Origin of the sequence: Mesorhizobium sp. M1252 (assembly GCF_040318265.1) — a bacterium.
GTDB lineage: Bacteria > Pseudomonadota > Alphaproteobacteria > Rhizobiales > Rhizobiaceae > Mesorhizobium.
The window spans coordinates 1-454,912 of sequence record NZ_JAMYLX010000003.1; the positions used below are offsets into that span (position 1 = coordinate 1).

General features: G+C 63.2%; 419 protein-coding genes, 2 tRNA genes, 2 other RNA genes, 7 pseudogenes and 2 riboswitches (1 of these 432 cut by a window edge). Of the genes and pseudogenes, 166 read left to right on the forward strand and 264 right to left on the reverse strand.

The window, feature by feature from the left end:
- Positions 1–179 precede the first annotated feature (179 nt).
- From cobO to NKH22_RS06505, 5 genes are all read right to left on the reverse strand, one after another.
- Positions 180–794, reverse strand: coding sequence for a cob(I)yrinic acid a,c-diamide adenosyltransferase (gene cobO / locus NKH22_RS06485; protein ID WP_023706118.1), 615 nt, complete (start codon positions 792–794; stop codon positions 180–182).
- A gap of 1 nt (position 795) precedes the next feature.
- Positions 796–1,308: a bifunctional adenosylcobinamide kinase/adenosylcobinamide-phosphate guanylyltransferase gene (gene cobU / locus NKH22_RS06490; RefSeq protein ID WP_023706119.1), complete on the reverse strand. Its 513-nt coding sequence runs from the start codon at positions 1,306–1,308 to the stop codon at positions 796–798.
- Complete coding sequence (locus NKH22_RS06495; RefSeq protein WP_023707847.1) at positions 1,301–2,104, reverse strand: CbtA family protein; 804 nt, start codon at positions 2,102–2,104, stop codon at positions 1,301–1,303. Before NKH22_RS06495 ends, cobU begins: the two co-directional genes overlap by 8 nt.
- Positions 2,105–2,119: 15 nt before the next feature.
- Complete coding sequence (locus tag NKH22_RS06500) at positions 2,120–2,299, reverse strand: CbtB domain-containing protein (protein ID WP_023706121.1); 180 nt, start codon at positions 2,297–2,299, stop codon at positions 2,120–2,122.
- Between the two features lie 36 nt (positions 2,300–2,335).
- A riboswitch (cobalamin riboswitch) is annotated at positions 2,336–2,531 on the reverse strand.
- A 67-nt stretch (positions 2,532–2,598) separates the two neighbouring features.
- The gene (locus tag NKH22_RS06505; RefSeq protein WP_352909213.1) at positions 2,599–3,291 is read right to left on the reverse strand and encodes a gamma-glutamylcyclotransferase; all 693 of its coding nucleotides are present in this window, start codon (positions 3,289–3,291) and stop codon (positions 2,599–2,601) included.
- Between the two features lie 136 nt (positions 3,292–3,427).
- On the opposite strand from NKH22_RS06505, the gene NKH22_RS06510 reads away from it, so the two are divergent.
- Positions 3,428–4,603 carry an aromatic ring-hydroxylating oxygenase subunit alpha gene (locus NKH22_RS06510; protein WP_352909214.1) on the forward strand — a complete coding sequence of 392 codons (1,176 nt, stop codon included), beginning with the start codon at positions 3,428–3,430 and terminating at the stop codon, positions 4,601–4,603.
- Between the two features lie 7 nt (positions 4,604–4,610).
- On the opposite strand, the gene NKH22_RS06515 is transcribed toward NKH22_RS06510, so the two are convergent.
- A complete protein-coding gene (locus tag NKH22_RS06515) occupies positions 4,611–5,810 on the reverse strand; it encodes an MFS transporter (protein WP_023733795.1) in 1,200 nt (399 codons plus the stop codon).
- A 232-nt stretch (positions 5,811–6,042) separates the two neighbouring features.
- On the opposite strand from NKH22_RS06515, the gene NKH22_RS06520 reads away from it, so the two are divergent.
- A complete protein-coding gene (locus NKH22_RS06520) occupies positions 6,043–7,053 on the forward strand; it encodes a heparan-alpha-glucosaminide N-acetyltransferase (protein ID WP_023733796.1) in 1,011 nt (336 codons plus the stop codon).
- Positions 7,050–7,556 carry a methyltransferase family protein gene (locus NKH22_RS06525; RefSeq protein WP_352909216.1) on the forward strand — a complete coding sequence of 169 codons (507 nt, stop codon included), beginning with the start codon at positions 7,050–7,052 and terminating at the stop codon, positions 7,554–7,556. The genes NKH22_RS06520 and NKH22_RS06525 overlap by 4 nt, the downstream gene beginning before the upstream one ends.
- Before the next feature lie 300 nt (positions 7,557–7,856).
- Here NKH22_RS06525 and NKH22_RS06530 read toward each other — a convergent pair whose 3' ends face one another.
- Together NKH22_RS06530 and mgtE are read right to left on the reverse strand one after the other, a co-directional pair.
- Positions 7,857–8,243: a MerR family transcriptional regulator gene (locus NKH22_RS06530; protein WP_006203215.1), complete on the reverse strand. Its 387-nt coding sequence runs from the start codon at positions 8,241–8,243 to the stop codon at positions 7,857–7,859.
- Between the two features lie 158 nt (positions 8,244–8,401).
- Complete coding sequence (gene mgtE / locus NKH22_RS06535) at positions 8,402–9,820, reverse strand: magnesium transporter (RefSeq protein ID WP_023753461.1); 1,419 nt, start codon at positions 9,818–9,820, stop codon at positions 8,402–8,404.
- 267 nt (positions 9,821–10,087) lie between these two features.
- On the opposite strand from mgtE, the gene NKH22_RS06540 reads away from it, so the two are divergent.
- From NKH22_RS06540 to sucD, 5 genes are all read left to right on the forward strand, one after another.
- Positions 10,088–10,753, forward strand: coding sequence for a response regulator transcription factor (locus tag NKH22_RS06540; protein WP_023712722.1), 666 nt, complete (start codon positions 10,088–10,090; stop codon positions 10,751–10,753).
- A 145-nt stretch (positions 10,754–10,898) separates the two neighbouring features.
- Entirely contained in the window at positions 10,899–12,089 is a 1,191-nt protein-coding gene (locus NKH22_RS06545) for an aminotransferase class V-fold PLP-dependent enzyme (protein WP_352909219.1), read from the forward strand.
- Positions 12,090–12,099: 10 nt separating this feature from the next.
- Positions 12,100–13,074, forward strand: a complete 975-nt coding sequence (locus tag NKH22_RS06550; protein ID WP_023822175.1) for an HpcH/HpaI aldolase/citrate lyase family protein — start codon at positions 12,100–12,102, stop codon at positions 13,072–13,074.
- 18 nt (positions 13,075–13,092) lie between these two features.
- The gene (locus NKH22_RS06555; protein WP_023822174.1) at positions 13,093–14,277 is read left to right on the forward strand and encodes a malate--CoA ligase subunit beta; all 1,185 of its coding nucleotides are present in this window, start codon (positions 13,093–13,095) and stop codon (positions 14,275–14,277) included.
- A 14-nt stretch (positions 14,278–14,291) separates the two neighbouring features.
- Positions 14,292–15,191, forward strand: a complete 900-nt coding sequence (sucD, locus tag NKH22_RS06560) for a succinate--CoA ligase subunit alpha (protein WP_023690296.1) — start codon at positions 14,292–14,294, stop codon at positions 15,189–15,191.
- A 27-nt stretch (positions 15,192–15,218) separates the two neighbouring features.
- Here the strand turns inward: sucD and NKH22_RS06565 are convergent, their stop codons facing one another.
- Positions 15,219–16,151, reverse strand: coding sequence for a TauD/TfdA dioxygenase family protein (locus NKH22_RS06565; RefSeq protein ID WP_023685215.1), 933 nt, complete (start codon positions 16,149–16,151; stop codon positions 15,219–15,221).
- Between the two features lie 399 nt (positions 16,152–16,550).
- Here NKH22_RS06565 and NKH22_RS06570 point away from each other — a divergent pair, with 399 nt between their 5' ends.
- Entirely contained in the window at positions 16,551–17,630 is a 1,080-nt protein-coding gene (locus NKH22_RS06570) for a sensor histidine kinase (RefSeq protein ID WP_023685214.1), read from the forward strand.
- 232 nt (positions 17,631–17,862) lie between these two features.
- On the forward strand, positions 17,863–18,096 hold the full coding sequence (locus tag NKH22_RS06575) for a GcrA family cell cycle regulator (protein WP_081726058.1): 234 nt from the start codon (positions 17,863–17,865) through the stop codon (positions 18,094–18,096).
- Positions 18,097–18,296: 200 nt separating this feature from the next.
- Here NKH22_RS06575 and NKH22_RS06580 read toward each other — a convergent pair.
- Positions 18,297–18,381, reverse strand: a tRNA-Leu gene (locus NKH22_RS06580).
- A 338-nt stretch (positions 18,382–18,719) separates the two neighbouring features.
- Here NKH22_RS06580 and lipB point away from each other — a divergent pair.
- Complete coding sequence (lipB, locus tag NKH22_RS06585) at positions 18,720–19,463, forward strand: lipoyl(octanoyl) transferase LipB (RefSeq protein WP_352909221.1); 744 nt, start codon at positions 18,720–18,722, stop codon at positions 19,461–19,463.
- A gap of 19 nt (positions 19,464–19,482) precedes the next feature.
- Here the strand turns inward: lipB and NKH22_RS06590 are convergent, their stop codons facing one another.
- The 27 genes from NKH22_RS06590 to NKH22_RS06720 all read right to left on the reverse strand — a co-directional run bounded on the left by NKH22_RS06590 (position 19,483) and on the right by NKH22_RS06720 (position 45,835).
- A complete protein-coding gene (locus tag NKH22_RS06590; protein WP_023746861.1) occupies positions 19,483–20,733 on the reverse strand; it encodes a peptidase M50 in 1,251 nt (416 codons plus the stop codon).
- A gap of 460 nt (positions 20,734–21,193) precedes the next feature.
- On the reverse strand, positions 21,194–21,877 hold the full coding sequence (locus tag NKH22_RS06595) for an ABC transporter ATP-binding protein (protein ID WP_352909222.1): 684 nt from the start codon (positions 21,875–21,877) through the stop codon (positions 21,194–21,196).
- On the reverse strand, positions 21,874–23,112 hold the full coding sequence (locus NKH22_RS06600; RefSeq protein ID WP_031194713.1) for a lipoprotein-releasing ABC transporter permease subunit: 1,239 nt from the start codon (positions 23,110–23,112) through the stop codon (positions 21,874–21,876). Before NKH22_RS06600 ends, NKH22_RS06595 begins: the two co-directional genes overlap by 4 nt.
- A 104-nt stretch (positions 23,113–23,216) precedes the next feature.
- Positions 23,217–24,545 carry a proline--tRNA ligase gene (gene proS, locus NKH22_RS06605; protein ID WP_023735912.1) on the reverse strand — a complete coding sequence of 443 codons (1,329 nt, stop codon included), beginning with the start codon at positions 24,543–24,545 and terminating at the stop codon, positions 23,217–23,219.
- Positions 24,546–25,278: 733 nt separating this feature from the next.
- The gene (locus tag NKH22_RS06610) at positions 25,279–25,560 is read right to left on the reverse strand and encodes a DUF1467 family protein (RefSeq protein ID WP_023739139.1); all 282 of its coding nucleotides are present in this window, start codon (positions 25,558–25,560) and stop codon (positions 25,279–25,281) included.
- Positions 25,557–25,961 (reverse strand): methylmalonyl-CoA epimerase, encoded by a 405-nt coding sequence (gene mce / locus NKH22_RS06615; protein WP_023739140.1) that lies wholly within the window; start codon positions 25,959–25,961, stop codon positions 25,557–25,559. The genes NKH22_RS06610 and mce overlap by 4 nt, the downstream gene beginning before the upstream one ends.
- Before the next feature lie 97 nt (positions 25,962–26,058).
- Complete coding sequence (locus tag NKH22_RS06620; protein ID WP_023739141.1) at positions 26,059–27,732, reverse strand: ribonuclease J; 1,674 nt, start codon at positions 27,730–27,732, stop codon at positions 26,059–26,061.
- Positions 27,733–27,764: 32 nt separating this feature from the next.
- Positions 27,765–28,586 carry a biotin--[acetyl-CoA-carboxylase] ligase gene (locus NKH22_RS06625; RefSeq protein ID WP_023670806.1) on the reverse strand — a complete coding sequence of 274 codons (822 nt, stop codon included), beginning with the start codon at positions 28,584–28,586 and terminating at the stop codon, positions 27,765–27,767.
- Positions 28,587–28,590: 4 nt separating this feature from the next.
- On the reverse strand, positions 28,591–30,027 hold the full coding sequence (gene nuoN / locus NKH22_RS06630; protein WP_023830508.1) for an NADH-quinone oxidoreductase subunit NuoN: 1,437 nt from the start codon (positions 30,025–30,027) through the stop codon (positions 28,591–28,593).
- Positions 30,028–30,045: 18 nt separating this feature from the next.
- Entirely contained in the window at positions 30,046–31,551 is a 1,506-nt protein-coding gene (locus tag NKH22_RS06635) for an NADH-quinone oxidoreductase subunit M (protein ID WP_352909226.1), read from the reverse strand.
- On the reverse strand, positions 31,551–33,524 hold the full coding sequence (gene nuoL / locus NKH22_RS06640) for an NADH-quinone oxidoreductase subunit L (RefSeq protein WP_352762419.1): 1,974 nt from the start codon (positions 33,522–33,524) through the stop codon (positions 31,551–31,553). The genes NKH22_RS06635 and nuoL overlap by 1 nt, the downstream gene beginning before the upstream one ends.
- A 10-nt stretch (positions 33,525–33,534) precedes the next feature.
- Positions 33,535–33,843, reverse strand: a complete 309-nt coding sequence (gene nuoK / locus NKH22_RS06645; RefSeq protein ID WP_023670810.1) for an NADH-quinone oxidoreductase subunit NuoK — start codon at positions 33,841–33,843, stop codon at positions 33,535–33,537.
- Between the two features lies 1 nt (position 33,844).
- Positions 33,845–34,465 carry an NADH-quinone oxidoreductase subunit J gene (locus NKH22_RS06650; protein ID WP_023690957.1) on the reverse strand — a complete coding sequence of 207 codons (621 nt, stop codon included), beginning with the start codon at positions 34,463–34,465 and terminating at the stop codon, positions 33,845–33,847.
- A gap of 123 nt (positions 34,466–34,588) precedes the next feature.
- The gene (gene nuoI / locus NKH22_RS06655; protein ID WP_023685203.1) at positions 34,589–35,080 is read right to left on the reverse strand and encodes an NADH-quinone oxidoreductase subunit NuoI; all 492 of its coding nucleotides are present in this window, start codon (positions 35,078–35,080) and stop codon (positions 34,589–34,591) included.
- Positions 35,080–36,123, reverse strand: coding sequence for an NADH-quinone oxidoreductase subunit NuoH (nuoH, locus tag NKH22_RS06660; RefSeq protein WP_023685202.1), 1,044 nt, complete (start codon positions 36,121–36,123; stop codon positions 35,080–35,082). The genes nuoI and nuoH overlap by 1 nt, the downstream gene beginning before the upstream one ends.
- Positions 36,124–36,125: 2 nt before the next feature.
- Positions 36,126–38,207, reverse strand: a complete 2,082-nt coding sequence (nuoG, locus tag NKH22_RS06665) for an NADH-quinone oxidoreductase subunit NuoG (RefSeq protein ID WP_023805495.1) — start codon at positions 38,205–38,207, stop codon at positions 36,126–36,128.
- Positions 38,207–38,491 (reverse strand): pentapeptide repeat-containing protein, encoded by a 285-nt coding sequence (locus NKH22_RS06670; protein WP_352909407.1) that lies wholly within the window; start codon positions 38,489–38,491, stop codon positions 38,207–38,209. The genes nuoG and NKH22_RS06670 overlap by 1 nt, the downstream gene beginning before the upstream one ends.
- Before the next feature lie 11 nt (positions 38,492–38,502).
- Positions 38,503–39,195 carry a helix-hairpin-helix domain-containing protein gene (locus NKH22_RS06675; RefSeq protein WP_352909228.1) on the reverse strand — a complete coding sequence of 231 codons (693 nt, stop codon included), beginning with the start codon at positions 39,193–39,195 and terminating at the stop codon, positions 38,503–38,505.
- A 72-nt stretch (positions 39,196–39,267) separates the two neighbouring features.
- A complete protein-coding gene (gene nuoF / locus NKH22_RS06680; RefSeq protein WP_023670819.1) occupies positions 39,268–40,572 on the reverse strand; it encodes an NADH-quinone oxidoreductase subunit NuoF in 1,305 nt (434 codons plus the stop codon).
- A gap of 3 nt (positions 40,573–40,575) precedes the next feature.
- Positions 40,576–40,779, reverse strand: a complete 204-nt coding sequence (locus NKH22_RS06685; RefSeq protein ID WP_023690953.1) for a hypothetical protein — start codon at positions 40,777–40,779, stop codon at positions 40,576–40,578.
- The gene (locus NKH22_RS06690; protein ID WP_352909230.1) at positions 40,779–42,110 is read right to left on the reverse strand and encodes an NADH-quinone oxidoreductase subunit E; all 1,332 of its coding nucleotides are present in this window, start codon (positions 42,108–42,110) and stop codon (positions 40,779–40,781) included. Before NKH22_RS06690 ends, NKH22_RS06685 begins: the two co-directional genes overlap by 1 nt.
- Positions 42,111–42,623 (reverse strand): DUF7674 family protein, encoded by a 513-nt coding sequence (locus NKH22_RS06695; protein WP_023700376.1) that lies wholly within the window; start codon positions 42,621–42,623, stop codon positions 42,111–42,113.
- Positions 42,623–43,813: an NADH-quinone oxidoreductase subunit D gene (locus NKH22_RS06700; RefSeq protein WP_023685196.1), complete on the reverse strand. Its 1,191-nt coding sequence runs from the start codon at positions 43,811–43,813 to the stop codon at positions 42,623–42,625. Before NKH22_RS06700 ends, NKH22_RS06695 begins: the two co-directional genes overlap by 1 nt.
- 66 nt (positions 43,814–43,879) lie before the next feature.
- Positions 43,880–44,257 carry a four helix bundle protein gene (locus NKH22_RS06705; protein WP_031196361.1) on the reverse strand — a complete coding sequence of 126 codons (378 nt, stop codon included), beginning with the start codon at positions 44,255–44,257 and terminating at the stop codon, positions 43,880–43,882.
- 33 nt (positions 44,258–44,290) lie between these two features.
- Complete coding sequence (locus NKH22_RS06710) at positions 44,291–44,893, reverse strand: NADH-quinone oxidoreductase subunit C (RefSeq protein WP_023670823.1); 603 nt, start codon at positions 44,891–44,893, stop codon at positions 44,291–44,293.
- Between the two features lie 4 nt (positions 44,894–44,897).
- On the reverse strand, positions 44,898–45,479 hold the full coding sequence (locus NKH22_RS06715) for a NuoB/complex I 20 kDa subunit family protein (protein ID WP_023822165.1): 582 nt from the start codon (positions 45,477–45,479) through the stop codon (positions 44,898–44,900).
- Positions 45,470–45,835 carry an NADH-quinone oxidoreductase subunit A gene (locus NKH22_RS06720; protein ID WP_023822164.1) on the reverse strand — a complete coding sequence of 122 codons (366 nt, stop codon included), beginning with the start codon at positions 45,833–45,835 and terminating at the stop codon, positions 45,470–45,472. The genes NKH22_RS06715 and NKH22_RS06720 overlap by 10 nt, the downstream gene beginning before the upstream one ends.
- A gap of 327 nt (positions 45,836–46,162) precedes the next feature.
- Between NKH22_RS06720 and NKH22_RS06725 the strand changes: the two genes are divergently transcribed.
- The 8 genes from NKH22_RS06725 (at position 46,163) to NKH22_RS06760 (ending at position 56,446) form a co-directional block, all read left to right on the forward strand.
- Positions 46,163–47,365 (forward strand): winged helix-turn-helix domain-containing protein, encoded by a 1,203-nt coding sequence (locus NKH22_RS06725; protein WP_352806102.1) that lies wholly within the window; start codon positions 46,163–46,165, stop codon positions 47,363–47,365.
- Between the two features lie 29 nt (positions 47,366–47,394).
- A riboswitch (cobalamin riboswitch) is annotated at positions 47,395–47,599 on the forward strand.
- Between the two features lie 38 nt (positions 47,600–47,637).
- Positions 47,638–48,066: a DUF1636 family protein gene (locus tag NKH22_RS06730; RefSeq protein WP_023822162.1), complete on the forward strand. Its 429-nt coding sequence runs from the start codon at positions 47,638–47,640 to the stop codon at positions 48,064–48,066.
- Between the two features lie 2 nt (positions 48,067–48,068).
- The gene (gene cobW, locus NKH22_RS06735) at positions 48,069–49,121 is read left to right on the forward strand and encodes a cobalamin biosynthesis protein CobW (protein WP_023698338.1); all 1,053 of its coding nucleotides are present in this window, start codon (positions 48,069–48,071) and stop codon (positions 49,119–49,121) included.
- 18 nt (positions 49,122–49,139) lie between these two features.
- Complete coding sequence (cobN, locus tag NKH22_RS06740) at positions 49,140–52,820, forward strand: cobaltochelatase subunit CobN (RefSeq protein WP_352673996.1); 3,681 nt, start codon at positions 49,140–49,142, stop codon at positions 52,818–52,820.
- Positions 52,817–54,280, forward strand: coding sequence for a precorrin-3B synthase (cobG, locus tag NKH22_RS06745; RefSeq protein WP_023739147.1), 1,464 nt, complete (start codon positions 52,817–52,819; stop codon positions 54,278–54,280). Before cobN ends, cobG begins: the two co-directional genes overlap by 4 nt.
- A gap of 2 nt (positions 54,281–54,282) precedes the next feature.
- Positions 54,283–54,915, forward strand: a complete 633-nt coding sequence (locus NKH22_RS06750) for a precorrin-8X methylmutase (protein ID WP_023739148.1) — start codon at positions 54,283–54,285, stop codon at positions 54,913–54,915.
- Positions 54,912–55,685 (forward strand): precorrin-2 C(20)-methyltransferase, encoded by a 774-nt coding sequence (locus NKH22_RS06755; protein WP_031199068.1) that lies wholly within the window; start codon positions 54,912–54,914, stop codon positions 55,683–55,685. The genes NKH22_RS06750 and NKH22_RS06755 overlap by 4 nt, the downstream gene beginning before the upstream one ends.
- On the forward strand, positions 55,682–56,446 hold the full coding sequence (locus NKH22_RS06760; protein ID WP_352909233.1) for a precorrin-3B C(17)-methyltransferase: 765 nt from the start codon (positions 55,682–55,684) through the stop codon (positions 56,444–56,446). The genes NKH22_RS06755 and NKH22_RS06760 overlap by 4 nt, the downstream gene beginning before the upstream one ends.
- Here the strand turns inward: NKH22_RS06760 and NKH22_RS06765 are convergent.
- Positions 56,410–57,183 carry a cobalt-precorrin-6A reductase gene (locus NKH22_RS06765; protein ID WP_032999802.1) on the reverse strand — a complete coding sequence of 258 codons (774 nt, stop codon included), beginning with the start codon at positions 57,181–57,183 and terminating at the stop codon, positions 56,410–56,412. The genes NKH22_RS06760 and NKH22_RS06765 overlap by 37 nt on opposite strands.
- A 208-nt stretch (positions 57,184–57,391) precedes the next feature.
- Between NKH22_RS06765 and cbiE the strand changes: the two genes are divergently transcribed.
- The 8 genes from cbiE to NKH22_RS06805 all read left to right on the forward strand — a co-directional run bounded on the left by cbiE (position 57,392) and on the right by NKH22_RS06805 (position 64,018).
- A complete protein-coding gene (gene cbiE, locus NKH22_RS06770; protein ID WP_352909235.1) occupies positions 57,392–58,618 on the forward strand; it encodes a precorrin-6y C5,15-methyltransferase (decarboxylating) subunit CbiE in 1,227 nt (408 codons plus the stop codon).
- On the forward strand, positions 58,615–59,001 hold the full coding sequence (locus NKH22_RS06775; protein ID WP_023690940.1) for a cobalamin biosynthesis protein: 387 nt from the start codon (positions 58,615–58,617) through the stop codon (positions 58,999–59,001). The genes cbiE and NKH22_RS06775 overlap by 4 nt, the downstream gene beginning before the upstream one ends.
- Positions 58,998–59,762: a precorrin-4 C(11)-methyltransferase gene (gene cobM / locus NKH22_RS06780; RefSeq protein WP_023690316.1), complete on the forward strand. Its 765-nt coding sequence runs from the start codon at positions 58,998–59,000 to the stop codon at positions 59,760–59,762. Before NKH22_RS06775 ends, cobM begins: the two co-directional genes overlap by 4 nt.
- Complete coding sequence (gene cobA, locus NKH22_RS06785; protein WP_023690939.1) at positions 59,759–60,565, forward strand: uroporphyrinogen-III C-methyltransferase; 807 nt, start codon at positions 59,759–59,761, stop codon at positions 60,563–60,565. The genes cobM and cobA overlap by 4 nt, the downstream gene beginning before the upstream one ends.
- Positions 60,562–61,875, forward strand: coding sequence for a cobyrinic acid a,c-diamide synthase CobB (locus NKH22_RS06790; RefSeq protein ID WP_023670839.1), 1,314 nt, complete (start codon positions 60,562–60,564; stop codon positions 61,873–61,875). Before cobA ends, NKH22_RS06790 begins: the two co-directional genes overlap by 4 nt.
- Positions 61,872–62,639: an adenosylcobinamide-GDP ribazoletransferase gene (locus tag NKH22_RS06795; RefSeq protein WP_352909237.1), complete on the forward strand. Its 768-nt coding sequence runs from the start codon at positions 61,872–61,874 to the stop codon at positions 62,637–62,639. The genes NKH22_RS06790 and NKH22_RS06795 overlap by 4 nt, the downstream gene beginning before the upstream one ends.
- Positions 62,640–62,663: 24 nt before the next feature.
- Positions 62,664–63,674 (forward strand): nicotinate-nucleotide--dimethylbenzimidazole phosphoribosyltransferase, encoded by a 1,011-nt coding sequence (cobT, locus tag NKH22_RS06800; protein ID WP_352909239.1) that lies wholly within the window; start codon positions 62,664–62,666, stop codon positions 63,672–63,674.
- A gap of 74 nt (positions 63,675–63,748) precedes the next feature.
- Complete coding sequence (locus NKH22_RS06805; RefSeq protein ID WP_023690936.1) at positions 63,749–64,018, forward strand: hypothetical protein; 270 nt, start codon at positions 63,749–63,751, stop codon at positions 64,016–64,018.
- A gap of 198 nt (positions 64,019–64,216) precedes the next feature.
- Here NKH22_RS06805 and NKH22_RS06810 read toward each other — a convergent pair.
- Both NKH22_RS06810 and NKH22_RS06815 read right to left on the reverse strand, forming a co-directional pair.
- A tRNA-Lys gene (locus tag NKH22_RS06810) sits at positions 64,217–64,292 on the reverse strand.
- Between the two features lie 107 nt (positions 64,293–64,399).
- Positions 64,400–65,308, reverse strand: a complete 909-nt coding sequence (locus tag NKH22_RS06815) for a PhzF family phenazine biosynthesis protein (RefSeq protein WP_023690935.1) — start codon at positions 65,306–65,308, stop codon at positions 64,400–64,402.
- A 113-nt stretch (positions 65,309–65,421) separates the two neighbouring features.
- Between NKH22_RS06815 and NKH22_RS06820 the strand changes: the two genes are divergently transcribed.
- The 4 genes from NKH22_RS06820 (at position 65,422) to NKH22_RS06835 (ending at position 69,003) form a co-directional block, all read left to right on the forward strand.
- Positions 65,422–66,708 (forward strand): efflux RND transporter periplasmic adaptor subunit, encoded by a 1,287-nt coding sequence (locus tag NKH22_RS06820; protein ID WP_352909241.1) that lies wholly within the window; start codon positions 65,422–65,424, stop codon positions 66,706–66,708.
- A gap of 4 nt (positions 66,709–66,712) precedes the next feature.
- Entirely contained in the window at positions 66,713–67,417 is a 705-nt protein-coding gene (locus NKH22_RS06825) for an ABC transporter ATP-binding protein (RefSeq protein WP_023727709.1), read from the forward strand.
- Positions 67,414–68,631 carry an ABC transporter permease gene (locus NKH22_RS06830; protein ID WP_023685173.1) on the forward strand — a complete coding sequence of 406 codons (1,218 nt, stop codon included), beginning with the start codon at positions 67,414–67,416 and terminating at the stop codon, positions 68,629–68,631. The genes NKH22_RS06825 and NKH22_RS06830 overlap by 4 nt, the downstream gene beginning before the upstream one ends.
- 129 nt (positions 68,632–68,760) lie before the next feature.
- Entirely contained in the window at positions 68,761–69,003 is a 243-nt protein-coding gene (locus tag NKH22_RS06835; RefSeq protein ID WP_023690325.1) for a hypothetical protein, read from the forward strand.
- Here NKH22_RS06835 and NKH22_RS06840 read toward each other — a convergent pair.
- Both NKH22_RS06840 and NKH22_RS06845 read right to left on the reverse strand, forming a co-directional pair.
- Positions 69,000–69,719: an NUDIX hydrolase gene (locus NKH22_RS06840; protein WP_023668380.1), complete on the reverse strand. Its 720-nt coding sequence runs from the start codon at positions 69,717–69,719 to the stop codon at positions 69,000–69,002. The genes NKH22_RS06835 and NKH22_RS06840 overlap by 4 nt on opposite strands.
- A gap of 5 nt (positions 69,720–69,724) precedes the next feature.
- Positions 69,725–70,837, reverse strand: coding sequence for an endonuclease/exonuclease/phosphatase family protein (locus tag NKH22_RS06845; RefSeq protein ID WP_023690932.1), 1,113 nt, complete (start codon positions 70,835–70,837; stop codon positions 69,725–69,727).
- A gap of 157 nt (positions 70,838–70,994) precedes the next feature.
- Between NKH22_RS06845 and NKH22_RS06850 the strand changes: the two genes are divergently transcribed.
- Together NKH22_RS06850 and NKH22_RS06855 are read left to right on the forward strand one after the other, a co-directional pair.
- On the forward strand, positions 70,995–71,588 hold the full coding sequence (locus NKH22_RS06850) for a BA14K family protein (RefSeq protein ID WP_023690328.1): 594 nt from the start codon (positions 70,995–70,997) through the stop codon (positions 71,586–71,588).
- Positions 71,589–71,755: 167 nt separating this feature from the next.
- Complete coding sequence (locus tag NKH22_RS06855; protein ID WP_023685169.1) at positions 71,756–72,040, forward strand: PilZ domain-containing protein; 285 nt, start codon at positions 71,756–71,758, stop codon at positions 72,038–72,040.
- An 81-nt stretch (positions 72,041–72,121) separates the two neighbouring features.
- Here the strand turns inward: NKH22_RS06855 and ilvC are convergent, their stop codons facing one another.
- From ilvC to NKH22_RS06870, 3 genes are all read right to left on the reverse strand, one after another.
- Positions 72,122–73,141, reverse strand: a complete 1,020-nt coding sequence (ilvC, locus tag NKH22_RS06860) for a ketol-acid reductoisomerase (RefSeq protein WP_027050236.1) — start codon at positions 73,139–73,141, stop codon at positions 72,122–72,124.
- A 23-nt stretch (positions 73,142–73,164) separates the two neighbouring features.
- Entirely contained in the window at positions 73,165–73,830 is a 666-nt protein-coding gene (locus NKH22_RS06865; RefSeq protein ID WP_081839871.1) for a TetR/AcrR family transcriptional regulator, read from the reverse strand.
- 143 nt (positions 73,831–73,973) lie between these two features.
- A complete protein-coding gene (locus tag NKH22_RS06870) occupies positions 73,974–74,432 on the reverse strand; it encodes a MarR family winged helix-turn-helix transcriptional regulator (RefSeq protein ID WP_023731255.1) in 459 nt (152 codons plus the stop codon).
- A gap of 95 nt (positions 74,433–74,527) precedes the next feature.
- Here NKH22_RS06870 and NKH22_RS06875 point away from each other — a divergent pair, with 95 nt between their 5' ends.
- The gene (locus tag NKH22_RS06875) at positions 74,528–74,833 is read left to right on the forward strand and encodes a Rieske (2Fe-2S) protein (RefSeq protein ID WP_023690332.1); all 306 of its coding nucleotides are present in this window, start codon (positions 74,528–74,530) and stop codon (positions 74,831–74,833) included.
- Positions 74,834–74,852: 19 nt separating this feature from the next.
- The gene (locus NKH22_RS06880) at positions 74,853–75,593 is read left to right on the forward strand and encodes a glutathione S-transferase family protein (protein WP_198025529.1); all 741 of its coding nucleotides are present in this window, start codon (positions 74,853–74,855) and stop codon (positions 75,591–75,593) included.
- Here the strand turns inward: NKH22_RS06880 and NKH22_RS06885 are convergent.
- Positions 75,550–76,791 (reverse strand): annotated as a pseudogene (locus NKH22_RS06885) (FAD-dependent oxidoreductase); the annotation flags it as partial. The gene NKH22_RS06880 and the pseudogene NKH22_RS06885 sit on opposite strands and share 44 nt — an antisense overlap.
- Positions 76,792–76,866: 75 nt before the next feature.
- Entirely contained in the window at positions 76,867–77,274 is a 408-nt protein-coding gene (locus tag NKH22_RS06890) for a winged helix-turn-helix transcriptional regulator (protein WP_023690335.1), read from the reverse strand.
- A gap of 138 nt (positions 77,275–77,412) precedes the next feature.
- Here NKH22_RS06890 and NKH22_RS06895 point away from each other — a divergent pair, with 138 nt between their 5' ends.
- A complete protein-coding gene (locus NKH22_RS06895) occupies positions 77,413–78,303 on the forward strand; it encodes an SDR family oxidoreductase (protein WP_023706160.1) in 891 nt (296 codons plus the stop codon).
- A 50-nt stretch (positions 78,304–78,353) separates the two neighbouring features.
- Here NKH22_RS06895 and NKH22_RS06900 read toward each other — a convergent pair whose 3' ends face one another.
- The 4 genes from NKH22_RS06900 to NKH22_RS06915 form a co-directional block, all read right to left on the reverse strand.
- On the reverse strand, positions 78,354–79,394 hold the full coding sequence (locus tag NKH22_RS06900) for an SDR family oxidoreductase (RefSeq protein ID WP_352668956.1): 1,041 nt from the start codon (positions 79,392–79,394) through the stop codon (positions 78,354–78,356).
- A 36-nt stretch (positions 79,395–79,430) separates the two neighbouring features.
- Complete coding sequence (locus NKH22_RS06905; RefSeq protein ID WP_286459217.1) at positions 79,431–81,350, reverse strand: potassium transporter Kup; 1,920 nt, start codon at positions 81,348–81,350, stop codon at positions 79,431–79,433.
- A gap of 141 nt (positions 81,351–81,491) precedes the next feature.
- Entirely contained in the window at positions 81,492–83,405 is a 1,914-nt protein-coding gene (locus NKH22_RS06910) for a potassium transporter Kup (protein ID WP_023823130.1), read from the reverse strand.
- Positions 83,406–83,482: 77 nt separating this feature from the next.
- Positions 83,483–84,223 carry a pyridoxine 5'-phosphate synthase gene (locus NKH22_RS06915; protein ID WP_023690926.1) on the reverse strand — a complete coding sequence of 247 codons (741 nt, stop codon included), beginning with the start codon at positions 84,221–84,223 and terminating at the stop codon, positions 83,483–83,485.
- Positions 84,224–84,335: 112 nt separating this feature from the next.
- Here NKH22_RS06915 and NKH22_RS06920 point away from each other — a divergent pair, with 112 nt between their 5' ends.
- Positions 84,336–84,755 (forward strand): SpoIIAA family protein, encoded by a 420-nt coding sequence (locus NKH22_RS06920; protein WP_352909242.1) that lies wholly within the window; start codon positions 84,336–84,338, stop codon positions 84,753–84,755.
- 34 nt (positions 84,756–84,789) lie between these two features.
- On the opposite strand, the gene NKH22_RS06925 is transcribed toward NKH22_RS06920, so the two are convergent.
- The 9 genes from NKH22_RS06925 to NKH22_RS06965 all read right to left on the reverse strand — a co-directional run bounded on the left by NKH22_RS06925 (position 84,790) and on the right by NKH22_RS06965 (position 94,563).
- Positions 84,790–85,917, reverse strand: a complete 1,128-nt coding sequence (locus NKH22_RS06925) for an ATP-dependent DNA helicase (RefSeq protein WP_023822147.1) — start codon at positions 85,915–85,917, stop codon at positions 84,790–84,792.
- A gap of 307 nt (positions 85,918–86,224) precedes the next feature.
- Positions 86,225–86,467 (reverse strand): hypothetical protein, encoded by a 243-nt coding sequence (locus NKH22_RS06930; protein ID WP_155921648.1) that lies wholly within the window; start codon positions 86,465–86,467, stop codon positions 86,225–86,227.
- 35 nt (positions 86,468–86,502) lie between these two features.
- A complete protein-coding gene (locus NKH22_RS06935; protein ID WP_352909243.1) occupies positions 86,503–86,877 on the reverse strand; it encodes a nitrile hydratase accessory protein in 375 nt (124 codons plus the stop codon).
- Entirely contained in the window at positions 86,864–87,523 is a 660-nt protein-coding gene (gene nthB / locus NKH22_RS06940; protein ID WP_023822146.1) for a nitrile hydratase subunit beta, read from the reverse strand. Before nthB ends, NKH22_RS06935 begins: the two co-directional genes overlap by 14 nt.
- On the reverse strand, positions 87,520–88,143 hold the full coding sequence (gene nthA / locus NKH22_RS06945) for a nitrile hydratase subunit alpha (protein WP_023690920.1): 624 nt from the start codon (positions 88,141–88,143) through the stop codon (positions 87,520–87,522). The genes nthB and nthA overlap by 4 nt, the downstream gene beginning before the upstream one ends.
- Before the next feature lie 65 nt (positions 88,144–88,208).
- The gene (locus NKH22_RS06950; protein ID WP_023823131.1) at positions 88,209–91,370 is read right to left on the reverse strand and encodes an efflux RND transporter permease subunit; all 3,162 of its coding nucleotides are present in this window, start codon (positions 91,368–91,370) and stop codon (positions 88,209–88,211) included.
- Positions 91,367–92,662 (reverse strand): efflux RND transporter periplasmic adaptor subunit, encoded by a 1,296-nt coding sequence (locus tag NKH22_RS06955; RefSeq protein WP_352909244.1) that lies wholly within the window; start codon positions 92,660–92,662, stop codon positions 91,367–91,369. The genes NKH22_RS06950 and NKH22_RS06955 overlap by 4 nt, the downstream gene beginning before the upstream one ends.
- A gap of 225 nt (positions 92,663–92,887) precedes the next feature.
- The gene (locus NKH22_RS06960; RefSeq protein ID WP_023682076.1) at positions 92,888–93,484 is read right to left on the reverse strand and encodes a LysE family translocator; all 597 of its coding nucleotides are present in this window, start codon (positions 93,482–93,484) and stop codon (positions 92,888–92,890) included.
- A 122-nt stretch (positions 93,485–93,606) separates the two neighbouring features.
- Complete coding sequence (locus tag NKH22_RS06965; RefSeq protein WP_352909245.1) at positions 93,607–94,563, reverse strand: acyl-CoA desaturase; 957 nt, start codon at positions 94,561–94,563, stop codon at positions 93,607–93,609.
- Between the two features lie 156 nt (positions 94,564–94,719).
- On the opposite strand from NKH22_RS06965, the gene NKH22_RS06970 reads away from it, so the two are divergent.
- Positions 94,720–95,100: a metalloregulator ArsR/SmtB family transcription factor gene (locus NKH22_RS06970; protein WP_023702997.1), complete on the forward strand. Its 381-nt coding sequence runs from the start codon at positions 94,720–94,722 to the stop codon at positions 95,098–95,100.
- A gap of 11 nt (positions 95,101–95,111) precedes the next feature.
- Here the strand turns inward: NKH22_RS06970 and ilvN are convergent, their stop codons facing one another.
- The 3 genes from ilvN to NKH22_RS06985 form a co-directional block, all read right to left on the reverse strand.
- Entirely contained in the window at positions 95,112–95,684 is a 573-nt protein-coding gene (gene ilvN / locus NKH22_RS06975; protein ID WP_023668352.1) for an acetolactate synthase small subunit, read from the reverse strand.
- A gap of 79 nt (positions 95,685–95,763) precedes the next feature.
- Entirely contained in the window at positions 95,764–97,560 is a 1,797-nt protein-coding gene (locus tag NKH22_RS06980; protein WP_023668351.1) for an acetolactate synthase 3 large subunit, read from the reverse strand.
- A 331-nt stretch (positions 97,561–97,891) separates the two neighbouring features.
- Positions 97,892–98,854, reverse strand: coding sequence for a DUF1236 domain-containing protein (locus NKH22_RS06985; protein WP_023668350.1), 963 nt, complete (start codon positions 98,852–98,854; stop codon positions 97,892–97,894).
- A 582-nt stretch (positions 98,855–99,436) separates the two neighbouring features.
- Here NKH22_RS06985 and NKH22_RS06990 point away from each other — a divergent pair.
- From NKH22_RS06990 to NKH22_RS07000, 3 genes are all read left to right on the forward strand, one after another.
- Complete coding sequence (locus NKH22_RS06990) at positions 99,437–99,739, forward strand: DUF1236 domain-containing protein (RefSeq protein ID WP_023731684.1); 303 nt, start codon at positions 99,437–99,439, stop codon at positions 99,737–99,739.
- A 164-nt stretch (positions 99,740–99,903) separates the two neighbouring features.
- Positions 99,904–101,295, forward strand: a complete 1,392-nt coding sequence (locus tag NKH22_RS06995) for a sensor histidine kinase (RefSeq protein ID WP_023668348.1) — start codon at positions 99,904–99,906, stop codon at positions 101,293–101,295.
- The gene (locus NKH22_RS07000; RefSeq protein WP_023668347.1) at positions 101,292–101,939 is read left to right on the forward strand and encodes a LuxR C-terminal-related transcriptional regulator; all 648 of its coding nucleotides are present in this window, start codon (positions 101,292–101,294) and stop codon (positions 101,937–101,939) included. The genes NKH22_RS06995 and NKH22_RS07000 overlap by 4 nt, the downstream gene beginning before the upstream one ends.
- Positions 101,940–101,988: 49 nt before the next feature.
- Here NKH22_RS07000 and NKH22_RS07005 read toward each other — a convergent pair whose 3' ends face one another.
- The 3 genes from NKH22_RS07005 to tmpA all read right to left on the reverse strand — a co-directional run bounded on the left by NKH22_RS07005 (position 101,989) and on the right by tmpA (position 104,541).
- A complete protein-coding gene (locus NKH22_RS07005; RefSeq protein ID WP_155921647.1) occupies positions 101,989–102,474 on the reverse strand; it encodes a hypothetical protein in 486 nt (161 codons plus the stop codon).
- Between the two features lie 334 nt (positions 102,475–102,808).
- Positions 102,809–103,393, reverse strand: coding sequence for a (R)-1-hydroxy-2-trimethylaminoethylphosphonate oxygenase (gene tmpB / locus NKH22_RS07010; RefSeq protein ID WP_023751655.1), 585 nt, complete (start codon positions 103,391–103,393; stop codon positions 102,809–102,811).
- Positions 103,390–104,541 carry a 2-trimethylaminoethylphosphonate dioxygenase gene (gene tmpA, locus NKH22_RS07015; protein ID WP_352909247.1) on the reverse strand — a complete coding sequence of 384 codons (1,152 nt, stop codon included), beginning with the start codon at positions 104,539–104,541 and terminating at the stop codon, positions 103,390–103,392. The genes tmpB and tmpA overlap by 4 nt, the downstream gene beginning before the upstream one ends.
- Positions 104,542–104,662: 121 nt before the next feature.
- Here tmpA and NKH22_RS07020 point away from each other — a divergent pair, with 121 nt between their 5' ends.
- A complete protein-coding gene (locus tag NKH22_RS07020) occupies positions 104,663–105,553 on the forward strand; it encodes a LysR family transcriptional regulator (protein ID WP_352909249.1) in 891 nt (296 codons plus the stop codon).
- A 138-nt stretch (positions 105,554–105,691) separates the two neighbouring features.
- On the forward strand, positions 105,692–107,494 hold the full coding sequence (locus tag NKH22_RS07025; RefSeq protein WP_023731681.1) for an NAD(P)/FAD-dependent oxidoreductase: 1,803 nt from the start codon (positions 105,692–105,694) through the stop codon (positions 107,492–107,494).
- Here the strand turns inward: NKH22_RS07025 and NKH22_RS07030 are convergent.
- From NKH22_RS07030 to NKH22_RS07040, 3 genes are read right to left on the reverse strand one after another with little or no spacing between them, the layout of a single operon-like run.
- Positions 107,491–108,012, reverse strand: a complete 522-nt coding sequence (locus NKH22_RS07030) for a GNAT family N-acetyltransferase (protein WP_352909251.1) — start codon at positions 108,010–108,012, stop codon at positions 107,491–107,493. The genes NKH22_RS07025 and NKH22_RS07030 overlap by 4 nt on opposite strands.
- 15 nt (positions 108,013–108,027) lie before the next feature.
- Positions 108,028–108,336, reverse strand: a complete 309-nt coding sequence (locus tag NKH22_RS07035; RefSeq protein WP_023682084.1) for a hypothetical protein — start codon at positions 108,334–108,336, stop codon at positions 108,028–108,030.
- A gap of 4 nt (positions 108,337–108,340) precedes the next feature.
- Entirely contained in the window at positions 108,341–108,907 is a 567-nt protein-coding gene (locus tag NKH22_RS07040; RefSeq protein ID WP_023668339.1) for a helix-turn-helix domain-containing protein, read from the reverse strand.
- Positions 108,908–109,059: 152 nt separating this feature from the next.
- Here NKH22_RS07040 and NKH22_RS07045 point away from each other — a divergent pair, with 152 nt between their 5' ends.
- A complete protein-coding gene (locus NKH22_RS07045; protein WP_023822138.1) occupies positions 109,060–110,892 on the forward strand; it encodes an ATP-binding protein in 1,833 nt (610 codons plus the stop codon).
- A gap of 224 nt (positions 110,893–111,116) precedes the next feature.
- Here the strand turns inward: NKH22_RS07045 and NKH22_RS07050 are convergent, their stop codons facing one another.
- Both NKH22_RS07050 and miaA read right to left on the reverse strand, forming a co-directional pair.
- Positions 111,117–111,908: a GGDEF domain-containing protein gene (locus tag NKH22_RS07050; RefSeq protein ID WP_023668337.1), complete on the reverse strand. Its 792-nt coding sequence runs from the start codon at positions 111,906–111,908 to the stop codon at positions 111,117–111,119.
- A gap of 130 nt (positions 111,909–112,038) precedes the next feature.
- A complete protein-coding gene (gene miaA, locus NKH22_RS07055; RefSeq protein WP_023822137.1) occupies positions 112,039–113,022 on the reverse strand; it encodes a tRNA (adenosine(37)-N6)-dimethylallyltransferase MiaA in 984 nt (327 codons plus the stop codon).
- Here miaA and serB point away from each other — a divergent pair.
- Both serB and NKH22_RS07065 read left to right on the forward strand, forming a co-directional pair.
- The gene (serB, locus tag NKH22_RS07060; RefSeq protein ID WP_352909252.1) at positions 113,012–113,899 is read left to right on the forward strand and encodes a phosphoserine phosphatase SerB; all 888 of its coding nucleotides are present in this window, start codon (positions 113,012–113,014) and stop codon (positions 113,897–113,899) included. The two genes, miaA and serB, sit on opposite strands and share 11 nt — an antisense overlap.
- On the forward strand, positions 113,896–114,468 hold the full coding sequence (locus tag NKH22_RS07065) for a GNAT family N-acetyltransferase (RefSeq protein ID WP_352909254.1): 573 nt from the start codon (positions 113,896–113,898) through the stop codon (positions 114,466–114,468). The genes serB and NKH22_RS07065 overlap by 4 nt, the downstream gene beginning before the upstream one ends.
- A 43-nt stretch (positions 114,469–114,511) precedes the next feature.
- On the opposite strand, the gene NKH22_RS07070 is transcribed toward NKH22_RS07065, so the two are convergent.
- The 6 genes from NKH22_RS07070 to NKH22_RS07100 form a co-directional block, all read right to left on the reverse strand.
- The gene (locus tag NKH22_RS07070) at positions 114,512–116,029 is read right to left on the reverse strand and encodes a DegQ family serine endoprotease (RefSeq protein ID WP_023682088.1); all 1,518 of its coding nucleotides are present in this window, start codon (positions 116,027–116,029) and stop codon (positions 114,512–114,514) included.
- Positions 116,030–116,269: 240 nt separating this feature from the next.
- Positions 116,270–116,455, reverse strand: coding sequence for a DUF2065 domain-containing protein (locus NKH22_RS07075; protein ID WP_023668333.1), 186 nt, complete (start codon positions 116,453–116,455; stop codon positions 116,270–116,272).
- A gap of 4 nt (positions 116,456–116,459) precedes the next feature.
- The gene (gene hflC, locus NKH22_RS07080) at positions 116,460–117,479 is read right to left on the reverse strand and encodes a protease modulator HflC (protein ID WP_286438801.1); all 1,020 of its coding nucleotides are present in this window, start codon (positions 117,477–117,479) and stop codon (positions 116,460–116,462) included.
- Complete coding sequence (gene hflK / locus NKH22_RS07085) at positions 117,479–118,594, reverse strand: FtsH protease activity modulator HflK (protein WP_023696986.1); 1,116 nt, start codon at positions 118,592–118,594, stop codon at positions 117,479–117,481. The genes hflC and hflK overlap by 1 nt, the downstream gene beginning before the upstream one ends.
- A 321-nt stretch (positions 118,595–118,915) precedes the next feature.
- A complete protein-coding gene (locus NKH22_RS07090) occupies positions 118,916–119,581 on the reverse strand; it encodes a dihydrofolate reductase (RefSeq protein WP_352909256.1) in 666 nt (221 codons plus the stop codon).
- 191 nt (positions 119,582–119,772) lie between these two features.
- A complete protein-coding gene (locus tag NKH22_RS07100) occupies positions 119,773–120,789 on the reverse strand; it encodes a DUF4424 domain-containing protein (RefSeq protein WP_023690904.1) in 1,017 nt (338 codons plus the stop codon).
- 147 nt (positions 120,790–120,936) lie between these two features.
- On the opposite strand from NKH22_RS07100, the gene cobF reads away from it, so the two are divergent.
- Positions 120,937–121,710 carry a precorrin-6A synthase (deacetylating) gene (gene cobF / locus NKH22_RS07105; protein ID WP_023667410.1) on the forward strand — a complete coding sequence of 258 codons (774 nt, stop codon included), beginning with the start codon at positions 120,937–120,939 and terminating at the stop codon, positions 121,708–121,710.
- Positions 121,711–121,912: 202 nt separating this feature from the next.
- On the opposite strand, the gene NKH22_RS07110 is transcribed toward cobF, so the two are convergent.
- The 4 genes from NKH22_RS07110 to modA all read right to left on the reverse strand — a co-directional run bounded on the left by NKH22_RS07110 (position 121,913) and on the right by modA (position 124,946).
- The gene (locus tag NKH22_RS07110) at positions 121,913–122,254 is read right to left on the reverse strand and encodes a winged helix-turn-helix domain-containing protein (protein WP_023667411.1); all 342 of its coding nucleotides are present in this window, start codon (positions 122,252–122,254) and stop codon (positions 121,913–121,915) included.
- Positions 122,255–122,323: 69 nt separating this feature from the next.
- Complete coding sequence (gene modC / locus NKH22_RS07115) at positions 122,324–123,436, reverse strand: molybdenum ABC transporter ATP-binding protein (protein WP_023690903.1); 1,113 nt, start codon at positions 123,434–123,436, stop codon at positions 122,324–122,326.
- Positions 123,433–124,137, reverse strand: a complete 705-nt coding sequence (gene modB, locus NKH22_RS07120) for a molybdate ABC transporter permease subunit (RefSeq protein WP_023668326.1) — start codon at positions 124,135–124,137, stop codon at positions 123,433–123,435. Before modB ends, modC begins: the two co-directional genes overlap by 4 nt.
- A gap of 14 nt (positions 124,138–124,151) precedes the next feature.
- Positions 124,152–124,946 (reverse strand): molybdate ABC transporter substrate-binding protein, encoded by a 795-nt coding sequence (gene modA / locus NKH22_RS07125; RefSeq protein WP_155927182.1) that lies wholly within the window; start codon positions 124,944–124,946, stop codon positions 124,152–124,154.
- Positions 124,947–125,105: 159 nt separating this feature from the next.
- On the opposite strand from modA, the pseudogene NKH22_RS07130 reads away from it, so the two are divergent.
- Positions 125,106–125,303: pseudogene (locus NKH22_RS07130) on the forward strand (TOBE domain-containing protein).
- A gap of 28 nt (positions 125,304–125,331) precedes the next feature.
- On the opposite strand, the gene NKH22_RS07135 reads toward NKH22_RS07130, so the two are convergent.
- Together NKH22_RS07135 and NKH22_RS07140 are read right to left on the reverse strand one after the other, a co-directional pair.
- Positions 125,332–126,126 (reverse strand): thymidylate synthase, encoded by a 795-nt coding sequence (locus NKH22_RS07135; protein ID WP_023688064.1) that lies wholly within the window; start codon positions 126,124–126,126, stop codon positions 125,332–125,334.
- Between the two features lie 341 nt (positions 126,127–126,467).
- Positions 126,468–126,779, reverse strand: a complete 312-nt coding sequence (locus NKH22_RS07140) for a DUF2853 family protein (protein WP_023668323.1) — start codon at positions 126,777–126,779, stop codon at positions 126,468–126,470.
- Between the two features lie 168 nt (positions 126,780–126,947).
- Here NKH22_RS07140 and ssrA point away from each other — a divergent pair.
- Positions 126,948–127,306, forward strand: a transfer-messenger RNA (tmRNA) gene (gene ssrA / locus NKH22_RS07145).
- Between the two features lie 212 nt (positions 127,307–127,518).
- Here the strand turns inward: ssrA and NKH22_RS07150 are convergent.
- Positions 127,519–128,724 (reverse strand): multidrug effflux MFS transporter, encoded by a 1,206-nt coding sequence (locus NKH22_RS07150; protein WP_023682099.1) that lies wholly within the window; start codon positions 128,722–128,724, stop codon positions 127,519–127,521.
- Between the two features lie 188 nt (positions 128,725–128,912).
- Here NKH22_RS07150 and NKH22_RS07155 point away from each other — a divergent pair, with 188 nt between their 5' ends.
- The 4 genes from NKH22_RS07155 (at position 128,913) to NKH22_RS07170 (ending at position 130,721) form a co-directional block, all read left to right on the forward strand.
- A complete protein-coding gene (locus NKH22_RS07155) occupies positions 128,913–129,596 on the forward strand; it encodes a TetR/AcrR family transcriptional regulator (RefSeq protein WP_352909259.1) in 684 nt (227 codons plus the stop codon).
- Positions 129,597–129,727: 131 nt separating this feature from the next.
- Positions 129,728–130,273, forward strand: a complete 546-nt coding sequence (locus tag NKH22_RS07160; protein ID WP_023667419.1) for an SspB family protein — start codon at positions 129,728–129,730, stop codon at positions 130,271–130,273.
- An 18-nt stretch (positions 130,274–130,291) separates the two neighbouring features.
- Positions 130,292–130,486 carry a DUF4169 family protein gene (locus NKH22_RS07165; protein WP_023712464.1) on the forward strand — a complete coding sequence of 65 codons (195 nt, stop codon included), beginning with the start codon at positions 130,292–130,294 and terminating at the stop codon, positions 130,484–130,486.
- A gap of 13 nt (positions 130,487–130,499) precedes the next feature.
- Complete coding sequence (locus NKH22_RS07170; protein ID WP_023712463.1) at positions 130,500–130,721, forward strand: ribbon-helix-helix domain-containing protein; 222 nt, start codon at positions 130,500–130,502, stop codon at positions 130,719–130,721.
- Between the two features lie 7 nt (positions 130,722–130,728).
- On the opposite strand, the gene NKH22_RS07175 is transcribed toward NKH22_RS07170, so the two are convergent.
- The 3 genes from NKH22_RS07175 to NKH22_RS07185 form a co-directional block, all read right to left on the reverse strand.
- Entirely contained in the window at positions 130,729–134,667 is a 3,939-nt protein-coding gene (locus tag NKH22_RS07175) for an AsmA family protein (RefSeq protein WP_352909260.1), read from the reverse strand.
- 157 nt (positions 134,668–134,824) lie between these two features.
- On the reverse strand, positions 134,825–135,259 hold the full coding sequence (locus NKH22_RS07180) for a hypothetical protein (RefSeq protein WP_155921615.1): 435 nt from the start codon (positions 135,257–135,259) through the stop codon (positions 134,825–134,827).
- Positions 135,260–135,324: 65 nt separating this feature from the next.
- Positions 135,325–136,734 carry an FAD-binding oxidoreductase gene (locus NKH22_RS07185; protein ID WP_023690898.1) on the reverse strand — a complete coding sequence of 470 codons (1,410 nt, stop codon included), beginning with the start codon at positions 136,732–136,734 and terminating at the stop codon, positions 135,325–135,327.
- Between the two features lie 102 nt (positions 136,735–136,836).
- Between NKH22_RS07185 and NKH22_RS07190 the strand changes: the two genes are divergently transcribed.
- From NKH22_RS07190 to NKH22_RS07205, 4 genes are all read left to right on the forward strand, one after another.
- Complete coding sequence (locus NKH22_RS07190; RefSeq protein WP_023688057.1) at positions 136,837–137,322, forward strand: thioesterase family protein; 486 nt, start codon at positions 136,837–136,839, stop codon at positions 137,320–137,322.
- Positions 137,323–137,468: 146 nt separating this feature from the next.
- The gene (locus NKH22_RS07195) at positions 137,469–137,666 is read left to right on the forward strand and encodes a hypothetical protein (protein ID WP_013531006.1); all 198 of its coding nucleotides are present in this window, start codon (positions 137,469–137,471) and stop codon (positions 137,664–137,666) included.
- Positions 137,667–137,926: 260 nt separating this feature from the next.
- Positions 137,927–139,075, forward strand: a complete 1,149-nt coding sequence (locus NKH22_RS07200) for a histidine kinase dimerization/phosphoacceptor domain -containing protein (RefSeq protein WP_023668314.1) — start codon at positions 137,927–137,929, stop codon at positions 139,073–139,075.
- Positions 139,072–139,521: a response regulator gene (locus NKH22_RS07205; protein WP_023668313.1), complete on the forward strand. Its 450-nt coding sequence runs from the start codon at positions 139,072–139,074 to the stop codon at positions 139,519–139,521. The genes NKH22_RS07200 and NKH22_RS07205 overlap by 4 nt, the downstream gene beginning before the upstream one ends.
- 3 nt (positions 139,522–139,524) lie before the next feature.
- On the opposite strand, the gene NKH22_RS07210 is transcribed toward NKH22_RS07205, so the two are convergent.
- Positions 139,525–140,430, reverse strand: coding sequence for a dienelactone hydrolase family protein (locus tag NKH22_RS07210; protein WP_023668312.1), 906 nt, complete (start codon positions 140,428–140,430; stop codon positions 139,525–139,527).
- A gap of 277 nt (positions 140,431–140,707) precedes the next feature.
- On the opposite strand from NKH22_RS07210, the gene NKH22_RS07215 reads away from it, so the two are divergent.
- Positions 140,708–140,848, forward strand: a complete 141-nt coding sequence (locus NKH22_RS07215; RefSeq protein ID WP_196815244.1) for a hypothetical protein — start codon at positions 140,708–140,710, stop codon at positions 140,846–140,848.
- A 318-nt stretch (positions 140,849–141,166) separates the two neighbouring features.
- Here NKH22_RS07215 and NKH22_RS07220 read toward each other — a convergent pair whose 3' ends face one another.
- On the reverse strand, positions 141,167–143,506 hold the full coding sequence (locus NKH22_RS07220; RefSeq protein WP_196815245.1) for a glucose/quinate/shikimate family membrane-bound PQQ-dependent dehydrogenase: 2,340 nt from the start codon (positions 143,504–143,506) through the stop codon (positions 141,167–141,169).
- A 242-nt stretch (positions 143,507–143,748) separates the two neighbouring features.
- Here NKH22_RS07220 and NKH22_RS07225 point away from each other — a divergent pair, with 242 nt between their 5' ends.
- Both NKH22_RS07225 and NKH22_RS31510 read left to right on the forward strand, forming a co-directional pair.
- Complete coding sequence (locus tag NKH22_RS07225) at positions 143,749–144,585, forward strand: DUF2059 domain-containing protein (RefSeq protein WP_352657997.1); 837 nt, start codon at positions 143,749–143,751, stop codon at positions 144,583–144,585.
- An 80-nt stretch (positions 144,586–144,665) separates the two neighbouring features.
- Positions 144,666–147,566 (forward strand): annotated as a pseudogene (locus tag NKH22_RS31510) (ATP-dependent helicase).
- Between the two features lie 318 nt (positions 147,567–147,884).
- Here the strand turns inward: NKH22_RS31510 and NKH22_RS07240 are convergent.
- From NKH22_RS07240 to NKH22_RS07260, 5 genes are all read right to left on the reverse strand, one after another.
- Positions 147,885–148,925 (reverse strand): ABC transporter permease, encoded by a 1,041-nt coding sequence (locus NKH22_RS07240; protein ID WP_023668309.1) that lies wholly within the window; start codon positions 148,923–148,925, stop codon positions 147,885–147,887.
- Positions 148,922–149,719, reverse strand: a complete 798-nt coding sequence (locus tag NKH22_RS07245) for an ATP-binding cassette domain-containing protein (RefSeq protein ID WP_023668308.1) — start codon at positions 149,717–149,719, stop codon at positions 148,922–148,924. The genes NKH22_RS07240 and NKH22_RS07245 overlap by 4 nt, the downstream gene beginning before the upstream one ends.
- Before the next feature lie 86 nt (positions 149,720–149,805).
- Positions 149,806–150,819, reverse strand: a complete 1,014-nt coding sequence (locus NKH22_RS07250) for a substrate-binding domain-containing protein (protein ID WP_023682113.1) — start codon at positions 150,817–150,819, stop codon at positions 149,806–149,808.
- Positions 150,820–150,935: 116 nt separating this feature from the next.
- Positions 150,936–151,841, reverse strand: a complete 906-nt coding sequence (locus tag NKH22_RS07255; RefSeq protein WP_023690893.1) for a sugar phosphate isomerase/epimerase family protein — start codon at positions 151,839–151,841, stop codon at positions 150,936–150,938.
- The gene (locus NKH22_RS07260) at positions 151,841–152,872 is read right to left on the reverse strand and encodes a Gfo/Idh/MocA family protein (protein ID WP_023690892.1); all 1,032 of its coding nucleotides are present in this window, start codon (positions 152,870–152,872) and stop codon (positions 151,841–151,843) included. Before NKH22_RS07260 ends, NKH22_RS07255 begins: the two co-directional genes overlap by 1 nt.
- Before the next feature lie 194 nt (positions 152,873–153,066).
- On the opposite strand from NKH22_RS07260, the gene NKH22_RS07265 reads away from it, so the two are divergent.
- The gene (locus tag NKH22_RS07265; RefSeq protein WP_023821770.1) at positions 153,067–154,092 is read left to right on the forward strand and encodes a LacI family DNA-binding transcriptional regulator; all 1,026 of its coding nucleotides are present in this window, start codon (positions 153,067–153,069) and stop codon (positions 154,090–154,092) included.
- 161 nt (positions 154,093–154,253) lie between these two features.
- A complete protein-coding gene (locus tag NKH22_RS07270) occupies positions 154,254–155,729 on the forward strand; it encodes an esterase-like activity of phytase family protein (RefSeq protein ID WP_023690890.1) in 1,476 nt (491 codons plus the stop codon).
- Positions 155,730–155,806: 77 nt separating this feature from the next.
- On the opposite strand, the gene NKH22_RS07275 is transcribed toward NKH22_RS07270, so the two are convergent.
- A complete protein-coding gene (locus NKH22_RS07275; RefSeq protein WP_023668302.1) occupies positions 155,807–156,595 on the reverse strand; it encodes a L,D-transpeptidase in 789 nt (262 codons plus the stop codon).
- Between the two features lie 198 nt (positions 156,596–156,793).
- On the opposite strand from NKH22_RS07275, the gene NKH22_RS07280 reads away from it, so the two are divergent.
- A complete protein-coding gene (locus NKH22_RS07280) occupies positions 156,794–158,266 on the forward strand; it encodes an MATE family efflux transporter (protein ID WP_023688049.1) in 1,473 nt (490 codons plus the stop codon).
- A gap of 3 nt (positions 158,267–158,269) precedes the next feature.
- On the opposite strand, the gene NKH22_RS07285 is transcribed toward NKH22_RS07280, so the two are convergent.
- The gene (locus NKH22_RS07285) at positions 158,270–159,478 is read right to left on the reverse strand and encodes an MFS transporter (RefSeq protein WP_023821771.1); all 1,209 of its coding nucleotides are present in this window, start codon (positions 159,476–159,478) and stop codon (positions 158,270–158,272) included.
- 153 nt (positions 159,479–159,631) lie between these two features.
- Here NKH22_RS07285 and NKH22_RS07290 point away from each other — a divergent pair, with 153 nt between their 5' ends.
- The gene (locus NKH22_RS07290; RefSeq protein ID WP_023682120.1) at positions 159,632–160,207 is read left to right on the forward strand and encodes a TMEM175 family protein; all 576 of its coding nucleotides are present in this window, start codon (positions 159,632–159,634) and stop codon (positions 160,205–160,207) included.
- Between the two features lie 12 nt (positions 160,208–160,219).
- Here NKH22_RS07290 and NKH22_RS07295 read toward each other — a convergent pair whose 3' ends face one another.
- Positions 160,220–160,501, reverse strand: a complete 282-nt coding sequence (locus tag NKH22_RS07295) for a hypothetical protein (RefSeq protein WP_023668298.1) — start codon at positions 160,499–160,501, stop codon at positions 160,220–160,222.
- Between the two features lie 131 nt (positions 160,502–160,632).
- On the opposite strand from NKH22_RS07295, the gene NKH22_RS07300 reads away from it, so the two are divergent.
- Positions 160,633–161,499 carry an SDR family NAD(P)-dependent oxidoreductase gene (locus NKH22_RS07300; protein ID WP_023821772.1) on the forward strand — a complete coding sequence of 289 codons (867 nt, stop codon included), beginning with the start codon at positions 160,633–160,635 and terminating at the stop codon, positions 161,497–161,499.
- A gap of 26 nt (positions 161,500–161,525) precedes the next feature.
- Here NKH22_RS07300 and NKH22_RS07305 read toward each other — a convergent pair whose 3' ends face one another.
- From NKH22_RS07305 to NKH22_RS07315, 3 genes are all read right to left on the reverse strand, one after another.
- Positions 161,526–161,957 (reverse strand): low affinity iron permease family protein, encoded by a 432-nt coding sequence (locus NKH22_RS07305; protein WP_031197064.1) that lies wholly within the window; start codon positions 161,955–161,957, stop codon positions 161,526–161,528.
- A 383-nt stretch (positions 161,958–162,340) separates the two neighbouring features.
- Positions 162,341–162,982 (reverse strand): DapH/DapD/GlmU-related protein, encoded by a 642-nt coding sequence (locus NKH22_RS07310; protein WP_023735962.1) that lies wholly within the window; start codon positions 162,980–162,982, stop codon positions 162,341–162,343.
- 91 nt (positions 162,983–163,073) lie between these two features.
- The gene (locus tag NKH22_RS07315; protein ID WP_023753104.1) at positions 163,074–163,592 is read right to left on the reverse strand and encodes a CreA family protein; all 519 of its coding nucleotides are present in this window, start codon (positions 163,590–163,592) and stop codon (positions 163,074–163,076) included.
- Positions 163,593–163,773: 181 nt separating this feature from the next.
- Between NKH22_RS07315 and NKH22_RS07320 the strand changes: the two genes are divergently transcribed.
- From NKH22_RS07320 to NKH22_RS07330, 3 genes are all read left to right on the forward strand, one after another.
- Positions 163,774–164,349 carry an SCO family protein gene (locus tag NKH22_RS07320; protein ID WP_023682124.1) on the forward strand — a complete coding sequence of 192 codons (576 nt, stop codon included), beginning with the start codon at positions 163,774–163,776 and terminating at the stop codon, positions 164,347–164,349.
- Positions 164,350–164,431: 82 nt separating this feature from the next.
- Positions 164,432–165,304, forward strand: coding sequence for a 50S ribosomal protein L11 methyltransferase (locus NKH22_RS07325; protein ID WP_023682125.1), 873 nt, complete (start codon positions 164,432–164,434; stop codon positions 165,302–165,304).
- A 105-nt stretch (positions 165,305–165,409) separates the two neighbouring features.
- Positions 165,410–167,254, forward strand: coding sequence for an aminopeptidase P family protein (locus NKH22_RS07330; RefSeq protein WP_023753103.1), 1,845 nt, complete (start codon positions 165,410–165,412; stop codon positions 167,252–167,254).
- Between the two features lie 155 nt (positions 167,255–167,409).
- On the opposite strand, the gene NKH22_RS07335 is transcribed toward NKH22_RS07330, so the two are convergent.
- A complete protein-coding gene (locus NKH22_RS07335) occupies positions 167,410–167,706 on the reverse strand; it encodes an AzlD family protein (protein WP_023826605.1) in 297 nt (98 codons plus the stop codon).
- Complete coding sequence (locus tag NKH22_RS07340; protein ID WP_023668289.1) at positions 167,703–168,431, reverse strand: AzlC family ABC transporter permease; 729 nt, start codon at positions 168,429–168,431, stop codon at positions 167,703–167,705. Before NKH22_RS07340 ends, NKH22_RS07335 begins: the two co-directional genes overlap by 4 nt.
- Before the next feature lie 116 nt (positions 168,432–168,547).
- Here NKH22_RS07340 and NKH22_RS07345 point away from each other — a divergent pair, with 116 nt between their 5' ends.
- Positions 168,548–169,306: an SDR family NAD(P)-dependent oxidoreductase gene (locus NKH22_RS07345; RefSeq protein ID WP_023688040.1), complete on the forward strand. Its 759-nt coding sequence runs from the start codon at positions 168,548–168,550 to the stop codon at positions 169,304–169,306.
- Positions 169,307–169,328: 22 nt separating this feature from the next.
- Here the strand turns inward: NKH22_RS07345 and NKH22_RS07350 are convergent, their stop codons facing one another.
- From NKH22_RS07350 to mraZ, 21 genes are all read right to left on the reverse strand, one after another.
- Positions 169,329–170,024: a DUF2461 domain-containing protein gene (locus tag NKH22_RS07350; RefSeq protein ID WP_023682130.1), complete on the reverse strand. Its 696-nt coding sequence runs from the start codon at positions 170,022–170,024 to the stop codon at positions 169,329–169,331.
- Positions 170,021–172,225, reverse strand: coding sequence for an NAD-dependent DNA ligase LigA (ligA, locus tag NKH22_RS07355; protein WP_023804333.1), 2,205 nt, complete (start codon positions 172,223–172,225; stop codon positions 170,021–170,023). Before ligA ends, NKH22_RS07350 begins: the two co-directional genes overlap by 4 nt.
- A 111-nt stretch (positions 172,226–172,336) precedes the next feature.
- Complete coding sequence (gene recN / locus NKH22_RS07360; RefSeq protein WP_023690878.1) at positions 172,337–174,010, reverse strand: DNA repair protein RecN; 1,674 nt, start codon at positions 174,008–174,010, stop codon at positions 172,337–172,339.
- A 218-nt stretch (positions 174,011–174,228) separates the two neighbouring features.
- The gene (locus NKH22_RS07365) at positions 174,229–175,098 is read right to left on the reverse strand and encodes an outer membrane protein assembly factor BamD (RefSeq protein ID WP_023668284.1); all 870 of its coding nucleotides are present in this window, start codon (positions 175,096–175,098) and stop codon (positions 174,229–174,231) included.
- Between the two features lie 263 nt (positions 175,099–175,361).
- Complete coding sequence (gene lpxC, locus NKH22_RS07370; RefSeq protein WP_023668283.1) at positions 175,362–176,309, reverse strand: UDP-3-O-acyl-N-acetylglucosamine deacetylase; 948 nt, start codon at positions 176,307–176,309, stop codon at positions 175,362–175,364.
- Positions 176,310–176,578: 269 nt separating this feature from the next.
- Positions 176,579–178,237, reverse strand: a complete 1,659-nt coding sequence (ftsZ, locus tag NKH22_RS07375; protein WP_352909266.1) for a cell division protein FtsZ — start codon at positions 178,235–178,237, stop codon at positions 176,579–176,581.
- A 66-nt stretch (positions 178,238–178,303) separates the two neighbouring features.
- On the reverse strand, positions 178,304–179,611 hold the full coding sequence (gene ftsA / locus NKH22_RS07380; protein ID WP_023688034.1) for a cell division protein FtsA: 1,308 nt from the start codon (positions 179,609–179,611) through the stop codon (positions 178,304–178,306).
- Entirely contained in the window at positions 179,608–180,549 is a 942-nt protein-coding gene (locus tag NKH22_RS07385; RefSeq protein ID WP_023688033.1) for a cell division protein FtsQ/DivIB, read from the reverse strand. Before NKH22_RS07385 ends, ftsA begins: the two co-directional genes overlap by 4 nt.
- Entirely contained in the window at positions 180,537–181,463 is a 927-nt protein-coding gene (locus NKH22_RS07390; RefSeq protein ID WP_023668279.1) for a D-alanine--D-alanine ligase, read from the reverse strand. The genes NKH22_RS07385 and NKH22_RS07390 overlap by 13 nt, the downstream gene beginning before the upstream one ends.
- 302 nt (positions 181,464–181,765) lie before the next feature.
- Entirely contained in the window at positions 181,766–182,731 is a 966-nt protein-coding gene (murB, locus tag NKH22_RS07395; RefSeq protein ID WP_027050618.1) for a UDP-N-acetylmuramate dehydrogenase, read from the reverse strand.
- Positions 182,728–184,134, reverse strand: coding sequence for a UDP-N-acetylmuramate--L-alanine ligase (murC, locus tag NKH22_RS07400; protein ID WP_023668277.1), 1,407 nt, complete (start codon positions 184,132–184,134; stop codon positions 182,728–182,730). Before murC ends, murB begins: the two co-directional genes overlap by 4 nt.
- Positions 184,134–185,258 (reverse strand): undecaprenyldiphospho-muramoylpentapeptide beta-N-acetylglucosaminyltransferase, encoded by a 1,125-nt coding sequence (gene murG, locus NKH22_RS07405; protein ID WP_023668276.1) that lies wholly within the window; start codon positions 185,256–185,258, stop codon positions 184,134–184,136. The genes murC and murG overlap by 1 nt, the downstream gene beginning before the upstream one ends.
- A gap of 1 nt (position 185,259) precedes the next feature.
- Positions 185,260–186,411 carry a putative lipid II flippase FtsW gene (gene ftsW / locus NKH22_RS07410; protein WP_023668275.1) on the reverse strand — a complete coding sequence of 384 codons (1,152 nt, stop codon included), beginning with the start codon at positions 186,409–186,411 and terminating at the stop codon, positions 185,260–185,262.
- Positions 186,411–187,811 carry a UDP-N-acetylmuramoyl-L-alanine--D-glutamate ligase gene (gene murD, locus NKH22_RS07415; RefSeq protein WP_023682137.1) on the reverse strand — a complete coding sequence of 467 codons (1,401 nt, stop codon included), beginning with the start codon at positions 187,809–187,811 and terminating at the stop codon, positions 186,411–186,413. Before murD ends, ftsW begins: the two co-directional genes overlap by 1 nt.
- Before the next feature lie 8 nt (positions 187,812–187,819).
- Complete coding sequence (mraY, locus tag NKH22_RS07420) at positions 187,820–188,902, reverse strand: phospho-N-acetylmuramoyl-pentapeptide-transferase (protein ID WP_023668273.1); 1,083 nt, start codon at positions 188,900–188,902, stop codon at positions 187,820–187,822.
- A gap of 18 nt (positions 188,903–188,920) precedes the next feature.
- The gene (locus NKH22_RS07425) at positions 188,921–190,354 is read right to left on the reverse strand and encodes a UDP-N-acetylmuramoylalanyl-D-glutamyl-2,6-diaminopimelate--D-alanyl-D-alanine ligase (RefSeq protein WP_352909268.1); all 1,434 of its coding nucleotides are present in this window, start codon (positions 190,352–190,354) and stop codon (positions 188,921–188,923) included.
- Positions 190,351–191,805, reverse strand: coding sequence for a UDP-N-acetylmuramoyl-L-alanyl-D-glutamate--2,6-diaminopimelate ligase (locus NKH22_RS07430; protein ID WP_352909269.1), 1,455 nt, complete (start codon positions 191,803–191,805; stop codon positions 190,351–190,353). The genes NKH22_RS07425 and NKH22_RS07430 overlap by 4 nt, the downstream gene beginning before the upstream one ends.
- Before the next feature lie 54 nt (positions 191,806–191,859).
- Positions 191,860–193,584 (reverse strand): peptidoglycan D,D-transpeptidase FtsI family protein, encoded by a 1,725-nt coding sequence (locus NKH22_RS07435; protein WP_023690872.1) that lies wholly within the window; start codon positions 193,582–193,584, stop codon positions 191,860–191,862.
- 14 nt (positions 193,585–193,598) lie between these two features.
- Complete coding sequence (gene ftsL / locus NKH22_RS07440) at positions 193,599–193,991, reverse strand: cell division protein FtsL (RefSeq protein WP_023682142.1); 393 nt, start codon at positions 193,989–193,991, stop codon at positions 193,599–193,601.
- A gap of 4 nt (positions 193,992–193,995) precedes the next feature.
- Positions 193,996–195,012 (reverse strand): 16S rRNA (cytosine(1402)-N(4))-methyltransferase RsmH, encoded by a 1,017-nt coding sequence (rsmH, locus tag NKH22_RS07445; RefSeq protein WP_023682143.1) that lies wholly within the window; start codon positions 195,010–195,012, stop codon positions 193,996–193,998.
- The gene (gene mraZ, locus NKH22_RS07450; RefSeq protein WP_023815575.1) at positions 195,009–195,482 is read right to left on the reverse strand and encodes a division/cell wall cluster transcriptional repressor MraZ; all 474 of its coding nucleotides are present in this window, start codon (positions 195,480–195,482) and stop codon (positions 195,009–195,011) included. Before mraZ ends, rsmH begins: the two co-directional genes overlap by 4 nt.
- 402 nt (positions 195,483–195,884) lie before the next feature.
- Between mraZ and NKH22_RS07455 the strand changes: the two genes are divergently transcribed.
- Positions 195,885–197,000 (forward strand): cystathionine gamma-lyase, encoded by a 1,116-nt coding sequence (locus tag NKH22_RS07455; RefSeq protein WP_027050624.1) that lies wholly within the window; start codon positions 195,885–195,887, stop codon positions 196,998–197,000.
- 8 nt (positions 197,001–197,008) lie between these two features.
- Here NKH22_RS07455 and NKH22_RS07460 read toward each other — a convergent pair whose 3' ends face one another.
- The 7 genes from NKH22_RS07460 to NKH22_RS07490 form a co-directional block, all read right to left on the reverse strand.
- The gene (locus tag NKH22_RS07460) at positions 197,009–197,302 is read right to left on the reverse strand and encodes a type II toxin-antitoxin system RelE/ParE family toxin (protein ID WP_352909271.1); all 294 of its coding nucleotides are present in this window, start codon (positions 197,300–197,302) and stop codon (positions 197,009–197,011) included.
- Complete coding sequence (locus NKH22_RS07465; protein ID WP_023668264.1) at positions 197,299–197,583, reverse strand: type II toxin-antitoxin system ParD family antitoxin; 285 nt, start codon at positions 197,581–197,583, stop codon at positions 197,299–197,301. The genes NKH22_RS07460 and NKH22_RS07465 overlap by 4 nt, the downstream gene beginning before the upstream one ends.
- Positions 197,584–197,761: 178 nt before the next feature.
- An RNA gene (gene rnpB, locus NKH22_RS07470) (RNase P RNA component class A) lies at positions 197,762–198,159 on the reverse strand.
- A 50-nt stretch (positions 198,160–198,209) separates the two neighbouring features.
- Complete coding sequence (locus NKH22_RS07475) at positions 198,210–198,914, reverse strand: lytic transglycosylase domain-containing protein (RefSeq protein WP_023682146.1); 705 nt, start codon at positions 198,912–198,914, stop codon at positions 198,210–198,212.
- A gap of 185 nt (positions 198,915–199,099) precedes the next feature.
- Positions 199,100–199,867 carry an N-acetylmuramoyl-L-alanine amidase gene (locus NKH22_RS07480; RefSeq protein WP_023682147.1) on the reverse strand — a complete coding sequence of 256 codons (768 nt, stop codon included), beginning with the start codon at positions 199,865–199,867 and terminating at the stop codon, positions 199,100–199,102.
- Positions 199,864–200,583 carry a TerB family tellurite resistance protein gene (locus tag NKH22_RS07485; protein ID WP_352790973.1) on the reverse strand — a complete coding sequence of 240 codons (720 nt, stop codon included), beginning with the start codon at positions 200,581–200,583 and terminating at the stop codon, positions 199,864–199,866. Before NKH22_RS07485 ends, NKH22_RS07480 begins: the two co-directional genes overlap by 4 nt.
- Positions 200,584–200,792: 209 nt before the next feature.
- The gene (locus NKH22_RS07490; RefSeq protein WP_023668260.1) at positions 200,793–200,990 is read right to left on the reverse strand and encodes a hypothetical protein; all 198 of its coding nucleotides are present in this window, start codon (positions 200,988–200,990) and stop codon (positions 200,793–200,795) included.
- Positions 200,991–201,162: 172 nt separating this feature from the next.
- Here NKH22_RS07490 and NKH22_RS07495 point away from each other — a divergent pair, with 172 nt between their 5' ends.
- The 3 genes from NKH22_RS07495 to NKH22_RS07505 are packed head-to-tail and all read left to right on the forward strand — an operon-like array spanning position 201,163 to position 207,213.
- On the forward strand, positions 201,163–205,122 hold the full coding sequence (locus NKH22_RS07495) for a hydantoinase B/oxoprolinase family protein (protein WP_352909273.1): 3,960 nt from the start codon (positions 201,163–201,165) through the stop codon (positions 205,120–205,122).
- 31 nt (positions 205,123–205,153) lie between these two features.
- Positions 205,154–206,452 carry a BtaA family protein gene (locus tag NKH22_RS07500; protein WP_352909274.1) on the forward strand — a complete coding sequence of 433 codons (1,299 nt, stop codon included), beginning with the start codon at positions 205,154–205,156 and terminating at the stop codon, positions 206,450–206,452.
- Positions 206,449–207,213, forward strand: coding sequence for a class I SAM-dependent methyltransferase (locus tag NKH22_RS07505; protein WP_352909275.1), 765 nt, complete (start codon positions 206,449–206,451; stop codon positions 207,211–207,213). The genes NKH22_RS07500 and NKH22_RS07505 overlap by 4 nt, the downstream gene beginning before the upstream one ends.
- Positions 207,214–207,219: 6 nt before the next feature.
- Here NKH22_RS07505 and NKH22_RS07510 read toward each other — a convergent pair whose 3' ends face one another.
- The gene (locus NKH22_RS07510) at positions 207,220–208,599 is read right to left on the reverse strand and encodes a serine hydrolase domain-containing protein (RefSeq protein ID WP_352909276.1); all 1,380 of its coding nucleotides are present in this window, start codon (positions 208,597–208,599) and stop codon (positions 207,220–207,222) included.
- A gap of 283 nt (positions 208,600–208,882) precedes the next feature.
- Here NKH22_RS07510 and NKH22_RS07515 point away from each other — a divergent pair, with 283 nt between their 5' ends.
- Together NKH22_RS07515 and NKH22_RS07520 are read left to right on the forward strand one after the other, a co-directional pair.
- Positions 208,883–209,680 carry a glycoside hydrolase family 25 protein gene (locus tag NKH22_RS07515; protein WP_023668254.1) on the forward strand — a complete coding sequence of 266 codons (798 nt, stop codon included), beginning with the start codon at positions 208,883–208,885 and terminating at the stop codon, positions 209,678–209,680.
- Between the two features lie 32 nt (positions 209,681–209,712).
- Positions 209,713–210,942 (forward strand): lytic murein transglycosylase, encoded by a 1,230-nt coding sequence (locus NKH22_RS07520; RefSeq protein ID WP_352909278.1) that lies wholly within the window; start codon positions 209,713–209,715, stop codon positions 210,940–210,942.
- 53 nt (positions 210,943–210,995) lie between these two features.
- Here NKH22_RS07520 and NKH22_RS07525 read toward each other — a convergent pair whose 3' ends face one another.
- Positions 210,996–211,895 (reverse strand): LysR family transcriptional regulator, encoded by a 900-nt coding sequence (locus NKH22_RS07525; RefSeq protein WP_352909279.1) that lies wholly within the window; start codon positions 211,893–211,895, stop codon positions 210,996–210,998.
- Between the two features lie 131 nt (positions 211,896–212,026).
- On the opposite strand from NKH22_RS07525, the gene NKH22_RS07530 reads away from it, so the two are divergent.
- On the forward strand, positions 212,027–212,758 hold the full coding sequence (locus NKH22_RS07530; RefSeq protein ID WP_352909281.1) for an SDR family oxidoreductase: 732 nt from the start codon (positions 212,027–212,029) through the stop codon (positions 212,756–212,758).
- Here the strand turns inward: NKH22_RS07530 and NKH22_RS07535 are convergent.
- A complete protein-coding gene (locus NKH22_RS07535) occupies positions 212,755–213,975 on the reverse strand; it encodes an alanine racemase (protein WP_023668250.1) in 1,221 nt (406 codons plus the stop codon). The two genes, NKH22_RS07530 and NKH22_RS07535, sit on opposite strands and share 4 nt — an antisense overlap.
- A gap of 211 nt (positions 213,976–214,186) precedes the next feature.
- On the opposite strand from NKH22_RS07535, the gene NKH22_RS07540 reads away from it, so the two are divergent.
- Positions 214,187–215,104, forward strand: a complete 918-nt coding sequence (locus NKH22_RS07540; RefSeq protein WP_352909282.1) for a DMT family transporter — start codon at positions 214,187–214,189, stop codon at positions 215,102–215,104.
- Positions 215,105–215,553: 449 nt separating this feature from the next.
- Here NKH22_RS07540 and metF read toward each other — a convergent pair whose 3' ends face one another.
- Together metF and NKH22_RS07550 are read right to left on the reverse strand one after the other, a co-directional pair.
- A complete protein-coding gene (gene metF / locus NKH22_RS07545; RefSeq protein ID WP_023688016.1) occupies positions 215,554–216,471 on the reverse strand; it encodes a methylenetetrahydrofolate reductase [NAD(P)H] in 918 nt (305 codons plus the stop codon).
- Positions 216,471–217,493, reverse strand: coding sequence for an ArsR/SmtB family transcription factor (locus NKH22_RS07550; protein WP_023739873.1), 1,023 nt, complete (start codon positions 217,491–217,493; stop codon positions 216,471–216,473). The genes metF and NKH22_RS07550 overlap by 1 nt, the downstream gene beginning before the upstream one ends.
- Before the next feature lie 166 nt (positions 217,494–217,659).
- Here NKH22_RS07550 and tsaA point away from each other — a divergent pair, with 166 nt between their 5' ends.
- Both tsaA and NKH22_RS07560 read left to right on the forward strand, forming a co-directional pair.
- Positions 217,660–218,166, forward strand: coding sequence for a tRNA (N6-threonylcarbamoyladenosine(37)-N6)-methyltransferase TrmO (tsaA, locus tag NKH22_RS07555; RefSeq protein WP_352909284.1), 507 nt, complete (start codon positions 217,660–217,662; stop codon positions 218,164–218,166).
- Positions 218,163–218,477 (forward strand): DUF2293 domain-containing protein, encoded by a 315-nt coding sequence (locus NKH22_RS07560; RefSeq protein WP_023668245.1) that lies wholly within the window; start codon positions 218,163–218,165, stop codon positions 218,475–218,477. The genes tsaA and NKH22_RS07560 overlap by 4 nt, the downstream gene beginning before the upstream one ends.
- A gap of 6 nt (positions 218,478–218,483) precedes the next feature.
- Here the strand turns inward: NKH22_RS07560 and NKH22_RS07565 are convergent, their stop codons facing one another.
- The gene (locus tag NKH22_RS07565; RefSeq protein ID WP_352909286.1) at positions 218,484–218,990 is read right to left on the reverse strand and encodes a hypothetical protein; all 507 of its coding nucleotides are present in this window, start codon (positions 218,988–218,990) and stop codon (positions 218,484–218,486) included.
- A gap of 152 nt (positions 218,991–219,142) precedes the next feature.
- Between NKH22_RS07565 and NKH22_RS07570 the strand changes: the two genes are divergently transcribed.
- Together NKH22_RS07570 and NKH22_RS07575 are read left to right on the forward strand one after the other, a co-directional pair.
- Positions 219,143–220,105: a D-amino acid aminotransferase gene (locus NKH22_RS07570; RefSeq protein ID WP_023668243.1), complete on the forward strand. Its 963-nt coding sequence runs from the start codon at positions 219,143–219,145 to the stop codon at positions 220,103–220,105.
- A 145-nt stretch (positions 220,106–220,250) separates the two neighbouring features.
- Positions 220,251–221,092 (forward strand): annotated as a pseudogene (locus tag NKH22_RS07575) (SDR family oxidoreductase).
- Between the two features lie 59 nt (positions 221,093–221,151).
- On the opposite strand, the gene NKH22_RS07580 reads toward NKH22_RS07575, so the two are convergent.
- Positions 221,152–221,769 (reverse strand): MOSC domain-containing protein, encoded by a 618-nt coding sequence (locus NKH22_RS07580; RefSeq protein ID WP_023705568.1) that lies wholly within the window; start codon positions 221,767–221,769, stop codon positions 221,152–221,154.
- A gap of 69 nt (positions 221,770–221,838) precedes the next feature.
- Here NKH22_RS07580 and NKH22_RS07585 point away from each other — a divergent pair, with 69 nt between their 5' ends.
- Positions 221,839–221,988, forward strand: coding sequence for a hypothetical protein (locus tag NKH22_RS07585; protein WP_023705569.1), 150 nt, complete (start codon positions 221,839–221,841; stop codon positions 221,986–221,988).
- On the opposite strand, the gene NKH22_RS07590 is transcribed toward NKH22_RS07585, so the two are convergent.
- The 5 genes from NKH22_RS07590 to ettA form a co-directional block, all read right to left on the reverse strand.
- Positions 221,989–223,110, reverse strand: a complete 1,122-nt coding sequence (locus tag NKH22_RS07590) for a beta-ketoacyl-ACP synthase III (protein WP_352909408.1) — start codon at positions 223,108–223,110, stop codon at positions 221,989–221,991. It abuts the gene before it with no gap.
- Positions 223,111–223,246: 136 nt separating this feature from the next.
- Positions 223,247–224,035: a trans-aconitate 2-methyltransferase gene (tam, locus tag NKH22_RS07595; protein ID WP_023744583.1), complete on the reverse strand. Its 789-nt coding sequence runs from the start codon at positions 224,033–224,035 to the stop codon at positions 223,247–223,249.
- Positions 224,032–224,298, reverse strand: a complete 267-nt coding sequence (locus tag NKH22_RS07600) for a type II toxin-antitoxin system RelE family toxin (RefSeq protein WP_023668237.1) — start codon at positions 224,296–224,298, stop codon at positions 224,032–224,034. The genes tam and NKH22_RS07600 overlap by 4 nt, the downstream gene beginning before the upstream one ends.
- Entirely contained in the window at positions 224,295–224,543 is a 249-nt protein-coding gene (locus tag NKH22_RS07605) for a DUF6290 family protein (protein ID WP_023668236.1), read from the reverse strand. Before NKH22_RS07605 ends, NKH22_RS07600 begins: the two co-directional genes overlap by 4 nt.
- 62 nt (positions 224,544–224,605) lie before the next feature.
- On the reverse strand, positions 224,606–226,255 hold the full coding sequence (gene ettA, locus NKH22_RS07610) for an energy-dependent translational throttle protein EttA (protein WP_023744582.1): 1,650 nt from the start codon (positions 226,253–226,255) through the stop codon (positions 224,606–224,608).
- 235 nt (positions 226,256–226,490) lie between these two features.
- On the opposite strand from ettA, the gene NKH22_RS07615 reads away from it, so the two are divergent.
- Complete coding sequence (locus NKH22_RS07615; RefSeq protein ID WP_023744581.1) at positions 226,491–227,777, forward strand: GGDEF domain-containing protein; 1,287 nt, start codon at positions 226,491–226,493, stop codon at positions 227,775–227,777.
- A 5-nt stretch (positions 227,778–227,782) separates the two neighbouring features.
- On the opposite strand, the gene NKH22_RS07620 is transcribed toward NKH22_RS07615, so the two are convergent.
- From NKH22_RS07620 to NKH22_RS07635, 4 genes are all read right to left on the reverse strand, one after another.
- On the reverse strand, positions 227,783–228,397 hold the full coding sequence (locus NKH22_RS07620; RefSeq protein WP_031194875.1) for a hypothetical protein: 615 nt from the start codon (positions 228,395–228,397) through the stop codon (positions 227,783–227,785).
- Positions 228,398–228,467: 70 nt separating this feature from the next.
- Complete coding sequence (locus NKH22_RS07625) at positions 228,468–229,481, reverse strand: ribonuclease T2 family protein (protein ID WP_023735981.1); 1,014 nt, start codon at positions 229,479–229,481, stop codon at positions 228,468–228,470.
- 98 nt (positions 229,482–229,579) lie between these two features.
- Complete coding sequence (locus tag NKH22_RS07630) at positions 229,580–230,029, reverse strand: MarR family winged helix-turn-helix transcriptional regulator (RefSeq protein ID WP_023714791.1); 450 nt, start codon at positions 230,027–230,029, stop codon at positions 229,580–229,582.
- Entirely contained in the window at positions 230,026–230,916 is an 891-nt protein-coding gene (locus NKH22_RS07635) for an alpha/beta fold hydrolase (protein ID WP_352909289.1), read from the reverse strand. The genes NKH22_RS07630 and NKH22_RS07635 overlap by 4 nt, the downstream gene beginning before the upstream one ends.
- A gap of 140 nt (positions 230,917–231,056) precedes the next feature.
- Here NKH22_RS07635 and NKH22_RS07640 point away from each other — a divergent pair, with 140 nt between their 5' ends.
- From NKH22_RS07640 to NKH22_RS07650, 3 genes are all read left to right on the forward strand, one after another.
- The gene (locus NKH22_RS07640; RefSeq protein WP_023735983.1) at positions 231,057–231,989 is read left to right on the forward strand and encodes an alpha/beta fold hydrolase; all 933 of its coding nucleotides are present in this window, start codon (positions 231,057–231,059) and stop codon (positions 231,987–231,989) included.
- Positions 231,990–232,071: 82 nt separating this feature from the next.
- The gene (locus tag NKH22_RS07645) at positions 232,072–233,247 is read left to right on the forward strand and encodes a CaiB/BaiF CoA transferase family protein (protein ID WP_352909291.1); all 1,176 of its coding nucleotides are present in this window, start codon (positions 232,072–232,074) and stop codon (positions 233,245–233,247) included.
- Positions 233,244–234,893 (forward strand): thiamine pyrophosphate-binding protein, encoded by a 1,650-nt coding sequence (locus NKH22_RS07650; protein ID WP_023821791.1) that lies wholly within the window; start codon positions 233,244–233,246, stop codon positions 234,891–234,893. The genes NKH22_RS07645 and NKH22_RS07650 overlap by 4 nt, the downstream gene beginning before the upstream one ends.
- Positions 234,894–235,137: 244 nt before the next feature.
- Here NKH22_RS07650 and NKH22_RS07655 read toward each other — a convergent pair whose 3' ends face one another.
- Complete coding sequence (locus tag NKH22_RS07655) at positions 235,138–236,421, reverse strand: cystathionine gamma-synthase family protein (protein WP_023821792.1); 1,284 nt, start codon at positions 236,419–236,421, stop codon at positions 235,138–235,140.
- A 123-nt stretch (positions 236,422–236,544) separates the two neighbouring features.
- Between NKH22_RS07655 and NKH22_RS07660 the strand changes: the two genes are divergently transcribed.
- Positions 236,545–237,003, forward strand: coding sequence for an Lrp/AsnC family transcriptional regulator (locus NKH22_RS07660; RefSeq protein ID WP_023682177.1), 459 nt, complete (start codon positions 236,545–236,547; stop codon positions 237,001–237,003).
- A 48-nt stretch (positions 237,004–237,051) separates the two neighbouring features.
- On the opposite strand, the gene NKH22_RS07665 is transcribed toward NKH22_RS07660, so the two are convergent.
- From NKH22_RS07665 to NKH22_RS07680, 4 genes are all read right to left on the reverse strand, one after another.
- Positions 237,052–238,023 (reverse strand): ABC transporter substrate-binding protein, encoded by a 972-nt coding sequence (locus NKH22_RS07665; protein WP_023682178.1) that lies wholly within the window; start codon positions 238,021–238,023, stop codon positions 237,052–237,054.
- A gap of 38 nt (positions 238,024–238,061) precedes the next feature.
- Entirely contained in the window at positions 238,062–239,216 is a 1,155-nt protein-coding gene (locus tag NKH22_RS07670) for an ABC transporter permease (protein ID WP_023682179.1), read from the reverse strand.
- Positions 239,213–240,091 (reverse strand): ABC transporter permease, encoded by an 879-nt coding sequence (locus tag NKH22_RS07675; RefSeq protein ID WP_023697049.1) that lies wholly within the window; start codon positions 240,089–240,091, stop codon positions 239,213–239,215. Before NKH22_RS07675 ends, NKH22_RS07670 begins: the two co-directional genes overlap by 4 nt.
- Positions 240,092–240,421: 330 nt before the next feature.
- Positions 240,422–241,213 (reverse strand): ABC transporter ATP-binding protein, encoded by a 792-nt coding sequence (locus NKH22_RS07680; RefSeq protein ID WP_023687997.1) that lies wholly within the window; start codon positions 241,211–241,213, stop codon positions 240,422–240,424.
- Positions 241,214–241,323: 110 nt separating this feature from the next.
- Here NKH22_RS07680 and NKH22_RS07685 point away from each other — a divergent pair, with 110 nt between their 5' ends.
- The gene (locus NKH22_RS07685) at positions 241,324–241,728 is read left to right on the forward strand and encodes a cupin domain-containing protein (protein ID WP_031193071.1); all 405 of its coding nucleotides are present in this window, start codon (positions 241,324–241,326) and stop codon (positions 241,726–241,728) included.
- Between the two features lie 17 nt (positions 241,729–241,745).
- Here the strand turns inward: NKH22_RS07685 and NKH22_RS07690 are convergent, their stop codons facing one another.
- The 6 genes from NKH22_RS07690 to aptA form a co-directional block, all read right to left on the reverse strand.
- A complete protein-coding gene (locus NKH22_RS07690; protein WP_031198387.1) occupies positions 241,746–242,129 on the reverse strand; it encodes a hypothetical protein in 384 nt (127 codons plus the stop codon).
- A 16-nt stretch (positions 242,130–242,145) separates the two neighbouring features.
- Positions 242,146–242,523 (reverse strand): hypothetical protein, encoded by a 378-nt coding sequence (locus NKH22_RS07695; protein WP_023668216.1) that lies wholly within the window; start codon positions 242,521–242,523, stop codon positions 242,146–242,148.
- Positions 242,520–243,971: a dihydropyrimidinase gene (gene hydA / locus NKH22_RS07700; RefSeq protein WP_023668215.1), complete on the reverse strand. Its 1,452-nt coding sequence runs from the start codon at positions 243,969–243,971 to the stop codon at positions 242,520–242,522. Before hydA ends, NKH22_RS07695 begins: the two co-directional genes overlap by 4 nt.
- 62 nt (positions 243,972–244,033) lie before the next feature.
- Entirely contained in the window at positions 244,034–245,284 is a 1,251-nt protein-coding gene (locus NKH22_RS07705; RefSeq protein WP_352909294.1) for a Zn-dependent hydrolase, read from the reverse strand.
- A 3-nt stretch (positions 245,285–245,287) separates the two neighbouring features.
- A complete protein-coding gene (locus NKH22_RS07710) occupies positions 245,288–245,734 on the reverse strand; it encodes an endonuclease domain-containing protein (protein ID WP_023690831.1) in 447 nt (148 codons plus the stop codon).
- Positions 245,735–245,846: 112 nt separating this feature from the next.
- Positions 245,847–247,175, reverse strand: coding sequence for an omega-aminotransferase AptA (gene aptA / locus NKH22_RS07715; RefSeq protein WP_023687994.1), 1,329 nt, complete (start codon positions 247,173–247,175; stop codon positions 245,847–245,849).
- A 255-nt stretch (positions 247,176–247,430) separates the two neighbouring features.
- On the opposite strand from aptA, the gene NKH22_RS07720 reads away from it, so the two are divergent.
- Positions 247,431–248,060, forward strand: coding sequence for a TetR family transcriptional regulator C-terminal domain-containing protein (locus NKH22_RS07720; RefSeq protein ID WP_023668211.1), 630 nt, complete (start codon positions 247,431–247,433; stop codon positions 248,058–248,060).
- A gap of 9 nt (positions 248,061–248,069) precedes the next feature.
- Here NKH22_RS07720 and NKH22_RS07725 read toward each other — a convergent pair whose 3' ends face one another.
- Positions 248,070–248,942: a helix-turn-helix transcriptional regulator gene (locus tag NKH22_RS07725; RefSeq protein WP_023697054.1), complete on the reverse strand. Its 873-nt coding sequence runs from the start codon at positions 248,940–248,942 to the stop codon at positions 248,070–248,072.
- Between the two features lie 99 nt (positions 248,943–249,041).
- Between NKH22_RS07725 and NKH22_RS07730 the strand changes: the two genes are divergently transcribed.
- Together NKH22_RS07730 and NKH22_RS07735 are read left to right on the forward strand one after the other, a co-directional pair.
- Positions 249,042–249,881: an SDR family oxidoreductase gene (locus NKH22_RS07730; protein ID WP_023821794.1), complete on the forward strand. Its 840-nt coding sequence runs from the start codon at positions 249,042–249,044 to the stop codon at positions 249,879–249,881.
- A complete protein-coding gene (locus NKH22_RS07735; RefSeq protein ID WP_023821795.1) occupies positions 249,878–250,600 on the forward strand; it encodes an SDR family oxidoreductase in 723 nt (240 codons plus the stop codon). The genes NKH22_RS07730 and NKH22_RS07735 overlap by 4 nt, the downstream gene beginning before the upstream one ends.
- A 2-nt stretch (positions 250,601–250,602) precedes the next feature.
- Here the strand turns inward: NKH22_RS07735 and NKH22_RS07740 are convergent, their stop codons facing one another.
- The 7 genes from NKH22_RS07740 to NKH22_RS07770 all read right to left on the reverse strand — a co-directional run bounded on the left by NKH22_RS07740 (position 250,603) and on the right by NKH22_RS07770 (position 256,092).
- Entirely contained in the window at positions 250,603–250,980 is a 378-nt protein-coding gene (locus NKH22_RS07740; protein WP_023804949.1) for a DoxX family protein, read from the reverse strand.
- A 76-nt stretch (positions 250,981–251,056) separates the two neighbouring features.
- Positions 251,057–251,515 carry a carboxymuconolactone decarboxylase family protein gene (locus NKH22_RS07745; RefSeq protein WP_023668206.1) on the reverse strand — a complete coding sequence of 153 codons (459 nt, stop codon included), beginning with the start codon at positions 251,513–251,515 and terminating at the stop codon, positions 251,057–251,059.
- 32 nt (positions 251,516–251,547) lie between these two features.
- A complete protein-coding gene (locus NKH22_RS07750; protein WP_352803574.1) occupies positions 251,548–252,066 on the reverse strand; it encodes an RrF2 family transcriptional regulator in 519 nt (172 codons plus the stop codon).
- Positions 252,067–252,175: 109 nt separating this feature from the next.
- Positions 252,176–253,489 carry an NAD-dependent dihydropyrimidine dehydrogenase subunit PreA gene (gene preA, locus NKH22_RS07755; protein ID WP_023699020.1) on the reverse strand — a complete coding sequence of 438 codons (1,314 nt, stop codon included), beginning with the start codon at positions 253,487–253,489 and terminating at the stop codon, positions 252,176–252,178.
- 59 nt (positions 253,490–253,548) lie between these two features.
- A complete protein-coding gene (locus NKH22_RS07760; RefSeq protein ID WP_352803577.1) occupies positions 253,549–253,902 on the reverse strand; it encodes a hypothetical protein in 354 nt (117 codons plus the stop codon).
- Entirely contained in the window at positions 253,899–255,248 is a 1,350-nt protein-coding gene (locus NKH22_RS07765; protein ID WP_352803579.1) for an NAD(P)-dependent oxidoreductase, read from the reverse strand. The genes NKH22_RS07760 and NKH22_RS07765 overlap by 4 nt, the downstream gene beginning before the upstream one ends.
- Positions 255,249–255,375: 127 nt before the next feature.
- Positions 255,376–256,092 carry a gamma-glutamylcyclotransferase gene (locus NKH22_RS07770; RefSeq protein ID WP_352803580.1) on the reverse strand — a complete coding sequence of 239 codons (717 nt, stop codon included), beginning with the start codon at positions 256,090–256,092 and terminating at the stop codon, positions 255,376–255,378.
- A 193-nt stretch (positions 256,093–256,285) separates the two neighbouring features.
- Here NKH22_RS07770 and NKH22_RS07775 point away from each other — a divergent pair, with 193 nt between their 5' ends.
- Positions 256,286–257,062 carry a VOC family protein gene (locus NKH22_RS07775; protein ID WP_352909298.1) on the forward strand — a complete coding sequence of 259 codons (777 nt, stop codon included), beginning with the start codon at positions 256,286–256,288 and terminating at the stop codon, positions 257,060–257,062.
- Positions 257,063–257,137: 75 nt separating this feature from the next.
- Here NKH22_RS07775 and NKH22_RS07780 read toward each other — a convergent pair whose 3' ends face one another.
- Positions 257,138–257,875, reverse strand: a complete 738-nt coding sequence (locus tag NKH22_RS07780) for a hypothetical protein (RefSeq protein WP_352909300.1) — start codon at positions 257,873–257,875, stop codon at positions 257,138–257,140.
- Between NKH22_RS07780 and NKH22_RS07785 the strand changes: the two genes are divergently transcribed.
- The gene (locus tag NKH22_RS07785; RefSeq protein ID WP_352909302.1) at positions 257,833–258,225 is read left to right on the forward strand and encodes a DoxX family protein; all 393 of its coding nucleotides are present in this window, start codon (positions 257,833–257,835) and stop codon (positions 258,223–258,225) included. The two genes, NKH22_RS07780 and NKH22_RS07785, sit on opposite strands and share 43 nt — an antisense overlap.
- Before the next feature lie 92 nt (positions 258,226–258,317).
- Here the strand turns inward: NKH22_RS07785 and NKH22_RS07790 are convergent, their stop codons facing one another.
- Positions 258,318–260,759: a GcvT family protein gene (locus NKH22_RS07790; protein ID WP_352909304.1), complete on the reverse strand. Its 2,442-nt coding sequence runs from the start codon at positions 260,757–260,759 to the stop codon at positions 258,318–258,320.
- Positions 260,760–260,837: 78 nt separating this feature from the next.
- Complete coding sequence (locus NKH22_RS07795; protein WP_023707716.1) at positions 260,838–262,376, reverse strand: trimethylamine methyltransferase family protein; 1,539 nt, start codon at positions 262,374–262,376, stop codon at positions 260,838–260,840.
- A 217-nt stretch (positions 262,377–262,593) separates the two neighbouring features.
- Here NKH22_RS07795 and NKH22_RS07800 point away from each other — a divergent pair, with 217 nt between their 5' ends.
- Positions 262,594–263,184 (forward strand): transglycosylase SLT domain-containing protein, encoded by a 591-nt coding sequence (locus tag NKH22_RS07800; protein ID WP_023707714.1) that lies wholly within the window; start codon positions 262,594–262,596, stop codon positions 263,182–263,184.
- Between the two features lie 56 nt (positions 263,185–263,240).
- On the opposite strand, the gene NKH22_RS07805 is transcribed toward NKH22_RS07800, so the two are convergent.
- The 8 genes from NKH22_RS07805 to NKH22_RS07840 all read right to left on the reverse strand — a co-directional run bounded on the left by NKH22_RS07805 (position 263,241) and on the right by NKH22_RS07840 (position 278,619).
- A complete protein-coding gene (locus NKH22_RS07805; RefSeq protein ID WP_023682204.1) occupies positions 263,241–263,678 on the reverse strand; it encodes a TA system VapC family ribonuclease toxin in 438 nt (145 codons plus the stop codon).
- Complete coding sequence (locus tag NKH22_RS07810) at positions 263,675–263,902, reverse strand: hypothetical protein (protein WP_023707713.1); 228 nt, start codon at positions 263,900–263,902, stop codon at positions 263,675–263,677. Before NKH22_RS07810 ends, NKH22_RS07805 begins: the two co-directional genes overlap by 4 nt.
- A gap of 142 nt (positions 263,903–264,044) precedes the next feature.
- On the reverse strand, positions 264,045–266,261 hold the full coding sequence (locus tag NKH22_RS07815) for a dipeptide ABC transporter ATP-binding protein (protein ID WP_023804942.1): 2,217 nt from the start codon (positions 266,259–266,261) through the stop codon (positions 264,045–264,047).
- Positions 266,262–266,306: 45 nt separating this feature from the next.
- Positions 266,307–267,464, reverse strand: a complete 1,158-nt coding sequence (locus NKH22_RS07820) for an ABC transporter permease (protein WP_023668189.1) — start codon at positions 267,462–267,464, stop codon at positions 266,307–266,309.
- Positions 267,465–267,477: 13 nt separating this feature from the next.
- Positions 267,478–268,512, reverse strand: coding sequence for an ABC transporter permease (locus tag NKH22_RS07825; protein ID WP_023668188.1), 1,035 nt, complete (start codon positions 268,510–268,512; stop codon positions 267,478–267,480).
- 223 nt (positions 268,513–268,735) lie between these two features.
- Positions 268,736–270,388, reverse strand: coding sequence for an ABC transporter substrate-binding protein (locus NKH22_RS07830; protein ID WP_023668187.1), 1,653 nt, complete (start codon positions 270,386–270,388; stop codon positions 268,736–268,738).
- A gap of 252 nt (positions 270,389–270,640) precedes the next feature.
- Positions 270,641–276,688: a translocation/assembly module TamB domain-containing protein gene (locus tag NKH22_RS07835; RefSeq protein WP_352909305.1), complete on the reverse strand. Its 6,048-nt coding sequence runs from the start codon at positions 276,686–276,688 to the stop codon at positions 270,641–270,643.
- 2 nt (positions 276,689–276,690) lie between these two features.
- Complete coding sequence (locus tag NKH22_RS07840; protein WP_352909307.1) at positions 276,691–278,619, reverse strand: autotransporter assembly complex protein TamA; 1,929 nt, start codon at positions 278,617–278,619, stop codon at positions 276,691–276,693.
- 277 nt (positions 278,620–278,896) lie between these two features.
- On the opposite strand from NKH22_RS07840, the gene NKH22_RS07845 reads away from it, so the two are divergent.
- The 7 genes from NKH22_RS07845 to NKH22_RS07875 all read left to right on the forward strand — a co-directional run bounded on the left by NKH22_RS07845 (position 278,897) and on the right by NKH22_RS07875 (position 291,629).
- Complete coding sequence (locus NKH22_RS07845; RefSeq protein ID WP_352909309.1) at positions 278,897–284,383, forward strand: alpha-2-macroglobulin family protein; 5,487 nt, start codon at positions 278,897–278,899, stop codon at positions 284,381–284,383.
- A gap of 83 nt (positions 284,384–284,466) precedes the next feature.
- Positions 284,467–286,572 carry a penicillin-binding protein 1C gene (gene pbpC / locus NKH22_RS07850; RefSeq protein ID WP_031207981.1) on the forward strand — a complete coding sequence of 702 codons (2,106 nt, stop codon included), beginning with the start codon at positions 284,467–284,469 and terminating at the stop codon, positions 286,570–286,572.
- Positions 286,573–286,825: 253 nt separating this feature from the next.
- Entirely contained in the window at positions 286,826–287,509 is a 684-nt protein-coding gene (locus NKH22_RS07855; protein WP_023690810.1) for a M15 family metallopeptidase, read from the forward strand.
- 230 nt (positions 287,510–287,739) lie between these two features.
- Entirely contained in the window at positions 287,740–288,768 is a 1,029-nt protein-coding gene (locus tag NKH22_RS07860; protein WP_023673082.1) for a sulfate ABC transporter substrate-binding protein, read from the forward strand.
- A gap of 18 nt (positions 288,769–288,786) precedes the next feature.
- Entirely contained in the window at positions 288,787–289,638 is an 852-nt protein-coding gene (gene cysT, locus NKH22_RS07865; protein ID WP_352909311.1) for a sulfate ABC transporter permease subunit CysT, read from the forward strand.
- On the forward strand, positions 289,631–290,515 hold the full coding sequence (cysW, locus tag NKH22_RS07870) for a sulfate ABC transporter permease subunit CysW (RefSeq protein ID WP_023690809.1): 885 nt from the start codon (positions 289,631–289,633) through the stop codon (positions 290,513–290,515). Before cysT ends, cysW begins: the two co-directional genes overlap by 8 nt.
- Before the next feature lie 73 nt (positions 290,516–290,588).
- On the forward strand, positions 290,589–291,629 hold the full coding sequence (locus tag NKH22_RS07875) for a sulfate/molybdate ABC transporter ATP-binding protein (protein ID WP_023673079.1): 1,041 nt from the start codon (positions 290,589–290,591) through the stop codon (positions 291,627–291,629).
- Positions 291,630–291,643: 14 nt separating this feature from the next.
- Here the strand turns inward: NKH22_RS07875 and NKH22_RS07880 are convergent, their stop codons facing one another.
- Positions 291,644–292,042: a type II toxin-antitoxin system VapC family toxin gene (locus tag NKH22_RS07880; RefSeq protein ID WP_023725412.1), complete on the reverse strand. Its 399-nt coding sequence runs from the start codon at positions 292,040–292,042 to the stop codon at positions 291,644–291,646.
- The gene (locus tag NKH22_RS07885) at positions 292,042–292,314 is read right to left on the reverse strand and encodes an AbrB/MazE/SpoVT family DNA-binding domain-containing protein (protein WP_023687970.1); all 273 of its coding nucleotides are present in this window, start codon (positions 292,312–292,314) and stop codon (positions 292,042–292,044) included. Before NKH22_RS07885 ends, NKH22_RS07880 begins: the two co-directional genes overlap by 1 nt.
- 240 nt (positions 292,315–292,554) lie before the next feature.
- Here NKH22_RS07885 and NKH22_RS07890 point away from each other — a divergent pair, with 240 nt between their 5' ends.
- Together NKH22_RS07890 and NKH22_RS07895 are read left to right on the forward strand one after the other, a co-directional pair.
- Positions 292,555–293,535 (forward strand): sulfate ABC transporter substrate-binding protein, encoded by a 981-nt coding sequence (locus tag NKH22_RS07890; protein WP_023752963.1) that lies wholly within the window; start codon positions 292,555–292,557, stop codon positions 293,533–293,535.
- A 261-nt stretch (positions 293,536–293,796) separates the two neighbouring features.
- On the forward strand, positions 293,797–294,246 hold the full coding sequence (locus NKH22_RS07895; protein WP_023673075.1) for an RrF2 family transcriptional regulator: 450 nt from the start codon (positions 293,797–293,799) through the stop codon (positions 294,244–294,246).
- A gap of 65 nt (positions 294,247–294,311) precedes the next feature.
- Here NKH22_RS07895 and NKH22_RS07900 read toward each other — a convergent pair whose 3' ends face one another.
- On the reverse strand, positions 294,312–295,853 hold the full coding sequence (locus NKH22_RS07900; RefSeq protein WP_502908565.1) for an acyl--CoA ligase: 1,542 nt from the start codon (positions 295,851–295,853) through the stop codon (positions 294,312–294,314).
- Positions 295,854–295,981: 128 nt separating this feature from the next.
- Here NKH22_RS07900 and NKH22_RS07905 point away from each other — a divergent pair, with 128 nt between their 5' ends.
- Positions 295,982–297,115: a lysophospholipid acyltransferase family protein gene (locus tag NKH22_RS07905; protein WP_352909315.1), complete on the forward strand. Its 1,134-nt coding sequence runs from the start codon at positions 295,982–295,984 to the stop codon at positions 297,113–297,115.
- Here the strand turns inward: NKH22_RS07905 and NKH22_RS07910 are convergent.
- From NKH22_RS07910 to NKH22_RS07940, 7 genes are all read right to left on the reverse strand, one after another.
- Positions 297,110–297,664 carry a gluconokinase gene (locus NKH22_RS07910; RefSeq protein WP_023705608.1) on the reverse strand — a complete coding sequence of 185 codons (555 nt, stop codon included), beginning with the start codon at positions 297,662–297,664 and terminating at the stop codon, positions 297,110–297,112. The genes NKH22_RS07905 and NKH22_RS07910 overlap by 6 nt on opposite strands.
- Before the next feature lie 2 nt (positions 297,665–297,666).
- Positions 297,667–298,653, reverse strand: coding sequence for an ABC transporter permease (locus NKH22_RS07915; protein ID WP_023673071.1), 987 nt, complete (start codon positions 298,651–298,653; stop codon positions 297,667–297,669).
- Positions 298,650–299,630, reverse strand: a complete 981-nt coding sequence (locus NKH22_RS07920; RefSeq protein ID WP_023712083.1) for an ABC transporter permease — start codon at positions 299,628–299,630, stop codon at positions 298,650–298,652. The genes NKH22_RS07915 and NKH22_RS07920 overlap by 4 nt, the downstream gene beginning before the upstream one ends.
- Positions 299,627–301,192 carry a sugar ABC transporter ATP-binding protein gene (locus tag NKH22_RS07925; RefSeq protein WP_023712084.1) on the reverse strand — a complete coding sequence of 522 codons (1,566 nt, stop codon included), beginning with the start codon at positions 301,190–301,192 and terminating at the stop codon, positions 299,627–299,629. Before NKH22_RS07925 ends, NKH22_RS07920 begins: the two co-directional genes overlap by 4 nt.
- A gap of 93 nt (positions 301,193–301,285) precedes the next feature.
- Complete coding sequence (locus tag NKH22_RS07930) at positions 301,286–302,410, reverse strand: sugar ABC transporter substrate-binding protein (RefSeq protein WP_023682221.1); 1,125 nt, start codon at positions 302,408–302,410, stop codon at positions 301,286–301,288.
- A gap of 321 nt (positions 302,411–302,731) precedes the next feature.
- On the reverse strand, positions 302,732–303,760 hold the full coding sequence (gene gntR, locus NKH22_RS07935) for an HTH-type transcriptional regulator GntR (protein ID WP_023712085.1): 1,029 nt from the start codon (positions 303,758–303,760) through the stop codon (positions 302,732–302,734).
- 159 nt (positions 303,761–303,919) lie between these two features.
- A complete protein-coding gene (locus NKH22_RS07940; protein ID WP_050588883.1) occupies positions 303,920–305,092 on the reverse strand; it encodes an MFS transporter in 1,173 nt (390 codons plus the stop codon).
- A gap of 228 nt (positions 305,093–305,320) precedes the next feature.
- Here NKH22_RS07940 and NKH22_RS07945 point away from each other — a divergent pair, with 228 nt between their 5' ends.
- The 4 genes from NKH22_RS07945 (at position 305,321) to mocR (ending at position 308,623) form a co-directional block, all read left to right on the forward strand.
- Positions 305,321–305,608: a DUF3175 domain-containing protein gene (locus NKH22_RS07945; protein WP_023821812.1), complete on the forward strand. Its 288-nt coding sequence runs from the start codon at positions 305,321–305,323 to the stop codon at positions 305,606–305,608.
- 214 nt (positions 305,609–305,822) lie between these two features.
- A complete protein-coding gene (gene iolE / locus NKH22_RS07950; protein WP_023699662.1) occupies positions 305,823–306,734 on the forward strand; it encodes a myo-inosose-2 dehydratase in 912 nt (303 codons plus the stop codon).
- 214 nt (positions 306,735–306,948) lie between these two features.
- Positions 306,949–307,155: a LacI family DNA-binding transcriptional regulator gene (locus NKH22_RS07955; protein WP_023673063.1), complete on the forward strand. Its 207-nt coding sequence runs from the start codon at positions 306,949–306,951 to the stop codon at positions 307,153–307,155.
- Between the two features lies 1 nt (position 307,156).
- On the forward strand, positions 307,157–308,623 hold the full coding sequence (gene mocR / locus NKH22_RS07960; protein WP_352803609.1) for a rhizopine catabolism transcriptional regulator MocR: 1,467 nt from the start codon (positions 307,157–307,159) through the stop codon (positions 308,621–308,623).
- A gap of 19 nt (positions 308,624–308,642) precedes the next feature.
- Here the strand turns inward: mocR and NKH22_RS07965 are convergent, their stop codons facing one another.
- A complete protein-coding gene (locus tag NKH22_RS07965) occupies positions 308,643–309,887 on the reverse strand; it encodes a DegT/DnrJ/EryC1/StrS family aminotransferase (RefSeq protein ID WP_023690794.1) in 1,245 nt (414 codons plus the stop codon).
- 360 nt (positions 309,888–310,247) lie between these two features.
- Here NKH22_RS07965 and NKH22_RS07970 point away from each other — a divergent pair, with 360 nt between their 5' ends.
- The 5 genes from NKH22_RS07970 (at position 310,248) to NKH22_RS07990 (ending at position 315,436) form a co-directional block, all read left to right on the forward strand.
- The gene (locus NKH22_RS07970; protein WP_352803612.1) at positions 310,248–311,159 is read left to right on the forward strand and encodes a polysaccharide deacetylase family protein; all 912 of its coding nucleotides are present in this window, start codon (positions 310,248–310,250) and stop codon (positions 311,157–311,159) included.
- 63 nt (positions 311,160–311,222) lie between these two features.
- Positions 311,223–312,191, forward strand: a complete 969-nt coding sequence (locus NKH22_RS07975) for a rhizopine catabolism ABC transporter substrate-binding protein (RefSeq protein ID WP_352803615.1) — start codon at positions 311,223–311,225, stop codon at positions 312,189–312,191.
- A 157-nt stretch (positions 312,192–312,348) separates the two neighbouring features.
- Positions 312,349–313,464 (forward strand): ABC transporter permease, encoded by a 1,116-nt coding sequence (locus NKH22_RS07980; protein WP_031207966.1) that lies wholly within the window; start codon positions 312,349–312,351, stop codon positions 313,462–313,464.
- Positions 313,461–314,297 (forward strand): ATP-binding cassette domain-containing protein, encoded by an 837-nt coding sequence (locus NKH22_RS07985; RefSeq protein ID WP_023712088.1) that lies wholly within the window; start codon positions 313,461–313,463, stop codon positions 314,295–314,297. The genes NKH22_RS07980 and NKH22_RS07985 overlap by 4 nt, the downstream gene beginning before the upstream one ends.
- A 32-nt stretch (positions 314,298–314,329) precedes the next feature.
- The gene (locus tag NKH22_RS07990) at positions 314,330–315,436 is read left to right on the forward strand and encodes a Gfo/Idh/MocA family protein (protein ID WP_352909318.1); all 1,107 of its coding nucleotides are present in this window, start codon (positions 314,330–314,332) and stop codon (positions 315,434–315,436) included.
- A 148-nt stretch (positions 315,437–315,584) separates the two neighbouring features.
- Here NKH22_RS07990 and NKH22_RS07995 read toward each other — a convergent pair whose 3' ends face one another.
- Both NKH22_RS07995 and NKH22_RS08000 read right to left on the reverse strand, forming a co-directional pair.
- Positions 315,585–316,361 (reverse strand): FadR/GntR family transcriptional regulator, encoded by a 777-nt coding sequence (locus NKH22_RS07995; protein ID WP_023687956.1) that lies wholly within the window; start codon positions 316,359–316,361, stop codon positions 315,585–315,587.
- A gap of 107 nt (positions 316,362–316,468) precedes the next feature.
- Entirely contained in the window at positions 316,469–317,359 is an 891-nt protein-coding gene (locus NKH22_RS08000; protein WP_352803620.1) for an NAD-dependent epimerase/dehydratase family protein, read from the reverse strand.
- A gap of 117 nt (positions 317,360–317,476) precedes the next feature.
- Here NKH22_RS08000 and NKH22_RS08005 point away from each other — a divergent pair, with 117 nt between their 5' ends.
- Complete coding sequence (locus NKH22_RS08005) at positions 317,477–318,415, forward strand: NAD(P)-dependent oxidoreductase (RefSeq protein ID WP_023690788.1); 939 nt, start codon at positions 317,477–317,479, stop codon at positions 318,413–318,415.
- A gap of 19 nt (positions 318,416–318,434) precedes the next feature.
- Here NKH22_RS08005 and NKH22_RS08010 read toward each other — a convergent pair whose 3' ends face one another.
- Together NKH22_RS08010 and NKH22_RS08015 are read right to left on the reverse strand one after the other, a co-directional pair.
- Entirely contained in the window at positions 318,435–319,217 is a 783-nt protein-coding gene (locus tag NKH22_RS08010; protein WP_023729411.1) for a FadR/GntR family transcriptional regulator, read from the reverse strand.
- A 179-nt stretch (positions 319,218–319,396) separates the two neighbouring features.
- A complete protein-coding gene (locus NKH22_RS08015; RefSeq protein WP_023673050.1) occupies positions 319,397–320,386 on the reverse strand; it encodes a sugar-binding protein in 990 nt (329 codons plus the stop codon).
- A 466-nt stretch (positions 320,387–320,852) separates the two neighbouring features.
- Between NKH22_RS08015 and NKH22_RS08020 the strand changes: the two genes are divergently transcribed.
- The 12 genes from NKH22_RS08020 (at position 320,853) to NKH22_RS08075 (ending at position 331,858) form a co-directional block, all read left to right on the forward strand.
- Positions 320,853–321,593: an ATP-binding cassette domain-containing protein gene (locus NKH22_RS08020; RefSeq protein WP_023696206.1), complete on the forward strand. Its 741-nt coding sequence runs from the start codon at positions 320,853–320,855 to the stop codon at positions 321,591–321,593.
- Positions 321,594–321,634: 41 nt separating this feature from the next.
- Positions 321,635–322,633, forward strand: coding sequence for an ABC transporter permease (locus NKH22_RS08025; protein WP_023673048.1), 999 nt, complete (start codon positions 321,635–321,637; stop codon positions 322,631–322,633).
- A 39-nt stretch (positions 322,634–322,672) separates the two neighbouring features.
- On the forward strand, positions 322,673–323,443 hold the full coding sequence (locus tag NKH22_RS08030; RefSeq protein ID WP_031194897.1) for an SDR family oxidoreductase: 771 nt from the start codon (positions 322,673–322,675) through the stop codon (positions 323,441–323,443).
- Between the two features lie 149 nt (positions 323,444–323,592).
- The gene (locus NKH22_RS08035; RefSeq protein ID WP_023739925.1) at positions 323,593–324,420 is read left to right on the forward strand and encodes an AraC family transcriptional regulator; all 828 of its coding nucleotides are present in this window, start codon (positions 323,593–323,595) and stop codon (positions 324,418–324,420) included.
- Positions 324,421–324,533: 113 nt separating this feature from the next.
- A complete protein-coding gene (locus NKH22_RS08040) occupies positions 324,534–324,977 on the forward strand; it encodes an SRPBCC family protein (RefSeq protein WP_023673045.1) in 444 nt (147 codons plus the stop codon).
- A 15-nt stretch (positions 324,978–324,992) separates the two neighbouring features.
- On the forward strand, positions 324,993–325,787 hold the full coding sequence (locus NKH22_RS08045) for an FAD binding domain-containing protein (protein WP_023821815.1): 795 nt from the start codon (positions 324,993–324,995) through the stop codon (positions 325,785–325,787).
- A gap of 60 nt (positions 325,788–325,847) precedes the next feature.
- Complete coding sequence (locus tag NKH22_RS08050; RefSeq protein WP_023821816.1) at positions 325,848–326,330, forward strand: (2Fe-2S)-binding protein; 483 nt, start codon at positions 325,848–325,850, stop codon at positions 326,328–326,330.
- Between the two features lie 11 nt (positions 326,331–326,341).
- A complete protein-coding gene (locus NKH22_RS08055) occupies positions 326,342–327,709 on the forward strand; it encodes a xanthine dehydrogenase family protein molybdopterin-binding subunit (protein ID WP_352909322.1) in 1,368 nt (455 codons plus the stop codon).
- Between the two features lies 1 nt (position 327,710).
- Positions 327,711–328,715 carry a xanthine dehydrogenase family protein molybdopterin-binding subunit gene (locus tag NKH22_RS08060; protein WP_023690781.1) on the forward strand — a complete coding sequence of 335 codons (1,005 nt, stop codon included), beginning with the start codon at positions 327,711–327,713 and terminating at the stop codon, positions 328,713–328,715.
- Positions 328,715–329,599, forward strand: coding sequence for an AAA family ATPase (locus NKH22_RS08065; RefSeq protein WP_023690780.1), 885 nt, complete (start codon positions 328,715–328,717; stop codon positions 329,597–329,599). The genes NKH22_RS08060 and NKH22_RS08065 overlap by 1 nt, the downstream gene beginning before the upstream one ends.
- 235 nt (positions 329,600–329,834) lie before the next feature.
- Positions 329,835–330,971 (forward strand): vWA domain-containing protein, encoded by a 1,137-nt coding sequence (locus tag NKH22_RS08070; protein ID WP_023821817.1) that lies wholly within the window; start codon positions 329,835–329,837, stop codon positions 330,969–330,971.
- Positions 330,971–331,858 carry an amidohydrolase family protein gene (locus NKH22_RS08075; RefSeq protein ID WP_023705629.1) on the forward strand — a complete coding sequence of 296 codons (888 nt, stop codon included), beginning with the start codon at positions 330,971–330,973 and terminating at the stop codon, positions 331,856–331,858. Before NKH22_RS08070 ends, NKH22_RS08075 begins: the two co-directional genes overlap by 1 nt.
- Before the next feature lie 45 nt (positions 331,859–331,903).
- On the opposite strand, the gene NKH22_RS08080 is transcribed toward NKH22_RS08075, so the two are convergent.
- The 7 genes from NKH22_RS08080 to NKH22_RS08110 form a co-directional block, all read right to left on the reverse strand.
- Positions 331,904–332,311: a carboxymuconolactone decarboxylase family protein gene (locus NKH22_RS08080; RefSeq protein WP_023821818.1), complete on the reverse strand. Its 408-nt coding sequence runs from the start codon at positions 332,309–332,311 to the stop codon at positions 331,904–331,906.
- Between the two features lie 391 nt (positions 332,312–332,702).
- Complete coding sequence (locus tag NKH22_RS08085) at positions 332,703–334,199, reverse strand: sugar ABC transporter ATP-binding protein (RefSeq protein ID WP_023821819.1); 1,497 nt, start codon at positions 334,197–334,199, stop codon at positions 332,703–332,705.
- Positions 334,199–335,248: an SMP-30/gluconolactonase/LRE family protein gene (locus NKH22_RS08090; protein WP_023821820.1), complete on the reverse strand. Its 1,050-nt coding sequence runs from the start codon at positions 335,246–335,248 to the stop codon at positions 334,199–334,201. The genes NKH22_RS08085 and NKH22_RS08090 overlap by 1 nt, the downstream gene beginning before the upstream one ends.
- Positions 335,245–337,368 carry an ABC transporter permease gene (locus NKH22_RS08095; RefSeq protein ID WP_023821821.1) on the reverse strand — a complete coding sequence of 708 codons (2,124 nt, stop codon included), beginning with the start codon at positions 337,366–337,368 and terminating at the stop codon, positions 335,245–335,247. The genes NKH22_RS08090 and NKH22_RS08095 overlap by 4 nt, the downstream gene beginning before the upstream one ends.
- A 79-nt stretch (positions 337,369–337,447) precedes the next feature.
- The gene (locus NKH22_RS08100) at positions 337,448–338,473 is read right to left on the reverse strand and encodes a sugar ABC transporter substrate-binding protein (RefSeq protein ID WP_023668177.1); all 1,026 of its coding nucleotides are present in this window, start codon (positions 338,471–338,473) and stop codon (positions 337,448–337,450) included.
- A gap of 60 nt (positions 338,474–338,533) precedes the next feature.
- On the reverse strand, positions 338,534–339,520 hold the full coding sequence (locus tag NKH22_RS08105; RefSeq protein WP_023668176.1) for an ABC transporter permease: 987 nt from the start codon (positions 339,518–339,520) through the stop codon (positions 338,534–338,536).
- A 272-nt stretch (positions 339,521–339,792) separates the two neighbouring features.
- Entirely contained in the window at positions 339,793–341,229 is a 1,437-nt protein-coding gene (locus tag NKH22_RS08110) for a DHA2 family efflux MFS transporter permease subunit (protein ID WP_352909326.1), read from the reverse strand.
- A 109-nt stretch (positions 341,230–341,338) separates the two neighbouring features.
- Here NKH22_RS08110 and NKH22_RS08115 point away from each other — a divergent pair, with 109 nt between their 5' ends.
- Together NKH22_RS08115 and NKH22_RS08120 are read left to right on the forward strand one after the other, a co-directional pair.
- The gene (locus tag NKH22_RS08115) at positions 341,339–342,340 is read left to right on the forward strand and encodes an ornithine cyclodeaminase family protein (protein ID WP_023687938.1); all 1,002 of its coding nucleotides are present in this window, start codon (positions 341,339–341,341) and stop codon (positions 342,338–342,340) included.
- Positions 342,337–343,845, forward strand: a complete 1,509-nt coding sequence (locus NKH22_RS08120) for an HAL/PAL/TAL family ammonia-lyase (RefSeq protein WP_352909327.1) — start codon at positions 342,337–342,339, stop codon at positions 343,843–343,845. Before NKH22_RS08115 ends, NKH22_RS08120 begins: the two co-directional genes overlap by 4 nt.
- Here NKH22_RS08120 and NKH22_RS08125 read toward each other — a convergent pair whose 3' ends face one another.
- The 12 genes from NKH22_RS08125 to NKH22_RS08180 form a co-directional block, all read right to left on the reverse strand.
- The gene (locus NKH22_RS08125) at positions 343,846–344,649 is read right to left on the reverse strand and encodes a 3-methyl-2-oxobutanoate hydroxymethyltransferase (RefSeq protein WP_023725437.1); all 804 of its coding nucleotides are present in this window, start codon (positions 344,647–344,649) and stop codon (positions 343,846–343,848) included.
- 85 nt (positions 344,650–344,734) lie between these two features.
- On the reverse strand, positions 344,735–345,829 hold the full coding sequence (locus NKH22_RS08130; RefSeq protein ID WP_352909328.1) for a fatty acid desaturase family protein: 1,095 nt from the start codon (positions 345,827–345,829) through the stop codon (positions 344,735–344,737).
- An 18-nt stretch (positions 345,830–345,847) separates the two neighbouring features.
- Positions 345,848–346,762, reverse strand: a complete 915-nt coding sequence (locus NKH22_RS08135) for a sugar phosphate isomerase/epimerase family protein (RefSeq protein ID WP_352909329.1) — start codon at positions 346,760–346,762, stop codon at positions 345,848–345,850.
- 54 nt (positions 346,763–346,816) lie between these two features.
- Positions 346,817–347,905, reverse strand: a complete 1,089-nt coding sequence (locus NKH22_RS08140) for a Gfo/Idh/MocA family protein (RefSeq protein ID WP_352515217.1) — start codon at positions 347,903–347,905, stop codon at positions 346,817–346,819.
- A 103-nt stretch (positions 347,906–348,008) separates the two neighbouring features.
- Complete coding sequence (locus tag NKH22_RS08145) at positions 348,009–349,076, reverse strand: ABC transporter ATP-binding protein (RefSeq protein WP_352909331.1); 1,068 nt, start codon at positions 349,074–349,076, stop codon at positions 348,009–348,011.
- Entirely contained in the window at positions 349,076–349,864 is a 789-nt protein-coding gene (locus tag NKH22_RS08150; protein WP_352909410.1) for an ABC transporter permease, read from the reverse strand. Before NKH22_RS08150 ends, NKH22_RS08145 begins: the two co-directional genes overlap by 1 nt.
- Positions 349,864–350,733 carry an ABC transporter permease gene (locus NKH22_RS08155; protein ID WP_023702159.1) on the reverse strand — a complete coding sequence of 290 codons (870 nt, stop codon included), beginning with the start codon at positions 350,731–350,733 and terminating at the stop codon, positions 349,864–349,866. Before NKH22_RS08155 ends, NKH22_RS08150 begins: the two co-directional genes overlap by 1 nt.
- A 66-nt stretch (positions 350,734–350,799) precedes the next feature.
- Positions 350,800–351,861 (reverse strand): ABC transporter substrate-binding protein, encoded by a 1,062-nt coding sequence (locus NKH22_RS08160; protein WP_023687931.1) that lies wholly within the window; start codon positions 351,859–351,861, stop codon positions 350,800–350,802.
- Positions 351,862–351,894: 33 nt separating this feature from the next.
- On the reverse strand, positions 351,895–352,869 hold the full coding sequence (locus NKH22_RS08165; RefSeq protein WP_023752094.1) for a PfkB family carbohydrate kinase: 975 nt from the start codon (positions 352,867–352,869) through the stop codon (positions 351,895–351,897).
- Entirely contained in the window at positions 352,866–353,900 is a 1,035-nt protein-coding gene (locus tag NKH22_RS08170) for an ADP-ribosylglycohydrolase family protein (RefSeq protein ID WP_023696232.1), read from the reverse strand. Before NKH22_RS08170 ends, NKH22_RS08165 begins: the two co-directional genes overlap by 4 nt.
- Before the next feature lie 3 nt (positions 353,901–353,903).
- The gene (locus NKH22_RS08175; protein WP_023752095.1) at positions 353,904–354,629 is read right to left on the reverse strand and encodes a GntR family transcriptional regulator; all 726 of its coding nucleotides are present in this window, start codon (positions 354,627–354,629) and stop codon (positions 353,904–353,906) included.
- Positions 354,630–354,835: 206 nt separating this feature from the next.
- Positions 354,836–355,606 carry an IclR family transcriptional regulator domain-containing protein gene (locus NKH22_RS08180; protein WP_352909333.1) on the reverse strand — a complete coding sequence of 257 codons (771 nt, stop codon included), beginning with the start codon at positions 355,604–355,606 and terminating at the stop codon, positions 354,836–354,838.
- A 116-nt stretch (positions 355,607–355,722) separates the two neighbouring features.
- On the opposite strand from NKH22_RS08180, the gene NKH22_RS08185 reads away from it, so the two are divergent.
- The 3 genes from NKH22_RS08185 to pcaF are packed head-to-tail and all read left to right on the forward strand — an operon-like array spanning position 355,723 to position 358,572.
- Entirely contained in the window at positions 355,723–356,580 is an 858-nt protein-coding gene (locus NKH22_RS08185; protein WP_352909335.1) for a CoA transferase subunit A, read from the forward strand.
- On the forward strand, positions 356,577–357,365 hold the full coding sequence (locus NKH22_RS08190) for a CoA-transferase subunit beta (RefSeq protein WP_023696236.1): 789 nt from the start codon (positions 356,577–356,579) through the stop codon (positions 357,363–357,365). Before NKH22_RS08185 ends, NKH22_RS08190 begins: the two co-directional genes overlap by 4 nt.
- A 1-nt stretch (position 357,366) precedes the next feature.
- Complete coding sequence (gene pcaF / locus NKH22_RS08195; protein ID WP_023725443.1) at positions 357,367–358,572, forward strand: 3-oxoadipyl-CoA thiolase; 1,206 nt, start codon at positions 357,367–357,369, stop codon at positions 358,570–358,572.
- A 14-nt stretch (positions 358,573–358,586) separates the two neighbouring features.
- Here the strand turns inward: pcaF and pobA are convergent, their stop codons facing one another.
- The 6 genes from pobA to pcaD are packed head-to-tail and all read right to left on the reverse strand — an operon-like array spanning position 358,587 to position 363,402.
- Positions 358,587–359,759, reverse strand: a complete 1,173-nt coding sequence (gene pobA, locus NKH22_RS08200) for a 4-hydroxybenzoate 3-monooxygenase (RefSeq protein WP_023696238.1) — start codon at positions 359,757–359,759, stop codon at positions 358,587–358,589.
- The gene (locus NKH22_RS08205; protein ID WP_352909337.1) at positions 359,759–360,811 is read right to left on the reverse strand and encodes a 3-carboxy-cis,cis-muconate cycloisomerase; all 1,053 of its coding nucleotides are present in this window, start codon (positions 360,809–360,811) and stop codon (positions 359,759–359,761) included. The genes pobA and NKH22_RS08205 overlap by 1 nt, the downstream gene beginning before the upstream one ends.
- Positions 360,812–360,827: 16 nt before the next feature.
- Positions 360,828–361,442, reverse strand: a complete 615-nt coding sequence (gene pcaG / locus NKH22_RS08210; RefSeq protein ID WP_023821832.1) for a protocatechuate 3,4-dioxygenase subunit alpha — start codon at positions 361,440–361,442, stop codon at positions 360,828–360,830.
- A complete protein-coding gene (gene pcaH / locus NKH22_RS08215) occupies positions 361,442–362,197 on the reverse strand; it encodes a protocatechuate 3,4-dioxygenase subunit beta (RefSeq protein ID WP_023696240.1) in 756 nt (251 codons plus the stop codon). Before pcaH ends, pcaG begins: the two co-directional genes overlap by 1 nt.
- Complete coding sequence (gene pcaC / locus NKH22_RS08220; RefSeq protein WP_023685273.1) at positions 362,187–362,600, reverse strand: 4-carboxymuconolactone decarboxylase; 414 nt, start codon at positions 362,598–362,600, stop codon at positions 362,187–362,189. Before pcaC ends, pcaH begins: the two co-directional genes overlap by 11 nt.
- Complete coding sequence (gene pcaD / locus NKH22_RS08225) at positions 362,593–363,402, reverse strand: 3-oxoadipate enol-lactonase (RefSeq protein WP_352909339.1); 810 nt, start codon at positions 363,400–363,402, stop codon at positions 362,593–362,595. Before pcaD ends, pcaC begins: the two co-directional genes overlap by 8 nt.
- A gap of 92 nt (positions 363,403–363,494) precedes the next feature.
- On the opposite strand from pcaD, the gene pcaQ reads away from it, so the two are divergent.
- From pcaQ to NKH22_RS08270, 9 genes are all read left to right on the forward strand, one after another.
- On the forward strand, positions 363,495–364,412 hold the full coding sequence (gene pcaQ / locus NKH22_RS08230; RefSeq protein ID WP_023691337.1) for a pca operon transcription factor PcaQ: 918 nt from the start codon (positions 363,495–363,497) through the stop codon (positions 364,410–364,412).
- Between the two features lie 276 nt (positions 364,413–364,688).
- Positions 364,689–365,987 carry an ABC transporter substrate-binding protein gene (locus NKH22_RS08235; protein WP_023691338.1) on the forward strand — a complete coding sequence of 433 codons (1,299 nt, stop codon included), beginning with the start codon at positions 364,689–364,691 and terminating at the stop codon, positions 365,985–365,987.
- 23 nt (positions 365,988–366,010) lie between these two features.
- Entirely contained in the window at positions 366,011–366,751 is a 741-nt protein-coding gene (locus NKH22_RS08240; protein ID WP_023691339.1) for an ABC transporter ATP-binding protein, read from the forward strand.
- Positions 366,748–367,476 carry an ABC transporter ATP-binding protein gene (locus NKH22_RS08245; RefSeq protein WP_023685278.1) on the forward strand — a complete coding sequence of 243 codons (729 nt, stop codon included), beginning with the start codon at positions 366,748–366,750 and terminating at the stop codon, positions 367,474–367,476. Before NKH22_RS08240 ends, NKH22_RS08245 begins: the two co-directional genes overlap by 4 nt.
- On the forward strand, positions 367,473–368,369 hold the full coding sequence (locus NKH22_RS08250; protein ID WP_023691341.1) for a branched-chain amino acid ABC transporter permease: 897 nt from the start codon (positions 367,473–367,475) through the stop codon (positions 368,367–368,369). Before NKH22_RS08245 ends, NKH22_RS08250 begins: the two co-directional genes overlap by 4 nt.
- Complete coding sequence (locus NKH22_RS08255; protein ID WP_352909342.1) at positions 368,366–369,430, forward strand: branched-chain amino acid ABC transporter permease; 1,065 nt, start codon at positions 368,366–368,368, stop codon at positions 369,428–369,430. Before NKH22_RS08250 ends, NKH22_RS08255 begins: the two co-directional genes overlap by 4 nt.
- A 2-nt stretch (positions 369,431–369,432) precedes the next feature.
- Positions 369,433–370,218 carry a coniferyl-alcohol dehydrogenase gene (locus tag NKH22_RS08260; RefSeq protein WP_023807314.1) on the forward strand — a complete coding sequence of 262 codons (786 nt, stop codon included), beginning with the start codon at positions 369,433–369,435 and terminating at the stop codon, positions 370,216–370,218.
- Positions 370,219–370,307: 89 nt separating this feature from the next.
- The gene (locus NKH22_RS08265; protein ID WP_023691344.1) at positions 370,308–371,753 is read left to right on the forward strand and encodes an aldehyde dehydrogenase; all 1,446 of its coding nucleotides are present in this window, start codon (positions 370,308–370,310) and stop codon (positions 371,751–371,753) included.
- A 253-nt stretch (positions 371,754–372,006) separates the two neighbouring features.
- Positions 372,007–373,038, forward strand: coding sequence for a hydroxyacid dehydrogenase (locus tag NKH22_RS08270; protein WP_352909343.1), 1,032 nt, complete (start codon positions 372,007–372,009; stop codon positions 373,036–373,038).
- A gap of 296 nt (positions 373,039–373,334) precedes the next feature.
- On the opposite strand, the gene msuE is transcribed toward NKH22_RS08270, so the two are convergent.
- Entirely contained in the window at positions 373,335–373,895 is a 561-nt protein-coding gene (gene msuE / locus NKH22_RS08275; protein WP_023691346.1) for an FMN reductase, read from the reverse strand.
- Positions 373,896–374,028: 133 nt separating this feature from the next.
- Positions 374,029–374,685: a glutathione S-transferase family protein gene (locus NKH22_RS08280; protein WP_023691347.1), complete on the reverse strand. Its 657-nt coding sequence runs from the start codon at positions 374,683–374,685 to the stop codon at positions 374,029–374,031.
- Positions 374,686–374,811: 126 nt separating this feature from the next.
- Here NKH22_RS08280 and NKH22_RS08285 point away from each other — a divergent pair, with 126 nt between their 5' ends.
- Both NKH22_RS08285 and NKH22_RS08290 read left to right on the forward strand, forming a co-directional pair.
- Positions 374,812–375,720: an AraC family transcriptional regulator gene (locus tag NKH22_RS08285; RefSeq protein ID WP_197031340.1), complete on the forward strand. Its 909-nt coding sequence runs from the start codon at positions 374,812–374,814 to the stop codon at positions 375,718–375,720.
- 107 nt (positions 375,721–375,827) lie between these two features.
- Positions 375,828–377,474, forward strand: coding sequence for an acetolactate synthase large subunit (locus NKH22_RS08290; RefSeq protein ID WP_023714588.1), 1,647 nt, complete (start codon positions 375,828–375,830; stop codon positions 377,472–377,474).
- 30 nt (positions 377,475–377,504) lie between these two features.
- Here the strand turns inward: NKH22_RS08290 and NKH22_RS08295 are convergent, their stop codons facing one another.
- The 6 genes from NKH22_RS08295 to NKH22_RS08320 all read right to left on the reverse strand — a co-directional run bounded on the left by NKH22_RS08295 (position 377,505) and on the right by NKH22_RS08320 (position 386,516).
- On the reverse strand, positions 377,505–378,875 hold the full coding sequence (locus tag NKH22_RS08295; RefSeq protein WP_023756329.1) for an alpha-glucosidase/alpha-galactosidase: 1,371 nt from the start codon (positions 378,873–378,875) through the stop codon (positions 377,505–377,507).
- A 21-nt stretch (positions 378,876–378,896) separates the two neighbouring features.
- A complete protein-coding gene (locus NKH22_RS08300; RefSeq protein ID WP_023741777.1) occupies positions 378,897–380,564 on the reverse strand; it encodes an ABC transporter ATP-binding protein in 1,668 nt (555 codons plus the stop codon).
- 10 nt (positions 380,565–380,574) lie between these two features.
- Entirely contained in the window at positions 380,575–381,711 is a 1,137-nt protein-coding gene (locus NKH22_RS08305; RefSeq protein WP_023687914.1) for an ABC transporter permease, read from the reverse strand.
- Positions 381,712–382,719: an ABC transporter permease gene (locus NKH22_RS08310; protein ID WP_023696253.1), complete on the reverse strand. Its 1,008-nt coding sequence runs from the start codon at positions 382,717–382,719 to the stop codon at positions 381,712–381,714.
- A gap of 79 nt (positions 382,720–382,798) precedes the next feature.
- On the reverse strand, positions 382,799–384,952 hold the full coding sequence (locus NKH22_RS08315; RefSeq protein WP_502908566.1) for an ABC transporter substrate-binding protein: 2,154 nt from the start codon (positions 384,950–384,952) through the stop codon (positions 382,799–382,801).
- A 97-nt stretch (positions 384,953–385,049) separates the two neighbouring features.
- Positions 385,050–386,516, reverse strand: a complete 1,467-nt coding sequence (locus NKH22_RS08320) for an alpha-glucosidase/alpha-galactosidase (protein WP_352909346.1) — start codon at positions 386,514–386,516, stop codon at positions 385,050–385,052.
- Positions 386,517–386,763: 247 nt separating this feature from the next.
- Between NKH22_RS08320 and NKH22_RS08325 the strand changes: the two genes are divergently transcribed.
- Positions 386,764–387,606: an AraC family ligand binding domain-containing protein gene (locus NKH22_RS08325; RefSeq protein ID WP_081725414.1), complete on the forward strand. Its 843-nt coding sequence runs from the start codon at positions 386,764–386,766 to the stop codon at positions 387,604–387,606.
- Positions 387,607–387,608: 2 nt separating this feature from the next.
- On the opposite strand, the gene NKH22_RS08330 is transcribed toward NKH22_RS08325, so the two are convergent.
- The 7 genes from NKH22_RS08330 to NKH22_RS08360 all read right to left on the reverse strand — a co-directional run bounded on the left by NKH22_RS08330 (position 387,609) and on the right by NKH22_RS08360 (position 394,744).
- A complete protein-coding gene (locus NKH22_RS08330; protein ID WP_023736032.1) occupies positions 387,609–388,676 on the reverse strand; it encodes an ABC transporter ATP-binding protein in 1,068 nt (355 codons plus the stop codon).
- A gap of 3 nt (positions 388,677–388,679) precedes the next feature.
- The gene (locus tag NKH22_RS08335; protein WP_023691354.1) at positions 388,680–389,528 is read right to left on the reverse strand and encodes a carbohydrate ABC transporter permease; all 849 of its coding nucleotides are present in this window, start codon (positions 389,526–389,528) and stop codon (positions 388,680–388,682) included.
- Positions 389,528–390,451 carry a carbohydrate ABC transporter permease gene (locus NKH22_RS08340; protein WP_023685296.1) on the reverse strand — a complete coding sequence of 308 codons (924 nt, stop codon included), beginning with the start codon at positions 390,449–390,451 and terminating at the stop codon, positions 389,528–389,530. Before NKH22_RS08340 ends, NKH22_RS08335 begins: the two co-directional genes overlap by 1 nt.
- A gap of 231 nt (positions 390,452–390,682) precedes the next feature.
- Entirely contained in the window at positions 390,683–391,960 is a 1,278-nt protein-coding gene (locus NKH22_RS08345; RefSeq protein WP_352909348.1) for an ABC transporter substrate-binding protein, read from the reverse strand.
- A 26-nt stretch (positions 391,961–391,986) separates the two neighbouring features.
- Positions 391,987–393,183 carry a PLP-dependent transferase gene (locus NKH22_RS08350; protein ID WP_352909350.1) on the reverse strand — a complete coding sequence of 399 codons (1,197 nt, stop codon included), beginning with the start codon at positions 393,181–393,183 and terminating at the stop codon, positions 391,987–391,989.
- Entirely contained in the window at positions 393,180–393,914 is a 735-nt protein-coding gene (locus NKH22_RS08355; RefSeq protein WP_352909352.1) for a FadR/GntR family transcriptional regulator, read from the reverse strand. Before NKH22_RS08355 ends, NKH22_RS08350 begins: the two co-directional genes overlap by 4 nt.
- Before the next feature lie 122 nt (positions 393,915–394,036).
- Positions 394,037–394,744: a DJ-1/PfpI family protein gene (locus NKH22_RS08360; RefSeq protein ID WP_352909354.1), complete on the reverse strand. Its 708-nt coding sequence runs from the start codon at positions 394,742–394,744 to the stop codon at positions 394,037–394,039.
- Between the two features lie 87 nt (positions 394,745–394,831).
- Here NKH22_RS08360 and NKH22_RS08365 point away from each other — a divergent pair, with 87 nt between their 5' ends.
- Positions 394,832–395,779 carry a GlxA family transcriptional regulator gene (locus NKH22_RS08365; protein ID WP_352909356.1) on the forward strand — a complete coding sequence of 316 codons (948 nt, stop codon included), beginning with the start codon at positions 394,832–394,834 and terminating at the stop codon, positions 395,777–395,779.
- 62 nt (positions 395,780–395,841) lie between these two features.
- Here the strand turns inward: NKH22_RS08365 and NKH22_RS08370 are convergent, their stop codons facing one another.
- The 4 genes from NKH22_RS08370 to NKH22_RS08385 form a co-directional block, all read right to left on the reverse strand.
- Complete coding sequence (locus tag NKH22_RS08370) at positions 395,842–396,621, reverse strand: SDR family oxidoreductase (RefSeq protein WP_352909357.1); 780 nt, start codon at positions 396,619–396,621, stop codon at positions 395,842–395,844.
- A 24-nt stretch (positions 396,622–396,645) separates the two neighbouring features.
- Complete coding sequence (gene araH / locus NKH22_RS08375; protein ID WP_023668120.1) at positions 396,646–397,596, reverse strand: L-arabinose ABC transporter permease AraH; 951 nt, start codon at positions 397,594–397,596, stop codon at positions 396,646–396,648.
- Between the two features lie 11 nt (positions 397,597–397,607).
- On the reverse strand, positions 397,608–399,119 hold the full coding sequence (gene araG, locus NKH22_RS08380; protein ID WP_352909358.1) for an L-arabinose ABC transporter ATP-binding protein AraG: 1,512 nt from the start codon (positions 399,117–399,119) through the stop codon (positions 397,608–397,610).
- Positions 399,120–399,189: 70 nt separating this feature from the next.
- Positions 399,190–400,179 carry an arabinose ABC transporter substrate-binding protein gene (locus NKH22_RS08385; RefSeq protein ID WP_023668118.1) on the reverse strand — a complete coding sequence of 330 codons (990 nt, stop codon included), beginning with the start codon at positions 400,177–400,179 and terminating at the stop codon, positions 399,190–399,192.
- Between the two features lie 245 nt (positions 400,180–400,424).
- On the opposite strand from NKH22_RS08385, the gene NKH22_RS08390 reads away from it, so the two are divergent.
- Together NKH22_RS08390 and dgoD are read left to right on the forward strand one after the other, a co-directional pair.
- On the forward strand, positions 400,425–401,114 hold the full coding sequence (locus tag NKH22_RS08390; protein ID WP_245259915.1) for a FadR/GntR family transcriptional regulator: 690 nt from the start codon (positions 400,425–400,427) through the stop codon (positions 401,112–401,114).
- 7 nt (positions 401,115–401,121) lie between these two features.
- Positions 401,122–402,270, forward strand: a complete 1,149-nt coding sequence (gene dgoD / locus NKH22_RS08395; protein ID WP_023714596.1) for a galactonate dehydratase — start codon at positions 401,122–401,124, stop codon at positions 402,268–402,270.
- 239 nt (positions 402,271–402,509) lie between these two features.
- Here the strand turns inward: dgoD and NKH22_RS08400 are convergent, their stop codons facing one another.
- The 5 genes from NKH22_RS08400 to uxuA all read right to left on the reverse strand — a co-directional run bounded on the left by NKH22_RS08400 (position 402,510) and on the right by uxuA (position 409,850).
- Positions 402,510–404,162: an FAD-binding dehydrogenase gene (locus NKH22_RS08400; protein WP_352909359.1), complete on the reverse strand. Its 1,653-nt coding sequence runs from the start codon at positions 404,160–404,162 to the stop codon at positions 402,510–402,512.
- Between the two features lie 50 nt (positions 404,163–404,212).
- Entirely contained in the window at positions 404,213–405,925 is a 1,713-nt protein-coding gene (locus tag NKH22_RS08405; RefSeq protein ID WP_352909360.1) for an aldehyde dehydrogenase family protein, read from the reverse strand.
- A gap of 79 nt (positions 405,926–406,004) precedes the next feature.
- Positions 406,005–407,177, reverse strand: a complete 1,173-nt coding sequence (locus NKH22_RS08410; RefSeq protein ID WP_031193055.1) for an alanine racemase — start codon at positions 407,175–407,177, stop codon at positions 406,005–406,007.
- A complete protein-coding gene (locus tag NKH22_RS08415) occupies positions 407,174–408,463 on the reverse strand; it encodes a D-arabinono-1,4-lactone oxidase (RefSeq protein WP_352909361.1) in 1,290 nt (429 codons plus the stop codon). Before NKH22_RS08415 ends, NKH22_RS08410 begins: the two co-directional genes overlap by 4 nt.
- A 202-nt stretch (positions 408,464–408,665) precedes the next feature.
- Positions 408,666–409,850 carry a mannonate dehydratase gene (gene uxuA, locus NKH22_RS08420; RefSeq protein WP_352909362.1) on the reverse strand — a complete coding sequence of 395 codons (1,185 nt, stop codon included), beginning with the start codon at positions 409,848–409,850 and terminating at the stop codon, positions 408,666–408,668.
- 83 nt (positions 409,851–409,933) lie between these two features.
- Between uxuA and NKH22_RS08425 the strand changes: the two genes are divergently transcribed.
- On the forward strand, positions 409,934–410,719 hold the full coding sequence (locus NKH22_RS08425; RefSeq protein ID WP_023824817.1) for an SDR family NAD(P)-dependent oxidoreductase: 786 nt from the start codon (positions 409,934–409,936) through the stop codon (positions 410,717–410,719).
- A gap of 49 nt (positions 410,720–410,768) precedes the next feature.
- On the opposite strand, the gene NKH22_RS08430 is transcribed toward NKH22_RS08425, so the two are convergent.
- Positions 410,769–411,605: an amidohydrolase family protein gene (locus NKH22_RS08430; RefSeq protein ID WP_023681200.1), complete on the reverse strand. Its 837-nt coding sequence runs from the start codon at positions 411,603–411,605 to the stop codon at positions 410,769–410,771.
- Between the two features lie 68 nt (positions 411,606–411,673).
- On the reverse strand, positions 411,674–413,203 hold the full coding sequence (locus tag NKH22_RS08435) for an MDR family MFS transporter (RefSeq protein WP_352909363.1): 1,530 nt from the start codon (positions 413,201–413,203) through the stop codon (positions 411,674–411,676).
- A 116-nt stretch (positions 413,204–413,319) separates the two neighbouring features.
- Here NKH22_RS08435 and NKH22_RS08440 point away from each other — a divergent pair, with 116 nt between their 5' ends.
- The gene (locus NKH22_RS08440) at positions 413,320–413,958 is read left to right on the forward strand and encodes a MarR family winged helix-turn-helix transcriptional regulator (RefSeq protein WP_023691369.1); all 639 of its coding nucleotides are present in this window, start codon (positions 413,320–413,322) and stop codon (positions 413,956–413,958) included.
- A gap of 74 nt (positions 413,959–414,032) precedes the next feature.
- On the opposite strand, the gene NKH22_RS08445 is transcribed toward NKH22_RS08440, so the two are convergent.
- Genes NKH22_RS08445 through NKH22_RS08465 form a run of 5 tightly spaced genes read right to left on the reverse strand, consistent with a single transcriptional unit; the run spans position 414,033 to position 418,964 of the window.
- Positions 414,033–415,235 (reverse strand): mandelate racemase/muconate lactonizing enzyme family protein, encoded by a 1,203-nt coding sequence (locus tag NKH22_RS08445; protein WP_352803704.1) that lies wholly within the window; start codon positions 415,233–415,235, stop codon positions 414,033–414,035.
- Between the two features lie 8 nt (positions 415,236–415,243).
- On the reverse strand, positions 415,244–415,570 hold the full coding sequence (locus tag NKH22_RS08450; RefSeq protein WP_023821854.1) for an NIPSNAP family protein: 327 nt from the start codon (positions 415,568–415,570) through the stop codon (positions 415,244–415,246).
- A gap of 47 nt (positions 415,571–415,617) precedes the next feature.
- Positions 415,618–416,976 (reverse strand): mandelate racemase/muconate lactonizing enzyme family protein, encoded by a 1,359-nt coding sequence (locus NKH22_RS08455; RefSeq protein ID WP_023821855.1) that lies wholly within the window; start codon positions 416,974–416,976, stop codon positions 415,618–415,620.
- A gap of 56 nt (positions 416,977–417,032) precedes the next feature.
- Positions 417,033–418,199, reverse strand: coding sequence for a mandelate racemase/muconate lactonizing enzyme family protein (locus tag NKH22_RS08460; RefSeq protein ID WP_023821856.1), 1,167 nt, complete (start codon positions 418,197–418,199; stop codon positions 417,033–417,035).
- A 54-nt stretch (positions 418,200–418,253) separates the two neighbouring features.
- Positions 418,254–418,964 carry a GntR family transcriptional regulator gene (locus tag NKH22_RS08465; RefSeq protein WP_352909366.1) on the reverse strand — a complete coding sequence of 237 codons (711 nt, stop codon included), beginning with the start codon at positions 418,962–418,964 and terminating at the stop codon, positions 418,254–418,256.
- Positions 418,965–419,169: 205 nt separating this feature from the next.
- Between NKH22_RS08465 and NKH22_RS08470 the strand changes: the two genes are divergently transcribed.
- The 6 genes from NKH22_RS08470 to NKH22_RS08495 all read left to right on the forward strand — a co-directional run bounded on the left by NKH22_RS08470 (position 419,170) and on the right by NKH22_RS08495 (position 425,760).
- Positions 419,170–420,648 (forward strand): ABC transporter substrate-binding protein, encoded by a 1,479-nt coding sequence (locus tag NKH22_RS08470; protein ID WP_023668101.1) that lies wholly within the window; start codon positions 419,170–419,172, stop codon positions 420,646–420,648.
- A gap of 81 nt (positions 420,649–420,729) precedes the next feature.
- A complete protein-coding gene (locus NKH22_RS08475; RefSeq protein WP_023691376.1) occupies positions 420,730–421,689 on the forward strand; it encodes a carbohydrate ABC transporter permease in 960 nt (319 codons plus the stop codon).
- Positions 421,686–422,576 carry a carbohydrate ABC transporter permease gene (locus NKH22_RS08480; RefSeq protein ID WP_023691377.1) on the forward strand — a complete coding sequence of 297 codons (891 nt, stop codon included), beginning with the start codon at positions 421,686–421,688 and terminating at the stop codon, positions 422,574–422,576. Before NKH22_RS08475 ends, NKH22_RS08480 begins: the two co-directional genes overlap by 4 nt.
- A 124-nt stretch (positions 422,577–422,700) precedes the next feature.
- Positions 422,701–423,798 (forward strand): ABC transporter ATP-binding protein, encoded by a 1,098-nt coding sequence (locus NKH22_RS08485; protein ID WP_023691379.1) that lies wholly within the window; start codon positions 422,701–422,703, stop codon positions 423,796–423,798.
- Between the two features lie 31 nt (positions 423,799–423,829).
- Positions 423,830–424,993, forward strand: a complete 1,164-nt coding sequence (locus tag NKH22_RS08490; protein ID WP_352909368.1) for a mandelate racemase/muconate lactonizing enzyme family protein — start codon at positions 423,830–423,832, stop codon at positions 424,991–424,993.
- A 23-nt stretch (positions 424,994–425,016) separates the two neighbouring features.
- Positions 425,017–425,760: a ribonuclease activity regulator RraA gene (locus NKH22_RS08495; RefSeq protein ID WP_023668095.1), complete on the forward strand. Its 744-nt coding sequence runs from the start codon at positions 425,017–425,019 to the stop codon at positions 425,758–425,760.
- Positions 425,761–425,839: 79 nt separating this feature from the next.
- Here the strand turns inward: NKH22_RS08495 and NKH22_RS08500 are convergent, their stop codons facing one another.
- Together NKH22_RS08500 and NKH22_RS08505 are read right to left on the reverse strand one after the other, a co-directional pair.
- Entirely contained in the window at positions 425,840–426,976 is a 1,137-nt protein-coding gene (locus tag NKH22_RS08500; RefSeq protein ID WP_023691381.1) for a DUF930 domain-containing protein, read from the reverse strand.
- A gap of 141 nt (positions 426,977–427,117) precedes the next feature.
- A complete protein-coding gene (locus NKH22_RS08505) occupies positions 427,118–427,273 on the reverse strand; it encodes a YjiS-like domain-containing protein (RefSeq protein WP_023681184.1) in 156 nt (51 codons plus the stop codon).
- 233 nt (positions 427,274–427,506) lie between these two features.
- Between NKH22_RS08505 and NKH22_RS08510 the strand changes: the two genes are divergently transcribed.
- From NKH22_RS08510 to NKH22_RS08540, 7 genes and pseudogenes are all read left to right on the forward strand, one after another.
- Positions 427,507–428,376 carry a LysR family transcriptional regulator gene (locus tag NKH22_RS08510; RefSeq protein WP_023691382.1) on the forward strand — a complete coding sequence of 290 codons (870 nt, stop codon included), beginning with the start codon at positions 427,507–427,509 and terminating at the stop codon, positions 428,374–428,376.
- Positions 428,377–428,698: 322 nt separating this feature from the next.
- A complete protein-coding gene (ftsZ, locus tag NKH22_RS08515) occupies positions 428,699–429,679 on the forward strand; it encodes a cell division protein FtsZ (RefSeq protein ID WP_031198409.1) in 981 nt (326 codons plus the stop codon).
- Between the two features lie 453 nt (positions 429,680–430,132).
- Positions 430,133–430,774 (forward strand): hypothetical protein, encoded by a 642-nt coding sequence (locus NKH22_RS08520; RefSeq protein ID WP_023691383.1) that lies wholly within the window; start codon positions 430,133–430,135, stop codon positions 430,772–430,774.
- 183 nt (positions 430,775–430,957) lie between these two features.
- Entirely contained in the window at positions 430,958–431,929 is a 972-nt protein-coding gene (locus NKH22_RS08525; RefSeq protein WP_023687856.1) for an SDR family oxidoreductase, read from the forward strand.
- Positions 431,930–432,193: 264 nt separating this feature from the next.
- Positions 432,194–432,511 carry a hypothetical protein gene (locus NKH22_RS08530; RefSeq protein WP_023691385.1) on the forward strand — a complete coding sequence of 106 codons (318 nt, stop codon included), beginning with the start codon at positions 432,194–432,196 and terminating at the stop codon, positions 432,509–432,511.
- A gap of 26 nt (positions 432,512–432,537) precedes the next feature.
- On the forward strand, positions 432,538–432,714 hold the full coding sequence (locus tag NKH22_RS08535; protein ID WP_023691386.1) for a PCC domain-containing protein: 177 nt from the start codon (positions 432,538–432,540) through the stop codon (positions 432,712–432,714).
- 110 nt (positions 432,715–432,824) lie between these two features.
- Positions 432,825–433,136: pseudogene (locus NKH22_RS08540) on the forward strand (GFA family protein).
- A 125-nt stretch (positions 433,137–433,261) separates the two neighbouring features.
- Here NKH22_RS08540 and NKH22_RS08545 read toward each other — a convergent pair.
- The 6 genes from NKH22_RS08545 to NKH22_RS08570 form a co-directional block, all read right to left on the reverse strand.
- Positions 433,262–435,298: a PAS domain-containing hybrid sensor histidine kinase/response regulator gene (locus tag NKH22_RS08545; RefSeq protein ID WP_352909372.1), complete on the reverse strand. Its 2,037-nt coding sequence runs from the start codon at positions 435,296–435,298 to the stop codon at positions 433,262–433,264.
- Positions 435,299–435,347: 49 nt separating this feature from the next.
- Positions 435,348–441,059: a HAMP domain-containing protein gene (locus NKH22_RS08550; RefSeq protein WP_352803796.1), complete on the reverse strand. Its 5,712-nt coding sequence runs from the start codon at positions 441,057–441,059 to the stop codon at positions 435,348–435,350.
- 164 nt (positions 441,060–441,223) lie between these two features.
- Entirely contained in the window at positions 441,224–441,550 is a 327-nt protein-coding gene (locus NKH22_RS08555; RefSeq protein ID WP_023754442.1) for a hypothetical protein, read from the reverse strand.
- A gap of 295 nt (positions 441,551–441,845) precedes the next feature.
- Positions 441,846–442,466, reverse strand: coding sequence for a cysteine hydrolase family protein (locus tag NKH22_RS08560; protein WP_023754443.1), 621 nt, complete (start codon positions 442,464–442,466; stop codon positions 441,846–441,848).
- A 23-nt stretch (positions 442,467–442,489) separates the two neighbouring features.
- On the reverse strand, positions 442,490–442,975 hold the full coding sequence (locus NKH22_RS08565; RefSeq protein ID WP_156933725.1) for a DUF6894 family protein: 486 nt from the start codon (positions 442,973–442,975) through the stop codon (positions 442,490–442,492).
- Between the two features lie 99 nt (positions 442,976–443,074).
- The gene (locus NKH22_RS08570) at positions 443,075–443,683 is read right to left on the reverse strand and encodes a LysE family translocator (protein ID WP_245260607.1); all 609 of its coding nucleotides are present in this window, start codon (positions 443,681–443,683) and stop codon (positions 443,075–443,077) included.
- Positions 443,684–443,850: 167 nt separating this feature from the next.
- Here NKH22_RS08570 and ku point away from each other — a divergent pair, with 167 nt between their 5' ends.
- Positions 443,851–445,143 (forward strand): non-homologous end joining protein Ku, encoded by a 1,293-nt coding sequence (ku, locus tag NKH22_RS08575; protein WP_348625490.1) that lies wholly within the window; start codon positions 443,851–443,853, stop codon positions 445,141–445,143.
- 653 nt (positions 445,144–445,796) lie between these two features.
- Here ku and NKH22_RS08580 read toward each other — a convergent pair.
- The 5 genes from NKH22_RS08580 to NKH22_RS08600 form a co-directional block, all read right to left on the reverse strand.
- Positions 445,797–446,843, reverse strand: coding sequence for an ATP-dependent DNA ligase (locus tag NKH22_RS08580; RefSeq protein ID WP_023815880.1), 1,047 nt, complete (start codon positions 446,841–446,843; stop codon positions 445,797–445,799).
- 128 nt (positions 446,844–446,971) lie between these two features.
- Positions 446,972–447,478, reverse strand: a complete 507-nt coding sequence (locus tag NKH22_RS08585; RefSeq protein WP_023668075.1) for a YciE/YciF ferroxidase family protein — start codon at positions 447,476–447,478, stop codon at positions 446,972–446,974.
- Between the two features lie 332 nt (positions 447,479–447,810).
- Positions 447,811–448,230, reverse strand: coding sequence for an HD domain-containing protein (locus NKH22_RS08590; protein ID WP_352512495.1), 420 nt, complete (start codon positions 448,228–448,230; stop codon positions 447,811–447,813).
- Positions 448,231–448,270: 40 nt separating this feature from the next.
- Positions 448,271–448,681 (reverse strand): DUF427 domain-containing protein, encoded by a 411-nt coding sequence (locus NKH22_RS08595; RefSeq protein WP_352909375.1) that lies wholly within the window; start codon positions 448,679–448,681, stop codon positions 448,271–448,273.
- A 633-nt stretch (positions 448,682–449,314) separates the two neighbouring features.
- Entirely contained in the window at positions 449,315–449,635 is a 321-nt protein-coding gene (locus NKH22_RS08600) for a hypothetical protein (RefSeq protein ID WP_023807304.1), read from the reverse strand.
- Positions 449,636–449,836: 201 nt separating this feature from the next.
- Between NKH22_RS08600 and NKH22_RS08605 the strand changes: the two genes are divergently transcribed.
- Positions 449,837–450,412, forward strand: coding sequence for a GNAT family N-acetyltransferase (locus NKH22_RS08605; protein ID WP_023681170.1), 576 nt, complete (start codon positions 449,837–449,839; stop codon positions 450,410–450,412).
- A 79-nt stretch (positions 450,413–450,491) separates the two neighbouring features.
- On the opposite strand, the gene NKH22_RS08610 is transcribed toward NKH22_RS08605, so the two are convergent.
- From NKH22_RS08610 to NKH22_RS08625, 4 genes are read right to left on the reverse strand one after another with little or no spacing between them, the layout of a single operon-like run.
- Positions 450,492–450,824: a hypothetical protein gene (locus NKH22_RS08610; RefSeq protein WP_023681169.1), complete on the reverse strand. Its 333-nt coding sequence runs from the start codon at positions 450,822–450,824 to the stop codon at positions 450,492–450,494.
- 2 nt (positions 450,825–450,826) lie between these two features.
- A complete protein-coding gene (locus tag NKH22_RS08615; RefSeq protein WP_245265502.1) occupies positions 450,827–451,189 on the reverse strand; it encodes a hypothetical protein in 363 nt (120 codons plus the stop codon).
- Positions 451,186–452,406, reverse strand: coding sequence for an NRAMP family divalent metal transporter (locus NKH22_RS08620; protein ID WP_023668066.1), 1,221 nt, complete (start codon positions 452,404–452,406; stop codon positions 451,186–451,188). Before NKH22_RS08620 ends, NKH22_RS08615 begins: the two co-directional genes overlap by 4 nt.
- The gene (locus NKH22_RS08625) at positions 452,403–452,864 is read right to left on the reverse strand and encodes a hypothetical protein (protein ID WP_245265504.1); all 462 of its coding nucleotides are present in this window, start codon (positions 452,862–452,864) and stop codon (positions 452,403–452,405) included. Before NKH22_RS08625 ends, NKH22_RS08620 begins: the two co-directional genes overlap by 4 nt.
- A 531-nt stretch (positions 452,865–453,395) precedes the next feature.
- On the opposite strand from NKH22_RS08625, the gene NKH22_RS08630 reads away from it, so the two are divergent.
- The 3 genes and pseudogenes from NKH22_RS08630 to NKH22_RS08640 all read left to right on the forward strand — a co-directional run.
- A complete protein-coding gene (locus NKH22_RS08630) occupies positions 453,396–454,181 on the forward strand; it encodes an SDR family NAD(P)-dependent oxidoreductase (protein ID WP_352909377.1) in 786 nt (261 codons plus the stop codon).
- A 33-nt stretch (positions 454,182–454,214) separates the two neighbouring features.
- Positions 454,215–454,529 (forward strand): annotated as a pseudogene (locus tag NKH22_RS08635) (glutathione-dependent formaldehyde dehydrogenase); the annotation flags it as partial.
- 256 nt (positions 454,530–454,785) lie between these two features.
- Positions 454,786–454,912: pseudogene (locus NKH22_RS08640) on the forward strand (SDR family NAD(P)-dependent oxidoreductase); its annotated part runs 276 nt beyond the window's last position; the annotation flags it as partial.

Below are 454,912 nucleotides of genomic sequence, written 5' to 3' on the forward strand. Positions count from 1 at the left end.
CCCCCCCCGCGGCCCCCCCCCCCCCCCCCCCGCCCCCCACCAACCCCCCCCCCCGGGGGGGGGGGCCCGCCCCCCCCCCCCCGGGGGGGCCCACTGCGTACTACGAGAACCCCCACCCCGATCCGCTTCGCGGATCGACCCTCCCCACAAGGGGGAGGGTAAAAGGTGAGGATAGCCCCTCAAAACTCAATCCCCTGCTGTGCTTTAACGCCGGCCGAAAAATGATGCTTGGTCACGCCCATCTCCGTCACCAGATCCGCCGCCTCGACCAGCGCCGGCTTGGCGTTGCGGCCGGTGACGACGACATGCAGACCTTCGCGCCGCGCTTTCAGCGCCGCCACCACTCTGTCGAGATCGAGATAGTCGTAACGCAGCGCGATGTTCAGTTCGTCCAGCACGACGAGGCTGATCGAGGGATCGGCGATCAGTTCCAGCGCCTTGGCCCAGGCGGCTTCGGCCGCCTTAATGTCGCGCTTCAGATCCTGCGTCTCCCAGGTGAAACCCTCGCCCATCGTGTGCCAGACGACGCGGTCGCCAAACGCCGCGAAGGCATCCTTCTCGCCGGTGTGCCATTTGCCCTTGATGAACTGGACCATTCCGACGCGCTTGCCATAGCCGAGCATGCGCAGCGCCAGCCCGAAGGCAGCCGTGGTCTTGCCCTTGCCGGGTCCGGTGTTGACGATCAGCAGCCCCTTCTCGACCGTCTTTTCCGCGACCTCGGCGTCCTGCACCGCCTTGCGCTTGGCCATCTTGGCGCGATGGCGCTCTTCGTCTTTTGTGTCGATATCGGTCATCTCATTTCACCTTGAGCGGCAGCCCCGCCACCATCAGAAGCACCATATCAGCTACGACCGCGATCTGCTGGTTGAGCCGGCCGGCGGCATCGCGGAACCGGCGTGCCAGCGCATTGTCGGGCACAATGCCTTGTCCGACTTCGTTGGAGACCACGAACCACGGTCCGCGCGGCCGCGAAAGCACATCGGCCAGCCGCCGGCACTCCCCCTCCAGATCATGATCGGCCAGCATATGATTGGTCAGCCACAGCGTCAGGCAGTCGACAAGCACCGGCTGGTTGTCCGGCAATGCCTCGATCGCACCTGCAAGATCAAGCGGGGCATCGATGGTCGCCCATCCCTCGCCGCGGCGCGAGCGGTGCTGCGCGATGCGCTCGCGCATTTCGCCGTCATAGGCTTGCGCGGTGGCGATATAAGCCCATGGCGGCGGCAACGCCGTCGCCAAACTTTCGGCATGCACGCTCTTGCCGGAGCGCGCACCGCCGATGATGAAGGTCAAACTGCGATCAGGCAAAGGTGTCGCGCAGGCTGGTCGCGGTGCCGGTGAAGCGCGCGCGCACTATGCCGACAACCGCGCCGAGCACCACCCAGAACACCAGATTGGTCAGCGTCACCGCCACCACGAACTGATGATGCAGGCCCTCCGGGATCGGCGTTACAAAACTGTCAGGCTGCGGCGCGCCGACAATATGCGGGGCGACGATCAGGACGACGGCGAGCACGGTCAGGGGCGCCGACGTGCGGAAGGTGATAAGGGCAAGACCGATCGCCGTTGCCATCACCGTTGCCCACCACCAGATCTGGCGCTGCATGAGATCGGCCGCCGGCATTGCCGGCAGTTCCGGCGGCAGGCCGAGTCCCGGCGCCAGCGTGAAAACGGCAAAGCCGGCCAGACCCCAGAACACGCCCTGGCGCCAGCTGCCGATGCCACCGGCGAACTCGGAAACCGCCACCAGGACCAGCGCGAAGCCGATGCCGGTGACGATATTGGCGACGACACTGAAGGCGAAGCGCTCGAAGCCGTCGGCCGGCGCCCAGCCTTCGTCCTCCGCCGGCGCGGCTGCTTCAGCCGGTGTTGCGCTGCTCACCGCATTTTCCGCCGGCGCGGCGGTGCTCATGGCATTGGTGTCCGTAGCGTTGGCGGCGGGCACCGCGGCATGCTGATGCTCGTGGCCGCCACCAGCCTTTTCGTAGACCTCCGCCTTGAGGATCAGCGGCACGGTGGCGTAGGCCTGCATGCAGGCGAGAGCGACACCGGCCACGAGCCCTGCGATCGCCGCGATGAACACGACGTTGCGAAACAGGTTCATGATGTCAGATCCTCGTCAGTGGCAGGGAAACGCCATCGAATGGCGATAGTCGTGCGCCGCATTGTGGACCGCATCGATGTGCGAGAAACCGACAACGCCGACGACGAAAATCCCCAGAAACGCGCTAAGCACGAGCTGCATGAAGCGCGACTGCGAGGAGACGGAAGCGCCGAGGGAGACGGAAGCGGAATTCATATCTTGTCCTTTCGCCCTCCACCCGAGGGCATCGAAGTCAGTTCCCTGTCGCCGGCAGGTCTCCTGGCTCGCGGATCAGCGCCCTTCCCCACCTTCCCGAAGAAAAAATCCCCAGTGGCTTGGAGAGGACTACCGCACACAGTTGCGGGGGCAGCCACGGCATTGGGCAACAAGTCAGCCCTCACCGCATTCCCTCTTGGTCCCTAACGGAACCGACGACATGCATGACTATAGGCTGAAACGGCCGCATCCGGCAAACCAAATTCCGCCGGCCAACAGCGCGAATGCGCCATGCGGCGTTACGGGTTCAACGCGGTGATCCGTTCGGCAACCAGCCGCTGCAGCCGCCACAGATGGCGATCATGAATGCCGCGCTCTTCAAGGTTTTTCACCGTGTTGTAGAGATAGTCGGCGCCCGACCCCCAGTGCCCGCAGGACGTGGCCAGCCTTTCGACGACCTTGCCCTCGTCGAGCGGGCCGGAATAGGTCAGGCCGTTGCGGTTGATGACGAAGGCCAATGCCCTGAGCGGTCCGGCCTCGCTTGCAAGCTTCAGCATGCGCGGCCGGTAGCTTGTCGGCTTCAGCGTGATTTCGCGCCGGAAAAGCCGGCCCAACTGCCCGCGCCGGTTACTGTCGGTCAGCCGGAAGGCGACGCCCTTGCATTGTCCGCCACGGTCCAGCGCCATCATCAGGCCGGGGCTGTCCTTGGTGCCGCGCCAGCGCGTCATGTTCATGCAAAAGGACCGATGCCAGCCGCGCGCCAAGGCAACGCGGTCCTCGACATAATCTATTTCCGGTTTCCAGATCAGCGATCCATAGCCGAACAGCCATAGCGGTTCGCTATCCGGGAGTTCGACCTGCAATTCATCCAGCAGCGCGTCATAGTCGGCGTCATCGAGATGCATCGCGTCCGGATCCGGCCCGGGGTCCCTGATCTCGCGCCAGCAGCGCGCGACCAGCTCCGGCGTAAGCGACATCTGTCGTGCGGCCACTTTCCGAATCCCCCCAATTTCCGAATGTCCCATGTCCACGACATGATTATGCGCCGCGCCTGCAACCGGCAATGCGGCACTCTGATTGACAAACGATTTGCCGGGGTGTCGGCTGACGCTTCATAGGAAGCCAGCCATGCATCCCAGCCCGAGCGAGCGCGACCCCTATAACGGCCTGAGCCGGGCCGAACCGACGCTACCGTCGTCGGCCTATTGGGATAGCGAGGCTTACCAGCGCGATCTCGACGCCATCTGGCACAAAAGCTGGCTGCTCGTCTGCCGCGAGGCCGATCTTGCCCAGCCTTTGGCATTCAGGACATTCCGCGTTGGCACACAGGAAATCGTCGTGCTCCGCGACGACACCGGCGAGTTGCGCGCCTTCCACAACACCTGCCGGCATCGCGGCTCGCAGCTTTGCCAGGAAAGCGAGGGCCGGCTGAAAGCGCGGCTCATCACTTGCCCCTACCATGCCTGGTCCTACTCGCTGCGCGGCGATCTCGTGCGCGTTCCCTCGAAATCGCTGCCAGATGGTTTCGACAAGGCAGATCATCCGCTCTACCGGGTGGCGCTGTCGGTATGGCGCGGCTTTGTCTTTGTGAACCTTCAGCAGGCTGCGGCCGGCTCCGCCGGGACCTCCTTCGATCCCGCATCCGGCGACCTCGCCAACTGGCCGCTGGAAACTCTGGTATCAGGCCATGTCCTGCGCAAGGTGATGAACTGCAACTGGAAGATCTTCTGGGAGAACTTCAACGAGTGCCTGCATTGCCCAGGCGTCCACAAGGACCTGTCTCGGCTGGTGCCGATATACGGCCGCGGCCTGATGAGCCGGCACGACGACCCCGACTGGGTCCGCCATGCCGACAATGACGCACCGGAGTTTTCGGGTGGCCTGCGCGCCGGCGCCGAGACCTGGTCGCGCGACGGACATGCCCATGGCCCGGTCTTCCCGGGCCTGACGCCGGCCGAGCGTGCGGCCGGACAGACCTATGCCACCAGCCTGCCCTCGATGTTCATCGTTGGCCATGTCGATTATGTCAGGACGGTGCGACTGATGCCGCTCGGTCCCGAACAGACCGAACTCACCGCCGAGTGGCTGTTCGCGCCCGAGGCGCTGGCTGAGACGGACATCGACAATGTCGTCGCCTTCGGCACCCAGGTGCTGGAGGAGGATGCCGCGATCTGCGAGATCAATCAGAAAGGCCTGCGCTCGATGCGCCACCAGGCCGGCGTGCTAATGCCGGAGGAGTACGATCTGCACCGCTTCCACAACTGGGTGCGCGAGCGGCATGCAGCGCTTGAGGCAACCGCCTGATCGGCGGCTAAAGCGACTTCGGCAGATAGCGCCAGGAGATAAAGCCGCAAACCGCGGCCAGAATGCCCAGCGTCACGAACACCGAGCCGAGGCCGAAAAACGCCAGCACCACCGAATAGACCAGCGGCGGCGTCAGCTCGGAAAAGTCGAGATAGGTGCGGTAGACCGCGGCCATCTGCGCCCGCTCATAGGACCGCACCGAGCGCATGAAGGCGGTCGAGCCCAGTGCATCGAGCGCGATGGTGAAGAAGGCGCCGCAGAGCAGGAAAAAGCCCGTAAGCAGCGGCGCGGTAGTGCCGACCGCGCCCGCCGCAAGCAGCGTCGCCGACATCGCGAAATAGGCGAAGGTCATGGTGCGCCGGCCGCCGAAGCGTTTTCCCGCTTTGCCCCAGAAGATCGCCATGAACAACAGCGCATTGCCGGCCGAAACCAGCAGGCCGCCGGCAAGCTTGCCCTCGCCGGTAATCACCATGAACAGCGGCCCGTAGACGAAGAACGTCGTCCAGAAGCAGGAGCGGCCGAAGGCGATCAGCCAGGCCAGCCTGAGCCTGGGTTGTGCTACGAAGCGGCCGATATTGGCCAGCGGATTGGCCGGCCGTGTCTTGCCCGGCCGGATCGACCGGTTGTCGCCCAGCCTGTAGGTCCAGAACAGCGCCAGCAAGGCCAACGCAAACACCGCGACCGCGCCATGCGCGGCATAGATGCCGTACCGTGTGTAGAGGAAGATGCCGAGTGTCGGCCCGCCGGTCCAGGCCAGCATCGACCACGCCATGCGCAGCGATTCGGCCTGCATGAAATCGGTCTTGCGGATGTGGTCCATGATGTAGAGGTTGAGCGTGATCGACAGGGCGCTCGCCCCCATCACGCGGCACAGCATGCCTGCCAGTTGCCCGGCAAGCGTGTGGGTGACGAAGAACAGCGAGCCCATCGCCAGCAGGCAGGCGCCGGCGGTATAGACCCAGCGCCGGTCAAACCTGCGGATCAGCATCGGCATGAACAAGGTCACCGACAGGCCGAGCAGCGCCACGATGGTGTAGAGGATCGAGACGATCTGCTCGTTGTGCAGAATCTCATAAGCCTGGATCGGGATGACGCTCGACACCGTGGCACGGGCGAAGGATTCGACCGCATAGAGCGAGGCAAAGGTGCGCGCATCCGCCGGACGCAGGGCTGGCAGCCAGATCGGATGGCGCACATGGGTGGACATTTGATCCCCAAATCAGACTCGCAGCCCAAATCTGCGCTGGCGCTTCCTCCGCCGGTAACAGGAAACCGACCCCTTCCCGGCAAAAAGCGAATTCGGCCAAAGGCTTTCCGGCTCTGGCCTAAAGCGCCGCGCGATGCAGCCGCACGGCGCGACCCGGAGCGTAGAGGGCGGCCTTCTTTTGTCCGGTGCAACCGTGATAGTCGTCTTTGGGGCTGAATCAGATCGCGAGACCATGAGCATCCATACCGCACCCCCTGGAGATCAACTGAAGCGAGATCAACCGAAGCGCATCGTCGCCATCGATGTCGTACGCGGCATCGCGCTGATCGCCATGGCGAGCTACCACTTCACCTGGGATCTCGAAAATTTCCACTACACCGATCCCGGCCTCACCGCCGTCGGCTGGTGGAAGATCTATGCGCGCTGCATCGCCTCGACCTTCCTGTTCCTGGTCGGCGTCAGCCTGTTTCTCGCGCATGGCAGGCAGATCCGCTGGACCGGCTTCTGGAAACGTTTTGCCATGGTCGCCGTCGCGGCCGCCGCTATATCGGCGGTCACGTACTTCATCACGCCGGACAGCTTCATCTTCTTCGGCATCCTGCATCAGATCGCGCTGGCCAGCCTGCTCGGCCTTTTGTTCTTGCGGCTGCCGTCCTTGCTGGCGCTTGTCGTGGCGGCGGTGGTGATCGCCGGGCCGATCTATTTCAGATCCGAAGCCTTCGATCATCCGGCGCTGTGGTGGGTCGGCCTGTCGGCGATCAACCCGCGCTCCAACGATTACGTGCCGCTGTTTCCCTGGTTCGGCGCCGTGCTTCTCGGCATCGCCGCGGCAAAGTTTGCGTCCACCACCGGCCTGCTGGCGCGGCTGGCCACGCTGGGATCAGGAAGCTGGACCAGGCCGCTCACCTTCATCGGCCGCCACAGCCTGGCTTTCTATCTGATCCACCAGCCGCTGCTGTTCGGCTGCGTCTGGCTGTTCTCGCAGATCGCGCCGGCGCCGGTCGAGACACGGGAAGTAGTCTTCCTCAAGGAATGCCAGGTATCCTGCGAACAGCAGCGCGACACGGAGTTCTGCACCAGCTATTGTGTGTGCATGCTGGACACGCTGCAAAGCGAAGCGGCATTCGACCGGCTCTACAATGGTGACCAGACCCCGGAGTTCAAAGCGCATCTCGGTGAACTCGCCGGCATCTGCACCGCAAGGACGGAGGAGAGTCCGATGACGCAGGGAGGGCAACAATGACCGACAAGCTCACAAAACCCGGGCTGGCAAAACCCGATCTACCGAGACCACGGCTGATCCCATGGCCGCCGCTGATCTACATCGCCGCCATTGCCATCAGCATCGTGCTCGGCCTGTTCTATCCCCTGCCCTGGATCGGCGACCTCTTGGGCGACCTTTTGTTTGCCGCCGGCTTTGTGGTGCTGTTTGCCGTCGCAGCCCTCTGGTTCACCGCTATCCGCACCATGATCGGGGCCAAAACGACGATGAACCCCAATGGCGTGCCGGATCATCTGGTGACGTCCGGCCCGTTCGGCGTGACGCGCAACCCGATGTATCTGGCCAACACGCTGCTTTTGATCGGCGTCGCCTTCGTCTCGGGGATCGTATGGTTCCTGCCGCTGGCTTTGATCGCGGCATTTGCAACGCAGAAGGTCGCCATCGAGAGCGAGGAGAAGGTGCTGTTCGCCAAATTCGGCAAGAAGTACCGCGACTATGCGAAGCGGGTCAGGCGCTGGATCTGAGGCGGCGTGGCAGGGGTGTATACCTTGGCGATTAGCTGGCGCATCCGTTTCTTCGTCATCCACGGGCGGAGCAAGGAGCGTAGCGACGCAGCACAGACCCGAGGATCCATGCCGCGACTCCAGAGCGTTGCTATGGTCCAGAATTCGCTACCGCTGCACTCCACGACCGATGTCACGGAATGGATTCTAGGGTCTCCGCGACGGAGCTTCGCTCCTGCTTCGCCCTAGAATGACGAAGTGTGGAAGGCCTCCGCTAATCGCGAACGTTTGCGACGGGCGCGCAAACGCTCGACGGTCCGCTCAGGTATTAACCCCCAGCTCCACCAGCCGCTCGACGCAAGACTCCTCAGCCTGGTCGAGCTCCGCCAGCGTCTCCTCGAGATCGCGGCGCTTCTGCCTGAGATCCTCGCGCTTTTCCTCGATGCGCTTGATCATCAGCTTGAGTTGACCGACCTCGCCGGGCGGTTCCTTGTACATCTGGATGATTTCGCGGATCTCGTTGATCGAGAAGCCGAGCCGTTTCCCGCGCATGATCTGGCGGATCAGATGCCGGTCAGATGGGCGAAACAGCCTTGTGCGGCCCCGCCGGACCGGTTGCACCAGCCCCTCATCCTCGTAGAAGCGCAGCGTCCGCGTCGACACGTCGAATTCGCGGGTCAGTTCGGTGATCGAATAATATTCCCGCATCTTTGCTCCAAATGTCGGAACATCGGAAAACGCCCGGTCGCCCGGGATTTCCAACGCATTCCGATCAACCCCGTTCCAAGCCGGACTCGGCATGAAACCCCGCGCAAGCCTCGCACCACATTTACGTAAAAGTCAATTGAGCCCGCAACGCCTCTTTCTCAAGGGATAGCGAACCACCAGGTGGCCAGCCCGAGGAAGGCAAAGAAGCCAACGACGTCGGTGACCGTAGTGACGAAAACCGCCGACGCCACCGCCGGGTCGATCTTGAACCGGTCGAGCAATAGCGGGATCAGGATACCGGCAAGGGCTGCCACGAACATGTTGATGATCATCGCCGCCGCTATGATGCCGCCCAGATTGGCATCGCGGAACCAGACGGCCGCGACGATGCCGATCAGCACGGCGAAGATGATGCCGTTGATGGAACCCACGCCCATTTCGCGGCGGATGATGCGGCCGGCATTGTAGATGTCGAGATCCCTGGTCGCCAGCGCGCGCACCGTGACGGTCATGGTCTGCGAACCGGCATTGCCGCCCATGCCGGCCACGATCGGCATCAGCACGGCCAGTGCTACAATATGCTCGATGGTGCGGTCGAACAGGCCGATCACCGAAGCCGCCAGGAACGCCGTCAACAGGTTGACCAGCAGCCAGGGAACGCGCGAGCGCGAGGTCGAAAGAATGCTGTCGGACAACTCTTCGTCGCCGACGCCGCCCATGCGCAGCAGATCTTCCTCGGCCTCCTGCTGGATGACGTCGACGACGTCGTCGATGGTGAGCACGCCGACCAGCCGCTCGTTCTCGTCGACGACGGCGGCGGACAGAAGATCGTATTGCTCGAAGTCCCGCGCCGCCTCTTCCTGGTCCATGGTGGCCGGAATGGCGTGCCTCGTCTCGTGCATCACGTCTCCGACCTTGGTCGTGCGCTTGGTGCGCAGGATCTGGTCGAGGTCGATGGCGCCGAGCAACTTGAAGCTTGGATCGATGACGAAGATCTGGCTGAACCGCTCGGGCAGGTTCTTGTCTTCGCGCATGTAGTCGATGGTCTGGCCTATGGTCCAGAACGGCGGCACGGCGACGAACTCGGTCTGCATGCGGCGACCGGCGGTCTCTTCCGGGTAGTCGAGCGAGCGGCGCAGCCTGATCCGCTCGGTGAACGGCAGCTGCGACAGGATCTCGTCCTGGTCTTCCTTTTCAAGGTCTTCGAGAATGTAGACCGCGTCGTCGGAATCGAGGTCCTGCATACCCTGGGCAATTTGCTCATTGGGCATATTGTCGACGATATCGCGGCGGATCGCCTCGTCGACCTCGGTCAGCGACGAGAAGTCGAAGTCGGCGCCGAGCAGTTCGACAAGGGCGCGACGCTGTTCGGGGTGCAGGGCCTCCAGCAGATCGCCAAGTTCCGACTGGTGCAGGTCGTCGACTTCGCGCTTCAGCGTCAGCGTATCGCGATCGGCGATCGCCGCGCCGATCTGGGCGAGGAATGATGACAGAACGGCGCCGTCCTCGCCATAGATGTCGGCGTGGGCATCGTCAGCGGCTTTGGCGCCGGTCTTCTGGTCGTCCTGGCGTTCCACCAGCGGCTCCCGCCATGGGAATTTCGGAAAAGGTGCCTGTCAGGTCTAGCGCGCAACGCACGGGAATATCAAACGAAATGCGCCCCGCCCTGCATATGGGCGAGAGTGATTTCATCAGGATATGACGCCGCCCAGGATTCAGGCGGCGCGACAGCACATGTCGCTGGGGAAAGAGCACCCGAGCACGGTTGGGGCAGAATTGTCATGGTGCAGGTCCTGCCATCTGCCGGACCCGCCCAGGCCAGGAACCAGAACAGCCGGAAGCCCTTGAAGATCAGGTCACAGACGCAGAAGGCAATCGAGGAACGGCGCGTGCGCGTGGTCGTCGCCGAACGCAATCCGCTCGTCATATCGGCGGTGCGCGACATGCTGGACTGCGACGGGCGCTTCGATCTCAGGGCCTGCGTGCAAAGCGGCAGGCATTTTCTGGAATTGGCAGCGGAAGGCGAATTCGACGTCGCCGTTATCGGCTGGAAGCTCTCCGACATGGACGGCGCCGATGTGCTGGCCGAGGTTCACAGCCGCAAGCTGGGCGTGCGCATCGCGGTGTTTTCCAACGACCACGACATCGGCATCCTGAAGCAGTGCGTGCGGCTCGGCGCCCAGGGCTACTGCTTCCAGTTCGACGATCCGGCGATCATCTTCGAGACCATCCTGGCCGTCGCGCATGGCCGCATCTGCATCCCCTACATCGACATCAACAAGGTCAACGACACACCCTTGTCGCTGCTCACCGTGCGCGAGCGCGAGCTGCTGGCGGTGCTGTCCGACGGCTGGACCAATCTGCAGATCGCGACGCGCACCGGGATTTCGGAGAACACGGTGAAATACCACCTCAAGAATCTCTACGACAAGCTCGACGTCCGCAACCGGGCGATGGCAGTCGCGCTCTACGCGCGGGAGAGGCGTACCCAGAAGCAGCCGTTGGGGTAGGCGAGCGACTGGCCGCGGGTAGGTCACCCGGGTAGGCAACCCCCACCCGCGCGCGGCAAGATGTTACCCCTTGAGGTGTTGTTGCCTTTAGCCGTCGAGACGAAACTCCCCTCACCGCTTTGCTGGATCAGGAGGAGTTCGCGACATGGCCGGTTTCACCCATCTTTTCATTCCCGGACCGACCAACATCCCCGAACAGGTCCGGCAGGCGATGAACCTGCCGATGGAAGACATGCGTGCAGCATCCTTCCCCGATCTCACGCTACCGCTGTTCGAAGACATCAAGACGGTGTTCAAGAACGAGACCGGCCGCGTCTTCATCTATCCCTCCTCCGGCACCGGCGCCTGGGAAGCGGCGATGACCAATGTGCTCAGCCCCGGTGACCGCGTGCTGATGTCGCGCTTCGGACAGTTCTCGCATCTGTGGGTCGACATGGCCGAGCGCCTCGGCTTCGAGGTCGATGTCATCGATTGCGACTGGGGGACCGGCGTGCCGCTCGAGCTCTATGCCGAGCGGCTCAGCGACGACAAGGCGCATCGCATCAAGGCAATCTTCTGCACGCAGAACGAGACGGCGACCGGCGTGACCAGCGACGTCGCCGGCTGCCGCGCCGCGCTCGACGACGCCAACCACCCTGCTTTGCTCTTCGTCGACGGCGTCTCGTCGATCGGCTCGATCGACTTCCGCCAGGAGGAATGGGGCGTCGATTGCGCCGTCAGCGGCTCGCAGAAGGGTTTCATGCTGCCCGCCGGCCTCGGTTTCCTTTCCGTCAGCAAGAAGGCGCTGGTGGCCTCGCGGAGCGCCACGCACCGCCGCTGCTTCTTCTCCTTCGAGGACATGATCCGCGCCAACGATGCCGGCTACTTCCCTTATACGCCGGCTACACAGCTGCTGCGCGGTCTGCGCGCCTCGCTCGACCTGATCGCCGAGGAAGGGCTGGAAAACATCTTCGCCCGTCACCATCGCCTCGCCGAAGGCGTGCGCAAGGCGGTCGACGCCTGGGGCCTGAAGCTCTGCGCCAAGACGCCTAAATGGCACTCCGACACCGTCAGCGCCATCCTGGTGCCGGACGGCGTCGACAGCGGCGATGTGGTCAAGCGCGCCTACCAGAAATACCAGACCGCGCTCGGCGGCGGCCTCAACAAGGTGATCGGCAAGGTCTTCCGCATCGGCCATCTCGGCTGGCTGAACGAGGTGATGGTGCTGGCCTCGCTCTCGGCCGCCGAAATGGCGCTGCTCGACTGCGGCGTACGGCTGGCGCCCGGCTCCGGCGTCGGCGCCGCCATCCAGCACTTCCGCGCCTCGGCCGCCGTGCCGGTCGCCGAAGCCGCCTGAGGAGCCGACAATGAGCCACACCATCAACCACCTCAAGAAATTACGGCTGCAGCGCAGCGAGCTGGCGGTTCCAGGCTCCAGCCCGGAAATGATCGACAAGGCGGCGAACAGCGCCGCCGACTTCATCTTCCTCGACATCGAGGACGCCGTTGCCCCACCCGACAAGGAGCGCGCCCGCAAGAACATCATCCAGGCGCTCAACGACATCGACTGGCGCGCCAAGGGCAAGACCGTCTCGGTGCGCATCAACGGCCTCGACACCCATTACATGTATCGCGACGTGGTCGACGTCATGGAACAGGCCGGTGACCGGCTGGACACCATTTTGGTGCCGAAGGTCGGCGTGCCGGCTGACCTCTACATGGTCGAGGCCATGGTCAACCAGATCGAGATGGCAAAGGGTTTCAGGACCCGCGTCGGCCTCGAAGCGCTGATCGAGACCGCGCTCGGCATGGCCAATGTCGAGGCGATTGCCGCGACACCCGGCCGGCTGGAAGCCATGCATTTCGGCGTCGCCGACTATGCGGCAAGCTGCAAGGCGCGCACGGTCAACATCGGCGGCCTCAACCCCGACTATCCCGGCGATCAGTGGCATTTCGCTCTGTCGCGCATGACCGTCGCCTGCCGCGCCTATGGCTTGCGCGCCATTGACGGACCGTTCGGCGACTTCTCCGATCCGGAGGGCTACGTCGCCGGGGCCAGGCGCGCGGCGGCCCTCGGTATCGAAGGCAAATGGGCAATCCATCCCTCGCAGATCGCGCTCGCCAACGGCGTATTCTCTCCACCGGAAAAAGAGGTGACCCGTGCCAGGCGAATCCTCGAAGTGCTGAAGGAGGCGGAGGCGCAGGGCAAGGGAGCGGCCGCACTCGACGGCAAGATGATCGACGCAGCGTCGGAACGCATGGCGCGCAATGTTCTGGTGGTCAACGAGGCAATCGAACGGGCCAGCCAATTCTCTAGCGAGCCGCGCGTCGCCACGCATTGACCGTTCAGGGAGGACAAAATGGACATCCACGAATATCAGGCCAAGGAACTGCTGGCACGCCACGGCGTGCATGTGCCGCGCGGCGGGCTGGCCTACAGCCCCGAGCAGGCGACCTACAGGGCCCGCGAGATCGGCGGCTCCAAATGGGTGCTGAAGGCGCAGGTGCATTCCGGCGCCCGCGGCAAGGCCGGCGGCATCAAGCTGTGCGCCAATGACGAGGAGATTTCCAGCGCGGCCGAGGGCATGCTCGGCCGCAAGCTGGTGACACAGCAGACCGACCCGCGCGGCAAGCTGATTTCGCGCCTGTATCTCGAGGAAGCCGTCGATATCGCGCAGGAGCTCTATGTCGGCTTCGTGCTCGACCGCAAGGAAGAGCGCGTCATGATCGTGGCGTCCGCTGCCGGCGGCATGGAGATCGAGGACATCGTCGAGAAGGCACCGAACTCCATCCTGCGCACATCGGTCGATCCCGGCGTCGGCATGCAGCGTTTCCAGGCGCGCGAGATCGCCTTCGGGCTCGGCCTCGACCACAATCTGATCGGCAAGGCGACCGAAACCATCTTCGCCTGCTATCAGGTGTTCCGCGACTACGACGCCTCGATGCTGGAGATCAATCCGCTGGTGGTGACCCGCGACGGCAATCTGATCGCGCTCGACGCCAAAATGTCGTTCGACGAGAACGCGTTGTTCCGCCGGCCGGAAATCTCCGAGCTGCGCGACAAAAGCCAGGAAGATCCGCGCGAAACTTTTGCCAGCGACCGTGGCCTCTCCTATGTCGGCCTCGACGGCAACATCGGCTGCATCATCAATGGCGCAGGGCTCGCCATGGCGACCATGGACATGATCAAGATCGCCGGCGGCGAACCGGCCAACTTCCTCGACATCGGTGGCGGCGCCTCGCCGGAGCGGGTGGCGAAATCCTTCCGCGCCGTGCTCGGCGACAAGAATGTCGAGACCATCCTGGTCAACATCTTCGCCGGCATCAACCGCTGCGACTGGGTCGCCGAAGGCATCATCAAGGCGATACGCGAGGTCGGCGTCAACGTGCCGCTGGTGGTCCGTCTCTCCGGCACCAAGGCCGAGGAAGGCCGCCGCATCCTGGCCGATTCCGGCGAGGCGGTAATCGTTGCCGACACGCTGGCCGAAGCCGCCGAAAAAGCCGTCGCTGCCTGGCGCGCGGCCACCAAGAAAAAAGCAGCCTGAGGGAGGTCGAGAAAATGGCAATCCTGCTCAACCGCAGCACCCGCGTCATCGTCCAGGGGTTCACCGGCAAGATCGGCAGCTTCCATGCCGACGACATGAAACGCTATGGCACCAAGCTGGTCGGCGGCGTCACCCCCGGCAAAGGCGGCCAGAAGCATCTCGGCCTGCCTGTCTTCAACACGGTCAAGGGCGCGGTGCGCGAGACCCGCGCCGAGGCCAGCATCGTCTTCGTGCCGCCGCCCTTTGCCGCCGATTCCATCATGGAAGCGGCCGACGCCGGCATAAAACTCTGCGTCTGCATCACCGACGGCATCCCGTCGCAGGACATGATGCAGGTCAAGCGCTACATGCTGCGCTACCGCTACGAGGACCGCATGCGGCTGATCGGCCCGAACTGCGCCGGCGTCATCACGCCCGGACAGGCGCTGATGGGCATCATGCGCGGCAGCATCTATCTGCCTGGCCGCGTCGGCATTGTCGGCCGCTCCGGAACCCTGGGCTACGAGGCGGCGTCGCAGATGAAGTCGCTCGGCATCGGCGTCTCGACCAGCGTCGGCATTGGCGGCGACCCGATCAACGGCTCGTCCTTCAAGGACATGCTGAAACTGTTCGAACAGGATGACGACACCGACGCGGTGGTGATGATCGGCGAGATCGGCGGACCGCAGGAAGCCGAAGCCGCGATCTGGGCGCGCGATAATATGCGCAAGCCCCTGATCGCCTACATCGCCGGCCTCTCCGCCCCCAAAGGCCGCCGCATGGGCCACGCCGGCGCCATCATCTCGGCCTTCGGCGAGTCGGCGCAGGAAAAGGTGGAGATCCTCAAGGACGCCGGGGTGATCATCGTGCCGACGCCGTCGTCGTTTGGTGAGGTGGTTGCAGAGACGCTGGCGGGGATGAAGAAGGCCGCCTGAACAGCGGCCTTCGCGTTCGACCGCGCCTCATGCCGCCTTGTCGGCTGCCGGCTTCGCGACCTTGGTGCGGGTGGCGCTGCGGCGGCCGTCGACGCTGACCGGAATGTCGCCGTCGACCGTGGCGCGACGCACCACCCGGTGCTGGTCGCCGTAATCGTTGACGGCGTAGTGCTGCGTCGCGCGGTTATCCCAGATCGCCACATCGCCGGCCTTCCAGCGCCAGCGCACGGTGTTCTCCGGCGCCGTGACATAGGACTGGAACACCTCGTAGAGCTTCGCCGAATCGCTTTTGGAAAGACCGATCAGCCGTTGCACGAAATTGCCGAGCAGCAGCGAGCGCTCGCCTGTTTCGGGATGGACGCGGACAACGGGATGCTCGGTCTCGTAGATCGTCGAGGTGAAGATTTCCTCGAAGTGCTTCTTTTCCGCGGCGCTCGCACGCGGCCGCACCGCGGCGTAATCGTAGGCGTTGCTGTGCACCGCCCAGAGATTGTCGGCCAGCAGCTTCAACGGCTCGGGCAGGTCCTGATAGGCGGCCGCGGTGTTCGACCAGATGGTGTCGCCGCCGGCCGGCGGTATGACGACGCCGCGAAGAACGGAGAATTTCGGATAGGCGTCGACGAAGGTGACATCGGTATGCCATTGGTCGGCGCGACCGCCGCCACGGCTGGAATCGAGTTCGAGAATGGACGCCGTTCCCTTGACGGGACCTTGGGTCGGATGCGGGACGAGGTCGCCGAGACGCTGGGCAAAGCGCTCCTGCTCGGCATCGTCGAGATGCGCCTGGTCGCGGAAGAACACCACCTTGTGCCGCAACAGGATCTGGTTGATCGCCGCGACCGTCTGCTGCGGCAGGTCGCCGGAGAGCCGAATGTTCCTGATCTCTGCGCCGACGCGTCCGGTAAGCGGGACAATATCGGCATCCGGGATGATCTGCTCTACGGGGGTAAGTCTGGTCATGGGAACCTCTTCCTCTAAAGCCGCGGGCTGGTGGCAATGCTCCGCCGTCTGCCGGCCGCATAGCGATCGGCGGAGCAACTCCCTCATCGGGAGCCGACTTGCTTGGCAACGAGAGCACTGATCTCAACTCAGGAGGCGAAGGCCGCCAAGGCTTGCGAGTAGTACCGAGATCCCATTCAAAGCGTAATTCTACAAATTCCATAGACATTTCTTTTCAAAGTTCGGCGGCCCTGAGAAAAATGCCTTCTGTCCAATTCGTTCGTGAGCGGCAGGCGGTGGAGCGCTGCGCGACGCGGCCCGCACCAGTAGTGACGCTGTCGTATCCCCTTCGATATTGGAGATGGCGGGTGAATTGCATGCCTGATATTGATGGCTTCCACGCATCACGCAGGCGCCGAGATGACAGACTCCGATAAGGCTGACGCTGTCGAGCAATTGCTCGATACGCCTGACCTCGCCACCGCGCTGGAAAGCGACCAGTTCAAGAAATTTCTCGACCAGATGCCGATCGCGATCGCCGTCTCGGAATTGATCGCGAAGGAACGTGTCGTCTACGCCAATCCCGAATTCGAGAAGCTCTCGGACCTCAAGGCGCCGAAGCTTGCGCGGGAAAACTGGGCGGCCCTTTCCGGCAGGGGGCTTCATCGGCAGAAGGACAGGCCGCTCGCCGAGGCTGTCGTTGAAGACACCGATTTCGTCGGCACGTTTCGCCTCGAGCGCGGCGAGGACAAGCCGGCAATCGTCGACGTTTATTCCAACGTTATCGAGGACGACAACGGCAAGCTCTGCTTCCGGCTGGTGGCGCTTGTCGACGTCACGGCACACGGTGAGACCGAGGACGCGCGACCCGCGGAGGAGCTCATCCGGGAGAAGGACACCCTGTTGCGCGAACTGCAGCATCGGGTGAAAAACAATCTGCAGATGATCACCGCTTTGATCCGGATGGAAACCCGCAACGCCACCGAACCGGACCAGAAGCGTTTCGAAAGGCTTGCCGGCCGGGTAGACGCATTGGCAATCCTCTACCAGACATTGTCGGCTGACCAGCAGAAGGATGAGGTGGATCTTGGCGTGTACCTTAGCCAGATCGCGTCCGCCGTCATGGCGTCGCACGCAGTCGAAGGTATCCGCCTCGACCTTAAGGTGGATACCTATCCGGTATCCATCAACGTTGCCATGCCGACAGGCCTGGTCGTCAATGAGTTGCTGACCAACGCTCTCAAACATGCATTCGTCGGGCGCGATGGCGGCACGATCACGCTGCACAGCGTCGTCAGCGGCGATGGTTGCCGGGTGACTGTCGCCGATGATGGGATCGGTCTGCCGACGGGTGAGACCTGGCCCAGGCCCGGCAAGCTCGGCTCCTTGATCGCGCGGTCGCTGACCGAAAATGCCAAGGCGCAATTCGACGTCAAGTCGAGTGCCGGCGAGGGAACCAGGGTCACCATCGTCTTCAAGCGATCGGCGGCGACGGACTGAGGCTATGCAACGGCGCGCCGGCAAATCCCGGCCGGACAGGTGCTTCGGGCGCTCGCGGGTGTGGCCTTAAGTCGCAAACGATTTGGCTGCAGAAGCGGGGCGCCGGGCTTCTTTGACGGTGCGATCAGCACCATATGTGGTCCACAGCCCTAAACGAGAGAAGCTAGCTCCGACGGGTCGCACCGCGGTCGTCAGCCGGCAATGGCTATGAACCAGGAAACTGAAAACCATCATGCGTGAAAATATCAGACCAGCGTCGAGAGACGTCCCCCTCATTCAGCTAGGCCTGCACCAGTGCCGCTTCCCGGTGAGCGAAGACCGGTCGGTACCCGGTGGTTACCGGTTTTGTGCCGGGCCGACGTCGCCGGATCGCGTCTACTGCGATCACCACCACACCGTCGTGACGGCCGTTGACCCTCGTCGAGCCCGTCCGGGTCTCCATTTCCCGCAACGACGCGCCGCTTAGGTCACCCACATCCCCTGCCCCGCCACCGGCAAAGCCGGGGACTCGGGTGCAGGAGGCTGGCCGGTGCGAGCCAAGCGGCGTTCGCGTGCGGCTCTGCGACCTCTTGTTGCAACTCTGCTGCGGCCGGTTCAAGCGCCAAAGGCGATGATTTGGCGTCGATGGCCTGAGAAGCCGCAATGATTTCAATGGCCGAAAAATTATGGTGCGGTCGAGAAGACTCGAACTTCCACGGGTTGCCCCACAGCGACCTCAACGCTGCGCGTCTACCAATTCCGCCACGACCGCCCGTGGTAGGAGCCGGAACGAACCGGCTCGCGGCGTGTAGCAAATCGTTTCCGGCGAAACAAGGGCGCGGCGCGCAATAATCGCCGCAAATTGGCATATCGGCCTCTACAGCGCCGCGCGTCCTGTGGGACGCGCAAAGGACGCTGCAGCACTTTGATTTGGCGCATGATCCTTTCCGAAGATCGTTCCTATCTTCGGGGTCGTGCGCGAAGGCCGAAATGCGTGGCGAACTGGACGTTTCAGCCGGATACCGCCATATGAAGGGCAAATGCATTTGGCCCCAGAGCGCAAGCCGGTTTCGCCAAGCCGGCGTGCGTCACGCGAAAAACGAAAAAGCCATGACCGAACGCAGCCAGATCGCCACGTCGTTCCTGCCCTTGCCCGGGTCAGCGCCGGTCGAATGGCGCATCGAGCCTAGCCTGACCGGCTACACCGATGCGCTGGCCCTGATGGAAGCGCGCGCCGAGGCGATCCGCGCGGGTGCAGCCGCCGAGATGGTCTGGCTGGTCGAGCATCCGCCGCTTTACACCGCCGGGACCAGCGCCCGCATCGAGGACCTGATCGACCCCGACCGTTTCCCGGTCTTTGCCGCCGGGCGCGGCGGCGAATACACCTATCACGGGCCGGGGCAGCGGGTTGCCTATGTCATGCTTGACCTGAAGCGCCGGCGTGAGGATGTGCGCGCCTTCGTCGCCGCGCTCGAGCAGTGGATCATCGGCACGCTTGCCGCCTTCAATGTACGCGGCGAACGCCGCGAGGACCGCGTCGGCGTCTGGGTGGTGCGGCCCGAGCGCCCGTCCCTGCCCGACGGCTCGCCGGCTGAAGACAAGATCGCGGCCATCGGCATCCGGCTGCGGCGCTGGGTGAGCTTTCATGGCATTGCCGTCAATGTCGAGCCGGATCTCAGCCATTTCAGCGGCATCGTGCCATGCGGCGTGCCGGATCACGGCGTCACCAGCCTCGTCGACCTCGGCCTGCCCGTAACCATGGCCGATTTCGACCTGGCGCTGAAATCCGCCTTCGAGGATGTTTTCGGGGCAGCGAAGTCAACTTCTACAGAACCGGCTCGCAAGGCCGGCTGAGTCTCGCCTCGACCAACGCTCAAAGCAACCGCGCCGAGGCCCACAACAGCCCGAAACCGTGAATGGCGAAGACGGCCAGCAGCGCGCCGGCCATGGCAAAACGATCGAAGATGCGGATCGGCTTCAATTCGTGGCGCGGTTTTACCCCGCTACCCACTGTCATCAGGCTGAGGATGGCAAAGACGGCGCCCGCCACCAGCAGAAAGCTTTGGGAAAAGCCGGCCAGCCAGCCAAGCCACAGCAAGGCCGAGAGCAGGGAAAACGAGGCGAGCGCCAGGGCGGCCGGCCCCGGGCAGATCTGGCGCAGCACCTGACCGCCGTCGAATTTCCACACCGGCACCAGATTGGCGATGTTGAACAATGCGGCAACGCCGGCGAGCGTCGCCAGAAGGGCCGCGGCGAGCCGATGTCCCTCGCCGGACGCGAGCCCGCTGGCGACGATCAGCAGCGGAACCAGGAACGCGGAAAAGCCGGCGCCCATCAGCGCCACGAAGGCGACCTCGAAGCGGCTGTCATAAGGCCGGCCACCAATGGCGATGCCGCCGAGCAGCGGGATAAAGATCATCCGCGCCTTGCGATGACCGGTCAGCCGGAAGGCCGCCATGTGGCCGAACTCATGCAGGGCGACCACCGAGGTCAGGATCGCGGCCAGCGCCAGGCCGCCGAGATTGAGCCCGAAGAACGGCCACAGGATGAAAGCCGAAAGAACGGCGAAACCGACCTGGCTCAGCGGATGCTCGAACCAACCGCCCTTGCGATATTGTCCGGTCCTCGCCCAGACCTCCAGCTTGCCGAGCTCGCGGCGCATGGCGAAGTAGCGGAACACCAGGAAGGCGACGCCGCGATAGCGATCGGTCTGGCTGAGCGTCACCCGCGTGCCGGCACCTTCCGAGGTGAGTTCGGTGGTCTCATAAAAATCCTTCCAGAACGACGCGTCGAGCGCGGTATCCTCGATGACCCGCATCGAAAAACGACTGCCTTCGACGACGTCCTCGAAGCGCGACCCGCGCTCGATCGGCTGGCCGTCGCGGCCTTCCCAGGACAGCAGGATGCGGGTCGTGCCCTGCCCGTCCAGCGGCTGCGCCTTCAGTATCTCGCCGGACCAGCCGGCATCGCTGCCGAGCGGCCACAGCGCCTGCCAGAGGCGCTGCCGGTCCATTGCGACCACGCGGCTGAGCCTCACCGTGCGCAAACCGAGCGGCGCGGTCATCAAAAGGAAAATCAGTCCGAGATTACCGGCCACGAGAAGGGCCGTCACGATCGGCGACACCTGAGGTTTTTGCTCCCTGTCTTGGCGGGGCAGCCTAGCGTCATGGCGGCAAGAAAGGCTTAACGGCACAGCGCCTTCCTGCCCGCCTAAAACATTGCGGCGAACCGCAGTTGCATCACATGGCGCCGATCCAGACAGCCATGGAAACCAGAAACGCACTCATGCACACCAACGAAACGACGTCCTGAACAAGATCGCTCATAACTCTCTCCTGTTGTTGATATGTTCGTATTTTGTTCTAACTTTGTTCGAAAGTCAACGAGCGGAAAGCGGCATGCCGACGAATCCTGACAGCCGGTTTGGGCAGGGTTAAGGAAAGGTTGACGGGGTGACGGCAGTGCTGACGCAGGGCGCATCGCATGCCTTTGCGATCGGGACACGCACCAATCACTTCGTCATCCTAGGGCGGAGCAAGGAGCGCAGCGACGCGGCGCAGACCCTAGGATGAGGAAGTTGGGGCCTACAGCGGAACGACCTTGCCATCCGCCAGCGTCACCCGGCGGTCCATGCGCGAGGCGAGCTCGTGATTGTGGGTGGCGATCAGCGCGGCAAGGCCGGACTGCTTGACCAGCGCGCCAAGCGCCTCGAACACATAGGACGCGGTGACCGGGTCGAGATTGCCGGTCGGCTCGTCGGCCAAAAGCAGCAAGGGCGCGTTGGCGACGGCACGGGCGATCGCGACGCGCTGCTGTTCGCCGCCGGACAGCTCCGACGGCCGGTGCGACGCGCGCTTGCCGATCTGCATATAGTCGAGCAGCTGTGCTGCGCGCTCCGACGCCTCCTTGCGCGAAAGCCCTTTGATCAGCTGCGGCATCATGATGTTTTCCAGTGCCGAAAACTCCGGCAGCAGATGATGGAACTGATAGACGAAGCCGACATCGTTGCGGCGGATCGCCGTGCGTTCGTCGTCGGAGAGCCGTCCGCAGGCGCGGCCGGCCAGAATGACGTCACCGGCGTCGGGGCGCTCGAGCAGGCCCGCCGTATGGAGCAGCGTCGACTTGCCGGTGCCCGACGGCGCCACCAGCGCCACCATCTCGCCGCGCTTCAGCGAAAAGTCGGCGCCGTTCAAAATGGTGAGCTTGCGCGGCCCCTGGACATAGTGCCGCTCGACGCTCTTCAGCTCGATAACGATCTCGGACTTCATTCGTATCTCAAGGCCTCGACCGGATCGAGCCGTGCGGCGCGCCATGCCGGAAACACCGTTGCTAGGAAGGACAGGCCGAGCGCCATCAGGATGACATAGGTGGTCTCGCGCGGGTCCATCTTTGCCGGCAGTTGGCTGAGGAAATAGAGTTCCGGATTGAACAGCACCTTGCCGGTCATCCAGGAGAAGAACTGGCGGATCGATTCGATGTTGGTGCAGATGAGCACCCCGAGCAGCACGCCGGCGAGCGTGCCGGTTACGCCGATCGCAGCACCCGTCATCAGGAAGATGCGCAGGATGGCGCCGCGCGAGGCGCCCATTGTGCGCAGGATGGCGATATCGTGGCCCTTGTCCTTCACCAGCATGATCAGGCCGGAGATGATGTTGAGCGCCGCCACCAGCACGATCAGCGTCAGGATCATGAACATGACGTTGCGCTCGACCTGCAGTGCTGAAAAGAACGTCTCGTTGCGCTGGCGCCAGTCGACCATGTCGATCGGCCGTTGCGCCGCCGCATCCACCAGCGGTTTCAGCGCGTCGACATTGTCGGGATTGTCGACATAGATCTCGATCGTCTGCGCCCTGCCGTCCATGTTGAAATAGAGCTGCGCTTCGGAAAACGGCATGTAGACGATGGAGCTGTCATACTCCGACATGCCGACCTCGAAGATCGCCGCCACCTTGTAGCCCTTCAGCCGCGGCGTCGTGCCCATCGGCGTCACATCGCCGTCCGGCGAGATCAGCGTGATGGTGTCGCCAAGCACAAGGCCGAGATTCTCGGCCATACGCTTGCCGATGGCGACGCCCTCGCCGGAGTCGAAGCCGTCAAGCGTGCCTTGCTTGACGTTTTGGGCGACGATGGCGATCTTGCCGAGGTCTTCGGCCCTGATACCGCGCACCAGCGCGCCCATGCCGCCGCCGACATTGCCCTGCGCCAGCACCTGGCCGTCGATCAGCGGGATCGCGTATTTGACGCCGGCCACGCCGTTGATGCGGGCTGCGACCTGCGCATAATCCTCAAGCGGCGAATCCAGCGGCTGCACGATCAGATGGCCGTTGACGCCGAGGATGCGGGTCAGAAGTTCGGCTCGAAACCCGTTCATGACAGCCATGACGACGATCAGCGTGGCGACGCCCAGCATTATGCCAAGGAAGGAGATCGAGGCGATGACCGAGATCACCGTCTCCTTGCGGCGCGACCGCAAATAACGCCAGGCGACCATGCGTTCGAACATGGAGAACGGGCCGGCGACCGGAGACTTGGCGACCGGAGATTTGGCGACCGGAGACTTGCCAACCGGAGACTGGGCTACCGAAGACTTCGCTGCCGCGGCTTCGCTCATGCGGTTGCACCGAAGCGTTTCCTGGCCTCCGCGACCGGCAGCGTCTCGCGCTCGCCGGTCCGGCGGTTCTTGATCTCGATCTCGCCGGCGGCCACGCCGCGCGGCCCGACGATCACCTGCCAGGGCAGGCCGATCAGGTCGGCGGTGGCGAACTTGCCGCCCGGCCGCTGGTCGGTGTCGTCGTAAAGCACATCCTTGCCGGCGCCGGTGAAGGCGGCGTAGAGCTCGCCGCAGACGCGGTCGCACTCGGCGTCGCCGGCCTTCATGTTGATCAGGCCGATGTCGAACGGCGTCACCGCTTCCGGCCAGATGATGCCGTTATCGTCATGGCTGGCCTCGATGATCGCCGCCACCAGCCGCGACGGACCGATACCGTAGGAGCCGCCGGAAACGAAATGATCCTTGCCGTCGGGCCCGGTCACCTTGGCGCCCATGGGCTTGGAATATTTGTCGCCGAAATGGAAGATGTGGCCGACCTCGATGCCGCGTGCCGAAACCCGGTCGGCTTCGCCAAGCTTGTCCCAGGCCGCCTCGTCATGCATCTCGTCGGTGGCGGCGTAAGGCGTCGTCCACGTCTTGACGATGTCGGCGATCTCGCCGTCATTGCCGAAGTCGGTTTTCTCGCCGGGCACCTGCAGCGACAGATATTCGCGGTCGCAATAGACCTGGCTCTCGCCGGTGTCGGCCAGGATGATGAATTCATGGCTGAGATCGCCGCCGATCGGCCCGGTGTCGGCCCGCATCGGAATGGCCTGCAGCCCCATGCGCGTGAACGTCCTGAGATAGGATACGAACATGCGGTTATAGGCGGCCTTCGCGCCCTCGAAATCGAGGTCGAAGGAATAGGCATCCTTCATCAGGAATTCGCGCGAGCGCATAACGCCGAAGCGCGGCCGCACCTCGTCGCGGAACTTCCACTGGATGTGGTAGAGGTTTAGCGGCAAGTCCTTGTAGGACTTGACGTAGGCGCGCACGATCTCGGTGACCACTTCCTCATTGGTCGGACCGTAAAGCATGTCGCGGTCCTGCCGGTCCTTGATGCGCAGCATCTCCTTGCCGTAATCGTCATAGCGGCCGCTTTCGCGCCACAGATCGGCCGACTGGATGGTCGGCATCAGGATTTCCAGCGCGCCGGCGCGGTTCTGCTCCTCGCGGATGATGCGGCAGACCTTGTCGAGCACCAGCTTGCCCAGCGGCAGCCAGGAAAAGCTGCCCTGCCCCTGCTGGCGGATCATGCCGGCACGCAGCATCAGCCGGTGCGAGACGATCTCGGCCTCGCGCGGATTTTCTTTCAGGATGGGCAGGAAAAACTGCGACAAACGCATGGACAGGTCCGTGAGAGAGGAGGCTGCGCCGGAATCGGCGCGGCTGGCTTGCTTGCCCCGGCTTCATAGCTATTTCGTGACGGAATGGAAACCCGACCGGTCGCATCGGTCCGAAATCGCAAAAATCGATTCTTCTTCCAAAGACCTTCGCACCGAAAACGATAATGCTTCTGACGCAAAGTGATCGCCTGACTGCAAAGTCCTCACACACGCTTTGCGCGTCCGGGCTACGCGGCACACCTGGCCCCATTAATGCGGCAGCCCCGGCGTTGTTCGTTTCGCAAGCAAAGCCTGCCGCACTATTGTGCACTGCAGCACAGATTGCCCGATTGCGGGCAAAATTCTGCGTGACAATTTCATCAGGGTTAGGCTAGTGTGCCCCGATAACCGAGAGGGTGGAGAAAAATCTGCTCTCCTACGCGGTCAAAGTCTTGGGAGGATGCGATCTAGGCGCGGTTACCCGCTGCCGCCGGAAACCGGAAAACAGATCGGAACGCGTTTAAATTGCAAGGCCTTGTGCCTTGCATTTTTTTTGCCCGATCATCTGGTTAGATCAACCTGTTCCCAAATCACGTGAGCTTGCGTCAGCCTGACACCAAGGCGTGATTCTAATGCGGGTGGGCCATGCCTGGCCGCCTATTGCGCATCGCAGGCTGGCGAGACAAAATCTGAGTTTGGCGCTCCGAAACAAACACAAACATCCCAGCCGATCTGCCGGCGGGAAAGTGGTTAGTTAGCCGGGTGCCTGGCTGGCTTCGGGGATGATGTGCGGGACTTCGTCGAGGCTGTAGCCCAGCCCGTGCGTCAGGCTGTAGAAAACCCCCATGACGACAGCCGTGACGATAGTGGTGCGGATCACGGCGCGCAGCATATGCGGTCCGCGCGGCGCGCTCGCAACCGTGCCCAGCGTCACGTCATGGTCGTCATCCTGCGTCTTGACGCTGAACGGCAGCACGATGAACAGCATCAGCCACCAGGTGATGAAGAACAGCGCGGCAAACGAAATCCAGCTCATGCCTGCTCCAGTTCGACCAGCGTGCCGAAGAAATCCTTGGGATGCAGGAACAGCACCGGCTTGCCGTGGGCGCCGGTTTTGGGATTGCCGTCGCCCAGCACGCGGGCGCCGCTCGCTTTGAGGTGATCGCGCGCGACAAGGATGTCGTCGACCTCGTAGCAGACATGATGCATGCCACCCGAGGGGTTCTTCGCCAGAAAGGCCGCGATCGGCGACCGTTCGCCCAGCGGCTCCAGGAGTTCGATCTTGGTGTTGCCGACATCGACGAACACCACCGTCACGCCATGCTCGGGCAAAGCCTGCGGCGCAGTCACCCGCGCGCCAAGTGTATCGCGATAGGCCGCAATCGCCGCGGCCAGGTCCGGTACGGCAAGTGCTACATGGTTCAGGCGTCCCAGCATGAAGTGCTCCACAAGTTAAGGGAGTAGGGAATAGGCAGCAGGCAGTAGTGATACATCCGCATTTTTCTCCACTGCCTACCGCCTACTGCCTATTCCCTCACCTCGTCACAAACACCGTCACCAGCGGCTTCTTGCCCCAGGCTTCGTTGGCGGCGCCGCGCACGGCGCGGCGCACCGCTTCCTGCACCAGATCGAGGTCCTTGCGGCGCTGGCGAGGGATCGAGTCAACCGCGCCGACGGCCGCGTCGAGCATCAGATCTTCCATGTTTTCGCCACGGGCATCGGCCTCGGCGACGCCGATGGCGACCAGATCGGGATCGCCGGCGAGCTCATATTTGTCGTCGAGCACGACATTGACCGCGACATGGCCGGCAAAGGATAGCTTCCGCCGGTCGCGTATGCCCATCGCCTGGTCGGTGCCGATCAGCCTGCCGTCCTTGTAGATGCGGCCGAACGGCACCTGGTCGATGATCGTGGCCGGACCCGGCGCCAGCCGCAGCATGTCGCCGTCGCGCACTTGCGCCACCTGGCCGATGCCCGACGTCGACATCAGCGACCCTTGCGCCACCAGATGCGCGGCTTCGCCGTGCACGGGAACGCCGATCTGCGGCCGCACCCATTCATACATCCTGCGCAATTCGCTGCGGCGGGGATGGCCGGAGACATGCACAAGCGCGTCGCCATCCTCGATGATCTTGATGCCGAGGTCGATGAGGCGGTTCTTGATCTCGAGGATCGCCTTCTCGTTGCCGGGAATGGTGCGTGAGGAAAACACCACCGTGTCGCCGGCCGTCAGCGACACCGATTTCATCTCGTCGCGCGACAGTTTTGCCAGCGCTGCCAGCGCCTCGCCCTGGCTGCCGGTGCAGATGATGACCAGGTTCTCGCGCGGGATGAAGCCGAAATCCTCCTCGGCGATGAACTCCGGCAGCCCGTCCATGTAGCCGAGTTCGCCGGCGACATCGATGACCCGCTTCAGCGAGCGGCCGAGCACCAGGCACTGGCGGCCGGCATCGCGCGCCGCCTTGGCGATGGAGACGATGCGTCCGACATTGGAGGAGAAGGTGGTGACGGCGACACGGCCGACAGCGCTCTGGATGACGCCCCTGAGGCCTTCGCCCACCGCCACTTCCGACGGCGATTCGCCTTCGCGCAGCGCATTGGTGGAATCGCAGATCAGCGCCAGCACACCCTTGTCGCCATAGGCGCGAAACCGCGCCTCGTCGGTTTTCGGACCGATCGTCGGTTCCGGATCGATCTTCCAGTCGCCGGTATGGATGACGGTGCCGGCCGGCGAGGTGATCGCCAGCGACATCGGCTCGGGGATCGAGTGCGCCACCGGAATGGCCTCGATCGAGAACGGGCCGACAGTGAATGTTTCGCCTGCCCGGTAGATCGTCACCGGAATTTTCTTCGGCGCGCCCTGCTCGCCCTGGCGCTTGGCGTCCAGCAGTCCGGCGCTGAACGGTGTCATCCACACCGGCGCCTTCAGCTTTGGCCAGATGTCGAGCAGCGCCCCGTAATGGTCTTCATGCGCATGGGTGATGATGATGCCGCGCAGGCCGGCGAGGTTCTCCTCGATGAAGCGGGTATCGGGCAGGATCAGGTCGACGCCCGGGTGCGCTGCGTCGGGAAAGGTCACGCCGACATCGACGACGATCCACTCGCGCGCGCTAGGCGGCCCATAGCCGTAAAGGGCGAAGTTCATGCCGATCTCGCCGACGCCGCCGAGCGGCACGAAGACGAGTTCGGCGTTTTGCGCTTTCGCCATCAAATTTCCCTTCCCGGCCCTTGCGGCCAGCCCTAAATCTTTGCCGACGCGACGGCGCCGAAATGCACGTCGCCGGCGGCTACCGTCACGACCGACCCCTCATCATCGCGGATCACGAAACGGCAGTCCGCGTCAATGGTCTCGAAGGTACCGCGCACCACATTCCCGTCAATCCTGACAGCAACCTCGCCGCCAAGCCCCGCCGCGCGCGCCAGCCAGCGACGCCGGATGGCGTCGAGCCCGCGTCCGTCGTCCCACAGCCGGGCATTGTCGGTCCAGGCATCGGACAGCGCCAAGAACAGCGTTTCGGCGTCGCATGTCGCGCCCAGTGCCTGAAGCGATGTCGCCGGATACGGCAAATCCGGCGGATGCGCCACCACATTGACGCCGATGCCCACCGCCACCGCGAAACGGCCGCCATCGAGAATGGCCGATTCCAGCAGGATGCCGGCCAGCTTGGCGCCGGAGGCCAGCACATCGTTCGGCCATTTCAGCTCGAAGCGGTTCTGCCCCTGGCTGGCGCCGTCGAGGCCGATAGCGATCCTGCCCTTCGGCACCACGGCGTCGAGCGCATCGGCCAGCGACAGGCCGGCGACGAAGCCCAGCGTCGCCGCCAGACGCAACTCACCGCCGGTGATGACCAGCAATGTCGCCGCCAGATTGCCCTCGGGCGATACCCAGGCCCTGCCGCGGCGGCCACGGCCGCTTTCCTGCTTCTTGGAAACGACCCACAATTTGCCGGGATCGCCTGCCCTTGCATGGTCCAGCGCCAGCGTGTTGGTGGAACCCACACTGTCATGCGCCTCGAGCCGGAACCCTTCCGTCTCAGAGGTCGGAGCCAGCCGAAATGCCATCCGGTCAGAAAAATGTCTTGGCGGCGGCTTCGGCGTAGGTCGCGATCGGACCGCCGATCAGCACATAGAACAGCACGAAAGCGCCGGAGACACCAAGCACGAGGCGCAGCTCAACCGCCATCGGCACGAAGCCACCGGCCGGTTCGTCGAACCACATGATCTTGATGATACGCAGATAGTAGAAAGCGCCCACGACGGAGGCCAGCACGCCGATGATCGCCAGCGCATAGAGGTTGGCGTTGATGGCGGCGAGGAACACGTACCATTTCCCCCAGAAGCCGGCGAGCGGCGGGATGCCGGCCAGCGAGAACATCAGGATGGTCAGGATCGTCGCCATGATCGGATTGGTCGACGACAGACCGGCGAGATCGCTGATCTGCTCGACATTGCCTTCCTTGCGCCGCATGGCGAGGATGAAGGCGAAGGTGCCGAGCGTCATGACGAGATAGATCAGCATGTAGATGGCGACGCCGCGCACGCCGGCCTGGCTGTTGGCGGCAAGGCCGACCAGCGCATACCCCATATGGCCGATCGAGGAGTACGCCATCAGCCGCTTGATGTTGGTCTGGCCGATCGCGGCAAAGGAGCCGAGCGCCATCGAGGCGATCGAGATGAAGACGATGATCTGCTGCCAGTCGGAAGCGATCGGCTTGAAGGCGCCCATGGTGACGCGCACGATCAGCGCCATTGCCGCCATTTTGGGAGCGGCCGCCAGGAAGGCGGTGACCGGCGTCGGCGCGCCCTCGTAAACATCGGGCGTCCACATGTGGAACGGCACCGCCGAAATCTTGAAGGCAAGGCCGGCCAAAACGAAGACCAGGCCGACGACGAGACCCAACTGGCGCTCGCCGCTGCCAAGCGCGGAGGAAATTTCCTGGAAGCCTACATTGCCGGTGTAGCCGTAAATGAGGCTGATTCCGTAAAGCAGCATGCCCGACGATAGCGCGCCGAGCACAAAATACTTCAAACCGGCCTCGGTCGAACGCAGATTGTCGCGATTGATCGCCGCCAGCACGTAAATCGCCAGCGACTGCAGCTCGAGGCCGAGATAGAGCCCGATCATGCCGTTGGCCGAGATCATCAGCATCATACCAAGCGTGCAGAGCAGGATCAGCACCGGGTATTCGAACTTGTCGAAATGCTCCTGCCTGGCGAAGCGCATCGACATCACCAGCGTCACCGCCGAACCGATCAGCGACAGCACCTTCATGAAGCGGGAGAACGGATCCTGGATGAAGGCATTGCCGTAGGCGCTCCCCTGCCCCGTGGGAAAGATCAGCCATAGGCCTGCGATCACCAGCACGGCGACGGCAAGGCCGGTCACCAGAATGGCAGTGTTGGCGCGCGAATAGGCGCCGACCATCAACAGCGCCAGCGCGCCGATGGCGAGGATCAGCTCCGGCGTCGAGAGCGAAAGGCTGGAGTAAAGGTCCGGCGTCATGGTTCGCAAAACCTCTGGTCAGTTCGCCGCCGCGGTCTGCGCGGCGCCGATGGATGCGGTGACATTGGTGACGAGCGCCTTGACCGACTGGGCCGTGGCATCGAAGACGGGAGCGGGATAGACGCCGAAGAAGATGACCAGCACGACCAGCGGGTAGATGATCGCCTTCTCGCGCGTCGACAGATCGAGCAGGCCCTTCAGGCTTTCCTTGGTCAGCGCGCCGAAGATCACCCGGCGGTAGAGCCAGAGTGCGTAGGCGGCCGACAGGATGACGCCGGTGGCGGCGAAGAACGCCACCCAGGTGTTGACCCGGAACACGCCGAGCATGGTCAGGAACTCGCCAACGAAACCTGACGTGCCCGGCAAGCCGACATTGGCCATGGTGAAGATCAGGAACACCGTGGCGTATTTCGGCATGTTGTTGACCAAGCCGCCATAGGCGTCGATCTCGCGCGTGTGCATGCGGTCGTAAATGACGCCGACGCACAGGAACAGCGCGCCCGAGACGAGGCCGTGGCTCAGCATCTGGAAGATCGCGCCCTGCACGCCTTCCTGGTTCATGGCGAAGATGCCCATGGTGACGAAGCCCATATGGGCGACGGAGGAATAGGCGATCAGCTTCTTCATGTCCTCCTGCATCAGCGCCACCAGCGAGGTGTAGATGATGGCGACGACCGACAGCGTGAACACCAGCGGCGCGAACATTTCCGACGCCAGCGGGAACATCGGCAGGGAGAAGCGCAGGAAGCCGTACCCGCCCATTTTCAACAGTATGCCCGCCAGGATCACCGAGCCCGCCGTCGGCGCTTCGACATGCGCATCGGGCAGCCAGGTGTGCACCGGCCACATCGGCATCTTCACCGCGAAGGAGGCGAAGAAGGCCAGAAATAGCCAAGTCTGCATGTGGGCCGGGAAGTTGTGGGTCAGCAGCGTCGGGATGTCGGTGGTGCCCGCCTGGAAGAACATCGCCATGATGGCGAGCAGCATCAGCACCGAGCCGGCCAACGTGTAGAGGAAGAACTTGAACGAGGCATAGACGCGGCGCTTGCCGCCCCAGACGCCGATGATGATGAACATCGGGATCAGGCCGGCCTCGAAGAAGACGTAGAACAGCACGATGTCGAGCGCGCAGAACACGCCGATCATCAGCGTTTCCAAGAGCAGGAAGGCAATCATGTAGGCCTTGACGCGCTTGTCGATCGCTTCCCACGACGCCAGGATGCAGAGCGGCATGAGGAACGTCGTCAGGATGACGAACAGCATCGAAATGCCGTCGACGCCCATATGGTAGGAGATGCCGGAATCCAGCCAGGCAAACTTCTCGACGAACTGGAAGCCGGCCTGCGAATTGTCGAAGCCGGCCCAGATGAACAGCGAGATGATGAAGGTGGCCGCCGTCGTCGTGAACGCGATGGCGCGGATGTTGCGACGCGCATTCGGGCTGTCATCCCTGATGAACAGGATCAGCAGCACACCTACAAGCGGCAGGAAGGTGACCAGCGAGAGGATTGGCCAGGCGGTCATCAGAGCATCATCCAGGTGACGAGTGCGGCCACGCCGATCAGCATGGCGAAGGCATAGTGATAGAGATAGCCGGTCTGTAGCTTGACGACGCGGTCGGTGACGTCGACGACACGCGCCGAAATGCCGTCAGGGCCGAGCCCGTCGATGATGGTGCCGTCGCCGGTCTTCCACAAGAACCTGCCCAGCGCCTTTGCCGGCCGCACGAACAGGACGTCGTAGAGCTCGTCAAAGTACCATTTGTTGAGCAGGAAGGCATACAGCAGCCGATGGTTGGCGGCGACGCTCCGGGGCAGTTCCGGCGAGCGGATGTAGAACTTCCAGGCGACGGCAAAGCCGATGATCATGGCGACGAACGGTGCCAGCTCGACCCACAGCGGCAATTCGTGGATATCGTGCAGGATGTGGTTGTCCGGCAGCGTGAACAGCGAGGCCTTCCAGAATTCGGTATAGCCTTCGCCGATGAAGGCACCATGGAAGATAACGCCGGCAAACAGCGCGCCCGCGGCCAGGATGAACAGCGGCACCAGCATCACCGGCGGCGATTCATGGACATGGTGCATGACGTCGTGGCTCGCCCGCGGCTCGCCATGGAAGGTCATGAAGATCAGCCGCCAGGAGTAGAAGGAGGTGAAGCAGGCGGCGATGACCAGCAGGACAAAAGCGAGGCCAGCGACCGAATTGTGGCCGGCAAAGGCAGCCTCGATGATGGCATCCTTGGAGAAGAAGCCGGCGGTGCCGATGACGGTCACCGGAATGCCGACGCCGGTCAGCGCCAGCGTGCCGATCACCATCATCCAGTAGGTCTTCGGAATGAGCTTCCGCAGGCCGCCCATCTTGCGCATGTCCTGCTCGTCGGAGACGGCATGGATGACCGAGCCGGAGCCCAGGAACAGCAGCGCCTTGAAGAAGGCGTGCGTGAACAGATGGAAGATCGCCGCGCCATAGGCGCCGACGCCGAGCGCGACGAACATGTAGCCGAGCTGCGAACAGGTCGAATAGGCGATGACGCGCTTGATGTCGTTCTGGACCAGGCCGACGGTCGCCGCGAAGAAGGCGGTGAAGGCGCCGATGAAGGTCACCACGGTCAGCGCCGAATGCGACAGTTCGAACAGCGGCGACAGCCGCGCCAGCATGAACACGCCGGCCGTGACCATGGTGGCGGCATGGATCAGCGCGGAAACCGGGGTCGGGCCCTCCATCGCGTCCGGCAGCCAGGTGTGCAGCGGCACCTGCGCCGACTTGCCCATGGCGCCCATGAACAGCAGCAGGCAGACGATGGTCATGGCTGCCTGCTTGTCCAGCGCGTAGCCGAGGAAGGTCAGCACGGCCGCGCCTTGTGGGGCGCCTTCAGCCGGAATGAACGTCGCGGCATTGGCGAAGATGGTGCCGAGATTGACCGAGCCGAACAAAACGAAGACGCCGAAAATGCCGAGCGCGAAGCCAAAATCGCCGACGCGGTTGACGACGAAGGCCTTGATGGCAGCAGCATTGGCCGACGGCCTCTTGTACCAGAAGCCGATCAGCAAATAAGAGGCGAGACCCACCCCTTCCCAGCCGAAGAACATCTGCACGAGGTTGTCCGCCGTCACCAGCATCAGCATGGCGAAGGTGAACAACGACAGATAGGCGAAGAAGCGCGGCCGGTTCGGATCGTGGTGCATGTAGCCGATCGAATAGATGTGGACCAGCGCCGACACCGTGTTGACCACCACCAGCATGACCACCGTCAGCGTATCGATCCTGAGCGCCCAGGACGCGTCCAAGCCGCCGGATTGGATCCAGCGCAGTACCGGCACGGTGAACACCTCGCCTTCGCCGAAGCCGACGGAGAAGAAGGCGACCCAGGACAGCACGGCCGAGATCACCAGGAAGCCTGAGGTGATATATTCCGATGCCTTGGCGCCGAGCGCATTGCCGAACAGGCCGACAATCAGGAAGCCGAGCAGCGGAAGGAAGACGATCGCTTGATACATGTTAGCCCCGTCAACCCTTCATCTGGTTCACGTCTTCGACCGCGATCGAGCCGCGGTTGCGGAAGAAGACGACGAGAATGGCAAGACCGATGGCCGCTTCGGCGGCCGCGACCGTCAGCACGAACAGGGCAAACACCTGGCCGACGAGATCGCCCAATGCCGCCGAGAAGGCGACGAAATTGATGTTGACCGCCAAAAGGATCAGCTCGATCGACATCAGGATGACGATGATGTTCCTGCGGTTCAGGAAGATGCCGAACACGCCGAGCGTGAACAGGATCGCCGATACGGTCAGGTAATGTGCGATGCCGACGACCATCTCAGAGCCCCTCGCCCGACTTGACCTTGCGGATTTCCATGCCTGTCGCCGGCGTGCGGCCGACCTGGGCGGCGATCGACTGCCGCTTGACCCCTTCCTTGTGGCGCAGCGTCAGCACGATGGCGCCAATCATGGCGACCAGCAGGATGAGGCCCGAAATCTGGAAGTAGTAGAGGTAGTCCGTATAGAGGATGTCGCCGAGTGCTGCGGTGTTTGTCCGCGCGGCAAGATCCGGGATGGGTTTGGAGACCGTCGAGGCCAGTTGCGGCGCGAAGGTGTAGCCGCCGAGCACCACGATCAGCTCGGCCGCCAGGATCAGCCCGACCAGCGCGCCGATCGGCGCATATTGCAGGGCGCCTTCCTTCATCTCGGCGAAGTCGACATCGAGCATCATGACGACGAACAGGAACAGCACCATGACCGCGCCGACATAGACGACGAGCAGGATCATCGCCAGGAACTCGGCGCCGGTCAGCATGAACAGGCCGGCGGCGTTAAAGAAGGTCAGGATCAGGAACAGCACGGAATGCACGGGGTTGCGCGACGAAATGACCATGAAGGCCGACGCCACCGCGACAAAGGCGAAGAGGTAGAAAAAGGCCGCCTCTAGTCCACTCAGCATTGGGGATCCCCCGGGTTCCTGTCCAAACAGGACATCCGTCCTGTTTGATTTCTGCGACCGCCTCCGGCCGGCAAGTTGCGTTGTCCTTAGACGAGGGCCCTCGCCCCGTCCATGCGTCAAATGTCAGCGGTAAGGCGAGTCCAGCGAGATGTTGCGCGCCAGTTCGCGCTCCCAGCGGTCGCCATTCGCCAGCAGCCTGTCCTTGTCGTAGTAAAGCTCTTCGCGCGTCTCCGTCGCGAACTCGAAATTCGGCCCCTCGACGATGGCGTCGACCGGGCAGGCTTCCTGGCAGAAGCCGCAATAGATGCACTTCACCATGTCGATGTCGTAGCGCACGGTGCGGCGCGTGCCGTCATTGCGGCGCGGGCCGGCCTCGATGGTGATCGCCTGCGCCGGACAGATCGCTTCGCACAATTTGCAGGCGATGCAGCGTTCCTCGCCATTGGGATAGCGGCGCAGCGCGTGCTCGCCACGGAAGCGCGGGCTGGTCGGCCCTTTCTCGTGCGGATAGTTGATCGTTTCCTTCGGCGCGAAGAACTGGCGCATCGACAGGAAGAAGGCGCTGACGAAATCCTGCAGCAGCAGCGATTTTGCGGCCTGGCCAAAAGCGGACATCACGCAAACCCCGTGATTTTGAGGAAGGCCGCGGTGGCAACGACCATGAACAGGGAGATCGGCAGAAAGACTTTCCAGCCCAGCCGCATCAGCTGGTCGTAGCGGTAGCGCGGCACGAAGGCCTTCACCATCGAGAACATGAAGAACATCAGGCAGATCTTGAGCACGAACCAGATCACGCCGGGCACCCAGGTGAAGGGGGCGAAGTCGAAGGGCGGCAGCCAGCCGCCGAGGAACAGGATGGTGGCCAGCGCGCACATCATCACCACGGCGACGTATTCGCCGAGGAAGAACAACAGGAACGGCGTCGAGGAGTATTCGACCATATGGCCGGCGACGAGTTCCGACTCGGCTTCCACCAGGTCGAAGGGCGGGCGGTTGGTCTCGGCCAGCGCCGAGATGAAGAAAATGACGAACATCGGGAACAGCGCCAGCCAGTGCCAGTCGAGGAAGCTGTTGGGCAGGCCAAGCTTGGTGCCCAGCCCATCCTGCTGCGACAGCACGATGTCCGACAGGTTGAGCGAGCCGACGCAGAGCAGCACGGTGACGATGACGAAGCCGATCGAGACTTCGTAGGACACCATCTGCGCCGCCGAGCGCAGCGCGCCGAGGAACGGGTATTTCGAGTTGGACGCCCAGCCGCCCATGATCACGCCATAGACCTCGAGCGAGGAGATGGCGAAGACGTAGAGGATGCCGACATTGACGTTGGCGATCCCCCAGCCCGCATTGACGGGAATGACCGCCCAGGCCGAGATTGCCAGCACGGCCGACACCAGCGGCGCCAGCAGGAACACGCCCTTGTTGGCGCCGGACGGAATGACCGGTTCCTTGAAGACGAATTTCAGCAGATCGGCGAAAGCCTGCAGCGTGCCCCACGGGCCGACGACGTTCGGGCCGCGGCGCAATTGCACCGCCGCCCAGATCTTGCGGTCGGCGTAAAGCAGGTAGGCAACCCCGATCAGCAAAACGACGATCAGCACGACCGACTTTAAAAGGATGATCAGCGTCGGCAGCACGTAGAAGGAGAAGAAGGTGTCCATGTCTACTCTGCCGCCTGCCTGAAGCCGTTTTTCGCCAGCGCCGAGCATTCCGCCATGACGGCGGAGGCCCGCGCGATCGGGTTGGTCAGATAGAAATCCGTGACCGGCGAGGTGAAAGTGCCCTTGTTCAGCCGCCCGCCGAGCTTCGCCACCTTGGCGACGTCATCGGCATTGCCGGCTTCGACATGATCGATGCGGGCGAGATGCGGGTATTCGCCATAAAGTTTGGCGCGCAACTGCTGCAGCGAATCGAAGGGTAGTTTCTTGCCCAGCACATCGGACAATGCCCTCAGGATCGCCCAGTCTTCGCGCGCGTCGCCCGGCGCGAAGCCCGCGCGGTTGGTCTGCTGCACGCGTCCCTCGGTGTTGACATAGGTGCCGGACTTTTCGGTGTAGGCGGCTCCCGGCAGGATGACATTGGCGCGGTGCGCACCGGCGTCGCCATGCGTGCCGACATAGACGACGAAGGCGCCGCCGGTCTTGGACATGTCGACCTCGTCGGCGCCGAGCAGGAACAGAACCTCGCTCTCCCCCAGCATGCCGGCAACGTTCTTGCCGCCCTTGCCAGGCACGAAGCCGACATCGAGACCGCCGACGCGCGCGGCCGCAGTGTGCAGCACGGCAAAGCCGTTCCAGTCGGCGCGCGCAGCGTTGACGGCCGTGGCGAGTTTCGCCGCCTGGCCGAGCACCGCCGCGCCGTCGGCACGCGACAGCGCGCCCTGGCCGACGATGATCAGAGGATGCGTCGCCTTCTTCAGCACCTGGAAGAACTTGCCATTGCCGTCGGCCAGATCTTTCAAGGACTCCGGACCGGCGCCGAGCTGTTCGTAGTCGTAACGCGTGTCGCCGACCTCGCCGATGACGCCGACCGGCAGATTGCCGATCCGCCAGCGCTTGCGGATGCGGGCATTGAGCACCGAGGCCTCGAAGCGCGGATTGGCGCCGATGATCAGCACCGCGTCGGCCTGCTCGATGCCCTCGATGGTCGGGTTGAAGATGTAGCTGGCGCGGCCGAGCGCCGGATCGAGTGCGGCGCCGTCCTGGCGGCAATCGGTGTTCTTCGAGCCCAACGCAGCCATAAGCTGCTTCAGCGCGTAGATTTCCTCGACGGCGGCAAGATCGCCCGCAATCGCGCCGATTTTCTCGGGCGCCGCATTCGACACCGCATCCCTGATCGCAACGAACGCTTCGGCCCAGCTGGCCGGCGCCAGCTTTCCGTCCTTGCGGACATAGGGGCGGTCGAGGCGCTGCGTGCGCAAACCGTCCCAGATGAAGCGGGTCTTGTCGGAAATCCACTCCTCGTTGACCGCCTCATTGACGCGCGGCAGGATGCGCATCACCTCGCGGCCGCGGCTGTCGACGCGGATTGCCGAGCCGACAGCGTCCATGACGTCGATGGATTCTGTCTTGGTCAGCTCCCACGGCCGTGCCTGAAAGGCGAAAGGCTTGGAGGTCAGCGCGCCGACCGGGCAGAGGTCGATGACATTGCCCTGCAGCTCCGAGGTCATGGCGCTTTCGAGATAGGTGGTGATCTCGGCATCCTCGCCGCGGCCGATCAGGCCAAGCTCGGAAATGCCCGCAACTTCCGTGGTGAAGCGAACGCAGCGCGTGCAGTGGATGCAGCGGTTCATAACCGTCTTGACCAATGGGCCGATATACTTGTCTTCGACCGCGCGCTTGTTCTCGTGATAGCGCGAGGAATCGACGCCGAAGGCCATCGCCTGGTCCTGCAGGTCGCATTCGCCGCCCTGGTCGCAGATCGGGCAATCCAGCGGATGGTTGATCAAAAGGAATTCCATCACGCCTTCGCGGGCCTTCTTGACCATCGGCGTGTTGGTGAAGATTTCAGGCGCCTCGCCATTCGGACCCGGACGCAGGTCGCGCACATTCATGGCGCAGGAGGCCTGCGGTTTGGGCGGCCCGCCCTTCACCTCGATCAGGCACATGCGGCAATTGCCGGCGATCGACAGCCGCTCATGGAAGCAGAAGCGCGGCACTTCCGCGCCGGCGTCCTCGGCCGCCTGTAGCAGCGTGTAGTGGTCGGGTACAGTGATCTCTTTCCCGTCGACCTTGAGCTTTGCCATCAATTGCCCCTGGCGGTCTGCGCCGTCTCATATGCCTGAAACAAATCGCTCAGCCTGATGCCATTGATCATCATGCCGGCGACTTCAGCGTTTTCTATGTTCAAATTGCTCAAATTCACATTGCTGAACAACGCGTTCGAGAGGTTCGCGTCCTCCACCACGGCGGCGGCCGACAGGTCGACGTTGTGAAACCGCGTGTTCGACAGGTTCACATCGTCAAATCTGGAGTTGCTGACGACGGCATTGCGCACATCGAGAACATCGCTCCTGTCGTGGATCTCCATGCCTGCCACCCCTACTTCTTCGCCTTGGCGGCCAGCGTCAGCGCCGCGGCCTGGCGGGTCCACTCGTCGCGGCCGATACGGCCCGTGAGCGACAGGTAGTCCTCGACCCAGGCGATCTCTTCCGGCGCCCAGGCGGCGATCTGGGCAAAGGTCCAGATGCCGAGGCCGTTCAGTACTTTTTCCAGCTTCGGTCCAACGCCGGTGATCGCCTTGAGATCCGACGGCTTGGCCGGACGAGCCACGGCCTTGGGCTGTCTGAAATCCTCCGGCATCAATCCGATCGTCGCGCCTTCGGCGACGGCCTCGGTCTTCTCCGGCTCGGCATCGACGGTGAGAGCGGCAATATCGGTCACATCCTGGGCAAAAGTCTGCGCCTCGGCGATCAGGGTTCTGGTCGCCGCGCGCGCCTTGGTGGCGGGGGCGGTCTCGGCGAACCCTTTGCTGCGCTGTTCGAAATCGTCGATGATCGGCTGGAAAATCCGCTGCGATGCCTCGGCAGCACCCGACAAGGCGCCTAGCCACACGCCAAAGGCATGGTTGGCAAGGCCAAAGCCCAGCGCCGACATGGCGGCGGCACCCGCGACAGGATGCGCGAGAAGGTTGACGGCGCTGGCCATCTCCTTCTGCATCATCCTTGTCAAATCCTGGTTCATCTTCTCAAGCTGGTCCAAATTGGGCATCAAAGGGTTCGAATAGGGCGCCATAGACATCTCCTGGTCGTTTCTTCGTCAGCCCCGCCCCTATATTTCCGTCCGGGGCTTGCGCCCGATTTCAATCTACTCAGCAGCCACCATCACCGGTTCGGCCCGGTGCGCGTTGCGCGAAAACTCGTCGATGCGCCGCTCCACCTCGCCGCGGAAATGCCGCATCAGGCCCTGGATCGGCCATGCCGCGGCATCGCCCAGCGCGCAGATCGTATGACCCTCCACCTGTTTGGTGACGTCGAGCAGCATGTCGATCTCGCGCTTCTGCGCCTCGCCGCGCACCAGCCGCTCCATCACCCGCCACATCCAGCCGGTGCCTTCGCGGCATGGCGTGCACTGGCCGCAGCTCTCATGCTTGTAGAAATAGGAAAGCCTGGCGATCGCCTTCACGATATCGGTCGATTTGTCCATGACGATGACAGCCGCCGTGCCGAGGCCGGATTTCAGGTCGCGCAAAGCATCGAAATCCATCGGCGCATCGATGATCTGCTCGGCCGGCACCAGCGGCACCGATGCGCCGCCCGGAATGACCGCCAGGAGATTGTCCCAGCCGCCGCGAATGCCGCCGCAATGGGTTTCGATCAGCTCGCGGAACGGGATCGACATCGCCTCTTCGACGGTGCACGGATTGTTGACGTGACCCGAGATGCAAAACAGCTTGGTGCCGACATTGTTGGGCCGGCCAAAGGACGAGAACCAGGCGGCGCCACGGCGCAAAATGGTCGGCGCCACCGCAATCGACTCGACATTGTTCACGGTTGTCGGACAACCGTACAAGCCGACATTGGCCGGGAATGGCGGCTTCAGCCGGGGCTGGCCCTTCTTGCCTTCGAGGCTTTCCAGAAGTGCTGTTTCCTCGCCACATATATAGGCGCCGGCGCCGTGGTGCATGTAGATGTCGAAATCGTATCCGGACGTGTTGTTCTTGCCGATCAGCCTGGCCTCATAGGCCTCGTCGATGGCGCGCTGCAGCGCCTCGCGCTCACGGATGAACTCGCCGCGCACATAGATGTAGGCGGCGACCGCGCCCATGGCGAAGCCGGCGATGAACGAGCCCTCGACCAGCGTGTGCGGATCGTTGCGCAGGATATCGCGGTCCTTGCACGTGCCGGGCTCGGATTCGTCGGCGTTGACAACGAGATAACTCGGCCTTCCATCGCTCTGCTTGGGCATGAACGACCATTTCAGCCCGGTCGGGAAGCCGGCGCCGCCACGGCCGCGCAGGCCTGACGCCTTCATCTCGTTGACGATCCACTCGCGCCCCTTGGCGATGATGCCGGGCGTGTTGTCCCAGGCGCCGCGCGCCATGGCGCCGGCCAGCGACTTGTCGAACAGGCCGTAGATGTTGTTGAAGATGCGGTCTTTGTCAGCCAGCATGACTTACCTCTTTCCCCGCAAGACGATCGAGAACCACACCAGCACGCCCATGCCGGTCGCGGCCATCGATTCCAGGGTATCCGAAAACGGCAATTCGACGAGGCGCCGAAGCCCCTCCAGAAGGATGTTGGCAGCAGCGATGCAGACAACGCCGATGACAATGCTGCGCAGCGTCAGCAAAGATCCGGTGCTTTGCGCTTCAGCCATCAACGTGGCTCCTTGCCGAAGACGCGGATGTATTCGGCGAGGCCGCCCTTGGCGAGCGCCTTGGCCTGCTTGCCCCAGTCGTCGCGCTCGATGCGGCCCTGGAAAGCGAGATATCCATCCACCCAGTCGCGCTCGGCCTTATTCCAGGATGCGACCTGTGTGAAGGTGAAGATGCCAAGCGAATGAAGGATGCCCTCGATCTTCGGGCCAATGCCCGAGATCAGCTTGAGATCGTCGACCGCAGCCGGCCTGTCGATTCCGGCCGGACGGTTCTTGTCCTCGAGCGACGGCTTTGCGGGTCTGGCTGTCGGCGGCTTGACGGTCGGGGCTACCGGGGCGTTGGCCGCTGGCGCCTTGAATTCCGGAGCGATGAAGGCAGCTGCCGGCGTGGAGGTGGTCTTCGGGCCATTACGCTGCTTGGCGACCTTCTCGACTTCAGGCGCCGCGGTGTTGGCGTTGGCGGCCGAATGCAGGGGCGCCGGGACGCTCGCCGCTTTTTCCGCCGCCGGTGCAACCTTGGCCCTGGAGGGCGACTTCAACGCCGAGCTGGTTTCCGGCGCATCGGTTTTCGGTTTGCCGGCGTTGGATGGCGCGACCGGGGCGGCCGCTGCAGGAGCGGCAGGAGCCGGAACAGGCGCCGCAATGATTGCGTCGGGCGCCGCGTGGGCAGCCTTGCTCGCCGCCCTGGCTTCCTTGTCGCGCGTTGCTTTGAGGATCGCCTTTTCGCTCTTCAGCGTCGTCAGGCCAGGCGCCGGCTCCGAGCCGGTTCTGCCGTTTTGCGGTCCCGTGGGAACCGAGGCGCCCTTGCCCGCATCGTAAAGATCGATGATTTCGGCCAGCCGCTCGGGGGTGAGATCCTCGAACGTATCCTTGAAGACCATCACCATCGGCGCGTTGACGCAGGCGCCGAGGCATTCGACTTCCTCCCACGACAGTGTGCCCTTGTCGTTGGTGTGGAATTGGTCGTGATGGATTTTCGAGCGGCACACATCCATCAGCGCTTCCGAGCCGCGCAGCATGCAGGGCGTGGTGCCGCAGACCTGGATATGTGCGCGCGTGCCGACCGGATTGAGCTGGTACTGCGTGTAGAAGGTCGCGACTTCGAGGCCGCGAATGCGCGGCATGCCGAGCATGTCCGAAATCGTCTCGATCGCCGCCTTGGTGACCCAGCCTTCCTGCTCCTGCGCAATCATCAGCAAGGGAATGATCGCCGACTGCTCGCGGCCCTTCGGATATTTCTTGATCCATTGCTTCGCAACCGCCGCATTCGCCCGGTTGAAGGCGAAGGAGGCTGGCTGGACGCTTGCTTCTGCGAGACGGCGGACTGACATTTAGCGATCGGGCCCCTGCTCTGCTACGAGAGCTATTGCGGTTTCACATTCTTTCTGATGAGAAAACGGAATGCGTTCGGCAGATCGAGCAACACTCGCAAATCGCTCTGCGGGCAACATGTATTGCCACAGCCCCAGAACAGTTTGCCTTACTTGAGGCGAGATCCATGCCATGACCGCATCAGCGTCGATGTCATCGTCGAACAAGTGCTCGTAAAAAGCGACACCAGCCGCATTCCAAATCTGTTTGTTCGGGTGAACGGCAGCCCATTGGGCGAACCCGTGCATTCTACCCAGCTTGTCGACGTCATTGTCGCGGTGGGCAAGGCGCGTCTTGGGTAGCAGGGTAAAAAAGAAGTCATAGATCGAACAGTGCTGAGTCGAGTTGTAAGAAGCCTCTGCGAACTCGACCGGCAGCATGGCTTTTGCCAATTCGCGCCACCGCGGTAGGGCAGCGTCGGCATTCCCTCGAACACCGACCTGAGAGCGCACTGTAGGATTGGCTGCCGCCATCACCGATCAACCTCCCCGAAGACGATATCGAGGGAACCCAGGACGGCAGTGACGTCGGCCAGCATGTGGCCGCGGCAGAGGAAATCCATGGCTTGCAGATGCGCGAAGCCGGGCGCGCGCAGCTTGCAGCGATAGGGCTTGTTGGTGCCGTCGGAGACGAGATAGACACCGAACTCGCCCTTCGGCGCCTCGACGGCAGCATAGACCTCGCCGGCCGGCACGCGATAGCCCTCGGTGTAGAGCTTGAAATGATGGATCAGCGCTTCCATCGAGCGCTTCATCGCCTGGCGCTTCGGCGGCACCACCTTGCCGTCGAGGTTCGACACCGGCCCGGTGCTCTCCTTGCCGAGCAGAAGGTCGACGCACTGGCGCATGATTTTCGCCGACTGGCGCATCTCTTCCATGCGCACGAGATAACGGTCGTAGCAGTCGCCGTTCTTGCCGATCGGGATGTCGAAATCCATCTCGGAATAGCATTCATAAGGCTGCGACTTGCGCAAATCCCAGGCCGCACCCGAGCCGCGCACCATGACGCCGGAAAAGCCCCAGGCCCAGGCGTCGGCAAGCGACACGATACCGATATCGACATTGCGTTGCTTGAAGATGCGGTTGCCGGTAAGCAGCCTGTCGAGGTCGTCAAGCGACTTCAGGAACGGGTCGATCCACTTGCCGATGTCCTCGACCAGCTTCGCCGGCAGATCCTGGTGCACGCCGCCGGGACGGAAATAGGCCGCATGCATGCGCGAACCGGAAGCGCGCTCATAAAACACCATCAGCTTTTCGCGTTCGACGAAACCCCACAGCGGCGGCGTCAGCGCGCCGATATCCAGCGCCTGCGTCGTCACATTGAGGATGTGCGACATGATGCGGCTGAGCTCGGAATAGAGCACGCGGATCAACTGGCCGCGCTTCGGCACTTCGATGCCGAGCAACCGCTCGGTGGCGAGCGCGAAGGCATGCTCCTGGTTCATCGGTGCGCAATAGTCGAGCCGGTCGAGATAGGGCACTGCCTGCAGATAGGTTTTGTGCTCGATCAGCTTTTCGGTGCCGCGATGCAGCAAGCCGATATGCGGATCGACGCGGTCGACCACCTCGCCGTCAAGCTCCAGCACAAGACGCAAAACACCGTGCGCCGCAGGGTGCTGCGGTCCGAAGTTGATGTTAAAGTTGCGGACGGAGGTTTCAGCCATTCTGGCGCCTCTGGCGAAGAGTCAGTAGTGAGTAGTGAGTAGTGATCATCAATCTCAATGCCTGCTTCATTCCGCCTGCTTGGCCTGCACCGTTCGGATAAGAGATCTCATCATTTTTCCAATCTCTTCGCATCGCAGCGGCAGCTCAATCTCATTGTCTTTTCGCAGCAGGCCAACCCGACATGCCAGCAGTATGTGTGTCTCCAGTTCCTTCAACGAGCCTTGCGCCATGCGCAAAAATTGAACGAACGACCCTCTGTTCTCCCGACCGTATCCCTCCGCGACGTTCGCTGCGACCGAAACCGCCGATCGGCGCATCTGAGAGGTCATGCCGTAAATCTCATCCCTCGGAAACTCTTTGGTGAAACGGTAGCAATCCTCAGCAAGCGTCATCGCCGATTGCCACACCTTCAAGTCGCGATAAGATTCGATCCGTTGCTCCAAATCTTTTGCTACTGACTACTCACTACTTCCTACTCACTGTTTCGCCTTCTCATCGCCCGGCAGGACGTAGTCCGTCCCTTCCCATGGCGAGAGAAAATCGAAGTTCCTGAATTCCTGCTTCAATTCCACCGGCTCGTAGATCACGCGCTTGGCTTCGTCGTCGTAGCGCACCTCGACGAAACCTGTCAGCGGGAAGTCCTTGCGCAGGGGATGGCCCTCGAAACCGTAGTCCGTGAGGATGCGGCGCAGGTCCGGATGGCCGGAGAACAGCACGCCATAGAGATCGTAGGCCTCGCGCTCATACCAGTCGGCGCCGGGATAGACAGCGGTGAGCGACGGCACCAGCGTCTCTTCGTCGGCCTGCACCTTGATGCGGATGCGCAAATTCTGCTTCGGCGAAAGCAAATGATAGACGACATCGAAACGCTTGACGCGCGACGGGTAGTCGGCGCCGCAGATATCGATGATCGAAATGAACTGGCAACCCGAATCGTCACGCAGGAAGCTTGTCACCTCGATCAGATTGTCTGTAGCAACCGAGATCGTCAGTTCGCCATAGGCAAGCACTGCATCGGTGACGCGGCCCGGCAGCTTTTCGCCGAGATAGGTCGACAGTTCGCTCAGGGATGCGGCCATGGGTCTACCGTTCGATCGTGCCGGTGCGGCGGATCTTCTTCTGCAGGAGAAGAATGCCGTAGAGCAGCGCTTCGGCGCTTGGCGGGCAGCCGGGCACATAGATGTCGACCGGCACGATGCGGTCGCAGCCGCGCACCACCGAATAGGAATAGTGATAATAGCCGCCGCCATTGGCGCAGGAACCCATCGAGATGACGTAGCGCGGCTCCGGCATCTGGTCGTAGACCTTGCGCAAAGCGGGGGCCATCTTGTTGGTCAGCGTTCCCGCCACGATCATGATGTCCGACTGGCGCGGCGACGCGCGAGGAGCCACGCCAAACCGCTCCGAATCATAGCGCGGCATCGAGGTGTGGATCATCTCGACGGCACAGCAGGCGAGACCGAAGGTCATGAACATCAGCGAGCCGCTGCGCGCCCAGGTGATCAGCGCCTCGGTCGAGGTGACCAGAAAACCCTTGTCGGCCAGTTCATTGTTGATCTCGAGGAAGAACGGATCGTCGGAACCGACCGGACGTCCGGTATTGGGGTCGATCAGGCCTCTGGGCTTCGGCGCGACGAGCGTTCCGGAACTGTCGTTCAATCCCATTCCAGCGCTCCTTTTTTCCACTCATAGGCAAAGCCGATGGTCAGCACCCCCAAAAACACCATCATCGACCAGAAACCGAGCATGCCGATCTTCGAGAACGACACCGCCCACGGAAACAGGAAGGCCACTTCCAGATCGAAGATGATGAACAGGATCGACACCAGGTAGAAGCGGATGTCGAATTTCATCCGGGCATCGTCGAACGAGTTGAACCCGCACTCGTAGGCGGAAAGCTTCTCCGGATCGGGATTGCGATAAGCCACCAGAAACGGCGCGATGATAAGCGCCAAGCCTACAACCGCGGCCACGGCGATGAAGAGGACGATGGGCAGGTATGAACTGAGGAGTACGTTCATGCTCGGCTTTCCGTTGGCGGCCAATCCACTTTGATTACAGCAACCAACCCTAATGCGGAAGCGCGACAGTTTAACCGCTGAACCGTTTTAGGTGCCTTTGCTGCAACGCGGCGAGGGTTAGCGCACGGCTTTCAGCGAAGCAAGTCAAACCTTGTTCAAAAGACAGTGCTGGACGGCAGGCCGGGAAAAACTGGTCCGATCTCCTCCTGTTTGGTTTCCTTCATCTTTCACTCCACTTTTGTCTCCTGACACATCTCCCGCCATTTGCCTGCTAGCATGACCGGAATCGCCGGCTAAAGTCGGGAAAATGGTTCGAGGCAAGACACTTTGACGAAGGACAAAATCTCACTCCCGACGGCCAGGCGCATCGCGCTCGCCGCGCAAGGATTTCTCGATCCCCGCCCGGGCGGCACGCCCGATCGCCGCCACCTCGCCCGCGTGCTGTCGCGCACCGGCTTGCTGCAGATCGATTCCGTCAGCGCGGTGGTGCGCGCCCACTATATGCCGCTCTATTCGCGGCTTGGCCCCTACCCGCTGGCTTTGCTCGACAATGCGGCCATCACCCGCAAACGCACGGTGTTCGAATACTGGGCGCATGAGGCCTCGTTCCTGCCGGTCGAGACCTACCCACTGATGCGCTGGCGCATGCAGCGCGCTGAAAGCGGCGACGAAATGTATCTGGGCCTCGCCAAATGGGGCCGCGAGCACGCCGCCTATATCGAAGAGATCTACCGCGCGGTCGCCGAGCGCGGCCCGATTGCCGCTTCGGCACTGGAGGGCCAGAAAGGTTCGGGCGGCTGGTGGGGCTGGAGCCACGCCAAGCACGCCTTCGAATGGCTCTTCTGGGCCGGACGCATCACCACGGCGCACCGCCGTGGCTTCGAGCGTTTCTACGACCTGCCCGAGCGCGTGCTGCCGCAGGCGATCCTCGACCTGCCGGTGCCGGCGGCCGAGGACGCGCACCGCGAATTGCTGCGCATTTCCGCCCGCGCCCACGGCATCGCGACGTCGGGTGACCTGCGCGATTATTTCCGCTTGTCGCCAGCCGACATGAAGGGCCGGTTGGAGGAACTGGTTGAGATGGGCGAGTTGCTGCCGGTAAACGTCGAAGGCTGGGACAAGCCGGCTTACCTCTATAAGGACGCCCGTCTGCCGCGAAAGATCGAGGCCCGCGCGCTACTGGCGCCCTTCGATCCGGTGGTCTTCGAGCGCTCGCGCACCGAGCGCCTGTTCGATTTCCACTACCGCATCGAGATCTACACGCCGGCCGAAAAGCGCCAATATGGCTACTACGTGCTGCCCTTCCTGCTCGGCGACCGGATCGTCGCCCGCGTCGATCTCAAGGCCGACCGGCCTGCGAGTGTCTTACGCGTCCACGCCGCCTACGCCGAAGCAGGCGCACCGCCTGAGACAGCTGCAGAGTTGTTCGAGGAATTGAAGCAGATGCAGGGCTGGCTCGGCCTTGAGCGCGTCGAAGTAACGCCGGCCGGCAATTTGGGGAAGCCTTTGGCCGACATCGCCATGTCGTAGCCGTGCGTTGACACAACTCCCCGCAACAGCCTAAATCCGTTCCAGACGGTCCCCTGCCCGCAACGGCAAGGGCCAAGAGGGAATGCGGTACGGGACGAAAATCCCAAATCCGCGGCTGTCCCCGCAACTGTAAGCGACGAGCCAAGGCCGAAAGCCACTGGGTAACACCGGGAAGGCGGCTAACCAAGGCGATGACCCGCGAGCCAGGAGACCTGCCGTCTGAGACAAAGTATCCGATCGCCTGGCGGGTTTCCGGGCAAGGAGCACGGTTTTTGGACCAGAACAGCAGTTTTTCGGCTGGCACAGCGGATGTTTCGTCTGCCAATAGCGGCGCGTTGGCTGGCGTGACCGTCATCGTCTGCGCCTCATGCCGCGATGAAACCGGCTCAGACGCTCACCCCCGCGCCGGCGAACTGCTGGCCGACGACACGCGCCTCGCCGCAGCCGATGACAACATCCGCGTCCGCACCGCCGAATGTCTCGGCAATTGCAAGCGCCGCCTCAGCGCCGCGATCCTGCGCGATGGCTGCTGGAGCTATGTCTTCGGCGATCTGACCGCAACCAGCGGCGCCGACCTCGTTACCGGCGCAAAGCTCTTCGCGACTTCGGCCGACGGCCTCATCCCGTGGCGCGGCCGGCCCGATAGCCTCAAGCGCGGCCTCGTTGCCCGCATCCCACCCCTCGACATGCTGAAGGACTGACGATGAACGCTTCAAACCCGGCCGCCAACCTCTCCCGTGTTCCCTGCACTGTCGTTACAGGCTTCCTCGGCGCCGGCAAGACGACGCTGGTCCGCCATCTCCTGGAAAATGCCGGCGGCAAGCGCATCGCCATCATCGTCAACGAGTTCGGCGACATCGGCATCGACGGGGAAATCCTGAAAGGCTGCGGCATCGACACCTGCCCCGAGGAAAACATCGTCGAACTGGCCAATGGCTGCATCTGCTGTACAGTCGCCGACGATTTCGTGCCCGCCCTCGACAAGATCCTCGCGCTGACACCGAAGGTTGACCACATCCTGATCGAGACCTCGGGCCTGGCTCTGCCCAAGCCGCTGGTCCAGGCGTTCCAGTGGCCGAGCGTGAAGAGCCGGGTAACCGTCGACGGTGTCATCGCCGTGGTAGACGGCCCGGCGCTGGCCGAAGGCCGCGTCGCCAACGACATGGACGCTTTGCAGGCACAGCGCGCTCAGGACGAGACGCTCGACCATGACGATCCTGTCGAAGAAGTGTTCGAGGACCAGATCGCCTGCGCCGATTTGATCATCCTGTCGAAGAGCGATCTGATGGACGCCCCCGGTTCGGCCCGCGCCAACGCCATCATCAATGAACATTCCGCCCGCGCGGTAAAAATCGTGCCGACTGCGCATGGCAAGGTCGACCCGTCGGTGCTGCTTGGCCTCGGTCTCGCCGTCGAAGACGACATCGAGAACCGCAAGTCGCATCACGACGGCGCTTTCGATCATGAGCATGACGATTTCGACACCTTCATCGTCGACATCCCCTCGATCGCCAATCCCGACGACCTGGCCAAGCGCGTCGCCACCGCCGCCGAACAGGAAAACGTGTTGCGTGTAAAAGGCTTCGTCGATGTCGGCGGCAAGCCGATGCGGCTTTTGCTGCAGGCCGTCGGCCCGCGCGTCAATCATTACTATGATCGCGCCTGGGCGGCTGAGGACGACCGCCGCTCGCGTCTTGTCGTCATTGGCCTGAAAGGACTGAACCGCCCGGCGATCGAGCGTATACTCGCCGGCTGATCCAAACCACGAGCCGAAATGCATATACTCACCACCACATCCGCCTCGCTCGACGATCTCGCCGAGCCCGTCGATCTCGGGCAGACGCCGGCGGATATCGTGGCGCTGTCCTTCACCGACAGCGACCTCGCCGGCCTCGCGGCGGCGTGGAAGGCCGATGCCGCCCGCCTGCCGTCGATGCGGCTGGCGGCGCTGCGCGACCTGCGCCATCCCATGTCCGTGGACCTCTGGATCGACAGCGTCGCCCGCCACGCCAAGGTGATTTTGGTGCGCATCCTCGGCGGCTACGACTGGTGGCGCTATGGCTGCGACCAGCTTGCCGCGACTGCCCGTGCGAACGGCATCAAGCTGGCGCTGCTGCCGGGCGAGAGCCACGACGAGGATCTCAGGCTGATCGAAGCCTCGACGCTGCCGCGCGAGGATCTGGACGTCCTGCTTGGTTATTTCCGCGAGGGCGGACCGGAGAATATGGCAGCACTGATGCAGCGGCTGGCGGGGTTGGCTGGGCAGGATGCGGCGGCGGCTGAGCCGGTCAGCGTGCCGAAAGCTGGTTACTACGAGCCTGGCCGCGGCGTCGTAGGCAAGTTGGATTTTGCCGATGTCGGCGTTCCTTCACACCCCCCTCTGTCCTGCCGGACATCTCCCCCGCAAGGGGGGAGATCAGCCGGCGCGGACCTCGGCACTTTTTCTGCCCAGCCGATAATAGATTCCTCTGCAACATCCCCGATTGGCGAAAGCGTCGATGAGAGCACAATCTCCCCCCTTGCGGGGGAGATGTCCGGCAGGACAGAGGGGGGTGGGCGGGAACTCGGCGCAGACAACATCAACTCTCCCATCATCCCCATCCTCTTCTACCGCTCGATGCTGCTGGCCGCCGATGTCGCGCCAATCGATGCCCTCTTTGATGCACTCCGCCAGCGCGGCATGAGACCGGTCCCGATCTTCGTCTCCAGCCTCAAAGACCCGACCTCCCTGGCCTTCGTCGAAACCGCACTGGCCTCGCTCAACCCCGCCGCCATCATCACCGCAACCGCCTTCGCCTCCGGCGCCGAACCCGGCGTCCAAACCCTGTTCGACCGCGCCGGCGTGCCGGTCTTCCAGGTCATCGTCGCCACCACCCGCCGCGACGTCTGGGACAACAACCAGCGCGGCCTGGCGCCCGCCGACCTCGCCATGCATGTCGTGCTGCCCGAACTCGACGGCCGTATCCTTGCCGGCGCGATTTCCTTCAAGGGCGAGAGCGAGACCGACCCGGCGCTCGGCCACCGCGCTTTCGCCAACCGCCCGGAACCGGATCGCGTGGCGCAAGTGGCGGACAGGCTAGCGGCGTTCACACGGTTGCAGCAGACGCCCCGCGCGACGCGTAAGTTGGCGATCCTCATTCCGGACTATCCGAGCGCGCCCGGCCGCACTGGCTATGCAGTGGGCCTGGATGTGCCGTCCAGCGTGCTGGCCATGCTGCATGACCTGAAGGAGCAGGGCTATCGCGTTGACGGGATTCCAGAAACGCCGCGTGCGCTGCTGGATGCGTTGGGGCGGAGCGATGGTGGGCTGGGGCTGGATGAGTATCTGGACTTCTCAAAGGATTTGCCGGCTGAGGCACTGGCTGCAGTCGAGGCGGCATGGGGCGCTCCTTCACCCTCCCCCTTGTGGGGAGGGTCGGTTCGCGACATTCGCGAAGCGGATAGCGCGAAACGGGGTGGGGGTAGCGGTGCACCACCCCCACCCGGCGCTGCGGGCCACCCTCCCCACAAGGGGGAGGGTAAGAGCGGCTTCCCCTTCCGCGCCGCCACCTTCGGCAACATCACTGTCGCTCTCGCCCCCGACCGTGGCCGCTCGGCCGACCGCCGCGCCGATTACCACGACCCGACGCTCCCTCCCCGCCACAACCTCATCGCCTTCGGCCTGTGGCTGCGCAAATCGCTCCGCATCCATGCTCTCATCCATGTCGGCGCTCATGGCACGCTGGAATGGCTGCCCGGCAAGACGGTAGCGCTCTCACAAAACTGCTTCCCCGAGATCGTCACCGGCTCGTTGCCCGTCATTTACCCCTTCATCGTCTCCAATCCCGGCGAAGCGGCGCAGGCGAAGCGGCGTATCGCCGCCGTCACGCTTGGCCATCTGCCGCCGCCGTTGACCGGTGCCGGCCTCGACGAAGGGCAGCACAAGCTCGAACGCCTCGTCGACGAATACGCCCAGGCCGACGGCCTCGACCGCCGCCGCCGCGATCGTCTGGCCAAGCTGATCGTCGACACGGCGCAAAAGACCGGCTTCGCCTCCGAAGCCGGCGTCGCCGGAACCGATGCGCCCGACGAGGCGCTGCGCCGCATCGACGCCTGGCTCTGCGACCTCAAGGATTTCGCCATCAAGGACGGCCTGCACATCTATGGCCGCGCTCCCGACGACGAGCCCGACGCCATGCGCGTGCAAAGCGCGGAGGCCGAGAAAGCAGCACTTCTTGCCGCGCTCGACGGCCGTCACATCAAGGCGGGTCCGGCGGGCGCACCGGCGCGTGGCCGCTCCGACGTGCTGCCCACCGGCCGCAACCTGTTCACCTCCGACCCGCGCACCATGCCGACGCCGACCGCCTACGATCTGGGAAAGGCGGCGGCAGAAGAAGTCGTGCGCGGCTATATGCAGTCGCATGGCGACTGGCCGCGCTCGCTGGTCATCGACCTCTGGGGCTCGGCCTCGCTGCGCACTGGCGGCGAGGAGATCGCGCAAGGCCTGGCGCTGATGGGCTGCCGGCCGCAATGGGACAGTGCCACCGGCCGCATCACCGGCATCGAAGTGCTGCCGCCGGCCACGCTCGGTCGCCCGCGCGTCGATGTCACCTGGCGGATTTCGGGTCTGTTCCGCGACATGTTCCCGACCCAGATCGCGCTGATCGACGCCGCCGCCAACGCCGTAGCCGCGCGCGACGAGGACGATTCGGAAAACCCGCTCGCCGCCAGAACCCGCGCCGATGGCAAGATCGGCCCGCGCATCTTCGGCACCTCGCCCGGCACCTACGGCGCCGGCGTCGAGGACCTGCTGTCCAGCGGCGACTGGGTCGGGCGCGAAGAAATCGGCCGCGCCTATCTCGATGCGACATCGCATGCCTATGGCGGCGCCGAGGGCGAAGGCATTGCCTCCCCCGGCGCTTTCGAGACCCGCATCGCCGAGGCCGATCTGCTCGTCCACACCGGCGACGATCCCGGCCGCGACATTCTCGAGGGCTCCGCCGACGTCGCCTTCATCGGCGGCTTTTCGGCTGCACTTGCGACGCTCGGCCGAAATGCCGACGTCATCGTGCTCGACACCACCGACCCGCACAAGCCGAAGCCGCGCTCGGTCGGCGAGGCTGTGTCGCGGGTTGTGCGGGCGCGAGCCGTCAATGCGCGTTTCATCGCCGGCCAGATGCGGCACGGCCCGCGCGGCGCCTCCGAATTCGCCGAAACGGTCGACCGCCTCATCGGCTTCGCTGAAACCACGCACGCCATTTCAGGCGCGCTGATCGAGGCCGTGCATGATGCCTATGTCGGTGATCCCGATGTCCGCGCCTTCATCCTGCGCGAAAACCCGGCCGCAGCCAAAGTCATCGCCGAACGCTTCCTGTCGGCGCGCCGGCGTGGTCTCTGGCATCCCTTGCGCAACGCGATCGACGACGATCTCGCGGCGTTGATCGCCGAGGCCGAGGCGCTCGGGGTCGCGGCATGAACGCCTTCTCGCGCCGCGGCGCCTGTCCGGCTCTCTCGGCGCCGATGCAGACCGGCGATGGCCTGCTGGTGCGGCTCAACCCGGTTGCTGGAGGGCTTTCCCCCAAGTCGCTGATCGGACTCTGCGAATCCGCCTTGAAGCGCGGCAACGGCATCATGGAAGTGACCGCACGAGGCAGCCTGCAGATACGCGGCCTGACGGCGGAAAGTGCGGTGCTGTTGGCGGCGGAGGTCGATGCACTGGGGATTGCAGTGCGTACCGGCGTGCCGGTCGAGACCGGGCCGCTGGCCGGCATCGATCCGCGGGAGATTGCCGATCCGCGATCTTTGGCTGAGCGGGTCAGGGCTGCGGTCGAGGAAGCTGGGCTGACGCCAAGGCTCGGGCCGAAGGTTTCGGTGGTTGTCGATGGCGACGGGCAGTTGACGATGGATGGGGTGACGGCCGATGTCAGGCTGAAGGCGGTGCGGGACGGCGCTAGCGTTCTGTGGACTGTATCTGTCGCTGTTGACGGTCAAAGCGCGAGGCCGCTTGCGACGGCCGATGAGGATGCAGCGCGCGATATTGCGGTTGCTGCGCTGAGGATGGTTGCCGAGAAGGGGCGTGACGCACATTCTCGGGATTTGTCGGAGAGGCAATTGGCCTCTCTCGCAAGCTGGCATTCCCTCGCGCCCCCCTCTGTCCTGCCGGACATCTCCCCCACAAGGGGGGAGATCAGCAGGGTCGCCGGCGGCTCTCCACTTTCGACGCTGAAAATTGGCGAAATCGCCCACGAAGACGCAATCTCCCCCCTTGAGGGGGAGATGTCCGGCAGGACGGAGGGGGGTGTGCAGGATCGCCGGCCTATCGGTCTTTTCCCCTTATCCAACGACACCACCGCTCTCGGCATAGCCCTCCCCTATGGCAGCATGCCGGCCGAAAAACTCATCGCCCTCGCCCAAAGCGCCCTGTCCCTCGGCGTCGCCGAAATCCGCCTCGCCCCCGGCCGCGCCTTGCTTTTCCTCGGCCAACCATCGTCCGCAAACCACCTCCTGCAGGCCACCGCCACCGCGCTCGGCTTCGTCACCACCGCCGCCGACCCGCGCACCCGCATCGCCGCCTGCCCCGGCACCCCTGCGTGTGCCTCCGGCCGCATCGCCACGCGCGACATCGCCGAGACAATCGCCGCCGAAAACGCTGATATCCTCGACTTCACACTGCACATTTCCGGCTGCGCCAAGGGCTGCGCTCACCCCGGCTCTGCCGCGCTAACAATCGTCGGCGGCGAAAACGGAGCCGGACTTGTCGTGAACGCGACGGCAAAGGCCCTTCCTGCGGGCTACAGGCCGGGCTATGACGCCGCGCGCGGCATCGGTCGCGTCGCAGCGATGGTCCGCAGCGCTCAATATCCAGGTGAAACCGCCGCCGCCTGCCTGACAAGGCTCGGACCGGCGGCAATCGCCGAAAGCTACCGACAGGAATAAGCATGGCCGCCTACGATTACATCCATGACGGCAACGCCATCTATGAGCGCTCTTTTGCCATCATCCGCGCCGAGGCCGATTTGTCCCGCTTTTCCGAGGCCGAGGCCGACATTGCCATCCGCATGATCCATGCCTGCGGCCAGGTCGAAGCATCAAGTCATTTTGTTTTCTCCAGCGATTTCGTTGCCGCCGCCCGCAGCGCCTTGACGGCCGGCGCACCGATCTTCTGCGACGCCGAAATGGTCTCGCATGGCGTCACCCGCGCCCGGTTGCCGGCCGGCAACGAGGTGATCTGCACCTTGCGCGACCCGCGCACGCACGACATCGCCAAGCAGATCGGCAACACCCGCTCGGCCGCGGCAATCGATCTGTGGGGCGAGCGTATGGCCGGTTCGGTGGTCGCCATAGGCAATGCGCCGACGGCACTGTTCTATCTCCTGGAAAAATTGCGCGACGGCGCGCCGAAGCCGGCGGCGATCATCGGCATGCCGGTCGGCTTCGTCGGGGCCGCCGAATCCAAGGATGCGCTGGTGCAGAATTCCTATGGCGTGCCCTACGCCATCGTGCGCGGCAGGCTTGGCGGCAGCGCCATGACTGCAGCCGCGCTCAATTCGCTGGCGAGGCCCGGCCTGTGAACGCAGCTGTCAAAGAAGATCTGGCAAAAGGCCGCCTCGTCGGCGTCGGCACCGGTCCCGGCGATCCCGAACTCTTGACGCTGAAAGCCGCGCGCGTCCTGGCCGAGGCCGATGTCGTTGCCTATTTCGCCAAGCGCGGCAACAATAGCAACGCGCGCGCCATCGTCGAGGCGCGTTTCCGGCCGGATATGCTGGAACTGCCGCTTCTCTATCCCGTCACCACCGAGATCGACAAGGATCACGACGACTACCGTTCGCAGATCACCGATTTCTACGAGGAGTCGGCCGAGAAGGTCGCCGAACACCTCGAAGCCGGCCGCATGGTCGCCGTGCTCTCCGAAGGCGACCCGCTGTTCTACGGCTCCTACATGCACCTGCATGTCCGCCTCGCCCATCGCTTCCCGACCGAAGTCATCCCCGGCGTCACCGCCATGTCGGGCTGCTGGTCGCAGACCGGCGTGCCGATCGTCCAGGGCGACGATGTCCTGACGGTTTTGCCCGGCACGATGAGCGAGTTCGAGCTGACACGCCGTCTCGCCGACACGGATGCCGCCGTCATCATGAAGGTCGGCCGCAACCTGCCCAAGATCAGGCGGGCGCTGGAAGCCACCGGCAAACTGACCCGCGCCGTCTATGTCGAGCGCGGCACCATGGCCGGCAGCGTTTCGTTGAAGCTCGCCGACAAGCCGGACGACAAGGCCCCCTATTTCGCCATCGTGCTGGTCGCCGGCTGGTCCGGCCGGCCTGGCGTTATGGGAGGCACGCCGTGAGCGGCCGGCTCACCGTCATCGGCCTTGGGCCCGGCAATGCCGACCAGGTGACGCCGCAAGCCAGCCGCGCCGTCGCCGAGGCAAAGTTCTTCTATGGCTACAAGCCGTATCTCGACCGGCTTGATCTTCGCCCGGATCAAACCCGCGTCGCCTCGGATAATCGCGAGGAACTCGCCCGCTCCAAGGACGCGCTGGTAAAGGCGGCGGACGGCCATGACGTCGCCGTCGTCTCCGGCGGCGATCCCGGCGTGTTCGCCATGGCGGCCGCCGTCTGCGAGGCGATCGAGGCCGGTCCGGCCGAATGGCGCACCGTCGATGTCACTGTCGTGCCCGGCGTCACCGCCATGCTGGCGGTTGCCGCCCGCATCGGCGCGCCGCTCGGCCATGATTTCTGCGCCATCTCGCTGTCCGACAATCTGAAGCCGTGGGACTTGATCGAACTGCGCCTGCTGGCGGCGGCCGGCGCCGGCTTTGTCATCGCGCTCTATAACCCGATCAGCAAGGCGCGCCCTTGGCAGCTCGGTCGTGCCTTCGAATGCCTGGCCGCCATCCTGCCCGGCACCACGCTGGTCATCTTCGGCCGCGCCGCCGGCCGCCCGGACGAGCGCATCGAGGTCTTTTTGCTGGCCGATGTCGACGCGCAAAAAGCCGACATGGCGACCTGCATCATCATCGGTTCGCCGGAAACACGGATCATCAAGCGCGGCGACAAACCGGCGCTGGTCTACACGCCGCGCTCCGCGACGGGGTCGAGCAAATGATCGACCCAAAATTTATCAACAAGAGCGGCGAGTTCATCGACGGTCTCGGTCGAAGGCACCTCCGGCAGGAAGGGCCTGCGCACCATCACCACCTCGATACCGAGCGCCCGCGCCGCGGCGATCTTGCCGTAGGTGGCCTCGCCGCCGCTGTTCTTGGATACGACGACATCGATGCGGTGCTCCTCGAGCAGAGCGCGTTCATCCGCCTCGCGAAACGGCCCACGCGCCAGCAGGTAGGCCGCATCCGGCACCGCCAGTTTCGGCTCGACCGGATCGACGCTGCGGATGAGGTAGTGATGCTGCGGCGCCGCCTCGAAAGCCGCGACCTCTTGCCGGCCGAGCGTCAGGAAGGCGCGGCGCGGCGTCGATCCAAGCGCGTGCACCGCATCGCCTGTCCTATCGACCTGCGTCCAGCGGTCGCCGTCGACAGGCTTCCAGCCGGGACGGCGCAGCGCCAGGATCGGCACACCGGTCAGGCGCGAGGCTTGCGCCGCATTGGCGGATATCTGCGCCGCATAGGGATGTGTGGCGTCGATCAGCAGGTCGATGCCCGCCTCCCTGAGATAGGCGGCCAGCCCGTCGGCGCCGCCAAATCCGCCGCTGCGCACCGGCACGCCTTGCGCGACCGGGCTTTCGGTGCGGCCGGCCAGCGACAGGGTGACACGGAAATCTTCCACCAGTTTTTCGGCCAATTGGCGCGCTTCTGTCGTGCCGCCAAGGATCAGAATCTTCTTCATGAGCACCATGTTGAACAGCGTCGGCGCTGCCCCTCACCCCTACCCTCTCCCCGTGAAGAACGGGGAGAGGGAGGCGTCAGCGCCGGAGCGTCTCCCTTCTCCCCGTCACTACACGGGGAGGTGAGGAGTGGTCTGGCTGGCAGACGAAAAGTCAATTGCTTGACTTTTCGAACGACGAACGCCTCAGGCGGATGAGGGGCGGCGCGACATGTCAAAAAAACAGCCCACGCCAAAATGGCTTACAATCATCGGCATCGGCGAGGACGGTTTAGCGGGTCTCGGCGACAAGGCCAAGCGGTTGATCGCCGAGGCCGAATTCGTCTTCGGCGGCAAGCGGCATCTGGCGCTGGTGGCTTCGCTCATCAAGGGTGAGCAGCGCCCATGGCCGGTGCCATTCGATGCCGACATGGCAGACGTGCTGGCGCTGGCCGGCCGGCGCGTCTGCGTGCTCGCCTCCGGTGATCCATTCTTCCACGGGGTCGGCGCCACCCTTGCCCGCAAGGTCAAGCCTGAAGAGATGCATGTCATCCCCGCGCCATCGGCGATTTCGCTGGCTGCCGCCCGGCTCGGCTGGGCGTTGCAGGACATCGAGACGATCTCGCTGCATGGAAGGCCGCTCGACCTGATCCGGCCGCTGCTGCATCCCAGGGCGCGCATCCTGGCGCTGACATCGGACGGCGACGCACCAGCGACAATAGCGCGCCTGCTCGTAGAGCTCGACTTCGGCGGTTCGCGGCTGACCGTTCTGGAAGCGCTGGGCGGACCGAACGAGAAGCTTCGCTCGGCACGTGCCGACGCTTTCGATCTCAGAGACATCAATCCGCTCAACGTGCTGGCGCTTGAGCTTGAATCGACACAAGAGGCCCGCATCCTGCCGCTGACCGTTGGCCGCGCCGACCATCTGTTCGAGCACGACGGCCAGATCACCAAGCACGACATCCGCGCCATCACGCTTGCGGCGCTGGCGCCGAGGCGTGGCGAATTGCTGTGGGACATCGGCGCCGGTTCCGGCTCCATCGGCATCGAATGGATGCTCGCTCACCCCTCGACGCGCGCCATCGCCATCGAGGCCAACAGCGACCGCGCCGCCCGCATCGTCCGCAACGCCGCGCATTGCGGCGTGCCCGGTCTTGTCGTGGTGGAAGGGTCGGCGCCCAAGGCACTGGCCGGGCTGGACACGCCGGATGCGATCTTCATCGGCGGAGGTGGCAGCGACGCCGGCGTACTGAACGCCGCCATCAAGGCGCTGCCATCCCGTGGCCGTCTCGTTGCCAATGCGGTGACGCTGGAGATGGAGGCGCTGCTTCTCGCGGAGCACATCAAGCGCGGCGGCGACCTTACCCGCATCACCATTTCCCGCGCTTCTCCTGTCGGTTCGATGCAGGCCTGGCGCCCGGCCATGCCGGTCACCCAGTGGAGCTGGGTGAAGCCATGATGGTGGCGGGCATCGGCAGCCGGAAGGGCGTGAGCGTCGAAGACGTGCTCGCGGCGATCGAAACCGCCCTCGAAGCGCACGGGCTGGCGATAACGGCGCTGTCGGCCTTGGCGACCGCCGCGCTCAAGAAAGACGAAGAAGCGATCTCTGCCGCTGGCCGCACGCTCAACCTTCCCGTCATCATCGTTGATGACGCAGCACTTCAGGCCGTCTCGTCGGAGGCACTCAGCAAATCCGATCTCTCGCAGGATCTCGCCGGCACACCCTCCGTCTCAGAAGCCTCCGCCCTTGCCGTTGCCGGCCCCGGTGCAAAGCTGCTTGGTCCACGCACCGTGCTCGGCCCGGTCACCTGCGCCATCGCCATCAGCGGAGACGCGCCATGACGGTGCATTTCATCGGCGCCGGTCCCGGCGCCGCCGACCTCATCACACTGCGCGGCGCCAAGCTGCTGGCAAGCTGCCCGGTCTGTCTGCATGCCGGCTCGATCGTCGCGCCGGAATTGCTGCAACACTGCGCACCGGGGACCAAACTGATCGATACGGCGCCGATGTCACTCGACGAAATCGAGGTCGAATATGTGACAGCCCACCAGGCCGGCCACGATGTCGCCCGCCTGCATTCCGGCGACCTCTCGGTGTGGAGCGCCGTGGCCGAGCAGATCCGCCGGCTGGAAAAACACGGCATTCCTTACACGCTGACGCCGGGCGTTCCCTCTTTCGCCGCCGCAGCCGCAGCCCTTCGCCGCGAACTGACCATTCCCGAGGTGGCGCAGAGTCTGGTGCTGACCCGCGTCTCGGGCCGCGCCTCGAAAATGCCGCCGGGCGAAACGCTGGCCGGCTTCGGCCGCACCGGCGCGACGCTGGCCATTCATCTCGCCATCCACGCCATCGACCGAGTCGTCGCCGAATTGTCGCCGCATTATGGCGGCGATTGCCCGGTGGCGATCGTCTTTCGCGCTTCATGGCCGGACGAGCGCGTGCTGACCGGCACGCTCGCCACGATCGAGGCACTGCTCGCCGCCGACCCGATGGAGCGCACGGCGATCATCTTCGTCGGCCGCTCGCTGGCAGCGGAAGGTTTTGGCGAGAGTTCATTGTACGACGCCCACTATCAGCGGCGTTTTCGCGGACGGGACGGATTGTGAGCGGTAAAAGCGAAAACACCACGCTCGAACAGGCCCTTGCCCGGCTGAACTTCAAGCCGCGCCGGCTTGAGCCGGGCCATGTCTGGCTGGCCGGCGCCGGCCCGGGCGATCCCGGCTGCCTGACGCTGGAAGTGCTGGCGGCATTGGCCGAGGCCGACGCCGTGGTCTATGACGCGCTGGTCTCCTCTGACGTTGTCGCCGTTGCGGACAATGCCCAGCTGTTCTTTGCAGGAAAACGCGGCGGCAAACCGTCCATGAGGCAGGACGATATCACCGCTTTGCTGGTGCGGCTGGCACGCGAGGGCCGCCGCGTCGTCCGGCTGAAGGGCGGCGATCCCTATATTTTCGGCCGTGGCGGCGAAGAGGCGCTGGCGCTGGCGCGCGAAAAAATTCCGTTCCGCGTCCTGCCCGGCCTGACATCGGGGCTGAGCGCGCTGGCCGCCACCGGCATTCCCGCAACCATGCGCGGCATCAACAAGGCGATCATCCTGGCGACAGGTCATGCCGCCGGCACAGATGACGATCTCGACTGGGGCGCGATCGCCCGCACCGGCCAGCCGGTGGTCATCTATATGGGCATGGCCAATCTGCCTGTTATCGCCGCGTCGCTGCTCGAAGGCGGGCTGGCGCCGTCGACGCCGGCGGCTGTCATCGTTTCGGCGACGACACCGCAGGAGCGGACCGTCGTCGCGACACTCGCCACCATTTCCGAAGCGGCCGCCGCGGCGGAATTGGCCTCGCCGGCCCTCATTGTCGTCGGCGGCATCGTCGCCATGCGCGCAGCACTGGCGGGTAACGCATGACCCGCGCCATCATCATCGGCGCGCCGCGTTCCGGCTCCGGCAAGACCAGCGTCACCATCGGCATTTTGCGCGCGCTCGCCCGGCGCGGCATCAAGGTGCGCGGCGCCAAGTCCGGCCCCGACTATATCGATCCGGGTTTTCATACCGCCGCAACCGGTCTGTCCGGCGTCAACCTGGACAGCTGGGCGATGTCGCCTGACCTGCTCAACGCGTTGGCCGGCAATGCCACCGAGGATGCCGATTTTATCTTCCTCGAAAGCGCGATGGGCCTGTTCGACGGCATCCCGGCCGGACAAGGCCGCACCGGCTCGGCCGCCGATCTGGCGCGGCTCTACCACCTGCCGGTGCTTTTGGTGCTCGACGTCTCGGGACAGTCGACGACGGCGGCCGCCGTCGCCAAGGGTTTTGCCACCTACGACCCGGATGTGCGCATGGCCGGAATCGTGCTCAACCGTCTCGGCAGCGAGCGCCACCGCAAGCTGTGCAGCGAGGCGATCGAAACGCTCGGCCTGCCGGTCGTCGGCGCCATCCTGCGCGATCCCACGCTCAATTTGCCGGAGCGCCATCTCGGCCTCGTCCAGGCCGGCGAATATGCCGACCTGATGACGCATCTCGACCGCCTCGCCGACATGGTCGAGAAATCCCTCGACCTTGACGCCATCATGGCGCTGGCCGCGCCGTTTTCGCCGGCATCAGGCAGTTTCGAACATGCCTTGCAGCCGCCCGGCCAACGAATCGCGCTCGCCGAAGACGCCGCCTTCACCTTCCTCTATCCGCACGTCGCCGCCCACTGGCGTCAGGCCGGCGCCGAGATCGTGCCGTTCTCGCCGCTAGCCGACGAAGCACCGGTGCAGAATTGCGATGTCTGCTGGCTGCCCGGCGGCTATCCCGAGCTCCACTCCGGCAGCCTCGCGGCGGCGACCAATTTCCGAGCTGGCATGGCCAGGTTTGCCGAGACCAAGCCGATCCATGGCGAGTGCGGCGGCTTCATGGTGCTGGGCGAAGCGCTGGAGGACGCGGCCGGCGAGACGCACGCCATGCTTGGCCTGCTCGGCCATTCCACCAGCTTTGCCAAGCGCAAGATGAACCTCGGCTACCGCGAGGCACGCCTGCGCGTCGCCTGTCCGCTGGGGCCGCAAGGCGCGCTGATCCGTGGCCATGAATTCCACTATGCGCAGATGATTGCGACCGGCAATGACGAGCCGCTGGCCGACCTAGCCGATGGCCAGGGCAATCCACTCGGCGCCTCCGGCTACCGGCGCGGCCATGTCAGCGGCACCTTCTTTCATGCCATTGCGAGGAGTGCATGACCGCCGTGCCCTCGCCCCGGCAAGCGCTCGAGGACGTCGCGCTTTGCCTCGTCTTCTTCACCCGGCTGCCGCTGCCGGTCTTCGACTTTCGTGGCCGCAGCCTGGCCGATGCGATCTGGGCGGCGCCTGTCGCCGGCCTCGCCGTCGCTGTGGCTGGTGCTGTCGTCTACGCCGCGGGCGTACAGCTCGGCCTTGCCCCCGGCCCGGCAGCAGCCCTTGCGCTTGCAGCAACCCTGCTCGCCACGGGCTGCCTGCATGAGGACGGGCTTTCCGATGTCGCAGATGGCTTTGGCGGCGGCAAGACACGCGATAAAAAACTGGAGATCATGCGCGACAGCCGCATCGGCGCCTATGGCGCAGCAGCTCTTGGCCTGTCGATGCTCATCCGCTGGAGCGCGCTGTCGCAACTGGCCAATCCGACAGGCGTGCTCTTCGCGCTGATCGCCGCCCACGCCGCATCGCGCGGCCTGCTCGGCGCGTTCATGCATCTGGCGCCGGCGGCGCGCAGTGACGGCCTGTCTGCCGGCGCCGGGACCGTCTCGACCCAGACAGCTGTTCTCGGCGCCGTGCTCGGCGCCATCCCGCTTCTGACGCTGGGGCTCGGCGGCGCCTTTGCCGCACTGATCCTGCTCGCTCTCGTGTTCAGCGCCTTGCGCGCGCTCTGCCTCAACCAGATCGGCGGCCACACCGGTGACACGATCGGCGCCCTGCAGCAGTTGGGCGAGATCACGGTCCTGCTCGTCGCTTCCATTTCCCTGTCCTGATTCTTCCCCGGAGATTCCTTCCCCATGCCCTTCAAATCATTCGACGAACTGCGCGCCGCCTGTTTCGATCTGCCTGCCGGCAGCGATACCGCCGCCAATGCAGTCGCCCGCCGCCAGGACACGCTGACGAAGCCGCAAGGCAGCCTGGGCCGGCTGGAAACCCTCGCCGCCTGGCTGGCACGCTGGCAGGGCCGCGACATGCCGAAACTCGATCGCGTCAAAGTCTTCGTGTTCGCCGGCAATCACGGCGTCACCGCGCAGGGCGTGTCGGCCTTCCCGTCGGAAGTGACCGTGCAGATGGTGGCGAATTTTGCCGGCGGCGGCGCCGCCATCAACCAGCTGGCCCGCATCGCCGGCGCGGAACTCGACGTCATCCCGCTCGATCTCGATCATCCGACCGGCGACTTCACTGAGGTGCCGGCAATGGACGAAAAAACCTTCCTCGCCGCCGTCTCGGCAGGCTACGACGCGGTGACGAACGACCTCGACCTCGTCTGTTTCGGCGAGATGGGCATCGGCAACACCACGCCGGCGGCCGCCATCTCGACCGCCCTGTTCGGCGGCGGCGCTGAAAAATGGACCGGGCGCGGCACCGGCGTCGACGATGCCGGGCTGAAGCGCAAGGTCACCGCCATTGAATCCGGCCTCAAGCGCCATGCCGACGCGCTGTCCGACCCGCTGAAGATCGCCGCCGCCCTTGGCGGCCGCGAACTCGCCGCCATCTTCGGCGCCACGCTCGCCGCCCGCCGCAAGAACGTCCCGGTGCTGCTCGACGGCTTCGTCTGCACGGCAGCGGCAGCGCCCCTGGCGCGACTGCACCCCTCAGGCCTCGCCCACACCATCGCCGCCCATGTCTCGGCCGAATCCGGCCACCGCCGCCTGCTCGAAGCGCTCGGCCTGCCGCCGCTGCTCGACCTCGGCATGCGGCTCGGCGAAGGCTCCGGCGCCTGCCTCGCCGTCAACATCGTCCGCTCGGCACTGGAATGCCATGCGAGGATGGCGAGTTTTGCCGAGGCTGGCGTTTCGGAGAAGTAAACCAGAGCGGTTTAGGGGACAGCCTTGGTAAGAAGCATCTTTTATTCCTGAAAACTCTTCAGTAGAGTTGGAGGATGATGAAGCTCCGTCCGCTTGCTGCTGCTATAGCTATCGCCGCGGTTCTTGCCGGTGTGTATCGGCGTAGCGGATACACAACCTATGGACCGCTCGACACCGCTATCCTCGTTGTCTTTCTGGTATTCTTCTGGTGGCTGATCAGCGACTTCTCAAGAAGAAAAGCCCGCGTCGATGCTGATGGACGTCAGAGCACGGATGGCGGGATCGCTTTTCGGTTCGGCAGATTTCTGCGTCGGGTTTTTCGACGTAGCAATCGCGGCCTTTGACACGGCAAATTGTAGGCCGAAATGACATTGCGCCGTGGAACCGGTCGCCTCGTTTCTGGGCGCGCGGCTCAGAGGATCACCGGAATAGCAAGTCTACACCGGAATGCCCTCGGCAGGCTCGCGCCACCACCGACGCATGCCGAAGACGCGTTAAAGCGTCTCTGATACCAAGGTCTTCCACCAACTTTTCTAGAAATTTGGTGGGTGCGCACAGGATTGAACTGTGGACCCGCTGATTAAGAGTCAGCTGCTCTACCAACTGAGCTACGCACCCACTCGACCGGTAAAAACCGGCGTTGGCGGGCATATAGCCGCCGATACCGATCCTGTCCAGCCCTGCCGGAATCATTTCCCGACAAATCGCTGAACTGCCGCAGGCGGTCACACGAACAGCTTTCCTTCCGCCACCTTAATGGCATGGCCGCCGATGCGCGCGGAGGCCAGTTTTCCGCCTTCGACAGTGAGTTCGAGGCGGATGCGCGAAGGGCGGCCCATCTCCAGCCCCTGCTCGATCCACAGCTGCGAAATGCCGTCGGTCGGGCCATCGAACTGCATGATGGCGCCGGCAAAGGCCGCCGCCGCCGACCCGGTCGCCGGGTCTTCATAGGACGGCGTGCCCGGCACGATCATGCGGACATGGAAGGCGCTGTCATGGTTCACCGTCTGGCGGCAATAGACATACGGGCTGGCGAAGGCCCATTCGCTCTTGCGCGGCGCCAGTTCCGACCAGACCTGGTTGTCGAGCTTGATCCGGCCGGCAGCCTCCAGATTGGCAACCGGAATGGTGACGTAAGGCACGCCTGCCGACCAGAACGACACCAGGTGATTCTCGAAGCCGATCTCGTGCGGCGCCAGCCCGAGGGCGGCGCCGATCGCCTCCGGGTCGGCATCGAGCTTCAGCGGCTCCGGCAGCTTCGCCAGGTCGAACTCGGCAAAGGTGGCGCCATCGTGCCGGCTGACGGCGCAGCGCACCGGGCCGATATTCTCCTCCAGCACGAAGATGCCGGCTTCGCCCTCGCCTGTCAGTTCGGCCAGCGCGATCGCGGCGCCAACTGTCGGATGTCCGGCGAACGGCATCTCATAGTCGGGCGTGAAAATGCGGATGCGGTTGCGATGTTTTGGATTGTCCGGCGGCAGCACGAAGACCGATTCGGACAGGTTGAACTCGCGCGCAATGGCCTGCATGGCGGCTGTATCCAGCCCTTGGCTGTCGAGCACGACAGCCAGCGGATTGCCGGCCAGCCGCTCCGTCGTAAACACATCGTAGAGCAAGTAATTGCGGGTCTGCATCTTGAAAAACCTTCCGCCTCAATCCGAACATGGCCGAAATTTAATTTGATATTCGAACCACCAAGCCTGATCTGTGCACATATAGGGACATTACGCTTTCATAGGGGTCCGGCGTGGACCAGCTTGTCAATCTGCCAAAGACGGAATCGGATTCCGCCATCGAGGCGGCGCTTGGGCTTGACCAGAGTGGTGTGCGCAAGACGCGCCGTCGTGGCTGGCTTTACGCGCTGCTGGCGCTGATCGCCGTTGCCGGCGGCCTCGCCGGCTACCAATGGTATGCCGGCTCCCCGGCCAAGATCGACTACACCACAACGCCGGCCACCATTGCCGACCTCACCGTCGCGGTATCGGCGACCGGCACGCTGCAGCCCCTCACCCAGGTCGACATTTCAAGCGAACTGTCCGGCATCATCCGCTCGGTGTCGGCCGAAGAGAACCAGCAGGTCAAGAAGGGCGATGTGCTGGCGACGCTCGACACGGTGAAACTTGAGGTCCAGATCGAACGCGCCGAAGCCTCGGCCAAGGCCGCTGCCGCCAATGTCGAGGACGCCACGGTAACCCTGAAGGAGAACGAAAGCGCCCTCACCCGCGCGGCCGAACTGACCAGGCGTGGCATGGCGACCGATCAGTCGCTCGAGGCGGCGACTGCCACGCGCGACCGCTCCAAGGCGGCGCTCGATAGTGCGCAGGCCAATCTCGCCATCGCCCAGGCCGATCTCAAGGCGCAGCAGACCGACCTTGCCAAGAGCACCATCTATGCGCCGATTGACGGCATCGTCTTGACGCGTTCCGTCGACCCCGGCCAGACGGTCGCCTCCTCGCTGCAGGCGCCGGTTCTGTTCATCATCGCCGCCGATTTGAGGAACATGGAATTGGTGGCGGCGGTCGACGAGGCCGATATCGGCGCGGTCAAACCAGGCCAGCATGCACGCTTCACCGTCGATGCCTTTCCGGAGCGGCCGTTCGACGCCGAGATCCGCGACATCTCCTACGCCTCGGTCACCACCGACGGCGTCGTCACCTACAATGCACGGTTGGAAGTCGACAATAACGAGCTTTTGCTGCGGCCCGGCATGACCGCCACGGTTTCGGTCGTCACCAGGCAGGCCAAGAGCGTGCTCACCGTGCCGTCCACCGCTTTCCGCTACCGCCCGGCGCAGCAGGCCGCGCGCGCGTGGAGCCTCAGCGATCTGTTCACCGGCCGCATGGGCCGTGGCGGCAACCGCCGCCAGCCGGTGAAGGCGCCCACCGACGGCTCACGCACGCTCTATGTGCTGGAGAACGGCCGGCCGCACCCGGTCAACGTCAAGATCGGCTCCACCGACGGCGAACTGACCGAGATCACCTCCGGGCTGGATGAAGGTGCAGAGGTTATCACGTCCTCGCAGCTGCGGAGCTGACGCCATGGCCGCGGGCCTCATCGGTTTCGACACGGTCTGGAAGAGCTATGGCCAGGGCGAAGCCAAGGTCCATGCGCTGGCCGGCGTCGACCTCGCCATCCAGCGTGGCGAATTCGTCGCCATCATGGGCCCGTCCGGTTCGGGCAAATCGACCGCGATGAACATCATCGGTTGCCTCGACACGCCGACGGCCGGAACCTACTCCTTCATGGGCATCGACGCCGGGCGGCTCGACCGCAACCGCCGGGCGCTTCTGCGCAATCTCTATATCGGCTTCGTCTTCCAGGGTTACAATCTGTTGCCGCGCACCACGGCGGCGGAAAATGTCGAGCTGCCGCTGATCTATCGCGGCGCGCCGGCCCGCGAGCGCCGCGATCTTGCCATGCAGGCGCTGGCGGAGGTCGGCCTGGTCGGGCGCGAACATCACACGCCGGCCGAACTCTCCGGTGGTCAGCAACAGCGCGTGGCGATCGCGCGCGCCATCGTCACCAGGCCGACGCTGCTCGTCGCCGACGAGCCGACCGGCAATCTCGACACCGCCCGCACGCATGAGATCATGGAGTTGTTGATGCGGCTGAACCGGGAGCTCGGCTTGACCATCGCCATGGTCACCCACGAGGCCGATGTCGCCGATTATGCCGAGCGCACCATCCGCTTCCTCGACGGCCACGTCGCGTCCGACACGGCCAAGTCGGAGTTGGCGTCATGATCTGGGAAACCGTCCGCCTCTCTCTGCGCTCCATCCGCCGCAATGTGCTGCGCTCGTTCCTGACGCTGCTCGGCATCGTCATCGGTGTCGCCGCCGTCATCGCCATGCTGACCATCGGTTCGGGCACCACGGCCAAGGTCAAGTCGGACATCGCCAAGCTCGGCTCGAACCTGCTCGTCGTCCGTTCCGGCCGCCCGGCAGGCACCGGCGGACCAGGCGGGCTCGACCAGGCGGTACGGCCTCTGGCCGACAAGGATGTAGCCGCCCTCGTAGCCCACCTGACCGGAGCGCGCGCCATTGCGCCGGCGTCGCAGAAACAAGTCCGCGTCATTTTCGGCACCGAGAGCCTGACCTCGGGCGTCACCGGCACCGACAGCGCCTATCTCGACGCCCGCGACTGGAAGCTGGTGTCGGGCCGCCCGTTCTCGGATTCGGAAACACGCTCCGGCACCGGCGTCTGCCTGATCGGCGAAACGGTGCGCCAGCAATTCTTCGGCGCCGGCGAACCCGAGGGCGAGATCATCCGCGTCAACCGCACCTCGTGCAAGATCATCGGCCTGCTCGAACCCAAGGGCTATACCGGCTTCGGCCAGGACCAGGACAATGTCGTCTTGATGCCGCTTGCCGCCTATCAGCGCCGCATCGCCGGCAACCGCGACATCGACAACATCTACGTCGCCGCCGACGACCGCACCCCGACCACCGAATTGCAGCCGCGAGTCGAGGACATTTTGCGCGACACCCGCCGCATCACGCCGGACCGCGAAGACGATTTCTCGATCCGCGACATGACCCAGATCGCCGACGCCATGGCCAGCGCCACCACCACTATGACCGGCATGCTGGGCGCCGTCGCGGGCGTCAGCCTGCTGGTCGGCGGCATCGGGATCATGAACATCATGCTGGTCTCGGTCACTGAGCGCACCCGCGAGATCGGCATCAGGCTCGCCATCGGCGCGCATGAAAAGCACATCCTCATCCAGTTCCTGGTCGAGGCGACGGTGCTGTCGCTGCTCGGCGGCATTATCGGCATCCTGATCGGCCTGGCGCTGGCCGGCCTCGCCTCGGCAACGCTGGCCATACCGTTTGCGCCGAGCCCGGCGGTCATCCTGCTCGCCGTCGGTTTTTCGGCGCTGATCGGCATGGTGTTCGGCTTCTTCCCGGCGCTGCGCGGCGCCAGGCTCGACCCGATCGACGCGCTGCGCCACGAATAAGCGCCAGATCAGCTCCACCGCAACCAACCGCTTTCCACAAGGATGGGTGCTTGTCGACATCGGCAATACTTCTTGTCGTCCGGTCTGCGATGCTAATTTTAGAGCAAAGCATCTGGTCAAGGAGTGGCAATGAGCAAGAAGGCGCGGCTGATTCTGACGATGGTGATCATCGAAGGCGCCCTTGCGGGACTTTGGTGGTATCTCGCCCGCTACGGCATGGCCAATCCCGATCGTGTCACCGCCGATTTTCAGGCAGTCGTCGGCCAGACGATGGGCATGGTCATGGGTGGATTGCTAGGCATCGGCGTTATCCTGTTCCTCGTCGCCGCCCGCAACGACCGCAAGGCGGCGCAGAACAATCCGCGCCGTTAGCCCCCGCCACCGCCAAAATGCCACTCGACCAGCGGCTTCATATGCGGTGCCAGCCCTTCCGGCAGGTCGGCGGCGTGGCGGATGATCACCGGCCCCTCGATCTCCGGCTCGGTCTCGGTCGCGACGAAGGCGCCGATGCGCCGCGCAATCTCGTCGGCCGGCGCATCGACGTGGTAGCGGCGGAAGAGGACCGTGCCGGTCGAAGTCGACAGCGCATGGTAGCGCTTGCCGCGCGCAGCGCCTGTCAGGTCAAGCCCGGTCTCCTCGCGCACTTCACGGATCATGTTGAAATCGACATCGACGCGGCCATCGCGAAAATCGATCGGCTCGAACGAGCCGGCAGCGAAGTAGACACTGCCGGCCGGGACCGTGTGCGCGCCCATGCGGATCGCCACCAGGGCGTTGTCGCCGGCGACCAGCATGGCGTGGCCATAGGCATGCTCGGCGCCCGTCCCCTGCCGGTTCTTTCGCCACAGCAGGAAGGTCGAGTACTTCACCGCGTGACAACGCCCGACGATCCGGTTGTCGCGCCAGGCGAGCGCCGAGAGCAGCACCACCGTGCCGTCGAACAGCGCCGGATTGGCCGTGACCTCGCGCCGCCAGTTGTCAGTGATCGCCTGCGCGTTGTCGCGCTCGAACGGATGCGGGCCGGGGTCGAGCCGGACGTCGATTTCGTCGACGGGCAGGATGACGTTGCGCGGCAGGTCGAAGCTCACCGTGCTCAAGCCATGTCCAGGGTAATTGCGACGGGACAATGGTCCGACGCCTTCGGCCGGTCCCAGCCGGCGCGCGGAAAGCGCTCCACCGCCTGTCCCGCCGGAAAGATGGTGCGCCAGGGCTGGCCGTTGCGGATGATGTCGGGAACCGCCGTCGCATTCTTCGCCGCCAGCCCTTTCGACAGCAGGATGTAGTCGAGCTGGCACAGATGCCGCTCCTTCGGCCCGCGCGTGTGGTAGAAACTCCAGCGGTCCATCTCCGGCCGGCGTTCGACGACGTTTTCGCAAAAGCCGCCGGCGGTGAGCACATCGATACAGGACTGGCTCTCGTCGATCACCTGGAAGCGGTAGCCGTCGACGGCGTCGCCCTCGATCTTCACCCGCTGGCGGTAGTCGTTCATGTCGCCGCAGATCGCCCAGTTTTTATCGGCTGCGTGCTCTTTGCCGAAGCGCTCCTCGATGATGCGGCGCACGGCTTGCGCCTCGGCGATGCGCACCGGCATCGTCGCCTCGCGTCCGTCGAGCCCGTTGCGCGGCGAGCCCATCGATTTGAAATGGACGAGGTAAAGCGTCAGCGGCACGCCGCCGACCTTGATGTCGACCTCCAGGCAATCGCGCCGGAAGATGCGTTCGTTGGCCAGGTTGCCGAGCGCCTCGAGTTCAGGCGTGTGCAGCCCGAACTGCTCGAACGTGACATAGGCATGGCTGGTCATGCGCACGAATTCGATCGGCTGACCTTGCGCGGTCTCGTTGCGCATCATCACGGCAACGTCGATGCCGCGCGAATCATTGCCGGCGGTGGTGTATTTCTGCCGGTAACCCTCGCCCACCATCTTGAAGAGATAGCCATACTCGAACGCCTTCAGCGCCTCGATGTTGTCAACCTCCTGCATGCAGATGATGTCCGCGCGGGTGGCGGCGATGGCGAGCGCGGTCAACTGGCGCGTATCGTCGGATTGCGCGATGGCGCGCGCCTGCTCCAGCATCCGGTATTCGGCTTCGCTCTGGATGTCGAAAAGCGCCAGCGTGCGGTCTTCGTTGAGCTGGTTGCGGAAGCCCGAGTAATCGAACCTGTTCATCAGGTTTTCGACATTGAAAGTGGCGAGGCGCAGCGACATGGACTGACCTTTGCCCGCAAGCGCCAATGAAAACAAGGGCTGCTCGTCATGGCTGATGGAACCTTTCTGTTCATCCTCCGTTCAGACGCCAAGGTCCATCAATAGGCCACTTCCCTGGGGTATCCGGGCGTGGGGCCTGTATCACTTGGAGAGTGCAATGAGCTCGCTCTTTTCGTCCACAGTCAAATCCGGGCTGTTAGCGCTCGGTCTTTTCTCGGGTCTCACGGCGCCATCCGCCGCGGGCCCGATCCTGCAGCCGGACTTGTCGGTGCCGGCAAGCACCGCATTGTCTGACATCACACCGGTTCGCGACAGCTGGGCGGGCGGCAATGACCGCCGCTCCTTCAACGATTGGCAGTGGCGCCGCCACGACAGCCGTCGCTTTGCCGGGTCAGGCAACTGGAACAACGGCAATTGGAATGGCGGCAACTGGAACGGCGGCGACAACTGGCGCTGGCGCCATCACCGCCACCATCGCGGCCGTGATTTTGACACCGGCGCCGCAGCAGTTCTCGGCCTCGGCCTGGGTCTCGGCCTCGGCAGCATCTACAACAACGGCTACTACAACAACGGCTATTACAATGACGGCTACTACGTGCAGCCGGCGCCCCGCCGCTATTACCGCACGCAGCGTCTGTCCAGCGCCCATGTCCAGTGGTGCTACGACCGCTATCGGTCCTACCGGGCCTGGGACAACACGTTCCAGCCCTATGGTGGCCCGCGCCAGCAATGCTGGTCGCCCTACAGCTGACCTATAAACGACAATAAACGACGGCGCCGCCCCATCGCGGCGCCGTTTTCATTTGGGAAAGACGGCTGGATTCGGTCACCGCTAACCATATGTTTATCGGCTCAGCCTATCCATGATACGGTGCCCCATCTGACGATCGCGCCGATCCGGTTGCGAAGGACGCCGTCATGGCCGACAACGAGTTGCGAAACAAACACCGGCAGCGCGTGCTGAAGGGCGCGACGATTCTGACTGGCCTCACCAATTCCGAGGTCAAGTGCACGGTCCGCAACATGCATGCCGGCGGCGCCGAACTGAAAGTGTCGATAGACGCGCGCGTGCCGGACGAGTTCCTGCTCTATGTGCCTGTCGACGGCATCGGCTACAAGGCCATCGTGCGTTGGCGCCGCGACGACCGCATCGGCGTCGAGTTCACCGGCACCGAGCCGAAGCCGCATTGGCACTATGGCTGAGCGTCCTGATCGATAAACCGGCATGAAAGAGCCGGCGGATCGCTCCGCCGGCTCTTTGCTCCCAATCCTGACGACTGCGGGTTAGTTCTTGGCCTTGTCGACCAGCTTGTTCTTGGAAATCCAGGGCATCATGGCGCGCAGCTTGGCGCCGACTTCCTCGATCTGGTGGCTGTCATTGTTGCGGCGGATGCCCTTGAAGCGCGACATGCCGGCGCGGTATTCCTGCATCCACTCCGAGGTGAATTTTCCGGTCTGGATGTCCTTCAGCACGCGCTTCATCTCGGCCTTGGTCTCGGCGGTGATAATGCGCGGGCCAGAGACATATTCGCCCCATTCGGCTGTGTTCGAGATCGAGTAGTTCATGTTGGCGATGCCCCCTTCATAGATCAGGTCGACGATCAGCTTGACCTCGTGCAGGCACTCGAAATAGGCCATTTCGGGCGCATAGCCGGCTTCCACCAGCGTCTCGAAACCGGCGCGGATCAGTTCGACCAGGCCGCCGCAGAGCACGACCTGCTCGCCGAATAGATCGGTCTCGCATTCCTCGCGGAAATTGGTCTCGATGATGCCCGAACGGCCGCCGCCGACGCCGCAGGCGTAGGACAGAGCGAGATCGAGCGCATTGCCGGAAGCATCCTGGTTGACGGCGACCAGGCACGGCACGCCGCCGCCCTTCTGGTATTCGCCGCGCACTGTGTGGCCGGGGCCTTTCGGCGCGATCATGACGACATCGACGGTCGACTTCGGCTCGATGAGGCCGAAATGCACGTTGAGGCCGTGCGCGAAGGCAATCGCGGCGCCGTCACGAATGTTTGGCGCGATTTCGTTTTTGTAGATGTCGGCCTGCAATTCGTCAGGCGTCGCGATCATCATCAAATCGGCCCATTTGGCAGCGTCCGCCACGCTCATCACTTTCAGGCCATCAGCCTCGACCTTCTTGGCGGTCGCCGATCCCGCCTTGAGGCCGATGGCGATTTCCTTGGCGCCGGAATCCTTGAGGTTGAGCGCGTGCGCCCGGCCTTGGCTGCCATAGCCGATAATGGCGACCTTCTTGCCCTTGATCAGATTGAGATCGGCGTCGCGATCGTAATAGACACGCATCTTTTGCTTCCTTCCCACAGAGATTAGAGGCCTTGCGGCCCGGTTTTTGCTCCATAAAGAGCGAGAAACTGCTGCGTCGCCCGGGCGGCATCGCCGCCGATCGCCGCTTCAGTCAATTCCAGCCTGTCGCCGAGCAGCAGACGGATCTGCACGTCGCGGGCGACCAGCCCGAAAAAGGTCCGGAACGCCATTTCGGCGTCCGTAAAGTCGAGCAGCCCGGCCTGCTTGCCGGCAAGCAGCACCGGCTTCAACCGTCTGGCCAGCGCGAAACGGCCATTCTCCAGCACGATCGCGCCGAGATCGTCCTTTCCGGATCCGGCATGGCCGACCGCGACGCGGTTCAGCGCGATCGAGGTATCGCTCGAAATCACCTTCAGCCAGTCCGAGGCGAAGCCTTCCAGGCTTGCCGTCAGCGAGGCAAGATCGAGCCGCTCACCGTCGACCGGCACCACGCGCACTTTCGATGCCTGCCACTGCACGGTCGCCGTCAGCAATCCGTCGCGGTCGCCGAACCATTTGTAGAGCGTTTCCTTCGAGCAGCTGGCGCGGCGCGCCACCGCCGTCATGGTCAGATTGTCGCCCTCCTCGACCAGCAGCCGCAAAGCCGCGTCCAGGACGGCCGTTTGCCGCTCTGTCAGCACTTCGCTGGTATCGATCTCGGCCCTTGCCTGCAACAATTTCCTGCCCATTCAATGAGGTCGCCGGGTCGCCTCAAACGGCGTACCGTACGTTACGGTTCGGCATATTGCGCAATCCTGTGCTCGACGCAAGGGGTTAGGTAGAAAAATCGTCGACGTGAGAGCCGCCGAGCAAACCACGAGATTCTGACGGATCAATCATCGGCGGGCGGATGGCGCAGCTCTCCAAGCAGGCTCGCCAGTATCTTCAGCTCCTCCGCGGAGAGTTTTGCGCCGACCAATTCCGCAATCGACCGTCCATAGACAGCCCACATCCGTCGCCGCGTCTGACGGCCCTTGGCCGAGATGCGGATGGTCTGGCCGCGGCCGTCATCGGCAACCCTGAGCTTCTCGACCAGTCCGTCGGCCTCGAGGCGCGCCAGGAGCCGCGAGATGTTGTACTGCGCAAACAGAGTGCGCTCGGTCAGCTGGAATGGCCGCAGCCCGCCCTCGCCCGCCTCGGCGAGTTCATGCAGCACGTCATACCAGTCGAGCGGCGGCAAGCCGCTGGTCTTCAAAGCCTCTTCCGCCTTTTCGATGAGCTGGCGCGAAACCCGCATCAGGCGGGCCCAGGCCTTGACGGCTTCGGGCGAAGGCGTGGTTGTTTTGGTCATGACCCATCCTAGGCGATAGATGCAGTTGCATCAAGCTTGACGGTCAATGCACTTGCATCTATATGCATGCAATTGCATCAATCCGGGAAAGATCCATGAAACACGAAATCTGCAAAGTCGCCGACGTCCCACAGACGGGCAGCCTGATCGCGCCATTCTTCGGCCGCGAGGTCCATATCTGGCGCAGCGGTGAGCGCATCCGCGCCGCCGCCAATGTCTGCCTGCATTTCGGTGGGCCGCTCGACTGCAAGGACGGCAAGCTGGTCTGCCAATGGCACGGTGCCGCCTTCGACATGACATCAGGCGACCGGATCGAAGGTCCGGCGCCAAAAGCGTCGCGACTGATGTTCCTGTCGACGCGCGTCGAGGACGGCGCGTTGAACTATGTCTGGGGAGAGTGACATGCCTGAGAAGAATGAAATGACTGATAAGAATGAAATGACTGGCAAGCTCATTCTCGTCAGCCATCATCTATGCCCCTATGTCCAGCGCGCCGCGATCTCGCTGACTGAGAAGGGCGTGCCGTTCGAACGCGTCACCATCGACCTCGCCAACAAGCCGGACTGGTTCAAGGCGATTTCGCCGCTGGGCAAGGTGCCGCTGCTGATCGTCCAGGCAAATGGCGAGGAGACGGTGATCTTCGAATCCGCCGTCATTCTCGAATTCCTCGAGGAGACGCAAGCCAATCCTCTGCATCCGGCCGACGCCTACGCCCGTGCCCGGCATCGCGCCTGGATCGAGTTCGGCTCGGCGACATTGAACACCATCGGCCGGTTCTACTCGGCTTCGACGGAGGCCGCCTTCCTGGCAGAGTCCACGGCACTTTCGGCCATGTTCGATCGTCTGGAGGACGAACTGGCCGACCAGGCCGGACCGTGGTTCAACGGCGAGCGCTTTTGCCTCGTCGATGCCGTCTACGGCCCGGTCTTCCGCTATCTCGACGCCTTTGACCGGATCGGCAATTTCGGCATTCTGGACGGCAAGCCATTGGTCCAGGCCTGGCGCAAGGCGTTGAGCGAACGCGCCTCGATCAAGGGTGCCGTGGCGCCGGACTATCCGCAGCGGCTGCGTCTATTCCTGCGTGCGAGAAATTCGTTTCTCTCGACCCTGATCCCGCCGGATGATCTGGCCAGTGCACCTCCTCTAGCCCGATCCGCCTGAACGGATCGATCAGCGTGCCGGCCACCATCGAGGCAAGCACGCTTGGCACTGGCGGGATTTTGGCGATGGTTGCCACCAGCCTGTCGCGGAAGAAGGGCAGCATCGTGCCGTCCGACTGGTAGAACGGCGTCAGCGCCAGCGACAGCAGCTGGAAGATCCGAACATGCCATCGCCGCGCCCGGGCGTAGCTTTCCAGCGCTGCCTCGACGTTGCCCGTTTGTGCCAAGGCATGGCTGAGTGCTGCCGCGTCGAGCAGCGCCATGTTGGCGCCTTGCCCGAGCTGCGGGCTGGTCGAATGCGCGGCATCGCCGATCACGGCCAGCCTGCGGCCGGCCGGCAGCTTCATCGTGTGGTGGCCGTAGCGCGCCAGCGACAGCTGGTCGAAGCTGTCGATCTGGCTGGTGAACGCCTCGCACTGTGGCCACAGCGAGACCAGTCTCGCCTTCCAGGCGTCGAGCCCTGCCGCGCGCACGTTTTCGGCATCCGCCGGCTTCAGGCTCCAGAAGAACGCCGCCATCTTTTCCCCGCCCGGCTCCGGTCGGCCGATCGGCAGGACGCCGATCATCACGCTGGCCTTGTCGTAGCGCTGCAGCAGCGCATTTTCGTCGAAGCCTTCGCGCCAGCCGAGCGAGGCCCAGAACGCGCCGTAAGTGAGCTGCCGCGGCTGGGCCGGATCGTTGAGGCACCGGCGCAGCTTCGAACGCGAGCCGCTGGCGTCGACGACGAGGTCGAACGGCCCTGCCCTGCGGCCCCCCACCGTTCGGCTCTTGTCGAAGATCAGGCTTGCCCGCTCACCGACGTCCAGCGCCTCGATCTCGACACCGGTTTCCATGGCTATGCCTTGGCGCTGCGCGGCGCGGAACAACACGTTGAACAGCGCCGCCCGGTGCACCGCCAGCCCGAAGCGGCCGCCAGGCTGCGCGTCGTAGCGCACGGCGAGCACGGTGCGGCCGCTCGAGGCATCGGCGCCATGCAGACGCTCGATGCGGCTGCCGAGCGCCAGAATGTCGTCGAGCAGGCCGAGATCGGCAACCACGCTCAGCCCGGTCGGCTGCAGGATCAGTCCGGAGCCGACGGGCTTGGGCTCCTCGAAACGTTCGAAGATGGTGACGTTATGGCCCGCGCGCTTGAGATAGAGCGCGGTGGCGAGCCCCGCCGGGCCGGCGCCCGCAATCGCGATGTCGAGAGATTTTTCCATTGCCCGCCCAACTACTGGCCGGACAATCCTTCAGCGCCATTGTCAAATCAAGCCTTTGCTGCATGGACCAAAATATCAGCCACCGGCGTCGAAGGCAGCGCGCGCCTTGCGCACCGCACCATGGTTGAGTTCGGCCCACAGGATCAATTGATGCAAGGCGCCGAACATCGAACGGCCGAGATCGGTCAGGCTGTATTCGACGCTTGGCGGCTTGGTCGGGAACACTTCGCGATGAACAAAGCCGTCGCGCTGCAGATCGTGGAGCGTCTGGGTGAGCATGCGCTGCGAGATGTCGGGCACCAGGCGCCGCAACTCGCCGAAACGATAGGGCTGCTCTGCGAGCGCCGCCATCAGCAGCGAACTCCATTTGCCGTTCACGCCCTGCATCACGTCGCGAACCGGGCAATCGGCAATGTTTGCGCCATCGCTGGTGGCTTTGAATATATTGAGCTTGGTTCTCAGATTGACGACCTTGCCGTCCATGGCTGCTGGTTCCCTGGCGGTGCCTACCTCCCTAAAAACTGCCTTCTTTACGGTGGCCGGTCAATTCTTATTTTAGTGCTGGTCTCTTTTTGAGACTGTCAGAAGCACCCGCCACCCGGCGCAATTTCAGGATCCCCCATGACCGCAACCCTTCTCGTCACCGGCGCTTCCGGCCAGCTTGGCCGCGGCGTCATCAACCACCTGCTGGACACATTAAAGATCCCCGCAAACCGCATCATCGCCACCACCCGTACACCCGCCAACCTTGCCGATCTGGCGGCGCGCGGCGTCGTCGTCAGAGCCGCTGACTTCAACGACCCGCAATCGCTTGCCGAGGCCTTCGCGGGAGCCGACCGGGCACTCGTCATCTCGACCAACGAACTTGAGGTACAGGGGAAGCGGCGCGAGCAGCAGCTTGCGGCGGTGACGGCGGCCAAACAGGCTGGCGTCGGCCACCTGCTGTACACCTCGATGCCCAACCCCGAGCCTGGTTCGCCGGTTGTTTTCGCGCCCGACCACTACGACACCGAACAGGCGATCAAGGCGAGCGGGATCCCCTACACGATATTCCGCAATGGCTGGTATAACGAGAACCTGTTCATGGCGTTGCCGCAGGTTCTGGCGTCGGGTCAGTGGTACACCTCCGCCGGCGACGGCGCCATTTCCTACGGCACGCGTGACGATTTCGCGGCGGCGATCGCAGCGGGGCTCGCCTCGGACAGCAGCGAAAGCGCGACTTACACGCTCACCGGCCCCAGTGCGTATACGGCTGCCGAAGTGGCGGCGTTGGTCACCGAGGTCACCAGCAAGCCGATCAAGGTCATCCAGCTTTCCGACGAAGCCCTGACCGAGGGAATGAAGTCGGCCGGCCTGCCTGAACCCTTCGCCAAGGTGCTGGTGTCGTTCGACGCTGCCGCACGCGCAGGTGACCTCGGCATGGTGACAGACGCGGTCGAAAAACTCTCCGGCCGAAAGTCGGTGCCGCTGAAGCAGTTTCTGGAGACGAACAAGGCTGCACTGGCCGGCTGAAAGCTGCCGTTGCGGGACGCCGAGCCCTTAAGGTTCGGCCTCCCGCACAATTACTTACGTCGCTTGACCAGTCCCAGCCGGATCAGGCTTTCGCCCGTGGCAATCAAAGCATCTTCGCGCGAGCGTGGCGCCCAGCCGAGCACGCGCACCGCCTTGGCGTTGGTGGCGTTCTTGATCTTGCCCAGTTCCGTTGCGAGTTGGGCCGCTTCCGGATTGAACAGCCCGATGATGCGCACCAGCCAATCGGGAAACTCCCGCGTCGAGACGCGCGACGCCGCCGGCCCGAGCCGCGTCTTCAGGGTCTGCGCGATCTCGCGGACCGTCATGAAATCGCCGGCGACAGCGAGGAACCGTTCGCCCTTGGCGGCGGGGTGGGTCATGGCGCGAACATGCAGATCCGCCACGTCGCGCGCGTCGACGACGCCGAAGGACAGGCGCGGCAGCCCAGGCACGGCGCCGTTCAGCATGCGCTGGACAAATTCGGTCGAGGTCGAATGGTCCGCGCCGAGCACCGGTCCAAAGATGCCAACGGGATTGACGACCGCAAGCTCCAGCGCGCCGCCCTGCTCGGCGATGAAATCCCAGGCCGCGCGCTCGGCGAGCGTCTTGGACTTCACATAGGCGCTGACCTTGCCTGCCGGATCGGTCCAGTTTTCCTCGTTGAAAGGCTGCCCATCCGCGCGCATTTTGCCATAGCCGACGGCCGCGAAGGATGAGGTGAGCACGACGCGCCTGACCCCGGTATCCCGCGCCGCCCGCAGCACGCGCAACGCGCCCTCGCGCGCCGGAAGGATCAGGTCATCCTCATGCGTGGGCACGCCGGGCGGAAAAGGCGATGCGACATGCAGCACGTAATCGCAGCCGGCCACCGCCGCCGGCCAGCCTGCGTCGGCCATCAGATCGGCATGGGCGAATGAAAGGGCGTCACCGGGCTCCGTGCCACCTGCCTTGAGCATGGCGAGCACATCGGCTTCGCGCCTGGCCGATCGCACGGAGGTGCGGACGCGGTAGCCGGCCTTCAACAGTTCGAGGATGCAGTGAGCGCCGAGGAAGCCGGACCCGCCGGTGACCAGCACCAATTCGCCGCTCATATTAGCCTCCTCGACGATTTATCCCTTCGAGACCCCTCAGATCGCCACCTGCGTGCCGATCTCGACCACACGTCCGGTCGGGATCTGGAAATACTCCGTCGCATCGGCCGCCGAGCGGGCGAGCCCGATGAACAGCTTGTCCTGCCACACCGGCATGCCGGAATTGGGCGATGCCTTGAGCGAGCGCCGCGACAGGAAGAACGAAGTCGTCATGATGTCGAACTTCCAGCCCTGCTTGCGGCAGATCGCCAGCGCGCGCGGAATGTTGGGCTGCTCCATATAGCCGAAGGTCAGCGTCACCCGCATGAACAACTCGTTGACTGTCTCCATCTTGACCCGCTCGCTGTCGGGCACCAGCGGCTGCGGGGCGGTGACCACCGACAGAATGACGTTCTGCTCGTGCAGCACCTTGTAGTGCTTCAGGCTGTGCATCAGCGCTGTCGGCGCGCTTTGCGGATCGCTGGTCAGGAACACGGCGGTGCCGGACACCAGCTGCGGCTTCTTCTTCAGCAGATTGCCGGCGAGGAAATCGAGCGGGATTTCGTTGCGCCGGGTCTTGTCGAACAGATAGCGGCTGCCGCGCACCCAGGTCCACATCGCCAGAACGATGGTGAAGGCCACCGCAAGCGACGCCCAGCCGCCCTCGAACACCTTCACGATGTTGGAGGCGAAGAAGCCGATGTCGATGAAGCCGAACAGCGCCGTCATGGCGACCGCCACCCACAGCCGCCATTTCCAGATGCGGGTCATGACGACGAACAGCAGCACCGTCGTCACCAACATGTTGCCGGTCACCGAGATGCCATAGGCGGAGGCGAGCTTGCTCGACTCGCCGAAACCGACGACCAGCAACATCACCGCCAACGCCAGCAAAACATTGACGCGCGGCATGTAGATCTGGCCCGACTGCCGTTCCGACGTGTGCAGGATTTCGAGGCGCGGCAGCATATTGAGCTGCACCGCCTGCCGGGTCAGCGAGAAGGCGCCGGAGATCACCGCCTGGCTGGCGATAACCGTCGCGGCAGTGGCCAGCACCACCATCGGGATCAGCGTCCAGCCTTCGTTCATCTCGAAGAATGGGTGGCCGACGTGACCGTTCTTCGCCAGCACGAAAGCGCCCTGCCCGGCATAGTTTAGCAGCAGGCAGGGAAACACGATGGCCAGCCAGGCGAGCACGATGGGCTTGCGGCCGAAATGGCCCAGATCGGCATAAAGCGCTTCGGCACCGGTGACGGCGAGGAAGATGGCGCCGATGGTCACGAAGGCGACATCGGGCGAATTGATCAGGAAGGCGACGATGTAGTGCGGGCTGACCGCCCACAGGATTTCGGGATCGGCGATGATGTGGTTCAAGCCCGAAAGACCGATAGCCAGGAACCAGACCGCCGTGATCGGCCCGAAGATCAGCGCCACACCGCCGGTCCCGAAGCGCTGCACCGAAAACAGGATCGCAAGGATGACCAGCGTCAGCGGCACGACGTAGGGCTGGAAGGTCGGGGTAACGACATTCATGCCTTCAACCGCCGAAAGCACCGAGATTGCCGGCGTGATGACGGCGTCACCGAAGAACAATGACGCGCCGACAATACCGATGGCCAGGATGATCGCCGAGCGGGTCGGGAAACTGCCGCGCGCCAGTGCCATCAGCGACAGCACGCCGCCCTCGCCTCGGTTGTCGGCTCTGAGCACAAACATGATGTATTTGATGGTGACGATAATCGTCAACGACCAGATGATCAGCGACAGCACGCCCAGAATATCGCCGCGCTCGGCGATTTCGCCGCCGGAGGACGCAACAAGCGCTTCCCGGAAGGCGTAGATCGGGCTGGTGCCGATGTCGCCATAGACCACACCGAGCGCGCCCAGCATCAGAACTTTGGTGCTGTGCTGTTCGATTTCGGGATGGCTCGATTGTTCGACGGGTTCTGCCTCAATACCAGCATTGGTAAGGGCCATGGACGACACTCCGATAAGCGCGCGGTGCTCTACGCTTGCTGCGATGCAATATCAAGTGCCGTGACGGTAGGGCTACCATGTTCCCAGCGCAGGGCTTGCCCCGCAATGACCGGTGCGTGGCGTCAAAGGCTGCCGGAAACCTCAGATCGCCACCTGCGTGCCGATCTCGACCACACGTCCGGTCGGGATCTGGAAATACTCCGTCGCATCGGCCGCCGAGCGGGCGAGCCCGATGAACAGCTTGTCCTGCCACACCGGCATGCCGGAATTGGGCGATGCCTTGAGCGAGCGCCGCGACAGGAAGAACGAAGTCGTCATGATGTCGAACTTCCAGCCCTGCTTGCGGCAGATCGCCAGCGCGCGCGGAATGTTGGGCTGCTCCATATAGCCGAAGGTCAGCGTCACCCGCATGAACAACTCGTTGACTGTCTCCATCTTGACCCGTTCGCTGTCGGGCACCAGCGGCTGCGGTGCGGTGACCACCGACAGAATGACGTTCTGCTCGTGCAGCACCTTGTAGTGCTTCAGGCTGTGCATCAGCGCTGTCGGCGCGCTTTGCGGATCGCTGGTCAGGAACACGGCGGTGCCGGACACCAGCTGCGGCTTCTTCTTCAACAGATTGCCGGCGAGGAAATCGAGCGGGATTTCGTTGCGCCGGGTCTTGTCGAAGAGATAGCGGCTGCCGCGTATCCAGGTGGTCATGATCAGCCCCATGAGGCAGGCAACGGATATTGACACCCATCCGCCTTCCACGATCTTGACGACATTCGCCAGGAAGAAACCCATGTCGATGGTGCCGAACAGCAGCGCCAATGCCAGGGCGAGCCCAAGCTGCCATTTCCACAAATTGCGCATGACAACGAACAGCAGAATGGTTGTCATCAGCATCTCGCCGGTCACCGAAATTCCGTAAGCGGAAGCCAGCGAACTCGAGCTGCCGAAGCCGACAACCAGCAGCATCACTCCCAGGGCGATGAGCAGGTTGACGCGCGGCATATAAATCTGGCCGCTCTGCATTTCGGACGTGTGCTGCACCTCGATGCGGGGCAGCAGGTTGAGTTGCACTGCCTGGCGTGCCAGCGAAAAAGCACCCGAGATCACCGCCTGACTGGCGATCACGGTGGCGGCCGTTGCCAAGCCGACCATTGGCATCAGCGCCCAATCCGGCAACATCTCGAAGAATGGATTGGTCGGCCTGCCGCCATTCGCCAATACAAAGGCGCCCTGGCCGAAGTAGTTGAGCAGCAGGCAAGGAAACACCACGGAAAACCACGCGAGCACGATCGGCTTGCGCCCGAAATGTCCAAGGTCGACATAAAGCGCCTCGGCCCCCGTTACCGCCAGGAACACTGCACCAACGGTCACGAAAGCGGCGGTCGGCGTGCCGGCTAAGTAGGCGATCGCATAATACGGGTTGATCGCCAACAGCACCGAAGGATCGTCCATCAGGTGGTAGAGCCCGGAAACGCCGATGGCCAGGAACCATAGCGCCGTCACCGGCCCGAATACTGCCGCCACCTTCCCCGTGCCGAAGCGCTGCACGGAGAACAGAAATGCCAGGATGACCAAGGTGATCGGAACGACATAGGCCTCCAGCGTCGGTGTCACCACTTCCAGGCCCTCAACTGCCGACAGCACGGAAATGGCCGGAGTTATGATAGCGTCTCCGAAAAAAAGCGACGCCCCGCAAAGTCCGATGCCGAGGATAAGCTTGGCGCCTTTTGGATAGGCGCTGCGCGCCAGCGCCATCAGGGACAGCGTGCCGCCCTCGCCCTTGTTGTCGGCGCGAAGCACGAAAGCGACGTATTTTATGGTGACGATAATCGTCAGCGCCCAGACGATCAGCGACAGCACGCCCAGGACATCTATACGCGTGTCGGTACCAGGCGAAGCGTGAAGCGCCTCGCGGAAGGCATAGATCGGGCTGGTGCCGATATCGCCATAGACGACGCCAAGCGCGCCCAGCATCAGAACTTTGGTGCTGTGCTGTTCAGTGTGGGAGTGGTTCGGTTGTTCGACGGGTTCAGCCTCGCTACCGATGCTGGAAAGAGCCATCGACTACTCCCCGATCACCGCGCGGTGCGCCTTGCTTGCTGTCATGCGATATCACCTTCGACACGAGCCTTCCACCGCTACCAACCGCAAGCCTTCAGAAACCGCCCCACCGTGCCGGCCATGCCATACTCCAACGCATCGGCTGTCAACCCGTGTCCGATAGACACTTCGGCCAATGCCGGAATGCGCTTTGCCAATGCCGGAAGGTTGTTCACCACCAGATCGTGCCCGGCATTGACCTGGAGCCCGGCGGCGAGTGCGGCATCCGCGGTTTTTCCCAATCTTTCCAGCTCCTTCCGCGCCTTGGCGGAATCGGAATGGTAGCTGCCGTAGGGCCCGGTATAGAGCTCGATGCGGTCGGCGCCGGTGTCGCGCGCGGCATTGACGCCGGTGGGATCCGGATCGGAAAACAGCGACACGCGGAAGCCCCCTTTTTTCAGACGCTTGACGATCGGGATAAGGAACGCCGCCTCGGCGGCAAAGTTCCAGCCATGGTCCGATGTCGCCTGCGCCGGATCGTCGGGCACCAGCGTCACCTGCTCCGGCTGGTGCCTTTCCACAAGCGCCAGAAAATCCTCGGTCGGGTAGCCCTCGATGTTGAATTCCGCCTTGGGAAACTCGTCGTCGATCAGCGCCCGGATCTCCGGCAGGTCGGAATGCCTGGTGTGGCGCTCGTCGGGCCGCGGATGAACCGTCAGCCCGTGCGCGCCGGCCGCCAGCGCCAGGCGGCCGAGCCCGGTGACGCTCGGCCACGGCAGGTCGCGGCGGTTGCGCAGCATGGCGATGGCGTTGAGATTGACCGAGAGTTTCGCGGGCATGGCGTGAGGTCCGGCTGTTTGTGCAGCGCATCTATACTGCCTTTGATGGGAACAGACAGGGGCTTTCGGGTGTTCCAGTGATGACATCTGCTCGCAAGGGGGAACCCAGCCAATGAATTTTCTCCAATCCGTGCCCGCGATCCGCCGCCTCGAAACCAACCGTGAGGACCTTTTCGCCATCGACGTCGTCGGCCATGTATCGGCCGCCGACGGCGAAAATCTGTTCGGATTGCTGGAGGCTGCCTACGCGCTGCACCCGAGGATCGACGTCTTGGTGCGGCTGGTCGACCATGAGGGCGTCGACTGGATCGATATGGACGACGAGACGCTGAAACAAGGTACGGTTCATGCGCTAGAGCATATCGCCCGGTGCGCGACGATCGGTGAGCAGGACTGGATAGCGGATGCGCGGAACTTCCTTCCGGCTTCGCCACCCATCGAGTTCAGGCACTTCGCGGCCGAGGACGAAGCGGATGCCTGGCAATGGCTGGGTGCGACGCCACTCAGCCCTGCTGCGCCGGCTGCTACCTGACGCCGGCTATCTAACGCCAGCTATCCAACGCCAGTTATCTAACAATCGTCAGCCGCTCTGCCGCCCGCGTTATGGCAGTATAGAGCCAGCGCTGGCGGGTTTCCTTGAACGCCCAGCTCTCGTCGAACAGCACGACATCGTTCCACTGCGAACCCTGCGCCTTGTGCACGGTCAGCGCGTAGCCATAGTCGAAATCGTCAAAGCGCTTCTTCTGCTGCCAGGGGATATCGGCGTCCGGATCCTCGAAAGCCGACTTGAGCAGCTTGATCTTGGCGACGTCGCGGTCGGGATCGTCCTCCTCGGGCGAGACCAGAAGGTTGATGCCCGGCTTCACCGTCTCGCGCGACGAGGTCATCACCTTCCACAGCGAACCGTTGAGCAGGCCCTTGGCGGGGTCGTTGCGCAGGCAGACCAGCTTGTCGCCGGCCTGCGGATAATCGGCATTGAAACCCTTCAGCTCGCGCAGGCGCTGATTGTAGCGGCGGCGTGTGCGGTTGGTGCCGACCAACACCTGGTCCGCCTTCAGCACCAGCTCCTGGGTGACGTCCTCCTTGCCGATGACCTGCGCGCTGCCGTAGTCGCCGCGCATGAACTCGCGGCCCTCGCGCACGTCGAGCGCCAGCTGGATGATCGGATTGTCGCGCGCCTGGCGGTGGATTTCGGTCAAGAGCACATCCGGCTCATGCTCGGTGAAAAAGCCGCCGCCCGAGATCGGCGGCAGCTGCGCCGGATCGCCAAGCACCAGGATCGGCGTGCCAAAACTCAGAAGGTCGCGGCCAAGCTGCTCGTCGACCATCGAGCATTCGTCGATGACCACCAGCTTCGCCCGTGAAATAGGGCTTTGGCGATTGAGCGAGAAGGTCGGCGACATCGAGGTCTTGCCGGTCACCTCGTCCGACACCGATTCCTCGCCCTTCGGCCGGTAGATCAACGAATGGATGGTGCGGGCATTGACCGCGCCCTTGGAACGCAGCACCTGCGCCGCCTTGCCGGTGAAGGCGGCGAACTGCACCTGCCCGTCGACATGCTCGGCAAAATAGCGCGCCAGCGTGGTCTTGCCGGTGCCGGCATAGCCGAACAGCCGGAAGACCTGCGGCCGGCCCTCCTTGAGCCAGCGCGCAACCGCTTTCAGAGCCTCGTCCTGTTGGGGGGAGAATTCCATCGGTTCGACAGACCGGATTCGCGAGAGAAAGACAAGCTTGGTGCCAACCACCGCTTAAAACGATGGGATTGCCTCACCTTCAACGCAACAAACTAGCAGGCGCACTTGGGAACGTAAAGTGAACATGCAAGCGGATAACGGACGATTTGAATTCAGGCATTTGAACCTAGATCGGGCAATGCCACTATCACGGACACGATCGAGATGCAGATCGGCGCAGACACCTATAAGCGAGGATATTGATGAGGTCGTTCGCAGACAGGCTGATCGGAAAGTCGATAAAGAAGATCGAAATCGGCGAACCTGGTTATGGCATCGTTGTCTCCTTGTCGGATGACGCAGGGTTCGCGATATATACCGAGGTCACGGCCTGTCTGAGTGACGAAAATGCCAGAACCATAGACGTGTTACCATCAGCGACGAGCAAGTGATCCTCCACTTGGGTGACAACGACTTCGTCGCCATTTCCAAAAACCGTGGCCGCTTCGCCGTCGTTGAGGCGTTTGTCTATGGGGACGACGAACGCATGGTCGTCGAAAATTAGTTGCATCGGCCGCCAGATTTCAAACACCAACCACAGGCGGACTATATGTTCGCGCCGCCGCCGCTACCTCTGGTCGGCCCGGGATCGTTCTCCAACAAAATCGGCTTGCCGTGCGGGGTTGCATGCGCGGCGCGTTCCCAGGCGGCGGCGAGCGTGTCGACGTCACTTTTTCCCGCGACGCCCTTGGCCGCCAGCAGCGTCTCCAGCGCAGCCAGCCAATGCTCGTAATAATCGTTGCCATCGCTTGCGGCGCCCGGCTTGTTCACTTGCGCCGACAGCGCATCGGCCCATTCGGCCCAGGAAAACAGGCCCTTGTCGTGCAGCGCCACCGTCATGGCGAAGGCTTCGGCCTGCCAGGGTTCGGCGAATACCGGTTCGTCCAGACCCGCCGGCAGTGCACCTTCAGGCCGGCTCAAGATAGCTCTCCCAGGCATCGATCGAGACGCTCAGCGTCGGGTCGGCGCCCTCGCCCCAGATTTCCGAGCCATCGAAGACCACGGTATAGACCCATTGCGGGTTTTCACCGTTGCCATGCGCGTTGCTGTCGGGGAACACAAAACCGTCACGCACGGCCTCGACAACTCCGTGCTTGCCGCGCGCATAACGCGGCAGCCTCGTGTGGGCGGTGGGATTGAAATTCCTTGTCCGCACCGGGTCGCCGGCCTTGAAGCGCGGCGCCGTCTCGACCGGCCGGTCGCAGGGACTGCCCTTGGCCAGCACCGCCGGAACGTTTTCGGCCTTCAACACCCTTTTGGGCGTCGCCGCCGGATCGACCGCCCGACCTTCCGTCAGATCGCGCTCGCTGACGAAGCCATGGCGCTTCAGCAGCACCTCGAGCGCTTTGATCCATATCTGGTAGTAGCTTGAGGAATAATAGACGGCCGGATGCAGCGATTCCCTGGCGTGCCGGCTCTCGTCGATGTTCCACGCGCCCATGGCGCCGGCAGTCAGCGTCACGCCGAGCGCCCGCCTCTCCCAATCCGCATGAAAATACGGTTCGTCCTTTTCGGGCGCGACCGGCCCGAAACCCATCTGCCCACCGAGATCCTGCGGCCCGTTCATGCCGGTACCTTCTTTGTCCCGGGTTCTTTGGCCACCGCCGTGCCGATCATCGCATCGCGGCTGACCAGTTCGGCGAGTTGGTCCTCACTCCAGCCTTCGGTACCGTCAGGCCGCATCGGCACCACGAGATAGCGCAGTTCGGCAGTCGAATCCCAGACGCGGATGTTTTTCTCCGCCGGCAAGGTCAGCCCGAACTCCTCCAGCACGCCGCGCGGATCGATCACGGCGCGCGAGCGATAGGGCGGCGCCTTGTACCAGACCGGCGGCAGGCCGAGCACCGACCACGGATAGCAGGAGCACAGCGTGCAGACGACGAGGTTGTGCGTCTCGTCCGTGTTGAACACCGCCTGCATGTGCTCGCCCTGGCGGCCGGTGTAGCCCAGCGAGGTGATCGCCGCAGTCGCGTCGCGCTTCAGCCACTCGGCAAAGGCCGGATCGCTCCAGGCTTTCGCCACCGCCCTGGCGCCGTTGCGCGGCCCGATCTTGGTCTCGTAGGTGTCGACGATGACGTCGATCGCCGCCGGATCGATCAGGCCTTTTTCGGTGAGGATGGTCTCCAGCGCGCGCACGCGCGCCGCAAATGGGTCGAGCTCATTGTCGTGGTCATGATCATGGGACATGACCCTCAGATTAGGATCGGCGGCACGCGGCCGCAAGCATGACAGCTTGGGCCACGGGCTATCGCCTATTCGGCGGCGGCCCTTTGCGGCTCGAGCCGATCCTCGGGAGCGAACAGCGAGGCCTGCTCGCCGCTCTCGACCGCATGCAGCTCCGGCCTGTTCTTTTTCCAAGAGAAGAAGCTCACCAGCCAGCCGGAGAAATTCTCGAAATAGACATAGATGACAGGGGTGACGAACAGCGTCAGCGCCTGCGACGCCAGGAGACCGCCAACCACCGCGACACCGAGCGGCTGGCGCAGCTCAGCACTGGCGCCGGTGCCGAGCGCGATCGGGAACGTGCCCATCAGCGCCGCCAACGTCGTCATCATGATCGGCCTGAAACGCATCAGGCACGCCTTGTGTATGGATTCCTTGGCCGACATGCCTTCTCGTCGCAGCTCCAGCGCGACGTCGACCATCATGATGCCGTTCTTCTTGACGATGCCGATCAGCATCAGGATGCCGATCACCGCGATCACCGACAGGTCCATGCCGGCAAAGCGCAGCGCGACCACCGCGCCCAGCACCGCCGAAGGCAGGCCGGTCAGAATGGTCAGCGGATGGATAAAGCTCTCATAGAGGATGCCGAGTACGATATAGATGGTCAGAACGGCGCCGCCGATCAGCAGGCCCTGATTGGCCAGCGAATCCTGGAAGGTCTTGGCGGTGCCGGCAAAGCTGGTCGAAATCGCCGGCGGCATGCCGATCTGCTCCTTCAGCGCGGCGATGCGGGCCGTGCTGTCGCCCAGCGCCACGCCTTGCGGCAGGTTGTAGGAGATGGTCACCGCCGGCAGCTGGCCGAGCTGGTTGACCGTCAGCGCGCCGGCGGTGCGGTCGACGCGGGCAAAGGCGCCGAGCGGCACCAGGCTGCCGCTTGCCGTCCTGACCTGGATGGCCAGCATGCGCTCGGGCGACCATTCGATGTTGGGATCGAGCTCCATGATGACTTCGTAGCTGTCGGCCGAGCCGAAGATCGTCGAGACCTGCTCCGTGCCGAAGCCGCCATAGAGACTGGAGCGCAGCGTGTCGGTGTCGATGCCGAGCGACGCCGCCTTGTCGCGATCGACCACCAGCGTCGCCTGCAATGAATTGTTCTGCAGATCGCTGGTGACGTCGGTGAAATTCGCATGATCGGCCGCCATCGCATCGTTGAGCTTTTGCGCCCATGTGTCGGTCAGGCCGGTATCGAGGCCCTGAACGACGAGCTGGTAGGCGCTGGCGGAAGAACGCGCGCCAAGTCGCAGGTTCTGCACCGGCTGCATATAGGCATCGATCCCCGGCACGACGGCCAGCTGCCGCCGCAGATCCGACAGCACCTTGTCGATGTCGGGGCGCTGGCTCTTGTCCTTCAGCTGCACATAGAGCTGGCCCTGGTTCAGCGCATTGTTGCCGCCGCCGGCTGACCAGGCCACATGCGAGACATAGGGCGAACGCGAGAAGACACTTGCCGCCTGGTTCTGCAGCTTGACCATGGCGTCGTAGGAGATGTCCTGCCTGGCGATCGTCGTCACCGAGATCTGGCCGATATCCTCTTGCGGGAAAAAGCCTTTCGGCGAGACCTCGATCAGCCAGACCGACCCTGCCGCCGTGCCGGCGAAGACGAGGAACACCAGAAAAGTGTGGCGCAGGCAGAAGGTCAAAAGCCGGTCATAGCCGCGGGTGACGATATCGTGCTTGTGGCCGGGGGCATGCTTGTCCCGATCGGCCTTGGTCACCGACAGCAAGCGCGAACACAGCATCGGCGTCAGTGTCAGCGACACGAACATCGAAGCCAGGATGGCGACCGTCACCACGACGGCGAATTCGTTGAAGATGCGGCCTATGACGCCGCCCATCAAAAGCACGGGGATGAACACCGCCACCAGCGAGATCGAGATCGAGATGATGGTGAAGCCGATCTCGCGCGCGCCTTTCAGCGAGGCATCGAAGGCCGAGAGACCGTCCTCCTCCATGTGGCGAAAGATGTTTTCCAGCATGACGATGGCGTCGTCGACGACGAGGCCGACTGCGAGCGTCAGGCCCATCAGCGAGATGTTGTCGATGGAAAAGCCGAACAGGAACATGGCGCCGAGCGTCGCGATCAGCGAGATCGGCACCGCCACGGCCGGAATGATGGTTGCGGTCACCCGGCGCAGGAAGACGAAGATCACCATCACCACCAAAGCGATCGTCAGAAGCAGCGTGAACTGGACGTCGTCGACGGCCTGGCGGATCGAGGTCGAACGGTCGTTGAGCAGCTTGATGTCGGCGGCGGCCGGCATTTGGTCCTTGAACGACGGCAGCATCGCCTTGACCTTGTCGACGACGTCGACCGTGTTGGCGTCGGGCTGGCGCTGCACCGCCAGGATGATGGCGCGCGTGCCGTCATACCAGCTTGCAGTCGTCGTGGTCTCGACCGAGTCGATGACGCGCGTCACCTCGCCCAGCCGCACCGGATGGCCGTTCTTGGTGGCGATGATGAGGTTGGAGAACCCGGCGGCATCGGTGAGCTGCGTGTTGGCCGTGATGGTCAGCTGCTGCTTGTCGTTCTGCAAGACGCCGAGCGGCGTGTTGGAGTTGGCCGACGCGATTGCAGTCTGCAGCTGGTCGATCGAAATGCCGCGCGCCGCCAGCGCCGTCGGGTCGATCTGCACGCGCACCGCATATTTCTGCTGGCCGAAGATCGACACCTGCGCCACGCCGTCGATGGTCGACAGCGAGGGCGAGATGACGTTTTCGGCGAAGGCGTCGAGGTCGGTGAGCGGAACCGTGTCGCTGACCAGCGACATCAGAAGGATCGGCGCGTCGGCCGGATTGACCTTGCGATAGCTCGGCGGCGCTGTCATCTCGGGCGGCAGTTGCCGCTGCGTGCGCGCGATCGCCGCCTGCACGTCGGCGGCCGCCGCGTCGATATCCCGGTTGAGCACGAACTGGATGGCGATCGACGTGCGTCCCAGCGAATTGCTGGTTGAGATCGAATCGATGCCGGCAATGGTGGCGAACTGCTTGATCAGCGGCGTCGCCACCGAAGTGGCCATGGTTTCGGGTGACGCGCCGGCCAGGTTGGCCGAGACGTTGACGACCGGGAATTCGGCGCTCGGCAATGCCGCCACCGGCAGGAACTTGTAGGCAAACAGCCCGCCCAGCACGAGGGCGAACGACATCAGCAGCGTCGCGACAGGCCTTCTTATGCAGAATTCGGAGATCATTGGGCAGCTCCGCCGGCTTTGTCGGCTTCCGCCACCTTAGGCGCTGCCTGACGGCCGGCAGTTGCCTTGCCTTCATGCACGCTGGCGCCGTCCTTCAGCCTGGTTTGGCCCTCGACGACAACCTTCTCGCCTGACTTGACGCCCTCGCTGATGGCGCTGTTTTCGCCTTCGGTCAGCGCCACCTGCACCGGCCGCATCTCTACCGTGTTGTCCGGCTTGACGACATAGACGAACGGCCCCTTCTGGCTGGGCTGGACCGCGACCGTCGGGATGGATGTCATCTGCGGCATGATGCCGGCGTCGAGCACGACATTCACATACTGGCCGGGCCACAGTGAAAGATCGGCATTGGGAATGCTCGCCCGTGTCGCGATGGTGCCGGACGCGGTGTCGACGCTGGAATCGACGAAGTCGAGCGTGCCGTTGCCGATCGGCGTCGGATCGCCATCCTTGGTCAGCGTCACCGCGCCTTGCTGCGGGTTGGCCAGCGCCTTGTGCAGCAGCGCCAGGTTGCTCTCCGGCAGGTTGAAGTTGACTTGCAGCGGATCCATCTCGGTGATCGTCACCAGCGGCGTGGCCGTGCTCGAGTTGCCGTTGCTCAAGGTGACCAGGTCACCGACCGAAACGTTGACGGCGCCCAGCCGGCCGGCAATCGGCGCCTTGATGCTGGCGAAGCCGAGCTGGACATTGTCGGCGTCGATCGTCGCCTTGTCGGCGTCCACGGTCGCCGCGGCAGCCTTTTGCGCCGCCACCGCCTGATCGTAGGTCTGCTGCGTGCCGGCCTGCTTGGCGACGAGATCCTTGGCGCGCTGGAGGTCGGAGCCCGAACTGGTCAGCAGGGCCTGGTCCTTGGCGAGCGTCGCCTGATCCTTGGCAAGCTGCGCCTTGAGCGCCCGGTCGTCGAGCGAGAACAGCAGGTCGCCGGCCTTCACCATCTGGCCGTCCTTGACGTCGATCGATACGATCTGGCTGGACACGCGGGCGTTGATGTTGACCACGGCCGGCGACGACACGAAGCCGATGGCATAGCGGCGGATCGGGAAATCGGCTGTCGTCGCGGTGGCGGAAACGATCGAGGCCGAACGAGCGCCATTGCCGCCTGCACCGGATTTGCCGCCAGCATTGTCGGCCGAAGCCTTGTCCGATCCAACCGGCTTGTCCGCTGCTGCCGTCTGCCTGGCGCCCGGCAGCATCTGCTGCAGACTGCTCGTCGCCGCCGGCGAAAAATAGACCCACGCCGCGGCGACACAGGCCGCTGCCACCACCACCGCCAGAACGACTTTTCCGCGCATCGACTAAAAGCCCTATGATCCGACACGCCGAACCCGGTGGTCTCATTCTACCCAATCACGGCGCCTTGCCGCGATCTCGCCGAAGTAGATAGGACGCACATTTGTCGGAAAAGGGCCAAAACACGGCATTACGAAGATTTAATGTGCACTGCACAATGACTATGCAGCCGGCTCAGCAGTCGGAGAACCAGCCAGGATGCGGTTGAGATTTCAGGCCGGATGCGTCTATTTCAGCATCGGCCAGAGCGTCGCCGCCAAGAGCACGCCCATGGCGATGTTGAACCATTTCAGCCGCACCGGATCCGACAGGAATCCGCGCAGCGCCGTGCCGAAGCCGGCCCACACCGAGACGCTCGGCAGGTTGACGACGGTGAAGGCGATCGCGATCAGCGCCACCGACAGGAACGGGTGGTCCGGATTGGAGTAGACGGCCATGGCGGTGATCGCCATCACCCAGGCTTTCGCATTGACCCACTGGAATGCGGCTGCCTCGATGAAGCGCATCGGCCGTGCCTCCGTCTCACCCTTGCTGGACAGCGAGCGCGACATGGCGATCTTCCAGGCGAGATAGAGCAGATAGGCAGCGCCGGCGATCTTCAATCCGGTGTGCAGGGCCGGAAACGCCGTCAGCACCGCGCCCAGGCCAAAGCCGACAGCAAGCAACAGTACCAGGAAACCCATGCTGATGCCCAGCATATGCGGAATGGTTCTGACGAGGCCGAAATTCACGCCCGACGCCAAGAGCATGAGGTTGTTCGGCCCCGGCGTGATCGAGGTCACGAAGGCGTAGACCAAAAGTGCAAGGAAAGCGTCGAGGGTCATGACGGCTCACAAAGGTCAGCAATGCTGACTTAAGTCGACAGGGCGTTGGACGCAACTTCATTCGATTGGTCCAAAGCGCTCCGCCGTGATCCGTCTATCCGAGCCAGCCACGCCGGCACAGTCTACCTGCCGTGGGGCCGCGCCGACAACAGGCTGGGAGCGGCGGCCGCCTCCTGACGGCCAGCCACACGCCGCAGGCCTTTGCGCCTCGGCGTGTTCCCGGGAAGCTTCACGCCATGCGCGAGGCCGAGGGCAGCCAGGATGCGGATGAAGAGCCAGCCGAGATCGATCTGCCCGCGTTCCAGGCCGAGCTTTGCGGATTCGGGAAACGCATGGTGATTGCCGTGGAAACTCTCGCCAAAGGTCACCAAGCCGAAACGCGGCAGGTTGTAGCCCTGCACGGCAACGCCATCGACGCGCCAGCCCTGCTGCCCGCTGCGATGTGCGAAATGCCCGACCAGCCAATGCCCGGTCAGCGACACGGAGATACGCACCGCAACGCCCCAGACCACCCAGCTCCACCCGCCGAGCAGCAAGAAAAGGATCGCCCACGGCAGTTGCTGCAGCATCCAGGTCCGCTCGACGAATTTGTAGAAGCGGTCGTTTCTGATCGACGGCTCGATGACGAAGTCAGGCGGATTGCGCAACGCCACGGCGCAATGCATTTGCCAGAAAGCGTCGGTGAAGAAAGGCCGGCGGTGGGCGTGCAGGTCGTGACAAGCCGTCTGGCGCTGCGCCCAGTCTCGTATGTCATGCGCATAGATCATGCCGAACGGACCGGCCATGCCGACGAGCGTGCCGAGATAGACCAGCGCGTGTTCGAGCCAGATGTGAACCCTGAACGAGCGATGGATGAGCAGGCGATGCATGCCGACCGAGTGTCCGGCGCAGATCGTCACCGCCGTCGTCGCTACGAACAGGGCGAAAGCGCTCCAGCTGAAGGTCAGCGGCCCGAACACCAACGCAATCAGCGTCATCGCGCCGACCCAGATCGACTTGGCCGGCATCCAGACGACCTCGCCATCTTCGGCATCGCTCAAGGGCTGCGAGATCATTCTGCCTGTGGATATGATCTTCATCGGCACCCCTCCTCTGCAGGAAACATTTCCGGACCAAAGAGCCTTGCCTTCCGGCGCGCCGGCGCTTATTTAGGCAATAAGCTAACTATCTACTATTCCGATTTAGGTATTTAGGCAATAGACTAAATACCGGAACCGAAACGACAGAGGCAGGCGGTGATCGAAGACAATGCAGCGGATGGCGACACGGCTATCGGGGCAAGCAGCGCCATACAGCGCGTGTTCGAGGCGCTCTCATCGCAGCCGAGGCGCAAGATCCTCGCCTATCTCGCCCACTCCTCGCTGACCGCGGGCGAGATCGCGGCGCGCTTCGACATGTCGAAGCCGTCGATCTCGCAGCATCTGAGCATCCTGGAGACGGCCGGCCTCATCGCCAGGGAGCGGCAGGGACAATTCATCCGCTACTCGCTGGTCCAGAACAATCTGGTTAACACGCTGAACGGCTTCGTCCAGGACGTCTGTCCGGTATCGCGCCCGATCAAAAGGGAGAGTAAGAATCTGGCGAGCGGCAAGGTCGATCCCAAGCCGGTAAAATAGTTGGACTGAGACTACATCCCCTGCGGGCCCCGGTTCATCGCCGCCACGCCGGTGCGGCAGATCTCGACCAGGCCGAGCGGCTTCATGATGGCGATGAACTGGTCGAGCTTCGAACCCTTGCCGGTAATCTCGAAGATGAAGTGCTCGGTGTTGGCGTCGATGACCGACGCGCGAAAAGCATCCGCCAGACGCAGCGCCTCGACGCGGGCTTCGCCAGTGCCGGCGACCTTGACCAGCGCCAACTCGCGTTCCAGCGGCCGCTCCTGGCCGAACTCGTGCGAGCGCACGGTGAGATCGACGACGCGGTGCACCGGCACGATGCGCTCGAGCTGATGCTTGATCTGCTCCAGCACATGCGGCGTGCCGCGCGTCACGATGGTGATGCGTGACAGGTGCTTCTCGTGTTCGGTCTCGGATACGGTGAGGCTCTCGATGTTATAACCGCGGCCGGAAAACAGGCCGATGACCCGGGCAAGCACACCGGGCTCATTGTCGACCAGAACGGAGAGCGTGTGGTTCTCCGGCTTTTCCGTTTCCTTGGCGATGAAATAGGCGGAGCCGGTCGGTTGAAGCTGTGCGTTCATGACATGTCTCGATTTCAGACTTTGAGCTAATTCTCTGTTTGCGCACGGCTTCTCGCGACAGCCCTGCCCCGGCTTGGACCTAGACCAGTTCCCTGCCCTTGGCGTCGATGGCGTTGGCCACGGCTTCGTCGGTCGCCTCGTCGGGCAGGAGCATTTCATTATGCGCCTTGCCCGACGGGATCATCGGGAAGCAGTTGGCGAGCGTCGCCACCCGGCAATCGAACAGCACCGGCTTCTTCACCGCGATCATCTCCTTGATCGCATCGTCCAGCTCGTCCGGTTTCTCGCAGCGAATGCCATGACCGCCATATGCGTCGGCCAGCTTGACGAAGTCGGGCATCGCTTCGGTGTAGGAATGCGACAGACGGTTGCCGTGCAGCAATTGCTGCCACTGGCGCACCATGCCCATATACTGGTTGTTGAGGATGAAGATCTTGATCGGCGCATTGTGCTGCACCGCCGCGCTCATCTCCTGCATCGTCATCTGCACCGAGGCATCGCCTGCGATGTCGATGACCAGCGCATCCGGGTGCGCGATCTGCACGCCGAGCGCCGCCGGCAGGCCGTATCCCATCGTGCCCAACCCGCCCGACGTCATCCAGCGGTTCGGCTTCTCGAAATGATAGTGCTGCGCCGCCCACATCTGGTGCTGGCCGACCTCGGTGGTGATGTAGGTGTCCATGTCCTTGGTCAGTTCGTAGAGCCGCTGGATGGCATATTGCGGCATGATCACATCGTGGTTCATCTTGAACGCGAGCGAGTCACGCGCGCGCCATTTGGCGATCTGCTCCCACCAGGGATGGAGCGCCTTCTTGTCGGCCTTGGCGCTCGCCCGCCACAGCCGCACCATGTCCTCCAGCACCCGGCCGACATCGCCGATGATGGGCACTTCCGTGTGCACGTTCTTGTTGATCGACGATGGATCGATGTCGATGTGGATCTTCTTCGAGTTGGGCGAGAAGGCGGTCAGCCGTCCGGTGATGCGGTCGTCGAAGCGCGCGCCGATGCAGATCATCACGTCGCAATCATGCATCGCCATATTGGCTTCATAAGTGCCGTGCATGCCCAGCATGCCCATCCAGTTCTTGCCCGATGCCGGATACGCGCCGAGGCCCATCAGCGTCGAGGTGATCGGGAAGCCGGTGAGGTCGACCAGTTCGCGCAGAAGATGGCTGGCCTCCGGACCGGAGTTGATGACGCCGCCGCCCGAATAGATGATCGGCTTCTTGGCGCTGGCCATCAGTTCGACGGCGGCCTTGATCTTTTCCAGGTCGCCCTGGACCTTCGGCTGGTAGCTGGTGCGCGGCGCCGCCTGCGGCGGCACATAGATGCCTTTGGCGAACTGCACATCCTTCGGAATGTCGACCACCACCGGGCCGGGGCGGCCGGTCGTCGCGACATGGAAGGCCTCATGGATGGTGGCGGCCAATTCGTTGACGTCCTTCACCAGCCAGTTGTGCTTGGTGCAGGGGCGCGTGATGCCGACCGTGTCGCACTCCTGGAACGCGTCGGAGCCGATCAGCGAAGTCGGCACCTGCCCGGTCAGGCAGACCAGCGGGATCGAATCCATCAGCGCATCCTGCAGCGGCGTCACCGCATTGGTGGCGCCCGGGCCGGAGGTCACCAGCATGACGCCGGCCTTGCCGGTCGAGCGGGCATAGCCTTCGGCCGCATGCCCTGCGCCTTGCTCGTGGCGGACGAGGATGTGCTCGACCTCGTCCTGCTGGAAGATTTCGTCATAGATCGGAAGCACCGCGCCGCCGGGATAGCCGAAGACATGCTTGACGCCATTGTCCTTCAGCGCCTGCACCACCATTTCGGCGCCAGTCATTTCCCTGTTTGGCATTTCGCGCCGTTCGTTCTGTCCGTTGCTCATCGGTCTGGTCCCGTACTTCTAGCCATGAGGCGATTGCTGGTCGTTTAGTCGTGTTTCGGGCAATAAAAAAGGCCCCCGATGGGAGCCTGTGTGTTGCGCATGGGAGGTTTTCGCCCGGCGGTTACACCGCCTTGCCCACGCGCTTTCCTACGAGAATGAGTGCCTTTTTCATCGTGGCGGACACTACGAGGGTGAAAGGCAAGGTGTCAACGGGAAAAACGCGCGATGCGAAAGACAAAGCAAGTGGCCCGCCGCCTCTGGTCGGCGGGCCACCGCGGCGCATACGATACCCCTCAATCGCACCGCGCCGGGAACAAGAGCCACTGCCGTGTCACGTCAGGATCAGCACGATCTTGTACGTATCCGGGTCGACGATGACGATGCGCCCGTCGGCCAGCACGAAGTACTCATAGGATTCGTAAGCCGGGACGATCTTGACAATGCGCGCCGGCAGACGGTGCAGGCGCACTTTGTGCCGCGGCACCTCGATGCCGACCGAAATGTCGAAGTCGACGTTCTTCACCGGCTCAACCCTGGTCTCGTGGATGATCTGCGTGACCTGCGTCTTCTGCTCGACTGTCACGTTGTTGATCGAGGCCGTATTGCCCTGGTCGGTCTGGACGTTTGTGTTGCCCTGAGCGTTCTGCTCGGTGGTGGTCCCGGCCTTGCCCTGGGCCTGCTGGTCCGTGCTGGTGCCGGTCTGGCCCTGAGCGTTCTGCTCGGTGCTGGTCCCGGCTTTGCCCTGAGCCTGCTTCTCGGTGCTGGTGCCGGTCTGGCCCTGAGCGTTCTGCTCGGTGCTGGTCCCGGCCTTGCCTTGGGCCTGTTCATCCGTCTTGAGCTTGGCCTTGCCCTGAGCCTGCTTCTCGGTGCTGGTGCCGGTCTGGCCCTGAGCATTCTGCTCGGTGCTGGTCCCGGCCTTGCCCTGGGCCTGTTCATCCGTCTTGAGCTTGGCCTTGCCCTGAGCCTGCTGATCGGTCGTGGCGCCGGCCTGACCCTGAGCATTCTGCTCGGTACTGGTCCCGGCCTTGCCCTGTGCCTGTTCATCCGTCTTGAGCTTGGCTTTGCCCTGAGCCTGCTGATCGGTCGTGGCGCCAGCCTGGCCCTGTGCATTCTGATCGGTCTGTGACTTCATCTTGCCTTGCGCCTGTTCGCCGGCCTTGCCGCCCTTCTGGCAATCGGCCGCGCCGGCGGCGCAGTTGTCGCCACCGCTCGGCTGCACGGCCTGGGTCTGGGCGATCGCGGCGCCGCACCCGACGCCAAGCGCAATCATGCTCGTGATCAACACATGTTTCATCTGCTTTCTCCTTAAAGAGTCGGTCCCTCAGCCTAGCCAACTCTGCCAAAAATACTTTGTTCCACATTTTGTGAATAAAATCGGGCTTCTAAGAAGACCAATGAATGTTGGCAGTAATTTTGCAACAATCACCTACAAATTGCATCAAACAATTAATGCAACGCAACATTTTGTTTTTTCCTGAGCTTGTGATCCCATAGCGATGACACCAGCCTCACAAGCTTAGAAGTACTCCCGTCGTCATGACCAGGATGGCTACCCCGAAAACAGGCAAGAGCAACCATCGTGCCTGATGGACGCTGTTGTCCATTAACGCCTCCCACAAGTGCTGATCTCAACGATGCCGAGAACCCTGTGTTCCGCCCTGAGGAGGCTCTAGGACCTCTACAGCCTGGCACCAGACTTTGGTCCCTCCCCCTATCGTCCATTGGCCCGATGACGCCCGGACCGAAGCCCCACACGGGAACGCAGCCGCGAAAAGCCCGTTCGGCTCCCGGTGTGCATCAACCTCATCAACACCACCCGTATCGGAATCGAGCTCGCGCAAGATGCATGAGCGTTGCTCGCATGAAGGAGAGAATCATGACGACCATGTACCAGTCGACCGCAATTGCCGGATTCTTGCTGCTCGCGAGCGCCGGCGTAGTTGCTGCTCAAGACGTCATCATCGCGCCGGAGCAGGAAACGGTTGTGCGCGAATACGTGAAAAAGCAGCCCCTTGCGTCGGTGAAGATTCCAGGTGTCGAATTGAACGTGGGGACCGCCATTCCCGACACGGTGGAACTGCATGAAGTGCCGAGCGTCAAGTATCGCTACGTTGTGGTCGACGGGCGAACCGTGCTGGTCGACCCCGGCACGCGGAAGATCGTCAAGATCATACAGTAACGCTGATCCCACCGCCGTTCCCCGCGGGTGGCGGTGGGATCATGCCCTGAATTGGCGGTTTCCCCAGCAATTCAACCTGGCGCTTGCTCGCACCATCGACCGTTCTAGATGTAGGATGGCTTAGGCATTTTGGCACGGCCAAAGCTCGCGGGGTCGGTTGAGACGTGCGCTACATTGATAGTCTCTATCAAAACTGGAACAGGCTATCGTTGGCTTGGCAGTTCATCATAGTCGGAAGCATTGGGCTGCTGTCGCTGATGCTGGTCGTCGGCCTATGGGTCACCTCGCAAATACGAGATGGAGTGATCCGCAACTCTGCAAGCACGACCGCGCTTTACGTCGACAGTGTCATCGCGCCAATCCTGCCGGACATGCGCAAAAGCCAGCAGCTCAGCGACACCGTTAAACGAGCACTCGATGAAACCCTGGACCAGGGTGCTCTCGGAAAAAAACTGGCGTCCTTCGTGCTTTGGCGGCGTGATGGCAAGGTGCTGTACGCCAAAGACGCGGCTCTTATCGGCCAGACCTTCGAGCCAAATGCGAACTTGCTGCATGCGTTCGGTGGAAACGTGGTGGCGCAATTCAATGATCTGGACGAAAATGAAAGGAAGGAACGCAAGAGCCCCACCGCCTCGCTGCTCGAGATCTACAATCCGGTTCGAGAGCCGTGGTCGGGCGATGTTGTGGCCGTTTCCGAGTTCTACGAGATAGCCGACGATCTTCAGGGCACTTTAAACTCGGCACTATGGTCGAGCTGGCTGCTCGTGGCTGGCGCGACCGCGGTCGCCTTGGCGATGCTCTCGGGAATCGTGCTTCGCGGCAGCAGCACTATCGAAACGCAGCGTTCAGCGCTTGAGACACAAGTGGCCGAACTTCAGTTGCTTTTGGAGCAGAATTCCGCTTTGCGGGAGCGCGTCCAGCAGGCGTCGCGCCGCGCAACGGCAATCAACGAGCGTTACTTGCGCCGCATTGGGTCTGATTTGCATGACGGTCCAGCTCAGCTCGTCGCACTGGCTGCGCTGCGCATGGACAGCCCTCTGCTGCTCGATCCCGCCGCATCCCCAAGCCACCGCAAGACCGAGATCGCCGATATCCATCATACGTTGGACGAGGCGATGCGGGAGATCCGCGCCATCTGCACCGGCCTCGTGCTGCCACAGATCGAAGCTTCGACAGTCGCGGAGATATTGCGGCTTGCGGTTGCCGAACATGAACGCCGGACGGCCTCTTCCGTATCGCTTTCACTGCCATCTCGCCTGCCCGACCTGGGGACGTCCGAGAAAATAAGCATCTTTCGCTTCGCGCAGGAGGGGCTGAACAATGCCTGGCGACACGGTCTGGGCAAGGGGCAGGCTGTCAAGGCGCGAGTGACGCAGGGCAAGCTCCTCATTCAAGTGCTTGATCGCGGCCCTGGATTCCAGTCGGGATCGTGTGAAGGACTTGGACTCGCCGGTATGAGGGAACGTATCGAGAGTATCGGAGGTCACTTCGAGACCTTTTCGAGCCCCAGGGGGACCCGGCTGACCATAACGCTCAACATCGAGGACCAGAAATGACCGCTCCCATAAGGATTGCCATTGTTGATGATCATCCGCTGTTTCGCGAGGGTGTGGCTCGCAGCCTCGCCGAAATCGGCGGCTTCGAAGTCGTTGGTGCGGGCGAAACCGCGACGGATGCCGAACAGCTTGCGGCCTTGGCAAATCCCGACATATTGCTGCTAGACATCAGTTTGCCGGGAGGGGGTCTGGCGGCAGCGGAAAATATTCTTGCAACTCAGCCTGACTGCAAGATCGTCATGCTCACCGTCTCGGAGGCGAACGCCGATTTGGCAACGGCGCTCAGGCTGGGCGTACGCGGATATGTGCTGAAAGGGATTGGGGCGGCATCGCTGGCCGAGGTGCTGACTTATATAGCCGCAGGAAAAAAATATGTTTCGCCGACCCTGTCAGCGCAGCTTTTGAATGAACTGATACGGCCGGAAAAGCGCACCACCGATCTCGTTGCCAATCTCTCGGGACGCGAGCTTGGGATAATCTCCTTGGTAGGCGAAGGACTGAGCAATAAAGAAGTCGCCAAACGTCTCAACCTGCAGGAGAAAACGGTAAAACACCACATGACTCGGATATTTCAAAAGCTAAAGGTGCGAAACCGCACCGAAGCAGCCATTCTTATGCACGCGCCCAAAACGGGTCTTGTATAGGGAGATCGGGGCTTGTCTGAAGGTCGGATGCTGGTTGGCGAACCAGCAGTCACAGCCCTTTCAGACGAGCAATGTCGGAGGCCCTTACGGCGCGTTCGACAATTGTCCTTCCAAGCGGATCCTTCATAGTGAAGCGGCCGGCCTCGATGCTTTCGCTGAATCCATCGCGATGCACGACCTGGATTTTGGCGCCCTGTACCGTCACCGTGTCGCCAGCGGCATTGACTTGGCTACTCGGAGCTTGGCTACCGGGGGCGTTGTCGCCGGCACCATTTTTTCCCTTTCCGTTGGCGTTGCCATTCCCGGCGTTGCCGCCTGAGCCATTACCGTTACCACTACCGTTGCCACCACCGTTACCATTGCCATTGTTTCCGCTCTTGGCGCTGGCAGCGGCGAATTCGATCTTGTAGCCGTCGACATGGCTCAACCGCAGACCAAGCACCGGCATCGCCACCGCAACCGCCGCGAATACGCGCAAGCTAAAGTACGCCCAGCGACGCACGGATGAAAACAGGGGCTGCCTTTCTCCATTCATGCCACCATCACATCATGATGTGTCACGGTATTCAAGAATGAACAGCCCAAAATTGCGGCTTACAAACGCTGAGGAAACTCTCCTTTCGTGCTTTCAGCTCGATTCTCAGACCTTCGTCTGAGTCAAATATACACCGAAGTCTGACCTACTGATCTTGGCCGCGCCGACGGATGTCGCAATAAAATCCGCGGTGACAAGGCTCGTCACCGGTAGGGATCGGCAGCGAGGCGCGAGCGCCTGCGGCACGCAGACGCTTGCGGCAGGTCTCCGGCATACGGTTAGCGCATGCTCGCCGTCGAAGCGGTAGCACATGCCGTTCCTTCCCGGATTATGATCAGGCGCGATTGGCGAATTCGCGGACAACCCGTTGCAGCAGCGGCATGTAGTCGCGAAATGCCCGGGTCTTCATGTTGGCGATCTTGCCGGCCTCGTCCCAGACGCGAACCCGCACCGCTTCCTCGTGGAACGGGTTCTTGCGGAACTCTGCCACCTCTTCGGCATTCATCGGCCCGCCTTGCAGCGACAGTGTGTGGACCGAGGCCTGCGACAGCCTGCCGAAATAGCTCGGGTCGGTGGCGCAAAGGTAGCGCTTGGCCGCGACATGCAGCCTGACGCATTCGACGATCACCGGTGGAAAGAACGGCGCCAGCACCTCGCCGCCGGCTTCGTCATGATGCTTGTCCTCGACATCGTCGGGCGAATAGGTGCCGAACTCGCTGGTGTAGTGGCCGATATCGTGCAGCAGTGCTGCCGCCACCAGCACATCGGGCGCGCCGTCCTTTTCGGCGAACCAGGCGCCCTGCAACATGTGCTCCGACATGGTGACGGGTTCGCCGAGATAGGATTCCGCCCCTCGGCGTTCGAAAATATCGGCGATGAATTCGACGATGTTGCCCGCGTTCAAATCCTGGCCGCTCATTCCGCAGCCTCCTTGAAGCTGTGTTCGATCGCCGACAGCGTCGACAAAAGGCCATCCTTGTCGGCGTAGCAACCCTGCAGCCAGCGCTTGCCGGCGCCGGAGAATTGCTTGCGGGCATGCATGACGCGGGTGTTATCGACGATGAAGGCCTGGCCTGCCTCGAGCCTGAAGGTGACTTCGAAGGAAGGATCCTCGATCAGTTCGGCAAACCGGCGATAGGCGGCGTAGTAGGCCTCCATCTCCGCGAACGGCACATCGACGGTCGGCGCCAGCGAGCGGTTGTTGAAGCGGATGGCGATGAGTTCGCCATCCGGCCCGAGCTCGATCATCGGCCGTTTGGCCTGCAATCGCACGCCCGACGACCCCGCATATTCGAAACGCGCCGGGTATGAACTCAACAGCCGGAAGCCTTCGGGGTTTTCTACCTGCAGCGCGGCCGCCACGGCAAAACCATCGACGACGCTGGATTCGCCGCCCTCCACGGTGTTTTCGATGCAGGACAGGATCTGCAAGGTCGGCACCGGATCGCGATAGGGATTGTCGGTATGCGCCTGCAGGCCAAGATTGGTGTAGGCCAGATTGGTTGGATTGACCTCGGCGCGCACCTCGAACCATCGGCCGTAATTGGTCTCCCTGATATAGCCGAACAGATCGGACACTTTGCACAGCGCCCCGGATTCGGGCGGCAAATCGTCCATCACCGCGAAGCCGTAGGTCTTCACCGCCGACAGCCATTGCCGCAAGACGGCGCGGTCGCGGCTGGCAGCGAGATAGCCGGCGCGCGGCACCGAATTCTGCATAGAGGCCCTGGTCCATCGCACGGTGCCCTCGCCTGTCCAGCCGGGCTGTCGGGCGGCATCGCGGTCATAGGCATTGGCGCTCAGCCATGCCGCAGGAAAGCGCACCGTCTTTCCCTCCGGTTCGAAACTGACTTCAAGCGCATCGCCCTTGATCGCGGCTGCGCCGATCCATGTCTGCACGGGAATGTCGAGAATGGTGATCAGCCGCTGGCCGTTGCCGGCGCTACGCGTCTTGTCGTCGAGCGCATTGTCGCGCAACCACACTGCGTGAAAGCGAGTGCGCGCGCCGTCCTTCCACCCGAGGTCGATCGTTCTTCCTTCGTCGCCGATCAGCACCTGGCTAAGCATGGGGATCCGTTCCTGTCCGCAGCGCCCCGCAGCCAACTCCGCAGGGTTTCCGGTTGCATCGTGATGATGTCGAAGGCATAACTCAAATTATCATTTTGCAGCCAGAGGCCCTAAACGGTTTATGACTGAAACAACCCTGCCCTTGCCCCCGCTTGACTGGCTGCGGAGTTTCGAGGCCGCCGCGCGGCTGTCGAATTTCACCGCCGCCGCGGCCGAGCTTGGCCTGACCCAGGCTGCGATCAGCCAGCACATCCGTTCTCTCGAAGAGCGGTTGAAGCAGCCGCTGTTCATCCGCCTGGCGCGCGGCGTCGAATTGACGCCGGAGGGTGCCGCCTACCTGCCGCATCTGCAATCGGCCTTCGCCGTGATCGCCAACAGCACGCGCGAGCTGTTTGAACCCAAGACCGTCCAGAGCGTGACGATACGCTCGCCGATCTCGTTTGCCGTGCTGATGATCGCGCCGAAGCTGCCGCAAATGGCCAAGGACCTGCCCTTCGTCCAGCTGCAGATCGAGACCATCCACACACCGGCCGATTATGGCGAGCGCTTTGTGGGTCTCGACATCCGTTTCGGCATTGGCTCCGGCTCCTTTGCCGGACGGCAGGCCGACCGCCTCACCCGCGAAACCTTGACGCCGATGGCATCGCCACATCTCGCCAACGTCAAGGATTGGACGGGATTGCCGAGACTTACAGTGGTCGGCGCACGGGAAATGTGGGGCGAATGGTTCGCCGTCGCCCGGATGAAGCCGGCGCTCGGGCCGACGCACAAATTCGACAGTTTCGTTACCGCACTGGAGGCGGCGAAGCACGGCGCCGGCATGGTGCTGGGATCGCGACCGTTGGCCGACGCGGCACTGCGCGAAGGATCTCTCGTCACCCTGTCCGGCTTTACGCTGTCGAGCGGTGCCGGCCACTATCTGACCGCACCTTCGGGCGCGCATCTGAGCCCGGCCGAGGAAGCGGTCCGCCGCTGGTTCGTGACGGTCTTCGGCGTCCCGATTTCCCGATAAGCCCCTGAATACGCGGCAAACTATTGGACGACGTGACGCGGCGCATAATTTGCCGCGATACTGCGCCAGGCCGGACGTCAAGCTTCGGCAGGGTTCCGTTCGCTACGGGCGGCCAGGAAAAATCGCGGAGGAAATTCAATGCTCGACAAGGCCCCCAACAAGAAGCTTTCCGACCTGCTCGATCGCTTCGGCGCGGCACTCACCGCCGGCGACATCGACAAGGCGGTCGCCTGCTTCCAGGAGGATTGTTACTGGCGCGATCTCGTCACCTTCACCTGGAACATCAAGACGATGGAAGGCCGCGATCAGGTGCGCGACATGCTGGTCAGCCAGTTGGCCAGGACCAAACCGTCGAACTGGGCGATCGCCAAGGGCGAGGATGCCACGGAAAGCGACGGCGTGCTCGACGGCTGGATCAGTTTCGAAACGTCTGTCGCGCGCGGCTTCGGCCACATCCGGCTGAAGGACGGCAAGATCTGGACGCTGCTCACCACTATGGTCGAGCTCAAGGGCCATGAGGAGCCGGCCGGTTTCGACCGGCCGCTCGGCGCCAAGCACGGCCATGGCAAGAACCGCCCGACCTGGAAGGAGGAGCGCGAGAAGGAAGCCGCCGAACTCGGCTTCAAGACGCAGCCCTATACGCTCATCATTGGCGGCGGCCAGGGCGGCATCGCGCTCGGCGCCCGGCTGCGGCAACTCGGCGTGCCCACCATCATCGTCGAGAAGAACGAGCGTGCCGGCGACAGCTGGCGCAAGCGCTACAAGTCGCTGTGCCTGCACGACCCGGTCTGGTACGACCATCTGCCCTATATCGACTTCCCCAAGAACTGGCCGGTCTTCGCGCCCAAGGACAAGATCGGCGACTGGCTGGAAATGTACGCCAAGGTGATGGAGCTGAATTACTGGTCATCGACCGAGGCCAAGAGCGCCGTTTATGACGACAAGAAAAAGGAATGGACCGTTGTCGTGCGCCGCGACGGCAAGGACATCACGCTGAAGCCGAAACAACTGGTGCTGGCCACGGGGCAATCCGGCAAGGCCAACATGCCGAACTTCAAGGGCATGGACACATTCAAGGGCGACCAGCATCACTCCTCGAAGCATCCGGGACCCGATGCCTATGTCGGCAGACAAGCTGTCGTGATCGGCTCGAACAACTCCGCCCACGACATTGCAGCAGCCCTTTGGGAGGCCGGCGCCGACGTCACCATGGTGCAGCGCTCGACCACGCATATCGTCAAGTCGGACACGCTGATGGAGATCGGCCTGGGCTCGCTCTATTCGGAAAAGGCGGTCGCGAGCGGCATGACCACCGCCAAGGCCGACCTCGTCTTCGCCTCCCTGCCCTACAAGATCCTGCACGAATTCCAGATCCCGGCCTATGCCGAGATGAAGAAGCGGGACGACAAATTCTACAAGGGCCTGGAAAAGGCCGGCTTCATGCTTGACTGGGGCGATGACGGCTCCGGCCTGTTCATGAAATATCTGCGGCGCGGCTCGGGCTATTACATCGATGTCGGCGCCTCCGACCTGATCATCGACGGGTCGATCAAGCTGAAAAGCGGTGTCGACGTGAAGGAGATCAAGGAGCACTCCGTTCTGCTCTCCGACGGATCGGAACTGCCGGCCGATCTCATCGTCTACGCCACCGGCTACGGTTCGATGAATGGCTGGGCGGCCGATTTGATCTCACGGGAGGTCGCAGACAAGGTCGGCAAATGCTGGGGCCTCGGCTCCAACACCACCAAGGACCCAGGCCCCTGGGAAGGCGAGCTCCGCAACATGTGGAAGCCGACGCAACAGGAGGCGCTGTGGTTCCATGGCGGCAATCTGCATCAGTCGCGCCACTATTCGCAGTTCCTGGCGTTGCAGTTGAAGGCCCGCATGGAAGGCATCGCGACGCCGGTCTACGCGCTGCAAGAGGTTCATCACAAGGCTTAGGCAGCGCCGCCGATGCGCTTCCAGTAGATGAGCGTGCCGGTCAGCCCGCCATGGGGCTTCAAGGCAAAGTCCGGTATTTCGCCAGTGAGCGTGAAGCCGAGTTTTTCGTAAAGGCCGGAAGCGCCCTCCTCGGTTGCGGTGTCCAGCACCAGAAGCGTGCGGCCTTTCTCGACAGCGAGCGTTTCTGCCGCCCGCATCAGCCGGCTCGCTATGCCTTTGCCGCGGTGTTCGACGCGGGTCATCAGCTTGGCGATCTCGGCCCGGTGCGGCTGATTATCAGGAAAGTCGAGCAGCACGGTCACAGTGCCGACCAGAACCTCGCCCTTCCATGCACCCAGCACCGCTCTTTCACCTCTCTCTGCTGCCACCAACGAGTTGCCCCAGAAGGCCTCCGCCGATTGCCTGGATAAGGGATGCATGAAGCTGACGGAGCCGCCGGCCGCGACCGTCTCGATCAGGAGGTCGGCCAGCCTGTCGCGTGTTTCCGCAGTCAGCGACCTGATTTCGATGGGACTCACCTGCACTTTCCCTTGCTAATCCAGACGCGCGACGCGGCGCCGCTTTCGTCTCGCCTTGATCGCGGCGATGCGATCGGTGTCTTTCGGCTGCAGATGCAGCCCGCGTTCGAGGATTTCGAGCGTGTATTCCTCATAGGTCAGGCCAAGCCGCTCGGCCTTTTCCATGCGCATCAGCATCACGTCACGGCTTGGCGCCTTCCACGCCTTGGCATGCGCTGCCTGCCAGGCCAGGAAGATGTAGGGATCGCCCTTGCCCCATGGCGGGCCCTTGTAATCATCGAGCGGCGGTCCGCCATTGTCGGAGCGCTTGGGACGTCTTGCCACGATTTCAGCCCCTGACCAGCGCAACCAGATAGTCGGCCGGCTGCGGTCCGACGGCATGGAACGTGCAGTCCGACGGCGCGCCGAGCGCCAGGCAGTCGCCGGGCTCGAGACTATGCACCATATCACCCTCGGTGAACTCAAGTCGCCCGGAGATCAGCCACATCTGCTGCTTGATGAAGGCATAGGACGCCGCCGGGAAACTCACACTGGCGCCAGCCGGCAGTTGCACCCGGATCAATTCGAGCGGCGTGTCGGAAACCGGCGACAGATGCCGACGGACATAGCCCGTACCGGGGTCGCGCCAAACCGGCTGCTCACTCTCGCGCAGCAGGCCGCCACCTTGCTGCTCGGCGCGTGCTATCAGCGTCGACAGCGTCATGCCGAAAGCAGCGGCGATGCGCACCAGCAGCGCGGCCGTCGGGCTGGTCATGCCGCGCTCGATAGTGCTGAGCATGGCTTTGGAGACGCCGGAGCGGTTCGCCAGGTCGGCCAACGACCAGTCCCGCAAGGCTCTTTCGGCGTGGATTCGTCTGCCTATCGTGGCCGACATGTCATTCGCTATATCAGTCATTCGTCCAATATATCGAATATTTGGATTCGGAAAAGAGGCCGGCCGGTTGAATTTTCGCTGACGGGTTAACCCCTGCTACACCATCCCGCATCACGCCACCTTAACCCCGTCTGTGTAGGATCGACGCTCCACGAGAATGGGGATCGGATCGTATGTTTGTCGAGCGCGAAGTCTCCGTCGGCGAACCGACCTCGCAGGAGCGCCGCCGCGCAGAGCAGAGCGACAAGCGCATTCTCGGCAACGTCGTGCAGTGCGACGGTGCGCGCGCCACCATCAGCGCCTATGCCGACGACATCGAAGGCGCGGTCACCGGCCTGTGGACCGTCGGCAAGATGATCTCCATCAATCTCGGGACATCGCGCACCGTTGGTCTGGTCTACGAAATCGGCAAGTCGGATCGCGCCTGGAGCAATGAGGGACAAAACCCCATCGAGGTCAGCGTCGAGCTGATCGGCGAAGTGCGCGACGGCGCCGAACCGGGGGCCAAACCGGTGTTCGACCGCGGCATCACCACCTATCCTCATATCGGCGCCATAGCGCACCGCATCCGTACCCGTGATCTGCAGGCGGTCTACGATCTCGCCGGGCGTCATTCGATCACCATCGGTACGCTGTCGCAGGATGAGTCGATCGACGCCAACATCGCCATCGACGACACGCTGGCGCGCCATTTTGCCGTTGTCGGCACAACCGGCGTCGGCAAATCCACCGCCATCTCGCTGCTGCTGCGCAAATCGATCGCCGCCCGGCCCGATCTGCGAATCCTCATTCTCGATCCGCACAATGAATTCGCGGCATCCCTGCCTGAGTTCTGCGTCCGGGTCGATTCCAAGACGCTTGATCTGCCGTTCTGGATGTTCAGGCTCGAAGAATTCGCCGAAGTGCTGTTTCGCGGCCGAGAGGTCGTGCCGGAAGAAGTCGATGTCCTGCGCGACCTGATCCCCGCCGCCAAGAACCTCTATCGCAATCCCAATTCAGGCTCTTACGTGCGCCGCGGCAGCGATGCGCTGACCGCCGACACTCCGGTGCCCTACCGCATGGTCGATCTCATCAAGCAGATCGACGAGCGCATGGGCCTCTTGGAAAGCAAGAACGACCGCCCGACGCTGAAATCGCTGAAGACGCGCATCGAGTCCGCCGCGTCCGACCCGCGCTATCGCTTCATGTTCAATTCGCGGCTGATCGAGGACACGATCCACGAGACGATCGGCAATATTTTCCGTGTGCCGCATCATGGCCGCCCGGTGACCTGCTTCGAGATGGCCGGCATGCCGTCCGAAGTGGTCAACTCCGTCTGTTCGGTGCTGGCTCGGCTCGCCTTCGACCTTGCGCTGTGGAGCGAGGGCCGGCTGAAGCTGTTGCTGCTGTGCGAGGAAGCACACCGCTATATGCCGGCCGATCCACGCCTTGGCTTCGCCCCGACAAGGCATGCACTGTCGCGCATCGCCAAGGAAGGCCGCAAATATGGCTGCTATCTCGGCGTCGTCACCCAGCGCCCGGGTGAACTCGATCCGACCATCCTGTCGCAATGCTCGACCTTCTTCGCCATGCGGCTGGCCAATGAGCAGGACCAGGCGATCATCCGCTCGGCGATCGCCGATTCCTCGGCCTCGACGCTGGCCTTTCTGTCCTCCATGGGCCAGCGCGAAGCCATCGCCTTCGGTGAAGGCGTGGCGACGACCATGCGGCTGAAGTTCGAAAAACTGGCGGAGAACCTGATCCCCGGCACCGCCAAGCGAGAGCAGGACGAGTTCTCGCAGGACGGCAACGACGTCGATCTCGCCGCCATCGTCGAGCGGCTGCGCAACGTCCCGAAACCGCAGCAGCAGATGGCCTTCGCCGAGGTCGTGGACTCCGGCCGCCAGGCCGGCGATCCCGATTACCGCAAGCCGGCCACCGCCCAGCGCGTCCAGCCCGACGACGATTTCGACCTGCGCTACGGCCTCAAGCCCACAACCTTCGGCATGCGCCCGCAGAACGATTGACCTTCAGCGTAGCGACTTTTTTGCCGGCCAATTGAGAAGCCGCCGGAGCGCCAGGGCTCGGCTTCGTTGGCCCGCTTGGGCAAATCCCGAAAGGGAATTCATCAGGCCGAATTGAATGGCGTGGCTTTCGAGAAGCCGGAGCGGAGCGGACATTTAGTCCGTGAGCACCGGAAGTCGAGAAAGCCACGTCAGGCAACCGGCCTCATGAATTCTTCTTCGGGATTTTAGGCGCAGACGCGGTTGCGGCCTTGCCTCTTCGCCTCGTAGAGCTGGCGGTCGGCGCGGCGGTAGAATTCCTCGGCGGTTTCCTTCCGATCCCAGACGGCTAGTCCGACGCTGGTGGTGATCTTGAGGCGGACATTGCCCGACAGCACCGACATGTTGGCAATCGCTTTGCGGATGCGTTCGGCGAACTTCCCCAACAACTCCGCATCCATGTTGGGCGTGACGACGGCGAACTCCTCGCCCCCAAGCCGCGCCACCACATCGTGGTAGCGCGTCATGCCTTTGAGGCAATTGGCGACTGCCCTAAGCACCTCGTCGCCGACATCGTGGCCATGCGTGTCGTTGACCTGCTTGAAATGATCGAGGTCGAGGATCATCAGCCCGACGGGCTTTTCGATGCGGCGGAATTCCTCGAGATATTCCTTCAGCGCATCATCGAAGTAGCGCCGGTTCTGCATGCCGGTAAGGCCGTCGGTCAATGCCGCATGCTGCAGCGTTTCCGAGCGGGCGCTGAGCGAAACCGTCATGGCGCGCAGCTTGCCCTCTTCCGTGGCCTGCCTACGGATCAGCGGGTAGATGAAGAACACGCCGAAGAACAGCGCTGTCGCCAGCAGCACCCCGGTGACAAACAGCAGCGTGTTGAGATAGGCGATCCTCTCGACCCGGGAAGTCGTATCGTGACCGACCGCGATGAACTGCAATTGACCATAGGCATAAAGCGTCACCAGGCCTGCGGCCAGGATCACGAAAATAAAGACGAAAAATGCGGATTCCGCCTTGTGGAAACGCATCTGCTTCCCGTTGCAAAGTACCCGCCGGATCTATGGCATGCCGGCGCCTTACGGACGGTTAATCCAGACAACCGGAGCGGGAATGTTCATTCCTACTTCTGTTTCTTTAATTGTATTGGCAGCACGAAAATCAAATCGCGGTTTGCAAGCGGCCGCCGGGCTGCAATCTCAGCCATTCCGGTCCCAGCTGATGGCGAAACCACGTCGTTTGCCGTTTGGCATATTGCCGCGTCGCTGCCTTGCAGCGCTCGATGGCCTGAGGAAAGCTGATGTCACCCGCCATGGCAGCCGAAAGTTCGCGAACGCCGATCGCCTTCATCGCCGGCAGGTCGGGATCGAGGCCAAGCGCCGCAAGCCGTTTGACCTCATCGAGCGCGCCGAGATCGAGCATGCGGTCGAACCTTGTTTCGATCCGCTCGACAAGGGGGGCGCGGTCCGGCTCGATAACGAAGAACCGAGCGCTGTCGCGGTCGATCAGCGGCCGGCCGCGCGCTGCCTGCCATTCTAGGATGGAGCGGCCGGATGCGTCGAGCACCTCCAGCGCCCGCACGATGCGCTGGCCGTCGGTCGGCTTCAGCTGCATGGCGACCGCCGAATCTTCATGCATCAGGATGCGGTGCAGCTTGGCTGCGCCTTGCTCCTTTAACTCGTAGCGCCAGCGGTCGCGTACCTGCTGCGGAATGTCGGGCATTTCCGAAATGCCCTCGGCAAGTGCGCGAAAATAGAGCCCGGTGCCCCCGACGAAAATCACCGGACGTTCGAAGCCGGCGCCATCGGGTCGCCGTGCAAGCGTGCCGTCATCGATCAGCTTCATCACGTCGCGCAGCCAGGCGCCGGTGGAATAGGCGGTCGAGGGATGCACGTGGCCATAGAGAAAGTGCGGCGCGCGGGCGAGATCGGCGGCATTCGGCCGCGCCGTCAGCACGTCGAGCACCGAGTAGCCTTGCATGGAATCGGTGTTGACGATGACACCGCCCTTGCGTTCGGCGAGATCGAGCGCCAGCGCCGACTTGCCGCTGGCGGTCGGCCCGGCTATCAGGATCGCGTTCTTCACGCGGCCCTCGCCCGCCTGCCCGCCCTCGCCTAGCTGCTTGGAAGTCTCGATGCCGCTCATTGCCACGCTTGTGTCTCACCCCGTCCGCCGCGCGATGTCGGCCTCGCTTGCGAATATGGCCTCACGGTCGGTCGGCGCAAGCGCTGTTCGCTGGCTGGGCGAAGGCGTCGCCTGCGATCTGGTGTTGCCCGAGGGGGCAGAAGCCGCTGAGGCAAGTGCGGCCTTGCGCACAGCACTTGGTTCAGAGCCGGTCGACGTGATCGTTCAGCAGGCCGAAAGCCGCCGCAAGACAATCCTGCTTGCCGATATGGATTCAACCATGATCGACCAGGAATGCATCGACGAACTCGCCGACGAGATCGGCGTCAAGGACCGCGTTGCCGCCATCACGGCACGCTCGATGAACGGCGAGATCGCTTTCGAGCCGGCGCTGCGTGAACGCGTGGCGCTGCTGAAAGGCCTCGATGCCGCCGTCGTCGACCGCATCATCGCGAACCGCCTGACGCTGGCGTCGGGCGGCCGCGCTCTGGTGCGGACGATGCGCGCCAATGGCGCCTGGACGGCGCTTGTCTCCGGCGGCTTCGACGTCTTCACCAGCCGTGTCGCCGCCATGCTCGGCTTCGAGGAAAACCGTGCCAACCGCCTGATCGAGGAGAACGGGCGCTTTGCCGGCCTTGTCGCCGAGCCGATCCTCGGCCGCGCCGCCAAGGCCGATGCGCTGAACGATATCTCGGCCCGCCTCGGCCTGACGCCATTCGATGCGATTGCGGTCGGCGACGGCGCCAACGACCTCGACATGATCCGCCTGGCCGGCACCGGTGTCGCGCTCCACGCCAAGCCGGCCGTTGCTGCCGAAGCCAAGGTCCGCATCGACCATGGCGATCTCACCGCGCTGCTTTATCTCCAGGGCTACCGCCACGAAGAGTTCGCCCAATGAAACCGATGCGCACCGAGCGCCTCATCCTGCGCAATTGGGAAGAGCGCGACCGCGAACTATTCCATCGCATCAACTCCGACGAGCGGGTGATGGAATTTTTTCCGTTCCGCCGCGACCGCGCCGAGACGGATGCCAAGATGGACGAGTTTCGGGGCTGGATCGCCGAGGACGGCTTTGGTTTTGCCGCCGCCGAGATCGCCGCGACTGGGGAATGCATCGGCTTCGTCGGCCTCTTAAAGACCGATCACGTGCCGTCCCTGCCCTCCGATACGATCGAGATCGGCTGGCGGTTGACGCCCGAGTTCTGGGGCAAGGGCTACGTCACCGAGGCAGCCGAGGCATGGCTTGCTTATGGCTTCGAGACGCTTGACCGGGACGAGATCGTCTCCTTCGCCGTCGCGGCCAACCGCCGCTCGACGGCCGTCATGGAGCGTCTTGGCATGAGCCCTGACCCGGCTCGCGATTTCGACCACCCATCCATCCCTGACAGCCACCCGCACCTCAAGCGGCATGTCCTCTACAAACTGTCGCGCACGGACTGGCAGGCACGAAAAAGGGCGGCTCGCTAGCCGCCCTTTCCCTGAAAACAATCTGTTATGGGGCTTTCCGGACTCAATCCATCCGGATCGTCACGAAGCGCAACTCGCCGGTCTTCGACGCCAGCATCAGAAGTGCATTCTTGCGGCCCTGCTCCTTCAGCGCGCCGATCCGGTCCATGACGTCCTTCGGGGTCGCGACCGATTCCTGGGCGATTTCGGTGATCACCTCGCCGGCCTGGATGCCGCGCTCGGCGGCGGCCGAATCCTTGGTGACGTCGGTGATGACGACGCCGGAAACGTCGGCCGCGATGCCGAATTTTTTCCGTGTGTCGTCATTGAGTTCGCCGACGGTCATGCCGAGCACCGAGGCCGTCGAAACCGCGGGCGCCTTGTCGCCGCCCTTGTCCTCATCGGTAGTGCCGTCCTCACCGGCGGCAACCTTCTCGCCGTCCTCAAGCCGGCCGAGCGTCACCTTCACCGTCTGCTCGACGCCCTTGCGCACGATGATCACGTCGACCGCCTTGCCGACCGGGCTTTCCGCCACGACGCGCGGCAGGTCGCGCATTTCATGGATGTCCTTGCCGTCGAATTTGATGATGACGTCGCCGGCGAGAATTGTGCCGTTGTCGACCGGTCCGCCCTTGATCACGCCGGCCACCAGCGCGCCCTTGGCGGTCGCCATGCCGAGGCTCTCGGCGATGTCGTCGGTCACCGGCTGGATGCGCACGCCGAGCCAGCCGCGACGGGTCTCGCCGAACTGGCGCAGCTGGTCGACGACGCCCGAGGCAAGCTGCGAGGGGATGGAGAAACCGATGCCGATCGAGCCGCCCGACGGCGAGATGATCGCCGTGTTGATACCGATGACCTCGCCCAGGCTGTTGAACAGCGGCCCGCCGGAATTGCCGCGGTTGATGGCGGCGTCGGTCTGGATGAAGTCGTCGTAGGGGCCGGAATTGATGTCGCGGTTGCGGGCCGAGACGATGCCGACCGTCACCGTGCCGCCAAGGCCGAACGGATTGCCGATCGCCATCACCCAGTCGCCGACGCGCATCTTGTTGGAATCGCCGAATTTCACCGCCGTCAGCTTGTGGCCCTTCGGGTCGACCTTGAGCACCGCCACGTCGGTCTTGGTGTCGGTGCCGACCAGCGTCGCCTTCAGCGTCACGCCGTCGGAGAAATTCACCTCGATATCGTCTGCATCGGCGATGACGTGGTTGTTGGTGACGACAATGCCTTGCTCGGCGTCGACTACGAAGCCGGAGCCCAGCGACTGCACCTTTTGCGCGCCGCCATCCTTGTCGCCGCCACGGTTCTTGAAGAAGTCGTCGAAGAAATCCTGGAACGGCGAACCCTCCGGCAGCTGCGGCATCGGCACCGCGCCCGGACCTTCCGTGCCCTTCACGGTCTGCGAGGTCGAGATGTTGACCACCGCACCGAGCAGGCCTTCGGCGAGGTCGGCAACCGAAGCCGGTCCGTCCGCGGCCACCGTCGGCGTCACGAAAGCCGGAACGGCAAGCGCGCCGACCATAAGTGCCGCAGCACCTGCGATGAACGTCCGCCGCGCCGCGCGCAGAAGGGTGTTGGATGTCATCGAAAGCCTCCCGGATTGCTGAAAAGAAAAAGCGCTTCGGCAAAACGCCGCGTCGCGTCATGTTGGCAAGAAATACGGCACGTTTGCGGCTATGGCCACATCAGGAGGAGAAATCCTCCGTTACACCTTCTAGAACGGTTGGCCGTCTCGCGGAAACGGCGAACCGTTCAATCTCTTTGCTTTTACGCAATTCCGGACGGAAACCGCTCACACTTTCCTGGAATTGCAGATCAGCGGTCCTCAGCCACGCACCAACCAGACGATGCCGACGCCGATGGCGATCGCCACCAGCCCGACGATGCGCAGCGCAATTTCCGGCGTCGACAGCACTTCGCCGGCAAGACGTTTGGCAAGGCCGGGAAAGCCGCCATAGACCAGGCCCTCGACAACGAGGACCAGGCCTATGGCCGCAAGGAAATCCTGCACCGCCCTACTGGGCGGGTGCAGGTTGTGCAGCCGGCGCGGCAGGTGCCGTCGCCGGCGCGGCAGGTGCCGTCGCCGGCGCGGCAGGTGCCGTCGCCGGCGCGGCAGGTGCCGTCGCCGGAGCCGCAGGTGTCGCCGGCTTCGCGTCCGTACCGTCCGGATTGCGGAAGAAGCGGAAGAACTCCGAGTTCGGCGAAAGCACCATCGTCGTCCCGGAGTTGTCCAGCGCCGTGCCATAGGCATTCATCGACCGGTAGAAGTCGAAGAACGCCGGATCGCGTTTGTAGGCGTCGGCAAAGGTCGCGCTGCGCTGGGCTTCACCTTCACCACGCAGGATTTCCGATTCCTTGCGCGCTTCGGCGACGATTTCCACCACTTCGCGGTCGGCGCGGGCGGTGATGCGCTGCGCGGCCTCTTTGCCGCGCGCTCTCAGCCGTTCGGCCTCGGCCAAACGTTCGGCCTTCATGCGGTCGAAGGTCTGCTGCGAAACCTCGGCCGTCAGATCGGTTCGGCGGATGCGCACATCCTCGATCTGCAGGCCGAGCGAGGTGGCGTCGGGCCGAAGCTGATCGCGCACTTCGCGCATCATCACGGCCCGCTCTTCCGAAAGCGCCGCCTCGAAGTCGCGCAGACCGTAGACACGGCGCAGCGCCGCATCGAGACGCGTCCTCAGTCGTGCTTCGGCCAGTGTGATCTGACCGGACACGGCTGAGCGGAACACGCGCGGATCCGAGATGCGGTACGCGATGAAAGCGTCGACCTCATAGAACTTGCCGCCCGAAACCTGGACGCGAATGTTATCGAGATCGAAGCGCAGCACCCTGTTTTCGATCAATTGCACACTGTCGGCGTCGAAGAAGGCGAAAGGCGCCTTGAAATAGATGCCGGGTTCATTCTTCACGTCGACGATCTCGCCGAACCGCAGCACGAGCGCCTGCTGGCGCGCGTTGACCACGAAGACCGAGGAGTAGAGCAGGAACAGAAGCACGGCCGCGATGACCGCGATGATGGGAAGACGATTGGCCATCACTGGGCTCCTCCCGTGGTCGCAGGCGGCGGCGCCTTCGGCTGCAGTGCCGGCAGCGGCAGATAGGGAACGACCCCTTGCCCATTGCCCTGTTCGACGATGACCTTGTTGGAATCCTTCAGCACCTTCTCCATCGTTTCCAGATAAAGCCGCCGGCGCGTCACGTCGGGCGCCTTGGCGTATTCGTCATAGACCGAGATGAAGCGCTGCGCCTCACCTTCGGCTTCCTGGACGACACGGTTCTTGTAGGCTGCCGCGTCCTCGCGGATCTGCGCCGCGGCGCCACGCGCCTGGCCGAGCTTCTGGTTGGAATACTGGTTGGCCTGCTCGACGAACTTGTCTTCGTCCTGCTCGGCGCGCTGCACTTCGTCGAAGGCATCGGCAACTTCACGCGGCGGGGCCGCGTCCTCGATCGAAACCGCGTTGACGTTCAGGCCGGCCTTGTAGCCGTCCAGCGTCGTCTGGATGATTTCACGCACCGACGCCGCAATGCCCTGACGGTCGTCGCGGAAGATGTCCTGGGCCGGTCGCCGGCCGACCGCTTCGCGCATGGCGCTCTCTGCGACCTGCTGCAGCATGCCTTCTGGGTCGGAGACGTCGAACAGATAGGCCCGGGGATCGGAGACCTGATAGGCCACCGAAAACTGGACGTTGACGATGTTCTGGTCGCCGGTAAGCATCAGCCCCGACGAGTTGCCGCTCGTCGCGCCGCCACCACCGATATCGACGAGTTGTTCGGCGATGTTGGCCGTCTCGACGGTTTCGACGGGCCACCAATGGAAATGCAGACCCGGCTGCGACAGCTCCGCCTTCGGCTTGCCGAAGCGCAGCTCGACCGCAACCTCGTCCGGCTGCACGGTGTAGACCGCCTTGAACGCCCACAGCACGATCAGGGCCGCTGCGATCAGCGCAAACACGGCCGGGCTGGCGCCGCCGCCACCGGGCAGCGCGCGCCGCAGCCGGTCCTGGCCGCGGCGGATGATGTCTTCGAGATCGGGAGGTGACCCCGGCGGGCCGCTAGGCCCCTTCGGTCCCTGCCCCCAGGGTCCCTGATTGTTGCCGCCGCCGCCACCCCATGGGCCGCCGCCACCGCCGCTCTTGTCGTTCCAGGGCATGAATGTCCTTTCGCTTGGAATTCCCTCGGCGCCGGCGTTGCGGCGCAAAATCCAGTTGTTCTTCTATAGGGATGCCGCGATGCGCTTTCAACGCGATCCGACACTGCGCCGTCCGATTTGGACCGTTGCAAGCAGCAAATTCCAATAAGTCGCCCTATGAACGCGGCGTATCGTCGAGGGGAAGGCACCAAATGGCGAAAAGCGGGTTGGCATCCGCGCGCATGGCATGAGCGATGTCAGGCGGATTGTAGACGACCCCGCCGACCCGGGTTCATGCCACGCCTCGGCATTCTGGCGCCATTCCCCTCCGACAGGTAACAGCTAAAGCTCTGACAGAAGATCCAACTGAGACGGCTCCAAAACAGTCTCGGGATTTGAACGGTCCATCATCGCCTCATATCTCGCCCACGCATCCCATACGGCTCTGTCGTCAGCTGAAAATTCGTTCTTCGAGGCGAACCTGTGGAAAGGTTTCCGCCGAACGATGCAAGAAATTCTAAAGGCGTAGTCGTCCGATTCTGATTTCGGAAATTCCTTTTCAAATCGAAACCACCACTCCCTACCGTCAAATTCCCTTTCGAATTTAGCATCGCCGTTTATCGGTCCGCTAAATACGTCAGTCAAAAAAACTATGTTTATATATTTATGAAAAATATTGTATATCTCTTCTCCGCCTATCACAAAGAACTCTTTCTTTAGATTTATTATAGAATACTGATCGGCAATAAGCAGTGCAGTTTCTGGGTTTGGTGCCCATTTAACGTTTTCAGTATCTTCGATTAGATGCCGAGATAGAATGATATTTCGCCTATTTGGCAAAGGCCGACCAATGGACTCGAAGGTTTTTCGTCCCATTATGACGGCATGACCTTGAGTGCGGCTTTTGAAATGCTTTAGGTCTGTCCCTAGGTGCCACGGGAGGGTGTTCTCTACCCCGATAATTTTGTCCGGATAGCTCCGAGCCACAAGAGAAGTGGCGGAAGGCATTCTCGTTCTAGGCTTGCCCGACAATCAAATCCCCAAGGCTGTGCAATGCAAAACAACTAGATCGCATCTAGCAACTTAACAGCCGGCTCGTCGCAAATTTTGGTGCCTCTTGCAATCGCTTAGCCACGGTAAGCCGCCGTCGCGCCCGATGACGCCGTTCTGCGCAATGGCGACATAGATCGCGACGTCCATCAGTTGGCTCCCCCGGCGCCGTCATCCGACGGCTCCAAAAGCAATATGTCGATGTTGTGCTCGGGATAGAGATCCTGCGCCGCCGTCTCGAAGGTCGTCGGCCCGACCTTCTTGACATTGTCGCCGCAAAACGAGATCAGCGCTTTCGGATTGCCCTTGTCGACGGTTAGCTTGAACTTGCCGATGCTGCCATTGGCCCAGTTGCCGCCGGTGGTCAGGATATAGGCTATGCGGTTCTCGTAGAAATGCGGATAACCGTCGGCCTTGGCGGCCTGCCGCACCGCATTCTCGAAGCTGTCGTCCATGCAGTAGCGGGTCTTGTAGGTCGTGTACTGGCTGCCCTCGGTGAACTTGCCGTTATAGAAGAAACTCACCGATGACGTGCCGCCGACGCTCGGTTTGTAGCGGTGCGAGACGTGGACATCCTTGTTGGCCGGAAATATCGCGCGCCACCAATAGGTCGAGCGCAACTGCCACCACGGCGTATAGACCTTGTTCGCCTCGGTACCGTCGCTGCCCGTATCCTCGATGATGATGCCGCGGTTTTCCCAATCCTCGGCGACCGTTTTCGGCAGCTTCGCCAGGGCCGCCTTGGCCGCATCGCCGAACGGATTGAACGGCACGTTCTGCGCCTTCAGATCGGCGCCGATATCGATGCCGACAGCGAACACTTTCTGCTCGAGCTGCGGCTTTGCCGGCGCTCCGTCGATCGTCACCTCGAAGCCAAGGAAATTGTCGCTCTGGTTTTCCGGGATGGCCGGCATTTCCTCCGGATTGCCTTCGATGTCCGGCAGCGGAAAAGCGACGATGGCATTTACATCCTTGTCGGTGTTGTTGTGGAAGACGTAGTCGACCGTGATCTTTTCCGGCGAGATATAGAGATCCTCGCTTTGCATCGACACCGCGTCGCTACGCGACAGGATCAGGCCACCTGTGCCGAGTTCGGCGGTCGTATCATTGGCCAGCGCGGGCACGGCTAAAAGCGCCAGCGCTACGGACAGAACATATTGCAACATCGAAGCCCCTCGCCAAGAATGCCGCGACCCTAGCCGTTTCAATGTGGCGTTTCAAAGCCTTCCGTCTCCCAGCAGGACGCCACAGTGTCTGGACACGCCAATCGGCGGTCTGGACTAACAGGTTTCGATCGGGCAGGAGTTCGCGTCATGCGCAAGCTTCTCGTCATCGGCATCGGCGCCGGCAATCCCGACCATATGACCGTGCAGGCCATATCAGGCCTAAACCGGGCGGACGTCCTGTTTATCCCCGACAAGGGGGCGAAGAAGAACGACCTTGCCGAATTGCGCCGCCATATCTGCGACCGTTTCGTCAGCAATCCGAAATCGCGCCGCGTCGAGTTCGACGTGCCGGTGCGCGCCGAGCCGGCGCCTTCCTATCGCTCAACCGTCGATGACTGGCACGAGGCCATCGCCCAGATTTATGAGAGCCTGGTCCGCGACGAACTTGCCGAGGACGGCTGCGGCGCCTTCCTGATCTGGGGCGACCCCTCGCTCTATGACAGCGCGCTGCGCATCCTCGCGCGCGTACGACTGAGGGGCAATGTCGCATTCGAACTGGAGGTCATTCCCGGCATCACCGCCGTCCAGGCGCTAGCCGCCGGCCACAAGATGGCGCTGAACCGCATCGGCGACCCCGTGCTGATCACCACCGGCCGCCGCCTCGCCGAACAAGGCATGCCGCACAATGCCGGCAGCGCCGTGGTCATGCTCGACGGCAAATGCGCCTTCAACACGCTGGCAGACAAGGATCTGATCATCCATTGGGGCGCCTATCTCGGCACACCGGACGAGATCATCGTTTCCGGTCGCCTGGGTGATGTCGGCGAGGAGATTGAGAGGACGAGAGAAGAAGCCCGGAAAAGAAAGGGCTGGATCATGGACACCTATCTGCTGCGTAAAGCAGGAGAGCCCGAGGAATAGCGCGCTCAAAGGTCGAGTTCCTTCGCGCCCCCCTCTGTCCTGCCGGACATCTCCCCCTCTAGTGGGGAGATTGGCCGTCACGGAGGATTTCGCCAATCGCCTAACAGATTAGCGCCCGTCTACGGGCTAGCTGATCTCCCCCCTTGCGGGGGAGATGTCCGGCAGGACAGAGGGGGGTGTGACGGATCGCAAGCTTCAACCCTCACCCAGCATCGATCTCCGCCTGCAAGGCGTCCATATGCGTGGCCGCCGCTGCCGCCGCAGCGCGCTCGATAGCGCGAAAACGGCTGACAACTGCAAGGCCAACTGAGGTCAGCTGTGCGCCGCCACCCTTTTTGCCGCCGGTCTGCGCCGCGACCAGTGGCTTGCCGAACACACGGTTCATATCTTCCACCAGATCCCAGGCGTGCTTGTAGGACATCTCCATGCCGCGTGCCGCAGCCGAGATCGAGCCGAAAGTGGCGATCTGCTCCAGCAATTCGATCTTGCCCGGACCTATGCGCCCGTCCGGATCGAGATTTATCCGCAGGCTCAGCGACGGCATCTCTTGTCCTCCACAGTCACACTAGCCCCTCTCGACCCATAGCGCTATTCCAAAACGATATAGCGGTTATCAGCCATCCGCTTCGGCCGGCAGCCCGGCGCCGGTGTTGGCACGGTCGAAACTGACCGTCTTGATCACCGCGAAGACCTTGCCGCCGAGTTGAAGGTTCAGTACCTGCCTGGATTGTTCGGTAATGCGCGCAAGCACGGTTTCGCCATTGCAGTCGATGCCGATTTCGACCGTCGGCCCCTCGCCCGAGCCGATTGCGACGATGGCGCCCGGCAGGATGTTGAGCGCACTGAGACCTTTCGGCTGTTCGGTGGCGATCATCACGTCGCGGGCGCGGATTCGGATGCGCACAGGCGCGCCGACCGAGACCGCCAATTGCGGCACCCGGATTTCGCCCGCCGCCGAGCCGAGCACGGTCATCCCGAAGATCTCATCATGGCGCAGCACCTTGGTGTCGAGAACCGCGCCGCCCTCGCCGCGTTCCTCGGCCGGCAGCAATTCGAGCCGTTGCATGATCGCGCCGGTCGGGCCTGAGGCAGCGACCTTGCCTTGCGCCATCACCACCACGTCGCTGGCCAGCCGCGCCACCTCGGCGACGGAATGGCTGACATAGACGATGGGCAGCTTGGTCTCGTCGCGCAGCCGCTCGATATAGGGCAGGATCTCGGCTTTGCGCGCATCGTCGAGCGAGGCCAGCGGCTCGTCCATCAACAGCAGTTTCGGGCTGGCAAGCAGCGCCCGGCCGATCGCCACGCGCTGCTTCTCGCCGCCCGACAGCTTTGCCGGTCGCCGGTCGAGCAGTGGACCGATGCCGAGCAGTTCGACGACCGCGTCGATATCCGCATAGCGCTCCGCCGGCGGCGTGAACCAGCGGCCGTAGCGCAGATTGCCGGCCACGCTCATATGCGGAAACAGCCGCGCGTCCTGGAACACCATGCCGATCCGGCGCTTGTGCTTCGGCACGAAAATGCCGGCATCGGTGTCGACCAGCACACGGCCGTCGACCGCGATACGGCCCTTGGTCGGCCGGATCAGGCCGGCGATCACGTTGATCAGCGTCGTCTTGCCGGAGCCCGAGGGCCCGAACAGCGCCGTCAGCCGCCCGGCGCTTTCGAAATGCGCGTCGATGGCGAAATCGCCGAGCCGATGGCTGATGTCCACCAGCACACTCATTCGATGTCCATCCGCCGGCCGACGCGCCGCGCCAGCACTTCCGAGGCTACCAATGCGGCCATCGAGATGACGATGGAGATCAGCGTCAGCCTGAGCGCCCCGTCATCGCCGCCAGGCACCTGCGTGAAGGTGTAGATCGCCGAAGGCAGCGTCTGCGTCTCGTTGGGAATGTTGGAGACGAAGGTGATGGTGGCGCCGAACTCGCCCATCGCCTTGGCGAAGGACAGGATCGAGCCGGCGATCAGCCCGGGCAGGATCAGCGGCAGCGTGATGGTGGCGAAGACCCAAACCGGGTTGGCGCCGAGCGTTCCCGCCGCTGCCTCCATTTTGCGGTCGACCGCCTCGATCGACAGCCGGATCGCCCGCACCATCAGGGGAAAGCCCATGATACCGCAGGCCAGTGCGGCGCCGGTCCAGCGAAACGAGAAGACGATGCCGAAATGCTCGGCCAGGAACGCTCCCGCCGGCCCGCGCCGGCCGAAGGTAAGCAGCAAGAGATAACCTGTCACCACCGGCGGCAGGATCAACGGCAGGTGAACCACACCGTTGAGCAGCGTCTTGCCCCAGAATTTTCCGCGGGCCAGCAAAAGCGCCATCAAGATGCCCGGCGGCAGGCTGAACAGCATCGCCACCGTCGCCACCTTGATCGACAGCCGGACCGCATTCCATTCGTCGGGAGTGAGGTCCAGCAGCCAGTTCATACTCAGCCGCTACCTTAATTGCTCGGCGTGAGCACGGTGAAACCCTGATCCCTAAACAGTTCCGCCGCCTTGGCGGACTGCAGGCACTTCAGGAAGGCCGGCGTATCCTTGTCCTTCGAATCGGTGGTCTCGGCAACCGGATAGATGATCGGCGGGTGCGAATCCTCCGGGAAGGTGCCGACCACCTTGACTCCCTTGTCGGCATGCGCGTCGGTGGCATAGACGATGCCGAGCGCGGCCTCGCCCGTTGAAACCAGCTTGAGCGCGGCGCGCACATTCTCGGCCTGCGCCACCTTGCCTTCGACCGACGACCAGACGCCGAGCGATTCAAGTGCCGCCTTGCCGTATTTGCCGGCCGGCACCGCCTTGACGTCGCCCATGGCAAGCCTGCCGTCGCCAACCAGCTTGGCCAGGTCGAAGCCTTTCTCGATCCTGGTCTCAACCTTGGAATCCTGTGGCGCCACCAGCACGATCTGGTTGCCGAGCAGTTTCACCTCGGTTTCCGGCTTGGTCAGTCTCTTGTCGGAGAGGTACTTCATCCAGTCGAGATCGGCCGAAATGAACACATCGGCGGGCGCCCCGCTTTCGATCTGCTTGGCCAGCGCCGAGCTCGCGGCGTAGGAGACGGTCGCCGCTTCACCGACATCGGCTTCGCAGGCCTTGGTGACGGCGTCGAGCCCGTCCTTGAGGCTGGCTGCGGCAAACACGATCACCTTGTCTCCCGCGTGAGCCGCCGGCATCACGGCCATCAGAGCTACGGCAAAGCCGCCAATCGCGATTGCCCTCATACCAAAACCTTTGTGCCCCAACATGAAAACTCTCCCTGGGCTTGAAATCTGCTGGCTCGACTCCTGCCGACCGATATATCTGGATGAATATAACAAGGGAAGGCCGCCTCCTGCGAAAGCGTATGTTCGGCATCGATTGTTCTGGTTTGGACGTGCACCGAAACCCGGAAAGGAACTCCGATGAAGATCAGCGCCCGCAACATCCTCAAGGGAACGATCGTCGAGATCGTCAAAGCACCTCGCCTGTCCGCGGTGATGTCGCCGGCTCCGTCGTCACGCTTCGATCACCAACGAGGCCGTTGCCGATCTCAAGCTCGAAAAAGGCAAGCAGCCTATACCATGATCAAGGCAACCGACGTCATGGTCGACATCGATTGAGGGTCGGAATTGATTGACGGTGGACGGATCAGACCGCGATCGGCGCCTTGATCGAAGCGTCGGCAAAATAGTTTTCCAGCCGGAAATCCTCGAAGCGGAAGGCGAACAGGTCCTTCACCTCCGGATTGATCCACAGCGTCGGCAGCGCCTTGGGTGTGCGCCGCAATTGCTCGCGCGCCTGCTCGAAATGGTTGGAATAGAGATGCGCATCGCCCAGCGTATGGACGAACTCGCCGGGCTTCAGCCCGGTCACCTGCGCCACCATCAGGGTCAGCAGCGCGTAGGAAGCGATGTTGAAGGGTACGCCGAGAAAAATGTCGGCCGAGCGCTGGTAGAGCTGGCAGGACAGCTTGCCGTCCGAGACGTAGAACTGGAACAGGCAGTGGCAGGGCGGCAGCGCCATCGCCTCCACTTCGGCCGGGTTCCACGCCGAAACGATCAGCCGGCGTGAATTCGGATTCCTGCGTATCTCCTTCAGAACATTGGCAATCTGGTCGATCGACCCGCCATGGCCATCCGGCCAGGAGCGCCACTGCTTGCCATAGACCGGGCCGAGATCGCCATTCTCGTCGGCCCATTCGTCCCAGATCGAAACGCCATGATCTCTAAGGTATTTGATGTTGGTGTCGCCGGCCAGGAACCACAGGAGTTCATGGATGATCGACTTCAGATGCAGCTTCTTGGTGGTGGTGACGGGAAAGCCGCGCGACAGGTCGAAGCGCATCTGGTACCCGAACACCCCACGCGTGCCGGTGCCCGTGCGGTCGCCACGGTCGGCGCCATTGTCCAGCACATGCTGCAAAAGGTCGAGATACTGGCGCATCGGCTTCGCCTCGATTCGGGGTTACCGCCATCATAACCGACTGGCCGCCGGCCGAACACAGCAAAAGGACCAGAACGCGGCTTGCCCCATCACTCTTCAAGGGTTAGCGTTGCCCCTCACCTGCCTGCCGGCATCCTCTCCCCGTATAGGGACGGGGAGAGGGGCGCTGTGATCAGCGGTTTCGCCAATCACAAGCGTTCGAGAGAGAGAGCCAAGGCTGCGGTCAGCCCTTTCTCCCCGTCACTATACGGGGAGAAATGCCCGGCAGGGCAATGAGGGGCGGTGCTGACCTCCGGTGAGGAGCAAAATCAAACGCGCGCTCTGCCTATCGGCAATAATCTCTACAAAGAGCCGAGCTTGCCCAGATCCTTGGCGACCAGATAGTAGAAAGTCACGCGGCTCTTGGAGCTGTCGGCGGCCAACGCCTTGCAGGTCTTCTCGATCGCTGAGTCGGCTTTCGCCCCGTCGGTCACGCCAAGTTTCTTGGCAACCCAGTTGGTCTTGACGCGCTCCAATTCCTTGGGGTCGGTGCAGGATACCAGCGAGGAATCGCGGTTGCGCAGCGCGATGCCCAGATGTTTCACAATCTTGGCAACCACATCGGCATTTGCGGCGGCGTCGTATTTCTTCACGTCTGCGAGATAATCGGCCATCAAATTTCCCCATGTCGGCGCCACGGGATCCGATCGATGAGGGCTGTGGCGCGCTGCCGCAACTTGTGCGCTCGGTCGATACTCCTCACCATCGCAAAGCTTCGGTTGAGACCGCCCGCGAGTCAACCCTCGGCGCCGCAGTTTGGTGCGGCCAAGAAGTGTCATTGCGGCCTTTCATTTTGTGCGCCCGCCCCCTATATTCGTTTTGTCGGCTTGACCGACTATGGCGATAAATGGGCGATGTAATAAGCCGTTCGGACCCGGGGGCGGTACCCGGCGCCTCCACCAAGAACCGTTCTGTGATCAGAGCGGCTGTTGCTGGGGGCGAAATAGGATCGACGAAGGTGTAAAGATCGTACTTTTGCCCGGCATGGTACCACCGTCATCGGGCTAAACCTGTAGTTGCAAATGACAACTATGCGGAAGCACGTCTCGCCGCGTAAGCGGTGCGATAGCTTCAAATCAAGCCCTAGAGGTTCGCACTTCTAGGCGGGGTTCGGAGGTACCTGGCAACAGAAACCTCCACTTCTCCCCTCCTCGATATCGTACGCTCAATGCCGGCTGCCGCTGGCCGGATTTCGCATGACGATGGGCCGCGAAGCCTACACCAAATTGAGCCATGAGCTGGTGCAATTTGCCGCTGGCGTCGGTCGAAGGCCGTGGTTCTGGCCGGGGCCGGATTACCCCAGACGTGAAAAAGGCCGGGATGACCCGGCCTTTCCGGTCGATGGCGGTCAGCTTACTCGGCCGGCGCTTCAACGGCTTCGCGCGAGCGGCCAAGCGTCAGTTTGGCCAGCGTGAACGAGATCACCGCGCAGAGCGTGATGCCGGCCACCATGGGCAGCGGGGTGCCGTCGAAGAAGATGCCGGCGACGCCCATCGCCAGCGCACCGATGGCGAAGTGCAGGGTGCCCATCAGCGCCGAGGCCGTGCCGGCGATCTCGCCATGCTCTTCCATGGCCAGCACCGACGTCGTCGGGATGACCAGGCCGAGGAAGCCGTAGCCGACGAACAGCAGTGCCGCCATAACATCGAGCCGGTCGACGCCGGTCGCCATGACTGCGAACAGCACAACCATCGTCGTGGCATAGCCGGTTACCGCCACCCAGACGACGCGCTTCAGCCCGAAGCGCTCCGACAGCATCCCCGTCAGTTGCGACATGCCGATGAAGGCCACCGCATTGATCGAGAAGAACACGCTGTAGACGGAAGGCGACAGCCCGTAATGGTCGATCAGGATGAAGGACGAACTCGAGAGGTATACGAAGAAGCTGGCGATGCCGAAGCCGGCGATCGCCACCAGGCCGAGGAAATTGCGGTCACCCATGAGGAAGCGATAGCCGGCGAGTGCGGTTCCGAAGGACGAACCGACGCGTTCTTCCGCCGGCCGCGTCTCCTTCAGCGAGGTCGCCAGCAGAATGGTGGCCAGAAGGGCCGCGCCCGTCACCGTCCAGAACACGGCGCGCCAGCCAAAATTCTCGATGATCTGGCTGCCGGTCAGCGGCGCCAGGATCGGCGACACCGAAAACACCAGCATCAGCAGCGACATCAGCTTGGCGGCTTCGGTGCCGGTGTGCAGGTCGCGCACGATGGCGCGCGGCACCGCCATGCCGGCGCTGGCGCCCAGCCCCTGCAGGAAGCGGAAGGCGATCAGCCATTCGATGGTCGGGCTCATGGCCGAACCGATACCGCCGACCATGAACAGCGCAAGGCCGCCGTAAAGCGGCAGCTTGCGGCCGACCATGTCGGAGATCGGTCCGACGACGATCTGGCCGAAGCCCATCGACAGGAAGAAGATCAAAAGGCTCATCTGAACGGCGGCGGTGCCGGCATGCAGATCCTCGCCGATCGAAGGCAACGCCGGCAGATACATGTCGATGGCGAAGGGGCCGATAGCGGACAACAGGCCGAGCACGACCGCGATGCGGAGGAATTTGGGACTCATGATAAAGGCTTCTTTCAAGTCTGGTTGGCGCCGCCAACGCGACGACTAACCCTAGGACGTTCCATCCCGTTGAAATCCGACGGCTCAGAGCGAGATTATTCGTCTCTACGGAGCGAATTCACCATTTTTTGTGTCCACAAATTTAGACAGCCTTGTCTAATTCGTCAATCACCTCTATATAGATTTCTATGAAGCTTGCCGTTTCTCCTGACATTTTCCCGCCACGCGGCCACGAGGCCAAGCGTATGTCGATTATCGATGCGGCGGCTTCGGTCTTTTGCCGGGAAGGCTTTGCCGGCGCCAATATCGACCTGATCGCGGTGGAGGCCGGCGTGTCGCGCCAGACCATCTATAATCACCACCGCGACAAGGAAAAGCTCTTCATGGCTGTGGTGCGCGATCTGACGGAGCGCTGCAATGCCGGCATCTTCGCCACCTTCGCCTCTTTCCCAGACCAGCCGAAGGATCTGGAAGCCGACCTGATCGGCTTTGCCGTGCGCATGAATCAGAACTGCATCTGCAACCGCGACGGACGCTTCCTGCGCAAGCTGATCCAGACCGAAGGCGAGCGCTATCCCGAGCTCTTCGCCGAATGGCGCGACCAGGGGCCGGGCCGGACCTGGCCGGCACTTGCCGCCCGTTTTGCCCGCCTCGCCCATGCCGGCCATCTCGCGGTCAACGATCCCGATGTCGCCGCACGCCAGTTCCTGGCGCTAGCCAACGCCGAACTGCAGACCACCTTCATGCTCGGCGGCATGCCGTCGGAAGATGAAGTGCTGCAATCCGCGACCCACGGCGTGCGCACATTCCTGCGCGCCTTCGGCAAGCGCAGATCAGCGGCAGCGGTGGAAAAACAGCTGGCCAGCGCCTGAACGCCAAAGCAGGCGATCAAATCGTCCGTTACGGGGCTTCGCTTCGGCGCATCAGCGATCTATATCCGGTTTACGCCGCGCTCAAGCTTGATTACAGCTATGCGGACGATTCAACGGAACCCGACCAGCACATGGCCGACGACCACATCCGCTACGACATCCTGGCCCAGGAGGCATTGCGCGGCGTCATGCGCAAGGTCCTGGCCGAAGTCGCGCGCACCGGCCTTCCCGGCAATCATCATTTCTTCATCACATTCCTGACCGGCGCGCCGGGCGTGCGGGTGTCCTCCAGGCTGCGCGAGCGCTATCCCGAACAGATGACCATCGTCATCCAGTTCCAGTATTGGGACCTCAAGGTGACCGATACCGGCTTCGAGGTCGGGCTGTCCTTCTCCGACGTGCCGGAGAAGCTGGAAATCCCGTTCTCGGCCGTACGCGGCTTCTACGACCCATCGGTCAATTTCGAACTCGAATTCGACGTCAAGACCGACGTCCCGGCGGAAGACGATGCAGCCGCCCAGCCGGCTGCCGAGCCTTTGGCTATCGTCTCCGAGAAAAAGCCGAAGGCCGAGAAGAAGGCAGCTGCCACTGAGGCGGAGAAAAAGCCCGCCGTGGCCGATGCCGCCGCCGGCAAGGGCGCCGACGTCGTGTCGCTCGACGCCTTCCGCAAGAAGTAGCGGGACGGTCGGCGCGACATGGGCGAAATCGTCAACCTTCGCCAGGTCCGCAAGCAGAAGGCGCGCACCGAAAAGGAAAAGCTCGCCGGCGAGAACCGCGCTCTGCACGGCCGTTGCAAAGCCGAAAGAACTCGTGACCGTCTGACATCGGACAAGGCCGAAAAATTCGTCGCCGGCCACCGCCGCGAACGCCCGGAAGACCAGGGCGATTGATGGACCGCCTGCGGTGAGCCCGGTCGAAAAACGCTCCGTGACCATCCGCGGCCATCGCACCAGCTATTCCCTCGAAAAACCCTTTTATGACGATCTCGTCGCCATCGCCGCCGCGCGCAAGCTGACCCTTGCTGCCCTGGTCGCGGAGATCGACGAGACAAGACCGCGCGATGCCAATCTGTCCTCGGCGCTCAGGCTCCACGTGCTGGACTGGGCCAAGCGCGACGCCGTCTGAATGGTTCTTAATTGCCCAGCGACTTCAGCAAATTGTCGACCGAGAACGGATTTGTCCTGGGCTTCGGCGGCGCCGGGGCCGAACCGTCACTGACGCCGGGAAGTGAGCGGTCGACCTTCGGCGCCTGCTCCTGAGCCTTGCGCTCGGCCTCCAGCCTGGCTTTTTCCTGCGAAGCGATCCGAGCCTGTTCGGCCTTCTTCCGTTCGTCCTCGGCCTTGGCGGCGTCTTCGGCAGCCTGCTCTTCGGCCTGCGCTTTCGCGTCCGCATCCGCCTTGGCCTTGGCGTCAGCCTCTGCCTGCGCTTTCGCATCGGCATCGGCCTTTGCTTTGGCATCCGCCTTGGCCTTGGCATCCGCTTCGGCCTGTGCCTTCGCATCTGCCTGCACTTTCGCCTTGGCGTCGGCCTCGGCTTTGAGCCGTGCCGCTTCCTCCTGCTTGCGCAATTCCTCGGCGGCGTTGTCGCGCTCGGTCTGCAAGGCGGCGTAATAGCGCACCTCGCGCCGCAGCCGCTGCTTCTCGAGCAGTGCGGCCTGCATCGCCTCGACCCGCTGCTGCTCCTTTTCCAGCGCGCGCTGGGTCAAAAATTGCGCCAGCGGCTCGCTGTCGAACTGCTTCTTCAGCGCCCCGAACGGCCCATCGACGCTGAAATTGACCGTCGGATCGGAGCCGATCAGCGCCTCGTCGCCAGGCTTGTAGGTGACAGCGCCCTTGGTGGCGACGGTGCCGGTGTTGAGGTCGGCCGTGATGTCGGCAGACAGCGTCGCCGCCTGGTTTTCGAGTTTCATCGGTGGTGCCCGCAACGTGCCGCCGGCGACCGTGAAGGCGATGTCGGCATCGCCGGCAGCAAAGCTGCCGTCGCCAGCGATCTCAGGTGCAAAGCCCGCGGTCTTGGCCACGTCGATGTCGCGCCCGATCGCATCGGCCTTGGCAATCAACGCGCCGAAGGCATCGGGATTGACGCCGGCAATGGTGAGGCCTTTCAGCGCCGCCGTGCCCGAGCCGGAGAGTGCGGCAATCATCGCGTCGACCGATTTGCCGCTGGTCGACAGCCCTGTCGAGAAGTCGCCGCTGCCACTCAAGCCGGCAGCCGGCAGCACGGTCGCCAGGTCAGCGCCGGCAAGCCTCATCTGGCCGGAGAACAGCCCCGTGCCGTCCGTGTTCTTCAACTCGAACAATCCGGTGAGCGCGCCGCCGAGCAGTTTTGCCTTCAGGTCCGAAACGCGGATGCCTTCCTGGTCGAGTTTCAACGACAGCGACGCATCATAGGCTGTCGCCAGCGGTCCGGCGGCAAGAGTCGCCGTCGTCAGATCGAGATCGGCGCTGAACGGCAGGCTGGATTTCTGGCTGAATGGCGCCGTCGGCCAGTTCGCGTTGCTGCTGAGGAACGACTGGTCACCGAACAGCGCAACCGCAATCGGGTCGAGGTCCAGTTCGTCGAGCGCCAGCGCACCGGCAAAATGCGGCAGCCCCTGCTTCGCATCGATGTTGACGTCGCCCGAAATCTCCGACTCGTTGATGGATCCGCTGAGGCCGCTCAACACCAGCAGGCCGTTGCCGAAATCGGCATCCGCGCTGAGCGAGGTCGAGGTGCCCGTTCCCATACCCGGCAGGCCGGCGCCGGTCGTCATCAGCCAGGGCTCGATATCGGAAGCGTCGAGGCCGATCTTGCCCTTGGCGGTGGCGCCTTGCGGCGTCTGAGCGACGGTGCCGTCGAACGTCGCCTTGAAGTCATCGGCGGCGAAATTGAAGCTCGTCGCCAGGCCGCCGCCGAGCGTGCCTTTGGCCGAAATATCGGTGCTTGCCTGGCCGAGCATGCCGAGCGGCAGCGCCGGCAGGCCGTAGAGCGCCAGCAGCACGGTGGCGTCGGGATTTTTGGCGTTGAAGGTCACCGTCACCGGCGCGTCGAGCAACTGGCCGACGGCACCCTTGCCCGACAGCGACGCCGAAAAGGCCGAACCGCCGGCCTTGCCTTGTCCGCTCACCGCCAGCCCGGTCGTGCCGTCGCCATTGTCGGCGGCGCTCGCCACCAGATCGACGCGCGCGTCCTGGAACAGTTCAGGATAGGCGGCCGTGCGGCCAGCCAGTCCCTTCAGCATCAGATTGTCGGGATAGTGTTGCGCGGCAATGTCGATCAGCGGCTTCAGATCGACGGCGACCACCGAGGCATCGAGCTTGCCGGTCGGGCTTGCCGGAAAATCCTTGATCCGGCCGGTGGCGCTGATCGAGGCGCCGGCAAGGCCGCCAATCGACAGCCGGTCGATTTCGAGCAGTCCGTCGCGGAGCCGGAGCGCTGTGTCGACCGTGTCGGCGGTGAGCCCGCCGGCATTGACCGGCCCTGCCTTGATCTGAAAATCGAGGTCACGGTCGGAAAAGCGGTTGGCGCCCTTGTCGCTGACGAAGATCGAGGCGAAGGCCGTCAGCCCGTCGACATCGAGTTCGCCGCCCGCGAGCCGCATCAGCACCGAGGACTTGGCGTCGTCGGGCTGGTTGGAATCGATGCGGCCGGTGAACTTCGACTTGCCGAGGATCAGTTCGAGATCGCTGAACGCCTGGCGCTTCTCCGACAGGTCCACCTTGGCCTTGAAGCCGGCGGCCGGCAGCCGGCGGATCGCCTCGTCGACATCTTTCGACAACCAGGCAGCAAAGCCGGAAGGCTGCGCCACCGCCAGCAGCATGGAGCCGCTGAAACGGAAATGATCTTCGACGCTGAGCATGCCGCTGGCTTCCAGCGTCGTGCGCCCGGGCAAGGTCGCGGCCAGCGATTTCACCGACCAGCCGCCCTCGACCGGCTCGGCCGAGAGATGCACGTCGCGCACCGTGGTGTCGCCGGCCACCACCGCCGGCAGCTTGACCTCGACAGTGCCGGGGATGCTCGGCTTCGGCAGTTCGAGCAGCGCCTGCTCGATTCCGGCAATGCGCTGGTCCAGCGTCAGGCCGGCGCCCTTCTCAGCGCCCACCGCCTCGTCCAGTTGCACCTGCGCGCCATTGGCCTCGATGGCGAAGTTCGGCCTAAGGCCGAGATCGACCGAAGCCTTGCCGTCGGCTGTGTAGGGATTGTCGAGCGGCCCGGTCTCGAAGCGGAATTCGTCGACGCCAAGCTTCTGGTGGTCGAGCGATAACTTGCCGTTCAGCCTGAACCCCGGATCGGGTTTGCCGGCGCTGATTTTGACGCTCTCGCCATCGCCGCCGCGCAGTTCGGCGCTGTTTTTGTCGTTGCCGGAAATCTTGAACTGGCCGGAATAGACGGCAGCCCCATTGACGATGCCGGCATTGCCGTCGGTTTCGATGACCAGTGGATAGGCATCGGGATCGACCTTGAGCCTCAGCCGCATCTGGCCGCTGCCTTCGGCCTTGCCGGTCGAAGCCGCAACCGTCGAACGCAGTCCGTCGAGCAGCAACGTTCCGTCCATGCGCCACGGCCCGGCCAGCGACTTGGCAGAGATGGTCGAATTGATCTCGGAAATCAGATGGCTGCGCCCGCCTGCGGCATGGCGGAGCGCAATTTCTCCCTCCGTCACCGTGAGCTTCTCGATCGAGATCTGGTTGAGATCGAAGGGCGAGGACGGCCGTATCGCCCAGTCGACCGTGCCGTTATCGGCGATGTCGATCGTCGCCTTCGGATGCACCAGCCGCATGTCGAAAATCAGCACTTCGCCGCGCAGGAACGGCGCCAGTTCCGCGTCCATCGAAAAGGTCTCGACGGTCATTGCCGACTGGCCGCCGGGGCCGCCGGCGACCGTGACGTTTGAGAAAGTCACCGAGGGGAACGGCAACAGCCGCGCCGTGGCGTCGCCTTGCACCGTCACCTTGCGGCCGAGAATGGCGCTCGCCTCGCGCTCGAATTGGGCGCGGTACCCGGTCCAATCGACAAAATACGGCACCACCAGCGCCGCAACCAGCACCAGCACAAACAAGCCACCGAAGATCACGAACAGGCGTGCGAGCATCAGCTCCGAACGGGTTGATTGAAAGTCAGCCGCACTCTACCCGCATCAGCGTGTCGATAAAGAGGCAATTCATCCAGAGTTGCTTGATCTCTGATGTATCTGGAAGAGCAGAGATTTTTGGACGCCTTTGACCGCGGTCCGGCCTGTGCGTAAGAGACTATCCTGCCATGGCCCGTCGGCGATATTCGTTCAGCAGCACTACCATCTCCTCGGGCGACAATGTCCAGCCCTGCGGTAATGCGGCTTCGGCGCCGAGGCTTTTGGTCACGCTGCCCATGACGGAGCTTTTCTTGACCCCCGGTGCGAAATTGTACCCGATCATATCGCCGATTCTGCGCCGGCGATGGACGACGAAGAAGCTTTCGATATCCTTCCAGGGGACCAGCTTGGGCGATCGAACAAGGCCTCCGCCGAGACTGAAACCTTGTCCGTTCAGCACCAGAATCTGCGGCCGCACAAGCTGCCAGGCAAACACCAACGCGACCAGCCCGAAAAAGGCCACGCACCACCAAAGGCCGGCGGTGTCGCCGTCCTCGGAGACATAAATCAGGAAAGCGCAGGCCAGGACAAAGAAGAGGCTGGCCGACAGCAATAACAGTGTCTTGCCAAGCGATGCCCTTATAATCAGGGTATCCATTGCCGCTCCTCACATTTCGGCTATGCAGGTAATATCTTGCCTGGGTTCATGATGTCTTGCGGGTCGAGCGCTTTTTTTATGGAGCGCATGATGTCGACACCATGGCCGAGCTCATGGCGCAGGAAGCCGATCTTGCCCTGGCCGATGCCGTGTTCGCCGGTGCAGGTGCCGTCCATGGCGATCGCCCGCATGTTCAGCCGCGAGACGAATTTCTCCGCCAGCGCGATCTCTTTGGGGTCGTTGACATCCATCAGCACCAGCACATGGAAATTGCCGTCGCCGGCATGGCCGACGATCGGCGCAACCAGGCCCATCTCGGCAATGTCGGCCTCGGTTTCGGCAACGCATTCGGCCAGCCGCGAGATCGGCACGCAGACATCGGTCGACAGGCCCTTGGTGCCCGGCCGCAGCGTCAGCGACGCCCAATAAGCATCGTGCCTGGCCTTCCAGAGTTTCGTGCGCTCCTCGGCGACGCTCGTCCACAGGAATGGCCCGCCGCCATTGTCTTCAGCAATGGCACCGAAGGTTTCGGCCTGTTCGGCGACACCGGCATCGCTGCCGTGGAACTCGACGAACAGGCACGGGCTCTCGGGGTAATCGAGCTTCGAGTAATTCTTCATCGCCCGCATCTGCAGTCCATTCACCAGTTCGATGCGCGCCACCGGAATGCCCATCTGGATGGTCGCGATGACCGCGTTGCAGGCCGCCTCGAGGTTTGGAAACGGGCAGACGCCGCCGGAGATCGCCTGCGGAATGCCTTGCAGCTTCAAGGTCAGCGAGGTGATGATGCCGAGCGTGCCTTCCGAGCCGACCAGAAGCCGCGTCAGATCGTAGCCGGCCGAACTCTTTTTCGCCCGCTTGCCGGTCGTCACCGTCTCGCCATCGGCCATGACGGCCGTCAGCGACAGCACGTTTTCACGCATCGTGCCGTAGCGCACCGCATTGGTGCCGGAGGCCCGCGTTGCCGCCATGCCGCCGAGCGAAGCATTGGCGCCGGGATCGATGGGGAAGAACAGGCCGGTATCGCGCAGGTGCCGATTCAAATCCTCGCGCGTTACGCCAGGCTCGACCGTGCAGTCGAGATCCTCGGGGTTGACCGACAGGATGCGGTTCATGCGCGAGGTGTCGACCGAGATGCCGCCACCCGGCGCGTTGGTGTGGCCCTCCAGCGAGGAACCGACGCCGAAGGCGATGACCGGCACGCGGTGCGCGGCGCAGGCACGTACGATCTCCTGCACCTCTTCTGTCGTCTCCGGGAACGCGACACCGTCAGGCGCCTGCGTCGGAATATAGGTGGTGGTATGCGCATGCTGCGAGCGGATCGCCGCGCCTGTCTGGAAGCGTTCGCCGAGCTGCTGCTTGAGAATGCCGAGCACGGCGGCGATGCCTTCCTCGTTGCGTTCGACCGGATTGAGGTCGCTCAGAGCCATGAATTCCTCCGCGAATGGACCAGCGTCCACGCTTGTTATGCGATTATGGATGCGTAGTCTCGACTGCCGCGCTCTGTCCAGCACCAGAACAAGGAAGTTTCCATGCCCATCCCTGCCCCCTTCGTTTCCAAACCGATGGACATCGAGAAGGACTGGATCGACTACAACGGCCATCTCAACATGGCCTATTACAACGTGTTGTTCGACCGCTGCTCGGATGAGGCGTTCGAGGCGATGGGCATGGGGCTGGACTATGTCGAAGAGCGGCGCCTGACCATCTACACGGCCGAAGTCCATGTTTGCTATGTCCAGGAACTGCACCTCGAACACAAGGTCGTCGTATCCTTCCAGCTGATCGATCACGACGACAAGCGGCTGCGGGCCTACCAGGAAATCCGCCATGTCGATGGCTGGCTCGCCGCCACTTCCGAAACCCTGTCGCTGCATGTCGACATGTCCGGGCCGAAAGTCGCGCCCTTCCCCGCCGATGTGCAGGCCAAGGTGAAAGCCATGCGCGCCGCCCATTCTGCACTGCCGATGCCCGAGCGCGCCGGCCGTTCGATCGGTATTCGCCGCAGGACCGCTTGAAGCGCTGCCGCGCCCGCGTTAACCTTACCAAGGTTTTAACGTGAACAAGCCATTTGGGCCATTGAACGACTCAGCTGACCGTTTGAGAACGGTGCCATGCGAGTTGCGACGCGGGCGGCGGGCAACAGGCGGTTCGAGGAACGTGCATGAAAACCGACATCAAGGTCGAGGTGGACAGGCTGGCTGCCGATCCGCGCATCACCGACTATGATTTCTGGCGCTCGTTGAAGAACGTCAACAACGAGATCTTCCACATCGCCAACAACAACGAGCCTATCCCCTTCGACATGATCCGCTGGCGCGCCATCCTGAAGCAGGCGCGCATGAAGCGTGGCCACGCCTGATGTTTCCGCTGTTCTGAGAAAGCCGCCACCGGCGAGCGCCGCCACGGACCATTGCGACCTGATCATTTCTATAGGTCGGCGCCAGCCCTGCTTTCAGCGAATCGGCTACATCCGACAACCTTCAAAAACCGTTCATTTCGACAGTTTGCGCAACCGGCGATTCGGTTTCGCAAACGGCTGCCTGCGACAAGAAGATCAAGATTGAACCAATTCCACGTCTAAGCCGTTGTGACCCCTGAAAAACGGCTTGGAGTGAAAGCATGGACTGGAAAAGGACCAGGGAACCGGCCGACGCATGGCACATGACGGACAATCTGCATGCCGAGCACGGCAAGGGCGATCCGTTCGCGGCCGCCATCCGCGCCACCCGCATGTCGATGGTTATCACCGATCCCCGTCAGGCGGACAATCCGATCGTCTTTGCCAATGACGCGTTCCTGCGCCTGACCGGCTACGAGCGCGACGAGGTCATGGGCAAGAACTGCCGCTTCCTGCAGGGGCCAGAGACAGACAAGGCAGCTGTGGCTAGCGTGCGCGACGCGATAGCAGCGGGAACCGATATCGCCATCGATCTGTTGAACTACCGTAAGGACGGCTCGACATTCTGGAATGCGCTCTACATCAGCCCGGTTTCCAACGACAAAGGCGAACTCCTGTTCTTCTTTGCCTCACAGCTCGATGTCTCCGATCGCAAGCGCTCCGAGGATCGCATCACCGCCGACAAGAACCGCTTTGAAAAGGCTGTCAAGGAACGCACGCGCGAGCTTGAGGCCGCCCTTGAGGCGCAGACCACGCTGCTGCACGAGGTCGACCATCGGGTGAAAAACAACCTGCAGATGATCTCCTCGCTGATCATCATGCAAAGCCGGGCAATCAAGGATGAAGCGACGAAGCGATCCCTGACCACCATGCTGGAGCGCATCGAGGCGCTGAGCACTGTGCATCGCCGTCTCTACCAGTCAAAGGATGTCAGCCGCTTCGATGTCTCGGATTTCGCCAGGGATCTGGTCACCGACCTGCTGACCGCATCGGGGCGCGCCGAGATCAAGCCGACGCTGGACCTCGAACCCATCGTCATTCCGGCCGAAAAAGCCACGCCTGTTGCCTTGATGGTCAATGAGCTTGTCACCAACGCGCTGAAGCATGCCTTCAAGGAAAAGCCGGACGGCACCACCGCGGGGCGCATCGGCATCAAGATGAGCCAGCCCGACGGCCACTTCAACATCGAGGTTTCCGATGACGGCGTCGGCATGGCCGAGGCCAGTGGCGATGCTTCTTTCGGCATGCGGCTGATCAAGTCGCTTGCCCGTCAGTTGCATGCCGACATCGAATGGCGCGACGCCGGCCCGGGCACAAAGGTCGTCATCTCGATGCCGAACGAACCGCAGCAGAAAGGGAAGCTGTCATGAACGAACCGCTCAAGGTCCTGATCGTCGAGGATGAGGCGTTGCTGGCGATGGAACTGGAAAGCCTCGTCGAGGAAGCCGGCCACAGCGTTGTGGGTTGGGCGACATCGTTGGCCGAAGCAAGAGGTATGATTGATACCGCCGATGCCGATATTGCCTTTGTCGATATCCACCTCGCCGACGGACCGACCGGGGTCGAGGTTGCCGAGCATATCCGCGAGGGTAACCGTTCCATGGTGGTGTTCATGACCGCCAATCCAAAACGCATCCCCGACCATTTCGCCGGCGCGATCGGCGTCATCGCCAAGCCCTACACGATGAACGGACTGGTGTCGGCGTTGCGCTATCTGCAGGAGGGCGTGCGGCGCCCGCCCCCGGTCTCGGTGCTGCCGGCCGGTTTTACGCTGTCGCCGGCCTATGAGAGCGTATGGGCGTCGTCGGCGGCCTGAAGCCTACGCCAGCTTCTCCTTGAGGAAAGCGATCGTCCTGCCCCAGGCGAGATCGGCTGCCTTCTTGTCATAGCGCGCGGCCGAGGTGTCGTTGTTGAAGGCATGGTTGACGCCGTCATAGACATAGACGGTGTATTCGACATGGGCGGCGTCGAGCGCCTTCTTGTAGGCATCGATGCCGGCGTCGATGCGCTCGTCTAGGCCGGCATAGTGCAGCAACAGCGCCGCCTTGATCTTCGCCACATCCTCGGCCTTCGGCTGCATGCCGTAATAGGCGACGCCGGCGGCGAGATCGGGCGCGTTGACCGCCAGATTGTTGACCGTGCCGCCGCCCCAGCAGAAGCCGACCGCACCGACCTTGCCGTTGCCGTCCTTCTCGCCCTTGAGATAGGCGATGGTCGCCAGGCCATCGGCGGTGACCTGGCTGGCGTCGAGCTTGGTGAACATGTCGCGCGCCTTGTCTTCGTCAGCGGGCGTGCCGCCGAGCGGCGACAGGAAATCCGGCGCCAGCGCCACGAACCCTTCCAGCGCAACGCGCCGCGCCACATCCTTGATATGCGGGTTGAGCCCCCTGTTCTCATGCACCACGATGACGGTGCCGAGCTTGCCGGACTGGTCCGCCGGCCTGACCAGATAGCCCTTCATCTCACCGCTGCTGCCGGAATAGGTGATATCTTCAGCCTTCACGCGCGGATCGTTGTCGGCGACGATTGCCGCCTGCGCCGAATTCGCCGCCAGCAGCGGCGCGATCGCGGCCGCCGCCGCGCCCGATCCGGCAAGCCTGGTCAGCTGCTCCATGAAGCGGCGGCGGTCGAGCGTCAGATGCGTGTATTCGTCATAGGCATCGATCATCGCCTGGGTGATGGCAGGTTTGGCAGGTTTGACGGCTTCGGCGGTGGGTTTCGTCATGGCGTGCTCCTCGTTAGGAGATGATCTCACGGTCACCTGGAAATGACCTTGCGGTCATTCCGGGTTGACCTCGAGGGTCAAGATAGGTGGAGGCTCGCATGGTCCAGTCACGGATGGGTGACGCTTGGGCCATCGAACGATGCGGCGGCCGGCGGAAATCGGCGCGTGCATCACATTTTGGTCATTTCAGAGAATGTCGATGGTGCCGCCACAATATGGAAGGAAGCTGATGATGGTCTCGCCCGCAGCCGCGAGCCCGACGAAAAGGAACAACGCCATGACCTTGTCCACTCCGATCCTTGCAAGCGCGCTCGTGCTTGCTGTTGCTGCCTTGCTGGCAATGCGCTCCGCTGCTTCCGCAGCCGCCGCTCGGATGGTGAAGGTCCGCGTCGACCGGCGTCGGCCGGCACCACGCTGATCCAGCAGGCCGAAACAGGGCCGCAGCTAACCAATGAAGTACTGGGCTCCGTGCCCAGCCTCAAAGGCCATCTCTTACGCAAGCTGACCAAGGCTGCTGCTGCCCCTCATCGCCCTGCCGGGCACTTCTCCCCGTATAGTGACGGGGAGAAGGATGCCGTCATCGATGATTTCGCCAATCGCCAGCGTTGCAGGAAAGGGCGCCAACGCCCCTTCTCCCCGTCACTATACGGGGAGAAGATGCCGGCAGCAGATGAGGGGCGGCGCGACATTGCCAGAATATCTGCCGGGCCGATCACCTACCTAAGTCACATCGCTGCTACTTCGGCAGCGTATAGGCCATCACATAGTCGCCCGGCTTGGTGCCGACCGAGCCGTGGCCGCCGGCGACGATGACCACGAACTGGCGACCGTCGGCGACAGTGTAGGTCATCGGCGTCGACTGCCCACCAGCCGGCAGCCTGGCCTGCCAGAGCTGCTTGCCCGATGTCAGGTCATAGGCGCGCAGATAGTCGTCGACCGCCGCGCCCAGGAAGACGACACCGCCGGCGGTGATCATCGGCCCGCCAATGCCGGGAACACCGACCTTCAGCGGCAAGGGCAACGGCGTCATGTCATAGACGGTGCCGTTGCGGTGCTTGTAGGCGATCTTGCCGGTTCTGAGGTCCGCTCCCGCCACATAGCCCCATGGCGGCGCCTGGCAGGGCACGCCGAGCGGCGACAGGAACGGCCCCATCACCACCGCATAGGGCGCGCCCTCATTGCGGTTCAGCCCCTGTTCGCTGCCGCGCCCCTCATCCGGGGGCGGCACCTGGTCGCGCGGAATGAGCTGCGATTTGAACGCCAGATAGGTCGGCATGCCGAACATCACCTGCCGTACCGGATCGACGGCGACGCCGCCCCAGTTGAAGGTGCCGAAATTACCGGGATAGACCAGCGAGCCCTGCACCGACGGCGGGGTATAGCGACCCTCGTAGCGCAGGCCCTGGAATTCGATCCGGCAGGCCAGCTGGTCGAACATGGTGATGCCCCACATGTCGGCGCCGGTCAGCGGCCTCGGATTGAAGGAGAGATCCGAGACCGGCTGCGTCGGCGACGTGTGATCGCCCTCGACAGCGCCGCCCGGCGCCGGCACTTCCTTGATCGGGATGATCGGCTCGCCGCTGCGCCGGTCGAGCACGTAGAGGTCGCCCTGCTTGGTCGGTCCAACCAGGCCCGGAACGACGCCGACAGCGGTGGTGATGTCGACCAGGGTCGGCTGTGCCGGCACATCCATGTCCCAGAGGTCGTGATGCACGGTCTGCCGCACCCAGCGCACTTGTCCGGTGGCCAGATCGAGCGCGGTGATCGAGGAGGAAAACTTCTCGACATTGGCGCTGCGGCCCATCCCGAGCTGGTCCGGCGTCTGGTTGCCGAGCGGCACATAGAGCAGGCCGAGCTTCTCGTCGGCGCTTGCCGTCGACCACATGTTGGGCGAGTTGTGGGTGTAGGTCTGGCCTGCCGCCAGCGGCGTTGTCTGGTCCGGATTGCCGGAATCCCAGTTCCACACCAGGGCGCCGGTGTCGACGTCGAAGGCGCGGATGACGCCGGACGGCTCTTGCGTCGAATAATTGTCGTTGACCGCGCCGCCGATGATGATCTTGCCGCCGGCAATCAGCGGCGCCGAGGTCGAGTAATAATAGCCCGACTTCGGATACGGCATGTTGGTCAACAGATTGAGCGTGCCGGCCTCGGCGAAGGACGCGCAGACCTGGCCGTTGGCGGCGTCGAGCGCGATCAGCCGCGCATCCGAGGTCGGCAGGTAGACGCGCGTCGCGCAAGGCTGGCCGGCGGCGATCTTGGCATCGGCATAATAGGACACGCCGCGGCAGGTCTGGTGCTGGCGGTCCTTGTCGAGCTTGATCTTGGGATCGAAACGCCATTTCTCCTTGCCGGTGGCGGCATCGATGGCGATAGCGAAATTGTGCGGCGTGCAGATATAGAGCGCGTCGCCCACCTTCAGCGGCGTCACTTGGTAGGTGGTTTCGCCGACATCGTCCGGCCCTTTCACGTCGCCGGTCTGGTAGGTCCAGGCCGGCTGCAATTTGGCGACATTGTCGGGCGTGATCTGGTCGAGCGGCGAATAGCGCTGGCCAAATTGCGTACGGCCGTAGAAATGCCATTCGCCCGGAGGCACATTGCCGCCGAGATCGGCAGTCGGCGTCACCTTGTCGGCGCTGAGGTCGCCGGCGATGTCCTTGGGATCGGCCGTCATCGAATAACCGGCGACGGCGAGCGAAGCGAGCACGGCCAGAATGAGCGGCGCTCGCGCGTCGGGGCCGGTCAGGCCCCGCCTTGCCCAAGGTGTCAGCAGCCACAGCGCCAGAAGCACGATGATGCCGCCGCGCGGTCCGAGTTCCCACCAGTCGAAGCCGATTTCCCACACCGCCCAGGCCAGCGTGCCGAGCACGATCGCCGCGTAGAGCCAGAGCGCCGTCGATTTGCGCCGGAAGAGCAGCCATGCGGCGATCAGGAAGGCGAGACCGGTGATGACATAGTACCAGCTGCCGCCCAGCATCACGAGCCAGACGCCGCCGCCGCCAAGTGCGAGGCCGATGAGGAACAGAATGAGGGAGGTGATGACGACAGCCAAGACGATACTCCTTCGACTGATGCGCATTCCGCGACGCGGCCATGGGCAAAGGTATGCCAATCCTGCCCCCGGCGGTACAACCTTCTCCCGGCCGTCGTGCCTGTCAAGCCGCCGGGGAGCGATCCACGGCGAAACCAAAAGGCCATGCCGCAGGCTCTCTTGCGTAACAGGGCGTTTTTCGAGGCCACACGCCAAGGTGGCAATCCCGCCTTGCCGGCATCCGGGTTTTCCAGCAGTCTGCTTTGGACCAACCATCAGGAGCAACCAGAGTGACGTCATTCGCCTCGCCTCTGACGCGCGTAGTCCTTGTCCTCTGTAGCTTCGTCGCGCTCACGGCCGGCACAGTGGCCGCGCCGGCACAGACGCTGAGCGAGATCAATAAGGCAAACGGCTTTCACGAGATGCTGATGGGCATCGGTCCCGGCATCGCCGCAGCCACGAAATCCATACCCGAACCGTTACCGGCAAATTTCCAGGACGCCTTGTCGGTCGCGCTGGAAGGCGCCTTCGACGCAGTCAAAATGGAGACTGCCATCGAATCGCGGATGGCGGACAGGCTGTCGGCCACCGATCTGTCCGACCTCGCAGCGTTTTACGCTTCCCCGTTGGGCAAGCACGTCACCGCTTTGGAAATTCAGTCGTCTGGCCCGGAAGGCAGGCAAAGCAAGAAGACAGAGGGCAAGCAAATCCTCGCCGAGCTTCCGACCAAGGATCCAGCCCGGCTTGAATTGTACCGCAAGATCATCGACGATATCAGCGCTGTCGACACCGGCGAGGCGATAGCGCTGAACATGAGCTACGCGATGGTTACGGGGATGCTGGGCGCAGCCGGAAAGCCTCTGTCGGACGAACAGATCATGGCGCTGGTGCGTCAGCAATCCGTGAAAATTCGCCAGAACATCGAACAGAATGCCATGCAGGGTAGCGCTTATACGTACCGGGATCTCCCGCTCGGCGATCTCAGACTGTACTCGACATTCCTGGCGTCACCCGCAGGCAGCCGCTATTACGACCAGATGCTGACGGCCTTTGGCATGGTTATGACAGAGGAAGCGCGCTCGTTCGGACATCGATTGTTCGTCGCGCTCGGTTACCGAAAGGCCTGAGCCGCGGTATCGGGCACTTTAGCAGAACAAAACGTAGACACTTCTGGTCTTTCGCTCCCGAATCACTACATTCGGGGGAGATGTCCGGCTTTGCGGAAGACATGCCCTTTTTCGACGAACCCAATGCGCGGCCCGCGGCCCCGTCGGGCATAGCCGCGCGCGCCATGGCGGCCCGCAGCGGACCCAACAGCGCACCCGATTATCTCAACGGCCTCAACCCCGAGCAGCGGCTGGCGGTGGAAACCACCGAAGGCCCGGTCCTGGTGCTGGCCGGCGCCGGCACCGGCAAGACCCGCGTGCTGACCACCCGCATCGCCCATATCCTGGCCACCGGCAGGGCTTTCCCCTCGCAGATCCTGGCGGTGACCTTCACCAACAAGGCCGCGCGCGAGATGAAGCAGCGCATCGGCCATCTCGTCGGCGAAGCCGTCGAGGGCATGCCGTGGCTCGGCACCTTCCACTCCATCGGCGTCAAGCTCTTGCGCCGCCACGCCGAGCTGGCCGGGCTCAAATCCGATTTCACCATCCTCGACACCGACGACGTCGTACGGCTGATCAAGCAGCTGATCCAGGCCGAAGGCCTCGACGACAAGCGCTGGCCGGCCAAGCAGTTCGCGCAGATGATCGACGGCTGGAAGAACAAGGGCCAAGGCCCCGCCGACATTGCCGAGGGCGACGCGCGCAGCTTCGCCAACGGCAAGGGCCGGGAACTCTACAAGGCCTATCAGGAGCGGCTGAAGACGCTGAACGCCTGCGACTTCGGCGATCTGCTCTGCCACCCGATCCGCATCTTCCGCGCCAATCCGGACGTGCTGAAGGACTACCACAAGCGCTTCAAATACATCCTCGTCGACGAGTACCAGGACACCAACACCGCGCAATACATGTGGCTGCGGCTGCTGGCGCAAAGACCTACCTCCCCCTCGATGGGGGAGGTCGCCCCCCGGGGGGGGCCGGGTGGGGGTGGAAGCGCCGGCGCCAGTGCCCCCACCCCCCCCCCAGGGGGCGGCCCCCCCCCCACACCCGGGGGGGAAAAATGAAGAGGGCCCGGCCCCCCACCCCCCCCCCCCGCCCGCCCCGCGGGCGCGGGCGCCACCCCCCCCCCCCCCCCGCTTCGCGGCGACCCTCCCAAACCTGGGGAGGGTAAAGTGCGATCGGCCGAAGGCCGCAAGCCCGACCGGGCGTCCGAGCCGTTGCGAGGCGACTCCCGCGACGCCGAAGGCGCGCAAAAAAGAGGGGGCGGAGGGCCTGCGCCGGCAGGCGCGGAACGGCCCGTGAGCGAAAACAAAGTCAACATTTGCTGCGTCGGCGACGACGACCAATCGATCTATGGCTGGCGTGGCGCCGAGGTCGACAACATCCTGCGCTTCGACAAGGATTTCCCGGGCGCCACCATCATCCGGCTGGAACGCAACTACCGCTCGACGGCGCACATCCTCGGCACCGCCTCGCACCTCATCGCCCACAATGAGGGTCGCTTCGGCAAGACGCTGTTCACCGAGAAGGTCGCCGAGGACGACGAGAAGGTGCATGTCCACGCCGCTTGGGATTCCGAGGAGGAAGCGCGCGCCGTCGGCGAAACCATCGAGACCTACCAGCGTGCCAAGCACAATCTCAACGACATGGCCATCCTGGTCCGCGCCTCCTTCCAGATGCGCGAATTCGAAGACCGCTTCGTCACGCTCGGCCTCAATTACCGCGTCATCGGCGGCCCGCGTTTTTATGAGCGCATGGAAATCCGCGATGCGCTGGCCTTCTTCCGCGTCGTCGCGCAGGGCGCCGACGACCTCGCCTTCGAGCGCATCGTCAATGTCCCCAAGCGCGGCCTGGGTGAAGCCACCATCCGCCAGATCCACGACACGGCGCGGATCTTGCGCATCCCGATGCTGGAGGCAGCCGCCAAGCTCGCAGAAAGCGACGAGCTGAAGCCCAAGCCCCGCGCGGCCTTGCGCGAAGTGGCGGCCAATTTCGAGCGCTGGCAGAAGGCGCTGGAAACCACGCCGCACACCGAACTCGCCGAGACCATTCTGGAGGAGAGCGGCTACACCGACATGTGGAAGAACGACCGCTCGGTCGAGGCGCCGGGCCGGCTGGAAAACCTGAAAGAGCTGATCCGCTCGATGGAGGAGTACGAATCGCTGCGCTCCTTCCTCGAGCATGTCGCGCTGGTCATGGACGCCGAGCAGAACGCCGAGCTGGACGCCGTCAACATCATGACGCTGCATTCGGCCAAGGGCCTCGAATTCGAGACGGTTTTCCTGCCCGGCTGGGAGGAAGGCCTGTTTCCGCACCAGCGCGCGCTGGACGAAGGCGGTCGCTCCGGCCTGGAGGAAGAGCGCCGTCTCGCCTATGTCGGCCTGACCCGGGCCAAGAAGAACCTGCATCTGTGGTTCGTCTCCAACCGCCGCATCCACGGCCTGTGGCAGTCGACCATCCCGTCGCGCTTTCTGGACGAACTGCCGGAAGCCCATGTCGAGGTCGCCGAAAGCGGCAACTCCTATGGCGGCTACGGCAATTCCTATGGCGGCGGTTCGTTCGCGTCGGGCCGTGGCGGCCAGGGCGCAGGACGGCAGAACCCCTACGGCGCCTCGCGCTTCGACAATGTCGGCGCGGAAAAATCCGGCGCCTTTTCCAACACCTATGCCACGCCGGGCTGGCAGCGCGCCCAGGCCAACCGCACCGAAGCGACCGACCGCAACTGGGGTTCGCGCTCCGGCCACCAGGTCGAGCGCATCGGCTATGGCGAGACCGACTCCGGCTACGGCGCCGGCCGAACCAGCGTCAAAGGCCGCACCATCGACGGCGAACTGGTCGCCAAATCCGTCGCCGACACGCCGTCAGCCTTTAGTGTCGGCGACCGCGTCTTCCACCAGAAATTCGGCAACGGCAACATTTCCAACATCGAAGGCAACAAGCTGACCATCGACTTCGACAAGGCCGGCCAGAAACGCGTGCTCGACGGGTTCGTCGCGGCGGTGTGAGCGCCCGCTTGTCCTGTTGTCCTACAAGCGACCACATTGTTGTAGTCTGGCGGAGCCCTCCCCGCCTCGTCATCCACGGGCGGAGCAAGGAGCGTAGCGACGCAGCGTAGACCCGAGGATCCATCCCGCGTCTTCAACGCGTTGCCACGGTGCGGAATCCTGCGCAGCTGCACTCCAAGGTCGCGGAATGGATTCCAGGGTCTACGCGACGGAGCTTCGCTCCTGCTCCGCCCTAGAATGACGAAGCGACGGGCGTCTGCCCAGTCGTCGGGGCATGCGGTCCGCAACATGAGCGTCCCCGTCAATTTAGCCCGCCCCTCACCTGTACCGCGCCTGGTTCCACTTGTGCCCCAGCAGCGACAGGATGATGATCAGCCCGTTGAAGAACTGGACGTAGAAGCCGCTCAGGCCCGCCGCCACGACGCCGGTCTGGATGAACGACACGGTGACCGCGCCGATCGCTCCACCGGCAACCGTACCGATGCCGCCCCAGGTCGGCGTGCCGCCGACGAACACCGAAGCCAGCACCGGCAAGAGATAGCCGTCGCCCGCGGTCGGCCACCAGGTGAAGTTGATCATCACCGAAAACGTGCCGGCGATCGCGGCCCCGATGCCGGTGAAGATGAACACTTTCACCCGCACACGCTTGACGTCGATGCCCATCTGCTGGGCGCTGTCGGGGTTGTCGCCGACGACCCTCACCTGCGCGCCGAAGCGGTGCCGGTTGTAGAGCATTGCCGACAAAATGACGAAGGCGAGTGCCCAGAAGACCTGTACCGGAAAACCCCACACCTGACCGGAGAAGATGGTGTACGCCCAGCTGTCGCTGAGACCGGTCAATGCCGTCGATCTGCCCTCGTTGATGATCTGGATCAGTCCCCGCAGCAGGAAATTCATGCCGAGGGTGGCGATCAGCGACGACAGCCCGCCATAAACGACCAGGGATCCGACGAGAAAGCCGAGCAGCGTGCCGGTGAGAATCGCCGCTGCGATGCCGAGAAACGGATCGTAGCCGGCCTGCACCACCAGCGCGAACACCCAGGAGGCAAAGCCCATGGTTGCGGGAAACGACAGGTCGATCTCGCCGCAGGTGACGACGAAGACCAGCGGCACCACCACGAACAGGGCAACCGGCAGCGTGGTCAGCACGGATCTGTAGAGATACCAGGTGGTGAACACGGTCGGGTTGGCGATCAGGAACGCCGCCATCATGATGATGAACACGGCGAGCGTGCCGAGCGCTGCGCGGTTGTCGATGACGAAACCGCGCAGCCAATGGTCGGACGGGTGCTTCCACTCAGGCCGGGCTGCCTTGCCGCCGAGCGGGCTCTGCAGATCGGGTTCCATGGTCTTGCTCATCGTGCTGCCCTCTCCGCGTCGCCGGCCTCGTGCAGCCCCGGCAATCCTCCGGGATGCGCAACGTCTTCCATGAAATTGATCAGCTCTTCGGCCGACTTGACCTCGGTGCGATCGGCGGTCAGCGCCACCTTGCCGCGGTCAATCACCACGAAGCGGTCGGCGATGTCGAAGACATGGTGGATGTTGTGGCCGATGAACAGGATCGAACGGCCGCTCGCCCGCACCTGGCGCACGAAATGGAAGACCTTGGCGGTCTCGGTCAGCGACAGCGCCGTCGTCGGCTCGTCGAGGATGATCAGCTCGGCCTGCTTGTAGATGGCGCGCGCGATCGCCACGCCCTGGCGTTCGCCGCCGGAGAGCTGGCCGACGATCGAATGCGGCGTGAACACTTTCGAGGTAAAGCCGATCTCGCGCATCAGCCGGCTCGCCTCCTCTATCTCTTTATTGACCTTCAGAAAGCCCATGAAGCCGGTGAGTTCGCGGCCCATGAAGATGTTGCGCACGATGGTCTGCTGCACGGCCAGCGCCCGGTCCTGGAAGACCGTCTCGATGCCGGCGTCGCGCGAGCGTGCCGCACTCCAGCCGGTCACCGGCTTGCCGCGCACCAGGATCTCGCCGCTGGTCGGCTTGACGACGCCGGACAGGATCTTGATCAGCGTCGATTTGCCGGCGCCATTGTCACCGATCAAGCCAACCACCTCGCCGCGGTCGACCGAGAGATTGACCCCGCCCAGCGCATAGACCTGGCCATAGGATTTGCTGATGTCGCGCAGTTCGATGATGCGTTCGGCCATGGCGATCCTCGCTCCTGTGGTATCATCCCGGCCTGGTGCCGGCGGTCCTGCCGGCCGGGCTTGCGCCCAGCCGGCAGTTTGGGAGGTCAGCGCAGCGCCTGCTTGGCGAGCTCGGCGACGATCTCGTAATTCTGCGGCGTGACGAAGCCGGCGCCAGTGTCGACATTCATCGGCGCCAGGCCCAGCACCACCTGCTGGCAAAGGCTGAGGATCGGCAGATAGCCTTGCAGAAACGGCTGCTGATCGGCCGTCAGTTGCACCCAGCCGCCCTTGAACGCCTCGACGATCTGCGGGCTGGTGTCGAAGCCGAAATTGAAGATGTCGCCGGGCTTGCGCCCCGCCGCCTGCATGTAGGTGGCGACGTTGCCCAGCATCTGGCCGCCGGGATAGCCGACCGCCTTGACGTCGGGATTGTTGAGCAGGGCCGCGGTGATCACCGGTATCGCCAGATTGGGGTCGGACGCCCATTCGCCGCTCGGCGGCGACGACAGCTGGATGACCTCGACGCCTGCTTCCTTGAGTGCTGCCACCGTGCCGCGCTCGCGCGCGCCGCGGGCCTCGTTCTCGAACGGGCCGATCATGATCGCCTTGTCGCCGGACTTGAGATTGCCGAGCTTGAACGCTTCGACGCCGAGCGCGCGGCCCTGCTGCTCCTGCTGGGCGCCGACATAGCCGCCGCCGAACGCAGCCACCACCGTCGGCACCGGCACGTTCTGGTACATCATCTTGATGCCGTCCTTGTGCGCCTGTTCGGCCAGCGGCATGATCGCGGCGTCGCCGGGATGGCCCATCATGGCAATGCCGTTGGGCTTCACGGCGACGGCCTCGCGCAATTGCTGAACCATCTTCTCGACGTCCCACTGCGAGAAGATGTAGTCGACCTTGGGTCCGAGATCGGACGCCGCCTGCTTGGCGCCATTGTAGACGATGGTGCCGAAAGCGTCGCCCTCGGCGCCGCCGACGAAAAAGCGGATGTGGACATCCTTGCACCACTGGGCGTCGAGCGCCTGCGCCGGCAGAGTGGAGATGGCAGCGCACAGCGCCGTGGCGGCGGCCACGACGGTCGAGCGCAGAAGTGTCGTTCTCATTGCGATGCTCATGCACGTTCCTCCCTTTTGTCCTCGGTGAGCCGAGGGGTTTCGTCGTTCGCCTGTCGGCAGTGCTTGTCGGCAGTGCTTGGCAATCTGTCAGGCCGGCTCCTCCCACCGGCCCTCGGTCACGCTGGGTTCGGCAGGTAGGTCGCTCCTCCCCGGCATTGCTTGAGGTATTCCAGCCCGCGCACCTGACCTGTGATTTCGAGGTCGCCGCGATAGACCGGGTCATGCCAGCCCTCGATGTCGATGGCGCCCTTGTAACCGGCCAGCCGCAATTCGCTGATCACCCGCGTCCAGTCGCTGTCGCCAAACCCGGGTGTGCGCATCTGCACGAAGGGCAGCTTGCCGAACACGCCGTGCTCGCGGATCACATCCCAGCGCACCGTCGCGTCCTTGCCGTGGACATGGAAGATGCGCGGCGCCCATTTGCGGATCTGCGGCATCGGGTCGATGAGGTAGACAAGCTGATGGCAGGGCTCCCATTCCAGGCCGAGATTGTCGTCGGGCAATTCGTTGAACATCAGCTCCCAGGCGTCCGGATTGTGGGCGATGTTCCAGTCACCGGCGGCCCAGTTGCCGTCCATGGCGCAATTTTCGAAGGCAATGCGCACGCCCTTGTCGGCGGCGCGTTTGGCCAGTGGTCCCCAGACCTCACGGAAGCGCGGCAGGCTGTCGGTCAGCTTCTTGCCGCGAAGGCGGCCGGTGAAGCCGCTGACCGTCGAGGCGCCGAACAGATGCGCATTGTCGATGACGGTTTCCCATGCCGCGAGCACGCCGCGATCGACCTCGCCATCCTCCAGCGGATTGCCGAACACGCCGATCGACGACACGGCGACATCGGCATCGCCGATCGCCTCGCGGATCTCGCCGGCGAGCCGCGCCAAATCCTTGCCGCCCAGCGTCTGCCAGAAGAAGGGCTGGATGCTCTCGAAGCCGAGCGGCAGAATCTCTTTGATGTAGGCGGCCGGGTCTTCGAGATTGGCCCGCACCATGGTGCCGATCCGGATGTCGAGAAGCGGGTTTGGCATCATGATGCTTCCTGTGTGATTGCGACGCGCCGTCCGGTCTCGGCGCTTTCGATGGCGCCAAAAACCATGGCCAGGCTTTTGATGTTGTCGCTGCCACGGGTTTCCGGCTCGCTGCCGGTCTCGATGGCGTGGATGAAATCCTTGATGATGCCGAGATGACCGCCGATGCGGTCGGCGGGATCGAGCGGCGGCACTGTGATGGGTTGGGTCAGGTCGAACAGGCCGTCGCGGACCGACAACACAACCTCGGCCTTCAGCCCGTCCTCGCCATCCCAGACCAGGCTGCCGTGCTCGGCGACGATGCGCCATGTGCTCTCCCAGCTGGTGCGAAAGCCCGCCGCGCACCAGGAACCGGCATAGGTGAAGCGCTTGCCGGCGCCAAGATCGAAGATAGCGCTGGCCGACGATCCCTGCCGGTACCAGGAATTGGCCGGCTCCCATTCCTGGCAAAAGACACCGGCGGGATCGCCTGCGACCATGTAGCGGGCGGCGTCGAATGTGTGGATCGCCATGTCGAGCAAGAGCACATGGGCCATCTCCTCGCGAAAGCCGCCGAAATGCGGCGCGACGAAGAAATCGGCATGGATGCTGGTTGGCTTGCCGATGGCGCCGGAGTCGAGAAAGCGCCTGATGCGCCGGACATTGGCGACGTAGCGGCGGTTCTGCACGACCGCATGGATACGCCCCGCGTCACGTGCCGCATCGACGATGGCGCGCGCATTTTCTGGAGTATCGGCCAGCGGCTTTTCCGTCAGCAGATGGCAATTATGGGCAAAGGCGGCAAAGGCGACATCACGCCGGGCGGCTGGAACCACGACATCGAACACCGCGTCGGGCCTGGTCTGGTCGAGAACCTGATCGAGGCTGGTGCCGATGACGGCGCGATCGAGCCCGTATTCGCGTGCCCTCGCCCGCGCCCGTTCGGCGTCGAGATCGACAAGTCCGACAATGGCCAACCCGCCGATCTGCCTCGCGGCATCGAGCCAGGCCTTGCTCATCGCACCACAGCCGACGAGGACGGCATTCATCATCCGGCATTCCTCCCGTCCGGTCCCTCCAGACCGAATGTCACGGCATTTCCGGCATCACCGTAAACGCTTTTCCGTAAACGTTTACGAGAACACACCCGATGGCGTAGAATGTCAATCGGCTGCCAGCGAGAATCATCCCGAAGCCTTGGCCTGGGCGGCAGCCGGTGCTAGCCAAGACAGGGGGAGAACTGTCCTTGGCGTCCAGCATCCATGACCTCGCGCGTCACCTGAACATTTCGATCGGCACCGTGTCGCGGGCGTTGAACGGCCGCGCCGACGTCAATGCCGACACCCGCCAGCGCGTGCTCGCCGCCGCCAAGCAATTGAACTATTCGCCCAACCAGTCCGGCCGCAGCCTGCGGCAAGGCACCACCCATTCGATCGCCTTCATGCTGCAGCCGCATCCGGGCGACCAGCAATATGGCGAACCGTTCTTCATCCCGTTCCTGATCGGTCTGCAAGGCCGGCTTGCCGAGTATGGCCTGGATTTGATGGTCGTCATGGGTGAGCCCGGTCAATATCAGCAGGACAGGCTGCGCCGCGTGGTTGAGACGCGCCGGGCCGACGCGGTCGTGTTGGCCAACACACGGCGGGAAGACGATCGGATCAACTATCTCAGCAAGGCCGGCTTTCCCTTCGCCACGCTTGGCCGAAGTCAATCCGGCGACGACACCTATCCTTCGCTCGATATCGATTTCGAGAGGGCGGGTGATGAAGCCGTCGACCGGCTGGTCGCGCGCGGCCACCGCCGCATTGCCGCCATCCGCCCTTCGCTTGATCTCAACTTCGGCTACCTGTTCCTCGACGGCTACCGCAAGGCGCTGAAGCGGCATGGTATCGAAGTCGACCCCGGCCTGATCGCCGACGGCTTCATCAACGAGGCCGGAGGCTACCAGGTGACGCCGCGCGTGATGCTCTCCAAGGACCGGCCCACAGCCATCATCTTCAACAATGACGCAATGGCGCTCGGCGGCTGCAAAGCACTGGCCGAGATGGGCATCAGGCCCGGCCACGACATCGCGGTGATCGTCATCGTCGACACGCCGCTCTGCCGTTATTTCTCGCCGGCGCTGACCGCCTTCCGTCCGTCGCTGGAGCCGATGGGCCGGCGGCTGGCCGAAATGTTGCTGGCCTCGCTTCCCGCCTTTGCCGGCCCGGAAGGTCCGCGCATCATCCGCGAAGTCTGGCCGCTGGAGCTGATCGCGCGCGACAGCGATTGATAGTGCGTCTCTCCCTTCTCCCACAAGGGAGAAGGGAGAGGCCCGCTCTGTCACGCAAGTATCATGTTCGCGTCCTAGACCGCTTTGCGAGAGGGCGACATCGTCGATGCGATGCGGTGGCCCCTTTGCGCCGCTCAAGGCTTGTCACAAAGAGGATCTCCATGAAAATCTCGCACCGAACCGTGTCGCTCGGCGCCGCATTGGCGCTGTTTACCGCCCTGACCCCTGCCCTTGCCGACAGCACAGCCACCGTTGGTGGCTTCGTCAACAAGGGCCTGGTCGGCGTCGGCCGCATCCCGGCCGATCAGAAGGACAAGTTCGGCGAGACCTTCGGCTCCGGCTCCGGCATGTCGATCGACGCCGCAAGCTGGACCCGTGGCGCGGACGGCTACAAGGGCTCGCTCTGGTTGCTGCCGGACCGTGGCTACAATGTCGTCGGCACCACCGATTACCGGCCGCGCCTCAACACTATTCGCATCGAGTTCACGCCGGTAGCACTAGGCGCCACGCCCACCTCCGGCCAGGAACAGACAGGCGTCAAGGCGACGCTTGCCGATTCCCTGCTCCTCACCGACGACAAGGGCGCTGACGCCACCGGCCTCGATCCGCTCAACGGCGTGCGCGCGGCCAATGGCGACCTGCCGATCCTGCCCGAGGCCAATGGCAAGCTGGCGCTCGACAATGAGGCGATCGCGCGGCTGCCCGACGGCACCATGTTCATCTCTGACGAATACGGCCCCAACATCTACCGCTTCTCGGCCGACGGCCATCTGTTGTCGGCAACGCAGCCGCCGGCCGCTTTGGTGCCGATGCGCAAGGGCGCGCCGAACTTCGCCTCCGACAATCCAGGCCCCGGTGCAGCCGAACCCGATCCGAAGGATCCCGAAACCGGCCGCCAGAACAACCAGGGTCTCGAAGGCATGGCGCTGACGCCGGACGGCAAGTCGCTGATCGCCGTGCTGCAATCGGCGCCCCGCCAGGATGGCGGCGATTCGCCCGCGACGCGCCAAAACACCCGCGCGCTGGTCTATGACGCCTCCGACCCGGCCCATCTCAAGCTGGTGCATGAATATGCCGTGCCGCTGCCGGTGTTCAAGGACGCCAAGGACAAGACCAAGGTCGCCGCGCAGAGCGAGATCGCGGCGCTGTCCGACAAGACCTTCCTGATGCTGGCGCGCGACAGCGGAAACGGCCAGGGGGTGAAGGGCGATACTTCGCTGCTGCGCCAGATTTTCGTCGTCGACGTCTCTGGCGCCACCGACATTGCCGGCGGCGCCTTCGATGCCGCCGACAAGCCGCTGGCGCCCAAGGGCGTGCTCGACCCCTCGGTGACCCCGGCCAAGCTGACGCCGTTCATCGACATCAACGACAACAAGGAACTCGGCCGTTTCGGCCTGCATGACGGCAAGCCCAACGACAAGAACAATCTGTCGGAGAAGTGGGAAGCAATGTCGGTGGTCAGCGTGCTCGATCCGGCGCTGCCCGACGACTATTTCCTGTTCGTCGGCAACGATAACGACTTTCTCACCCAGGACGGTTTTCAGGTCGGCGCGCCCTACAAGGCCGAAGACGGCGCCGATGTCGACACCATGTTCCTGGTCTATCAGGTCACGCTTCCGGGCCTCGCCAAGAAGTAGTCGTATACAAAAAAGCGGACGCGCCCGGCGCGTCCACCTCTACCGTTTGTCGGCAATCAGCGATGCCGTGACGGCACCTATTTCAAAATCTCCGCATCCCTTGGCACGCCGGCATCGATCGGCTCGGCGGTCCGGCTCGACACAGCCATGATCTTGCCCGCGGCCGACAGGTTCGGGCGCACATAGACCTGGGCTACGCCGTTGACCCGGCTGTAGAGGTCGATGATGTCCTGGTTCATGAAGCGCACGCAGCCTGACGACGCGTTCTTGCCGATGGAATCCCATTCCGGCGTGCCGTGCAGCCGGTACATCGTGTCCTTGCCGTCGCGGAACAGATAGAGCGCGCGCGCACCGAGCGGGCTCTGCGGTCCGGGCGGCATGCCGTCCTTGTATTTCGCCAGTTCCGGCCGGCGCTGGATCATTTCGGGCGGCGGCGTCCACACCGGCCATTTCTTGCGCGCCTGGATCACGGCGCTGCCGGTCCAGCCAAACCCGGCCTTGCCGAGGCTGACGCCATAGCGCATTGCCTTGCCGCCGTCGCGCACCAGATAGAGAAAATGCTCGGATGTATCGACGACGATCGTGCCGGGTTTTTCGCCGGTCGGATCGTCCACGATCTGGCGCACGAATTTCGGATCGAGCTTGGCGACGGGGATTGCCGGCAATGAAAAGCCCTCATCGACGCGCGCCGAATACATGGTGGCGGCATCGCCCAGAGCCGGTTCGGGCGCCGGAGCGGGCGTTGGCGGCACCACGACGTCGGTCGTGGTGCAGGCTGAAAGCGCCATGGAAGCGGCACCCAAAGCGGATATTCCAAGAAACGCGCGCCGGTTCAGGCGCTCGGAAAAAAGCGGATTGTCGGACATGATCCCCCCAGCCTATTCATCATATCCAACAGGATATGCGACCCCACGCGGCGACGACCCATATCCCATTCCGAATGTTTTGAGAACTGATTAGCTTGAAGCCGCCAGGTGGCATGTTCCAATGCCGCATCGACCTTGTCCGTTAAATCGGCGATCATTGCCGGGCGGACTTTGAGATGAACCTTCGCCGAACAGCCCATGGACGAAAAAATACCACCGCGCCGGCGCACCGGCGACCTGACCAGCGGCCCGATTCCGCGCACGCTGCTTTTGTTCGCTCTGCCGGTGCTCGGCTCCAATGTGCTGCAGTCGCTCAACGGTTCGATCAACGCTGTCTGGGTCGGCCGCTTCCTCGGTGAATCGGCGCTGACCGCCACCTCCAACGCCAATCTGGTTCTGTTCCTGATTCTTGGCACCGTATTCGGCATCGGCATGGCCGCGACCATCCTGGTGGCGCAATCGGTCGGCGCCCGCGACCTGCCCGAGGCGCGGCGCATCGTCGGCACCAGCGCCAGCTTCTTCTTCCTCGTCTCGGCTATCTTCGCCGTCTGCGGCTGGATCTGGGTCGACGCCATCCTCAACACACTGGGCACCCCGCCCGATGCGCTGCCGCTGGCGCGCTCCTATCTGCGTATCATCTTCGTCGCCGTGCCGATGATGAATCTTCTGTCCTTCGTCATGACGGTGCTGCGCGGTGCGGGTGATTCGCGCACGCCATTCTTCTTCATGGCGCTCGCCGTCGTGCTCGACATCATCCTCAATCCGCTGCTCATTCGCGGCATCGGCCCCTTCCCCGAACTCGGCATCGCCGGCTCCGCCACCTCGACGCTGATCGGCCAGACAGTGAGCGTGATCGCCATCCTCGTCGTGCTTTATGCCAGAAAGCATCCGCTGCGGCTCGCCGGCGCCAACCTCGCTCTGCTGCGGCCGGATCCGGCGCTGCTCAGGATCGTCGTCTTCAAGGGCGTGCCGATGGGCCTGCAGATGATCGTCATTTCGGCGGCGGCGCTGACCGTCATGGGCATCGTCAACTCCTACGGCTCGCAGGTCGCCGCCGCCTACGGCATCGCGGCGCAGCTGTGGACCTATATCCAGATGCCTGCACTGGCGATCGGAGCCGCAGTCTCGTCGATGGCGGCCCAGAATGTCGGCGCCGGGCGCTGGGACCGCATCGGTCGCATCGCGGCGTCCGGCGTCGGCTTCAACCTGGTGCTCACCGGCGCCCTGGTGGCGCTGCTGTTCCTCTTCGACAGGCCGGTGCTCGGCCTGTTCCTTAGCCGCGACAGCACCGCAATCGACATTGCAGCCCACATCAACAAGGTGGCGTCCTGGTCGTTCATCCTGTTCGGCGTCACCATCGTGCTGTTCGCCACCGTGCGCGCCACCGGTGCCGTGATGCCGCCGCTGATCATTCTGGTGATTTCCGTGCTGGTCGTGCGTACCGGCTTTGCCTACTTCTTCAGGAGCTACATCGGCGAGGAAGCGCTGTGGTGGAGTTTTCCGGCGGGATCGATCACCTCGCTGGTGCTGGCCGCCGCCTATTATCGCTTCGGCCGCTGGCGCACCATGCACATGATCGAGGACCGGCCGGCCGCCGGCGAGCCGCCCGACACCGGCCTCGGCATCCCGCGCGGACGGGCAAACATGGCGCCCGAGACGCCAAACGGGTGAGGCTCAGCGCGCGTATTTGACGCCGAACCCCAGCGCTACGACAGAGAACAGCGTGATCATGCCGGCGAAGGCCAGGCTTGCCGTCGTCGGAGTGGCCCAACTCGACAGCAGCCCAATGCCGATCACCGGCAGCGCATTGCCGCAGAAGCAGCAGATGAAGAACGCCGACACCAATTCGGCGCGACGCTCGGCAGGTGCGATCTGGTTCACCACCTGCAGGCCGCCGCGATAGCCGAGCGCCGCCGCCACGCCGCACACAGCGGTGGCGGCAACCATCAGGGACATCGACGCGAAAAACTGAGCAGCAACCATCAGCCCTACGGCCGGGATCATCAGCGCCAGCGCGGCCAGCGTGCCGGCGCGGCTGGACAGTCGGGTCGTGGCCAGAATGGTCGCGGCCGCAACGATCGACAGTTCAAAGAACAGCGCGCCGGCCTCGGCATGGTTGGCCACATGCAGTTGCTGCGCCAGGATGCTCGGCGCCAGGGCTGCATAGAAGCCGACCAGCGCCATGGCGCCGAAACCGGTGACCGCCGGCGCCACGAAGGCAGCGCGGATATCGCTCGGCACCGATAGCCGTGGCCGCAACGAAACGTCGGTCAGCCTGCCCGGCCGGGACACGGTTTCGCGGGTACGCCAGATCAGCAGCGTCACCACCACCAGCAAGGCAAGATAGACCGCAAACGTTAGTCTCAACGGCCAGGGTGCATATTCGGCGAGCAGGCCCGATGCCAGCGCGCCGAGGCCAAGGCCAACGAAGTTGGTGCTGGTGGCGATGATTGCCGCGCGCGATTTGTCCTTGCCTTCGATCAATTCGGCAAGCCAGGCCGTGCCGGTTCCCGCGCCGACGCCGATGCCAAGGCCGCTCAATATGCGGGCGACATCGAGCCATGCGACATTCTCGGCCAGCAGGAACACCACCGCGCTGACCACCGCTATGGCCATCGACGCCAGCGCCGCAGGACGGCGGCCAATGCCGTCGGACAAGCGCCCGAACATCAGCAATGCGCCGAGATTGCCGACGACATAGACGGCGTAGACCAGCGTCAGCGTGATCTGCGAGAAACCGAAGGCCTGCTTGTAGATGACGTAAAGCGGCGTCAGCACCGTGCTGCCGGCGAACAGCGCGGCGATCATGGCGGCAACCGCGGCCATCGCGGGCCGGCCATCGAGTCCGTTGTCGCGCGTCGTGGTCTCGGCATAGCTGGTCATGGCAACCTCCAACCAATCGCCCAACGCCCAATTGCGCCCCAACGTCCATGTAAGGATGGCCGTTCCACGCGCCGAACTTCATCCTGACAACCTTGTCAGGATGGTCTTGCCCGAAGTCCTCGCTTAACGTCTTTCCATCGAGAGGGAGAATTTATGGGAAAAGGTAGAGTCGAGGCATTCACCGATGGGGTGGTCGCCATCATCATCACCATCATGGTGCTGGAGCTGAAAGTGCCGCATGGCGAGGATTTTTCAGCGCTTCTGCCGCTGTGGCCGATCTTTTTCAGCTATGTCTTGTCGTTCATCAATGTCGGCATCTACTGGAACAATCTGCACAACATGTTCCACACCGTCCAAAGGGTCGACGGCCGCGTGCTGTGGGCCAACCTCAACCTTCTGTTCTGGTTGTCGCTGATGCCGGCAACGACGGCCTTCATGGGCGAGAACCATTTCGCGCCGGTCCCCGTCGCCGTCTATGGCATCGACCTGGTGCTGTGCGCGGTCGCCTACACCTTTCTCGCCACCAAGCTGCACCATTTGCACGGCAACGACACCGCCTTCGCCAAGGCGCTGGGCAATGACCGCAAGGGCAAGATCTCGGTGGCCCTCTACGCCGCCGCCGTCCCGCTTGCCTTCGTCAACCAATGGATCGGCGTTGCGATCTTCGTGCTGGTGGCCGCCGTCTGGTTCGTGCCGGACACGCGTTTTTCGCGGGTGCTGGAAAAGTAGCGTAGGACGCCTCTACTTGCGCATCGCCTTCAGCTTTTCGGCAACCGACGCCGCAAGGTCGGCATAGCGCTCCTCCAGCCGCTCGGCCGCCTTGATGATCGAAAAATCATGGCCGAATTTTTCCAGCGCCATGCGCAATTTCTCAACGAACTCGGCCTGTTTTTCGAGTGCCGAAAACAAGGTCTTCACCTGCGCTTCGCTTATGTCCGGATTGGCAAGCATCTGTGGCACCTCGCGGCCCATCTGGTCGCCGGTGGCGGTCTGCTCCTTCAGGATCGCAACCCAGTCGGTCAATCGGCAGTCTCCTGTTCGGCCGCAGCATGCACGGCCGCCGTTGATGCGGTCAACCCGAACACGCGGGACGGCCTTGCACGATGCGCGTCCCGCGCTAAGTTCGGCGCCACCCGAACCCTAGGAAAAAGATCATGAACTCCGACGCCGAAATCCAATCCGCTTTGCCCGCCCTCAGCCGAGGCAACGTCGCCGTCATCACCGGGGGCGCCAGCGGCATCGGGCTTGCCGCTGCCAAAAGGCTGGCGGCTATGGGCATGAGACTGGTGCTGGCCGACATTGGCGGCGCGCGCCTCGATGCGGCCCGCCAGGCAGTCGCCGCGATCACCGGCGAGAATGCCGTGCTTGCCGTCGCCACCGACGTTTCGAAGGCCGACGAACTCGGCCGGCTGGCGGAAAAGACGCATACCGCTTTCGGCGCCGTATCGCTGCTGATGAACAATGCCGGCGTCGGCAACAATCCGGGAAAACCGTGGGAGAACGGCGACGCCTGGAAGCGGCTGATCGACATCAATTTCTGGGGTGTCGTACATGGCGTCGAGGCCTTCGCTCCGGCCATGCTGGCCTCCGGAGAGCCTGGCCTGATCATCAACACCGGCTCCAAGCAAGGCATCACCACGCCACCGGGCAATCTCGCCTACAACGTCTCCAAATCGGCATTGAAGACGTTCGCCGAAGGCCTGGCGCACGCATTGCGCAACGAGCCGGGCGCGAAGGTCGCGGCGCATCTTCTCATTCCCGGCTTCACCTTCACCGGCCTCACCGAAGGAGCGGTCGAAAAACCGGCTGGCGCCTGGACCGGCGAGCAGGTGGTCGACTTCATGCTGGCTTCGCTGGCGCGTGGGGACTTCTACATCCTGTGCCCCGACAATGAGGTGATGCGGCCGACCGATGAAAAGCGCATGGCCTGGGCGATCGGCGACATCATCGAGAACCGGCCTGCTCTCTCGCGCTGGCACCCCGACCATAAGGACGCTTTCGCGGCCTTTATGGGAAACTGATCGTCGAACTCAGCCAAAGCCGAGACTCAGGCGGGCGCGCGTTTTTTCGCGGTGCGCTTTTGCGAGACGGCCTTCTTGGCCGCGAGTTCGGCGAGCTCGTGGTCATGGCGTTTTGCCGCCCGCTCGCATTTGTCTCTGATCTCCTCGACCTCGGATTCGGTCAGGTGCTCGATGCCGATGAAATGATTGTGGCCCTCGCTGACGCGGATCAGTTCGTCGAGCTTGGCCTGAACCGCGGCACCGTCGCGGTTCTGGGTGTTCTGGATCAGGAACACCATCAGGAAGGTGATGATCGTCGTTCCCGTGTTGATGACGAGCTGCCACGTATCGGAGAAGCCGAAGAATGGCCCGCTTACCGCCCAGACGATAACGATGGCGCAACAGGCGATGAAAGTCGGCGGCAGGCCCGCCAAGTGCGAAACGGTGTTGGCGATTCTGGTAAACAGCTTTTCGATCATTCACATCCTCAACCGTTCAAAGCGCGACGAGCTGACCAAGGCCGCATTCATCGCTCCAACAATAAACAACCGGCAGCCGCTTCCGGTTCCCTGTCGCAGAGGGCATCGCTGATGCAATTGTATGCACGCCAAAGGCGCAGCGCCGTGAAAAGCCGCCTTATCGGTTTGTTGCCATTAGTCACCATGCAGGCCAAAAAACCTGTTCCGTCCGCTTCACGCGGATTTGTCTCCAAGCCCCTTCCGCTGCGCCACCCCCGCATGGCGGAAGGGGTTCGTTGCGTTGCCGCAGACCGGCGGAACTCTTCCCGACACGTGCCGTTCAGAATTTTGGCGCCAGGATTTCGGCCAGCCAGTCGATGAAACCGCGCACGCGCGGCGAGCTCTCAGGAATGCTCTTGCTCCCAGCGATCGAGGAAATCCTCAATCGGCAAAGCCTGCATGTCGGGAACCGCTTTGGCGAGTTTCTCCGGCGGCCAGTCCCACCAGGCAAGGCTTTCGATCCGCGCCGCGATCTCGGAGGGAAAGCGCATGCGCAACGGCTTCGCCGGTACGCCGGCGACGATTGCGTAGGCCGGTACATTCCGCGTCACCACCGCATTGGCGCCGACGATGGCGCCATTGCCGATGCTGATGCCGGGCATGATGACGGCGCCATGGCCGATCCAGACATCGTTGCCGATGCTGACCGCCTTGGCCTGCCGCCGCGCGCGGAACGCCACGTCGACGCCAAGCCAGCGGAAATACTCGTTCGGCCGGTAGCTGAGCTTGTGCTGCGTGATCCGCTCGATCGGATGCTCCAACGCATTGATGCGGCTGTTGGCGGCGATCGAGCAGAATTTTCCGATCGTCGTGTAGATCGCCTCGGCGTGGCGCTCGAAATAGGAGAAATCGCCGACATTGACCTCGCGCAGCACCACCCGTTCGCCGATCGAGGCATAGCGGCCAAGCTTGCACGCTTTCAGCTCCGCGGTCGGATGGATGCGCGGCTCCGGATCTTTCAGGACGAGGTTTTCGGTACGGTCCATGCGGCGGATTTACCCCCGCGCAATTGCAGAAGCAATTGTCGCGTCGCGATCGGACCCGCAGGCGGGTGGATCGTGCGTCGGCTCCGACCGGCTATTTCGGCTTGCCGCCGGTCCACACCACGTTCTGGCCGAACAGCGGCACGGTCGTCACCGACATTTTCGCCGAGCCGTCCTGTACCTGGCGCGAATGCGAGAGATAGATCAGCGTCTCGTTCTTCTTGTCGTAGATGCGGTTCACCACCTGCTTCTTCCAGATCAGGCTGATGCCTTGCTTGAATACCTCTTCGCCGCCCTCGCTCATGTCGATGTCGCCGATGGTTATCGGTCCGGTCTGGCGGCAGGAGATCGAGGAATCCGATGGATCCTCGAACCAGTTGCCCTTGTGCAAGCGGTCGATGACGCTGCGGTCGAAATAGGAGACATGGCAGGTCACGCCGTCGATCTTGGGGTCCTTGATCGCCTCGACGATGATGTCGTTGCCGACCCAATCGACGCCGACCTTGCCGACCTCCTCTGCCGCGGCGGCACCGGCGCCAAGGGCAATGCATGCGGCCAGCGCGCCGCCGATCAGTTTCTGCCCAATCCGTCTCTGCCCAGTCCGTCTTTGCAAGGGAGCCTCCTCAGGTTCGGTTTGCCGGTCTCAGGTGGGATAAGGGCCAGCTGTTTGCAAGGTAGCGTCCAGCCCGGTTGCGGCAACGCGGCATCTTTGCCTTGCTCCCTGCGACCGGCTAAGACTGCTCGCCAACAGGAGCGCCGATCCGGCGCTCGATTTCTGCGACGGACACTTCCTGATGATGCGTTCAATTCTGGTCGGCATTCTGGTTCTGATGGCGGCGGGCATCGGCTGGCTCACCTTTGACTTCTATCGCGGCCATTATGGTGGCGAGCCGTATGGTGCGCCATTCACGCTGGTCGACCAGAAAGGCGCGCCAATCACCGAAGCCGCCTTCAGGGGAAAACCCAGCATCGTCTTCTTCGGCTTCACCCATTGCCCGGAAGTCTGCCCGACCACTTTGTTCGAAATGGCCGGCTGGCTGAAGGCGCTGGGCGACGACGGCAAGAACCTCAACGCCTACTTCGTTACCGTCGATCCAGAGCGCGACACGCCGCCGGTGATGAACACTTACGTCAGCAATTTCTCCGACCGCATCGTCGGCATATCGGGCGATCCCGACAAGGTGCACGCCATGGCGAAGTCCTTCAACATCTACTGGAAGAAGGTCGACACCGGCGACGGCGATTACACGATGGACCACACCGCCTCCGCGCTGCTGCTCAACGCCAAGGGCGAGTTTTCGGGCACCATAGCCTATGGCGAAAGCGCCGATACCGCGATCGCCAAGCTGAAGCGGCTGGCGGCAGGCTAGGCATGATCCCGAAACGTGGATTCCGGTTTTCTCGGACAGAAAAGTGTTGTCCAGAGATCATGCTCAAACAAGAGACCAACTGATGGGTCAGACCAGGCTCCACTTCATCGCTGGGAAGATCGAGGCCGACCGCATCTTTGCCGCGCTCGAACCGGCTTTCGAGGATGAAGGCCTGCCGATCGCCGTGCTCGAAGTCGATGAAGACCGCGACATCTATGAGGTTTCGCTCTACACCGACGGCAATGTCGACGCGGTTGAGGCGCGGCTAAGGGACAGCCTTGCCGGACTGTCCCTGTCGAAGCCGATCGAGCGCGAGGTTTTGCCCGACATCGACTGGGTGGCGCGCTCGCTGGAGGGACTGAAGCCGGTGCGCGCCGGACGTTTCTTCGTCCATGGCGCGCATGACCGCCGGAAGCGCCACAGCGGCGAACTCGCCATCGAGATCGAGGCCGGCCTTGCCTTCGGCACCGGCCATCACGGCACCACGGCCGGCTGCCTCGAAATGCTGGAACGGGTCGTGCGCCGCGAACGTCCCAGGAATGCCCTCGACCTCGGCACCGGCAGCGCGGTGCTGGCAATCGCCGTCGCCAAACTGGCGCATATTCCGGTGCTGGCGACCGACATCGATCCGATCGCCGTCAGGGTCGCCGCCGCCAATGCCCGCCTCAACCACGTCAAGGCGCTGGTTGAAACGGTGACGGCGCCCGGCTTCCACCACCCGATCTTCGGCAAGCGCGCGCCTTTCGACCTCATCGTCGCCAACATATTGGCGCGGCCGCTGATGCGGCTGGCGCCTGAGATGGCCAGGCACATCAGCCTCGGCGGCTCGATCGTGTTGTCCGGCATCCTCGAGCGCCAATGCAATGCGGTGATCTCGGCCTATGTCGGCCAGAATTTCCGGCATGTCAGGACCTTGCATCGCGAAGGCTGGGTGACGATCCACCTGAAGCACTGAGACGCAACGCGCTTTGGACCAATCCGAGCCTGTTGCGATTGGCGAAAATCGATTCCGGTTTTCCGGGTCATGCGCTACGGTCGCGCCCGATACAGGAGGCATACCATGTTCCAGACCTTCGATTCCGCAGGCGACCCCAGCGTCGGCAAGCCGCGCGTGACGTTGCTGCGGCGATGGCTGGCGGATAATGGCCTCGACGGTTTCCTGGTGCCGCGCGCCGACGAGCACCAGGGCGAGTATGTCGCCGATCGCTCGGCGCGGCTGAAATGGTTGACCGGCTTCAGCGGCTCGGCGGGCGTAGCACTTGTGCAGCGTGACCGCGCCTTCATGTTCGTCGATGGCCGCTATACCTTGCAAGTGCGCCACGAGGTCGATCTCGACATTTTTGCGATCGAGAGTCTCGTCGACAACCCGCCGGCCTCCTGGATCAAGGACAATCTCGGCAAGGGCGCCAGGCTTGGCTTCGACCCGTGGCTGCACACGATCGCTGAGGTCAAGGCGCTGAAAACCTCGGCTGAGCAATCCGGCGCGACGCTGGTGCCGCTCGACAGGAACCCGATCGACATCATCTGGAAGGATCAGCCGGCGCCGCCCGTGGCGCCGGTCGAAATCCACCCGATCGGCTTTGCCGGGGAACTCGCCAAGGACAAGCTGGCGCGGCTGGTGGCGGCAATCGGCAAGGAGGGCGCGACGCACGCCGTGCTCACCGACCCCTCCTCGATCGCCTGGGCCTTCAACATCCGTGGCGGTGACGTGCCGCACACGCCGCTGGCGCTCGGCTTCGCGATCCCTGCCGCCGACGGCAAGCACCAGCTGTTCATGGACCAGCGCAAGTTTTCGCGCACGGTCGCCGCCTATCTCACCCAACTCGCCGATCTGCACGAGCCCGGCGAATTCGAGGCGGCGGTCGTTACCCTTGCCAAGGGCGGCGCCAAGATCGCGCTCGACCCGGTGCTGGCGGCGGAGAAGCTGAGAATGCTGGTCGAGGACAATGGCGGCGCATTTGTTTCAGCGGCCGATCCCGCCCGCATTCCGCGCGCCACCAAGAACCAGGCGGAAATCGCCGGCAGCCGCGCCGCGCACCGCCGAGACGGGGCGGCCGTGGCGAAACTGCTGTGCTGGCTGGAACGGCAAAAGCCGGGCACGCTCGACGAAATAACCGTTGTCACCAAGTTGGAGGAGGTGCGCCGGCAGACCGGCGAGGAAACGCAGATGCCGCTGCGCGACGTCTCCTTCGACACCATTTCAGGCAGCGGTCCGAACGGCGCCATCATGCACTACCGCGTGTCGCGCGCCACCAACCGCGAGCTGGCAAAGGGCGAGCTGTTCCTGCTCGATTCCGGCGCCCAGTATCAGGACGGCACCACCGATATCACCCGCACGGTGCCGATCGGCCAGCCGACCGAGGAGATGCGCGAGCGCTTCACACTGGTGCTGAAAGGTATGATCGGCATTTCCACTCTGCGCTTTCCCGCCGGCACGCGCGGCTCGGAAATCGACGCGGTGGCGCGCATGGCGCTGTGGAAGCATGGCTGCGACTTTGCCCACGGCACCGGCCATGGCGTCGGCTCCTATCTGGCGGTGCACGAAGGGCCGCAGCGCATCGCCCGCACCGGCACCGAAAAGCTGCTGGCCGGCATGATGCTGTCCAACGAGCCCGGCTATTACAAGGAAGGCTCCTACGGCATCCGCATCGAGAACCTGATCCTGGTGACACCGGCTGAACAGGTGGAGGGCGGCGACATCGCCATGCACGGTTTCGAGACGCTGACGCTGGCGCCGATCGATATCAGGCTGATCCGCACCGACCTGTTGACGCGCGAGGAGTTGCACTGGCTGGATACTTACCATGCCTGGGTGCTGGCCGAGATCGGCCCGATGCTCGACGGCGAGACGCTGGCTTGGCTGGAGAAAGCGACAGCGCCGCTGCCGCACGACGCCAAGATCTGAAATGAGCTTCTTTCTCCCCGTCACTATACGGGGAGGTGAGGAGCGGTCCGCGAAGCGGACGAAAAGCCAATTGCTTGGCTTTTCGAGTGACGAACGCCCGCCAGGGCAATGAGCGGCGGCGCCGACAGTTCGAAACTGTTCCGCGCGCAGGCGCCCTATGCCACAAACTGCCGCGCGAGGACCAGCACCACCGCCCCGGCCAGAAACATCGCCATCAGGCCGCCGCGCAGCGAGACCACAGCGGCGACGACCAGCGCCGCCCATTCCGCCGGTCCGGCGCTAAGTGCGGCGGGCGCCACCAGCGTCGTCAACACTGCGGCCGGCACGGCATTCAAACCCGCCTCGACGCGTGGATGGATGTGGTCGAAGCGCGAGATCACCAGATGGCCGCCGACGCGGGTGAGATAGGTGGCGATCGCGCCGGCAATGATGATCCACAAGTTCGCGCTCATCGTTTTGCCTCCACACCGCTATGGTGCGGCGGCAGGATGACGGCCAGAAGCACGCCTGCAACGGCGCCGATGGAGACGTGCCATGGCGATCCCACAGTTTTGTAGGCAATGATCGACGCCGCGGCGCTGGCGATCACCACCGGCAGCCACAGTGGCCGGTTGCGAAAGCCCATGACCAGCCCGAGGAAATAGATCGGCAGCAGGAAGTCGATGCCGAGCGCATGCGTGTCCGGGATCAGCTTGCCGAACACCGCGCCCAGCGCGCTCTCGATCCCCCAGAACACATAGACCGGCAGGCCAAGCCCCATGTACCAGGCAAAGCCAACGGTCTCGCCGGCTTCGGCCTTACGCTCGGCCACCGCGAATTGCGGATCGGTGAGCACGAAATAGCCCAGCGCTTGGCTGATAACCGGCCAGTGCGCGATTCGCCGGCCGATGCTGGCGGAGTAAAGCACGTGACGGAAGTTTACGGCGAAGATCGACAGCACGATCAGCCATGGCGCGACATGCTGGCCGAACAATTCGATGCCGACCATCTGGCTGGCGCCGCCGAAGATCAGCGCGCTCATCAAGAAAGCTTCGAGAACGGAAAAGCCGTTGTCGACGGCGATGGCGCCGAACAGCAGCCCAAATGGCGCCGCGGCGACAACCACCGGCATCGACAGCCGCACGCCGTCCCAGAAGTCGCTGGCCACGGAATTTTCGCTTAAGGTCTCTGCCGACATGTCACATTCCCATCTCGCGCTGCTATGTAGGAGCCGGCGTTTGAAAAGTCAGACGAATTCGCTTGAGCCAACAAATCAGCGAAACTGATGTTGTAAAAACAAATGAGGGGGTTCGGATGATCGCTTATGATTTCACCGGCAGGCACGCGGTCGTCACCGGCGCCGGTGGCGGTATGGGCGAGGCGATCTCGCTGGCGCTGCTCGAGGCCGGCGCCTCGGTCACCGCCATCGACGTCAAGCCGCGTCCGGCGTCGCTTGCCGCCTATGACGACCGGCTCACCTTTGCCCAGGGCGACCTCACCGACGCCGCCTTTGTCGAGCAGACCATCAACGCCGCGGGCCGCAAGCGCGGCGGCATCGATTATCTCGCCAATGTCGCAGGCGTGCTCTGGTTCGGCCGCGACAAGTCGGCCCTCGAGATGGACCTTGATGTCTGGGACCAGGTCTTCAACATCAATCTGAAATCCTTCGTCCACACCGCGCGGGCGGTGGTTCCGCATATGCGGGCCGGCGGACGCGGCGGCGCCATGGTGCACTTCTCCACCATCCAGTGGTATCGCGGCGATCCGACCCCGCAGGATGCCTACCAGGCATCGAAGGCCGGCGTCTGTGCGCTGTCGAAGTCGCTCGCCATGCAGTTGGCGGGCGATGGCATCCGCTCCAATTCGATCTGCCCGGGCATGGCGTTGACGCCGCTGCAGGCGCGCTGGGACACCGAGGAGAAACGCGCGGCCGTTGCCAATTATGCGCCGCTCGGCCGCATCGGCACGCCGCAGGACATGGCCAATGCCGCGCTCTTCCTGCTTTCCGATGCGGCAAGCTACATCACCGGCATCGAACTGGCAGTCGACGGTGGGCTTTTGATGCGGATGTAGCCGAGTAGCGCGCCGGGCTGATTTAGCTCCGCGGTGCCGTGCCCTGGATCGCCCTGCCCCAGTCAAGCAGCGGCTTGGCGCGCAAGGCGAAATCGACAAGCTCGTCGACCAGCGTCGGCGCGTGAATTCCAGCCGGATCGATCATGTGCTGGACATAGAAGTGCCGGTTGCGGATGGCGTCGACAAGATCGGGTTCGTTGACCTGTTCGAAGCCGCGCGGCGTGCGCTTCATGCGGCCCTCGGTTTCAAGTTCGAAGCCGTTTTTCTTCAGCGTTGAGAGCAGTTTTCGGAACTCGGCCGGCCGGGCGACGATCGCCTTGCGCATCGCCAGCAGCAGGGACGGCTCCGGATTCCACCAGGCGACATCGGCAAAGCAGCGGTCGATCCCGACATAGACGAAGAACACGCCCTGCTCCATCTTGGTGCCATCCGGCGACAGCATGGCCGACAAATGCTGGTTGTAGGGCCGCTTGTCCTTGGCGAAGCGCACGTCGCGGTTGATGCGAAACAGTGACTTCTTGCGGTCTCCGCGCAAGCCCAGACCCGCCGCCGCGAAGCGCTCGGTCAGCGTCTCGACCAGATCGCAGAACGGCTCATGCAACTCGCTGTCGTAAAGCGCGCGGTTTTCCTGGAACCATTCGCGGCTCTGGTGGAAGTCGAGCGCCTTGAGGAACGGTATGGCCTTTTGCCCGAACCCTTTGAACGAACCGGCGGTCATGCCTTGCCGACCCGTTGCAGCCATGTGTCCTCGTCGATGACTTCGACGCCGAGTTCGCTGGCCTGCTTCAGTTTGGAGCCAGCGCCCGGCCCGGCCACCAGCAGATCGGTCTTCGCCGACACCGAACCCGCCACCTTGGCGCCGAGCCGTTCGGCCATCGCCTTGGCTTCGGAGCGTGTCATCTTTTCCAGCGTGCCGGTGAAGACGATGGTCTTGCCGGCAACCTCGCTGTCGGTCGACACGGTGACGACATACGGCTTCGGCTTGACCTGTTCGAGCAGTCTGTCGAGCACGTCGTCATTGCGTTCATTGCCGAAGAAATCGCGCAACGCGTCGATCACCGTGTCGCCAATGCCGTTGATGGAGGGGAAGACGCTGTGCGGATCCTCAGCCGCCGCCGTTTCCTTGCCGACGCGGATCAGCTCCTCGATGGTCGAAAACGTCCGGGCAAGCACGGCCGCCGTCGTTTCGCCGATATGGCGGATGCCGAGTGCGAAGATGAAGCGGTCGAGCTCCGGCTCGCGGCGCGAATCGATGGCCGCGAACAGCTTGTCGAGGCCTTCATAATTGCGGTTCTCGACACCGCGCACATTCTTGCGCGCCTTGCCCGATGCCGCCTCGCGCTGCCTAGCCTGCTCCTCGCGCCGCTCGGCCAGCGCCCTGGTGACGGCCGGGCGGCGATCCCTGAGGGTGAAGATATCGGCGGCGGTCTTGACCAGTCCCGAATTGAAGAACAGGTCGATATTCTCGGCGCCCAGCCCCTCGATGTCGAGCGCGCCGCGCGACACGAAATGACGCAGCCGCTCCACGGCCTGCGCGGCGCAGATCAGCTCGCCGGTGCAGCGCCGGCGCGAATCCTCCTTGCCGGTCTTCTCGTTGATTTCGCGCGTCGCCGGCGAGCCGCAGACCGGACAAATGTGCGGGAATTCGTAAGGCACCGCATCAGCCGGCCGCTTGTCGACGACGACGCTGACGATCTGCGGAATGACATCGCCCGCCCGTTGTATGACAACCGTGTCACCGATGCGGACATCGATGCCGTCGCGAATCGGCAAGCCGTTGCTGTCAAAACCCTTGATGTAGTCCTCATTGTGCAGCGTGACGTTTTCGACCACCACGCCGCCGACCGTGACCGGCGCTAGCCGCGCCACCGGCGCCAGCGTACCGGTACGGCCGACCTGGATGTCGATCTTCTGCACCGTCGTCATCGCCTGTTCGGCCGGGAATTTATGCGCAACCGCCCAGCGCGGCTCGCCGGTGACAAAGCCCCAGCGACGCTGCAATTCCAGCTGGTCGACCTTGTAGACGACACCGTCGATGTCGTAGCCGAGCGACGAACGCAGCTCCTCGATCTTGTGGTAGTGCGCGATCAGCTCCTCGACAGACTTCGCCCGCACCATCAATGGGCTGACCTTGAACCCCCATTCGGCGAATTTCTGCACCGAATCATATTGGGTCGGCGCCGGATCCGCTGTCGTATAGCCCCAGGCATAGGCAAAAAATTTAAGATTGCGGCTGGCGGTGACGGACGCATCCTTCTGTCGCAAGGAGCCCGCTGCCGTATTGCGCGGATTGACATAGTCCTGGCCGCCCACCGCCGCCGAGCGGGCCTTCAGTGCCTCGAATTCCGCATAGGTCATGTAGACCTCGCCGCGGATCTCGATGGTCTCGGGCCAGCCCGATCCTTTCAGCTTGGCGGGGATGTCGGCGATGGTCCTGAGATTGGCGGTGATGTCCTCGCCTACAGTGCCGTCGCCGCGCGTAGCACCCTGCACGAACACACCGCGTTCATAGCGCAGCGACGCCGACAGGCCGTCGATCTTCGGCTCGGCCGTAAACGCGATGTCGAGGTCCTTGTCGCGGTCGAAGAAGCGCCGGCCACGCTCGATGAAATCGGTGACGTCCTCGTCTGTGTAGGCCTTGGCGAGGCTGAGCATCGGCACCGCATGGCGCACCTTGGCAAAGCCTTCCGCCGGCGCGGCGCCGACCCGCAGCGAGGGCGAATCCTCCCGCACCAGACCGGGAAACCGCTCCTCGATGGCAAGGTTGCGCCGCCGCAGCGCGTCATATTCCGCGTCCGTAATCGTCGGCGCGTCCTCGGCATGATAGCGCCGGTCATGACCGGCGATCTCCTCGGCCAGCCGCTGGAGCTCATCCGCGGCTTCGCTTTCGCTCAACGATTCGACTGGTTTTTCAGACATGCAGCGGTCCCTGGACAGTGGCGCGACACCATAAATCAGGATTTCGGAAAAAGCATTCCTGAACAGCGGGATGGAGCCATATCCTGACTCAGTCCGAAAGCCTTGCGACGACTACGCTGCAGCAATATTCTCGCGTAGCAGCCGTTCGGCGGCTGCGCGCGCCTCTTCGGTGATGGTGGCGCCGGCCAGCATGCGCGCAATCTCTTCCTGGCGCGCCGCCCGGTCCATCTCGGCAATGCCGGTGGCAACCTTGTCCGAGCCGCCGGATTTGGAGATCAGGAAATGCGTCGCAGCACGTGCCGCCACTTGCGGAGCATGCGTGACCGACAGCACCTGCACGCGCTTCGACAGCCTGGCCAGCCTTTGGCCGATCGCATCGGCCACGGCGCCGCCGACGCCGGTGTCGATCTCGTCGAAGACCAATGTCGGCGCCGAGCCACGGTCGGCCAGCGCCACCTTGAGCGCCAGCAGGAAGCGCGACAGCTCGCCGCCGGAGGCGACCTTCATCATCGGCCCAGGCCTGGTGCCGGGATTGGTGCGCACCCAGAACTCGACCTGGTCGATGCCTTCTTCCATGCGGTTCTCGCCATCGCTGGCCAGTTCGACGATGAACTCAGCCCGTTCCAGCTTCAGCGCCGGCAATTCGGCCATCACAGCCTTGGTCAGGCCGACCGCGGCCGCATGGCGAAGGGCGGAGAGCTGGGCTGCGGAAATATCGTAGGCTTCGCGCGCCGCTGAGGCCTGCTTTTCCAAGAGATGCAGGCGCCCCTCGCCGGCATCGAGATCGGCGAGATCGGCCAACATGGTGTCGCGCAGTTGCGCCAGATCGTCGACAGCGACACTGTGCTTGCGTGACGCCGCACGCAGCGAAAACAGCCGCTCTTCCGCCTTCTCCAGCCGCTGCGGGTCGTATTCGGTGGCGCGCAATGCCGCCTCGACGCCCGATTGCGCGGCATCCAGCGACAGCATCGCCTCATCCAGCGACTTCACCACATCCTCGAGCAGGCCCGGCGCTTCGCTGGCCTTGCGCTGCAGGCGCCTGAGCAAACTGGCCAGTTGCGGCAGTGGCGAGGACGGGCCTGACAGCACATCCTGCGCATCGTGTATTTCCGAGGCGATCTTTTCGGCCCGCATCATCGTGGCGCGCAATTCGGCCAGTTGCGTCTCTTCGCCGGGCTGCGGATCGAGCTTTGCCAGTTCCGCCACCGAGGCCCTGAGATAATCGGCCTCGCGCGCCGCTGCCTCGACCTTGGCGCGGTGCCTGGCAAACTCCTGCTCGGCGCCGCGCCAGTAGCGCCACGCCTCGCCGGTCGCGCGGGCGGCGCCGAGATGGCCGCCAAAACTGTCCAGCAATTCGCGATGCGCGCCTGGATCGACCAGGGCGCGCTCGTCATGCTGGCCGTGGATCTCGACCAGCGCGTGGCCGATGTCGCGCATCAGCGTGACGCTGGACGGCTGGTCGTTGACGAAGACACGGGTACGGCCATCCGCCGTCTGCAGCCGGCGCAGGATGATGTCGCCGTCATCCTCGATGGCGTTCTCGGCCAGCAGCGCGCGCACCGGGTGGTTGCGCGGCACATCGAAGACGGCAATGACCTGGCCCTGGGCAGCACCGTGCCGCACCAGCGAGGCGTCGCCGCGGGCGCCAAGCGCCAGCGACAGCGCGTCGAGAAGGATCGATTTGCCGGCGCCGGTTTCACCGGTCAGCACGGAAAGGCCGGGCTGGAAGTCGATATCCAGCTTCTCGATCAGGACGATATCGCGGATCGACAGTCTGGAAAGCATCAGAACCCGGACCTCAAGCAATTCCAGGAAAAGTGCGTAGCGGTTTTCCGTCCGGAATTGCGTAGAACAAAAAGTTAGGACGGTTCAGCGCCTCAATCAAACCACTGAACCGCTGTGAAGCGGCATGCGACCGATGGAGTCGCAGCGCCGCACTATCTTTTTGTTTGAGCGTCGGATCAATCCGAAAAGCGCGTTCCGCCTCAGTCGATGCTCGGGCGTCAGGCGCCGGTGATCAGCTTGCCGGCCTTGGATATCCACGATCCGGCATTCTCGCGCGGCTCAAGCCCGTTGCTCTGCAACAGCTTGTAGGTATCCTTGTACCATTGGCTGTCGGGATAATTGGTGCCGAGCACCGCAGCGGCGGTTTGCGCTTCCGAGGTCAAGCCCATCGCGTAGTAGCTTTCGGCCAGACGCGCCAGCGCCTCTTCGACATGGCGGGTGTTGGAATAGTTCTCGACCACGTTGCGGAAGCGCTTGACGGCAGCAATGTATTCGCGCCGCTCGAGATAATAGCGGCCGATCTGCATCTCTTTGCCGGCCAGCTGGTCGTTGGCGAAACGGATCTTTTCCTTGGCGTCGTCGACATATTCCGACGTCGGCCAGCGCGTCACCAGATCCTGCATCGTCTGCACGGTCTGGCGTGCTTCCTTCTGATCCTGGGTGACGTCCTTGATCTGCTTGTAGTAGCTCAGCCCGATAATATACTGGGCGTAAGCCGCGTCGTCGGTCGACGGATAAAGCGTCAGATAGCGCTTGGCCGAGCCGATTGCTTCGTCATAACGGCCTGCGCGATAGTCGGCGAAGGCGCCCATCACCATCGATTTGCGGGCGAATTCCGAATAGGGGTGCTGGCGGTCGACGGCGTCGAACTTCTTGCTCGCCTCATCCAGGCGGCCGGCATTGAGATTGGCAAGGCCTTGATTGTAAAGGACGTCGGCCGGTTCGGTCTGGTCGACATAGGTCGACAGGTCGACGTCTTTCTCGGACGACATGCAGGCCGAGAGGAAGAGCGATGGCACAACCACCGAAAGCGCCAGGAAAACAGCCCGATACGGCGCTTTCGATTGACCAACTCGCTTGAAGAACATGATTGGATTGCGCCCTTTCGGCGTTAGTTCAATGCCTTTCGCATGGCGTTCCCTCAAAACTGATCCCCACTTTTGAGCGACATGCGCCTAACAGACGGCAGCAGCCATAAACCATAACTGCCTTGCCCAGCAACGCTATGTCTAGCCAATCGCACATTTTTGTGGCGGCTTGGTGTTGCCCCGAATGCTACGCACTTTCACTGGCCGGTGATGCTTTCGTGCAACACCGGCCAGCGTTCAGAAAGCCAGAAAATCGTTAAGAATCAGATCACCCAGGGCGCAAAGACAGGGCCGGTGACGGCGCTCATCTCGGCGGTGCGGCCGCGCTCGCGGCGCGTGGTCTCGACGACCTCGAAGGCCGAACGGTCGGACAGAAGCCGCCGCAAAGCGGCCGCATTCATCCGGTGACCGCCGCGATAGGAGCGGAAACAACCAATGAAACGGGCGCCGGCCAGCGCCAGATCGCCCATCGCGTCCATCGTCTTGTGGCGAGCGAACTCATTGGGGTAGCGCAGGCCGCCCATGTTGATCACCCGGTTGTCGTCGCCGATCACCAGCGAGTTCTCCAGCGAGGAGCCCAGCGCATAGCCGGCCGCCCACAGCCGCTCGACATCCTTCATGAAGCCGAAGGTGCGGGCGCGCGCGATATCCTGGCGAAAGATGTCGGGGTTGATGTCGGAGGCGAATAGCTGGCGGCCGATCGCCGGGCTTTCGAAATCGATCTCGACCTCGAAGCGCGTGCCGCTATAGGGCCTGAACTCGGCCCAGGACGCGCCATTCTCGATGCGGACGGGCTTGACCACCCTGATGTAGCGGCGCTTGACCGCCAGCGTCTCGATGCCGGCTTGGTCGATGGCTTCCACGAACGCCACCGCACTGCCATCGAGGATCGGAACCTCATGACCGTCGATCTCGATGACGATGTTGTCGATGCCGAGCCCGAAAAGCGTCGCCATCAGATGTTCGACGGTGGCGATATGCTCGCCTGCCGGATCGCCGAGCATGGTGCAGAGATCGGTCGCGCCGACTTCAGCAACCAGCGCGCGGAACTCGCGGCTCTCGCTTCCGTTCGAAAGGTGGAAGAGCACGCCGGTGTCGGCGTCCGCAGGGAGGAAATTGACGGTGACCGGTTTGCCGCTGTGAACGCCGGTACCGGTCAGCGTTGCACGCGATTTCAGTGTCGTCTGATAGTCTTGCAAGACAAACCCCATAGCCCAAACGCCTAAGTCCGCTTTAACCCAAAAGGCGCGGCTCTTTTTATCGGCAGGCAGGGCCACTTCCCCGAATCCCAGCACACCGAAAGTGCTGCGGCAAAGATAATGGTCTGTCAGGGAGACTCCAAATCACGGTTTCTTACTCTGTGTAACCGCGACAGACCTTGAGCGTCACATCGTAACACCTTGTTATTAAACCACTTTAACGTTAACAGGCAGACAATCTCTCGTCTGCCTGTTAACAAGTGTTACATACCGTTAACGGCTCAGTTGGCCTGGCGGCGCAGGAAAGCCGGTATCTCCAGCTGGTCGTCTTCCTGGGTCGACCTGGTCTGCGGCGTCAACCGGCCCTGATCGTCGAGCTGGCCGCGGCGCGGCGCGTAAAGCTGCGGATCCTGGCTGGCAAGGCGGCGCATTTCCGGCGCCGCCTGGCGCAGTTTCGGTTCGCGCGGCTGTGCCGGCTGCAACCGGGCCGGCTCTTCTTCGCGGCGCGTCAGTCCGTTGGTCAGCCGCTTGAGCAGCCCCATCGGCCCGCTGTTTTCATGGTCGGCCGGACGGCCCTTGGCTTCCACCTCGGCCCGCACCACCGGCGGAAAATCCTCCACCCGCGGCATGCGCTGCGGTGCGGCAGCCACCGGCTGCGGCATTTCCCGCAGCGGCGCCGGTTGCATCACCTGCTGCACGACAGGCTGCGGCTGGGCAGGCGGGGCCTGGAAGATCTTGCTCTGCGGGCGGAAATCTTCCGGCTGGGCCATCTGCGCCGGACGAGCCATTGCCGCCGCATTGGCCTCGGCAAGCTGGATCGCCTCGGCCACCGGATCGGCCGCGCGCTGCTCATAGGTCTGCTGCTGGACCGGTGCCGGACGGCCTTCCGCCCCCGAAGCCGCTGGGCGGCTGACCGGCTTCTGCTGCGGCGGCACGGCCCGGATCGAGATCGGCGCCGCGGCAATTTCAGCTGCCGATTTGTCGATGCCGGTGGCGACCACCGAGACGCGGATGACGCCTTCGAGTTCCTCGTCGAAGGTGGCGCCGAGGATGATGTTGGCGTCCTGATCGACTTCCTCGCGGATGCGGGTCGCGGCCTCGTCGACTTCGAACAGGGTCAGGTCGCGGCCGCCGGTGATCGAGATCAGCAGGCCCTTGGCGCCCCTCATCGAGGTCTCGTCGAGCAACGGATTGGCGATCGCCGCCTCGGCGGCGGCCATCGCGCGGCCCTCGCCCGAAGCTTCGCCGGTGCCCATCATCGCCTTGCCCATTTCGCGCATCACCGAACGCACGTCGGCGAAGTCGAGATTGATCAGACCTTCCTTGACCATCAGGTCGGTGATGCAGGCAACACCGGAGTAGAGCACCTGGTCGGCCATGGCGAAGGCGTCGGCAAAGGTGGTCTTGTCATTGGCCAGCCGGAACAGGTTCTGGTTGGGGATGACGATCAGGGTATCGACACATTTCTGCAGCTCCTCGATGCCGAGATCCGCCGTCTTCATGCGGCGCTGGCCTTCGAAATGGAACGGCTTGGTGACGACGCCGACGGTGAGGATACCCCGTTCGCGCGCCGCGCGGGCAACCACGGGAGCCGCACCGGTTCCGGTGCCGCCACCCATACCGGCGGTGACGAAGCACATATGGGTGTTGGAGAGATGATCGATGATCTCATCGATGCACTCTTCCGCCGCCGCACGGCCCACTTCAGGCTGCGAGCCGGCGCCGAGCCCCTCGGTGACATGCGCGCCGAGCTGGATCAGCCGCTCGGCCTTCGACATGGTCAGCGCCTGTGCATCGGTGTTGGCCACGACGAACTCGACACCGCGCAAGCCCGCGGTGATCATGTTGTTGACGGCATTGCCGCCGCCGCCGCCGACACCGAATACGGTGATCCGCGGCTTGAGCTCGGTGATGTCCGGCTTTTGCAGATTGATCGTCATTGTCTCCGTCCTTTGCCTTTCCCGCCGCTTCGCCGCCGCGGCCGCCTATGGGGCTGTCCCCGTCAATTAGAAACTGTCTCTCAACCACTGACTCATGCGATGCAGTTTTCCGCCCGTCCCGGTCATCCTGAGACCGGAAATTCCTTTCGCCGGATGGCTCTCGAAGCTCGCCATCTGCGGATAGATCAGCAGCCCGACCGCCGTCGAGAAAGCCGGCCCCTTGGCAGCTTCCGGCAGGCCCGCCACGCCGAGCGGGCGTCCGATGCGCACATTGCGTCCCAGAATGCGGCGCGCCGCCTCGGGGAGACCCGCAAGCTGGCTGGCGCCGCCGGTCAGCACGACGCGTTTTCCCACGGCATTGCCGTAGCCCGACTTGTTCAGCCGGTCGCGCAACAGTTCCAGCGTCTCGTCGATGCGGGCGCGGATGACGCGCGTCATCACCGAGCGCGGGATCTGCAGCGGCATCTCGCCGTCTTCGCCGATCGGCTGGATCGAGACCAGGTCGCGATCGTCGGCACTGCCAGGCAGCGCCGAACCATGCATCACCTTCAGCCGCTCCGCGGCGTCGAGCGAGGTCGACAGGCCCTTGGCCATATCGAGCGTCACATGATTGCCGCCGATGGCAATGGCATCGGCGTGGACGAATTTGCCTTCCGAAAACACCGAGATGGTCGTCGTGCCGCCGCCCATGTCGATGCAGGCCGCACCCATTTCCAGTTCGTCGTCGACCAGGGCCGCAAGCCCGCTGGCATAGGGCGTCGCCACCATGCGCTCGACCGAAAGATGCGAGCGGTTGATGCAGAGCTCCAGATTGCGCAGCGGCGCGGCATCGCCCGTCAGCACATGCATATCGACGCCGAGCTGGTCGCCGACCATGCCGCGCGGATCGCGCACGCCGCGCTCGGCGTCCAGCGAAAAGCCGACGGGCAGCGAATGGATCACGTCGCGTTCGGCCTTGAGCGCCTGCTTGGCGCCGGCGGCAAGCACGCGCTTGATGTCGGCTTCGTCGGCCTGATGGCCACCGAGATTGATGGTGGCCGAATAGGTTTCGCTCTTCAGCCGGCCGGCCGTCATGTTGACGATCAGCGAATCCACGGTCAGTCCCGCCATGCGTTCGGCTGCGTCGACGGACAGGCGAATGGCGTGCTCCGCGCGGTCGAGATCGACGACCACGCCCGACTTCACGCCTTGCGATTTCTGGTGGCCGATGCCGATCACCTGGATGCGGTGCGAGCGGCCGCGCAACAGCTTGCCGTCCTCGCGCGGCTTCAGTTTCGCCACCACGCAGCAAACCTTGCTCGAGCCGACATCCAGCACGGTGAGCGTGCCGGAACGCCGCGAAGAGGCATCGCTGTTGCCGCCAAGCCAGCTCATATCTTCGTCCCCGACTTGCGCTTCAGATTTTGCGGCTTTTCATTGAGCGCGGCCTGGCGCTGCGTCGCCGCTTCCGGCGTCAGCTGCACCACCAGGCGATCGGAGATGCGCATGTCGACGGCGGCGATGTCCCGCGTCAGAAGCCCGTTGTCGTGGTCCATCCGAACCAGATCGGCGATCGCCTGATCCTCGCCATCCTCGGGCAGCTTGATCGTGATGCCGTTTTCCAGCTTAAGATCCCAGCGCCGTTCGCCGATGCGGATATAGCCTTTGACCCGAGCCGCGAGCTCGGGAAATTTGTTGATCTTGGCCACGAAGTCGGGCGCCTTGGCCGGTGCGCCGGTGCCGATGATCAGCGGCAGCAGCGCCTGCTTGCCGCCGGAGAACGGCGCGATCACCGCGCCGGAGCGTTCGATGACCGAAAGCTCCGCGCCCTGCTGCCAGAGCGCGAAGGGCTCGCGCTCCTCGACACGCACTTCCAGCGTATGTGGATAGACCTTGCGCACCGCCGCCACTTCGACCCAGGGCAAGGTATCAATACGTTCACGCGCGGCCTCGGCATCGAAGCCGATCAGTGACGTCCAGCCGTCGAGCTCGAGCCGGTCCAGTATGTCGATCTCCGAAGTCTGGCGGTTGCCGACCACCTTGATCTGGTCGACGGCAAAGCCGGTCCGGGCGGTGATGCTCTGGACGATGTCGTCGGCATGACCGCCGAGAATGGCGCCATAGAGGCTGCTTGATGCAATGAGCGAAGCCGACAGGATGGCCGCGGAAAAGCGCGGCGCGACGAAGTCGCCGCCGCCCAGGCGCGCCAGCACGCGCACCGGCCGGCGCAGCACGCGCGGCAGCACGAAATGGTCGAACGACAACGGCATGCCGAACAGCGCCGGCCCGGCGCCGCCCCTGCCCTTGTCCTGTCCCCATTTCAACGCAGACACGAAGCGTCCTCCACCATCCAACTCAACAATTCGCCAAACGAGTGCCCGGCCTGGGCGGCGATTTCAGGCACCAAAGACGTCGGCGTCATGCCCGGCTGAGTGTTGATCTCGAGCCAGACAATCTCGCCGTTTTCGGAGTGACGGTCGTCATAGCGGAAGTCCGATCGGGAAACGCCCCGGCAGCCGATAGCCAGATGTGCCTTGAGTGCCAGTGTCTGTATTTTTTGGTAAATATTTGATGAAATTTTAGCAGGGATTTCGTGTTTTGATCCGCCGGCGACGTATTTTGAATCATAGTCGTAGAAGGAATGGCCGGTCGGAATGATCTCGCAGACGCCGAGCGCCACGTCGCCCATGACGGCGCAGGTCAGCTCGCGCCCATGGATGTAGCGCTCGACCATGACGGTCTCGCCATATTTCCATTCGGACGAGCCGATGACCTGCGGCGGATGCGACTGCCCTTCATGCACGATGACGACGCCGAAGCTTGAGCCTTCATTGACCGGCTTGACCACGTAGGGCGGCTTCATCGGATGCTTGTTCTGGATGGCAAAGCGGCTGGCAACCTTCGATTCCGCCACCGCGATGCCGGCAGCCTTGGCGACCTTCTTGGCTTGCTCCTTGTTCATGGCGAGCGCCGAGGCGAGCACGCCCGAATGGGTGTAGGGAATGGCCAGATATTCGAGGATGCCCTGGATGGTGCCGTCTTCACCGAACGGGCCGTGCAGTGCGTTGAAGACGACATCGGGCTTGAGTTCGGTGAGCACGGCGCCGACATCGCGCGCAACATCGACGCGGGTAACCTGGTAGCCTTCATTCTCAAGCGCATCCGCACACGCCTTTCCCGAAGACAGAGACACGGGCCGCTCGGACGAGAATCCGCCCAGGAGGACAGCCACATGCTTGTTCTTCATATCCCGTCATCCCTCTCACGGCGGGCCCGCAACCACGCATTCAGCGACCAGATTGAGTCCGAGTCTCCCGGCAGGTTGCCCCCCAGACGGAAAACGCGGTCGACGCGTCGAACGACTCAAATCAGGAAACGCTTTAAGGCAGAGAATCAGAGAGTTGATTCGCTGGCAAGTGCTTATGATTCCGACAGATTCACTTTCCGCGAAAACGGCCGGAAAAAGCGTGTTGTGAGTCTTTGGAGCAACGGTGGCGCTGTTGTTTCAGACCGTTTGAAGTTCAAGCATCACATGAACTTCAGCTTGCGCTAAAGAAGCTGTCCGAGGAATTCCTGCACGGCATGGCCGGGGCGGAAATTGCCGAGCCGCTTGATTTCCCACTGCAGGCGGATGCCTGAATTTTCAAGCACGCGGGCGCGCACCGTCTCGCCGAGATATTCGAGGTCGTATCCGGTCGCTGTTCCGGTGTTGATCATGAAGTTGCAGTGCATCGGCGACATCTGCGCGCCGCCGATCATCAGCCCGCGGCAGCCGGCCTTGTCGATTTCCTTCCAGGCCGAGGTGCCTTCCGGATTCTTGAAGGTCGAGCCGCCGGTCTTCTCGCGGATCGGCTGCACCGTCTCGCGATGCGTCTGGACGGCGTCCATGGCCGCCTTGATCGCCTCCTGGTCTTCCAGAACACCTTCGAAAACGGCGGAGGTGAAGATCAGCCCGGCAGGTGCGGCCGAGTGACGATAGGCATAGCCCATGTCTTCATTGCTGAGGGTGTGGAGATTGCCCTTGCGGTCGAGCGCCCGAACCTCGACGACACGTTCCCGCGTCTCGACGCCATTGGCGCCGGCATTCATCCTCAGCGCCCCGCCGATGGCGCCGGGAATGCCGTGATAGAAATGAAAGCCGCCAATGCCGGCCTCATAAGCGACGGCCGCGACGCGCTTGTCGGGCGTCGCAGCACCGGCCTTGATGACGGTCGGCGAAACCACCTCGGCCTCGCCAAAGCCCTTGGCCGAAAGCCGGATGACGAAACCTGGAATGCCGCCGTCGCGCACCAGGAGGTTGGAGCCGACACCGACGATGGTGAGCGGGATGTCCTCCGGCACGGCGCGCAGGAAGGCAGCCAGATCCTCCTCGTCGGCCGGCTGGAACAGGGCGTCCGCCAGACCGCCGGCGCGGAACCAGGTGATCTTGTCCATCTCGGCATTGGGCGTGATGCGGCCGCGCAGGCCGGCAAGCCGGTCGCCAAGTTTGTCGAGCAGGTCCTGGCCGCGCATCATGAGACGGTACCGCCGAGTTCCCCAGGCAGCGCATAGGCCCATTGGGTGATGTTGCCGGCGCCCAGGAAGATGACGAAGTCGCCCGGTTTCGCCAACGCGCGGATGACGGGCGAAATCGCGGCAGGGGTTTCGACGTAGCGCGCATCGCGATGGCCCCCGGAGCGGATGCGCGACACCAGCGCCTCCGAGGTCACGCCGTCGATCGGCTCCTCGCCCGCCGCATAGACCGGCGCCACCATCACCGTGTCGGCATCGTTGAAACAGACCGAAAATTCGTCGAACAGATCGTGCAGCCGGGTGAAGCGGTGCGGCTGCGCAATGGCGATGACGCGGCCCTTGGTGGCGCTGCGCGCCGCTTTCAACACCGCCGTGATCTCGACCGGGTGGTGGCCGTAATCGTCGAAGATGTCGACGCCGTTCCACGAGCCGGTGTGGGTGAAGCGCCGCTTGACGCCGGCAAAGGACGACAGCCCTTTCTTGATCGCTTCGGCCGACAGGCCGAGTTCATGCGCGACCGCAATTGCGGCGGTGGCGTTGGAGACGTTGTGGCGGCCGGGCATCGGCAGCCGCAGATCCGATATCGTCGTCTGGCCGCCGGTCTTGCGGTCGCGGATCACCACGTCGAATGCCGAGACGGCACCGGCCATGCGGTGGTTGGTGAAACGCACATCGGCCTGCGCGTTCTCGCCATAGGTGATGACGCGGCGGTCCTCGATGCGGCTGACCAGCGCCTGTACTTCCGGATGGTCGGTGCACATCACGCCAAAACCGTAGAACGGCACGTTCTCGACGAATTGCCGGAAGGCCTCGCGCACCTTGTCGAAACTGCCATAATGGTCCAGATGCTCGGGATCGATGTTGGTGACGACGGCGATCTCGGCCGGCAGCTTGAGGAAGGTGCCGTCGCTTTCGTCGGCTTCGACCACCATCCACTCGCCATCGCCCATACGGGCATTGGTGCCATAGGCATTGATGATGCCGCCATTGATCACCGTCGGGTCGAGCCCGCCGGCATCGAGCAGCGTCGCCACCATCGACGTGGTTGTGGTCTTGCCATGCGTGCCACCGATCGCGACCGCCTGGCGGAAGCGCATCAGTTCGGCCAGCATCTCGGCCCGGCGGACAATTGGGAGCAACTTCTCCCGCGCGGCCTTCAGCTCGGGATTGGATTTCTTGATCGCGGTGGAGACGACCACCACTTCGGCCGCGCCGATATTCTCGGCCTTGTGGCCGACAAAGCATTCGATGCCCTTGTCGCGCAGCCGCTGGACATTGGCGCTGTCGGCCTGGTCCGAACCCTGCACCTTGTAGCCGAGATTGTGCAGAACCTCGGCGATGCCGCTCATGCCGATGCCGCCAATGCCGATGAAATGCACAAGGCCGATGGTCTGCGGCATCTTCATCAATGCGTCCCTTTCCTGAAATCCGAAACGGTTTTTCTGGACGCAATAGCCTCTGTGAGATCAGCGAGCAACCGTGCCGCGTTCGGCCGGCCAGCCGACTTCGCTCCGGCAGCCATGGCCGTCAGCCGCTCGGGAGTGTCCATCAGCCCGCCAATGAGAGCCGCGATGCGCTCCGGCGACAGTGACGATTGCGGATGCACCTCGCCGCCGCCCGCCGCGGCAAGGGCGGCTGCGTTCGCCGCCTGATCGTGATCCAGCGCATAGGGATAAGGCACCAGCAGCGCCGGCCGGCCGATGACGGCGATCTCCGAAACCGTCGAGGCGCCGGAGCGCGAGATCACCAGATGCGCCGCGCCCATGCGCTGTGCCATGTCGGTGAAGAAGGGCGAGACCTCGACATGGACGCCGAGTGCCGCATAACCGGCCTTCACCCGCGCCACGTCGTCGGCGCGGGCCTGCTGGGTGATCACCAGCCGCTTGCGCTGCGCCTCCGGCAGAAGTGCGATCGCTGTCGGCATGGCGTCGGAAAAGAACTGCGCGCCCTGGCTGCCGCCGAACACCAGGAGCCTGAACGGATCCGCCCCTTTGGATGCGGTGTAGGGCGTCTTGGCCGCCTCCAGGATTGGCGGCCTGACCGGATTGCCTGTCGTCACCGTCTTGGCGCCTGTGGCACTTTCATCTTGCGGCAGGAAGCCGCCGGCAATCGCATCGACGCGCCCGGACAGCGCCCGGTTGGCGCGGCCCATCACTGCGTTCTGCTCATGGATCAGCGTCGGCAGCTTGCGCCGCGTCGCGGCATAGAGCGGTGGCAAGGTCGGATAACCGCCAAAGCCGACGACCGCATCAGGCTTGATCCTGGCGATGACGGCGGAGGCCTGGCGCACGCCGCGCCAGATCTTCCAGAACGCGCCAAGCAGCGCGACAGGGTTTTTCGAGCCCATCGTCGCCGACTGGATCGGATGGATGGCGGCGGCCGGGAAATGGCCGGCAAAGCGCTCGGCGCGGTCGTCCGTCGCCAGATGCACGCCCCAGCCGCGCTCGATCAGCTCATGCGCCAGCGCCTCGGCCGGAAACAAATGTCCGCCTGTTCCGCCCGCCGCGAGAAGGATGACACCCCGCGCCATATCACTCCGCCGGCAGGGCGCGCTGCGACAGGGCAAAGCCCATCTGCTTGCGCTTTTCCGGTCGCTTGCGCGTCAGCGCCAGCACCATGCCCATCGAGATGGCAATGGCGATCTGCGAGGAGCCGCCATAGGAGATGAAAGGCAGCGTCATGCCCTTGGCCGGCATCAGCTGCAGGTTGACGCACATGTTGATGACCGACTGCAGGCCGAACACGGTGACGAGACCGCCGACGGCGTAGCGGGTGAAATCATCATGTTCCTTCAGCGCCGTGCTGAGGCCGCGCAGCACGATGAAGGCGAAGATCGACATGATGAAGAAGCACATGATCAGCCCGAACTCTTCGCCGGCGACCGAAAAGACGAAGTCGGCATGCGCGTCGGGGATGACGCGCTTGACGGTGCCCTCGCCCGGGCCGACGCCGAACCAGTGGCCGTTGATCAGCGCCTCGCGGCCCATGTCGACCTGGAACGTGTCGCCTTCGCCGGTTAGGAATTTGTCGATGCGGGCGGCGACGTGCGGGAACACCGTATAGGCGGCAAACAGGCCGCCGGCGCCGGTGGCGCCAAGCGCGATGATCCATAGCCATGGCAGGCCGGCCATGAAGAACATGACGCCCCAGGTGCCGGTCACCAGCATGGTCTGGCCGAGATCGGGCTGCGCCACCAGAAGCGAGATGACCAGGATCAGCAGCAGCATGGCAAACAAATTGCCGGGGATGTCGGGCTGGCGCTTGTGTTCGGCGAACAGCCAGGCGCAAACGATGACGAAGGCGGGTTTCAGAAATTCCGACGGCTGGATCGACATGCCGACAAACGACACCCAGCGCCGCGCGCCCTTCACCTCGACGCCGATGTAGAGCACGGCCACCATCAGCACCAGCATGATGCCCAGGATGATCAGCGCCATGCGCCGGATCTGCCGCGATTCCAGGAAGGAGACCGCCAGCATCACGCCGAGCGCCGGCACGGTGAAGATGATCTGCCTGGTGGCAAAGTGGAAACTGTCGAGGCCGATGCGTTCGGCCACCGCCGGGCTTGCCGCAAAGGACAAGACGATGCCAAGCCCCATCAGCGACAGGAACGCCGCCAGGAACCAGCGATCGATCGTCCACCACCAGGTTGCAACCGGGCTTTTGTCGAGACGGCTTTGCATTATCGTGCCCCTCCGATGGGTTTGACACCCTCGATAGCATTCGCAGCTTGCCTGAAGGCTTCGCCGCGAACTTCGAAATTCTTGAACTGGTCGAAACTGGCGCAGGCCGGCGACAGCAGTACCACCACCTCGCCGTTGTCATCCTTGGCCGAGTCTTTCGCGGCATGGTCGACCGCGGCGGCCAGGGTGCCCGAGATTTCATAGGGCACGGCTTCGCCGAGCGTCGCCGAGAATGCGGGCGCCGCCTCGCCGATCAGATAGGCCTTGGCGACGCGCGGGAAGAAACCGCGCAGCGGCTCGATGCCGCCTTCCTTGGGCAGTCCGCCGGCGATCCAGTAAATGCGCGAAAAACTCGACAGCGCCGGTGCCGCCGCATCGGCATTGGTCGCCTTGGAATCGTTGACGAACAGCACATGATCCTTGCGGCCGACCTGCTCCATGCGATGCGCGAGGCCGGGGAAGCTTTCCAGTCCCGCCTGGATTTCGCCCAGGCTCAAGCCGACCTTGAGGCAAGCTGCGACGGCGGCAAGCGCGTTCTGCGCATTGTGCTGGCCGCGCAACGAACCGATGCCTTCGAGGAAGGCGACGCGGCTGTAGCGGCCATGCACGGCTTCCATCAGATCAGAGCCGTCGGCGAAATAGCCGTCGGTCAGCGGCAGCCGCTTGGAGATGCGGATCACCTCCCGGCCCGCCCTCTCCAGCCGGTCAGCGATCTGCGCGCACCAGGAATCGTCAACGCCGACGATCGCCGTCTCGCTGCCGGCAACCAGCCGCTCCTTGATCGAAGCGTAATGCTGCATGGTGCCGTGGCGGTCGAGATGGTCGGGCGTCAGGTTGAGCAGGATGCCGGCCGTCGGGTTGATCGAGGGCGCGAGATCGATCTGGTAGGACGAACACTCGACGACATAGTCCCGGTCAGCCTGCGGTGGATCGAGCGTCATGATTGCCCGGCCGATATTGCCGCCCATCTGCGTGTCGCGCCCTGCCGATTTGAGGATATGCGCGGTCAGCGCCGTGGTCGTCGACTTGCCGTTGGTGCCGGTGATAGCGATGAACGGCGCATCAGGCGCGCGCGCAATCCGCTCGCGGCAGAACAATTCGATATCGCCGATCACCTCGACGCCGGAGCCACGCGCCAACTCCACCGTCCAGTGCGGCTTGGGATGCGTCAGCGGCACGCCGGGTGAGAGCACGAAGGCCGAGAATTTCGACCAGTCGGCGCCGCGCAGATCGGCGGTCGCAATGCCTTGGTCAGCAGCCTTGGCGACGCTATCGGGATTGTCGTCCCAGGCGAGCACGTCGGCGCCGCCCTCGATCAGCGCGCGCGCCGTGGCGATCCCCGAGCCACCGAGCCCGAAGAGCGAAACGCGTTTGCCCGAAAAGGATGCGGCGGGGATCAAGCGGGTTCCTATCTCAGCTTGAGGGTCGACAGGCCGACCAGCGCCAGGATGACGGCGATGATCCAGAAGCGGATCACCACCTGGCTTTCGGTCCAGCCGAGCTTTTCGAAATGATGATGGATCGGCGCCATCAGGAACACGCGCTTGCCGGTCATCTTGAAGTAGCCGACCTGGATGATGACCGACAGGATTTCCACGACAAACAATCCACCGACGATGACCAGCACGATCTCGTGTTTGGTGGCGACGGCGACCGTACCGATCAGGCCGCCCATGGCCAGCGAACCGGTGTCGCCCATGAAGATCGCCGCCGGCGGCGCGTTGAACCAGAGGAAGCCGAGGCCGGCGCCGATGACGGCGCCGAGCACGACGGCCAGTTCGCCGGTGCCGGGCACGAAATGGATCTGCAGGTATTCGGCGAACACCGCGTTGCCGGAGAGGTAGGCGATGACGCCAAAGGATGCCGCCGCGATCATGATCGGCACGATCGCCAGCCCGTCGAGGCCATCGGTCAAATTCACCGCATTGCCGGCGCCGACAATGACGAAGCAGGAGAACGGCACGAAGAACCAGCCGAGATTGATGATGAATTCCTTGGCGAAGGGGAAAGTCAGCGACGATGAGAACGGCGCCTGGCCATTATGCATGATCGCCCAGGCGGCGATGCCGGCGATGACGAATTCCAACGCCAGCCGCGCCTTGCCGGAAAAGCCGAGATGCGACTGCTTGGTTACCTTGAGATAGTCGTCGTAAAAGCCGATCGAACCGAAGCCCAGCGTCACCAAGAGCACCACCCAGACATAGATCGAGGAGAGGTTCGCCCATAGAAGCGACGAGCCGACGATGCCGCACAGGATCATCAGCCCGCCCATGGTCGGCGTGCCGGCCTTCTTGAAATGCGTCTGCGGGCCATCGGCACGGATCGGCTGGCCCTTGCCTTGCCGCAGCCTCAGCGAATTGATGATGGTCGGCCCGAAGATGAAGACGATCAACGCCGAGGTGATCAGCGCACCGCCGGTGCGGAAGGTAATGTAGCGGAAGACATTGAAGACCGAGACCTTGTCCGCAAAATCGACGAGCAATGTAAACATGCGATTCCGTCCCCCGGACTAGTTCTGTTTCGTGCCTGCGGCTTCCGCCGGATATTTGCCGAGCAAGGCCTCGACCAGCTTTGAAAAGCCGATGCCTTTCGACGATTTGATCATCACAACGTCGCCGGCCTTCAGCGTCGACAACAACAGCGGCTTCAATTCCTCGGCGCCGGCGCGGTATTCCGTTTTGATCTCGTCGGGCAGGATGTCTGCCAGCGCCCGCATTTCCGGACCGCCGAGAAAGACCGTGTTTGTGCCGGTGCCGACGATCAACTCGGCAAGGGCTGCATGGAGCTTGGCCGAATGGTCGCCGAGCTCGAGCATGTCGCCGAGCACGGCGATGCGCCGGCCCTCGCCCGTGACAGGCGTCGCGTTGAGCAGCGCCATGGCAGCAGCCATCGAGGCCGGATTGGCGTTGTAGCTCTCGTCGATCAGTGTGATCGGTCCCTTGGGGTGGCGAAGCATATGGCGCTTCCCACGGCCACGCTCGGCCGACAGATCGGCCAGTGCCAAGGCCACCTTGCCGATGTCGGCTTCAACGAGATGCGCCGCGCCAAGAACGGCGAGCACATTCTGCACCATGTGGCGGCCAGGCGCGCCGAGCCGGGCAACGACATCCTGACCGCCGATCCTGGCGGTGATATCGGAATGATCGGCATGCAGCTCGCATTTGGTCAGCTTGTAGGTCGACCGTGCATTCTCGCCGAAGCCAAAGACATGTTCGACGCCGGCGGCCCGCGCCATCTTGTCGAGCAGCTTCCAGCGCGCATCGTCGCGGTTGAGCAAGGCCGCACCGCCGGGCTCGATGCCTTCAAAAATCTCGGCCTTGGCCTTGGCGATCTCGTCGAGATTTCTAAAGAAGCCGAGATGCGCGGCGGCGATCATCGTGACGATGGCCACATGTGGCCGGACCATCTTGACCAACGGCCGGATCTCGCCGGGATGGTTCATGCCGATCTCGAACACCGCATAGTCGCAATCGCCGGGCATGCGCGCCAGCGTCAGCGGCACGCCCCAATGATTGTTGAAGGACTGCGCCGAAGCATGCACCGTGCCGACGGCCGACAGCACATGACGCAGCGCCTCCTTGGTGGTGGTCTTGCCGGCCGATCCGGTCACCGCGATGATTTTTGCGCTGGAACGGGCGCGGGCGGCAACACCGAGTTTCTCCAGTGCTGCCAGCACATCCTGCACGACGATCATCGGCGCCGTCAGCCGCCCAAGCGACGGCAATTTGCCCTCGGCGACGACCAGAACGCCGGCGCCGGCCTTGATCGCCGCGGTCGCGAAGTCATGGCCGTCCATCGCCTCGCCCTTGATGGCGAAGAAGGCGTCGCCCGGCTGCAGGCTGCGGCTGTCGATCGAGATCCCCGAAATTCCCTCCGGCATCGGCCCGAGCGGCCGACCGCCCATGGCGTCGACCAGCGCCTCGGAAGTCCAGAGCACGCTCATGCGGCCCGCTCCCGCAGCGCCGACCGGACTTCTTCGTGGTCGGAGAACGGAAAAGTCTCGGCGCCGATGGTCTGGCCCTCTTCATGGCCCTTGCCGGCAACGATCAGCGTATCGCCCGCTTTCAGCATGGCGACCGCTTCGTGGATCGCCTTGCGGCGGTCGCCGATTTCAATGGCGCCGGGCGCGGCCGCCAGGATCGCGGCACGGATCGTTTCCGGCACTTCCGAGCGCGGATTGTCGTCGGTGACGATGACGACATCGGCGAGCCGCGTGGCGATCTCGCCCATGATCGGCCGCTTGCCCCGGTCGCGGTCGCCGCCGCAGCCGAACACGACGATGACGCGCCCGGTGGTGAATGGGCGCACGGCGGCCAGTACATTTTCCAGCGCATCCGGCTTGTGGGCATAGTCGACATAGACGGGCGCGCCATTGGCGGTGGCGCCGACAAGGTCGAGCCGTCCCGGTGCCCCCTGAAGTTTCTCCAACGCCATCAAAGCTTTGGCGACCGGCGTTCCGGTGGAAATGGCCAGCCCGGCCGAAACCAGGGCATTGGCGATCTGGAAGTCGCCGGCGAGCGGCAGGTCGATCTCGTAGAGCACGCCGTCAGCTTCGACCTCGGCGCGCTGGCGGTGGCGCTCGTGCTCGACCCGCTTCAGGCGCAGGAAATCGCCATGGCGGCCGACAGTCAGCACATTGAGCCCCGCGGCCTGCGCAGCCTGGATGGTCGGCGCCGACCACGGATCGTCGGCAAAGATGACCGCCGGCGCGCCTTTCGGCAGCAGCGTGTCGAACAGGCGCAATTTGGCGCGATGGTAGTCCTCGACCGTCGGATGATAGTCCATATGGTCGCGGCCGAGATTGGTGAAACCGCCCGCGGCGAGCTTGACGCCATCGAGACGGCGCTGGTCGAGACCATGGCTGGAAGCCTCCATCGAGGCGTGTGTGACGCCGGCCTCCGCCAATTCCTTGAGCAACTGGTGCAAAGCCACCGGATCGGGCGTGGTCAGCGAACCGTAATCGTTGCGGCCCGGCGCCACCACGCCGGTGGTGCCAATGGACGCGGCGGCAAAGCCGGCCTGCTCCCAGATCTGCCTGGTGAAGGCGGCGACCGAGGTCTTGCCTGCGGTGCCGGTAACCGCGACCATGGTCTCCGGCTGGCTGCCGAAGAAACGTGCCGCGCTCAGCGCCAGCGCCAAGCGTGGGTCGTCGACGCTGAGCACCGGGACGGACAGGCCGGAAACGGCGCTGGCGTTGCCAACGACAACCGCCGCTGCGCCGCGCTTTGCCGCATCGGCGGCATAGGCCGAACCATCCGCCTTGCTGCCGGCGAGCGCGAAAAAGACCACGCCGGTCTTGACCGTGCGGGAATCCGACGAAATCCCGGTTACCTCCACATCGCGGGAAGATGTTCCCTCGACAGGCAGGATACCGGCTAAATCTCTCAGGTGCATCGAACCCCGTTTATCTCAACAAAATGGCGCGCAGTTGCCGGCGCGCCCTAAGAATCACTGATAGGAAACCAGCGTTGCGCCATTTTCATGGCTGAAATCTGGCTTCACGCCAAGCATGGCGGCTGCCCGCCTGATGATGTTTCCGGCCATGACACCCGCATTGTTGGCGGCAACGTCGGTCATTCCTGGCTTTTCCGGGTGCGGAGCGTCAGCGATCGTAAACACCAGATATTGCGGATCGTCCATCGGGAAGGCGGCGACGAAGGTGTTGAAATTCAGTTCCTTCGAGTAGCGGCCATTGATGACCTTCTCGGCGGTTCCGGTCTTGCCGCCAACGCGGTAGCCGGGGGCCCTGGCGTTTCTGGCCGAGCCCTTCTCGGCATTGAGCGTATAGAGGTAGCGCATGCCCTCCACAGTCTTTTCGCTGACCACTCTCTTGGCCGCCGCCATGGCATCCTGCTCGCTGCGGACCAGGAAAGTCGGCGGGATCAAATAGCCCTGCATCAGCGCCGCGCAGCCGACGGCCGCCTGCAGCGGCGTCGTCGACACGCCATGGCCGAAGGCGATGGTGAAGGAGTTGACCTGCTTCCAGACCTTCGGTTCGGTCGGGCGCGCGACCTCAGGCAGTTCGGTCTGCATCCTGTCCAGAAGGCCAAGGCGATGCAGGAATTCGCGGTGCCCCTCGATGCCGACCATTTCGGCCTCACGCGCCGATCCGATATTGGAGGAGTAAAGGAACACCTCCGGCAATGACAGCACGCGGTTCTTGCCGTGGAAATCGTGGATGGCCTGATGGCCGACCCGGATTGGGTGCGAGGCGTCGAAACGGCTGTTCATATTCGCCTTGCCGGAATCGAGTGCCATGGCCGAGGTGAAGCTCTTGAAGGTCGATCCCATCTCGTAGAGGCCGGCCGACATGCGGTTCAGCCGATCCTTGTCCTGCGCATTGAAGGGATTGTTCGGATCGAAATCCGGCACCGAGGCCATCGCCACCACTTCGCCGGTCTTGATGTTGAGCACGACTGCGCCGGCGCCCATGGCGCGATAGCGCTCGAGGCCGGCGGCAATCTCGTCGCGCACCACATGCTGGACGCGCAGGTCGATCGACAGCTGAACCGGCTTCAGATCCTTGGCGATCGCCAAGCCTGAGGCCTGCAGGTCGCTCAGGCCCTGCTCGTCAATGTACTTCTCCATGCCGGAGATGCCCTGATTGTCGATGTTGGTGAGGCCGACAATGTAGGACGAGGTCACGCCGGCAGGATAGAAGCGGCGCTTTTCGGTGCGAAAGCCGATGCCGGGAATGCCGAGCTGCATGATGTCGGCCTGCTGCTTGGGTGTCAGCTGCCGCTGCAGCCAGACGAAGCCGGCGCCGCTCTTCAGCTTGTGATAGGTCTGCTCGGGGTCGATATCTGGCAGAATGGTCGACAGCTTTTCGATCGCCTCGTCGGCATCGACGATGCGGCGCGGCTCGGCAAACAGCGATGCCGTCTTGATGTCGGTCGCCAGCACCTCGCCGTTGCGGTCGACGATGTCGGGACGCGACGCCGTCACCCGGCTTTGCGGCCCATTCGACATGTCGGGGGACTGGAAACCGAGATAGACCAGCCGCCCGGCGATGGTCGAATAGATGCCGAAGAACACCGCCATCGTCATCACGATGCGGGTCTTGGCCTTGCCGCCGGTCGCCTTGCGCGCGCCTTCGACCACGATGGAGCCGTCCTCGCCGGTCCGTGCGCGGCGCTTCAGCAATTTGCCGACCGACGGAAGTTTGGCGCGCATTGGAAATCCAGCGATCATTGGACGATGGCTCCGGTGACCACGGGATCCTTGTCGGCTGGTCCTTTGCCGGAATTGTCGGCCATGCCGCCAAGCCGTTGCGACGACAGGTCCTCGATGTTGAGCGGTTTTGCCGGCAGGTCGTCGAGCCCGACGATCTGCCGCGCATTGACCGGCTCGAGTGCGAGCTGCGATTTGTAGATTTCAGCCAGCTTCTGCAGGCGCGACGGCTGGGTCAGCAGGCTCCAGTCGGCCTTGAGCAGGTCGATCGTGTCCTCCTCATAGCGGATCTGCGCCTCGATCTTCTGCACCGAAGCCAGCTGTTCCTCGGCCTCGCGCTTGGCCTTGTAGGTCAGGGCCGCGGCCGAGACCATGACGGCGATCAGGACTATGTCGCTGGTTCGAAACACGTATTCACCTCTCTCGCGGCGCCTGGATGCCGGGAAGCTTTGGAAGGCCGAAAATGGTGAGATCACCGGCGCGCGCCGGCGCCTCGGTGCGGATGGCGGTACGCAGCCTGGCCGAGCGCGCCCGCGGATTGGCAGCGACCTCGGCATCGCCTGCCGTCACGCCGCCACCAGCCTTGCGGAAGGTCGCAGTGCGCGCGTGCGCCTCGGGCAAATGACGTGAGCCGGTGGCGACGTCGGCGCGGTCGGCGATGAACCGCTTGACGATGCGGTCTTCCAGCGAATGGAACGTCACCACGGCAAGCCGCCCGCCGGGCTTCAATACCCGCTCGGATGCCATTAGGGCTTTGGCCAATTCGCCCAGCTCGTCATTGACGAAAATGCGCAGCGCCTGGAAGACGCGGGTGGCCGGATGAATCTTGTCCTTCGGCGCGCGGCCGATATGCGTCTCGATGGCGTCGGCGAGATCGAGCGTGCGCTCGAACGGACGTTTTTCGCGGCGTGACTCGATCATGCGGGCAATGCGGCCGGCATTCCGCTCTTCGCCGAGGAAGCCGAAGATGCGGGCAAGGTCGCCTATCTTGAACGAATTGACGACGTCGGCAGCACTCAAGCCCGCCTGCGCCATGCGCATGTCGAGCGGCCCGTCGGTGCGGAACGAAAAGCCGCGCTCGGGCTGGTCGACCTGCATGGAGGAAATGCCGATGTCGAGGACAACGCCGTCGGCGCTTTCGACCTGCTCGTCCAGCGTCGAAAATGGCGCCTGCACCAGCCTTAGCCTGCCGCCGGATTGCTGTTCCAGGCCGCGCCCGGCGGCAATCGCATCGGGATCGCGATCGATCGCCACCACCGAGGCGCCGCTCGCCAAGATCGCCTTGGTGTAGCCGCCGGCGCCAAACGTGCCGTCGACGATCACATCGCCGGCTTTGGGTGAGAGCGCCTCCAGCACTTCGGCGAGGAGGACCGCAATGTGGCGGACCGGTCCGCCAACGGCGCTGAGATCATCGCCGTGATCCGCCATCATTCCGGCCGTTCCCCAGCCTTGGCCTCGTGAGCCTTCGTCCCCTGCCGAAGCTGCAAAAGCCGAGCGCGCGCCTGCGCCCCATAGGCGGCCAGCCGTCCAGGCTCCCAAACTTGAAAGAAATTGCCACGGCCGACAAAGGCCACTTCGCTCGTGATGCCCGTATGCTCGCGGATGAAATCGCTCATCGTGATGCGGCCATCCTGATCGAGCTTCAGGAACGTCCCGTCGCCATGGCAGAAGAACGACATATCGTCCGCCGTCTGCAAAAAAGGGTCTTCCACCGCGATGCGCTGCTCGTAGCGGTCGAGCAGATCGAGCCCGCCGACATCCATCGCAGGCACGTCCAGGCCGCGCAGCGCATAGAGTTCCGAATAGCCGCGCTTCTGCACGACCGCGCGGAAATGCGCCGGAACGGAGACCCGCCCCTTCGCATCGATCCTGTTCACCGCGCTTGACAGAAACCGGTCCATGACACGCTGCAGCCGCTTCCGCCGCCGCACCCCTCTCCATGTTTTCGTCCGCGCCGAAGCGCGTCCCCTGCCGAAAATCCGCTTCGATCCCAGCGGCAAAACCCCGCAAACGCACAGCCGCCGCGGCTGCCCGATTGGCGTACGCTTTACCCTGACGCGGAACGAAGGCTTTGGTATCGAAATGGGATATCATGGGGCACTATGGGCGTCAACGGGAACAGGCTTCACAAACGCGCGCGCCACAACCGGTGAGAGCAGCTCTGACAACACTCCCGTCTTTATCTCCCATTAAGCCTAACGAACCGTTTAGAGCGGGCTGGCCCAAGCGGAAGCGGCTTGCCGCGCATCACTGCCGCGAATAGCGTCGTCAGTCTTTTCGCTGAGCAACAAGGTCAGAAATCCATGTCCGAAACAGCAAGGTCCCGCGCGGCCTCCCTTGCCCATCTGCGGCGCGACGGACTTGCCAAAGGCGACCCCATCCCATTGCCGCTGACCATGGCCGCTATTTTCCACAACCCGGGCGACGGCGCCGGCTACAGCCAGTACGGCCGCTACAGCAACGCCACCTGGGATGCAGTCGAGCACATGCTGGCGCATCTCGAAGACGCGCCATGCGTCGGCTTCCCATCCGGAATGGCGGCAATCTCGGCGGTGTTTTTCGGCCTGTTGAAATCCGGCGACCGCGTGCTTTTGCCTTCGGACGGCTACCATGCCACACGCGCGCTGGCCGAACGCTTCCTCAAGCCCTTCGGCGTCGCCTATGATCTGCGGCCGACAGCTACATTCCTCGATGGCGGCTTCGGCGGCTACCGCCTTGTCTACGTTGAAACCCCGTCAAATCCGCGATTGGACATTTGCGACATCACAGCCGTCACCGAGGCCGCGCACCAAGCGGGCGCGATCGTCGTCGTCGACAACACCACGATGACGCCGTTCGGCCAGCGCCCGCTCGATCTCGGCGCCGACATTGTCGTTGCTGCCGACACCAAGGCGGCCAATGGGCATTCCGACGTGCTGTTCGGCCATGTCGCCAGCCGCAATCCAGACATCATCGCGGACGTCACCGGCTGGCGCGAGACCGCGGGCGGCATTCCCGGCCCGTTCGAGGCTTGGCTGGTGCATCGCGGCCTGGAGACGCTGGAGGTACGCTTCGACCGCATGTGTTCTTCTGCCGAGGTGATCGCGAAGCGCCTGAAAAACCATCGCGCCGTTAGCGGCTTGCGCTACCCCGGGCTGGAGGGCGACCCGTCGCACAACCTCGCCCGGGCGCAGATGGAGCGCTTCGGCTTCCTCGTGTCCTTCGAACTCGCTTCCCAGGAGAAGGCCGAGGATTTCATCAACAACTGCACGCTGATGCAGGCGGCAACGTCGTTCGGGGGTGTCCACACCTCCGCCGAGCGGCGGGCCAAGCGAGGAGATTCGGTTCCGCCCGGCTTCGTGCGCCTGTCGGTGGGCTGCGAGCCGGTGGAAGAACTCTGGCAGGCGATCGAGGCATCGCTGGACAAGATCGGCATCTGAGCTGGCGGTTAGGTCACCAAGTCGTCGGCGCCAATATCGCGCCTGCCGTGCAAAACGGGGACGATCTCGATCGCGTCTTCGCCCATGCGATACAGAGTGACATATTCGCCGACGATCAGATGACGAATGCCGGGCGCGATATCATCGCGCGGCGCACCTGAGAACGGGTGCAAGGTGAGCAGTGTCCAGCGCCTCTCCAAAGCGTCCACAAGGCGCATGGCTCCCTTTGGGCTATGTTCCGCAATGTAGTCACCGATGCCTTCGACATCTGATATCGCCTGAGGAAGCAGCCGATATTTCACTCTTCCGAGCCTGCAGCTTCCGACATCCTGTGATATTTGGCTCGCAGCCGGTCCATGAAGGGCTGGCCGTCCACCGCCGGTCCGCTGTCGATCCCCTCCTGAACCAGCCTGCGCAATTCCTCGACCGTGTAGCCGAGAAGATCGCGGCGGTCTTTCCATTGCCGCAGCGCATCACGGATGACTTCGCTGGCCGAGGCATATTCGCCGGCGGCCACGACATCGTCGACCGCCGCCGCCAGTTCCGGCGAAAGCGTGATGCTGCGTTTGTCGACGTGACCCATGATGCGCTCCTGATCAAACCATGACAATCATGGTACGATTAAATCGTACCAGCTTCAAATGCGTTTGTCTCGACCCCAGCATGCGTACTTGATTCAATCGCTCAAGCACCTGAATCGCCAGCTGCGCCCGAAGGCGCAGACTGCTGATCCAAAGGATTAATCGCGATATGGGGGAGAAATTGCCAGCTGGCCTGTAAGCCGGGTTTTGTATGGCCCTCGCCCCTTTCGGGGCGAGAACGTGGCGGCCATTCATCTTGGGCGCATGTTGCCATGCGCCTCACGCAACCTACCCGGACGGTGAGCCGGAAACAGCCCTCGAAGGTTTCCCCTCACACCGTCCCTATTCGGTTTTGCTCCCGGTGGGGTTTACCGTGCCGCTCCTGTTGCCAGTCGCGCGGTGGGCTCTTACCCCACCCTTTCACCCTTGCCCCGATAAATCGTGGCGGTTTGCTTTCTGTGGCACTTTCCCTGGGGTCGCCCCCGCCGGCCATTAACCGGCACCGTGTTTCCATGGAGCCCGGACTTTCCTCACCCGCAGCCTTTCGGCTTTGCGGGTGCGGCCGCCCGGCCAGCTGGCAGAGCGTATAAAGGGGTTCACGTTCCAAAACGCAAATGAAAAAGCAGACTTATGCCGGCGATCCCAATGCCGCCAACTGCACCTTGACCTTGCCGCAATAGGCCGCCGACACCGGGTTCATCCTCGTCGCGGCATGGCCGGCATTGTATTTCAGGATCGTGCCGCAGGTGGTGCCGCCGCCGAGATTGCGCGCCATGGCAAGGTACTTCATGCCGTATTTGATGTTGGTGTCGGGATCGAACAGACCCTTGGCGGAGCCGCTATAACCCATCATCCGCGCCGTTGCCGGCTTGATCTGCATCAGGCCGATTTCACCCGCGCCGCCGACGATGTTCGGCCGGTAGTTGCTCTCGATCTTGATGACCGCCTGGGCCAGCGACACCGGCACGCCTTCGGCCGCGGCATAGCGGGCAATGATTGCCGAATACTGGCCGCCAAGCGCGGCTGCCGCAGTCGACTCCGCAGCGGTGCTTGGGCGGATCGATGCGGTCGTCGTCAGGTCGACGCTCTTCCTGTTGCGCTTAAAATGCCTCTTGGCCGTGGCTTTTCTGGCCTTCACCACGGCTGCTTTGCGCACTTTCGCGGTGGTTGCCCTTTTTGCTTTCGGGTTTGCCTTCGTCATGGTGGCCTTGGCGGGTGCGGCGATGAAGCCCTGGTCTGCCCTCTGGCTCAGTGGTGCGGCATCGGCCGTGCTGAAGGCAAAAGTCATTACTCCGGCAGCAATAGCTGCCGTTACAACGGTCAATTTCTGCATGTGGTCCTGTTCTGTTTGGCCGCGCGAAGATCTTCACGCAGCAACGCCTAATCAATATCGGAGCATCCGGGGGGGCTGGAGGTCCGATAACTTGCACGAACTGCCTTTGAGGGCGGAATTTGTGTCGAACAAGGCGAGGCAATTCACTTTCAGTGACAGGCTGTAACTTGAATATCAGGAAAAGATTATTTAGACGCAACTGACCTAAGGGAAGTCAGCAGGCTTTGCAGCGTGCTAGACGTAGAGCCGTCGGCGACGCCATCCACCAGGCGTGGTCGGAAATGCCGCTGAAAAGCTTCGACGACGATTTCGGTCTGGCGGTCGAAGACACCTGATATCTCGACGCCATAGCCATAGAGCGCCAGCATAGACTGCAGTGCCTCGATCTGGGCGCCGGTATCGCCGGCTTTCAGCACCGCGCCGCGCCGGACCGGCGCCGCAGGCACGAGATGGCCGACCCCGGCCGCAAACAGCGCATTCCAGGGGAATTTCTCGCCCGGGTCGATCTTGCGCCCCGGCGCGATGTCGGAATGGGCAAGCACCCTTTGCGCCGTAATGGAATGGCGTTCGATGATACCAAGGCAAAGCCCGATCACCGCTTCCACCTGCCGCTTGGGAAAGGCCGAATAGCCGAGCGAATGGCCGGGATTGACGATTTCGATGCCGACCGAACAGGAGTTGATGTCGCGACGACCGAACCAGGAACTTGCACCGGCATGCCAGGCGCGGTCGCTTTCGCGCACCATCTGGATGATGCGGCCATCCTCATGGACGAGGTAGTGCGACGAGACTTCGCTTGCGGGGTTGCACAACCAGGCTTCCGCGGCAGCACCAGTCGCCATGCCGGTATAGTGCAGCACGATCATGTCGGGCCTGAGCGTTTCGCGCCGCGGGCCGAAATTCGGCGATACCCTGACCTCCGCGCTTGGCTCGTCGGGCGAGAAGCCGGTCATGCGTGCCTGAGGCCCCGCTCGATCACTTCATAGGCCGCGTTGATCGCCGCGACCCTGGTCGTTGCAATCTTGATGAATTCCTGCGGCAGGCCGCGCGCGATCAGCCGGTCCGGATGATTGTCGGAGACCAGCTTGCGGTATCGCTTCCTGACCTCCTCGAACGGCTTGCCGCGCTCAATGCCGAGCACGATATAGGGATCGCCGGCGCCGAGATTGACGTGCCTGGCCATGATGGCCTCGTAGTGCACCTCGTCGATGCGGAAAATCTCGGCAATACGGTGCAGGAAAATCCCTTCGCGCTCATGCACCAGCCCATCCGCCTTGGCGATATGGAACAGACCGTCGAGTATGTCTTCCAGCATGACGCAGTTCGAATGGCCCGAGCCGCACATCTGCGCCATACTCTCGGCATAGGTCTCGAACCCGGCGACGTCGCGCTTGGCCAGATCGTAAAGCCGCGCCACATTGCGGGTCTGTTCTCGCGGCACCTCGAATATTTCCTGGAACGCGCGAACCTCGTCCTGGGTGACGATGCCATCGGCCTTGGCCATCTTGGCTGACAGCGCAATCATCGCCACAGAGAAGGCAACACGCCGGCGCAGATCAGCGTCACCGGAGAAAACCGTGCGCACGGCCTCAACCACATCGGCTACGCCGGACGTGGCTGAAGATGAAACGCGGGTGATGAAGTCGCCGAGGCGATCCCAAATCGACATGAGCGCTTATTAGGGCCGCCGGCCATTGCTATCAAGCCAAGACAGCGCCGCAGAGTGGACCGAATTTACGCAAGCAACCGACGCGCCAGATCCCAAACCGTAGGAAAGAGCCGGTTCAAGGCCCTTGAGCCCCGAATCGACCTAAACGCAGGAAGGCCGGCGCGAAGCCGGCCTCCTCTCTCGTCACGTCAAAGTGACCGAGACTGCTGCTACTGCGCGGGGGCAGGAGCAGGTGTTGCCGGAGCCGGTTCTGCAGGCTTCGGTGCATCCGGCGTCGCCGGCTTCATGGGCTCGGCGGCTGGCGGATTGGTGCTCTGGGTGGTGGTGTTATCCGTACCGCTGTCGCTGCAGGCGGCAACGCCGAACAGGGCCAGGGCGGAAACGGAAGCAAGAATGAGCTTTTTCATGACATCTCTCCTTCAACACACGCTCACGTTGCGGTGAACGGTCGAAGGCAAAATGCATCAAACGGCCATGAGTTTCGTAACGTTGCGTTTCCTGATGTAACATCCGCGCAGATTGCGGGCCGGGCGATGCCGAACTAACAGTCTGGACCCAAATGCAATGCCGGAGTTCTGCGTGGACAAGAAATGGGATTTTTGGATCGACCGCGGCGGCACCTTTACCGACGTGATCGGACGTGATCCGCAAGGCGGTTTGCATCCCAGGAAATTCCTGTCGGAAAATCCCGAAGCCTATCCCGACGCGGCCATAGCCGGCATCCGCGAGCTTCTGGGGCTGAAATCCGGCACCGCTATTCCTCCGGGCCTGGTCGGTGACGTCAAGATGGGTACCACCGTTGCCACGAATGCGCTGCTGGAGCGCAAGGGCGACCGTGTGCTTTTGCTCATCACCAAGGGCTTTCGCGACGCGCTGAAGATCGCCTATCAGGCGCGGCCGGACATCTTCGCCAAGGAGATCATCCTTCCCGAACAGCTCTACGAGCGAGTCATCGAGATCGACGAGCGTGTGCGCGCCAATGGCGAGGTCGAGCGCTTGCTCGACATCGCCGCCTGCCGGCCCGCCATCGAACAGGCGAAGGCCGACGGCATCGATGCGGTGGCCATCGTCTTCATGCATGCCTGGAAATATCCCGACCACGAGAAGGCGGTGGCGAAAGTCTGCCGCAAGATCGGGTTCAGCCAAGTCTCGGTCAGCCATGAAGTCTCGCCGCTGATCAAACTGGTCGGCCGCGGCGACACCACCGTGGTCGATGCCTATCTGTCGCCGATCCTGTCGCGCTATGTGCAAAGGGTGGCGGGAGAACTGGGCGCGACGCCAATCTCCCCACTTGTGGGGGGTGAGGAGCGGTCGGCCAAAGGCCGAGAAAAAGCCAACGATTTGGCTTTTTCAGCGACGAACGCCCGGAGCCATAGCGAAGGGCAGTCGGCAAAGCCGACGGAGGGGGTTCTCTCAGGAGGCACCACCAAAGCGTCGAGCACTGCCGCGGCGACCCCACCCGGCGGCTTCGCCGCCACCCTCCCCTCGAGGGGGAGGGAGAACCCTCGCCTGATGTTCATGATGTCGTCGGGCGGGCTTACCGCCGCCGACATGTTTCAGGGCAAGGACGCGCTGCTGTCCGGCCCGGCCGGCGGTGTCGTCGGCATGGTCGAGACGGCGAAACTCGCCGGATTCGAGAAAGTCATCGGTTTCGACATGGGCGGCACCTCGACCGACGTCGCCCATTATGACGGCGAGTATGAGCGCGCCTTCGACACCGAGGTCGCCGGCGTGCGCATCCGTGCGCCGATGATGCGCATCCATACCGTCGCTGCCGGCGGCGGCTCGATCCTGCACTACGAAGCCGGCCGTTTCCGCGCCGGCCCGGATTCCGCCGGCGCCAATCCTGGCCCCGCCGCCTACCGGCGCGGCGGCCCGCTGGCCGTCACCGACGCCAATGTCATGCTGGGCAAGCTGCAGCCCGATTTCTTCCCGGCAATTTTCGGCCCAGGCCAGGACCAGCCGCTCGATGTGGCCGCCGTGCGCAAAAAATTCGCTGCGCTGGCCGTCGAAATCGGCGATGGCCGCACGCCGGAAGCCGTCGCCGAAGGCTTCGTCACCATCGCGGTGGAAAACATGGCCAATGCCATCAAGAAGATCTCCGTGCAGCGCGGCTATGACGTCACTGAATATCTCTTGAACTGTTTTGGCGGCGCCGGCGGCCAGCATGCCTGCCTGGTTGCCGACGCGCTCGGCATGGAGGCGGTACTGATCCACCCCTTCTCCGGTCTGCTCTCAGCCTATGGTATCGGCCTGTCGTCGGTTTTCGCGTCGCGCCAGCAGGCGCTCCTGAAGCCGCTTGCCGAAGAATCCAGGACCCAGATGGGCAGCCTCATCGGCACGTTGAAAAAAGCCGTCATCGCCGAATTGGTAGCGCAAGGCATCGCCGAGGACAAGATTGCGGCAAAGCCGGTGCTGCACATCCGCTATGACGGCACCGACACCACGCTGCCGGTGAATTTCGAAGGCGACTCGATCTTCCAGGCCAGGCGCGATTTCGAAATCGCCCACAAGGCGCAGTTCGGGTTCGTCTATGATGACAAGCCGATGATCGTCGAGACCGTTGGCGTGGAAGGCGCCGAGATCGTCGAGACCACGGCCGAAGCCGTTGCGCCCGCCGGACCGGCAAGGGTTGAAGCGGGTGCGTCCGGAACGCGGCGCATCTACACCGAGGGCCGCTGGCATGAGGCCGGCATCCATCGTCGCGAAAATCTGCGCCCATCCAACCTGATCGCAGGCCCCGCTTTGATCATCGAGCCGAACCAGACCATCGTCGTCGAGCCGGGCTGGCGGGCCGAAATCACCAACCTCAATCACGTCGTCATCCGCCGCACCGAACGGAAAGTTCGCACGGCTGCCCTCGGTACCGAAGCCGATCCGGTGATGCTGGAGGTCTTCAACAACCTCTTCATGTCGATCGCCGAACAGATGGGCGTTACGCTGCAGAACACCGCCTATTCCGTCAACATCAAGGAAAGGCTGGATTTCTCCTGCGCCGTCTTCGACCGCCACGGCGCGCTGGTCGCCAACGCGCCGCACATGCCGGTGCATCTCGGCTCAATGGACCGCTCGGTCGAAACCATCATCCGGCTGAACTCCGGCGACATCCACCCCGGCGACGTCTTTGCGCTGAACGCACCTTACAATGGCGGCACGCATCTGCCCGACATCACCGTGGTGACGCCGGTATTTTCCCTCCCCCTCGAGGGGAGGGTGGCCGCGCAGCGGCCGGGTGGGGTCCTCTCAGAAGGCACCACAAGAGCGTCGAGCACTGCCGCAACGACCCCCTCCGGCGGCTCCGCCGCCACCTCCCCCTCAAGGGGGGAGGAGGTAATCTTCTACGTAGCCTCACGCGGCCATCATGCCGATATCGGCGGCACTGCCCCCGGCTCGATGACGCCGCTTGCCACCACGGTCGACGAGGAAGGCGTGCTGTTCGACAATTTCCGCGTTGTCGATCGTGGAAAATTCCGCGAGGCGGAGCTGCAAACGCTGCTCACCGACCACCCCTACCCCGCCCGCAACCCGCACCAGAACATCGCCGACCTAAAGGCGCAGATCGCCGCCAATGAAAAGGGCGTGGCGGAACTGCGCAAAATGGTCTCCCATTTCGGCCTCGATGTCGTCGAGGCCTATATGGGCCATGTCCAGGACAATGCCGCCGAAAGCGTGCGCCGCGTGCTGGAAAGGCTGCCTGACAGCTCGCAGTATGAATACCCGACCGACACCGGCCAGGTGATCAAGGTGAAGATCACGGTCGACCGGCAAAAGAGCGAAGCGACCGTCGACTTCACCGGCACCTCGCCTGTCATGAAGAACAATTTCAACGCGCCCGAGCCCGTCGCCCGCGCCGCCGTGCTCTATGCCTTCCGCGTCATGGTCGAGGACATGATCCCGATGAATGCCGGGTGCCTCAGGCCCATCAACATCATCATCCCCGACGGCTCGATGCTGAAGCCGGCCTACCCCGCAGCAGTCGTCGCCGGCAATGTCGAGACCTCGCAGCATGTCACCAACGCGCTGTTCGGAGCCATGGGCGCCATGGCCAATGCGCAAGGCACGATGAACAACCTGACCTTCGGCAACAAGCAGTACCAGTATTACGAGACGATCTGCTCCGGTTCGCCGGCCGGACAGATGAACTCCGGCCGCGGCTTTGCCGGCACATCCGGCGTCCACACCCACATGACCAATTCGCGCCTGACCGACCCGGAGGTGCTGGAATTGCGCTTTCCCGTGCTGCTCGAGGATTTTCACATTCGCGAAGGCTCCGGCGGCAAAGGCAAATGGGATGCCGGTGACGGCACCAGGCGGACGATCCGTTTCCTCGAAAAGATGGAATGCGCCATCCTGTCCTCGCACCGCAACCGCCCGCCGCAAGGCCTTGATGGCGGCGGTGACGGCGAGGTCGGCTCGACCAAGGTCCGCCGCCAGGACGGCAGCGTCGAGACGCTGAAGGCCTGCGACCAGACCGTGCTCGACGCCGGCGACGCCGTCATCCTGACGACGCCGACGCCGGGCGGGTTTGGCAAGGCCTGAACTCGCGTCAACAGGCTGTCACCCGCCTGTCATGCCCCTGAGTTACCCGCTTGCGGCAAAGCAAATGGGGAATCACTTTGCCATGACGGACGTCTCCTCGGATCTCGTTTTTCGCCGCGGCAAGGAAGTTGGAAAAGCCGTCTACCAGAACCGCCCGCTTTCGCAGGCCGGCCTTTCCGAACGACTGTTTGCGCTGCTGTTTTCCGGCCTTGTCTATCCGCAGATCTGGGAAGACCCTGAAGTCGACATGGAGGCCATGCAGCTTGGCCAGGGCCACCGCCTCGTCACCATAGCGTCGGGCGGCTGCAACATCCTCGCCTACCTCACCCGCTCGCCTGAACGCGTCGATGCGGTCGACCTCAACGCCGCCCACATCGCCTTGAACCGGATGAAGCTGGAGGCGGTGCGGCATCTGCCCTCGCAGAGCGATCTGTTCCGTTTCTTCGGCGCCGCCGACACCAACCACAATTCGCAAGCCTATGACCGCTTCATCGCGCCGCATCTCGACCCGGTCAGCCGCCACTATTGGGAGCGTCGCAGCTGGCGCGGCCGCCGGCGCATCACCGTCTTCGACCGCAATTTCTACCAGACCGGCCTGCTCGGCCTGTTCATCGCCATGGGCCACCGCATCGCCAAATTCTTCGGCGTCGATCCCGCCGGTATCATGGCGTCGAAGAGCCTCGCCGACCAGCGCCGCTTCTTCAACGAAGAGCTGGCGCCGGTCTTCGACAAGAAGCTGTTGCGCTGGGCTACCTCGCGCAAGGCTTCGCTGTTCGGCCTCGGCATTCCGCCGGCGCAGTACGATTCGCTGATCACCTCGGGCGATGGTTCGATGGCCAGCGTGCTGAAGGCCCGGCTGGAAAAGCTCGCTTGCGATTTTCCGCTGAAGAACAACTACTTCGCTTGGCAAGCCTTCGCCCGTCGCTATCCCAATCCGGGTGAGGCCGCCCTGCCCGCCTATCTAGAAGAGGCCAACTACAAGGCGATCCGCAACAATGTCGATCGCGTCGGCATCCACCACGCCAATCTGATCGAATTTCTGGCCGGCAAGGACGCAGGCACCGTCGACCGTTTCGTCCTGCTCGACGCGCAGGACTGGATGACGGACGACCAGCTCAATGCCCTTTGGTCGGAGATCACCCGCACCGCCTCGGTCGGCGCCCGAGTCATCTTCCGTACCGCCGCCGAGCCCAGCCTGCTGCCGGGCCGCGTCTCGATCTCGCTGCTCGACCAGTGGACCTACGAGGACGAGGCCTCGCGCGACTGTTCGGCCCGCGACCGCTCTGCGATTTATGGCGGCTTCCACCTCTATGTGAAGCGCGCGGCATGAGCGCGAGCGAGCTGCCGGCCGACCATGCCGAACTGATGGACGGCGTCTACCGCTGGCAGCGCCACATCTACGACCTGACTCGCAAATATTACCTGCTCGGCCGCGACCAGATGATATCCGGGCTGGATGTGCCGGCGAATGGCAGAGTGCTCGAACTTGGCTGCGGCACCGGCCGCAACATCGCGCTTGTAGCCCGCCACTATCCCGACGCCCGCCTCTACGGCCTCGACATCTCGGCTGAGATGCTGGAGACCGCCGGCAAGGCGATCGGCCGCGACGGCCTGTCCGGCCGCGTCGTGCTGGCGCGCGGCGACGCCACCGATTTCGACGCCAAGACGCTGTTCGGCATCGAGCGCTTCGACCGCATCTTCGTGTCCTATTCGCTGTCGATGATCCCCGGCTGGAAAAAGACGGTTTCAGCAGCCCTTGCGGCACTCGCACCCGGCGGCTCGCTGCATGTCGTCGATTTCGGCCAGCAGGAAGGCTTGCCCAACTGGTTCCGGACATTGCTGCGCGGCTGGCTCAAGAAATTCCATGTCACGCCACGTGAATCATTGCGCGAAGTCTTGGAATCGGAATCTCGGCGAACCGGCGCAAGCTTCTGTTTCCGCGCGCTTTATCGCGGCTATGCCTGGCTGGCGGTCGTCAAGATCGCGCACTCTTACCTCCCCCTCGATGGGGGAGGTCGCGCCGAAGGCGCGGGTGGCCAGGCACCCCGCCCCGGCGCTACGCGCCGACCATCCCCATCAAGGGGAGGGTAAAGGGAGCTAGCGCAGTGCCTTCATCAGCGCGCCGACCATCACCTGCGGCCGGTAGCCGAGCTTGGCCGGCGTCAACCCCAGCCGCACCACCACCAGTTGCTCCGACGGGATGATGGCGACCGTCTGGCCGTCATGGCCCTCCATCCAGTAGGTATCGTTGGGCAGGCCGGCGGCGACGCCGGCGCCGGGATTTCCTTCGTCCCCCGGGGCTTCGATCCAAAGTTGCCCCTTGCCGTAGACTTTCGAGGCCGGTGCCGGTTCGCGCATCCAGTCGACGAAACCGGCCGGCAGGATCTGGTTGCCGTTCCAGACGCCGCCCTGCAGCAGGAATTGGCCGAACCGCGCCCAGTCATGCCCCGTGGCATAGAGGTAGGATGAGCCGACAAAGGTACCCTCCTCGTCGGTTTCGAGCACCGCGCTTTGCATGCCGAGCGGCCCGAACAGCGCTGTCCTTGGCCACATCAGCGCCTTGTCCTTGTCGCCGATAGCATCCTGCCACAGCCGCGACAGCATCACCGCCGTGCCGCTCGAATAGGAAAAGACCTTGCCGACGTCGCCGGTCAGCGGCTTGGCCTCGGCGAAGCCCGCCATATCCGGTTCGAGGTAGAGCATGCGCGTCACATCGGCAACGTCGCCATAATCCTCGTTGAACTCGAGTCCGCTCGACATCGCCATCATATCGGCAAGGCTGATGGTGGCGCGGCCGTCCGCCTTCCATGAGCCGAACAGGCCCTGATTGGTCACCGCCATCTTGCCGTCCTTGACCAGCGTGCCGACGAGCGCGGCGTTGACTGTCTTGGTCATAGACCAGCCCAGCAGCGGCGTTTTCGCCGAAAAGCCCTCGCCATAACGCTCGGCAACAATGCGGCCATTTTTGACCACCACCACGGCGCGCATGCCGATGCCGGTCATCGCCGCACCGTCGAGGATCTTGTTGATTTCGGGATTTTGCGAGGCGTCGACTCGATCTCCCCCGGGCCACAGATCGCCCTTGGTGGCCGCCGACGCCTCGGCAGGGATTGACGTGCGCCGTGCCTTGCCGACGTCGCCATCGGGAACCGAGGCGCAACCCAGGCCGGCGCGCGCAACGGCAACGCTCTTGCCGAGGAAGCCAAGCAGCCCGGCCGAGACGGTCCCCCTGTTCTTGTCGACCGACACCTTCATCAGCCTGAGCAGCGGATGGCCGGGCGCCTGCACGTCGATGGCAAGCACCTCATTGGGATCACGGCCGGCGATAAAAACATTCGAGCAGACGATCTTGGCGGAATAGCCGGAACCGACGCGGATCAGGTCGGGCGGAGCGATGTAGAGCCAGGCAAACAGCGCGGCTATCGCCAGCACGACCAGGCCGAGCAGCCATTTGATGATCTTCACGGCGATCCGCATCTTTCCGTCCCTGCTTTTCCGCTGCCCGTGGCTTGCGGCCCGATTTATGTCATCGATTTGCCGCCATTGCTTCCGCAAAATCGGTGTTCTTGTCGAGCGCCGTCAACCTGTTATCAACCATGATCGGCGATCACTGGTGCATGTCGCCCAAAAGTGCGCAGCGGTTTTGGAACAACGACATGCACGAAAATAGCGTATCAGGCGATGCTGTGGGGCGATCGCCTGAGGGGCACCTGCAACGACAACCCAACAGCGACCGGCTGATTCCGGCTCGGGAAATGCGATGCGCCGTTTCGCGGCCCTCATCACGTTGACGCTGCTGGCCGCCTGCTCGACCGCCGGCGATCTCGTGCCCTCGATGTCGCCATCCAGCAGCCCGACGGTTGCCGTGCGCGCACCGCGTTTCGAAGATTCCAAGCCGCATGAATGGGATAGCGGCGCGCCTTGGAACTATGCCGTTCACGGCACCGACGTCTCCAAATACCAGACCTCGGTCGACTGGCCGACGGCCAAGGCCAGCGGCATCTCCTTCGCCTTCATCAAGGCGACCGAGGGCGGCGACCGTTTCGACGAGTATTTCAACGAGCATTGGTCGCGCACCAAGGCCAATGGCATTCCGCGCGCGGCCTACCATTTCTTCTATTTCTGCACGCCGGCCGCCACCCAGGCGCGCTGGTTCATCCAGAACGTGCCCGTCGACCGCTCGGCCATGCCGCCGGTGCTCGACATGGAGTGGAACCCGCAATCGCCGACCTGCCGGCTGCGCCCGGATTCGGCGACGGTGCGGGCCGAAATGACCACCTTTCTCGAGATGATCGAGCGGCACTATGGCAAGAAGCCGATCATCTACACCTCGGTCGACTTCTTCGACGATAACGACCTTTCGACCTTCCGCGGCTATCCCTACTGGCTGCGCTCGGTGGCCGGCCACCCCCGCCAGAAGTACGGCAGCCACCCTTTCACCTTCTGGCAATACACCGGAACCGGTATCGTTCCCGGCATGACCGGCAAGTCCGATATCAACGTCTTCAACGGCACTGAGGCAGCCTGGAAAAAGTGGCTGCGGCAGAACACCCGTTGACACCGGCTCTGCCGCCTGCTTTTCGACGTCCCATGCGCACCTACCTGCAACCACTGGGATATCCACGCCGGAAACAGTCGAAGAGCCGCCTGCGCTCCGGGTTGCTCGCGGCCCTGCTGCTCGGCGCCGCGGTCGTGCCGGCGGCGGCGCAGGAATGCGGCGGCGACTTCGAAACCTGGAAGCAAGGCGTGGCGGCGGAAGCCAGGGCGGCCGGTGTCGGCGCTGTCGGCCTTGACGCACTGGAAGCCGCCACCATCGACGACAAGGTGCTGGCGCGCGATCGCGCCCAGGGCGTCTTCGCCCAGACCTTCATCCAGTTCTCCAACCGCATGATCTCGGCCTACCGGCTGAAGCAGGGCGCGGCCAACCTGAAGAAATACGCCGAAGTCTTCGCGCGCGCCGACCAGCAGTTCGGTGTCCAGGCGCCGATCATCACCGCCTTCTGGGGGCTGGAGACCGATTTCGGCGCCGTCCAGGGCGATTTCCACACGCTGAGCGCCTTGGTGACGCTGTCGCATGACTGCCGCCGCCCGCAGCTGTTTCGGCCGCAACTGGTGCCGCTGTTGACGCTGATCGATCGCGGCGTCGTTCCGGCCGACGTCACCGGCGCCTGGGCCGGCGAGATCGGCCAGACGCAGATCCTGCCTTCCGATTATCTCGCGCGCGGAGTCGACGGCGACGGCGACGGCATCGTCGACCTCAGGCGCAGCGTACCCGACGTGATCATGACCACGGCCAACAAGGTGCTGTCGCGCGGCTGGAAACGCGACCAGCCCTGGATCGAGGAAGTGCGCGTGCCCGAGGACATGCCCTGGGAGCAGACCGGCCGCACCAACAAGTTGCCGCTGTCGCAATGGGCCGCCTGGGGCGTCACCAATCCCGATGGCACGCCGCTGATCGACAATGGCCTGAAGGCCGGCCTGGCGCTGCCGATGGGCCGCAAAGGTCCGGCCTTCCTGGCCTACGACAATTTCGACGTCTATCTGGAATGGAACCAGTCCTTCACCTACGCGCTGACCGCCGCCAACTTCGCCAGCCGGCTGGCCGGGGCAAAGCAGTTCGACCCGCGCAATCCCGAAACCGGGCTCAATGGCGACCAGATGAAGGAATTGCAGACCAAGCTCGAAGCCAGGGGCTATGACGTCGGCACCGTCGACGGCATTCTGGGCACCAACACCCGCGAAGCCATCCGCAAGGAACAGATGCGGCTCGGCATGCCGGTCGACGGCTGGCCAACGCCGGAGCTTTTGGGGAAGTTGTGAAGAGAGTGAGTAGGCGTTGGGGTTGGGAGTAGAAGCTCCCCAAGCCGAATTCCCTATTCCCTACTCCTTGCCCGGACGAAGTCGATAAATGCCCGCAAAGCCGGGGGGACGTGCCTCGAACTCGGGTGATACAGGAAGAAGCCTGGAAAGCTGGGCGACCAGGGCTCTAGAAATCTCATCAGCCTGCCCGCATCGATCCACGACTGGACCTGATAGTCGATCATGTAGGCGACGCCTGCTCCACCCAGCGCCGCCTTCAGCATCAGCTCGGTGTCGTTGACAGTCAGGCTGCCCTGAACAGCAATTTCCAAAACCCGCTTGCCGCGAGAAAACTCCCACCGGTAGAGGTTGCCGCCGCCCGGCCATTGGAAGTTGATGCATTGGTGCTGGTGCAGATCCTGGGGATGACGGGGAGTTGCGCGGCCCTCAAGGTAGGCCGGGGCGGCCACCGCCGCCATCTGCAAATCGTCGCTGAGCTTGACCGCCACCATGTCCTTCTGCAGCCGCTCGCCGAGACGGATCCCGGCGTCGAACCGGCCCTCGACGATATCGGTCAGGGTATCGTCGACGATGACGGTCAGCGCGATATCAGGATAGGCGCGTTGGAAGTCGCCAAGGATCGGGCCGATGAACCGCACCGCGGCAACACGCGGCACGTTTATTCGTAGCGAACCCGCCGGCCGATCACGCGCGGCATGAATGTCCGCTACGGCGCCCTCCAGCTCTTCGAACGCAACGGCAAGGCGCGCAAACAGCGTCTCGCCAGCACCAGTGGGTGAAACACTACGCGTCGTGCGATTCAGCAACCTGACGCCGATGCGAGCCTCCAGTTGCCGGATCGACTGGCTGAGCGCCGGCGGGGAAACACGCAGCCGGGCGGCGGCGCGGACGAAACTACGCTCTTCCACGATTGCGGCGAATGCCTTGAACTCGGTGAATTCAGAACCGCGCATTGTGTATCCCTAGATTAACAAGATAGTCAGATAATAGGCCATTATCTGATCAGTTGCATGGCCCTATTTCTCGACTAGCGGACCCGTCAGATGAAACCGGCACGGGCCTGAATGATTGAAGGAAACGTATCATGCCCAAGTCCTTGCAAGGCAAAACCGCACTCGTCACCGGCAGTTCGCGCGGCATTGGGCGAGCCATCGCCGAAGGACTCGCCTCCAAGGGCGCTGCCGTCGTCGTCAACTATGTCGGCAACCACGAAGCCGCTGACGAGGTCGTGGCCGCCATCGCCGGCAAGGGAGGAAAGGCGATCGCCGTCCAGGCCGACATATCAAGCGTCTCGGATATTCATCGCCTGTTTGACGAGGCTGAGAGTGAGTTCGGCGCGATCGACATCGTGGTTGCCAATGTCGGCGTCGCCGTCATCAAGCCTCTGACCGAGGCAACCGAAGCCGATTTCGACCATGTCTTCGGCACCAACGCCAAGGGCACGTTCTTCGTGCTTCAGGAAGCAGCGCGCCGTGTGCGAAACGGCGGCCGCATCATCGCGGTCTCCACCGGCGGCACCAAGATGTTCTTCACGCAAACGGCGCTCTATCTCGGCGGCAAGGGCGCCGTCGAACAATTCGTCCGTGTGCTCTCGCGTGAACTCGGACCGCGCGGCATCACCGTGAATGCGCTGTCGCCTGGCTTCACCGACACGGACCTGCTTCCCGAGCGCGATCGCGCCGTGGCGGCCGGCATGTCTCCATTTGGCAGGATCGGCGCGCCCCGCGACGTTGCCGATGTCGCGGTCTTCCTGGCCAGCGACGAGGCCCGCTGGCTGACCGGCGAGAATATCCAGGCCGGTGGCGGGGTCGCTTAGTCCGCCATCGTCTCTAGGCTGGCGAATCCCTGCGGCGCATCGCCTTCATCGAAGGGTGTCGTCACCTCGACGAAGGTATCGGGATAAAAGCCGTTGAAGCGGGTTCTCAGCGACAGCGAATAGGCACCGATATGGCCGATCTCGATCCAGTCGCCGGTGTCGACGGTTTCCGGCAGCCAGAACGGCCGCGACAGGATGTCGACGGAATCGCAGGTCGCGCCGCAGACCTTGAACGGCACGATGTTCTTCTCCTCGCCATTGCGCGAGCGGATCGCCGGATCGGGGATGAAGCGGGCCGGCAGTGTGATCTTGCCGGTCCAAGAATCCGACAGCGACGCCCAGATGCCGTCATTGATGTAGAGCCGCTTGCCCTTGCGCAGCAGCACCCGCACGATCAGCGACAGGCAGCGCGCCACGATCACCCGGCCGGGCTCGGCCACCAACGGGATCTGGTCGAACTGGTATTCCCTCAGGTCGCCCGACAGCCGCGACATGATCTGGCCGAGCGACGGCATCTCGATCTGCTTGCGATTGGGGTCATGGCCGTACTCGGCGGGAAAGCCGCCGCCGACATCGAGGCCCGCAATGTCGAAGGTCAGCCGGTTGCGCACCCAATCGGCGGAGGCCAGCGCCCGCTCATAGGTGTCGGGATCCTCGATCTGGCTGCCGACATGGAAGCATAGGCCGACCTTGTAGCCGGTGCGGTTGAGTCGCTCGGCGAGTTCCACAGCATAGGCCGGCCCGGCGCCGAATTTCTTCGACAGTTCATAGGCCGCCGAGCCCTTGGTCTGGATGCGCACGAACACGCTGATGGAGCCCGGATCGATGTCAAGCGCCCGCACCACCCGCGTCAGCTTGGTGATCTCGTCCTCATGGTCGAGCGAAATGACGCGGATGGCGTATTTTTCCAGCGCAAGCTTGATGTCCGACTGCGCCTTGACCGGATGCATGTAGAGCATCTCGGCGTCGGGTGAGACGGCGCGCACTGCGGCGAACTCGCCGGGCGAGGCCACATCGAAAGCGGTGACGCCGGCTTCGACCAGCGCCTTCAGCACGATCTGCTCGCCATTGGTCTTGACTGCGTAGGCGGTCTTGCCGGGAAACATGCCCATGAACTGTTTGGCATCCGCCTTCAGCACCTGCGGGCGAAAGCAGTAGACCGGATCGTCCGGCCGAAGCGCCAGCGCCGCCTCGCGGGCATTCTCGAATCGCTGCATGGACGAATCCCCTGACTTCTCGGCTGCGCACAATTAATCCAAGCTAGCGGCCAAAGAAAACAATTCTGTGTACTGGCGGGCACTGACCCAGCGGCGCACCCTCTGGCAGCACTGTTGCCAGCAATCAGGTTTCGGGTGGCTCTTGTCGCCGGTCCCGATATGCCTTCTGCCTGAGTGGCTGGCATTGATGCCGCGGGGAAGGACGTTCACGATGGCAATAGCCACGACAGCCGTGCAGCGCGGACCGATGACGCTGAGGGACTGGGGACAGCTTCTGCTGCTCGGCGCCATCTGGGGCGGCTCGTTCTTCTTTGCCCGCATCGCCGTTGCCGAAATGCACCCGCTGGTGCTGGTGCTGTTTCGCGTTGCCATCGCGGCCATTGCACTGCAGCTCTATCTCGGCATTCGCGGTCCGTCCTTCCGCCTCGCCTTGCCGCATGCCGGCCTGTTTTTCCTTTTGGCGCTCGCCAACAATGTCGTCCCGTTCTCGCTGATCTTTGCCGGCCAGACCGCGCTTGGCGCCGGCGTCGCCTCGGTGCTCAACGCGACGACGCCGTTCTGGACGCTGATCCTCGCCAACGCGCTGACAGCGGACGAAAAGCTCTCCTGGAACAAGCTTGCCGGCATCGGGCTCGGCATCGCCGGCACCGCTGTCATGATCGGCCCCGGCCTGCTGGCCGGGCTCGGCGGCCCGGTCTGGGCGAAATTCGCGCTGATCGGCGCCTCGCTGTCTTACGCCGTCGCGCTGATGATTGCCCGCCGCTTCAAGGGCGTGCCCTCGCCGGTCATCGCCACCGGACAATTGACGGCGTCGACCATCGTCATGATCCCGGTGGTGCTGCTCACCTATGGCCCGGCCGGCCTGTTCTCGGCCTCGCCGCCGGTCTGGACGGCGGTGCTGGCGCTGGCGCTGCTCTCCACCGCCTTCGCCTACATCCTCTATTTCAACCTCGTCGCCTCGGCCGGCGCCACCAACGCCTCGCTGGTCACGCTCATCGTCCCGGCCAGCGCCATCCTGCTCGGCCTCCTGTTCCTGGGTGAGCGGCTCGCTCTGTTCGAGTTCTGCGGCATGGCACTGATCGCGCTTGGCCTCGTGACGATCGACGGGCGGTTGTTTGGTCGGCGCTAATGCCTGTCGATCAAAAGTGCGCAGCGGTTTTGGAACAACGACGCGCTTTAGGTCTGGTAGCGCTGCCATGCCTCGCTTTCGCCACGGCCGCGTCACAATTTATTCACAGGCTGCCAGCGGCTTTTGCCGAAGAGTTTCAACGCTTAACGACAGGTGGCAGGTCGCAAATTCCACAATCGCGTCGCATTGCAGCATATTTTCCGCTTGCCTGTGGCACAAATGCCCCTAGACTCCACCCATAGCTCTTGAAGAGGAGACTATGACATGGGACTTACGAGGCCAATCAACGCATTGATGATCTGTGCTGCATTTGCCTTCATTGGCGCCCTTATCATAGGTGTTCTTCCGTAACCGCCGGAGCGGAAGAACAGCAGCAATAGCCCACAAATTCGAAAGGCCGGGTGTTTCGCCCGGCCTTTTGCATTTCAGATTTCATACCACGATGAAGCTCAGGCGGCGGCGGATCCAGCTGCCTCTGTTTCGTGGGAGCGGATGCCGATCATATGGCAGATGGCAAATACCAGGTCGGCCCGGTTCATGGTGTAGAAATGGAAGTCGCTGACGCCGCGCTCGACGAGATCGAGCACCTGCTCGGCCGCCACGGCAGACGCCACGAGCGCATGCGTCTGCGGATCGTTGTGCAGCCCTTCGAAACGCTCGGCCAGCCATGCCGGCACGAGCGCGCCGCAGCGTGCCGAGAAATTGGCGACCTGGGTGAAATTGTGCACCGGCAGGATGCCGGGCACGATCGGGATGTAGATGCCGGCGCGTCGCGCCTTCTCGACGTAACGCTCGTAGAGATCGTTGTCGAAGAAGAACTGGGTGATCGCCCGCGTCGCGCCGTTATCCGCCTTGCGCTTCAGCATGTCGAAGTCGGTGGCAAAGTCGGGGCTTTCCGGATGCTTTTCGGGATAGGCCGAGACCGAGATGTCGAAATCGCCGGCGTCCTTCAGCGCTCCGACAAGTTCGGCGCCATTGGCATAGCCATCGGGATGCGGCCGGTAGGCCGTACCGACACCCGCCGCCGGATCGCCACGCAAGGCGACGAAGCGCTTCACGCCCATGTCGGCGAATTCGCGGACGACGGCGTCGACCTCATGGCGGGCGGCGTCGACGCAGGTCATGTGCGCCGCCGGCGTCAGCGTCGTCTCGTTCAGGATGCGCTTGACCGTGCGCGCCGTGCGCTCCCGCGTCGAGCCGCCGGCGCCGTAGGTCACCGAGACGAATCTCGGCTTCAGCGGCTCCAACCTGGTGACGGTGTCCCAGAGCCTGGCTTCCATCTCGTCGGTCTTCGGCGGGAAGAACTCGAAGGAGACGCGCACCTTGTCGCCAATGTCGGGACGGCGGGAAAAGCGGAACTGGTTCATCAGGCGATTTCCCCCATAGGGTACGCTTTGGTAGGTTGGGTGTCATTTGAAGGCTCGGCGATCAGCATGCGGCGGTCGCGGCCGAGCCACAGCTTGACGGTGAGCCTGGCTTCGTTGCCGCCGCGCGGCTCGAATTCCTGGGCATCCTCGAGATCAAGCCCGGCCTCGGCAAACCATTCGGAGATCTGGCGGTCGGAAAAGCCCAGCCTGACATGCGCATGCTGGTCGCGCAGGAATTCCAGCGCATGCGGCGCGAAGTCGACGATCACCAGCCGGCCCGCCGGACGCAGCAGCCGCGCCGCCTCGCGAATGGCGCGTGCCGGATCGTCGAGATAGTGCAGCACCTGATGGATGGTGACGAGGTCGAAGGCGTCGCGCTCGACCGGCGGCGCGAAAATGTCGCCTTGGCGGACCTGCGCATTGGCGATGCCTGCCTTGTCGAGATTGGCCCGCGCCACCGTCAGCATTTCCCGCGACATGTCGATGCCGACGCCGCGCCGGTAGAGCGGCGAAAATATCTCCAGCAGCCGCCCGGTACCAGTGCCGAGATCTAGCATCGACTGGAATGGCCGCTTGCCGACCAGCTTGAGGAGTGCGGCTTCCACCGCGCGGTCCGGCACATGCAGCGAGCGGATGTGATCCCAGCTGGCGGCGTTCTCGGAGAAATACTCGGCGGCACGGTCCTGGCGCTTGCGCTTGACCGATGCCAACCGCTCGAGATCGCGCTCGACCTGTGGATCGGCGCCGCGAATGCCGGAGACCAGCCCCATGACGAAGTCGCGCGCGGAATCCGTATCCGACAGCCGGAAGAAGGCCCACGAGCCCTCCTGGTAGCGGCCGATCAACCCGGCCTCCAGCAGCAGCTTCAAATGCCGCGACACCCGCGGTTGCGACTGGCTGAGGATCTCGGTGAGGTCGGACACGGTGAGATCGCCGCGCGACAGCAGCGCCAGGATGCGGAGCCGGCTCGATTCGGCCGCAGCCTTCAACGTATCAACCATCGTATCGAGCGAAACATGCATCGGCGCGCTCTCGTTGAAAAGATATAAACATATGTTTATGTCAGCTTTGGCGGCATAGCAAGGCCTATGTCGCTTCCTGACAAGAAAATGCCGCACACATGGTCCCCGCCAGAGAGAACCGCTTTTCCCTGACGATGGGCTGGAAACTTGTGCTAGGGCGAAAGCCATGTTCGAGACGCGCGACGGCGAAAAGCTCCTGCAGGCCGACCCGGCTGACATGCCGGCGGATGGCCATATCGTGTTTATCGGCCGCATCGCCTCGCCATGGACCACGCGCGAAAGCTGCCCGAAGAACATGCGCGCCGCCCTCGAGACCGGACAGGCGGCCACCGTTCTCATCGACCCACCCTATCGCGACGGTCTGCTTGCGCTGGAGCGGGCCAGCCACATCGTCCTCCTGTCCTGGCTGCATTACGCGCCGCGAGGACTGATTGTGCAGAAACCCCGCCATGCGGCTGAACCGAAAGGGGTTTTCTCGCTGCGCTCCCCTGCCCGGCCGAACCCGATCGGGTTGCATGTCGCCGGCCTGATCGCCGTCGACATCGACAACGGCCGCATCGCCATCGACGCCATCGATGTTCTCGACGGCACGCCAGTGATCGACATCAAGCCCTATTTCGCCTCGACCGACGCCTTTCCCGAGGCGACCATTGCCGGGCGTGACGAAAAATGAGTGCGCCCACCGGCCGCCGCCGCGCCATCGCCAAGGCGCTGACCGCACTGCTGCCCCTGGCGCCCTATGCCGATATGGAGAAAATCCGCACCGAGGCCGGCGCCGTGCACATGAAGACGCTGCCGCCGGGCATCGCGGTCTGGCTGGCGACGATCGCCCATATCAGGCACGGCCATACCGACTATGAAAAGCTGCTGGCCGAGGGCTATGACCGCGACTCGGCGCGGTTCTTCGTCATCGAGCAAACAAACATGGTGCTGACCCGTTGGCGCGCCACGCGCCTGCTCGATGCAGAGGACGAAGAGGAATAACTTCAGCTACCGTCGCTTCAATACGGCAACCGCATTGTAGGGCTGGCCGTCGGCCTGGCCAACCCAGGTCCAGGACAGGTTCCCTTTGAAAAATCGGACGGTGATGCCGCCACCGTCGATGCACTTGTCCTGGCCGTAGCTGATGTTTTCCCGGTATTCCGCCGAACTGTCGTCGCGAGAAATCTGGGTCAACGATCCGCCGCAGCCGAGCGACGAATAGTCGATCGACGCGGCGCCATCGCCGATTGTCATTGCGATCGCCCAATCGGCGCTGGCAGCACCGGCCGGACTTTGATGACCGCTGCCGGTCCAGACGCCGTTGAGCCCCGCCGCGTTGACCACGCAAGGCACGTTCTGAAAGATCGGCGTCAGCTCGCTGCCCGTCTTCTCGCAACGATAGGTCTGGCCGTTCTGGCACAGCGCCTCGCCCTCGCGAGCGCATTGCGCGAAGGCATGGCCAGTGACGAAGACGAGGAAAATTGCAAAGCTGATGGTCCGAAAAGATCTGCCCATTTTGCCCCTCCCGGCCGGATATTTTCAAGCCGGACCATAGGGCATATCGAATGTGCTACCTAGGACAAACAGCGATGGTTGGGTGGCCCTATGCCGCCTGCAGGGGACCACTAGCTTGAATCTGCCGCATCAAGCCGAAGGGACCAATCGCCATGAACCGAAGCGCAGCAGCCGGTAGCATTGTGCCATTGCCGGCTTTGTCGGATCGCCATATCGATCCGCATTCCTATCCCGACGGCATCGCCTTTCTCGATGGTCAGTATCTGCCGATGTCGCAAGCCAAGATCTCGGTGCTGGATTGGGGCTTTCTGCATTCCGACGCCACCTACGACACCGTGCATGTCTGGGACGGGAGCTTCTTCCGACTCGACCTGCATCTCGACCGCTTCTTCGCCGGCTTGCAAAAACTGCGCATGACGATCCCGTCCGACCGCGATGGTGTGGCCGAGATTCTGCACAATTGCGTGGCGCTGTCGGGCCATCGCGCCGCCTATGTCGAAATGCTGTGCACACGCGGCGCCTCGCCGACCTTCAGCCGCGATCCGCGCCAGGCGGTCAACCGCTTCATGGCCTTCGCAGTTCCCTTCGGCTCGGTCGCCAATGCCGAGCAGTTGCGGCGCGGCCTGCATGTCGCCATTAGCGACAAGGTGCGCATTCCGCCGGTCTCGATCGATCCGGCGATCAAGAACTACCACTGGCTCGACCTCGTGCGCGGCCTCTACGACGCTTATGACCGTGGGGCCGAAACCGCATTGATTCTCGACTTCAACGGCAATGTCGCCGAAGGCCCCGGCTTCAACGTGTTCTGCGTCAAGGACGGCAGGCTGTCGACGCCAGCCGCCGGCGTGCTGCCCGGCATCACCAGGCGCACCGTCTTCGACCTCTGCGCCGAGGCAGCGCTTCCCACCACGGCCGTCGACGTCAGCGTTGCCGCGCTGAAGGCTGCCGACGAAGTCTTCATCACTTCCACCGCCGGCGGCATCATGCCGGTGACAGTGATCGACGGCGCTGCTGTCGCCGACGGCAAGATAGGCGGGATCACAAAGCGCTTGATGGCGCTCTACTGGCAAAAGCATGACGACCCGGCCTGGTCGAGCCCGGTGCGCTATCCCTGACCGGCGAAGGTCCTGCTCCACACGATGACGTGACCAAAAAGATTCCCCCTCGCCTCTGGAAAATCGCTCGACGCACCGTATATCGCGGAAGCGGAGAAGCCTCCGCTTCCCAGTTCACGGCCCGCATGGGCAAGGATTCCACGTCATGACAAGCAAGGTTTGGTTCATCACCGGATCGTCGAAAGGCTTTGGCCGAGTCTGGGCCGAGGCCGCACTCGCTCGCGGCGACCGTGTCGCCGCAACCGCGCGCGATGCCGGCACGCTCGCCGATCTCGTCGCGAAATACGGCGATAATGTCGCCGCGATCAAGCTCGACGTCACCGACAAGAAGGCTGTCGATGCGGCCATCGCCGAGGCGCACAAGCGCTTTGGCCGGCTCGACGTCGTCATCAACAATGCCGGCTATGGCCATTTCGGCGCCATCGAGGAAGTCAGCGAACAGGAAGCCCGCGACCAGATCGAGACCAATGTGTTCGGCGCGCTCTGGGTCACCCAGGCGGCTTTGCCGATCATGCGGGCGCAGGGCTCCGGCCATATCATCCAGATCTCGTCGATCGGCGGCGTCAACGCCTTTGCCTCGCTCGGCCTTTACCATGCCTCGAAATGGGCGCTCGAAGCCTTCAGCCAGTCGCTCAGCATCGAGGTCGCCGAATTCGGCATCCATGTGACGCTTGTCGAACCGGGCGGCTTCTCCACCGATTGGTCCGGCGCCTCGGCCAAGGTCTCCAAAGCGATCGAGGCTTACGCGCCGGCCCGCGCCAAGATGGCGGAACGCCGCGCCAACTCGGTCGCCGGCGACCCCGAGGCCACCGGACCGGCGATGCTTGAAATCGTCGACGCGGCCGAGCCGCCGCTGCGCGTCTTCTTCGGCGATGGCGGCCTGCCGATGATCAAGCAGGAATACGCCAACCGCATCGCGCTGTGGGAAAAGTGGACTACGTTTCCGTCGAGGCGCAGGGCGCCAAGAAGAACCGCAAGGCGGCCTGAGCGCGTCTTGAAATCCGGCTGCGTCGCCCCGGCGGCGCAGCCCTTGCCCTAGCCCGGTGCTAGGATCGATAAATCCACTGCTCGGGCACGCGCACCGAGATCTCTTCCCCTGTTGTCATACGACCCGGTTTCTCGACCCAGGCAACGAGGCCGCGCAGCCGTTTCGCCGCCTTCGGGAAGGCCAGCGCGCCGGCCTCCGGATCGGCCATCCCGGCGTTTTCGGCAATCGAACGTCCGGCAAGCCGGCAAGGTCCGTTCTGCGCATCAACCTTGATCGTCACGCCATCTCTGAAGAACAGCAGCGTGCCTGACGGCAGCATCGAGAGATGCGGCACGCCTTCGATCAGCAGATTGGCGCCGATCCATTCCGGCTTGATCTCGGCCAGCCCCATCCGCTCGGCAACGACGCCGAGTTCATTCGCTGCTACGATTGATATCTGCCGCTCGTTGCGGATTTCGGTGCCGCGCGGATACCAGGGTTCGCGACCGCCGGAACGACGGGTGGCGCCGGCGTGGAAGTCGCCGTCGATGCCTTCGAAACCGAGCTGCAATGCTTCCACCGGGCGCGTCTGGAAGTGATTCGACGGTGCGACGTACAGAGCGGCCACTTTGGCGGACAGCTTCCTGGCGGGGATGATGTCGACCGGCTTCTCAGACTCCGGGAAGAGGTCCAGCATGGCTTCGTTCCTTCTGCAGGATGACGTCGCAAATAGCCGTAGCCGTGGGCTCGGGTCCAGTCGAAAGCGATGATGATTCGATCAAACCGGCTGATAGCGTCCATCGGCATCGTCATGAAGGCAAGGCTGGAGGAACGCTTTCTGCGCGGAGAACTCGGCAACGCCTATGACGACTATGCCCGCCGCGTACCGATGCTGGTGCCGTTCATGCCGGCCTGATTACAGCATCCGCAAAAGCGCGCCGCCGATCGAATAGCCGGCGCCGAAGGCGCACAGCACGCCGAAATCGCCGGGCTTCATGTCGGCGTGGTTTTCCGACAGCGCGATGATGGCGCCAGCGCCGGCGGTGTTGCCGAGCCGCTCCAGCACCATCGGCGCGCGGTCATGGTCGACCTCGTGGCCGAAGGCCAGTTTCAGGATCATGGCGTTCATTCGCGCATTGGCCTGATGCAGCCAGAATCGCCTGATGGCTTGCGGCGTCAGCCCGTGTTCGGCGAGGAATTCGACAATGAATTTGTGGCCGGCGACGGTGACTTCCTTGAACACCTTGTTGCCGACCTGTTTGATCAGATTGCCTTCGAGGTTGATCATGTAAGGATCGTCCTGGGCGGTTCGGGTGTGATAGCCCAGATTGGTGCGGATATTGTTCGACATCTGCGTCCAGGTGCGCGTGTCCAGCACCTCGAAACGCCCCGGCCGCCTCTCGCCCTCGCCCAGCCCCTCGACCACCATCGCCACCGATGCATCGCCGAAGATGAAATGCGTCTGCCGGTCGCGGAAATTGAGATGGCCGGTGATGATCTCCGGCGTGACCACCAGCACGCGCTTGTGCGCGCCCGCCCACACGAGATTGGCCGCAATGTGCAAGGCGGCCGCGGCCGATGAACAACCAAGCCCCATGTCGAAGCCGGCGCCCTTGGTGCCCAGCGCCTCCTGCATTTCGATGGCGATCGCCGGATAGGGCCGTTGCTGGTGCGAGGCCGAGCAGATCACCAGGTCGATGTCGGACGGCTTCAGGCCGGCATGGTCGAGCGCCTTCCGGGCCGCGGCCACTCCAAACTCGGCCTGCAGCGACAGCGCATCATCGGGCCGCGCCGGAATGCGCGGCGCCATGCGGGTCGGATCGAGAATGCCTTCGCGCTCGATCACATGCCGGGTCTGGACGCCCGAGGCATGGACGATGAAGGCGCTGTCGGATTTCTGCAGCAGCGTCTCATCCGTGCCTTGCCGGCGCGCATTCTCCGTGTCGACCCAGGCGTTGAAACTGGCGACCAGTTCTTCATTGGTGATCTTGGCTTCAGGGATTTCAACGCCGATGCCGCTGATGATGACGCGATGCATATCCAGTCCGTCCATGCGCAGGCATTGTCGTTCTCATGTGAACGACGAAGGGGCGCGACACAACACTTTTCTCACCCCGCCGGTTTACGCCGGCTTAAGCCACAGGCTGTGGGCGGATATCCTCGGGTGCAGAGTGCTAGCCGGCCCGCTTGGCGACGATGAAGATACGCGGAAAGCGCAGCAGCACCTTGCCGTTTGCGGTCTTCGGATAGGCCTCGGTGATCTTGGCGGTGTAATTGTCGAGGAATATCTTGCGCTCGCCGGCGTCGAGCGGATCGAGAAACGGCTTCAGCCCCGTCGACTTCACCCATTCGACGATCACCTCGGCGTCGGTCAGCGGATGATTGTAGGCCGTATGCCAGATATCCACCCGGATGGAGAGCGGCGACAAGAGATCATAATAGAACGACACGGCCGGCAGCGGGCCGCGCGCAGCACCTGCCATCTTGGCGGCGAACGGCATTTCGGCGGCCGTCTCGCGCATCAGCCGATGCGACGGCTCAAGCAGATTGTCGGGCATCTGGACGGCGAGCGCGCCACCCGGCGCAAGAAAGCCCATTAGCCGCTGGAAGACTGCCGGATGGGTCGGCAGCCACTGGAACACCGCATTGGCGAAGATGACGTTGACCGGCCCGGCCGGCTGCCAGGTCGAGGCATCGGCGAGGTCGAAATTGACGCTGGGCAGGCGCGCCCTCGCCTTTTCGATCATGTCGGGAGAGCTGTCGAAACCGATGACCTCAGCATCCGGCCAGCGCTCGACCAGCAGCTCGGTCGAGTTGCCCGGGCCGCAGCCGATGTCGACCACCCGGCGCGGGAAATCCACCGGCACCTGCGCAACAAGATCGCGCGCGGGCCGCGTGCGCTCATCCTCGAATTTCAGATATTGGGCGGCGGACCAGTCAGGTTTTGCGGCTGTGCTGTTCATCGATAAACCTCACGACGGTTGCCAACCTCCACGACCAGCACGACAAGCCGGCTGTCCTGGAACTGAGTAATGATCCTGTGGTCACCGACACGAAACCGCCAAGCTTCTTCCTTTGTGCCCGTCAGGCGCTTGGCAAGGGCTCTCGGATTGGGATGCGCTGAAACTCTCTGATTCAGGAACTCCAGGATGCGCCGTTGATCTTTCGTCGAAAGCCGTTCGATGTCTTTCTCGGCGCGCGGCGTGAACTCGACACGCCAGGTCATTCAGCGGCAGGCTTCTTGCGACGCTCCTCGGCTTCACGACGTTCGAGCTTCCGGATCACTTCATCCAGCGGAATGCGCACACCGTCATCATCTCTCAGGCGTTCGTCCGCAATTGCGGCGTCGTGCCAATCTTCGATGGCCTCGAGGATCGCTTCGGCTGCAACCTGGTCGGCGGTGCGACCGCTGGCCTTGGCCATTTCGGCCAGCAGTTTCTCGGCTTTTTGCGGCAGTTTGACTGTGATCATGGACGACTCCATCCGATCAATTTAGGTCAAACGCACACCGCCTGCAACGGATCGCCGCAGCCCTACCGCGTCAGCCTCTTGTACGTCATCCTGTGCGGGTTGACGGCTTCGGGGCCGAGACGACGGATCTTGTCCTGCTCGTAGTCCTCGAAATTGCCCTCGAACCATTCGACATGGCTGTCGCCCTCGAAGGCGAGGATGTGGGTGGCCAGACGGTCGAGGAACATACGATCATGCGAGATGATGACAGCGCAGCCGCCGAAATTTTCCAGCGCGTCTTCAAGTGCCGCCAGCGTTTCGGTATCGAGATCGTTGGTCGGTTCGTCGAGCAGCAGAACATTGCCGCCGGTCTTCAGCATTTTTGCCAGATGCACGCGGTTGCGCTGGCCGCCGGAGAGGTTGCCGACCTTCTGCTGCTGGTCGCCGCCCCGGAAGTTGAACGACGCGCAATAGGCGCGCGTGTTGGCCTCGAACTTGCCGAGCTTGACCACTTCGGCGCCGCCGGAGATTTCTTCCCAGACGGTCTTTGACGGATCGAGCGCATCGCGGCTCTGGTCGACATAGCCGAGCTTCACCGTTTCGCCGACGCGCACAGAGCCGGCATCCGGCGTTTCCTGGCCGGTGATCATGCGGAACAGCGTCGTCTTGCCGGCGCCGTTCGGGCCGATGACACCGACGATGCCGCCCGGCGGCAGCTTGAATTCCAGGCCTTCGATCAAAAGCGTGTCGCCAAAGCCCTTGGACAGGCCTTCCGCCTCGATCACCACATTGCCGAGCCGCTCGCCATGCGGAATGACGATCTGCGTATCGCTCGGACGCCGCTTGTCGGCTGCATCCAGCAGGTCCTGGAACGCCTGGATACGCGCCTTGGACTTGGTCTGGCGGGCTTTCGGGCTGGACTGGATCCACTCGCGTTCGCGACCGATGGCGCGCTGGCGGGCGTCGTCCTCGCGACCTTCCTGCTTGAGGCGCTTGGCCTTGGCTTCGAGGTACTTGGTGTAGTTGCCCTCATAGGGGATGCCGCGGCCGCGATCGAGCTCGAGGATCCACCCGGTGACATTGTCGAGGAAGTAGCGATCGTGGGTGATGATCATCACGGCGCCGGGATAGGCGCGCAGATGCTTTTCCAGCCACGCCGTGGTCTCGGCGTCGAGATGGTTGGTCGGTTCGTCGAGCAGCAAGAGGTCGGGCTGACGCAGCAGCAGCTGGCAGAGCGCGACGCGGCGGCGCTCACCGCCCGAAAGCTTGGTGACCTCGGAATCCTTGGGCGGGCAGCCCAGCGCTTCCATCGCCATCTCGACCTGCTGTTCGAGATCCCACAAATTGAGCCGGTCCATCTCGTCCTGGAGCTTGGCGGACTCATCGGCCGTCTCGTCGGAGTAGTTCATCATCAATTCGTTGTAGCGCTCGATGATGGCGGTCTTGGCGGCGACACCTTCCATGATGTTCTCGAACACGGTCTTGTCCGGGTCGAGTGCCGGCTCCTGCGCCAGGTAGCCGACGGTGGCGCCTTCGGCCAGCCAGGCTTCGCCGTTCCACTCCTTGTCGAGCCCGGCCATGATCTTGAGGATCGTCGACTTGCCCGAGCCGTTGGGGCCGAGGATGCCGATCTTGGCGTCGGGATAGAAGGAGAGATGGACATTCTCAAGCACCTTCTTGGTGCCATAGGCCTTGTTGAGGCCGGCCATGTGATAGATGAACTGGCGTGCCACGCGCGCTTTCCTTGATGATTGACCGAAAATGTCGGATTGAATGGAGGTTGGCCGCTATGTAGGCGATGCCGGGCCGAACGGCAATCGCTTTTGCCATTTCAAGCCGGGTGTACACCGCACGTTAAGTTTTCCGCCGGTTGTAGGGAGCGTTGAAATCCCCGGTTAACCCTTCAGCGTCAAAACAGGATCGATCGCTGGCCTGTCGCGATCGAAAGTAGAGATCGGACCGAAGGTAGTGCTGAACAGTTTCCTGCTCCTTGCCGAAGCGGTCGTCTACTTCAGCGTCATGGTCACGCTGTTCCGCTTCAGGGATCGCATCGGCCTCGGCGTCTTCGTCTGCGCGCTGGGCGCCATGCATTTCCTCGAAACCTATCTCGCCAGCGTCTTCTATGTCGCCCTGCCCTTCGGCATGGTCTCGCCAGGCTCGGCGGTGCTGTTTTCCGGCAAGCTGGTGATGCTGCTTCTGCTCTACGTGAAGGAAGATGCGGCCACGGTGCGCCAGCCGATCTATGGCCTTTTGCTCGGCAACGCCTTGATGATCGGGCTGGTCCTGATCCTGCGCCTGCACGATATTTCAGCCCTTTCCGACGGCAAGCTTCCCGATATCGGTTTCATCGACCAGTTGGGCTGGCTGATGGTGTGGGGCACGACGCTGCTCTTCATCGACGCCATCCTGATCATCCTGCTTTACGAAAAGCTCGGGCGTTATCTGCGCAAGGCGCCGTTCTCCCGCATCCTGATTTGCGTCGCCTGCGTGCTCACCTTCGACCAGGCCGGATTTTTCACCGCCCTGCATTTCGTCGCAGGCGCACCGATTGCGGTCTTCTTCGGCGGCTGGTTGGCCAAGATGGGTGCCGCTTTTGCCTACAGCGCCATGCTTGTCGCCTACCTCAGATGGTTCGAAACGCGTCAGGTCGTGGCACCCCGCGGGCTGTCCGACGTCTTCGACACGTTGACCTATCGCGAGCGCTACGAAGCCCTGGTCGAACATGTCGGCCGCGACGGCCTCACCGGCCTGTTGCACAGGGGACGCTTTGACAGCGACGGCGAACGTCTGGTTGCCGTCAGCCTGCGCACGGCCCAACCGCTCAGCCTGCTGATCGTCGACGTCGACCATTTCAAGTCGATCAACGATCGCTTCGGCCATGCCGAGGGCGACAGGGTGCTGAGATCGATCGCCCAGGTGCTGACCCAGGCGGCCGGCGCACACGATCAGGTTTTCAGGATCGGCGGCGAGGAGTTCGCCATCCTTTGCTCGCAGCCGCATGCGGTCGCCAGGTTGCTCGGAGAAAACCTCCGCCAGGCCGTCAAAGCGTGCGTAAACCGGTTCGACATCAGCGTCAGCGCCGGCATCGCCACTGTCGATGAGACCGTAGGCTCGCTTGCCGATCTCTTCGCCCTTGCCGACGAGCGTCTCTACAGGGCCAAGTCCACCGGGCGTGACCGCGTCGTCGGCGAAGCGCATGACGATGCCGAAGACCTAACTGCGTGGACATTGCCCACGCGTGGCGTCAGCGGATAAGGCTGTCAGCTCCGCTTGCGCTGCTGCAACGCGCCGACCGCAACTGAAACGGCTATCAGCGCGATGGCCAGCCATTTCAGCACGGTGATGATCGGACTGGCATCGATGTCATAAGCGATGAACAACAGAATGCCGGGCACCAGCAGGCCGCACATGACCAGCATGATGCGGTTGATCTGCCAAGACACTTTTGCTGCCAGCGCTTCGTCACCGGCTTCGCCGACAAGACCGGCGCGCATCTCCCGAGAGATGGCCAACGCGCTCGACAGGCGCATGGAGATCGGCAAGCCGAGCCCGATTATGAGGAAGGCACACGCCGCCAGCAGAGCCGAGAATTTGAGCGCGCTGGTGTCGGCCGGCACCGGAAACAAAAGTGTCGCCAGCGGCAGGAAGACACAGACGATGCCGAGCGCGGCAATGGCGATGAAGATCGCGGCATTGACCCAAGTGAACAGCTGGTAGCGGCTTGCCCCGATCGGCGCGGCAAGCACGCGCATGCGCGCCCACTCGGCATCGGTATAGGAAAAGCCCGGCCATTCCATGCGGCCGTCTTTAATGGCGGTCATCCCCCTGGCCCAGAAAGCCAGCCGCGCCAGCGCGCCTGATGTCATGCCACTCATCGCCACCCCCGCCGAATGAAACACATCCAGACCATATCACCGCGTCACTGCCAAGCGACAGACGGATATCCTACTGGAACCCGGCCGCATCGACCGAGCCCTTCGGACAGCCCGCCTTGGTCGTCGGCGCCGAGGCGAGCATGAGAGTGCCCAGCGAACTGTCGGGGCCGATCGGGCCGGTCAGGCCGAGCGTCAGCTCGCCGATCAGCCGCCTGCCGCTCGACGGATCGACCAGGCAGGAGACACGCACCCGCGCGCCCGACCCGGCGCCGAAGGCGCTGTCGAAGGCGCTGCGGATCTGGTCCGAAGTCAGCTGCTTGCCGACATTCCTGGTGAAGAGCTCGCGCACCGGCGAGGCATTCACCGCCCGCATCAGGTTCAGCGCCTCGGCAAAATACTCCTGCTGGCTCTTGCCGTAGCAGGTGCCGTGCTTGATCCATTCATGCCGTTCGAGCTTGGAGGCGGTGCCCGGCATAACCTGGTCGAGCTCGGCGCGCGTAGCGGCATCGAGATCGACCGGCGGCAGGTCTGCCCAATGGGCCGGATTGTCATTGGCCTTGTCGCTCGCCGGCACCTGGCAATAGAAATTGCCGTTCGGCTGCGGCCAGAGCCCATGCAATGTGAAATGCGACGCGTCGAAGCCGCCCGCCGTCTGCGCCTGGCATTCGGGCTTGCTCGACTTGGTTTCGCAGAAGGCCGGCTGCCAGCTCAGCGCGAAAACATATTCGGGTTTTCCTGAAGCCGGCGCCGCAGGCTTGCCCTGATCGGCGGGCGCGGCCGGCTGGGCGGCTGCGCTGCCGCCGGTGACATGACCGCAGCTGATCTTGACCCAGCGACGCTCAGGATCGGCGCCCGGCACGCGGATGAGGTAATGCGTCGGCGCATCCTTGTTGCCGGCCAGGAGGTCGTAGCTCTGTCCAGCCGTTGTCGCGATATTGCCGGGGTTCTTGCCGCTCTTGATTGCCTGCGTTGCTGGACAGGCAGCATCGGCCACGAAGGAGCCGCTCATCTTCACATCGGCGCGCGCTAGGCCGACACCGGCCAGCGCCACCAACACCGCACCCCATATCGCCGATATCCGCATTCCAGCACTCCTAGCGTTTCATAGCGCAAGCTAGAAACGTGTGACATGTCAGAATTACGATTTCTTTCGTCCGCCGCAAAAAACAATCGCTCGGTCGATCAGACCCCGCCCTCCTCGACCCGCTTCGTCAACATACGCAGCAGATCAAGCGCGGTCTCAAGCACGCGAGGCTCGATGCCCTCGCTGATGCGGTTGGCCCAGACATGCTGGCGCGTGCCGATATCCCTGATCGCGGCCCGGCCCGCATCGGTCATCGCCAGGAGCTTGGCGCGGCGGTGCGCCGGGTTGTCCGCATAGGCGGCGAGCCCTTCGGCGGCCAGAATGTCGGCAAGGCGCTGCACGCTCTGGCGGGCAAGCCCCATGTGGCGGGCAATGTCGGCAACCGATTTCGGCTCCTTCAGCACCGCGCCCAGAACCTGCCAGCGCGCCGCCGTCAACCCGGCAGGCTCCGCCAGCCGGTCGGCCGCGTCGAGAAACCCGCCATTCAGCCGGAACACGGCAAGCACCAGTTCAGTGAGCACATCTCCGGCTTCGGTCCTGCTTGTCATTTCTGGCCGGCCTCGATGGTGGAAACGAAAGTGTTGACGGCTCCAGCCACCGCCTCCGGCTTGTCAAGCATCACCCAATGGCCGGAACCGGCGACGGTTCTGTGGCCAATTCCGCTGCGCAGCCGAAACAGGGCCGCCGCATTGTCATTGGCCTCCGTGGCCAGCACGAAGATCGGCCCGTGATAGGCGTCGAGCGTCGGTTCGGGATTCCATTCCGCCAGCGCCTTGCCGACGCCTGCCCGAGCCGCCGGATCGACCACCGCCGCATCGGCGATGACCTGTTTGCGGACATCTGGGTTGGAGCCGGCGATCGAGGTGTAATAAGCGCTCAGGACATCGCCGCCGTTTGGCCCCGCCAGATCGCGCACGAACCCGTCGCGAATCTCTTTGGGCAGGGCGCGCGGATCGGTCGCCGGATCGACCAGCAGGATGCCGGCAACACGGTCGGCATGGCCGGCGGCATAGGCGAGCGCGGCCCCACTGCCGCCGCTATGTGCAACGAGGACAAACCGCTTCAGGCCGAACGCATCGGCCACCGCACCAATATCGTCGGCACGGCCGTCATAGCCGTAGTCGGCATCAGCTGCAGGCGCCGATGCGCCATGGCCGCGAAAATCGAAGGCGACCGCCTCACGGCCACCTGCGGTGAGCTGCATCACCCGGTTCCACTGTGTGGCGCGGCTGCAGTCGCCATGCGCGAACAGGATCGGCAGGCCGTCGCCGGATTTGATGTCGTAGCCGGCAAGCTGGCCCTGCGGGCCGGCAATGGTTGAGGTCTTCATGGTCATCTCCCTGGTCTGGCTGGAAGCAATGCCGGGCAGGAGCATTGCGGATGAAAGGCTCGCCAGCAGAAACGCGCGGCGCGAAACGGTCGAAACGGTTTTCATACTCATGTTCCCGATGTAATTTGACAGTATGCTGTCATATAACCAAATTGACAGCAAGCTGTCAATAGTGACCCCGGCTGATTTCGACCTCCCCTTGACGTCGGTCCCGCCGTCGCCCAACAGTCGCCGAGGAGCGAGACATGGCATTTGACAAGCAGACGACGCTGGCCTCTCCGACCGGGGCCACGCTCAACCTCTATGTGAAGCACGCGGGGGGCTCTCCACGCGCGGTAGTCCAGGTCAATCACGGCCTGGCCGAACATGCGGCGCGCTATGCCCGCTTCGCCGATTACCTCAGCACCCGCGGCTTTCATGTCTACGTCCACGACCATCGCGGCCATGGCGCGACCAAGGCGCCCGATGCCCCGCTCGGCAGGTTCGCCGGCACAGGCGGCCCGGCCAAGGTGATCGCCGATGTCGATGCCGTCCACGATTTGATCGCAAGGGAGCAGCCCGGCCTGCCGGTCATCCTGTTCGGCCATTCGATGGGTGCGTCGGTGGCGCTCAACTACCTGCTGGCGCACTCGCCGCGCGTCCACGCCGCGGCGATCTGGAACGGCAATTTCTCACAAGGCTTGCTCGGCCGGCTTGCGCTCGCCATCCTCGCTTATGAGCGCTTCAGGCTCGGCTCCGATGTCCCCTCACGCGTCTTGCCCAAACTGACCTTCCAGGCCTGGGGCAAGGCGGTGCCCAACCACAAGACGCCGTTCGACTGGCTGTCGCGCGACGAGGCTGAAGTGGCCAAGTACATTGCCGACCCGCTGTGCGGCTGGGATGCCTCGATCTCGATGTGGCGCGATGTCGTGGAGATGGCGCAGAAAGGCGGCAAGGATGCGGGCTTTGCCGGCATCAGGCGCGACCTGCCCGTCAGCATCGTCGGCGGCGAGAAGGATCCGGCCTCCGACTATGGCAAGGGCATCGACCATCTCGCCAAGCGCATGCGTGCGATGGGCTTTTCGAATCTGGTTTCAAAGGTTTACGCCGACACCCGCCACGAAAGCTTGAACGAGGTGAACCGCGATGTCGTCATGGACGATTTCGCTGCCTGGGCCGATAGCGTGCTCAAACGCTGACATCGCTGGCCCACCGCAAGGCCCGTGACAGCGGCATCCCGGGTTGATAGAGGCTGCGGTTCCGACCCGTTTTTGGTGATTTATGGCTGAACCTCCGCTGAAAGGCGTCCGCGTCGTCGAACTCGCCCGCATCCTGGCCGGCCCCTGGGCAGGACAATTGCTGGCCGATCTCGGCGCCGATGTCATCAAGGTCGAGAGCCCCGATGGCGGCGACGATACCCGCAAATGGGGTCCTCCCTTCGTCATGAGCCATGATGGCGAGAACCTGTCGGCCGCCTATTACCACTCCTGCAATCGCGGCAAGCGCTCCATCGCCGTCGATTTCTCGACGCCCGAAGGGGCCGAGACGGTGCGCCGGCTGGTTGCCACGGCCGACATTCTGATCGAGAACTTCAAGCTCGGCGGCCTCAAGAAATACGGGCTCGATTACGAGAGCCTGAAGGCGATCAATCCAAAGCTCGTCTACTGCTCGATCACCGGCTTCGGCCAGGATGGGCCTTACGCACCCCGCGCCGGCTATGATTTCATCATCCAGGCCATGGCCGGCATGATGTCGATCACCGGCGAGGTCGGGCGCGAGCCGCAAAAAGCCGGCGTCGCCATATCGGACATCTTCACCGGCCTCTATTCGGTGATCGCCATCCAGGCAGCGCTTCGCCATGCCGAAAAGACCGGCCAGGGACAGCATATCGACATGGCGCTGTTCGACACGCAGATTTCCGCACTCGGCAACCAGAACCTCAACTATCTCGTCTCCGGCAAGGCGCCGGTGCAGATGGGCAATGCGCATATGAACATTGCGCCCTATGAGGTTGTCCCGGTCAGGGACGGCCATATCATCCTGGCGGTCGGCAATGACGGCCAGTTCGCCAAATTCTGCGCCGCCGTCGGGCTCGACCATCTCTCAGCGAATCCCGATTTCGCCACCAATCCGGCCCGCGTCGCCAACCGGGTGAAGTTGCGCGAGCACTTGATCGAGACGCTGAAGAATTGGGATCGCGACCCATTGCTGGCCAAGCTCGAAGCGGCAAGCGTGCCGGCGAGCCCGATCAACGACATCGGCCAGATGTTTGCCGACCCGCAGACGATCGCACGCGGCATGCGCCTCGACCTCGACGATGGCCATGGCAATCGTCTGCCCTCGGTACGCGCGCCGATGGTGATGTCCGGCACACCGCTGGTCTATGAACGCCCTTCGCCGCGCCTTGGCGAACACACGCAAGAAATCCTTGCCGAACTGGAGAAGTCTGGACGATGAAGACCGGTGGACAACTGATTGTCGACGCACTCGAGGCGAACGGCACCGACCGCATCTTCTGCGTGCCCGGCGAATCCTATCTCGCGGTGCTCGACGCATTGCATGACTCGCCCATCCGCACCATTGTCTGCCGACAGGAAGGCGGCGCCGCCATGATGGCCGACTGCCAGGGGCGGCTGACGGGCAAGCCCGGCATCTGCTTCGTCACCCGCGGCCCCGGCGCCACCAATGCATCGGCCGGCATTCACATTGCCATGCAGGATTCGATACCCGTCATCCTGTTCATCGGCCAGGTCGCCAGCCACGCCAAGGAGCGCGAGGCTTTCCAGGAGGTCGACTACAAGCGCTTCTTCGGCGACATCGCCAAATGGGTGGTGGAGATCGACGATGCCGCGCGCATCCCCGAACTCGTCACCCGCGCCTTCGCCGTCGCGACATCGGGCCGCCCCGGCCCCGTCGTCGTCTCGCTGCCGGAGGACATGCTGACCAGTCTTGTCGACGCGCCCGCGGCCTTGCCGCACACGCCGGTCGAAACCCGGCCCGGCGAAGCCGAACTCGATGCTTTGGAAAAGCTTCTGGCCAAGGCCAAGCGTCCCTTCGTCATCCTCGGCGGCACACGCTGGGACGAGGAAGCGGTGGCACGTATGCGCACCATTGCCGAGGCCTGGTCGCTGCCGGTCGGCTGCTCCTTTCGCCGCCAGATGCTGTTCGACCATCTGCACCCGAACTATGCCGGCGATGTCGGCATCGGCATCAACCCGAAGCTGGCCACCGCCATCAAGCAGGCCGACCTGGTGCTGCTGATCGGCGGCCGCATGGGCGAGATGCCGTCCTCCGACTATACGCTGCTGAAGAGCCCTTACCCCGACCAGACGCTGGTCCATGTCCATGCCGATGCCGGCGAACTCGGCCGTGTCTACCGGCCGACCCTGGCGATCAACGCTGCGCCGTCGGCCTTCGTCGAAGCCTTCGCCAAGCGCAAGCCAACGTCCACGCCAGCCTGGGCGGATGAGACAGCGAAAGCACACGCTGCCTACCTCGACTGGTCGACGCCTCCTGAGACCGGCCCCGGCACGGTCCAGATGGGGCCGATCATGAACTATCTGGAAAAGATTTTGCCCGATGACGCCATTTTCACCAACGGCGCCGGCAATTACGCCACCTGGGTGCACCGCTTCCACCGCTTCCGCCGCTTCGCCACCCAAGGCGCGCCGACCTCCGGTTCGATGGGTTACGGCACCCCGGCCGCGGTCGCCGCCAAGGCGCTCCATCCCGACCGCACCGTGATCGCCTTTGCCGGCGACGGCTGCTTCCTGATGAACGGACAGGAATTCGCTACCGCCGTGCAATACGACCTGCCGATCGTCGTAATCGTCGTCAACAACGGCATCTACGGCACCATCCGCATGCACCAGGAGCGCGACTATCCCGGCCGCGTCGTCGCCACCGATCTTAGGAACCCTGACTTTGCCGCTCTTGCCCGCGCCTATGGCGGCCACGGCGAGACGGTCGAGAACACGGCAGATTTTGCCCCTGCCTTCGAGCGTGCCCGCGCCAGCGGCAAGCCGGCGATCGTCGAAATCAGGCTCGACCCCGAGGCGATCACGCCGACGCGGACGATGACGCAGATCCGCGACAAGGCCTAAGAACTTCGTAGCGAAAGCCGAGTTCGTCACACCCCCCTCTGTCCTGCCGGACATCTCCCCCGCAAGGGGGGAGATCAGAAGTCACATCGGCCTTTGCCAATCACCAACGTTGAAGATGAGGGCCGGCGGTCAAGCTGCCAATCTCCCTCCTTGCGGGGGAGATGGCCGGCAGGCCAGAGGGGGGTGCTGTCCCGCCGACGCTGCCAAGGCGATTGCCCCTTTCCTGATATCTACAAGCGAGCTATCAGACCGCTGCCATCGCCTGCGTCAGGTCGGCGATAAGATCGTCCGGATGCTCGACGCCGATCGACAGCCTGACCGTCGTCTCCAGCACGCCGATGCGCTGGCGCACGTCGAAGGGGATGCCGGAGTGCGTCATCGCCGCCGGGTGGCTGGCGAGTGACTCCGTGCCGCCGAGGCTCACCGCCAGCTTGAATATTTGCAGCCCGTTGAGAAATGCGAAGGCCGCCTTCTCTCCGCCTTTGATATCGAAAGAAAATGTCGACCCGGCGCCGCTGCATTGCGCCTTGTAGGCCCGTCCCGCTGCCGTATCCTCGCCCAGGAACGGCAGGTAATGCACCTTCTCGACCTTGGCGTGATCGCGCAGGAATTCGGCCACGAGCCGCGCATTGTCGTTGGCGCGCTCCATGCGGATCGACAGCGTCTCCAGCGAGCGGCCGAGCATCCAGCAGGAATGCGGATCGAGCTGCGTGCCGATTGCGCCGCGCAGCGCCTTGATTGGCTTGGTCACCGCCTTGCTGCCCATCGCCGCACCGGCGATCAGGTCGGAATGGCCGCCGACATATTTGGTCAGCGAATAGACGGAGACATCGGCGCCATGTTCGATCGGCCGCTGGAACACCGGGCCGAGCAGCGTGTTGTCGCAGACAATGATCGGCGTTGATCCTTGGCTTGCGCCGATCTCGTCGGCAATCTTCCGGATCAGTGCGATGTCGACCAGGCTGTTGGTCGGATTTGACGGCGTTTCGATGAGAATGACCGAGACACGCCCCTTCGCCACCGCTGCATCAGCAGCGGCCCGCACCGCCTTCTCGTCGACGCCGTCGGCGAAGCCGACAGCGCCGATGCCGAAGCCGGACAGCGTGCGCGTCAAAAGCGTCTCAGTGCCGCCGTAAAGCGGCTGCGAATGCAAGATGACATCGCCCGGACGGGCATAGGCGAGCAGCGTGGTGGCGATCGCCGACATGCCGGACGAGAACAGGATGCAGGCGTCCGTTCCCTCATAGACCGCCAGCCGGTCCTCGACGATCTCGGAGTTGGGATGATTGAAGCGCGAATAGACCAGGCCGGACGCCGTGCCGCTCGGCGGCTCCTTGCGGCCGGATGTGTAGTCGAAGAAGTCGCGCCCCTCCTCCGCCGATTTGAACACGAAGGTCGAGGTCAGGAACACCGGCGGCTTGACGGCGCCTTCCGACAGTTGCGGATCGAAGCCATAGCTCAACATCAACGTTTCCGGATGGAGCTTGTGGTTGCCGATGTGGGTTTTCGACGGGCGCGGCGCGGTCATGGCTTTTCCTGCGTTCTAGAGGAGTCTCGTCCAGCAATTTATGCGATCCCGGTCCACCAGTCCTTGCTATTTTCGGCCTCGCATGGCTGCATCCCGGCAACAAATTGCCGAGCGAGAGCAAAAGTGCAGCAGAAGATAGCCGACGATTTCGACCGCAAGATCCTGCGCGAGCTGCAGGCCGACGCCCGCATCACCAACAATGAGCTTGCGGAGCGCATCGGCCTGTCGCCGTCGCCATGTTTGAGGAGGGTACGCCGGCTGGAGGAGGCCGGCATTATCCGGGGCTATACCACGCTGGTCGACCCGGCCGCCTTCGGCTGGAACATGGTCGCCATCGCCACCGTTCGGCTCAGCCGCCAGAACGAGGACGAGATCGTCATGTTCGAGGACGCCATCCGCGGGTGGGAGGAGGTGCTGGAATGCCACCTCGTCACCGGGTCGCGCGACTATGTGCTGAAGGTGGTGACCGGCAGCCTCGAACAGTACGAGCGCTTCATCAAGGAAAAGATCGCGCGGCTGAAATGCGTCGCTTCGATCGAGACCAGCTTCGTCATGAACACCATAAAGGAACGGCGCCTCTGACATTTGGCCAAAGGCGCCGCTCTCGAGGTCGAAATTGCCTGGCCAGGCTTATTTGATCGCCTTGTCGGTGATGGCCGTGGTGTAGGCGCCGGTCGGCGCCTTGGTGATGATCTTCTGGTCGAGCAGCGCCTTGGCGGTGCGCTCGTAGGTCGCCGGGTCGAGCTTGCCGTCGGCATTGTCGATCAGCTTGGCGACTTCGCTCATCATCCGCTTCTGGTGGTTTTCGTCCTGGCCACCGCCGTCCATGACAATGCCCGCGGCCTCGTCATTGTTGTCGATGGCATATTTCCAGCCCTTCATCGAGGCGCGCACGAAACGCACCATCTTGTCTTCGAAAGCCGGATCCTTGAGCTTGTCTTCCGAGGCATAGAGCCCGTCCTCAAGCAGGTCGTTGCCCATCGCCGAGTAGTTGAACACGGTGAGCTGGTCCGGCTTGTAGCCGGCATCGATCAGCTGCCAGTACTCGTTGTAGGTCATGACCGAAATGCAATCCGCCTGCTTCTGGATCAGCGGCTGCACGTCGAAGCTCTGCTTCAAAACCGTGACGCCATCCGGGCCGCCTTCGGTCTTCAGGCCGAGCTTGTTCATCCAGGCGTAGAAAGGATATTCGTTGCCGAAGAACCAGACGCCGAGCGTGTGACCCTTGAAATCGGCTTCGGTCTTGATCGGGCCATCCTTCGGGCAGACCAGCTCCATACCGGCCTTCTTGAACGGCTGGGCGATGTTGACCAGCGGCACGCCCTTTTCGCGCGCGGCGAGCGCCCCGCCCATCCAGTCGACGATGACGTCGGCGCCACCGCCGGCGATCACCTGCTCGGGTGCGATATCGGGACCGCCCGGCTTGATGTCGACGTCGAGGCCTTCTGCTTCATAAAAACCCTTGGCCTTGGCGACATAGTAGCCGGCAAACTGCGCCTGCGTGACCCATTTCAGCTGCAAGGTCACCTTGTCGGCGGCCATTGCCTGGAACGCGGCCAGCGACATCGCGCCGGCCAGCATCGGAATGATCAGTCTTTTCATGTTTTTACCCTCTGAAGTTAACACCCGAACCCACCGCCCTATCCACCACGGACAGAGGGATGCCAAAACGTGACGGCTCTCTCGACGAGAGCGACCACGCCATAAAAGACCGAACCCGCCAGTGCTGCAACTGCGATTTCGGCCCAGACCATATCGATGTTCATCCGCCCGACCTCGGTCGAGATGCGAAAGCCCATGCCGACCACAGGCGTGCCGAAGAACTCGGCGACGATGGCGCCGATCAGCGCCAGCGTCGAGTTGATCTTCAGCGCGTTGAAGATGAAGGGCGCTGCCGCCGGCAGCCGGAGCTTCAAGAGTGTTGGCCAGTAGCCCGACGCATAGGTGCGCATCAGGTCGCGCTCCATATGGCCGGAGGCGGCAAGACCGGCAACCGTGTTCACCAGCATTGGGAAGAAGGTCATGATGATGACGACCGCGGCCTTGGACGGCCAGTCGAAGCCGAACCACATCACCATGATTGGCGCCACACCGATGATCGGCAGCGCCGAGACCATATTGCCGATCGGCAGCAGACCGCGGCGCAGGAACGGCACGCGGTCGGCCGCAATCGCCACCAGGAAGCCGGCGCCGCTGCCGATGACATAACCGAAGATCACCGCCTTGAAGATGGTCTGCCTGATATCGGCGCCGAGCACCGGCAGGGAACTGGCGATGCGCACACCGATGGCGCTCGGCGGCGGCAAAAGGATGAAGGGAATGCCGGCGCCACGCGTCACCGCTTCCCATATGATCAGGATCCAGGCGCCGAAGATCGCCGGGATGATGAGGCGCAGCGCCATCCGCGCCCCTTTTGCCATCGGGCGAAGCCCCGACAGCACCGCCACACAGCGCCAGGCCAGCAGCCAGGCAGCGGCGAGCAGCAGGAAATACGGCGCCAATGCCGTGCCTTCGAAACCTGTAATGCCCGAGATCAGCATCCAGGCGACGAGATGAGCGCCGATGAACAGCACCGCAGCCTCGGCCAGCGGCGAAATTCTGATCATCGAGATCAGCCCTGCCAGCACGGCCAGGCCGATCATCGGGGTCTTTATCCCGAAATAGGGGTAGTCGAAGCTTGCCGTCGGGTCTGCAAGGGCGGCCGCTTCCGGCTTCGACATCGCACCGAGCGCGACGGCGACGAGGCACAGCGCAATGGCCAGCACGGCTTGCCAGGAGGGCTTCAGCCAGTTCATGCCGGCCTCCCGCCCATCGCGCGGTCAACGAGGCGCCCGGCTATGCCGACCACCATGACCAGAAGGGCCGCCACCACCGAGCCCGCCACAAGGGCGGACCAGATGTCGATGGACTGGCTGTAATAGGCGCCTGCCAAAAGCTTGGCGCCGATGCCGGCGACAGCACCGGTCGGCAGTTCGCCGACAATGGCGCCGACCAGGCTCGCCGCCACCGCCACCTTCATCGAGGTGAACAGGAACGGCACCGAGGCCGGCACCCGCAGCTTCCAGAAGGTCTGCGAGACACTGGCATTGTAGGTGTGCATCAGGTCGAGATGCATGAGTTCGGGCGAGCGCAGGCCCTTCACCATGCCAACCGTCACCGGGAAGAACGACAGGTAGGTCGAGATCATCGCCTTTGGGATCAGACCGCTGATGCCGATCGCCCCCAGCACGACGATGATCATCGGCGCCACCGCCAGAATGGGAATCGTCTGGGAGGCGATGATCCACGGCATCAGGCTGCGGTCGAGCGTCGCCACATGCACGATGCCAACCGCGATGACGATGCCGAGCGCCGTGCCGAAGGCAAAGCCGAGCAACGTCGACGACAGGGTCACCCAGGCATTGTAGACGAGGCTTCGGCTCGATGTGATGGGCCGCAGGAAGGTGTTCTCGAAGAAGTTCACCGCCACCTGATGCGGCGCCGGCAGCGTCGGCTTGGGCTGCGACAGCGTCTTGCCGATGAATTCGACGGTGCCGTGGGTTTCCCCGGCGCGCCGGTCGAGGTCGCGCTGGAAGGGCGCGTTTAGGATGACGGCGAAGACATACCAGAGCACCACCACGCCCAGGAGGATGGAGGTCACGGGGATGAGTTTTTCGCGGAAGGTGTCCATCAGGCGCGCTCCCCTTCTCCTCTCCCCGCCGGGAAGAGGGTGGCCGGAGCGAAGCGGAGGCCGACCACCTCCGCGTTCGTCATCCTAGGGCGGAGCGACGCGAAGCGTCGTGCAGACCCTAGGATCCATTCCGTGACGTTGGCCGAGGGGTATAAGCGGTTGAGAATGTTCGCCTTCGCGGGCGCAGCGGCGTGTGCACCGTTTTGCACCGTTGCGGACCGTATAGGTAACGGTATGGATCCTAGGGTCTGCGCCGCGTCGCTTCGCTCCTTGCTTCGCCCTAGGATGACGAAGGCGTGGCGGCGACGTCCGCACTCATTCGCTACCCCCTCAATCATCATAGCTGTGCCCTGCCCTCAAGCCATCGCGTACCCTGGCCGCGATCGCCAAAAATTCCGGCGTCTCGCGGATGTCCAGTGGCCGCTCCTTTGGCAGCGTCGATTCGATGATGTCGGTAACCCGACCTGGGCGCGGCGACATGACGACGATGCGCGTCGACAGATACACCGCCTCGGGGATGGAATGGGTGACGAAGCAGATCGTCTTGTTGGTGCGCGCCCACAATTCCAGAAGCTGTTCATTGAGATGATCGCGCACGATCTCGTCCAGCGCGCCGAAGGGCTCGTCCATCAGCAACAGGTCGGCGTCGAAGGCGAGCGCGCGGGCGATCGAAGCGCGCTGCTGCATGCCGCCGGAAAGCTGCCAGGGGTATTTCTTCTCGAAGCCGGAGAGGTTGACGAGCTCCATCGTGCGCTTGATGCGCTCGGCCTGCTCCGCTCTCGAAAGGCCGATGATCTCCAGCGGCAGCGCCACGTTACGCTCGATCGTGCGCCACGGGAAAAGGGCTGCCGCCTGGAAGACGTAGCCATAAGCGCGTTTCTCGCGCGCCTGTTCCGGCGTCATGCCGTTGACCGAGATCGTGCCCGATGTCGGTTTTTCCAGATCGGCGATGACGCGCAGCAAGGTGGTCTTGCCGCAGCCCGATGGGCCGATGAAGGAGACGAACTCGCCCTTGCCGATGGTCAGGTCGACATTGGAGAGCGCCTCTACCGGACCGTCATTGGTCTGAAAGGTAAGGCCAAGTCTGCTTGCCGAGACGACGGCTGGCGATTGTCCCGTCATCGCTTGCTGCCTGCCTCTCGCAGCCGCCCAGGATGAAATGCCGTTGCATTCGCGTTGATGTTGCTTTCCACTCGTCCAATCCCACCCAATCGACGCCCGGAGCCTTGCCGATGTCGCCCAAACCCACTTGTCACCTTATCCGTCCTGAAAGCACTTATGAAGGCAAGCAGGGATTGACCTATTTTGCCGGCATTGCAGCCGAGACGGTCGGCTCGTCCGGCATCTGCATGCATCTGCTCACCCTGCCGCCTGGCGCCCGCGCCAAGGCGCATCTGCATGAAAGCCATGAGACGGCGATCTATGTGCTCTCGGGCGAGGTCCACACATGGTATGGCGACAGGCTCGAGAACCACATCGTCGTCAAGGCCGGCGACCTCTTCTACATCCCGGCCGGCGTACCGCATCTGCCGGCCAATCTGAGCAACGCCCCGTCCTCGGCCGTCATCGCCCGCACCGATCCCAATGAACAGGAAAGCGTCGTCCTGTTGCCGGAACTGGATGCGCTGGTGGCCTGACGCTGACGGGACTGCCGTCATTTGCACCGCGCCACTTCGCCCATGACATTGCCGTCGTCGTCGGCGACCGTCAGCTTCTTGGCGTTCTTGGCGCTGCGCTTGATGGTGAATTTGGTCGGCTCCTGTCCCTCTTCGCCTTCCGCCTCGCATGTTGCCGTCACCACCAGCGACCCATCAGCCTGCGCTTGCTTCTCCGTGAAGGTGCAGGCGCTGGCGGCGGTGACCAATGCCTCGTCGGTCAAAAGCAGCATCCGATCGGCGGCGACTTCCTGGCCGTTGCGGTTGATGCAGCCATATTTGTCCCCATAGGGTCTCGTCAGGTCGATGCCTGCCGCAAGGGCCTGACCCGCAGCCAGAACGACTATCATCGCAACAGACGGCCCCAAACCGCGCGCGCTCATTCCCCCAGCTCCAACGTCACGAACACGGTTGCAACGGCCCCATTTCTTCAAGACCGGGAATGGTCACGAAGAACCCACCCTCGCCCTTGTTGGTGACCACAACGGTTTCAGCCGTCGTCCCCGCCTCGCCTTCGGCGGAACAGGTCGCATCAAGCGATTGCGTGCCCGGCGCCCACGTCAATTGCTGCGCGAACCGGCAGCCGCTGCCATAGGTCTCGATGCCTTCGGCGGTCAGCACGATATAATCGTCCCGGCCCTGAAAACCGGCCTTTGCAAAGACACAGCCGGCATCGTTGCCCCAGGAGCCGGCCAGCCTCTCGGCCCCTGTTGCCGGACCAGCGACCACCATCGCCACGACCAGTGAAATGAGCGCCCCCGGGCTCCGCAACGTCAAACGCCTGTCGCCGGAATGCCGGTGCGTTCCACCTTGCGCGGCGCGGTAATGTCCTTCCAGGTCGACAGAGCCCGGTTGACCGCCGCGTTCGGCTCGCGGGCGACGAATTCGCCATGGCCGGGCTTGGCCTTGACCTCCGCTTCCTCGACCGACAATTCGCCGCGCGAAAAGACGAAGCGCGGCAGGCCGGTCACCTCAAAACCTTCGAAGACGTTGTAGTCGATCACCGATTGCTGCTTCTTCGAGGTGATGGTCTTCTTGGCGCTGGGGTCCCACACCACGATGTCGGCGTCCGCGCCTTCGACGATGGCGCCCTTCCTAGGATACATGTTGAGGATCTTGGCGATGTTGGTCGAAGTCACCGCGACGAACTCGTTCATCGTCAGCCGCCCGGTGTTGACGCCCGTCGTCCACAGCACGGGCAAGCGGTCTTCGAGCCCGCCGGTGCCGTTCGGGATCTTGGTGAAATCGCCGAGGCCGTTGCGCTTCTGCTTGGTGGTGAAGGCGCAGTGGTCGGTCGCCACCACCTGCAGCGATCCCGCCTGCAGGCCGGCCCACAGCGAATCCTGGTGCAGCTTGTTGCGGAAGGGCGGGCTCATGACGCGGCGCGCCGCATGGTCCCAATCCTTGTCGAAATACTCGCTTTCATCCAGCGTCAGATGCTGGATCAGCGGCTCGCCGAAAACCCGAATGCCCTTCTGGCGGGCGCGGCGGATGGCTTCGTGGCTCTGCTCGCAGGACACATGCACGACATAGAGCGGCACACCGGCCATGTCGGCGATCATGATGGCGCGGTTGGTCGCCTCGCCTTCCACTTCCGGCGGCCGCGAATAGGCGTGTCCCTCGGGACCATTATTGCCGGCAGCGAGCAGCTTTTGCGACAGCGCCGCAACCACGTCGCCATTCTCGGCATGAACGAGCGGCAGCGCGCCGAGATCGGCGCAGCGCTGGAACGACGCGTACATCTCGTCGTCGTCCACCATCAGCGCGCCCTTGTAGGCCATGAAATGCTTGAACGAGGTAATGCCTCTGTCGACGACGGTGGCCATCTCGTCGAACACCTGCTTGCCCCACCAGGTGATCGCCATGTGGAAGGAGTAGTCGCAGGCAGCCTTCGAGGTCTTGTTGTCCCACATCTGCAACGCTTCCAGCAGCGATTGCTGCGGCGCCGGCAGGCAGAAATCGACCACCATCGTGGTGCCACCGGAAAGGGCCGCACGCGTCCCGGACTCGAAATCGTCGGCCGAATAGGTGCCCATGAACGGCATTTCGAGATGGGTGTGCGGATCGATGCCGCCCGGCATGACGTAACAGCCGCTGGCGTCGAACTCATGGTCGCCATGCAGGTTCGAGCCAATGGCGACGATCTTGCCGTGCTGCATCAGCACATCGGCCTTCCAGGTGCGGTCGGCGGTGACGATGGTGCCGTTTCGGATGACTTTGGTCATTGTCGTGTTCCCTTGTTCTCTTCGCGCTTCTTGTGAGCGTCGTTTTGAATACAGATCTTAGTTCACGCCACGATCCCCGCTGTCTCTACCACCGCATGGAACAGCACGTCGGCGCCGGCGCCGGCCCATTCCTTGGTGATTTCCTCAGCCTCGTTGTGTGACAACCCGTCAACGCAGGGGCACATCACCATGGCGGTCGGCGCAACGCGGTTGATCCAGCAGGCGTCGTGGCCGGCGCCGGAGACGATGTTGCGGTGGGAATAGCCGAGCCGATCGGCGGCGTCGCGGATCGCCTTGACGCAGCCGGCATCGAAGGTGACCGGATCGAAAGCGCCGACCTGCTCGACCTTGTACTGGATGTCGAGCGCCTCACAGATTGTGTCGATGCCTTCGCGCATGCGCCCATCCATCGCGTCCAGCACTTCCTTCTCGGGCGAGCGGATGTCGATAGTGAAGACGGTGCGCCCGGCGATGATGTTGCGCGAGTTCGGAAACACCTCCATGTGGCCGACCGCGCCGACGGCGTCGGGCTGGTAGTCCATGGCGATCTCGTGCACCAGTTCGATGACCCGAGCCATGCCGAGCCCGGCATTACGGCGCTTGGGCATCGGGGTCGAGCCGGTATGCGCCTCCTTGCCGGTCAGCGTTACCTGCAGCCATTTCAGGCCCTGGCCGTGGGTGACGACGCCAATGTCGATGCCTTCGTCCTCGAGGATCGGCCCCTGCTCAATATGCAGTTCGAAGAAGGCGTGGATCTTGCGATCACCGACTTTCTCGGTGCCTTTCCAGCCGATGCGCTCCAGCTCCTCGCCAAATTTCCTGCCCTGTTTATCAGTGTGCTGATACACGTCCGCCTGATCGAGCACACCGGCGAACACGCCGGACGCCATCATAGCCGGGGCAAAGCGCGAGCCTTCCTCATTGGTCCAGTTGGTAACGACGATTGGATGCCTGGTCTGGATGCCGAGATCGTTAAGCGAGCGAATAATCTCCAGCCCGCCGAGCACGCCGAGCACGCCGTCATATTTGCCGCCGGTCGGCTGCGTGTCGAGATGGCTGCCGACATAAACCGGCGGCAGGCTGGGATCAGCGCCTTCCCGGCGGGCAAACATGGTGCCCATTTCGTCGAGCCCCATTTCGAGCCCGGCCGCCTCGCACCAGCGCTTGAACAGATGCCGTCCCTCGCCGTCCTCGTCGGTCACGGTCTGGCGATTGTTGCCGCCGGCAATACCGGGGCCGATCTTCGCCATCTCCATGATGGAATCCCACAAACGGTCTGAATTTATTCGCAGATTCTCGCCCGGGGCGGCCATGCTCTAAAACCTCATCGGTTGCGGGGCGGCGGCGTCCCCCTCCCCCTCGAGGGGAGGGTGGCCGCGAAGCGGTCGGGTGGGGTCGCCCGCGACGCGCGCGACCTTCTCTTTGACCACCTGCGCGACGTGCCAAGCGCTGTTTATGACATCGGGCTCGTCAACACGGAAGACTTCAAATCCGAGCGATCGCAGATAAGCATCGCGAACGGCATCGTGCCGCCTACCCCTGTCGTGTTCGTGCATGTCGCCATCGACCTCAACGATCAGCTTCACCGCCAAGCAGGCAAAATCCACGATGTACGGGCCAATCGGGCACTGACGGCGAAACTTGATGCCGGCTGATTTCAGGTCCCGCAGTTCATACCACAGCAGCGATTCTCCCTTGGTCGCGTGAATTCGAAGCGCTCGCGCCTTTTGGCGCATTTCGAAGCTCACGCGGGTACGGGGCATCAGGAGCGGCCTCGGAACAAAAGAGCAGGTCGGCGTCCGGTCGCACCGACCCCACCCGACCGCTTCGCGGCCACCCTCCCCTCGAGGGGGAGGGCTATCCGCGCCCGGTTTGTCAATCGATCGCCCTCAGCACTTCTCTGACATGGTCGATCAATTCGTTGATCTGGCCCTTGGTGATGATCAGTGGCGGCGACAGCGCGATGATGTCGCCGGTGGTGCGGATCAGCGCGCCGCGCTCGAACGCCTTGACGAAGGCCGAGAAGGCCCGCTTGGTCGGGCTGCCGGCGATCGGCGCCAGTTCGATCGCGCCGATCAGGCCGATATTCCGGATGTCGATGACATGCGGCTCGCCCTTCAGCGAATGCAGCGCATCTTCCCAGTAAGGCGCCAGTTCCTCGCCGCGGGTGAGCAGGCCCTCTTCCTTGTAGGTGTCGAGCGTGCCGAGTGCCGCGGCGCACGCAATCGGATTGCCCGAATAGGTGTAGCCGTGGAAGAACTCGATCATGTGCTCGGGGCCGGTCATGAAGGCGTCGTGGATTTCCTTCTTCACGAACACCGCGCCCATCGGGATGACGCCGTTGGAGACGCCCTTGGCGGTGGTCATGATGTCGGGCGTGACGCCGAAATAATCCGCTGCGAACGGCGCGCCGAGACGGCCGAAACCGGTGATGACCTCGTCGAAGATCAGCAAAATGCCGTGCTTGGTGCAGATCTCGCGCAGTTTCTGCAGATAGCCCTTCGGCGGCAGGATGACGCCGGTGGAGCCGGCGACCGGTTCGACGATGACGGCGGCGATGGTCGAGGCGTCATGCAGGGCAACGATGCGCTCCAGCTCGTTGGCGAGTTCCGCGCCATATTCCGGCACGCCCTTGGAGAAGGCGTTCTTTTCCGGCAGATGCGTGTGCGGCATGTGGTCGACGCCGCCGAGCAGCGTGCCGAACATCTTGCGGTTGGTGACGATGCCGCCGACCGAGATGCCGCCGAAATTGACGCCGTGATAGCCGCGTTCGCGGCCGATCAGGCGGGTGCGCGCGCCCTCGCCCTTCACACGGTGATAGGCGATCGCCATCTTCAGCGCCGTTTCGACCGATTCCGAACCGGAATTGGTGAAGAAGACATGGTCCATGCCCTTGGGCGCGAGATCGACCAGGCGGTTTGCCAGTTCGAACACGATCGGGTGTCCCATCTGGAAGGCCGGCGCATAGTCGAGTTCGGCCGCCTGATGCTGGATCGCTTCCGTGATCTTGGGACGGCAATGGCCGGCATTGACGCACCACAGGCCGGCGGTGCCGTCGAGCACCTTGCGGCCGTCGCTGGTGGTGTAGTGCATGTCCTTGGCGGACACGAACATGCGTGGCGCCTGTTTGAACTGCCGGTTCGCGGTGAACGGCATCCAGAATGCGCTGAGATCGTTCGGCGTGACTTTCAGCCGGTTGGACATGACCAAGACTTCCCCTTGTAACCTGTTTCGGTGCGGCTAACGCTTGGTCTTTCCAAAGCTTGGTCTTTGCTGCGTTTTCATGCTACGCAAATTTTTGACCGATTGGACAAACGTTAGCACCGCCCTGTCGGCGGTCAAGGGATTACTAGCGGAAATGCGGCCTGCGAAGTGCGCTCCACGGGTAAGAGAAAAACTGGTCCAGAGAATTGGTCCAGATGAACCCTGCGGCCAAGGCTTGCAGGGGTGAGCGGCGCCATGGAAGGCTCAGCCCCTCGCCGCACCCGCATCCAGCAGGAAAAGCGCGAACTGATCCTGGAGGCAGCCCTCGAAGTCTTCTCCGCCAACGGCTTTCGCGGTTCGACCATCGACCAGATCGCCGAGGCCGCCGGGATGTCGAAGCCGAACCTGCTCTACTATTTCCGCCGCAAGGAAGACATCCACGAAACGCTGATGGAGCGGCTGCTGGCGACGTGGCTGGCGCCACTACGTGAACTCGACGACATCGGCGACCCCCTGACCGAGCTCAGGAGCTACATCCGGCGCAAGCTCGAAATGGCGCGTGATTTTCCCAGGGAAAGCCGGCTGTTCGCCAACGAGATCCTGCAAGGCGCGCCGCGCATCATGCCGCTGCTGGCGGGTGAGCTGAAAACGCTGGTCGACGAGAAGGCCAACGTCATCAAGGGCTGGATGCGCGCGGGAAAAATCGCCCGCACCGATCCCTGGCACCTGATCTTTTCGATCTGGGCGACGACGCAGCACTATGCCGATTTCGATGTCCAGGTCCGCGCGGTGCTTGGGCCCGATCGCGGCGGCGACGGCCGCTTCGAGGATGCGGCGCGGTTTCTGGAGCAGTTGTTCATTGATGGGCTGAAGCCGAAGGGCTGACCTTGGGCGTCAGGCGCTGCGGCGCTCCGCCGGCATCGCCTCAAGCAAATTCTGCAGCTTCTCGATCGAATTCTGTTCGGCCAGCGGCGTGTAGACGATCAGCTTCATGTCCGAGCCGTCGTCGATCGACAGGCTCATATGCTCGAACGTCATGGCGCCGGCGCTCGGATGTCGGACATGTTTCACCCCCGACAATCGGCGTGCCACGTCGCGTTGCGGCCACCAGTCGCGAAACTCCGGACTTGAGCGCGTCATAAGCACGATCAGCCGCTCGAAATCCGCATCGCCCACATAGCGGGCGCTTTCCGCCCGGAACGAGGCCAGCACGGTGCGCGCCAATTGCTCCCAGTCAACCAGCAGGCGCCGGTGATGCGGATTGGTGAACACCATGTGGACGATGTTGCGGGCGTCGCCCTCTAGCAGGCCATAATCACCGAACACCGCTACCGCCGCCGGATTCCAGGCCAGCACATCCCAGCGCCGCCCGACGACATAGGCCGGCTGCAGCACCAGGCTCTCCAGCATATGCATTAGCGGGCCATCGACCTTTTCCGGCGCAGCCACGCGGTTCTCCGGTTGCTGGCGGCCTGCCAGGATGAACAGATGCCGCCTTTCAACGGCGTCGAGGCGCAGCGCTTCGCTGAGCGCCGCTAGCACCTCCACCGAGGGTCTGACCTCGCGCCCCTGCTCTAGCCATGTGTACCAGGTGGTGCCGACGCCGGCGATCATCGCCACTTCCTCGCGACGCAAGCCTGGCGTGCGTCTCCGCAGGCCGGTCGCGATGCCGGTGGCGGACGGCGTCAATCTTTCGCGGCGCGAGCGCAGGAAGGCGCCAAGCTCGCGCCGGCGGCTGTCTTCAGCGGAGTGCGTGGGGGCATCCATGAGAGCTATTATAGCAGTATTGATACCAGGATAAAGTTTGAACTGTTTGGGCTGGGTCAGGCGCCCCATCTTCCATCCAGAGAGATGGAGGCTCTGAATATGGATCTGAAAGACAAGACAATCCTCATCACCGGTTCGACCGACGGCGTCGGCCGTGTCGTCGCGCAAAGGCTGGGCGCCGGCGGCGCGCGCGTGCTGGTGCATGGCCGTGACGCGGCTCGCGGCAAGGCAACCGTCGCAGAAATCGAATCCGCCGGCGGCAAAGCCGAGTTCCTCGCCGCCGACCTCGCCTCGCTAGCCGAGATCCGCCGCCTTGCCGAGGCCGTACGCGCAAAAACCGACCGGCTCGACATCCTCATCAACAATGCCGGCATCGGCACGGCCGGCGCCAAGCGACAGCTCAGCGCCGACGGCTTCGAACTGCGCCTTGCGGTCAACTATCTCGCCGGTTTCCTGCTGACCTCGGAACTGCTGCCGCTGCTCAAGGCGAGTTCGCCGGCGCGCATCATCAACGTCGCTTCGGCCGGCCAGCAGGCGATCGATTTCGGCGATGTCATGCTGACACGTTCCTATGACGGCGTGCGCGCCTATTGCCAGAGCAAGCTGGCGCAGATCCTGTTCACCATCGACCTGGCCGGAGAGTTGAAAGGCAGCGGCGTCACCGTCAACGCTCTGCATCCGGCGAGCTACATGAACACCACCATGGTCCGCCAGGCCGGCGTGACGCCATGGAGCTCGGTCGAAACCGGCGCCGACGCCATTCTCAACCTCGCGACATCGCCCGCGCTGGAGGGCCGCAGCGGCCTCTATTTCGACGGCCAAAGGGAGGCCCGCGCCGACGCACAAGCCTATGACGCCAAGGCCAGACAGCAATTGCGAACCCTGAGCCTCGACTTCGTCGGCCAGGCTTCCCCAAAATCGAAGGAACAGCATTCATGACCGGCAAGATCGAACACACGGTCGTCATCGGCGGCTCATCCGGCATCGGCCTGGCGACGGCGCGAAAACTGCTTGGCCCGGGCATGAAGGTGACCATCACCGGACGAAACCAGGACAAGCTCACCAGCGCTTGGAAGAGCCTCGGCGGCGCCGCCGAGAAAGCTGCCTTCGATGCTTCGAAGCCGGACGAAGTCCGCCAGTTCTTTGGGGAACTCGGACCGTTCGATCACCTCGTGCTGGCTGCCAGCGGCGGCAAGGGACTTGGGCCGTTCGAAACCCTCGACCTCTCAGACATCGCCGGCAGCGTCGACGAGAAAGTCTGGCCGCAGCTGTCCTGTTTGCAGACAGCCTTGCCGACGCTCAACAGATCGGGATCGGTCACTTTCATCTCGGCGGTGTCGGCACAATTGTCGGTGCCCGGCGTGGCCGGCATCGCCGCCGTCAACGGCATGCTGTTGACGGTGGTGCCGATCCTGGCGGTCGAACTGAAGCCTCTGCGCGTCAACGTCGTGGCGCCCGGCGTCATCGACACGCCATGGTGGGATTTTCTGGCCGAAGACCAGCGGCAGGCGGTGTTCAGCGAATATGCCGGCAAAACCCCGGTGGGCAGGATCGGCCGCGCCGAAGACGTCGCCGGCGCAATCGCCTTTCTCGTCTCCAACGGCTTCATGACCGGCCAGGTGCTGACCTGCGATGGCGGTTTGCGCTTCGCGGCGTGACCTTACAGCGACTGTGCGATCAGCGTGAGAAAGCCTCCGGCGAGGGCGACGTTGCCGACGAAGCCGTTGATGCGCGAGGCCCGGTCCGGGCCCTGATGGTCCCAGAAATTGTGGAACATCGGCGTCGCGACAATGAGAAACAGCACCAGCACAGCACTGGCGATCGCGGTCCACAGGCCGGCCATCACCAGCGCCCCGGCAACGGTTTGCAGGACGATGCCGGCCCACAACGCCAATCTCGCCTGCGGCACGCCGCGCGCGGCCATCAGCCCGGTCAGGAACGCCTCGTTCTGAACATTGCGCAGGCCGGCGAAAACGAAGGCGCCGCCGAGCAACAGGCGGCCGAGAAACAAAAAGGTCGAAGGCAAATCGACAGGCATGAAATCTTCCCCGTACTTAAGCATGAAACAGGTGGAGCGCCGCCCTTTCCACGGCGCTCCATGACTAACCGGACGGTCAGGCTGCTTTGGCAGCCGGCATCGGGTGAATGGCGTGGAACGGGATGCAGAGCCGGTTCCAGGTGTTGATCATGCCGATCGCGACCGACAGCTTGACCAGTTCCTCTTCCGAGAAGTGCTCTAGCGTGCGGGCATAGAGTTCGTCCGAAACGCCATTGTTGGCGATCAGGGTCGTTGCCTCGGTCCAGGCAAGGGCCGCGCGTTCACGTTCGGAAAATAGCGGCGATTCCTTCCAGGCCGAAACCAGATAGAGCCGTGTCTCGGTTTCGCCGTCGCGCCTTGCCTCGCGGCTGTGCATCTCGACGCAGTAGGAGCAGCCATTGATCTGCGAGGCCCGGAGCTTGATCAGGTGCAGCAGGCTCACTTCAAGCCCGCATTCGTCGACCGCCTTGTTGAGCGCCGACACGGCTTTCATGATTTCCGGCGCCTTGGCGAAAAATTGCAGTCTCTGTTTCATCGTCTTTCCTTTCACATCTGTCTGGCGGGGGATTAGATCTGTTTGGTCGAAGCGGGTTTCTGCGGCCGCTGATGGCGCGCCACAAACGCACAGCTGGCGGCAAACGATCGCGGATCGCCTTCGGCCTTGTAATCAGCCACGATGTCGGACAACCGGGTTTCCGCGAGGGCCGCGCGATAGGCGCGCTCGGCCTTCAGCATCGCGGCATTGATGCCGCACGGCTTCACATAGGCCGAAGCATCGATCTTGACCGGGCCGCGCTGGCGGATCTCGCCGCAGCGGAAGGCCGGCTCGCGACCCTCGACCGCAAGCACGATATCGAGCAGCGTGATGCGCTCGGCCGGACGCGCCAGCCGGTAGCCGCCCGCCGGTCCCGGCACCGATTCCAGGATGCGCGCAGCCGTCAGCTGGTTCAGATGTTTCAGCAGATAGGTCGGCGACAGGCCGAAGGACTGTGCCAAGGCAGCACCCGGCATCGTGCTGTTGCCCTCCACGCTGGCCAGTGTGGCCGCGCAATGGATGGCCGCTTCAACGCCCTCGCCCAGCTTCATGATGTTGATCTCCGATTCATGGATATCTTATATCGTGGATAGTTTTTATCTGCAATAGCAAAATGAAAAACGGCGCTCGAAAGCGCCGCTTTTTTCTTCGACCCGTTCCCTACTCCGCGGCCACCTTGGCCATCGGGTTGTTCGGGTGCGTCGTCCAGTTGGCATAGACCGGCGACACCGGCTTGCCGGTGCGCTGGTCCATCACGCCGGCGGCCAGCGGCTCCATGGTGATGCAGTTCTCGACCGGGCAGACATTGACGCACAGATTGCAGCCGACGCATTCGGCCTCGATCACCTCGAAATGCCTGACGCCGTCGACCATGTTGGTGATCGCCTGGTGCGAAGTGTCCTCGCAGGCGATGTGGCAGCGGCCGCATTTGATGCAGGCGTCCTGGTCGATATGCGCCTTGGCGATGTAATTGAGGTTGAGATACTGCCAGTCGGTGACGTTGGGCGTGGCGCGGCCGACAATGTCGTTGAGCGAGGCGTGGCCTTTCTCGTCCATCCAGTTTTCGAGACCGGCGATCATCTCCTGCACGATCTTGAAGCCGTATGTCATCGCCGCCGTGCACACCTGCACATTGCCGGCGCCGAGCGCCATGAATTCGGCCGCATCGCGCCAGGTGGTGATGCCGCCAATGCCGGAGATCGGCAGGCCGCGCGTTTCCGGATCGCGGGCGATCTCGGCCACCATGTTCATGGCGATCGGCTTCACCGCCGGGCCGCAATAGCCGCCATGCGAGCCCTTGCCGTCGATGGTCGGCTGCGGCGCGAAGCTATCGAGGTCGACGCCGGTGATCGAGTTGATGGTGTTGATCAGCGACACCGCGTCGGTTCCGCCGGAGAGTGCGGCGCGCGCCGGCTTGCGCACATCGGTGATATTCGGCGTCAGCTTGGTGATGACAGGCATGCGGGTGTTGGCCTTGCACCAGCGCACTACCATTTCGATGTATTCAGGCACCTGGCCGACAGCCGCGCCCATGCCGCGTTCCGACATGCCGTGCGGGCAGCCGAAATTGAGTTCGATGCCGTCGGCTTCGGTCTCCTCGACCACCGGCAGGATCGCCTTCCAGCTTTCCTCGACGCATGGCACCATCAGCGAGACGACGATGGCGCGGTCGGGCCAGTCCTTCTTGACCTGCTTGATCTCGCGCAGATTGACCTGCAAATCGCGGTCGGTGATCAGCTCGATATTGTTGAGGCCGAGCAGGCGCCGGTCCGCCCCCCAGATCGCGCCATAGCGCGGGCCGTTGACGTTGACCACCGGCGGACCTTCTTCGCCCAGCGTCTTCCACACGACGCCGCCCCAGCCCGCCTTGAAGGCGCGGATGACGTTGTAGGCCTTGTCGGTCGGCGGCGCCGAAGCCAGCCAGAACGGATTGGGCGATTTGATGCCGACGAAATTGTTGCGGATGTCTGCCATGGGTCTTTCTCCTCTGGCCGTGGCGGGCTTACCGCCACCTTAAAGCGTTGCCTATCGGATCATTCCTCGCATCGAAGAAAAACCGATGGCGGTTCGCCTTCGACCGTTACCGTGATCTGGTCCGGATCGCCCTTGCGCGCTTCCAGCCCGACCATTTTTTCATCCATGCGCACGGTCTCTTCTCCGTTGAGATAGACGCTCGCGCATGAAACCGTCGTTTGTACCAGGTCGCCAGTTGGCGGCCCGGCTGTCCATTGGCAGATCGTGTGCTCGCTGAAGCCGACGCCGGACGCTTCGACCGACATCCGCTCTTCACCCTTCTGGTCGCACCATTGCGCATAGAGCCAATAATCCCCTGAAACCGCCGGCACTGCCGCGGTGCCGATGACGGCGGCAAGGATCTGCGCTATCATCGCAATGCCCTGTTGATGCTCTCCGCCGCGTCGCGGCCTTGCGCGACTGCCGAGACGGTGAGGTCGTCGCCACCAAAAATGCAGTCGCCGCCGGCCCAGACATTGGCAAGCGAGGTGCGCCCTTCGGCATCGACCTTGATGCGGCCGGCCTCGAGTTCGATCGCAGCGCCGCTGCCATTCAGTGCTGCCGGCACGAAGCTCTGGCCGATCGCCTTGAACACCTGGTCGGCGGCCAGCGTCAGCCGCTCGCCGGTGCCGGCGAGCTTGTCGCCATTCATCGCGGTGTATTCGAGTTCGATGCCCGACACCTTGCCACCCTCAGCGATCACCCGCTTCGGCTGCAGCCAATGGCGGATGGTGACGCCGTTGGCGGCAGCCAGATCCTGCTCGAACTCGGAAGCGTTCATGTGTTCCTGGCCGCGCCGGTAGCAGATCGTCACCTCCTCGGCGCCGAGCAGCTTCGATTGCACCGCGGCGTCGATCGCCGTCATGCCGCCGCCAATGACGACGACGCGCCGGCCGACCGGCAGGCTCGCGAGATCGCTGGCCTGCCGCAGTTCGGCGATGAACTCCACTGCATTGACGACGCCACCGGCGTCCTCGCCATCGGCGCGCAGCGCATTGACGCCGCCAAGCCCCATGCCGAGGAAGACGGCATCGTAATTCCGGATCAGGTCCGACAGCCGGTAGTCGCGGCCGAGCGCCCTGCCGTTCTGGATATCGATGCCGCCGATCCCCGTGACATAGTCGACCTCGGCCTGGGCGAAATTGTCGATGCTCTTGTAGGCGGCGATGCCATATTCATTGAGGCCGCCGGCCTTCGGGCGGGCTTCCAGTATGGTCACCTCGTGGCCATGGCGGGCGAGCCGGTGCGCCGCGGCTAGGCCGGCCGGACCGGCGCCGACCACGGCGACCGACTTGCCGGTCGATTCAGCGCGCGAATAAAACTGCTGGTGCTTGGCCATGGCGACATCGGTGGCGTAGCGTTGCAGGCGGCCGATCTGCACCGGCTTGCCTTCCGCCACCTCGCGCACGCAGACCTCTTCGCACAGCGTCTCGGTAGGGCAGACGCGGGCGCACATGCCACCCAATATGTTCTGGTCGAAAATCGTCTTGGCCGAACCGATCGGGTTGCCGGTCGAGATCTGGCGGATGAACAGCGGAATGTCGATCGAGGTCGGGCATGCATTCATGCACGGCGCATCGTAGCAGAAATAGCAGCGGTCGGATTCGACCAGCGCTTCGTGGTGATCGAGCGGCGGATGCAGGTCGGAAAAATTCTCGGCGTACTGGTCGGCGGCAAGCCGGCCGCCGGCAATGCCGTCCTTGAACTGGCCTTCTGGCATCGTCAGTTCCCCTGTTTTCGTTTTGGGGAAGGCTAGCACGTTTTATTTTTTTATCAATTGGTCAATTTTCGCCGCAAGTTACTGAAAAGCCTAGCTGATAATATGATCGAACCACTCATGTTATGGCCTATGTCACGGGCGAAAAGCCAGAGCTCGTAGCGCCGCCATGGATCGACCTGATCTCGTTGGCAACCAGTTGCTGCAGCCGCCACAGATTGCGGTCGCGGATGCCGAATTCCTCAAGGTGGCTGACGGTGTTGTAGAGATATTCCGCGCCTGAGCCGACATGGCCGCAGGCTCTGGCAAGCACCCTCGCCACCCGATCCAGCGGCTGCCCGAGCGAGGTTCCCCTGCCCGTCACCCCGACCCAGAAGCCGAGCGCCCGTATCCGGCCCTGCTCCGTGCGCACGGGAACCCACCGGACCGAGCTGACACTCTCATGGTCGTCGATCTCGCGCCGCAACAATCTTTCGATCTGCTGCGGCTTGTCGCCGTCGGGCAGGCGGTAGATGACGCCGTCGCATCGGCCGCCGCGTTCGAGCGCCATCATCAGCCCCGGCTGCGCGACGCTGCCGCGCCAGCGCACCATGTCGAGGCAGAAGGAGCGGTGCCAGCCGAAAGCGGTGGCGCGCTGGCGTTCGACTGATTCGAAAGCCGGCTTCCAGATCAGCGAGCCATAGGCGAACACCCACAAAGGCCCCTCGTCTGCTTCTTCAGACAGCCGCAAGGCTAATGTCCGGTAATCCTCATCGTTCAGCTGCGTCCAACTGCAGTCGGGTCCGGGATCGACCTCTTCGCGATGACACAGTGACACAAGCTCAGGCGTGAGCGACATAAGGCGCATGAAACTACTACCCCTCGTTTGCCCCAAGGAAAGTCGAAAACCGCCCCAAGTGCAAGCCGCCGGTGGGGCGAAGTGCGGAACGATGTGTCAACGCAGCCGTTGAATTTTCTCCGCTTCGCTGTCGGATTCGCGTCGCTGAAAACGTCCTTTGATGGATCGGACGACGATCGATGCATAGGTGAGGAGACCGAGAATGCCGAGATCCCCAATGCGCTTCTTCTGGTACGAGTTGATGACCAGCGACCTCGATGCGGCGCAAGCGTTCTACACCACCGTGGTCGGCTGGCGCGCCGAGCCCTTCGACAAGGCGCCTGGCATGCCGCGCTATATCGTGGTGAACTCCGTCGGGCGTGGCGTCGGCGGGCTGATGACCCTGCCCGAGGAAGCAGCCAGGACGGGTCTGAAGCCGGCCTGGTTCGGCTATATCCACACCAGCGATACCGATGCCTCGACCGAGGCACTGAAAGCCGCCGGCGGGGCTGTTCACCGCGAACCCGACGACATTCCCGGCGTCGGCCGCTTCTCCGTCGTCGCCGACCCGCAAGGCGCCGCCTTCATGTTCCTGCAGCCCAATGGCCCCGACCAGCCCGTCCTTCCGGCAACGACGCCGGGCCATGTCGGCTGGCACGAGCTTTATGCGTCCGACCGCCAGAAGGCCTTCGATTTCTACTCCAGCCAGTTCGGCTGGACTGATGCCGGTAGCATGGACATCGGCGAGATGGGCATCTATCAGACCTTCTCGGCCGGCCCTGAATCCGGCGGCGGCATCATGAACAAGCCACAACAGCTGCCGGTGCCGGTGTGGCTGTTCTACTTCAATGTCGATGCCATCGACGCAGCCGCCAAACGGGTCACCGACAATGGCGGCAAGATCGTCATGGGTCCGATGCCGGTTCAGACCGGCCAATGGATTGCCCAGTTCACCGATCCGCAAGGCGCTTATTTCGCGCTGATCGCGCCGGGCCGCTGATCCCCTCCGGTACTCGCCTGCACGGAACTGCTCTCATCGCGCCGCTGGTGCGATGAGAGGCGCGTCCGGGCGCGGTCACTCCGGCGCCAGCACCGCAACTTTGAGGTTCTCTTTCCTGGCGCCGCTGAGCTGGATCGTGGCTGCGCCAGGCGTCAGCTTGAAGCGCAGGCTCTTGCGGACGCCGAGGCAGGTCTTCACGCCGCTGAAACCGGCTGATTTCACGGCCTGGCCATCCTGAATGACGTCGACCCAGGCCTCATCGGACAGGCTGATCTGGAGCTCTCCTTCCGTTGGCACGGCCACGTTTGCCGTCGCGCCGAACGTGCCGGCTGCCGGCGCGCGTTGCGGTGAGACCATGAAGCTGACCGCATCGACCGGCTCCAGCGCCATATCCGCGGCTTCGCCGAAAGCAAGAGAGGCACCGGACTGCGCGGCGGGCGCTGCCGGAAACAGTTCCTGCTCGCGTGTTACCGGCCATTTGAAGGCATCGCAGCCAGCATCAGCGGCCACGGCGAAACTGGTGCTTGCGAGGATTGCGAACAGGCTGATGGCGACTTTTTTCATGGCGAAGGAACCCGTCTGGTTTGGAGTGTCTACTCGCAGATATACAACCTTAACGAGATGTATGCAACCATAACGAGAGCAAATTTCGAAGTCAGACTGGAAATAATTGCAATCACCGATTGTTGATGACAGGCCATGGGAAGTGAATGGTCCAGCGCCGGGTGATGATTTATGGCCGGGCACATGGTTGGAAAAATGGAGTTTAGATGAAGCTTTTTGACGGTCTCGTGAGATTTCAGCCGCAGGCACTCGGCGTCCTGCGCATCATCACAGCCCTGCAGTTCCTCGAGCATGGCTCGCAGAAACTGTTCAATTTTCCGGTCAGCGCCGAGCCTCACGCTCTTAGCGGCCTGACGGCGACGGCAGGCATCCTGGAATTCGCCGGTGGCATCCTGCTGGCGCTCGGTCTGTTGACCCGCCCGGTCGCGTTCCTTCTGGCCGGCGAGATGGCCATCGCCTATTTCATGGCGCACTACCCGCGCGACTTCTTCCCGGTCAACAACAGCGGCGACGCGGCAATCTCCTTCTGCTTCATCTTCCTCTATCTGGTGTTTGCCGGCGCCGGCGCCTTCGCGCTCGACAACCGCCGCAACGTCTGACGCGCAATGCATGTCGCCCAAAGGTGCGCAGCGGTTTTGGGATAACGACATGCACAAAGGAATCTGAAGCGCCTCGGCGAAGCCGAAGCGCTTCAGGCGCGCATTCGCTCGAAGTTCGCGTCAAAGAGCGGCGCTGCCTGAACGCGCGCCGCGTGGCGCTTGCCCAAAAGTTCGATTTCGAAGCCGTCGCTCTTGTCTGCGATCTCCTTCGGCACATAGCCGATGGCGACGGATTTCTTCGAGTGATGCGCATAGCCGCCCGACGTCACCCAGCCGCGCACCGCGCCATCGTACCAGATCGGCTCGTCGCCGATGACATCGGCATCGTCGGCATCGAGGATAAATGTGCGCAGCCTGAGCTTGCCGCCCTCCTTGCGCTCGGCAAGAGCGCCGGCCTTGCCGACGAAATCGGCATCCTTGCCATAGGCGACGAAACGGTCGAGCCCGGCCTCCAGCGGCCCGTAGATCGGCCGGTATTCGCGCGCCCATGAGCCGTAGTTTTTCTCCAGCCGCAGCGCATTGAGCGCGCGCGAGCCGAACAGGCCGAGGCCGAATTCCTCGCCTGCCGCCATCAACGCCTGGAAGGCAGCGCGCTGATATTCCGGCGCCACCCAGATCTCGTAGCCGAGATCGCCGGTGTAGCTGACGCGGCCGACCAGGCATGGCGCCGTGCCGATGTCCATTTTCGCGACCGCCATGAAGGGGAATGCGGTGTTGGCGACATCCGCGCGGCTGACCTTCGCCAGCACCTCCCTCGCCTTGGGTCCGGCGATCGCCAGACCGGTCAGTTTCTGCCCCAGCGCCTCCATGCGCACTGAGCTATCCGCAGGTAAATGCGCCTCGAACCAGCGCACATGATACTGCTCGGCGATACCGGAGCCGGCGATGAACCACTCGGTCCCGTTGGAATTGGTGGCACCGATATTGGCCAGCGTGAAATCGCCGATGAGCTTGCCGTCATCCTTCAGCATCGGCGCCAGCGTCATGCGGCCTGGCTTGGGCAACTTGCAGGCAAAGACCCGGTCGAGCCAAGCGGCCGCCCCTCCTCCCGTCACCTTGTATTTGGCGAAGTTCGAAATCTCCGCCAGGCCGACGCTCTCACGAACAGTCGCGACCTCATTGGCGACATGGGTGAAATCGCTGGACCGCCGCCACGAGAACTCGTCCTTGACACCCTCGGGCGCAAACCAGAGCGGCACTTCCAGCCCATAGGACACGCCCCATTGCGCGCCCTTGGCCGACAGCAGATCATAGATCGGCGTCGTCTTCAGCTGCCGCCCGGCGGGCAGCTCCTCATTGGGGAAACGGATCGAGAAGCGGCGCGAATAGTTCTCGCGCACCTTGGCATTGGTGTAGGCCATCGTCGCCCAGTCGCCGTAGCGCGCGACATCCATCGCCCAGATGTCGGCGCCGGGATCGCCCTCGATCATCCAGTTGGACAGCGCCAGGCCGACGCCGCCGCCTTGTGAAAAGCCCGCCATGACGCCGCAGGCGACCCAGAAGCCGGGAAGGCCACGCACCGGCCCAACCAGCGGATTGCCGTCCGGCGCGAAGGTGAAGGGCCCGTTGATGATCTGCTTGATGCCGGTCCTCTCGAAGGCCGGGAAATGGCGGAAGCCGACTTCGAGCGACGGCGCGATGCGGTCGATGTCCGGCTCCAGCAATTCATGACCGAAATTCCACGGCGTCTGGAATTCGGACCAGACCTTATTGGCCTTCTCGTACGTGCCCATCAGCATGCCGCCGCGCTCCTGGCGCAGGTACAGCTCACCATCGAAATCGACGGCATGGATGATCTCGGTCCCCGTCTTGGCGTTCCACGCCGCCACCTCGGGCATATCCTCGGTGATCAGGTACATGTGCTCCATTGCCAGCACCGGCAGCTCCAGCCCGACCATGCGGCCGACCTCGCGCGCCCATAACCCGCCGGCATTGACGACATGCTCGGCCACCACTTCGCCCTTGTTGGTGATGACGCGCCACATGCCGTCGGGCCGGCGCACAATGTCCTCGACCTTGGTGAAGCGCTCGACCTCGGCGCCCAGTTTCCGCGCGGCCTTGGCATAGGCATGCGTCACGCCGGAGGGATCGAGATGGCCGTCCTCCTTGTTGCGGACGGCGCCGACGAATTGTTTCGGGTCGAGCAGCGGCATCAGCTCGGCCGCTTCATTGGCCGATATCTCCTCGAGGTCGATGCCGAGGTAACGCCCCTTGGCGACGACGCCGCGCAGCCAGTCGAGCCGCGCCTCGGTTGCCGCCAGAAGCACGCCGCCGGTCAGATGTACGCCGGTCGCCTGTCCCGACAGCTCCTCGATCTCCTTGTAGAGCGAGATCGTGTATTTCTGCAGCTTGGCGACGTTGGGGTCGCCATTGATCGTGTGCATGCCGCCGGCCGCATGCCAGGTCGAGCCGGAGGTCAGCTCGTCGCGCTCCAAAAGCACGACATCGGTCCAGCCATGACGCGCCAGATGGAACAGCACGGAGCACCCGACGACGCCACCGCCAATGACCACGACCTTTGCATGCGATTTCATGAGTTTTGCTCTGTTATCAATGAGTTGAGGAGATAAGGTGAATCAGAAAGGCAGCGCCGCGCGCCGACGCTGAAAAAGTCACGGCTCGCCCTGCCCGATCGCTTCCTTGCGCCTGGCCACATACGCCTCCAGCGCCTCGCGCACGGCGATATCCATCACCGGCTCGACATAGTCTTCCAGCGCCTTCTTCCACAGCCGGGTCGCGCGCGCCGTCGTGTCGAGGCCGCCGGCCTCCTGCCATGCCTCGTAATTCTGCCAGTTGGACAGTATCGGCTGGTAGAAGGCGGTGGCATAGCGTTCCAGCGTGTGCGGTTCGCCGAAGAAATGGCCGCCGGTCGGCACCGCGCCCAGCGCCTCGACCGCAAGCTCCGCCTCGTCGACGACGATCGGGCGCAAGAACTCCATCATGTGCTGGATCATCTCGACATCAATGATGAGCTTTTCGAACGATGCCGTCAGCCCGCCCTCCTGCCAGCCGGCGGCATGATAGACGAGGTTGCCGTGGCCGAGCACAGCGCCCCACAGCGCCATCAGCGTCTCGTAGGCGCCTTGCGCGTCCGCCGCATTCGATGCCGACCCCGGTGTCGTGCGGTAGGGCAGATTGTAGCGCCGCGCCAATTGCCCCGAGGCGATGTTGGCCTTGGTGTTCTCCGGCGTTCCGAAGGCCGGCGCGCCCGACTTCATGTCGACGTTGGAGGTGAAGGCGCCGTACATCACCGGCGCGCCGGGGCGCACCAGTTGCGTCAGCACCACGCCGAACAGCGCCTCGGCATTCTGCTGCGCCAGGGCGCCGGCGAGCGTCACCGGGCTCATCGCGCCCATCAGCGTGAACGGCGTCACCGCCACCGACTGGCCGAACTCAGCCATGGTCATCAGCCCTTCGGCCATCATCTCGTCGAAACGCCGCGGCGAGTTGACCGAGATGATGGTGGCAATGCCGGGATCATCGCGCATCTCGTCCAGCGTCAGCCCGCGCGCGATTGCCATCATCTCGATGCCGTCCAGCGCCCGGCCTCGTCCAATCGCCGAGACATGGAACGATTTGTCGGTCAGCGTCAGGTTGGTGAAATAGGTATCCATGTGCCTGGTGTTGGCCGGCAGTTCCACCGGCGCGCAGACCTGGTTGCCGAGCATGTGGATGCAGTTGAAATGCTGCGCCAGCCGGGTCAGATCGGCATAGTCGTGCAAGTTTCCAGCGCGCCGGCCGCGCTCCATGTCGTGCACATTGGGCGGCCCGGCGACGAGGGTGAAATTGATCGTGTTGCCGCCGAGATGAATGGTGTTGGCGGGGTTGCGCGGCGTCAGCCGATAGCTGGACTGCGTGGTCTTCAGCGCCTCGGCGACAAGGCCCCGGTCGATGCGGACATTCGCGGTCGCATGGTCAACTTTTGCGCCCGCCTTCTCGAACAGCGCCAGCGCCCGCTGAGACATCACCTCGATGCCGAAATTTTCCAGAATGTGCATCGACGCCTGGTGGATCGCTTCGACCTGGTCGACTGAGAGCATCGCCATCGGCGGATAGGGATTGGTCACCCGCCGCAGTGGAAGTTGCGGGATGGCGGCGGGCCCCCGGTTGCTGGTTCGCTCCGCGCCGCGCTTTCGTCTTGGTTCATTCATGCCTGGCATCAGAGCGCCGGCATCCGGATATCGCTGTCAGAAATCCGCCCTTCGCGGGCGTGATTTTATCCAAGGCGGCATTTTTGAATTCTGATGGAGATAAAGGCGACGCGAAAGGTCGGAATAATGATACAGGCCCACCGAGCGCAGCCAGGCCGGCAAGCCGTTAAGAAACACCGCAAGATTCCCTTTATGATTTCGGCCTATTCGTTTTCCAATGCGTAGTTCGAGTTTGAGTAAAATTGTAGCGGTTGGCGTGCTGCTGGCTTTGCCGGCCTGCGCGACGCCGCCCAACCATATCAACAATGTCTGCGCCGTCTTCGACCAGAACGACGGCTGGTTCGACAACTGGCAGTCGGCCGCCGAGCGCGCCTCGCAGAAATACGGCGTCCCTGTCCCCGTGCTGATGGCGACGGTGCGCAAGGAATCCGGTTTCAAGAGCAATGCCAGGCCGCCGCGTACCAAACTGCTCGGCTTCATTCCGTGGAAACATGTCTCGTCGGCCACCGGTTTCTCGCAGGCGCTCGACGGCACCTGGTCGCAATATCAGAGCGAAACCGGCAGCTGGGCGGCGCGGCGGACCAAGTTTGCCGATGCCGTCGATTTCGTCGGCTGGTATCATTCCAAGACATCAGACACGTTCGGCGTCGCCCGCAACGACACCTACAATCTCTATCTCGCCTACTATCTCGGCTGGACCGCCTACGGCCGCGGCAACCGTGGCGATGCCGGCGTGCAGGGCTATGCCAGGGCGACCGAAAAGATGGCCCGCGACTATGCCGAACAGCTGCAGCAATGCGGCAGCTGACGTTGCCAAGCGGTCTTGCAGCCACGCAGTTTGCGATCGAAGCGGAACTCAGCCATTCATTCGCTTGGGATCAGGTGGAGGATCGACCTCCCTCCCTTTACCGCTGCCGTCGACAGCTTTCGGTCAAACGTCGCCAATTGGCCGTCACGCGCCTTGGCGAGTCCCAACAGATAGCTATCCGTTACCTGTGCCGGGGTGAGGATCCTGGCTGCATCGATGTCGTTGGAACCGACAAGGCTGATCTCGTCAGGCCAGAACTGATGTCCTGAAAGGGCATGCAGCTTGCCGACAATCTGCGCCACCACGGCGGGCGAACCCGGAGAATTGGGGTATTTCGGGTTGCTTACAATCCTGATGACGCCATTCTCGGTAATGGGACATGTTGCCCATGATAAATGCCCGGTGGATTGGAACCACCGATGGGCATCTTCATGCGCGACGTGAGCCGGATCGATCAACGCAATCAACACATTGACGTCGAGCAGGAAGGTCACGCCAATTCGTCGCGAAGCGCATTGACCATTTCGAGATCGACCATCGGGCCGTCGGGCCGCGATGCAAGCAAGGGGATGCCGTTGCGTTCACCGCCGGTCGGTGGCCTGCGCAGTGAGCGGCGAGCCAGATCGGAAATGACATCGCCAACGCTGCGATCCTGCTGCCGCGCCATGGCCTTGGCCGCAAGTAGGACATCGTCATCGATTGCAAGTGTGGTTCTCACAATATGCTCCCTATCGCGCATCAAACATCACGCATCACATAATGCAATGGACAGCAATATTCAAGCGAACGTAGCTGTCGTTCCTTGAGCTATGGCGACGCTGCGGCAATGCGCCAACGAGCGGCATTGCCTCTATGGCTGGTCAGCTCGGCTTCTTGCCATGCGGGCGCTTCGGCGGTTCGCCGGCGAAACCGGGGCCGATCCCATCCGGTGCGTCTTCCGGCACGCCCTCATGCGCTGCGTGTTCCCTGTCGAACTTGATCACGGGCTCCATCGTCGCCAGCACATCGTCCGACAGCCAGCACAGGCTCATATGGCCATCGCCGAGATGCTTCACCGGCGGCACCTTGGTCTCGCACAGATTGTCCGGCACCAGCCTCTTGTAGCCGCAGCGCGTCTGGAACGGGCAGCCGCTCGGCGGGTTCATCGCCGACGGGATATCGCCTTCGAGCACGATGTGCCGTTTGACCACGCTGGTGTCGGCGATCGGGATAGCCGACAGCAGCGCCTCTGTGTAGGGGTGATAGGGTGGCGCGAAGATCTGGTCGGTCGTGCCCTGCTCGACGATGTAGCCGAGATACATGACGACGACGCGGTCGGCGATGTAGCGCACGACGGACAGATCGTGGCTGATGAACAGCATCGTCGTCTTGTTCTTGCGCTGGATGTCCATCAGCAGCTCGGTCACCGCCGCCTGCACCGAGACGTCGAGTGCCGACACCGGCTCGTCGGCCACCACCACCTTGGCATCGCCGGCAAAGGCACGCGCCACGCCGATGCGCTGCTTCTGGCCGCCTGAGAGCTGACGCGGCTTGCGCGTCTCGAAGGCCCGCGGCAGCTTCACCAGGTCGAGCAGCTCCAGCATGCGCTTGCGCCGCTCGGCGACATTGTTGCCGACTTTGAATTTTTCCAGCGTGCGGATGATCTGCGAACCGACGGAGTGGCTGGGATTGAGTGTATCGAACGGGTTCTGGAACACCATCTGGATCGACGACACCGTTTCGACGCTGCGCTTCTCGATGCCGGTCGACTGGATCTCCTTGTTGCCCAGCGTCACTGTGCCGGCACTTGCCGTCTCCAGCCCGAGCAGGACCTTGGCCAGCGTCGACTTTCCGCAGCCGGACTCGCCGACGATGGCGACGGTCTCGGATTCGCGGGCCATAAACGAGATCGTCTCATTGGCCTTGACGACGCGGCCTTCGCTGGAGCCGAACACTTCGCTGCCGCCGACCTTGTAGTATTTTCTCAAATCCTCGATCTTGAGCACCGGCGCGCCGGGCACAACCTTCTCATTGACCTTCTTGGCGCCGGGAGGCAGCGCTTCCCAGTCGATCTCGTTGAAGCGCACGCAGCGCGAGAAATGCCCTTCGTGACCGGCGACCTCGATCATCGGGATTTCGGCGGCATTGCAGACGCCCTCAACGAAATGGTGGCAGCGCGGGCCGAAATTGCAGCCCTTGGGCCGCTCATGCGGCAGCGGCAACTGGCCGGGGATAGAGATCAGCGGCCGCGAATTCTTGTCGGCGCCCGGCAGCGGAATCGAGCGGAACAGCCCTTGCGTATAGGGGTGACGCATCCGGTCGAACACGTCCTTGATCTTGCCGGTCTCGACCGCTTCGCCCGAATACATCACCGTGATGCGGTCGCAGGTCTCGAGGATGAGGCCCAGATTGTGCGACACGAAGATCATCGACGTGCCGAACTTCTCGCCCAGCCCCTTGACCAGTTCGACGATGCCGGCCTCCACCGTCACGTCGAGCGCCGTCGTCGGTTCGTCGAGCAGAAGCAGCGCCGGCTTCGACAGCAGCGCCATGGCAATGACGATGCGCTGCTGCTGGCCACCGGACAGCTGGTGCGGATAGGAACGCATCATCCGTTCGGGATCGGGCAATCTCACCGAGCGCACCATTTCGAGCGCCCTTTTGTAAGCCTCTTCCTTCGACACCTTGTCGTGGATCAGCGGCACTTCCATCAATTGCTGGCCGACCTTCATCGCCGGATTGAGGCTCGCCATCGGCTCCTGGTAGATCATGGCGATCTTGTTGCCGCGGATGGAGCGCAACTCCTCGTCGGACAGCTCGCCCATGTCCTTGCCCTGGAACTTGATCTTGCCGCCGACGATCTTTCCGATGTTGGAGAGGTCGCGCATGATGCCGAGCGACACGGTCGACTTGCCGCAGCCGGACTCGCCGACGATGCCCATGGCTTCGCCCGGCATCACCGTGCAGGAAAAGTCCATGACGGCGGGGATCTCGCCCTTGCGGGTGAAGAAGGAGATCGACAGGTTCTCGATCTCGATGATCGGCGCAGCGCTTGGCCCAAGGGTCGGCTTGCCGGGATTTCGAACTGCCTCATTCATGGGTCGCTCCAATCCTATTTTCATGCTCGCGGGCCGACCCGCAGATCAGTCTTTCATCGATTGTTCGCGCAGCGAGTCGGCAAGCAGGTTCAAGCCCAGCACGAACGACATCAGCGCGATGGTCGGCGGCAGCGCCGGGTGGATGAAGGAGCGCAGCAGGCGGCTGGCGTCCTTGATTGCGGTGCCCCAGTCCGGGCTCTCCGGCGCCAGGCCCAGCCCGAAATAGCCGAGCGTGCCGAGCAGGATCGTGGTGTAGCCGATGCGCAGGCAGGCATCGACGATCAGCGGCCCGCGCGCATTGGGCAGGATCTCCCACAGCATGATGTACCAGGGCGATTCACCGCGCGTCTGCGCCGCCGCCACATAGTCGCGCGTCTTGATGTCCATCACCAGGCCGCGCACGATGCGGAATACGCCGGGGCTGGAGGCGAACACCACCGCGACGAAGATGTTGAGCTGGTTGGGATCGATGTGGATGATCTTGAACGGATCGGCGTCGAACACCAGGCCGGCATAGACCCAGCCGCCGATGATCAGCGTCAGCCCGAGCAATATATAGAGGCGGTCCGGCCGGTTCTTGTAGCGCGTCCAGAACAGCACCGAAAAGAAGATGATCGGGAACAGGAAGAACAGCCCGGCCATGGCGTAGGGGATCGGCGTATCCATGATGCCCGGCGTCACCAGCAGGTAAAACAGCAGGATCACCGGGAAGGCCAGCACCAGATTGGCCAGGAAGGACAGCACAGTGTCGATCCGGCCGCCATAGTAGCCGGCGGGCAGACCGAGCGTAATGCCGACCATCAGCGCGAAACCGGTCGCAGCCGGTGCGATGATCAGCACGATCTGGCTGCCATAGACCATGCGCGAAAAGACATCGCGGGCGAGCTTGTCGCCGCCGAAATAGTAGATGAGTTTCGATACCGGCTCGAGCGCGCCCGGCAGCGCATCCTTCATGATCGGCACCTGGGCGAGCGGATCGAAGGGCGCGACGGTCGACGCGAAGATTGCCGTGAACAGCCAGAACAGGCAGATGCCGACACCGACTATGCCGACGCCGCTATCGAACAGCTGGCCGTAGAGGCCGAGCCTTTTCTTGTAGGCGAAGCTCGCTCCCATCACCAGGGCAAGCCCTAACCAGACCGGCCAGAAACGCCCAATCACGCCGAGCACGACATTGAAGGCACCGATATATTCGACCTGCATCTGCCCCAGCCCCCTATTGAACTCTGATACGCGGATTCAGGAACGCGTAGCCGACATCCGAGATGAGCTGCGTGATCAGCACGATGAACACCGAGACCAGTGAACAGCCAAGCAGCAGATCGATGTCGTTGTTGCCGGCGGCCTCGACCAGCGTGTAGCCAAAGCCCTGGTAGCGGAACATCACCTCGACGATGACGACGCCGGTAAGCAGCCAGGGAAATTGCAGCATGATGACGGTGAAGGGCGCAATCAGCGCATTGCGCAGCGCGTGCTTGACGACGACGCTGCCGAAGGAAAGCCCTTTCAGCCGGGCGGTGCGGATATATTGCTGCGTCATCACCTCGACCATCGAGGCGCGTGTCATGCGGGCGATGTAGCCGATGCCGTAGATCGCCAGCGTCATCACCGGCAGGGTGAAATTGTAGAAGGTGATGCCCTGGCTTGCCGAGGCGGCCGAACCGTTCAGCCAGCCGAGCCAGGAGGCGAAGATGACGGTGAAGATGACGCCCGACACATATTCGGGCGTCGCCGTCGACGCGATCGATGCGACGGACAGTGTTCGGTCCGTTCGCGAGCCCTCGCGCATGCCGGCCAGGATGCCGATCAGCAGCGAAATCGGCACCATCACCAACAGCACACAGAGCATCAGGATACCGGTGGCGGCGAGTGCGGGGAAGAGCTTTGACGCAACGGAGGTTTTGAACTTGGTCGAGCAGCCGAAATCACCTTCCAGGATGCCGGAGAATTTCGGCTCCAGCGGATCGTTGCAGAAGGAGAAACGCTGCGTCGGCTTGCCGGTCGCCGGATCGGTCACCGGTTGCTTCGGGACGACGCCCAGCCATTGGCCGTAGCGCACGAAGAAGTTCTGCCGGTAGCCATGGTTGACCAGCCAACTTTCGAGCTGTTCGGCCGATGTGTGCATTTCGGTCTGGCTGATCGCCAGCTTCTTCAAATTCGGCTCGAGGTTGATCAGGAAGAAGACGATCATCGTCAGGCACAGCATCGTCAATGCCATGGTGCCGAGACGCCGGATTACGAAAGAAAGCATGGCGGTCCCCTGCCGGTCTGGTTGGGGTTGGAGCCAGTTCGAAAAACCAGCTTTGCCGCTGCCGGCAGAGTTGGCCGTCAAATCGGCACTCGGATGCAATCAACCCAGTTTTATTGAACGGTCTTTCAGGAGAGTCCGCAACTTTTTGCTGCGGCGGCTTCCGGTTCTGGACCATGCGAGGCGTGACGGGAAGGAGCGAAGCGCCCCTTCCCTGACGTTGCAATCACGCCTGGTCGAGCCAGACCTTGCCGTAGTCGCGCTCGAAGGTCGGATGCATCTTGTAATTCTGCACCGCCTTGACGGAGTGGCTGTAGAGCTTGCGCCAGTAAGGCTGGATCATGATGCCGGAATCCTGCAGGATCTGCTCGATATCCTTCATCATCTCCTTGCGCTTGGCCGCATCGGCAACGGCCAATGCTGCATTGAGCTTGGCATCCCATTCGGGGTTGGAATAGGCCGACTCGTTCCACGCCTCGCCGGTGCGGTAGCCGATCGCCAGAACCTGAACGCCGAGCGGGCGCATGTTCCAGTTGGTCATCGACAGCGGGTATTTGGTCCAGTCGTTCCAGAACGTCGAGCCCGGCAGCACCGTGCGCTTTACCTTGAGGCCGGCGTCGCGCATCTGCGCGGCGATGGCGTCGCCGGTATTCTTGTGCCAGTCTTCGTCGACCGTGATCAGCTCATGCTCGAAGTCGGCCTGGCCGGCTTCCGCCATCAGCGCCTTGGCCTTGGCCGGATCGCGAGCGACTTTGGGCAGCTCGTAATATTCCGGGTGGATTTGGCAGACATGGTGGTTTTCAGCCACCGTGCCGGCATTTCCGTAGCCAAGCTGCAGAACGACATTGTTGTCGACCGCCAACTGCAGCGCGTTGCGCACTTTCTGATCGCCGTAAGGCTTGTTGTTGATGTTGGTGCGGCACACGATGGTCGACGCGGTGACGATTTCGGACTTGACCAGGTCCAGTCCGTCGAGGATCGACACATAGTCGGCCGAGGTCTCGAAATTCGTATGGACTTCGCCGGCCTCGAAGGCACTGACCATGGCTGCCGGATCGGTGCCGTAGTCGACGAATTCGATGCCGTCGAGGAACACCTCGCCGTCCCACCACTTGTTGTCCTCGCGGCGCTTGTAGACCACCTTCTGGCCGACATCGTAGGAGACGAGCTCGAACGGGCCGGTACCGATCGGGCAGGCTTTGAAGTCGCCGCCCTTCTCGTCGAAGCTCTTGTGCACGATGAGGCCGGGATAGTCGCACATGTTCGGAATGAGCGCGATGTCGGCCTTGCCGAGCTTCAGCTTGACGGTGTGGTCGTCAACCTTGGTCACGGCGCTTTCGTCGAGTTTGTCGTCCTTGACCAGCGTGCCGAGACGGCCAGGCATCGAATTGCCCTCGGCCTTCTTGTCGGCCCAGCGCTTGAGATTGAAGATGACGTCATCGGCGGTGAAGGCATCGCCATTCGACCAGGTCACACCCTTGCGCACATGCAGCGTGTACTCGGTGGCGTCGTCGTTGACTTCCCAGCTCTCCAGAAGGTACGGGCGGAACGTGTATTCGCTGGTGTACTTGACCAGCGGCTCAAGCGCCTGGCGCTCGGCATTGGCGATTTCCGACCAATCGGCCTTGCGTGGATCCTTGGGATCCTTGACCCATTGCGCGACTTTCAGGATGCCGCCCTTCTTGCCCTGCACCTCTTCGGCCCTGGCTTGGGTCGGCACGGCTACGCCGAGCATGCCGTAGGCCATCGCAGTCGACGCGCCGAACACGCTGGCCATGGCGAGGAACTCGCGGCGATCGACTTTGCCTGCCTTGGCTTCTTCGGCCATAGCCAGGATGTGATCGGGAACGCGATCGCCATTACTCTTGTAATTTGTCATACCTTAACTCCCATTGTTGGCTTTCCGCCTTTTAACATTCCGCATCCCTGCCGTGATGTCAAAGACGGCATGGCTACGGAACCTGTTAGGGAATGTGCAACTTTGAAAAGGGAGCGGTTCGCGTGATAACGACAGACTTGGCGCAAAAGTGCTAGCGCGCCCAGATTCCGCCGGAATCTGCTTAGGCGAGTAACTGATACATTTGGGCGGGTTGAGACAGCGCCAGTTCCGGCGGCGGTAAGGGCCAGGAACTCAATATTCCTTTTCGTAGAATATGCCGCCCTTGGCCTCGCCGCCATCGTTAGCCTCGCCACGCAGCTTGACGCCGCGCCCGACATTGAGGTCGATCGTCGCCTTGCCCGATCCTGGCCTGTCGCCTTTCTGGATCGTCACATAGGTGCGGTCATTGAGATACTTGCCCGCAGACACGGCCGTCCCGCCCTGGTCATCGGTGGTCACATCCAGGTCGTCGACGCCGATTGCACTGCGCAGGTTTTCGAGCAGCGAGGTCGAGCCGCCGACGCCGGCCAGTTGGCCGGCGGCCTCGGCCAGCTGCGCGATCTGCAGCGGCGACAGGTTCGACATAGAGCGGCCGAAAATCAGCTGCGCCAGCACCTCGTCCTCGGGCAGCGCCGGCACCGATGAGAAGTCGAATTTCGGATTGGTCGCTTCGCCCGAGACGACGATGGTGACGGTGGCGCTGGTCGTGGTCGATGTCGCGGTCAAGTTGAGGTAGGGCACCAGCGAGCCCGAAAAGCCGACCGTGCCTTCGGTAAAGGTCAGCCGCTTGCCGAGGATCGACAGCCGCCCACGCTGCAAGGTGAAGGTGCCGACCGCCTGCGGCGAAGCCGCCGGGCCGGTCAGCCTCAGCGAACCGCCGAACTCGGCATCGACACCCCTGCCCTGGATGAAGATCTGGTTCGGCGCATTGACCGTGACGTCGAGGACAAGTCCACTGCCGCCACCCCCGCTGGCCGCCGCCGGTCGCAAGGCCTTGTCCTGCGCCCGCACGGAGGCGGGCGCGTTCTTGTGCTTGACACCGAGCGCTGCCAGCGAGCCCGGCAGCTTATCGGGAACGGTGATGACGGTCTTGGCCAGGTTGACGGTGCCCGAAATCACCGGCGCCGAGGTGAGCGGCCCCTTGATGGTCAGGTCGCCGCCGAGATTGGCTGTCACCACCCTGCCGTCGGTATAGCGGCCGTCGACCAGCTTGATCGACAGATCGGCTGGGAAACCTTGCGCCGGATTGATGCCGAGTGTGCCGGAGGCCGACAGGCTGCCGCGTGTCGACAGCGTGCCGGTTAGCCGGTTGATCCGGGCAACGCCGTTGCCGATCGAAATGTCGGCGGCAATGTCATTGACGGCAAGGCCGGAGCGCGCGTCGACCAGGCGGGCCCCCGACGTGCTGACCGTGCCGCCGATCACCGGCGACGCCGCCGGGCCGCGCATCTGGATATTGACGTTGGCGGTGCCGCTGAGCGACAGCCCTTGCGCCGCAAGCTTGGCGGCCAGGAAGGAAAATGGCACCTTGCCGTTGAAGTCGAGCACCAGCGCTGGTGTGCCGGCCGTCGTCACCGTACCGCCGCCCTTGAGGCCAAGCCCGGCGCCGTCGCTGATGTCGGCGTTGAAGGTGAGCTTCTTGCCGGCGAATGTTCCCGACGAAGAGATATTCATGCCGCCAAGACCGGCGCTGCGCGTCTGCGAGGTCTGCACCCCACCAGCATCGATATCGAAAGCAACAGTCGGATTGCCCGGCGCGCCGGTTACCTTGACTGTTCCCGAAATCGAACCGGCGGCCTGGAGGCCCGGCGAAAAACTGTTGGCCAGCGAAGCCGGCACCTTCGACAGCGCGGCACTGATGTCGAGTGCCTGCCCGACCTTGCCGGTCACCGTCGCCGTGCCGCCACCGAGATTGAGCACCAGCTTGTCCAGCGTCGTGGTGCCGTTGGCGATGCTGACGGTCGAGGCCTGGGCGATGGCCGCCTTGATGCCCTGCACCGTGGCCTGGCCGGAAGCGAGTTCGATGGTGGTGGTGCCGCCAGCCACCTTTACCCTGCCCGCAGCCCTCGCCGGAATGCCCTTGACGGTGGCGCCGCCGGAAAACCCGGTCCAGTCGCCGTCGCGCTTCAAATCGACATCGATGCCGCTGATGGCGGTGCCGCCGGAAATGACGCTGTCGGCGCGAATCTTGCCCGAGATGACCGGCGCGGCGAGATAGTTGGCGACCAGCGCATCGATCGACACCGTCTTCGCCTGCAGGTCGCCGCGCGTGATCGAAGCGGTCGCAGCCTTGACGGCGACGTTCGGGCCATCCGCGGTCTTGGAGAATGCAATAGTGCCGCGCACATCGCCTTCGGCCTTTTCCAGCGCCAGCGCCGCCAGCGGTCCGATATCGGGCAGGTCGAGCGCGATGGTGCCGACCGGCACGAAAGCCTCGTCGAGCGCAAGGTCGCCGGAAATCCTATTCTTGCCGAGTGACAGCAGCAGGCCGTTGATGGCGCTCTTGCCGTCGGCAGTCGCCAGCACCGCGCTGCCTTGCAGTGCCTGCCCCGCGACATTGCCGGTCAGTTGCACATTGGCTGCCGGGTTCGCGGCATCGGCCTTGCCGGTCGCAATCAGCTTAAGTCCGGTGATTTCGCGTTCCGCCACCAGCAGGCGGTCGCTGTTGACCGTCAGCGACAGGTCCGGCGCCAGGCTGGGCCCCTGCGCGTTGAGTGCAAAGCTGATCGCGCCTTTGGCATCTTTCGACAACAGCGAGATGTCGGCCAGTGCACCCTTGATATCTGCGCTAAGCTTGTTGTCGGCGAGGCTGGCCTGACCGTCCGCGGTCAGTGCGCCCGACGCCAGCGTGACCGGATTGGCGCTGACATTGCCATCGGCATCCCGCTTCAGCGTGGCGCTGAGCTGCGTGCGCTCTGCCAGCACGCTGCGCGCCGCAGCCGGCAATGCCGCCGACAGCACGTCGGCGTTGAGGTTGAGGTCGATTGCTCCATCGGCAAAGCCGACACGGCCATTGAAGGCACTGCCCAGCGCATCGCCCTGCACCGAGCCGCTGTCGATGGTAATCGCATCGGCCGCCAGGCTGCCCGCGACCTTGGCGGTGATTTTGCCGACGATCAGCGGCGCGATGGTCGGATTGTCTAGACCGATCTTGTCCGCCGTCACCGTGCCCGAGATCGGACCGGTTCGGCTTTTCATATCAAATGCATCGGAATGCAGCGCAAGCGCAATGCCCTCGACCTTGGCGTCATCCGTCGCCACCGAAGGCAGTACCGCCGAGATGTCGAGCTTGGCTTGCGCAGCCTGCCCGGCCGCCTTCACCGACAGCGCCTGCAATTCGAGCTTGATCGGGCTTTCCGCGCTGCCCAGCGTCAACGGCAGGCTCGGACCGGACGATGTCAGATCGAGCGCGAAATCGCTGGCGCCGTTCGGGTTGAGGGTGCCGGCCGCCTTGCCGGAGATTTTCTCACCCGAAAGCGTCGCCTGGTCGAGCACGACGCCGCCGGCCGCGGAATAGCTGCCGGCCGCATCGACATCGAGCGGCCCGAGTCCGGCCTGACGGGTCTGGCTCGTCTCGGCGCCGGCCAGCTTTGCATTAAAGCGAATGTCGGGATTTGCTGATGGCCCGGTGATTTGCGCCGTGCCGTCGAGCGTGCCCGCGGCATCGAGGCGGGGTGAAAAGCCATTGGCAAGCGCAGCCGGCAGCGCCGAGAAGGTCGCCGCCAGATCGAGCGTCTGGCCCGCCGTGCCCGACAGCGTCACCGAGCCGCCGCCGAGATCGACTACCAGCCTTTGAATGTTGGTTATGCCATCGGCAATGGTCAGGCTCGACGGCTCGGCGATCGCCACCTTGATGCCGCGCACCGTCGCCTCGCCGGACGCGACCTCGACGCTGGTCGCGCCCCCGGCAATCTTCGCCCGCCCGGCAGCTGTCGCCGGAATGCCTGATATGGTTGCGCCGCCGGTGAAATTCGTCCAGTCGCCGTCACGCTTGAGGTCGACGCCGATGCCACTGACGACGGTCGTTCCCGAGGTCACGCTCTCGGCCTTGATCGTGCCGGAGATCGCAGGGCTGTTGAGATAGTTGGCGATCAGTGCGCTGACGGTGACTGCCTTGGCTGCCACATCACCGCGCGCGATCGACACGCTGGCTGCATTGATGGTGACAGTGGGAGCCTCGCCGTCTTTGGCGAACACCACGGTGCCGCCGATATCGCCGGCCGCCGTCTGCCCGGCCAGCAACGCCAGCGGCGCGATATCGGGGGCGGAGATCGTCAGCGTCCCCAGCGGCAGGAATTTTTCATCGAGCGTGAGGTCGCCCGACACCTTGTTGTCGCCCAGCGCTACGCTGAGCCCCTTGATGGAGCGCTTGCCATCGCTCGTCACCAGCGCCGCCTTGATGGCGAGCGGCTGTTCGTCGACCGCGCCGGTCAGCGAGACATCTGCGGCCGGGCTCACAATGTCGGCCTTGCCCGATGCGGTCAGCTTGATGTCCTTGACGGTGCGGCCGGAGGCCGTCAGGCTGGCACTGTCGGCCGAAACCGAGAAATCCGGTGCGTTGCGCGCGCCGCTTGCCGTCAGCGCGAAATCGACCCCGCCGGCGATCGGCACGCCGACCAGCGAAGACAGCACCGAGACGTCGCCGAGCTTGCCCTTGATGTCGGCCTGGATATCGCTGCCTTGCGCGCTGGCGGTGCCGCTGGCGCTCAGCGAACCGGAAGTGAGTTCGATCGAGTTGGCGGCGAAAGAGCCCTGCGGATCGCGCGTCGCGGTCGCCGAGAATTTGACCCGTTCGCCAAGCAGCGAACTGATCTGCGGCGGCAGCGCCGTCGACACAGCATCCGCATTCATCTTCAGCGTCATGGCGAGATCGGCCAGCGTCACCTTAGCCGTCAGCCCGGCATTGAGAGCATCGCTGCGCAGCGTGCCTTCGTCGAGCGAAATCTCGTCCCTGCTGATCGAACCGGCAAGAGAGGCCGTCAGCTTGCCGGTGATCAGCGGCGCCAGCGTCGCCACGTCGGTCTTCAGCCCGGCGGCCGCCAGACTTACACTGACCGGGCCGCTGCGGCTCTCGATGTCGAAACCGTCGGAATGGATCTTCGCATCCAGATTGTTCACCTGAGAGCCGCCCGCCACCACCGAGACCAGTGAAGCGCTGGCGTCAATCATCGGCGCCTTGCCGTCACCGAAGGCGCGCGCGGTCACATTGTTGATGGCCACCATGATCGGCTGCGCCTGGGTACCGACATTGACCGTGACCGGCTTGGCTTTGGCCACGAGTTCGACCGAAAGGTCGCTGGCGCCCTTGGGCTCGACCATGCCGGCAGCGGTACCATGAACTGCGTCGCTCTCGATCGCAGCGCGCTCGATGTCGACGCCGCCGGCCGCGGTCGCGGTGCCGGCTAGGTCGAAGCTGGTCTTGCCGGCAAACAGCGACTTGAACCGTTCCGGCAGGAAGCCTTCGAACGAACCGTCGCCCTTGGCCTCGATCCGGTTGCCCTTGTCGGTGAGCTGGTGCCGGCCGGTGAGCTGGGTAACGATCTGACCGTCGACCATGAAGGTGCCGATGCCGCTCCAGTTGGCCAGCGGCCCGGTGCCCGAGACGACGATGTTGACCGGCGGCGCGCCGGGTAGCTTGAGGAGGTTGGCGATGATGCCGCCGGCCGGCTCGGAAGCCTTGAGATCGAGGTCGAGCTTGTTTTCATCCGGCGCGAAGTGGATGTTGGCGTCGACATTGCCTTGCTTGCCGTCATGGCGGGTAACGTTGAGCACCGTCTGGATCGCCAGCGGCGACGCATCGACCTTGGCCGATCCCTTGGCCGCAAGTTCGGCAATGCCGCTGCCGGCAAGTTGCTGGCCGAGCGCGATCTCCGGCAAATCGATCGCTCTGATATCAAGCGAAACCGGCAGGCCGGTCGACCCGCTCTTGCTCGGCTCGGTGCTCGCCACAGGCAGCCGTGCCAGTTCTATCCGTTCGGCCGCTATGCGGTCGGCGCTGAAATTCTTCGACAACAGCGCCAGCGGCGACCAGTCGACGGCCACCTTGCGGGCCACCAGCCAGGCGCCCTCGCGGTCTTCCAGCACGACATGGTCGACCGTCAGCGCGCCGGACCAGATACCGTTAATGCCGCTGACCGTGACTTTGCTGTCCCCTGACGAGGCCATGTCAGAGATGATGCCGGCGAGATTTTCGCGGCCGCGCTCGGTTTTGGTCAGCACGACCAACGCGCCGATGCCCGCCGCCGCCACGATCAGCAGCGTGTAGAAAAACAGGCGAAGGATGCGTTTCAAAATCTTCATCGTCAGAACGCCTGTCCGATCCCGGCATAGATGCCGAAACGCGGGTCGCCACGGTCGCGGTTGAGCGGCACGGCGGCGTCGATGCGCAGCGGCCCGAACGGCGTGATGTAGCGCAGGCCAACGCCCGCGCCGACCTTCACGTCGGAAAAGTCCGGCGTCGCTGTGGTCGAGACAGTGCCAGCGTCGACGAACGGCACGATGCCGATCGTGTCGGTCAGCGCAATGCGCATTTCGACCGATGTTTCGAAGAAGGAAAGCCCGCCGATCGGCTGGTTGTCGATGTCCTTCGGTCCGATGCCCTGATAGGCATAGCCCCGCACCGAGCCGCCACCGCCGGAATAGAAGCGCCTGTCGGCTGGAACGTTCTGAAGGCCGGTGCCGACGATCGAACCCAGCGCGACGCGTTCGGCAAGCACGAATTTCGAGGCCGTGTCGAGCGACTGATAGGCCGACCCCTCGCCCCTGAGCTTGAGGAAGGCGGCGCCGCTCAGAATGTCGTAGCTCGGTTCGGCATAGGCCAGAACCCTGAAGCCGCTGGTCGGGTTGAGCCGGTTGTCCCTGTTGTCATAGACATATTGCAGCGGAATGCTGGCGATCAGGTATTTGTGCTTGCCGAAGGCGTCGGTGATCCTGGAATAGTCCAGCGCGATTTCAGCCGAAACCGTCTGCTTCTTGTCGATCTCATAGGACAGGCCGGTGCTGCCCTTGACCGAGAAATGGTCGTAGGCATCGGGATGTTCGAGGACGGTCTTGACGCTGGCGATGAATTTCGAAGCCGGCCCGATCACGCCCGGCTTCTCGAACATGATGCCGGCATTGTAGTTGAGCTCGCTGAGATCGTTGCTGCCGATGCCGCTGATCTTGCCCTCGATGCGCAGCTTTTCGGCCCGGCCGAACAGATTTCGGTGGCCCCAATAGCCTTCCAGGCCTAGGCCTTCGGTGTTGGAGAAAGTGCCGCCGACGCCGAAATAGCGTGGTTTGCGCTCGCTGACCTGAACGCCGATCGGAATGTTGCCGTCGGCGTCGAGACTGTCGGCTTCCTTCAGCGTCACGCTGTTGAACACTTCGAGCCTCAGCAGCCGGTCGCGGGCATCGTCGATCTCGTCGGGCGAATATTGCCGGCCGCGTTTCAGCCCGGTCATATATTCGGTGAACTCGCGATTGACCTTCTCGGTGCCATCGACGGTGGTGTCGCCATAACCGGCAACCGGCCCGGCGGCCACCGTCAGCGTCACGTCGAGCGTCGAGGTGGTGTGCTCGGCCACGACCTGCCTGTCGGTGATCCGGGCCAGCGGCCGGCCCTCCTGCTTCAGCGCCCGCACGATCAGCGCCTCCGCCTTGAGCACGGCGCCCGAGCCGGCATCGCCGCCGGCTATCAGGCCGAAATCGGCGCTCGCCAGCCCGGCGGCATCGCCCTCCAGCCGAATATTGCCGAGTGTGAATTTGGGCCCGCTCGAGATGCTGATCACCACCGGGATCGGCTGCGGACCCGTAAATTCGGCATCGGGCGGCAAATCGTCGAGCACCTTGCCCTGGATGGTGATGGTGACGACGCCTTCATAACGGGCGTCGGCATAAAGCGCGGCGACCAGCTGTTCGCGGTCGCTACGCGCCTTTGCCAAAAGGCCGAGCGAGCCGGAAACCGGGCGGTCCTCGTCGGATTTCAGCGACGAGGCGTTTTCGAGCTTCTTGACCAAGTCCTTGTCGGCATCGGGCGGTTCGATGGTCACCGCATAGCGCAGCGGGTCGACGATATCGGCGTCCTCGTCATTCGAAGAGCCCCACAATTTGATGCCGAAGAGCTCGAAGGCGGCCGCCGACCCCGATTCGGCAACGAGCACGCTCGAGCACGCCAACGCCACAATCAGCGCACGCGAAAGCGTGCGCCGTGGCGCACTTACCTTCGACATCTGCGCTTCATACGCCGGCATCAGGACAACCTAGGTTACAAAACTAAAATTGGAATGAAGTTTTGAAGCGCTCGTAAAGGGGCCACAATCCAATTGTCTGAAATAGGCAGGGCTTGGAATTCACACCTTCTGCGTTTTCGCAAGAAAGCGTGATCCCTTTCCCGTGGATGAACTATCGGCATACCGGTCATTGGCCGGTTTGGGAACCGTTGGCGGGCGGAAACCTGCCCGTCCTCGTGTTGACAAGCTTGACTGAAGCTTGAACATGCCGCGGACGTAGCAGTGTCTGGAGGGTGTTATGGCGATGCGCGCGGCGGCTCGTGGTCTGTCGATCTTGATTCTTCTCATTTTCGCCTGGGGGTCTGTAGCGCAAGCGGCCGAAGCCCGCCGGGTGGTGACCTCAAATAATTCCGACTATTTCGGCTTCGATCTCAGATCGGACCAGAATGTCAGCCTCGATCAGTGCAAGACGACATGCCTCGGCGACCCCGCCTGCCGCGCCTTTACTTACAACAACAAGGCCAAATGGTGCTTCCTAAAATCCGACTATAACCAGTTGAAACCCTTCAGCGGCGCGGTCGCGGGCAAGCTCGTCAATGTCGATGGCGACCCCGATATCGGCGCCCCGCCGGAACTCGCCTTCTTCCCCAACTGGATGGCCGACCAGGCCCAGCAATACCGCAACAAGCTGACCGATCCGGCCTATGACAAGCCGACCGACGGGCTGGAATCACTCCGCGCCGCCGCCGAACAGGCTGCACTGACCGGCGACCATGGCCAGGCCATGAACAAATACGAGGCCGCGGTCTCGGTCCTGCCTGACGACGGCCAGCTTTGGCTCGGTCTGGCGCGTGAAACGCTTGCCATACAGCCGGCCAGCGGCACCTCCGAATCGTACAATCTGCCGGTCAAAGGCACCTCCGCCGCCATCAACGCCTACAAATTGCTGCGCACCACCAAGACCCGCGCCGAAGTGCTGGCGCTGCTCGGCAACGGCCTCGACCGCCGCGATCTCTACCGTCCAGCCCTGCAGGCTTATGAAGCCAGCCTCGCGCTGGTCAGTTCGCCGGCGGTCAAGGCCGAATATGAGGACCTCAAGGCCCGCAAGGGCTTCCGCGTCATCGATCACTCGATCGACGCCGACACCAGCGCGCCGCGCATTTGCGCGCAGTTTTCCGAGGATCTGGTCAAGACCGGCGTCGACTACGCCCAGTTCGTCACCGTCGACAACCAGCCGCCCAAGGGCGTCGAGGCCAAGGACAAGCAGATCTGCGTCGAAGGCCTGGAGCACGGCCAACATTACGAAGTGACCTTCCGCGCCGGTCTGCCGGCCGCCATTGGCGAGGTCACCGCCGCTCCGGTCGTACTGTCGATCTATGTGCAGGACCGCGCGCCGTCCGCCCGCTTCACCGGCGACAGCTTCGTGCTGCCCGCCGGCGCCCGCCGTGGCATCCCCATCGTCACCGTCAACATGAACACCGCGCAGATGAAGCTCTACCGTATCGGCGATCGTTCGCTCGCGCAGCTTCTGTCCGGCTATCAGTTCCTGAAGCAGCTCGACGGCTATGATATCTCCAGCATTTCCGACCAGATGGGTGAGCCGGTCTGGCAGGGGCAGCTCGATATCGCCAACGACCTCAACAAGGACGTCACGACTTCGTTCCCGGTCGACGAAGCCTTGCCGCAGCGCAAGCCCGGCGTCTACGTGCTGACCGCGCAAGCGGTAAATGAAAATGACGAGGACAATTACAATTCGCTTGCCACGCAGTGGTTCGTCGTCTCCGACATCGGCCTGTCGACCTATACCGGCCAGGATGGCCTCAATGTCTTTGCCCGCTCGCTCGGAACCGCCAAGCCGATCGCCGGCGCCGAACTGACGCTGCTGGCCAGGAACAATGAAATCCTCGGCACAGCCACGTCCGACGCCGAAGGCCATGCTGTCTTCAATCCCGGCCTGACGCGCGGCGACGGCGGCATGGTGCCGGCCGTTCTGATGGCCAAGCAGGGCGACAACGATTTCGTCTTCCTCGACATGGGCCGCGCCGGCTTCGATCTTTCCGATCGTGGTGTCTCCGGACGTGCCGCACCGGGTGCGCTCGATGTCTATGCCTGGACCGAACGCGGCATCTACCGCGCCGGCGAGGATGTGCATGTCGCAGCCCTTGCCCGCGACGGCGCCTCCAAAGCGGTGGAAAACCTGCCGCTGACCTTCATCTTCACCCGTCCCGACGGCGTCGAGAACCGCCGCATCGTTGCCGATGGCGTCTCGGCCGGCGGCTATGCCGTCGACCTGCCGCTCGAAGCCAACGCCATGCGCGGCACCTGGACGGTGTCGATCTATACCGATCCCAAGCAGGCGGCCGTTTCCAGCCAGATGTTCCTGGTCGAAGACTTCGTGCCGGATCGCATCGAGTTCGACATGAAGTCCGACAAGCAGGAGATCGCACAGGGCGAAACCGCCAACATCGACATTGACGGCCGCTTCCTCTATGGCGCGCCGGCCGCCGGCCTCGCGCTCGAAGGCGAGCTGACGCTTTCGACGGCGCGCGACTGGGACCGTTTCGCCGGCTATTCGTTCGGCCTTGCCGACGAGCAGTCGGCCGAGCCTTCGGTCACCCCGTTCACCGGTCTGCCGGTGGTCGGCGACGACGGCAAGGCGACCTTCCCGGTCACGGTCGACCAATTGCCCGCGACCACCAAGCTGGTCGACGCCAAGGTCACGGTTCGCATGCGCGAAACCGGCGGCCGCGCCATCGAGCGCTCGCTCAACATCGGCATCCGCCCGCAAGGCCACATGATCGGCATTCGTCCGGATTTCGCCGACAATGAGGTGCCGCAGGGCGGCACCGCCAAGTTCAGCCTCATCGCAGTCGACCCCGACGGCAAGCGCGAGACGCTGAAGGGCGCGCAGTGGTCGCTGGTCAAGGTCGAACGCAATTACCAGTGGTATCGCAACAACAACTCGTGGAACTACGAACCGGTCACCTTCACCAAGTCGATCGCCAACGGCCAGGTCGATCTCAGCGCCGATGCCGAGGCGACCGTGACGATGCCGGTCGACTGGGGCCAGTACCGGCTCGAGATCGAGACTGCGGATCCCGAAGGCCCGGCGACCAGCTATGAGTTCGACGCCGGCTGGTATGTCTCCTCGACCTCCACCGAAACGCCTGACGGGCTCGAGATCGCTCTCGACAACGACAGCTATGCCGCCGGCGACGTGGCCAAGCTGAAAGTGTCGCCGCATTTTGCCGGCGAACTGCTGGTTACCATCGGCGCCGACAAGCTGCTCAAGACCGTCACGGCAACCGTGCCGGCCGGCGGCAGCACGGTCGACATCCCGGTCGGTGACAACTGGGGCGCCGGCGCCTACATCACCGCAACCCTGTTCCGGCCCGGCGATGCGCAGGAAACCCGCATGCCGGCGCGCGCCATCGGCGTAAAATGGCTGACGGTCGACCCAGGTTCGAAAAAGCTCGCCGTCACCCTGACGCCGCCGGACAAGACGATGCCGCGCCAGCAGCTGTCGATCCCGGTTTCCGTCGCCGGCGTAGCACCGGGCAGCAATGCCTATGTCACGGTCGCTGCCGTCGATGTCGGCATTTTGAACCTCACCAACTACAAGGCGCCGGATCCGGAGGGCTGGTATTTCGGCCAGCGCATGCTCGGGCTTGAAGTCCGCGACATCTATGGCCGTCTCATCGACGGCTCGCTCGGCACCACCGGCAAGCTCAGGACCGGCGGCGACGGCGCCTCGATGCAGCCGCAAGGCAGTCCGCCGACCGAAAAGCTGGTCGCCTTCTTCTCCGGCCCGGTCCAGCTCGACGCCGACGGCAAGGCAAGGATCGACTTCGACATCCCGCAGTTCAACGGCACCGTGCGCGTCATGGCCGTCGCCTGGACCAAGGAGGCCGTTGGCCATGCCACGACCGATGTCATCGTGCGCGATCCGGTGGTGATCACCGCCGGCCTGCCCCGCTTCCTGGCGCCTGGAGATGCAGCGATCATGCGGCTCGACGTCGCCGACACCGACGGTCCGGAGGGCGACTATGCCCTGTCGATCGCCACGACCGGCGACCTCTCGACCGGCGACAAGCCGTTGCCCGAAAAGCTGACTCTCGCCAAGGGCAAGCGCCAGACGCTGACCGTGCCGCTGGTTGCACAGACGGCGGGCAATGCCTCGATCACCATCAAGCTCGCCCATGGCGACGGCACCTCCGTCGAGCAGACGCTGTATGTCCCGGTGCGTCCGGCGCAATTGCCGGTCACCACCCGTCTGGTCGTCGACCTCAAGGGCAATGGCGGCTCGCTGCGCGTCGACAAGGAGCTGCTCGCGGCAAGCCTGCTCGACGGCGCCTCGATCAGCGTCGGCGTTTCGCAGGCTGCCGCCTTCGACGTGCCGTCGCTGCTGATGACGCTCGACCGCTACCCCTATGGTTGCGCCGAGCAGACCACCAGCCGCGCCATGCCGCTTCTCTACGTCAACGATCTGGCGTCCGGCGTCGGCATGCAAAGCGATCCCGAACTGCACGGCCGCGTGCAGGCGGCCATCTACAAGGTGCTGAGCTACCAGGCTTCGGCCGGCAGCTTCGGCCTGTGGGGTCCGGGCTCCGGCGATCTGTGGCTCGACTCTTACGTCACCGACTTCCTGACCCGGGCGCGCGAGCAGAACTACGACGTGCCGGCCCTGGCGATGAGCCAGGCGCTGAGCAATCTGCAAAACTCGGTCGGTTACGACCAGGACGTCCAGGATCGCGGCAGCGAAATCGCCTACGCGCTCTATGTTCTGGCCCGCAACAAGAAGGCCTCGGTCGGCGATCTGCGCTACTACGCCGACACCAAGCTCGAAGCCTTCTCGAGCCCGATGGCCGTCGCCCAGTTGGCGGCGAGCCTGGCGCTCTACGGCGACGCGCAACGTTCGGAGGCGACCTTCCAGACGGCGCTGCAGCTGGCCAAGTCGACCACCGAGTACGACTACTACCGGTCCGACTATGGCTCACGGCTGCGTGATGGCGCCGCGATCCTGGCGCTCGCCGCCGAATCGAAGCCGGCGCCGACCATCGTGCCGGAACTGATCCGGCTGGTGGCAAGGGAACGTGCCGATGCCCGCTGGACCAGCACGCAGGACGAGTCCTGGATGCTGTTGGCGGCCCGCGCGCTGAAGTCGGGCAACGACTCGATCACGCTGTCGGTCAACGGCGCGCCGCATGCAGGTGGATATTCCAACCACCTCAGCGGCACCGACATTGCCGACAGCCCGCTGACCATCGCCAACACCGGCGCCACGCCGCTGCAGGCGGTCGTCACCACGGTCGCCTCGCCGGTAGAGCCCTTGCCGGCCGGCGGCGACGGCTTCACCATCGACCGCACCTACTACAAGCTCGATGGCACCGAAGCCAACGTCACCGAGGCGACGCAGAACGAACGCTACGTGGTCGTGCTCAAGGTTTACGAGCAGAACCGCTGGCCTTCGCGCCTGCTGATCACCGACCTGTTGCCGGCCGGCTTCGAGATCGACAATCCGGGCCTTGTCTCCAGCGCCCAATTGTCGAACTTCACCTGGCTGGCGCAAACGGATGCAGCCCATCTCGAATTCCGCGACGACCGTTTCGTCGCGGCATTCAATCCCAATGACGGCGATGGCGACCGCAACATCATGCTGGCCTACGTCGTGCGTGCGGTAACGCCGGGCACCTATGCCCATCCGGCAGCCACGGTGGAGGACATGTACCGGCCGCAATATTCGGCCCGCACCGCCACCGGCATGATGGAGATCAAGGCGCCGTAAGGCGCCTTGACGAAGATGAACACGCCGATGTCCGCGACCATCTCCTTCTCCCCGCTATGCGGAGAGAAGGAGCCGGCAGGCGGATGAAGGGCACCACCATGCTCTCCAGAAAATTTCTCCGTCGAACAGGCATCGCCGCCGCCTCCCTCGTCGGCTTTGCGGCGATCGCTGCCGCTTCTCTCTGGGAACTCGACCGCGCTTTCCCGCCGCCACTGCCCGAGAAACTCACCGTCTCCACCGAAGTCCAGGATCGTGACGGCCAGCTGTTGCGCGCCTTCGCCACGCCGGACGGTTACTGGCGGCTCGACACTCATCTCGATCAGGTCGACAAGCAGTTCGTCGACATGCTGGTCACCTATGAAGACAAGCGCTTCTGGGACCATGATGGCGTCGATATGCTGGCGCTGGCGCGCGCCGCCGGCCAGTTCGTCACCAGCGGCCATATCGTCTCCGGCGGCTCGACTTTGTCGATGCAGCTTGCCCGGCTGATCGAGCCCCGCGAAAGCCGCAGCCTCGGCTCGAAAATCAAGCAGATGCTGCGTGCCATCCAGATCGAGCGGCGGCTGTCCAAGCAGGAGATACTCGAACGCTACCTGACCTTGGCGCCCTATGGCGGCAATCTCGAAGGTGTGCGCGCCGCCTCGCTCGCCTATTTCGGCAAAGAGCCGAAGCGGCTGACCGTCTCGGAAGCAGCCCTGCTCGTCGCCTTGCCGCAATTGCCGGAAAAGCGCCGTCCCGACCGCAATCTCACCATCGCTCATGCCGCCCGCGACCGCGTGCTGACCCGCATGGTATCAGCTGGCCTGCTCGGCGAGCGCGAAGCCGCGCGCGCCGCACTAGACGATGTCTCGGGCCTGCGCCGCAAATTGCCGGCGCTGGCGCCACACGCCGCCTACGCCATGCTGCCCAAGGCCGTCCCCGGCAAGCCGCTGCAGCTGACGATCCGCAAAAGCGTCCAGCAAGGACTGGAGCAGGTGGCGCGCGATGCCGCGATCAAACTTGGGCCGCGCCTCTCCGTCGCCATGGTGATGGCCGATGCCCGCACCGGGGACATCCTCGGCGAAGTCGGTTCGGCCGATTTCTTCGACGCCAGCCGCTCCGGCTGGATCGACATGACCAGGATCGTGCGTTCGCCCGGTTCGACGCTGAAGCCGTTCATCTATGGCCTCGCCTTCGAGCAGGGGCTGGTGGCCCAGGAAATGCTGATCGAGGACAGCCCGGTCGATTTCGGCGGCTACCGGCCGAAGAATTTCGACATGGGGTATCAGGGGGATGTCTCGATCCGCCAGGCGCTGCAGCTATCGCTCAACGTGCCGGCAATCCGCGTGCTCGACTCTGTCGGCCCGGCACGGCTGATGGCGCGCTTCCGCCAGGCCGGCGTCAGCCCGGTGCTGCCGGTCAACGAGGCGCCGGGCCTCGCCATCGGCCTCGGAGGCGTCGGCGTGACGCTGCGCGATCTCGTCCAGCTCTATACCGGCCTGGCCAATGGCGGCAAGGCAAACACGCTGCATGACGGCACCGAGCCGGCCAACGACGAGCGCGCCACCGCCACCATCCTCGACGCCCAGGCGAACTGGCAGATCACCGACATATTGTCGGGCGTAAAGCCGCCTGAGGGCGCCTTGCAGCGCGGCATCGCCTACAAGACCGGCACGTCCTACGGCTATCGCGATGCCTGGTCGGTCGGCTTCGACGGCCGCTACGTGCTGGGTGTGTGGGTCGGCCGCGCCGATGCCGGTGCGGTGCCCGGCCTGTCCGGCTATGTCTCGGCCGCCCCCATCCTGTTCGAGGGCTTCGTCCGTTCAGGCCTCACCGCCGTCCCGTTGCCCAGCCAGCCGGCCGGCGTCGTCAAGGCCAGGCGCGAAGACCTGCCGGTGACATTGGCGCGCTTCGGCGCCGGCGCCGACGGACTGGTGCAGGCAGGCCCGACGGAACCGGCGCCAACGATCATTTTCCCGCCCAACGGCGCCCGCGTCGATCTCGCCACCAATTCCGCCGAGGCCTCGCCGCTGGTGCTGAAACTGCAAGGCGGCCGCGCGCCGTTCCGCTGGCTGGCCAATGGCAAGCCGCTCGTCGGCATCGACCGCCGCCGCACCGCGACCTGGCTGCCCGACGGCGCCGGCTATTCGACGCTCACCGTCATCGACGCCGTGGGACGCGCGGCAAGCGTGAAGGTGTTCGTTGAATAGATGGCGCCAAGCGATTCAGGGGATTGGGCTTCTTCGCCCGAGACCCGGCGCGAGGCACCCCCCTCTGGCCTGCCGGCCATCTCCCCCGCAAGGAGGGAGATTGGCAGCTTCGGCGCCGCGCTCATTCAGCAACGTTGAAAATTGGCGAAAGCCGCAGCGACATCTGATCTCCCCCCTTGCGGGGGAGATGGCCGGCAGGCCAGAGGGGGGTGTGCCGAAGCGCTTGCATCGAGGATTGGCCTTAGCCCTATCCATGTTCGTTTCGACTTGCTCCCCCGCCTCCGCCGATCCCCTGCCCGATGGCTTTGTCCGCCTGGCCGATGTCGATCCCTCGATCCGCCAGGACATCCGCTATGCCGGCCTGGAAAATTTCCTGCATCGCAAGGCCGATGGCTACGACGCCCCAATCTGCATCCTCACGAAGCAAGCTGCGCAAGCGCTGTCCGGCGTGCAGAAAGCGCTCGCCGCCGATGGCCTGACGCTGGTCGTCTTCGACTGCTACCGCCCGGCCCGCGCCGTTGCCGACATGGGCAAATGGACCAGAGAGGGCGGCCCGCCCGATCCGCAATGGTACCCTCAGGTGCAGCGCGGCGACCTCATCGCCAAGGGCTATATCGGCGAATTGTCCACCCATTCGCGCGGCTCGACCGTCGATGTCGCCATCGCCCGCAGCGACGGCAAGAACAAGTCATCCGCCGCTTGCGGCGCGGCCGGCGCCGGCACGCTCGATTTCGGCACCAGCTTCGACTGTTTCGACCCGGCGAGCGAAACCGCCCATCGCCCATTGGCGGCAGAAGCAGCGGCAAACCGCAAAAAGCTGCTCGACGCCATGCGCGCCGGCGGCTTCAAGAATTATGCGCGCGAGTGGTGGCACTACACGCTTCGGGATGAGCCGTTTCCAAAACTGCGCTTCGATTTTCCCATCACTGCGGGCTGAACCGCCCGGTGCTACAGCGAGCCTTCCCTCGCTCGGCCTTGCTTCTGCGCTGTCAGCTCCTAGATAGCGTCAAACCGGCCGGATTCGGGTTAGACCAATATGAGGAAAATATTTCCTTCCGAAACCCAATATCGGCGAAAATTTCCTTCGAGCGGACAAAAAATGCAACGTTGAATGCATCTAATTTCTATCAATTCGATAGAGTTCAGCCGTCATCAACGGAGGCGGGAATGACCAAACCTCATTTCAAGAAACTGCTCGGCGCACTGGTCGCCACATCGATCCAGTTCGGCACGCTCGGTTTCGCGTTTGCCGATACGACCATTCTGAACGTGTCCTACGACCCGACACGCGAACTCTACAAGGCCTATGACGAAGCCTTCGTCGCACACTGGAAGGCCGAGACCGGCGAGACGGTCACCATCCAGCAATCGCATGGCGGCTCCGGCGCCCAGGCCCGCGCCGTGATCGACGGCCTCGATGCCGATGTGGTGACGCTGGCGCTCGAAGGCGACATCAACGCCATCGTCACCAAGTCGAAGAAGATCAACCCGGACTGGCGCAAGAAGTTCGAGAACAATTCGGCGCCGTACACCTCGACCATCATCTTCCTGGTCCGCAAGGGCAACCCGAAGGGCATTCACGACTGGAGCGATCTGGTCAAGGACGGTGTCCAGGTGATCACGCCGAACCCGAAGACGTCGGGTGGCGCCCGCTGGAACTACCTTGCCGCCTGGGCCTATGCCAATGCCAATGATGGCGGCGACGAGGCCAAGAACAAGGAATTCGTCGGCAAGCTCTACGCCAATGCGCCGGTGCTCGACACCGGTGCGCGCGGCTCGACGGTCACCTTCGCGCAAAAGGGCATCGGCGACGTGCTGATCGGCTGGGAAAACGATGCCTATCTGGCGCTCAATGAATTCGGAGCCGACAATTTCGAGATCGTCTATCCCCCGACCTCGATCCTGGCCGAGCCGCCGGTGGCGATCGTCGACGCCAATGTCGATGCCAAGGGCACCCGCAAGGTCGCCGAAGCCTATCTCGGCTGGCTCTATTCCAAGGAAGCCCAGACGATCATCGCCAAGAACCACTATCGTCCGGCCAAGCCCGAGCTGGTGGATGCGGCTGACATTCCGAAGACGCCCGAAATCAAGCTGATCTCCATCGACGATCCGCTTTTTGGCGGCTGGAAGAAGGCACAGCCTTATCATTTCGGCGACGGTGGTATATTCGACCAGATCTACAAGCCGGCCCAGTAGGATTTAGATCAGGACGACATGACCATAGCACCCGCCAAGGCGGGGTGGCGATTCAGACAGCCGAGTGTCATTCCGGGTTTCGGATTGACGCTCGGCTTCTCGCTTGCCTACCTCACGCTCATCATCCTCATCCCCCTGTCGGGCCTGATCTGGCGCTCGGCAGCCCTCGGCTGGACCGATTTCTGGGCGATCGCCACCGACCGCCGGACCATCAACGCACTCGAAATCAGCTTCGGCACAGCCTTCATCGCAGCCGCCATCAACGTCGTCTTCGGCACGCTCGTCGCCTGGGTGCTGGTGCGCTACCGCTTCCCCGGCCGCCGCGTCGTCGACGCCATGGTCGACCTGCCCTTCGCGCTGCCGACGGCAGTGGCCGGTATCGCGCTGACTACTCTTTATGCGCCCAATGGCTGGATCGGCCATCTCCTGGCGCCGCTCGGCATCAAGGTCGCCTACACGCCGCTCGGCATCGTCGTGGCGCTTGTCTTCATCGGCCTGCCGTTTGTCGTGCGCACGGTGCAGCCGATCATGGAGGAGATCGACAAGGAAGTGGAGGAAGCCGCCGCGACGCTCGGCGCCAACCGCTTCCAGATCATCACCCGCATCCTGTTTCCGGGCTTGGCGCCGGCCATCATCACCGGCTTTTCGCTCGCCTTCGCGCGCGGGGTCGGCGAATACGGCTCGGTCATATTCATCGCCGGCAACCTTCCCTACAAGTCGGAGATCGCACCGCTTCTGATCGTCATCCGGCTCGAGGAGTACAATTATCCGGCGGCCACCGCGATCGCGGCGATCATGCTTTTGCTGTCGTTCGTGATGCTGCTGGTCATCAACCTGGCGCAGTCATGGAGTCGCAAGCGCTATGGCTGACCCCGAGATCAAATCCTACGAACCGCATCACGAGAGCCGGTCGGCGGCGGTGACCGAAAGCCGGCCGGTGCGGCTGCTGCTGATGGCGGTGGCCTTCGCCTTCCTCGCCATCTTCCTGCTGCTGCCGCTGATCATCGTCTTCCACGAGGCGCTGGCGAAAGGCATTGGCGCCTACACGGAATCGCTCTCCAATCCCGATACGCGCTCGGCGATCCGGCTGACGCTGCTGGTGGCGGTGATCGCCGTTCCGCTCAACGTCGTCTTCGGCATTTCGGCTGCCTGGGCGATCGCCAAGTTCGAGTTCAAGGGCAAGGCTTTTCTAACCACGCTGATCGACCTGCCCTTCTCGGTCTCGCCGGTCATTTCCGGCCTGGTCTATGTGCTTTTGTTTGGCGCTCAGGGACTGTTCGGTGAATGGCTGAAGGCGCACGGCATCCAGATCTTGTTCGCCGTGCCCGGCATCGTGCTCGCGACCATCTTCGTCACCTTCCCCTTCGTTGCCCGCGAACTGATCCCGCTGATGCAGGAACAGGGCAACGGCGACGAGGAAGCCGCGCTCTCTCTGGGCGCCAATGGCTGGCAGACCTTCTGGTACGTGACGCTGCCCAACGTCAAATGGGGATTGCTCTACGGCGTGCTTCTGTGCAACGCCCGCTCGATGGGCGAATTCGGCGCGGTCTCGGTCGTGTCGGGCCACATACGCGGGCTGACCAACACCATGCCGTTGCATGTCGAAATCCTCTACAACGAGTACAACGCCGTCGGCGCTTTTGCCGTCGCTTCGCTGCTTGCCGGCCTGGCGCTGGTCACGCTGGTCTTGAAAACACTTCTCGAGATGCGCTACGGCGCCGAGATCGCCGCGACGCGCGGGCACTGACTAAATGCATATCGCCCAAGACTGGGAACCGGTTTTGGGACAACGACATGCACCAAATTACTGAGGGATCTACATGGAAGTTCGCGTTGCCAACGTACGCAAGGAGTTTGACCGGTTTCCGGCCCTCCATGACGTATCGCTTGACATCAAGTCGGGTGAGCTGATCGCGCTGCTTGGGCCATCCGGCTCCGGCAAGACGACGCTGCTGAGGCTTATCGCCGGCCTGGAGCGGCCGACGCGCGGAAAGATCTTCTTCGGCGACGAGGACGCCTCGCACCGCTCGATCCAGGAGCGCAATGTCGGCTTCGTCTTCCAGCACTATGCGCTCTTCCGGCACATGACGGTCGCCGACAATATCGGCTTCGGCCTCAAGGTGCGGCATGGACCGTCGCGACCACCGGCGGCCGAAATCCGCCGACGCGCCTCCGAACTGCTCGATCTCGTTCAGCTTTCCGGCCTGGAAAAGCGCTATCCGGCGCAACTTTCCGGTGGCCAGCGCCAGCGCGTGGCGCTCGCCCGGGCCATGGCCATCGAGCCCAAGGTGCTGTTGCTCGACGAGCCGTTCGGCGCGCTCGATGCGCAGGTGCGCCGGGAACTCCGCCGCTGGCTGCGCGAGATCCATGACCGTACCGGCCACACCACCGTCTTCGTCACCCACGACCAGGAAGAGGCGCTCGAGCTTGCCGACCGCGTCGTGGTGATGAGCCAGGGCCGCATCGAGCAGGTCGGCTCCGCCGACGAGATCTACGACACGCCGAACTCGCCCTTCGTCTACTCCTTCATCGGCGAATCGAGCATGCTGCCGGTCAAGGTTGAGAATGGCGAAATCTGGCTCGCCGACCGTCCGATCGGCGTGTCGGCGCCGCACGCACCCGAGGGCGATGCGACGCTGTATTTCCGCCCGCACGATATCGAACTGCTCGACGGCTGCAGCGGCTGCATCGCCGGCACGGTCGCCGCCAGCCGCCGCGTCGCCGGCACAAGACGCGTCGAACTGGAAATCGGCGGCGAGCGCCAGCGCGTCGAGATCGAACTGCCTGTGGACCATCCTGCGGCGCAGAAGAGCCGGGTGGCGTTCAGGCCAAGGCGCTGGAAGCTTTTCCCGGCGGCATAGACATCGATCCGGCGCTACTCCAGCCAGTTCTCGAGCGTCAGGCCCTTGATCCGACGGAACTCAGCGGTGTTGGCCGTCACCAGTGTCGTCCCCAACACACAGGCATGGGCAGCAATGAAAAGATCATTGTGGCCGATTGGCTGGCCTCTGGCCTCCAGCTCGGCACGAAGTGCTCCGTATTCGTTATCCATCGGCACATCGAGCGGCAGCACAGGTAACTCGGCGAGCAATTGCTCGACCTTGGCGAGCAGCTTGGCCGATCCCTTGCGGGCGCAGCCATAACGCAGCTCCGAGGCGACAACGATGCTGGTGCACAGGGCACCGTCTCCCGCGCGAACCGCCGTACTGGCGGCTTTGCCGGCCGGATTTCGGATCATGTCGCTGATGATGTTCGTGTCCAGCATGAACCGCATCAGAAGATGTCCTCGGGCCCCACGGGCGCATCATGAATCTCGGGAAAGTCGTCTTCAGGACCAAGCGGCGGCTCTTTCGCCCATTGGGCAAGGAGCGCGACGAGGCCGGGTTTGCGGACCGGCTCGATGATCAGCCGGTCGCCATCGCGGCTGATCAGGACCTTCTCGCCAGGCAGCTCGAATTCGACAGGGATGCGAACCGCCTGACTGCGGTTGTTGCGAAACAACTTCGCCTCCCTGGGCGGTGGTATCGAGTGACGGTGCTGCGGCATGGCAGCCTCCCCTGTCTGTTCCACTTGTATATGCCATTTGTATATGCCATTCGGCTTCGAATTGCAAACCACAGAAAACCCCAACGCACCGGCATTTCGCCTGGAATGAATTTTCGCCGATAACCTGCTTCAGCGATTTCTTTTTCGCTGCAACGCCATACGTCTGCCCCGTGTGCCTCGCAGTACACCCTCCGGCCCGGCTATGTTCTGGCAACGCATTGCACATCGGAGCCTGTTTTCATGAAGCGTTTTTTGCTAAGCGTCGCCACCGGCCTGGTCCTCGCCTCTTCGCCGGCCTGGTCGGCCGACAAATTGCTCAACGCTTCCTATGATGTCGGCCGCGAATTGTTCGCCCAGGTGAACAAGGCTTTCGTCGCCGGCCATCCGGGCGTCACCGTCGACCAGTCGCATGCCGGCACCTCGGCGCAGGCGCGCGCCATTGCCGAAGGCCTCGGCGCCGATGTCGTCACCTTCAACCAGGTCACCGACATCGACTTTCTGGTCAAGAAAGGCCTCGTCTCCGCCGACTGGCAGAAGGATTTCCCCGACAACGCCTCGCCCTTCTATTCGCTCCCATCCTTTCTCGTCCGCGCGGGCAACCCCAAGCGCATCAAGGACTGGAACGACCTCGTGCGCGACGACGTGCAGGTGATCTTCCCCAACCCCAAGACCTCGGGCAATGCGCGCTACACCTATCTGGCCGCAACCGCCTACGCCAAGGAAGCATTCAAGGGCGACGACGCCAAGGTGAAGGAGTTCGTCACCAAGCTGTTCAACAACGTGCCGATCTTCGACACCGGCGGGCGCGCCGCCACCACCACCTTCGTGCAGCGCGAGATCGGCGACGTGCTGATCACCTTCGAGTCGGAAACGCGCGGCATCCGCAAGGAGTATGGCAACGACAAGTTCGAACAGGTCACGCCAACGGTCAGCCTGCTCGCCGAATTCCCGGTGGCGATCGTCGACAAGGTCGCCGACGAGCACGGCAGCCGTGACCTCGCCAAGACCTATCTCGACTTCCTCTACACGCCCGAGGGCCAGACCATCGCGGCTGAAAATGGCCTGCGCGCCCGCAACGCTGAAGTCTCGGCAAAATACAAGGCCGACTTCCCCGATGTCCGCCTGCTGACGGTGGAAGACGTCTTTGGCGGCTGGGACAAGGTACAGAAGGAGCACTTCGCCGCCGGCGGTCTGCTCGACCAGACCTATGGCAGCCGCTGATATCAGCAGCGTTCGACCTCACCTCACAAGAAAGCCGGCGCTTTGCCGGCTTTTTCGTTTTCGCGCGCCGACAAACGGCTTTCATGCGGAGTCTGTCGCGATCGGCGAAAAACGTTACAAAGAATGAACGCCTTTGTGCCTAACGTCTCAACCGGGCGGCTTGTTCTACGCGAAACCGGGTTGTTCAGGCGAAACGTCATGATTTGCACACAAACAACCGCCAGATGCGGGTGGTTGGGGTTTTCATGAACTGAAGCGGGCATGCTTACCAAAAAAGGCAAATACGGCCTCAAGGCCCTCGTGCATCTTTCCGGCCTGCCGGTCGGCCAGCTTGCATTCGTCAACGACATCGCGATCGCCAACAACATCCCGAAGAAATTCCTGGATGCCATTCTGGGCGAGCTGCGCAATGCCGGTTTCGTCCTCAGTCGCAAGGGCAAGGAAGGCGGTTATCGCCTCGCCCGGCCGGCTTCCGAAATCAAGATCGGCCACGTCGTGCGCGTGCTGGACGGCCCGCTCGCTCCCATACCCTGCGCCAGCCGCACGCAATACCAGCGCTGCGAGGATTGCGACGAGGCGACCTGCCAAGTCCGGCACATGATGCTGGAAGTGCGCCAGGCGATCGCCGAAGTGCTGGACAATCGCAGCCTCGCCGCCATGCGCGACGCCGACAATGATGATTTTCCGGTCGAGCTGACATCGCAGATCTAAATTAGAGCATGGTCCCGAAAAGTGGGAACCGGTTTTCGGACAAGATCATGCTCAAATGAGAGTCCTCAGACCAGGCCGAGCTTGCCGGCCAGGCCGACGCGCTGGATCTTGCCTGTGGGACCCTTGGGTATCTCCTGAAGAAACAAGATGTGGCGCGGCACCTTGAACTCGACAATGCGGCTGCGCGCGAAATCGCGTATCTCATCGGCGTCGGCGATGGCGCCCTCGGCCAGCACGATAGCCGCACCCACCTCCTCGCCGAGCATGGCATGCGGCACGGCGAAGGTCACCGCCTGCGCCACCAGCGGATGATCGAGCAGCACATTGTCGACCTCGAGCGGCGAGATCTTTTCGCCGCCGCGGTTGATGATCTCCTTCAGCCGCCCGGTGATCTTCAGATCGCCATCCTCGTCGATCAGACCCTGGTCGCCGGTGCGGAACCAGCCATCGCTGAAGGCAGCTTCATTGGCCACCGGATTGTCGAGATAGCCATCATGGATGTTGGCGCCGCGCACCGCGATCTCGCCCTTTTCACCCGCCGGAAGGATCGTCCCCTTGTCGTCCAGGATCGTCACCTGCGGACCCGCAGGCAGGCCGACCGAGCCTGGCTTGCGGCGCGCCGGCGGCAAGCCATTGGATGTCATCTGGTGCGCCGCCTCGGTCATGCCATAGGCCTCGACCACCGGACAGCCGAAGACGCGCTCGAGGTCGCGGAACACGGTGTCGGGAAGCGCTGCCGAAGACGAGCGGATGAAGCGCAGCCGCGCAGCCGCGATGGTTTCGCCATTGCGGGCGGCGCGCGCCAGGATCGCCTGATGCATGGTCGGCACCGCGCTGTACCAGCTCGGCCTGAAGTCGCCCAGCCAGCCGTAGAATTTGAGCGGGTTGAAGCCCGGCGTGCAGACAACAGCGCCGCCGACTGCCAGCTGTGCGCTGAGCGCCGCCATCAGCCCGTGAATGTGGAACAGCGGCATCACGTTGAGACAGACATCGTCTGCCGAAAGCGCCAGGGTGCTGGCGATGTTGGCCATCGATGCCTGCAGATTGCGCTGCCGCAAGCCGACGATCTTCGGTCGCGCCGTGGTTCCCGATGTGTGCAGGACAAGCGCGAAATCGTCGGGTCCGTTGAACTGCATATCGTCGAGGCGAGCCTCGCTGGCAGCCTCCACCTCGGCGTCGCCCGCCAGCAGAAACTCGCCGGCCTTGGCGCCGTCAGTCACGACGACGTCGAGCACCGCAATGCCGAGCCCCTTTGCGGCGTTGCGCGCGGCATCGCCCATGCCTTGTCCGCACAGCAGCAGCTTCACATCGAGATCGCCGAGATAGAAGCGGAATTCGTCTTCGCCGTAAGCCGGATTGAGCGGCGCCGCCGTCGCCAACGCCGAGACCGCCAGGAAACAGGCCGCCATTTCCGGGCCGTTGGGCAAGACGATGCCGACGGCCGTGCCGCGGGCAACGCCACGCCTGGCGAGATCGCCGCAGAGCTTGTCGACAAGATTGGCGAGGCCGGCAAAGCTCAGGGACGGCCGGTCCGGCGCCATCAGCGCCACCGCAGCCGGCCGCCAGGGCGCCAGTTGGGGAAGTGCTACCGATAGGGCCTGTTTCAAGTTCGAACCCTGAATGGCGTTCACCATGGCCTTGCCGGCGCCGATTGCGCGCCCGTGGCAGACGCAGTAAAGCGATTTCCGGACGCACGCAAGAACAGGTGGACACCGATCGGATGAGGCTGCCGTGGTTGGGAAAATCCCGGAAAGCCGACCGGACACCATCTTCCGCCGTCATTTATCATACGGAAATCATCGCCGACATCCTGGTGCCCGAACGCGCCGAGCATGTCCGCTTCTTCAGCCGCAAGCAGGTCCGCGCCGGCAAGTTGCGCACCTTCAACAACAGGGATCTCCGCGAGCTGCTGCTGGCCGCCTTTTATCTCGGGGTCGCGGCATTGCTACCGGTCAATTGGTGGGCCGCGATCTGCAGCCGCGTATCGGGGCTGCGCCTCAAGCGCCATATCCGCAAGGATTTCGTGCGCTACGCCGCCGCGACGCGCGCCGTGCTCGGCAATGGCATCGATGCGCAAAGGCAGTTCAGGGCCTTGCTCTGCGCCAACCACCGCCGGCGTTTGCTACTTGCCGCGCATCTCATCGGTCGCCGCTGGTCACCTGATATCCGGCTGGAGGGCCTGGAAGGCCTGCAAGCGGCGCTGAAGCGCGGCCACGGCGCTATCATCTGGTGCGATCAGTTCACGACCCAGACCATCATCGGCAAACGCGCTCTCCATGAAGCCGGCATCGAGACACACCAGCTCAGCGTCAGGGCTCACGGCATATCCGATTCGACCTTCGGCTTGCGCTTCCTGAACCCGCCGATGGTTCGGGTCGAGAACCGTTTCCTGAAAAGCCGGATCGTGTTCGACCGCAGCGACGCCTACCAGGTCACCGGCCGGATCCAGAAGATCCTTGGCAGCAACGGCGTGGTGTTGGTGACCAACACGGTGCATGCCGGCTCGACATTCACCGAAGTCGGCCTTGGCGAGAGCGGCTGGACCCACCTGGCTTCGGCGCCGACGAATTTCGCTGCCAGAGGCAAGGCGGCGCTGTTTTCCATGTCGACCTTCGAGACCGATCCGTTCCGCCAATACCGCGCCGTCCTAAGTCCCGAACTGGTGCCGGCCCCGGCAGAGGCCGGCGAGCCCGCGACCAGAGCCGGCGGCGCCAAGAACATGGCGCTTCAGGCCGAGTACATATTGCTCAAGCGCGACCGCTTGCTGGAGGCGCTGAAACTCTATCCCGAGCAAATGATGGTCTGGTCAGGCCATGACCGGTTCACCGAACGGCCGGAAACCGCCTTGCCCGACGAGGGTGGTTCATGATTTTGCGCCGGCCAGCAGGCTGGCAACGGCGGTGACGATTTCAGCCACTGGAAGTGTGGCGTCGGCCGTCAGCGCCCGCTCGTCGGCGCCAGGCGGTTCAAGGATGGCGAACTGGCTTTCGACCAGGCTTGCCGGCATGAAATGCCCCTTGCGGCTGGCGACACGCTGCTTGGCGGTAGCGGGATCGATCTTCAGATAGATGAAAACGATGTCCCGGCGGAAGCCGCGCAGACGATCGCGGTAGCTGCGCTTCAGCGCCGAGCAGGCGGCAACCACGCTTTGGCCGCTGCCGGTCAGGTCCGCGATCCGCTCGCCAATGGCATCGAGCCAGCCCTCACGCAGTTGATCTGTGAGCGGCTCGCCGCTCGCCATGCGGGCGACGTTTTCGGGCGGGTGCAGCCTGTCGCCTTCGACAAAGACGGCCCCTTCCTCTGCTGCCAATGCTTTGCCGACAGCCGACTTTCCGCAGCCGGCGACGCCCATCACCACAATGGCCCGAGGCACTGAGCCGGTAGCGCCCATTGGCGCCTGTGCCGTCTTTTCGTCCACGGTCAGCGGCTTGCCGGCGCGCGGCCGTAGAGCAGGAGCATGGCAACGATGACCAGGCCATAGACGATCTGCCGCCCCGCCTCCGGCATCTGCATGACCGAGAGGATGGACTGCAGGAGCGTAATCAGGATGACACCGGCGACGGTGCCGAGATAGGAGCCGCGGCCACCCAGGATCGAGGTGCCGCCCAGAACCACGGCGGCGATCGACGGCAAGAGATAGGCATCGCCCATCGATTGCGCCGCCTTGGAGGCATAGCCGGCGAGAAGCACCCCGCCAAAGGCGGACAGCCCGCCTGAGATAGCGAAGGCGATCATCACCACGCGCCTTGTATCGATGCCGGAGAGATAGGCGGCACGCTCGCGGTTGCCGATGCCGTAGACGGTGCGGCCGAAGCTGGTGCGGGACAGCACGAACACCATCGCGGCACCAATCAGCGCCCAGATGATGACGGCGTTAGGCACGCCAGGAATGGTAAAACCTGTCGCAAGATAGCGCATGGCGCCGGTGGCCGAATCCTGTGGCGAGTAGCCGCCGGTATAAACGACCATGAGCCCTTGCGCGACAGCGTTGGTGGCGAGCGTGATGATCATCGAGGGTATGCGCAGATAAGCGACGCCAAAGCCGTTGACGATGCCGATCAGCACCCCGCAAAAGATGCCGAACGGGATGGCCAGCGCCACACCGATCGGGCCATAGGCCGCAGCCGCACACGCCATCATCGCGCCCGCCGCCACCGCCCACGGCACCGACAGGTCGATCTGGCCTAGCAGGATGACCAGCATCATGCCTGTGGCGATGACGCCGAGGAACGAGGCCACCTTGAGCTGCTGCAAGAGATATTCAGGCGACAGAAAGCTCCTGGAATAGAGGCTGCCTAGGAACAGCAACAGCACGATGCAGGCGAAGGCCGTCAGCACCGCCGGATCGGCGCGGCGGATGAATTTCGGCATGCGGCCGGCTATGCCGCCCAACGTCGTTTCGCTCACAGGAACCACTCCAGCCGGTTGCGGACCCGAAACAGTGCGAAGGCGCCGAGGCTGACCGCAACCAGCAGGATAACGCCCTGGAACAGTGGCTGCCATAGCGGGTCGAAATCGAACACGAACAACAGGTCGCCGATGGTGCGGAAGGCCAAGGCGCCGAAGATGGCGCCGATGGCGCTGCCTTTGCCGCCGAACAGCGAGACGCCGCCCAGCACCACCGCGGCAATCGAAAACAGCGTATAGGCGTTGCCGCTGGCATAGGCTGCATCGCCGGTATAGGTGAAGAAGGTCAGGAACAGTCCGCCGATCGCGGCCAACAGGCCTGCGAGCGCGTAGGCAGCGAACTTGCCGCGCCTTATCGGCACACCGGACATGTAGGCCGCCGTCTCCGAGGACCCGGCCGCATAGGCCGCGCGCCCGAGCACCGAGCGGCTGAACGGCACCCAGACCACGAGCACGACGGCGAGCAGCACGACCAGGCTCGCCGGCACCACGCCGAACAGGCGTCCGGTCAGCGCGTCGGCGAGACCTTCGTTGACCGAACCACCGGGAAACGGCCTGAGCAGCAGCGCGATGCCGAAATAGACCGCACCCGTGGCGATCGTGGCGACGATCGGCTGCAGGCGGCCGTAGATGACGATGGCGCCGTTGATCGCCCCGCAAAGGAGCCCGGTGCCGAGCACGGCGATGACGCCGAAAGCGGTCTCGAGGCCGGTGCCGATGACCACCCAGGAGGCGAGGCAATTGGTCAGCGTGAAGATCATGCCGACGGAGAGGTCGATGCCGGCGGTGATCACGACCAGTGTCTGCGCCATGGCGACGAAGGCGAGCAGCACGCCCTTGTTGGACGCCGTCTGCACGACATTGGCGGTGAAGCCCGCCGGATGGTTCGAGGTGTAGATGACGAACATGACAATGAATATGCCGAGTGCCATCAGTGTTCCGCGCTGCTCGGCCAGCCAGTAGCGCCACTCTTTCACGCGTCCGCTCCCTGTCTTGCGCCGGCATCGTCCCTTGCGCCGGCGTCATCGCCCTGGATGTTGAGCGCGCTTGCAATGAGCGCCCGCTCGGTGATCTCGGCTCCGACCAGCTCGCGCTTGACCGCGCCGTCATAGAGCACCAGCACGCGGTCGCAGCAGCCGATCAGTTCGTCATAGTCGGTTGAATAGAACAGGATCGCCGCCCCCGCATCCGCCAGCTTGCGCATCAGTTGATAGAGTTCCTGCTTGGTGCCGACGTCGATGCCGCGCGTCGGATCGTTGAGCAGGATGATACGCGGCTGGCGCATCAGCCATTTGGCGATGACCACCTTCTGCTGGTTGCCCCCCGACAGCGCACCGACCGGAATGTCGAGGCCGGCCGTCTTGATCGCCAGCAGCCCGACCATGTCGTCGATCAGCCGCTGTTCGGCGGCGCGGTCGATGATGCCGGCCTTGGACAGCCGGTCTAGGGCGGCAAAGGACAGGTTCTCCCGCACCGTCATCGGCAGCATCAGGCCTTCGGTCTTGCGGTCCTCCGGGATCAGCGCCATGCCGATGCGGTCGTCGCGCGCCGCTTGGGGGCTGGCGATCGAAACAGGCTTGCCGTCGATAAGGATCTGGCCGCCGAGGCCGCGCAGCACACCGAAAAAGGCAAGCAGCAATTCGCGCTGGCCCTGGCCGTCCAGGCCGCCAAGGCCGACGACCTCGCCTGCCCCGACCGTCAGCGAGACATTGTCCAGCCGGTCCGTCCAGGACAGCTTGCGCGCCTCCAGCACGGGAACGGCGGCGGCTGCGGTGCGCGCGGGTTTCGGCGGGAAAATATGGCTGTATTCGCGCCCGATCATCAGTTCGACGACTTCGTTGTCGCTCTTTGTGCCTGCCTTGTAGCTGGCGACATTGCGGCCGTTGCGAAACACCGTGCAGTGGTCGGCAAGCTCGGCGATCTCGTTCATGCGGTGCGAAATGTAAAGCAGCGCCAGCCCTTCCGAGCGCAACCGCTTGAGCACGCTGAATATCCTGGCGACGTCCGTCGCGGTCAGCGCCGAGGTCGCCTCGTCGAGGATCAGGATGCGCGGCTTCCTGGCCAATGCCTTGGCAATCTCGACCATCTGTCTTCTTGAAAGCGGAAGATCCTTGACCAGCGCCAATGGATGGATGTCGGCCGCACCTGCGCGTGCCAGCGCATCCTCGGCAATGCGGCGCTGCGCCTTGCGGTCGATCATGCCGAAACGCTTCGGCGGATCGGAGATGACGATGTTGTCGGCAACGCTGAGTTCGGGAACCAGCGACAGCTCCTGGAAGATGCAGACGATGCCGGACTTGTTTGCAGCAGCAGGCGAAGCGAACGTCACCTCGCTGCCGTTCAGCATCATGCGGCCTTCGTCGGGCGCGACGACGCCCGCCATGACCTTGATCAGCGTCGATTTGCCGGCGCCGTTTTCGCCGAGAATGGCGTGGATGCTACCGGACGAGACCGAAAGCTCGGCCTTTTCCAGCGCCCGCACACCACCATAGCGCTTGGATATGCCTTCCATCCGGAAGAGCGGAACCGCACCGTCCATCGGCCCTCCCGAGGCAGTTTGACTTCAAGGGATATCGAGTGGCCGGCGCCGCGGAGATCCCGCGGCGCCGGATATGCCGCCTATTGGTCAGCCCTATTGGTCAGCTTTGGTCTGACCCATAATTTCCTGCGCGGTGAAATTGATGCCGCAGGTCGGGAAGGAATTGCCGACGAAGAAATTGTCGGACTGGTCGGGGAAGAAATCCTGACCGGCCTTGAAGTTCGGATCCTCGACGATCGCCAGCGGCAGCTTCACCGCTTGCGGCACGACGTTGCCTTCGAGCGCGGCAATCGCCGTCTTGATGGCGACCGCGACCTGCGCCGGACCGGTGCCGGCCGATGAGCATTTCAGCCCGTCGCCGGCATGTGCCGCGCAGAACTTGCGGAAACCGTTCTCGGTCTCGCCGCCGAACGGCACGAAAGCATGCTTGGCATCGATCATCGCCTGCACGATGCCGGTGTCGCCGCCTTGCCCGGTGATACCGTCGAACGGACCGTTGGTGGCAATGGCGTCGGCCGTGGCCTTCTGTGCCACGCCGTCGTCCCATTTGCCGACCACCTCGGTGACGTCCCATTTCTTGCCGGAGGCATCGAGCGCTTCATGGATGCCGTTGTGACGGTCGGTGTCCACGGAAGTTCCGGCAACGCCGCGCACTTCGAGCACCTTGCCGCCATTCGGCACATGGCCGACCAGCCATTTGCCCCACAATTCGCCAAGGCCCTTCTGATCGACATTGACGTTGATGGCGTCCTTGGTATCGAGAATATTGTCGAAGGCGACGAGGATGACGCCAGCTTCCTTGGCGCGCTTGATGACCGGCCCGAAAGCGGTCGGGTTCTGGGCGTTGACGACGATCGCGTCATAGCCGGAATCGATGAAGTTGTTGATCGCCGAAATCTGAGCCGGCACGTCCTCGCCGGTCGAGACGACCTTGAATTCCTTCAGTTTCGCGGCGACCTCCGGCTGGGCCGCATAGGCCTTGGCGGTCTGCACCATCTGGATGCGCCAGGTGTTGGCGATATAGCCATTGGCGAGCGCGATGCGGTATGGGCCGTCTTTCTTGGGGAACTTGAAGAACTGCGTATCAGCCGCCCAGGGCGCAAAGCAATCCGGCTCAGCCGACGGTCCCTTGACAACTTCCGGGTCGGCCATGGCCGACGAACTCAGCATGACGAATGCAGTGGCGGCAACGATGCCACCAACAAGTGACTTGATCATAGATATTCCTCCCAGTTGTAGTTTTATTTGCGGCTGCTTGTTTATTTGATGCTGTTTGTCGTGGTGTGTTTTCCACGCCGAAGGCCCTCCAGCCTGGCCGGCGCCACGTCTCAAGGGCCCGAAGCCGGCCCGATCCCCTCCCCCTCGCCGCTTCACAGGCGAGAAACGAAACTAGCATATTATACATAATAAACAAGCATGAGCTGTTGCTTATGTATAATAAACAGGGGCGGCCTTTCATCAAAACGTCTGCCCGACGAAAATGGTAGCGCTACCATGACGTTGTGTAAAGCACCATTTGCTGAGGCAGCCAAAGCGTGTTCAGCGTGCGGTGCTCTCGCGGGGCTTGAGTTCGAAACCGAGATCGACGACCCGCTGCTCAGGCCTTCGTCCTGCGATCGCCGCCAGCGCCATGGCGACAGACCGACGGCCGATTTCATAGCGAGGGGTGCGGATACTGGTGAGCGGCGGGAACGCCGCCTGCATCATTTCGAGGTCGTTGAAGCCGACAATGCCGATTGTTTTCGGCACGTTGAGCGCGGCGCTATGGCATTCGAACAAAACGCCGAGCGCGATGTCGTCATTGTTGCAGAAGACGCCGTCGAGCGCCGGCATCTTGGCCAGCGCATCGCGAAGCAGCTCGCGGCCGAGCGTCACGCTGGACAGTAGCGGAGTGGTGGTGACGAGCCGCGGGTCGAACAGGCCGGCCTTCTCCATTGCCGCGCGATAGCCGGCAAGCCGCCGCTGCGAGCGCGGGTCCATGCGTGCGCCGATGAAGCCGATCCGCCGGCAGCCCGCCTCGATCAGATGCTCGGTCGCGGTGCGGCCGCCGTCGAAATGCGAGAAGCCGACCAGCATGTCGACCGGATCGGGCCCGGTCTCCATCACCTGCACCACCGGGCAGCCCGCGCTCTCCAGCAGCTTTCGCGAGGTCGGCGTCTGGTCGATGCCGGCCACGATCAGCGCCGCCGGGCGCTGCGGTGCGAACACCTGCAGCAGGCGCTCCTCCTCGAGGCCGGAATAATGGGTGTTGCCGAGCTGGACGCGGAACGGGCCGTCCGACAGGCTGTCATAGATGCCGCGCACCACTTCTGCGAAGACGTTGTTGGTCAGCGACGGCACCAGCACGCCGAACACATCGGCGCGCGCCGAGGCCAGTGCCCGTGCATTGGGATCCGGGACATAACCGAGTTCGTCGACGGCGGCCTGGATCTGGCGCCGCAGATCCTGGCTGACGCGTTCCGGTTCGCGCAGCGCCCGCGACACGGTAATGGCGCCGACGCCGGCCTTGCGCGCCACATCTGATAGGGTCGGGCGGCCGCCCCCGCGACGCGAGCGCGGCTTGGTCATGGACATCCTCCACGTGCCGGGCCCCGGCCGCTGCGCCCTTGCGAAACCATGTTCAGCTTTTCCACTGCCACCATGCCAACCGGCTGCTGCCGCACCCACTCGCCTGCTGGCGTCGCGCAGCCAATCGCCCTTGTCAAGCAACAGGGCAATCCTGCCTTCCTAAGCCATCAGGGCAGCACTGCGTTTTGCTTTCCACAGCAGCAGCCCGATCGCCACTATGTTCAGCAAGTTCCACGCGATCCCGTTGAGGAACGCGGCGGCGTAGGAGCCGGTCAGGTCGTAGATCCAGCCCGACATCCAGCCACCGATCGCCATGCCGAAGATGGTCGCCATCATGACGATGCCGATACGCTGGCCGGCCTCCCTGGCGGGCAGGTATTCGCGCACGATGATGGCATAGCAAGGCACGATGCCGCCTTGCGACAGGCCGAACACCAGCGACACGACATAGAGCGAGGCAAGCCCGTCGAACGGGATGTAAAACAAAAGCGACAGGCATTGCAGCACGGAACCGATAAGCAGGGTTTTCACGCCGCCGATGCGGTCGGCGACAAAGCCGGAGGCGAGCCGGCTGACGACGCCCGCCGCCATCATGATCGACAGCATGTCGGCGCCATGCGCAATGCCGTAGCCAAGATCCATGCAATAGGCGACGATGTGCACCTGCGGCATCGACATCGCCACGCAGCAGCCGAGACCGGCAACGATCAGCAGCACCTGCAACGCCGCCGGAGACAGCGAAATCGACTGCACTGTCCGGCTTCCGGGTGAACCGGCGGCAGCCGCCGCCGGAGCAGCGCGCCGCAGCAACAGCACCAGTGGCACCATGGTGACCAGGCAGAAGACACCGATGCCGGCATAGGTGAAGCGCCAGCCCTCCGCCTTGATCAGCGTCGGCATGATGGTTGGCCAGAGCGCTCCGGCGAGATAGTTGCCAGCCGCCGCCGCCGTGACGGCGACGCCGCGCCGACGGTTGAACCAGTGCGAGATGTCGGCGATCAGCGGCCCGAAGATCACCGATGTGCCGACACCAATCAGCACGCCCTGGGCAAGGGTGAATTGCAGGATAGAGGTCGACAGCGCGGCGAGCAGCAGGCCGGCGGCGAGAGCCACCGAGGATAGCAGTGCCGGGATCCAATACCCCATGCGATCGACCGCGCGGCCAACCAGCACATTGCCGGCGGCGAAGCCGACCATGGTTGCGGTGTAGGGCATCGATGCCGCGGCGCGGTCAACGCCGAACTCGGCCTGCACGGCCGGCAGCACGACGACGACGGCCCACATGCCGACCGCACCGATCGTCGCCAGCAGCATGGAGATGGCCAGCCGCATCCAGGCGTAGCTGCTGTCGATGCCGGGGCTATCCGCCTGATTGGCGACGATTGGGGTCAAGGCGTTTCCTGTCTACGGTTCTGGGAAGTCGACCGTTGTGTCACCACTATCGGCGCATTCACCGCGACGGGCAGCGCCACAGGGCCATGATCCGTGGCTCCAGCGGCCCGGCGATTTCTCGGGAACCGCGGCGGCCTGCCCGAGTTTTGCGACAGGAAGGAGTTTGTCATGACCGCGAAAAAGAAATGGTCGGCCGAGGTGACCGAGCACAGCGATGCGATGGACCTTGAGGACCACATCTTCGAAGCCGACGACGCCAGGAAGATCGCGGCCTCGCTCAAGCGCTCGGCCGAGCACAGCGACCGCCGCCAGGCCGAGCCGTTTCAGTCGGCCATGTCGATGCTGAATTTCTACATCAACCGCGCCGGCAAGAACCTGCCACAGGCGCGCCGGAAAGTGCTCGAGGACGCCAAGGACGAACTGCGCGCGGCCTTCGGAAGGCCGCAGCAGGATTAATGCACGTCGCTCAAAAGTGGCGCCGGTTTTGAGACAACGACATACATAAACAAAGACCTAAGCGCGTCGACTTAGTCCGTTCAAACGGGACGCGCTTTAGCGCTCCCGATTGGCTCTGCCAAATTCACCTCAACTGGACCTAGTGACAGGTCCTCTTTCCCCTCAGTTTGCCGGCCTCGGCTTTGTGTTTCCCCGAGCCCTTTGAAGTAGCGGCATGACGGTCAAGATCGGCATCAATCCCATCACCTGGAGCAATGACGATGTTCCCGCACTCGGCGGCGATACGCCGCTCGCGACATGCCTGTCGGAAACCAGGCAGGCCGGCTATCGCGGCACCGAACTCGGCGGCAAATTCCCCAGGCGAAGCGACGAGCTTGGACCGATCCTGTCTTCTTACGGACTGGAGCTCGTCTCCGGCTGGTATGACGGCCGCATTCTGGACCGCACGGTCGACGAGGAATTCGCCGCCATCACCTCGCATCTGACCCTGCTGCGCGACCTCGGCGCCAAGGTCGTCGTCTATGCCGACACCTCGCGCGGCCGTCATGACGGCATTTTCGCGCCGATCTCACAGCGTCCGCGCCTCGCTGACGGCGAATGGACCGCCTATGGCGAGAAGCTGACCGAACTCGCCGACCGCATGGCTGCCTTCGGCGTCGGCATGGCTTTCCATCACCATATGGGCACGATCGTCGAGAGCGATGACGAGGTCGACAGGCTGATGGCCGCAACCGGCAAGAGCGTCGGCCTGCTGTTCGATACCGGCCATTGTCTGTTCTCAGGCGGCGACCCGGCCTCCCTCCTGAACCGGCATCTCGACCGCATCGTGCATTTCCATTGCAAGGACGTCCGCGCGGCCGTGCTGGAGAAGGCACGGCGCGAGGACATGAGTTTCATGGCGGCAGTGATGGAAGGAATCTTCACCGTGCCCGGCGATGGCTCCGTCGATTTCCTGTCGCTGCTGCAGCCTCTGGCCAGCCATGGATTCGAAGGCTGGATCGTCGTCGAGGCCGAGCAGGATCCGGCCAAGGCACACCCCTTGACCTATGCCACGAAAGGTTACGCTTCGCTTCTCAAAACGGCCTGCGCGGCCGGGTTCGACGTGGCAATACGAGACATGGCCTAACCACCGCCGGGGGGCTGGTGGTTGGGCCGGTTGGGCGCGCGCCTCGGTAGGGGTAGCGACGCGAAAGCGCCCGGCGATCCGCGCCGCCGCCCTCCCTTGGCGGCGCGGATCGCACAGTTCTTAGCATCGAAATTTTTGCCCCCGAGTTGCCGGCCCGGCGTTTCCAGCTTGAGGCTGGGGACGAGGCATGCCTTGATGCAGATGGAGGAGCGACATGGCATTCGAGGCGGCACTCGGCATGGAACGGCTTTGCACCATCCGTGAGATCGCCGAGAAGGCGGAACTCGGCGCGGCAACCGTTCACCGCGCGCTGAAGAACAGCCGCGAGGTCCGTCCCGAAACCAGACGGCTGGTGCTGGAGACTGTCTGCCTGCTTAACGAAGAGAAGATCGCCCGCGCCGCCAGGTTGGTCGGAGACTAGCTTGGCCGACCATATGCGCCTTTCCCTCGACATCATGTCGGTCGACCGCGGCTCGGACGAACCGATGCACCGGCAGATCTACGGCGCCCTGCGGCGCTTCATCCTCGACGGCCAGATCCAGCAGAACACGCTGCTTCCTTCGACACGCTCGCTGGCCGAGGATCTCAAGGTCGGCCGCAACACGGTGATCGCCGCCTACGACCAGCTGCTCGCCGAAGGGTTTATAGAGGCGCGCGCCGGGTCCGGCACCTGGGTGGCGCCGATCCAGCAGAAACGCCCGCCGGCCGCGCTGCGCGCCGGCCTCGCCGCCCCGCAAAAACTCTCGCGGCGCGGTCAGACCATCGTCAACGGCCCGCAGCCGCCACGCAATGCCGGCGTCATCAACTTCCATCCGGGCGTGCCGGAATCGGCATCCTTTCCCTTCACCATCTGGTCGAGCCTTCTGGTGCGCAATGCGCGCAGCCGGGATGAGAATTTGCTCGGCTATATCTCCTTTGCCGGCCATCCCGGCCTGCGCCAGGCCATCGCCTCGACCATAAGCCTGTCGCGCGGCATCAATTGCACCGCCGACCAGGTCATCATCGTCACCGGCGCGCAGGCAGCACTCGACCTCGCTTCGCGCGTGCTGATGGACGAAGGCGACCATGTCTGGATGGAGGAGCCCGGCTATCTCGGCGCCAAGAGCGCCTTTCTCGCCAGCGGCGCGCAGCTTGCGCCCTTGAAGGTCGATCGCCTTGGATGGCATCTCGCAGACCCAGAGCTGCCGCCGCCGCGCCTGATCTATGTGACGCCATCCTGCCAGTGGCCGTTCGGCACCATCATGCGCATCGAGGAACGACTGCAGCTGCTTGACATCGCGGAACGCCACGGCGCCTGGATCGTCGAGGACGATTATGACGGCGAATATCGTTATCGCGGCCGGCCGGTGCCGGCGCTGCGCGGCCTCGATCACGCCGACCGGGTCGTCTATATCGGCTCCTTCGGCAAGACGCTGATCCCGGCGCTCCGCATCGGCTATCTCATCGTGCCGCGCGAACTGTCGGTCCCCTTCGACCGCGCCGTCTCGATCACCGGCCAGTTCGCGCCGCTGATCCTGCAGGCGACGGTCAACGACTTCATCACGCAAGGCTATTTCGCCACGCATCTGAAGCGTATGCGCCGGCTCTATGCGCGCCGGCAGGCCAATTTCGTAAAACTGTGCCAGGAGCATCTGGCCGAATGGCTGACTGTGACCGAGAACGATTCCGGCATGCAGCTGCTGGCCAGTTTTATCCGACCCTACAAGGACAGTGAAGTCGTCGCCGCTGCCGTCAAGGAGGGCCTCGACGTGCAGGGCATCTCGATCAACTACCATTCGAGCGAGCCGGAACACGGCCTGCTGCTCGGCTATGCCGCGATGGACGAACGCCAGATCCTGCGCGCAGTGCTGGCGCTGCGCGCCGCCTTTATGCGGCTGGACCGGCAATAAGCCGGTCCAACGCGGCTCTTCAATTCACGCTGTCGAATTTCTGCAGGTCCACCGGTGCTGCGTTGCGCACCTCGACATCGTCCAGCGAGGCATTCTCCAGCGCCACACGGGCCGCCGCATCGATGTTATGGATCATGTCGTCGATGTCGGCGTCGCCATGCGCCGGATTCATCGCGATCATCACCGTGCGGTTGAGGATGTCGAGAGAACCCTTGCCGAGGTCGTCGGCATAGGTCAGCCGCAGGCCCTTGTTTTCCGGCAGCGTGTACGGATTGAGCGCCGGATGATGCGCGCCCTCATGCATCAGCACCTGGTCCCACTGGGTGAAATTGTGGCGGCCGGTCTTGCCGGCAATGACGCTCGGAATGGTCTTCGAAAAAGTCTGCGCCGCCTGTTCGCTGGGCAGCAGATACATTACCTGTGCCGCGCAATCGTCGTTGGGGCTGTTCATCGGCGACGGCGTCAGGCCGAGATTGCCGAGATGGCGCGTGCCGGCCAGCACCTTCTTCTTCTCCGCCCGCATCGCCTCGATGATGCCGTCCAGACGGTCGAGTTGGACATTGAGCATCGCGCCCATTAATTCCGAGGCGCGCGCGCCGATGCCGGCGAACGGCTTGATGCTGTCGCTGCGGCCCTGCCAGTAGAAGTGGCAGGGGTCGATGGCGCAGCGCGCCCGCTCCGCCACTTTCGGATCGCTGGTGGCGATGCCGCCGCCCTCGCCCGACGTCATGTTCTTGAAGTAGTTGAAGGAGTAGGCGCCGGCATGGCCGATGGAGCCGAGCTTCTTGCCCTCATAGCCGCCGCCAATGCCCTGGCAGACATCTTCCAGCACGAGCAGACCGCGTTTTTTAGCGATGTCCATGATGGCGTTCATGTTGCAGGCCGCACCCCACATATGTACCGGGATGACCGCCTTGGTGCGCGGGCCGACGGCGTCGCGCAGAGCGGCCGGGTCGATGGTCAGGCTCTCGTCGACGTCGACAATGACCGGAATGGCGCCGACCGACAGCACTGCTGTGGCGGTCGCCATATAGGTGTGCGCCGGCACCAGCACCTCATCGCCCGGGCCGATGCCGAGGCCGATCAGGCCGGCGGCGAGCCCATAGGTGCCGCTGGCGGCAAGCGCGAAATGCTCGACGCCGAGATGCCTTGCATAGCGCGCCTCGAAGCGGTTGCACTCGCTGTTCTCGCCATAGCGAAACAGCGCGCCCGAGCGGATCACCCTGGCAATGGCTTCGATCTCTTCTTCGCCGGCGGTGTACATGGCAAGTCTCCACATCGCTTGATGGTGTGAAAGCAGTACGCCTGCGGCCGCTGTTTGAAAGAACCACTCCGCTGCGATCGGACCAAGCCATCCTGCTCACGTCGGAGCGGCGTTTAGCGCCGACTGTGGGCATATCGGATGAAATCGAAATTCCAGAATGCAGGCCCGCGGAAAAATCGTACCCATCCGAATTCGCTGAAGTGGCCCTGTCGGAAAGCCCGCGTTGGGCGTTCCATCGCGTCCAGTTGGGCAAACGGTCGGTTCCATGCAGCACGGGACACACTTTGGAAGACCCTCGAAACCGGCCTGCCGGCAAGATGGTGGCCGGCAAGATGGTGGCCGGCAAAACGGTGGCCGTCCATGACGCGACAGCTCGTCCTGCACGAAGACGATGTCGGCATGTGCCATGGCGCCAACAGCGCCTTCCTCGAACTGACCGCACTGGGCGCCTGCAGCTCCGGCGCCGTGATGGTGCCGTGTCCATGGTTCCCTGAGATGGCCGAAGCGGCAGCCGCCGATCCCCGGCTCGATCTCGGCGTCCACCTGACGCTGAACAGCGAAAAGCAGCACTACAAATGGCGGCCGCTGACGTCGCCGTCGCGCGCGGCCGGCCTGACGGACGAGTTCGGCTATTTCTGGCCCGATGTCGCGACCACCCGCCGCAAGGCAGCACCGCAAGCGGTGGAAACCGAGCTTCGCGCGCAGATCGACACCGCCTACCGCGCCGGCATCGACGTCACTCATCTTGACGCCCATATGGGGGCAGCGCTGTCGCCCGAGTTTTGCGACGTCTACATCAAGCTCGGCCTGGAATATCGGCTGCCGGTGCTGTTGACCAAAACGCTGTCGGCCTATTCGCCCAATGACAATCTCGTCGGCGTCACCGAAGCGGCGTTCCAGCGCGGCGTCACTGAAGCCCGCGCTAAGGGCTTTGTCATCTTCGACGCCGCCATTCAGACGACCTGGGGCCGTCCACGCTCCAAGCCGATAGAGCCCGCCTACAAGGCATTGGTCGAAGGGGTGCGCGAAGGCCTGACCTTCTTTTGCCTGCACTTCAACGCGCCGGGCGAGCTCGAACTGATCGAGCCGCGCTCCGCCTATGTCCGCACCGAGGAATATGAACTCTTCCGGGACCAGGGTTTTCGCGACTGGCTCGGCGTGCAGGACATCGACATCATCGGCATGAAGCCGCTGCGCGAGGAGCTTCGTGCACGGCTCGGGGCATCGACACCGGCAAAGGCCCGCAAAGCGGCCACCCGGGCAGCACCGTAAGCCGATCCGGTCGGCCGAGGCGCAAAGAGGGAATTGGAACTGCAACGACAATGGGAGAATGACATGAAGACTGTTCTGAAACTGGCGCTCGGCGCGCTTGTCTCGATGAGTATGCTGGCGGGTGTCGTGCAAGCCGCGGGCCTGAAGGACCCGAAGGATGTCCGCATCACCTTCGTGGTGCATGGCTCGGCCTCCGATCCCTACTGGTCGGTGGTCAAGCGCGGCGTCGACGATGCGGCGGCGCTCACCGGCGCCAAGGTCGAATATTATGCGCCGCAAGTGTTCGACGTGGTCGAGCAGGCCCGCCTGCTCGACGCGGCCATCGCCACCAATCCCGACGGCATCGCCGTCTCCATTGCCGACGCCAATGCGCTCGGCAAATCGGTCAAGGCCGGACTTGCCGCCAACATTCCGATGGTCGTGCTGGATTCCGGCGAGAAGGAAGGCGCCGAACTCGGCACCTCTCTCTATGTCGGCACCGTCTCCGAATATGATTCCGGCAAGAAGGCCGGCCAGCGGCTGGCCAAGGAAGGCACGCTCAAAGTCGTCTGCATCAACCACGAGGTCGGCAATGTCAGCCTCGACCAGCGCTGCCAGGGGTTGAATGACGGGCTGAAGCCGTCAGGCGGCGGCACCGAGGTGCTTACCGTGTCGCCCGATCCGGCCGACATCCAGCGCCGCACCGAGGCCTATCTGTCGGCGCATCCCGACACCCAGGCGGTGTTTGCGCTCGGCGCCACCGCCGCCAATCCGCTGATCCCGTTCTTCCGGCAGAAGGAATTGTTCGGCAAGATCAAGCTCTACACCTTCGACATCAGCCCCGAAGTCCTGGATTCCGTCGTCGCCGGCGAAATGGGCTTCGGCATGGACGCCCAGCAATATCTGATGGGATACCTGCCGGTGATCTATCTGGTCGAGCATGCCACACATGGCTTCTGGCCGCAGAACAACGCCTACACCGGCCCGCTCTTCATCGACTCGCCCGACAAGGCCAAGGCGATCCTGGCGCTCGCCAAGGACGGCATCCGCTAAGGCAAGACCAAAACGGATCGGGGAGCCGCCATGCGCTCCCCGTCTCTGGTCGAGATTGCGAAGTGAGCGATTGGGGAGCCTAATGGCTGTTGTGGAAGACAAGGCGATACCTCCAGAAGCGCCGGCCCCCGGGGTACTGGGCAAGGACCGTTTCGGCATGATGTCGAAACGGGCGGCCGGTGCTGACGAGCGGCTGGCCAGCACCGGCCGGCTGACTCAATGGCTGCGCCGGCCCGAAGCCGGTGCCGCCGGCGGCCTCATCGCCACCATCATCATCTTCGCCCTGCTGCCGGGTGCGTCGAACCTCTATTCGCTGCAGGGGTCGATGACCTTCCTGACGCTGGCAGCCGAACTCGGCATCATCGCCACGGCCGCAGCCCTTCTCATCATCGCCGGCGAGTTCGATCTCTCCGTCGGCTCGATGGTCGGCTTCGCCGGCGTCGTCATCGGACTGACGGTGAAATATTGGGACCTGCCGCTGTGGGGCGGCATCGCCTGCGCCTTCGCTGTCGCCATCCTCACCGGCTACGTCAACGGCCTGATCGTTGTGAAGACCCGCCTGCCGTCCTTCATCGTGACGCTGGCGTCGCTCTACATCCTGCGCGGCCTGTCGATCGGCATCACCCGCGCCGTCACCGGCCGCACGCAGATCCCCTACATCCTCGACGGCGCGCCGGACCCGGCAACCGCGAGCCTGTTCAACGGCCATCTCCTGACCAGCTTCTTCCAATGGATGGGCACTCAAGGCTGGATCGCCACCCGCACCGACGGCATTCCCTTCGTCGTCGGCATTCCGATGTCGATCGTCTGGTGGCTCGGCCTGACAGCGCTTGCCGGCTATGTCTTGACCCAGACCAAATACGGCAACTGGATATTCGCCACCGGCGGCGACCTCAATGCCGCCCGCAATGTCGGCGTGCCGGTCGACCGGGTTAAGATCGCACTCTTCATCTACACCGCCTGTGCCGCGACCTTGCTTGCCACCATCCAGGTGATGGAGGCCGGCTCCGCCGACACCACGCGCGGCCTGCTCAAGGAATTCGAGGCAATTATCGCCGCGGTCATCGGCGGCGTGCTGCTCACCGGCGGCTATGGCACCGTCTATGGCGTGCTGTTCGGCGCGCTGATCTTCGGCCTGGTGCAGATGGGCATCTTCTACACCGGCATCGACACCGACTGGTTCAAGGTCTTCCTCGGCATCGTCATTTTGATGGCCGTGCTGGTCAACAACTACATCCGCCTCAAGGCGCTCGGACGCGGAGGCGGCAAATGACCTACCCAAACCCGTCCCCGGCCATCCAGCCAGCCATGGAATTGCGTGGTGTGTCGGTCAATTTCGGCTCGGTACGCGCGCTCCAAGATATCGACATCAAGGTCTATCCCGGCGAGGTGCACTGTTTGCTGGGCGACAACGGCGCCGGCAAGTCGACGCTGATCAAGGTTCTGTCGGGCGTGCACCGGCCGACCAAGGGCGAGATTTTCGTCGACGGCAAGCCCGTCACGTTCCGCAGCCCGCGCGACGCGCAGGACCTCGGCGTCGCGACGGTCTTCCAGGACCTCGGCATGATCTCGCTGATGTCGATCACGCGCAACTTCTTCCTCGGCCGCGAGCCGACCAGAAGCCGCCTGCCCTTCTCGCGCTTCGACAAGGAGCGCGCCAACACAATTGCCCGCCAGGCGATGGCCGATATCGGCATCGACGTGCGCGACCCGACACAGGCAGTCGGCACGCTGTCGGGCGGCGAGCGCCAATCGGTGGCAATCGCGCGCGCAGTCCACTTCGGCGCAAAGGTGCTGATCCTTGACGAGCCGACCTCGGCGCTCGGCGTGCATCAGGCGGCCATGGTGCTGAAATTCATCATCGAGGCGCGCATGCGCGGGCTGGCGGTGATCTTCATCAGCCACAACATCCACCACGCCTACCCTGTCGGTGACACTTTCACGCTGCTCAACCGCGGCCGCAATCGCGGCACATACGCAAAGTCCGAGATCTCGCGCGACGAGGTGATTTCCATCATGTCGGGCGGCGAGGATCTGAAGGCGGTGGAAGCTGAGATTGCCGGGCTGTTGGCTCAGATCGGCAATCGGCCGGCCGCCGCACCCTGAGCCTGGAACACTTTGCAGAGAGTTTTAGCAGCATGAGCAGGATACGGGTTGGCGTTATCGGCGCCGGCATGATCTCGCAGGTCGAGCATATTCCGAATCTGTTGCGGCTCGGCGACCTGTTCGAACTGGTCGGCGTCGCCGACCCGTCAAGGATTTCGCGGGAATATGTCAGCGAAGTTCACGGCATCGCCAATTTCGAAACGCCGGAGCAACTGTTCGACCATAAGCTCGACGCCGTCGTGATCGGCTCGCCCGACCCGCTGCATCACGAGCAGGTGCTGGCCGCACTGGGGCGCGGCCTGCATGTCTTCTGCGAAAAGCCGCTCTGCTATTCCCCGGCGGAAATCGCCGAGATCATCGCCACGCGCAACAAGGCCGGCAAGGTCATGCAGGTCGGCTATATGAAGCGCTTCGATCCGAGCTACCGGCTGGCGCTGGCCTCGCTGCCCGGCACGGCAAAGACGCTGCGGTCCGTCTCGGTCGAGGTCAACGATCCCGACGCCTGGCCGTTCATCGCCCACCAGCGCTATATCCGCGGCAACGATATTCCCAAGGACCTGATTGCCGCCGCTCAAAGCAAGCAGAAACAACAGGTCGAACGCGCCATCGGCCAGCCTTTGAACGATCTGGCTTTCCGTGGATTTATCGGCGCTTACAGCTCCGCCTTGATTCACGATGTGAATGCCGTGCACGGACTGCTCGACGCACTCGGCGTGCCGGAGGGCGAGGTTGTCGGCGCGCAGATCTTCGCCAATGGCGATGGCGGCCAGGGCGCGGTAAAACTGCTCGACGGCCAGGCGCTGTGGACGATGACGCATCTCACCGTGCCGAAGCTCGCCGACTACAAGGAACGCATCACGCTCTTCTTCGACGCTGCCAGCCTCGAGCTCGAATTCCCCTCGCCCTGGCTCAACCATCACCCGACCCGGCTGACTGTGAAGACCTCGGACGGCCACACACTGTCGAGGAAGGATCTACGCGCCGGCTACGGCGAAGCCTTCGTCGAGGAACTGCGCGGGTTCTGGGGTGCGATCATCAATGGCGACGAGGTGGTCAACCGCCCCGAGCACGCCGCGCGCGACCAGGCGCTGCTGATCGCGCTGACCAGGCAGCATTTGGCCACTTCGCAGGCCGGCTGAGCGCTCGCAGGATGTGTTGAGATTCAGGTCAGGCCGCGCCGAAAACATTGGGTTCGAGAACCGGAGCGGAGCGTACTTAAGTACGTGAGCACCGGAAGCGCAGAAAGCCGGCGTTTGCAGGCCCGCCTCACCTGAATTTCAGCACATCCTACCGGGTGTTGATGACGCCGTCTGTATTGGCGAGCAGCTTGCGCACCGCGTTGCGGGCCGCCTCCGGCCGCTGCAGGCGGATGGCCTTCTCGATCGCCTCGTGCAGTTGCTGTGCATGCTGCAGATCGTCGAGTTCGCGCGTCGTATAGGTGAACAGATGATCGAAGGCGGATTCGATCAGCACGCCGAGCGGCACCAGCAGGTCATTGCCGGAGGCACGCAGGATGGCCAGATGGAAACGTGTGTCGGCGCGCGTGCGCTCCTGCAGGCTCGACGCCTCGCCCATCTCGCGGCAGGCCTGGCTGATCTCGGCCATCTGCTCCTCGGTGCGTCGCATGGCTGCGAAGGCAGTCGCTTCCGGCTCGATGATGTGGCGGAATTCCTGCACCGTCTTCAGGAACACCTCACGGTCGGGCGCGGTCGCGTACCAGGCGAGCACATCGCGATCGAGCAGGTTCCAGCGCTCCCTGGGCTCCACCCAACTGCCGATCTTGGGGCGCGATGCCAAAAGGCTTTTGGCCATCAGCATCTTGATCGCTTCGCGCACCGCAGAGCGACTGACGTTGAAGGTTTCGGACCATTTGGCTTCATTGGGCAGGATGGTGCCTGGCGGATAGTCGCCGCGCACGATCCGAAGCCCGATTTCGCTGGCCAGCGAGGCATGCACGCTGGTGCCGGGCATCCGGGTGGCGTCAGCCCGGCGAAGGGTCGCCGGGCGCTCGCCGGATGCCGCCTTTTCAGGCTTCTTTCCCTTATTCGGCTTTCCGTCCCTCATGCGTCCACAAAGTCCGGATTTCGAAAGCTGTCAAGCAAAGGACGGGACGTTGACGGCAAAGCCTGCGGCTGTGCACAGATCAGGTCGCAACCTTGCCCCCGGCCGTCCTATTTGACGTATTTGCGCCAGCTGTGCTCGGGACGGAAGCCGAGCATGTCCCTGGCCTTGCGGTTGGAGAGCAGCGTTTCATATTCGCCGAGCTGCGTCTTGACCGGCACGTCGGGATAAAACCGCTTCAACAGTTCCGCTGTCGGCAGGTCGGACGAGGTGTCGTCATTGGCGGCGTTGAACACCTGGAAGCCGAGCCCGTCCGTTTCAACGGCGCGCAGCGCGATCTGGCCGAGATCGCGCGCGTCGACATAGCTCCAGGCGATGCGCTTGCGAAAGCCCGGATCGGCAAACCACTTCGGAAACAGCGAATATTCGTGCGGCTCGATGACGTTGCCGATGCGCAAGGCATAGATATCGGTGCCGTTGCGCTGCGCAAAGGCGCGCGCCGTGTGCTCGTTGACGACCTTGGACAGAGCATAGCTGTCCATCGGATCGACGTCGTATTCTTCATCGAGGGGAAAATATTTGGGGTCGCGCGGTTCGTTGGCGAACACCACGCCGTAGGTGGTCTCGCTGGACGCGATCACCACCTTGGGGATGCCAAGCTTCACCGCCGCCTCGATGACGTTGTAGGTGCCCATCGCATTGATGCGGAACACCTCATTGTCGGTCGTGATCATGATGCGCGGTATGGCGGCGAAGTGCACCACGGCATCGACCGGCTGCGGGCGCAGCGACGGATCGAATTCATGCAGGCCCATATAGCTCGACAGCGCGTTGAACACCTGGCCGCTGTCGGTGATGTCGGTGATCAGCGTGCGTACCTTGGGATTGTCGAGCGGCCTGGTGTCGATGTTGAGCACCTGGCAGCCCTGTTCGATCAGATATTGCACGACATGGCGACCGGCCTTGCCGCTGCCGCCGGTGAACATGATCCGCTTCGTCATTTTCGTCTCCAATGCCTAGGATTTCCGTGTATTGTCAGACAATATGGCATTCCGCAACCACCCTCGCCCGCCAGACGGCGGCGCCCACTATCAATCATCGCAACAGGACTTCAAGACATGACCACGACCGCCGCGAGCGAAAAGATCGGCTTTATCGGCCTTGGCCTGATGGGGCACGGCATTGCCAAGAACATCGTGGACAAGGGCTATGGCCTGACCTTCCTCGGCCGCAAGAACCGCAAGCCGGCGGAAGACTTGGCTGGCCGCGGTGCGAAGGAAGTGGCCACCTCGCGTGAGGTGGCAGCGGCATCCGATATCGTCTTCATCTGCGTCACCGGCTCGCGCGAGGTCGAAGCCATCATCCGTGGCCCCGGCGGCCTCAAGGAGGGTCTGAAAAGAGGCTCGGTTGTCGTCGATTGCTCGACCGCCGATCCGGTCTCGACCGTGGCGCTGGCGGCGGAACTGAAGGAGATCGGCGTCGACTTCGTCGATGCACCGCTCAGCCGCACGCCGAAGGAAGCCTGGGAAGGCACGCTCGACGCCATGGTCGGCGCGCCCGACGCGCTGTTTGCCCGTGTGAAGCCGGTCATCGAAACCTGGGCCGGCCGCATCGTCCATATTGGCGATACAGGTGACGGCCACCGCATGAAGCTGCTCAACAACTTCATCTCGCTGGGCTATGCCGCGATCTATTCCGAGGCGCTGGCGCTGGCCGAAAAGGTCGGCATCTCGCCACCGCGTTTCGACAGCGTCATCCGCAACGGCCGCATGGATTGCGGCTTCTACCAGACCTTCATGCGCTGGACGCTGGAGGGCGACCGCGACGCGCATAAATTCACCATCGCCAACGCCTTCAAGGACCTGACCTATCTGGAATCGATGGCGGGTGCGGCCGGCATCGCCAACCCGCTCGGCAACGCCACCAAGAACTCCTTCGCCGGTGCCCATGCCACTGGCCCGGCCGAGCAATTCGTGCCGATGCTGGCGACATATGTCGGCAAGGTCAACGGCGTCGACCTGATGCCCAGCAAGGACGGCAAGAAGCAGACGATTTGAAGGCGGCGAAAAGCCTGTGTCAGCGCCTCGACCGGCCGATAACATCGTCGGTGTTGGCGAGCAGTCTGTGCACCGCATTGCGGGCGGCCGCAGGACGCTGCAGGCGGATGTTCTTCTCGATCGCCTCATGCAGCGCCTGCGCCCGCCGCTGATCGCTGGTCTCGCGTGTGACGAAGACAAAGAGATGATCGAGCGCCGACTCGATCAGAACGCCAAGCGGCACCAGCAGATCGTTGCCCGAGGCGCGCAGTATGGCGAGGTGAAAACGCGTATCGGCGCGGATACGCTCCTGCAGGTTCAAAGCCTCGCCCATCTCACGACAGGCCTGGCTGATCTCGTCCATCTGCTCGTCGTTGCGCCGCGTAGCGGCAAAGGCCGACGCTTCCGGCTCGATGATGTGACGGAACTCCTGCACCGTGCGCAGGAAGGCTTCCCGGTCCGGCCCGGTCGCGTACCAGGCCAGCACATCGCGGTCGAGCAGGTTCCAGCGTTCCCTGGGCTCGACCCAGCTGCCGATCTTGGGCCGTGAAGCCAGCAGGCTTTTGGCCATCAGCATCTTGATGGCTTCGCGCACCGCCGAACGACTGACATCGAAGATCTCGGCCCATTTGGCCTCGTTGGGCAGAATGGTGCCGGGCGGATAATCGCCGCGCACGATTCTGAGGCCGATCTCGCCGGCCAGCGAGACATGGACGCTCGCTCCCGGAAAATGCGCGGCACCGGCTCTGCGCATGACAGCCGGACCGCGGCTGGCTTGTGCCTTGGCCCGCTCGGTTCGCTTCTTTGATTTCTCGTCCGGCATTCACGTTCCAATGCGTCGGCCGTCTGCGTCCGGACTGGTCCGAACCTGCACGGCGCGCCGATCTCGTTGCCGAAAATCCAAACTACAGACGCGTCAAAGCCGGAGCCTGCTGCCCCAACCGTTGCGTCCGTCCGGGAAGAGACGGGGCGCCCGTCAAAGGGCGCCCCGAAATCGAGAACCTACTTCTGGATGCAGGTGTCGACCGTGTCCTTGGTGCATTCGTCGAGGCCGGTGAACACCGGATCGGCGACGGCCTTGCCTTCGACCAGATCGATCATCACCGACGGTGCCTTGTAGCCCATTTCGAACGGCCGCTGACCAACCAGAGCAGTTACAAGGCCGTCACGGGCGATCGCCACTTCATCGCCGATCGTATCGGCGGCGCCGATGACGAAGTCGTTGCTGGCGATGCGGTCCTTGAGCGGCCCGAACAGGTCGCGATAGGGCTGCGGTGCGCCAAACAGCGGCCAGCCGCCCATGATGCCGAAGGCGTCGAGCTTGGGATTGGCGGCGAGGATGTCGGTCATCGCCTGCACGCCCTTGGCGCCGTCGTCATTGGTGAACACCGGGCAACCGGCGACTTCGGTCCAGCCGCCTTCGCCGGCAAGTGCCGCCAGGCCTTCCTTGCCCGACAGCGCGTCACGCATGCCCTGCGCGCGGCGCAGGATGTTGTCGGCCGCGGGATTGCCTTCGATGGTACAGATCGTGCCGCCGTTCGGCTTGCCCTTCTTGATGTACTCGCCGATCTTGTGACCCATCAAATAGTTGTCGGTGCCGAGATAGGTCTTGCGCAGCGCGGCATCTTCCTTGCTGAGATCGGCGTCGAGCGTCATGATCGGGATCGTCGGATTGGCGGTCTTGATCGTCTGAGCGATCAGCGGCGCGTTGGATGGCGAAATCGCCATTGCCACCGTGTCGGCCTTGCTCAGCATGTCCTGGACGATCTGCGCTTCGCCGGCCTCGTCGGAGGTCGATGCCGGGCCGGTGTAGAAGCATTCATATTCCGAGCTGGCATTTTCCTTGTTCCATTTCTCGCAGCCCTGGTGGATGGCTTCAAAGAATGGATTGTCGAGACCCTTCACCACGATGACGAGCTGTTTCTTGGCCAAAGCCGGCCCGGCGCCCAGCGCCATGGCGGCGACGGCGGCGAGCAAAAGTGTTTTCCTCATGTCAGTCCTCCCTTGAAACAGACGGACACGGCGTGCCCGCCACACAGATCGACCGGATGCTTAATGACCGAGGTTCGTTTCACGAGCACTCGTGTCGCCAAGACAGATCGATAAGCATTTCCAGATGCGGCATTGGCCCGGCTCAACACAAGGGTGGCGCCGCAACCTCGACCGATAAACCTCCGCCGATTCCGCCCGGCTAACCGCCAGCGGCATCGGCATAATCTCCTCCGACGCTTAGCTAATATCGGCTTGCGGCCAACGTCAATGCTATTTGTCCTACAAAACGGATTTTTGGATAACCAAGGCTTCAATTCGTCCGACAATTGATTGACGAGCGCCGGCTTTTGCGTAAAAGAACGCTGACGCTGTTTCCGGGAGGAGATGGGGAGAGCGGGGCCAAAGCAGCGCCGGCATTCACGCCGGGAACAGCAGCGGGTCGCAAAACACGGGGAGGCAAAGACTGGTGGCGGTTCTCGAACTCACCAATATCTCGAGGCATTTCGGCGCCATCCAGGCGGTCAACGACGTATCGCTGTCGATCGAGCCCGGACAGGTGGTCGGCCTGATGGGCGACAACGGCGCCGGCAAGTCGACGCTGGTCAAGATGATCGCCGGCAATTTCCGCCCCAGCCATGGCGTCATGCGCATGGACGGCAAGGAGTTGATCCTGCACAAGCCGGCGGAAGCTCGCCAGCACGGCATCGAGATCGTCCACCAGGACCTGGCGCTGTGCAACAATCTGACCGCTGCCGCCAATGTCTATCTCGGCCGTGAATTGCGCCGCGGCGTCGGCCCTTTACGCATCCTCGACTATGCCGCCATGTACAAGCGCGCCGGCCAGCTCTTCGCCGAGTTGAAGTCCGAGACCCGTCCGCGCGACCTGGTCAAGCAGATGTCGGGCGGCCAGCGTCAGGCGGTAGCGATCGCGCGCACCATGCTGTCGCAGGCCAAGATCGTGTTGATGGACGAACCGACGGCCGCGATCTCGGTGCGCCAGGTCGCCGAAGTGCTGAACCTGATCCGCCATTTGCGCGACCAGGGTATCGCAGTGGTGCTGATCAGCCACCGCATGCCTGACGTGTTCACCGTCGCCGACCGCGTCATCGTCATGCGGCGCGGCCGCAAGGTCGCCGACAAGACGATTGCGTCAAGTTCGCCCGAGGAAGTCACCGGGCTGATCACCGGCGCCATCGAACAGGTTTGATCTCAGCGAATTTCACCACGCACAGCACATGAAGGTCGACGATGGCACTGACAATTGACCAGCCGATCGAACAAAAGCAGCAATCCTTGCCGGCAAGACTGTTTGCCAGCCAGACCTTCTGGGTGGTGATCGCGGTCATCCTGGCCTGCCTGTTCCTGTCTTTTGCCACCGACGCCTTCGCCACGTCGAAGAACCTTTACAACATCACCCGCAACATCACCTTCGTCGCCATCATCGCGCTCGGCATGACCTTCGTCATCATCACAGGTGGCATCGACCTGTCGGTCGGTTCGGTGCTCTGCCTGTCGTCGATGGTGCTGGCCGTCACCATGCATGCCGGCTACTCCATCGAGGTCGGCATCCTCGCCTCGATCGCCACCGCGCTCGCCATAGGCGCCTTCAACGGCATCATGATCGCCTATCTCGGCTTTCCACCCTTCGTGGTGACGCTCGGTATGCTGTCGATTGCCCGCAGCCTCGCCATGGTCGCCTCCAACAACACCGTCGTCTTCCAGTTCGGCCCGGATCACGACAAGCTTCTGGCGCTGGGCGGCGGTGCCTGGGTGTTCGGCATCGCCAATCCGGTGCTCTACATGATCCTTTTGGCGCTGATCACCGGCTTCACGCTGCGCTGGACCAAGTTTGGCCGCCACATCTTCGCCATTGGCGGCAATGAGCACGCGGCGACGCTGACCGGCGTTCCCGTCAAGCAGATCAAGGTCGCCGTCTATATGATCTCGGCGCTGGCGGCGGGCATTGCCGGCATCATCCAGACCGGATGGCTGGGCGCCGTCACCACCAATCTCGGAACCGGCATGGAACTGCAGGTCATCGCCGCCACGGTCATTGGCGGCGCCAATCTCGCCGGCGGCGTCGGCACCGCCTTCGGCGCCATTGTCGGTGCCGCGCTCATCGAAGTGATCCGCAACAGCCTTGGTCTGCTCGGCATCAATGCTTTCTGGCAAGGCGTGTTCATCGGCGGCGCCATCCTGCTCGCGGTGCTGTTCGACCGGATCCGCAACTTCAGGCGCAATGACTGAATGTTTTTGGACTGAACCTTTCGGCTGGAAACCGTTGCCTTGACATCGAAATCCCTGTTCGAGCTCAACGGCCGGCTGGCGCTGATCACCGGCTCCGGCCAGGGCATCGGCCTGGCGCTGGCGCGCGGCCTTGCCGAGCATGGCGCAAGTGTCGTGCTCAACGGCCGCGATGCCGGCAAGGTTGCCGGTGCTGTCGCCGGCTTGCGCGACGCCGGCTTCAAAGCGCACCCCTCGACCTTCGACGTGACGGATTTTCGCGCGGTCGATGCCGATGTCGCCCGCATCGAGGCCGAGATCGGCGCCATCGACATCCTGATCAACAATGCCGGCGTGCAGTTCCGCGCTCCGCTCGAGGACTTTCCCGAGGAGCAGTGGGAGCGGCTGTTCAAGACCAATGTCTCCGGCGCCTTCCATGCCGGCAAGGCGGTCGCCCGCAATATGATCGCGCGCGGCAAGGGCAAGATCATCAACATCGGCTCGGTGCAGAGCGAACTCGCCCGGCCCAACATCGCGCCCTATACGGCCACCAAGGGCGCAATCCGCAATTTGACACGTGGCATGTGCACCGACTGGGCGAAATACGGCTTGCAGATCAATGCCATCGCCCCCGGCTATTTCCGCACCGAGATGAACCAGGCGCTGGTCGACAACCAGGAATTCTCCGCCTGGCTGGAAAAGCGCACGCCGGCCGGCCGCTGGGGGTATGTCGACGAACTGATCGGCGCCGCCGTGTTCCTCGCCTCCGACGCCTCGTCCTTCGTCAACGGCCATACGCTTTATGTCGACGGCGGCATGACGGCTTCGGTTTGACGGGAAACCCTATCGCTCAGTCTGAAAATCCGTCGGCATAAGCGGCCCCCCAAGCTCACCACACCTCCCAGCCTTGACGCGACCCCGAACTCAGCCGCACAATCCCGTTGCAGGCGAAGGGAGGCCAGTCGTCTGCGGGAGGTATACCCATGACGGACGCGATCAGGCTCTATTGGGGCCGGTTCGGACATGTTTCTGTCCTGAATGTCGCCAGCGACTTCGTCACCCATGCGCATGTCGAGGCCCACATCATCATCTGGCTGGAGGGCACGGCCGGCGAGATGACCGTCGGCCGCGAGACGGTGCCGCTGGGTCCCGGCACCGCCGCCGGCATCAATTCCTACCAGCCACACAGCCACATTCTGTCGCAGAACGGCAGGCCCGGCCTGTTCCTCGCCTTCTACATCGATCCGGATTGGGCGCGCCGGCGCCGCGACCTGCCTTCGTCGGCGCCGTTGTTTGCACAGGCGGCAATCACGCTCGAACCCTGGCTGCACCAGGCCGCCGCCAACCTGCTCGACCATTTGAGCGATAATGAAAGCATCGACGACGTCGCCAATTACGAGATCGAGCGCTTCATCGATAGCGTGCTCGACGCCGCCGACGCCTCGGCGCCGCAGGAGACGCGCATCCGCGTCAACACCATGCAGGATTTCCGCGTCCGCAAGGCAATCCAGCTGATGAAGGCCAATGTCTGCGAGCGCATTTCGTTCGACGACGTCGCCCGCAGCGTCGGCCTGTCGCGGCCGCATTTCTTCGCTTTGTTCAAGGAACAGACCAATCTGACGCCCAATGTCTACTGGAACACGCTGCGCATGGAGGAAGCCGTGCGGCAGTTGCAGTGGTCGCAGGAGCCGCTGATCTCGGTCGCCTGCAATCTCGGCTTCACCACCCAGGGCAATTTCTCGCGCTTCTTCCGCGACCATGTCGGCGTGCCGCCGACGCTTTACCGCGAGGCGGCGCGGGCCATGGCCTGAGCCAAGCCGCTCGTTTTTCAGACTCCTTGATAGGGCCGCAAGACCCATTGATAAGCGCAGCACCGGCCGCCGCCCTACCCTGCTGCGTATCGAATTCGTAGGGGAATGATCATATGGCTGAAGTCACCGTCTCCAGCGTCATCGACGCGCCGGTCGAAAAGGTCTGGGCGCGCATACGCGACTTCAACGGCCTGCCGGGCTGGCATCCGCGCATGGTCAAGAGCCATATCGAAGACGGCAAGAGCGCCGAAACCATCGGCTGCGTGCGTAATTTCGAGCTCGCCAGCGGCGCGCGTATCCGCGAAAAACTGCTCGACTTCTCCGACGCGAATTTCCGCGTCAGCTACTCCATCCTGGAGACGCCGCAGCCGTTGACCAATCACAAAGCGACGCTGCAATTGCGCCGCGTTACCGACGGCGACCGCACCTATGCCGAATGGACAGCAACTTTCGACGCGGCGCCCGAAGAGGCCGACAAGATCGCCGCCGGCATGGCCGCCAATGTCTTCCAGGGTGGCTTCAATGCGTTGAAGAGCCATTTTTCTGGCCAGAGCTGAACCAGGGAGACTGCCATGGCGCTTGCCCTCCAGACCTTTTCGGCCGTCAGGGATGCCAACGCGGCGCTGAAGGCGCCCGGCACCCGCTATCTCGGCGGCGGCACGCTGGTCGTGCGTGCCGCCAATGAAGGCGATGTCTCCGTCACCGGCCTCGTCCGCTCGACCGATCCGACCCTTTCCGAGATTACCGTTGCCGGCGGCAAGGTCCGCATAGGCGCCTCGGTGACGATGGCGGCTATCGCCCGCCATCCGGAGCTTGCGGCGCTGTCCAAGGCCGCACGCGCCGTCGGCGGCCCGGCGATCCGCAATATGGCGACTGTCGGCGGCAATCTGTTCGCACCCGCGCCCTACGGTGATTTCGCTGTCGCCCTGCTGGCGTTGGATGCGACGGTCGGCACCGATGATGGGGAATTGCCTATCGAGGATTTTCTGGCCAGGCGGGACGGCAGCCGCGCCATCGTCACGTCAGTCGCCTTCGCGTTGCCGAAGGCCGAGAATTTCCGCTTCCTGAAAGTGTCGCGGGTCAAGCCGAAGGGCGTCTCGGTGCTCAGCATCGCCGCCGTTCTCGAACAGGCCGGCGACGGCACTGTCTCCTCGGCGCGGATCGCGCTCGGCTGCATGGCAGACCGGCCGATGCGCGCCCGCGCTGCGGAAAAGGCACTGATCGGCAGCAGGCTTGACCAGGACGGCGTCGCAGCCGCGCTGGCTGCAGCCGGTGAAGGCACTTCGCCAATCACCGATCCGATCGCCAGCGCCTGGTATCGCGCCGAGGTTCTCCCGGTCCATCTCGGCCGGCTGCTGCTTACTTAACCACCGCTTGGGGGGCGCGCGTCTGTCCGATCAATCGGGCGGGCGCGCTGGGAGGAAAACATGGCAAAGGTTCCGGTTCAGTTCACGCTCAACGGCTCGGAGAAGGCCGAATTCGTCGACAGCGGCACGACGCTGCTGCACGCGCTGCGCGACAAGATCGGCGACACCTCGCCCAAGGGCGGCTGCCACCAGGGCACCTGCGGCGCCTGTTCGGTCATCATGGACGGCGAACTCCGGCTCTCTTGCCTGACCCTGGCCGAGACCTGCAGCGGCGCCGACATCCGCACCACATCGGGCCTCGCTGAGGCCGGCGTGCTGCACCCGCTGCAGCGTGCCTTCCTCGATGCCTTCGCCACGCAATGCGGCTTCTGCACGCCGGGCATGATCATGGCCGCCAAGGTGCTGCTCGACCACACGCCCAATCCGAGCCGCGAGGACGTGATCGAGGCGCTGTCCGGCAACATCTGCCGCTGCACCGGCTACGAGCCGATCATCCAGGCGGTGCTGACGGCGGCCCGAGCCAATTCGCAGAACGCGGCCTAAGGACCAAAAGAATGGAACTGCGCAAAAACTATTTCGCCGATCAGCGCAAGGACGGCCTGCACGAGATCGGCCATGGGCGGCCGCGGCTGGATTCGCCGGGACATGTGACGGGCAAGACCGCCTATTTCGCCGACCGCAACGTCCCGAATATGCTTCACCTGAAAATGGTGCGCAGTCCGCACCACCATGCCCGCATCCCTTCGATCGACACTTCCGAAGCGGAGAAGCATCCCGGCGTGGTGAAAATCCTCACCGCCAGGGATGTGCCGCACAATGTCTACACCATCCTGATCCTGATCCAGGTCGGACCGGAAGACGAGACGGTGCTGGCCGACGGCAAGGTACGCTGGAAGGGCGAGGCGGTGGTGGCGGTGCTGGCCGAGACCGAGCGCGCGGCTCAGGAAGCGGCAGCCAAGGTCAAGGTCGATTATGAGGTGCTGCCGGCCGTCTTCGACATGGAAGAAGCGCTGAAGCCCGGCGCGCCTTTGGTCAACGAATATCACGGCCAGAATTATTACCTCTACGACAGCGGCGAATGCCGCAAGGTGCGCTTTGGCGATGTCGAGGCGGGCTTCGCCGGCGCCGACCACATCCTGGAACAGAGCTACCAGTCCTCGCCGATCGAGCATGCGCCGACCGAGACCACGGGTTGCGTCGTGGTGCCGGAAGGCAATGACCGCTTCACCGGCTACACCAACACCCAGGCGATGTTCTTCACCCTCGACAACGCGTCGATCATCCTGCAGATGCCCGGCTCAAAACTGCATTTCGTCGGCGGCACTGTCGGCGGCGGCTTTGGCGGCAAGGTCGACGTCATCGTCGAGCCGATCGCCATTCTTGGCGCCAAGCTGACAGGACGTCCCGTTTCATTTATCTACAGCCGCGAGGAGGAGATGCAGATCTCCTCACCCCGCGCCGCCGAAAAGATAATCATCAAGGACGGCGTGATGAACGATGGCCGCATCGTGGCTCGCAAGGTCACCGGCTACACCGATGCCGGCGCCTATTCGCGCCACTCGCCCTATGGCGCGCAGAAGGGAGCGGCGCACTATCCCGGCCCCTACACCATTCCCAATGTCTGGATCGACACCTACTGCGTCTACACCAACCGCACACCCTCCTCCGCGATGCGCGGCTTCGGCGTCACCATCGGCGACTTCGCGCTTGAGGTGCAGATGGACAAGCTGGCGCGGCTGATCGGCATGGACCCGCTCGAATTCCGCTTCATCAACGCCTATCGCGATGGCGACATGAAGGCGCATCGCCAGCCGACCGAAGGAGCGGCGCTGATCGAGTGTATGCAGGAGGCGTCGCGCGCCGCCAACTGGCCGGTGGCGGAGAAGTATATGGCGATGTCCTCCTACAAGAAGGGAGCTTGAGATGGCGATAAGGCGCGGACGCGGCGTCGCCGCAATCAACTATCCCACGGGCATGAACCTTGGCGGCGACCCGACGCAGGCGCTGGTGCATTCGACGCCGACCGGCAATTTCATGGTGACGCTTTCCAGCGTCGATCTCGGTCAGGGCTTGAAGCAGATCATGGCGCAGATCTGCGCCGAAACCATCGGCGTGCCGACGGACCGGGTTACCATCGACACCGCCGACACCGACACCGGTCCGCACTGCATGGGCACCTTCGCCTCGCGCGGCACCCACCGCGCCGGCAACGCCGTCATCCAGGCGGCCAAGGAAGCGCGCCAGGTGATGCTGGAAGTGGCGGCGGAAGAGCTGGAGGTGAACGCCTCCGATCTCGAAACTGATGGCGAGGGCAACATTCTGGTCAAGGGCGCGCCGCAAAAGTCGATCTCGATCTTCGATGTCGCGCTGTCGGCTCATTTCAAGCGTGGCCGCTCGATCTCAGGCCGCGGCATGTTCCTGATCCCGCGCTCCTATCCGGAGAAAGAGACCGGCGCGATGAAGCCGTCGACCTGCTACGCCCATGCCTGCACGGTGGCCGAGGTCGAGGTCGATGACGAGACGGGCGAGGTTACGGTGCTGACCGTGAAGAACGTCTTTGAGATCGGCCGCGCGCTGAACCCGAAAATGGTCGAGCAGCAACTGGTCGGCGGTTCCTGGATGGGCATCAGCCACGCGCTCTACGAAACGACCGAGCCCTATTATCCCAACCGCGACCATGGCGGCACCGACTTCAACCAGTATCTGATGCCGGGACCGGGCGATCTCGCCCAAACCGAGATCATCGTGCTGGAGCGGCCGTCGGCGGATGGTCCTTACGGTGCCAAAGGGCCAGGCGAAATGTGCGCGAACCCGCAGATCCCCGCGGTTGCCAATGCCGTCTTCGACGCCGTCGGCGTGCGCATCGACACGCTGCCGATCACACCGGAGCGCATATTGCGCGCGCTGAAGGCGCAAGCGGCCAATTGATGACGCCAGAGGTGAACGCAGAGACTGTCGCGACCTCACCGGAGGCGGTGGCACGCCACCTCGCTGGATCGCGCTATCTCGCCGACGACAGCCTGGCGACGGCGATCTTCCTGGCCATACGGCTGGGCAAGCCGTTGCTGCTCGAAGGCGCGCCCGGCGTCGGCAAGACCGAAGCGGCCAAGGCGATCGCGCAGCTGCTGGGCCGCGATCTGGTGCGGCTGCAATGCTATGAAGGAATCGACGCAGCACACGCGCTCTATGAATGGAACTACCAGCGCCAGCTGCTCGCCATCCGCCATGCCGGCGAGCACGAGATCGACATCTATGACGACCGCTTTCTGATCGCGCGGCCATTGCTGCAGGTGCTGCGGGCGCCGGAGCAGCGCGTGCTGCTGGTCGACGAGATCGACCGCTCCGACCACGAATTCGAAGCGCTACTTCTGGAATTCCTCTCCGACTTCCAGATCAGCATTCCCGAACGCGGCACCATCCGCGCCGAAGCGCAGCCGATCGTCATCCTGACGTCGAACCGCACCCGCGAACTCGCCGAAGCGCTCCGGCGCCGCTGCGTCTATCACTGGATCGGCTATCCCGACGCCGAGCGCGAAGCCGCCATCATCATGCTGCGCGCCGGCGATGTCGCCGAGACCACCGCCCGCGCCGTGGCGGCCGCTGTGCAGGAGATCCGCGTCCGGCCGCTGGCCAAGCCGCCCGGCATCTCCGAGGCCGTAGAATGGGCCAACGCCGCCACCATCCTGGAGAAGGGCGGCAGCCCGTGGCCGGAAGCCTTCCGCCGCGCCATCGGCGTGCTGATCAAGGACGAGGAGGATTTGTCCGCGATCGCGCCGGAGCTTGGCCGGATTGTCGAGGAGGCGCTGGGGTGACGTGTGAGGTCAACAGCTCGTTCACAGCGAGGTGGCCTCACCTGGGCACTCTGCAACGCTGGCGGGACAGCGCCCCCCTCTGTCCTGCCGAACATCTCCCCCACAAGGGGGGAGATCAGCCGTCATCCTGGCTTTCGCCAATCTCCAGCGGCGCAGAAAGAACCGAAGCGCCAAAGCTGCTGATCTCCCCCCTTGTGGGGGAGATGTCCGGCAGGACAGAGGGGGGCGCGAAGGAATGATGCGTCAGGGAACCCTTCCTCTCGCCTCCGCGCCCTTCCTCCACTTCGCCCGGCTGCTGCGCCGCCACGCCTTTGCCGTCGCCCCCGAGCAGGTCTCCAGCTTCATGCAGGCGGTCACCCTGCTCGGCCCCCGCTCGATGGCCGACATCCGCGAGGCGGCGCTCGCAACGCTTGCCCCCCCGCCCAATCGCCGCGGCGAATTCGAGGCGCATTTTCGCAATCACTTCCATGGCGATGGCCAACCCTCGATCGAAGGCGAGGAAGACGAGGAAACCCGCATCAAGGACGATCACGGCACGCGCCAGGAGGAGAAACAGACCACGCGCCAGGAGAAAGGCGGCGAGCTGTCGTCGGCAATCGAACAGCTCAGCAGCCGCGACTTCCTCCGCGACGACGATGGCCTTGGGCCCTTCCGCCGCAAGCTCGCTTCAGCCCTCCCCGCGCGCCGCTCATTCCGCACCGTGCGCACCCATTCGCGCGGCAAGCTCGATCTGCGCCGCTCGCTCAGGGAAATCGTCAGCGCCGATGGCGATATCCCCTCGCCGCAGCTGCGCCGCCGCCAGACGGTGGCGCGCAAACTGCTGATCCTGATCGACGTCTCCGGCTCGATGAAGCTGCACACGGCGGACTACCTCAAACTGGCGCACGCCGCCGTACAAGGTGCTGACCGTGCCGAAATCTTCACCTTCGGCACGCGGCTCACCCGCATCACGTCCGCACTGCGTATCCGCGATCGCGACCAGGCTCTCGCCCGCGCGGCGGCACTCGTCGACGACTGGGACGGCGGCACGCGCATGGGACCGACCTTGCTCGCCTTCCTCTCGGTGCCGCGTTTCTCAGCTTTCGCCCGCGGTGCCGCTGTGATCATCCTGTCGGACGCGCTGGAGCGCGGCGACCATGCCGATCTCGAGACCGCAATGCGCCGGCTGAGCGCCCGCGCCTTTCGCCTGTCGCTGGCCACACCGCTGGCCGGTGACCCGCGTTTCCTTCCCGCCACGGCAGCACTCCGCGCCATCCTGCCTGATCTCGACGATCTCATCGACGGCTCGTCGCTCGGGAGCCTCACCGATTTCGTCCTGTCGCTCGCCCGCCCCGCCCCGGCGGCGTCGGCAATCTGGAAAAGGGTATCGTGATGCAGAAAGCCATCGACGCGCATTTCCACATCTGGCGCCAGCAGGACCAGCCATGGCTGGTCGGGCCGATGGTGCCGCGCATTTTCGGCCCCTACGAACCGATCCGCCGCGACTATCCGATCGAGGAATTTCTCGCCGATCAGCAAGGCGCAGGTGTCGAGAAGGCCGTCTATGTCCAGACCAACTGGGCCAAGGAGGATTTCGAAAAAGAAGTCGCCTTCCTGCAGAAGACTGCCGACCAGACCGGCTGGCCGCACGCTATCGTCGGCTATACCGATATGACTGTCGACGATGTCCGGCCCCAGATCGATCGATTGAAAAAGTACCCGCTGCTGCGCGGCGTGCGCATGCAACTGCATTGGCACGAGACGCCGGCCTTCCGCTTCGCTGCCTCGGCCGATCAGGTCATCGACCCCAGGGTGCGGGCCAATGTCGCGCGGCTTAAAGACTATGGCCTGTCCTTCGACCTGCAGCTTTTCCCCGCCCAGATGAAGAACGGGCTGACGCTCGTCGGCGAGAACCCCGACACCAATTTCATCCTCACCCATGCCGGCATGCTGACCGGCATGGAGCCGGAAACCACCGAGGCCTGGAAAGCCGGCCTGAGTACTCTATCAACAGCGCCGAACTTCTACGCCAAGCTGTCGGGCCTCGGCACCTTCGCCCACCGCAACGATCCGGCGTTGATTGCCTACATCGTCGACAATGCCATCGACATTCTGGGCGCTGACCACCTGATGTTCGGCTCCAACTTCCCGATAGAGAAGCTCTGGACCAGCCACGCCGAACTGATCAAGGCGCATCGTGCAGCCGTGGCGAAGCACGGTCCGGTGGCGGAAGCGGATATCTTTTGGAATACAGCAGAGAAGGTTTACAGACCGGCATAGCGCACGCTTTCCCTTCTCCCACAGGGGAGAAGGGAAAGCCGCCCCTCACTTCACTTCAAACTCAGGATCGACCGGAATCTGCATCGCAGTCACCAGATGGTTGGTCTGCCCGGCCAGCCCGATGATCGACACCAGTTCGCCATGCTGCGCATCGGTCAAGCCTTTGGCGCGGGCAGCTGCCGTATGCGAGTGGACGCAGTAGGAGCAGCAATTGGCGGTCGACACAGCGATGTAGATCATCTCCTTGGTCAGCGGATCGATGGCGCTGTCGGACACCATCACCGCCTTCAGCTGTTCCCAGATCCGCTTCAGCGCCGGAGGATCATTGGCGAGCCCACGCCAGAAATTGTTGACGAAGTCCGATTTGCGCGTCGCGCGGATGTCGTCGAAGACCGCGTTCACGGCCGGGATTTTTTCGACCTCGGCGTCGGTCAGGAGTCTGGTGGCAGCCATGGTGTTTCCTTTCGTTGAATCGATGGATCAGGTCGTTGAATCAGATGTCGAGAAAAGGCGGCTAACCGGCTATTCCAATTCAGTCATACGGAATGACACAGAACCATGGCGATTGGCCGAAGCATCTCAGCGTCGTCATCCACGGGCGAAGCAGGCGCGAAGCGCCGTCGCGGAGACCCGAGGATCCATTCTGCGACCTCGCGCGAGGGATGCAGCGGCGCAAAATTCTGGACCGAAGAAACGCTCAGGAGTCCCGGCATGGATCCTCCGGTCTGCGCTGCGTCGCTACGCTCCTTGCTCCGCCCGTGGATGACGAAGGGATGGACGGCTCGGCTAATCTCCACATTGTTCAACCCAGCAGCACACCCCTTTCGCTTCCTGCTTCAACACCCTAATGAACCGCGGCATACATGATCTTCTCCTCCGTCGCCTCCGCCGGCGAGAACTCCTCCACGATGCGCCCCTGTCGGCACACCAGAATCCGATCCGACAGGTTCATGATTTCCGGCAGGTAGGACGAGATCACCACCACGGCCAGCCCCTCATCGGCCAGCCGGTTGATGATCTGGTGGATCTCGGCGATGGCGCCGACATCGACGCCGCGCGTCGGTTCGTCGAAGATGACGATGCGCGGCTGCTGCACCAGCCCCTTGCCGATCACCACCTTCTGCTGGTTGCCGCCGGAAAGTTCGACCACGCGGGCATTGTCGTTGATCGCCTTGATGTTCAGCGTCTTCGTCCATTCAGCGGAAAGCGTGCGCATCTCCTGCTGGTTGATCACCCAGGCCTTTTCGCGGCCCGCCGCCAGGAGCCCGCCGAACAAATTCTCGGCAATGCCCATCGTCTCGAAAATGCCCTCGCTTTTGCGGTCCTCGGTAACATAGACGATGCCGTCGGCGACCGCTTCGCTCGGCACGATATAGCGCACCGGCCTGTCGTCGAGTTCAATCGCGCCACCGCGCAAAAAATCGCGCTTGTAGATGCCGGAGACGATCTTGAAGGTCTCGGTGCGGCCGGAGCCGATCAGCCCGAACACGCCGGTGATCTGTCCCTCGAAGATCGAGAAGGAGGTGTTGCGCACGACATTGCTCATCGAAATGTCCTGCACCGACAGCACCTTCTTGCCGGCCTTGCGCAGCCTGGCCTCGTCGCGCTGGCGGTAGATCTGTCCCGACAACGTACGCCCGACCATGGCGGCGACGATCTTGTCGCGGTCGAAGGCCGATGTGTCGTCGGTGATCACCAGTTCGCCATCGCGCAGGATTGTGATGCGGTCGGCGATCATCAGCGCCTCCTCCAATGCATGGCTGATGAAGACGATCGAGACGCCGTTCGCCTTCAGCCGCCGGATCAGTGCGAAAAAGTGCCGCTTCTCCTCCGGCGTCAGCGTCGCCGTCGGCTCGTCGAAGATGATGATCTCGGCATTGTGGTGAACGGCGCGCGCGATCTCGACCATCTGACGCTTGGCCGCGCCGAGCGTTGCCACCATGGCGTTCGGGTCGACCGGGAAGTTCAGCGATTGCAAAAACTGTTGCGCCGAAATGTAGGTGCCGCGCAGCCGGTTGAGAAACTTTTCGGTGCCGAGATAGAGGTTCTGCGCCACTGTCATCGACGGCACCAGGCTGGTCTCCTGGAACACCATGGCGATGCCGGCCTCGAGCGCCGCATGCGGCGAGGCGTAGGCGATCTCGCGGCCTTTGTGGAACATCTTGCCGGAAGTGGCGTCGACGACGCCGGCAATGATCTTGGTCAGCGTCGATTTTCCGGCGCCATTCTCGCCGAGCAGCGCGTGGATTTCGCCCTTGCGCAGTTCGAAGCTGACTTGTCTGACCGCGGGCACGCCGCGATAGTTTTTGGTGACGTTTTCCAGGCGCACGATCGGTTCCATCAGAGACCTCCTGCGTCGATGGCCAGCACGCAATCGCCGCCCCTGGAGGCGATGAACAGGCGGCCGTCCGTTTCCGCCACGCTGCAGATGCCATGGCGCGTGCCGTCCGCGCGGCTGTGCAGGCTGAATTGCGGCTGCATGTTCTGATCGAGCCTGACCACCAGCCCATAGGAGCGGCTCGGCGACCAGGGCTTGTGGATGCCCATGGTGCGGATCCCGCCGCATTGCAGCGGTTCCAGGAAGCTGCGATTGGACGCCAAAGCCGGCGCGATCCAGTAGGCCGGCGGCACCTGGTCGATCATGTCGCGCCGGTAATGCGTTTCCTGCAGCACGAATTCGATCAGCCGGTTGCGCGGCGCGAACAGAGCCAGCCACGCGCCGCCATCGCCGGCCGGCGCGAGGCGCGCGGGATAGCCGGGCAGGTGCGTCAGCACGGTCGAGCGGCTACCGGTCGCACCATCGAAGCGAACGAGCTGATGGCGCCAGCTTTCGCTGACCGACACATCCCGCCCAATGGGATGCAGCCCATAGGGAAAGGCGATATCGCCGGCCACTTTGCGGAACCCGCCGCCGGCTGCGTCCCGCCTCCAAAGCGAACCGGACGCGCCCTTCTTCATCAGGTCGGCGGCCCATTGCGACGGCGTGTGCTCAGCCGAGCCATTGGCCAGCCACAACGTGCCGTCGTCGGCATAGGCAAGCGCGGTGATGCAGCTGACGCCAGACGGCAGCGAAACCTCCTTGCCGGCGACCAGCAGCTTGCCGCTCTCAAGTCCGACCGTCAGTTCTCCCGACAGCGATAGAGCCAGCGCAGTGATGGGGGAAGGAAAGGTCTCGACAACCTTCGGCTCCACTCCTGCGGCAAGCGAATAGATGGCGTTGCCGCTGGAAGCGAGCAGCCGGCCATCGGCAACCAGCAGATTGTCGGGCTCGATCAGCCCGGCAAAAACCGGCGCATCATCGAGCCGCGTGTTGGGCCGGAAGGCGCCGTCGAGCGGCGGGATGGTGACGGCCTTGCCGCGAAACATGTCCAAGATGGGATCGAGGATCATGGCTGCGTTCCCCAATAAGAAGCGGAGCTGGTCCAGGTCGGGTCCGCGCCCGCAATCTTGTAGCGGCCGATGCGGTTGTTGAGGATGCCGCCGACGAACAGGAAACCCTTGTGCTCGCGCATCGAGGTGACCATCGGATGCGCGCCGCCGGTGAGGTCGCCCATCGCCTCGATAATGCCGCCCTTGTCGTTGAATTTCACCACGCCGCCGGTGTTGATGTTGGGGAACAGCCACTCGTCCTGCGGCAGCCGGCGCGTCATGCGCTTGCGCATATCGGGATGGCGCAGCGACAGGTCGAAGCTGGGCGTGCGCATGCCGAGCCATGCCATCCAGTAATTGCCGTCGGAGGCGCGGTTGATGTTGTCGGGATAGCCCGGCATGTCGCGGATGACGCATTCGGCGGCGCCCGCCTTTGGCCCTTCCAGCCAGTAGCGATGCACGCGGCAGGCCCAGCTCTCAGCGAAGAACAGCGACTTGCCGTCATGCGCCATGCACACACCGTTGGTGTAGCGGTAGCCGTCGAGCAGTGTCTTCGTCGAACCGTCCTTCGGGTCATAGACCAGCAGCCGGCCGGTGGCGCGGTTCTCGATCGAGTCCAGTGCCCAATCGTGGGCGTCATAGCGCTTGGTGGAATCAGTGAAATAGATGCGCCCGTCCGGCGCGATGTCGCAATCATTGGGGTCGCGCAGCCGCGCATCGTCGACGATCGAGGTCCAGGAGCGCGACGTCTCGGCCGACAGGCGCTTCACTTCCCGATCCGGCGAGACGGAATAGAGCCCCATGGCGCCGACGCAGCTGATCAGATTGCCCGATTTGTCGAAGGCCAGGCCCAGCGGAAAGCCGCCGATGTGGGCAAACACCTCCGATTTCACATAGTCCGGCGCGAAGAAGCGGACGATCTCGCCATGGCGCGTGCCGCAATAGAGATGGTCGTCGCGGTCGAGAATGACGTCTTCCGGCCCTTCCAACTCGCCGAGCCCGATATGGTCGGCCGCCGACAGCCGGTTGTCGAGCGCGTAGGGCGTGCCTGAGCCCGGCACCGCAGACTGTGTCTCGCCCATCTTGAGATAGACCGGCGCGACATAGACTTCGTTGAGCACCTTATGGCGGTTCTTCAGCCAGCGGATGTCGATCGTCACCGCCATCGCCAGCATGATGCCCAGCACCATCTGGTTGGTGCCGGTGCCATAGCCCAGCCGGATCAGCCCGTTGGTCATGGTCAGCACGATGATGGCGCCCATCAGCCCCTTAATGACCGAGCCGCGGCCACCACCCAGGCTGACGCCGCCGACCACCGCCGCCGTCAGAGCCATGATCTCCAGGTTGAGGCCGGTGCCCGGCCCTGCCCCACTCAGGCGGCAAGCGATGAGGAAGCCGCCGATCGAGGCGCAGAAGCCGGAAAAGACATAGGTCATGAACACGGTGCGGCGCACGCGAATGCCGGCATTGTGCGCCGAGCGCCTGGAGCCGCCGACCGCCAGCACATGCCAGCCCGGCCGTGAGCGCGTCAGCGCGATATGGGTGACGATGGCAAGAATGATCGCCAGCCACACCGAGACCGAAAGCCCCCAGAAGGTGCTGTCGCCGATGAAGTCGAGCACATCCGATGTCGCCTGGGAAAGCTGCACGTCGGCGGCATAGGTGGTGACGAGAATATCGAACAGCGCCCGGCCGAAGATGAACGTCACCAGGGTGGTGAGGAAGGCGCGCAGCCTGAGGTAGCCGACGAGGTAGCCGTTGACGGCGCCGAAGATCAGGCCGGTGGCGAGCGATGCCGCCAGCGCCAGCCAGATAGACTGTTCGAGAATGAAGAAGACATAGACGGCGGAGAAACAGGACAGCGCGAAGATCGAGCCGACGGACAGGTCGATGCCGCCGCCCAGCATCACCACCGTCATGCCGGTGACCACCATCGAGAACTCGCCGAGCTGGCGGGTCGATTCCTGCAGCGAGGTCAGCTTGAAGAAGCCGGGAATGATCGAGCCGAACACGCTGAGCGTCGCCACCAGCGCCAGGAACGGAATGGCGTTGTCGGTCCAGCGTTTTGTCAGGATCTCGCCGACCAGATGGTCGGGCACGAGATTGTAGCGCCAGGACTGGAGGCGTTCGCGAAAGGACATCGGCGGCTGCCATTCCATGAGGGAACGAGGTGACCGGATTGTCCAGCCACCTCGTTTATTTCAGTCGAAAAAGCGCGGCTTACTTCGCCGCCGCTTCGGCCTGCAGCGCCTTCAGGTCCCAGCAGCTGTCGGGCTTGAGGTCGGCCTTGGTCGTAGCCTTCTCCAGCGTGTAGATGTAGGTGTGCGACGTGCCGGCCGGCTGGCCGCTCTGCAGCAGGAACTTGATGATAGCGTTCATGTCGCCGGACTGGCGGGCAAGGTCTGTCATGACAACGGCGCCATAGGTGCCGTCCTGCAACTTGTCGCAATCGGCCGCCTTCTCGCCGCCGCCGGTGGTGACCAAAAAGACCTTGCCGTCGAGCTTGGCGTCGCGGATGGCGGCGGATGCGCCGGTGGCGTCACCATCCCAGAAGTCGATGATCGAGCAGATGTCGGGGTTCTGCTGCAGCATTGTCGTCGTCACGTTGCGCGACGTCGTCGGATCCCAGTTGGAGTCGGGCTTGGCCACGACTTTGAAGTCGGGGTGCTTCTCCAGCACCTTCATGATGCCGGCATACTGGTAGAGACTGGACGAGTTGGCCTGATCACCCTGCACAAGGCCGATCTTCTTCGACGAATTCTCGCCGCAGCCCTTGATCGCCGCTTCGGCCTCGAGTTGGCCGAGCCGGTCCCAGTCACTGCCGACAAAGGCGTCGGCCGGGAAGTTGGCGGGATTGTCGACCAGGATGACGTAGGTTCCGGCAGCCTGCGCTTTCTTCATCAGCTTGGAATAGGAGTTGAGATCCGGCGCATGGATGATCAGCACGTCCGGCCTTGTGTCGGACGAGATCGCGTCGGTGATCGCCTGTGCGCCGGCATCGACGACCCAGTTCGGATCGCGTGTTTCGAAGGTGCCGCCCCACGCCTCGACTTCCGTCTTCAGATAGTGCGACCAGCCCTGCGCAAGGTCGAAGCCCATCGCCAGCGGCACCAGCATGACGCGCTTGCCCTTGAGCGCCTGCGCGTATGCGGCCGGGCCCGGATCGTCGGCGGCGAAGGTCGGCGCGACGAAGGCGGTAGCGGCCAGCGCCGTGGCGGCGGCCATCAGTGTTCTGATCAGTTTCATGTCACATCCTCTGTTTTTCACTTATTGCCGGCCGGTCGGCATGACCCGGTCGGGTACCCCTTAGATGTCGCCCTGCTGCGCGGTCTGTTCGTCACGCGGATTGATGATGCCGTCGACGATGATGGCTCCGAGCAGGATCGCCGCCTTGATCAGGTTTTGATAGAGCAGCGGAATGTCGATGATGGTCATCGCGTTCGACAGGATGCCGATAAGTGCAGCGCCCACCAGCACATTGCGCACCCCGCCCCGCCCGCCGGAAAGGCCGATGCCGCCGATCACCGCCACCAGCACGATGTCATAGAGCAGCGTCGAGTTGACGACGCGGGTATTGATCGAGTGCAGGCTCGACGCCGTCAGCAGGCCGGCGATCAGCGCGACGAAGGCCGAAACCACATAACGCAGCACCAGCATTGGCCGCACCGGAATGCCGATGTTGCGCGCGGCGACCGGATTGTCGCCGGCGAAATAGATGTAGCGGCCCCATTTGGTGTAGCGCAGGAACAGGAAGAACAGGAAGGCGAGCCCGGCGAAGACGAACACTTCGATCGGAATGTCGAGGAAACGCAGGCCGCCGAGCAACTCCACCCAATGGCCCTGAGGCACCGGCACCGCATCCTGTGTGATCAGTTGCGAGCGGACATAGCCGAAGACGAAGGAGCCGGTCGCCAGCGTCACGAAGATCGCCGGCACGTCGGCATAGGCGACGAGAAAACCGTTGAGCAGGCCGATGGCGAGCACGCCTGCCAGCACATAGGCGAAGGCGAGCCCATCAGGCGTTCCGGCGTTGAGCAATTGTAGATACCAGGCGACCGACATCGCCATGATCGCCACCGCCGACAGGTCGATGCCCCTGCCGATTATGACGACCGCCATGCCGAGCGCCAAAATGCCCAGCACCGACACCGAGCGGACGATGGCAACGAGATTGTTGGCAGCGATGAAACCAGGCAGCCCAATGGCAGCGGCGACGAACAGCACCACGGCGATGGCAAAGACAATGCCTTCCTGATTCAGGCTCCTGACATTTGGCCAGCCAATCGTGTTCATGTCTGCATTCGCCCCGATGGCAGCTCTGCCACCCCTTCCGAAGAAAGCTAATCGGCTCGGCGCCGCTTCGTCAAATGAATCCGCGCTCGGAACGCCCGTTGGCAGCGATAATCTTCCAGTGGACGCACCGATTGCTAGAACTGGCGCAATCCTAGGAAAAGGCTGCGCTTTTGGCATTCCGTTGCGCCATTGCGTGTATGCGCGAAGGTGCCGTTCTGAGGCGAAAGCACAAGGCGGAATTAATTGCCGCCTGAGCGGCGAAAATCGCGAATTCAGGTCCTGGTCATGTGGCCTGAAACTTCGGCGCCTGCACCGGGCGGCAGCACGAGGAACCGCAACGCCGCCACCAGCCCGATGGCGCCGATGACCAGGAAGGCGATGCGAAAATCGACGAGGTCGAGCGCCGGCCGGTCCCTGACGATCTGCGACAGGTTGAGGATGGCAGCCGCCACCGCCACGCCGAACAGCATCGATATCTGCTGCAGCATGGACGACAAAGTCGCCGCCGAGTTGCGCTGCGCGGCATCGATGTCGGCGAAGGCCAGAGTATTCAGCGCCGTGAACTGCATCGAGCGCGTCAGGCCGGCGATCAGCATCAGCATCACGACCAGCGCCTGCGGCGTTTCGGGCGAGATCGCCGCGCAGGCCATGATCGAGGCCGAGGCGATCAGGCCGTTGACGACCATGACCGTGCGAAAACCAAAGCCTCGCAGCGTCGGCGTCGTCACCGTCTTCATGCCGAGATTGCCGAGGAAGTAGGCCAGGATCATCAAGCCGGCATCGACCGGCGAAAGGCCAAAGCCGACCTGAAACAGCAGCGGCAAAAGGAACGGCGTGGCGTTGATCGCCACGCGAAAAATGGTGCCGGCGGCAAGCGTCGAGATGGCGAAGGTCTGCACCCTGAACGCGCTGAGATCGAGCAGCGGATGCGGCGCGCGCCGGAGATGCCGCACCGCCAGCCAGCCGATGACGATGCCGGCGGCAACCAGCAGCACGGCGGGCAAGGCGCCGTCTTCCGGATGTGCGATGCGCTCAAGGCCGTAGAGCAGCAGCGCGAGCCCCAGCGACGTGAGGAAAAACCCCGGCCAATCCAGCGGCTTGGGATCGGCCGCGCGGTCGCCCGGAATGAAGCGCGCGACCAGCGCCAGCCCGACCGGCCCAAGCGGGATGTTGATGAAGAAATTCCAGTGCCAGGAGAGATAGGTTGTGATGAAGCCGCCAAGCACCGGCCCGACTACGGGCGCAAACAACGCCGGCCAGGTGATCAGCGTCGTGGCGTTGAGCAGCTCCGATTTCGACGCATTGCGCAGCACCAGAATTCGCCCGACCGGCGTCATCAGCGCGCTGCCAAGGCCTTGCACGACGCGAGCGGCAACGAACTGAGGCAGACTTTGCGAGAAGCCGCAGGCCAGCGAGGCCAGCGTGAACAGTACGATCGCCAGCAGGAAGATGTTGCGCGCGCCGAAGCGGTCGGCAAGCCAGCCCGACAGCGGCACGAACACTGCCATGGTCAGCATATAGGCGGTGATGCCGATGCTCATCGCCACCACCGCCGGCACGCCGAAGGATTGTCCAATCTGCGGCAGCGAGGTCGAGATGATCGTCGAATCCAGCAGCTGCATGAAAAAGGCGATGGCAACGATCAACGCCACGCGCCGCGCATTGCTGGCGGTTACGGCGGAGGCCTCGGTGTCGGGAACGGCAGTCATGGCGAACCGCGTTGAACAGCATATGGCTGGCCCCGTCCAGAGCTTATCCAACAAACTTCCGTGTCGGCTCGCAGCCTGTTATGGATGGGCGGGCGGCCAAGGACATTGCATGAAGCCTATCTATATCGACTACCTCAATGGCCTCGATATCGAAGCCCTGGAGATGACCGACGGCGAAATCATTGCCGCTGTCGAAGCCGGGCTTATCGCGCAAGGCAATGGCCAGACGGTGATCGAGCCGCGCGTCCATCTTGAACCCGCCCCTTCCTTCCATGGCCATTTCAACGTTCTGCGCGGCTACGTTGCGCCGCTCGATACGGCGGGCGTGAAAATCGTCGGCGACTATGTCGACAACTATCTGCACGGGCTCCCTTCAGAATTTGGCATTTTGAACCTGTTCGATCCGCGCACCGGCACGCCGCGCGCCATTCTCGACGCCACCGTCATCACCGACATGCGCACCGGCGCCGTCACCGCTATCGGCGCCAAACATCTGGCGCGCAAGAACTCCAAGGTGCTGGCCCATATCGGCGCGCGCGGCACCGCCTATTGGAATGTGCGCCTGCTCGACCATCTCTTCGACTTCGACGAGATCCGCGTCCATTCGCGCCGCCCGGAAAGCCGCGACGGCTTCGCCGCCAAACTCTCGGCCGATCTCGGCAAGAAAGTTACCGCGGTTGCCGACTGGGAAAGCTGCATCAAGGGCGCCGACATCGTCGTCGAGGCCTCGCGGCTGCCGGAGCCGCAGCCGCTGCTCAAGACCGAATGGATCAAGCCCGGTGCGCTGGTCGTGCCCTATGGTACGATGAGCGCGGTGGAGCTGTCATTGACCGACATCATGCAGAAAATGGTCGTCGACGACTGGGGCCAGTGCAAAGGCGGCAAGTTCGGCTCGCTGCGCGCCCATGTCGAGACCGGGCGGCTGAGCGAAGCGACGCTGCACGCCGAGCTCGGCCAGATCGCTGCCGGTCTCAAGCCGGGACGCCAGAGCGACGACGAGACGATCCTGTTCTGGCATCGCGGCCTGTCGCTGTCCGACATTGCGCTGGGCAAGGCGATGCTGGCCAAGGCTGCTGATAAAGGCATCGGCCAGAGGCTGCGCTTCGCATGAGCGCGCTCGTCCTCACCGGCGCCGGCGTCAGCGTCGAGGACGTTGCGCAGGTCGCCCGCGGCGGCCGCAAGGTCGAGGTTGAACCGACAGTCATCGAGAGGCTCGACAAAGCGCGAAAAGTGCTCGATCAGGTCGCCGCGTCCGGTCAGCAAATCTATGGGCTCAACACCGGGCTCGGCGCCAATCTCGGCACATCGGTCGAGGGCGATGCCAGCGCCTTCCAGCGCCAGTTGCTGGAAGGGCGAAGCGGCGCTGTCGGCGAACCGTTGCCCCAAGAGGCGGTGCGGGCGACCATGCTTGCGCGCGCAGCGATGCTGGCAGTCGGCGGCTCCGGCATTTCGCCGGCGGCTTTCACCGCCCTTGTCGATGCGCTCAATGCAGGCGTGCATCCGGTAATGCCGCAGTTGGGCTCGATCGGCGCCGGCGATCTCGTGCTGATGGCGGCGCTCGCCCGTCTGCTGACCGGCGACGGCGAAGCTGACTATCAGGGTCGGCGCATGCCGGCGGCCAAGGCGTTGATGATGGCGCGGTTGGCTCCGATCAGCCTGGCGCCGAAAGACGGCCTGTCGCTGATCAACGCCTCGGCGGTATCAGCCGGCACTGGCGCGTTGGTACTGGCCGACGCGCTGTCGGCCTTTGCGCAACAGCAGCAGGCCGGCGCGCTGACCATGGAAGGGTTTGGCGCCAACCGCACCATCCTCGATCCGCGCCTGCATCTGGCGCGGCCGGCAGCCTGCCAGCAACTCGCGGCCAAGGGCTTGCGCTACCTGCTTGCCCGCGACGAAGAGCCGGCGCCGACCACCCTGCAGGACCCGCTGTCGATCCGCTGCATGCCGTCGATCCATGGTGCATTGATCCAGGCGATCGACCAGGCGCGGCTGGCGCTGGAGATCGAACTCAATGCCGCCGCCGACAATCCACTGGTGCTGGGCGATGACGGGCTGGTTCTGTCGACCGGCAATTTCCACACCGCATCGCTGGCGCTTGCCTTCGAGACGCTCGGCCTGGCGATCGCGCAATGTGCCGCGGCAAGCGTTGCCCGCTTCATCCAGCTCGCCGGCTCCGGCCGCAACGGTCTGCCCAGATATCTGTCGCCGGTTGGCGGCGCCTCGGCCGGTTTCGTGCCGCTGCAAAAGACGGCAACGGCAATCCTGGCCGGCATCCGCCACAAGGCCAATCCGGTGATGCTGGATTTCCTGGCCGTGTCCGAAGGCGTAGAGGACCACGCCACGCAGACGCCGCTTGCCGTGTCGAAATGCGCCGGGATGATCGCGCTGTGGCGACGGCTGATCGCCTTCGAACTGATGGCCGCCGCGCAAGCCGTGGACCTGCGCGACGGTCTCAAGCTGGCGCCCGGCACAGCAGCGGTCCATACCGCGGTGCGCGCGCATGTAGCGATGCTGAGGGAAGACCGGCCGCTGGGAACAGACGCCGAGGTGCTCCACGCAATGCTTTCCGACGGAACATGGCAAGGCGCTGCGACGACCGGCAAAGAGGCCGAGTAGTCAGCCCTTTGCGTCCACCCGTTTCATGAACAGGCTGAGCTCGGCCGGATCCATGCGCACGACATGCCTGTCTTCCGGATAGGCGCCGCTATCGACGTCGGCAACGTACTCGGAAAACGCCGCGACGCGTTCGGCCTGCAGGCGATCGTACTCGGCGGCGAAGTTGCGGTAGACCTTGGAATGGCGCGGCATGTGGCCCCGGTTCTGGCCAAGAATATCGTCGGCGAACAGATACTGCGCGTCGCAGCCGGTGCCGGCACCCATCGACAGCATGATCAGCGAGGTCCGTTCTGAGATCGCCTTCGCCACCTCGACCGGCACCACTTCGATCTCGGCACCAAGCGCTCCAACGGCCTCATACTGCTTGACCGCCTCAAAAATCTGCATGGCGGTGTCGGCGGTCTTGCCGACGGCCTTGAAGCCGCCGGTCCAGGTGGCGCGGGACGGAATGAGGCCGACATGGCCGATCACGGGGATCGCGTCGTCGGCGAGCCGCTTCACGGTGGCGAAACCGGCGCTGCAATAAACGGCGTCGGCTCCGGCCTTGTAGAGCCGGAACGCCCAGCGCAGGAAATCGTCCGCCGTGCCTATTTCATAGAAGTTCTCGCCCGGCATGGTGAACAGGCTAGGCGCCGCATCGCGATACTCAGGGTTGAGCACCAGCTCGGGCGGCACCGAGACGATATCGACCCCTGCCCGCTCGGCAGCCTCGGCCTCGTCCATGGTCAGAACGCGCAGCATGGTCAGCTGGCGCTTGCCCTTCATGGCGCGCAGATCGGCGACGGTCGGTCTCTTTCGGCTCATCGGGATGTCCCTGTTGGCTGGTTGCTTTTCCCGGTCACCTTACCGGCCCCGTAACAGGCCGGATAGAAGGCGGGTGGTTTATTCGCTACTCGGCCGCCGCCGACATATCGAGCTCGTGAAATTCACCGCGATAGGGCCGCGCCGTCGGCGGCAATTCGCGCTTGAGGAAATAATCCTCGTACCGCAGCTGCTTCAGCAGCACCGGCCAGACCTCGCGATAGGCATGCCATATGGACGGGTTCGCCGCCGGCAGGTCGTGCTTGATCAGCGCGTGCAGCCTCGGCAGCGCATGGTAGGGCACCATCGGAAACATGTGATGCTCGACGTGGTAATTCATGTTCCAGTAGATGAAGCGGCTGACCGGGTTCATGTAGACGGTGCGCGTGTTCAGCCGGTGGTCGACGACATTGTCGGCCAACCCGATATGCTGGAGCAGGCCGGTCAGAACCATGTGCCAGCTGCCATAAAGACGCGGCAGGCCGATCAGCACCAGCGGCAGCCATGAACCCAGCGCGATCGCGAGGGCGATCGTCGCAACGTACACGGCGGCATGCCAGCGCGCCGCCGTGATGGCCTTGCCCTGTTCGGTCTCAGGAATGTAGCTCTTTTCGTCGTCCGACAGCTTGCCCAACGCCTGGCGCGCCAGGATCGGCAGCGAATAACGGAAATCGAAAATGCCGGTGAAGGCAAGCGCCGCCTTGACCAGATTTGGCGGCCGCATTACCGCGATCTCGGCGTCACGGCCGACGATGATCGTGTCGGTGTGATGCCGCGCATGACTCCAGCGCCATTGCACCGGATTGCGCACCACCATGAAGCTGGCGATTTCGTAGATCGCATCGTTCATCCAGCGTGTGCGGAAGGCGGTGCCATGGCCGCATTCGTGCCAGCGCGAATCGCTCGACGATCCATAGAGCACGCCATAGAGGAGCAGGAACGGCACCACCCACCACGTGCCCCAGAACCACACGATGCCGGCGGCCGAGCCCAGGATGGCTGCGATCCAGATCACTGTATCGCGGATCGCCGGCCCGTCGGAGCGCTGCATCATTTCCTTCATTGCCTTGCGCGGCACGTCGGTGTGATACCACTCGGCCGAGGCCAGCCCGGTCTCGATCGCCCGGCGGGTGCTTTCGCCGACCAGGCCGTAATCGCGCTTTGTCTTGGCCGCCGTCGCCATCACCGTCTCGCCCTGCCCTTAGAGACCGTTGGCGCGGAATTTCCCGTCGAGGAATGTCTTTGCGCGCGGCACGTCGTCCTCGGTCAGATGCTCGATAATGACCGGGATGTTCGGGTGCTTTTCGCTGAGCCGCTTCAGATAGAGGTCGTAGTTGAGCGAGCCGAGACCGGGCGCCGGCAATTCGATCTCGCCGACGCCGCGGAAGGTCAGCCCCTCATGCGCATCCGCATCGCCGATATCGGCATGCTTTTCCGTCTTGTCGCTGCCGGAGCGTTTCACATCCTTGGCATGCGCGATCCGGATCTTGTCGGCCAGCGTGTCGAACACCTGGTTCAGCACCTGGTCCATGCGGTCGATATTGTGCGCCTCGAAATAATTGGTCGGATCCATCAGCAGGCCGAGGCCCGGATGGTCGACCTGCGCGAACATTTTGACCGTCTCCTCGACCGAACCGACGACATTGTTGACATAGGTTTCGAGCAGGAACACCGCCCCATGGTCGTAAGCCGTCTGGGCAAGCTCCGAGATCACCTTGCGGCATTCCTCGAAGCCTTCCTCGGTCTTGTTCTTGGGGTGATGCACCCAGTCGGATTCGGTGTTGTAGGTGCCGGTCTCCGAGATCACGTAGGGCGAGCCGAAGGCGCGCGCATTGCGGATGATTTCCTTGAGATAGCCGACGCGCTTGTCGCGCTCGGATTTGTCGGGATGGATGATGTTGGTGTAGCCCGAGATGCAGCACACCGGCAGATTGTGGTCTCGGAACGTGTCGCGCACCGTCCTCGCCTTGTCCCCGGTGATCTGCCCGGCCGTGAGATCGACATCCCTGAAATGCATATCGAGCTGCACCGTGTTGAAACCGAGCCCGCGAATGCGGCGGGCGGCCTCGGCGAGCTCATAGGGGAAATAGCCGGTGAATATACCTGCCTGCATCATGATGTGAACTCCTCCCTGTGAGCGATTCAGCCGCCACGCTATTCGGCGGCATGTTCAGTCGATCGATATCTCGGACAGCTTGACGGTGCGGCCTTGCGCCATCGAGCGGTAGCCGGCCTCGACCAGCGCCATCGTCTTGACGTTGTCGGCAACCGATAATGCCGGCGGCGCGCCTGTCTTTACCGCATGCTGCAATTGCTCCATCACGCCGATGAAGGCATGCGGGAACCACATCGTGTCCCAGCTCGGGCTGACCCACTTGCCATCCGTCGTCTCGGTCGACGCATAGGTCAGCGTCGAGGCAGCGCCTTTCGGCCAGCCGATGGTGCCCTTCGCGACACCCTTGGTGCCGTCGACGCGCCAGTTGATGTGCTGGTCGTCCAGATAGCCCTCCTGGCGCGGTCCGGACCAGACATCCTCCAACGACACGGCGAGCACGCCGGAGGGAAAGCGCAGCGTCGAGACGGTGATGCCGTCGCTATGCTCGAATGTCGTGCGCGGGTCCTTGCGTGTCAGCGTGGTGATTTCCGAGGGATCGCCGAACAGGAAGCGCAGCACGTCGAGATGATGCACGCTCATATTGGCGAGCGTCAGCCGGTCGTAGTCCTGAAGGAAAGTCTGCCAGTGCGGGATCGCATGCATGTCGATCTGCGCAAAGACGATGTCGCCCAGCGCGCCGCTGTCGATGATCTGCTTCAAGACGCGCATCGATTGGTCGTAGCGCATGTTCTGGTTGACCGAGAGGATCTTGCCTGACTTGGCTGCCTCGTCGCGCAGCTTCACGGCTTCATCGACCGACAGCGCCAGTGGCTTCTGCGCCAGGATCGCCTTGATGTGAGGCTGCTTCAGCGCATGGCGGATCAGCGCCGGCTGCAGATCGGGCGGAAACGCAAGGTCGACGATCTCGATCTCGGGATTCTCGATCAGTTGTTCCGGCGTGTCGTGGACGGTCGGAATGCTCCAGCGTGCAGCTACCTTCTCGGCGCTGGCCTTGGTGCGCGAGGCGATGGCGACGACTGGGAAACCGGCCTGCGCATAGGCGGCAAGATGGCATTCGGCCATGATCATGCCGGCGCCGATGCAACCGATCCGGTATTCGCTGGTGCGAACCCTCACATCCGGCTCGAAACCCTGGCCTGCCATCCATTCCTCCCTTGGACGACAGGATATAACGCCATGGCCGGCCCATCAGCCAAGGTCCGCTCCATCAATTCCCATCAGAACCATGCCGGGGTGACGGTGCGAACTAGTTTGCGGCAATCAGCACGGTGCTTTCCGGCGACCAGCTGAGCACCACATCCTGGCCCTCGGCCAGCCGGTCACTGCCGGTATTTTGGACGATGACTTTCAACGTCTGGCCGGCGCGCTCGACGAAATAGGTGCTGTTGTTGCCGGCGAAAATGCGCTTGGAGATCTGGCCCTTCAGAGCGTTGGCATTGGCCGCATCCGCAACCCCGGCATCGGTCGCGATGCGAATGCGTTCGGGACGCACGGCGCAGCTGGCCTTCGTACCGGCGGCAAGCCGATCACCCACCCCGGCGGCGATCGCCGTGCCGTCAGGCAGCCGGATGCCGTTGCCGGTCGCATCGCCGCGAAAAATGTTTGCGTCGCCAAGGAAGGTGGCGGCGAATTCGCTCTTCGGCCGGTCGTAGATTTCCTCCGGCGGCCCTTCCTGCACGAGCCTGCCGTCCCGCAATATGCCGATGCTGTCGCTCATCGTCAGCGCCTCTTCCTGGTCGTGGGTGACGAAGATGGTGGTGATGCCGATCTCGCGCTGGATGCGCTTCAGCTCGATCTGCATGTCGACGCGCAGCGCCTTGTCGAGCGCGCCGAGCGGCTCGTCGAGCAACAGCACGCGCGGCTTGGTGACGATGGCGCGCGCCAGCGCCACACGCTGGCGTTGGCCACCGGAGAGCTGGTGCGGCCGCCGCTCGCCGAGCTTGCCGAGTTGGACGAGATCGAGCGCGCGCTGCACTTCGGTGGCGATCGTCGCTTTCGTTTCGCCGCGCACCGACAGGCCGAAGGCGACATTGTCGGCAACGCTCATATTGGGAAACAGCGCATAGTTCTGGAACACCATGCCGATGCGCCGCTTCTCGACCGGGACGCGTTCCACACTCTCGCCGCCGATGGAAATGCGCCCGCTATCCGGAAAATCGAAACCGGCGATTTGCCTGAGCAGCGTGGTCTTGCCGCTGCCCGAGGGGCCAAGCAGCCCATAGAAACCGCCATCGGCGAAATCGATGGAGACGTCGTCCAGCGCCTTGTGCGCGCCAAAACTGCGGGAGACGTTCGATACCTGCACGCCGGCCATTATTTCTCTCCGCCGAATTTGAAGAAGCGCGCCGTGAGCAGCATCAGCGCCATCGACACGACGATGATGATGGTCGAGACCGCGTTGATCTCGGGCGTGAACCCCTTGCGGATCGCGGCGTAGATTTCCACCGGCAGCGTCGTCTGCCCCGGCGTCGCCAGGAAGTAGGAGACGACGAACTGGTCGAACGACACGGCAAATGCGAACAAGCCGCCGGCAATGACGCCGGGCATGATCCACGGCAGCGTCACACGCCTCGTCACTTGCCACTGGTTGGCGCCGAGCGAGCGCGCCGCCTCTTCCAGCTCCGGTGCAAAAGTCTGCAGCCGGGCCGAGACGACGACGATGACATAGGGCAGCGCCAGCGCCACATGGCCGAGCAGGATGGCGAACAGGCCGCGGCCAATGCCGACGCCGAAGAAGAAGATCAGCATCGCCGTGCCGGTGATCAGCCACGGAATGGCGATTGGCGGAAACAGCAGCGCCAGCAGCACTTTCTTGCCGCGGAAATCATAGCGGAACAGCGCTAGCGAAGCGGCCGAGCCAAGCACCACTGAGATGAGCGTGGTGATGACCGCGATCTCGAGGCTGTTCCAGGTGGCCGCGATCAGCTGGTCGTTCTGCCAGAGCGAGGCATACCATTCCGTCGTCCATTCGAACGGCAATTGGTAGAAGGGCGAGACGTTGAACGACATCAGCGCCATGATGATGATCGGCAGATAGAGGAAGGCGAGCAGCAGGAAGATGTAAAACCGGCCCAGCCCTTGGAGGATGCGGGTGGTCTTCATCACGCGGCCCTCTTCAGCACCGGCGAGGCAACTGCGAGGATGACCAGCACGACGGCGAGCAGGATGAACGACAATGCCGCACCAAGCGGCCAGTTGAACACGGCGACGAACTGGTCTTCGATCACCGTGCCGTAGAAGGTGCCGGTGCGACCGCCGAGAATGCGCGGCTCCATGAACGAGCCGACGACCGGCACGAAGATCAGTGCCGCACCTGCCACCAGGCCGGGCATAGACAGCGGGATGATCACCCGCTTCAGCACCTGCAGCCGCGAGGCGCCGAGCGAGCGCCCGGCCTCGATCAGCGAGTCGTCGATTGCTTGCAGCGTGAGATAGCAGGTCAGCACCATATAGGGCACGTAGGAGTGCACCAGGCCGATGATGATTGCGGGATAGGAATACATCAGGTCGATGTTGATCTTGAACGGCAGCACGGCGTTGAGCGCCGTGTCGAGGATGCCGCCCTCGCGCAGCACCATCGCCCAGGAGAAGATGCGCACCAGCCCGTTCGACCAGAACGGCAGGATGACCAGCAGGAAGATCGCCTCGCGGCTGCGCCCCTTCAGCACCTTGGCCAGCACATAGGCGGCGGGGTAGCCGATGACGACGCACCACAAAGTCACTTCGAGGCCGAGCCGCAGCGAAGCGAGCAGCAGCGTCAGGTACAGGCTCTGCGAGAAGAATGCGGCGTAATTGCCAAGGGTGAACGCCCACGGCTTTCCCGACAGCGGCAGGTCGGTCATGAAGGAGAAGAATACCATGGCCGAGAGCGGCAGGAAGATCGCCACCGTCAGCCAGAGATAGGCCGGCGCCAGCAGCGGCAGGGCCGATCTCAGCCCGCTGCGCGACGCGACCGCACCCTGTACTGCCATGATACCCTCCTCCCCAGGATTGAAGGGCCAGCCGGCGCCAACCGCCGGCTGGTCCGGACGTGAGCGTTACTTCACGTCGACTTTGAGCTGCTGCCACAGCGCCAGATAGGCCTCGCGCTGCGCGTCGGTGATCGGCGCCTGGAACTGGATGCGCTTGGCCACCTCGGGATCGCCCATCACCTTGCGGTTGAAGGAGTCTTCAGGCAGCGCTTCCACCGCCTTGGTGTTGGCCGACACCGGAGCGCCGACCTTGGTGACCCATTCGACATAGAATTTCGGATCGATCATCCAGTTGATGAAGGCCTGCGCACCTTCGACATTCTTCGAGCCCACCGGGATCGAGAACGCGTCGAGCCAGGCGACGGCGCCTTCCTGCGGAACGACCAGCGAGACCGGCAGCTTGAAGTGGGTCTTAGCGCGATCGGCCGAGCCGCTCCAATAGGTGCCGATGTCGATCTGGTTGGAGGCGACCATCTGGTTCCAGTCGTTCTCCGAACTCCAGAACGTCTTGATCTGCGGCATCAGCGAGGTCAGCTTCGCCTTGACCGCTTCCATATCCTTGATGTCGTTGATATTCTGACCGGTGGCGATGGCGCCGAACTGCACCGCTTCGACAGCGTCGTCGCGAATGACGACCCGGCCCTTATGCGCTGGGTCCCACATTTCGGCGATCGAGGTCGGTGGCTTGTCGAAGGACTTTTCGTTGATTGCCAGCGCCGTCAGGCCCCACACCCACGGCACGCCATAGACCTTGCCGTCATGGTCGAGCATCGGCGATTGCGCCTTGTCCTTGCTGATGTCGGCATAGTTCGGCAGCTTCGAGACATCGATCGGCTGGATCAGCTTTTCCGCCATCGCCTGATCGTTGAAGGCGGCGTTGATCATGACCACGTCATAGAGGCCCGGATTGGTGCGGATCTTGGTCAGCATTTCCTGTTCGGAATTGAAGAAGTCGTTGACGACCTTGTTGCCGGTCGCCTTTTCGAAGGCTTCGATCGCCCACGGCTCGTCGGCGCCGTAGCCCTTCCAGTTGAGCACATGCACTTCGGCGGCACTGGCGGCCAGCGTGAGCGCGGAGGTGATGACGGCGGTCGCCGTCAGCAGGGCAGTCAGTCTTGGCATGCGCATGTTCGTTCCTCTCTTGTTTGCCCGCTTGGCGGGTCAGGCTGTCTGATGGGCCTTCTGGTTCTGGCCCGGCTCGCCCGTGGCGGCCTGGCTCAGGAAAGTCTGGATCTCGCTGTCGGTCGGCGCCGATGAGCCGCCATGGCGGGTGACGGAAAGTGCTGCCGCCGCATTGGCATAGCGCGCCGCCTCGAAGGGATGCACGCCGCGCGAGAGTGCACTGACGAAACCGCCGATATGGGTGTCGCCGGCGCCATTGGTGTCGATGGCATCGACCTTGAAGCCGGCAATGGTCTGCGTCTCGCCATTGACCAACCTCACGAAACAGCCCTTGGCGCCGGCGCGGATAACGACGCCTTCGGCCTTTGGGCAGTGGTCGGCGAGCAGCCGGGCGGCGAGTGCCTCGACATCGCCTTGCCCAGCGATCTCGACCGCTTCCGTCATGTTGCAGCTCAGCCATGTCGTACGGGCAAGCACCCGCGACAGGATGGGACGCGGGATATCCGCGATGACCGGCGTTGGATCGAAAACGAAGGGAATGTTTTCTGGCAGCGCCTCGATCCAGTCGGTCAGCGCGTTGCGGCTTCCGAGATAGCTCAGCGTGTAGCCCGACGTGAACACCCAATCATCAGACGCGACCACCACGGGCCTCATCATCTCGAGGCTGAGAATGCTCTCCGCACCGGGCCACGACACGAAGGTGCGCTCGGCATCCCCGGAGATCATGGCGACGCAATTGCCGCTGTCCATGACAGGGGATGGCGACGTCAGCGTTATGATGCCTTCGGCCGCAAACGCGGCGCGCAAAAAATCGCCATTCGGTCCGCTGCCGAGCTGGCCGCCGAACACCACCGTCATGCCGGTGCGGCTGGCCGCGACCATCATGTTGAAGCCGCCGCCGGCGACCTGCGCAAAGCTCGACGCGGTCTTCTCGCAGCCCGGCGCCGGCAAGGCGTCGATGCGGTAGACATAGTCGACGACGGCGCTGCCGATATGGACCAGACGCCCACTCATGCCGCGGCATCCTTGCTGGCCTTTGCCGTGCGCGCCGCGACGAGGTCTTCGGCAAGCGAGCGCACCTCCCCCATATCTATGCCGACGAGCCCGGCAATGTGTTGTTGCGGCAGTTGCGAAAAGCCGACGCAGGCGCCGGCCATGCCTGAGGCAATCGCGCCGATCGTGTCGGTGTCGCCGCCGAGATTGGCGCTGATGATTGCCGCTTGCCAGGGATCGCCCTGCGCGACTTCAAGCACGGCGAAAGCTGCCGGCACGGACTCCTGGCTGGCCACACCGGTGCCGACGAGATCGGTGATGAGCCCGATCGCATCCCGCATGGTCTTGCCGCGCACGAGCTCCTGCGCCCAGGCGATACGCGCGGCGATATCGCCACCAGTCACCCAATGTCCGAGCCGGGCGCCTCGCCGCGCGGCTGCTACCGCGCTGTCGGAAGCGGCACGCCAGTCGCCACCGGCGACGCCGTGGCTGGCGGCGGCGGCAACTGCTGCGGCCGAAGCGATGGCGATCGAGGTGTTGTGCGTGGCACGGCAAGTTTCGGCCACCTTGGCGACGAAAGCGTCGAGCGGTTCCAGCGGCATCATGATGCCGACCGGCGCGATGCGCATGGCCGCGCCATTGGTGTCGCCCCGGCTTCCCGCCTCTTCCGCCGGCACGCCGTCATTGATGGCGTCGATGGCGCGCTTGGTCGATGGTCCCAGCAGGTCATAGCTGCCGCGCGCCTTGACCTCGCGCTCCCAGTCGAGCAGTGCGTTCACCCAGCGCGCATGATCGAAGCGGTCGCCGGACTGGACCAGAATGCGACCAAGCAGCAGCGCCTGTTCGGTATCGTCGGTGATGGTGCCGGCAACGAGCCCCTTCGACACCGGATGATCGGCAAACGGCGCCACGAAATCCTCGACATGGCCGTATAGCTCGGCGATCCGCGCCGGCGACAGAAGCTGCGTCGGCATGCCCAGCGCATCACCGAGCGCCCCACCGACAAGCGCGCCCATGGCGCGATCGAGCGTGTCGTTGGTTCTGTCCGGCATCGCTCAAAACCTCATATGCAGCGCGAAATGCGCCGGGTTGAGCAGGCTGGTTACATATTCGATCGGCCGGTCGTCGGCCGCACGCGTCAGCCGGCGTCCGCGCAGGAACGGCGTGCCTTGCGGGCAGCCGAGAATGGCGGCGTCTTCGGCATTCAGCATCTCGATGCCGACCCATTCCTCGCCATGGTCTGGGATGAGGCCGGCGCCGCGCAGCGTCTGGTGCAGCGAGCCTTCGCGCAGACCGCGCAGCGGCACGTCCTCCAGTTCGGGCGACAGCGGCAGGCGGCTGCGTTCGATGGAGATCGCATGGCCGTCGCTGGCATTGGTGCGCACCCGGTCGACGGCGATGAAGAACGGGCTTTCGATGCCAAGCAGCGCGGCAAGATCGGCATCCTCGATCACTTCAAGCCGCAGCGTCCGCGTCTCGGCATTGGCGCCGGCATTGGCCAGCGCCCGCGACCAGCCGATGGCGTCGTCGACCGGCTTGCCGTCGAAGGTCACGAAAGAGCCGATGCCGACCTTGGTCGTTATCAGCCCACGGCTGGACAGCTCCTCAAGGCCCTTGCGGATCGTGTTGCGGCTGACGGAGAAGCGTTGGACGAGTTCGTTCTCGCTTTGCAGGCGGTCGCCGAAGCCAAGCACGCCGGAGCGGATCTCATGTTCGAGAACGGTGGCGATCTGCTCGGGCTTGCCCGTGCCGGGAGACAGTTGAACCACGCGCCGCCTCATATGGGTACCTGTTCAATAAACCTGTATAGTCCTGTTCAATATTGGAGTTGAAGGGCGACGTCAACGATATATTTGGATTCACGCATATGCGTTGTGCTCAGGTGCCCCGGGCATCGTTTGTTCGCATGGCGACGCTAACCGCGCAGGGCGTCCCGTCTCCGAGACAGAGCGGGGGCAGCGCTTCCCTCAGGCGATTAGCCTTGCGCTCACACCAAGAAAAATTCCTCAATCCGTTGCTTGGCCGTCCGCAGCGCTGGCAGGATATCCCGCTCCATCGCCTCGACGGAGAACCGCGCCGACTGCGTCGAGACGTTGATCGCCGCCACGGTCTTGCCGGCGCGGTCATAGATCGGCACCGCTATCGAGCGCAGGCCAAGTTCCAGCTCTTCATCGACGACGGCAAAGCCATCCGCCCTCGCCGCGTCGATGGCCTTGGCCAGCGCGGCGCGGCTGGTGATCGTCTTCGGCGTGCGCCGTTCGATCCTCGCCTCTGCAAGCAAGGCCTTCAGCTCATCCGCGCCCAGCCCCGCAAGCAGGACGCGCCCCATCGAGGTGCAATGCGCCGGCAGCCTGGTGCCGACATCGAGCGAAACGCTGAGGATGCGGCGGCCAGGAATGCGCGCGACATAGACGACTTCCTCGCCCGACAGCACCGCCGCGTTACAGGCCTCGTCGAATTGGCCCGCGACGTCGCGCATGATGGATGCCGCGAATGTCCACAGCGAGGCGCCGCCGAGCCAAGAGCGCACGATGGCGAGCAGGCGCGGCGACAGCGAAAACTGCCGGCCGGATCGCGTGGCATAGCCGGTGGCGGTCAGCGTCAGCAGGAAGCGACGCGCGCCGGCGCGGGTCAGCCCCGCCTCCTCCGCCATTTCGGTCAGCGTCATCCCGGCCGGATGCCGGGCCAGTATCTCCATGACTGCAAGGCCGCGCTCCAGCGAGCCGACATGGTCGCGCGTCTTTGCCTTGTCCTCCATGCGGCCTCCGCAAGACAATGCGCCGCCTTGACTCGTCTCGGCGGCGTGATGTAAAAATATCTCATACAAAACAAATGTTCGCAATACGAACTTTTTGAACTTCGGAGTTCTTGGCGATGGTCAATTTCCTGCCGCTCAAACAGGCCGTGGCTGAGAACCTGCATGATGGCGATACGGTCGCCTTCGAAGGCTTCACGCATCTGATCCCGACGGCGGCGGCGCACGAAGCCATCCGCCAGGGATTTCGCGACCTGACATTGATCCGCATGACTCCTGACCTGATCTACGACCAGATGATCGGCATGGGCATGGCCAAGAAGATCATCTTCTCCTATGTCGGCAATCCCGGCGTCGGCCTGCTGCGCCGCGCCCGCGATGCCATCGAGAACGGCTTTCCCCGGGCGATCGAGATCGAGGAACATAGCCATGCCGGCATGGCCAACGCCTATGAGGCGGGCGCGTCCGGCCTGCCCTGCGCGATTTTTCGCGGCTACCGCGGCGCCGGCCTGGCGGCGGTCAATCCGAACATCAAGTCGGTCACCTGCCCCTTCACCGGCGAAGTGCTGGCCGCTGTTCCCTCAATCCGCCCCGACGTGACCTTCATCCACGCCCAGAAGGCCGACAAAAAAGGCAATGTGCTGGTCGAAGGCATTATCGGCATCCAGAAGGAAGCGGTGCTCGCGGCCAAGCGCGCCGTGGTGACGGTAGAGGAAGTCGTCGACAATTTCGACGACCTGCATCCCAACCTCACCGTGCTGCCGCGCTGGACCATCGCTGCGATCTCGGTGGTATCAGGCGGTTCGCACCCCTCCTACACGCACGGCTATTATGCGCGCGACAATGCCGCCTATCTCGAATGGGACGACATCGCCGCCGACCGTGAAAGATTCCAGGCCTGGATGCAGGCCAATGTCATCGAACGCACGGCGGACGATTTCGCCGGCCGCGTAAAGCATCTGAGGAGCGCGGCATGAGCGGCTTTACTCCCAATGAGATGATGACGATTGCCGCCAGCCGAGCCCTGAAAAACGACGATGTCTGCTTCGTCGGCATCGGCGCGCCGTCGGCCGCCTGCAACGTCGCGCGGCTGACGCATGCGCCCGACATCACGCTGATCTATGAAAGCGGCACCATCGGCACCGCGCCCGATGTTTTGCCGCTGTCGATCGGTGACGGCGAACTTTGCGACACCGCCGTCACGACCGTCTCGGTGCCGGAGATGTTTCGCTACTGGCTGCAGGGCGGTCGCATTTCGATCGGTTTCCTCGGTGCCGCCCAGCTCGACAAGTTCGGCAACATCAACACCACCATCATCGGCGACTATGCGCATCCCAAGACCCGCCTGCCCGGCGGCGGCGGCGCGCCGGAGATCGCCACCTCGTCGAAGGAGATCTACATCACCATGGCGCAGTCCAAGCGCGGCATGGTCGAGAAGATCGACTTCTTCACCTCCTTCGGCCATGGCAATGGCGGCGACCATCGCCAGCGCCTCGGCATCGAGACATCAGGGCCGACGCTGCTGATCACCGACCTTGCCATCTGGAAGCCAGATCCGGTGAGCAAGGAATTCACCGTGGTGTCGTTGCATCCCGGCGCAACGCGGCAGCAGGTGCAGGACAGCTGTGGCTGGATCGTAAAGTTCGCCGAGGCGCTTGACGAAACGCCGGCGCCGACGGAACTCGAGCTGACGACATTGCGCGACCTGCAGGCCCGCACCAAGGCGGCGCATGAGGGAAGCGGAAAAGAAAAGGCCGCATGACATGACCGAGGCATTCATCTGCGATTACATCCGCACCCCGATCGGCCGTTTCGGCGGCTCGCTGTCGTCGGTGCGGGCCGACGATCTTGGCGCCATCCCGCTGAAGGCGCTGGTCGAGCGCAATGCCGGCATCGACTGGCAGGCTGTCGACGACGTCGTCTATGGCTGCGCCAATCAGGCCGGCGAGGACAACCGCAATGTAGCCCGCATGTCGCTGCTCCTGGCCGGACTGCCGAAGGAAATTTCAGGCTCGACCGTCAATCGCCTCTGCGGGTCCGGCATGGACGCGCTCACCATTGCCGCCCGCGCCATCAAGGCGGGCGAAGCCGAGTTGATGATCGCCGGCGGCGTCGAATCGATGAGCCGCGCGCCCTTCGTCATACCCAAGGCCGAGACCGCCTTTTCACGCCATGCCGAGATCCATGACACCACCATCGGCTGGCGCTTCATCAACCCGCTGATGAAGAAACAATATGGCGTCGATTCCATGCCGGAGACCGGCGAGAACGTCGCCGAGGACTTCCAGGTGTCGCGCGCCGACCAGGATGCGTTTGCCGTGCGCAGCCAGGACAAGGCCGTCGTAGCACAGGCCAATGGCCGGCTGGCGAAGGAGATCACCCCGGTGACGATCCCGCAGAAAAAGGGCGATGCGATTATCGTATCGAAGGATGAGCATCCGCGCGCCGGCACCACGGTCGAGTCGCTGGCCAAATTGCCGACGCCGTTCCGCCAGGGCGGCACCGTCACCGCCGGCAACGCGTCCGGCGTCAATGACGGCGCGGCGGCGCTGATCATCGCCTCCGAAGCGGCTGTGAAAAAATACGGCCTGACGCCGATCGCCCGCGTTCTCGGCGGCGCTGCTGCCGGCGTGGCGCCGCGCATCATGGGCATCGGCCCTGCCCCGGCGACACAAAAGCTCTGCGCCCGCCTCGGCCTGACACCGCACCAATTCGATGTCATCGAACTCAACGAAGCCTTCGCCTCCCAAGGCATCGCCGTGCTCCGTCAACTCGGCATCTCCGAGAATGCGGAGCACGTCAATCCGAATGGCGGCGCCATCGCGCTTGGTCATCCCTTGGGCATGTCGGGCGCGCGTATCACTGGCACCGCGGCACTGGAACTGCGCGAGCGCAGCGCCCGCTATGCGCTGGCCACCATGTGCATCGGCGTCGGCCAGGGCATCGCGGTGGCGCTCGAACGGGTTTGAGTTTTGCACCGCCCTTAATAGGGCAAACCGACATAGTTTTCAGCCAGCGCGGTCGACGCCGCTTGCGAATGCACGAGATAGTCGAGCTCGGCTTCCTGGATGCGCTGGCCGAACTCGCCCGTATCGGGAAAGCGGTGCAGCATCGTCGTCATCCACCAGGAGAAGCGCACCGCCTTCCACACTCTGGCCAACGCCTTGGCTGAATAAGCGTCGAGCCCGCTTGGTGATTTGTCCAGATAGAATTCGCGAAGCCCGGCAAAGAGATAGCGCACGTCGCTGGCGGCAAGGTTGAGCCCCTTGGCGCCCGTCGGCGGCACGATATGGGCGGCGTCGCCGACCAGGAACAGCCGGCCGAAGCGCATCGGCTCGGCAACGAAGGAGCGCAGCGGCGCGATCGACTTTTCGAAGGACGGCCCGGTAACAACGGCGGCGGCAGTCTGCTCGGGCAGGCGACGGCGCAACTCATCCCAGAAGCGGTCGTCGCTCCAGGCCTCGACGCTCTCATCAACCGGAACCTGCACATAGTAGCGGCTGCGATGTGTCGAGCGCATCGAGCACAGCGCAAAGCCACGCTCGTGGTTGGCGTAGACCAGTTCGTGATCGGCCGGCGGCACTTCTGCCAGCACGCCGAGCCAGCCGAACGGATAGGTCCGCTCGAAGGTTTTCAGGGCGCGTTCGGGCGCCGATTTGCGGCTGACGCCGTGATAGCCGTCGCAGCCGGCGATAAAGTCGCAGTCGATGCGATGGCTGACGCCATCCTTGTCGTAGGTGACGTAAGGCGCTTCGCCATCGAAACCGTGCAGCGCGACATTGGACGCCTCGTAGACGGTGACCAGCCCCGCCGCCTCGCGCTTGTCCATCAGGTCGTGTGTCACCTCGGTCTGGCCATAGACGGTGACGTGTTTTCCGCCGGTCAGCGCTGTGAGATCGAGCCGATGCAGGCTGCCGCCGAAGGCAAGCGAGACGCCGGCATGGGGTAGACCCTCAGCATGCAGCCTTGCCGCTGCGCCTGCTTGCTCCAGCAGCTCGACAGTGCCCTGTTCGAGCACCCCTGCCCGCACGCGGCCAAGCACGTGCTCCCGGCTCGAACGATCGAGGATCACGGTTTCGACGCCGATGCCGCTAAGCAGCTGGCCGAGCAGCAGCCCGGACGGTCCGGAGCCGACAATGACAATCTGGGTGCGCATCAGTGCCCCAGGCTTTCGATCTGTCCGGCGAGTTCCGCGGCAAGCCGCAAGGCGGCCGCGGTCGCAACCGCTATTTGCGGCAAGAGCAGCCATTCCAGCGTCCAGGCAGCACCGGAGCGCTCCTGCTCATGCACCAGCGCCTGGTGCATGCCGGAAAGCTGCGTGGCGTTGAAGCGGGCCAGCGCCACCAGCGCTTCGGCCTTGACCGGATTCTGCTTGTGCGGCATGGCCGATGAGCCGCCACCGCCGGATAGTTTGATCTCGGTGCCGCTCTGCGCCATCAGGGCGACGTCCTGGCCGAACTTGCCGAGGCTGCCGGTGATGAGCGACAGCAAACCGGCGAACTCGGCCAGCGCATCGCGCTGGTTGTGCCATTGCGGCGCATCGCCAAGGCCAAGCTTTGCGGCAAGGGCGGCGCGCACGGCAGGTCCTTTGTCGCCGAGCTTTTCCAGCGTGCCGGCGGCGCCGCCGAATTGCACTACCAGCAGACCCTTGGATTGCTCCGAGAGTCTCTGCTGATGCCGTTGCAGCGGCGTGCGCCACACCGCCACGCGGTCCGACGCCTGAATTGGGATCGCCGGCTGCATGCGCGTAATCGCTGTCAATGCACGGCTGCCAAAACGTTCTTCCAGCCCCACCAGCCGCAAAATGTTTTCAGTCAGCAGCAGGTCGAGATGTTCAATGAGCCGGCGCAGCCGAAGAACCAGGCCAGTGTCGATGACGTCCTGGCTGGTTGCGCCGAAATGCACGCCGGCGTCGTGCGGCGCGCCGACCGCTGCCTTCAACTGGCGCACCAGTTCGGGCACGATCACGCCATCCTTCGCCACACCGGCCCGCAGCCGCGCGGTGTCCGGCTTGTATGACAACAGGACAGGTATAATCGCCGCGGCGGCATCCGTGCCGATAATCCCGCTTTCGGCTTCCGCTTGCGCCAGCGCGCGCTCGAAATCGAGCATGGCGGCGATTTCCGCATCCACCGAAAAATGCCGAGCCGCCTCCTCGTCGCCGAGCAGGCCGGAAAGCAGCGGATGGTCGAAGGGCGATACGGTCATGTGCTGGTTTCCTCCGTCAGCTGTCGAAGAAGACCGTTTCCTTCTCCCCCTGGAGATGGACGTCGAAAATATAGTCGTCGCCTTGCCGCTCGGCGATCAGCGTCGGCACGCGCACCTTGTGCTCGATGCGGGCCAGGATCGGATCCTCGGCATTGGCCTTGGCCTCGTCGGAGAAATAGAGCCGCGTGTGGAGGCCGATATTGATGCCGCGGGCGACGATCCACAGGCTGATATGCGGCGCCATCAGCCGGCCGTCGCCATACGGCACGCGTCCCGGCTTGATCGTCTGAAAACTGCACAGGCCGGTTTCCATGTCGGTCGGCTGACGGCCCCAGCCCTGAAAATCCGGATCGGCATCGCCGCGCAATTCGGCCGGCGAATTGTAGAAGCCATTGGCATCCGCTTGCCAGATCTCGATCAACGCATCCCTGAGCGGCGTGCCGGTGCCGTCGAGCACGCGAATGCGCAAACCGATGTGGTCGCCCTTGGCGTTGTCGTTGAGCATCGTGGCGCCCAGGTCTGTCGGGTAGACGCCGCCGATACCGCCGAAATTCGGCGTCAGCCCGATATGCACATAAGGCCCCGCCGTCTGCGACGGGCTCTCCTTCAGCCGGCTGAGCGACTGCGCCATCAATTGCCCTCCGGACGGTTTTCGAACAGCGAGGCACGGCGTCCGCGCAACACGATGTCGAACTTGTAGGCGCGCGCGTCGAACGGGATCGTCGCCTGCATGTCGAGCGCGGCGACCAGCGTCTCAATCGCCGCCTTGTCGCGGATACCGCGCACGATCGGGCATCGCCAGATCAGCGGGTCGCCCTCGAAATACATCTGGGTGATCAGCCGCTGTGCGAAGCCGTGGCCGAACACCGAGAAATGGATGTGCGACGGCCGCCAGTCATTGGGCCCGTTCGGCCAGGGATAGGGACCTGGCTTCACCGTGCGAAAGGCATAACCGCCATCGGCATCGGTGATGGTGCGGCCGCAGCCGCCGAAATTCGGATCGAGCGGCGCGAGATAGCCGTCCTTCTTGTGGCGGTAGCGGCCGCCTGAATTGGCCTGCCAGAATTCGAGCAGCGCGCCTGAGACGCCCTGGCCGCGCTCGTCGAGCACGCGGCCATAGACGATGATACGCTCGCCGATGGCGCTCTCTCCGGGCTTTGCGAAATTGTGGATCAGGTCATTGTCGAGTTCGCCCAGCATGGCGTGGCCGAACACCGGACCGGTGATTTCCGAAGCCGTGTTGTCGAAGGCCAGCAGCGCCTTTTGCGGCGAGCGCAGCACCGACGTCTTGTAGTCGGGCGTCAGCGCCGGCGGATGCCAGCCGCGGTCGCGCTGGAAGAAGGCGCCGCTCTCGGGCCTGCGGTTCGAGCCGGCATCAGCTGGCATGGCCAGCCCTGCTTCCGTCCATTTCCGAAAACACCTCCTTGGCGATCCTGAAGGCGCGGTTGGCGGCCGGCACGCCGGCATAGATCGCGACATGCAGGAACGCTTCGCAGATATCGTCGCGCGACGCACCAGTGTTGGCGGTGGCGCGCACATGCATGGCGACCTCTTCATCATGGCCAAGGGCGGCCAGCAGTGCCAGCGTCACGATCGAGCGTTCGCGCCTGCTGAAGCCCGGACGCGCCCACACAGTGCCCCAGGCTGCCTCGGTGATCAGCTCCTGGAACGGCCGGTCGAAATCGGTGACGGCATCCTCGCTGCGATCGACATGAGGGTCGCCGAGCACCGAGCGCCTGACGGTCAGCCCGGTCTGGTATCTGGTTTCGTTTTTGGGCAGTTCATCCATGGGTCTGCTTTCTCAGGGGAAGCGCCGCGACGAAATCGCGGATCAGGGTGGTCAGCGCCTCGGGCTGTTCGACGCAAGGGATGTGCGCGGCGTCACGAATGATTTCGAAATGTGCGCCTGGGATCAGATCGGCCAGCCAGCGGACGAGATCCGGCGGCGTCGAGCCGTCCTGGTCGCCAACGACGCAAAGCGTGGGCACCGCGATCGCCTGCGCGGCCTCGGTGAAATCCGCGTCACGCACCGCGGCGCAGGTGCCGACATAGCCGGCGACGGCTTGCCGGGTCATCATGTTCCAGTAGCCGTCGAGCTCGGCGACACGGTCCGCGTGGAAGGCAGGCGTAAACCACATTTTGAGCACGGCATCGGCGATGGCCTGGATGCCTTTGCGTTCGACCGTTTCGATGCGGGTGTTCCAGCTGTCGGCCGTGCCGATCTTGTGGGCGGTGTCGCACAGGATGAGGCCGTCGACGATTTCGGGGCGCCGGGCATAAAACCCTTGCGCAATCAGGCCGCCCACGGACAGGCCGCACAGCACCGCATTGTTCAGTTCGAAATGATCGATCAGGCCCGACAGATCATCGACATGCTCGTCGATCGAGCTGACGCCACCAATGTCGGACAGGCCATGGCCGCGCTTGTCGTAGACCAACGCAGGCATTTCGCCACCCAGTTCGGACAACACCTCGTCCCAGATGCGGAAGTCGGTGCCCAGCGAATTGATGAACACGATCGGCCGCGCATTTCCGTTCGCCTTGATATGGCGATGGTGCAGCGTGATGCCGCCAATGTTGACGAATGGCACGATTTCGATCCTCCGTGTTCACATTGCACAAGGCATTTGGTTTGGTAAAATGATATTTTACGCCGTTTCGTTAACTGCTAGGTTATGAGAACATGTCCGAAAGCCGCATAAGGTTCCGTCACCTGCAGGCATTCCTTGAGGTAGCGCGGCAAGGCAGCGTCGCGAGGGCGGCCGACTTTCTCCATGTCAGCACACCGGCCGTGACCAAGACGCTGCGCGAACTGGAGGAGGCGCTTGGCATCGCTGTCGTCGAACGCGACGGCCGCGGCATCAGGGTGACGCGGCTTGGCGAAATCTTTCTCGGCCATGCCGGCACGGCGATCACGGCACTGAAGCGCGGCGTCGATTCCGTCCGCCAGGACGGCGCCATCAACCGGCATCCGATCCGCATCGGGGCGCTCCCGACAGTGTCGGCCAAGGTGATGCCACGCGCCATAAGCCTGTTCCTGAGTGAAAATACCGGTGCTGCGATCAAGATCGTCACCGGCGAGAACGCGGTCCTGCTGGAACAGTTGCGCGTCGGTGCGCTCGATCTCGTCGTCGGCCGGCTTGCGGCGCCGGAAAACATGACCGGCTTCTTCTTCGAGCATCTCTATTCCGAACCGGTGCTGTTCGTGGTGAGGGCCGGCCATCCGCTGCTGCAGCCGGGCCAGGACATCTTCGCCCGGCTCGATGAATTTCCGGTGCTGATGCCGACGCGGGAATCGGTCATCCGCCCGTTCGTCGACCGCCTGTTCATCACCAACGGCATGACGGCGCCTGCGACCGAGATCGAGACCGTCTCGGATTCCTTCGGCCGTGCCTTCCTGCGCCAAAGCAACGCGGTCTGGATCATATCGACAGGCGTCGTCGCCAACGAACTCTCCAGCGGCGCCTTCGTCGCCTTGCCCGTCAACACCGAGGAAACCAAAGGGCCGGTCGGCCTGACGATGCGGACCGACACTGCGCCTTCGCCGGCCTTCACCATCCTGCTGCAGACCATTCGCGAGGCGGCCAGCCAGAACGCCTGAGCACCTTTCGCCAATCTGGCGCAGAGCGGGCCTTCAGCCGTATTTCCATAACCTGTTGGTTAACGAAACACCGCAAAATATCATTTTACCAAACCAAACACCTAGGGCACTGTGACGATGGGAGGATCGAAATCGTGCCGTTATCGGCATTGGCGGCGTTCCGCTGCCGCCTCAAGGCCTGCCGGGGCGATCTCCGATCTTAAGAACGGGCGGCATCGATTTTGAGCAGGCCGGCGGTGACCTCCAGGTGCCGTCAGGAAAGGGAGGAATACCAGCATGACCTCAAGCAAATCCGGCGTCTCGCGGCGCCAGTTCATCGCCACATCGCTCGCCGGCGGCGCGGCACTTGCGCTCAGCCGCGGCCAGGCATTCGCGCAGGCCGCCGACACGCTGAAGGTCGGCTTTGTCAGCCCGCGCACCGGGCCGCTCGCCGGCTTCGGCCAGACCGACGGCTATGTGCTCGATCTCGCCCGCAAGGCGCTCGCCAACGGCCTCGACATCGGCGGCAAGAAATACAGTGTCGAGATCATCGACCAGGACACGCAATCCGACCCGTCGCGCGCCGGCCAGCTCGCCAAGGACCTCATCAACAACCAGGCCGTCGACCTGATGCTGGCGGTGTCGACGCCGGAGGTGATCAACCCGGTCGCCGACGCCTGCGAAGCCGCCGGCGTGCCTTGCCTCTCCACCGTCATGCCGTGGGAGGCCTGGTATTTCGGCCGCGGCGCCAAGCCCGGCGAACCCTCGCCGTTCAAATGGACCTATCATTTCGGCTTCGGCGTCGACGAGTTCTTCCGGACCTACATCTCGCAATGGAACCTGATCGAGACCAACAAGAAGGTCGGCGTCATGTATCCCAACGACGCAGACGGCAATGCCATCCGCACCCATCTGGCGCCGTTGCTGGCAAAGCAGGGTTTCACCATCGTCGATCCCGGCGCCTACGAGACCGGCACCACCGACTATTCCTCGCAGATCGCGCTGTTCAAGCAGGAAGGCGTCGAGATCTTCAACTCCTTCCCGATCCCGCCGGACTTCGCCGCCTTCTGGCGTCAGGCTGCACAGCAAGGCCTGATCAAGCAGATCAAGATCTGCCAGGTCGCCAAGACCGGATTGTTCCCGTCCGACATCGAGGCGCTGGGCGATCTCGGCAACAAGATTTCGAGCGCCGCTTACTGGCACAAGGCCTTTCCCTACAAGTCGCCGCTGACCGGCGTTTCGGGAATCGAACTGGCCGACGGTTATGAGGCCGCCAGCGGCAAGCAGTGGACGCAGCAGCTCGGCGCCTCGATGTCGCTGCTCGACGCCGGCTTCGAGGCGCTGAAGGCAAGCACCGACGCCAAGGACAAGGCGGCCGTCGCCAAGGCGCTGAGCACGCTCAACACCGAGACCATGATCGGCAAGGTCGACTTCACCAGCGGCCCGGTCGCCAATGTCTCTCCCGGCCCGATCATCGGCACCCAATGGGTGGCGGCCAAGGAAGGCGGCAAATTCCCGCTCGACTACGTCGTGACCGAGAACGCCACCGACCCGAAGGTTCCGGTCGAGGCCAAGCTCCAGCCGTATAACAGCTGACGGTCGGTTACGGGGATCGCATCGTGAACGGTTCAGCAAACGCCGCGATCCTCCGCGCTGCCGGCATCCAGAAACGCTTCGGCGCGCTGGTGGTGCTCGACGATGTCGACTTCGCCATGAATGCCGATGAGGCCGTCGGCATCGTCGGCCCGAACGGCGCCGGCAAGACGACGCTGCTCAGCATCTTATCAGGCGCCTTCCCGCCGAGCGCCGGCACGGTCGCCTTCAAGGGTGGCGATGTGACCGCGATGCCGGCTACAGCGCGCTGTCGTCTCGGCTTGGTGCGCACGCACCAGGTGCCCAAGCCGTTCAGCGGCATGACCACGTTCGAGAACGTTTTTGTTGCCGCGTCGCATGGCGCCGGTCTCGCCCGCGACGAGGCCTATGAAGAGGCGCTGGAGTCGCTGAAACTGTGCGGCATGATGGGCGTGGCCAACCGGCGCGCCGAAACGCTCGGCCTGCTCGACCGCAAGCGGCTGGAACTTGCCCGCGCGCTCGCGGCAAGGCCTACGCTGCTTCTGCTCGACGAGATCGGCGGCGGACTGACCGATGGCGAGGCGAGCGAACTTGTCGATACCATCAAGGAATTGCGCCGCCGCAAGATCGGCATCGTCTGGATCGAGCACATCGTCCACATCCTGCTGCAGGTGGCAGAGCGGCTGATCTGTATGGACGCCGGCAAGATCATCGCCGATGGCGAGCCGCAAGCGGTGATGGCCGACCCGGAAGTCGTGCGCGCCTATCTCGGCGGAGGCCCGAAATGAGCCTGCTCGCAATCGAGAATCTGGTCGTCCGCCATGGCCTGTTGCAGGCGGTGCGCGGTGTGAGCTTTACGATCGAGCGCGGCGAAACGCTGGCGCTGGTCGGCGCCAACGGCGCCGGCAAGACGACGCTGCTGCGGGCGATCGCCGGCGCCCATGAGCCGACGGCCGGCCGCGTGCTGCTGAATGGCGCCGATATCACCGGCGTTCCCTCGCACAAGCGCGTCGGCATGGGCGTCGCGCTGGTGCCGGAAGGGCGAAAACTGTTCGTGCAAATGACGGTCGAGGAGAACCTCCTGCTTGGCAAGACCGCCGGCCGTCCCGGCGACTGGAGCGTGGAACGAGTGCTCGACACGTTCCCCAATCTGAAGCCGCGCCGCCATGCCAAGACCGGGCATCTCTCCGGTGGCGAGCAGCAGGCCACCGCCATCGGCCGCGCTTTGATGAGCAATCCCGAACTGCTGCTGCTCGACGAGGTCTCGCTCGGCCTGTCGCCGCTGGTGGTCGATCGCGTATACGCTTCGCTGCAAGGCCTGATCAGCTCCGGCACGACGATCATCCTGGTCGAACAGGACCTCAATCGCGCGCTCTCGGTCTCGGACAAGGTCATCTGCATGCTCGAAGGACGCGTCGCGCTGGAAGGCCCGAGCAAGGGCATGTCCCGCGATGAAGTGACGAAAGCCTATTTCGGTCTGCACAGAAAAAGCGCCGGGAGTGTGCCGGCATGAGCAACCAGATCGTCCAGGGCATCCTGCTCGGCGGCTACTACGCGCTTATCGCCTGCGGCCTCTCCTTCATGTTTTCGGTGATGCGCATAATCAACCTCGCGCATGGCAGCCTGGCCGTGTTTTCCGCCTACGCGCTGTGGTGGCTCGCCTCGCAATTCCATATCTCGCCCTTCGTCGGCCTGCTCATCGTGCTGCCGCTGATGGCGGCCATCGGCTGGGCGCTGCAGCGCTTCCTACTCGAGCGCAGCGCCCGTGGAGGCGCGCTGCTGCCGATCCTGACCACGTTCGGCCTCGCCATCGTCATCGACAATGCGCTGTTCGAGCAGTTCGGCGCCGACACACGTTCGCTGGCGCCCTATATCGGCAGCCTCTCCTACGATTCCTGGGAATGGCCGGGCAGCATCTATGTCGGCAAGCTTGCCGTGATCATGTTCGCCGCCGCCGTCATATTGCTTGGCGGACTGCAGCTGTTCCTTACCAACACCAGGCTTGGCCGCTCGATCCGCGCCACGTCGGAAGATCCCGACACGGCCGGTCTCGTCGGCGTCGATGCGCGCCGCGCCAACGCCCTCGCGGCCGCCATCGCCATGGTCACGGTCGGTCTTGCCGGTGCCTTCCTCGGCATGCGCGCCACCTTCGATCCCTATACCGGCGCACCTCAATTGCTGTTCGCTTTCGAGGCGGCGGTGATCGGCGGCGCCGGTTCGCTGTGGGGCACGCTTGTCGGCGGCATCGTGCTGGCGCTCGCCCAGACGCTCGGCGCGCAGGTGCATCCGCAAGGCTTCCTCATCGGCGGCCATGTCGCCTTCCTGATCGTGTTGTTCATCCGGCTCTCCACGTCCGGCCTTGGCCTGTGGGGCCTGGTGCGCCTGCCCGCGAGGAAGACGATATGAGCGCGGTTTCGGCCTCCCCCGTGATCGAGCGCGGCACAGCTGCTTCGCGTATCTCGGCGATCGCGGTCGTCGTCATCATCGCGCTGCTCGCCGTTGCGCCGCACTTCCTGTCGGCCGGCGCGGTCGACCGCATGACGGCCTTGTTCATCTATGTGATCCTGGCGGCGATGTGGAACGCGTTGGCCGGCTTCGGCGGGCTGGTTTCGGTGGGACAGCAAGTGTTCTTCGGCCTCGGCGCCTATTTCACCATCCGCCTGGCCGATGCCGGCCTCAACCCGTTCGCTTCGCTGTTCGTCTCCGCGATCATTGTCGGCGCGATCTCCTGGCCGATGTCGCTGTTCATGCTGCGGCTCAGGAACGGCGAGTTCGCCATCGGCATGTGGGTGATCGCGGCGCTCACCCATCTCCTGGTCAATCTCGACCGGCTGGTGCAAGGCGAGACCGGGACGTCGCTGATCTCGCTCAACGTCTATGACGCCGGTTCCAGGCGGGCGACGATCTACTGGCTGGCGCTGGCCGCGATGACGGCGCTGCTCGCCACCCTGTTTAGCCTGCTGCGCGGCAGCACGGGTGCGGCCATCCGCGCCATCAGGGACAATGAGGAGGCCGCGGCATCGGTCGGCGTGCGCGTCACCGGAACCAAGCGGCTGCTCTTCGTGCTCGCCGCCTTCGGCATCGGCATGGCCGGCGCGCTGTGGTTGGCCACGTCGATCACCTTCCAGCCGAAAACCTACTTCAACGTCCAGTGGACCGCCTACATGATCTTCATGGTGCTGGTCGGCGGCATCGGCACCTTCGAGGGCGCCATTCTGGGTGCGCTGCTGTTCTTCCTCATCGAGACCTGGTTCGGCGGCACCGGCGTCTGGTATCTGATCGGCCTCGGCGCCACGGCGGTGCTGTTCTCGCTGTTCCTGCCGCGCGGCGTGTGGGGAACGCTGGAGGAGCGCTTTGGCCTGCGCCTGCTACCGGTCGGCTACCGGGTCAGGCTGCCGGCAAACGCCGGCGATAGTGACGCGACGCCTTCGCCGCAACAGGCCGCAACGCATAGTGAAAAGGCGTGACCATGCTGTTCGGCAAGACCATCCTCATCACCGGTGTCGCCTCTGGTATCGGCGCTCGCACGGCCGAACTTGCCGGCCAACTGGGCGCTGACGTGATCGGCGTCGATATGCGTGAACCGGCAGCATCGGCCGGCAGTTTCGTCAAGGCTGACATCTCATCCAAGGCCGGCGTCGACGATCTCCTCGGGCGCCTGCCGCAGCGCATCGATGCGCTCTGCAATGTCGCCGGCCTCCCCGGCAACACCGGTGCGGTGTCGACACTGGCCGTCAACTTCTACGGCCTGCGCGCGCTCTCGGAAGACCTCGCACCAAGACTTCGTGAAGGCGGCACCGTAGTCAACGTCGCCTCGATCGCCGGCTATGGCTGGCGCGCCAATCTCAACCGCGCGGCATCGATGGTCGGCATCGAAGGCTTTCCCGATGTGGCGGAGGTGGTCGCCGACCATCAGGTGAAGAACGAGGAAGGCTATTCCGTTTCCAAGGAGCTGCTGCTTTTGTGGACGCAGAGCGCCGCGCATCAGGACCTGTTCAGGAGCCGCGGTATCCGCGTCAATGCAGTGAGCCCCGGCCCGGTCGAGACGCCGATCCTCAAACAGTTCCGCAATGTGCTGGGCGACGCCCGCGTCGATAGCGACATCGCCCGTAGCGGCCGCGCCGGCACATCGGGCGACATCGCGCCTGTCGTGCTGTTCCTGTGCTCGGACGGCGCACGCTGGGTTAACGGCGCCAATGTGCCGGTTGACGGTGGGCTTGAAGCATCGATCAATGCCGAGGTGCTCGGCTTCTAGACCATCATCCCGAAAAGTGGGAGCCGATGTTCGGATAAGATCGTGGTCAATATAGAAAAGACGCTCCACGGCGAGCGAGGGAGAGAACAATGGACATCGGACTTCTGATCGACGGCGATAAAAGGGATGCCTCCGGCTCAGCCTCTTACGAGCGCATGGACCCGTTCACCGGCAAGCTGGCGACCCGCGCTGCCGCAGCCAGCATCGCCGACGCCAATGCCGCGGTCCAAGCCGCTGCTGCCGCTTTCAAGACGTGGTCGAAGACCGGTCCGGGCGAGCGCCGCGCTTTGCTGTCCAAGGCGGCCGATGTCATGGACTCCAAGGTCGGCGAATTCACCAAGTTGATGATGGAAGAAACCGGCGCGACCGGCCCCTGGGCCGGCTTCAACGTCATGCTCGCCGCCAAAATGCTGCGCGAGGCAGCCGCCATGACGACCCAGATTTCGGGCGAGGTCATCCCCTCCGACAAGCCCGGCACGCTCGCCATGGCGATCCGCCAGCCGGCCGGCGTCTGCCTCGGCATCGCGCCGTGGAATGCACCGGTTATCCTCGGTACCCGTGCCATCGCCATGCCGATCGCCTGCGGCAACACGGTTGTGCTGAAAGCCTCCGAAATGTGCCCGGGCACGCACCGGCTGATCGGCCAGGTGCTGGTCGAGGCGGGCCTGCCCAAGGGCGTCATCAATGTCGTCACCAATGACCCCAAGGACGCAGCGGCAATCGTCGAAACACTGGTCGCGCACCCGGCCGTAAGGCGTGTCAACTTCACCGGCTCGACCAAGGTCGGCAGGATCATTGCCGAACTCGCCGGCCGTCACTTGAAGCCGGCGCTGCTCGAACTCGGCGGCAAGGCGCCGCTGGTCGTGCTCGACGATGCCGACATTGACGCCGCGGTCAATGCGGCGACCTTCGGCGCCTACATGCATCAGGGCCAGATCTGCATGTCGACCGAGCGCCTGGTCGTCGATGAAAAGGTCGCCGACGAGTTCGTCGCCAAGCTCGCCGCCCGCGCGGCGCAGCTGCCTGCCGGTGACCCGCGCGGCCATGTCGTGCTCGGTTCGCTGATCAGCGACCAAGCCGCCGACAAGATGGAAGAACTGGTTGCCGACGCCGTCGCCAAGGGCGCCAGGCTCGTGGCCGGCGGCAAGCGCACCGGAACCGTGGTCGAGGCGACATTGCTCGACCACGTGACGCCAGCGATGCGCGTCTATTCGGAAGAATCCTTCGGCCCGGTCAAGCCGGTGATCCGCGTCAAGGGCGAGGACGAAGCGGTATGTGTCGCCAACGATACCGAATACGGCCTGTCTTCAGCCGTGTTCAGCCGCGACATCCGCCGTGCCATGGCGGTTGCCGCGCGCATCGAAGCCGGTATCTGCCACATCAACGGCCCGACCGTCGGCGACGAGGCGCAAATGCCGTTCGGCGGCGTCAAGGGTTCAGGCTACGGCCGCTTCGGCGGCAAGGCCTCGATTGCCGAGTTCACCGACCTGCGCTGGCTGACCATCGAGGATCCGGGGCAGCACTATCCGTTTTGACTCCACCTTCTCTCACAGGGGAGAAGGAAAGGAGCCCTCAGGGCCGTTGCCTGGCGAGCCAACGGATTCCCGCATCAAAACCCGGCAAGGCTCGAGCCACGCGATCGGCGGCCCCTCCCGGAGTTGTAAATCGTTTAATCGTGGGTATTTTACCCCTCAAGCCCATGCCGCCGGACGGCGGCAAGCGGTTTTGGGGACTACCACAAGTGCAAAGCAAAATACGCGATACGGATCGCGCCGGGGAGGAATCGTTATGCCAAACAAGGCCCTGCCGCTGGTCATCAGCGCGCCGGAACCACGCACGCTCGACCTGATCTTCACCTCACCGCAGCTGGCGCGCCTCAAAGCGCATTACCGCGTCGTCGAGACGACGGCCGAGGGCGTGGCGAACTTGCCCGCCGACGTGCTTGCCGAAGCCCGCTTTATTATCGGCCAGCCGCCGATCTCGCCCGAGACCTTGGACCGGATGCAGGCGCTGCGTTGCGTCTTCAATGTCGAGACCAACCTCATCAACAACATGCCCTATGAGACGCTGTTTGCGCGCGGCATCCATGTCGTCACCACCGGCCTCGTCTTCGCCGAGCCGGTGGCCGAGCTTGGCCTCGCCATGGCGCTCAACCTCGCCCGCAACATCGTCGATGCTGACCTCGCCTTCCGCAAAGGCGAGGAGCTGTGGGGCGGTGACGGCAATTTGACGGCGCGGCTTCTGTCCGGCGCCGATGTCGGCATCATCGGCTTCGGCGATCTCGGCCGTGCGCTCAACCGACTGCTGTCGGGTTTTCGCACCGGCACCAAGGTCTTCGACCCTTGGCTGCCGCCGTCGATCCTGATCGACAATGGCGTCGAGCCGGCCTCGCTGGACGAGGTGCTGACATCAAGCGATTTCGTCTTCGTCGTCGCTTCGGTGACCTCGGAGAACCAGGGTTTCCTCGGCGCTGAGGCCTTTGCAAGTATGCGCAAGGGCGCCGCCTTCATCCTGCTCAGCCGCGCCGGCGTCGTCGACTTCCCTGCCCTGATGGCGGCGGTGAAAAGCGGCCACATCGTCGCCGCCAGCGATGTCTTCCCTGAAGAACCGCTGGCGCAGGACCATCCGGTCCGTGCGATCCCCGGCTTCCTGCGCTCCGCCCACCGCGCCGGCGCGCTCGACATCGCCTTCAAGCGCATGGGCGACATGGTTCTGGAAGACATGGACCTGATCGACCGCGGCCTGCCGCCTCTGCGCTCCAAGCGCGCCGAGCGCGAGACGGTGTCAAGGATGCGTTCGAAGCCGGCGGACAGGAACTAGTTGTCGCGAGAAATCCGCCTGAGATGGATTTCGCAGTTGGCCAAAACCCCTTTGTCATCGCCGCTCAGGATGACCGGGAACCTTTGACCGGTATTGGCGTTTTTCAGCCCGGATCGCTCCCATTCGATCCAGACCCTACTATCGATACCAGGCCTAGCCGGCGGGGTATTGATTTTGAAGGCAATCGGGCTGTGGGAGGCTTGGCCTACTCCAAGGAGGCTCGTCACGATTCGCGTCGCTGGCGGGCCTTTTTATTCACTCCCGAGCAAAGCCGGAGGCGGCCTGCCCGCCTCGCTCTATCCGGCAGCAACGCCGGCTGGCGAGCGATTGGCCAGCACCAGCCCGACCTCGCCGACAACCTGCTCGACGCGCTTCAGGATGGGTTCGGCCCGCAGCACGCCGTCGGAAAAGTCCTTGTCCGTGGCATAGACCCCTGTCGGCAGCGTCAGCGCCTCGAAGAAGCCGAACAACGGCCGCAACTGGTGCTCGACGATCAACGCGTGGCGATCATTGCCGCCGGTGGCAAGCAGCACCACCGGCTTGCCGCGCAAAGCGGCGGGATCGAACAGATCGAAGAAGTGCTTGAACAGGCCGGTGTAACTGCCCTTGTAGGTCGGTGACCCCACCACCAGCACATCGGCATTGACGACGCTGTCGAAGATTGCCCGGGCCTGGCCGTCGAGATCGCGCGCCCATTTGGCAGCGCCGAGCGACGGGCCGAGGTCTTCGATGTCATAGGTGCTCGCCGACCGGCCATGCTGGCGCGCAATATCCCTGACGACCTGGTCGACAAAACCACGCGTCTTGGACGGCCTGGTGAAATTGCCGGAAAACCCGACGACGGTTGGATTGGGCATATTCTGGCACCTCCTGCGCGGCGGGCAGGCCCGCTTCATACCGCATGTTTACAGGCTTGCGCCTGCAGCAAGAAGCAAATGACTGACCTTGCAGCACCATAGTGAGGAATTTTTTTCCGTTTGCCCGCTCGTCTCAGGCCGCGAGAAGCCGGCCATAGGATTCCAGATAGAAGCCGGTTGACCTGGCGCAGGTCCGCACCGCCTCCCTGGCAGCAACCATTTCCTGCCAGCGTAGCAGGCGCTCGCATTCGGCCGGCATGGCAAAGCCCAGATATTTCTCAAGCACGCACAGCTGTTCGAACCAGGGATAGAAGGCGACGTCGGCGGCGCTGAATTCCGAGCCCAGCAAAAACCGTTCGTCCGCCCCTCGCCTCGCAAAGGCATGCTGTTCCACAAAGCGCAGGGCGTCGGCAAGCTGGGCCTTGATCCGCTCATGAACCATAGCGTCGGAACTGTGCATCATGGTTGCCGTCCTGGCGTAAAGCTGCGTGTCGGCGAAGCTGATCCAGATGCGCGCCTCAGCGCGGGCATGAGCATCCCTGGGGAAAATCGGCCGTTCGGGGAATGCATCATCGAGATATTCGCAGATGATCGCCGACTCCCTGACATATTGCCCCTGATGGCGCAGCAGCGGCACCTTTCCCGTCGGCGTGAGTTTCAGGAACCACGCCGGCTTGTTGCGCAGATCGATTTCGATTTCCGTCGCCTGCAGGCCTTTCTCGGCAAGGGCGAGCCTGACACGGTGCGCATAGGGACAAAGCTGCGCGACAAAAAGCTCGATTGGCGGCATGAATAACTCCTGAGTTTCGTTATCGCCGACAAGCGGCCTGTCGGGCATAGCTAGGTCCAGTAAGGCCGGCGCGCTATTCGACAGCGTCTGGATTGATATATCGATCGTCTGTTTCTGGAGCGAAGCGTGGACCTCCTGGCTACCCTCATGCGCGAATTGCACTTCGCAGCCGCCGGGTACCGGCGCCTCGAACTGGCCGCGCCCTGGGCGATCTCGTTCAGCCAGGCTGGGCTTCGCGGCATTCACGTCGTCATCAAGGGGCGATGCGAGGCGGTGTTCGGTGAGGAAGATGTCGAGCCTCTCGATGCCGGCGACCTGATCATTGCACCGCGCGCCGATCCGCATGTGCTGCGGTCGCCCGGCGCGCTCAAAAGCGCGAACGTCCCCGCCGCCGAACTGGCGACCCAAACCGCAGCCGGGCGTATTCGCAGCGGCGGCGAAGGCGAAAAGACCGTCATCCTGTGCGGCGCCTTCGCCTTTCGCGACGCCGACCATCCGGCACTTGCCGGCCTGCCGCGCATCGTTCACATCCGGGGATCGAATGGCCGTCTGCCCAAATGGCTGCGTGGCTATGTCGAGGCCTTGCTGGTGGAAGCGACCGACGAAGGTCCCGGCAGCGACGTAGTCATGGCTCGCCTGTCTGGGGCCATCGTCACGCGCGCCTTGCGCTCCGGTCTGGAAAGCATGGACAATCCAGGTTGGCTGAGGGGATTGCAGGACCCCGCGATCGCCAGAGCGCTCGCGACCCTGCATGAAGCCTATGACCACGACTGGACGATCGAGACCCTGGCACGCGCGGTCGGGCTCTCCAGGGCAACCTTTGCCGCCCGCTTTCGCGATCTCGTCGGCGAAGCGCCCATGGCCTATCTCTTCGGCTGCCGCATGCGGCAGGCCAGCCGGCTGCTGCACGAGGGCAAGAGCCTGGGCCAAGTCGCCGAGGCGGTCGGCTACAGCTCGGAAGCCGCCTTCTCCACCGCCTTCAGCCGCCACGCCGGCGTCTCGCCCGGCCAATTCAGGAAACGGAAGGATCTGTAAGGCAGAGCGATATTGGCGGCGGCCGCGCCTCGCGCTAGGGCTTTGCCAGAACTATGTCTGATCATATCCCGACGCGGTTCGCCGCCGCTTTGCCCAGGAGATGCTTCGTGCCCAAAGGTTCTGACCTGCTTGTTGCCGCCCTCGAGAATGAGGGCGTCGATCGCATCTTCGGCATTCCCGGCGAAGAAAACCTGGACGTCGTCGAATCCATCCGCAAATCCTCGATCCAGCTCATCCTCACCCGTCATGAGCAGGCGGCGGCGTTCATGGCCGCCACCCATGGCAGGCTCACCGGCAAGCCAGGTGTGTGCATCACCACGCTGGGACCCGGCGCCCTGAACCTGACGACGGGTGCCGCCTATGCGCTGCTCGGCGCCATGCCGATGATCATGATCACCGGGCAGAAGGGCATCCGGTCGTCGCGCCAGGCCCGCTTCCAGATCGTCGACATCGTCGCCGCGATGAAGCCGCTGACCAAGCTGTCACGCCAGATCATCTCGGCGAAGACCATTCCCGCCGTGGTGCGCGAAGCGTTTCGGATTGCCGAAGAGGAGCGTCCGGGACCGGTGCATCTGGAACTGCCCGAAGACATCGCGGCCGAGGAGTGCGACGATGTCGCGCTGATCCCGCCGCATCCGGTCGAGCTTCCGCTGGCCAGCCCGCTTGCGCTCGACCGCGCCGCCGAGATGATCATCAAGGCGCAGCGTCCTCTGGCGATGCTGGGCGCCGCCGCATCGCGGCCGCGCTCGACGTCCGACCTCGCCCAGTTCGTGATCAGGACCGGCATTCCCTATTTCACCACGCAGATGGGCAAGGGCACGGTGCCCGGCGGCACCGAACTCTACATGGGCACCGCCGCGCTCTCCGAGCGCGACTATGTGCATGAGGCCATCGAACAGGCCGACCTCATCATCACTATCGGCCACGACACGATCGAGAAGCCGCCCTTCATTATGGGCGACAAGGGACCGAAGGTGATCCATGTCGGTTACCAGCCGGCCAATGTCGAGCAGGTCTATTTCCCGCAGACCGAAGTGGTCGGCGACATCGGCGCTTCGCTCAGGCTGCTTGCCGACCGCCTCGAGGGCAAGATCCCCAACGCGCAGGCGCTACTGCCGCTGCGCGAAGGGATTTTGAGCCGCATTGCCGCCCGCGCCACCGAAGACCGTTTCACGCCGCAGCGTCTGGTGCATGACGTGCGCGCGGTGATGCCGGCCGATGGCATCCTGGCGCTCGACAACGGCATGTACAAGATCTGGTTCGCGCGCAACTACCGCACGCGCGTCGCCAACACGCTGCTGCTCGACAACGCCCTGGCCACGATGGGCGCCGGCCTGCCCTCGGCGATGACGGCCGCGATGCTCTATCCCGGCCGCCGCGTCATGGCGATCTGCGGCGATGGCGGCTTCATGATGAACAGCCAGGAACTGGAAACCGCCGTCAGGCTGAAGCTCAAATTGGTCGTGCTGATCATCGAGGACAATGCTTTCGGCATGATCCGCTGGAAGCAGGCGGTCGACCAGTTCCCCGATTTCGGCATGACCTTCGGCAATCCCGATTTCGTCAGATATGCCGAGGCCTATGGCGCCAAGGGAACCAGGGTCGGCGCCGTCTCAGAAATACAATCGACGCTTGAACAGGCTTTTGCCGGCGGTGGCGTCCATCTCGTCGTCGTTCCGATCGACTATTCGGAGAACGAGCGCGTGCTGGTCGAGGAACTGCGCCACCGGTTGCCGGCGCCACCGGAGGCCTGACGGGTGGAGTAGATACCGCCGCAGCAGCGCTCAGGCGGCCCGGACCTTGGCGCTCACACGCGCCCAGGTCGGCAGCCAGTCGCCATGTGTCGCCAGCAACTCATCGACCAGCGCCCAGATCTGGTCGAGATCGAGTTCGGCGGCCGTATGCGGATCCATCATCGCCGCGTGGTAGATGTGCTCGCGGTTTTCGGTCATCAGCGCCTGCACCGTCAGTTCCTGCACATTGATGTTGGTGCGTATCAACGCGGTGAGTTGCGGCGGCAGCTCGCCAATATAGGTCGGCTGGATGCCGGAGCCGTCGACCAGGCACGGCACCTCGGCGGCGCAATTGTCCGGCAGCGAGGTGATGCAGCCATTGTTGCGGACATTGCCGTAGATCACCGAAGGCTCCCCGGTCCACACCGAGTTCATGATCGAGGACGCGTATTCCTTCGATTGCTCGACCTCGATGCGGTCGGCCGAGCGATAGGCCTCGGCCTGGCCCTTCCAGCGCTCGATCTGTTCGATGCAGCGCTTGGGATATTCGTCGAGCGGAATGCCGAACTTGTCGATCAGGTCGGGGCGGCCTTCCTTGATGAAATAGGGCGTGTATTCGGCGAAATGCTCGGAGCTTTCGGTGACGAAATAGCCGAGCCGCGTGAGCATCTCGTAGCGCACCTTGTTGGGGCAGCGCGGGTTCCAGCCCGGCTTCGGCGCCCTGCCTTCGCGATAGGCGCGGACCAGGTCCGGATAGAGGTTGCGGTAAGAGCCATCCGGCTGCCGGTGCTCGAACTTCAGGTAGAAGGCCATGTGGTTGATGCCGGCCGAGCGGTAGCGTATCTCGTCGTAGGGAATGTCGAGATCGTGCGCCAGTTCCATCGCCGTGCCCTGCACCGAGTGGCAGAGGCCTACCTGTTTGATCTCAGGGTATTTCTCTGAGATCGCCCAGGTGTTGATCGCCATCGGGTTGACGTATTGCAGCATGATCGCGTCGGGGCAGACGGCCAGCATGTCCTCGCAGATCTTCCACAGATGCGGCACGGTCCGGAGGCCGCGCATGATGCCGCCGACGCCGAGCGTGTCGGCAATGGTCTGGCGCAGGCCGTATTTCTTCGGCACCTCGAAATCGGTGACGGTGCAGGGCTCAAAGCCGCCGATCTGGAAGGCGACGACCACGAAGTCGGCACCGGCGAGCGCCTTGCGCTGGTCGGAATAGGTCTCGGCCTTCGCCTTCACGCCCAGCGTCGCGATCAGCTTGTTGACGACGATGGCGCTCTCTTCCAGCCGCTGCGGATTGATGTCCATCAGCGCGATCGTCGCGCCTGACAGCGATGGGCGCTGCAGCACGTCGCCGACAATGTTCTTCATGAACACGGTCGAACCCGCGCCAATGAAGGTGATCCTGGGATGTCTTGCCACTATTAAACCTCCGGCACTTTGCTACGCCACGTCGAAGGCGGCCCTGACGAGCCGTTCGGTGTAGGCGGTCTTGGGATGGGTGAGGACCTCGTCGACGGGCCCCTGTTCGACGATCTTGCCGTTCTGCATGACGATGACGCGATGGCAGAGCGCGCGCACCACCTTGAGGTCGTGCGAAATGAAGAGATAACTAAGGCCGCGTTCGTCCTGCAGCTTGCGCAACAAGTCGATGATCTGCGCCTGCACCGAAAGGTCGAGCGCCGATGTCGGTTCGTCGAGCAGGATGAATTCGGGCTCCAGCGCGATGGCTCGGGCAATGGCGATGCGCTGCCGCTGGCCGCCGGAAAATTCGTGCGGGAACCGCGACAGGATATCGCCGGGCATGCCGGCGCTGACCAGGGCGTCGCGAACCCGACCGACCCGCTCGCGCCGTGTCGCGCCGATCCTGTTGACGACCAGCCCTTCCTCGATGATCTGGCCGATCGTCATACGCGGGTTGAGCGACGAGAACGGATCCTGAAAAACGACCTGCATGCGCGAGCGCAGCGGCCGCATCCCGGCGCGCGACAGGCCGTGGATCGGCTGGCCGTCGAAGCTGACCTCGCCGCGCTTGGCCTCGGTGAGCCTGAGCAAGGCGAGACCGAAGGTGGTCTTGCCGGAGCCGGATTCGCCGACCAGCCCCAGTGTCTCGTGGCGGCAAAGCTTCAGGCCGAGATCGTCGACGGCGACCAGCTCGCGCCAGTCCGGCTTCAGGAAGCTGCCATGGCGTAGCATGAAGCAGACGCGCATATCGCGGGCCTCGAGGATGGTGCCGCTGTTTTCCGGCAGCGGCTGCGGCTTGCCGTGCGGCTCTGAAGCGAGCAGCCGCTTGGTATAGGCATGCTGCGGGTCGGCGAACAGCCGCTCGGTAACGTTGTGCTCGCACATCTCGCCATGCTGCATGACATAGACATAGTCGGAGAATTTCCGCACCACGGTGAGGTCGTGGGTGATCAGGATGACCGCCATCCTGAGTTCTTTTTGCAGATTGCGGATCAAATTGAGGATCTGTGCTTGCACCGTGACATCGAGCGCCGTCGTCGGCTCGTCGGCGATCAGCACATCGGGGTCGTTGGCGAGCGCCATGGCGATCATCACGCGCTGGCGCTGCCCGCCCGACATCTGGTGCGGATACTGTTTGATGCGCGCTTCCGGCTCGGGGATCTGGACATGCCGCAAAAGCTCGAGCGCCCGCGCCCAGGCTTGCTTGCGGCTGACCTTTCGATGCACTCTGATCGCCTCGACGATCTGACTGCCAACCGTATAGATCGGGTTGAGCGAGCTCATCGGCTCCTGGAAGATCATCGAGATGCGATTGCCGCGCAACTTGCGCCGGGCGCTCTCGGGGAATTTCAGTATGTCCTGCCCGCAATAGTGGATGGTGGATTTCGGCGACACGGTGGCCCGCTTCGACAAGAGCCCCATGACAGCACGCGCCGTCACCGACTTGCCGGAACCGGACTCACCTACGATGGCGATCGTCTCGCCGCGATAAAGCTGGAACGAGACATCCTTCACAGCGTCGACGACGCCGTGCTCGACCTTGAAGGCGACCTCGATGTTGCGGGCATCGATGATGGGTTGGTCGTGGCGGCCGGCATGGTCGAGCCGGACGGCTGGTGCGAAGGTGGCTGCGAGCGCTACGGTCATCCCGGCCACCTCAATAGGGATCGACGGCATCGCGCAGGCCGTCGCCCAGCGCGTTGAAGGCAAAGACGGTGATCAGCACGAAGCCGACCGGCGACAGGATCCACGGATAGGTGCCGATGACCGAATAGGTAGCCGTGTCCTGCAGCATCAGCCCCCATGAGATCAGCGGCGGTTTCACGGCGAAGCCGAGGAAGCCGAGAAAGGCTTCGAGCAGCACCACCGTCGGGATGGCGATCGTCACGGCGACGATGACGTGGCTCATCACATTGGGAAAAATGTGCTGCATGATGATACGCATGTCGGTGGCGCCAACCGCCATGGCAGCGCGCACATAGTCGATCCGCGCCAGCGCCAGCGTCTTGCCGCGCACCTCGCGCGACATCTGCGCCCAGCCCAGCGCCGACATGACGATGATGACGAAGGCGAGGAAAACGTTGGTCGGCGCGGTCACCGGGATCAGCGTCGTCAGCGCAAGATAGAGCGGCAATTGCGGGAAGGCGAGCACCAACTCGACGAAGCGCTGCATCCAGACGTCGAAGCGGCCGCCGAAATAGCCCGAGACCATGCCGACCGTGGTGCCGATGACGGTGATGATGAACACCACCGTCAGCGCGATCATCAGCGAGACGCGCGAGCCCTGGATGGCGCGCGACAACACATCCCGGCCGAATTTGTCGGTGCCGAGAAAATGCACCGGCTGGCCGTCGGCCGAAGCAAAGAAATGCCGGTTGGCGGGGATCAGTCCAAGCAGCCGGTAGTCGGCGCCCTTGACGAAGAAGCCGAGCAGGCGCGGATGCTCGTAATCCGGCCCGACGACCGGCTGGAAGGTGACCGGGTCGAGGTCAGCAGAATCCGCCAGCGCATAGACCCGCGGCTGGAGCACGAAATTCCCGTCTCTGTCGTGAAAACTCATCACTTGCGGCGGGGCGAAAGCGACATCGGTCACCTTGGGGTCCATCGGCGCGAAGAAATCGGCGAACAGCGCCATCAGCACCAGAAGCACGACCAGGATCAGCCCGGCCATGCCGGTCCAGGAGCGCCTCAGCCGGCGCCAGACCAGCGCCATATAGCTCTCATTGCCGCGTGGGGTCGCAATCGCGGTTGCTTCAGCCGGGGGCGGCGGCGGGGATGGGTCACGCGCCAGCATCTAGCTCTCCCTGAACTGGCGTACGCGCGGATCGAGCAGCGCGAGCAGCATGTCGGCGATGATGTTGCCGACGATCAGTGTTGCCGACAGCACCATCATGAAGGTCGCCGTGACATAAACGTCGCCGACCGCCATCGAGCCGACGATGGCGGGACCGACCGTGGGCAGCGCAAAGATGATCGCCGTCTCGATCTCGCCGGTCAGCATGTAGGGCAGCACCACGCCCTGATACATGATGAGCGGGTGCAGTGCGTTGGGCACGGCATGGCGCATGACGACGGCGCTGCCGGTCAGGCCCTTGGCCTTGGCCGTCTCGACATATTGCGCGTTCAGCGTATCGAGCAGATTGCCGCGCATGACGCGCATATTGTAGGCGAGCCCGCCGAAGGTGGCGATCGCCACCACCGGCCAGACATGCTTGACGAGATCGGCGAATTTCGCCCACGACCACGGCGCGCCGCCATATTGCGGCGAGAAGAAGCTGCCGATCTCCGACACGTTGAACTGGAAGACCAGGAGATAGACGATGATCAGCGCCATCAGGAAGCGCGGCACGGTCATGCCGAGGAAGGAGATGGCCGACAGCGCCGAGTCGATCCATGTGTATTGCCTGGTCGCCGCCCAGATGCCGAAGGTGATGCCGAGCACCGACGCCAGCAGATGGCAGACCAGTGCCAGCAGCAGCGTGCGCGGCAGCCGCTCGCCGACCACGGCGGCGACCGGCTTGTTGTAATAGAGGCTGTAGCCGAAATCGCCGCGGGTGATGATGCCGGCGACCCAGTTCAGGTACTGGACGGGCAGCGGTTTATCGAGGCCGTGCTCGACCCTATAGGCCTGCGCCTGCGCGTCGGCTTCGGCAAAAGACGCCCCGCCCTGGTTGATAAGCTGCGAGCGGATATAGTCGGCATAGTCGCCCGGCGGCGCCTGGATGATGGCAAAGGTGACCAGGCTCAGGATGACCATGACCGGGACCGCCGATGCTATGCGCATGGCCAGGAATCGCAGCATCGGACCGTTTCTCCTCCTTTGATCTAATCTGTTGCCGCTGACCTTACTCCGTCCCGGCCGCGCGCCGCGCGGCCGGGCGTCAGCCCGGGGGGGAAACAAAGTTACTCGGACCCTTGTCGCCGGGCTTGCCGGGAAGCTGGTCGGGAAAGAGTTCGTATTTCTGCTGCTTGTCGGCGGCGACGAAGACGCGTTCGCGCACGATCGAATCCTCGGCCCAGTTGAACATGAAGATCGGCGTTCCCTGCGGGATGTTGGAGAAGCGCTTGTTGATGATCAGGGCGCCGGGATATTCGGTCAGTCCGATATTGTAGACATGCTCCGTCGAGATCTTCTGGAACGTCTTCATCAGGCTGGCGCGCTCGTCATTGTCTGACGAGGAGACGAACTTGTTGACGATGTCGACAAGCTCCTTTTCGAACGGCATCAGGTCGACCACGCCGCTTTCGGGCGCGCGGTGATCCCAGCTGGTCTTGGGTCCGACGGGCGCGAGTTGCACGGTGTTCTGCACGACGGAAGTCAGCTCCTGCTCGTTGCGCCTGATCAGCCAGTCGAAGCGGCCGGAATATTGCGAGGCATCACGCTGGGTGCCGTTGAGGCCGTTGAGCACGACCCTGATGCCAAGCTTTTCCATCTGGCCGACGACGCCTTCGGCGAGGCTCTTGTCAGTGCCGTAGTCATTGTTGACCAGCATCACGATCTCGACATTCTTGCCGCCGGCGGTCCCGACCGGGAAGTTCACGAAGCCGTCGCCATCCGTATCCTTGAGACCAGCCTTGGCCAGTTCCGCCTTGGCGCCCTCGATGTCGAAGGGATAGTAGACGGTCGAGTTGCGGTCATAGAAGCTGGTGCCCGAGGAAAAGCCACCGGGGTAGATAGCGGTGAACGGCCCCTTGACCAGCGAGTCGCCGAGCGCCTTGCGGTCGAGCGCCATGGTGATGCCCTTGCGGAAGTCCTCATTGCGGTTGAGCTCGCGGATCGCCTGGCCGCGTTCGTCGGGATTGCCCCAGCCATTGGCGGAAAAGTTCATGCGCAGATTGTAGCCGATCAGGCGCGGGCCAAAGGCGAGCCGGGCCGGCGCGTCCTTCTCCGCCGCTCGCTTCAGCGAAGCGACGAAATTCTCCGGCTGCTCGAGGTTGGAGAAGTCGGCGGCCCCTGCCACCGCCTGCACGTCACGGTCGGCCCAGGTCGACAGCTTGTAGTGCAGTTCGTTGAGATAGGGCAGCTGGTTGCCCTTCTCGTCGACCTTCCAGTAGTAGGGATTGCGGCGCAAGACGATGATGTCGTCGGGCCTATACTCCACCGGCACCCAGGCGCCCATCACCGGAATGTTCATATATTCCGGCGGGAACGCGTTCTTGAACTGCTCGTAGGTATTCTTCGAGTACTTCGGATGCTGCGGCTTCAGGATATGCGCTGGGCCGGGGCAGAAGGTGCCGTAGGCCATGGCATAGAGATACTGTTTGGGGAAAGCGTCCTTGAAGGTCCACTCGACGGTGTAATCGTCGACCTTCTTCAGCGTCGTGCCGACACCGAAGGTTTCCGCTGTGGCGCCGTTCAACGGCGAGACATTGGGGTCGACGACCTCATCGTCCCAGTAGAACATGACATCGTCGGCATTGAAGGCAACGCCGTCAGACCATTTGGCGCCTTCGACCAGGTGCATGGTCAGCGTGTGGCCATCCTTCGACCAGTCCCAGCTCCTGGCGAGGTTGGGCAGCGGCTCGGTGTCCTTGGCCTCGACCTGGAACAAAGGCGCGGTGCGCGTCAGGCATTCCGAAAGGCCGATGTCGATGCCGCCCCATCCTTGGGTCTGGCCGGCGCCATAATTCCAGCCTTCCGGCCGGCCGCCAATGACGTGGCGCATGGTGTCGCCATAAACGCCGATGCCGTCCGGCATGTTGCCGGTCTTGAACACCAGCGGCTCCTTCGGCAGGCGATCCTTGACCGGCGGCAGCTTGCCAGTCTTGACGTATTTCTCGGTGACCCACTCGGGCTCGTGATATTCGGGCAGCGCCTTGAACTCCAGGATGGAATCGCGGGCGACGTATTTGATCTTGCCCTCGGCGGGAAACGCCGCCGGCGCCGGCGGCGTGGTCGGCTCGGACGCGTATGCACTGCCAAGCGCCAATGCCGAGACGCTCAGCGCCAGCCCGGCGAGAATGCCAATTCTTCGCCCGGCGAGAATGCCAATTCTTCGACCGGCGAGAATGCCAATTCCACGAAAGTTCCTCATTGTGTTCCTCCCAGATGTTTCGACGTCTGCTGCTGCCGCATCTATTCATGACGGCTGATTGGCGAACCGGCCTCCCGCTGTCCGCCTGCCAGCATTCTCAGCCGGCCTGTTTCAGGGCCGTTTTTTCGGCGCGCAGTTCCTCGATCGAGCGCACTTTGCGCCGCGCCGCACCCGCCCAGTCGCGGGTTTTCACCATCGATTTCGAAAGCCGCTCCTTGGCGGCCGGCACGGCATCGGCGTATTGCGGCAGCCAACGCGCCTGGGCGACGACCATCTCGTCGACCATCTGCCAGACCTCTTCCGGCGTCGACACCGCACCCACCAGCGGATCGTGCAGCACCGCGAGCTTGAGCAGGTCAATGTCGCCCGTAACAGCCGCATGCACCGACATGCGCTGAACGTTGGTCGAAGCCATGCAGGTGGCCGCGCAGGCTTCCGGCAGCGTGATGCCTGACGCCATGTTGATGCCGAAGCGATCGACGAAACCGGGCGATTCGATGATCGCGTCCTGCGGCAGATTGGTGATGATGCCGGCGTTCTTGACGTTGAAGTGGCCGCGATAGACGCGGTTCGTCTCCAGCGCTTCGAGAATATGGCTGGCATGCTCGTTCGAGCGCTTCGATACGTCGAGCGGCTTCGACGCCGCTTCGAGGAATTGCGGATATTCCGTCTCGAACCAGTTGCGGGTTTCCGTGGAGTAGCGAAGATAGCCGCCGGTCTCGCCATGGATCCAATCGGACATGTCGATCCAGCGGGTGATTTCGTCCGGCCGCTTGCGATACCAGGGCAGATATTCGGAGAGATGACCGTTGCTTTCGGTGGAGTAGACGCCGAAGCGCTTCAGCACGTCGATGCGCAGCTTTTCCTGCTGCGAATAGACCGGATGCGCCTCGAAGGCAGCCACCAGTTCGTCCTTGCCGATCTTGCGGCCGTTGAGCCGCAAATCGATGAACCAGGTCTGGTGGTTGATACCGGAGCAGACATAATCGAGTTCGCTGTGCGACTTGGCGCCGAGCACTTCGGCGATCTGTTCGGCGCCGTGCTGGACACCGTGGCAGAGGCCGACCGTATCGACCTTGCCATATTCGATCGCCGCCCAGGTGTTCATCGCCATCGGGTTGGCATAGTTGAGGAATTTGGCGCCTGGCTCGGCGACCTCCAATATATCCTTGCAGAAGTCGAGGATGACCGGGATGTTGCGCTGGCCGTAGAGGATGCCCCCGGCGCAAATCGTGTCACCGACGCACTGGTCGATGCCGTATTTCAAGGGAATGCGGATATCGTCGGCATAGGCTTCGAGCCCGCCCACCCGGACGCAGCTGATGACGTAGCGCGCGCCTTCCAGCGCCTTGCGGCGGTCGGTCGTCGCCGTCACCCTGGTCGGCAGCTTGTTGGCCTCGACGATGCGGTCGAGGATCGCCTTGATCATTTGCAGATTGTGTTCGCTGAGATCGGTCAGCGCGAATTCGATGTCGCTGAATTCCGGGACGCACAAAATATCGGTGAACAGCTTCTTGGTGAAGCCGACGCTGCCGGCGCCGATAATAGCGATTTTGAAACTCATCACCTCACCTCGATGCATTCGAAATGCCGGGTAAGGAGCAACAGGAAAGGGAATGGCGGCTCGCCTCGGCGCGCATGCCATTCGAGCCGGAATTCCGGCTCGTTCTCCTCCCCGCCCGCTCCTCGACCGCGGGTCTTTCGCGTTCTCAGGATTTGGATTATGCCGTTATTCCAGGGCGCGGCCAGAGAACGATTATGCTTTCGAGGGTAATTTTGTGCTGCATGATCTGATCGCCAACGGACAGTTGATGCGCACCATCTCGCTGCCGCGCGGCCGCCAGCGCCTGCATGCCATGCCAACCAGCACCGGCTATGAAGTACGCGAGGGCGTGACCTATGACTGGGATGGGCGCAAGCGCGGCCAGACACCGTTCACCGTGCTGCAGCACACGATCAGCGGCACCGGCCAGCTGCGCTACGAGAACCGCAACTACCGCCTGCAGGCCAACGACACGCTGCTGGTGCTGGTGCCACACAACCATCGCTACTGGCTGGAGAAGGGCGACCGCTGGGAATATTTCTGGATCTCGATGAATGGCGAGGAGGCGCTGCGCGTCCACAAATCCATACTCAGCGTCTCCGGCCCGGTGTTTCGGCTGCAGCCGGAGACGATCGATCATCTCGCCGATTGCAGCCTGCGCCTGATCAAGGGTGGCGCTTCGCCTGGCGCTGCTTCGGCAATCGCCTATGAGGCGGCGATGGCGCTTTACGACGATGTCTTCGGCTCGCACGCCTTCACTGAGAAACAGAGCGTCATGCAGCCGGTCATCGATCATATCAACGCCAATCTCGACAAGCCCTTGCCCGTGGCCGAGCTCGTCCAGATCAGCGGCCTCAGCCGCGCCCATTTCTCGCGCTGCTTCGCCGAGAGCGAAGGCGTTCCGCCGGCCGAGTTCGTGCTGCAGCAGCGGCTGCAGCGGGCGGCGAAGCTGCTAACCAAAGCCGATTTCCTGCCAGTCAAGGAGGTCGCCATCCTGTGCGGCTTCGAGGACGCCAACTATTTCTCGAAAGTCTTCCGCCGGCTCTACGGCATCAACCCGACGCAGTTCCGCACCACCGGCATGTATGCCAGCCTGGGCAGCCTTCGATAGGATTACCCGATGCGGTTGCCGCTTGCGGGATCGAACAGATGCAGGGCCGCCGGATCGGCAGACAGTCTTACCGTGTCGCCCGGCCGGATAGTGCTGCGTCCCATGACGAAGACACAAACCAGCTGATTGGCGAGCCGGACATAGAACTGCGTCGACAGGCCGAGCGGCTCGACCACCTCGACCTCTGCCATGAGCCCTCCGTCGTCGGCGAGCTGGATGTGCTCCGGCCGTAACCCGACGGTGAGCTTGTCACCATCCGTGAGCGGCAATCCATCCGGCAATCTCAGCTTCTGGCTGTCGGCCAGCACCGCATCCACCTTGCCGCCCTTGGCGACTGTCGCCGGAAAGAAATTCATGCCGGGCGAGCCGATGAAGCCGGCCACGAAAGTATTGAGCGGCCGATCGTAGAGTTCCAGGGGATGCCCGACCTGCTGCACATAGCCGTCATGCATGACGACGATGCGGTCGGCCATAGTCATGGCTTCGATCTGGTCGTGGGTGACATAGACCGATGTGGTCTTGAGCTGCTGGTGCAGGGCCTTGATCTCGGCGCGCATATGCACGCGCAATTTGGCGTCGAGATTGCTGAGCGGTTCGTCGAACAGGAACACTTTGGGGTCGCGCACGATGGCGCGGCCCATGGCCACGCGCTGGCGTTGGCCGCCGGACAGTTGCCTGGGCAGACGTCCGAGGAAACTGTCGAGGCCGAGGCGCTTGGCCGCCGCCCCTACCCTGCCGTCGATCGTCGTCTTCTCCGCCTTCTTCAAAAGCAGGCTGAAGCCCATATTCGACGACACGTCCATGTGCGGATAGAGCGCGTAGGACTGGAACACCATGGCAATATCGCGGTCCTTCGGCGCGACATCGTTGACCAGCCGATCGCCGATATGGATCTCGCCGCCCGACACCTCCTCCAGCCCGGCAATCATGCGCAAAAGGGTCGACTTGCCACAGCCGGACGGGCCGACCAGCACGACGAACTCGCCATCGGCGATCTCGAGGTCGACGCCGTGCAGGATGCGCAGCGAACCGTAGTCCTTCTCGACGTTTTGCAGCGTGACGGAAGCCATCGATTATCCTTTGACCGCGCCGGCGGTGAGGCCGGTGACGAGATAGCGTTGCAGGAAGGCGAAGAAGATACAGACCGGGATCAGCGCCAGGATCGACGCCGCCATCATCTGCCCCCAGTCGACGGCGAACTTGCCGATATAGGTGAGCAGGCCGACGGCAAACGTCTTCTGGTCGTCGCTGGAAATGAGCATCAGCGCGAACAGCAATTCGCTCCAGGCGGCGGTGAAGACGAAGCCAAGCGTGGCGCCCATGCCGGGCAAGGTCAGCGGCACGATCACCTTGCGCATCGCCTGCGCCCGCGTGCAGCCGTCGATCATCGCCGCTTCCTCCAGATCCTTCGGAATGCCGTCGAAGAAGGACTGCATCAGGAAGGTGGCGAAGGCGGTGTTGAAGGCCGTGTAGATGATGATCAGACCGACCAGGCTGTTGGTCAGGCCAAGCTCGCCCATGACGCGGTAGATCGGCGGAATGACCATCACCAGCGGAAAGGTTTGCGTGAGCAAAAGCATGATCGCCAGGGTCGCCTTGCCGCGAAAGGTGAAGCGCGACATGGCGTAGCCGGCGAGGGTGGCGATGACCGTGACGAGCGCCGCGGTCGACACCGAGACGATGACGCTGTTGAGGAAATAGCGGGGGAAGTCAGAGGCTTCCAGGACAGTGATGAAGTTGCGGAAGGTCGTCTGCGACGGCCACAGCGTGATGCCCTCGGAATAGAGCAGCCGCTCCGGCGTCACCGAAATCTTCAGCGTCCAGAAGATCGGGAACAGGGCGAAGATCATATAGGCGGCAATCGCCGCGTAGAGGCCGACGCCGCTGAAGATGCGCGAGGAGGTAGAGCGTCCGGCAATCATCAGACGTGCCTCACCAGCAACCGGCGGATGGCGATCAGCGCGATCGCATAGGCGATGAGCAGTACCAGTAGCAGCACCGCCACCGCGGAGGCATAGCCCTTGTCCAGCGACTTGAAGGCGCTGACATAGATGTAGACCGGCACCGTGCTGGTCGAGCCGGCCGGCCCGCCCTCGGTCATGACGAAGATCAGATCGGCGAAGGTCGCGATCCAGATCGTACGCAGCATGACGGTGATGACGATGGTCGGCGCTAGGAACGGCAGCGTCACCTTGGTGAAGCGCTGCCAAGGCGAAGCGCCGTCGATTGCGGCCGCCTCATGCAGTTCCGACGGGATCGACTTCAGCGCCGCCAGCAGCGTGATGGCGAAGAACGGAATGCCGAACCAGATGTTGGCGATGATCGGCCCCCACATGGCGGTCGCCGGATCGGACAGCACATTGGTCGGCTCGGCCTTCAGCCCGAGCGTGAAGAGCCAATGCGGCAGTGGTCCGATGATCGGATTGAACAGCCACGCCCAGGTCAGGCCCGACAGGAAAGATGGCACCGCCCAGGGCAGGAACACCACCGCCTGCACGAACTTGCGCCCGACAAACGGTTTGTCGAGCAGCAACGCCAGACCCAGGCCGAGGAAGAACTGGAAGAACAGGCTGGCGACGGTCCACCACAGCGTGTTGACCAGCGCCTGCCCCAGCACCTGGTCGGTCAGCATCGCCTGATACTGGCCTAGACCGACATATTCGGATTTGAAGGCGGAGAACTTCCGGAACGAATAGCTGATGCCGATGATCAGCGGCACCAGCAGCACCACGACCAGCAGAACGATCGCCGGGCTGAGATAAAGCCAGGGCTCGATTGCTGCATGCGTCAGCCGCTTCTTTCGCGGCCGGCCGGCGGATCGTATTTCGGACACGGCATAAGTCATTAGCGCTCAACAATCATGGGTGGGTGCCGACAGCGGCAACAGCACCCTTCTCCCCGTTCACGGGGAGAAGATGCCGGCAGGCAGATGAGGGGCGGCGCCAGCCTTGGGGTGCTCGCGCTGCCCCTCATCCGGGCCTGTCTGTGCATGTCGTTGTCCCAAAACCGCTACGCACTTTTGGGCGACATGCATTCGGGCCACCTTCTCACCGTAAACGGGGAGAAGGTGGAAGAACTACTTCTTGTTCTTGGCCAGCCAGTCCTGCTGTTCCTTGGTCAGGAACGCGGCCCATTGATCGGCAACGTCCTTGGCCGACTTCTGGCCGAGCAGCACTTCCTGGAAATTCTTGATCGCCACCTGGTCGACGAAATTGCCGAGGTTCTCCAGATGTGTCGGCGGCGTCACCATTTCATATTTGGAAGTGTCGCTGAGTTCGGTGAACCAGCCTTTGAACTGCTCGGTCTTGAAGTGGGCATCCTGGTCGGCGCCATTGTGGATCGGCACGACGCCGACTTCCTTGGCCCATTCGAGATTGTCCTTGGGCGACAACAGCGTCGCCATCAGCTTCCAGGCATCGTCCTTGTGCTGCGAATTGGCGAACATCGCCCAGCCGGCATAGCCCAGCGTCGGATAGGATTTGCCGCTTGGCCCCACAGGCAGCGGCGCCACGGCAAAATCGTCGGCACTCATCTTGTCGGCAATGCCGATCAGCGCATCCGGATCCTGGTTGAGCATGGCGCAGGTGCCGGAATAGAAGCCGGTGACGGTCTCGTTAAAGCCCCAGCTCACCGCATCCTTGGGCGCCAGCCCGTCCTTGTACATGTCGGCCAGCATCTGCAGGCCCTTGACCGAGCCCTCCTCGTTGATGGTCGAGGTGCCGTCCTCGTTGAAGTAGCCGCCCTTGCCGGCGGCGATGTTCATGAACATGTGCATGCCGTTGAAGGCGCCCGGCCCACCGCGCAAGCAATAGCCGTACTTGCCTGGAATGGCCGAGATCTTCTTGGAGTCGGCGATGAAGTCGTCGAGCGTCGCCGGCGGACCGTCGAGACCGGCTTCCTTGAACAGCTTCTTGTTCCAGAACAGCGCATTCACATAGTAGCCGTACGGGATCATGAACTGGGTGTTGTTGACGGTCGAGCCGAACTGCTTGGCGCGGTCGCCGAGCGTCTTGGCATCGTCCCACTTGGCCATGAACGGGCCGAGATCCTCGAGCTGGCCGTTGGTGGCGTAGAGGCCCATCCAGCGTTCCGGCATCTCGACGATATCGGGCGTGTCGCCGGCCTGCACCATGGTGAGGAATTTCTCGAATGCCTGGCCCCAGGGCAGCGAGACCACCTCGACCTTGACGCCGGCATTGGCGGCCTCGAACTCGGCGATCTGCTTCTTCAGAAATTCGGTGCGCTGCGGGCTGGTGATGACCTCGACCAGCTTGAGGGTGGTGTCGGCCAGCGCGCCGCTGGCGGAAATCGCCAGGCCGGCAGCGGTGGCAAGCATGATGCTCAGTCTCTTCATGTTCAGAACTCCCATTTTGAACCCAGTTATTTTTTTGCTTTGTCGAAGGCCTGGCCGATGTCGGCCCAGAGGTCTTCGACGCTTTCCAATCCGACATTGAAGCGGATGGTTCGGGGGCTGACGCCGAAGCGCGCCATCGAATTGAGACCCGGCGTCTGCTCGAGCGACGCCTTTGCCGGCACGACCAGGCTTTCATGACCACCCCAGCTGACGCCAATGCGGAAAAATTTCAACGCATCGACGAAAGCGGGAATGTCGACATCCTCCGTCACCTCGAAGGAGAACAGCCCGGCATAGCCGGCAAGCGTCTTCTTGCCGGGATGATTGGAATAGGCAGGATGATTGACCCGCTCGACCTTGTCATGCGCCTTCAAGCGCTCGGTGATGGTGAGCCCGCTCTTCATGTGATGCGGCAGTCTCAGCGGCAGCGTGCGCAGGCCGCGCAACAGCAGCCAGCCCTCGAAGGGCGACAGCTTTGCGCCAAGCTGCGAGTAGGTCTGGTCGTTAATATGCTTGATGTGAGCGGCCGAGCCGGCCACCACGCCGGCGACGGTGTCGCTGTGACCGCCGAGATATTTCGAGGCGGAATGCAGCACCAGATCGACGCCGTGCAGGATTGGCTTCTGGAACACCGGCGTCGCCCAGGAATTGTCGATGGTGGTGACGATGCCCTGCTCTTTCGCCAGCCGCGTCAGATGCTCGAGATCCTGCAGCTCGAACATCATCGAGGTCGGGCTTTCCAGATAGAGCAATTTCGCACCGGGAAGTGCCGCCGCCACCGCATCCGGATCAGAGCCGTCGACATAGTCGACCTTGATATGCAGGCGCGGAAACAGCCGCTCGAACAGTCGGTAGGCGTCGCCATAGCAATTGCGCACCGCAACGATGCGCTCGCCGGCGCCGACAAAGGCGAGCACGGTCGCGCTGATCGCGGCCATGCCGCTGGAGAAGCCGCGTGCGGCTTCAGCGCCTTCGAGCGCCGCCACCCGCGCCTCGAACTCCATCACCGTCGGATTGTCGCCGCGCGAATAGATCGGCTGTTTCCTGCGCCCGGCAAAGGTGTCGGCCATGTCGGCATAGCTGGCGAAGGTGAACAGCGAGGTCTGGTAGATCGGCGGCACCACGGCGCCGCCGGGGAACGGATCGTCATGCGCCAGCAGCGTTGCCGCCTCGGCGAGATAGTCGCTGCCGGAAATGCCTGGGTCGAAGCTGTGCTCGTTCATTTGCGGTCCGCAAGTTTGAGGTTGGCAGCACCGCGCTTCAAATCGTCCTCGACGGTGGCGATCAGCTTCAGCGCCTCGGCCCGGGCACCCTCCGGGTCATGCGCGGCGATGCAGTCGAACATGGTGCGGTGGTAGGGAAAGCTGGCATGGCCGAAATCGCGCACGCCGAGCGGATGTTCCCAGAAGCGGTGGAACAGTTCGTGCATGGCGGCGATGATCTGCTCGAACAACGGATTGCCGCAGGCGCGGTAGATCGCCTGGTGGAATTCCCAATCCTCTTCCGACGACATGCCGGCCCGGCTGAGAAACTCTTCCTCCATGATGTCGAGCTTGCGCTCGATCTCGGCGAGGTCGTCCTTGTCGGCGCGGACGGCGCAAAGTGCTGCGGCTTCCGCTTCCAGCGCGCGGCGGATTTCCAGCGTGCGCATCAGGCCGGTGAAATCATTGCCGCCGGCAAGCGTCAGCGGCATGTGCAGCATGTCGAGCGAGACGGCGGCCTTGAGATAGGTGCCAGAGCCTTGCCGGCGCTCGACCAGGCCAAGCCCTTCCCAGCGCGTCAGCGCCTCGCGGACCGTGTTGCGGCTGACCTTCAGGCGCTCGGCGAGAATGCGTTCGGTCGGCAGCCTCTCACCGGGCTCCAGTTTCTCGCGCATGACAAAGCCGGCCAACGCCTTCAGCACCGCATCGTCGCGGGCCGTCGTCTGGATCGGCGGGAGGCTGAATTCGGTCACGGGGGCGATTACCGAAGTGGTTCAATGGTCCAACCAATTTCTGCACAGACGAAGGCACGTGTCAACAGTGGAAACGCAGCGGGGCCGAAGGACCAGAGAAATGCCCCTTCGGCCCTGCCGCTTCAGCCGTGGATGCGCGCCGGCACAGCGGCCGCGCGAGCCTCGCGCCAACGAGCGAACATTGCCTCGCGAACCCGCCTCGAACCCGCGAGCCGCTCCTTCGCCTGCGCCAGCACGGCAGGCGAAGCCTCGGCGGGCGTGCCCGAGCGGAAGGGAGGCGCCGGGGCATATTCGAGCGAGAGCTGCACGATCTCAGCCTCCTCCTGTCCAAGCAGCCTTGCAACCAGCGCCAGGCCGAAATCGATCCCGGAAGTGACGCCGCCAGCGGTAATGAGCTTGCCGTCCTCCACGATACGCTCATCGATAGGGATGGCCCCGAACTCTTCAAGGAAATCATGCGCATACCAGTGCGTGGTCGCCCGCTTGCCCTTCAGCAGCCCGGCCGCGCCGAGCACCAGGGCGCCGCTGCAGACCGAGGTTATGTAGCGCGCCTGCGCCGCGCGCTCCCACACGAAATCGAGGACTGTCTGGTCCTCCAGCAGCGCGTTGACCCCGCCCCCGCCCGGAATGCACAGCACATCGAGAGGCCGGCAATCGTCGAAGGTCGCGGTCGGGGTGAGCGAGAGGTGCGTCGACGACATCACCGGGTTGCGGTCCTTCCAGATCAGATCCACCTCGGCGTCTTTGGCCGATGCCAGGACTTCGTAGGGACCGGTGAGGTCGAGTTGTTGGACGTTGGGGAATACGAGGATGCCGAAACGAAGGGGCATGGAAATCTCCGTGGGTTGACTTCAGCCAATGTACGGCATCATGCTTTGGCACGATTGCCATTCATCCCTCGTTTCAGGCCAAACCCAATGCGCCGTATCGAAATGCTTGCCTATCCCGACGTCCAGCTCCTCGACGTCAGCGGACCGCTTCAGGTCTTTGCCAGCGCCAACGACTTCAAGAGGCAGGCCGGCGAACCAGCACCCTACGAGGTCGTGGTCGTCGCCGCTTCGCCACGGATCCAGACATCGGCCGGTCTCATGCTGGAGGCCGCGGCGCTGCCGACGCACGGATTTGAGATCGACACGCTGGTCGTGCCCGGCGGATGGGGCGTCAACGCAGCCTGCGAGGATTCCGAGCTGGTCCAATGGATCGCCAGCCGCTCGCGCGATGCCACACGAACCGCTTCCGTCTGCAGCGGCGCCATGCTGCTGGCGACGGCAGGCCTGCTCGACGGCCGTCGCGCGGTCACCCACTGGGGGCGCTGCGCGGAATTCGCCCGGCGCTTTCCGGCGGTCCGCCTCGAACCCGATCCAATCTTCATTCGTGATGGCAATGTCTGGACATCGGCCGGCGTAACGGCAGGGATCGATCTCGCCCTCTCCCTCGTCGAGGCCGATCTTGGCCGGCACACGGCGCTGGCGGTGGCGCGCGAGTTGGTGGTCTTCCTGAAACGTCCCGGCGGCCAGGCGCAATTCAGCCAGACCCTCAAGCTGCAGCAAGGCGACGGCCGCTTCGACCGGCTGCATGGCTGGATCCTCGAAAATCTGGCAGGCGATCTGTCGTTGGCGCAGTTGGCCGACCACGCCAATATGAGCCCGCGCAGTTTCTCGCGACGCTATCGCGATGCCACCGGCCGGACACCTGCCCGCGCGATCGAGGAGATCCGGATCGAGGCGGCGCGGCGGATGCTGGAGCGTGGCCAGCCCGTCAACCAGACGGCCCGCCGCTGCGGTTTCGGCTCGGAAGAAACCATGCGGCGCGGCTTTCTGCGCGTGCTGGGCACCAATCCGCGCGCCTATCGCGAGCGTTTCTGATCGCGACTGCTTGCTCCATTAGGCCGGCGGTCGATGCCGTAGAAATAGAGCCTCTCTAGCATTCAGGCGGGATGCTGTAGCTGGCTGAGCCCGCCATCGACGACGAGGGTCGCCGCGTTCATGAACGGGCACTCCTCGGAAATCATGAACACAGCGGCCAGCGCGATCTCGCGCGCCGAGGCGATGCGGCCGCCGGGATGCAGCGCCAGCGTCCTGGCGCGCGCCGCAACCGGATCGGCAAAACTGTTCCAATAGTCGGCTGCCTTCTGCGTCTCGACATAACCGGGCGCCAGCGCGTTCACGCGCACGCCCTGCCCGGCATATTCCAGCGCCAGCGACTTGGTCAGCCCAAGCAGCGCGTGCTTGGCCACGGGATAGGGGAAGGTATGAGGGATGATGGTGAAGCTGTGCGTCGAGGCGATGTTGAGGATCGCGCCACCGCCATTTGCGATCATTGCCGGCAGCACCGCCTTGGCGCAGTTCCAGGCGCCTTTGACGTTGACATCGAAATTGCGATTCCACTCCTCCTCGGTCGCCTCGAGCGGCGTCGAGAACACATTCATCCCCGCATTGTTGATCAGCGCGTTGATCGGCCCGATCGCGTCGGTCGCCCGGCTGACGGCAGCGGCAATCGCGGCCCCGTCGCTGATGTCGGCTGCGGTATGTCCGACATGGCCCTGCGGCGCTGCTAGGCCGGCGACCGCTTTGTCCAGCAGCGCGCCGTCGCGATCGACCAGGAACAGCCTTGCCCCTTCGGCGAGGCAAGCTTCAGCGATGGCAAGCCCAATGCCTTGCGCGGCGCCGGTGAGGAAGATGCGTTTGCCGGACAGGCGCTCAGCCATGGCTGTCACTCCACTGGAAGATGGTCAGCGCCGGCCCAGTGCCGACGAACGCAGATTGTCGAGCAAAACGGCAAGCAGCAGGATCACACCGCGCACAATGTATTGGTAGAACGCCGGGATGTTGAGCAGGTTCATGGCGTTTTCGGCGATGCCCATGATCAGCACGCCGACGATGACGCCCGACATGGTGGCGCGGCCGCCGGCAAGCGAGACGCCGCCGAGCACGCAGGCCGAGATGACCGAGAGTTCAAGCCCGACCGCGGCATTGGGCTGGCCCGACGTGATGCGCGAGGCCAGAAGGATGCCGGCGATGCCGCAGACCACGCCCTGCAGAGCAAAGATCCAGATCCGCGTCCAGTCGACATTGACGCCGGCCAGGCGCGAAGCCTCCGGGTTGCCGCCGATGGCCAGCGTGTTCTTGCCGAACACGGTACGATTGAGGACAAAACCGAAGATGCAGAACAGCACGGCCAGGACCCAGACCGGCGTCGGAATGCCGAACAGCTTCGACAGCGCCAGTTGGTAGAAATCCGGGCTGTTGATGCCGACGGCGCGGCCGTCCGATGCGATCAGCGCAAGGCCGCGCACGATCTGCATGGTGGCAAGCGTCGTGATCAGTGCGTTGATGCGGAATTTGGCGATGACGACGCCATTGATGAAGCCGACGAAGGCGCCGCAGGCGATTGCCGCGAGAAGCCCGAGCAGGATCGAACCGGTATAGTTCGACGCCATCACCGCGACCATGCCGGCAAAGGCGACGATGGAGCCGACCGAGAGGTCGAAGTCGCGCGCGGCAAGGCAGAACATCATGGTGCAGGCGACAATGCCGACGGTGACCACCGACTGCAGCAGGCCGAGCATGTTGCGGTCAGTCAGAAAATTCGGCACCAGCAGCGACACCAGCGCGAAGGCGACGATGAAGATCACGACGAGGCCCTGTTCGCCGAGCAGGATCTTCTTCAACTGATCGGTCATGGCAAAGATCCTCAGGATGCGATCGCGTCGGGGGTTTTCTGATCGGGAAGAGCGGCGGCCAGGATCGCTTTTTCGGCGAACTGGTCGCGCGCGAGTTTGGCGCTGACCCGCCCGCCGCACATCACCAGGATGCGGTCGCAAATGCCCATCACTTCCGGCAATTCGGACGAGACGACGACGATCGCCATGCCGTCTTCGGCAAGCTGGTAGAGCAGTTCGTAGATTTCCGCTTTGGCGCCGACGTCGATACCGCGTGTCGGCTCGTCGACGATAAGCACGCGCACGCCCTGCTCCGACAGCCAGCGGCCGAGAATGACCTTCTGCTGGTTGCCGCCGGAGAGGTTGATGATGTCCTGCTTGCGCGACGGCGTGCGCACCTTGAGCTTCTTGATGAAGGTCTCGGCGGTGGCGATCTCGCTGGCGCGGTTCAGGATTCCGAAGCGCGTGTGATGACGCCGCGACGAGATGTTGATGTTCTCCTCGATCGAGCGGCCCTGGATGATGCCGTCATGCTTGCGGTCTTCCGAGCACAAAACGATGCCGGCGCGGATCGCGTCATGCGGATCGGTGGCATGAACGACCTTGCCATCAACGGTAATGGTGCCGCCTGAGCGCGGGTCGGCGCCGAAGACCAGCCGCATCAGTTCGGAGCGGCCCGCGCCGATCAGACCGAAGAAGCCGACGATCTCGCCCGCCCTCGCCTCGAAGCTGGCGGGCGTCGTCAGTTTTACTCCGCAAACAGCGTCGACCTTCAGCCGGACATCGCCAGCCGGGCGTGGGCGAAACCCCCAGATGTCGGAGATTTCGCGGCCAACCATTTCGGCGACGACCTGATCGCGCGTGACGTCTTTCAGTGACGCATGGTGCGCCGCGAGCTTGCCGTCGCGCAGCACGGTCAGGCTGTCGCAGAGGCGGAACACTTCGTCCAGCCGGTGCGAGACATAGATGATGACCTTGCCCTCGCCGCGCAGGCGGTCGATCAGGGCAAACAGAATTTCGCTTTCGCGCGACGACAATGACGAGGTCGGCTCATCCAGAGCGATGACGCGCGCGTCGAGCATGATCGCCTTGGCGATCTCGACCATCTGCCGTTCGCCGATGGACAGCGTCTTGACCTTGCGGCTGATATCGATGTCGATGCCCGCCGATTTCAGCTTGGCGCCGACGTCTTCCAGCATTCTGGCGCGGGCGATGATGCCGGCGTTGGTGGGGAAGCGGCCAAGGCTGAGGTTTTCGGCAACAGTGAGCTCAGGAACCAGCTGTAGCTCCTGGTGGATGACGATGACGCCATTGTCGAAGGCATCTCGCGTCGTTGCATAGGCTTGCATCTTGCCGTCGATGAGGATCTCGCCGTCATCGGCATGCTGGTCGCCCGACAGGATCTTGATCAGCGTGGATTTGCCGGCGCCGTTCTCGCCCATCAAGCCATGCACGGCGCCCTTGTCGACGCTGAACGAGACGCCGGACAGCGCCTTGACGCCCGGATAGGTCTTGGTGATTTCCGAGAAGTCGAGAAAGGACATGGGGCGCCTATCCTTTTGCCATGCCAAACAGGCGGCGACTGTGAGCCGCCGCCTGTTTGTACAGGGAGGATTATTCGATGCCGAGACCCTTGCGGACCGTCTGGTAGTCGTCGCGCTTGGCCAGCGCACCGGCGGTCAGGATGAGCTTCTCGGGTTCCTTGTTGTTGGCGACCCAGTCATACATGTTGAGCGCAGTCTCGTAGCCGTGACGCTTCGGCGAGATGATCACCGTGCCGACGAAGCCGGTGGCGGTCGGCTTCTTGAACTCGTTGATCGCCGAATCCGCGCCGCCAATGCCGACGCCGATCACGTTTTCGGCCGGGATGCCGACGCTTTCGGAAGCGCGCACGGCGCCGAGAACGGCTTCGTCGTTGAGGCCGAAGGAGACCCACTTCTTGATGTCGGCATGGGCGTTGAGTACCACCGTCGCCGCATTGAGCGCAGCCTCGGTATCGGTCTTGGCCTGCGGCGCGTCAAAGATGTTTTCGGCCTTGAAGCCGTTGGCCTTGAGCACCGAAATGGCGCCTTCGACCCGGTCGACGGCGGTCGGCAACTGATCATAGGAGACGCGGATGGCGCCAACCTCGTCGGCCTTCCAGCCGCGCGCCTTCATTTCGTCGACGATCGCCTGGCCGACGGCCTCGCCGATCTTGGTCGCCGAAATGCCCATATGCGGCACGTCTTCCAGCGCCTTCCCGTCTGCGCCGACCAGACGGTCATCAACCGTCATCAGCTTGAGATTGTTGGCGGCGGCCTTGGCGACGATGCCGGGGCCGAGCTTCACATCAGGCGTGCAGACGATGAAGCCTTGCGCGCCCTGCGCGCCGAGATTGTCGATCGCCGACATCAGCTTCTCACCGTCCTCGGCGCCGATCTTGACCAGGGTAAAACCCTTCTCCTTGGCGGCCTGGTCGGCGAACTTCCATTCGTCCTGGAACCACGGCTCCTCGGGCTGTTTGACGATAAAACCTATCTTGGTGTCCTGAGCATATGCTGCGATGGTCGTGACGGACAGCACGGCAAGGGCGCCCGCGACGAGCGCGGTCTTCAGAAGTCGCATGATTACCTCCCAGCGATGGCCGGGCGCTCAGCCCGGATGCAGAGTCTCTAATTCTTTTTATCATACTCGTCAATTGATCTGGTATGATAATTGAGCTACATGCTCTGACCAGGGATCGCTGGCGCAAATCATCCGCATCCGGTAAGGCCGGGGACGCGAGATCAGTGGTTTCGCCGCCTTGGAGGAGGGCTGAGGTGACCGAAACTTCGAAGAAGGCATCAGGCGACACCCGCCGCCCGCGCGTCATGCCCGATGTGACCAAGGCGCTTGCCTCAGACATCTTTTCCGGACGCTATCCCGCCGGCTCGTCCCTGCCGACCGAAAACGAACTCGGCGTCGAATATGGCGTCAGCCGCACCGTCATCCGCGAGGCGCTGAAGGTGCTGGCCGCCAAGGGGCTGGTGCTGTCGCGACCGCGCATCGGCACGGTTGTATGTGAACAGGACAACTGGAACATCATCGACCCGCAGGTGCTGGCCTGGCACGCGCCGCATGCGCTGGACGACAAATTGTTCGACGCCATCCTCGAAACGCGCCGCGCCATCGAACCTCTGGTAGCTGAACTGGCGGCGACTCGTGCGACGCTGCAGGAGATCGCCGATCTCGAAGCCGCCTGGCGCGGCATGGCCAATGCCGGCGAGGATCTCGCCGCCTTCTCGCGCTCGGACATCACCTTCCACCAGATCGTCTATGCCGCGAGCCACAACCCGATCTTCCGCCAGATCGGCAATCTGATCGACACCGGGCTGAAATTCTCGCTCGAAGCAACGGCGACCATTTCGCTCGCCCGGCGCATGGAAGCGGTGGCGGCGCACCGTGAGGTGGTCGAGGCGCTGCGCATGCGCGATGCCGCGGCGGCGCGTGCGGCGGCAGGCCGGATCCTCGACCTTGCGGCGCGCGACCTGGTCAGCGCCAAGAAACTCAAGAACAACTGAGACCAGCATGAAAATCATCTCGCTCACCACCTACATCGTCCCGCCGCGCTGGCTGTTCCTGAAGATCGAGACTGATGCCGGCGTTACCGGCTGGGGCGAGCCTGTGGTCGAAGGCCGTGCGCTGACGGTCGAGGCAGCGGTCAAGGAACTTGGCGATTATCTGATCGGCAAGGACCCGCGCCTGATCGAGGACCATTGGACGGTGATGCATCGCGGCGGCTTCTACCGCGGCGGGCCGATCCTGATGAGCGCCATTGCCGGCATCGACCAGGCGCTGTGGGACATCAAGGGCAAGGCGCTCGGCGTGCCTGTGCACGAACTGCTCGGCGGCAAGCTGCGCGACAGCATCAAGGTCTATTCCTGGATCGGCGGCGACCGGCCGGCGGAAGTGGCTGATGGCGCCAGGGAAGTGGTGGCGCGCGGTTTTCAGGCGCTGAAGATGAATGGCACCGAGGAACTGCAGATCGTCGACAGCCATGACAGAATAGATGCGGCTGTCGAACGCGTCGCCATGGTGCGCGAGGCCGTTGGGTCCAACATTGGCATCGCCGTCGATTTCCACGGCCGCGTCCACCGGCCGATGGCGCGCATGCTGGTCAAGGAGCTCGAACCCTACCGGCTGATGTTCATCGAGGAGCCGGTGCTGAGCGAAAATCGCGAGGCGCTGAAGGAGATCGCAGCGCTGGGCTCGACGCCGATCGCGCTCGGCGAGCGTCTTTACAGCCGCTGGGATTTCAAATCGGTGTTCGAACAAGGCGCCGTCGACATCATCCAGCCGGACCTGTCGCATGCCGGCGGCATCACCGAATGCCGCAAGATCGCAGCGATGGCCGAGGCCTATGACATTGCGGTGGCGCCCCACTGCCCGCTCGGCCCGATCGCGCTCGCCGCCTGCCTGCAGCTCGATGCCGTCAGCTACAACTGCTTCATCCAGGAACAGAGCCTCGGCATCCACTACAACGCCGCAAACGATTTGCTCGACTATGCCGCCAACAAGGACGTCTTCCGCTACGAGGATGGCTATGTCGCAATCCCCGATGGTCCCGGCCTCGGCGTCGAAATCGACGAGGACTACGTCAAGGAACGCGCCAAGGAAGGCCACCGCTGGCGCAACCCGGTCTGGCGTCACAAGGACGGCTCCTTCGCCGAGTGGTAGCTCGGCCGACCTTGCGGCCAGGCCTTCAGGACCTCGGGTTCGATTTCGCGGTGGCGCCAGCGTAACGCAGGCCTCTGATGGGCCGCAGCGCCGAGCACCAGCGCATGGGAACCGTCGGCGCCGGCAAGCCGCAACTCGCTGACCGCCTGGGTTGCCGCAAGCGATCGAAAGCAGTCGCTATCCATGGAACATGGCGGATGTCCTGTTCTCATCGACCTTTTCTTGGCCCGCCAGCCGCTTCACCTGCCCGCGGCGTGCCGGCCTGCGTTCCTGCCGGAGAAGATGCAGCTGCCGAGAAATGTCCCTTCCAGCGCATTGTAGCCGTGATAGCCGCCGCCACCGCCGCCGGCCACCTCGCCTGCCGCATAGAGCCCGGCAATGGGTTCGCCATTGCCGTCGAGAACCTGCGAATTGAGATTGGTGTGCAGGCCGCCAAGCGTTTTGCGCGTCAGAATGTTGAGGCGCACCGCGATCAGCGGGCCGTGCCTGGGATCGAGTATCTTGTGCGGCTTGGTCACCCGGAAGATCTTGTCGCCAATGTAGTTGCGGGCGCCGCGGACGGCTGTGACCTGCGCATCCTTGGTATAGGCATGGTCGACCTCGCGATCGCGCGCCACGATCTGCGCCTTGAGCCGGTCGTAGTCGAGCAGATTGTCGCCTGACAGCGCGTTCATACCGGCGACCAAGTCGGCCAGGTTGTCGCGGACGACGAAGTCCTCGCCCTTTTCCAGGAACGCTGCCACCGATGGTGGCGCCTTGCCGCCGCGCCGGTTCTTCAGCACGGCCCGCCAATCCTTGGCCGTAAAGTCTAGGTTTTGCTCCGAACCCGACAGCACGAACTCCTTCGAAGCGATCGTCTTGCTCAGCACGAACCAGGAATAATCGTGTGCCGTCGACAGGATACGCTTCAAGGTGCCGAGCGAATCGAAGCTCGGGAAGAACGGCGCCTCCATGCGTTGTCCCAGAGCATCGAACCATAGCGGCGACGGCGCCGACAGGATGCGGATGCCGTGGTTCGGCCAGGTCGGATTCCAGTTCTTGATCCCCTCGACATAGTGCCACATGCGGTCGGCGTTGATGACGGCCCCGCCGGCGTCCTGGGTGATCGCCACCATGCGGCCGTCGACATGGTGCGGCACGCCGGCAACCATACGCTTCGGCGCTGGCCCCAGCCGCCCGACCGGCCAGACCTTGCGAACCAACTCATGATTGCCGCCGATGCCGCCGGAGGTGACGATCACGACACCGGCCGAAAGGTCGAAATCGCCGACGGCCGTGCGGCTCGACTGCTTGCCGCGCTCGACATCGGATGCCTCCAGGATTTCGCCCGCGACGCCGGTGACCGCGCCGTTGGTCTTGATCAGCCGGCTGACCTGATGACGGAATTTCAAAGTGATCAGCCCTTTGGCGACGTGCTCGCGCACGCGCCTTTCGAACGGCGCGACCACGCCCGGCCCAGTGCCCCATGTCAGGTGGAAGCGCGGCACTGAATTGCCGTGGCCATTGGCCAGCGCGCCGCCGCGCTCGGCCCAGCCGACCACCGGCCACCAGCGCATGCCCATGGCGTAGAGCCACGGCCGCATCTCGCCGGCGGCGAAAGCGACATAGGCTTCCGCCACTTTACTTGGCCAATGGTCCTCGGGCCGGTCGAACTGGGCAGAACCCAGCCAATCCTGCCAGGCGAGGTCGCGGCTGTCCTTGATGCGCAGGCGGCGCTGCTCGGGCGTGTCGACCAGGAAAAGGCCGCCGAGCGACCTGAATGCCTGGCCGCCGAGAAAACCGCCACCCTCCTGCTCGACGATAATTACGCGCTTGCCGGCATCGCCGAGTTCCGCGGCTGCGGCCAGGCCGGCCAGCCCGCCGCCGACGATGATTGCATCCGTGTCAGCCATTGTCGTAACTCCTGTCCCGGCTTTTTGTTTTTGACATCGGATGCTCGTTGCTAGCCGCGCAGCGCGTTCCAGATGATGCGCGGCAGCTTCAGGAAGCTCGGCCGGTAATTGAACTCGGTGATCAGCCGTCCCACGACATCAGCCCTTTTGTGGGTCAGGAACCAGGCCGGCTTCGGCACAATGCGGAACGGCGCTTCGAGCACGCTGCGCTCCGGTCTGTCGAACAAATAAGTGTTGTGGACGACGCCGATGCCGCTCTGCACGTCGTCGAGCGTGTGGCCAGGGAAAGCACCCCAGGTCGGGCGCAGCAGCGCGAACAGAACGCCGCTCCAGGAATTGATGCCGATGCCGCCATAGCGCAGTTCGGCAATGATTTCCTCGAAGCGCTGCCGGCCGATCTCGGCGATCGTCCTGGGATGGATGAGGATGTTGGCGGCAAGCGTGCCGTGCAGCTTTTCATTGGCGTAGGCGACAGCGGCGCGCAGATAGGATTCCGCATTGCCCGCCGGCAGCCGCATGACGCTGAGCGCCGGCGCGAACACCTCGGCATTTTCGAGATAGGCGTCCGTGCCCGGCCGGAACGGCACCACCACGCAGGCGGGCCCGCCAGGCCGCTCGAATTTTTGTGCCGTGTCGGCGTGCGCCTCGAAGGCGGCGAGGCGCTCGGTCGCGCCGGGATAATAGGCCGGGCGCGACGGGGCTTTCTGCATCACCTTTTCGAGTGCTGCCAAAAGCGCATCGGATTTGCCCCAGCCTTCGGGCAACACGAGCATTTGGCAGGCGATGCAGTTGAAACCGGAATTGTTGAGCTTTTGGGTAGCGATCAGTTCGGCGTGGTAGGTGATATCGGCATCCGACCATGGGCCGGGCACCACGATGGTGGGTGCCACGCCGCCAAGCTCCGAGGTGATACGCCGGCTGTTGCGCGGCGTGCCCGCCGCCTTGTTCTTGCGGCCCTCCTCGCCGGGACCCCAGACGATCGCGTCATGCGAGGCGGCGGCACCGGTGATGTGGATGTCGTCAACGAGATCGTGGTTGCACAGATACGCACCGACATCGGTGCCGCCGCGCACGATGCGCAGCGCGCCGAATTCGATCAGCGGCCGCAGCGCCGGCCGCAGGAAATCAACGAGGTAATCATTGACCGGGTTCATCTTGAGCAGGACGACCTGATGTTCGACGAGCAGCTTGTGCAGGCAGTCGAGCGGCGCGATCGAGGCGACGTTGCCGGCGCCGAGCACGAGGCCGATCTTGCCCTTGCGGCTGGTGCGCGGCGCGTCATAGGCCGAGGCGGTGTTTGCGGCGAGGTTCGCCTTGGTCACGCCGGGCTGCATCCAGATCTCGGCCTTCAGCCCGGTGAACAGCACCTTGTCCCAGAGCGAATTCGGAACCACCGTCACAGCCACCTGTCCGTTGGGCAAGGTGCGAACCGGCAGACTGTCAAGGAACTTCTTGCCCTCCATCAGGCTCAGCGTGTGGATGAACTGGTTGCAGCCATCCATCAGCGCCGCCGGGCCAGCCAGCCATTCCTCACCTTCCAGCGGCGAGCCGATCGGGATGCCCTTCTTGCGCGTCGCGGTTTTGACCCACGCCTCGGCGACCTCGCGGATGTGATCCTTGACCTGCCGCAGCAAGGCGATCCGCTCGCCATTCGAGGTCTGCGCCCAGTCGTCCTTCCTGGCGTCGAGATCGGTGAGCGCGAGGTCGAGTTCGGCTGCCCATTCAGGCTGCACGGGCTGGGTTTTGACTGCCTTGGCAACCATCCTATCCTCCTCCACTTCGATCTCTTTGTTTGACGCAATTCCTGTGGGAAAACCGCTTCACACTTTTCCTGGAATTGCTCTACGAAAACGGCAGTGCGGCCCATTGCTCGACGAATTTCCCGCCGGAATAGACCTGGATCGAACCGAACTGCTGTAGCACGAATTCGCTCTGCGTCGGACGCAGGAAGGCGTAGTCGTCAGGCCCGACATTGACGTTGTCGGGCAGCGCCATGAATTGCTGATTGGTCGAAAAGCCGAACGTCTTGTCGGTCTTCATCCCCACGGGATGGACGGGCTTCGCCATCCATTTTCCGCCATAGAGAAAACAGCCGCGCCGCGGCAACAGCCCGAGCTTCTGCAGCAGCCAGGAGCGCTGGTCGAGGCCCGGCGCCTGGACATCGACCACTTTCAGGATCGGCGTCGCGATGAATGCGGCAGGCCGCAATTGGCTGAGGCTCGGCACATCGAAATCGGTCGGCAGCATAAAAGCCGATCCGATGGACAATTCATTGGCGCCGACCCAGCTGTCATAGAGCAATGCGGTGCTGCTGCCGCCAAGATTGAGGATCTTGCGCTGGTCGGCGGCAAGGCAAGCGACATACTGGCGAAACAGGCTGATCGCCTTGACGCGCGCCTTGGCCGGTCCTCCCAGCAGTTTGGGGATATGGCCGATATGCGCCTCGTAGGCCATGACGCCTTCGCATTTCAGCCGCGGGTAATTCGCCAACGCGGAAACTGCCCGGGCCAGTGAGTCGGGATCGCTGATACCGCCGCGATGAAGGCCGACATCGACCTCGAAGCAGACGCGCAGCTCGCGGTCGAGCTCGGCGGCAAGCGAGCCATAGGCGGCCAGCCGCTCCTCGGTATCGATCAGCCAGACGATGCGCGACGTAGCTTCGCCGAGCCCGGCGAGAACGCCCTTCGTCAGCGCGTGCCTGGCGCCGGCAACCGGCATCGGCTTGCCCAACAGGAGATCGACTTGGGGAAACACTTTCAGCATCTCGGCGCTGATCGGCAGATGAAAGGTCATCAGCCTGTCGGTCGCAAACGCCGCGCGGATATAGTCGATCAGCGGCAGGCATGGCAGCGACTTGTCGACGAGGCGCAGATCGAGGCCCGTGGCGAACTTCGCCTTGATCGCAGCGATGTTGTGATCGAGCCGGTCGAGATCGAGCACCAGGCAAGGCTGAAAGATCCCGGCTGCCCTGAGCGCGCCCGACATTTCCGCGAAATAGGTGTCGGTCAGGCTCATGCCGCGACGCCGAGCAGCCTGGCAATATAGGGCGACACGAAGCGGTTGTCCGGGTCCATCTCGCGGCGGACCGCCATCGCATCGTTCCAGCGCGGATAGAGCGCGCTCAATTCCCTTGATGTCAGGCTGTGCATCTTGCCCCAATGCGGGCGGCCGCCGCGCTTCCTGAAGATCGGCTCGGCGGCGTTGAAGAACGCCATCGGATCGCGCTCGACGCCGTGATGGATGGCGATGGAACAGGTTGGGCGCTTGTAGAAGGGGCTGAGCCAGACATTGTCGGGCGCGACGACGCGCACCTCCATCGGAAAATAGACCTCTGGAAACCGCGTCTCGAGCAGCGCAATGATTTCGCTGAGTGCGGCCGCCCCTTCCTCGAACGGCAGGTGGTATTCCATCTCGTTGAACTTGACGTTGCGCTCGGAGGTGAAGACCTTCAGCCACTCCTCGACATAATCCTCGGCCGGCACCTTGGCGAAGGCCGAGCCGATGAGACGGCGGCGCAGCCAAGGGAGCCAGCTGAGATAGTCGCGCAGTTTTCTCAGCGTCGTCACCGCATCGTCGTCTTCCGTCGGCGGACGCACCGTCGCCGGCGCCTCGGTGATGTCGCTGGCAATCAGCAGCGCCTGGCCGGAAAACGGCACATAGTAGAACTCGGCCGAACGATGCGCCGTCATGGTGCTTTCGAATTGCGCAAGCACATCGGCAATCGGCGCCGTCCAGCGGCGGTGCCGCATCCGGTAGCTCGCCACGTTGCGGATCGTCACTTCGGTGACGGCGCCGAAAGCGCCGAGCGAAGCGCCCATGGCTTCGATCATGTCGGGACTCTTGGCACGGTCGAACTCTTTCAGCGCGCCACGCCCGTCGACGATCTGCATCGCCTCGAGCTGGGTGTGGTACGCGCCAAGCGTGATGCCCGAGCCGTGCGTGGCGGTGCCGAGCGCCCCGCCGAACGCCTGCTTGTCGATGTCGCCCATGTTCGGCAGCGCCTGGCCGACGCCGTGCAACAGCTTTGCCAGCGCGCCGATCTTGGTGCCGGCGCCGACCCGCGCCGTCAGTTTTTCGGGATCGTGCGACCTCAGGCCCTCGAAGCGGTCGAGCGACAGGATGGTGCCGTCATTCTTGACCAGCGGCGTAAAGGAATGGCCCGTGCCGACAAATCGAACTGGTCCCGGCGAGTTGCGAATGGCACCACTCAGCTCATCGAGACTCAGCGGTTCGGCAAAAGCCTGCGGCGTGGCCGTGACATAGCCCGACCAATTGCTCCACTGGCTGATAGCCTCTCCCACGATCCCTCCCTGGGGCGCCGGCTTTGCCGGTCTTTCTCCTAGCGCTAGATAATATGATACATAGTCAGCTTTTCCGGATATGATACATTGTCAGCTTTCTGTCAACCTGGCAATCGGAGGTGTCTTGCGTCCGCGCCGGCCGCATTATCTACAGCGACGCACGCTGAGCCGGCGTCGGCATTGAACGCAGTTCGTTGCCCCTTCAAGCCAGCCCAAACGTTTCCACGGCCCGCATGATGCCGCGCAATTCGGCCAAGCCCTTCAGGCGGCCGATCAGCGAGTAGCCGGGATTGATCCTTGTCTTGCCGATATCGTCGGCGAGCAGGTGGCCATGGTCCGGCCGCATCGGGATTTGCCAGTCGGCGCGGCCCTCCTTGCGGCGGCGCGCCTCCTCCTGCATCAGCGCCAGGATGACATGCGCCATGTCGGTGCCGCCTTCGAGATGCTCGGCCTCGTAGAACGAGCCGTCATCCTCGATGGTGATGTTGCGCAGATGGGCGAAGTGGATGCGGTCGGCGAATTCCTTGACCATGGCGACGATGTCGTTGTCGGCGCGCGTGCCGTAGGACCCGGTGCAGAACGTCAGCCCATTGGCCTGGCTGTCGACGGCATTGAGAATGAAACGCGCATCCTCGGCGGTCGAAACGACGCGCGGCAGGCCGTAGAGCGAAAACGGCGGATCGTCGGGGTGGATACACATGCGCACCCCCTCCTCTTCCGCCACCGGAATGATCTCGCGCAGGAACCACGCGAGGTTGCCGCGCAACTCCTTCGGCCCGATTCCGTCATAGTCCGCAAGTGCCTCGCGAAAACTGTCGCGGTCATACTTGCGCTCTGTAGCCGGCAGGCCGGCGATCAGATTGCGCTCGATCTGGTCCATCTTCTCTGGCGACAATTCCTTCAGCCGCGCTTCCGCTTGCGCAATACGCGCCGGCGTATAGCTGTCAGCACCGTTCTTGCGCTTCAGCACGAACAGATCGTAGGCGGCGAAATCAACGGCATCAAAACGCAGGGCGTAGCCTGTCGTCGGGAGACGGTAGGCTAGATCGGTGCGGGTCCAGTCGACCACCGGCATGAAATTGTAGCAGATCGTGGCGATGCCGGCCTTGGCCAGCACGCGGATCGAATCGCGATAATAGCCGGCATAGCGCTCGCGTTCCGGCGCGCCGATCTTGAAGGAATTGTGGACCGGAATGCTCTCGACGACCGACCAGGTCAGTCCTGCCGCCTTGATGAGGCGCTTGCGCTCCAGAACTTCGGCTTCAGGCCACGCCCGGCCGTCATAGATATGGTGGAGCGCCGAGACCACGCCGGTGGCGCCCGCCTGCTTGACATGATCGAGCGTCACCGGATCATCGGGCCCATACCAGCGCCAGCATTGTTCCATTTTCGGCTTTCCTTCTGCGAGAGGTTGGCAACTTATTGTTGGACCCCGATGGGAGTCGATAGAAAATGGAGGAGTTTTTAGAAATGATGGATTTCGACGGTAAGGTCGCCCTGGTGACGGGGACGACCGGCATTGGCCTGGCAACCGCCAGACGCCTTGCGGCCGGTGGCGCCGCAATCATCGCCTGCGGCATCGACCGCGCCGCCAATGCGGCGATGAAAGCGCAACTAGAAAGTGCTGGTGCCGCGGTGCTGGTCATCGACACCGATGTGTCCGTCTCCGACCAGGTGCGCGACGCGGTGGCGGCTGGCGTCGCCAGGTTCGGCGGTCTGGATGTCATCGTCAACTCCGCCGCCGTCCATCCCTATGGCACCGCGACGACCACCGACTGGGAAAGCTGGAACCGGGCAATGACGGTCAATGTCGGCTCGATCTACCTGACCGCCCATTTCGGTATCCCGGAAATGATCAAGCGCGGTGGCGGCGCCATCGTCAACGTCGCCTCGGTGCAGGGTTTTGCCTGCCAGCAGAACGTTGCCGCCTATGCCACGACCAAAGGGGCCATCCACACGCTGACGCGCTCGCTGGCGCTCGACTACGCGGCATCAGGCATCCGCGTCAATTCGGTCAGCCCGGGCTCGATCCGCACGCCGATCCTGGAGAAGGCTGCGCGCGGTGACGGCGGCAGCGATGCCGATGTCGAAGAGGCCTACAAGCGCTTCGGCGCGGCGCATCCGCTCGGCCGTATCGGCGAACCGGAGGAAGTGGCGGAACTCATCGCCTTCCTGTGCTCGTCGAAGGCCGGTTTCTGCACCGGCGCGGACTACAGGATCGATGGCGGCCTGACGGCAGGTATTGGCGTGAAGTAGCGCTATGATGGCGTTCTGCGCGCTTGCAGGCAATCGGTGTCCGACCGCGCTACAGCTTCCACATCCGCTTGGCATTGCCCGACAGCAATTTCGTCCTCTCCTCAGGGCTGGCGCCCGCGATCAGCGCGTGTGTCGCCGCCACCCAGGTGGCAAGGCCACCGCCAAGCGTGCACACCGGCCAGTCGCTGCCCCACACGACGCGGTCCCAGCCGAAGCAGCCGATCGTGTGCTCGACATAGGGGCGCAAGGTCTCGACTGTCCATGAGCCGGCATCGGCATAGGCGACGACGCCGGAGATCTTGCCGATGACATTGGGACGCCGCGCGATCTCACTCATATGCTCGCGCCACGGATGTTCCGCACTGGCCTTGATGTCGGGCACGCCGCAATGGTCGAGCACGAACTGCACATCCGGCGCCAGATCGGCGAGCGCAACCGCCCTTGGAATCTGATGCGGCAGGACGACGAAGTCGAAGGTCAGGCCTGTGCCGGCAAGCCGCTTGATGTTTTCGCGAAACAGCGCGCTGTCCGAAAGCTCGTCCGGCATGACATGCAGCACGCGGCGGAACCCCTTGACGAAGGGATCGGCTTGCTGGCGCTCGAGATAGGCGGCGAAGCCGGCCTCCTCCGGACGGCAGGAGGCGATCGCCCCGCGCAACAGCGTGCCCTTTTCCAGCGACTGCGCCTTCACATGGCTGGTCTCGGCCTGGATGTCGGCTTCATCGACGTCGACCTCCATATGCAGCGCGGCCTCGATGCCGGCGCGGCGGGCCTGGATCGCATATTCTGCGTGCGGGAAATCGCGGTTGAGCGCCGGCTCGCGGCTGAGCCAGGGATAGCGCAGCGCCGACAGGTCGATCAGGTGCAGATGAGTGTCGATGATCATGGCTGTCCTCCTCGGTGATTTCAGATCATCGCCAAATGCCTAAACCCAGCGCATGGACATACTCTGGCTCAGCCCCGCTTCGGGATCTCTTTGTCCTCGAGCAGCAGCGTCAGCCCCATGGCGACGAAATAGAGCGCCGCCACCCAGATGAACATCACGTTGAAGCCACTGGAGTAATGGTCGAGCACCACTTCGCGGATCGCGCCCGGCAGGCTCGATGCGAGGTGCGGCGTCAACCCGTTCAGGCCACCCGGCAGCAGGGCGGCGGCGTCTGCAGGAAGCTCGGCTGTCTGCCGGTTCAGCGCCCAGATCATCACCGCGCCGTTCAGCGCCAGACCCAGCGATGCTCCGAGCGTCCGCGCCTGGGTGATCAGCGACGTCACCGCGCCGATATCCTGCAGGGGTGCTGCCGCCTGGATCGCCACGATCAGCACCTGGAACTGCAGGCCCATGCTGATGCCGAACACAGCCATCATCGTTGCCAGCACCCAGATCGGCGTGTGCTGGTTGGTGAGGACAAAGCCCAGCATCAGAAACCCGCCAATAGCCATGGCGACCACCGGCATCCATTTGTAGCGTCCGGTTGCCGCGATCACCCGCCCGGCGACGATCGAGATGACCATGGACGTGAGCGACGCCGGCAGGAACAGGAAGCCTACCTCGGCCGGGCTCAGGCCCGTCAGCGTCTGCATGTAGAGGGCAAAATAGAAGAACATGCCCAGCGTCACCGTTCCGGCGACCAGCGACACGCCCGAGACGATGCTGACCGTCGAATCGCCGAACAGCCGCAGAGGTACGATCGGCTCTTCGGCCCGCCGCTCGACCATCACGAACAAGGTGATGGCGACCAGCGCCAGCAGCGGCAGCGCGAAGGTGATGAGGTCCGGTCCGCTGGGGTCGAGCACGTGGTAGCCCCAATAAACGATCGCCGTCGTGCCGGCGGCGAGCAGCACGCCGCCGAGATAGTCGATGCGGTGCCGCTTTTCGTTGAACCGGCTGCGCATGGCGAAGGCCAGCACCGCCAGCACGATGATGCCTATCGGCAGATTGACCAGGAACACCCAGCGCCAGCCGAACAGGCTGGTGATGTAGCCGCCGGCCAACGGGCCGAGCACTGATGACAGCGCGAACACCGCCGAACTGTGGCCCTGATATTTCGCGCGGTCGCGCGGTGAAAACAGTTCGCCGATCATGGCGAAGGCCGAAACCATCAACCCACCCCCGCCGATACCCTGCAGCACGCGCGCGGCGATCAAGCTCTCCATCGACCATGCCATGCCGCAGACCAGCGAGCCCAGCAGGAACAGGCCGATCGCCGTCAGCACGACATTCTTGCGGCCATACATGTCGCCAAGCTTGCCGTAGAATGGCGAGACCGCGGCGGTCGAGAGCAGGTAGGCGGCACCGACCCAGCCGAACAAATGCAGATTGCCGAGTTCGCCGGCAATGGTGGGCAAGGCGGTGACGACGATCTGCATGTCGATGGTTGCCATGAACATGGCGATCAGCGCGCCGAAATAGACGATCAAGGTCGTAAGGTCGGGCCTGACTTGGGCCTCAACGGGCCGCGCGTCCGGCAGCGTCTGCTCGACAGTCATCGGTGTCTCCGTAGCTTGGGGCGCGATTTATGTGCCCACAGCCGAGAGGTGTCAACCAGATATGTGCGCGCAGCATATAATTGACATCAGCATATATTCTTGCTAACGCGCTATGGATGAGCAGCAACGCATCCAGCAGTCCGGACCGATTTCCATCCCTGTTCCAGACGCGCGGCGATCGGGACCTCGCCGGTCTGGCGCGCGGCAGCGGCCTGTCCGAACCGGCGGCCGAGGCCGTGGCCGCCATCGATGCGGTAATGAGCAAGGTGCGCCGCTCGATCCAGCGCCGCGACTTCGGCCGCATGATCCTGGCGCGCGTAGACCCTTCGCTGGAAGTGAGCCATCTCGATGCGATCAGCGCCATCGCGAACAATCCGGTTTTCAGCGATACCCAGCAGGATGAGGTGACGGTTGGCGTCATCGCCGAGCGCCTCGAGACCGATCCGTCGCGCGCCAGCCGCATCGCGGCCGACCTCGTCGAACGCGGCTATGCCTGCCGTGTCGCATCGCAACGCGATGCCCGCCGCATCTGCCTCAAACTCACCGCCAAGGGTGAGCGCCTCGTGGCGGCGGTGCGCCAGACCAAATGGCGGATTTTCGCCGGATCGCTGGCACAGTGGGATGAGCAGGACCTAGTAAGGTTCGCCACCTTGCTGGAACGCTTCGCCGGTTGGGCCATGGACGAAGCCGGGATGAAAAGATCCGCCGAGGCCGTCAAGCAGTTGATGGACGAGATGCTGCCCGAAACGAAATAGGCGGCACGGCGTGGACGCTCACCCATGTGTGCGAGCCGTTCGATAGCCCTTGACGCTCAGGTCGCGTCGGATCGTTATCGGCCGAAGAAACCGGCGTCCTCTTCCGCAAGGTACTTCTTCGCTGCTTCGGCATCGATGTCGACACCCAGTCCCGGCGCTTCGAGCAGGTCGATCATGGAGTCCTTCACGATCTGCCCCTTGGGCAGGCCGATGACGATGTCCTCCCACCAGGGGTCGGAGGCGCTGGGATATTCGAAGGCGATGTAGTTGGCCGGCAGCGTGGCGCAGACATTGATCAGCGCGCCGAGGCCGAGCAGCCCGTTCGCCGTGCCGTGCGGCGCCATCATGATCGAGTGCATGTAGGCGTGCTCGGCCACCCATTTGAGCTCGGCGATGCCGCCGATGTCGGCGGGATCCGGACCGATGACGCGAACCGCCTGCGTCTCGATCAGTTCCTTGAAGTTATGGCGCAGGTAGATCTGCTCGCCCGTGTGGATGGGGGTGGACGTCGATGTGGTGAGTTCGCGATAGGCTTGCGGGTTGACCCATGGCACGTAGTCGCCGGTCAGCATGTCCTCCAGCCACATCAGATTGTATTTTTCCACCGCCTGAGCGAAGCGGATGGCGTCCGGCAGGAACCACCCGGGGCCGCAATCCAACGCCAGCGAGACCTTGTCGCCGAGCACCTCCTTCATGGCGATGACGCAGTCGATCATATGCGCCATGCCGCGCTCGCTGATCTGCCCCTGGTCCATCGCGCCGTGATAGGTCGGCGGCTGGCGAACGCCATAGTGGAAGTCGGGAACGGAAGTCTTCATGTTGGAATGGAAGGAGATGCCTTGCTTGACCATGAAGAAACCTTCCGGCCGCTCCATCATCCATTTGACGTCGGCCGCGTAATCCTCCGGCCTGTCGCCGGTGCGCTTCTTGCGGATGGAACCGTTATAGACCCGCACCTTGTCGCGCACCTTGCCGCCGAGCAGCTTGTAGACCGGAACGCCTGCCGCCTTGCCGGCGATGTCCCACAGAGCATGCTCGATAGCGCTGACGGCGGCGCCGTAGGGCTTGAACGAGCCGCGCTGGCGGATTTTCAACATCACGCGTTCGACATCGGTCGGGTCCTCGCCGATCAGCGCGTCGCGGAAATGCAGCACCCAGGGTTTCAGATAAGGCTTGGTGTACTCGACCTCGCCGAGGCCATGGAGGCCTTCGTCGGTGACGATGCGCACGATGGGGTGCCTGCCGATGACGGCGCACCTGAGATCGGTGATCTTCATGATGTCCTCTATTTCACCGACGAGAAGGCGGTTGGCGCGAGAAACTGGCTGGAAATATTGGCCAGGATCGGGCCATCGCGCTCGGACTCGTCGCGGGCCTTGAGCCATGCCGGATCGGTGGTGAAGGCCTTCCATCTCACTTCGCGCTCGGCAAGGGATTCCCAGGCGACGAAATAGGTCAGTCGATTGCTGTTTTCGCCGACCACCGTGGTGAAGAACCCGGCCTGGCGGATGCCGTGTCTATCCCACAGCGCCAAGGTATGGTCGTTGAAACGCTTGAGCAGCGCCGGCAGCCGGCCCGGCACGCAGTCGTAAATGCGAAGTTCGTAGATCATGGTCCATCCTTCTGTTCACCTCTCCCTCCGAGGAGAGAAGTGTAGAGTCAGCTCCAGGTGCGGTCCCAGGAGTATTCGTCGTCCCAGTGATCGGTCGGTTGCCAGATGCCGGTGACGCCGGGCTGCAGGTGCTGGCTGATCACTTCGTCGACGATGTCGTCGATGCCCAGACCAGGCTTGTCGGGCACGGTGATGAAGCCGTCCTTGACCAGCGGCTTGGGCAGGCCGGTGACGATATCGTCCCACCAGTCGACTTCGACGGTGTGATATTCGAGCGCCATGAAGTTTTCCGTGGCTACAGCGACATGCGCGGCGGCCATTGCCGCGATCGGGCTTTCCGCCATGTGAATGGCCATGGCGACGCCATGCTCCTGCGCCGCGTCGCCGATCTTCTTGGTCTCGAGAATGCCGCCGGTGGTCAGCAGATCCGGATGGATGACCGAGATGCCGGCGTTGAGCAGCGGCTCGAAGCCTTCCTTGAGGTAGATGTCCTCACCCGTGCAGATCGGCACCGAGGTCGCCTGCTGCAACTGCCGATACTGCTCGGTGTAATGCCAGGGGATCACGTCCTCGAGCCAGGCCGGTGCGTATTTCTCGATCCGCCGGGCCAGACGGATGCCGTCCTGCAGCGAGATGTGGCCGACATGGTCGATGGCGAGCGGAACCTCGTAGCCGATCACCTCGCGGACCTCGTGGATATATTGGTCGAGCAGGTCGATGCCCTTTTCGGTGAAGTGGAGGCCGGTGAAGGGATGCGGCACGTTTTGCGCGTCATAGGCGGCATTACGCGCCCGGCGCTCGTCCAGCGTGCGTGCCGGACCGCGCGCGGCATGGCTGCGGAAACCGTCGAGCACGCCGGCCGGCGCCACCACTGCGCCCGATATGTGCGAAATCTGCGCCAGGCCGAGATCCATCTTGAGGAAGGTGAAACCGAGATCCATCCGCGCCTTGAGCCGCTTTCCGGTCTCGGTGCCGCTGGGCTTGTCCGCGTCGGTGTCGCAATATACACGCACCTTGTCGCGAAACCGTCCTCCCAGCATCTGGTAGATCGGCACGCCATACGCCTTGCCGGCGAGGTCCCAAAGCGCGATCTCGATTGCCGAGACACCGCCACCTTGCCGCCCATGGCCGCCAAATTGTTTGATGCGGCGGAACAGCCGGTCGACGTCGCAAGGGTTCTCGCCCAGCAACCGGCTCTTCAGCATCAGCGCATAGGTCGCGCTGGCGCCGTCGCGCACTTCGCCCAGGCCGACAATGCCCTGGTTGGTGTAGATCTTGACCAGCGCGGAGGTGAACGGCGCGCCGACGATCTCGGCAACGCGCAGGTCGGTGATGCGCAGGTCGCTCGGCCTGGAGTTCGTATTTACCCGATTGAGCGCCTCGCCGGCGCTACCCGTCTTTGCCATGGCTTATCCTCGTTCTGATTGGTGGCGCCCCGCACCCCCGGCCTGCATAAGCGTTGCTAGCCAAGCTCTATCTCGTGGGCCTGCAGGTAGTCTCGGTTCATCTCGACACCGAGACCCGGCTTCGACGCCAGCTTGAGGCTGCCGTTCGAGACATCGAGTGGCTCGTCGATGAGGTGATTATATTTGTCCAGGTTCCACTCCGACGTTTCGAGCTTGTAGAAGTTGGGAACCGTCATCATCACCTGCGCTCCCGCAACCACATTGATCGGTCCCGCGGCGTCATGGGGCGAGACCGGGATGTAGTAGGCTTCGCACAGGGCGGAAATCTTCTTCAGTTCGGTAATGCCGCCGGTCCAGGTAACGTCCGGCATGATGTAGTCCGCAAGCCTGTTCTCGAGCACCGGCACGAAATCCCATTTGGTGTGGCCGCGCTCGCCCCACGAGATGGCGGCACTGACCTTCTCACGCACTTGCTTGAGAGCATTGAGGCTTTCTGGCGGGCATGGCTCCTCGAACCAGTCGATCTGGCCGGCTTCCTCGAGGCTTCGGCAGAGGCGAATGGCGGTGGGGACGTCGAAGCGGCCATGCGCGTCGATGAGAATGTCGACATCGGGCCCCGCCGTTTCACGGATCAAAGCCGTTAGTTCGGCAGCCTCGCGCTCGTCCTTGCGGGTCATGCTGCCATCGAGGTAGCCGTCCCGCTGTTCGCGCGCCAAGCCATCGGCGATGCGGCCCTGGTGGGGGAAAGGATCGAACTTCAGCCCGGTGTGTCCGGATTCGACGATGTCTCGAATTTCGCGGACCACAGCCTCCTTGCTGGTAAACTTGGCCTGGTTGGGATGGGTATAGAGCGCGATTTTATCGCGCACCGGTCCGCCCAGCAGCTCGTAGATCGGCTTGCCGAGAACTTTGCCGCGAATGTCCCAGAGCGCTATGTCGATAGCGCTCACGCATTCGACTGCGGCGCCGCGGCTGCCCATATAGGTGAAGCTGCGGAAAATCTTGTGCCAGAGATGCTCGATGCGCGCCGGATCCTCACCTGTGACGGCGACACCGATCTGACGCAGGATCGTGCACAGCGCGCGGTTGGCGAGCCTTGTGGTGGTGGTGATTTCCCCCCAGCCACTCACCCCTTCGTCGGTCGTCACCTCGACGAACAGGAACTCTCCCCAATAGGAAGCATCGGACTTGATCAGCCACGGCCGAACGCTCGTGATTTTCATCTCTCAACTACCTCTGTCTGATGGCCGGACCAATGATTTTCTGGGCTGGAAGTTCTATCCGGCCCGAGCGGCGTTGCGCGCACGCATCTGTTCGAGAACGTGCCGGCCGGAACCCTCGACATGGCGGGCAATGAGCTCGGCCGCCTCGTCGGCATTTCCCGCTTTGATATGCGCGATGAGCTCGCGGTGTTCACGCATGACGGCGGCCCGCCGCGCGAGCGTGAAATTGAAACGCCGGCTCACGGCTCGCAGCACTTCGCGATGCTTCCACCAAAGCTCGGCGGCATGGCGGTTGTAGTGGCGCTGGTACATTACGGTGTGGAAGGCGGTATCCAATTCACTGTGCCGCAATGTGTCGGTGAAGTTGTTCTCTTCGATCAGAGCCTGGATGCGTTCGAGTTCGGCGATGTCCTCGCCGGTCGCCATGTTCACGAACCATCGCGTCAGGGCCGGCTCGATCAGGACTCCGATCTCGTAGATATCCCGGACGAAATCCTGGTCTATGGGTCGGACGCGGGCGCCACGGTTGGCGACAAAGGTGACGAAGCCCTCCCCTCGCAACAGCTGCAGCGCCTCGCGTACGGGGTTGGTCGAGGTGCCGTGACGCCGGGCGAGATCGGTAACCACAAGTCGTTCGTTGGCGGCGAGCCGTCCCTCGATGATGTCTTCCCGGATCAGCTCATAAAGCGAGGCGCCCTCGCTGGACGCCGCGATGGGATCAATCCCCACGGGTGGCTCTGCTTTGAAATCACTTGTTTCGGCCAAAGCCGGCTCCCCCGATTAGTACATCACATGCTTGATATCATACACGCGTTTTGCAAACAATGTACGATCGGGTGCGTTGACAGGCAATCCACGATCTGAAAACGTACCAGATGATCGAAGGGATACATTGAGCAGAAGGACACATCCCGCACGGTCGAACGAGCCCCTTGGCGCACGGCGGCATGGGAGAATCTGGGAGGATACTATGACGAGGATTACACTCGGCGGTGCCGTCCTGCGCGGCACAGTCGCCACTGCTTTGATGGCGTCGCTCATGTCGGGATCGGCGCTGGGTTCGCCGCCGGTCGATTTGAGCAAGTGGTCGCCGGAATATGTGCGCTCCATCGCCGGCACACAGGATTTCGACACGGCCGCCGATTGCGGCAAGGTCACTCCGCTCGACTACAAGGGGCGACTGACGTTCTGGTATCAGGGTGTGTTCGAGGGCGACCCCGATCTCCTGCGCCAGTACTACAAGGATTTCTTCGAGACCTTCCGCAAGACCTATCCGAACATCCAGCTCGAGGATCAGGCCCTCACCTACAACGACCTTCTCGACAAATTCCGCACGGCGCTGCTCGGCAATGCGGCGCCGATGGCGGTCCGCCTGCAAATCCTGGGTGGAACCGAGTTCGCCTCGAAGGGTTATCTGCAGCCGCTCAAGCCGGAAGATGTGGGCTATCCCACAGAGGATTTCTGGCCCGGCGCCATGAAGGCGGTAACCTGGGATGGCGTGACCTACGGCATTCCCACCAACAATGAGACGATGGCGTTCATCTGGAACGCCGACATTTTCAAGCGTGCGGGCCTCGATCCGGACAAGGCTCCGGCTACCTGGGACGACGTCGTCAAATATTCCAAGCAGATCCATGACAAGCTCGGCATTGCCGGCTACGGCCTCGTGGCGCGAAAGAACGCCGGCAACACGCCGTACCGCTTCATGCCGCAGCTATGGGCCTATGGCGGCGGTGTCTTCGACGAAGCCTCCGCGAACCCGACCTATAAGGAGGTCGAGCTCAATAGCCCGCAGAGCAAGGCGGCGTTGCAAGCCTCCTACGACATGTATGTTCGCGACAAGTCGGTTCCGGTTTCGGCCCTCACCAACCAGCAGGCCGATAACCAGCCCCTGTTCGTCGCCGGCCAACTCGGCATGATGGTCTCGCACCCGTCCGACTATAACGTCATGCTCGACCTGCAGAAGAAGGCAACGGGCGCCGACAAGGATAAGGCGCAGACCGTCATCGACAACATGCGCTATGGCCTGATTCCGACCGGCCCCGACGGCAAGCGGGCGGTCGTGTTTGGTGGCTCGAACATTCACATCCTGAAGCCCGAATATGTCGAGGGCGGCAAGGTGGACGAGCCGGCCGCAAAGGCCATCATCTGCATGTGGACAAGCCCTGAATGGTCGTTGAAGATGGCGTATGCCGGCTCGAACCCAGGCAACCTCAACGGCTTCAAGACCAAATGGATGAAGGAACGTCTGGACAACATCAAGTTCCTCGATGTCACGACCTCGATGTTGCCATACGGCATTCCGTTTCCGGCGCTGCCGCAATCGCCCGAGATCATGAATATCATCGTCCCGGACATGCTGCAGAACGCCCTGACCGGAGCGATGACCGTCGATCAGGCAGCGGACGACGCGGCCGAGAAGGTGAAAAACCTGATGGACGGACTCTAGTCCGGGCCTGACCTGCGATCCGACCGGCTGCGCCGATAGTGCGTGCAGCCGGTTTGCTCCGAACAACAAGGGCACGCCATCGTGACGATCGTGACCGGGAAGGCCGAGGCTCGCCGAAGATTGCAACCCGGTAGCTCCGGGGTGCTGCGGAATATCTGGGAGCATCGCGCCGACTACGCTTACGTGCTTCCAGCGATCGCCGTGATGCTCATCGTCATCGCCTATCCGATCTACTACACGGTCGAGCTGTCGTTCTTTAAGACGCCGCCTGGCCTGCAGCTCCGCGACAAGACCTTCATCGGATTGGACAACTACACGGCCATCCTCACCAGCCAGGTGTTCTGGAAAGTCACCCTGAACACCCTGATCTGGACGATCGCATCCACCTTCGTTGCCTTTGCCTTGGGGTTTGCCGCCGCGCTGGCGCTCCACCGCGAGTTTATCGGCCGGGGTGTCCTGCGCGCTGTCCTGATCATTCCTTGGGTCATCAGCGCGGTTGCCGCCTCCTATATCTGGAAGTGGATCTACCATTCGGACTTCGGCATCATCGGCGCGGTGCTGGTCGGCCTCGGATTGGCTGACCGGCCGCCCAACTTCATCGACAACGTCAGCACGGTGCTGCCCTCCTTGATCGTCGTCAATATCTGGCGCGAGTTTCCGTTTGCCATGATCATGATGATGGCCGGCTTGCAGACGGTCCCCGACCAGTTGCTGCGCGCCGCGGAAGTCGACGGGGCCAATGCATGGCAGCGTTTCTGGCACGTCACCTTCCCGCATCTGCGCAACGTCTCGACGGTGACGATCCTGTTGCTCGCGGTGGCCAATTTCAATTCCTTCATCATCCCGTGGATCATGACCGGTGGCGGGCCGTCGAACGCGTCGCATATCTGGATCACCCACATCTATGAGCTCGCCTTCGGCCGTCAGCGATGGGGTGTCGCATCGGCCTATTCGGTACTCCTGTTCCTCATGCTGATGGTGCTGGGCTACTTCTACGTTCGTGCGCTGGCCGGCAACGAGCGCAACGAGGGGAGCGCATGAGCACGATCGTCGAGACAGCCCCTCGAGGTCCAGCCCGGCGCCGCATGCGCATCGACGGATGGCGTTGGGCCGGGCGCGTCTTCCTCGTGTTCATGCTGCTTTACACCGCGTTGCCGATGATCTGGATGCTGATCACATCGATCAAGTCCGGGTTCGCGGCGATGCAGTTCCCGCCGCAATGGTGGCCGGAAGAGCCTACCCTGGCCAGCTACCAAAAGCTGCTCGATCCGCAAAACAGCGTCGGCCAGGACTTCCTGCGTTTTTTCTGGAACAGCCTCTACGTGTCCACGGTCACCACAATCCTTTCGGTGATCGTGGCCGTTCCTGCGGCCTACGCGTTTTCGCGCTTTCGTTTCCCCGGACGAAACTTCCTGTTCTTCACCGTGCTTTTGCGCAACATGTTCCCGGCGGTGATCTTTCTCGTGCCCCTCTTCATCCTGATGCGCGCGATCGGGCTGGTGAACACGCATGGCTCGCTCATTCTCACCTATCTCACCTTCGGCCTGCCGCTGGCGATCTGGCTGCTCAAGGGCTTTTACGACAACATTCCGGTGCAGCTCGAGCAGGCGGCGCGGATCGATGGGGCGACCCGGTTCCAGGCCTTCATCCTGATCGTGATGCCTCTGTCGACGCCCGGTATCATCGCCACCGCGATCTATTCCTTCATTGGCGCCTGGAACGAGTACATCTATGCCTACACCTTCCTTTCCAAGAACGAGCAGTTGACCCTGCCGGTCGGCATACAGCGTTTCTTCTCGGAGAATACGACGGACTTTCCGGGCCTGATGGCGGCCAGCTTCATGATGAGCGTGCCCGTCGTGGTGCTGTTCCTCCTCCTGCAACGATACTTCGTACGCGCCCTTACAGAAGGCGCGGTCAAACACTAGAGCCGGATGATTTCAGGTCTGTTCGACCTGAAATCTGAATGCGCCTCTAAATCAAAGAGATAGAGCATGATGTCGTCCGAAAACCGCTTCACACTTTTCGGCATCATGCCGTAGGGAGTTGCCGATGGCCCACGTGGTCCTGAGAGATCTCGTCAAGACCTATGGCGGCTTCAAAGCTGTCAACGACGTTTCGCTGACGGTCAATGACGGCGAGTTCGTTGCGCTCGTCGGCCCTTCGGGCTGCGGCAAGACAACCACGCTCAATCTTGTCGCGGGATTGATCCCGGTCACATCGGGCGACATCGTCATCGGCGACCGCGTGGTCAACGACCTCGACCCCAAGGACCGGGACATCGCGATGGTGTTCCAGAACTACGCGCTCTACCCGCAGAAATCGGTCTACAAGAACCTGGCGTTCCCGCTGCAGATGCGCAAGCTGCCCAGGGACGAGATCGACAGGAAGGTCAAGGAAGCGGCGCGCGTGCTCGACATGACGCACCTTCTCGAGCGCAAGCCGCGCGAACTTTCAGGCGGGCAGCAGCAACGTGTCGCCTTGGGGCGCGCCCTCGTCCGCGACCCTGCCGTTTTCCTCATGGACGAGCCGCTCTCCAACCTCGACGCCAAACTGCGCGTGCAGATGCGCTCGGAGATCAAGCGCTTCCACCAGGACCTCAAGGCGACCATCATCTATGTCACGCACGACCAGCTCGAAGCCGTGACCATGGCCGACAAGATGGCGGTGATGAACAGCGGCTACCTGTTGCAATACGATTCTCCGGCGCAGGTCTTTGCCCATCCGGTGAACATGTTCGTCGCCAGCTTCATCGGCAGCCCGGCGATGAGCCTTGTTCCACTGGAGGCATCGACAGCAAACGGCAACACTGCGTTGACCGGCGCGGAGGGCTGGAGCCTTGAGCTCTCGCCGCTCAACGCCCGGAAGGTTGCGGGGGCAACGTCGAGGAAAGTCGTGCTCGGCGCACGTCACTCGACCATCAGGCTCCACAAGAGCGCGGTGCCAGGCAGCGTCCCGGCCAAGGCCTATACAGTGGAGCCGACCGGAGACGTCACCTTCGTGCAGGCGTTGCTGTCAGGCGCCATCGTCAACATCAGCGTGTCCCCCAACATCGCCGTCGCACCTGACGAGCAGATCTGGCTCGAGTTCGACCAGGAGCGGCTGCATCTGTTCGATGGCGAAACTGAACTGGCCCTCAAGGCCGGCTGAGACAAGACGGGGTTCATTGGGAACGTTGGGGATGACTGAAAAGCTTAAGATCACCGCGATCAAGCCCTATCCTGTGTGGGTTGGAACGCGCAATCAGATGCTCGTCAAGATCGAGACCGACCAGGGCGTCTTCGGCTGGGGCGAGAGCGGCTTGAGCGGGCGCGAAAAGGCCGTTGCCGGCGCGGTCGAGCATTTTCGCGAGTTTCTCATCGGCCGTGACCCGATGCAGATCGGGCGGATCTGGCAGGAGGCCTATCGCAGCCAGTACTTCGAAGGCGGGCGCGTTCTGCAGGCGGCTATCTCCGCCATCGACATCGCCCTTCACGACATCAAGGGCAAGGCGCTGGGGGTGCCGGTCTACGAACTGCTGGGCGGCAAGCAGCGCGACTGCATCCCCACCTTCGCCTCGACCGGAGACGAGGCCGAGGGCGACGTCGCCATCGAACGAGCCCGGGAGCTGCGCGCACGGGGGTGGCAGGCGATCCGCTTCTTCCCCGTAGGGCAAAGCAGCAGGGACATCTTCGAACCCCGCGAGTCGATCGGCGCTACCGCGAGCATGCTGAACAAGGCGCGCGAGGCGCTGTGCGACGACGTCGTCCTCGGCATCGACTATCATCATCGGCTGTCGGTGGCAGAGGCGGCGAGCTTCTGCAACAAGCTCGGCCGCGGCGTGCTTGATTTTCTCGAGGAGCCGATCCGCGACGAGACACCTGAAGCCTACGAATCCCTGCGCAGGATGACCGACATTCCCTTTGCCATCGGCGAGGAATTTGCCAGCAAGTGGCAGTTCCTGCCCTACATCGAGCGCGGCATCCATCAGTTCAACCGGCTCGATGTCTGCAATGTCGGCGGGCTCACCGAGGCGATGAAGGTCGCTGGCTGGAGCGAGGCGCATTATGTCGACCTGATGCCGCACAATCCGCTTGGTCCGGTGTGCACGGCCGCGACCCTGCATCTCGCCGCCGCTGTACCCAACTTCGCGTGGCTCGAGACCAGGGAACCCGAGACGAAGCTGGGCTTCGACAATTCCGACTTCTTCCCCGTGCAGCCACGGCTCGACGGTCCCGACTATCCGGTAAGCGACCTGCCGGGGCTCGGCGTCGAGGTCAACGAAGCGGCGGTCCGGGCGGAGGCTTTTCGTTTCTGGGAAGCGCCTCACCTCAGGCGCCGGGACGGGTCTGTTACGAACTGGTAGTTCCATCTCAACCGGAGTCCACAATGACGCATATCCCTGACATCACGCGACCGCCCAAAGACCTCATTGACGCCCTGAGGGAAATCGGCGCCGCGACGGTTGCCGGCACGCTAGGCCACATGGGTTTCCGCAATCCGCACATGGTCGGTCCGGTGGCGCAGAACCATGGGAAGTCGATCGTCGGGCCGGCGCTGACGCTGCAGTTCCTGCCGCAGCGGCCGGACCTCTTCAGCGAGGGAGAATACGCCGACCCGGAAACGCAACTGCACCGGCACGTGCTCTATCACGCGCAGGAAGGCGATGTGGTCGTCGTCGACGCGCGCGGTGACATGAGCTCGGGCGTCTTCGGCGATATGATGTCGACCTACTTCAAGGGCAGAGGCGGCGCGGGCATCGTCATCGATGGATGCATGCGCGACCGGCCGAATGTCGAAAAGCTCGATCTGCCGCTATGGCTGCGCGGCTGGACGCCCAACTACCATGTGCAAACCAGCATCTATCCGAACGCCGTCAACGTTCCGATCGCCTGCGGCGGTGTCACGGTGATCCCGGGCGACATTATCATCGCAGACGACGATGGGGTGGTAGTGCTTCCCGTCGCAATGGCCGCAAAGGTGATCGAAGAATCCCGGAAGCATCACGATTGGGAAGAGTTCTCGCGAGAGAAGCTGATGCAGGGCGCACCGCTGCAGCGCTACTATCCGCTGCATGACGATGCCCGCGGCGAATATGAGGAGTGGCGCAAGGCCAACCGCCCGGCGGATTGAGATGCAACCACGCGGCACCCAATCACAGCGCCTTGGACATAAACCAGTCGCCCAGCGCGTGGGCATGATAACGCGCAGGCTATCCCCCCGAATGCTGCCGGCGAAGTTCCTGTTCAAGCTGAGCGCTTTCGGCTGGCGAGGCGGCAGACCCGACATGAGAGTCGAAGGACAACACTCGCGTCGCGTCGGTGTCGACCTCACACCGGAAGCTCACATGGTACCATCCGATCGTTGCGCGAAAGGCCGCATCCGGATCTATAACAATATTGCCCGACTTCAGCGGTCTCATTGGTAGCCACTCGGGAGAAAACTCGGCGCCCTTCAGCTCCTCGGCCAACACGTTGGCGCAAAGTGTGGCAACGCGCTCACCGCGAGACATGCCGTCGGTCGCGGTGGTGCCGAATGCATTGCCGGTAGCGCCGTGCGAGAAGAGCTCGCGGACGCCCGGAAGGCCCGAGTAAGCCCCGGCTGAGGCCACCTCCGTGGAGCTAGGCTTCCTGGCGCCTCCGCCTCCAGGCTTCGAGACCTTTGCAGGGCTGCGCTTCGGCGCGTTTTCGGGCCTGGCCTTCGGCGCCTGGGCCGATGCAGGAAGCTCGATCTCACCATCATCGCCGGGGGTGGCCAACGGCGTCGCGGCTGCCTGCTTGTCAGCATCTTGCGGCTCTTGTTTGTCTGCTCCCTGCTTGCTCGCGTCCTCGGTTGCCTGCTTCTCCTGGGTCGGCTCGGAGGCTGCGGTTGCCGGCTTCTCCTCGGTCTTGGTCGTACCCGCCGGCTCCCCGGAGTCTGGCGACGCGGCGGGTTTGCTCTCGACGTCCTTCGGCTCACCTGGCGGCTTCGTATCCTTGTCCTTGACCGGTGTCGGCGAATTATCCTGCGCGCTGGCTCCATCCAGGGATTTCCTGGGGCCGGTATCCTTGTCGCCGAACTGGAATACAGGTTTCAGCACCTCGAGCGCCGGCGGCTTTTCCGCTACAGGCTTTTCTACTTTCGGTTCCGGTTGCTTTTGCGCTTCAGGCTTTGGAGGCGGCGGGGGCTCAGGCTTCGGCGGTTCGGGTGGCGGGACGAGTGCGACATTGACCGGTTCCTCCTCCTGCGGCTGCTGGGCAGGAACGGGCAGGCCATAGACCAGGAACGCGGTGATGAGCGCATGCAGGACCAGCGATGCGGGCAAGGCCCACAGCAAGGTCCGACGCCGCTCGGATTTCTCGGTCTTCATCCCTCACGATGTGGAGCGAAACTGCGGCGGCATCAAGCGTGGCAACCGTATTGGCGCATTCAGCCGCAGCTCAGCAGTGAGGAGACGACGCCTGATTGCTTCTCGCCGCCGGCTCCATTCTCTGCATGCCCGCCTCCAATCTCAGCGACGCAGGCTGGCGTCGCGGGCACGCTCGCGGAGCTCTTCGCGAGAAAGGCCCGCATCCGCCAATATGCTGTCTGGAAGCCGCCTCAAGCTCGCAAGCGTCTGGCGATAGGCAAGCCAGCGGGCGAAACGGTGTCGAAGTTCATGCAACATATCGTCTCCTTGAGAGCGAAATACCTCACGCTCTTGAGTTGGTCGAAAACGCAAAGCAATCGCGCAAAGCGTATGCACGATCAAAGGATTGGACTGACTTCCTGGCCAACCGAGGTGCCTGTCTTTGTCCCACCAGGGCAGGAATCTCCAGCGCCTCCAACGGCTGCATACTTGCGCATGATGTCCGCTTCGCGCTACAGCCACGGTCGCAAGGAGTTTTTCATTTCTGCAAAATGGATATTGGCTGGGACGATCTGAGGTTGTTTCTCGACGTTGCGCGGCTGGGTGGCCTGAGCGCGGCTACGGCAACCACGCGCCTCAGCGCAGCCACACTCGGACGACGCGTCACCGCGCTCGAAAAGCAGATCGGCGAAGCGCTGTTCGTACGGCAGCAGACCGGCTACCGGCTAACCCCGGTCGGTGAAGAACTGCTGCGGCGCGCCGAAGACGTCGAAGCAGCAATGCAGTCGCTGACCCGCTGGCGCGAGGGAAACCTGCCCGACCGCATTGTCCGCGTCTCGGCCGGGCCTTGGACCTCGGCCTTCGTTTCTGCCCATATCGGCGAAATCTGGACGGTCGATGACGGCATCAGGGTGGAACTCGTCACCACCACCGACCGGGTCGACATCGGTCGCCGCGCCGCCGATATCGGCATCCGCAGCGAGCGCCCGACCGAACAGTGGCTGGCCGGCCGTCAGAGCGGCAAGGTCGCGTATGCCATCTATTCCGGACGCCACCTGATCAACGGCATCGCCGCCGGGTTGTTCGTCGGCGTCACCGGCGAAGGGGCAAACATTGCCTCGGCGCGCTGGCTGCAAGCCCATCACGGCGACCGCATCGCCGTGCGCGGCAACAACACCCATTCGGTGCGAGAACTTGTGGCCGCGGGCGCCGGCCTTTCCGTCTTTCCGTGCTTCGTCGGCGACAGCGATCCGCGGCTGGTTCGTGTCGCTCAGCCTATCCCCGAACTCGAAACCGACCAGTGGATCGTCACCCATCATGAGGAACGCCACTCCCCGCCGGTACGAAAGATTGCCAACCGGATTGCCGCTCTGATGCGGGCCCATCAGCCGTTGTTTCGCGGCAAGATGCCGATCCGCTAAGCGTCAGGCGTCGCTCGGTCGCCAGATTCTCAAGGTTCTCGCGCGTGAGGCGGGCGCGTGAAGCTTGGAGGGGTTGGATCCCGGAGATTGTGGATTTTCGCTGGCCAGAATCCGAGCCGATTCCGGAACATCGGACTGGAGACCCATTCAAAAGGTCGGCTCATTCAGGCGTATATGGTACAAGTCCCACATCTTGTCTTGCCGCAAAGTTCACCCTCTGATTCCCTGTGCCAAGGCGATAGAACCTGATTCTTGCACCTGGCGTGTTCAAGCGGCGCGTTCCGGGAACCTTTTGTCGACCAATTCCAAGGAGAACAAGACGATGAGCACCGCGGCAAGGCCCGTCATCTCTGAAATGCGACCGAAGATAACCGTTATTGGTGTCGGCGGTGGCGGCGGCAACGCGGTCAACAACATGATTGCCGAAAATCTGCAGGGTGCGGAGTTCATCGTCGCCAACACCGATGCCCAGGCACTGACCATGTCGAAAGCATCGCGGCTGATCCAGCTGGGCGCCCATGTCACGGAAGGCCTGGGCGCCGGGTCGCTGCCCGCGGTCGGCCGCGCGGCAGCCGAGGAATCGATCGACGAGATCAGGGACCACCTTGCGGGAACCCATATGTGCTTCGTGACCGCCGGCATGGGAGGCGGAACTGGAACCGGTGCCGCGCCTGTCATAGCGAACGCTGCACGGGCAGCCGGCATCCTGACGGTGGCGGTCGTCACCAAGCCGTTCACCTTCGAAGGGAAGCGCCGCATGCAAGCCGCCGAAGAGGGCATCGAGCAGCTTCGCGAATGCGCCGATACCGTGATCGTTATTCCGAACCAGAACCTCTTCAGGATCGCCGACGCAAAGACGACTTTCGCGGACGCCTTCGCCATGGCTGATCGCGTCCTTTATTCCGGCGTCGGCTGCATAACCGATCTCATCGTCAAGGAGGGGCTGATCAATCTCGACTTCGCCGACGTGAAGTCGGTGATGCGCGACATGGGCCGCGCAATGATGGGTACCGGGGAAGCCACGGGCGAGGACCGCGCCAGGAAGGCCGCCGAAGCGGCGATAGCAAACCCGCTTCTCGACGAAGCCTCGATGATCGGCGCCAAGGGCGTCCTGGTCTCGATCTCGGGCGGCATGGACATGACGCTGTTCGAAGTCGATGAGGCCGCCACCCGCATCCGCGAGGAGGTCGACGCCGACGCCGACATCATCGTCGGCGCCATATTCGACCGGGCACTCGCCGGAAAGTTCAGGGTCTCAGTCGTGGCGACAGGATTGCGGCAGGGACTGGAGATGCCGCAGTAGGCAGGATCCGGGCTGCTGATTTATGAGTCTGGTGGACGTGGTCATGGGCTTCGCCACCGAAAAGTTTGGCCCGCAAGCCCGCACCATTGAACCTGCCGGTGAATTCGCGTTGCCGGCCTAGGGACCGAATTTGTTTCGAGGCCGCTGCCACGAATGCGCGAACTCGCATCAGCGCCGCCGCGGAACCGCCCCCAACTGCAACCGCCGCGAATGCGCTTCGACCCGGATCCCCAACAGGAGGCCATACGGATTGACCACGGCAGACATTTCGCCTGCGATATGGCCAGCATCTGCTGACCACATGATCGGCCCTTTCTGATCGCTGATGCGGGCTCGCTGGATATGGCACAATAAAACCGGCATGGATCAGACGTCGGGAGCATCCAGTGGCGGCCAGCCTCGCAAGCGCTATATCGAAGAAAAACTCAGGTCGACCCGACAGGAGCATACTCCATGGCTGACACGCCGACACCCGATGCTTCGTTTCTCGCGGCCCTGACGACAGAGCATTTCGTGCAGCAGACAGCGATCAGCACGTCCATAAGTGAAATGGCGTCGCGAACGACCATCTACATTATGGCTCTGTCGAGCGCTCTGGTGGCAACGGGCTTTGTTACGCAGTCCTCCGAGTTCTTCCTGCCGTTTGTCGCGGTTGTGCTGCCATCGGTCTTTTTACTGGGTGCCTTTACCGTCTTGAGGTTGGTCGACATCGCCGCTGAGAACATGCAGGCCCATATCGGCATTGCCCGGATCAGAGCCTACTATCGAACTTTGGGCGACGAGGCTGCCTTCCAGTTTTCCAAGGAATTCGGTCGCTGGCCCGAAAATGACGCCGAACCTTCTCTTCGTACTGGGCCTCTCCTGGCGTACCTGACCACTGCAGCGACTATGATCGCATTCATAAATGCCATCGTCGCTGCGGCGGGCGTTACTCTGCTTGCGTTTCGTGTCGGTGCAGAACTATTGCTCGCGCTGTGTCTTGGTGCTGGAACAGCAATCGGCTTGATGACGATTTTCTATTTATACCAGCGCCTTCGGACGAAAGGCATGGTCCGCATTGCCAAACCCTATGGTTCTGAAAAAAGCGTGCTTTGAGCGGGTAATGAATGTGGTGTTTGTCTGAACGCCGCCGGCATGGCAATTCCGATCTCATTGACGACCAATGCTCCACGCTCTTCGCAGGCTGTTCGCAATGGCGAGCCCTTTCGGGATCGAGATATTTGCGCAAACTTTTTTGCCCGGCATGCGTTGTTCGTTCTCCGAGCACAGGAGAAAGCCATGCAGACTAAGTCGCAGACTTCAGCTGAAGCCGCCAAGCAACGCCATATCCAGCGTGGTATCGACGCCAAAGACGAGACGAAGAGCAATGGCAAAATGCAACAAGCGATGCAAGCCGGCGCCCGCAAATATCCCGAGCCGCCTTTTCCCGAGCAGCATCAACCCAAACCGGGGCATGAATGGGCGATCGAGCCCGCTCCGCTCTACGATGCGCCTTACTACCTCGGATCGAAAAAACTCGACGACAAGGTAGCGCTTATCACGGGTGGTGATTCCGGCATCGGCCGTTCGGTGGCAGTCTTGTTCGCCCGCGAGGGCGCCGACATTGCGATCGTATACTTGAGTGAAGACAGGGACGCCGAAGCGACCAAAAACGCCGTCGAAAAGGAAGGCCGGCGTTGCATACTGATAAAAGCCGATGTCAGTGAACGCGAGCATTGCCGCAACGCCGTGGCGCTGACGGTCGAAAAATTCGGCAGGATCGACGTGCTGGTCAACAACGCCGCTTTCCAAATCCATTCCAGTGACTTCAACGACCTGACCGAGGAACATTTCGACACGACGCTGAAGACCAATCTTTACGGCTATTTCCACATGGCGCAGGAGAGCGTGCCGCACATGGAGCCGGGCTCCGCGATCATCAATACCGGTTCGGTGACCGGCATCGACGGTTCCAAGCAACTGGTTGACTATTCGATGACCAAGGGCGGCATTCATGCCTTCACGCGAGCGCTTTCGGGCAATCTGATCGGCAAGGGCATCCGGGTAAACGCGGTCGCGCCAGGTCCGGTGTGGACGCCGCTCAACCCTTCGGACAAGGAAGCCGACGACGTCTCGAAATTCGGCGCGGATACGCCGATGAAACGGCCAGCGCAACCGGAAGAACTTGCCCCGGCTTACGTGTTCCTCGCCTCGTCGCATTGCTCGAGTTACATCACGGGAGAGATCCTGCCGGTGGTCGGTGGCTACTGAGGTCGCGGAACGTATTTCATTGCGTTGGCTACCGAGTAGACGGCACGCGACGACGTCGTCTCCAGGGAGACGCTTGCCGCGCTCGATCGCTTCAAGAAAAGCGTGATCGGTGCCGTGCGCCGCTTCACGGCACCCGCCACGGCCCCGGAGCAATAGCGCTCCGTGTTGGTCGAAATCCTCGCCCGCGTTTCAGTTTTCTGAATTTCCACTTGGAACTCTCCCGCCGGCATCCCGTTCAAACATCATTGAGCCAGGAGAACGACCATGCCACGAGGCGACAAATCGAAATACAGCGACAAACAGGAACGCAAAGCCGACCACATTGCCGAAGGCTATGAGAAGCGCGGTGTTTCCGAGAAGGAATCCGAGCGGCGGGCATGGGCGACCGTCAACAAGGACGATGGCGGCGGCAAGAAAGAAGGCGGCGCGGGTCGTGGTAAACACACCGGACACCCCGCGGCCCACAAGGGTGGGAAAAGCGGCGGCAAGGCATCGGCTTCACGGTCAGCCGCAAGCCGATCGGAATCGGCAAAGAAGGCAGCGGCAACCCGCAAGCGGAATGCCGAGCACCATGCCCATTAACTGCCCCGCAACAGGTTCGGAACGCGATGAAACCCAAGCTCGCTAACCAGGTCAGCGGGCAAAGAATTTTCGTCGTGGTGCTCGACCTCGGCGACGAAGGCTTCGGCGCGCTGACAGCCTTCGCAACCGACCAAAACCTCGGCAGTGCCTCTTTGACTGCGATCGGAGCGTTCGGCGCCGCCTTGATCGATCTTGATGCGTGAGGTTGGCAAGCGCCTACCCGGCTCCTTGGCCATCCATGGCGGATGTCTCTGTGGCAGGATCCGATTCAGCGCCGGGATCGAACCGAGGGTTCACTACTGCCAACTGCGATATGTGCAGACGAGCGACCGGCAGCGCGTTTGCAGTTCTTGCCTGGATGCCCTGCAAAAGCCTGACCTGGAATTCCGGAAAGCCAACATAACGAAGGTCTTCGCCGATTGCGCAAAGAGGCTTCTGCCCAGAATGCGGGTCGCCGCTCAGCCTTTGCTACGACGCGTCGCCAACCGAGATCGCGCTGCACGTCGGTACCTTCGATGATCCGGCTCATCTGGAGCCTCGGTACAACTATGGTTCAGCGCAGCGCCTTGGTTGGGTGTGCTGCGGAATAGACCTACCGGACCGCGACACCGAGGAGCGCTGGTAGCGCCGCCTGTTGCGAATGACCTAGATTGCCGATCAGGAATGCGGCCCTTGTCGCCGTGCCCCGAAAGTGCGGTCTCGATCTGCCCGGCCTGCCGACGTGGCCAGACCGTCGACAAGCCCTAAGCGCTAGCCGGTTTTCATCCTTTGGGGGGCCGCATTCTCTATCGCGAGGAAAATCGCTTCGAACAGATCCTCGTCGCGGAAGGGCTTGCCGAGCAAGGGCACGTCGGCCGGCCGATCGGCAATCTCCCGGGCATCGGCATAGCCCGTGATCATGACCGCTGGCCAGTCCGAGCGCAAATTGCGCGCGAAGCGGATCACGTCGACGCCGGATACGAGTGGCATGGCGAAGTCGGTGATAATGACGTCGAACTGGTTGGGAGTGCGCTCCATCATGGCCAGCGCCTCCGCCCCTCCTCCCGCGCAGGTCACCTCGAAACCACGTTGGCGAAGGGACTCGGCGGTCAATTGCCGCAAAACATGGCTGTCGTCGATCAGGAGGATTGATGGGTGCTCCATCCCGGCATCGGCGAACGCTCGTTCAATGTCGGGTTCCACCACAGGATCGACCGGCTGTTCGGTCGATCGTGGCAGCCAGAGTTGCATGGTAGTTCCGCGGTTAACGACGCTTTCTATGCGAAGTGTCCCACCTGACTGCTTCATGAAGCCGTAGACCGTGCTGAGGCCGAGGCCCGTTCCCTTACCGACCGGCTTGGTGGTGAAGAACGGTTCGACGACCTTGGCGACAAGATCGGGGGGTATGCCGGATCCGGTGTCCTTGACGGCGATCATGACATAGTCGCCCGGCGGAATATCCTCTGTTGGCGTCCCGATCGATCGATTCTGCGCATGCACGGTTATTGTCCCGCCAGAGGGCATGGCGTCACGCGCGTTGAAAACCAGATTCATCAAGGCCAATTCAAGTTGGCCTGCATCGACATGCACCAGCCAGATCGTGTCATCGATCTGCCAGTCGAAACGGATCAACCCCCCCAGCACGGGCGCCACCAATCCGTTCATCGTGTCGCCCAGCGCAGCAAGGCGCACCGCTTCCGGCTTCAGGGTCTGGCGCCGCGAGAATGCCAGCATTCGCGCGACAAGGTCAGCGCCTTGTTTTGCAGAACGCCGCGTCAGGTCGAGTACCTGTTGCGCCTGATCATCCAACGCAGCCCGCCGTTCAAGCAGCCCTAACCCACTGAGAATTGCGGCGAGCAGGTTGTTGAAATCATGCGCCAGGCCGCCGGTTAGCTTGCCGATAGCGTCGATGCGCTGGGATTGAAGCAGCTGATCCTCAAGACCGCGCCGCTCGGTGATGTCAAGCAATGTGCCGATGATTTCCGGTTCACGGCCATCTGAGCCGTCCGACATCACCCCCTGGTCGAGAAAAATGCGATACTCGCCATTGGCGCATTGCCAGCGGAACTCGCACGTATAGGAGCCGGTGGTTTTTGCCGCCAGCAGCGCTTCCTTCAATCGCGGCAGATCGTCGGGATGAACGCGGCTGAGACCGAACTCCGGATCCGATGTCAGGTATTCAGGCGCAAAGCCGGTCAAGCGCTCGACGCCCTCGGTAACAAAGCGCGCCGCGAAGGGTGGCTCGGCTGCCCGAGCATGAAAGCAGACCGGCAACGAATTCAGGATGGCATCCTGCCGTTGCTCGGCGCTGCGCAGCGCGCGTTCGGCCTGAAGCTTGTCCTTGTGCGCCTGCAACGCCTGCGCCAATAGTCCCTGCTCGACCTCCGCCTTGCGCTGGATCTCGAGCGTCTTCTCGTGGAGTTCGACGAAAACCGCGACTTTCGAACGCAGCATGATCGGATCGAATGGCTTGAACACATAGTCGACCGCGCCGGCATCATAGCCGCGCAGCATATGCGCATCCTCCTTGTTGATGGCGGTCAAGAAGATGATTGGGGTGCGCTTGGATTGCTCGCGCTGGCGGATAAGTGCGGCCGTTTCATACCCGTCCAACCCTGGCATGAGGACATCCAGGAGAATGACGGCGAACTCCTCTTTCAGCAAAAAGCGCAGAGCCTCTTCGCCCGATTGGGCGCAGATGACCTCTCCGATAGTCGCGAGCACTTCGCTGATCGCCAGCAGATTGCGCTCATCGTCGTCCACCGCCAGGATACGGGCTCTTGCCGGCCCTTCGGCAAGAGCTGCCACCTCAAGTTTCCTTACCCTGTTTCTTGCCAGCTTTTGCATCGAACGGCCGTCAGTTCGCTGCCAGGAGAATTTTTTCCGGGCTCTCGACACGGGATCGGGCACGTCCGATCCAGACACGAAGCAGCGCCAGCAGGAGATCCAGATCGACGGGTTTGGCGATGTAGTCGGAAGCCCCGGCATCCAGACATTTTTGCCGATCCCCCTTCATCGCCTTTGCGGTGACGGAAATCAGCGGGATATGAGCAATCGCCGGTGTGCCGCGAATCCGCCGCATCGTCTCGTAGCCGTCCATCTCCGGCATCATGATATCGATCAATGCCACGTCGACATCGGGCGCCTGTTCAAGAAGCGCGATGCCATCACGGCCCCGCTCGGCATGCAGAACCTGTATGTCACAGGTCTCCAGAACACTGGTGAGCGAATAGATGTTGCGAATGTCGTCGTCGACGATGAGAACTTTCGCCCCGGCGAGATCGGACTTGCCGTTGTGTTCAGTTCCTGCCCAGGCCTCTTGGCGACCTTCTCCCGGCAGCGTTGCCGAAATGTGCAGCGCCAATTGAGCGAAGTTCTCCGCCCGCGGTGCTTCCGCCAAGGCCGGGTTCAATGCCAGCACCTGTTCAAGCGCGTCCGGGTGAGGCGTAAAGAACAGCAGCTGCGGCAAGGCTTCGCCGAATTGGCCGGTGATCTCGTCCAGCGCCTTTGCGTTGTCCTTGGCGGAGCGTCCAAAGCCGAGCACGACGGCATCATAGGAGGCGAGGCCAACGTCTTCTGCATTGGCCGCAACACGACCGATCGCGGTGACCGACGTTACGCCGTCGCGGATTGCCTCGACCAGCGCCAGACGCCGCTCCGGGTCAGGGTCCACGACCAGAACGCGGCGCTGAACGCGGAGCTTCTTCGAGTGGATATCCTGAAACACCTTCATCAGCTCGTCCGAGGAAACGGGCTTGGTGGAAATGCTGGACGCCCCCTTGCGTGCGAGACTGTCGATGTCTTCGGCACCCGAGATGACATGGATGGGAATTCCCCTCGTCTTCTGGTCATGCCGCAGCAGATCGAAAAGCACCCAGCCATCGATATCCGAAAGTCCGAGATCAAGTGTGATTGCGTCGGGAACGAGCTTGCGGGCCAATGCCAGCGTGCCGGAACCTGCAGTCGACAGAACGCCTTTCAGCCCGGCCGACCGGGCGAGGCCAAGCAGCAACCCGCCAAAGGTCGGATCATCTTCGACGATCAACACGATCCGATCGGTGGGTAGGATTGAATCGCGGTCGTCGATCAGCTCTGCCGAGGGCGGACTGCTGAGCAGAGCTGTCGCAGCAACCGCCTCCGCCGCCGGAGCCAAGGTCGACTGTACTGTCGTCACGCGGGGGCCGTCGAACGGGATGATGAGGGTAAATGTCGACCCCTTGCCCGGCGTGCTTTCGACCCGCAATTCGCCGCCAAGCAAGCGAGCGATCTCGCGGCTGATCGAGAGCCCAAGGCCGGTGCCACCATACTTGCGGCTGGTGGTGCCGTCGGCCTGCTGGAAGGCCTCGAAAATCAGCTTCTGTTTGTCTTCTGGAATGCCAATGCCGGTGTCGGTGACGGCGATCGCGAGAGCCTTCACCGGCTGCGTCGCGCCATTGCGGCGGCCGGCCTTCTCAACCCGGAAGTTCAGGCTGACCTCGCCTTCCGAGGTGAATTTGAACGCGTTGGAAAGCAGGTTGAGGACAATCTGCTGCAAGCGTTTCTCATCTGTGCGGACCGTGTCGGGAAGCGCCGGATCGACCTTGATGGTGAAGCCAAGTCCCTTGTCGGCTGCCAGCTGACGAAAAGTTCGTTCCATATGCTGGCGAAGATGCGTCACCGGCATATCGTTGATGTCGATGGAAACAGTGCCCGACTCGATCTTCGACAGATCGAGGATATCGTTGATGAGGCTGAGAAGATCGGTTCCTGCCGAATTGATGGTGCGGGCGAACTCTACCTGTTTTTCGTTGAGGTTGCCGTGCTGGTTGGTCGCCAGCAGGTTTGACAAAATGAGCAGCGAATTGAGCGGCGTGCGCAGTTCGTGGCTCATATTGGCCAGGAACTCGGACTTGTATTTCGACGTGAGTGCCAGTTGCTCGGCTTTCTCCTCCAGCGCGCGTCGCGCCATCTCGATTTCGAGATTCTTGTTTTCGACCTGCTTCTTTTCGTTCTCGAGCAGCTGCGCCTTTTCCTGCAGCTCCTCGTTCGTCGCATGCAGCTCTTCCTGCTTTTTTGTCAGCTCGGTTTGACGCGCTTGCAATTCCGACGTCAGCAGTTGCGACTGCTTGAGCAGGCCCTCCGTGCGCATCGTCGCAGCGATGGTGTTGAGAACGATGCCGACGGATTCCATGAGCTGGTTGAGGAACGACTGGTGTGTGTCACGAAACTCGCCGAACGAGGCGAGCTCGATGACGGCTTTGACTTCATCCTCGAACAGGGCAGGCAGGATGATGACATTGGCTGGCGAGGCGCTGCCAAGACCAGATGTGACCCGAAGGAATTCTGGCGGCACATTGTCCAGCATGATGGCGCGCTTGTCGGCGGCACTTTGCCCAACCAGGCCCTCTCGCAGATCAAGCCGCTGCTTGATGGCAGCTTTGCTCTCGGCGCCATAGGAAGCCGCCAGCTCAAGATAGGATTCCTCCTCGTCGCGATTGGTGACGTAGAACACCCCATACTGGGCGTTCACCAGAGGAGCGAGTTCGGACATGATGAGCCGCGAGACGGTGGCAAGATCGCGCTCGCCTTGCAGCATGCGCGAAAACCGGGCGAGATTGGTCTTCAACCAGTCCTGCTCGGCATTCTTCAGCGTCTGATCCTTCAGATTGCGGATCATTTCGTTGATGTTGTCTTTTAGCGCGGCGACCTCGCCGGACGCTTCGACGCTGATCGAACGGGTAAGATCGCCCTTGGTCACCGCCGTCGAAACCTCGGCGATGGCACGCACCTGGGTGGTCAGATTGGCAGCGAGTTGATTGACATTGTCGGTGAGGTCGCGCCAGAGGCCGGCGGCACCTGGCACACGCGCCTGACCACCGAGCTTACCCTCGATGCCCACCTCACGGGCGACGTTGGTCACCTGGTCGGCAAAGGTGGCAAGCGTCTCGATCATGCCGTTGATGGTGTCGGCCAGCAGGGCGATCTCTCCCTTCGCGTCGACCGTCAGTTTGCGCCTGAGATTGCCTTGCGCGACCGCCGTCACGACATCGGCGATGCCGCGCACCTGATTGGTCAAGTTCGTCGCCATCAGGTTGACGTTGTCGGTCAGGTCCTTCCAGGTACCGGCAACACCTTCGACGCGCGCCTGGCCACCAAGCTTGCCCTCGGTGCCAACCTCACGCGCGACTCGGGTGACCTCGCCGGCGAAGGAGTTCAACTGGTCCACCATGGTGTTGATGGTCGACTTGAGCTCGAGGATTTCGCCCTTCACATCGACGGTGATCTTCTTCGACAGGTCGCCGCGCGCCACGGCGGTCGTGACTTCGGCGATGTTACGCACCTGGCCGGTCAGATTCTCGGCCATCGAGTTCACATTGTCTGTGAGATCCTTCCACGTGCCGGCAACGCCGCGCACCTGCGCCTGGCCTCCCAACTTGCCTTCCGTGCCGACCTCGCGTGCCACGCGCGTGACTTCCGAAGCGAAGGAATTGAGCTGGTCCACCATTGTGTTGATGGTGTCCTTCAGCTCCAGGATCTCGCCGCGGACATCGACGGTGATCTTCTTCGAAAGGTCCCCGAGCGCCACGGCGGTGGTCACCTCGGCGATGTTGCGCACCTGGCCGGTCAGGTTGGCCGCCATGGCGTTGACGTTTTCGGTCAGATCCTTCCACGTGCCGCCTATGCCGCGCACCTGGGCCTGGCCGCCAAGCTTGCCGTCGGAGCCGACCTCGCGCGCCACACGCGTCACTTCCGAAGCGAAGGAATTGAGCTGGTCGACCATCGTGTTGATGACGTCCTTGATCTGCAAGATCTCGCCCAGCGCGTCGACGGTGATCTTCTGGGTCAAGTCGCCGGTCGCAATGGCCGTTGCCACCTTCGACACGTCACGCAACTGCACCGTCAAATTGCCGGCCATGGCGTTGACGTTGTCGGTCAGATCCTTCCAGGTGCCACCGACGCCTTCGACATGCGCCTGGCCACCAAGCTTGCCTTCCGATCCCACTTCGCGGGCCACACGCGTGACCTCAGAGGCAAAGGAGTTCAGTTGGTCGACCATCGTGTTGACGGTGTCCTTGAGCTCCAGGATCTCGCCTTTGACGTCGACGGTGATCTTCTTCGACAGGTCGCCGCGCGCCACGGCGGTGGTGACTTCTGCGATGTTTCGAACCTGGCCAGTCAGGTTGGCGGCCATGAGATTGACGTTGTCGGTCAAATCCTTCCATGTGCCGCCGACGCCCCTCACCTCTGCCTGGCCGCCCAGCTTGCCTTCGGTGCCGACCTCGCGTGCCACGCGCGTCACTTCCGAGGCAAAGGAGTTCAGTTGGTCGACCATCGTGTTGATGGTGTCCTTGAGTTCCAGGATTTCGCCTTGCACGGCGACCGTGATCTTCTTGGACAGATCGCCCGACGCGACCGCCGTCGTCACCTCGGCGATATTGCGCACCTGACCGGTCAGGTTCTCGGCCATCGAGTTGACGTTGTCGGTGAGGTCCTTCCAGGTGCCGGCGACGCCGCGCACCTGCGCCTGGCCGCCAAGCTTGCCTTCGGTGCCAACCTCGCGTGCCACGCGCGTGACCTCGCCCGCGAATGAATTCAGCTGGTCCACCATTGTGTTTATCGTGGATTTCAGCTCGAGAATCTCGCCCTTCACGTCGACCGTAATCTTCTTCGACAGGTCGCCCAAAGCCACTGCGGTCGTCACTTCGGCGATGTTGCGCACCTGGCCAGTCAGGTTCTCGGCCATGGAATTCACATTGTCGGTCAGATCCTTCCACGTACCACCAACACCCTCAACGCGCGCCTGGCCGCCAAGCTTGCCTTCAGTGCCGACCTCGCGCGCCACGCGCGTCACTTCCGAAGCGAAGGAATTAAGCTGGTCCACCATCGTGTTGATGGTGTTCTTCAGTTCTAGGATTTCGCCCTTGACATCGACTGTGATCTTCTTCGACAGGTCGCCCGACGCGACCGCGGTCGTAACCTCCGCGATGTTGCGCACTTGCCCGGTCAGGTTCGTGGCCATCGCGTTGACGTTGTCGGTCAGATCTTTCCACGTGCCGGCGACGCCCTTGACCCGGGCCTGGCCGCCGAGCTTGCCTTCCGTACCGACCTCGCGCGCCACGCGCGTCACCTCGGAGGCGAAAGAGGCCAACTGGCCGACCATGGTGTTGACGATCTTGCCGATGCGCAGGAATTCGCCGCGCAGCGGTCGGCCGTCAATTTCGACCATCATGGTCTGCGACAGGTCACCCTTGGCGACGGCGCCGATAACGCGCGCAACCTCAGCCGTTGGCTGAACCATGTCTTCGATGAGATCATTGACTGAACGGACACTGGATTCCCAACTGCCGGTGGCATTGCGAACCCGGCCGCGCTCGCCTATCCGCCCTTCCTTGCCGACGACCCGGCTCAAGCGCTCGAACTCGCGCGTCACTTGGTCGTTGAGGTCAGCGATCTCATTGAAAGTCTCAGCTATCTCGGAATCGAGGCCTTCATAAACATTGTCGATGCGGACGGAGAAATCGCCGCGCCGGAAGGCTTTCAGAGAATTCAGGATGCTTCGACGGTCCAATTGCTTCTTGGATGCCTGCACGGTCACAGCGCCACTCCCAGCCCTATGGATTTATACGGATAAAGTTGCCCCCGCGGCCAATGGTGGATCGCGCCGCAAGACTCCAAACGCGGCATCTTCAATTTTGTTCCATCGTGCCGTGAATTCCAGGCCGACGGTTGCGCCTTGGTTTGAACGCCGGATTTTCATGATGCGGTTGTGGATTTATCGTGCTTCAGCCGACCACGACACGTCATAGCCGTTTGCCATTGCCAGAGAGGCGGAATTGCGTTGCGCAACTCGGAAGGCGAGGCAGCCACCCGGTGGTCGAAGCTCACGGCAATTTTCTTGCCGGACATGGCATGGACCATAAGCCCGACCAATTCCTCGTCGTCGCAGCGACACTCAGGAAACCTTGCGCGGATTTCATCGACCGCAAACGCCGTCGAGATAATGTCGTCAGCGCGATAGCCAGAGATCACCGCGTAGACTGCGCTATAGGTTTCAAGGTCAATGACTTCTGTTTTCAGCACATCATCCTCCCTGCGGAAGGCCGACGGCAGAGGCGCCGGATGTCTCGCAAAGATTGCTAGATGCCGGCATCGAGTCTTCGGCGCTGTATCCTGTTCATTCTATGACGGTTGGCCGCGCTGTCGATAGCTCTGCAAGGCTTTGTACGCTTCCAGACACTGATTCACGCGAGCGACCAGATCAGGCATCGTGCCGTTCATATACGTTTTCCGGTTCACTGTAGTGCCGTCCGCCAACTGAAACAGTCCACCCGACCAGAATGACGATTGTCGGCCCATTCACTTTAAGCCCCCCAGGTCAGCGAGTGAGTTGTGGCCAACACTCCAACACCTCCGCCATGCTGGCCGCCTCAATCTGCTCACTGAAGCGGGAATGGTAGACTTCCATCAGTGCGTCATGGGTCTGGTCGGCAGAGCTGCAGATGGCATCGGTGACGAGAATGACGCGGAAGCCACGATCGATGGCGCCAAGCACGGTCGCGAGAACGCAAACGTCGGTTTCGCCACCGGTGATCACGAGCGCACGCACGCCGGAGCCACTCAGCAGCGCGTCGAGCCGCCCCTCGGTCCAGGGCGAATAGACGTGTTTGTCGACCACCGTCGCCGGCGGTACAAATCGTGCAAGTTGAGGCATCAGCTCGATCAGGCGCGGATCGATGTTGGAAAGGGTTACCTCCGCCCACCGACGATAGTAGTTTGCCCACATTCCCGGCGCCTCGCCCGGGCGGGCGGCAGGAATGAAGCGCGTGAACAGGGTACGGCTGGCATGTCTGGCGACCAGTTCTTCGATCGCCGGGACCACCTTTTCAGCCCACCGCACGGGCCAAGGTCCACCCGGCGCAAACAGGCGCTGCATGTCGACGCACAGATGCAGGCCATCGTCGCCTATTGGTCCGTGAATCAATCCTTGGGCGGCCACTGGTGGATTCCGTCGGGTTTGGGTTACTGGCCTGCCTGCCGCGCTGCATCGGCCTCAGCCACATCAACAGTATAAAGCAATTCACCGTTTTCGTTGGATACCCTCACAAGCCAGCCGGACAGAGCGTCCGTGCCAGGCTGCAGGTCGGCGAGAAGATCGATTGCGCAGCGGATAGCTTCGGACCGGGCCGCCTCAAGGCTCGCCATCCTCGACGGCGGTATGCGTCGGCTGGTTTCGCCATCGCGATACTCAAAGACATATACGTCGCCGGCGCCGTCGCTTGCAGAGGTTATCTCGACCTGGTCGAAATTGCCGTTGCTGCTCGCGTCATATTCATTGGCTGCGAGATCAAAGGTCGCTGTCTGGACCAGGATTGCCTTTGCGCGGGCAAGCACGTCATCTTCAGCTTGTATCCCGACGTTTGCCATGTCCACCGTAACGCAGTCGCCGCCCTCGCCGCAAAATATCACCCGGCGAACCGACTGCCCGTCTGGCGCCCTGGCATTCACCACTTCGGTCCGAACGACTTGCATGACACTCTCCTGCCTGTCTGACAATGTTCATGGTGCGCTTTCGGTTCCTGCGGATGCAGGCGCCGGCCCGGCAACTTAACGGCTTGCGCCGCCGCCAAAGGCCATTCCGAACCCAAGGCCAACAATGAAGAGGCCGGCGATCCGCTGCTGCCAAAGCCGCACACGAGGGCGCTTCAGGATCCAGGCGCCTATGCTGCCGGAGGCCACGGCATAGGTCCCCAACACCAACACGCCCGTCATTTTCTGAGTTGCTCCCAGCAGCAACAGTTGAAGCGTCACGGAACTCCCATGCGGATCAACGAACTGAGGCAGGAACGCTACCATAAACGTGATGGGCCACGGATTGAACAGATTGGCAATCATGCCTTCCCGTGCCGCGGCGACGGCCTTGATCGGGGCCGTATCCGGCCGGGCCTGTGTTTCCGGCTTCGTGAAGACCAGCCCTAGCCCGAGCCATACGAGATACGCCGCCCCAAGCCATTGCAGTGCTCCAAAAGCTAGTGGGGAGGTTCGCACGAGAGACGAAACACCGAACGCTATGAGAGGAAGCTGAACCATGCCGGCGCCGGCCGTCATCCCCAATACCGTGAACAGCGCAACCCTGCGTCCCTGCCCTATGCCGCGCGCCGTCACCAGCATGCTATCCGGCCCGGGCGGCATCTGCAGCAGGACGACCGTTCCCACGAATGCTATCCAGTGGGCGGGATCGATGACTTGTTCCTCTCAACAATGATGCTCTTGTTGGACTTGGAGCGGCGATATAGCCGGTCAACGCGAAGCTGCGGCGCCGAGGCCGTTGCGCAGAAGTAGCTCATGTCTGGTTCAGAATTAACTGCAGAGCCGCGACCGCCTTGCTCCACGATCATCTCGGCAATGTACTCCTTGAGGTCCCCGACTTCGTCCTGAATGTCCTCGGGGGCGATGCCTTCCTCGTCTGCATCCGCGATGCATTGGCTTGCGAGTTCCTCTGCGGCATCGACGCCCTTCCGCATGAGAGCAGGCTTTTCGATCACATGCTCCTCAATCCATACTCCGACGAAATGGACTGTACGATTTACGATGAGGTCAGCGTCTTCCGAGAGCTGCGCCTCGGTTTTCAAATCGTCCCTCGTGGACACTTTCATGGAACTCACCTCGGCAAATGGGCTCACTTCCAACGCCGACAGGTTGCCAAAAGATGCACCGTGCCGATGAAAATCGCTGTCGAGACCGACAGGATTTCCCCCCACCGGACATTCACGGTGCACCGAGCCCCCGCCGCAGGAACAATTCGAACGGAAACGCGTTGCCCTAGCTGGAAACGGGATAAGCGCAAAATGGCCGCGCCACGTGCTGCCTGGAAGGGCTTCTTGAAGGTTGGTTCGGTTACTTGCGGCGTGAAGATTGTCGGCGCAACCAGCGAAGCATCCAAGATCCATTTCAAGATTTTGAACCGCAAGGACGGTCTGCCGGTCAGGAGCGTCTACGCCGACGAGGAGACCGGAAAGCTGGTGGATGCAGCGGATCAGGTGAAGGGTTTCGAGATCGAAAAGGACGAATTTCTCCAGATCGAACCTGACGACATAAAGGCGTTGAAGCTGACGTCGAAGCACACGCTCGAAGTCGGCGAATTCGTATCGATTGACGATATCGATACGCGCTATCTCGAGAAGCCCTACTATCTGATCCCGGCCGACGGCGCCGCAATCGAAGCATACGGAGTGATCCGCGATGCCATGAAGAACAAGGGCGTGGCCGCTCGATCCTGCGTGGTGCTCTACCAGCGCGGCCGCGAAGTGCTGATTCAGCCCTATGGCAAGGGGATGGTGATGACCGAGCTTCGCAACCACAACGAAATGGTTTCGGAAAGCACTGTGTTCGATGGATTGGCCAAGCAGAAATACGACCCCGATCTGCTCGAAATCGCCGGCATGCTTATTGACAAAAAGGTGACGACCTTCGATCCCTCGAAATTTGAAGACACCTATGAAGACGCGCTGATCGCCATGATCGATGCAAAGCGCAAAGGCAAGAAGCTGCCGAAGCCCGCACCAAGGCCACAGGAGAATGTCATCAACCTCGCTGAGGTGCTGAAGAAGAGCCTCAAACAGGAAGGGCTGGCGAGATCCACAAAGAGAGCCTCACCGAAACGCAAGACAGCATAGTTGATAACTGCCCAGCCAGAAGGTCCGCACAGCAGCCCCAGCCGCCCCTAAATCGTTTGGAACAATTCTCGCGGTTGCCCGTTGGCCACCAAGGACGATGCCGTATGCCGAGATCAAGAACGTCGACAGGCAGTCCTCAAAGAGCCAGAGGCAGCGGATGCCAACATTGCGCTCAAAGGAGCCGGAACGCAGGACTCTGATCGGGCGCCGACAAGCCCCAGGACCGCTGGCCATCGGTAAAAATACATGGGGTGTGAAAAGACCCTTTCGCCTCCAGACGCGGCGACGCGCGACCTGTGGCGGGCCGAACCCACGCCCAAGCGAAACCCGGAGAATAGATGTGCCCCCCAAACCAGAGCCAACCGAAGAGCCGCCAGTGGATGCGCCGACGTGGACGCCGGACATACGCGAGCCTGAGCCGGATCTTCTTCCCGACGAAGTGCCAGTTCCTAATCCGGACGAGAACCGTGATCCGCCAAAGCGAGGCGTGGTGACAGACTGAACAACGGGTTTGGTCCGGCATCCTCCTGCAAAGGCGTTTATCTCGCCGCCGGGTTCAAGATCGCCAGTGAAATGCGACTGGATTTGGCTAACGCCGAATGCTTGACGGATTTGGTCTCGATGGTGTGGACCTGCCGACGCTTCGCCAAGCCTCATTTTCCAAGTATCTGTTCGAACGTGCATTGCTTCGGGCTTTTGTCAGGACGCCATCGCAGAAATTTGGTGCCATGACGGAAACGATCCCCGGTGACATGATCGAACCGCACCTCCGCCACCAGTTCGGGCCGCAATGGCTCCCATTGTCCGCTTCTTTCCGTGCTCCACCGACTGGGACCGCCCGGCGCTTTTCCCGTGAAGCCAGGAGCCGATCGCAAAGCTTCAAGTTGTCGCGTAAGCTTGGCCCTGTCCTCCCGGGCGATCGTCGAAGTGAACCCGACATGGTCGAGTTGCCCCTGGTCATTGTACAGGCCAAGCAACAGGGAGCCGACTTCACGCGAATTCGCCAGGTAGCGGAACCCTCCGACGACACAATCGGCCGTGCGCAGGCGCTTGACTTTGACCATGGCGCGCTCGCCGGGTCGATATTCGTCATCGAGAAGCTTGGCAACGACCCCGTCGGTCGAACCTTGTCCGGATTGGCCAAGCCATCTGCCTGCCGCCGCCAAATCACGCGTCGCCCGAGACAGTTCGAGATCCTTTCGCGCGGCCGACTTTACGAACAGTTCGAGTGCAGCGCGCCGAACCGAGAGCGGCTGCTGCATCAAGGCGCCCTCGGAGGTCGCCAACATGTCAAAGAGGATCAGCTTTGCCGGCGTCGCGACCGACAGTTTCCGGATCCTGCTTTCCGCCGGATGCAGCCGCATCTGCAAGGCGTCGAAAGAAAGAGAGCCTGCAATTTCGATGACGATCTCACCATCGACCACGAACTCTTTTGTTTTCAGTTCATGCAACATCGCGACGACTTCCGGGAAATACCGCCCTAACGGCTTGCCGGATTTTGCACGCAACTCCACGGCCGCGCCGGATTTAAAGGCCAGGCAGCGGAACCCGTCCCATTTGGGTTCGTATTGCCATCGGCCAGCATCGGCCGGCAACGTGTCGGCAGCCTTTGCTTCCATCGGCGCCGTGCTCAACGCCACGCCGAAAGACGATTTTACACTCGTCGGCAGATCGCGAGAGATGGCAGATTCGCCCGTCATGAAAGTTCCGTGGACAACGATGGAGATCGACTCAACGCAGCACTGGTGCCGGCTTTGGAAAAAATCATGCTCCAACAGGGTTAGGTCATGATGAGATTTCAACCAATCTCATCATGACCTGGGACGGTCTACTCGGCAGCCTGCATGTTGATCTTGCTTTCCGCCATTTCGGTGAGCTTGCGATCGGTCGCCTGCTCTTCTTTCAGGTTCTTGGCCAATACGTTGGCGCAGTCACTGCGGCCAAGCTGCTTGGCCCAGGCGATGAGCGTGCCATATCTGGTCATCTCATAGTGTTCGACCGCCTGCGCCGACGCTATCAGCGCCGCGTCTAGAACCTCCTTGTCGTCGACGTCGCCGCTCACATCGTCGGCTTCCTCCAGAATGCCGTCTATCGCCGGGCAGTTGACCTCCTTGGCCTTGACGCCATGCAATTCGAACACCTGTTCGACGCGCTCGATATGGCCTTTGGTCTGCTCGAGGTGTTTTTCGAATCCGGCCTTCAATTGCGGATCGGTTGCCTTGCCGATCATCTTCGGCAGCGCTTTCTCGATCTGCTTTTCGGCGTAATAGATGTCGCGCAGCGTGTGCACGAAGAGATCGTCGAGTGTCTTGATGTCCTTCGAAAAGAAGCCCATGGCCTTACCTTTCATTGTGCAGAAGTTCGGGTTCGGCGGCGGCTTGCCCGCCACCCGCGGAGGCCGGGAACTCGTCCCGGCTTGCTGGTCAACGCACCGGTGCTGGAGGAGTTCCTGATTCCGAGCCGGGCCGTTACTTCTTTTCGAGACGCTGCGATCCATCTCCAAAGGAGCTTTGACCCAATCACACGTTCCATGGTCCAGACGACGACCCCAAGGCGCACGCCGGCGCGGAAAAACTGACGGCCAGGAGAGCGGAAACGTGCTCTGCGCCGCAAGCTCTCGCAGGCGATGGCTGCCTCGACAAATGCAATGCCAGCGTCGGGCGCGCACTATTTTCGGGAGAACTCTTGGTCAAGTATGCGAAGGCCCTCTTCATATTTGGCCGCCGACGCTCGGACCTGCCTCGACTGCCAGATGTTGTCCTCCAGATCGGCGCGTTTTACGGGGAGCGCCACTGGGTTCGACGCAGCCCGCCGGACAAAGGCGAAATACTCCTCATCCGGCCTGCGCGACATGGCATCGACCGCCGCGGCAATTGTCGGTCCGAAGCCTGCTTCTTCGAGCTTGGCGCGGGTCCAGCCTTCGCCTTTCTCCAGAACGTCATGAAGGTAGGCAACAGTCTTCTGATCGATTGTCTCGACGGCGTCGACGACACGGCGGCAATGCTCGATGTAGGGCCGCCCGGTCTTATCGCGCTGCGACTCGTGAACCTCCTCCGCAATCTTTGCCGCCTGGTAGAAAATGCTCATCGCGCCTGTCGTTACCGTGATTGTCTCTGCCTGATGAAACCTATTCGCCGATATGTGGCGTGTGTCGCTTGTCCTCGGCAGGGTCGACATCGATACGGGCCTTTTCCGGATCGAAAGCGCCGTGACCTGCAATAGCCAGAGCAGCCGCATCGGGCGTTTCGTAGGCCCACATGAAATCGTCGGAAGAACTGCCGACGGCGTGGACACGCCAGTAGCTTGCGGTGCCTTTAAGCGGGCACCAGGTGGTGGTGTCGGTCTTTTCGAAAAGATCGAAATAGATGTCCTCGAAGGGGATATAGAAAACGGGCTCGTGCCCGTCTTCACGCAGGACCTTCGCCCGCTCCGTAGCTGCGACGATGGCGTCGGAAAACCGCACCGTCACCGTGCCGGAAAACGGTTCTATGGCCAATCGGCCAAGGTTTTGCTGTGAAGTTGCGCCTGAAGTTTGCATCTGAATTTCTCCCTGGCGATTACCGCAAGATCGGTCATGCCTGGAGACGAAATGCGCGGCGGCGCTTCAGGTTCCGGCATGTCCGATGAACCTGAATGGCGGGCCAGACTTAAAGCGCCTCCCGCTTGCCGTATCCAGCAGTTCTCGTTGGTAAGGCGCGGTGAAATGCTCGTCCAACCCATTCGAAGACTTTAGAAGGACGACACGGTCGTCGCTTCCGTGGAGCGTCAGGGCTGGCGCCGAAATGATCTTCGCCGCTACTTGCCGGCGGGCGAGTTCGTGGCTGGAGATGCTCCAGCTGTTTGGCCGTCGTCAGCTGCCGCCTCATGTACGGGCTCCGGGGCGGCCTCAGTTGCTGCCAAGTGGGCCGCAAGGTCCCTATAGACCTTGTCCCTGCCGCCATCGTGTTTAGCGATCAGGCCAAGTAAGTCATGACGGCTTAGCTTTGCAATCTTCATTAGGAATTCGAATTCGTGCTTCGGAATCGAGGCTGCTAAGCGATCGAGTTTGGCCCGCCGGGTCTCTTTGGACACATGTGCTCCTATGTATCCAGCCATGCGAGGCACGTACTCGAAGGCCCGCCATTGTCTTGATGGCGGGCCTTCGGGCGGCCGAAGCCGCTAGGTCCATCGGCTACTTGTTGCAATTTTGCACGGTCGAGGTCGTTGCGCCACTTGCAGTGTTGTTATCGATGTCATTGCCTGCGGCGTCCTTGCAACGGTCGGTCATGCCGTTCGATTTTGTAGTCGAGTTTGTGGAATTCGGATCGGTTGGCACGGCCGCATTCCCGCTGCCAGTGCCATTGCCAGCGGCGCCGCCGCTGCCAACAGTTCCAGTACCAGTTCCATTACCCGTGCCAGCCGTGCCGCCAGCACCCGTTCCATTTGTCTGCGCCAAGGCGGAACCGGCCAAGGCAATAGTTATCACCGACGCGGCTAGAATTTTCTTCAACATTGGAGTCTCCGTGTTTGAATCGCCGAATTGCGATCGCTTTCCCAACGACAGGTTTTTCTCATTGTTCCCGGCGTAATGGATTGTGATCCGCAGCAGCCTTCGTCGAGGTGGACACTCTTGACGGCGCACGAATTGTGATAAGACTGACAAGGGCAGGATGGGCTTTGTTCAACACCAAAGCGATATGTTGGGCGCGGCTGCATGCATCCGACGCGGATCGCGATGCGGAATGTGGGCAAGACGGGTTACAACAGAAGCGGCGATCAGAGCTGCGAGCGAACCGGCCGCCTTGATGTTAATCTGACGGTTGAATCTCAAGACCATTCCGACGCAGGAGCAGAACGCATGCCGGCTCGATCCGAAGGATTTACAATCGCTCTGGCTCACAACGGGGATGCACGAACGCAGGCGGCCGCTGCGCTCTATCGACACAACATCGAACAAACCGGAATCGATGACCGGGCAGTGATCGGCGCGGAGCTTACCGACCCCTCCGGAAAGATCTGGGGTGGAATTTGGGGCAGAACGGAACTGGGGCTCCTGTTTCTCGACATGTTCTTCTTGCCTGAAAAATTGCGTGGCCGATCCTATGGATCACAGCTTCTTATGGCGATCGAGGAGGAAGCCGTTAGGCGTGGATGCAAGAGAGCCGTCGTCGAGACGAGCAGTTTCCAGGCGCCTCAATTTTACCGGCATCATGGGTTTGAGGAATTCGGCAAGGTCGAATTCGTTATTCCAGGACACGCCCGCATCTTCCTTCGCAAGAACCTGCAGTAATCTTTGCGGAGGCGCCATCTGCACGAACGGCTGTTCGCCGGCAAAACGCCGGCGCCTTAGCCCTCCCAGCCGTAGCCATCTACTCTCGAAGGTCCTTTTGCCCTTTCCATCCAGGAAGCTCGGTCATCGGGCATAGTAGCCGCGGTCGCGCCGGATCGGAGATATCGAGTTTATCCCAGGGAATGCGGTACAGGCCGTCGCGGCGGCGCAGCCGAAACAGGTCGAGCATCGCGATGCCGATGGTCGAGGCCGACAGACGCTCGAACGCGGCGTAGATGCCAACGTGGAATTCAGTAACGACGAGCTCGTCGCCACGCTGTTCGGCGAGAATCTCTTCGATGTGACCGATGCTTTTTCCGCGCTGCGAGAGCACGCGTCGCCCGGCAAGATGTTCGAGGTTGACTGTCCTCATCATCACGCTCCTGGGATGCGCCCGATGACATGATCGCGCAACCAGTCCTGCCAGGCGAAAATCGACGTCTCGCCCACCTCGATGTCACATTCGATGTCGAGCCCGTTGTCCTGCACCTTTTTCCACGCAATCCTGTGTGGCTCGGCGTGGCGTTTGCCACCCACCCTCGTCGCCAGTTGCGCCATCCATTCCCCGGGCCGCGCGCCAAGGCGGCGCGCCAAAGTGATGGAGCCGAGTTCTATCGCGACAATCCCTGGTGGTTTGCCCCGCCGCAACTCGGCCACCACTCCGTCGACCTTGCCGATCTTGACCCGCCGGCGGTCGAACACCTGCTTGTCCAGGAGATCACGCATCAATTCCATCATGTGCCTCCGAATATCTGCAGCGGAATCGTCACCACGGCGAGCACGAAGGCAAGCGCGATAATGAAGACAACGGCGGCATTCGAAATGATGCCGTTGCGATGTTCGCCGACATAGCGTTCGTCATTCAGCAGGAAGAGAAATGGAACTACCGTCAGCGGAAGGCTCGCCGCCGTTACCGCCATGGAAAAGATGGTCAGCCTCAGTGGGTCGAGGCCAAGCATGATCGGAATGGCGGCCAAAAACAATGATGCCGTATAGACGGCACTGAAGCCCGGATCATCGCGCGGCTTGCGATCCTCGCCCCAGGTCCAGCCAAAGCCCTGCGCCACCAGATATGCCTGTTGCAACCCGACTTCGAGTGCGGCGCCGAAACAGGCAATGGCGAGCGAGGCAACGAATAGAACGAACCCCCAGAAGCCGAATATAGGGATCAGCATCAACGGCAGTTGGTGATAGTCGTCCACCTGGTCGATGCCGCGCGTCGCGAGAACGAGAGCAGCGACGATCAACACGCCGATCGAAATGGTCCCACCGAAGGTCATGCCCAGCCCGGCGATGGCACGATTGGCCCCAAGGTGGCTTTCATCCCATTTGTCCTCGATAGCTCCCGAGGAATAGAACATGAAAAGATAAGGCGATATTGACGCGCCGAGAATGCTGGCCGCCATGAACCAGTAATTGATGGCATCGTGAGCCGGCAGCGAAGGCACGGCGCTGCCAGCGACCGCTGTCCAGTCGGGCTTTAACATCACCGCACCAACCACGAAGCACAGCGTCACGAGGCCGAGGACCGAAACGCCTTTCTCGATAAAGCCAAACGTGCCTTTCCACAGCAGCAACCATGCCAGCAACGCCACCGGCAGTGCCCACCACTGGAAGCCTATGCCGGTGGCAAGTTCGAGTGCGATGGCCACACCGCCGATCTCAGCGGACAGCACCATGAAATTGACGAGAAGGACGACGAGCAACGGCCATAGAAAGACGTTGAACCCAAATCTTTCACGAATGCCCTCTGAGATCGTGTGATGGCTCATCGCGGCGAACCGACCGGCCATTTCAACCAAAAAGATGATGCATATGGTGCCGAGAACTATGGCCCAGATTAGCTGGAATCCGAAGGCGGCACCCGCCTGCGCCGCCGTAGCCATCGACCCGACTTCGAGGAAACCTCCGACACTGGTGACGACGCCAAGCGATATTTCCAGAAGCTTCTTCACGGCTTTGGTCCGAAAGCGCTGGTGTAAGCGGCGGCGAGCGAGCGCATGGCCGCCCGAAGATCCTGTTGTGCGCTTTTCACCTCAGTGCGATTGTTCACCCGCAATCCCGCCTCGGCATGCGCCACCGCCACCGACAAACTGTTGACTGCTGCCGTCAGTCCTGCTCGCCCGGCTGGTTCAGCGGTCTCGGCCGATCGAATTTGCGCCTCGACATCGGCCAGCGTTTTTCCGACCGAGTGCAGTGCGGCCGTGGCATAGGCGGACGGTGCCGCTCCCTCCACCCAGGCATCCAGTACCATCGATACGGTCTGTGCCGCGGAGGCCGCTGTTCGTGATTGCTGCGCCACCTGATTGGAAGACGAGCATCCGGCCAACCCGGCTAGAATCAGCAGCAAGCACAGGCAGCCAACCGGAAAATGACGGTCGTTATGGGGTACAGCGCGCGTTGTATGCACCACGCGGATTTCCTCCCCGGCCCGAACCAACTGCGTCCGGCATCAATGATCTAGAGCCCTCGGAGAGCTCGTCAACGAAACCGACGACGAGCCTGTGAGGTCGGCTAGTCAACGTAACAAAACGCTCATCCCGGACAGCCGTGAAAGAGGGAGGCCCGCGCTTCTCTTTGGCGCGGAGAAGCGCGGGAGATCGGGCTGAGGGGATGACCCGATCGCGCAGCATCAACATGGGAGGGCAACAACGCTGCACGGTTCGAACTTCCAACCGAGCCACTTGTTCCAACTTCAACTGATTAGGCTCATTGCCGTTCTGAGTACTCAATCCATGCGTTTGGGGGCCTTTTGAAGGTAGGCCATGGCGAGTTCTCATGGCGAAGAACGGCTTTTGCCCCAACGCTCATCCATGAATGCGCGCAAGGACCGCGACGACGACCGTCGCCTGACCGTCATGACAGCGCACGATCAATCCAGCCCAAACGCCGCGGAACAATTGTGCCCGCTCGTGGTTCCGATGGCACGAAGATGGAGGATATGATGACGGACGCCAAACTCGCTGTGGTGACCGGCGCCTCGAGTGGCATCGGAAGGGAACTCGCAAAGCTGTGCGCTAAAGACGGTTACGACCTGATCATCGCCGCCGACGAGCCGGCCATCCGGCAGGCGGCAGAGGCACTTGAGACCCACAATGTAACGGTCGAAGCCATTGAGGCCGACCTGGCGACCGTCGAGGGCGCCGATCGGTTGATCTCCCAGATCGGCGATCGCGATATCGACCTGTTGTTTCTCAATGCGGGACGCGGGCTCGGCAACAGCTTCGTCGACCAGGACTGGCGAAAAGTCCGCCGGATCATCGACACCAATGTCACCGGAACGGTCTATCTGGCGCATGAGCTCGGCGCCAAGATGGCCCGGCGAGGCCGCGGGCGCATCCTGTTCACCGGATCGATCGCCGGCTTCATGCCCGGCACATTCCAGGCCGTCTACAACGGCACGAAGGCGTTCATCGATTCCTTCTCGATCGCGCTCCGCCATGAGCTGAAAGATAGCGGCGTGACGGTCACCGTGCTGATGCCTGGCCCTACGCAGACGCGATTCTTCGAGCGCGCTGAAATGATGGATACCAAGGTCGGCACCGATGAAAAGGACAATCCGGCCGATGTCGCCAAGACGGGTTACGAGGCGATGATGGCCGGTGATGAACAGGTCGTCAGCGGTTGGAAAAACAAGCTGCAGGTTGCCGCCGCGCATGTCACGCCGGCAGGCACCTTGGCCGAACAGCACCGTAGGATGGCCGAGCCGGGGTCGGCGTCCAGCGACTGAGCTGATATTTCGCGTCATCAAACGGGCTGGCATTCGCAGAGACGGCATGTGCTGCGCGAGGCAAATCTATTGCTGCCGCAAGGGCGGCACAATCTCGGGCCCGGCGTCTATGTTGGCCTGGTCGATCATATCCCGTTTGGCGCGGCGATGAATAAGGGGCCGACTTTCCGGATGGGCCAGACGCACACGCAACGCTCCTCGAACCTCTTTTGGCCATGGTCCAGAACGGCGAAATCGATCCCTCCCTTGTGATTACCCACCGGGCCGATCTGGAAACAGGGCCTCTACAAGACGTTCCGCGACAAGCAGGATGGTTGTGTCAAAGTGGTGATGCGGCCTCACGGCTGAGACGGGCAAGGCGACCGACACTTCACTGCAATCATAAGGGAACATTCGCGTCGGCGGCCGGTTAGGTGGCACTTCCGTAACGATCACCTGCCGTCAAAGCGAGCCCATGATGAACCACGATCAGCATGATGATGTACCAGACGCAGCGCGTAGACTTGTGGTTGGAAGCATAGCGGGAGGAATTGTCGCCGCTTATGCTTCCACGGCGTCAGCCGATACGGGAACAGTGCCTGCTAAAGCGGGCCCTGCTAGCCCGATGCTCAAACAGAATCCGGTGACGCAATATCCCCAGCCGCCGTTCAAGCCACAGGAACAGAAGTGGCCGGGTTTGACCAACAAGATGGTGCCGCGCCCGGATCACGGCGAGACAACCTACAAGGGGT

Bases quoted from the DNA above. Each gene is read 5' to 3' on its own strand.
- cobO (WP_023706118.1), bottom strand. From the start codon at position 794: ATGACCGATATCGACACAAAAGACGAAGAGCGCCATCGCGCCAAGATG.
- NKH22_RS06495 (WP_023707847.1), bottom strand. From the start codon at position 2,104: ATGAACCTGTTTCGCAACGTCGTGTTCATCGCGGCGATCGCAGGGCTC.
- NKH22_RS06500 (WP_023706121.1), bottom strand. From the start codon at position 2,299: ATGAATTCCGCTTCCGTCTCCCTCGGCGCTTCCGTCTCCTCGCAGTCG.
- NKH22_RS06510 (WP_352909214.1), top strand. From the start codon at position 3,428: ATGCATCCCAGCCCGAGCGAGCGCGACCCCTATAACGGCCTGAGCCGG.
- NKH22_RS06515 (WP_023733795.1), bottom strand. From the start codon at position 5,810: ATGTCCACCCATGTGCGCCATCCGATCTGGCTGCCAGCCCTGCGTCCG.
- NKH22_RS06520 (WP_023733796.1), top strand. From the start codon at position 6,043: ATGAGCATCCATACCGCACCCCCTGGAGATCAACTGAAGCGAGATCAA.
- NKH22_RS06525 (WP_352909216.1), top strand. From the start codon at position 7,050: ATGACCGACAAGCTCACAAAACCCGGGCTGGCAAAACCCGATCTACCG.
- NKH22_RS06530 (WP_006203215.1), bottom strand. From the start codon at position 8,243: ATGCGGGAATATTATTCGATCACCGAACTGACCCGCGAATTCGACGTG.
- NKH22_RS06545 (WP_352909219.1), top strand. From the start codon at position 10,899: ATGGCCGGTTTCACCCATCTTTTCATTCCCGGACCGACCAACATCCCC.
- NKH22_RS06550 (WP_023822175.1), top strand. From the start codon at position 12,100: ATGAGCCACACCATCAACCACCTCAAGAAATTACGGCTGCAGCGCAGC.
- NKH22_RS06555 (WP_023822174.1), top strand. From the start codon at position 13,093: ATGGACATCCACGAATATCAGGCCAAGGAACTGCTGGCACGCCACGGC.
- sucD (WP_023690296.1), top strand. From the start codon at position 14,292: ATGGCAATCCTGCTCAACCGCAGCACCCGCGTCATCGTCCAGGGGTTC.
- NKH22_RS06565 (WP_023685215.1), bottom strand. From the start codon at position 16,151: ATGACCAGACTTACCCCCGTAGAGCAGATCATCCCGGATGCCGATATT.
- NKH22_RS06570 (WP_023685214.1), top strand. From the start codon at position 16,551: ATGACAGACTCCGATAAGGCTGACGCTGTCGAGCAATTGCTCGATACG.
- NKH22_RS06575 (WP_081726058.1), top strand. From the start codon at position 17,863: ATGCGTGAAAATATCAGACCAGCGTCGAGAGACGTCCCCCTCATTCAG.
- lipB (WP_352909221.1), top strand. From the start codon at position 18,720: ATGACCGAACGCAGCCAGATCGCCACGTCGTTCCTGCCCTTGCCCGGG.
- NKH22_RS06595 (WP_352909222.1), bottom strand. From the start codon at position 21,877: ATGAAGTCCGAGATCGTTATCGAGCTGAAGAGCGTCGAGCGGCACTAT.
- NKH22_RS06600 (WP_031194713.1), bottom strand. From the start codon at position 23,112: ATGTTCGAACGCATGGTCGCCTGGCGTTATTTGCGGTCGCGCCGCAAG.
- proS (WP_023735912.1), bottom strand. From the start codon at position 24,545: ATGCGTTTGTCGCAGTTTTTCCTGCCCATCCTGAAAGAAAATCCGCGC.
- NKH22_RS06610 (WP_023739139.1), bottom strand. From the start codon at position 25,560: ATGAGCTGGATTTCGTTTGCCGCGCTGTTCTTCATCACCTGGTGGCTG.
- mce (WP_023739140.1), bottom strand. From the start codon at position 25,961: ATGCTGGGACGCCTGAACCATGTAGCACTTGCCGTACCGGACCTGGCC.
- NKH22_RS06620 (WP_023739141.1), bottom strand. From the start codon at position 27,732: ATGGCGAAAGCGCAAAACGCCGAACTCGTCTTCGTGCCGCTCGGCGGC.
- NKH22_RS06625 (WP_023670806.1), bottom strand. From the start codon at position 28,586: ATGGCATTTCGGCTGGCTCCGACCTCTGAGACGGAAGGGTTCCGGCTC.
- nuoN (WP_023830508.1), bottom strand. From the start codon at position 30,027: ATGACGCCGGACCTTTACTCCAGCCTTTCGCTCTCGACGCCGGAGCTG.
- NKH22_RS06635 (WP_352909226.1), bottom strand. From the start codon at position 31,551: ATGACCGCCTGGCCAATCCTCTCGCTGGTCACCTTCCTGCCGCTTGTA.
- nuoL (WP_352762419.1), bottom strand. From the start codon at position 33,524: ATGTATCAAGCGATCGTCTTCCTTCCGCTGCTCGGCTTCCTGATTGTC.
- nuoK (WP_023670810.1), bottom strand. From the start codon at position 33,843: ATGGTCGTCGGCATCGCACATTACCTGACCGTATCGGCGATCCTGTTC.
- NKH22_RS06650 (WP_023690957.1), bottom strand. From the start codon at position 34,465: ATGCTGAGTGGACTAGAGGCGGCCTTTTTCTACCTCTTCGCCTTTGTC.
- nuoI (WP_023685203.1), bottom strand. From the start codon at position 35,080: ATGTCCGCTTTTGGCCAGGCCGCAAAATCGCTGCTGCTGCAGGATTTC.
- nuoH (WP_023685202.1), bottom strand. From the start codon at position 36,123: ATGGACACCTTCTTCTCCTTCTACGTGCTGCCGACGCTGATCATCCTT.
- nuoG (WP_023805495.1), bottom strand. From the start codon at position 38,207: ATGGCAAAGCTCAAGGTCGACGGGAAAGAGATCACTGTACCCGACCAC.
- NKH22_RS06670 (WP_352909407.1), bottom strand. From the start codon at position 38,491: ATGGAGATCCACGACAGGAGCGATGTTCTCGATGTGCGCAATGCCGTC.
- NKH22_RS06675 (WP_352909228.1), bottom strand. From the start codon at position 39,195: ATGGCGCCCTATTCGAACCCTTTGATGCCCAATTTGGACCAGCTTGAG.
- nuoF (WP_023670819.1), bottom strand. From the start codon at position 40,572: ATGCTGGCTGACAAAGACCGCATCTTCAACAACATCTACGGCCTGTTC.
- NKH22_RS06685 (WP_023690953.1), bottom strand. From the start codon at position 40,779: ATGGCTGAAGCGCAAAGCACCGGATCTTTGCTGACGCTGCGCAGCATT.
- NKH22_RS06690 (WP_352909230.1), bottom strand. From the start codon at position 42,110: ATGTCAGTCCGCCGTCTCGCAGAAGCAAGCGTCCAGCCAGCCTCCTTC.
- NKH22_RS06695 (WP_023700376.1), bottom strand. From the start codon at position 42,623: ATGGCGGCAGCCAATCCTACAGTGCGCTCTCAGGTCGGTGTTCGAGGG.
- NKH22_RS06700 (WP_023685196.1), bottom strand. From the start codon at position 43,813: ATGGCTGAAACCTCCGTCCGCAACTTTAACATCAACTTCGGACCGCAG.
- NKH22_RS06710 (WP_023670823.1), bottom strand. From the start codon at position 44,893: ATGGCCGCATCCCTGAGCGAACTGTCGACCTATCTCGGCGAAAAGCTG.
- NKH22_RS06715 (WP_023822165.1), bottom strand. From the start codon at position 45,479: ATGGGATTGAACGACAGTTCCGGAACGCTCGTCGCGCCGAAGCCCAGA.
- NKH22_RS06720 (WP_023822164.1), bottom strand. From the start codon at position 45,835: ATGAACGTACTCCTCAGTTCATACCTGCCCATCGTCCTCTTCATCGCC.
- cobW (WP_023698338.1), top strand. From the start codon at position 48,069: ATGAACGCTTCAAACCCGGCCGCCAACCTCTCCCGTGTTCCCTGCACT.
- cobN (WP_352673996.1), top strand. From the start codon at position 49,140: ATGCATATACTCACCACCACATCCGCCTCGCTCGACGATCTCGCCGAG.
- cobG (WP_023739147.1), top strand. From the start codon at position 52,817: ATGAACGCCTTCTCGCGCCGCGGCGCCTGTCCGGCTCTCTCGGCGCCG.
- NKH22_RS06750 (WP_023739148.1), top strand. From the start codon at position 54,283: ATGGCCGCCTACGATTACATCCATGACGGCAACGCCATCTATGAGCGC.
- NKH22_RS06765 (WP_032999802.1), bottom strand. From the start codon at position 57,183: ATGAAGAAGATTCTGATCCTTGGCGGCACGACAGAAGCGCGCCAATTG.
- cbiE (WP_352909235.1), top strand. From the start codon at position 57,392: ATGTCAAAAAAACAGCCCACGCCAAAATGGCTTACAATCATCGGCATC.
- NKH22_RS06775 (WP_023690940.1), top strand. From the start codon at position 58,615: ATGATGGTGGCGGGCATCGGCAGCCGGAAGGGCGTGAGCGTCGAAGAC.
- cobM (WP_023690316.1), top strand. From the start codon at position 58,998: ATGACGGTGCATTTCATCGGCGCCGGTCCCGGCGCCGCCGACCTCATC.
- NKH22_RS06790 (WP_023670839.1), top strand. From the start codon at position 60,562: ATGACCCGCGCCATCATCATCGGCGCGCCGCGTTCCGGCTCCGGCAAG.
- NKH22_RS06795 (WP_352909237.1), top strand. From the start codon at position 61,872: ATGACCGCCGTGCCCTCGCCCCGGCAAGCGCTCGAGGACGTCGCGCTT.
- cobT (WP_352909239.1), top strand. From the start codon at position 62,664: ATGCCCTTCAAATCATTCGACGAACTGCGCGCCGCCTGTTTCGATCTG.
- NKH22_RS06805 (WP_023690936.1), top strand. From the start codon at position 63,749: ATGATGAAGCTCCGTCCGCTTGCTGCTGCTATAGCTATCGCCGCGGTT.
- NKH22_RS06815 (WP_023690935.1), bottom strand. From the start codon at position 65,308: ATGCAGACCCGCAATTACTTGCTCTACGATGTGTTTACGACGGAGCGG.
- NKH22_RS06825 (WP_023727709.1), top strand. From the start codon at position 66,713: ATGGCCGCGGGCCTCATCGGTTTCGACACGGTCTGGAAGAGCTATGGC.
- NKH22_RS06830 (WP_023685173.1), top strand. From the start codon at position 67,414: ATGATCTGGGAAACCGTCCGCCTCTCTCTGCGCTCCATCCGCCGCAAT.
- NKH22_RS06835 (WP_023690325.1), top strand. From the start codon at position 68,761: ATGAGCAAGAAGGCGCGGCTGATTCTGACGATGGTGATCATCGAAGGC.
- NKH22_RS06845 (WP_023690932.1), bottom strand. From the start codon at position 70,837: ATGTCGCTGCGCCTCGCCACTTTCAATGTCGAAAACCTGATGAACAGG.
- NKH22_RS06850 (WP_023690328.1), top strand. From the start codon at position 70,995: ATGAGCTCGCTCTTTTCGTCCACAGTCAAATCCGGGCTGTTAGCGCTC.
- NKH22_RS06855 (WP_023685169.1), top strand. From the start codon at position 71,756: ATGGCCGACAACGAGTTGCGAAACAAACACCGGCAGCGCGTGCTGAAG.
- ilvC (WP_027050236.1), bottom strand. From the start codon at position 73,141: ATGCGTGTCTATTACGATCGCGACGCCGATCTCAATCTGATCAAGGGC.
- NKH22_RS06865 (WP_081839871.1), bottom strand. From the start codon at position 73,830: ATGGGCAGGAAATTGTTGCAGGCAAGGGCCGAGATCGATACCAGCGAA.
- NKH22_RS06870 (WP_023731255.1), bottom strand. From the start codon at position 74,432: ATGACCAAAACAACCACGCCTTCGCCCGAAGCCGTCAAGGCCTGGGCC.
- NKH22_RS06875 (WP_023690332.1), top strand. From the start codon at position 74,528: ATGAAACACGAAATCTGCAAAGTCGCCGACGTCCCACAGACGGGCAGC.
- NKH22_RS06880 (WP_198025529.1), top strand. From the start codon at position 74,853: ATGACTGATAAGAATGAAATGACTGGCAAGCTCATTCTCGTCAGCCAT.
- NKH22_RS06890 (WP_023690335.1), bottom strand. From the start codon at position 77,274: ATGGACGGCAAGGTCGTCAATCTGAGAACCAAGCTCAATATATTCAAA.
- NKH22_RS06895 (WP_023706160.1), top strand. From the start codon at position 77,413: ATGACCGCAACCCTTCTCGTCACCGGCGCTTCCGGCCAGCTTGGCCGC.
- NKH22_RS06900 (WP_352668956.1), bottom strand. From the start codon at position 79,394: ATGAGCGGCGAATTGGTGCTGGTCACCGGCGGGTCCGGCTTCCTCGGC.
- NKH22_RS06905 (WP_286459217.1), bottom strand. From the start codon at position 81,350: ATGGCCCTTACCAATGCTGGTATTGAGGCAGAACCCGTCGAACAATCG.
- NKH22_RS06910 (WP_023823130.1), bottom strand. From the start codon at position 83,405: ATGGCTCTTTCCAGCATCGGTAGCGAGGCTGAACCCGTCGAACAACCG.
- NKH22_RS06915 (WP_023690926.1), bottom strand. From the start codon at position 84,223: ATGCCCGCGAAACTCTCGGTCAATCTCAACGCCATCGCCATGCTGCGC.
- NKH22_RS06920 (WP_352909242.1), top strand. From the start codon at position 84,336: ATGAATTTTCTCCAATCCGTGCCCGCGATCCGCCGCCTCGAAACCAAC.
- NKH22_RS06925 (WP_023822147.1), bottom strand. From the start codon at position 85,917: ATGGAATTCTCCCCCCAACAGGACGAGGCTCTGAAAGCGGTTGCGCGC.
- NKH22_RS06930 (WP_155921648.1), bottom strand. From the start codon at position 86,467: ATGCAACTAATTTTCGACGACCATGCGTTCGTCGTCCCCATAGACAAA.
- nthB (WP_023822146.1), bottom strand. From the start codon at position 87,523: ATGAACGGGCCGCAGGATCTCGGTGGGCAGATGGGTTTCGGGCCGGTC.
- nthA (WP_023690920.1), bottom strand. From the start codon at position 88,143: ATGTCCCATGATCATGACCACGACAATGAGCTCGACCCATTTGCGGCG.
- NKH22_RS06950 (WP_023823131.1), bottom strand. From the start codon at position 91,370: ATGATCTCCGAATTCTGCATAAGAAGGCCTGTCGCGACGCTGCTGATG.
- NKH22_RS06955 (WP_352909244.1), bottom strand. From the start codon at position 92,662: ATGCGCGGAAAAGTCGTTCTGGCGGTGGTGGTGGCAGCGGCCTGTGTC.
- NKH22_RS06960 (WP_023682076.1), bottom strand. From the start codon at position 93,484: ATGACCCTCGACGCTTTCCTTGCACTTTTGGTCTACGCCTTCGTGACC.
- NKH22_RS06965 (WP_352909245.1), bottom strand. From the start codon at position 94,563: ATGAAGATCATATCCACAGGCAGAATGATCTCGCAGCCCTTGAGCGAT.
- ilvN (WP_023668352.1), bottom strand. From the start codon at position 95,684: ATGAACGCACAGCTTCAACCGACCGGCTCCGCCTATTTCATCGCCAAG.
- NKH22_RS06980 (WP_023668351.1), bottom strand. From the start codon at position 97,560: ATGAGCAACGGACAGAACGAACGGCGCGAAATGCCAAACAGGGAAATG.
- NKH22_RS06985 (WP_023668350.1), bottom strand. From the start codon at position 98,854: ATGAAACATGTGTTGATCACGAGCATGATTGCGCTTGGCGTCGGGTGC.
- NKH22_RS06990 (WP_023731684.1), top strand. From the start codon at position 99,437: ATGACGACCATGTACCAGTCGACCGCAATTGCCGGATTCTTGCTGCTC.
- NKH22_RS07000 (WP_023668347.1), top strand. From the start codon at position 101,292: ATGACCGCTCCCATAAGGATTGCCATTGTTGATGATCATCCGCTGTTT.
- NKH22_RS07005 (WP_155921647.1), bottom strand. From the start codon at position 102,474: ATGAATGGAGAAAGGCAGCCCCTGTTTTCATCCGTGCGTCGCTGGGCG.
- tmpB (WP_023751655.1), bottom strand. From the start codon at position 103,393: ATGAGCGGCCAGGATTTGAACGCGGGCAACATCGTCGAATTCATCGCC.
- tmpA (WP_352909247.1), bottom strand. From the start codon at position 104,541: ATGCTTAGCCAGGTGCTGATCGGCGACGAAGGAAGAACGATCGACCTC.
- NKH22_RS07020 (WP_352909249.1), top strand. From the start codon at position 104,663: ATGACTGAAACAACCCTGCCCTTGCCCCCGCTTGACTGGCTGCGGAGT.
- NKH22_RS07025 (WP_023731681.1), top strand. From the start codon at position 105,692: ATGCTCGACAAGGCCCCCAACAAGAAGCTTTCCGACCTGCTCGATCGC.
- NKH22_RS07040 (WP_023668339.1), bottom strand. From the start codon at position 108,907: ATGACTGATATAGCGAATGACATGTCGGCCACGATAGGCAGACGAATC.
- NKH22_RS07045 (WP_023822138.1), top strand. From the start codon at position 109,060: ATGTTTGTCGAGCGCGAAGTCTCCGTCGGCGAACCGACCTCGCAGGAG.
- NKH22_RS07050 (WP_023668337.1), bottom strand. From the start codon at position 111,908: ATGCGTTTCCACAAGGCGGAATCCGCATTTTTCGTCTTTATTTTCGTG.
- serB (WP_352909252.1), top strand. From the start codon at position 113,012: ATGCCGCTCATTGCCACGCTTGTGTCTCACCCCGTCCGCCGCGCGATG.
- miaA (WP_023822137.1), bottom strand. From the start codon at position 113,022: ATGAGCGGCATCGAGACTTCCAAGCAGCTAGGCGAGGGCGGGCAGGCG.
- NKH22_RS07065 (WP_352909254.1), top strand. From the start codon at position 113,896: ATGAAACCGATGCGCACCGAGCGCCTCATCCTGCGCAATTGGGAAGAG.
- NKH22_RS07070 (WP_023682088.1), bottom strand. From the start codon at position 116,029: ATGACATCCAACACCCTTCTGCGCGCGGCGCGGCGGACGTTCATCGCA.
- hflC (WP_286438801.1), bottom strand. From the start codon at position 117,479: ATGGCCAATCGTCTTCCCATCATCGCGGTCATCGCGGCCGTGCTTCTG.
- hflK (WP_023696986.1), bottom strand. From the start codon at position 118,594: ATGCCCTGGAACGACAAGAGCGGCGGTGGCGGCGGCCCATGGGGTGGC.
- NKH22_RS07090 (WP_352909256.1), bottom strand. From the start codon at position 119,581: ATGCCTTCCGCCACTTCTCTTGTGGCTCGGAGCTATCCGGACAAAATT.
- NKH22_RS07100 (WP_023690904.1), bottom strand. From the start codon at position 120,789: ATGTTGCAATATGTTCTGTCCGTAGCGCTGGCGCTTTTAGCCGTGCCC.
- cobF (WP_023667410.1), top strand. From the start codon at position 120,937: ATGCGCAAGCTTCTCGTCATCGGCATCGGCGCCGGCAATCCCGACCAT.
- NKH22_RS07110 (WP_023667411.1), bottom strand. From the start codon at position 122,254: ATGCCGTCGCTGAGCCTGCGGATAAATCTCGATCCGGACGGGCGCATA.
- modC (WP_023690903.1), bottom strand. From the start codon at position 123,436: ATGAGTGTGCTGGTGGACATCAGCCATCGGCTCGGCGATTTCGCCATC.
- modB (WP_023668326.1), bottom strand. From the start codon at position 124,137: ATGAACTGGCTGCTGGACCTCACTCCCGACGAATGGAATGCGGTCCGG.
- NKH22_RS07135 (WP_023688064.1), bottom strand. From the start codon at position 126,126: ATGCGCCAGTATCTCGACCTTTTGCAGCATGTGCTGGACAATGGCGCC.
- NKH22_RS07140 (WP_023668323.1), bottom strand. From the start codon at position 126,779: ATGGCCGATTATCTCGCAGACGTGAAGAAATACGACGCCGCCGCAAAT.
- NKH22_RS07150 (WP_023682099.1), bottom strand. From the start codon at position 128,724: ATGAGTCCCAAATTCCTCCGCATCGCGGTCGTGCTCGGCCTGTTGTCC.
- NKH22_RS07155 (WP_352909259.1), top strand. From the start codon at position 128,913: ATGAAGCTTGCCGTTTCTCCTGACATTTTCCCGCCACGCGGCCACGAG.
- NKH22_RS07160 (WP_023667419.1), top strand. From the start codon at position 129,728: ATGGCCGACGACCACATCCGCTACGACATCCTGGCCCAGGAGGCATTG.
- NKH22_RS07165 (WP_023712464.1), top strand. From the start codon at position 130,292: ATGGGCGAAATCGTCAACCTTCGCCAGGTCCGCAAGCAGAAGGCGCGC.
- NKH22_RS07175 (WP_352909260.1), bottom strand. From the start codon at position 134,667: ATGCTCGCACGCCTGTTCGTGATCTTCGGTGGCTTGTTTGTGCTGGTG.
- NKH22_RS07185 (WP_023690898.1), bottom strand. From the start codon at position 136,734: ATGGCTCTGAGCGACCTCAATCCGGTCGAACGCAACGAGGAAGGCATC.
- NKH22_RS07190 (WP_023688057.1), top strand. From the start codon at position 136,837: ATGCCCATCCCTGCCCCCTTCGTTTCCAAACCGATGGACATCGAGAAG.
- NKH22_RS07195 (WP_013531006.1), top strand. From the start codon at position 137,469: ATGAAAACCGACATCAAGGTCGAGGTGGACAGGCTGGCTGCCGATCCG.
- NKH22_RS07200 (WP_023668314.1), top strand. From the start codon at position 137,927: ATGGACTGGAAAAGGACCAGGGAACCGGCCGACGCATGGCACATGACG.
- NKH22_RS07205 (WP_023668313.1), top strand. From the start codon at position 139,072: ATGAACGAACCGCTCAAGGTCCTGATCGTCGAGGATGAGGCGTTGCTG.
- NKH22_RS07210 (WP_023668312.1), bottom strand. From the start codon at position 140,430: ATGACGAAACCCACCGCCGAAGCCGTCAAACCTGCCAAACCTGCCATC.
- NKH22_RS07215 (WP_196815244.1), top strand. From the start codon at position 140,708: ATGACCTTGTCCACTCCGATCCTTGCAAGCGCGCTCGTGCTTGCTGTT.
- NKH22_RS07220 (WP_196815245.1), bottom strand. From the start codon at position 143,506: ATGCGCATCAGTCGAAGGAGTATCGTCTTGGCTGTCGTCATCACCTCC.
- NKH22_RS07240 (WP_023668309.1), bottom strand. From the start codon at position 148,925: ATGAGCAAGACCATGGAACCCGATCTGCAGAGCCCGCTCGGCGGCAAG.
- NKH22_RS07245 (WP_023668308.1), bottom strand. From the start codon at position 149,719: ATGGCCGAACGCATCATCGAACTGCGCGACATCAGCAAATCCTATGGC.
- NKH22_RS07250 (WP_023682113.1), bottom strand. From the start codon at position 150,819: ATGAGCATCGCAATGAGAACGACACTTCTGCGCTCGACCGTCGTGGCC.
- NKH22_RS07255 (WP_023690893.1), bottom strand. From the start codon at position 151,841: ATGCCAAACCCGCTTCTCGACATCCGGATCGGCACCATGGTGCGGGCC.
- NKH22_RS07260 (WP_023690892.1), bottom strand. From the start codon at position 152,872: ATGATGAATGCCGTCCTCGTCGGCTGTGGTGCGATGAGCAAGGCCTGG.
- NKH22_RS07270 (WP_023690890.1), top strand. From the start codon at position 154,254: ATGAAAATCTCGCACCGAACCGTGTCGCTCGGCGCCGCATTGGCGCTG.
- NKH22_RS07275 (WP_023668302.1), bottom strand. From the start codon at position 156,595: ATGTCCGACAATCCGCTTTTTTCCGAGCGCCTGAACCGGCGCGCGTTT.
- NKH22_RS07280 (WP_023688049.1), top strand. From the start codon at position 156,794: ATGGACGAAAAAATACCACCGCGCCGGCGCACCGGCGACCTGACCAGC.
- NKH22_RS07285 (WP_023821771.1), bottom strand. From the start codon at position 159,478: ATGACCAGCTATGCCGAGACCACGACGCGCGACAACGGACTCGATGGC.
- NKH22_RS07290 (WP_023682120.1), top strand. From the start codon at position 159,632: ATGGGAAAAGGTAGAGTCGAGGCATTCACCGATGGGGTGGTCGCCATC.
- NKH22_RS07300 (WP_023821772.1), top strand. From the start codon at position 160,633: ATGAACTCCGACGCCGAAATCCAATCCGCTTTGCCCGCCCTCAGCCGA.
- NKH22_RS07305 (WP_031197064.1), bottom strand. From the start codon at position 161,957: ATGATCGAAAAGCTGTTTACCAGAATCGCCAACACCGTTTCGCACTTG.
- NKH22_RS07310 (WP_023735962.1), bottom strand. From the start codon at position 162,982: ATGGACCGTACCGAAAACCTCGTCCTGAAAGATCCGGAGCCGCGCATC.
- NKH22_RS07320 (WP_023682124.1), top strand. From the start codon at position 163,774: ATGATGCGTTCAATTCTGGTCGGCATTCTGGTTCTGATGGCGGCGGGC.
- NKH22_RS07325 (WP_023682125.1), top strand. From the start codon at position 164,432: ATGGGTCAGACCAGGCTCCACTTCATCGCTGGGAAGATCGAGGCCGAC.
- NKH22_RS07330 (WP_023753103.1), top strand. From the start codon at position 165,410: ATGTTCCAGACCTTCGATTCCGCAGGCGACCCCAGCGTCGGCAAGCCG.
- NKH22_RS07335 (WP_023826605.1), bottom strand. From the start codon at position 167,706: ATGAGCGCGAACTTGTGGATCATCATTGCCGGCGCGATCGCCACCTAT.
- NKH22_RS07340 (WP_023668289.1), bottom strand. From the start codon at position 168,431: ATGTCGGCAGAGACCTTAAGCGAAAATTCCGTGGCCAGCGACTTCTGG.
- NKH22_RS07345 (WP_023688040.1), top strand. From the start codon at position 168,548: ATGATCGCTTATGATTTCACCGGCAGGCACGCGGTCGTCACCGGCGCC.
- NKH22_RS07350 (WP_023682130.1), bottom strand. From the start codon at position 170,024: ATGACCGCCGGTTCGTTCAAAGGGTTCGGGCAAAAGGCCATACCGTTC.
- ligA (WP_023804333.1), bottom strand. From the start codon at position 172,225: ATGTCTGAAAAACCAGTCGAATCGTTGAGCGAAAGCGAAGCCGCGGAT.
- recN (WP_023690878.1), bottom strand. From the start codon at position 174,010: ATGCTTTCCAGACTGTCGATCCGCGATATCGTCCTGATCGAGAAGCTG.
- NKH22_RS07365 (WP_023668284.1), bottom strand. From the start codon at position 175,098: ATGTTCTTCAAGCGAGTTGGTCAATCGAAAGCGCCGTATCGGGCTGTT.
- lpxC (WP_023668283.1), bottom strand. From the start codon at position 176,309: ATGGGGTTTGTCTTGCAAGACTATCAGACGACACTGAAATCGCGTGCA.
- ftsZ (WP_352909266.1), bottom strand. From the start codon at position 178,237: ATGACGATCAATCTGCAAAAGCCGGACATCACCGAGCTCAAGCCGCGG.
- ftsA (WP_023688034.1), bottom strand. From the start codon at position 179,611: ATGAGCTGGCTTGGCGGCAACAGCGATGCCTCTTCGCGGCGTTCCGGC.
- NKH22_RS07390 (WP_023668279.1), bottom strand. From the start codon at position 181,463: ATGAAGAACAAGCATGTGGCTGTCCTCCTGGGCGGATTCTCGTCCGAG.
- murB (WP_027050618.1), bottom strand. From the start codon at position 182,731: ATGATGCGCGGCCAGGACCTGCTCGACAAACTTGGCGACCGGCTTGCC.
- murC (WP_023668277.1), bottom strand. From the start codon at position 184,134: ATGAAGATGCCGCAGACCATCGGCCTTGTGCATTTCATCGGCATTGGC.
- murG (WP_023668276.1), bottom strand. From the start codon at position 185,258: ATGGCGCGGGGTGTCATCCTTCTCGCGGCGGGCGGAACAGGCGGACAT.
- ftsW (WP_023668275.1), bottom strand. From the start codon at position 186,411: ATGCAAAGCCGTCTCGACAAAAGCCCGGTTGCAACCTGGTGGTGGACG.
- mraY (WP_023668273.1), bottom strand. From the start codon at position 188,902: ATGTTTACATTGCTCGTCGATTTTGCGGACAAGGTCTCGGTCTTCAAT.
- NKH22_RS07425 (WP_352909268.1), bottom strand. From the start codon at position 190,354: ATGAGCGTGCTCTGGACTTCCGAGGCGCTGGTCGACGCCATGGGCGGT.
- NKH22_RS07430 (WP_352909269.1), bottom strand. From the start codon at position 191,805: ATGCACCTGAGAGATTTAGCCGGTATCCTGCCTGTCGAGGGAACATCT.
- NKH22_RS07435 (WP_023690872.1), bottom strand. From the start codon at position 193,584: ATGCGCGCCAAACTTCCGTCGGTCGGCAAATTGCTGAAGCGCCGCGCA.
- rsmH (WP_023682143.1), bottom strand. From the start codon at position 195,012: ATGATGGCGGATCACGGCGATGATCTCAGCGCCGTTGGCGGACCGGTC.
- mraZ (WP_023815575.1), bottom strand. From the start codon at position 195,482: ATGGACCGGTTTCTGTCAAGCGCGGTGAACAGGATCGATGCGAAGGGG.
- NKH22_RS07455 (WP_027050624.1), top strand. From the start codon at position 195,885: ATGTCCGAAACAGCAAGGTCCCGCGCGGCCTCCCTTGCCCATCTGCGG.
- NKH22_RS07465 (WP_023668264.1), bottom strand. From the start codon at position 197,583: ATGGGTCACGTCGACAAACGCAGCATCACGCTTTCGCCGGAACTGGCG.
- NKH22_RS07475 (WP_023682146.1), bottom strand. From the start codon at position 198,914: ATGCAGAAATTGACCGTTGTAACGGCAGCTATTGCTGCCGGAGTAATG.
- NKH22_RS07480 (WP_023682147.1), bottom strand. From the start codon at position 199,867: ATGACCGGCTTCTCGCCCGACGAGCCAAGCGCGGAGGTCAGGGTATCG.
- NKH22_RS07485 (WP_352790973.1), bottom strand. From the start codon at position 200,583: ATGTCGATTTGGGATCGCCTCGGCGACTTCATCACCCGCGTTTCATCT.
- NKH22_RS07490 (WP_023668260.1), bottom strand. From the start codon at position 200,990: ATGAAAAAGCTCATTCTTGCTTCCGTTTCCGCCCTGGCCCTGTTCGGC.
- NKH22_RS07500 (WP_352909274.1), top strand. From the start codon at position 205,154: ATGCCCCTGAGTTACCCGCTTGCGGCAAAGCAAATGGGGAATCACTTT.
- NKH22_RS07505 (WP_352909275.1), top strand. From the start codon at position 206,449: ATGAGCGCGAGCGAGCTGCCGGCCGACCATGCCGAACTGATGGACGGC.
- NKH22_RS07510 (WP_352909276.1), bottom strand. From the start codon at position 208,599: ATGCGGATCGCCGTGAAGATCATCAAATGGCTGCTCGGCCTGGTCGTG.
- NKH22_RS07515 (WP_023668254.1), top strand. From the start codon at position 208,883: ATGCGCCGTTTCGCGGCCCTCATCACGTTGACGCTGCTGGCCGCCTGC.
- NKH22_RS07520 (WP_352909278.1), top strand. From the start codon at position 209,713: ATGCGCACCTACCTGCAACCACTGGGATATCCACGCCGGAAACAGTCG.
- NKH22_RS07525 (WP_352909279.1), bottom strand. From the start codon at position 211,895: ATGCGCGGTTCTGAATTCACCGAGTTCAAGGCATTCGCCGCAATCGTG.
- NKH22_RS07530 (WP_352909281.1), top strand. From the start codon at position 212,027: ATGCCCAAGTCCTTGCAAGGCAAAACCGCACTCGTCACCGGCAGTTCG.
- NKH22_RS07535 (WP_023668250.1), bottom strand. From the start codon at position 213,975: ATGCAGCGATTCGAGAATGCCCGCGAGGCGGCGCTGGCGCTTCGGCCG.
- NKH22_RS07540 (WP_352909282.1), top strand. From the start codon at position 214,187: ATGGCAATAGCCACGACAGCCGTGCAGCGCGGACCGATGACGCTGAGG.
- metF (WP_023688016.1), bottom strand. From the start codon at position 216,471: ATGAACCAGTTCCGCTTTTCCCGCCGTCCCGACATTGGCGACAAGGTG.
- NKH22_RS07550 (WP_023739873.1), bottom strand. From the start codon at position 217,493: ATGCATGTTTCGCTCGATACGATGGTTGATACGTTGAAGGCTGCGGCC.
- tsaA (WP_352909284.1), top strand. From the start codon at position 217,660: ATGTTCGAGACGCGCGACGGCGAAAAGCTCCTGCAGGCCGACCCGGCT.
- NKH22_RS07560 (WP_023668245.1), top strand. From the start codon at position 218,163: ATGAGTGCGCCCACCGGCCGCCGCCGCGCCATCGCCAAGGCGCTGACC.
- NKH22_RS07565 (WP_352909286.1), bottom strand. From the start codon at position 218,990: ATGGGCAGATCTTTTCGGACCATCAGCTTTGCAATTTTCCTCGTCTTC.
- NKH22_RS07570 (WP_023668243.1), top strand. From the start codon at position 219,143: ATGAACCGAAGCGCAGCAGCCGGTAGCATTGTGCCATTGCCGGCTTTG.
- NKH22_RS07580 (WP_023705568.1), bottom strand. From the start codon at position 221,769: ATGCTGGACCTCTTCCCGGAGTCTGAGAAGCCGGTCGACATCATCCCC.
- NKH22_RS07585 (WP_023705569.1), top strand. From the start codon at position 221,839: ATGATGATTCGATCAAACCGGCTGATAGCGTCCATCGGCATCGTCATG.
- NKH22_RS07590 (WP_352909408.1), bottom strand. From the start codon at position 223,110: ATGCATCGCGTCATCATCAGCGGCATCGGCGTTGAAATCCCTGAAGCC.
- tam (WP_023744583.1), bottom strand. From the start codon at position 224,035: ATGAACAGCACAGCCGCAAAACCTGACTGGTCCGCCGCCCAATATCTG.
- NKH22_RS07600 (WP_023668237.1), bottom strand. From the start codon at position 224,298: ATGACCTGGCGTGTCGAGTTCACGCCGCGCGCCGAGAAAGACATCGAA.
- NKH22_RS07605 (WP_023668236.1), bottom strand. From the start codon at position 224,543: ATGATCACAGTCAAACTGCCGCAAAAAGCCGAGAAACTGCTGGCCGAA.
- NKH22_RS07620 (WP_031194875.1), bottom strand. From the start codon at position 228,397: ATGAGTGGCATGACATCAGGCGCGCTGGCGCGGCTGGCTTTCTGGGCC.
- NKH22_RS07625 (WP_023735981.1), bottom strand. From the start codon at position 229,481: ATGCGGATATCGGCGATATGGGGTGCGGTGTTGGTGGCGCTGGCCGGT.
- NKH22_RS07630 (WP_023714791.1), bottom strand. From the start codon at position 230,029: ATGACAAGCAGGACCGAAGCCGGAGATGTGCTCACTGAACTGGTGCTT.
- NKH22_RS07635 (WP_352909289.1), bottom strand. From the start codon at position 230,916: ATGAAAACCGTTTCGACCGTTTCGCGCCGCGCGTTTCTGCTGGCGAGC.
- NKH22_RS07640 (WP_023735983.1), top strand. From the start codon at position 231,057: ATGGCATTTGACAAGCAGACGACGCTGGCCTCTCCGACCGGGGCCACG.
- NKH22_RS07645 (WP_352909291.1), top strand. From the start codon at position 232,072: ATGGCTGAACCTCCGCTGAAAGGCGTCCGCGTCGTCGAACTCGCCCGC.
- NKH22_RS07650 (WP_023821791.1), top strand. From the start codon at position 233,244: ATGAAGACCGGTGGACAACTGATTGTCGACGCACTCGAGGCGAACGGC.
- NKH22_RS07655 (WP_023821792.1), bottom strand. From the start codon at position 236,421: ATGACCGCGCCGCGCCCGTCGAAAACCCACATCGGCAACCACAAGCTC.
- NKH22_RS07665 (WP_023682178.1), bottom strand. From the start codon at position 238,023: ATGAAAAGACTGATCATTCCGATGCTGGCCGGCGCGATGTCGCTGGCC.
- NKH22_RS07670 (WP_023682179.1), bottom strand. From the start codon at position 239,216: ATGAACTGGCTGAAGCCCTCCTGGCAAGCCGTGCTGGCCATTGCGCTG.
- NKH22_RS07675 (WP_023697049.1), bottom strand. From the start codon at position 240,091: ATGGACACCTTCCGCGAAAAACTCATCCCCGTGACCTCCATCCTCCTG.
- NKH22_RS07680 (WP_023687997.1), bottom strand. From the start codon at position 241,213: ATGACGGGACAATCGCCAGCCGTCGTCTCGGCAAGCAGACTTGGCCTT.
- NKH22_RS07685 (WP_031193071.1), top strand. From the start codon at position 241,324: ATGTCGCCCAAACCCACTTGTCACCTTATCCGTCCTGAAAGCACTTAT.
- NKH22_RS07690 (WP_031198387.1), bottom strand. From the start codon at position 242,129: ATGAGCGCGCGCGGTTTGGGGCCGTCTGTTGCGATGATAGTCGTTCTG.
- hydA (WP_023668215.1), bottom strand. From the start codon at position 243,971: ATGACCAAAGTCATCCGAAACGGCACCATCGTCACCGCCGACCGCACC.
- NKH22_RS07705 (WP_352909294.1), bottom strand. From the start codon at position 245,284: ATGGCCGCCCCGGGCGAGAATCTGCGAATAAATTCAGACCGTTTGTGG.
- NKH22_RS07710 (WP_023690831.1), bottom strand. From the start codon at position 245,734: ATGCCCCGTACCCGCGTGAGCTTCGAAATGCGCCAAAAGGCGCGAGCG.
- aptA (WP_023687994.1), bottom strand. From the start codon at position 247,175: ATGTCCAACCGGCTGAAAGTCACGCCGAACGATCTCAGCGCATTCTGG.
- NKH22_RS07720 (WP_023668211.1), top strand. From the start codon at position 247,431: ATGGAAGGCTCAGCCCCTCGCCGCACCCGCATCCAGCAGGAAAAGCGC.
- NKH22_RS07725 (WP_023697054.1), bottom strand. From the start codon at position 248,942: ATGGATGCCCCCACGCACTCCGCTGAAGACAGCCGCCGGCGCGAGCTT.
- NKH22_RS07730 (WP_023821794.1), top strand. From the start codon at position 249,042: ATGGATCTGAAAGACAAGACAATCCTCATCACCGGTTCGACCGACGGC.
- NKH22_RS07735 (WP_023821795.1), top strand. From the start codon at position 249,878: ATGACCGGCAAGATCGAACACACGGTCGTCATCGGCGGCTCATCCGGC.
- NKH22_RS07740 (WP_023804949.1), bottom strand. From the start codon at position 250,980: ATGCCTGTCGATTTGCCTTCGACCTTTTTGTTTCTCGGCCGCCTGTTG.
- NKH22_RS07745 (WP_023668206.1), bottom strand. From the start codon at position 251,515: ATGAAACAGAGACTGCAATTTTTCGCCAAGGCGCCGGAAATCATGAAA.
- NKH22_RS07750 (WP_352803574.1), bottom strand. From the start codon at position 252,066: ATGAAGCTGGGCGAGGGCGTTGAAGCGGCCATCCATTGCGCGGCCACA.
- preA (WP_023699020.1), bottom strand. From the start codon at position 253,489: ATGGCAGACATCCGCAACAATTTCGTCGGCATCAAATCGCCCAATCCG.
- NKH22_RS07760 (WP_352803577.1), bottom strand. From the start codon at position 253,902: ATGATAGCGCAGATCCTTGCCGCCGTCATCGGCACCGCGGCAGTGCCG.
- NKH22_RS07765 (WP_352803579.1), bottom strand. From the start codon at position 255,248: ATGCCAGAAGGCCAGTTCAAGGACGGCATTGCCGGCGGCCGGCTTGCC.
- NKH22_RS07770 (WP_352803580.1), bottom strand. From the start codon at position 256,092: ATGCGCCTTATGTCGCTCACGCCTGAGCTTGTGTCACTGTGTCATCGC.
- NKH22_RS07775 (WP_352909298.1), top strand. From the start codon at position 256,286: ATGCCGAGATCCCCAATGCGCTTCTTCTGGTACGAGTTGATGACCAGC.
- NKH22_RS07785 (WP_352909302.1), top strand. From the start codon at position 257,833: ATGAAGCTTTTTGACGGTCTCGTGAGATTTCAGCCGCAGGCACTCGGC.
- NKH22_RS07790 (WP_352909304.1), bottom strand. From the start codon at position 260,759: ATGAAATCGCATGCAAAGGTCGTGGTCATTGGCGGTGGCGTCGTCGGG.
- NKH22_RS07795 (WP_023707716.1), bottom strand. From the start codon at position 262,376: ATGAATGAACCAAGACGAAAGCGCGGCGCGGAGCGAACCAGCAACCGG.
- NKH22_RS07800 (WP_023707714.1), top strand. From the start codon at position 262,594: ATGCGTAGTTCGAGTTTGAGTAAAATTGTAGCGGTTGGCGTGCTGCTG.
- NKH22_RS07815 (WP_023804942.1), bottom strand. From the start codon at position 266,261: ATGAATGAGGCAGTTCGAAATCCCGGCAAGCCGACCCTTGGGCCAAGC.
- NKH22_RS07820 (WP_023668189.1), bottom strand. From the start codon at position 267,464: ATGCAGGTCGAATATATCGGTGCCTTCAATGTCGTGCTCGGCGTGATT.
- NKH22_RS07825 (WP_023668188.1), bottom strand. From the start codon at position 268,512: ATGCTTTCTTTCGTAATCCGGCGTCTCGGCACCATGGCATTGACGATG.
- NKH22_RS07830 (WP_023668187.1), bottom strand. From the start codon at position 270,388: ATGACAAATTACAAGAGTAATGGCGATCGCGTTCCCGATCACATCCTG.
- NKH22_RS07835 (WP_352909305.1), bottom strand. From the start codon at position 276,688: ATGAAGATTTTGAAACGCATCCTTCGCCTGTTTTTCTACACGCTGCTG.
- NKH22_RS07840 (WP_352909307.1), bottom strand. From the start codon at position 278,619: ATGCCGGCGTATGAAGCGCAGATGTCGAAGGTAAGTGCGCCACGGCGC.
- NKH22_RS07845 (WP_352909309.1), top strand. From the start codon at position 278,897: ATGGCGATGCGCGCGGCGGCTCGTGGTCTGTCGATCTTGATTCTTCTC.
- pbpC (WP_031207981.1), top strand. From the start codon at position 284,467: ATGAAGGGCACCACCATGCTCTCCAGAAAATTTCTCCGTCGAACAGGC.
- NKH22_RS07855 (WP_023690810.1), top strand. From the start codon at position 286,826: ATGTTCGTTTCGACTTGCTCCCCCGCCTCCGCCGATCCCCTGCCCGAT.
- NKH22_RS07860 (WP_023673082.1), top strand. From the start codon at position 287,740: ATGACCAAACCTCATTTCAAGAAACTGCTCGGCGCACTGGTCGCCACA.
- cysT (WP_352909311.1), top strand. From the start codon at position 288,787: ATGACCATAGCACCCGCCAAGGCGGGGTGGCGATTCAGACAGCCGAGT.
- cysW (WP_023690809.1), top strand. From the start codon at position 289,631: ATGGCTGACCCCGAGATCAAATCCTACGAACCGCATCACGAGAGCCGG.
- NKH22_RS07875 (WP_023673079.1), top strand. From the start codon at position 290,589: ATGGAAGTTCGCGTTGCCAACGTACGCAAGGAGTTTGACCGGTTTCCG.
- NKH22_RS07880 (WP_023725412.1), bottom strand. From the start codon at position 292,042: ATGCGGTTCATGCTGGACACGAACATCATCAGCGACATGATCCGAAAT.
- NKH22_RS07885 (WP_023687970.1), bottom strand. From the start codon at position 292,314: ATGCCGCAGCACCGTCACTCGATACCACCGCCCAGGGAGGCGAAGTTG.
- NKH22_RS07890 (WP_023752963.1), top strand. From the start codon at position 292,555: ATGAAGCGTTTTTTGCTAAGCGTCGCCACCGGCCTGGTCCTCGCCTCT.
- NKH22_RS07895 (WP_023673075.1), top strand. From the start codon at position 293,797: ATGCTTACCAAAAAAGGCAAATACGGCCTCAAGGCCCTCGTGCATCTT.
- NKH22_RS07925 (WP_023712084.1), bottom strand. From the start codon at position 301,192: ATGGACGGTGCGGTTCCGCTCTTCCGGATGGAAGGCATATCCAAGCGC.
- NKH22_RS07930 (WP_023682221.1), bottom strand. From the start codon at position 302,410: ATGATCAAGTCACTTGTTGGTGGCATCGTTGCCGCCACTGCATTCGTC.
- gntR (WP_023712085.1), bottom strand. From the start codon at position 303,760: ATGACCAAGCCGCGCTCGCGTCGCGGGGGCGGCCGCCCGACCCTATCA.
- NKH22_RS07940 (WP_050588883.1), bottom strand. From the start codon at position 305,092: ATGCGGCTGGCCATCTCCATGCTGCTGGCGACGATCGGTGCGGTCGGC.
- NKH22_RS07945 (WP_023821812.1), top strand. From the start codon at position 305,321: ATGACCGCGAAAAAGAAATGGTCGGCCGAGGTGACCGAGCACAGCGAT.
- iolE (WP_023699662.1), top strand. From the start codon at position 305,823: ATGACGGTCAAGATCGGCATCAATCCCATCACCTGGAGCAATGACGAT.
- NKH22_RS07955 (WP_023673063.1), top strand. From the start codon at position 306,949: ATGGCATTCGAGGCGGCACTCGGCATGGAACGGCTTTGCACCATCCGT.
- NKH22_RS07965 (WP_023690794.1), bottom strand. From the start codon at position 309,887: ATGTACACCGCCGGCGAAGAAGAGATCGAAGCCATTGCCAGGGTGATC.
- NKH22_RS07970 (WP_352803612.1), top strand. From the start codon at position 310,248: ATGACGCGACAGCTCGTCCTGCACGAAGACGATGTCGGCATGTGCCAT.
- NKH22_RS07975 (WP_352803615.1), top strand. From the start codon at position 311,223: ATGAAGACTGTTCTGAAACTGGCGCTCGGCGCGCTTGTCTCGATGAGT.
- NKH22_RS07980 (WP_031207966.1), top strand. From the start codon at position 312,349: ATGATGTCGAAACGGGCGGCCGGTGCTGACGAGCGGCTGGCCAGCACC.
- NKH22_RS07985 (WP_023712088.1), top strand. From the start codon at position 313,461: ATGACCTACCCAAACCCGTCCCCGGCCATCCAGCCAGCCATGGAATTG.
- NKH22_RS07990 (WP_352909318.1), top strand. From the start codon at position 314,330: ATGAGCAGGATACGGGTTGGCGTTATCGGCGCCGGCATGATCTCGCAG.
- NKH22_RS07995 (WP_023687956.1), bottom strand. From the start codon at position 316,361: ATGAGGGACGGAAAGCCGAATAAGGGAAAGAAGCCTGAAAAGGCGGCA.
- NKH22_RS08000 (WP_352803620.1), bottom strand. From the start codon at position 317,359: ATGACGAAGCGGATCATGTTCACCGGCGGCAGCGGCAAGGCCGGTCGC.
- NKH22_RS08005 (WP_023690788.1), top strand. From the start codon at position 317,477: ATGACCACGACCGCCGCGAGCGAAAAGATCGGCTTTATCGGCCTTGGC.
- NKH22_RS08010 (WP_023729411.1), bottom strand. From the start codon at position 319,217: ATGCCGGACGAGAAATCAAAGAAGCGAACCGAGCGGGCCAAGGCACAA.
- NKH22_RS08015 (WP_023673050.1), bottom strand. From the start codon at position 320,386: ATGAGGAAAACACTTTTGCTCGCCGCCGTCGCCGCCATGGCGCTGGGC.
- NKH22_RS08025 (WP_023673048.1), top strand. From the start codon at position 321,635: ATGGCACTGACAATTGACCAGCCGATCGAACAAAAGCAGCAATCCTTG.
- NKH22_RS08035 (WP_023739925.1), top strand. From the start codon at position 323,593: ATGACGGACGCGATCAGGCTCTATTGGGGCCGGTTCGGACATGTTTCT.
- NKH22_RS08040 (WP_023673045.1), top strand. From the start codon at position 324,534: ATGGCTGAAGTCACCGTCTCCAGCGTCATCGACGCGCCGGTCGAAAAG.
- NKH22_RS08045 (WP_023821815.1), top strand. From the start codon at position 324,993: ATGGCGCTTGCCCTCCAGACCTTTTCGGCCGTCAGGGATGCCAACGCG.
- NKH22_RS08050 (WP_023821816.1), top strand. From the start codon at position 325,848: ATGGCAAAGGTTCCGGTTCAGTTCACGCTCAACGGCTCGGAGAAGGCC.
- NKH22_RS08055 (WP_352909322.1), top strand. From the start codon at position 326,342: ATGGAACTGCGCAAAAACTATTTCGCCGATCAGCGCAAGGACGGCCTG.
- NKH22_RS08060 (WP_023690781.1), top strand. From the start codon at position 327,711: ATGGCGATAAGGCGCGGACGCGGCGTCGCCGCAATCAACTATCCCACG.
- NKH22_RS08065 (WP_023690780.1), top strand. From the start codon at position 328,715: ATGACGCCAGAGGTGAACGCAGAGACTGTCGCGACCTCACCGGAGGCG.
- NKH22_RS08070 (WP_023821817.1), top strand. From the start codon at position 329,835: ATGATGCGTCAGGGAACCCTTCCTCTCGCCTCCGCGCCCTTCCTCCAC.
- NKH22_RS08075 (WP_023705629.1), top strand. From the start codon at position 330,971: ATGCAGAAAGCCATCGACGCGCATTTCCACATCTGGCGCCAGCAGGAC.
- NKH22_RS08080 (WP_023821818.1), bottom strand. From the start codon at position 332,311: ATGGCTGCCACCAGACTCCTGACCGACGCCGAGGTCGAAAAAATCCCG.
- NKH22_RS08085 (WP_023821819.1), bottom strand. From the start codon at position 334,199: ATGGAACCGATCGTGCGCCTGGAAAACGTCACCAAAAACTATCGCGGC.
- NKH22_RS08090 (WP_023821820.1), bottom strand. From the start codon at position 335,248: ATGATCCTCGATCCCATCTTGGACATGTTTCGCGGCAAGGCCGTCACC.
- NKH22_RS08095 (WP_023821821.1), bottom strand. From the start codon at position 337,368: ATGTCCTTTCGCGAACGCCTCCAGTCCTGGCGCTACAATCTCGTGCCC.
- NKH22_RS08100 (WP_023668177.1), bottom strand. From the start codon at position 338,473: ATGAAACTGATCAGAACACTGATGGCCGCCGCCACGGCGCTGGCCGCT.
- NKH22_RS08105 (WP_023668176.1), bottom strand. From the start codon at position 339,520: ATGAACACGATTGGCTGGCCAAATGTCAGGAGCCTGAATCAGGAAGGC.
- NKH22_RS08110 (WP_352909326.1), bottom strand. From the start codon at position 341,229: ATGACTGCCGTTCCCGACACCGAGGCCTCCGCCGTAACCGCCAGCAAT.
- NKH22_RS08115 (WP_023687938.1), top strand. From the start codon at position 341,339: ATGAAGCCTATCTATATCGACTACCTCAATGGCCTCGATATCGAAGCC.
- NKH22_RS08120 (WP_352909327.1), top strand. From the start codon at position 342,337: ATGAGCGCGCTCGTCCTCACCGGCGCCGGCGTCAGCGTCGAGGACGTT.
- NKH22_RS08125 (WP_023725437.1), bottom strand. From the start codon at position 344,649: ATGAGCCGAAAGAGACCGACCGTCGCCGATCTGCGCGCCATGAAGGGC.
- NKH22_RS08130 (WP_352909328.1), bottom strand. From the start codon at position 345,829: ATGGCGACGGCGGCCAAGACAAAGCGCGATTACGGCCTGGTCGGCGAA.
- NKH22_RS08135 (WP_352909329.1), bottom strand. From the start codon at position 346,762: ATGATGCAGGCAGGTATATTCACCGGCTATTTCCCCTATGAGCTCGCC.
- NKH22_RS08140 (WP_352515217.1), bottom strand. From the start codon at position 347,905: ATGGCAGGCCAGGGTTTCGAGCCGGATGTGAGGGTTCGCACCAGCGAA.
- NKH22_RS08145 (WP_352909331.1), bottom strand. From the start codon at position 349,076: ATGGCCGGCGTGCAGGTATCGAACGTCTCCCGCAGTTTTGGCGCGCAC.
- NKH22_RS08150 (WP_352909410.1), bottom strand. From the start codon at position 349,864: ATGAAGACCACCCGCATCCTCCAAGGGCTGGGCCGGTTTTACATCTTC.
- NKH22_RS08155 (WP_023702159.1), bottom strand. From the start codon at position 350,733: ATGGCAGTACAGGGTGCGGTCGCGTCGCGCAGCGGGCTGAGATCGGCC.
- NKH22_RS08160 (WP_023687931.1), bottom strand. From the start codon at position 351,861: ATGCGCATGCCAAGACTGACTGCCCTGCTGACGGCGACCGCCGTCATC.
- NKH22_RS08165 (WP_023752094.1), bottom strand. From the start codon at position 352,869: ATGAGTGGGCGTCTGGTCCATATCGGCAGCGCCGTCGTCGACTATGTC.
- NKH22_RS08170 (WP_023696232.1), bottom strand. From the start codon at position 353,900: ATGCCGGACAGAACCAACGACACGCTCGATCGCGCCATGGGCGCGCTT.
- NKH22_RS08175 (WP_023752095.1), bottom strand. From the start codon at position 354,629: ATGAGGCGGCGCGTGGTTCAACTGTCTCCCGGCACGGGCAAGCCCGAG.
- NKH22_RS08180 (WP_352909333.1), bottom strand. From the start codon at position 355,606: ATGGAGGACAAGGCAAAGACGCGCGACCATGTCGGCTCGCTGGAGCGC.
- NKH22_RS08185 (WP_352909335.1), top strand. From the start codon at position 355,723: ATGGTCAATTTCCTGCCGCTCAAACAGGCCGTGGCTGAGAACCTGCAT.
- NKH22_RS08190 (WP_023696236.1), top strand. From the start codon at position 356,577: ATGAGCGGCTTTACTCCCAATGAGATGATGACGATTGCCGCCAGCCGA.
- pcaF (WP_023725443.1), top strand. From the start codon at position 357,367: ATGACCGAGGCATTCATCTGCGATTACATCCGCACCCCGATCGGCCGT.
- pobA (WP_023696238.1), bottom strand. From the start codon at position 359,759: ATGCGCACCCAGATTGTCATTGTCGGCTCCGGACCGTCCGGGCTGCTG.
- NKH22_RS08205 (WP_352909337.1), bottom strand. From the start codon at position 360,811: ATGACCGTATCGCCCTTCGACCATCCGCTGCTTTCCGGCCTGCTCGGC.
- pcaG (WP_023821832.1), bottom strand. From the start codon at position 361,442: ATGGCGCAGTCGCTCAGCCGGCTGAAGGAGAGCCCGTCGCAGACGGCG.
- pcaH (WP_023696240.1), bottom strand. From the start codon at position 362,197: ATGCCAGCTGATGCCGGCTCGAACCGCAGGCCCGAGAGCGGCGCCTTC.
- pcaC (WP_023685273.1), bottom strand. From the start codon at position 362,600: ATGGATGAACTGCCCAAAAACGAAACCAGATACCAGACCGGGCTGACC.
- pcaQ (WP_023691337.1), top strand. From the start codon at position 363,495: ATGTCCGAAAGCCGCATAAGGTTCCGTCACCTGCAGGCATTCCTTGAG.
- NKH22_RS08235 (WP_023691338.1), top strand. From the start codon at position 364,689: ATGACCTCAAGCAAATCCGGCGTCTCGCGGCGCCAGTTCATCGCCACA.
- NKH22_RS08245 (WP_023685278.1), top strand. From the start codon at position 366,748: ATGAGCCTGCTCGCAATCGAGAATCTGGTCGTCCGCCATGGCCTGTTG.
- NKH22_RS08250 (WP_023691341.1), top strand. From the start codon at position 367,473: ATGAGCAACCAGATCGTCCAGGGCATCCTGCTCGGCGGCTACTACGCG.
- NKH22_RS08255 (WP_352909342.1), top strand. From the start codon at position 368,366: ATGAGCGCGGTTTCGGCCTCCCCCGTGATCGAGCGCGGCACAGCTGCT.
- NKH22_RS08260 (WP_023807314.1), top strand. From the start codon at position 369,433: ATGCTGTTCGGCAAGACCATCCTCATCACCGGTGTCGCCTCTGGTATC.
- NKH22_RS08265 (WP_023691344.1), top strand. From the start codon at position 370,308: ATGGACATCGGACTTCTGATCGACGGCGATAAAAGGGATGCCTCCGGC.
- NKH22_RS08270 (WP_352909343.1), top strand. From the start codon at position 372,007: ATGCCAAACAAGGCCCTGCCGCTGGTCATCAGCGCGCCGGAACCACGC.
- msuE (WP_023691346.1), bottom strand. From the start codon at position 373,895: ATGCCCAATCCAACCGTCGTCGGGTTTTCCGGCAATTTCACCAGGCCG.
- NKH22_RS08280 (WP_023691347.1), bottom strand. From the start codon at position 374,685: ATGCCGCCAATCGAGCTTTTTGTCGCGCAGCTTTGTCCCTATGCGCAC.
- NKH22_RS08300 (WP_023741777.1), bottom strand. From the start codon at position 380,564: ATGACCGTAGCGCTCGCAGCCACCTTCGCACCAGCCGTCCGGCTCGAC.
- NKH22_RS08305 (WP_023687914.1), bottom strand. From the start codon at position 381,711: ATGCTGGCGCGTGACCCATCCCCGCCGCCGCCCCCGGCTGAAGCAACC.
- NKH22_RS08310 (WP_023696253.1), bottom strand. From the start codon at position 382,719: ATGCTGCGATTCCTGGCCATGCGCATAGCATCGGCGGTCCCGGTCATG.
- NKH22_RS08315 (WP_502908566.1), bottom strand. From the start codon at position 384,952: ATGAGGAACTTTCGTGGAATTGGCATTCTCGCCGGTCGAAGAATTGGC.
- NKH22_RS08320 (WP_352909346.1), bottom strand. From the start codon at position 386,516: ATGAGTTTCAAAATCGCTATTATCGGCGCCGGCAGCGTCGGCTTCACC.
- NKH22_RS08325 (WP_081725414.1), top strand. From the start codon at position 386,764: ATGCGCACCATCTCGCTGCCGCGCGGCCGCCAGCGCCTGCATGCCATG.
- NKH22_RS08330 (WP_023736032.1), bottom strand. From the start codon at position 388,676: ATGGCTTCCGTCACGCTGCAAAACGTCGAGAAGGACTACGGTTCGCTG.
- NKH22_RS08335 (WP_023691354.1), bottom strand. From the start codon at position 389,528: ATGATTGCCGGACGCTCTACCTCCTCGCGCATCTTCAGCGGCGTCGGC.
- NKH22_RS08340 (WP_023685296.1), bottom strand. From the start codon at position 390,451: ATGACTTATGCCGTGTCCGAAATACGATCCGCCGGCCGGCCGCGAAAG.
- NKH22_RS08345 (WP_352909348.1), bottom strand. From the start codon at position 391,960: ATGAAGAGACTGAGCATCATGCTTGCCACCGCTGCCGGCCTGGCGATT.
- NKH22_RS08350 (WP_352909350.1), bottom strand. From the start codon at position 393,183: ATGAACGAGCACAGCTTCGACCCAGGCATTTCCGGCAGCGACTATCTC.
- NKH22_RS08360 (WP_352909354.1), bottom strand. From the start codon at position 394,744: ATGCCCCTTCGTTTCGGCATCCTCGTATTCCCCAACGTCCAACAACTC.
- NKH22_RS08365 (WP_352909356.1), top strand. From the start codon at position 394,832: ATGCGCCGTATCGAAATGCTTGCCTATCCCGACGTCCAGCTCCTCGAC.
- NKH22_RS08370 (WP_352909357.1), bottom strand. From the start codon at position 396,621: ATGGCTGAGCGCCTGTCCGGCAAACGCATCTTCCTCACCGGCGCCGCG.
- araH (WP_023668120.1), bottom strand. From the start codon at position 397,596: ATGACCGATCAGTTGAAGAAGATCCTGCTCGGCGAACAGGGCCTCGTC.
- araG (WP_352909358.1), bottom strand. From the start codon at position 399,119: ATGTCCTTTCTCGACTTCTCGGAAATCACCAAGACCTATCCGGGCGTC.
- NKH22_RS08385 (WP_023668118.1), bottom strand. From the start codon at position 400,179: ATGCGACTTCTGAAGACCGCGCTCGTCGCGGGCGCCCTTGCCGTGCTG.
- NKH22_RS08390 (WP_245259915.1), top strand. From the start codon at position 400,425: ATGCCCGATGTGACCAAGGCGCTTGCCTCAGACATCTTTTCCGGACGC.
- dgoD (WP_023714596.1), top strand. From the start codon at position 401,122: ATGAAAATCATCTCGCTCACCACCTACATCGTCCCGCCGCGCTGGCTG.
- NKH22_RS08400 (WP_352909359.1), bottom strand. From the start codon at position 404,162: ATGGCTGACACGGATGCAATCATCGTCGGCGGCGGGCTGGCCGGCCTG.
- NKH22_RS08405 (WP_352909360.1), bottom strand. From the start codon at position 405,925: ATGGTTGCCAAGGCAGTCAAAACCCAGCCCGTGCAGCCTGAATGGGCA.
- NKH22_RS08410 (WP_031193055.1), bottom strand. From the start codon at position 407,177: ATGAGCCTGACCGACACCTATTTCGCGGAAATGTCGGGCGCGCTCAGG.
- uxuA (WP_352909362.1), bottom strand. From the start codon at position 409,850: ATGGAACAATGCTGGCGCTGGTATGGGCCCGATGATCCGGTGACGCTC.
- NKH22_RS08425 (WP_023824817.1), top strand. From the start codon at position 409,934: ATGATGGATTTCGACGGTAAGGTCGCCCTGGTGACGGGGACGACCGGC.
- NKH22_RS08430 (WP_023681200.1), bottom strand. From the start codon at position 411,605: ATGATCATCGACACTCATCTGCACCTGATCGACCTGTCGGCGCTGCGC.
- NKH22_RS08435 (WP_352909363.1), bottom strand. From the start codon at position 413,203: ATGACTGTCGAGCAGACGCTGCCGGACGCGCGGCCCGTTGAGGCCCAA.
- NKH22_RS08440 (WP_023691369.1), top strand. From the start codon at position 413,320: ATGAGCAGCAACGCATCCAGCAGTCCGGACCGATTTCCATCCCTGTTC.
- NKH22_RS08445 (WP_352803704.1), bottom strand. From the start codon at position 415,235: ATGAAGATCACCGATCTCAGGTGCGCCGTCATCGGCAGGCACCCCATC.
- NKH22_RS08450 (WP_023821854.1), bottom strand. From the start codon at position 415,570: ATGATCTACGAACTTCGCATTTACGACTGCGTGCCGGGCCGGCTGCCG.
- NKH22_RS08455 (WP_023821855.1), bottom strand. From the start codon at position 416,976: ATGGCAAAGACGGGTAGCGCCGGCGAGGCGCTCAATCGGGTAAATACG.
- NKH22_RS08460 (WP_023821856.1), bottom strand. From the start codon at position 418,199: ATGAAAATCACGAGCGTTCGGCCGTGGCTGATCAAGTCCGATGCTTCC.
- NKH22_RS08470 (WP_023668101.1), top strand. From the start codon at position 419,170: ATGACGAGGATTACACTCGGCGGTGCCGTCCTGCGCGGCACAGTCGCC.
- NKH22_RS08480 (WP_023691377.1), top strand. From the start codon at position 421,686: ATGAGCACGATCGTCGAGACAGCCCCTCGAGGTCCAGCCCGGCGCCGC.
- NKH22_RS08485 (WP_023691379.1), top strand. From the start codon at position 422,701: ATGGCCCACGTGGTCCTGAGAGATCTCGTCAAGACCTATGGCGGCTTC.
- NKH22_RS08490 (WP_352909368.1), top strand. From the start codon at position 423,830: ATGACTGAAAAGCTTAAGATCACCGCGATCAAGCCCTATCCTGTGTGG.
- NKH22_RS08495 (WP_023668095.1), top strand. From the start codon at position 425,017: ATGACGCATATCCCTGACATCACGCGACCGCCCAAAGACCTCATTGAC.
- NKH22_RS08500 (WP_023691381.1), bottom strand. From the start codon at position 426,976: ATGAAGACCGAGAAATCCGAGCGGCGTCGGACCTTGCTGTGGGCCTTG.
- NKH22_RS08505 (WP_023681184.1), bottom strand. From the start codon at position 427,273: ATGTTGCATGAACTTCGACACCGTTTCGCCCGCTGGCTTGCCTATCGC.
- NKH22_RS08510 (WP_023691382.1), top strand. From the start codon at position 427,507: ATGGATATTGGCTGGGACGATCTGAGGTTGTTTCTCGACGTTGCGCGG.
- ftsZ (WP_031198409.1), top strand. From the start codon at position 428,699: ATGAGCACCGCGGCAAGGCCCGTCATCTCTGAAATGCGACCGAAGATA.
- NKH22_RS08520 (WP_023691383.1), top strand. From the start codon at position 430,133: ATGGCTGACACGCCGACACCCGATGCTTCGTTTCTCGCGGCCCTGACG.
- NKH22_RS08525 (WP_023687856.1), top strand. From the start codon at position 430,958: ATGCAGACTAAGTCGCAGACTTCAGCTGAAGCCGCCAAGCAACGCCAT.
- NKH22_RS08530 (WP_023691385.1), top strand. From the start codon at position 432,194: ATGCCACGAGGCGACAAATCGAAATACAGCGACAAACAGGAACGCAAA.
- NKH22_RS08535 (WP_023691386.1), top strand. From the start codon at position 432,538: ATGAAACCCAAGCTCGCTAACCAGGTCAGCGGGCAAAGAATTTTCGTC.
- NKH22_RS08580 (WP_023815880.1), bottom strand. From the start codon at position 446,843: ATGACGGGCGAATCTGCCATCTCTCGCGATCTGCCGACGAGTGTAAAA.
- NKH22_RS08585 (WP_023668075.1), bottom strand. From the start codon at position 447,478: ATGGGCTTCTTTTCGAAGGACATCAAGACACTCGACGATCTCTTCGTG.
- NKH22_RS08590 (WP_352512495.1), bottom strand. From the start codon at position 448,230: ATGAGCATTTTCTACCAGGCGGCAAAGATTGCGGAGGAGGTTCACGAG.
- NKH22_RS08595 (WP_352909375.1), bottom strand. From the start codon at position 448,681: ATGCAAACTTCAGGCGCAACTTCACAGCAAAACCTTGGCCGATTGGCC.
- NKH22_RS08600 (WP_023807304.1), bottom strand. From the start codon at position 449,635: ATGTTGAAGAAAATTCTAGCCGCGTCGGTGATAACTATTGCCTTGGCC.
- NKH22_RS08605 (WP_023681170.1), top strand. From the start codon at position 449,837: ATGCATCCGACGCGGATCGCGATGCGGAATGTGGGCAAGACGGGTTAC.
- NKH22_RS08610 (WP_023681169.1), bottom strand. From the start codon at position 450,824: ATGAGGACAGTCAACCTCGAACATCTTGCCGGGCGACGCGTGCTCTCG.
- NKH22_RS08615 (WP_245265502.1), bottom strand. From the start codon at position 451,189: ATGATGGAATTGATGCGTGATCTCCTGGACAAGCAGGTGTTCGACCGC.
- NKH22_RS08630 (WP_352909377.1), top strand. From the start codon at position 453,396: ATGACGGACGCCAAACTCGCTGTGGTGACCGGCGCCTCGAGTGGCATC.